This is a genomic window from Pseudomonas sp. R3-56, from assembly GCF_051132075.1.
Classification (GTDB): domain Bacteria; phylum Pseudomonadota; class Gammaproteobacteria; order Pseudomonadales; family Pseudomonadaceae; genus Aquipseudomonas.
Genome location: NZ_CP071657.1, coordinates 4,661,130 through 5,117,481, shown reverse-complemented (window position 1 = coordinate 5,117,481; position 456,352 = coordinate 4,661,130). Strand labels below are relative to the sequence as shown.

The window sequence follows — 456,352 nt, the reverse complement described above, 5'->3', positions numbered from 1 at the left end:
TGACCCGGGATTTACCCAGCATGTGGGCGATAGTTTGTTGGTCGGTTTGTTCAATCAAATGCAGTGCGTAGGTCTGGGCTTCAACAGCTGTCCAGCCCTCCAGTACAGCGGCCACGAACTCTGTCACCAGTCCCGCACGCTCCTGAAACTCCTGATGGGTGCTGAACACCGCGAGCGTGCTTTTTTTCATGCTGTCGAGCCCTTGGCCGGACAAAATGAAGGCTTCCCGATAGGTCTGCGATTTACGTGCAGAGCCTATGCCTACGGCGATGCGTGCATCCCAACGTTCTCCTTCGGGGCTGGCCTCGACCAAGGCGGCTCGCAAGGCGATGGCGCAATGGAAAGCCTGTTCGGGTCGGTCCAGCAAAAGTTGAAAACCATCACCTCGAAAGACGTCCGCTTTCGCTTTGTAGCGTTTTTCCAGTTGCTCCAATGTTTTTTCCAAGCGGGCGATATACGCGAACGTATTCTCCGCGCTTTGCGAGTGAATCAGATCACCGGTCAATACCGCTTCTGGCTTCATTGAAGTTGCTCGATCATTGGATGTCGAAACGTAGCCTTAAAAAGCTACTTCTGCAATAGTAGCCTTTTTGGGCTACTCTAGAGTCGCGGTTCACCTACACTTGCCCCACCGTTCCAACGCAAACTCGACAAAACTGCGCAATTTCGGCAAACGGTAGCGATCCTGGGCGTAGAGCAGGCTCATTGGGCGATGGGGCAATTGATAGCCTTGCAACAGGGCCACCAAGTCTCCGCTCTTCAGGTCCTGCTCCACCAATGCATCGGGCAGCATCACCACGCCCATGCCGGCCAGGGCGGCGCGGTGCAGGCCCGACGAGCTGTTGATCAGCATCGGCCCGCGCACCGGCACTTTGATTTCCCCGTCCGGCCCGTTGATGGGCCAGTGCTCCTGGGCGAAACGCCATTCGTCTCCGGCGGAATAGGCAAACGACAGGCAGTCATGCTGTTGCAGGTCTTCGGGTTTCTGTGGGGTGCCTCGCCGTGCCAGGTAAGTCTTGGAGGCGCAGACGGTCAGGGTGTAGTCCACCAAGGGCCGGGCGATCAGCTTGGGATCGACAGGGCCCAGGCGAATGGCGACGTCAAAGCCGTGGTCGAGCAGGTCGAGACGCTGGTTGGTCAATACAACGTCGAGCTTGACCTGCGGATAACGCTGGCTGTATTCGGCCAGTGCCGGGGCGAGGCGCTCAGCGCCGAAGGTCAGCGGCGCGGTGATGCGCAAGGTGCCGCTAGGATCGCCTTGGGTCTGCTCGGCCAGGCGTTCGGAATCGGCAACCAGCCCGATCACTTCCAGGCAGCGTTGATAGTAGGCCGAGCCGAATTCGGTCAAGCGCTGACGACGCGTCGTACGGTTGATCAGGCGCACACCCAGGCGTTGTTCCAGCGCCCGGAGGTGATTGCCGACCATGGTCGTGGACATTTCGCACGCCTGGGCCGCTGCGGTCAGGCTGCCGGTTTCCACCACTTTCACGTAAACGGTCATTGCCTGGAACAGGTCCATTATCAAGTTCTGCTCTTAAATGAATGAAGTAAAGTGAGGTTTATCCAGCGAGAGTGGCTAACCATACTGGAAAAAACCACCCGATGGAGCTAGATGTCATGACTGCCGCCTGCCTGATGAGCACTTACCAACCCTTGGCGCTGAACTTCACCCATGGCTTGGGTACGCGCCTGTGGGATCAGGATGGTCGCGAATACCTTGATGCGGTGGCGGGCGTAGCAGTGACCAACGTGGGCCATTCCCATCCGCGGTTGGTGAAAGCCATCAGTGAACAGGCCGGCCTGCTGCTGCACACGTCCAACCTGTACAGCATCGACTGGCAGCAGCGGTTGGCCCACAGACTCACCCAGCTCTCGGGGATGGAACGGGCGTTTTTCAACAACTCCGGCGCCGAGGCGAATGAAACCGCATTGAAGCTGGCCCGCCTGCATGGCTGGCACAAAGGCGTCGAACAGCCCTTGGTCGTGGTGATGGACAATGCTTTCCACGGGCGTACCCTGGGCACGATGTCCGCCAGCGACGGGCCCTCGGTGCGGCTCGGCTTCAATCGATTGCCAGGGGACTTCATCAAGGTGCCGTTCGGCGATCTCGGCGCATTGGAAAAAGTCCAGCAAGACCACGGCGAGCGCATCGTTGCGATCCTGGTAGAGCCAATCCAAGGCGAAAGTGGCGTACAACTCGCGCCACCGGGTTACCTGAACGCTCTGCGGGATTTGTGCAGCCGGCGCGCCTGGTTATTGATGCTCGACGAGATCCAGACCGGCATCGGCCGCACCGGGCAGTGGTTCGCGTTCCAGCACGAGGGCATCGTCCCGGACGTGATGACCCTCGCCAAAGGCCTCGGTAACGGCGTGCCCATCGGTGCCTGCCTGGCGCGCGGCAAGGCCGCCGGACTGTTCACCCCCGGCAGCCACGGCAGTACGTTCGGCGGCAATCCTCTGGCTTGTCGGGTCGGCTGCACCGTGCTGGACATCATCGAGGAGCAAGGCCTGCTGGAGAACGCCAGACGTCAGGGCGAGCAATTGCTCAGCCGGTTGCGGGCTGAGTTGGCGGACAACCCGAACGTGCTTCAGATTCGTGGCCAAGGCTTGATGATCGGCATCGAACTCAAGCAACCGGTGCGCGACCTGACCCTCTGTGCCGCCCGGGATCATGGTTTGCTGATCAACGTCACCCGGGGCAAGACCATTCGCCTGTTGCCGCCGTTGACGATTGACGGGCGGGAAGTCGAGATGATCGTCAGAGGGGTGAGCCGCTGCCTGGCGCAGGCGTGAGGCTACCTCGTCCGGGCCGATGCCTCATTGTGGTCGGTCCGGGCGAAGCGTAGCGCGACGGGACGGAATTTTTGACGATTGTCGCGTTCCAACGCCAGCCAGAGTCGATTGCCTGCACTTTGGCACTCAGACTGAAAACCCAGGAGCATCTTCATGTTCACCTCGCGTCGCTTGATCGTTGTCGCTACTGCCGTGGCCCTGTTGTCCGGCTGTGCGTCGCCCAACCCCTATGACAACCAGGGCCAGGCCTCTACCGAATCTTCGGGCATGAGCAAAACCGCCAAGTATGGCGGCCTCGGTGCACTGGCCGGGGCATTGGCCGGTGCGGCCATCGGTCACGACAACCGGGGCAAGGGCGCGTTGATCGGCGCGGCGGTGGTGGGGGCTTCCGCGGCCGGCTACGGCTACTACGCGGACCAGCAGGAAAAGAAACTGCGCGCCAGCATGGCCAATACCGGCGTTGAAGTGCAGCGCCAGGGCGACCAGATCAAGCTGATCATGCCGGGCAACATCACCTTCGCCACCGACTCGGCGAACATCGCATCGAGCTTCTACCAGCCGCTGAACAATCTGGCCAACTCCCTCAAGGAATTCAACCAGAACCAGATCGAGATTGTCGGCTATACCGACAGCACCGGCAGCCGCCAGCACAACATGGACCTGTCCCAGCGTCGCGCGCAGAGCGTGGCGACCTACCTGACGTCCCAAGGTGTCAGCGGCGCCAACCTTTCGGCCCGTGGCGCCGGCCCGGACAACCCGGTGGCAAGCAACGCCGACGTCAACGGCCGTGCGCAAAACCGTCGCGTCGAGGTCAACCTCAAGGCCATTCCTGGCCAGCAGTACCAGGCGCCGCAGCAGCAGGGGCAGACTTACCAGCAATATCCATAACCGCTGGGCGTTAACTGAAAGGGGGCCATGGAAACATGGCCCCCTTTTTTACGGCTGTCGTTTGACCCTTTGTGGCGAGGGGATTTATCCCCGATGGGTTGCGAAGCAGCCCCAAAACAGTCAACCCACTCAGCCTGACACTCCGAGTTGCTTGATTGGGGGGCTGCTGCGCAGCCCAGCGGGGATAAATCCCCTCGCCACAACAGAGTTCACTCTAATGGGTAGGTTTAGTTAGCCTCTTTCACCGCACTCAAGAATGCGCACGTCCGCTCCTGCTGCGGGTGCTCGAAAATCTGCGCGGGGGTGCCTTGTTCGTGAATCTGCCCCTTGTAGAAAAAGCACACCCGGTCGGCGAATTCCCGGGCAAAGCCCATCTGGTGGGTGACCATCAACATCGTCAGGTTGTGCTCGGCGCCCAGCTTGCGGATCACGCTCAGCACCTCGCCGCACAATTCCGGATCAAGCGCCGAGGTCACTTCATCGAACAGCATCACCTTGGGGCGCATCGCCAGTGCCCGGGCAATCGCCACCCGCTGCTGCTGGCCGCCGGACAACTGCGACGGGTAATGGTCGAGCTTGTTGCCCAGGCCCACCAGCTCCAGCAGGTCGGCGGCGCGCTCGCGGGCTTCCTTGGGGTTCATGCCCAGCACCTGCACTGGCGCTTCGATCACATTTTGCAGCGCGGTCATGTGGGGAAACAGGTTGAAGCTCTGGAACACCATGCCGATCTTGCCACGCACCCGGCGGATGTGCCGGTCATTGGCCGGAACCAGCACGCCGCTGCGGTTGGGCATGTGGGTCAGGGAATCGTCCTCGATGCGGATCTGGCCCTGATCGATGCCTTCGAGCGTCATCAGCACCCGCAGCAGCGTCGATTTGCCCGAGCCGCTGGGGCCGATGATCGCGACCTTTTCACCGGGCGCGACATCCAGGTTCAAATGATCGAGCACAGTGAAGCTGCCATAGCTTTTGGTCACGTCCTGGAAACTCACAATCGGCCGGGACGGTGTCGGAATCTGCATGGCCGGGGCCTCCTGCTGCGATGCCAGCGTGCTGCGCCGGGACAAATCGGTGGGCGTGGACAGGGGTAAAGTCATTAGCGTAGCTCCATGCGCATTTCAAGGCGCCGTACCAGCCAAGCCAGGGCAAGGCTCAGGGCGAGGAAGAACAGGCCGACCAGGGTGATCGGTTCCAGGTAGCGGAAATGCTCGGAGCCGATGTTCTTGGCCTGTTGCATGATTTCCACCACGGTGATCGCCGACAACACTGGCGTGTCCTTGAGCATCGCCACCAGATAGTTGCCCAGCGGCGGCACGATCGGCCGCAGCGCCTGGGGCAGGATGATGTTGCGGTAGGCGTCGTACGGCGCAATGTTCAGCGCGGTCACCGCCTCCCACTGCGCCCGTGGCACGGCGTCGAGGCCACTGCGGTAGACCTCGGCGATGTAGCAGGCGTAATGCAGGCCGATGCCGAGGATGCCAACTTGCATGGCCGTCAGGCTCAGGCCGTAGTTGGGCAGCACGTAGTAAAGGAAGTACACCTGGATCAGCAACGGTGTGCTGCGGATGAACTCGATCACCGCCGTGGCTGGCCACGACAGCCAGAACTTGCGGCTGCGCCGGCCAATCGCCAGGAACAGCCCCAGCACGATCGCGATCAGGAAACCGATCAGGGTAATGCCCACGGTGTTGAGCGACGCGCGCAGCAGGTCCGGGAGGATTTGTGCGGCGTAGGACCAATCGAAGAGCGTCATGACAGACCTCCGCGCATCCGGCCCCGGCTCAGCCGACGCTCGACGTGGCGCATGCCCAGGTTGATGGCTTGGGCGAAGATGAAATACATCACCAGCGCCAGGCTGAAGATTTCCAGGGTCTGGAACGTCGCCTGGTCCAGTTGCCGCGCCCGGAAACTCAAGTCAGACAAAGTGATCAACGACACCAGCGAGGTATTCTTCAACAACTCGATCAGCAGGTTTGTGCCCGGTGGAATGGCCGCCAGCAAGGCCTGGGGCAGGATGATTCGCTTGAAGCGCGTATAGCTGCTGAAGTTCAGCGCCGTGCAGGCTTCGTATTGCCCCTTGGCGACCGAGCTGATCGCGCCACGCATCACCTCGGCCCCGTAGGCGCCGATGTGCAGCCCCAGGCCGACAATCGCCACGGCGTAGGGACTCAGCTCGATGTTGAACGGCGGTAGTGGCAGCACGAAGAATAGCCAGAACAGCTGCACCAGCAGCGAGGTGCCGCGAAACACCTCGATGTAGGTGATGGAAAACCAGCGCAACGCGCGCCACGGCGAGAGCCGTCCGAGTGCCGCCAGCACCGCGGCGACAATCGCCAGCAACGAGCCAAAGAATGTCACCTGGAGCGTGACCCAGGCCCCTTGAATCAATAACGGAAGTAATTCGCCCATGGTTCAACCCGTATCCGATGAAGCTGGGAACAGGCATCACGCGTACGCGTCATGCCCGTTTCGGCACGCCAGTGTCGATTACGGCTGAGCGCAGAGCTCGGCCGCGGTCTTGCTGGTGACGTTGGACTTGTCGAAACCGAATGGCGCGACGGCCTTGAGATGTTCCTCCGAGCCCAGCCACTTCTTCAACTCGGCGTTGACCGCGTCGCGCAGGTCCTTGTCCTCGGGCCGGAAGGCCAGGGCGCCGTAGCCAATGTGGGACGGGTCGTCCTTGAACTCGGTCATCGCCTCGACTTTGTCGCCGCCCTTGCTGGCCAGGCCTTTCATGGTCAGTTGTGTGCCGACGGCGGCATCGGCGCGACCGGCGCGCACCGCTTGCAGTTGCGCCGTAGTGTCGGGAACCTGGAGGATCTGTTCGTCCTTGACCCCCGAGTCGCGGGCGTAAGCGAGGTTGACCGTACCGGCCATGATCGCCAGCTTCACGTCCGGTTGCTTGGCGATGTCTTCGTAGCTGTGGAGCTTTTTCGGGTTGCCCTTGGCCACGAGCAGGGCGTCGGGCAACTGGTACTGTGGGTCGGTGAACAACACTTGCTTGCACCGCGCCGGGGTGATGTACATGCCGGCGGCAATCACGTCGAAACGCCCAGCGCGCAGGCCCGGAATCAGCGAGCCCCATTCGGTGAGCACCCCATTGACCTGCTTGATGCCCATCCTGGCGAAGATGATCTTGGCGATCTCCGGCGATTCGCCGGTCACGCTGCCGTCGGTTTCGGTGAACGCAAACGGCGTTTCGTTGGCGTAGCCGATGCGGATGCTGCTGTTGCTTTTGACGGTATCCAGGGTGGCCGCTTGAACGCTGCCGGCCAGGCCGAGCGCGGCACACGTCAACAAGAGGCGGCGCAGGGGCGTGCAGCTGCTGGTTGGAAAATTGCTCATCGATAAAATCTCCTGTTTCTTGTGGATCCGTCGCTGGACGGTTCTGTGTTAGGAGGCAGTGTGGCAAGAGCAAAGCGTACAGCGGCGGATCCGGGCGGGGCCTGAGTCGGTAACAGCGCCGGTACAGGTCGATCCGGCTTTTTGTCGGGGGCAGTGTGCCCGCCTGGATGACGACCTTGGACCGAGCATACAAAAGCCCCGGCGCCGATTGTATTGCACTAGGACAATTGCTTTGCCGCGAAGCCCGAGCAATGCTGGGCGCACCAGTACACAGGCGGGTCGCAGCGTTATGGATAAGTGGAAGTCAGCCTTGGACGTCGCCCGCAGCGGTGAATCCAAATACAAGATTCTGGTCCAGGCGATCGCCGACGACATCGAGCAGGGCATCCTCGCCAACGACCAGCGCCTGCCGCCGCAACGGCAAGTGGCCGACGCCATGGGCATCAGCGTGCAGACCGTCACCAACGCCTACAAGGAACTGGAGCGCCAGGGGCTGGTGCGTTGCGAAGTAGGGCGCGGCAGTTTCGTTTCGCGGCGCATGAGCGACCGGGTCGCCACTTACATACTCGACAGTCCCGAGCGGGCGCTGGTGGATTTTTCCATCACGCGGATCCTGCACACTCGCGAGCATGATCAGTTCTGGCGCGACACCTGCGCCGAGTTGAGCACCGAAGAGGATCAGCCATGGATTCATGCGTTTCGTCCGATTGCGGGGTTTGAATCCCATCGCGAAGCGGCGGCGCAATGGATCGGCCGGCAGGGGCTGAAGGTCGACCGCAACGACGTCTTGATTACCAACGGCGCGGCCCATGGCATCTTCCTCGCCCTGGCTTCCCTGGCCGGTCCCGACGATGTAGTGCTCTGCGAGGGGCTGACCGACCACGGTGTGATCGGCAATTCCCAGGTGCTGGGTTTCACCCTCAAGGGCCTGGACACCGACCGCCACGGCATTGATCCCGAGCATTTCGAGGACATGTGCAGCAACGAGCGCATCACCGCGCTGGTGTGCACACCCAACCTCAATAACCCCACCACCAGCCTGATGCCCGACACCCGCCGCCGGGAAATCGCCGAGATTGCCCGGCGCTTCGGCGTGCACATCATCGAAGACGATGTCTACGGGCCGTTGCTGGACGAGCGCCGGGCGCCGCCCATCAGCCATTACCTGCCGGAGCTGTCGTTCTACTGCACGAGCATGACCAAGTCAGTGCTCACGGGCTTGCGCATCGGTTACCTGGTGGTGCCCAAGCGCCTGGCGCTGCGCACCGAGAGCATCCTGCGGGTGAACAGTTGGATGGCCACGCCGATGGTCTCGGAGATCGCCGCTCGCTGGATCCGCGACGGGCGCGCCGACTCGTTGTTGCATTTACAACGGCGCCTGTTGGCCGGGCGCCAGGCGATGGTCACCGAGTACATGGGCGAGCACGTCTTGGCCCAGCATCCCCATGCCTTGAATGCTTGGATCGGCATCCCGCCCCACTGGGAAGTCGACAGCCTGGTGCGGGCGCTGCGCCACAAGCACATCGCCGTCACGTCCCCCGACCCGTTCACCGTGCGCGGCACACCGCGGCCACGGGCGGTGCGGGTCTGCGTTGGCGCCGAATGCAGCGATGAAGAAATGCGCCATGCATTGATCGGCATGCGGCAGATCTTCAACCAGTATCCGCAGATTCATGATTTTTGATAACGCGAACAAAAATCCCGTGGGAGCGAGCCTGCTCGCGAAGGCGGCAGCACATCCAGCATTGATGTGACGGGTAGACCGCTTTCGCGAGCAGGCTCGCTCCCACAAGGGGATTTTCTGCAGCCTCTGAATCTGGGCACGCCACAGTCCAAACTGTGGGAGCGAGCCTGCTCGCGAAGGCGGCAGCACATCCAGCATTGATGTGACGGGTAGACCGCTTTCGCGAGCAGGCTCGCTCCCACAGGGATCTGTAGTGACTTTGGAACTTCATCACTAAATTGCCCTAGTACATTCATCAGCACAATCCGGCCCTCTTAGACTGCGCCCAACACATCGGCTCGGGACGCGGTCATGACAGGGTTGCAGCTTCAGGACATCTACCTCGCTCGCCAGCGCATCGAGTCGCTGGTGCGGCGCACGCCCATGGAGTACTCCGCCAGCCTGTCGCGATTGATCGGCGTGCCCGTATACCTCAAGTTGGAATCCCTGCAAATCACCGGCAGCTTCAAGCTGCGTGGCGCCAGCAATGCCGTGGCGCAACTCAGCGCGGAGCAGAAGGCGTCAGGCGTGGTGACGGCCTCGACCGGTAACCATGGTCGGGCACTGGCCCATGCCGCATCGCAACAAGGGGTCAAGGCGATTGTCTGCCTGTCGAACCTCGTGCCGGCCAACAAAGTGCAGGCGATCCGCGATCTGGGCGCCGAGGTGTGCATTGTCGGCCAGTCCCAGGACGACGCCCAGCGCGAGGCCGAGCGCATCGCCCGCGAGCAGGGCGCGAGCTTCCTGCCGCCGTTCGATCATCCCGCAATCATCGCCGGCCAGGGCACCCTTGGCCTGGAGATCCTCGAACAGCAAGCGGATGTGGCCCAGGTGCTGGTGCCATTGTCCGGCGGCGGCCTGTTCGCCGGTGTGGGCCTGGCCCTGAAAAGCGCCAATCCAGCCATTCAAGTCCACGGCATCAGCATGGCGCGAGGCGCCGCGATGCACACCAGCCTCGCCGCCGGCCAGCCGCTGGAAGTCGAAGAGCTGCCGACCCTGGCGGACTCTCTTGGCGGCGGCATCGGCCTGGACAACCGCTACACCTTCGCCATGACCCGGCAGTTGGCCGATGACGTGCACCTGCTCTCGGAAATCTCGATCGCCAATGCCCTGCGCCACGCCTATCACCACGAACGCCTGGTGCTCGAAGGTGCCGCCGTGGTGGGCATCGCGGCGTTGCTCGACGGCCTGGTCGAACCGCGCGGACCGATCGTGGTGGTGGTCAGCGGGCGCAACGTCGACACCGAACAACATGCCCGCGTGATCGCCGGCGCCAACGCCTGATAACCCGTTAACGGAGCCTGTCATGAGTGAAGTCACCCTATTGAGCGAGGCCGACCTGCGCAGTTGCGTGGCCCTCGACCTGGCCAGCATCGACGCCATCGAGCAGGCCTTCGTGCTGCTGGCCACCGCGGCCGTGGCGATGCCGCCGATCCTGCGGCTGGACATTCCCGAGCACAACGGCGAAGTGGATGTGAAGACCGCTTACCTGCCGGGCCTGGAGCGCTTCGCCATCAAGGTCAGTCCGGGTTTCTTCGACAACCCCAAGCTCGGCCTGCCCAGCCTCAACGGCATGATGATGCTGCTCTCGGCACGTACCGGTCTGCTGGACGCGCTGCTGCTCGACAATGGCTACCTCACCGCCGTGCGCACCGCCGCGGCCGGGGCGGTGGCGGCGCGTTGCCTGTCTCGCGAGCAAAGCCGCAGCGTGGCGTTGATCGGGGCCGGCGAGCAGGCGGCGTTGCAGCTTCAGGCGCTGCGCCTGGTGCGGCCGATCGACGAGGTGCGGGTCTGGGCGCGGGATGCACAAAAGGCCAAGGCGTTCAGTGATGGACTGGCCCGTGACAGCGGACTTGCCGTCACGCCCTGCAGCTCCATTGACGCTGCCCTGGAGGGCGTGGATATCGCGATCACCTGCACGCCCAGCCGCGAGCCACTGATCGAGCCCCGCCACTTGCACCCCGGCCTGCACATCACCGCGATGGGCTCGGACGCGGAGCACAAGAACGAAATTTCCCCACAGGCCCTGGCAGCCGTCGACTGCTATGTCGCCGATCGCCTCAGCCAGACCCGCGTGCTCGGCGAACTGCACCATGCCTTGGCGGCCGGCTTTGTCCGTGACGACCTGGATTTGATGGAACTCGGGCAAGTGCTGGCGGGCCAGCAGCCCGGGCGCTCCGATGCAACGCAGGTAACGCTTTGCGACCTGACCGGCACCGGCGCCCAGGACACCGCCATCGCCAATCTGGCGTTCGAGCGGGCGAGGGCGGCAGGCAAGGGTTTCGCGTTCGGTCGTTGAATCGATTTGTTTATTCGTGTCATTGAACAGAGGGCAGGTGGATGTCAGAGATAGTCGTCAATCTTCCGTTCCAGCGGGAGGAATACGCCCAGCGCCTGGCAAAGGTTCGCGCGGCGATGCAGGCCCAAGGCCTGGAGCTGTTGCTGGTCACCGATCCGTCGAACATGGCCTGGCTCACCGGCTATGACGGTTGGTCGTTCTATGTGCACCAGTGCGTGCTGCTGGCGCTGGACGGCGAGCCGGTGTGGTTCGGGCGTGGCCAGGATGCCAACGGAGCGAAGCGCACGGTGTTCATGCAGGCCGACAACATCGTCGGCTACCCGGACATCTACGTGCAGTCCCGCGAGCGTCATCCCATGGACTACCTGTCCCGCGAGGTGATCATTGCCCGTGGTTGGGGCGCGCTGAGCATCGGCGTGGAAATGGACAACTACTACTTCAGCGCCGCCGCGTACCTGTCGCTGCAAAAGCACCTGCCCGAGGCGAAGCTGGTGGACGCGGTGGGCCTGGTGAACTGGCAGCGCGCGGTCAAGTCGCCGCAGGAAATCGCCTACATGCGCATCGCCGCACGCATCGTCGAGAACATGCACAGCCGGATCCTCGAACGCATCGAGCCGGGCATGCGCAAGAATGAACTGGTGGCTGAGATCTACAGCAGCGGCATCCTCGGTGCCGACGGCCATGGCGGCGATTACCCGGCCATCGTGCCGCTGCTGCCCACCGGTGCCGACGCCAGCGCACCGCACTTGACCTGGGATGATTCGCCGTTCGAAAAAGGCGCTGGCACCTTCTTTGAAATCGCCGGCTGCTACAAGCGTTACCACTGCCCGCTGTCGCGCACCATTTACCTGGGCAAGCCGCCGCAGCATTTCCTCGACGGCGAAAAAGCCGTGGTCGAGGGCATCGCCGCTGGCCTGGACGCGGCCAAGCCGGGCAACACCACCGGCGACATTGCCGTGGCGTTTTTCAAGGTGCTGGAAAAGTTCGGCATCCACAAGGACAGCCGTTGCGGCTACCCCATCGGCATCAGTTATCCGCCGGATTGGGGCGAGCGCACCATGAGCCTGCGCCCCGGCGACAACAGCGTGTTGCAGCCGGGCATGACCTTCCACTTCATGCCGGGGCTATGGATGGACGATTGGGGCCTGGAAATCACCGAGAGCATCCTGATCACCGAGACCGGCGTCGAGACGCTGTGCAACGTGCCCCGTCAACTGTTCGTGAAGGATTGAGCCATGCGCGAATTGCCCAGCAATCCCATCAGCGCCACGGTCGACTTCAGCCGCGAGGGTGTGCAGCACGGTTTTCTCAAGCTGCCGTATTCGCGGGACGATTCGGCATGGGGCGCGGTAATGATCCCCATCACCGTGATCCAGCGCGGCAGCGGCCCGACCGCGCTGCTCAGCGGTGGCAACCACGGCGACGAATACGAAGGCCCGGTGGCCCTGAGCAAACTGGCCCAGCAGTTGAGCGCCGAAGACGTCAGCGGGCGGATCATCATCTTGCCGTTCATGAACACCCCGGCGTTCCGTGCCGGACGCCGGACTTCGCCCATCGACAAAGGCAACCTGAACCGCAGTTTTCCCGGCAAGCCGGACGGCACCGTCACCGAGAAAATCGCCGACTATTTCAACCGCACCCTGCTGCCGTTGGCTGACATTGTGCTGGACATTCATTCCGGTGGGCGAACCCTGGATTTCCTGCCATTCGCCGCCTGCCACGTATTGCCGGACAAACAGCAACAGGCGCGTTGCGAGGCCGCGATGCTGGCGTTCAACGCGCCGTATTGCATGCGCATGCTGGAGCTGGATGCCGGGTCGATGTACGACACGGCGGCGGAGTCCCAGGGCAAGGTGTTTGTTACTACCGAGCTGGGCGGCGGCGGTTCGTCCACCGCCCGCAGCGTGGCGATTGCCGAGCGCGGGGTGCGCAACCTGTTGATCCACGCCGGCATCCTGCGGGGTGCGATCGAGTTGCAGCCGTCGGTGATGCTCGACATGCCGGACGCCAGTTGCTTCGTTGCCAGCGAGCATGACGGCTTGCTGGAAATGTGTCGCGACCTCGGCGAAAGCGTGACCCAGGGAGAAGTGGTGGCGCGCATCCACGACGCCGCCCGCAGTGGCGTCGCCCCGGTTGAATACCGCGCCGCCCGCAGCGGCCTGCTGGCGGCGCGGCACTTTCCCGGGCTGGTGCAGTGTGGCGATACGCTGGTGGTGATTGCGGATGTGTTGGCTTGATACCCCTCAACTGACACATACACACCCTGTGGCGAGGGAGCTTGCTCCCGCTGGGGCGCGCAGCGGCCCTGATCTTCAGGCCAAAAGCGACGACTGCTTCGCAGCCGAGCGGGAGCAAGCTCCCTCGCCACAGGGGACGGTATGATTTTCTGATTTGCCTGGAGAGCCCGGCCCATGCACAAGCTCGATCGCTATGACCTGAAAATCCTGCAGATCCTCGCCGAGGACGGGCGGATCACCAAGTCGAGCCTCGCCGAGGCGATCAATCTTTCAGTGACGCCGGCCTGGGAGCGGGTGCGCAAACTCGAGGCGGCGGGGCTGATCATCGGCTACCGGGCGCAGATCGACTGGGGCGCGGTGTTCAAGCGCCAGCAGGTACTGGTGGAAATCACCCTGGCCCGGCACACCGCCCAGGACATGCGCCGTTTCGAGCAACGCCTGCTCGCCGCGCCCGAAGTGGTGTTCTGCTACGCCACCGGCGGCGGTGTGGATTACCTGGCGATGATCCAGGCGCCGGACGTCGATTCGTATCAGCGCTTCGTTGATCAACTGTTGCTTGAAGACCTCGGCATCGAACGCTACTTCACCTACATCGTCACCAAGACCATCAAGACCGTCGGCGCCTTGCCGGCGGAGCTCACACCGTCATCCTGAACACCGCAGAAAACATTTTCCGGCAGGGTATTTCCAGAAAAAAACCAAGGTCTGGGCCCGTGCAAACAGCCGATAACAAAAGCGCAGCAGCCCTAGCATGGATTCACGCAAACGGTCTGGAGTGAACGTCATGCCTTATCAACACCCGCTGCTGTTCAAAGCGCTTTGCTACATCGATGGCCATTGGGTCCACAGCGACAGCGGCCAGAGCATCGCGGTGCAGAATCCAGCAACCCGCACGGTTATCGGCCATGTGCCGATGCTCGATCAACCTCAGATCGTTGCGGCGGTGGACGCGGCGCATCGCGCGTTCCCCGCATGGCGCGAGCAGAGCCTGGAGATTCGCGGCGCGATGCTGCGGCGCTGGGCGGCGTTGATCAGCGAGCACAGCGAAGACCTCGCGCGAATTCTCAGCCTGGAGCAGGGCAAGCCGCTGGCCGAGTCCCGTGGCGAAATCGCCTATGCCGCAAGTTTCATCCCGTGGTTCGCCGAGGAGGCCCGGCGCCTCTACGGCCAGAACATTCCCAGTCATATCCCGAACGCTCATTTGGGCACGGTCAAGGAACCAGTGGGCGTCTGTGCACTGCTCACACCCTGGAACTTCCCCTCGGCGATGATCACCCGCAAGGCCGCTGCCGCGCTGGCGGCCGGATGCACCGTGGTGGTCAAGCCGGCCCATGAAACGCCTTACTCAGCGTTGGCCCTGGCGCAACTGGCCGAGGAAGCGGGCTTTCCTGCCGGCGTCTTCAACGTGGTATTGGGCGAGCCGCAGATGACCATGGAGACCCTGGTCAAGGACCGCCGCGTGCGTTCGGTGAGTTTCACCGGCTCGACCCGGGTCGGCAAACTGGTGCTGCAATCAGCGGCCCATGACGTGAAAAAAGTCGCGCTGGAGCTGGGCGGCAATGCGCCTTTCATTGTCTGCGCGGATGCCGACCTGGCCTTGGCAGTCAAAGTCGCTGTCGAGGCGAAATTCCAGACCTCGGGTCAGGATTGCTGCGCGGCCAACCGGATCCTGGTGCAGCGCCCGGTGTATCAGGCGTTTCTCAGTCGTTTCGCCGCCGCGGTGCGCGCCTTGCGGGTCGGGCCGGCGCTGGTTGATCAGCAGGAGCAGGCGGTGGATGTCGGGCCGTTGATGCATCAGGCGGCGCTCGATGCGACCGCCGACCGCGTCGCCGATGCGCTGGCCCTTGGCGCCCAACGCCTGGCCGGTGGCGAGGCCCATGCTCTGGGCGGGTTGTTCTACCAACCGACCGTGCTGGCCGACGTCACGCCGAAGATGCGCATCTACCGTGAAGAGAACTTCGCGCCCATCGCCGGGGTGATGCCGTTCGACACCCTGGACGAAGCCATCGAACTGGCCAACGACACCGAATACGGACTGGCCGCCTATATTTGCTCCAATCGCCTGGATGTCATTTATCCACTGATCCGTCGTCTCGACCACGCCATGGTCGCCGTCAACGGCGTCAAGTTCACCGGTCATCCGATTCCCTTCGGCGGCATGAAAGCCTCGGGCCTCGGCCGCGAGGGCGGCACCGAGGGCTTCGAGCCCTTCGTCGAAACCAAATACTTTTGCCTGCACCATCAAGGCCAATTCCCAGGAGAGCCCGCATGAGCCAAGAACTCAACACGCTGTTCGAACAAGACCGTGCGCATTTCATGCACCCCTCGACCCACGCCCACGACCACGCCAGCGGGGCGCTCAAGGGGCGCATCATCAAGAGCGCGTCGGGCATTCGCATACGCGATCACGAGGGGCGTGATTTCATCGACGCGTTCGCCGGGCTCTATTGCGTGAATATCGGTTATGGCCGTACCGAAGTGGCCGATGCCATCTACAAACAGGCCAAGGAACTGGCCTACTACCACACCTATGTCGGTCATTCGAGCGAGGCGATCATCGAACTGTCCAGCCGCATCATGGACTGGGCGCCGACGGGGATGAAGAAGGTCTATTACGGGCTGTCCGGCTCCGATGCCAACGAAACCCAGATCAAACTGGTGCGTTACTACAACAACGTACTCGGCCGGCCGCAGAAGAAAAAAATCATCTCCCGTGATCGTGGCTACCATGGCTCGGGCATCATGACCGGCAGCCTGACCGGGCTGCCGGCGTTCCACCAGCATTTCGACCTGCCGGCCGAAGGGGTCAAGCACACCGTGTGCCCGCACTGGTATCGCAAGGCCCCGGCGGGCATGGACGAAGCAACGTTCGTGCGTTATTGCGCCGATGAACTGGAAAAAATGATCCTCGCCGAGGGCCCGGACACGGTGGCAGCGTTCATCGGCGAACCGGTGATGGGCACCGGTGGCATCATCGTTCCGCCCGCCGGTTATTGGGCTGCGATCCAGGCCGTGCTGAACAGATACGACGTGCTGTTGATCGCCGATGAGGTGGTCTGCGCGTTTGGTCGCCTGGGTTCGAAGATGGGCAGCCAGCGCTATGGCATGCAGCCGGACCTGATCACCACGGCCAAGGGACTGACCAGCGCCTACGCGCCGTTGTCGGCGGTGATCATCGGTGAAAAGGTCTGGAGCGTGATCGAAAAAGCCTCCCAGGCCGAAGGTGCGATGGGCCATGGCTGGACTTACTCCGGACACCCGATCTGCGCGGCGGCGGCCCTGGCCAATCTGGATATCCTCGAAAGGGAAAACCTCATGGCCAACGCCGAAGACGTCGGTGGTTACCTCAACCGGCGTTTGCGCGAAACCCTCGAAGGCCATCCGCTGGTGGGCGAAGTGCGCGGTGACGGCATGCTGGCGGCGGTGGAGTTCATGGCCGATCGTGAACAGCGTACGGCGTTCGACCCGGCACTCAAGGTCGGCCCCAAGGTCTCGGCCGCCTGCCTGGAACGCGGAATGATCGCCCGCGCCATGCCCCACGGCGACATCCTGGGCTTCGCTCCGCCGCTGATCCTGACCCGCGAAGATGCCGACCTGATCGTCGACATCACCAAAGGGGCCATCGACCAGGTGGCGGAGGAAGTGTTGGCTTGAGCTGAGTGAATAATTCTTCAGGACCCTGTATCCCGTGGCGAGGGAGCTTGCTCCCGCTGGGCTGCGAAGCGGCCCCAAAACCAGGCAACTCGGTGTGCCAGGAAAATCGAGTTCGCTGCTACAAGGGCCGCTTCGCGACCCAGCGGGAGCAAGCTCCCTCGCCACAGGTGGTCAAAATTGAATAGGGGGAATTGGAAGCAATAAAAAGCCCGCCCGATCATGCGATCGGGCGGGCTTTTTGGTGTTGCTGGAAATTACTTCTTCAAACCGTAATGCTCATCCAGCATCCCTGGGGAGTTCGGGGCCTTGGGGGCGTAGTCCCGTGGCGGTTCCTGGATCCCTTTGGGCGGGGTCAGGCGCTCCCGTGGCGTCTGCGCCGTGTCGGCTTGCAGGGCGGCCAGCAGGCGCTGGCGCGTCTGCTCGTCCAGGGCCAGGCGGTTGGCGCCCTCGGACAGATGATCCTGGACTTCCTGGTAGCTCTGGGTGAGCTTTTTCACCAGGGAAGCGGTGCTGTTGAAGTGGGTTACCACTTCATTCTGGTAACTGTCGAAACGTTCCTGGATGTCGTCGAGCTGACGTTGGGTGCTGTTGGGCACCGCGTTAGGCAGCAGTCGGGCAATCAGGAAACCAATGGCGACACCGGCAACCAGGGCAAGAGTCGGCAACAGCCAAACTAAGAGCGAGTGTTCCACGAGTCCTTCCTCTATAAACGGCTTTGCTTTACGTTAACGGCTCGGACCTGCGCTGTATACCGCGAAGAACATCGCAATCATGCCAGGCACAGACTTTTAGCTAGACGAGTCGACCCTATTCGGGGTCACGGAGTTCTTTCCCTTGCTTATGCGCGAAACCCCTGTAGTCATCGATGGCCCGGTCGGCCAACTGGAAGCCTTGTACCTGGACAGCGAAGCGCCCCGTGGCCTGGCGCTGATCTGCCACCCCAACCCGGTACAGGGCGGGACCATGCTCAACAAAGTGGTCTCGACCCTGCAGCGTACCGCCCGCGACGCTGGCCTGGTTACGTTGCGTTTCAATTATCGCGGCGTCGGCGCCAGTGCCGGTAGCCATGACATGGGCACCGGCGAAGTGGACGATGCCCAGGCCGCGGCCGCCTGGTTGCTGGAAAAATACCCGCAGCTGCCCCTGACCCTGTTTGGTTTTTCCTTCGGCGGCTTCGTCGCCGCCACCCTTGGCGGACGCCTGGAAGCCCAAGGCCAGGCGCTCAAGCACCTGTTCATGGTTGCTCCGGCGGTAATGCGCCTGGATGCACAAGCGCCCCTGCCGACCAGCGGCGAATTGACCGTGATCCAGCCGGAAACCGACGAAGTGGTCGATCCCCAACTTGTCTACACATGGTCCGACGCGCTCCAGCGCCCCCATGAGCTGCTGAAAGTGGCAGAATGCGGACACTTTTTTCATGGCAAGCTGACTGATCTAAAGGATCTGCTCCTGCCGCGCCTCTCGAATTGACAGCAGTCTGACAAGCGATAACCCATGACGACTCGTACCCGTATCCTGACCGGCATCACCACCACCGGCACCCCGCACCTGGGCAACTACGCCGGCGCCATCCGTCCGGCGATCCTCGCCAGCCGCGAAAGCCATGCCGATTCGTTCTATTTCCTGGCCGATTACCACGCTCTGATCAAATGTGATGACCCGCTGCGCATCCAGCGCTCGCGCCTGGAAATCGCCGCGACCTGGCTGGCCGGTGGCCTGGATGTGGACCGCGTGACGTTCTATCGCCAGTCCGATATCCCTGAAATCCCGGAACTGACCTGGCTGCTGACGTGCGTCGCCGCCAAGGGCCTGCTCAACCGTGCCCACGCCTACAAGGCGTCGGTGGACAAGAACGTCGAGACCGGCGAAGACCCGGACGCCGGCGTCACCATGGGCCTCTACAGTTACCCGATCCTCATGGCGGCCGACATCCTGATGTTCAACGCCCACAAGGTGCCGGTCGGTCGCGACCAGATCCAGCACGTGGAAATGGCGCGGGACATCGGTCAGCGCTTCAACCACCTGTTCGGCAAGGGCAAGGAGTTCTTCACCATGCCTGAGGCGCTGATCGAGGAAAGCGTCGCCACGCTGCCGGGCCTCGATGGCCGCAAGATGTCCAAGAGCTACGACAACACCATTCCGTTGTTCAGCAGCGCCAAGGACATGAAGGACGCGATCTCGCGGATCGTCACCGACTCGCGCGCGCCGGGCGAAGCCAAGGACCCGGACAACTCGCACCTGTTCACGCTGTTCCAAGCCTTCGCCACTGCCGAGCAGTCCGCCGCGTTCCGTAGCGAACTGCTGCAAGGCCTGGGTTGGGGCGAGGCGAAGAGTCGTCTATTCCAACTGCTCGACGACCAGTTGGGTGAAGCGCGCGAGCGGTACCACCAGTTGATCGAACGCCCGGCGGACCTTGAAGACATCCTGCAACTGGGCGCGAAAAAAGCCCGGGCCGTAGCAACGCCGTTTCTCAATGAACTGCGCGAGGCAGTTGGCCTGCGGTCCTTCGTCAGCCAGGTGCAAGTGGCAACGCAGACCAAAAAGAAAGCGGCCAAGGCTGCGCGCTTCGTCAGCTTCCGCGACGATGACGGCAGTTTCCGCTTCCGCCTGCTTTCTGCCGATGGCGAGCAGTTGTTGCTTTCGAACAACTTCGCCGACGGCAAGACCGCTGGCCAGGTGACCAAGCAATTGCAATCCGGCCAGCCCTTGGACGTGCGCAGCGATGAACTGAGTTTCAGCGTCTGGCTCGACGGCGAATGCGTGGCCCACAGCCCGGCCTTTGCCGACAGTAGCGCCCGAGACGCGGCCATCGATGCGTTGCGCGTGGCACTGACGCCTGCCCAGGATTGATTGAAGGCGTTTCCGACCATCGGCCCGAATAAGGGCCGATTGCCATTCCTCTGGGCCATCGCTACAGTGACGGCCCGTTTTTGTTGCCTTGCTAACGAATATGACGCCCCTAGAACGATATCAAGCTGATCTGAAACGCCCGGAATTCTTCCACGACGCAGCCCAGGAAACGGCCGTGCGGCATTTGCAGCGCCTGTACGACGACCTGGTTGCCGCGTCGAACAACAAGCCGGGCTTGTTGGGCAAACTGTTCGGCAAAAAGGACCAGACACCGGTCAAGGGCCTGTACTTCTGGGGTGGCGTCGGCCGTGGCAAGACTTACCTGGTGGACACCTTCTTCGAAGCGTTGCCCTTCAAGGAAAAGACCCGGACGCACTTTCACCGTTTCATGAAGCGTGTGCACGAGGAAATGAAGACCCTGGGTGGCGAAAAGAACCCGCTGACCCTCATCGCCAAGCGCTTCGCCGCCGAGACGCGGGTGATCTGCTTCGATGAGTTTTTCGTTTCCGACATCACCGACGCCATGATCCTTGGCACGCTGATGGAAGAACTGTTCAAGAACGGCGTGACCCTGGTCGCCACCTCGAACATCGTCCCCGACGGCCTGTACAAGGACGGTCTGCAACGGGCGCGCTTCCTGCCGGCGATCAAGCTGATCAAGGAGCACACCGAAATCGTCAACGTCGACAGCGGCGTGGACTATCGGCTGCGTCACCTCGAGCAAGCGGAGCTGTTCCATTTCCCGCTGGATGCCGCCGCTGAAGAAAGCTTGCGCAAGAGCTTCCGCGCCTTGACGCCGGAATGCACCCAGGCAGTGGAAAACGATGTGCTGATCATCGAAAACCGCGAAATCCGTGCGATCCGCACCTGCGACGACGTGGCCTGGTTCGACTTCCGTGAACTGTGCGACGGCCCCCGCAGCCAGAACGACTACATCGAGCTGGGCAAGATCTTCCACGCCGTGCTGCTCAGCGGCGTCGAGCAGATGAGCGTCACCACCGACGACATCGCCCGCCGTTTCATCAATATGGTCGACGAATTCTACGACCGCAACGTGAAGCTGATCATCTCGGCTGAAGTCGAGCTCAAGGACCTCTATACCGGCGGTCGCCTGAACTTCGAATTCCAGCGGACCCTCAGTCGCCTGCTGGAGATGCAATCCCACGAATTCCTATCGCGGGCGCATAAACCGTAATACAACTGCAGCACAAACCCGTGGCGAGGGAGCTTGCTCCCGCTGGGCTGCGCAGCAGCCCTCCGCCGATCCGGTCTAGGCAACCCTCAATACTGCAAAAGCCTCAGATAGCGAGCCAGGTCATCTTGTCGCTGGCAACCGAGCAGCAGCCACAAGAGAATCCTCGATTTTCGTGGGCAGACAAAACCAGCCATCGAAGCACCTCTTTTAACCAGATCCATCTCGCCGCCCTTGAAGCCGTAAGTCGAGCGAGCCGTTGGGCCGCAATCGCAGCGAGTCGCAACAATGACCGGGATTTTTCTGGCAATGGCGTCAATTTTTCCAGCCCAGGTTTCAGAAATGTGCCCAGCACCGAAACCGGCGATCACCAGCCCGTCGTAACCCAGCGCGAGAACATTCTCCAGCAACAGGCTGTCGGCAGACAGCGACGCTTGTAATAACGCAACCTTGTGCGTCGAGCGCTGTGGCAACGGCAAGACGTGGCGCTGGCGTGGAGGGTGGAAATAGTGAACGTCACCTTCCAGTAACAGGCCTGCCGGACCTACGACGGGCGAAGAAAAAGCCTGCAGTGCCATCGAATCGGTTTTGCGAACCGCCTGCGCCGAATGAATCTGTCCGTTCATGACCACCTGAACACCACGTCGCCAACTGCTCTCGGCCAGGCCGACCTGGCAGGCATCCAGCAGATTGCCCGGTCCGTCGGCGCCTGTCTGGGCTGCGGAACGCATCGCTCCAGTAAGCACCAGAGGTTCGTCGTGGTCCCACAAGAGATCGAAAAATGCGGCGGATTCCTCCAGCGTGTCGGTGCCCTGAGTGAGGACAACCGCCACCGCACCTAGCTCGATCTGAGTGTTCGCCCAGCGCAGGACACTCAATAAATGCTCGAAACTCAATGAGGCGCTGGGCAACAGTTGGAGCGTTTCGACAGTGACGCGGGCCAGGGTTCTCAATTCGGGTACCGAAGCCAGCAGGGTTGCGCCGCTGACGGTCGGGACCACTCCTTCTCCGAAGACCCGGGCCTGCATGCTCACGGTGCCGCCGAGTGAAGCGATGCTCAGGTTGGGCAAGTCCATGTGATACCTCGCTTGCTTGTAATAAATGGCTGCAACCGCCTACCGGTCGAGATGCAGCCGTGAAGGTGGATAGCTCAGTTGGCTATCAGGCGTCCGATGACCGGAATGATGAGCAAGGTACTGATGGCCATGGACAGGACATTCGCAATGAAACCGTGCATGTCGGTGGGCAGTCTTTTGGCAATCGCACACGCCAGCGGTGGCGCCACAAGTGCGCCTAGCAAGGCGCTGGAGACAATCACCGGCCAACTGCCGCCGTAGGTCAGAACCGCGGCAGGCACGACCGATACCAGCGGGATATAGGTGGGATACCAGCCTCGCAACCTCCACTGTCGACGCCAGATCATCACGCCCAAGGCCGAGGTCAGCGCTTGCGCACCGATCAGTTGCGGCAGCAAGCCCGAGCCGTAGACCGGGCTCATCGGGTTCAAGGCATAGGCCAGCAAGGCGCCCGATATCAGCCCAAGGCTGGCCCACTCATTGCCGAAGAACGGCGCTTCGGAGAAATCCGCCAAGACTCGGCGCAGGCTCCAGACGACACCGTAGTCGGGTGCACGGCTGGGCGTGGGCCTTGATGGCGTTTCGGATGGTTTCATTGAGACCTGCGAGCTCACCAGGCTTGGCACATAACGACAGAGCAGGAATGCCATGACGCTGGCGACAGCCATCCCCGAGACGTTGCCGATCACTGCCGGCAAACCCAGTGGATTGCAGACGTAATTGACCAGCAACAAGCACGCCGGGGTAACCAGCAATGCACCCATGACTGCGCCATTGATCGCGACTTTCCAGCCACCGCCAAACATCAGCACCATCGCCGCCGGCAATGAAACGAATGCGGCAAAGGTCGGTTGCCAGGCGGTGGCCGTAACGGTCCAGCCCCATAACAGGTTGCTGAGCAGGAGCCCAAGCAGTGAGCTGGCGACGACCCACGGCCACAGGCCGCTGCCGTAGCAGATGGAAAAACCTTGCCAGGCCTTTCCCGTTTCATTGGCCCGGTATGCCAGGTATGCCCCCGCCAGCAGTCCGATGGATGCAAATTCATGCTTATAAAAGGCGACTTCGCTGATGTCTCCCACCACCCAGCGTAGCCATGAGGTTGGCTGTGGCAAATTCGACACCATGTGGCCGTAGTCGGGCCAGGAGGCGAGGCTCATGAAAGAAAGCCAGAAGACCAGCGACAGCGCGCCGAGCATCAACAGGATCACTGCAAGATCCAGCGGTGAACGAGCGGTATGCCGGCGTTGACGTTTTTCGTTTGTGGATTCCATTGGATAAACCCCCTCAGCGCGGCAGGAGAGGGTGCTGGGTATAACCAAGCATCGGATCGTAGAGATCCGAACGCCGATCACGGTGCAGGTCGTTCAGGTTGTTCCAGATGGCGGCGCTACGGGAACTGGTCAGGTCGATGTCGGCGAACAGCACTTCCTGCTGGTCGGCGGAGGCCACCGCGCCAATCGGCCAACCGTTAGTACCCGCGATCAGCGAGCAGCCCAGATAGCGGGCGCCGCGTTCTTCGCCGATGCGGCTTGCCGCCGCAATGAATACATTATTGACATGGGCTGCCGTCATGGTCAGGTATGACGCCATGCACTTGCCTGCGTCATCAAACAGCGGTGGGGGCGTCCAGACCCAGTTGTTCAGGCTGCAGATGATGTCCGCGCCTTGCTGGGTCAGGATTCGCGGCACTTCCGGAAACCAGATGTCCCAGCAGATCAGCATTCCGATGCGGCCTATCGGGGTTTCGAACACTGGAAAACCCAGGTCCCCTGGTGTGAACCAGAGTTTCTCCAGGTTCCACAAATGGGCTTTTCGGTACTTGCCAATAAAACCGTCTGGCCCCAACAGAACACCGGTGTTGAAAAGCCGCATGCCCTCGCGCTCTGTCAAGCCGGCCACCAGGTAAATCTTGTGCTGGCGGGCGAAGTCCTTCCAGGCCTGCACGCTCGGCCCGTTAGGGACCAATTCGGAGTGTTCGAACGCATCCTGTCGGTTGCTGAAAAAATAACCGGTATTTGACAGCTCGGGCAGAACGATGAGATTCGCTCCGCCGTTTACCGCCTCCAACGCCAGCGCAAGGCTGTGATGCAGGTTCTGCTCATGATTCCTTACGCCGACCTGAGGGTCGAATTGCACAACCGCTACGCGGACAGGACTGGTTGGCTCGCTCATTCAAGAAACCTCTTTTTATTTTTATTCACGCTGTTTAATGGCGTGTTTATAAGAGGCGAAACGGGCGTGGAGCGTAAGTCAGCCGTTTCCGTGTGGTTTGTAGGGCATCTCCCAAGATGAATGAGCGGAAATCAAAAATGGGAGCGAGCCTGCTCGCGAAGAGGCGGGCATGTTCAGCAACCCTGCAAGCTGACACACCGCCTTCGCGAGCAGGCTCGCTCCCACAATGGAATTTGCGTTCAGCGGCGTGCTCACGCCGCCTGCTGGAATTGCTGCCGGTACTGGTTCGGTGACAGGTCGGTGTGCTGCCGGAACAGGCGTGCGAAAAAGCTCGCGTCGTCGTAGCCGACTTCATAGCTGATCGTCTTGATGCTCTTGCGGCTGCCGGACAGCAGGCCCTTGGCGGTTTCTATCCGCAGGCGTTGCAGGTAGTGCAAGGGCTTGTCGCCGGTGGCGGTCTGGAAGCGGCGCATGAAATTGCGGATGCTCATGCCGTGCTCCCGGGCAACGTCCTCGAAGCGGAACTTGTCGGCGAAATGCTCCTCCAGCCATTGCTGGATCTGCAGGATGATCACGTCCTGATGCAGTTTCTGCCCGCCAAAGCCGATGCGTCCCGGCGAATAGTTGCGTTGCACTTCATACAGGATGTCCCGCGCCACGGCCTGGGCGACGTTGGCGCCGCAGAAGCGTTCGATCAAGTAGATGTAAAGGTCGCAGGCCGACGTGGTGCCGCCGGCGCAGAACAGATTGTCGGCGTCGGTCAGGTGCTTGTCCTGGTTCAGGTGCACCTGAGGGAAACGCTCCTTGAAGGCATTGAAGAAGCGCCAGTAGGTGGTGGCTTCCTTGCCGTCGAGCAGCCCGGCCTCGGCCAGCCAGAATACTCCGGTGGCTTCGCCGCAGAGCACCGCACCGCGAGCGTGTTGTTCGCGCAGCCAGGGCAGGACCTGGGGATAACGTTGGCAGAGCGTGGCAAAGTCATCCCAGAACGCAGGCAGGATGATCACATCGGTATTTTCGAGGCCACCGTCCACCGGCATGAGCACATCGCTGAAGCTGTTGACTGGCTTGCCGTCAGGGCTGACCAGCCGGGTTTCGAACGCTGGGGTCAGGCCGTGGCCAAGCTGTTTGCCGTAGCGCAGGCTGGCCAGGTGGAAAAAATCCTTGGCTTGCATGAGGGTGGAAGCGAAAACCCGGTCGACTGCCAGGATGCTGACGCGCCGCAAGGGCGTGGAGGCGTGCATGGACATAACTCATCTTTATTTTTATAGGGGAAAGTGGTCACCAGACGGCTGGATCGTCTTATTTTTTGTCGGATGTGTCCAGTGTCCTCTCATACGCCGCAGGCTTAGGCTCTGTCGGATAACCACACCCAACAATAACCAAAGGTGCGCCATGATCCCCAGAACCCTGTTCAGTCCCGAGCACGAGTTGTTTCGCGACACCGTACGAACCTTCCTTGAAAAAGAAGCCGTGCCGTACCACAGCCAGTGGGAAAAACAGGGGCACATCGATCGCCAACTCTGGAACAAGGCCGGGGAGGCGGGGATGTTGTGCTCGCATCTGCCGGAGGCCTACGGCGGGCTGGAAGCGGATTTTCTCTACAGCACGGTGGTGATCGAGGAAATCGGCCGCCTGGGGCTGACCGGGATCGGTTTCTCGTTGCATTCCGATATCGTTGCGCCTTACATCCTGCATTACGGCAGCGAAGCGTTGAAGCATAAATACCTGCCGAGACTGGTGTCCGGCGAAATGGTCACGGCCATCGCCATGACCGAGCCGGGCGCCGGTTCCGACCTGCAAGGCGTGAAGACCACGGCAGTGCTCGACGGCGATGAATACGTGATCAACGGCTCCAAGACGTTCATTACTAATGGCTTCCTGGCCGACCTGGTTATTGTCGTCGCCAAGACCGACCCGAAGGCGGGGGCCAAAGGCACCAGCCTGTTCCTGGTGGAGGCGGGCACGCCGGGCTTTGAAAAAGGCAAGCGCCTGGAGAAAGTCGGAATGAAGGCCCAGGACACGTCGGAGCTGTTCTTCCAGGATGTCCGCGTGCCGAAGGAAAATCTGCTGGGCCAGGCCGGAATGGGCTTCGCCTACCTGATGCAGGAACTGCCTCAGGAGCGCCTGACCGTCGCCATCGGTGGCCTGGCCTCGGCCGAAGCGGCGCTGCAATGGACGCTGGATTACACCCGTGACCGCAAGGCGTTCGGCAAATCCATCGCGGATTTCCAGAACACCCGCTTCAAACTGGCGGAAATGGCCACCGAGATCCAGATCGGCCGGGTCTTTGTCGACCGCTGCCTGGAGCTTCATCTGCAGGGCACGCTCGATGTACCGACGGCGGCGATGGCCAAGTACTGGGGCACCGACCTGCAATGCAAGGTGCTCGACGAATGCGTGCAGTTGCATGGCGGCTACGGTTTCATGTGGGAATATCCGATCGCCCGGGCGTGGGCGGATGCGCGGGTGCAGCGGATCTATGCGGGGACCAACGAAATAATGAAGGAAATCATTGCGCGGTCGCTTTGATTATTGCGTTGGATGTCAGATCGCTTTCGCGAGCAGGCTCGCTCCCACATGGGTTTTGTGTCGATCGCAATGTAGCGGTCAGACAAAAAGCCAGTGTGGGAGCCTGCTCGCGAAGGGGCCTATGAATCAATCAAGGCGCCGGATTCGGCTGGTCCTTGTGAATCGCCTCGATTCCCGCCAGCACTTCATCCGACAGCTTCAGGTCGAAGCTGGCGATGTTGCTGTCCAGTTGCTCCAGCGTGGTGGCGCCGATGATGTTGCTGGTCACGAACGGCTGCTGGGTAACAAATGCCAGGGCCATCTGCGCCGGGTCCAGGCCGTGTTCGCGGGCCAGTGCCACATAGCGGCTGCAGGCGGCTTCCGATTGCGGGTTGAAGTAACGCATGAAGCGGCTGTACAGCGTCAGGCGGCCCTTGGCGGGCCGTGCGCCGTTTTCGTATTTGCCCGACAGGAAACCGAACGCCAGGGGCGAATAGGCCAGCAGGCCGCATTGCTCTCGAATGGCGATTTCCGCCAGGCCGATTTCGAAGCTGCGATTGAGCAGGTTGTACGGGTTCTGGATCGACACCGCGCGAGGCCAACCGCGGGCTTCGGCCAGGGCGAGGAATTTCATGGTGCCCCACGGCGTCTCGTTGGACAGGCCTATATGGCGGATCTTGCCGGCCCGGACCTGTTCGTCCAGGGCTTCGAGGGTTTCCTCCAGAGGAGTGAAATCCTCGTCGGCCTTGTGCGTGTAGCCCAATTGGCCAAAGAAATTGGTGCTGCGCTCCGGCCAGTGCAGTTGGTACAGGTCGATCCAGTCGGTCTGCAGGCGCTTGAGGCTGGCGTCCAGCGCTTCGACGATGTGGCGGCGGTTGTGCTTGAGATTCTTGTCGCGGATATAGTCGATGGTATTGCCCGGGCCGGCGATCTTGCTGGCCAGGATCCAGTCGGCGCGGTCGCCACGGCTCTTGAAATAATTGCCGATATAACGCTCGGTGGTGGCGTAGGTCTCGGCCTTCGGCGGCACGGGGTACATCTCGGCGGTGTCGAGGAAATTGATCCCGGCACCCTTGGCGCGTTCAATCTGGGCGAACGCCTCTGCCTCGCTGTTCTGCTCGCCCCAGGTCATGGTTCCGAGGCACAAGGCGCTGACATTCAGATCGGTACGGCCTAGCTTGCGATAGTCCATCAGGGACTCCTTGGGCAAAACAATCATAAAAGCAGGTTGAAATATTTTTCGCAATCTGCATAATTGCGCACCTCTTTCTGCAGTGGAAGTGATGCGCCGCCGCCGAAGAATCTTGCCGTTGAACGGACGCGCCGACCCGAGCCCCCGAAAGCGTCTGTATCCGGCTGCCTTTGACTTGTCAAAGTACGCACTATTCAGTAAGATCCGCCGTCTAATTTACAGGGCGGCCCCTGAGGCTATAAAGAATGAAAACTTTTACTGCTAAACCGGAAACAGTAAAGCGCGACTGGTTTGTCGTCGACGCTGCTGGTCAGACCCTGGGTCGTCTGGCCACCGAAATCGCGAGCCGTCTGCGTGGCAAGCACAAGCCTGAGTACACCCCTCACGTTGACACCGGTGACTACATCGTCGTGATCAATGCCGAGCAAGTACGTGTTACTGGCGCTAAAACCACTGACAAAATGTACTACTCCCACTCCGGTTTTCCTGGCGGCATCAAGTCGATCAACTTCGAAAAGCTGATCGCCAAAGCCCCTGAGCGCGTGATCGAGACCGCGGTTAAAGGCATGCTGCCTAAAAACCCACTGGGTCGCGACATGTATCGTAAGCTGAAGGTTTATGCGGGCGCTGCTCACCCTCATACTGCTCAGCAGCCCCAAGAACTGAAGTTTTAACGGAATAGTTCATTATGTCGGCGACTCAAAATTACGGCACTGGCCGTCGCAAGACTGCAACCGCACGCGTTTTCCTGCGTCCGGGTACTGGCAACATCTCCATCAACAACCGCTCCCTGGATAACTTCTTCGGCCGCGAAACTGCCCGCATGGTAGTTCGTCAGCCGCTGGAACTGACCGAGACCGTCGAGAAGTTCGACATCTACGTCACCGTTATCGGTGGTGGTGTAAGTGGCCAGGCTGGCGCAATCCGCCACGGCATCACTCGCGCCCTGATGGATTACGACGAAACTCTGCGCAGCGCCCTGCGTAAAGCTGGCTTCGTAACTCGCGATGCTCGCGAAGTAGAACGTAAGAAAGTCGGTCTGCGTAAAGCGCGTAAGCGTCCGCAGTACTCGAAGCGTTAATTTCGCTTCCGCGTTCAAAAGGCGCCCAGTTCCTCACGGAGCTGGGCGTTTTTTTTATGCTCGAAATAATTGCTCTGTGACAACTTGCCACATTCGTAGAGCCCCTATACTACAAGGCCTGGCGGTTTGGCCGCTGGGTAATTACCTTGTCAGAATTGGGGGTTTTCATTACCATTCGGCAAAATTTTTATAAGTTCAGATTTTTACTTAGTAGACGCCTGATTTAACAGGCCACAAAGCTGATGGGAGAGGACTGAATGAGCAATGACGGCGTGAATGCAGGCCGGCGTCGCTTCCTGGTAGCAGCCACATCCGTGGTGGGTGCTGCAGGAGCGGTGGGGGCTGCGGTCCCGTTCGTGGGGTCATGGTTTCCCAGTGCCAAGGCGAAAGCCGCAGGCGCACCGGTGAAAGTGAATGTCAGCAAGATCGAGCCAGGCCAGCAGATGATTGCTGAGTGGCGCGGCCAGCCGGTATTCATCGTCCGCCGTACAGAGGAGATCCTGGGGAATCTGAAAAAGATCGAGGGCCAGCTGTCCGATCCCTCTTCCAAGAACTCGGTCCAACCGGAATACGTCAACCCTGAAACCCGTTCGATCAAGCCGGAAGTCCTGCTGCTGATCGGGATTTGCACTCACCTGGGTTGCTCGCCAACGTTCCGTCCCGAAGTGGCGCCTGCCGACCTGGGCAAAGACTGGGTCGGTGGTTATTTCTGCCCATGCCACGGCTCCCACTATGACCTGGCCGGTCGCGTCTACAAATCGCAGCCTGCACCTCTGAACCTGCCAGTTCCCCCGCATTCCTATGAGTCGGACGACATCATTGTCGTTGGCGTCGATACGGAGAAAGCGTGATGAGCAAATTAATGGACTGGTTTGATGCGCGCTTTCCCGCGACCAAGATGTGGGAAGACCATCTCAGCAAGTATTACGCGCCGAAGAATTTCAACTTCTTCTACTTTTTTGGCTCCCTGGCCCTGCTCGTCCTGGTCAACCAGATCGTTACCGGTGTCTGGCTGACCATGAGCTACACGCCGTCGGCGGAGGAAGCGTTTGCCTCCGTCGAGTACATCATGCGTGATGTCGAGTACGGCTCGATTCTGCGTCTGCTGCACTCCACCGGCGCCTCGGCGTTTTTCATCGTGGTCTATCTGCACATGTTCCGTGGCCTGCTCTACGGTTCGTACCAGAAGCCGCGTGAGCTGGTGTGGGTGTTCGGCATGCTGATCTACCTCGCGCTGATGGCCGAAGCCTTCATGGGTTATCTGCTGCCGTGGGGCCAGATGTCCTACTGGGGCGCCCAGGTGATCATCTCGCTGTTCGGTGCGATCCCGGTCATCGGCGATGACCTGACCCAGTGGATCCGTGGTGACTACCTGATCTCGGGCATTACCCTGAACCGCTTCTTCGCCTTGCACGTCGTGGCCTTGCCGATCGTGATCCTCGGCCTGGTGGTGCTGCACATCCTGGCGTTGCACGAAGTCGGCTCGAACAACCCCGATGGCGTGGACATCAAGAAACACAAGGACGAGAACGGCGTGCCGCTGGATGGCATCGCTTTCCACCCGTACTACACCGTGAAAGACATCGTCGGCGTGGTGGTCTTCCTGTTCATCTTCTGTTCGATCGTGTTCTTCTTCCCGGAAATGGGCGGCTACTTCCTCGAGAAGCCGAACTTCGAACAGGCCAACGCCTTCAAGACCCCTGAGCACATTGCTCCTGTCTGGTACTTCACCCCGTTCTACGCGATCCTGCGGGCGGTTCCCGACAAGCTGCTGGGCGTAATTGCCATGGGCGCCGCGATTGCCGTGCTGTTCGTCCTGCCCTGGCTGGACCGCAGCCCCGTCAAGTCGATGCGCTACAAGGGCTGGCTGAGCAAGATCTGGCTCTGGGTGTTCTGCATCTCGTTCGTGATCCTCGGCGTGCTGGGTGTGCTGGCACCGACACCGGGCCGGACGCTGCTGTCGCAGGTCTGCACCTTCCTGTACTTCGCCTACTTCATTCTGATGCCGTTCTACACCAGGCTCGAGAAGACCAAACCGGTTCCGGAAAGGGTGGCTGGCTGATGAAAAAGCTATTTTCTGTACTGATTCTTGCTGCTTTGCCTGTCCTGTCCTTTGCGTCCACATCGAGTGGTCCGGAGCTGGAAAAAGTCGACATCGACGTTTCCGACAAAGCGGCCATGCAGGACGGCGCCCGTACTTTCGCCAACTATTGCATGGGCTGCCACAGCGCCAAGTTCCAACGCTACGAGCGCGTGGCCGATGACCTGGGTATTCCCCATGAGTTGATGCTTGAAAAGCTGGTGTTCACCGGCGCCAAGCTGGGCGACCACATGAACATCGGCATGCAGCCGGCGGATGCCAAGACCTGGTTCGGCGCGGCGCCGCCCGACCTGACCCTGGTGGCGCGCGTGCGTGGTACCGACTGGCTCTATGGCTATCTGCGTTCGTTCTATGAAGACCCGGCGCGCCCTTGGGGCGTGAACAACAAGGTCTTCCCGAACGTCGGCATGCCGAACGTTCTGGTCGGCCTGCAGGGTCGTCAGGTGATAGGCTGCAAGCAGGTTCAGATCGTCGAGGACGGCAAGAAGCAATATGATCCGCTGACCGGCACCGCTTTGACCCATGAAGCCTGCGACCAGCTGACCATCGTGCCGAACTCCGGCAGCCTGACCCCGGAGCAGTTCGATGAGAAGGTCAAGAACCTGGTGACCTTCCTGGCCTACTCGGCCAACCCGGTGAAGCTGGAACATCAGCGCATCGGTACGTATGTATTGCTGTACCTGGCGTTCTTCTTCGTATTCGCTTATCTGCTCAAGCGTGAATACTGGAAAGACGTGCATTGATAAAGCTGTAAGCCGTTGCTGTTAATCGTGCGCGCCCAAGGGCGTCTCTGAAGGTGTAACGAGCCTGGTCGGCCAGGTGGTTACGGGAGACGCCCTCTGGGCGCGCTCGTTTTTCCGTTTTTCGATAATTTCAACAAGCGAGGAGGATCGCCATGGGCGTGACCAATCGGTTGGCCTGTTACTCCGACCCCGCCGACCACTATTCCCACCGGGTACGTATCGTACTGGCCGAGAAGGGTGTCAGCGCCGAGATCATTTACGTCGAAGCGGGCCGTCAGCCGCCGAAGCTGATCGAGGTGAACCCTTACGGCAGCCTGCCCACGCTGGTCGATCGTGACCTGGCACTGTGGGAGTCGACCGTGGTGATGGAATACCTGGATGAGCGTTATCCGCATCCGCCTTTGCTGCCGGTGTACCCGGTCGCGCGTGCCAACAGTCGTTTGCTGATCCATCGCATCCAGCGTGACTGGTGCGGGCTGGTGGACCTGATCCTGGATTCCAGGACCAAGGAGCCGGCGCGTGTCGTGGCGCGCAAGGAATTGCGCGAAAGCCTGACCGGTGTGTCGCCGCTGTTTGTCGACAAGCCGTTTTTCCTCAGTGAGGAACAAAGTCTGGTGGATTGCTGCCTATTGCCCATACTCTGGCGTTTGCCGATCCTGGGTATCGAACTGCCACGGCCCGCCAAGCCGTTGCTTGATTATATGGAGCGCCAATTTGCGCGTGAGGCTTTCCAGGCGAGTCTGTCTGGTGTCGAACGTGACATGCGCTAAGGCTTAGGGAGCCGCTATGAACTCCAGTCGACCTTATCTGGTCCGCGCGCTCTACGAGTGGATTGTGGACAACGATTGCACCCCGCACATGCTGGTTAATGCCGAGTATCCGTCGGTACAGGTGCCGCAGGGTTTTGCCAATGACGGGCAAATTGTCTTGAACGTATCGCCGGCCGCTGTGCGTCATTTGCACATGGACAACGATGCGGTCAGTTTCGAGGGGCGCTTCGGTGGGGTGCCGCATACGCTGTACGTGCCGATTGCCTCGATCCTGGGGATCTATGCCCGGGAGAATGGCCAGGGCATGGTATTCGAGCTGGAAGTGCCGTTGGATGGTGAGGAAGAGTTCGAGGCGGATGAGGACCTGCCGCCCGACGACGAGCCGCCGCGTCCTAGCGGGCGGCCTAGTTTGAAAGTGGTGAAGTGATCGGGTCAGTGTGAAAGCCCGGTTACCTGGTTGAGAAAATGCCCGTGTCGTGAGATGCGGGCATTTTTTTGAATGCCCCACCAATCGGCACCCATGTGCATCACAGATATCCCGTGGGAGCGAGCCTGCTCGCGAAGAGGCCACCACATCCGACATTTTGATCGGCTGATACTCTGCCTTCGCGAGCGGGCTCGCTCCCACAGAGAAAATGCAAAACCCACCGAAACCAGGTCGGCTTTAAGGAATATCCCGTAAAAAAACGGCGCCTCTCCATCGCGGAGCAAGCGCCGTTTTCTTGAGCGAATCAGAGCTCGATATCAGTCAATGTACTCAAACAACTTGACGATCTTCTGCACCCCAGACACACCCTGAACCAGATTGGTCGCCTGAGCGGCCTCCTGTTTGGTCAGCAACCCCAGCAGATAGACAATCCCGTTCTCTGTCACAACCTTGATGCGCGAACCAGGAATGCTGGCGTCGGTGAGCATCTGCGTCTTGATCTTGGTGGTCAGCCAGGCGTCGTTCTGGCGGGCCAGCAGTGAGGAGGGCTGGAGGACCTGCAGCTCGTTGTGCACGGTCTTGACCCGCTGCACCGCGCTGGCTTCCTGTTCGGCCTTGGCCTTGAGGTCGGCGCGGGGCGTCTGGCCGGCCAGCAGCACAACGCCGTTGAAGCTGGTGACGACGATGTGCGAATTGTTGTCCAGGTCCGGGTCGGCCTTGGCAATGTTCACGCCCACTTTGGTTTCGATCAACGAGTCGTCGATCTTGCTGCCGAAGGTGCGGGTGCCGCGGTCGTCTTCAATCGGCTTTTCCCGGCTGGCGTTAACCACCGATGTGCAGCCGCTGATGCCGAGGCACAGGGTCAGGGCCAAAAGGCCTAGGCGATTAGGGGTCATTCTTCACTCCCGAACAGTTGGCTGTCGATCAAGTCGCAAAGGCAGTGGATCGCCAGCAGGTGGACTTCCTGAATACGTGCGGTGACATTGGCCGGTACGCGGATCTCGACGTCTTCAGGCAACAGCAGTGAAGCCATGCCGCCGCCGTCGCGACCGGTCAATGCTACGACAATCATTTCGCGATCATGTGCGGCCTGGATCGCTTGAATAATATTCGCCGAATTGCCGCTGGTGGAGATCGCCAGGAGCACATCGCCAGGCTGGCCGAGGGCGCGGATCTGTTTGGAGAACACTTCGTTGTAGCTGTAGTCGTTGGCGATCGAGGTAATCGTAGAGCTATCGGTCGTCAGTGCGATGGCCGGCAGGCTCGGACGTTCGCGCTCGAAGCGGTTGAGCAGTTCCGAAGAAAAGTGCTGGGCGTCGCCGGCCGAACCGCCATTGCCGCACGAAAGCATCTTGCCCTCGTTGAGCAAGGCATTGACCATCACTTGGCTGGCTTGCTCGATGTGCGGTGCAAGTACGTCCATCGCCTGTTGCTTGGTGTCGATGCTGGCCTGAAAAAGCTGGCGGATTCGCGATTGCATGTCCATCTGTGTGACCTTAAGTAGCGCGACTTATCGGCACAAATGTGCGGCGCGCAAAGCAAAGAGCAAAAAAGTTGAGTGAAGGTGTCCGGCTCGGCTGCGCTCAACTGTCGAAGGCGTTTTGCAGCCAATTCAGTTGGTCGACGTTGCTATCGATGGCAACCACGTCGAAGCGACAAGGATGATCGGCCCAGCGAGACTCGCGTTGCAGGAAATACTGCGCGGCGAAAACCAGCTTCTGGCGCTTGCGCTGGTCAATGCTGTCGAGCGCGCCACCCCATTGGGTATTTTTTCTGTAGCGGACTTCGACGAATACTACTGTATCGCCGTCAAGCATGACCAGATCCAGCTCGCCGCGTTTGCACAGCCAGTTTTGCGCCAGCAGTCGCAGGCCGTGTTGCTCAAGATGCGCGAGGGCGAGGCCCTCGGCATCCCTGCCGCTTTGCTGGCGCGATCGGTCGGGCATCAGCGCGGAGTGTCCGGCAGGCGCTGGACCTGGCCGTTGACGAACTGCGCCCAAGGGAGTTGACGTTGCACGCGCTGGGTCGGGGAGACAGCCAGGCTACCCGACAGGCCTTCGATGCGGCTGTCCGGCAGGGCCTTGAGCTGGCCGAGGCGTGGAGCCAGGCGATAGGCGTCAGCGCCCATCGCGTACAGCCGGCCCAGGCTGCCGGCCGCCTGGGGCCACTGCGCGGTGACCTGCTGGCGCAGCGGATCGTTCGCGTCGAGCAGCCATGGAGTTTCGCAGAAGCGAACACCGTTCATGTCGTTGTACTGGTTCTGGTCGCCGCTGACGCTGAACACCGAGGAGGTCGCGTAGACCGGCACGTCGCCGGCGTACTGGAAGTTCAGGGTCGGCTTGATCTGCTGGGCCTGCTGCGGGGTCGACGCGAGGAAAATGAACTCGATATCCTGGCGACGCGATGGCTGCGCCGCGACCGCGGTGCCTACCGTACTTTGCAGGCTCTTGGCGCGACCTTCGCTCTGGCGCAACTGGAACATGTCGGCGATCTGCTGGGCCAGTTGCACCGGCTGGTCGACACGCTCGATTGCCATGATGGTCCCGCCATTGGCCTGCCAATCCTGGCTGAAGGCTTTCAAGACGCGATCGCCCCATTCGCCTTTCGGCACCATCACGGCTGCGCGATGCAGGCCGTCGGCGCGGGCGCGCCGGGAGACTTCGCGGGCTTCGTCTTCAGGCGCCAGGCCGAACTGGAACAGTTGCGGCGGGCCTTGTTCGCCTTCGCTGTAGTTCAGCGCCAGGGTGGTGATCGGCAATTGCGGGCGGGTGCTGATCTGCTTGACCAATGGTTTTTCCAACGGGCCGACCACCAGCTGTACGCCGTCGGCCTGGGCCTTGCGATAGAACTCGTCCATCGAGGTCAGGCTGGCGCTGTCATAGAACTGGATGCTCGGCGGCTTCTGCCCGGCCTGTTGGGCCTGGTAATGCGCGGCCATGAAGCCCTCGCGCAGTGCTTTTGCGACCGCGGCCAGCGGGCCATTCTGCGGTAGCAACACGGCGATCTTGCCCAGTGGCTGGCTTGCCAGCTCCTTGAGCTTGACCAGCGGCGTCGGCAACTGGAGTGCGGCAGGGTGTTTCGGGTTCTGTTCGCGCCAGCTGTCGATGGCGGCTTGCTGCTGCTCCAGGGTGCCGGCGGTTTTCACGGCTTTGGCCAGGCTCAGCCAGCCACCGAGATCGTCGGTAGTGGTCGGTTGCAGTTGATCGGTGGGCAGCGAGGCGATCAGTGTCCAGATGGCTTCGTGATTTTTTGCCTTTGCTTCGTCTTCAAGCAGCGGAGCAATGAAGATCCGCTCGCGGGCGGCGGCCAGGGTCTGGCCATCGGCCTCCAGGGCGCGAGCGCGGACGGTACCGGTGCGGACTTGCTGCTCCACGGGCATTTCGCTCAGGTGCTGCAGGCTCGGATGGCTCAGCGAAGTCAGCGCGGCCTTGGGCTGGTTGCGCGTCATCGCCAGTTCGGCCGACAGCGTGTTGGCGAAAATCTGCTGGCCGGGCTTGAGCTGCTCCATCGGCACTTGTTGCAGGATCTGTGCGGACTGGCCGGCATTGCCCTGGCGGTAGGCCTGGTCGGCGGCGCTCAAGCGCAGCAGGGCGGCTTGTTCCGGGTTTTTACTCTGGGCGGCCTGTTCGAGCAATTGCTCGATACTGGCGTCCGGGGTCCGTGGAAGTTCGCCAAGGCTGGACGAGGGCGAGCTGACGCAAGCCGCCAGGAGGGCAGCGAGGCAGAGGGCGGAGAGCAGCCGCAGGCAAGCGATCATGTAAGTGTTCCTGATACGAGATCAAATTAGCGTCGAATTGTACCCAAGCACTGGCCGGGGCGCGATGTTAGTGGTGTGAATCGATCAATTTAGGTATTTCAAAGCGTGCATTGCAGCACAAAGATGCTGCTCACTCGAATGTCTGACCCCGTGGGAGGGAGCAAGCTCCCTCGCCACAAGGATTAATGTGAGCGGCTGAGAGTGGCGGCACACGCTACAATGCCCACTTTCATGATCATGAGGTGTGCGCTTTGACTGCTCCAGGTGCTTTGAATTCCGCTGCCGGCTCGCTTTACGTGGTGGCGACGCCCATCGGCAACCTGGACGATATCAGCGCCCGCGCGCTGAAGATCCTTGGCGAGGTCGCCCTTATCGCCGCCGAAGATACGCGTCACTCCCAGCGTCTGCTGCAGCACTTCGGCATTTCCACGCCATTGGCAGCTTGCCATGAACATAACGAACGGGACGAAGGCAGTCGTTTCATTACCCGTCTGCTGGCCGGCGACAATGTGGCGCTGATTTCCGATGCCGGCACGCCGCTGATTTCCGATCCGGGTTACCACCTGGTGCGCCAGGCCCGCGCTGCCGGTATCAATGTAGTGCCGGTACCAGGTGCCTGTGCATTGATCGCGGCGTTGTCGGCGGCCGGCTTGCCATCGGACCGGTTTATCTTCGAAGGTTTCCTGCCGGCCAAGGCGGTGGGGCGGCGAGGGCGCCTGGAAGCTATAAAGGAGGAACCTCGAACGCTGATCTTTTATGAGGCGCCGCACCGTATCCTCGAATGTCTCCAGGACATGGAGCTGGTGTTCGGTCCCGAGCGCCAGGCATTGCTGGCTCGGGAACTGACGAAAACCTTCGAGACCTTGAAGGGGCTGCCTCTGGCGCAGTTGCGTGCGTTTGTTGAAAGCGACAGCAATCAGCAGCGTGGCGAGTGTGTGGTGCTGGTCGCGGGCTGGACACCGCCCCAGGACGAAGACGCCGTCAGTAGCGAAGCGATGCGCATCCTTGATCTGTTGCTGGAGGAAATGCCCCTCAAGCGAGCGGCGGCCCTCGCCGCGCAGATCACCGGCGAGCGCAAGAATGTGCTGTATCAGGCTGCGCTGGATAAACAGAAGGCCCAATGAAACCGGCGCGCCAAGCTGGCCAAGGGCTTTTAGCGCTTGTTCTTCGGGCGCGCTACCGTTAACCTTCGCGGCGGAGAGTCGATCGGACAGTCGCTGCCCTCTATGAAAATTAGGGGGGGGAGGAAAGTCCGGGCTCCATAGGGCGAAGTGCCAGGTAATGCCTGGGAGGCGCGAGCCTACGGAAAGTGCCACAGAAAATAACCGCCTAAGCGCTTCGGCGCCGGTAAGGGTGAAAAGGTGCGGTAAGAGCGCACCGCACGACTGGCAACAGTTCGTGGCTAGGTAAACCCCACTTGGAGCAAGACCAAATAGGGTCCCAAGGCGTGGCCCGCGCTGGGACCGGGTAGGTTGCTAAAGATGTCCAGTGATGGCCATCGTAGACGAATGACTGTTCAAGACAGAACCCGGCTTACAGATCGACTCTCCACCTTTTCCCTCCCTGCCGGAATCAATGGCAGAAGCAGTTCCTAAGATCAAAAAAATCTTACTCTTAATAAATCACTTTAACTTCTGCGTGCAGTCCCCTGTGTGCCTTCGAGTTAAAGCGAATTTTCCTACGTCAGTTTCTTGTTGCCCCTCCTGAAACGCTCCTAAATCTCCGATCTATAAGGCTTTTCCTTCATTCCGCGCCTTGACGGTGCGGTGGGCGCATTCCTATAGTGTGCGCAAGTGGCGGAAAGTGGCATGAAGTGGGTTTTTTTGAAGGTAAAACGCCAAAAAGTGGAGAAACGCTGACGTGTTTCGCGGAGCTAACGCTATCAGTCTCGATGCAAAAGGCCGTCTCGCCATGCCGAGCCGGTATCGTGACGAGCTCGTTTCGCGAAGTTCAGGGCAGTTAATCGTCACGATCGACGCCGTTGATCCATGTTTATGCGTTTACCCTCTCGATGAGTGGGAAATCATCGAAACCAAACTGCGCGCACTGCCTTCGCTGCGGGAAGAGAACCGTCGCCTGCAACGCTTGCTGATCGGTAATGCCGTCGACCTCGAACTCGACGGCAGCGGTCGTTTCCTGGTGCCGCCGCGTCTGCGCGAGTACGCCAAGCTGGACAAGCGCGCGATGCTGGTGGGCCAACTGAACAAGTTCCAGCTGTGGGACGAAGATGCCTGGAATGCGGTTTCTGCCGCCGACCTTGCTGCTATTCAACAACCGGGCGCCATGCCTGATGAACTGCGTGATTTGATCCTGTGACTACTGATAGCGGCTTTAACCACATCACCGTACTGCTTGACGAAGCCGTCGAGGCTCTCGCCGTACGTCCTGATGGCTGCTATCTGGACGGCACGTTCGGGCGTGGCGGGCACAGCCGGCTGATTCTCAGCCAGCTCGGTCCGGACGGTCGGCTGCTGGGGTTCGACAAGGATCCTCAAGCGATTGCCACCGGGCAAGCGCTAGCGGCCGAAGACGGCCGCTTTGTCGTTGTGCAGCGCAGCTTTGCGGAGCTCGGTTCGGAAGTCGCCCAACGCGGCCTGGCAGGCAAGGTCAGCGGCGTGTTGCTTGACCTGGGCGTGTCTTCGCCGCAGCTGGACGACCCGGAACGCGGCTTCAGTTTTCTCAACGACGGTCCGCTGGACATGCGCATGGATCCGTCCCGTGGCATCAGCGCGGCTGAATTCGTCAATACCGCGTCCGTAGAAGAAATCGCCCGCGTGTTCAAGGAATACGGCGAGGAACGTTTTTCCGGGCGCATGGCGCGCGCGGTGGTCGAGCGTCGCGACATCAAGCCGTTCGAGCGTACCGGTGATCTGGCCGAAGTGCTGAAGGTTGCCAACCCTGCCTGGGAAAAAGGCAAGAACCCGGCGACCCGGGCTTTCCAAGGGCTGCGTATCCACGTCAACAACGAATTGGGCGATCTTGAGGCCGGTCTCGAAGCCGCTCTCGAGGCACTGGAAATCGGCGGGCGCCTGGTGGTGATCAGCTTCCATTCCCTGGAAGACCGTATCGTCAAGCTGTTCATGCGCAAGCTCACCAAAGGCGAAGCCGATAACCTGCCGCGCAATCTGCCGGTGCGTTTCGAGGCCTTCGTACCGAAAATCAAGATTCATGGCAAAGCGCAGTTCGCCTCCGAGGCCGAGCTCAAGGCCAACCCTCGCGCCCGTAGCGCCGTTATGCGTGTCGCGGAGAAGTTGCGGTGAGCAAGCTCTTCGCCAAGCCCCTGCCAGGCGGCAGCTTTTTCATGCTGCTGCTGTTTATTGGCGTGCTCGTGTCGGCCATTGCCGTGTCTTACAGCGCGCATTGGAACCGGCAGTTGCTCAACACCCTTTACAACGAGCTCAGCGTGCGCGACAAGGCGCAGGCCGAGTGGGGTCGGTTGATCCTGGAGCAAAGTACCTGGACCGCCCACAGCCGTATCGAAGTCCTGGCGACCGAACAACTGAAGATGCGCATCCCCGGTGCGGCTGAAGTGCAGATGGTGGCGCCATGATGAAGCTCGAAGGGGCGCTGTTCCCGTGGCGGTTCCGCCTGGTCCTGGGTTTGCTCGGGATCATGGTCGCGGCCATCTCGTGGCGCATCATCGACTTGCAGGTGGTCGACCGTGACTTCCTCAAGGAGCAGGGCGACGCCCGTAGCGTGCGTCATATCCCGATCCCGGCTCACCGTGGCCTGATCACCGACCGCAATGGCGAGCCGCTGGCTGTCAGTACCCCGGTGACCACCTTGTGGGCGAACGCCAAGGAAATGCAGCAGGCCAAGGAGAAGTGGCCGGCGCTGGCTGCCGCCCTCGGCCAGGACCCCAAGGCTCTGACCGAACGCCTCGAAGCCCAGGCCAACAAGGAATTCATCTATCTGGTGCGCGGGCTGACGCCCGAGCAAGGCCAGAGCGTGCTCGACCTGAAAGTGCCGGGCGTCTACGGCATCGAAGAGTTTCGGCGTTTTTATCCGGCCGGTGAGGTCACCGCCCATATGGTCGGGTTTACCGACATCGATGACCGGGGACGGGAAGGGGTCGAGCTGGCCTACGACGAATGGCTCGCCGGTGTCGCCGGCAAGCGCCAGGTCATCAAGGATCGGCGCGGCAGGCTGATCAAGGATGTCCAGGTCACCAAAAACGCCAAGGCCGGCAAGCCCTTGGCGTTGTCCATTGACCTGCGCCTGCAATATCTGGCCAACCGCGAGCTGCGCAACGCCATCGTCGAGAACGGTGCCAAGGCCGGCAGCCTGGTGATCATGGACGTGAAGACCGGCGAGATCCTCGCCATGGTCAACCAGCCGACCTACAACCCGAACAACCGTCGCAACCTGCAGCCGGCAATGATGCGCAACCGCGCGATGATCGACGTGTTCGAACCCGGTTCGACGATGAAGGCCGTGTCCATGGCCGCCGCGCTGGAAACCGGGCGCTGGAAGCCGAGCGACACCGTCGAGGTCTATCCGGGCACGTTGCAGATCGGCAAGTACACCATTCGTGACGTATCCAAGACCGAAGGACCGGTGCTCGACCTGACCGGCATCCTGATCAATTCCAGTAACGTCGGTATGAGCAAGATTGCCTTCGATATCGGTGGCGACGCGATTTATCGCCTGGCCCAGAAGATCGGCCTCGGCCAGGACACGGGCCTGGGCTTCCCGGGCGAGCGCGTCGGCAACCTGCCCAACTATCGTGAATGGCGCAAGGCGGAAACAGCCACTTTGTCCTACGGCTACGGTGTTTCCGTGACGGCGATCCAGCTCGTCCACGCGTTTTCCGCGCTGGCTAACAACGGCCGTATTGCCCCGTTGACGCTGATCAAGACCGACAAGGCGCCGCAAACTACCCAGGTAATTCCTGAGGACGTCGCCAAGACCATGCAGGGCATGCTGCAACAGGTGATCGAGGCGCCGCGCGGTGTCTATCGCGCTCAGGTTCCGGCCTATCACGTTGCCGGCAAGTCCGGTACGGCGCGCAAGACTTCCGTGGGCACCAAGGGTTATGCCGAGAATTCCTATCGTTCGCTGTTCGCCGGCTTCGGGCCGATGAGCGATCCGCGCTATGCCATCGTGGTGGTCATCGACGAACCGAGCAAGGCCGGTTATTTCGGCGGCCTGGTATCGGCGCCGGTGTTCAGCAAAGTGATGTCCGGCACCCTGCGCCTGATGAATATCACCCCGGATAATCTGCCGCCGACCCAGCAGGCGAGTACCGCCCCGGTCGTCCCCCTGAAAGCCGACGGAGGGCGAGGCTGATGTCCCTGAGCCTGAACAAGATTTTTGCCCACGCCGGGCACGACCTGCTGATTCGCGAGCTGGCCCTCGACAGCCGCGACGTGCGCGCCGGAGACCTGTTCCTGGCGGTGCCGGGTGCCCGTTTCGATGGTCGTGACCACATCGCCGACGCCTTGAAGCGCGGCGCGGCGGCGGTAGCTTATGAAGTGAACGGCGCGACCGTGCTGCCGATCACCGATGTTCCGCTGATCCCGGTCAAGGGACTGGTGGCGCAGCTGTCGGACATCGCCGGGCGTTTTTATGGCGAACCGAGCCGTCACCTGAACCTGATCGGCGTGACGGGCACGAACGGCAAAACCAGCGTCACCCAGTTGGTGGCGCAGGCGCTGGATCTGCTTGGCCAGCATTGCGGCATCGTCGGAACGCTGGGCAACGGTTTCCATGGCGCGCTGCAAAGCGGCCTGCACACCACGCCGAACCCGATTGCCGTGCAGGCGACCCTGGCCGACCTGAAGAAGGCCGGCGCCAAGGCCGTGGCGATGGAAGTCTCTTCCCATGGCCTCGATCAGGGTCGCGTCACTGCACTGGCGTTCGACGTCGCGGTGCTGACCAACCTGTCTCGGGATCACCTGGACTACCACGGCTCCATGCAAGCCTACGGCGAAGCCAAGGCCAGGCTGTTCGCCTGGAACGATCTGAAGTGCCGGGTCATCAACATTGATGACGAGTTCGGCCGCCAACTGGCCGCCGAGCAGCGCGAGTCCCGGTTGATCACCTACAGCCAGGAAGACCCCAGCGCCTACCTTTATATCCGTCAGGCGCAGTTCGATGACGAAGGCGTGCGCGCCACGCTGGTCACGCCCCAGGGCGAGCACCACTTGCGTAGCACCTTGCTGGGGCGTTTCAACCTGAGCAACGTGTTGGCCGCCATTGGCGCCTTGCTCGGGCTGGACTATGCCCTGGACGAAATTCTCAAGGTGCTGCCGAAACTCGAAGGTCCGGCCGGACGCATGCAGCGCCTGGGCGGCGGAACCCAGCCGCTGGTAGTGGTCGACTATGCCCACACCCCCGATGCACTGGAAAAAGTCCTCACGGCCCTGCGCCCGCACGCCAAGGGCAAGTTGCTCTGTCTGTTCGGCTGCGGCGGCGATCGTGATCGCGGCAAGCGCCCATTGATGGCCGAGGTCGTGGAACGACTGGCCGATGGCGTGTTGGTCACCGATGACAATCCGCGCAGTGAAGATCCGGCGCGCATTTTCGACGACATCCGCGCCGGTTTCTCGGAGGTGGACAACGTCACCTTCGTGGCCGGGCGTGGCCAGGCCATTGCCCAATTGATCGCCAGCGCTTCGGCGGACGACGTCATCGTCCTGGCCGGCAAGGGGCACGAGGACTACCAGGAAATAAACGGCGTGCGCCAAGCCTTTTCCGATCTGGTGGAAGCCGATCACGCCCTGACCGCGTGGGAGGTGGCCCATGCTTAAGGCCTTGAAGCTCAGCGAGCTGAGCAACGCTTTGAATGCGCGCCTGATCGCCGCGGACGCCTCGTTCGACGGCGTCAGCATCGACAGCCGGGCGATCGCGCCGGGGCAGTTGTTCGTCGCCCTGGCCGGACCACGTTTCGACGGTCACGATTACCTCAACGAGGTTGCAGCCAAAGGCGCGGTCGCGGCACTGGTCGAGCGGGAAGTAAGCAACAGCACGCTGCCGCAGTTGCTAGTCAGCGACACTCGCCAGGCCCTCGGCCAGCTCGGTGCGCTGAATCGCGCGGCGTTTGCCAATCCGGTCGCGGCCATCACCGGTTCCAGCGGCAAGACCACGGTCAAGGAAATGCTCGCGAGCATCCTGCGCACGCGCGGTCCGGTCCTGGCGACCCGTGGCAACCTGAACAATGACCTCGGCGTGCCTCTGACCCTCCTGGAGCTGGCGCCGGAGCACAGCGCCGCGGTCATCGAGCTCGGCGCTTCACGGCTCGGCGAGATTGCCTACACGGTCGGCATGACCAAGCCTCACGTGGCGGTGCTCAACAACGCCGGGACCGCCCATGTCGGCGAGTTCGGCGGCCCCGAGAAAATTGTCGAGGCCAAGGGCGAGATCATCGAAGGGCTGGCTGAGGATGGCGTCGCCGTGCTCAATCTCGACGATAAAGCCTTCGAAATCTGGAAGGCCCGGGCCGGGGAGCGCAAGGTGCTGACCTTCGCCCTGAGCAACCTGGCGGCGAATTTCTACGCCAGCGACCTGGATCGCGACGCCCGTGGTTGCCCGGCTTTCAACCTGCACAGCCCTGATGGCGCGGAGCGCGTGCAGTTGAACCTGCTTGGCACGCAAAACGTTGCCAATGCCCTGGCCGCCGCGGCCGCCGCCCATGCGCTGGGTGTGTCGTTGCCGGGCATTGTCGCCGGGTTGAACGCCGTACAACCGGTCAAGGGACGCAGCGTCGCGCAGTTGGCAAGCAACGGCATGCGCGTCATCGACGACACCTACAATGCCAACCCGACGTCCATGTGCGCCGCTGTGGATATCCTTGCCGGTTTCTCCGGTCGCACCGTGCTGGTGCTCGGGGATATCGGTGAGCTGGGCGAGTGGGCGCAGCAAGGCCATCACGATGTCGGTGCCTACGCGCGCGGCAAGGTCGATGCGCTGTACGCCGTCGGCCCGATGATGGCCCACGCCGTGGCGGCGTTTGGCGAGCACGCACAGCATTTCACCACGCAGGCCGAGCTGATCCAGGCCCTGGGCGCCGAGCAAGACCCGAACACCACCCTATTGATCAAGGGCTCACGCAGTGCGGCGATGGAAAACATCGTTGCGGCTTTGTGCGGCACCCGTATGGAGAAACATTAATGCTGCTGCTGCTAGCGGAGTACCTGCAACAGTTCCACAAAGGCTTCGCGGTCTTCCAGTACCTGACCCTGCGCGGGATCCTGGGTGTGCTGACCGCGTTGTCGTTGTCGCTGTTCCTGGGCCCGTGGATGATCCGCACCCTGCAGAGCCTGCAGATCGGCCAGTCGGTTCGTAACGACGGCCCGCAGTCGCATCTGTCCAAATCCGGCACCCCGACCATGGGCGGCGCGCTGATCCTGTCGTCCATCGGTATCAGCACCTTGCTCTGGGCCGACCTGGCGAACCGTTACGTCTGGGTCGTGCTGCTGGTGACGCTGTTTTTCGGCGCCATTGGCTGGGTCGACGACTACCGCAAGGTCATCGAGAAGAACTCCCGTGGGCTGCCAAGCCGCTGGAAATATTTCTGGCAGTCGGTGTTCGGCCTCGGCGCGGCGATCTTCCTTTATATGACCGCCGCCTCGCCGGTGGAAACCACTCTGATCCTGCCGATGCTGAAGGACTACAGCATCCCGCTGGGCGCAGGTTTCATAGTGCTGACTTACCTGGTGATCGTCGGTTCGAGCAACGCGGTCAACCTCACCGACGGCCTCGACGGCCTGGCGATCATGCCAACGGTGATGGTTGGTGGTGCGCTGGGGATCTTTTGCTACCTGTCGGGTAACGTGAAATTCGCTGAATACCTGCTGATTCCTTATGTACCGGGGGCGGGCGAGCTGATCGTATTCTGCGGCGCGCTGATCGGTGCCGGCCTGGGCTTCCTCTGGTTCAACACCTACCCGGCGCAAGTCTTCATGGGCGACGTCGGCGCGCTGGCGCTGGGCGCGGCCCTGGGCACCATCGCCGTCATCGTTCGCCAGGAAATCGTCCTGTTCATCATGGGCGGCGTGTTCGTGATGGAGACCCTGTCAGTCGTCATTCAGGTTGCTTCCTTTAAATTGACCGGCCGCCGGGTATTTCGCATGGCGCCGATCCACCACCACTTTGAACTCAAGGGCTGGCCCGAGCCGCGTGTGATTGTCCGTTTCTGGATTATCACCGTGATTCTCGTGTTGGTCGGCCTTGCCACCCTGAAGCTGAGGTAGAACGAGTGTCCCTGATCGCTTCTGACCACTTCCGCATCGTTGTCGGCCTCGGCAAGAGCGGCATGTCCCTGGTTCGCTTCCTGGCGAACCGGGGTGTGTCGTTTGCCGTCGCCGATACGCGGGAAAATCCGCCTGAGCTGGCCACGCTGCGTCGTGACTATCCCCAGGTGGATGTGCGTTGTGGCGAGCTGGACGTCGAGTTCCTGTGCCGCGCCGACGAGCTTTACGTGAGCCCGGGCCTGGCCCTGGCGACCCCGGCCCTGCAGGCTGCCGCCGCCCGTGGCGTGAAATTGTCCGGCGATATCGAGCTGTTCGCGCGCAACGCCAAGGCGCCGATTATCGCCATCAGCGGTTCCAATGCGAAAAGCACCGTCACCACGCTGGTCGGTGAAATGGCCGCGGCCGCCGGCAAGCGTGTCGCCGTGGGCGGCAACCTCGGCACCCCGGCGCTGGATCTGCTCAGCGACGAGGTCGAGCTGTACGTCATGGAACTGTCGAGCTTCCAGCTCGAGACCACCGATCACCTTGGCGCTGAAGTGGCCACTGTGCTGAACATCAGCGAAGACCACATGGACCGCTACAGCGGCCTGCCGGCCTATCACCTGGCCAAGCACCGGATTTTCCGTGGTGCCCGGCAAGTGGTTTTCAACCGCCAGGATGCCTTGACCCGTCCGCTGATGAGCGAAGGGCTGCCATGCTGGACTTTCGGCCTCGGCGCTCCAGATTTCAAAGGCTTCGGTTTGCGCGAAGAGAACGGCGAGAAATATCTGGCCTTCGAATTCCAGAACCTGATGCCGGTGCGCGAACTGAAGATTCGCGGCGCCCATAACCAAGCCAATGCCTTGGCCGCGCTCGCCCTCGGGCATGCCGTCGGGCTGCCGTTCGACGCCATGCTTTCGGCGCTGCGCAGCTTTGCCGGGCTCGAGCACCGCTGCCAGTGGGTGCGCGACCTGGATGGCGTGGCCTGGTACAACGATTCCAAGGCCACCAACGTTGGCGCCGCCCTGGCTGCCATCGAAGGCCTCGGCGCGGACATCCAGGGCAAGCTCGTGCTGATCGCCGGTGGCGATGGCAAAGGCGCCGACTTCAAGGACCTGCGCGATCCGGTGACGGCCAACTGTCGTGCCGTGGTGCTGATGGGCCGCGATCGCGAACTGATCGCCCAGGCCCTCGGCGATGCCGTGCCACAGGTTCGCGTCGCCTCGCTGGACGAAGCCGTGCAGCAATGCCGTGCCCTCGCGCAACCGGGCGATGCCGTGCTGTTGTCGCCGGCCTGCGCCAGTTTCGACATGTTCAAGAATTACGAAGAGCGCGGGCAACTGTTCGCCCGGGCTGCGGAGGACTTGGCATGAGCCTGATGAACATCATCAAGCCGTACCCGTCGCCGCTGATTACCGGTCGCGGTATCGACCTGGACTTCCCGATGCTCGCCGGCTGCCTGGCGCTGCTCGGCCTGGGCCTGGTGATGATCACCTCCGCCTCGTCGGAAGTGGCCGCCGTGCAATCGGGCAACACCCTCTACCACATGATCCGCCACCTGATTTACCTGGTGATCGGCCTGGGCGCGTGCATTGTCACCATGATGGTGCCGATCGCCACCTGGCAACGCCTGGGCTGGCTGATGTTGCTGGGTGCCTTCGGCCTGCTGGTGATGGTGCTGGTGCCGGGTATCGGCCGCGAGGTCAACGGCTCCATGCGCTGGATCGGCTTCAGCTTCTTCAACGTGCAGCCTTCGGAAATCGCCAAGGTCTTTGTGGTGATCTACCTCGCCGGGTACCTGGTGCGTCGTCAGAAAGAAGTGCGCGAGAGCTGGATGGGCTTCTTCAAGCCGTTCATCGTGCTGCTGCCGATGGCCGGCCTGCTGCTGATGGAGCCGGACTTCGGCGCGACGGTGGTGATGATGGGCGCGGCGGCGGCAATGCTGTTCCTCGGCGGTGTCGGGCTGTTCCGCTTCACCTTGATGGTAGCGCTGGCGTTCGCGGCAGTGACCGTCCTGGTGCAGGCGCAGCCATACCGGATGGCGCGCCTGATCACCTTTACCGATCCGTGGGCCGACCAGTTCGGTTCCGGCTACCAGTTGACCCAGGCGTTGATCGCCTTCGGTCGCGGCGAGTGGCTGGGCGTGGGCCTGGGCAACAGTGTGCAAAAGCAGTTCTACCTGCCGGAAGCTCACACCGACTTCGTGTTCTCGGTTCTCGCCGAGGAGCTGGGGGTAGTGGGCTCCCTGTGCACCGTCGCGCTGTTCGTCTTCGTTTGTGTGCGCGGCATGTACATCGGCTTGTGGGCCGAGAAGGCCAAGCAGTTCTTTGCCGCGTACGTGGCGTACGGCCTGTCGTTCCTCTGGATCGGCCAGTTCCTGATCAACATCGGGGTGAACGTCGGTCTGCTGCCGACCAAGGGCCTGACGCTGCCGTTCCTCAGTTATGGCGGCAGCTCCCTGGTGATCTGCTGTGCCTGCCTCGGCTTGTTGCTGCGCATCGAGTGGGAAAGTCGAACCCACCTGGGCAGTGAAGAAATGGAATTCCATGAAAGCGACTTCGCCGAGGAGCCGACTCATGGGCGCTAACGTACTGATCATGGCGGGCGGAACCGGCGGGCATGTATTCCCGGCGCTGGCCTGTGCCCGGGAGTTCCAGGCGCGCGGCTACACCGTGCACTGGCTCGGCACGCCGCGTGGCATCGAGAATGAACTGGTACCCGCCGCCGGCCTCGAGCTGCATCGGATCAACGCCAGTGGCCTGCGGGGCAAAGGCAAGCTGTCTCTGCTCAAGGCACCGCTGATGCTGCTCAAGTCGATCTGGCAGGCGCGGGCGGTCATCCGTCGGCTGCGGCCGGTATGTGTCGTCGGCTTCGGCGGTTATGTGACCGGTCCTGGCGGCGTCGCGGCAAAACTGGCCGGTGTGCCGGTGATCGTCCATGAGCAGAACGCGGTCGCTGGTACCGCCAATCGGTTACTGGTGCCGTTGGCCGCTCGAGTGTGTGAAGCCTTCCCCGACACCTTTACCCTGTCGGGCAGCCGTCGCACCACCGGTAACCCGGTGCGCACGGAGCTGTTCCTCGATACACCGCGCCCGGCCCTGGCCGGACGCAAGGCGCGTTTGCTGATCCTGGGCGGAAGTCTGGGAGCGGAACCGTTGAACAAACTGCTGCCCGAAGCCTTGTCCCAGGTCGCCGCCGAATTGCGCCCGGAAGTGTTTCACCAGGCTGGCAAAAACCACGATGAAGTGACCGCCGAGCGCTATCGCGCCGTTGGCGTCGAGGCGCAAGTGCAGCCTTTCATCAAAGACATGGCCCAAGCCTATGGCTGGGCCGACCTGGTGGTCTGCCGCGCAGGCGCGCTGACCGTCAGTGAACTGGCTGCCGCCGGTCTGCCCTCGATGCTGGTGCCTTTGCCCCACGCCATCGACGATCACCAGACCCGCAACGCCGATTATTTGGCCCGCGAAGGCGCTGCCTTCCTGATGCCACAAAGAACGACTGGCGCCGCGGATCTAGCCGCGCGCCTGACAGAGGTCTTGATGCAGCCGCAAACACTCGAAGACATGGCCCGCGCCGCGCGCCGCCTGGCCAAACCCGATGCAACGGCCCAAGTGGTCGATACCTGCCTGGAGGTGGCCCATGGTTGAGAATCGCAAAGCCATGCCGCAGCCGGAAATGCGCCGCATCCGCCGCATCCACTTCGTCGGGATCGGCGGCGTGGGCATGTGCGGGATCGCCGAGGTGTTGCTGAACCTGGGTTACCAGGTCTCGGGTTCCGACCTGAAGGCTTCGCCGGTCACTGAGCGCCTGGAATCCTTCGGTGCACAGATTTTCATCGGCCATCGTGCCGAGAACGCCGCCAACGCCGATGTGCTGGTGGTCTCCAGCGCCGTGAACACTTCCAACCCGGAAGTCGCCACCGCCCTGGAACGTCGCATTCCCGTGGTGCCGCGCGCCGAGATGCTCGCCGAGCTGATGCGCTATCGCCACGGCATCGCCGTCGCCGGTACTCACGGCAAGACCACCACCACCAGCCTGATCGCCTCGGTGTTCGCTGCCGGTGGCCTGGACCCGACGTTCGTGATCGGTGGGCGCCTGAACGCCGCGGGCACCAACGCCCAACTGGGCACCAGCCGCTACCTGATCGCCGAAGCCGACGAGAGCGATGCAAGTTTCCTGCACCTGCAACCGCTGGTGGCCGTGGTGACCAACATCGACGCCGACCACATGGCGACCTACGACGGTGACTTCAACAAACTGAAGAAAACCTTCGTCGAGTTCCTCCACAACCTGCCGTTCTACGGTCTGGCGGTGGTGTGCCTGGACGATCCGGTGGTGCGCGAAATCCTGCCGCTGATCAAGCGTCCGACCGTGACCTACGGCTTTGGCGAAGACGCCGACGTGCGCGCGATCAACGTGCGCCAGCAGGGCATGCAGACGTTCTTCACCGTGCTGCGTCCTGATCGCGAGCCGTTGGACGTGTCGGTGAACATGCCCGGCAACCACAACGTGCTCAACTCGCTGGCGACCATCTGCATCGCCACCGACGAAGGCGTCAGCGATGAAGCCATCGTCCAGGGCCTGTCCGGGTTCCAGGGCGTGGGTCGACGCTTCCAGGTCTACGGCGAGCTGCCGGTGGACGGCGGCAACGTGATGCTGGTGGATGACTACGGCCATCACCCGACCGAAGTCGCGGCGGTGATCAAGGCCGTGCGCGGTGGCTGGCCGGAGCGCCGGCTGGTGATGGTCTACCAGCCGCACCGCTACAGCCGCACCCGCGACCTGTACGACGATTTTGTCCAGGTGCTGGCCGACGCCAACGTGCTGCTGTTGATGGAAGTCTACCCGGCCGGCGAAGAGCCGATCCCGGGCGCCGACAGCCGCCAGCTGTGCCACAGCATCCGCCAGCGCGGCCAGTTGGACCCGATCTACATCGACCGCGGCGTGGACCTCGCGCCGCTGGTCAAGCCGCTGCTGCGCGCCGGCGACATCCTGCTCTGCCAGGGCGCCGGTGATATCGGTGGCCTGGCCCCGAAACTGTTGAAAAGTCCGTTATTCGCCGGAGCCACCGTGGCCTCCAGCGAGGGGAAACTGAAATGACTGCTGCCTACGCCAACCTGGTCTCGACCCTTGATCCGAAAGCCTTCGGCCGCGTGGCCGTGCTGTTCGGTGGCAAGAGCGCCGAGCGCGAGGTCTCTCTCAAGTCCGGCAACGCCGTGCTGCAAGCCCTGCAAAGCGCCGGCGTCGACGCATTCGGCATCGACGTGGGCGACGACTTCCTGCAGCGCCTGCTGAGCGAAAAGATCGATCGCGCCTTCATCATTCTTCATGGCCGTGGCGGCGAAGACGGCAGCATGCAGGGCTTGCTCGAATGCCTGGGCATTCCCTACACCGGCAGTGGCATCCTGGCGTCCGCCCTGGCGATGGACAAGTTGCGCACCAAACAGGTCTGGCACAGCCTCGGCATCCCGACGCCGCGTCACGCCGTGCTGGCGTCCGAGGCCGATTGTATTTCGGCGGCGACGGAACTGGGCTTCCCTTTGATCGTCAAACCGGCCCATGAAGGTTCAAGTATCGGCATGGCGAAAGTGAATTCGCTGCCTGAGTTGACCGCAGCCTGGAAGGACGCCAGTTCCTACGATTCGCAAGTGTTGGTCGAGCAATGGATCACCGGTCCCGAGTTCACCATCGCCACCCTGCGTGACCAGGTGTTGCCCCCGATTGCGCTGGGCACGCCCCACACGTTCTACGACTACGACGCCAAGTACATCGCCAATGACACCCAGTACCGCATTCCCTGCGGGCTGGACGCTGCCAAGGAAAAACAATTGATGGACCTCACGGCCAAGGCCTGTGAGGCGCTGGGTATCGCCGGTTGGGCGCGGGCGGACGTGATGCAGGACGCCGATGGGCAGTTCTGGTTCCTGGAAGTCAACACCGCGCCCGGCATGACCGACCACAGCCTGGTTCCGATGGCGGCTCGCGCTGCCGGCCTGGATTTCCAGCAACTGGTGCTGTCGATCCTGGCCGCCAGTGTCGGCAACCAAGAGTCCAGGGGTTAAGCCATGCAAGGCGCATCGCTTCGTCATCAGCCATCCGCACCCGGTCGCAAGCCGGTGCCGCGGGGTGCCAGCCGAATGGTGGCCAAAGAGCCGATGTCGGCGCGCTTGCCGAAAGCCAATTTCGGCTTTCTCAAGAGCCTGTTCTGGCCGGTGATGCTGGTGGTATTGGGGTTCGGCACGTATGAAGGCGCGCAGCGGCTGCTGCCTTATGCCGATCGGCCAATCGCCCGGATCAACGTCCAGGGTGACCTGAGCTACATCAGCCAGCAGGCGGTGCAGCAGCGGATCGCTCCGTTCGTCGCGTCGAGCTTCTTCACCATCGACCTGGCGGGCATGCGCACCGAGCTGGAGCAGATGCCCTGGATCGCCCACGCCGAAGTGCGGCGGGTATGGCCGGACCAGGTGTCGATTCGTCTGGAAGAGCAGTTGCCGGTGGCCCGTTGGGGCGACGAGTCGCTGTTGAACAACCAGGGCCAGGCGTTTACGCCACGGGAACTGGCCAATTATGAACATTTGCCACAACTGTTCGGTCCACAGCGGGCCCAGCAGCAAGTGATGCAGCAATACCAGGTGTTGAGTCAGATGTTGCGGCCACTGGGCTTCTCCATCGCGCGCCTGGAATTGCGTGAGCGCGGCAGCTGGTTCCTGACCACTGGCGCGGGCAGCTCGGGGCCGGGCATCGAGCTGTTGCTCGGGCGCGGCAACCTGGTGGAAAAGATGCGCCGCTTCATTGCCATCTATGACAAGACGCTCAAAGAACAGATTACGAACATTGCGCGCATCGATCTGCGCTACGCCAACGGCCTCGCTGTTGGCTGGCGGGAACCTGTAGCGCCGACGACGGCCGAACCCGCCGTCGCGAAGAATTAAGAAGAGGCAGGACCCATGGCAAACGTGCAAAGCGGAAAAATGATCGTCGGTCTGGATATCGGCACTTCCAAGGTGGTAGCGCTGGTAGGCGAGGTCGCGGACGACGGCACGCTGGTCATCGTCGGGATCGGTACACACCCGTCCCGTGGCTTGAAGAAAGGCGTGGTGGTGAACATCGAGTCCACCGTCCAATCGATCCAGCGCGCCATCGAAGAAGCGCAGCTGATGGCCGGTTGCCGGATCCACTCGGCGTTCGTCGGTGTCGCGGGCAATCACATCCGCAGCCTGAACTCCCACGGCATCGTGGCGATTCGGGACCGTGAAGTCAGCTCCGCCGACCTTGAGCGCGTACTCGACGCGGCCCAGGCCGTGGCGATTCCGGCCGATCAGCGGGTGCTGCACACCCTGCCGCAGGATTACGTGATCGATAACCAGGAAGGCGTACGCGAGCCTCTGGGTATGTCCGGCGTACGCCTGGAAGCCAAGGTCCACGTGGTCACCTGCGCCGTGAACGCCGCGCAGAACATTGAGAAGTGCGTGCGTCGCTGCGGCCTGGAAATCGACGACATCATCCTTGAGCAACTGGCTTCGGCCTACTCGGTGCTGACCGACGACGAGAAAGAACTCGGCGTGTGCCTGGTCGACATCGGCGGCGGCACCACCGACATCGCGATCTTCACCGAAGGCGCCATCCGCCACACGGCAGTGATCCCGATTGCCGGCGACCAGGTGACCAACGACATCGCCATGGCGCTGCGCACCCCGACCCAGTACGCCGAGGAAATCAAGATCCGTTACGCCTGCGCCCTGGCCAAGCTGGCCGGTGCCGGTGAAACCATCAAGGTGCCGAGCGTCGGCGACCGTCCGCCGCGCGAATTGTCGCGCCAGGCCCTGGCCGAAGTGGTCGAGCCGCGCTACGACGAACTGTTCACGCTGATCCAGGCCGAACTGCGCCGCAGCGGCTACGAAGACCTGATCCCGGCCGGCATCGTGCTGACCGGCGGTACGTCGAAGATGGAAGGCGCGGTCGAGCTGGCCGAAGAGATTTTCCACATGCCGGTGCGCCTGGGCGTGCCCCATGGCGTCAAGGGCCTGGATGACGTGGTGCGCAACCCGATCTATTCGACTGGCGTGGGCCTGTTGATGTACGGCCTGCAAAAGCAATCCGACGGGATCTCGTTCTCGGGCATCGGCAGCCGTGACAGCTACAGCAGCGAAGAGCCCAAGGCACCGCTGTTCGAGCGGCTCCAGGCTTGGGTGAAGGGCAATTTCTAAACGATTTCAGATTCAGGCGTCGGGTTTCAGGCCCGGCGTTGCAAGACGGCAACAAACGCAGTAGGCGAAAAAACTAGAGAATGAAAGGAGAGGGAAAATGTTCGAACTCGTAGACAACATCCCCGCCAGCCCGGTTATCAAGGTAATCGGTGTCGGCGGTGGCGGCGGCAACGCTGTCAACCACATGGTCAAGAGCAACATCGAAGGCGTTGAGTTCATCTGCGCCAACACCGATGCTCAGGCGCTGAAAAACATCGGCGCGCGGACCATCCTCCAACTCGGTACCGGCGTGACCAAGGGCCTGGGTGCCGGCGCGAATCCCGAGGTTGGCCGTCAGGCTGCCCTGGAAGATCGCGAGCGCATCGCTGAAGTCCTGGCTGGCACCAACATGGTGTTCATCACCACTGGCATGGGCGGCGGTACCGGTACCGGTGCAGCGCCGATCATTGCCGAAGTCGCCAAGGAAATGGGCATCCTCACCGTTGCGGTGGTGACCCGTCCGTTCCCGTTCGAAGGCCGCAAGCGCATGCAGATCGCCGATGAAGGCATCCGCGCGCTGAGCGAAAGCGTCGACTCGTTGATCACCATCCCCAACGAGAAGCTGCTGACCATCCTCGGTAAGGACGCCAGCCTGCTGTCGGCTTTCGCCAAGGCCGATGACGTACTGGCCGGTGCCGTTCGCGGTATCTCCGACATCATCAAGCGTCCGGGCATGATCAACGTCGACTTTGCCGACGTACGCACCGTGATGTCCGAAATGGGCATGGCGATGATGGGCACCGGCTGCGCCAGCGGTCCGAACCGTGCACGCGAAGCCACCGAAGCGGCCATCCGCAACCCGCTGCTCGAAGATGTGAACCTGCAGGGCGCCCGCGGCATCCTGGTGAACATCACCGCCGGTCCGGACTTGTCCCTGGGCGAGTACTCCGACGTGGGTAGCATCATCGAGGCGTTCGCTTCCGACCACGCAATGGTCAAGGTCGGCACCGTGATCGATCCGGACATGCGTGACGAACTGCATGTGACCGTGGTTGCCACTGGCCTGGGCGCGAAAATCGAGAAACCGATGAAGGTGATCGACAACACCGTGCAGACCGCCATGGCTTCGCAGCCCCAGCAGCAAGCTGCCGCTCGTCAGGAAGCTCCCGCGGTGAACTACCGTGACCTGGACCGTCCGACCGTCATGCGCAACCAGGCCCAGGCCGGTGCTGCGACTGCCGCGAAGATGAATCCGCAAGACGATCTGGATTACCTGGACATCCCGGCATTCCTGCGTCGTCAGGCCGATTGATGGAATGTATCAGGGGTATACGGGTGATTGGTGTTCAGCAAAGGTCTGGTCTGCTATCATCGCCAGCCTTTGTTGATACCAGTTCGCAATTTGCGCTGAAGCGGCCCATGCCATGATTAAACAACGCACCCTGAAGAATATTATCCGTGCCACAGGTGTCGGCCTGCACTCCGGCGAGAAGGTCTATCTGACCCTCAAGCCCGCGCCTGTCGACACCGGCATTGTGTTTTGTCGTGCCGACCTCGACCCTGTGGTGCAGATTCCTGCTCGCGCGGAAAACGTTGGTGAAACCACTATGTCGACCACGCTGGTCAACGGTGACACCAAAGTGGACACGGTGGAGCATTTGCTCTCGGCCATGGCTGGCCTGGGCATCGATAACGCCTACGTCGAGCTCTCCGCGTCCGAAGTCCCGATCATGGATGGCAGCGCCGGACCTTTCGTATTCCTGATTCAATCGGCTGGCCTGGAAGAGCAGGACGCGGCCAAGAAGTTCATCCGCATCCTGCGGGAAGTGACAGTGGAAGACGGCGACAAGCGCGCCACTTTTGTCCCTTTCGAAGGTTTCAAGGTGAGCTTCGAGATCGATTTCGATCACCCGGTTTTCCGTGACCGCACCCAGAGTGCAAGCGTGGATTTTTCCAGCACTTCGTTCGTCAAAGAAGTCAGCCGCGCCCGTACCTTTGGTTTCATGAGTGATATCGAGTACCTGCGCAAGCACAACCTCGCACTCGGTGGCAGTGTGGAAAACGCGATCGTGGTCGATTCCGATGGCGTGTTGAACGAAGACGGCCTTCGTTATGAAGACGAATTCGTCAAACACAAGATCCTCGATGCAATCGGCGACCTCTACCTGCTGGGCAACAGCCTGATTGGTGAGTTCAAGGGCTTCAAGTCCGGCCACGCACTGAACAACCAGCTGCTGCGCAAGTTGATTGAGCAGAAAGACGCTTGGGAAGTCGTGACGTTCGAAGACGCCAGCACCGCACCAATCTCTTACATGCGCCCTGTAGCGGCCGTGTAAGCAAAAAACCTCTCTAGTTTTTTAAGGGCTGCCTTCGGGTGGCCTTTTTTTATGGCTGGGTTTTATGTCGGCTGCGAAAGGCTTTTGTGGCGAGGGAGCTTGCTCCCGCTGGACTGCGAAGCAGTCCTCAACCTGGTCTGCGGTGGATCAGGCGAGCGAGTCGCTATCTCTGGGGCCGCTTCGCGGCCCAGCGGGAGCAAGCTCCCTCGCCACAAAAGCAGGAGCAAGGCTTACATCGCACAAACAACTCGATTACGCCCGCTGGCCTTGGCCTGGTAGAGCGCCTTGTCGGCGGCGAGCAGCAACGCCTCAAGTTCGTTGTAAGGCCCGTTCGCCCACGTAGCGATGCCGATGCTGACGGTCATGGGGGCGTCGCCGGGCAGTTGCTCAACGGCTTCGCGAATGTTTTGCGCCATGGTGAACGCTCCTGCGGTCGTCGTCTCCGGCAGCACCACCGAGAACTCTTCACCGCCATAACGCGCCGCCAGGTCGGCCGGTCGGCGCACGTACCCGCCGATCAGTTGCGCCAGGGTTCGTAACGCCTCGTCACCGCGTTGGTGGCCCAGGCGATCATTGAGCGCCTTGAAGTGGTCGGCATCGATCATCAGGATCGACAACGGTTGACCGGAGCGCTGGGCGCGCAGCCACTCCAGTTGCAGCGTCTGGTCCAGCGTCCGGCGGTTGGCCAGGCCTGTCAGCGGGTCGACGGATGCCAGCAGGGCCAGTTCCCGTTCAGCGGTGTGCCGGCGTCTCAATTCCCGACGCAGCAGCCAGGTGAGCCAGAGCAAGCTGAAGCACAGCGCGCCCGTGGCGCCACTGACCAGCAGCGCCGTGCGTTGCCATGACGCGAAAACTTCTTGGGAAGAAAGCGCGACCACGACGATCAGCGGCAGATTACCTACCTGGGAAAAGGTGTACAGCCGCTGCTTCTGATCTACGCTGGACACGCTGGTAAAACTGCCATCGCCTTCGCGCAGGATCCGCACGAAGTTCGGTCGGCTGCTGAAATCCTTGCCGATCATGTCTTCGGCCAAAGGCGGCTCCTGAGCCAACAGGATCCCGTCGCGGCTGACCAGGTTGACCGTGCCGCCATGGCCGATGTTCAAGCTCTTGAAGAGCTGGCTGAAGTAGCCCAGGCGCATTGCAGCCTCGGCCACGCCCATGAACTCGCCCCGGTCGTCGTTCAAGCGGTAGCTGAAGCTGATGCGCCAGTCATGCGGACTGCTCCGGGCCCGGAACGGACGGCTGATCTTCATGCCCGGGCCCGGATCCTGCAGATGGGACTGGAAATATTCCCGATCGGCGTAATTGCCCTTGCGCGGTTCGACCGAAGCGGAATCGGCGACCACGTCGCCGCGCTTGTCGAGCAGCAATATGTCGCCTTTGTAAGGGGCTGCGGTGGCGCGGTCGAACAGCGCGAGGTGGCGGATCGTTGGCGAAACGTCCTGGAGATCCTGGCGTTTCGCTGCGGCAATCAGGCCTTGCAGCGAAAGATCGTAGAGTTCGACATTGCGCAGTACGTCGGCGTCGATCAACTGCACAATGTTGCTCGCCGCGCGCGTCGCTGCCTGCTGCGCGCTGGCGTGTTCACGGATCAGCAGGAACGTCACGATAGCTACGATGGCGATGACAACCAGCGAGCTGGCCAAAACGAGTACCCGTTCCGAACGTATCGAAAGCGGGATGTTGCCGGGTGTTGCACTGCTCGTGTTCATGATTCCGATCTGTATTGTCATGTGGCTGGGATCCTTCCCATAGGCTGCTCATCTTTAATAGCGGATGACTGGCATCAGACAATGCTGGCCTTTTGCAAGATTGTGCTTGTGACACTGGAATTGAGCAATCCACATCGTGGCTTATTGCATGGACATCGAGGTTGGATGGACTGCCGCCTTCGCGAGCAGGCTCGCTCCCCCAGTGTTGTCCTTGGGCGGGCTTGCTCCTCAGGCCGGCAAGCGGATCCCGAAGGTATTGGCACCACGGTCGCTGCGCACGAATACATCGCCGCCGTGCATGAGTGCAATCGCCTTGACGATGGCCAGGCCCAGGCCGTGGTTGGCGCCACTGTTGCTGCGGGAGACGTCGACCCGGTAGAAGCGCTCGAACAGGCGCGGCAGGTGTTCGCCAGCGATAGGCTCGCCGGGATTGGTGACGCCCAGGATGACCTGGTCGCCGGTGGCTTCGATGTTCACGTCGATCACTTGGCCGGGCGCGGTGTGCTGGACGGCGTTGCTCAGCAGATTGATCAAGGCCCGGCGCAGGTGGGCGATCTCGATACTGGCCTGGGCATCGCCGCTGACGCGAACCTGGACCTGGGCGTCTTCGAGGATGAAGTCCAGATAATCGAGGGTGGTCGCCACCTCATCGGCCAGGGACGTCGTGGTCAGCTTGGTGGCCTTGCTGCCCTGGTCGGCGCTGGCCAGGAACAACATGTCGTTGATGATCGAGCGCAGTCGCTCCAGCTCTTCGAGGTTCGATTGCAGCACTTCGAAGTAATGCTCTGCCGAGCGCCCGCGGGTCAACGCCACCTGGGTCTGGCCGATCAGGTTGGTCAGCGGCGAGCGCAGTTCATGGGCCACGTCGGCATTGAATGACTCCAGCCTCGAATACGCCTGCTCGACGCGGTCCAGGGTTGCGTTGAAGGAACTGACGAACTGGTTGAGTTCCGGTGGCAGCGGTGATAATTGCAAGCGCCCGGTGAGCCGGGGCGGGGCCAGGCGCCGGGCTTCGTCCGATAACTTGATGAGTGGCTTGAGACCGATGCGCGCCACCCAGTAGCCCAGCAACGAGGCCAGCAGCACGCCGACGATCGCCAGGCTCACCAGCGCGACTAGCAAACGATGCTGAGTCTGGTAGAAGGTCTCGGTGTCGATACCGATCATGAACCGTAGCGGCGGTCGCTGGTCCTTGGCCGGGAACTGGCTCACCAGCACTTTCATCGGGTAATGCTGCGTCGCCAGCTTCAGGTCACGTTTGCCCAATGGACCTGCGGCGAAGGCACGGATCTGTGCATCGGGGTTACCGTATTCAAAGCGCGGGTCATCGCTGACGATCCAGAAGTGGATGCGTTTATCCTCCTCGCCGAGCAAGCGCAGCTTGTTGTTGATCTTGACCCAGTGCTCCGGCGTGCCATAGCGGCCGACGGTGGACTCCAGCACGCTGTAGCGGGCATCGAGCTCCGCCTCTGGCAACAGGCCGAGACCTTTTTCGACCTGCTGGTACAAGCCGCCGCCAATCAGCAGGAACACCAGCGCCGCCACCAGCGTGAACATGCCGCTCAGGCGCAGGGCGATGCTGTTACTCACCACGATTCTCCAACACATAACCCATCCCTCGAATGGTGTGCAGAAGCTTGTGCTCGAAAGGCCCGTCGAGCTTGGCCCGCAGGCGTTTGATCGCCACTTCGACGACGTTGGCGTCGCTGTCGAAATTGATGTCCCAGACCATTTCGGCAATCGCGGTTTTCGAAAGAATTTCGCCTTGGCGGCGAGCCAGGACGCTGAGCAGTGAAAATTCCTTGGCGGTCAGGTCCAGGCGCTGCCCGGCGCGACTGGCCTTGCGGCTGATTAGGTCGATCCACAGGTCGGCGATGCTCACCTGCACCGGTTCATGGCCGCTGCTGCGGCGGGTCAAGGCTTGCAGGCGGGCCACCAGCTCCAGGAACGAAAACGGCTTGCCCAGATAATCGTCGGCGCCATCGCGCAGGCCCTTGATGCGATCTTCGACCCGTTCGCGGGCGGTGAGCATGATGACCGGCGTCTGCTTGCGGGCGCGCAGGGACCGCAGCACGCCAAAGCCGTCGAGGCCCGGCAGCATGACGTCGAGCACGATCACCGCATAATCGCTTTCCAGGGCCAGGTGCAGCCCTTCAACGCCGTCCCCTGCCACATCCACGATGTAACCCTGTTCGGTCAGGCCGCGGTGCAGGTAGTCGGCGGTTTTTTCTTCGTCTTCGATGATCAGAACGCGCATGGCCCGGCCTCAGTCTGCATTTGCCAGCGCCGCCGTCGGCGCAGAACCGGGTCGAGGCGCGGGCCGATGGAACAATCGCTCCAGCCACAAGTATATGACCGGCGTGGTGAACAGCGTCAGTGCCTGGCTCACCAGCAGGCCACCGACCACCGCGATGCCCAAGGGTTGGCGCAACTCCGCGCCGGGGCCGTAGCCGAGCATCAGTGGCAGGGCGCCGAGCAGGGCGGCCAGGGTCGTCATCATGATCGGACGGAACCTCGTCAGGCAGGCCTGGAAAATCGCCTCCTGCGGCGTCATCCCGCCGTTGCGCTGGGCATCGAGGGCGAAGTCGATCATCAGGATGCCGTTCTTCTTGACGATGCCGATCAGCAGCACCAGGCCGATCAGCGCCATGATCGAGAAGTCCTGGCCCAACAGCCAGAGCATGATCAACGCGCCGAGGCCGGCCGAGGGCAACGTGGAAATGATCGTCAACGGATGGACGAAACTCTCGTAGAGCACGCCGAGGATGATGTACACCGCCACCAACGCGGCGAGGATCAGCCACGGCTGGCTTTTCAGCGAGCTCTGGAACGCCTGGGCCGCGCCCTGGAAGCTGCCGGTGATGGCGGCGGGCATGCCGATCTCGTTCTTGGCCTGGTCGAGCAGGCGCACCGCATCCCCCAGCGCCACGCCCGGCGCGAGGTTGAACGACAGGTTGGCGGCCGGGAACATGCCGTCGTGGGCAATCGACAGCGGGCCGTTGGTCGGTGCGTCGAAGCGGGCGAGGGCCGAGAGCGGGACCATTTCCCCGCTCAGCGGCGAGCGCAGATAGAAATACGCCAGGCTTTCGGCCTTGCCGCGTTGCTGGGTGTCGAGTTCCAGGATGACGTTGTACTGGTTGGTCTCGGTCTGGAATTCATTGATCTGCCGCTGGCCGAAAGCGTCGTAGAGCGCCTGGTCGACATCGCTGGCGGTGAGGCCGAAACGCGCCGCCGCGCTGCGGTCGATGTTGATGTGGGTGATGCTGCCGCCCAGTTGCAAGTCGTTGGAAATGTCGCGGAATGCCGGAATGCTGCGCAGCTTGTCGGTGAGTTTCTGCGTCCAGGCGTTGAGGGTCGGCCCGTCGTTGCTCTTGAGCACGTATTGATACTGGGCGCGGCTCGGGCCGGAGCTGAGGTTGATGTCCTGTCCGGCCCGCAGGTACAGCACAACGCCGGGAATCTTCAGCAACTTGGGGCGGATCCGGTCGATGAAGCCGCTGGCCGATACATCGCGCTCGCCCCGAGGCTTGAGGGCGATCCAGAAGCGGCCGTTGGCGATGGTCTGGTTGTTGCCCGAGACGCCGACGGAGTGCGAGAAGGTCTGCACTGCCGGGTCGGCGGCGACGATCTCGGCCAGGGCCTTGTGCTTGGCCACCATGTCCGGGAACGAGATGTCGGCCGCCGCTTCGCTGGTGCCCAGCACCAGGCCGGTGTCCTGGACCGGGAAGAAGCCCTTGGGGATGAACACGTAGCCCACCACCGCGAGGGCGAGGGTCAGGCCGAACACGCCGATCATCAGTTTCTGGTGGGCCAGGGCCCGGCGCAGGCCGCGTTCGTACCAGCCGAGCAGGCGCTCGCCGAAACCCGGCCTGGCATGGGCGTGATGTTTCGGGGCGCGCATGAACAAGGCAGCCAGGGTCGGCGCCAGGGTCAGGGACACCACGACGGAAATCAGGATGGTCGAAGTGGCGGTCAGGGCAAATTCCTTGAACAGCCGCCCGACCACGCCGCCCATGAACAGCAGCGGAATGAACGCCGCCACCAGCGAGAAGCTGATGGACACCACCGTGAAGCCGATTTCCCCGGCGCCCTTGATCGCCGCCTCGCGCATGCCATCGCCGGCTTCCAGGTGCCGGTGGATGTTCTCCACCACCACGATCGCGTCGTCCACCACGAATCCCACCGAGATGACGATCGCCACCAGGGTCAGGTTGTTGAGGCTGAAACCCATCACATACATCAGGGCGAAACTGGCGGTCAGCGACACCCCGAGTACTGCCGAGACGATCAATGTCGCCGAGAGCTGGCGCAGGAACAGCGCCATCACCGCCACCACCAGCAGCACCGCGATCAGCAGGGTGATTTCCACTTCATGCAGCGAAGCGCGAATGGTCTGGGTGCGATCGATCATCACCTTGACCTGTATGGCGGCCGGCAGCATGGCTTCCAGGGTTGGCAGCGCCGCCTGGATGCGGTCGACCGTCTCGACGATGTTCGCCCCCGGCTGGCGGAAGATCACCAGGTTGACGCCGGGCTGATCATCGGACCAGGCCTGCACGTAGGCGTTTTCCGAACCGTTGACGACTTCGGCGATGTCCTTGAGATGGACCGGTGCGCCGTCCCGGTAGGAAACGATCAGCTCGCCGTATTCCTCCGGCTTGAACAGCTGGTCGTTGGTGGACAAGGTGGAAATACTCGACTCGCCATACAGCGCGCCCTTGGCCAGGTTGAGGCTGGCCTGCTGCAAGGACTGGCGAATATCGGCGAGGGTCAGGCCGATGGCGGCAAGCCGGTCGGCCGAGGCCTGGACCCGGATCGCCGGCCGCTGCTGGCCGGTGATATAGATCTGTCCAACACCGTCGATCTGGCTGATCTGCCGGGCGAGCAGCGTCTCGACGTAATCACTCAGTTCGGTGCCTGGCATCAGGTCGGAGCTGATGCTGAGAATCAGCACCGGGCTGTCGGCCGGGTTGACCTTGCGCCAGGTCGGCAGGTTCGGCATGTCATTGGGCAGCTTGCCGGCGGCGGTGTTGATCGCCGCCTGCACTTCCTGGGCGGCGGTGTCGATGCTCTTGTCGAGACTGAATTGCAGGGTCAGGTTGGTCGAGCCCAACGCACTGCTTGAGGTCATCTGGGTAATGCCGGGGATGGCGCTGAATTGCACCTCCAGTGGGGTCGCCACGGACGATGCCATGGTTTCGGGACTGGCGCCGGGCAGTTGGGCGTTGACCTGGATGGTCGGGAATTCCGCCTCGGGCAAAGGCGCGACGGGCAGGCGGGGAAAGGCGATCAACCCTAGCAACACCAGGGCGAACGTCAGCAGCACCGTGGCGATGGGGTGGTCGATGCACCACGCCGATATCGAGCCGCGGCCCTTCATGGCTGCGCCTGCCCGGTCTTGGCGAGGGCAGGCGGATCGCTGAGCACCTGGACACTGGCGCCGGGCTTGAGGCGTGACTGGCCGTCACTCACCAACTGATCGCCGGCGTTCACGCCTTTGATGATGTGCCTGTCGCTGTCCTGGTAAACCATTTGCACCGGCACGCTTTCGACCTTGTCACCTTTGACCCGATAGACGAAATGTTGCTCCAGCCCGCGTTGGACCACGGTGGGCGGCACTACCAGGGCACCCTTGTCGATAGCGGTCTGGATTTTCAGCGTCACCAGTTGCCCCGGCCACAGCCGTTGCGCGGCGTTATTAAATTCGGCCTTGGCCCGCAGGGTTCCGGTGTTGGTGTTGATCTGGTTGTCGATGAGGCTGAGCCGTCCCTCGCCGAGCAATTCCCCGGTCACGCCGTCAGCCCCGATGTAGGCCTTGACCAAGGCCTGGTCCGGGGCGGCGATCAATCGCTGCAGGGTCGGCAGCATTTGCTGGGGCAAGGAAAACTCCACGGCGATCGGGTCGATCTGGGTCACCGTGAACAGGCCTTCGGTGTCGCTGGTGCGCAGGAAGTTGCCTTCATCCACATTGCGAATGCCGACGCGACCGCTCACCGGTGAGCGGATCTGCGTGTAGGACAGCTGCACCTGCGCCGAATCGATGGCCGCCTGGTTGCCCTGGGCAGTGGCCTTGAGCTGGTTGACCAGCGCCTGTTGCTGGTCGTAGGTCTGCTTCGATACGCCGTCATCGACGCTCAGCAGCTTGTAGCGCTTGAGGTTGACCTGGGCCACGGCCAGTTGCGCCTGGCTCTCGCTGAGCTGGGCGCGGGCCTGGTCGAGGCTGGCGCGGATCGAACGATCATCGATGGTCGCCAGCAGGTCCCCCTTCTTGACCAGTTGCCCTTCCTTGACCAGCAGCCTGGTGAGGATGCCGTCGATCTGCGGACGGATCACCACGCTGTGCAGCGACAGTACCGTGCCGATGCCACTGGCGAAGCGCGGCACATCCTGCTCGACAACGCTTATCACCTTCACTGGCACGGCGGTGGAAGCACTGGGTTTGCTGACGACGGGCTTCATGATGAACCAGAGGGCGAGGGCGGCCAGGGCGATCAGTAACGCGACGAGCAGGACGGTTTTTTTCTGGATAGGCATGAACGTGAAACGCCGGTTCGGGACGGAGGAATTCCTGGCTTTCTTATATAGCGTTGTGAGCCCGTCAGGAAGGTGACGGCTAGCTGTCAGGGCTGTCAGTTTTATCTTGGTTTCCCGTCAGACGGAACTTAGCCATTGAATCTACCCCGTGCACCGCGATTTTGCGCAGGTATACTGCTGCGTTTCGCGGCTCACTTACCGAGCCCGGCATACCCGCCCGGAGCCTTACATGACTTCCCCAACACCATCGCCTGTGGACGAGCACCCGAACGGTGAACCGTCCGGCCAGACCGACAGCGATGTTGCCAACGCCGACGACAGCAAGGCGCCGATCCCGGCCTTCAAGTTTCCATTCAAACCAGGCGACCTGGCGGCGGCCAAAGGTGCCGGCCAACAACCGTGGTACAAGAACGGCGCGAAGAATGGCCATACCAAGACCCCCGGCGCCGCGCCTCCCGGCACGCGCCGTTCGATGGGCAAACGCTGATCTTTCCCCTCGGCGCGCGGTCGCGGATTCAGTTCGCGACCCGTGCTCCCGTCAGGCTTCCACTCAATTCATAGGCCGTCAGTTCGGCCTGGTGCGCCGCGAGGATTTCCGGCAACGAGCCTCGCAGGTATTCGACCCACGTCTTGATCTTCGCATCCAGGTACTGGCGCGAAGGGTAGATGGCGTAAAGGTTCAGTTCCTGCGAGCGGTAGTTGGGCATGACCCGCACCAGCGTGCCGTTGCGCAAGCCTTCGATGGCGGCGTACACCGGCAGCACGCCCACGCCCATGCCGCTGGTGATCGCGGTCTTCATCGCATCGGCGGAATTCACCAGGAACGGTGAGCTGTTGATGGTGACCATCTCCTGGCCCTCCGGGCCGTCGAACACCCATTTCTCCAGCGGAATGACCGGGCTGACCAGGCGCAGGCAGGCGTGGTTCAGCAGGTCGCTGGGTTTCTGCGGGCAGCCGCTGGCCTTCACGTAGGCGGGCGACGCGCAGACGATGCTGTAAGTGATTCCCAGGCGCTGGGACACGAAGCCGGAGTCCGGCAACTCGCTGGCGAGTACGATCGAGACGTCGTAGCCCTCCTCGAGGATGTCCGGCACCCGGTTGGCCAGGGTCAGGTCGAAGGTCACGTCCGGGTGCGTCTTGCGATAACGGGCGATGGCGTCGATGACGAAATGCTGGCCGATGCCGGTCATGGTATGGACTTTCAACTGTCCGGCCGGGCGCGCATGGGCATCGCTGGCCTCGGCTTCCGCCTCTTCGACATACGCCAGGATCTGCTCACACCGCAGCAGGTAGCGTTTGCCGGCTTCGGTCAGGGCGATGCGGCGAGTGGTGCGGTTGAGCAGACGGGTTTGCAGATGCGCTTCCAGGTTGGAAACCGCACGCGAGACGTTGGCCGTGGTGGTGTCGAGTTGCGCGGCGGCGGCGGTGAAGCTGCCGGCTTCGGCAACACAGCTGAACGCACGCATGTTTTGCAAAGTGTCCATGAAGGGCTCTCTTGGGAGGTGCCAAATTGTGACATGAAGTTACAGAGATGCGGGACCCCGACTAATGGATTATCACAATAACGGTAACAAAGATTCGCAGAAAGGTCGGCTTATCGCCGTTGGGGGCGATGCCTAGAATTGCCGCCAGTCCTGGATCCTGTGGGAGCGAGCCCGCTCGCGAAACAAGCACCCCAGTTGTCCTCGGTGTGTCTGCCCGGCCGCTTTCGCGAGCAGGCTAGCTCCCACAGGTGTGTTCCAAGGGCGAAATTCTCATCATCTCTTCTTGCCTCTCCACCTCAGGAATATTGCGCCCGTGCCGCGTTGCATCAGCAGAGAGCTGAAGACTCTCAGTGTTTGGGTTTTGACGCTGACCCTCAGCGGTTGTATCGGGACGGGAGGGATCGCGCCGCAAGGCGAGCTCTTGTCGGCCAACCGGTTGGCGACCGATGCGGTGATACGCGAGGCTGCCCGCGATGCTCACTGGCCGACCCGCCAGTGGTGGAAAGCCTATGGTGACCCGCAACTGGACGGCTGGATTGACCTGGCCGTGCGGGACAGCCCGAGCCTGGCCATGGCCGTCGCCCGGGTGCGCCAGGCTAAGGCCATGGCGGGTGTCGCCGAGGCCGCCGAGTCGCTGCAGATTAATGGCGAGTCGGCCCTCAAGCGCCACAACTGGCCCACCGATCAGTTTTATGGCCCCGGCGAACTGGCCAACACCACCACTTGGGACAACAACGCCGCCCTGGGCCTGAGCTATGCGTTGGACCTGTGGGGCCGCGAGCGCAGCGCCAGCGAGCGGGCCGTCGACCTGGCCCATGTCAGCGTCGCCGAGGCGCGGCAAGCGCAGCTGGAATTGCAAGACAATATCGTGCGCGCCTACATCCAGTTTTCGCTGCATTACGCCCAGCACGACATCATCGCCGCGACCCTCCAGCAGCAAGAGCAGATCCTCGAACTGGCGCAGAAGCGCCTGGACGGTGGCATCGGCACCCATTTCGAAGTCAGCCAGGCCCAGGCGCCATTGCCGGAAACCCATCGTCAGCTCGATGCCCTCGACGAAGCCATTGTCCTGAGCCGCAATCAATTGGCGGCGCTGGCCGGCAAGGGCCCGGGCGACGGCGCGCGCCTGCAACGGCCGAGCCTGGCGCTGGGGGCTCCGTTGAAACTGCCATCGGCATTGCCCGCCGAACTGCTCGGCCAGCGCCCGGATGTGGTTGCCGCGCGCTGGCAGGTGGCGGCCCAGGCCCGTGGAGTCGAGGTGGCGCGCGCTGGTTTTTACCCCAACGTCGACCTGGTGGGCAGCCTGGGCTACATGGCCACTGGCGGTGGGGCGCTGGAGTTCCTGACCGGCAAGAAGCTCACCTACAACGTCGGCCCGGCCATCTCGCTGCCGATCTTCGATGGCGGACGTCTGCGTGGCGAGTTGGGCGAGGCTGCGGCGGGTTATGACATCGCCGTGGCGCACTACAACCAGACGCTGGTGAATGCCCTCAAGAGCATTTCCGACCGGTTGATTCGCCGTGAGTCGATGGACAAGCAACAGGCCTTCGCCGCCGAATCGGTGGCCGCCGCCCAGCGCACCTACGATATATCGATGGTGGCGTTCCAGCGGGGGCTCACCGACTACCTGAACGTACTCAACGCCCAGAGCCTGCTGTTCAAGCAACAACAGGTGCTACAGCAGGTAGAGGCAGCGCGGCTGAGCGCCCATGCCGATTTGGTCACCGCATTGGGCGGCGGGCTGGAGGCCGGCAGCGACATGCCTGTGGCAGGCGCTGCCTTGTGGCGAGGGAGCTTGCTCCCGCTGGGCTGCGAAGCAGCCCCAGGTTCTTCAGATGGGTGCCGCGCCGTCCCTTCAGGTGGATGCTGCGCACCCAAGCGGGAGCAAGCTCCCTCGCCACGATGCTGAGCAGGCCTTCCGTGACGTATTTACATCGGCTTCATCGCCTCGAATGGCGCCGTGGCTTTTTCGACTGGGCCCGCAGCGATGGGGTGACCTGGGTCTACATCTTCAAGGTATTGCTCGCCGCGTTCCTGACGCTGTGGCTGGCGATGCGCCTGGAGTTGCCGCAACCGCGTACGGCGATGATCACCGTGTTCATCGTCATGCAGCCCCAGAGTGGCCAGGTCTTCGCCAAGAGTTTTTATCGCCTGCTCGGCACCTTGGCCGGCTCGACGGTGATGGTGGCGCTGATCGCCCTGTTCGCCCAGAACACCGAGTTGTTTCTCGGCTGCCTGGCGATATGGGTCGGCATCTGTTCGGCCGGAGCAGCGCGTTATCGCAACTTTCGCGCCTACGGTTTTGTGCTGGCCGGGTACACCGCGGCGATGATCGGCCTGCCGGCCCTGGCCCATCCGGAAGGGGCTTTCATGGCGGCGGTATGGCGGGTGCTGGAGATTGCCCTGGGGATTCTCTGCGCCACCGCGGTGAGCGCTGCAATCCTGCCGCAAACCGCGAGCGCGGCCATGCGCAACGCGCTCTACCAGCGCTTCGGCGTGTTCGCCCTGTTCGTCACCGATGGCTTGCGCGGACGCAGCCAGCCCGAGGCATTCGAGGCACGCAACGTCGCTTTCATCGCCGAGGCGGTGGGCCTGGAAAGCCTGCGCAGCGTGACCGTGTTCGAAGACCCGCACATGCGCCGGCGCAACGGCCGACTCAGTCGCCTGAACAGCGAATTCATGGGCGTTACCACGCGCTTCAACGCCTTGCATCAGTTGCTTGAACGCTTGCGCAATGGCGCGGCGGATGCGGTGGTGGACGCGATCAAACCCGGCTTGCAAACCCTCGCCGAATTGCTCGACGGCTTCAGCGCGCGGGCGTTGACCGACGCCGATGCGCCGCGCCTGGCAGCGGCGCTGGCGGCCTACAAGGCCGACTTGCCAGCCCGGGTGCGCCAGCTGCGGGGACAATTTCAAGAGACGGATCCCAGTGAGGCGCAGCAGCTGGATTTCCATACTGCATACGAATTGCTGTATCGCTTCGTCGAAGACCTGCATGGCTACGCCCAGACCCACGCGTCGCTGGCCGATCACCGCCACGAACGTGAGCGCTGGGACGAACCCTTCGTGTCGCAGACCAATGGCCTGGCCGCCGCGGCTGCCGGTTTTCGTGCCGCCTTCATCCTGGTGGTGCTGGGCAGCTATTGGGTCGCCACGGCCTGGCCGAGCGGAGCGACCATGACGATGATCGCCGCCGCCACCGTGGGCTTGTCGGCCGCCACGCCGAACCCCAAGCGCATGGCGTTCCAGATGGCCTGCGGCACGTTGTTCGGGGCGTTGATCGGGTTCGTCGAGATGTTCTTCATCTTCCCGTTGATCGACGGCTTCCCCTTGCTCTGCGTGATGTTGGCGCCCGTGATCATGCTGGGCGCGTTCCTCAGCTCACGTGCGCAATACGCCGGGGTCGGGCTGGGCCTGCTGATTTTTTTCAGCACCGGCTCGGTGCCGGACAACCTGACGGTCTACAACCCCTACGCCTTCATCAACGACTACCTCGCGATGATCCTCGGCATGCTGGTGTGTGCGGCTGCCGGGGCGATCATCCTGCCGCCCAACAGCCGCTGGATGTGGCGCCGGCTGGAACAGGACTTGCGCGAACAAGTGGTGTTCGCCATCAGTGGCAAGCTCAAGGGCCTCGCGTCGGGATTCGAGAGCCGTACCCGCGATCTGCTGCACCAGGCCTACGGGCTGGCGGCGGGACAGCCCCGGGTGCAACGGGACTTGCTGCGCTGGATGTTCGTGGTGCTGGAAGTCGGCCACGCGATCATCGAGTTGCGCAAGGAACAGGCGACGCTGCCGGTGCATCCGGCCTATGCCGAAAGCCAGCCATGGCGCCAGGCGATCCGGGTGATGGGGCGGGCACTGGTGCGGCTGTTCCGCCAGCCCGGCCAGAACAATCTGGAGCGCGCCCTGGTCGCGGTGGACCAGGCCATCAGCCGGGTCCAGGCCACCGACGAACCTTTCGCCCCGCATTTCGACACCTCCGCCCTGCGCCGGGTAAAGAGCTACCTGCACTTCATCCGCACCTCCCTGCTGGACCCGCAATCACCCTTGGCGGCTTATGCCGCGTTGCTGCCCCAGGAACCTGAACATGCTCCGTGAGATCGCCTTCCACGGCGTATACATGCCGACCATGACCCTGATGTTTTTCATCGCCGTCGGCCTCGCCTGGGCGTTGGATCGTTTCCTCTCGGGGCTGGATCTGTACCGTTTTTTCTGGCATCCGGCGCTGCTGCGCCTGAGCCTGTTCACTTGCCTGTTCGGCGCGCTGGCGCTGACGGTCTACCGTTGAGATCGATGCGATGAAGAAATTTTTCAGCCTGCTGGCGACGCTGTTGGTGCTGGCGCTTGCGCTGTGGATCGGCCGGACATTGTGGGTGCATTACATGAACACCCCATGGACCCGCGATGGCCGGGTCCGGGCCGACATCATCAATGTCGCCGCCGACGTCAGCGGCGAAGTGATCGAGGTGCCGGTGCGTGATAACCAGTTGGTCAAGAAGGGCGACTTGCTGATGCGCATCGACCCCGAGCATTACCGCATTGCGCTCAAGCAGGCGCGTTCCCTGGTGGCGTCCCGCAAGGCCACTTGGGAGATGCGCAAGGTCAACGCTCATCGGCGCGCCGACCTGGACAGCCTGGTGATTTCCCGGGAAAACCGTGACGACGCCAGCAATATCGCCGACTCGGCCCTGGCTGATTACCAGCACGCCCAGGCGCAGCTGGAGGCGGCCGAGCTGAACCTGGCTCGCACCGAGGTCCGTGCGGCGGTGGACGGCTACGTCACCAACCTCAATGTGCACCGTGGCGACTATGCGCGCATCGGCGAGGCGAAGATGGCCGTGGTGGACATGAATTCGTTCTGGGTCTATGGCTTCTTCGAGGAAACCAAGTTGCCCAAGGTGCGGGTCGGCGATGCCGCGCAGTTGCAGTTGATGAGTGGCGAACTGCTCAAGGGACACGTGGAAAGTATCTCCCGGGGCATCTACGACCGCGACAACCCCGAGAGCCGTGAACTGATTGCCGACGTGAACCCGACCTTCAACTGGGTGCGCCTGGCCCAGCGGGTGCCGGTGCGTATACATCTGGATGAAGTACCGGATGGCGTGCTGCTGGCGGCGGGGATGACGTGCACGGTGGTGGTAGAACCCCACGACAAGCGCTGAGCCCCTGTGGGAGCGAGCTTGCTCGCGATAGCGGTGGTTCAGCCAACATCAATGTTGAATGTGAGACCGTATTCGCGAGCAGGCTCGCTCCCACTTTTTTACCGGTTGCTCTTGGATTTTCGTTCACCCGTGGCGAGGGAGCTTGCTCCCGCTGGGCGGCGAAGCCGCCCCAAACCAGCCACTGCGGTGCGTCAGGTAAACCGCATCAGCCGGATTGCGACTGCTGCGCAGCCGAGCGGGAGCAAGCTCCCTCGCCACAACAGCAAAGCTTGCAAGCCTTGATAGTTACAACGACCGACCCAACCCGAACCGCTTCATCAAGCCTTTCTCCAGCAACCCCTTGGGCAACAGACCGGCCATCAACGGCAACGCCCGGCTGCCATTGCCCAGACGCAACAAGCGCGGTGGTTTGGGTTGTTGCACGGCTTTGAGCAGCGCGGCGGCGAATTCGCTGGTGGGGGTGGGGTTGTCCTGGGAGGCCTTGGCGCGGGCGCGGATACCGTCACGCAGGGGCCACCATGGCGATTGTTCGCTGATCAACTGCTCGGCTTCATGGCCGGCATTTTTCGCGAAGCTGGAGGCAATGGCACCGGGCTGGACCTCCATCACGCGGATCCCGAATGGCGCCAGTTCCATGCGCAGCGCATCACTCAAGGCATGCACGGCAGCCTTGGAGGCGCAGTACGCCCCGGCAAATGGCGTGACCAGCACACCGGAAACACTGCCGATATTCACCACCATCCCCTTCGCCCGGCGCAGCACGGGAAAGAGCGCGCGGGTCACGCCGACGATGGCGAACACGTTGGTTTCGAACTGACGCTGCATGGCCGGCACGCCGCCATCCAGCAACGGGCCCATGGCGCCATAACCGGCGTTGTTGATCAGCACATCGAGGCCGCCATGTTCCTGGTTGATTCGCTCGCCGAGCTGTTCCAGCGCCTGAGCGTCATTGACGTCCAGTTGTACCGCGGTGAACCCGGCCGCGCGCAACTGCGCCACATCGTCATCCTTGCGCGCGCTGGCCCAGACCTGGTAACCGGCGGCCTTGAAAGCCTCGGCGAGGGCGCGGCCGATGCCGCTGGAACATCCGGTGATCAACGCAACGGGCATAGCGCTTTCCTTGTGCAAAAAATGGGAGGGTCAGTTGGAGAAACTACCTTGCAGTCGCTCGGCACGAAACTCCAGGGTTTGCGGGCGGTAGCCGGGGCGCAGTGGCGGTATCGGCAGGCAGTCCTGCCAGTCGGCGCCGGGTTGCAATTCGCCAGGGCCGCGGTAGCGCGGTGAGCTGTACTGGTTTTCCGCCAGGTTGATGGTATCGCCGGGGGCATAGGCTGCGATTCGCCAGCGCAGTTCGGTCAGGGGCACGTCGTTGCCGTTACGCATTTTCAGCAGCAGTGGGCGATCGGCGGGGCACTGGTCAGGAGCGAACGTGACGCGCAGGTCCAGACGTGCCAGTTGCCGGGTTTCCCGGTTCTCTTCCCAGAGTACCCATGCCGCCACCAGCCCCAACCCGACAAACGCCGCCAGGGACACCGGCAATGCCTTGGCCGGATAGCGCAACAGCAGGATGAGCCAGGTGATGACCAGCAAGACGCCGATAAACATGGTTGAAGCCTCCGTGACCGTCGGCACATCCTACCGAAGGGGACGGGCCATGGGTATTGCTCCCTGGATGGGTCACCGAGCGCCCAGGAAAAAGCCCCCGCCCAACCCGCTGCGGATAGGGGACGCAGTGGGCTGGACGGGGGCTTCTTGTACGACTGATCTTTTGTTGCCGATCGTTACTACTGATCGTTGCTACTGGTTGTTGCTACTAGTTGTTACTGGGCGATGGTCTTCACCGACACGCCGCGCTCGATCGGGGTGGAACGACCGTAGATGTCTTCAAAACGCTCGATGTCGTCTTCGCCCAGGTAGCTACCGGACTGCACTTCGATGATTTCCAGCGGGATCTTGCCCGGGTTGCGCAGGCGGTGGACCGACGCGATCGGGATGTAGGTCGACTGGTTTTCGCAGAGCAGGAACACATTCTCGTCGCAGGTCACTTCGGCGGTGCCGCTGACCACGATCCAGTGTTCGGCGCGGTGGTGGTGCATCTGCAGCGACAGGCACGCGCCCGGTTTGACCGAGATGTGCTTGACCTGGAAACGACCGCCCATGTCCACCGAGTCGTAGGAACCCCATGGACGATAGACTTCGCAGTGGTTCTGGGTTTCGGTGCGGCCCTGGGCATTGAGGGTGTTGACCATCTGCTTCACGCCTTGGACCTTGTCCTTGTGGGCGATCATCATGGCGTCCTTGGTTTCGACCACGACGATGTTGTCCAGGCCGATCACCGACACCAGCTTGCCGTTGCCGTGGATCATGCAGTTGCGGCTGTCCTGCACCACGACGTCGCCCTTGGTGACGTTGCCGTTGGCGTCCTTCGGATTGACTTCCCACAGCGACGACCAGCAGCCGACATCGCTCCAGCCGGCCGATAGCGGCACTACGCAGGCGCGTTGGGTTTTTTCCATCACGGCGTAGTCGATGGAGTTGTCCGGGCAGCAGGCGAAAGTGGCTTCGTCAAAAGTGATGGTGTCGGCGGTCTGCTCGCTGCGCTCCAGAGTCAGCAGGCAGGTGTCGTAGATGTCCGGATCGTGCTTTTTCAGCTCTTCGAGGAAGCGGCTGGCGCGGAACAGGAACATGCCGCTGTTCCAGAAGTAACCGCCGGCATCGACGAACTCAGTGGCGCGCTTGACGTCGGGTTTTTCGACGAAGTGCGAAACGCGGCTGACGCCTTCAGGCAGCAGGGCATCGTTGGTCGACTTGATGTAGCCATAACCGGTTTCCGGCTTGGTCGCCGGTACGCCGAACAGCACCATTTCGCCACGCTCGGCGGCCACGGTGGCCAGCGCCAGGGCGCGTTGCAGGGCCTTCTGGTCCTCGACGACGTGGTCGGCCGGCAGCACCAGCATCAGTTCGTCGCGGCCTTCATTGACCAGCATCATCGCAGTCAGGGCCACGGCAGGTGCCGTGTTGCGACCGAACGGTTCCATCAGGATGCGCTGGGCTTCCAGGTTGCGGGCCGACAGCTGCTCGTTGACGATGAAGCGGTGGTCCTTGTTGCAGACCACGATCGGCGTGTCCATGCCTTCGAACACCAGGCGCTCGAGGGTCTGCTGGAACAGGGTATGTTCGCCGGTCAAGGCCAGGAACTGTTTAGGGAATTGCTTGCGCGAAAGCGGCCAAAGACGTGAGCCGCTACCACCTGACAAGATCACCGGAATCATGTGTGTTACTCCTACAAAATCGAAATGGTTTCAGAGCTACTGCGTTCTGTCGTTTCACTCTCTTGTTGTTGTTCCGTGCCTGAATGACGCCTCGGTTCAAAGTGGGAGCAGGTTGGCCCCCACAGGCAGGGCGTCAGTCAGGAAAACTCATCAGCGGGTCGACACCGGGCGTTTCACCCAGACTGGCGACAGGCTGCTGCCGGAGCCGGTTACGTACAGCACGGCCGCTTCGCCACGCTCCAGGGCAACAGGCTTGACGTCGCCGACTTTCTTGTCGCCTTCGTACAGTGCCAGGCTCACTTTCACCGGGTTGATTTCACGTTCGCCACGGCCCTTGGCCGCTACGTTCGGAACCACTTCGGTCTTGCCATCAGCGGTCTTGAGGGTCAGCGGCTTGTCGCTGAGGTTCTGCATGCGGACCAGGGATTTCTGCTTGTTCTTGAACGGTGGCTCTTCGATCAGTTGTGGCTGGCCGCTGGCGTTGTTGACCAGGGTGTAATAGTGATCGGAGGCCAGTTTAACCGGTACGGTCTGGCTGCCCACCTTCGCGCTGTAGTCGCCGCCAGGCATGAAGCTGAAGTCGCTGCTGGCCAGTGGGGCCACGTCGCTGATATTGGTGCTGCCGACGGTGGCGCTGACTTCGGCGTTGCTGGCGTTGTAGATCCGCACGAAGCTCGAGCCTTTTGGCGCGACCGGGCCATACAGGGCCGAGTCACCGGCAAAGGCTGAGAAGGACAGGGCACTCATGCTGGCGACCAGGGCAACGGCCTTGAAGGAGCGAGCAGCGAGACGGCGAGGAGTAGTGTTGAAAGTCATGGTGGACCTCTCTTTCAGTTTTGCGCCCGGTCGGGCGTCTCGGATTGTGTGTTTGCAGCTACGTTCTGTTGGCGGGCGCCGGCTTGTTTGAGCTCGGCGACCCATTGCGGATCGGCGTCGCCGATCTCGTTGTTCACGGGCAGATAACGTTCAGGAAACTCCCAGATCAGCACTTGTGGCGGGCTGTTCTTGAAGGCGTCGCTCTTGAGGTAGCTGAGCATCGGCAGAATCGGGCCATGGCCATCTTCGGCGTAGTTGACGACGTCGCTGTGCAGGGCTTGCTTGAGTGCACCGACGAAGTTCCAGTTCGGGTTGGCGCTGTAGCTGGTACCGATCAGGGCCACGGGCACCTGGGCATCGGCGAACAGTGCGTCTTCGCTGGCCGGCTGGTCGTCGGCTTCGCGGGTGTTGCGCTTGACCAGCGGTTCCTGGGCTGGCATCAGGTTTTCGAACAGCGGGTCCAGCGGCAGGAACTGACGCAGGTCGCCCTTGTGGATGATTTTTTCCGCAGGCTCTGTGACGAAACGCTGTGGCTCACCATTCAGTGGTGTGCGTTCGGCAATCGCTTTGGCCAGATGTTCCGCAGCGATTTGCGCGCCTTCCGGAGTCCAGTGGGTGTCGGTGCGCAGGAACACTTGCTGACCGCTTTGCTTGGCCTGTTGCAGCGGGGCGAGCAAGTCAGGGGCAAGGATCTTGTCCGCCGCGACACGGGCGTGGAAATCCTGGTACAGGTTGGCGTGAATACTCGAAGGCTTCACTTCACCCAGGTGCTCCGGATACAGCCGCGCCTTGGCCGGCACGATGGCCATGACCAGGGTAATGCCTTGCTCCTTGAGCTTCTGGCGCACGCCTTCGATCAGCGCGTAGTTGCCTTGCAGGTTCTGGTCTTCGTTGACGATCGGGTTGAATTCCTCATCGCTGAACAGCCACTGATCGCGGCCCAGGACCACGCCTTTGCGGCCCTCGTTGAACAGCTTGTAGTCCAGCGCCGCCCAGATGTTGGTGCCCAGGCGTTTGATCGGGAATTCTTCGTCGTAATGCGTTTCCACGGCCTTGGCCCAGCGACCGTTGAGCACGGTCGCATCGGGGTTGGTGCTGAAGCCGAGGAAGCTGCGCATCGACCAGATACCCAGCGCTGTCAGTATCAGCATGAACAGTGCGACGTAGAAGATGCGTAATGAGCGGGTCATGTCCGGATCCCTCAGAACTGGAAGTAAAGGAACGGCGAGAAGCTTTGCGCCGACAGTTTGAGAATCGAGGCGATGAACAACACCAATACCAGGGTGCGCATCACGTAGCGCGACCAGTCCACGGTCCAGTAGGCCGGTTGCACCTGGGCTTCGACGCCGACGGTGTAGCCTGGTTCATGGATGGTCGACGGGTTGTCGCCCGGTACGGCTTTGATCAGTCCCGGTTGCGCGGTGGCAGGCCCATTGGCTTCGGTGCTTTCTTCAGGCTTGGCCTTGACCGGCGGACGATTGGTGTAGAAGTCGCGCAGGCCGAAGAAGGCGAGGGTGATGTAGGCCACTGCCAACGTAGCGATCTGCAGGCCGGTGAGGTTGGCGCGGGTCAGTTCCGACAGCGACCAGTCACCGAAGCTGAACATCGCGCTGTACATGCGACCGGCGACGTGGAGGTTTTCGGCACGGAAGATCACCCAGCCCATCACCACCAGCAGGAAGGTCAATGCCCAGCGGATCGGGTTGATGCTGCGTGGGTTGGTGTCGATACCCACCGCTTTTTCGATGGCCAGCCACATGCCGTGCCAGGCACCCCAGATCACGTAGGTGATGTTCGCACCGTGCCACAGACCACCGAGCAGCATGGTCAGGAACAGGTTGCGATAGGTCATCAGCGTGCCTTTGCGGTTACCGCCCAGGGTGATGTAGAGGTAGTCGCGCAGCCAGGTCGACAGGCTGATGTGCCAGCGCCGCCAGAACTCGGTGATCGACTGGCTGATGTAGGGCTGCTTGAAGTTTTCCATGAAACGGAAACCCATCATCAGGCCCAGGCCGATGGCCATGTCGCTGTAGCCGGAGAAGTCGAAGTACAGCTGCGCGGTGTACGCCAGGGCGCCAAGCCAGGCATCGCCCGTGGTCGGGTTCTCCAAGGCGAAGCAATGGTCGGCCACCACCGCCAGGGTGTCGGCGATGAACACTTTCTTGATGAAGCCCTGCATGAAGCGCGTGCAGCCTTCGGAGAACTTGTCCAGCGTGTGGGTGCGGTTGTTGAACTGGTCGGCCAGGTCACGGAAACGCAGCACGGGGCCGGCGATCAGGTGCGGGAAGATCGCCACGAATGCCGCGAAGTCGATCAGGTTACGAGTGGCCGGTGTGTCACCGCGATACACGTCGATGATGTAGCTGATGGACTCGAAGATGTAGAACGAGATACCGATCGGCAACAGTACGTGGGTCAGGATGAACGGGTTCAGCCCGAAGCCGGTGATGATCGCGTTGAGGCTGTCGACACCGAAATTGGCGTACTTGAAATAGCCCAGGATGGCCAGGTCCACGCCCACGCCGAGCAGCAGCCAACGTTGGGCCGGCTTGGTGCGCACGCCGGCGGCGCCGACTTTCAGGCCGATCCAGTAGTTCCACAGGGTGACGCCGGCGAACAGGGCGAGGAAGTCCACCCGCCACCAGGCATAGAACACGTAGCTGGCGATCAGCAGCAGCAGGTTGCGATAGCGTTGCCCGCTCAGGTAGTACAAGCCGAGAAAGATCGGCAGGAACAGGAACAGGAACACATTGGATGAAAATACCATCCCGATCTCTCCATGTTGAATCAACAGTCAAGGGCCAGAGCCCCCCCAAACCCCCCCACGAAAACCGGGGGGCTATTACATTTCGAACATTTGCTTACCTGTGGCGAGGGAGCTTGCTCCCGCTCGGCTGCGAAGCAGTCGCATCGTCAGGCTTGGGGGCGCTACGCACCCCAGCGGGAGCAAGCTCCCTCGCCACAGGAAATGTGTTGAGTCTTAACTACCTTTTTCGCCTTTCTCCCGCGAAGGGTCATACACGCGGGTCAGGTCGCCGCCGAGGCGGAAGGTCTTGAACGGTTGCATTTCATGCTTGCGTTCCAGCACGTCCTCGGAGCAGGTGTAGAGGCTGCAGAACGGTTCGAGCCAGGCGAATTTCGAATCGATCTTCAGATCCTTCATGTCCTGCTCGTCGCCGTTCTTCTCTTCGAAGATGTCCGGGTCTTTCACCCCGGCCAGCACCCGGTCGCCCAGTCGCTTGAGGGCGCCATTGTTTTCCTGGCGCAGGTCCACGCCGTTGACCTGGGCGAAACTGGCGATCATCGCCAGCGGCGGCAGGGCATAGTTGTGATAGGACAGGGCGCGTTGCTTGCGCTTGAGCTCGTTGGGCAAGAAGCCTTCGGCGTCTACCTGGTTGACGCCGACCTTGTATTCCTTGACGGCCCAGTCGAACAGGTCACGACGGTTGGTTGCCACGGCGGTCGCCATCACTGACCAGGCGGCCCAGTACGAGTGGTTGTTGGTCTTGTCCAGCGGCAGGTTGTCCCAGTCGCTGACGACCTGGTCGGCCATCTTGCTGAACCAGCTCTCGATCAGTTGCGCCTGTTCCTGGTGGTTCGCCAGCGGGCGCGACTCGGAGAACTTCAGGCGCACATAGGCCGAAGCCATGCTGCCCAGCGCCCATTTGCGCATGGACTTGCCGGTGTGGTTGAAGTCCTTGGACATCAACGCATCGGCCTTGGCCCAGGCGGTCAGCCAGTTCAGGGTGCATTCCAGTTGCTCGGGGCGACCGTCGCGCATGAACTGCATCACCTGCTTGCTGATGCCGCGCTCGATCTTGGTGATGTCGGCAGTGCTGTCGCGGAAGGCTTTTTCCGACTGCACGTTCAGCGTCGCGCGAGCCTTGTCGGAGCCCTCGTACTTGCTGCGAAACTGCAGCGAGCCGGTGTAAGGCGTCGGCACGGCTTCGCAGCCCTGGCCGCCGGAGCCTTCCTTGACCTTTTCAATCGGTGCGAAGTAGCCCTGCGGCGGGCGCAGTGGAGCCGCGGCCTGCGTGGCCCCGGCGAATATCGCCAGGGTCAGCAGCGATGGCGCCAACAGCGTTTTCAACGTTCGGGTGCGCATGGTTCTGGTCATGAGACGAGACCTCATTGTCCGATTTGAGCCGTTTGTTGCTCGGCTTGCGGAGATGCATTGCGTTTGCAGACTTTCGCTTCCACTTGCAGTGGCTCTTTACCGGCTTCAGGACCCTGGACCTCTAGAGCCAGGAGGTTCTGCGAGGCCCAGTCTTCGTCGGTGCGCAGTTGGAAGGCGAAACGCCCGTCGGTTTCGGAGGTGTTCGGTTTTTCGATCTTGATGTCCTCGTGGCGCCCATTCATGTACCAGAGGGTGGCTTGCAAGGTTTTCACCGAGGTGTCGGTGAAGCGGATGTCGATCTGGTGACTGCCGTTACGCAGGTCCATATTCTTGCTGTTGACCATCAATTCGTTCTTGCCCGGCTTGAGCTTGGCCTTGCTGCTCATCAGCGCCGGCTTGCCTTCGCAACCGTTGTTGTCCAGCAACGCCATCATCTGGCGGTAGATGGTTTCCTGGTCCAGGCGATACAGCGGCGAGAATTCCCAGATGAGAATCTTCGGCGGGTTCTTCTGGAACTCTTCGCTGCCCAGGTACTGGATCATCGCGCCCTCGAAACCGCCGCCCGGGAAGGCCACGTTGAGGATGTCGGCGCCGATGGCTTCTTGCAGGAAACCGGCGAAGTTGTAGTTCTTGCCGCTGTGGCTGGTGCCCACGAGGGTGATCTGCGGATTGCCGGAATCGCCGAACAGGTCGCCGTCGCCAGCCTCGCCCTTGGGCTCGGTGGTGAACTGGTCCATGTACTGGATCGCATAGCTGGTGCCGCAGAGTTGCCCGGCCATGTTGTGCAGGGTGCCGGTCTTGCCCATGCGGCCAGACTTCTTGGTCTCGAATTCCTGCTTGGGAATATCAGCGAAAGCCGGGATCTGCTTGACCTTCTCGGCCACGATCTTCGCCGTGCGCTGGGCGCCGTACGGGGTCCAGTGCTGGTCGCCGCGGAAGTAGAAGTCGTGGGCCGGCAGGGTTTCGGGCAGGTTTTCGTTGGTCAGTGGCGACAGGTCCGGCACCACGTAACCCATCTGCGCGAAACGGCCGAGCATGGTTTTGTAATTGGCCAGGGCCTTTTCGTAGTCGAAGGAAGCCTTCTCCTGCGGGTTGAGCTTGTTGCGGTTCACCAGGCCACGGGTCGGCTGGTAGACGATTACCAGCTCGACGCCTTTTTTCTTGAAGGCGTCGTGCAGTTGTTGCATGCGCTTGTAACCGGCCGGCGTGGTATTGAACTCGGTACGCAGGTCTTCCTGGGTACGGAACAGCCAGTCGCCCTGGGCCTGCACCAGCGTGGTGAAGTTCTGCTGGTAGCGCGTGGTGTAGTTCTTCGCGTCATGGGCAGCCGGGCACAGGTTGCAGCAGGGTTCGGCGGTAAAGGTCGGTGCTTTGACTTCATCGGCGCGCGCGCCGCTTGCGGCGGCGAGAATGCCGGCAGTCAGGGCGGACAGGCCCAGAAGTTTGATCATCTGTGGGTTCATAAAGGTCATTCCTCAGTCCCGCATTTCGGTCTGGCGTTCGACAGGGTCGATCAGCACGGCTTTTTGCTGGCGCACCAGCAGGTCGAGGATTTCGTCCTGGCGTTCGCCAAGGATCCCCGTGAAGCTGATGCCGCTGGATTTGGTCGGCGCGAGCATGGACACGCGGTACAGCTCGACACTCAATGGCGAGTCGATGGACAACGGGCCGCTGCCATTGCCGGCCAGTTCGCCGCCGACCACGATCAAGGAGACCTGGGCGTCGAACGGGTCGAGCTTGATGTCCCGGTCAGTGTCGGAGAGGTCCTTGATGTGGCCATAAAGACCGGTCAGGCCGTTGGCCATGGACAGGTTTTCGTACAAGCGGATGTTCACGCTGTTACGAATCCGAATGCCGTGGCGGCGGTTGCTGATCACCTTGTTGCCCCACAACAGGTTGTCACCACTCTCATAAAGCGTGATGCCGTCGGTGTGGTTCTTGTAGATCTCGTTGTAGGCGATCACGTTGTTCACGCTGTTACGGTCGATCACCAGGCCCGAGAGTTTGTTGTCGTAGCTGCGGTTGTTGAAAATGAAGCTGTCGTTGACCTCACGGGAAATAATGATCCCGTGCTTTTTCTTGGTCCCGTACACGGTGTTGTCGGCAATGATCAGCCGATGGGAACGGTCGTGGGGGTCGATGCCGTAGACGATGTTGTCTTTGTAGGTGTTGCTCTTGACCACGAAATCGTTGGTTTCGTAGCAGTAGAAGCCGTACCACATGTCCGAGAACTCGGAACCGATGATCCAGCCGGTCGGTTCCGGGCGCTTGAGGACCTTGGCCATGTTCGGCGTGTACTGGGAAATACTCACCCCATACGACTTACTGTTGGCGTAGCCGAAGCTGGCCATCTTGGTGTTGACGATGTAGGTCTCGGTGCCGCCCCAGGACAGCAGGAACGGCCGGAACTCGTTGGCCGAACGGAACGTCGCGGGGCCGTTGTCCTTTTCACGCCAGCCGGTGACCTTGGTGTCGCGGATGAACATCCGGCCATCGTTGACCAGGAACGAGCCGCCCTCTTGGGACAGGCGCAGTTCCTGGGTCTGCTTGTCGATCTCCAGGATGCCTTTTTCGCCCACGACAATCGGAATCCGCGCCAGGAAGACGCCTGGCGAAGTTTCCTTGAGGTACTGCTTGGGCACCTTCTTGACCAGATCCTTGAGGTTCATGTAGCCGTCGTCGATGAAGATGGCCTGCGGGATGCCGTGCTGGCGCACCACCCACTCGGCCATCTTGTTGTCGCCGCCGATGAAGTCCTTCAAGGCGTTTTCCTGCATCATCCGCCGCACGCTGACCTTGCCGGGCTTGCTGCGCACGATCTTCGCCGCGACCGCTTCGGCGGTGTAGCCGGAGAGGTCGGGCAGGGTCGGTGCGGCCAGTTCCAGCGGTTCGGTTGGCGCGCTGCTGACGGTGTAGGTCTTGGCTTGCTGCAGTTCCTTGACCACGTTGCCCGGCTTGACCACCGGTTCAACGTTGGCGAACGCCGACGAGCCGGCCAGCAGCATGGCTGCGGCCAACAGGCTGATCGAACCTTTCATCGCCTGGCTGTTCCTGAGGTAGTGGTTCATATCGGGCACTCCCATGGCCGTTCGCATCAGAAGCGCCAGATCACGTCGACAAAGGCGCGATGCATGTACGAATCGACCTCTTTGCCGTAGGCGTCGCCTGGCTTGAACACGCCGCCACGAAAGCGCACCAGCGCCGACGGCTCATCAATCGATTGACTCAGCGCAGCCGGCAGCAGGCCTTGCTTGAAGTACTTGGTGACGACCAGGTCGACTTCCTGGCCCAGGTCCTTGTTGCCGTCGCGCAGCGGCAGGGACGAGGTGGACAGGATCGCGCCGGTCACGTCATCGGTGTTGTTTTCCACGGCGTTGATGCCGTTGCTGCCCACTGCCTTGTTGCCGTCCACGCGCCAGAACTTGTGATACACCAGGCTGGCGTCGTATTCGTCACGCAACTGCCAGGAACCGAACAGGCTGGCGCTCTGGGTGTTGGCCATCTCGCCACGGAACGCCTCGCCGAAACGATGCACGCGCGAGCGGGTGCCGGTGAAGTTCGAGCGGTTGCTTTGCAGGCCGTTCTGTTCGTAGTCCTCGCTGGCGCGGGCATAGGCCGCACCGACTTGCCATTGCGGGTCGAGGCGCAGGCGGATACCCAGGTCGGTGGCCCAGCCGTCGACGTCGTCGCTGCGCTTGAGCTGCGCGGGGCGGGTGCCGTCGGCGTTCAGCGGGTTGACGGTGTCGCGGTCGCCGGTCATGCCGGTGACGCTTGCCCAGTAGTTGACGGTATTGGTGTTGCGCCAGTTGTAGGCGTCGCTGTTGGCTTCCAGGCCGAGCCAGGTCAGATCACCGTTCTGGGTCTTGTCCAGGGTGTCGGTGGCCTGGCCCGGGACCGGGTAGTCGAGGCTGCCGCTGTCATGGCTGTGGTGGGCACGGATCCCGGCCCATTGGCCTGGCATCCACTGATAGCCGACGTCACCGTAGACATGCATACGGTCCTTGTCCTGGGGCGACAGCTCCTTGAGGTCGGTGCGGTATTCGCTGAACCGCTCGGCGACGCCCAGGTTGGCGCGCAGCAGCGTGGTGTCGAAGGTCCAGTTCAGGGCTTCGATGTTGGTGTCGCGCCATTGCCCGTCGTCATTGCGCAGGCGTTGACGGCCGAACTTCAACTGCTCGCCCGGATAAGGGGTCAGGCCCCGGTAGCCAATCCAGAATTCGCGCATGGCCAGGTAGCTTTTCTTGGCCTCGCGGTCGCCGCTGTCGGTTTGCTGGGTCGCGTCGTCCGACTGTTGCAGGGTGTCGGTCTCGATGATGTCGGTGGACGTCACGGCCTGGGCCATGGCATAGGCACTCCACGCACCGCTTTCGCCGTAGACCCAAGGGCGCAGGTCGAGGCCGATGCCGTTGACGTCGCCACCACGCTGGGTGCCGAGGTCGCGGTCATCTTCGGACTGGCCGGTGATCTTCACTTCCAGGCCGAAATTCTTGCTATCGGTCAGGGCCGCCAGGGTCGGGCAGGACCACAGCAGGGCAAACGACAGGCCAATACCGGCCTGTACAAAAGGATTGAGCTTCAAAAGCTTCATAGAGGTTCCTCGCCGTCATCTTCTTTTAGGGCTTGCAGTTCCAGCGTATCGGGGCTCATGGCGCCGCGAATGGCCTGCTCTTGTTGTAGCAGGCGTTGCGCTTGTGCAAGTTGTTCCGGCGGTAATTGTTCTTCGAGGGTCTGGGCAAGCTCGATGGCTTGCGGGGTGTTTTGCGCCTTGGCCAACTGGCTGAACACATAAGCGTTGACCGGGTTGGGCTTGGTGCCCTTGCCTTGGGAAAACAGCTGGGCAATGGCGTAGTCGGCGCTGTTCTGGCCGTTGCGGGCGGCCTTGAGCAGGTGATCCAGGGCCTTTTGCGAGTACACCTGGCCCAGGTAGCCGCGACGATAGATCTGGCCGAGGTAGTAATCGGCGGCCACTTCACGGCCCACGGCTTTCTGGAAATGCGCCTCGGCGACCTTGGCGTCGGCGGGTACCCATTTGCCTTCGTAGTACAGCTTGCCCAGCAACAGCTCGGCGCGCGGCTGGTCGGCGGCGCGGCCGTTTTCCAGGTATTGCATCATCTTGTCGACGTCGCCCAACTCGGGGAAATCGTAGAGCAGCTGCGCCAGGCTGACCCAGGAAGCAGGGTTGCCGGGCGCGATGCCTTCGAGCAGCGACTGAGCGGTTTTCTCGTCGGTCTTGCCCAGGCTGGAATCGGCCAGGACACGCGCGACACTGTCCACGCGCTGGGCCGAGACCACACCGCGAGCGTGACCGGCCTGCATCTGCTTGATCAGCTCGGCCTGCTGTTCCGGCTGGCCGCGTTTCTGATAGACCGTGGCCAGTTCGACGTAGCAGATGTCGGTGGTCGCCAAGGCGGCCTTGCAGACTCTTTCCACTTCGTCCAGATGCTGGTCGTACGTACCCTGGGTGCGATAGAGCAGGATCTGCGCCAGGCCCGCTTCCGGATAACCGGCGCTGCGCCATTGGCTGATCTGTTGCTGCGCGTTGACGTTCGGGAAGCTGTGGGGATATTGCAGGTACAGCATCGCCAGCGGGATCAGCGTATTGCCTTCACCGTTGGCAAAGGCTTTTTTCAACAGGCCTTCGGCTTCGTGCTTTTCAGCTTCGGTGGAACCGGGCTTGGCCACCAGCAGGCGACCCAGGCGAGCCTGGGCGCGCGGCGAGATGTCGGCGGCGGCGCGGTAGGTCGCCTCGGCCTTTCTCATCTGCTCGGGGTCGCGGCTGTCTACCTGGATATCGGCCAGGCCCACCTGGGCCTCGCTGTAGCCCAGGTCTGCCAGTTGCTGATAGTTCTGCTGCGCCAACGCCGTGTCGCCGCGCTTGAGGGCTTCGTTGGCCAGGCGCTGGTCGGGCAGGCCGGCGCAACCGCTAAGACTGACTGCCAGCGCCAGAGCACACAACGCATATCCTGTGTGGGAGCGAGCTTGCTCGCGATGCAGGCCGCTCGATGTACCAGACAGACCGCGTCGATCCCATCGCGAGCAAGCTCGCTCCCACAGGGAATGCGGTGCATTGTTGTTTTGTGAAGTGATCACGGGCATTTCCTCGACTTAAAGACCGACGGCCATGGCTTTGTCGATCAGCCAGTTCAAGTTCGGGCCACGGTCGCTGACGACTTCCACCGGACGGCCGGCCAGCGCGCTGTCCAGGGCTTCGTCAGGCTGGATCAGCACACGGATATCGGAAGACAGGTCGGCGCTTTTCAGGCTGGTGCTGCTGACGATCTTGCCGGTGCGGGTGGCGTCTTCGCCGGCTACCTGGAAGCTGACCGGGGTGCCTGGACGCACGTCGCCGAACTGGCGATAGGAGAAACGTGCCTCGACGTTGGCTTCGGCGCCGCGAGGAACCAGTTGGAAGATCACGTCACCCTTGCTGGCGTACTGGCCGTTGGAAACCAGTTGCTGGGCCACGATGCAATCGCATGGCGAGGTCAGGGTGCCGGTCATTTGCTTGCCGAACAGTTCCTCGACCTTGGCTGGCTGCAGCTGGTTGTCGTCCAGGTGACCCTTGAGCACGTCGAGCATGCTGGTGCTGAAGGTCGCCAGCGGAGCGCCTTTGGCGGCCAGGCCGTCGGCCTTGACCAGGCTTTGCACGGTGCCGTCGCGCGGCATGGTGATGGCCATGCCCGGTACGTTGACGATGCCGGCCTGGGCGTGGCTGACGAAGTACATGCCGTACACCGACTTGAAGATGAAGCCGAATGCCGCCAGGCCGACAATGAAGATGCCCAGGCTGAAGGTCACGGCGCGCAGGCGACCGAAGGCGCTCATGCCACCGTTTTCATCTTTCTGCTTGCGAGCCTTGGTGAAGTTGTCGCGTTGCAGGGTCGCCAGCACATCACCGACGCCGACGATGTCGCCGGCCAGGTGCGAGGTGATGATGTGGCGCAGTGTCGAGATGTCCCGCGGCTCCAGGTTCTGGAACTGGCAACCGGCGCGGCCGGTCTGGCGGTCGTAGGAACGGATCTGCAATTCGACGTCCATGGCCAGGCCGAGGTTGTCGATCACGAACTGCAGGCGCGCCTTGTAGGTCTCGCCAACCTTGAGCGGCAGTTGGCCGGCGTTGAAGCACAACCCACCGGCGGACAGGTCGAGGACCTTGACTTCCATCGGCGTACGGTCGGGGCCGAAGAAGCGCAACTTGGCCGGGATTTTGACCCGGGCGTGTTGGCGTTGGGCTTCGGATTCATGCACTACGTTGACATTCACGGCGGTGTTCATAGGGGCGATTTCCTAGTTAATTCATTCAAGTCCGGTCAGACCATCGTCAGCAGCACGGCGACAAAGATGCTGCCGGCGGAGAAGGTCATGGTCCGAGACGACCAAGTGTTGAACCAACGTTGAAAGCTGGCGAGATCACGGGTCAGGTGGGTGGGCTGGCGAGTCCAGGATTGTTGATCGAGGCGGAAGAACACGTAGATCTTCACCAGCGCGCCGACGATCTGGTTGTAATAGAGAATCGCCGGGTAGGCCGGACCGATCCGGTGTCCGGAGCACGACAGCAGCAGCGTCAGGAGCAACCGCGTGATACCGATCCACAGCAGGTACACCAGGATGAACGCGGTGCCGTACTTGACACTGGCGATGATCGCCACGGTCAGGCCCAGCAGCGAGGTCCACATCGACACGCGCTGATCGAACAGCACGACCGAGGTGAACAGGCCCAGACGTTTCATGCCCAGGCCCAATGCCCGGGAGTTCTGCCGCAGGTTGTTCCCGTACCAGCGGAACATCAGTTTGCGGCTCGCCTTGATGAAGCTTTTTTCCGGCGGGTGCTCAACCGTGTTGATGGCGGCGTCCGGCACGTAGAACGTGTCGTAGCCCAGGCGCATCAGGCTGAACCAGCTCGACTTGTCATCGCCGGTGAGGAACTTGAAGCGGCCCAGGCGCCAGTGTTGCAGCGAGTCGCTTTCGACGTCGGCGATGAAGTCCGGGTTGGTCACGACGGTGGCGCGGAACACCGACATACGCCCGGTCATGGTCAACACGCGCTTGGACAGGGCCATGGAGCACATGTTGATGTGACGCTGGGCGAAACGCAGCTTGTGCCACTCGCTCATGATGTAGCCGCCGCGCACTTCGCAGAACTCGTTAGTGGTCAGGCCGCCGACGTTGCCGAACAGCTGGAACCACGGCACGGTCTTGCGCACGACGCCTTCGGCCAGGACGGTATCGCCGTCGATCACGGCCACGACGGCACGGTCGTCCGGCAAGTGACGGGAGATGGCACGGAAACCGAAGGCCAGGCCGTCACGCTTGCCGGTACCGGGAATGCGCACGAAGTCCAGCTTGACGTGCTCTGGCGGGTTCATGCGGGCCCAGAGGCTCTTGACCAGCAGTTCGTCGGACATTTCCACGATGGAGCAGACCACGGTGGTCGGCAGCCCGCAGTCGATGGCTTCGCGGATGACCGAGCTGTAGACCTGGGCGGTGGTCAGCGCATCGATGCGGAAGCTGGTGACCATCAGGTAGACGTGGGACGGATCCGCCGCCTTGCCCAGCTTGCGCACTTTGCGGCGCAGGTGTGGGTAGACGATGTACAGGAAAATCATGCCGCGCACGAAATGCGTCGCGCCCATGGAATAACGCCAGATGCCCACGGCGCCGATCAGGAAGATGAAATCCTTCGATTCGGAGTCGAACGTGGACGTGGGCAGCGCCGTGGCGATGCCCATCAATAAACTCAAGTAAAACAGCCAACCGGCGGCCTGAAGCAGGCCGTGCTTTAGCCTGTGCATAATCTGCATCCGTCTCTATCTCGGGCGGGCCTTGTGGGCGGCCCGATGGGTTAAGGCAGGCGAAAGGCCGGCCGGGGCAAGCCCCGGCCGGCTAACAGACTTACCAGCAGATGCCTTCGGTCCGGCCACTCGGGGAGGTGGCCTTGGACATGAAGCCAACCAGGTCGATGACCTGCTTGCCTTCCGGTACGTTCTCGGTCAGCGCGCGGAACTTCTCGTCGCGGTTACCAAGGATGATGATGTCGGAGTTGTCGATCACCGCGTCGAAGTCGGAATTGAGCAAGGACGAGACGTGAGGAATCTTCGACTCGATGTAATCCTTGTTCGCACCGTGGACGCGTGCGTATTCGACGTTGCTGTCGTAGATCTTCAGGTCGAAACCCTTGCCGATCAGCATTTCCGCCAGTTCCACCAGTGGGCTTTCACGCAGGTCGTCGGTGCCGGCCTTGAAGCTCAGGCCCAGCAGGGCGACTTTGCGCTTGTCGTGGCTGGAGACGATGTCGAAGGCGTTCTGCACCTGGGATTCGTTGCTGCGCATCAGCGAGTTGAGCAGCGGCGCTTCCACGTCCAGCGAGCCTGCACGGTAGGTCAGGGCGCGCACGTCTTTTGGCAGGCACGAGCCGCCGAAAGCGAAGCCTGGACGCATGTAGTACTGGGACAGGTTCAGGACCTTGTCCTGGCAGACTACGTCCATCACTTCACGACCATCGACGCCGACGGCCTTGGCGATGTTGCCGATCTCGTTGGCGAAGGTCACCTTGGTGGCGTGCCAGACGTTGCAGGTGTACTTGATCATCTCGGCGACAGCGATGTCCTTGCGGATGACCGGTGCGTCGAGTTCTTCGTACAGCGATTGCAGGACGTCGCCCGAGGCTTTGTCGAACTCGCCGATGACGGTCATTGGCGGCTGGTCGTAGTCCTTGATCGCGGTGCTTTCACGCAGGAACTCAGGGTTGACCGCGACGCCGAAATCGACGCCGGCTTTCTTGCCGGAGCAGTCTTCGAGGATCGGGATGACCACATTGGCCACGGTGCCCGGCAGTACGGTACTGCGAACCACGATGGTGTGACGGGTGGTCTTGTCACGCAGGACAAAACCGATCTCGCGGCACACGGCTTCGATGTAGTTCAGTTCCAGGTCGCCGTTCTTTTTGCTCGGTGTACCGACGCAAATCATCGACAGGTCAGTATCACGAATAGCTTCGGCGAAGTTGGTAGTACCGCGCAGGCGACCCGTTTGAATGCCTTGCGCCAATAGCTCGCCCAGGCCCGGTTCAACGATCGGTGATTTACCGGCGTTGATCATGTCGATCTTGTCTTTGGCGACATCTACGCCAACTACATCATGGCCCCGTGCAGACAGGCAACCGGCACATACTGCACCGACGTAACCCAAACCAAATATGCTAATGCGCATCGCATTTACCTCTGTTTTCACGCCATCAAATGGCCGGAGTTAATAAGTGTTCAGCGGTCATCGCGCACTCGGAAGTGTGGAATGCAGGCGCCACAGTGCCGTGTGCAGGCATACTAAGTTCCGAGTGTCTAAATAAATGCACTCAAGTTGTGCGCAAAGCGGCCTAGTTGTTATGACCTGCCCTGTTATGCAGCCAGTCCTCGTTGGCGGGACGTTCGTGCAACGGTCGTTCACTTTCCGATTTCTGGCAAAAAGCCCACAAAATCAGAAGCTTGTGTGCTCGGGTGAGCACGTTATAGGGGCGCAGCCTTGGCCTTGTAGGGGATACAAATGGTGCTTTATCTCCCGTCCTTTTAAGGGTGGATCCAATTAGACGACCGTTTCGCTAAGTTGTCGTGACAACTCGGTTACTTCGGACGACGTGCCACGTAAGTTATCTCGTACACGCTCGGCGAGAATCGTTACGGGTGGTATGAGCCGTGCAATTTCACATAGTTCCGATCCGCTCATCGCCATTTTCGAAATTTTTCGAAATATCTGCCTAGATGGCACTGCTCTCAAATTGATAGCACGCGTGCTTTTGCCCTTTAGTTTCGGGGAGTTGGCGGGGGGAGATAGTTTTGTGCCACTACTGATGAAAAATTTCCGTGCCACTACGGAAAAATCTGACATTTGTCGAGTGAAAGAAAAGTTAGAGCAGGGGGTGTTTGTTTTGTTGACGCCAAGAAAGTGTCAAGTGCGGTGGGGAAGTGGGATGACATATAGCGGGATGATCGAGGCCCCTTATCGGGGCCCAAAACCGGTGTTGCGTTATTGCGGGGCGTGGTCGCGCAAAAAGACCAACTTGTTCGGGGAAGATTGTTCGCGGTTGTAACGATAGCCCTGTACATCGAAGTGTTTGAGTTGCACGGGATCGTTGATGCGCTGCTCGATGACAAACCGGCTCATCAAGCCCCGGGCTTTCTTGGCGTAGAAACTGATGATCTTGTATTGGCCGTTCTTCAGATCCTTGAACTCGGCATCGATGACGCGGGCTTTCAGTGCACTGCGCTTGACCGCCGAGAAATATTCATTGGAAGCCAGGTTCAACAGTACGTCGTCGCCCTGATCGGCCAAGGCTTCGTTCAGCCATTCGCTGATGCGGGTGCCCCAGAATGCATAAAGGTCCTTGCCCCGGGCATTGGCCAGCTTCGTGCCCATCTCCAGGCGATAGGGTTGCATCAAGTCCAGCGGACGCAGCAGACCGTAGAGGCCGGAGAGCATGCGCAGGTGCTGTTGGGCGTAGTCGAAATCGGCTTCACCGAGGCTTTGCGCGTCGAGGCCGGTGTACACATCGCCCTTGAACGCCAGCAGCGCCTGTTTGGCATTGGCCGGGGTAAACGCCGGGTTCCAGCTGCCGAATCGCGCGGCATTGAGGCCGCCGATCTTGTCGGAGACGTGCATCAACTCGCTGATCTGCGCCGGCGAGAATTCGCGCAATTGTTCAATCAGCTCTTGGGAGTGATCCAGGTACTGCGGCTGGGTAAAACGCTCGGTGGCCGGCGGTGTTTCGTAATCGAGGGTCTTGGCGGGGGAAATCACCATCAGCATGCAAACGTCTCCTTTAAGGGTGCGGCGATTCTAGGGGGTTGTCCGGGTGGACTCCAGCTATTGAGGTGATAGGGGATGGGTGGCGATGCGAACCGTCACACTCTCGTCGGGTGCACATTGTGGCGAGGGGCTTATCCCCGCTGGACTGCGCAGCAGTCCAAAAAGATGTTCCAGGCTGCAGATTTCTCAGGGCTGCTTCGCACCCCAACGGGGATAAATCCCCTCGCCATAAAGCTTCGTGCGCCATAGGGGACTGCTTCTGGATCAGCTATCATCCCGCGCGGGTTCGTTATGGAGCATCCCTTTTGCGTATCGTCCTTTTACTGTCGGCCTGGTTGTTGAGCCTCGGCGCTTTCGCTGCGCCCAACGATGTCGCTACCCTGGACCGCAGCACCTGGCCTGAACAGCTCACCAGCCCGACGCTGTTCGATGTGGCTTCGCGGGCCGAGGTCCTGATGTTCGCCCGGGTATTGCTGGATGCCGATGCCATGGACGAAATAGCCCTCAAGCAATACCTGGGGCTGCGCTCGGTCAATATGGTCGCAGTGAACGCCTTGCGCACACGGCTGTGGCAGCGCCTGCTTTCGAGCTACAACTTCGCCCAGCGCAGTTGCACGCTGGATGCCTCCTTCTGCTACCTGGTCGAGGACATGGCGACCCTGCGCGAAGAAGCGGCCCGGTTCCGGCTCGACGACAATTCCTATTACATCAAGTGGGCCGAGCCGAGCCGGATCTTTCATACGCAATACCGCGACGAGCTGCTGCGCAAGGCTGCGCTGTTTCCCCAGGTCAGCAGCGAAGTCGAGCGTTTCGGCGATTACGAGCGCAACGGTGAGCAGATGAATGACCGACTGTTCTTGCTGACCTTCGACAGCGCTGCCAACGTCGCGCCGGACCACACGCCCTGGCTGACCGAGTACCTGCGCAAGTCGAACATGAACGGCACTTTTTTTGTGCTGGGCAAGGACATCCAGGCGCGTCTGACAGACGGCTCGGCAAATGATCTCCAGACTCTGTTTGCTGGGCAATGCGTCGGGGTGCAGGGCTGGGAGTTCCGCTCCCACAGCCATTGGCAGGACTGGCAGGACTCGGTACGGCGCAGCGTTGACCTGGTCAAGGGCCGGCTGCCGGAGAATTACGTGCCCTTGTTCCGTCCGCCACAGGGCCAGCGTCGAGGCGATGCCCAGGCATTCTTCAGGAACCAGGGACTGCAAGTGGCGCTATGGGATATCGATCCCCAGGACAGCACCAACCGCCTCAAGCCCGAGCAGAGTGCCCAGCGCGCGCTGACGCTGATGCTGTTGTGGCGCCACGGGGTCATCAACTTCAACGCCAAGCAGGACGCGGTGAAAACGGCGCTGCCCTGGCTCGTTACGCAAACGGCGCAAAGCGGGATCGGCTGGGAAGAGTGTCAGGACGCGTTTCGCTGAAAAAAGGCAAAAGTCCCGTAAACATTGGGCGGGGCGGGAATCGGGGCGCGCATTCAGGGCGACCGGACTTCCGACTTTAACGGCGCCGGGGCACTACGCCAAGGGTTATTCGTCACTCTGAAAAATAAACTTCAAAAAAGCGTCAAAGTGCTTTTTCCTGTCATCGTTTTTGGAGTATCAAGAAGTCAGACCGCCGAAACCTGCAACACAGGTGGCGTCTTCCAAGACCCAGATTGTGTGCAGTTCACCCGAAATCCTCGCGGGTGAATTCGGTGGCTACCTCGAGGCGCAGCACTGTCACGGTATTGCGTCGAATGGCCCCCACAAAGGTGACCGAGTATGGATGACCACGGACGTAGCCCTTCCTCCAACCAGCCAATCCTGTATGTACTCGATACCAACGTATTGATCCACGATCCAAACGCGCTGCTGAATTTCGAAGAACACCATGTTGCCCTGCCGATGACCGTCCTTGAAGAGCTGGACAAGCTCAAGAGTGGCCATCACAGCGTAGCGGCCGAATGTCGCCAGGCGATCCGCCTGATCGACAAGACCCTGGGCGATGCCTCTCCAGAAGACGTTGAACTGGGGGTGCCGATCCAGCGCGGCAAGAGCGGCCCCAAGGGCCTGCTCTCGATCCTGATGAGCAAACGCACCGAACCCAACCTGGTGCTGCCAGAACACCTGAACGACAACATCATCATCAACCAGCTGATCGACCTGCACGCGCGCAACAAGGAACAAGCCGTGGTGCTGGTGACCAAAGACATCAACATGCGCCTCAAGGCCCGCGCCTGCGGGATCGCGGCGGAGGACTACAGCACCGACCAACTGGTCGACGACGTATCGCTGTTGCCCAACGGCTACCACACCATGACCGGCTCCTTCTGGGACCGCGTGAGCAAGGTCGAGACCCGCCAGGACCATGGGCGCACCTGGCACCAGGTGCAACTGATCGACAACCTGCCGGCGGTGCACATCAACGAATTCATTATCGATGAACAAGGATTCGTCGGCTGGATCAAGGAAATCCAGGTCGACAAGCTGCTGATCCTCGACCTGCACCAGGAACCCCTGCTGCATCAGGAGGCGTGGGGCCTCAAGCCTCGCGACATCTACCAGAGCCTGGCGCTGTTCGCCTTGCTCGACCCGGACATCCACCTGGTCAACCTGTCCGGCGCCGCCGGTTCCGGCAAGACCATCCTGGCCCTCGCCGCCGCCATCGAACAGACCATGGTCAGCAAGCGCTACCGGCGCATCATCGCCACTCGCAGCGTGCAGGGCCTGGACCAGGAAATCGGCTTCCTGCCCGGTACCGAAGCGGAAAAAATGGAGCCGTGGCTGGGTGCAATTACCGACAACCTCGAAGCCTTGCACATGGATGACGAGAGCACCCATGGCAGCGTCGACTACATCCTCAGCAAAGTGCCATTGCAGTTCAAATCCCTCAACTACATCCGAGGCCGCAGCTTCCAGCAGAGCCTGATCCTGATCGACGAATGCCAGAACCTGACCCCGCACCAGATGAAAACCATCATCACCCGTGCCGGCGCCGGTTCCAAAGTGGTGTGCCTGGGTAACCTGGCGCAGATCGACACCCCTTACCTGTCCGCGACCAGCTCCGGGCTGACCTACCTGACCGAACGCTTCAAGGACTTCCCCAACGGCGTCCACATCACCCTGCAGGGCGTGCCGCGCTCGATCCTGGCCGAATACGCCGAATCTCATCTGTAACTCAAGCGAACCGGGCGGCCATCAAGGTCGCCCGGTTCTTCCATGCACCACATGACCCTGTGGGAGCGAGCCTGCTCGCGAATGCAGTATGTCAGCCAAATATTCTTATCTGATACACCGCCTTCGCGAGCAGGCTCGCTCCCACAAGCGATCTGCTGGGTTTGTCCAATTTTGGGTACGACAATCAACCCTGCCGGAATTTGACTCACAGGTTTACAATCGACGCTCCTGATCAGGAGTTACCCTGTGCTGACCCATCTCGATTCCCAAGGTCGCGCCAACATGGTCGACGTGACCGACAAGGCCGTGACGTTCCGCGAAGCCACCGCCGAAGCCTTTGTGCGCATGCTGCCCGATACTCTGCAAATGATCGTCAGCGGCGGCCATCCCAAGGGCGATGTGTTCGCCGTCGCGCGCATTGCCGGTATCCAGGCGGCGAAAAAAACCAGCGACCTGATCCCGCTCTGCCATCCGCTCATGCTCACCAGCGTCAAGGTCGAACTGACCGCCGAAGGCGAGGATCGCGTGCGCATCGTGGCCCGCTGCAAGCTGTCGGGACAGACCGGTGTCGAGATGGAGGCGCTCACCGCCGCCAGCGTCGCCGCGCTCACCCTCTACGACATGTGCAAGGCCGTAGACCGGGGCATGACCATCGAGGGCGTGCGTGTGCTGGAAAAACTCGGCGGCAAGAGCGGCCACTTCCAGGCGGATGCGCCATGAACATCACCGTGAAGTTCTTTGCCCGTTATCGCGAAGCGCTCGGCGTGGATTCGCTGAAAGTGGAGGGCGTTTTCGCCACGGTTGACGATGTGCGCGCATTGCTCGCTCAGCGTGACGGAGCCGAGGTGCTGCGAGAGCAGAACCTGATGTGCGCCCGCAACGAAGACCTGTGCCAGCTCGATGAACCGCTGGCGGACGGCGACGAAGTGGCCTTCTTTCCCACCGTGACCGGAGGCTGAGCCATGGCGATTCGGGTGCAGGCCGAGCCGTTCGACCCGGGGGCCGAGGTCAATGCGATGCAGGCAGCAAATGTCGGCGTCGGCGCCGTGGTGAGTTTTGTCGGCTACGTGCGCGACTTCAATGACGGCCTCGATGTGTCCGGGATGTTTCTCGAGCATTATCCGGGCATGACCGAAAAAGCCCTGGGCAAGATCGCCACCGAGGCCGAGCAGCGCTGGCCGCTGCTCAAGCTTGAGGTATTGCACCGCATCGGCGCCCTGGAACCGGGTGAGCCGATCGTTTTTGTCGGCGCTGCCAGCGCCCATCGCCAGGCGGCATTTGAGGCCTGCGCCTTTGTCATGGACTACCTGAAGACCCGCGCACCGTTCTGGAAAAAGGAAAATACCGCCGACGGCCCGCGTTGGGTCGAGGGGCGGGACAGTGATCATGCGGCGGCGGATCGCTGGAAGCGGTAGGCAACCTGCTGAACTATCAGGGTATCCAAGACGAAAAAAAGCGCAGCCTGGTTGGGCTGCGCTTTCGGTACTGTGAAGACGGTTAAGGTCGCTTGCGCTCGACCGGCCGCAACAGATGAGTCGGCGGCATCTCGCAACTGATCTTGCGGCCCAGCAGTGCCTCGATCGAGGGTAACTGGTAGGAATCATCCTCGCCGGCGAAGCTGATCGAAACCCCGGCGGCCCCGGCACGACCGGTGCGGCCGATACGGTGCACGTAGTCGTCCGGCACTTCCGGCAGGGTGAAATTGATCACGTGGCTGATGCCGTCGATGTGAATGCCGCGACCGGCCACGTCGGTGGCGACCAGCACGCGGATCTTGCCTTCGCGGAAACCTTCAAGTGTCTTGATGCGCTTGTGCTGCGGCACGTCGCCCGACAGTTGCGCGGCGTTGACGCCATCGCGCACCAGGCGTTCTTCGATGCGGCGCACTTCGTCCTTGCGGTTGGCGAAGACCATCACCCGCTCCCAACCGTTGTCGTTGACCAGGTTGTAGAGCAGTTTGTACTTGTCGGCACCGGCGACCGCATAGATGTGCTGTTCGACATTTTCACTGGCGACGTTTTCGGCTTCGATCTCGACGATTGCAGGATCGGTGGTCCATTGCTTGGCCAGGTTCATCACGTCTTCGGTGAAGGTGGCGGAAAACAGCAATGTCTGGCGTTCGTTTTTCGGCGGGGTCTGGCGAATGATCTGGCGTACCTGGGGGATGAAGCCCATGTCGAGCATTCGGTCGGCCTCGTCGAGCACCATCACTTCGACCATGTCCAGGTGCACGTCGCCGCGCTGGTTGAAGTCCAGCAGGCGGCCCGGCGTCGCCACGAGGATGTCGCAGTGGCGGGCCTCGAGGTGCTTGAGCTGCTTGTCGAAATCCATGCCGCCGACGAACGTCATCACGTTCAGGCCGGTGTACTTGGTCAGGTCGGCGGCATCCTTGGCGATCTGCACCACCAGCTCACGGGTTGGCGCGATGATCAGCGCCCGCGGCTCGCCCATGTAGCGTTCCTTGGGGGGCGGGGTCTGGAGCAACTGGGTGATGATCGAAATCAGGAACGCGGCGGTCTTGCCGGTGCCGGTCTGGGCACGACCGATGGCGTCCTTGCCGGCGAGGGTATAGCCCAGCACTTGCGCCTGGATCGGCGTGCAGTACGGGAAGCCCAGGTCCTGGATGGCATGCATCAGCTCGGGGGCGAGCTTGAAATCGTGGAAGCGGGTTTTGCCTTCCTGGGGTTCTACGACGAAGTCTTCGAGCTTCCAGGCAACGACCGGCGGTTTGGGTGCGCGCTCGCGACGTGGCTTGGGGGCTTCGCTGCGTGGTTTTTCCGGCTCGGATGCCACCACAGGTTGCGCAACGGATGCGGTCGAAGGCGATAGTTTTGCGTCCGCAACGGGGGCGGTCCGACGTGGTTGGTGCGCATCGGTGCGGCTCGCGCCGTGGACGGGGGCGCTGGCTTCAGGCGCGAGTTGCTCGGCCTCGCTTTTACCGAACATCTTCTTGAGTGCTTTGAGCACGGTCATCTCATCGGTTGGTTAAGGAATGTACGCCGGCCAGTGTAATGCAAGAAACGGGCGCGGCGTAGTGTGATCATCAAAGCGCTGGCGTGGCTATCTGCCTCTTAGCGCAAGCGTTCCGCCAGCCAGGTACCGATGTCGCGAATCTCCTCGGGTAACACTTCGTGGCCCATTGGGTATTCTTGCCATGTCACGGTGACACCATGCTGCTTCAGATACTCTTTGGCGGTCCGGCCCATCGGGTTGAGTACCACTTCGTCGTACTGTCCGTGCAGCGCCAGTACCGGAATGCGTTGCTGGCTGGCCGACAACTGCAGTTCTTCGCCGAAAGTTGGCGCATAAGTGGACAGCGCAATCACGCCGCCCAGCGGTCCCTGCCACTTGACGAATGCCGTGTGATAAACCACTGCTCCGCCTTGGGAAAAACCTGCCAGGAAAATCCGCGAGGCGTCTATTCCGCTGGCTCGCTGGGTTTCCATCAGGTCGATGACCCGTTGCGCCGAGGCGTCCAGTTGTTGCTCGTCGATCGCCCGCGCCGGGCTCAAGGCCCGAATGTCATACCAGCTGGGCATGGCGTAGCCACCATTGATGGTCACCGGTTGCGTCGGCGCCTGGGGCAATACGAAGCGCGTAGTCAGCAGGCTTTGCTGCAGCATTTCGGCGACCGGCATGAAGTCGTAGCGATCGGCGCCCAGGCCGTGGAGCCAGATAACGCACGCATCGGCGGTGCTGGAGGGCTCGAGAATCAAGGGGTCGGTCATGGTGTGCTCCAAAAATGTGCGGGTGCGCTCAATCAGTGCCTGATTGCGGTGCGCGCCTGGTGCCTCAGTTAATTAGATGTCGCAATGCTACAAGTTTTTGTCTTGACGTCGCCAGTAACGGACAAGCGCAGCGGTGTGGTACGGGCTTTGCTATTGGTTTAGCCGAATGATGATTCTTACGCAGCGCGGTAACACTATCAGCTCGACGCGACGCATGGGATATCAGAAATCCGGTGATGGATGTTCGCCAATAGCCGCTACGGGCTTCGCGAACGTGAAGGGCTACAGCCCGTTCGGCCGATTGGTGAGAAGTGAGTAAGGCGCCGTTTATAGCCGCTCTCATTTATTAGACTCATAGCGAAGGCCCAGACGTCGGTTGACCCTAAAAAAAGCCAACAAGGGTCGGCAATGCCTCAAAAGGGTGCGACAGGGTCCCAGCTCCGACACAACAAGAGCAAAACTGGAGGTTTGAATGAAGTTACTGAAATCCACCCTGGCAGTCGTGACTGCAGCAGCAGTTCTCGGTGTCAGCGGGTTCGCTCAGGCGGGTGCAACCCTGGATGCCGTGCAGAAGAAAGGTTTTGTGCAATGTGGTGTAAGTGATGGCCTGCCGGGTTTCTCGGTGCCTGATTCCACCGGCAAGATCGTGGGTATCGACGCTGACTTCTGCCGTGCCGTGGCCGCTGCGGTGTTTGGCGATGCGACCAAGGTCAAGTTCAGCCAGTTGAACGCCAAGGAGCGCTTCACCGCGCTGCAATCCGGCGAAATCGACGTGCTGTCGCGCAACTCCACCATGACCAGCTCCCGTGATGCGGGCATGGGCTTGAAATTCCCGGGCTTCATTACCTACTACGACGGCATCGGCTTCCTGGCCAACAGCAAATTGGGCGTCAAGAGCGCCAAGGAACTGGACGGTGCAACCATCTGCATCCAGGCCGGTACCACCACCGAGCTGAACGTGTCCGACTACTTCCGCGCCAACGGCCTGAAGTACACCCCGATCACTTTCGACACCTCCGATGAAAGCGCCAAGTCGCTGGAATCCGGTCGTTGCGACGTGCTGACCTCCGACAAGTCCCAACTGTTCGCCCAGCGCAGCAAGCTGGCTTCGCCGAAGGACTACGTGGTCCTGCCGGAAACCATCTCCAAGGAGCCACTGGGCCCGGTCGTGCGTAACGGCGACGACGAGTGGCTGGCCATCGTGCGTTGGACTGGCTTCGCCATGCTCAATGCCGAAGAAGCAGGCGTGACTTCGAAGAACGTTGAAGCTGAAGCCAAGTCCACCAAGAACCCGGACGTCGCTCGTATGCTGGGCGCTGACGGTGAATACGGTAAAGACCTGAAGCTGCCGAAAGACTGGGTCGTGCAGATCGTCAAGCAAGTCGGCAACTACGGTGAAATGTTCGAGCGCAACCTCGGCAAGGACACCCCGCTGCAGATCGATCGCGGTCTGAACGCTCTGTGGAACGCAGGCGGCATCCAATACGCACCACCAGTGCGCTGATGGTTCTATCACCCGGTGGGCCAACCACCGGGTGATGTTCTGTTCCATTCTTTGCGGGGCACTTCATGCAAAATTCAATCGGCGCACCTAAGCAGAGGCTCAGCCTCAGCGATCCACGAGTGCGTGCGTGGGTATTTCAGATCGTCACCATCGTGGCGGTTATTTCGCTGGGCTGGTTTCTGTTCGATAACACACAGACCAACCTGGAACACCGGGGCATCACGTCCGGTTTCGGCTTTCTGGAGCGCAGTGCCGGTTTCGGCATCGCCCAACACCTGATCGACTACACCGAAGCGGACAGTTATGCCCGCGTCTTTGTCATCGGTTTGCTCAACACCCTCCTGGTGACCTTCATTGGCGTGATTCTGGCGACCATCCTGGGGTTCATCATCGGCGTCGCACGCTTGTCGAAGAATTGGATAATCTCCAAGCTGGCGACCGTCTACGTGGAGGTCTTTCGTAACATCCCACCGCTGTTGCAGATCCTGTTCTGGTACTTCGCGGTATTCCTGACGATGCCGGGACCACGGGCTGCCCACAACTTCGGCGACACCTTCTTCGTCAGCAGCCGTGGCCTGAACATGCCGGCGGCGCTGGTGGCGGAAGGGTTCTGGCCGTTCGTGGCCAGTGTCGCGCTGGCGATCGTCGCCATCGCGCTGATGACCCGCTGGGCCAACAAGCGTTTCGAAGCGACCGGCGAGCCGTTCCATAAATTCTGGGTGGGCCTGGCGCTGTTCCTGGTGATCCCGGCGTTGTGCGCACTGATCTTCGGCGCGCCCGTGCATTGGGAAATGCCGCAGCTCAAGGGGTTCAACTTTGTCGGTGGCTGGGTACTGATCCCGGAACTGCTGGCCTTGACCCTGGCGCTGACGGTGTACACCGCGGCGTTCATCGCCGAGATCGTGCGTTCGGGCATCAAGTCGGTCAGCCATGGCCAGACCGAGGCGGCTCACTCGCTGGGCCTGCGCAACGGTCCGACCCTGCGCAAGGTGATCATCCCGCAAGCCCTGCGCGTGATCATCCCGCCGCTGACCAGCCAATACTTGAACCTGGCGAAGAACTCTTCGCTGGCGGCCGGTATCGGTTATCCGGAAATGGTTTCGCTGTTTGCCGGCACGGTGTTGAACCAGACCGGTCAGGCCATCGAGGTGATCGCGATCACCATGAGCGTGTACCTGGCGATCAGTATCAGCATTTCCTTGCTGATGAACTGGTACAACAAGCGCATTGCGCTGATCGAGCGGTGAGGAAAAGCGCATGACATCCCATACTTTCAAACCTGATATGCCGCCACCGAGCAAAGTGTTCGGGCCGGTGGCATGGATGCGCGCAAACATGTTCTCCAGCTGGCTCAACACGCTGCTGACGTTGTTCGCGTTCTACCTGATCTACCTGATAGTCCCACCGATCCTCGGTTGGGCTATCCTCGATGCCAACTGGGTCGGCACCACCCAGGCCGACTGCACCAAGGAAGGCGCCTGCTGGGTGTTCATCCAACAGCGTTTCGGCCAGTTCATGTACGGCTATTACCCGACAGGCCTGCGCTGGCGCGTAGACCTGACGGTGTGGGCGGCAGTGCTTGGCGTGGCGCCGCTGTTCATCTCGCGCTTCCCGCGCAAGGCGATCTACGGCCTCAGCTTCCTGGTGCTGTACCCGATCATTGCCTGGTGCCTGCTGCACGGTGGCGTTTTCGGTCTGGATACCGTGGCGACCAGCCAGTGGGGCGGCCTGATGCTGACGTTGGTGATCGCCACCGTCGGTATCGTCGGTGCTCTGCCGCTGGGCATCGTCCTGGCCCTGGGCCGGCGCTCGAACATGCCGGCGATCCGCGTGGTCTGCGTGACCTTCATCGAGTTCTGGCGCGGCGTGCCGTTGATCACGGTGCTGTTCATGTCCTCGGTGATGCTGCCGTTGTTTCTGCCTGAGGGCATGAACTTCGACAAGCTGCTGCGGGCGCTGATCGGCGTGATCCTGTTCCAGTCGGCCTACGTGGCCGAAGTGGTGCGTGGCGGTCTGCAAGCGATTCCGAAGGGGCAATACGAAGCGGCCGCGGCGATGGGCCTGGGCTATTGGCGCAGCATGGGCCTGGTGATTCTTCCGCAGGCCCTGAAGATGGTGATCCCGGGGATCGTCAACACCTTCATCGCATTGTTCAAGGACACGAGCCTGGTGATCATCATCGGCCTGTTCGACTTGCTCAACAGCGTGAAACAAGCTGCCGCCGACCCAAAATGGCTGGGCATGGCCACCGAAGGCTATGTATTCGCCGCCCTGGTGTTCTGGATTTTCTGTTTTGGTATGTCCCGCTATTCCATGCATTTGGAACGCAAGCTGGACACTGGCCACAAGCGTTAGGAGTTGACTCATGAGTGAAGCGATCAAACAGCCTGTGAGCCCTGAAGGCATTATTCAGATGCAGGGCGTAAACAAGTGGTACGGCCAGTTCCACGTGTTGAAAGACATCAACCTGAACGTCAAGCAGGGCGAGCGTATCGTCCTGTGCGGCCCTTCGGGTTCCGGCAAGTCCACCACCATCCGCTGCCTCAATCGCCTGGAAGAACACCAGCAGGGCCGCATCGTGGTCGACGGTGTCGAGCTGACCAACGACCTCAAGCAGATCGAAGCGATCCGCCGCGAAGTCGGCATGGTGTTCCAGCACTTCAACCTGTTCCCGCACCTGACCATCCTGCAGAACTGCACCCTGGCGCCAATGTGGGTGCGCAAGATGCCCAAGCGCAAGGCCGAGGAAATCGCCATGCATTATCTGGAGCGCGTACGCATTCCGGAACAGGCGCACAAGTACCCGGGCCAGCTCTCTGGCGGCCAGCAACAGCGCGTGGCGATCGCCCGTGCCCTGTGCATGAAGCCGAAGATCATGCTGTTCGACGAACCGACCTCGGCCCTTGACCCGGAAATGGTGAAAGAGGTTCTGGACACCATGATCGGCCTGGCCGAAGACGGCATGACCATGCTGTGCGTGACCCACGAGATGGGCTTCGCCCGCACCGTGGCCAACCGCGTGATCTTCATGGACAAAGGCGAAATTGTTGAACAGGCTGCGCCGAATGACTTCTTCGACAACCCGCAGAATGACCGTACGAAGTTGTTCCTGAGCCAGATCCTGCATTGATCCGATCTTAGGCAGTGAAAATAGACCCGGACTTGTCCGGGTTTGTTTTTTTTCGGGTCAGAGATCCGCCGTGTCATGTTCCGGATGGCGACCCGACAACAGTTGCTGCAAATGGGCTTCGTCGCTCAGCGAGTGGACTTCAGCCATCAGGTGCGGATGCCGATCAAGCAGGCGCATCAGCACGAATAACGACTGAGCCGGGGTAACTTCGCCGCGTTCATAACGGGAAAACGCGTTATGCCCGCCTCCGGATAGCAGCTTCACCGCGTCTTTTTGCGTGAGGTGCAGTTTGCGGCGGATGCGTTTGATTTCCGCACCTGTCGCCAGCGCGTAATCTTCCAGCAATTGGTCGCTGGCCCTGGAGTAACGTTCGGCGCTGTCAGTGTCGTGATCGAATTCGATTTCACCGCAGATCCGGCATTCCCATCCGGCAATATCGTGTACTTGCCGAGTCACCTGCCTGTAGTCGACCGTAAAGCTACGGCCTTTGAAGTGATGCATCGCGTCGATGCTGCCGCAGCTGACACATTGCTGGGGTTTCATTGGTTTTTCTCCTTGAAGGAGACCACCGGATGCCCACCGCCGGGGCGGTAAGTCACCTTGATGTAAATCTCCCGATCCTGAAATGTTGTGTGATAGACGTCTTGCCAGATTCGGTGATCGGCATACTTGGTCATCGATTTATGCAGCATCCTGTATTCCAACAGGTGAACGATCCGCAGCATCCGGGCGAAACTCAACATCATCCTTCGTCCGCCTTCGCGGGCGTTCAATGTGAACGCCTTGCTTCCCAACCTGTGAACCTCGGCCTTGACCACTGTCAGGTCGTAATGGGGTGTGCTCTTTTCCATAAGAAGCCGTTTGCCTTGTCTCAATGATTACCCATAAAGGGTAAATCTGACTAATCGAAAATTCGGATTCTTTGCCTCCAATAAAACGTAGGCGGTTGCCGTCCTACGCGAAGCTGACTAACATGTCAGAAAATTCATCCCATGATTGGATGAAAAGGCGAGCCCCATGTCAGAAATGTCCCCGCTAATAAAGCGCTCCCTGGTCGATCAAGCCCTGGAGCAACTGCGCCAACGCATCAGCGACGGCGTGTGGGCTGTCGGCCAGCGCCTGCCTACCGAGCCGGAATTGGTCGCCGAGCTAGGCATCAGCCGCAACACGGTGCGCGAAGCCATGCGCGTGTTGGCGTTTTCCGGATTGATCGAGATTCGTCAGGGCGACGGCAGCTACGTGCGTGCGGTCGTCGACCCGCTGGACACGCTCAAGGCGCTATCTCGTTGTTCGTTGGAGCAGGCCCGGGAAACCCGGCACATCCTCGAAGTCGAGGCCATCGGCCTGGCGGCGCTACGGCGCACCGAGGAGGATTTGCTTGCCTTACGCCAAGCGCTGAAAACCAGCGGCGAGCATTATCACGGCGACCTGGAGCACTACATCGCCTGCGACCTGGTGTTCCATCGCCTGCTGGTAGACGCTGCGCACAACCCCGCGCTGAGCGAGCTGTATCGCTATTTCTCCAGCGTGATCGGCGCTCAGTTGCGCCAGAGCCTCAATATCATTCCCCGTCATCAACACGTGTTCGACCTGCACATCGAAATCCTCGAAGCCGTTGAACGCCAGGATCCGGAGCGGGCCAAGGCCCTCTGCCGGCAGTTGATCAATGAACCCTGAACCCGAGCTTTCCATGTCCCGCGATCCGCTTGACCGCACTGCCGCAACGCCGAACAAACGCGGCGCCGAACTCGAAGAATTGCTGATCGACGCCGAGGCGGACGATGAGCAGGCCCAGCAGAGCCACCCGCTGGTGCGCCGGCCCTGGTTGCTGCTGCTGGGCTTGATCCTGGTCGCGTTGAACCTGCGCCCGGCCTTGTCGAGCATGGCACCGCTGCTCAGCGACGTGTCGAAAAGCCTCGGCCTGTCGGCTGCCCAGGCCGGTCTGCTGACGACCCTGCCAGTGCTCTGCCTGGGCCTGTTCGCGCCATTGGCGCCAGTGCTGGCGCGACGCTTCGGCGCTGAGCGAGTGGTGCTCGGGATCCTGCTGACGCTGGCAGGCGGAATCATCCTGCGCAGCTCGTTCGGCCAGTTCGGCCTGTTCGCTGGCAGTATCCTCGCCGGCGCCAGTATCGGTGTGATCGGTGTGTTGCTGCCGGGCATCGTCAAGCGCGACTTTGCCAGGCAGGCCGGCACCATGACCGGTGTCTACACCATGGCGCTGTGCCTGGGTGCGGCGATGGCGGCCGGCGCGACGGTGCCATTGAGCGAGCACCTGGGCCATGACTGGGCCCTGGGCTTGGGCTTCTGGATGCTGCCGGCCCTGCTGGCCGCAGTGTTCTGGCTGCCGCAAGTGGGCCAGAAACACGGGGCGCATCAAGCGGCGTATCGTGTCCGCGGGTTGCTGCGTGATCCCCTGGCCTGGCAGGTGACCTTGTACATGGGGCTGCAATCGTCCCTGGCCTACATAGTGTTCGGCTGGTTGCCGTCGATCCTCATCGGTCGCGGGCTGACCCCGACCCAGGCGGGGCTGGTGCTGTCCGGCTCGGTAATCGTGCAACTGGTCAGCTCCCTCGCGGCGCCCTGGCTGGCAACGCGCGGCAAAGACCAGCGCCTGGCCATCGTGATCGTCATGCTGATGGTGCTCGGCGGGTTGTTCGGCTGCCTTTACGCGCCCATCGAAGGGTTGTGGGGCTGGGCGATCCTGTTGGGCCTGGGGCAGGGCGCGACATTCGCCCTGGCTCTGACGCTGATCGTGCTGCGCTCGCGCGACGCCCATGTGGCCGCCAACCTCTCCGGCATGGCCCAGGGTTTTGGTTATACGCTGGCGTCACTGGGGCCGTTCGCGGTCGGCGTGGTGCATGACTTGACCGGCGGCTGGAATGCCCTGGGCTGGATCTTTGGCCTGGTTGGCCTGGGCGCGATTATCGCCGGCCTCGGCGCTGGCCGAGCGTTGTATGTCGGTGTCGTCAGCGAAAGAGTCGGCGAGCTTCGCTGATATCATTTTCAAAGCGAATGACGATAGTGTTCCACGCGACGGCAGATTATCGTGCAGGCCTACTGAAACGATTTTCGGAGTCCGTCCATGAGCGATGCCCACACAGCCCTGATCACCCGGTTCTACCAGGCGTTCCAGCGCCTCGATGCCGAGGCCATGAGCGCCTGCTACACCGACGACGTGGTGTTCAGTGATCCGGCCTTCGGCGAACTGCGTGGGCGCGATGCCGGCGACATGTGGCGCATGCTCACCACGCGGGCCAAGGATTTTTCCCTGACGTTCGATAACGTGCGCAGCGACGAACGTTCCGGCGGCGCCCATTGGGTGGCGACTTATCTGTTCAGCCAGACCGGCAATACAGTGGTCAACGACATCCAGGCGCGCTTCGTGTTTCGTGACGGCAAGATCTGCGAGCACCACGATCATTTCGACCTGTGGCGCTGGTCGCGCCAGGCCTTGGGCACCAAAGGCCTGCTGTTGGGCTGGACACCGCTGGTGCGCAACGCCGTCCGCGCCCAGGCGCTCAAGGGCCTGCGGGCGTTCCAGGCCAGTCGCTGATAAGATCGCGGCTTGTTACCATCGCGGCTGTTGAATATTTCCGTGACCACCATCGAATCATCCCCCGGCCTCGCCGCCCCCGCCCCCGCCACGCCCGAACCGGCCAAGCCCTGGTTCGTCTATCTGGTGCGCGCCGCCAACGGCTCGCTGTACTGCGGCATCAGCGATGACCCGGTGCGGCGTTTCGCCAAGCATCAGAGCGGCAAGGGCGCGCGTTTCTTTCTCTCCAGCCCGGCGGTCGCGCTGGTCTATACCGAGGCCTGCCGTGACAAGGGCGAGGCGTTGCGGCAGGAGCGGTTGATCAAGAAGCTCAAGAAAAGCGCCAAGGAATGCTTGGTGGCCAGTGCGCTGTCGCTTCATCAGCCTGGCTGATAGGCCTTCATCAGGCCGGTAGGCTGGTCCCGTCAGGCGCGCTAAGCTGCAAGACTTCATCCCAGCAGTGGCGAATCTCATGTCTGAACTGATCCTCCATCATTACCCAACTTCCCCATTCGCAGAGAAAGCCCGCCTGTTGCTGGGTTTCAAGGGCTTGTCCTGGCGTTCGGTAGGTATACCGCCGATGATGCCCAAGCCGGACCTGACGGCCTTGACCGGTGGTTACCGCAAGACGCCGGTGTTGCAGATCGGCGCTGACATCTACTGCGACACGGCGTTGATAGCCCGGCGGCTGGAGCAGGAGAAAGCCTCGCCGGCGCTGTTTCCCGAGGGCCGGGAAATGATCGCTGCGTCCTTTGCCGCATGGGCGGATTCGGTGGTGTTTCAGCATGCGGTAAGCCTGGTATTCCAGCCGGAATCGGTGGCGGTGCGTTTTGCCAAGTTGCCGCCCGAGGCGATCAAGGCGTTCATCAGCGACCGTGCCGGGCTGTTCAGTGGCGGCACGGCCACGCGTCTGTCCGCCGAGCAGGCCAAGCATCAATGGCCTGTGATCATGGCGCGCCTGGAGCAGCAGTTGCAGCGTGAAGACGGCGACTTCCTGCTAGGCGATCCGTCGATTGCCGACTTTGCCATGGCGCATCCGCTGTGGTTCCTCAAGGGCACGCCTGTCACTTCACCTTTGGTGGATGCTCACCCTGCGGTATCGGCGTGGCTGGCGCGGGTGTTGGGTTTCGGCCACGGTGCGTCGAGCCAGATGAGTTCCGAAGAAGCCCTGGAGGTGGCTCGCAATGCGACGCCGGCGGCGCTGCCGGATGAGTCATTCGAGGAGCCGAACGGGTTTGTGGCGGGGCAGCGGGTGAGCATCGCGGCGACGGATTACGGTGTCGATCCGGTGGTTGGGGAGTTGTTGTTTGCCGGTAGCGAAGAATTGATTCTGCGTCGTCAGGACGAGCGTGGCGGGGTGGTGCATGTGCACTTTCCGCGGTTCGGGTTTCGCCTCGAGGCGGTCTGATTTTTGCTGAGGTGGTGACTGGGCTTCCGCTTTCGCGAGCAGGCTCGCTCCCACATGGATCTGTGGTGGGTATTGGATTGTTTGCCGCAATCACTGTGGGAGCGAGCCTGCTCGCGAAAGGGGGGCGGGGCCGACATCACTGCTGGCCCGGTGGATTTATATCGCGGCTAATGCCTTGAGAATATTCTCCGGCTCATACCCACGAATCAACGTGCCGTTCACATCCAGGATCGGAATCCCCCGGCCGCCCAGCGCCTCGTAGGCCTTGCGCGCTTCGGCGTCCTTTTCAATATCGAACTCGCGAAACGGCACGCCTTTCTCGTCCAGGAATCGTCGGGTTGCCTTGCAGTAGCCGCACCAGTCGGTGGCGTACAGCACGACGCGGGCGTTGCTGCGAACCTGTTCCGAAACCATTTGTGACGGATTGAACACCCGCTCGATCCTGCCCCAGTTCTGGTACGCGACCACCACCAGCAGAACCAGCAGGCACTTTTTCAGTACCCGGGTGAGCATCAGTTACGCCGCTTGAGCTGATCGGTCAGCGAGGTCGGTAAACCCTTGATGATCAGCGTGCCGGCCTCTTCGTCGTATTCGATCTTCGAGCCCAGCAGATGCGCTTCGAAGCTGATGGACAAGCCTTCGGCGCGGCCGGTGAAGCGGCGGAACTGATTGAGGGTGCGTTTATCCGCCGGAATTTCCGGCGACAGGCCGTAGTCCTTGTTGCGGATGTGATCGTAGAACGCTTTCGGGCGCTCTTCGTCGATCAGCTCCGAGAGCTCTTCCAGGCCCATCGGCTCGCCGAGCTTGGCCTGGCTGCTGGCGTAGTCCACCAGGGTCTTGGTTTTCTCCCGGGCGTCGTCTTCGGGCAGGTCTTCGCTTTCGACGAAGTCGCTGAAAGCCTTGAGCAGGGTGCGGGTTTCGCCGGGGCCGTCGACGCCTTCCTGGCAACCGATGAAGTCGCGAAAGTACTCCGAAACCTTCTTGCCGTTCTTGCCCTTGATGAACGAGATGTACTGTCTGGACTGTTTGTTGTTCTGCCATTCCGACACGTTGATCCGCGCCGCCAGGTGCAACTGGCCCAGGTCCAGGTGGCGCGACGGGGTCACGTCCAGCTCGTCAGTCACGGCCACGCCTTCGCTGTGGTGCAGCAGGGCGATCGCCAGGTAGTCGGTCATGCCTTGCTGGTAATGAGCGAACAGCACGTGGCCGCCCACCGACAGGTTGGATTCTTCCATCAGCTTTTGCAGGTGTTCCACCGCCACGCGACTGAACGCAGTGAAGTCCTTGCCGCCGTCGAGGTATTCCTTCAGCCAGCCGCTGAACGGATGCGCCCCTGATTCGGCATGGAAGAAGCCCCAGGCCTTGCCTTGCTTGGCGTTATAGCTCTCGTTGAGGTCGGCGAGCATGTTCTCGATGGCCGTGGACTCCGCCAGTTCGGAGTCGCGGGCATGGAGCACAGCGGGCGTGCCGTCGGGTTTTTTGTCGATCAGGTGGACGATGCAATGACGGATCGGCATGGATTTCTCGGCTGATGAAAGAGGGGAGGGCGCGCTCCCCGAAAAAGGGCCCAGTGTACCGCAATCACTGGTTTTGGAACGTGGTGAAGGCCCTTTCAGACCGGTCTGACACCCGGCGAGCATTTTTTTAGCGATTTAGCGCAATAAAGCTGACCAAATGGGTAGGTAGAGGCGGATATTTCACAGGCGTTGTGCTAGTTTTGCCCGGTCTTACGCGAAGTCACTGCGTTAAGCGTGCATTCAGCATTTGTCAGGTCGAACCAAACCCGGATTTCGGCATCTATTACCCCGATCCGTCGTGGTGATGACCGAGGGCGGCTGATCAGATAGATCGGCTCGATGGCTGACACTGCACTCTGCAATCCATATGAATTTGATAGGGAAGGAACACTACATGGCTCTTACTAAAGACCAACTGATCGCTGATTTGGCTGAATCTGTAGACGCACCAAAAGCTACCGTGCGTGCGCTGCTGGACCAACTGGGCCAAGTGGTTGCCGATCAGCTGGAAAACGGCGGCGAACTGACCTTGCCTGGTGTTGGCAAGCTGAAAGTCACCGAGCGTCCTGCCCGTACCGGTCGCAACCCTTCGACTGGCGCAGCCATCGAAATCCCGGCCAAGAAAGTGATCAAGCTGGTTGTGGCCAAAGGCCTGACCGACGCGGTCAACAAGTAAGATCGTTTTATGAAAAACCGTGCCGCGGAGCGATCCGGGCACGGTTTTTTGTTGCCTTGAAAAAGTGGCCAGTGGTGAGTAATGCTGATCACTCAAGAAAAACGACGTACCTGTGGCGAGGGAGCTTGCTCCCGCTCGGCTGCGAAGCAGTCGTATTCCGGCGGGTACGGTGTGTTTGATGCTGCGTATTCGGCAGGTTTTGGGGCCGCTACGCAGCCCAGCGGGAGCAAGCTCCCTCGCCACGGGAATGTCGATACCTTAAGTGAACCGCATCAGGCTGTGTTGAGGGAGGTTCAGTCCTTGCGAGCCCAGCGCGCCTGGCGCCAGGCTTGTTGCTGCGCCTGGTCCTGGAAGGTCCAAGCCACGAACCGACTCTGCTTCTGCCCCTGGGACATTTCCACCACCTGGCTGTGCAGCGCTCCGGCCTTTTTCAGCGCGGCTTGAATCGCCGGCAGGTTCGAGGCCTTCGATACCAGCGTGCTGAACCACAGCACTTGCCCGGCGATTTGTGCGCTCTCACTGATCAACTGCGTGACGAAGCGCGCCTCGCCACCCTCGCACCACAGCTCCGCCGCCTGGCCGCCGAAATTCAAGACCGGCAACTTGCGCTTCGGATCCGCCTTGCCCAGTGCCCGCCATTTTCGCTGGCTGCCCTTGGTGGCTTCCTCCAGGGAGGCGTGGAACGGCGGGTTGCACATCGTCAGGTCGAACCGTTCGGTACTTTCCAGAAGCCCCGACAGGATGTGCTTGCGGTTGGGTTGCTGGCGCAGCTGGATGGCTTTGTTCAGGCCGTTGGACTGGACGATGGCCTTGGCCGACGCGATTGCCGTCGGGTCGATTTCCGAGCCCAGGAAGTGCCAGCGGTAATCGCTGTAGCCGATCAGCGGATAAACGCAGTTGGCGCCGGTGCCAACGTCCAGCACCTTGACCGCCGCGCCGCGAGGAATTTCGCCTTCATTGTGGCTGGCGAGCAGGTCGGCGAGAAAATGCACGTAGTCGGCGCGCCCCGGCACGGGAGGGCACAGGTAGTCAGCGGGAATGTCCCAATAGGCAATGCCATAGAAGGACTTGAGCAGCGCCCGGTTGAACACTCGCACCGCCTCGGGGCTGGCAAAGTCGATGCTTTCCTTGCCGTAGGGATTGATGATCACGAACTTCGCCAGTTCCGGTGTGCTCTTGATCAGCGCCGGAAAGTCATAGTGGCCCTGATGGCGATTGCGCGGATGCAGGCTGGCCTTCTCCCGCGGCGCTTTGGCCTCGGCGACGGGCTTGGGCTTCTGGCGGGAAGGGCGGGGAGGGCGAGGGGCGGTCATGGCGGGTCGATTCAGGGCTGGCTCAAAAAGTGGCGGGCATTGTCCCACATTCGGCGCGGTCTTGATGACTGCGCTATTCAAATGAGCGGGGGAACCTGTGTGGGAGCGAGCCTGCTCGCGAAAGCGGTGGATCAGCTTGCATTGATGTTGAATTTTGCCACCGTAATCGCGAGCAGGCTTGCTCCCACAGGGGGAGGCGCTTTTTTTGGGGAAGGACAGGCAGAAAAAAAGGAGGCCACCAGGGCCTCCCTTTTCAATCACGAACCACCGTTACAGGCTGGCAATCCGCGCGTGCTGCTCGGCCAGCTTGCCCAGGGCCTGTTCGGCCTCGGCCAGTTTGGCCCGCTCCTTCTCGATGACTTCGGCCGGTGCCTTGTCGACGAAGCCGGCGTTCGACAGCTTGCCGCCGACGCGCTGGACTTCGCCCTTCAGACGCAGGATCTCCTTGTCCAGGCGCGCCAGTTCGGCGGCCTTGTCGATCAGGCCGGCCATTGGCACCAGCACTTCCATCTCGCCAACCAGGGCGGTGGCCGACAGCGGTGCTTCTTCGCCCGCAGCCAGTACCGTCACCGATTCGAGTTTCGCCAGCTTCTTGAGCAGCGCTTCGTTCTCATTGAGACGGCGCAGGTCTTCGGCGTTGGCGTTTTTCAGGAACAGGGTCAGCGGTTTGCCTGGGCCGATGTTCATTTCGGCGCGGATGTTTCGCAGGCCGAGCATGAAGGTCTTCAGCCACTCGATGTCGTCTTCGGCTGCCGGATCGATGCGGCTTTCGTTGGCCACCGGCCACGGTTGCAGCATGATCGTCTTGCCCTGGGCACCGGCCAGCGGTGCGACGCGCTGCCAGATTTCCTCGGTGATGAACGGCATGAACGGATGCGCCAGGCGCAGGGCCACTTCCAGTACGCGAACCAGGGTGCGACGAGTGCCGCGCTGGCGCTCGACCGGTGCGTTTTCGTCCCACAGTACCGGCTTGGACAGTTCCAGGTACCAGTCGCAATACTGGTTCCAGATGAACTCGTACAGCGCTTGTGCGGCCAGGTCGAAACGGAACTGGTCGAGCTGGCGGGTCACTTCGGCTTCGGTACGTTGTAACTGCGAAATGATCCAGCGATCAGCCAGGCTCAGCTCGTAGGCTTCGCCGTTCTGGCCGCAGTCTTCGCCCTTGTCCAGCACGTAGCGCGCGGCGTTCCAGATCTTGTTGCAGAAGTTGCGATAGCCTTCGACGCGGCCCATGTCGAACTTGATGTCGCGACCGGTGGATGCCAGCGAGCAGAAGGTAAACCGCAGAGCGTCGGTGCCGTAGCTGGCGATGCCCTCGGCAAATTCTTCGCGGGTGGCCTTCTCGATTTTCTTCGCCAGTTTCGGCTGCATCAGGCCCGAGGTGCGTTTCTGCACCAGGGTTTCCAAGTCAATGCCGTCGATGATGTCCAGCGGGTCGAGGACGTTGCCCTTGGACTTGGACATCTTCTGGCCCTGGCCGTCGCGCACCAGGCCATGAACGTAGACAGTCTTGAACGGCACTTGCGGCGTGCCGTCCTCGTTCTTCACCAGGTGCATGGTCAGCATGATCATCCGGGCGACCCAGAAGAAAATGATGTCGAAGCCGGTGACGAGCACGTCGGTGGAGTGGAATTTCTTCAGGAACTCGGTCTGTTGCGGCCAGCCCAGGGTCGAGAACGTCCACAGGCCCGAACTGAACCAGGTGTCGAGAACGTCGTTGTCCTGCGCCAGCGCTACGTCCGGGCCAAGGTTGTGCTTGGCGCGGACTTCGGCTTCATCGCGACCGACGTAGACCTTGCCCGACTCGTCGTACCAGGCCGGGATGCGGTGGCCCCACCACAGTTGGCGGCTGATGCACCAATCCTGGATGTCGCGCATCCACGAGAAGTACATGTTTTCGTATTGCTTGGGCACGAACTGGATGCGGCCGTCTTCCACGGCGGCAATCGCCGGCTCGGCCAGCGGCTTGGTCGACACGTACCATTGGTCGGTCAGCCACGGCTCGATGATGGTGCCAGAGCGATCGCCTTTCGGGACTTTCAGCCCATGGTCGTCAACGCTGACCAGCAGGCCGGCGGCGTCGAACGCAGCAACGATCTGCTTGCGCGCTTCGAAACGGTCCAGGCCGGCGTATTCGGCCGGGATCTGGCCGTCGACGCTTTCGTTCAGGGTGCCGTCGAGGTTGAATGCCTGGGCGGCCGGCAAGACATTCGCGTTCTTGTCGAAGATGTTCAACAGCGGCAGGTTGTGGCGCTTGCCGACTTCGTAGTCGTTGAAATCGTGGGCCGGGGTGATTTTCACGCAACCGGTGCCGAATTCAGGATCGCAATAGTCGTCGCCAATGATCGGGATGCGACGGCCAACCAGCGGCAGCTCGACGAACTGGCCGATCAGCGCCTGGTAGCGCTCGTCGTTCGGGTTCACCGCTACGGCGGAGTCGCCCAGCATGGTTTCCGGACGCGTGGTGGCGACGATCAGGTAATCCTTGCCTTCGGCGGTCTTGGCGCCGTCGGCCAGCGGGTACTTCAGGTTCCACAGGAAACCTTTCTCGTCGTGGTTCTCCACTTCGAGGTCGGAAATCGCCGTGTGCAACTTGGTGTCCCAGTTGACCAGGCGCTTGCCGCGATAGATCAGCCCGTCTTCATGCAGGCGCACGAAGGCTTCCTTGACCGCTTCGGACAGGCCGTCGTCCATGGTGAAGCGCTCGCGGCTCCAGTCGACGGACGAGCCGAGGCGACGAATCTGACGGCTGATGTTGCCGCCGGATTCGTCTTTCCATTCCCAGACTTTCTCGAGGAATTTTTCCCGACCCAAGTCATGGCGATTCTGGCCCTGGGCTTCGAGGCGACGTTCCACCAGCATTTGCGTGGCGATACCGGCGTGGTCGGTGCCCGGCTGCCACAAGGTGTTGCGGCCTTGCATGCGACGGAAACGGATCAGGGCGTCCATGATCGCGTTGTTGAAGCCATGGCCCATGTGCAGGCTGCCGGTGACGTTCGGCGGCGGGATCATGATGGTGTAGGAATCGCCCGCGCCTTGCGGAGCGAAATAATTCTCGGACTCCCAGGTGTTGTACCAGGAAGTTTCAATGGCGTGCGGCTGGTAGGTCTTATCCATGCGCGGCGGGACCCTATTGGCATTTATTCAGGAAAAGCCGGGAAGTATAGCCGCCGGGCCAGCGGCAAGCTACAAGCCGCAAGCTGCAAGAGGAGGATCTGGCTTTGCTTTTGCTTTTGCTTTTGCTTGCAGCTTAAAGCTTGCCGCTCGTAGCTGCGGCAAGCAGCCGCTCCATCCGCGCATCCAACCGGCGCTTGATCTCGGTTTCGATGTGCGGGGCGAAATCGTCGATCACGTCTTGCAGGATCAGTTGGGCGGCGGCGCGCAATTCCTGGTCCAGATGCAACAGGGCGTCGGGGCCTTTTGGTTCGGCATTGGGGGCTGGCTTGGGTTCGGGCTGGCCGGTGATCGGTTCGAACAGCAGCGGAATCTGCTCGTCATGCACGGCTTCGTGTTCCACCGTGTCGGTCAACAGCGGTGGCTGCAAGGTATCGTCACCGAGCAGTTGGCGGATCGACTCGAGGTCATCCAGCAGGTGAGCAGGTTTTTGCGGCGGTTTTGGAGTGTCCATCGTAGGCTCAGAGTCGCTGTAAACGGTGGTCTTGCAGAGCATAGCCCTGTTCGCGGTAGAAACGGAAACTCTCCCGCGCGGCTTGCCGGATGGCCGGGTCTTCAACCACGACTTCCGCCACGCGGGCGAAACGCTGGGCAAACGCCGGCACTTTCAGGTCGAGATTGACCAGCAGGTCCTGATGCTGACCGCAGTCTTCCCCCAGCCCCAGCACGATCAGCCCTTCGGGTTCGCTTTCGGCCGGACCGTGGGGCACGAAACTCTCGCCCTTGAACGCCCACAGGCGCGCGTCCAGGTCTTCGCGCTGAGCGGCATCGCTGCAATGCAGATAGATGCGATGGCCCATGCGCCAGGCTTTCTCGGTGAGCTTGCAGGCGAAATCCAGTCGCGCCGAGGGATCGGCGCTGGGCAGGATGTAGAAGTCGACTTTGGTCATTGCGTTCCTTGAATCGCCGAGGCGTCACCCGAGGGCGACGCACCGGCGATCATCGGTGTCAGGCCTTGGCGCGGTCCAGCAGGTACTGGGTCAGCAGGGGTACCGGGCGGCCGGTGGCGCCCTTGTCCTTTCCGCCGCTGGTCCAGGCCGTGCCGGCGATGTCCAGGTGGGCCCAGTTCAGGTTCTTGGTGAAGCGCGACAGGAAGCACGCTGCGGTGATGGTCCCGGCTTTCGGGCCACCGATGTTGGCGATGTCGGCGAACGGGCTGTCCAGCTGTTCCTGGTACTCATCGAACAGCGGCAACTGCCAGGCGCGATCGTCGGCCTGCTGGCCGGCGCTGAGCAGTTGGCCGATCAGCTCGTCATTGTTGCCCAGCAGGCCCGAGGTATGGGCGCCCAGGGCGACGACGCAGGCGCCAGTCAGCGTGGCGATGTCGATCACCGCTTGCGGCTTGAAGCGTTCGGAATAGGTGAGGGCGTCGCACAGCACCAGACGGCCTTCGGCATCGGTGTTGAGGATTTCCACGGTCTGGCCGCTCATGGTGGTGACGATGTCGCCCGGGCGCGAAGCCGTGCCGCTGGGCATGTTCTCGGCGCAGGCGAGGATGCAGACCAGGTTGATCGGCAATTGCAGCTCGAGCACGGCGCGCAGGGTGCCGAACACGCTGGCGGCGCCGCCCATGTCGTATTTCATTTCATCCATGCCGGCGCCGGGCTTGAGGCTGATGCCGCCGGTGTCGAAAGTGATGCCCTTGCCCACCAGAGCGTACGGCTTCTCGGATTTCTTGCCGCCGTTGTATTGCATCACGATCAGGCGTGGCGGCTGGGCGCTGCCCTGGCCGACGGCATAGAACGAACCCATGCCCAGGTCCTTGATTTTCTTCTCGTCGAAGATCTCGACCTTCAGACCCTTGAATTCCTTGCCCAGTGCCTTGGCCTGTTCACCCATGAAGGTCGGGTGGCAGATGTTCGGCGGCAGGTTGCCCAGGTCGCGGGTGAAGGCCATGCCGTTGGCGATCGCGGTGGCGTGGGTCACGGCGCGCTGGACTTCGGCCTGGGCGGCCTTGATGGTCAGCAGGGTGATTTTTTTAAGTGCACGGGGTTCGGCTTTCTGGCTCTTGAACTGATCGAACTGGTATTCGCCATCCACCAGGGTCTCGGCCAGCAGGCGATTCTTGCCGTAGCTGTCGCGGCCTTTTACAACCAGTTCGTCCAAGGCCAGCACGGCGTCGCCACCGCCCAGGTTTTTCAGGGTGCCCAAGACGCCGGCAATGATCTTGCGGAACGGACGGTCGCCCAGTTCAGCGTCCTTGCCAACGCCCACCAGCAACACGCGCTCGGCCTTGAGGTTGGGGAGGCTGTGCAGCAGCAGGCTCTGGCCGACCTTGCCGGCCAGGTCGCCGCGCTTGAGTACGGCGCTGATGGCGCCGCCGCTCAAGGCGTCGAGCTGGGTGGCGACGACGCCGAGCTGGCGGTTCTCACCAACGGCAACCACCAGCGTGGCGGTCTTCAACGTTTCTGGGCTGACGCTTTTTACAACCAGTTCCATGTCCGGATCCTTGAGTCAATGGTCAAGAGGCCAGGCGCCGCGACGACAGTGGCGCGCTGAACAGCTGTCTTCTATATAAAAGAAGCGCCGGAGCTTGCCGGCGACAAAGGCCGCAGTTTGAACCCCGGCGCCCGAAGCTGACAACCCTCGCAACGGTTAACTTTTCTGGCTGGGGAGCGGCTGCTTAAAGCATGCGCAGTGACAGGCGCCTCCAATCACAGGATAATGCGGCTCTTTTTTCGGCTGCTCGCAGTATGCGTCGGCTCGATACGTTTCTTGTTTGGCCGCCTAGCCTGACAATCGTGGAGTGTCTGGTTTGATCGTCTTCCGTTATCTATCCCGCGAAGTCCTGCTGACCCTGAGCGCGGTCAGTGCCGTGCTGCTGGTCATCATCATGAGCGGGCGCTTCATCAAGTACCTTGCCCAGGCGGCTTCGGGCGCCCTCGATCCGGGCTCGCTGTTCCTGATCATGGGGTTCCGCCTGCCGGGCTTCCTGCAACTGATCCTGCCGCTGGGATTGTTCCTCGGGATCCTGCTGGCCTACGGTCGCCTGTACCTCGACAGTGAAATGACCGTGCTGTCGGCCACCGGCATGAGCCAGCAGCGTCTGTTTCGCATCACTCTGTTCCCGGCCACATTGGTGGCGCTGGTAGTGGCCTGGCTGAGCCTGAGCCTGTCGCCCCAGGGCGCCAACCAGTTCCAACTGCTGATCAACCAGCAGGACGCCATGACCGAATTCGACACCCTGGTGCCGGGGCGCTTCCAGGCCCTGCGCGACGGGACGCGTGTCACCTACACCGAACAACTGTCGGACGACCGGGTCAACCTCGGCGGCGTCTTCATCACCCAGAAAAACGTCTCTTCGGACACCAAGAAGGACCGCGGCATTTCCGTGCTGGTGGCTGAGAAAGGGCGCCAGGAAATCAACCCCGACGGCAACCGCTACCTGATCCTGGAGAACGGCTATCGCTACGATGGCACCCCGGGGCAGGCCGATTATCGGGCGATCAAGTACGACACCTACGGTGTGCTGCTGCCCAAGCCCGATGTCAGCGATGAAGTCACCGACCGTGATGCCATGCCTACCGCCAGCCTGCTGGGCAGTGACGACATCCGCGCCCGCACCGAATTGCAATGGCGCCTGTCGCTGCCGTTGCTGGTGTTCATCGTGACCCTCATGGCGGTCCCGCTGTCGCGGGTCAATCCGCGCCAGGGTCGTTTCCTCAAGCTGCTGCCGGCGATTCTTTTGTATATGGCCTACCTGACCATCCTGATTTCCGCCCGCAGTGCCCTGGAGAAAGGCAAGATCCCGCCGGCCCTGGGCCTGTGGTGGGTGCATTCGATCTTCCTGGTCATTGGCCTGGGCTTGCTCTATTGGGAGCCGTTGCGCTTGAAGCTGGCCAGTCGTCGCAGCGCGCTGGAGGTGGCCCGTGGTTAAACTCGACCGCTATATCGGCAGCAGCGTGTTCATGGCGATCCTCGCGGTGCTGGGGATCATTCTTGGCCTGGCGACCCTGTTCGCGTTCATCGACGAGATGGGCGATGTCAGCGATACCTATACATTGCTGGACGTGGCGAGCTACGTGTTGCTGACGGCACCAAGGCGCCTGTACGACATGTTGCCGATGGCTGCGCTGATCGGTTGCCTGATCGGCCTGGGGAGCTTGGCGAGCAACAGCGAACTGACCATCATGCGCGCCGCCGGCGTGTCCATCGGCCGCATCGTGTGGGCGGTGATGAAACCGATGCTGGTGCTGATGCTGGTCGGGCTGCTCGTCGGCGAGTACGTCGCGCCGGCCACCGAGAACACCGCCCAGGCCAATCGCTCCCTGGCCCAGGGCGGCGGCGATGCCCAAAGCGCCAAGCATGGCTTGTGGCACCGCCAGGGTGACGAGTTCATCCACATCAACTCGGTCCAGCCTAACGGCACGCTGTACGGCGTGACCCGGTATCGCTTCGACGAAGAGCGGCACTTGTTGTCGTCGAGCTTCGCCAAACGCGCCAATTTCGCCGAGGATCACTGGCAACTGACCGACGTTACTACCACCTTGTTCCATGACAAGCGCACCGAGGTGGTCGCCGCTCCGCAGGAACGTTGGGACGTGCAGATCAGCCCGCAGTTGCTCAGCACCGTCGTGATGGCGCCGGAGTCGCTTTCGATCACCGGTTTGTGGGGTTACATCCACTATCTGGCGGACCAGGGCCTGAACAATGGCCGCTACTGGCTGGCATTTTGGGTCAAGGTGTTGCAGCCGCTGGTCACTGCCGCCCTGGTGTTGATGGCGATTTCCTTCATCTTTGGTCCGCTGCGCTCGGTGACCCTCGGCCAGCGGGTCTTCACCGGCGTGCTGGTGGGCTTCACCTTCCGTATCGCCCAGGACCTGCTGGGGCCATCGAGCCTGGTGTTCGGTTTCTCGCCGCTGCTTGCGGTGCTGGTGCCGGCCACGGTCTGCGCGCTGGCCGGGCTCTGGCTGCTGCGCCGGGCGGGTTGATCCATTTTATTGTGGCAGGGGAGCTTCTGTGGCGAGGGAGCTTGCTCCCGCTGGACTGCGCAGCAGTCCCCTGCAGCCTGCCTGACACATCGCCGTGGCGCATAATCGAGGGGCCGCTTCGCAGCCCAGCGGGAGCAAGCTCCCTCGCCACACGTGACGCTTGCACGATGGATCAGGTACAATTCCCGGCTATTTTTCGGCGGGCCATGCCTGCAGCCTTTTTGAGTGTTGATCCGTGAGTGATTTGAGTCATATCCGCAATTTCTCCATCATCGCCCACATTGACCATGGCAAGTCGACGCTGGCTGATCGCTTCATCCAGATGTGCGGCGGTCTGGCCGAGCGTGAAATGGAAGCCCAGGTACTGGACTCCATGGACCTCGAGCGTGAGCGCGGGATCACCATCAAGGCCCACAGCGTTACCCTCTATTACAAGGCTCGCGACGGCGTCACCTACCAGCTCAACTTCATCGACACCCCCGGCCACGTCGACTTCACCTATGAAGTCAGCCGGTCGCTGGCGGCCTGCGAAGGCGCGCTGCTGGTTGTCGATGCCGGCCAGGGCGTCGAGGCCCAGTCGGTCGCCAACTGCTACACGGCCATCGAGCAGGGCCTGGAAGTCATGCCGGTGCTGAACAAGATCGACCTGCCCCAGGCCGATCCGGACCGCGTGAAAGAAGAAATCGAGAAAATCATCGGCATCGACGCCACCGACGCGGTCACTTGCAGCGCCAAGACCGGCCTGGGCGTGGATGAAGTGCTTGAGCGCCTGGTCACTACCATTCCGGCGCCGACCGGCAATATCGAAGATCCGCTGCAAGCGTTGATCATTGACTCGTGGTTCGACAACTACCTGGGCGTGGTCTCCCTGGTTCGCGTGCGCCATGGCCGCGTGAAGAAGGGCGACAAAATCCTGGTCAAGTCCACCGGCAAGATCCACCTGGTGGACAGCGTCGGTGTGTTCAACCCGAAACACACGGCCACCGTCGACCTGAAGGCTGGCGAAGTCGGCTTCATCATTGCCGGTATCAAGGACATCCACGGTGCGCCGGTCGGCGACACCCTGACCTTGAGCTCTACCCCCGACGTTGACGTGCTGCCGGGCTTCAAGCGCATTCAGCCGCAGGTCTATGCCGGCCTGTTCCCGGTCAGCTCCGACGACTTCGAGGATTTCCGCGAAGCACTGCAGAAGCTGACCCTGAACGACTCGTCCCTGCAGTACACCCCGGAAAGCTCCGACGCCCTGGGCTTCGGTTTCCGCTGCGGGTTCCTCGGCATGCTGCACATGGAAATCATCCAGGAGCGCCTGGAGCGCGAATACGACCTGGACCTGATCACCACGGCGCCGACGGTAATCTTCGAGCTGCTGCTCAAGAACGGCGAGACCATCTACGTCGACAACCCGTCCAAGCTGCCGGACCTGTCGGCCATCGAGGACATGCGCGAGCCAATCGTGCGGGCGAATATCCTTGTGCCTCAGGAACACCTGGGCAACGTCATTACCCTGTGCATCGAGAAGCGCGGCGTGCAACACGACATGCTGTTCCTCGGCACGCAGGTCCAGGTGACCTACGACTTGCCGATGAACGAAGTGGTGCTGGACTTCTTTGACCGCCTGAAATCCACCAGCCGCGGCTATGCTTCGCTGGACTATCATTTCGATCGTTACCAATCGGCTAATCTGGTGAAGCTGGATGTGCTGATCAACGGCGAAAAAGTCGATGCCCTGGCATTGATCGTGCACCGTGACAACGCGCATTACAAAGGTCGTGCATTGACCGAGAAGATGAAGGAGCTGATTCCGCGGCAGATGTTCGACGTGGCAATCCAGGCCGCCATTGGCGGGCAGATTGTGGCGCGCACAACCGTCAAGGCACTCAGAAAGAACGTATTGGCCAAATGCTACGGCGGCGACGTCAGCCGTAAGCGCAAGCTGTTGGAAAAGCAGAAGGCCGGTAAAAAACGCATGAAGCAGGTCGGTAACGTGGAAATTCCACAGGAAGCCTTCCTTGCGGTGCTCAGGTTGGATAGTTAGGTCCTATGTCGCTAAATTTCCCGCTGTTGCTGGTGATCGCCGTGTTCGTCTGCGGCCTGTTGGCGTTGCTTGATCTGTTGTTCCTGGCGCCTCGGCGTCGGGCCGCCATTGCCTCATATCAGGGCAGCGTCAGCCAGCCTGATGGCGTGGTCATCGAAAAGCTCAACAAGGAACCGCTGCTGGTCGAATACGGCAAGTCGTTCTTCCCGGTGCTGTTCATCGTCCTCGTGCTGCGCTCGTTCCTGGTGGAGCCGTTCCAGATCCCGTCCGGCTCGATGAAGCCGACCCTGGACGTGGGCGACTTCATCCTGGTGAACAAGTTTTCCTACGGGATCCGGCTGCCGGTGATCGACAAGAAAGTCATCGAGATCGGCGACCCGCAACGGGGTGATGTCATGGTGTTCCGCTTCCCGAGCGACCCGAACGTCAACTACATCAAGCGTGTGGTCGGCCTGCCGGGCGACAGGATTCGCTACACCGCCGACAAGCGTCTGTTCGTCAACGGCGAACTGGTGGCCGAGCAGTTGATCGGCTCCGAGCCGGGCACGCTGGGCAGTGCCGAGCTCTATAAGGAAAAACTCGGCGAGGCGGAACACCTGATCCGCAAGGAAATGAGCCGCTACCGCGCCACGCCGGACCATTCGTGGACCGTGCCGGCCGGGCACTATTTCATGATGGGCGACAACCGCGACAACTCCAACGACAGCCGCTACTGGGATGATCCGAACATTCCCAGGGACATGCTGGGCATGGTCCCCGACCGCAACATCGTCGGCAAGGCCTTTGCGGTCTGGATGAGCTGGCCGGAACCCAAACTCAGTCACCTGCCGAATTTCTCGCGGGTTGGCCTGATCAAGTAATCACACACGGCGCTGTTGAACACAGCGCCGAATGCATTTCTGGAGCCTGCACAAGGCTGCCCGAAGGCATGAAGCCAACGATAGTCAGGACGTCATTTTTGAACACAGCGTTAATTGTCCCAAGCCAACGGCGCTCAGTCGCCGTGGCGGTGGAATCCAGCCACGAACTCAGCGTGGGTAAACCGTGAGCGTTTCTCTAAGCCGTCTCGAGCGTCAGCTCGGCTACACTTTCAAGGATCAGGAGCTGATGCTCCTGGCCCTGACTCACCGCAGTTTTGCCGGGCGCAACAACGAACGCCTTGAATTCCTCGGCGATGCCATCCTCAACTTCGTGGCCGGCGAGGCGTTGTTCGAACGCTTCCCCCTGGCGCGGGAAGGCCAGTTGTCGCGTTTGCGTGCACGGTTGGTAAAAGGTGAGACCCTGGCGGTACTGGCCCGTGGTTTTGACCTGGGCGACTACCTGCGCCTGGGCTCCGGCGAGTTGAAAAGTGGCGGTTTTCGTCGCGAATCGATCCTGGCCGATGCCCTGGAAGCGCTGATTGGCGCGATCTATCTGGATTCCGGCATGGAAATGGCCCGCGAGCGTGTGCTGGCCTGGCTGACTTCCGAGATCGACAGCCTGACGCTGGTGGACACCAACAAGGATCCCAAGACGCGCTTGCAGGAATTCCTGCAGTCGCGCAGCTGCGAACTGCCGCGCTACGAAGTGGTGGATATCCAGGGTGAGCCGCATTGCCGAACCTTCTTCGTCGAATGCGAAGTGGTCCTATTGAATGAAAAAAGCCGAGGCCAGGGCGTCAGCCGTCGTATTGCCGAACAGGTAGCGGCCGCTGCAGCACTGATCGCCCTGGGCGTGGAGAATGGCAATGACTGATACAACCGTTACCCGCTGCGGCTATGTCGCCATCGTTGGCCGGCCGAACGTGGGCAAGTCGACATTGCTCAACCACATTCTCGGCCAGAAGCTGGCGATCACGTCGCGCAAGCCGCAAACCACTCGCCACAACATGCTCGGCATCAAGACCGAAGGCGCCGTCCAGGCGATCTACGTCGACACGCCCGGCATGCACAAGGGTGGCGAGAAGGCCCTGAACCGCTACATGAACAAGACGGCCTCGGCGGCGTTGAAGGACGTTGACGTGGTGATCTTCGTGGTCGACCGCACCAAGTGGACCGAAGAAGACCAGATGGTTCTCGAGCGTGTCCAGTACGTGACCGGTCCCTTGATCGTTGCGCTGAACAAGACCGACCGCATCGAAGACAAGGCCGAGCTGATGCCGCACCTGAGCTGGTTGCAGGAGCAGTTGCCGAATGCCCAGATCATCCCGATCTCTGCCCAGCACGGGCACAACCTCGACGCGCTGGAGCGGGTGATCGCCGAGCACCTGCCGGAAAACGATCACTTCTTCCCCGAAGACCAGATCACCGACCGCAGCAGCCGTTTTCTCGCCGCCGAACTGGTGCGCGAGAAAATCATGCGGCAGATGGGTGCCGAGCTGCCGTACCAGATCACGGTGGAAATCGAAGAGTTCAAGCAGCAGGGCAAGACCCTGCACATCCATGCCTTGATCCTCGTCGAGCGTGACGGCCAGAAAAAAATCATCATTGGCGACAAGGGCGAGCGCATCAAGCGCATCGGCACCGAGGCACGCAAGGACATGGAGCTGCTGTTCGACTCCAAGATCATGCTCAACCTGTGGGTCAAGGTGAAGGGCGGCTGGTCCGATGACGAGCGGGCGCTGCGCTCGCTGGGTTACGGCGACCTGTAACCTGATTGGCTGGGGGCGGGCTCTTGTGGCGAGGGAGCTTGCTCCCGCTGGGTTGCGAAGCAGCCCCAGAACCTGCGACTTCGTTCCGCCAGACATACCCCGCTGCCTGATTTTACGACTGCTTCGCAGCCGAGCGGGAGCAAGCTCCCTCGCCACAGGACTTGTTCATCCATTGATGTCTTGCTGATACTCAGGCCCCCGATGCCGCCCAACCAACCCCTCGCCCAACCCGCCTACGTCCTGCATTCCCGCGCCTATCGCGAAAGCAGCGCCCTGGTGGACTTCCTCACGCCTCAAGGGCGGCTGCGGGCGGTGTTGCGGGGGGCTCGGGGCAAGGCCGGGACCCTGGCGCGGCCGTTCGTGCCGCTGGAAGTCGAGTTTCGCGGCCGGGGTGAGTTGAAGAATGTCGGGCGCATGGAAAGCAATGGCGTCGCCTCCTGGCTCAATGGCGAAGCGCTGTTCAGTGGCCTGTACCTCAACGAATTGCTGATCCGCCTGCTGCCCGCCGAAGATCCCCATCCCGCCGTGTTCGACCATTACACCGCCACGTTGCTGGCCCTGGCCGAGGGTCGACCCTTGGAGCCATTGCTGCGCTCTTTCGAATGGCGCCTGCTGGATGACCTGGGCTACGGTTTTGCCCTGGACGCCGACCTGCACGGCGATCCTATTGCGGCCGACGGTCTGTATCGCCTGCAAGTGGATGCAGGCCTGGAGCGGGTCTACCTGCTGCAACCGGGACTGTTCAACGGCGTCGAGTTGCTGGCCATGGCGCAAGCCGACTGGACAGCGCCTGGCGCGCTGGCGGCGGCCAAGCGGCTGATGCGCCAGGCCCTGGCGGTTCATCTGGGCGGCCGGCCGCTGGTCAGTCGCGAGTTGTTTCGCAAGCCCTGATCTCCCCGTATGCTGTGGGCCGAATCTCTGTCCATTCAGGAGCGCTTTTCGTGAGCACCAGCAATCGCATTCTTCTCGGCGTGAACATCGACCATGTCGCCACTCTGCGCCAGGCCCGTGGTACGCGTTACCCGGACCCGGTCAAGGCCGCGCTGGACGCCGAAGAGGCGGGCGCCGACGGCATCACCGTGCACTTGCGCGAAGACCGTCGACACATCCAGGAACGCGACGTTCTGCTGCTCAAGGATGTGCTGCAGACTCGCATGAATTTTGAAATGGGCGTGACCGAGGAAATGATGGCGTTCGCCGAACGCATCCGTCCGGCGCACATCTGCCTGGTTCCGGAGACGCGCCAGGAATTGACCACCGAAGGCGGCCTGGATGTAGCGGGGCAGGAGTCGCGGATCAGCCTGGCGGTGGAGCGCCTGTCGAAGATCGGCGCCGAGGTCTCGCTGTTCATCGATGCCGATGAACGGCAGATCGAAGCCTCCAAGCGTGTCGGTGCGCCGGCCATCGAGCTGCACACCGGCCGTTACGCCGACGCCGAGACACCTACGGACGTGGCCGATGAGCTGCAGCGGGTCGCCGACGGCGTCAGCTTCGGCCTGGCCCAGGGGCTGATCGTCAACGCCGGCCATGGTCTGCATTACCACAACGTCGAAGCCGTCGCGGCCATCAAGGGCATCAACGAGCTGAACATCGGCCACGCGCTGGTGGCCCATGCGTTGTTCGTCGGGTTCAAGTCGGCTGTGTCAGAGATGAAAGCGTTGATCCTGGCGGCTGCCAAATCCTGAGCCCATTCCATAAAGCTTACTTAAGGCGTGCCTGATCCGTTGTGGCGAGGGAGCTTGCTCCCGCTCGGTTGCGTAGCAACCGCAAAATCTCGGGGCCGCTTCGCAGCCCAGCGGGAGCAAGCTCCCTCGCCACGGGGGCACCGCAGCCTCAAGAATTGTGTTCAGCTTTTTAGAGCTGTGGAGATTCCTGGTTAGGCTTGCTCTTGTCCACGCCCGGTACATGAAGGTTGCCCTCGGCCACCTGGTCGCCTTCGAGCTGTGGCTGCGTCACCCAGGTGAGGATGTCGTAGTAGCGACGGATGTTCGCCACGAAATGCACCGGTTCGCCACCGCGGGCGTAGCCGTAGCGGGTCTTGCTGTACCACTGTTTTTGGGACAGGCGCGGCAGGATCTTCTTCACGTCGAGCCACTTGTTCGGGTTCAGTCCTTCCTTGGCGGCGAGCTTGCGCGCGTCGTCCAAGTGACCACTGCCCACGTTGTAGGCGGCGAGGGCGAACCAGGTGCGGTCCGGCTCCTCGATGCTCTCGTCCAGTTGCTCCTTCATATAGGCCAGGTACTTGGCGCCACCCATGATGCTCTGCTTCGGATCGAGGCGGTTGGACACGCCCATGGCCTGGGCGGTGTTCTGGGTCAGCATCATCAGGCCGCGCACGCCGGTCTTGGAGGTGACCGTTGGTTGCCACAGCGATTCCTGGTAGCCAATCGCGGCCAACAGGCGCCAGTCGACCTTTTCCTTCTTGGCGTAGGTCTTGAAGTGTTGCTCGTATTTGGGCAGGCGTTGCTGCAGATGCTGGGCGAAGGTGGTCGCGCCCATGTAACCGAGGACGTCGACGTGCCCGTAATAGCGGTCCTTGAGGCGTTGCAGCGTGCCGTTCTTCTGCACCTTGTCGAGGTAGGCGTTGATTTCGTTGAGCAGGCTGTTGTCTTCGCCGGAGCCCACCGCCCAGCTCTGGCTGCGGGCATCGCCGAGGTCGAACGCCACGCGCACGTTAGGGAAGTACACCTGGTTCATCGCCACTTCGTTGGAATCCACCAGCGTCAGGTCGATCTGGCCTTCATCGACCATGCGCAGCAGGTCGACGACTTCAACCGCGTCGGATTCCTCGTATTCGATTCCCGGATACTGCTGTTTCAACTGCGCCAGCTGCTCCGCGTGGGAGCTGCCCTTGAGCACCATGATCTTCTTGCCCGCCAGGGCGGCCGCGTCGGTGGGGCGGGACTGGCCGTTGCGGTAGATGACCTGCGGGGTAACCTCCAGGTAGGCGTGGGAGAACCTCACCTGTTTCTTACGTTGTTCGCTGCTGACCAGGCCCGCCGCGGCCAGCACCGGGCCATTGGGCTTGCCGACCTGGCTGAACAGGTCGTCGAGGTTGTCAGCGGTCTCGATCTTCAGCTCGACCCCCAAATCCTCGGCGAAGCGCTTCACCAGCTCGTATTCGAAGCCGGTCTCACCATTGCGATCCTGGAAGTAGGTGGCGGGGCTGTTCCGGGTAACCACCCGCAGCACGCCATCCTCCTTTACGCGCTCCAGTGTGTTGGGTTTCTCAACACAACCACTGAGCACCAGGAAGAGTCCGGTTGCGATCAGCCATCTGGCGTACCGCGGACGCAAAGCCGTTGGGGAAAACATCTGCGCAGTATACGCAAACGGCCTCGACCGCCATATATCGACAGCAAAAGGCCAGTCTGCTAGAGGTTGCAAAACGTGTCCGCAACGCAGGCGGGCCGGCGTGCGGCGGCGGTTGCGCCGGAAAAAAATAACTCCGCTGAATTATCGCAATGACGCCTGGCTGCAGCCGTCCAAGGGATGACCGACGTCCGGCTGGCATCGCACGTAGCGTTTCGGGTGCCGTTGCCAGCGGTTTAGGCTAGAATGCACGGCCTCAAAGCACACCCCCTTCCCGAGGCTGTCCCGAAGATGTTGATCCTGCGCGGCGCTCCTGCCCTTTCTGCCTTTCGCCACAGCAAACTCCTTGAGCAACTGAACCGATGCGTTCCGGCTGTCAGTGGCTTGTATGCTGAATTCGCTCACTTCGCCGAAGTCACCGGCGGTTTGACCGGCGACGAACAGCAGGTGCTCGCGCGCCTTCTGAAGTACGGTCCCAGCGTTCCCGTCCAGGAACCGACCGGTCGTCTGTTCCTGGTATTGCCGCGTTTCGGCACCATTTCGCCGTGGTCGAGCAAGGCCAGCGATATTGCGCGCAATTGCGGCCTGGCGAAAATCCAGCGTCTGGAGCGCGGCATTGCCTTTTATGTCGCCGGTGAGTTCAGCGAGGCCGAGGCCCAACTGATTGCCGATGGCCTGCATGACCGCATGACCCAGGTCGTTCTGGGCAACCTGGAGCAGGCCGCCGGCCTGTTCAGCCACGCCGAACCCAAGCCGCTGACCGCTATCGACGTGCTGGGCGGTGGCCGCGCCGCGCTGGAAAAAGCCAACGCCGAGCTGGGCCTGGCCCTGGCCGAAGACGAGATCGATTACCTGGTCGACGCCTTCCAGGGCTTGCAGCGCAACCCGCACGACATCGAACTGATGATGTTCGCCCAGGCCAACTCCGAGCACTGCCGCCACAAGATCTTCAACGCCAGTTGGGACATTGACGGTCAGAGCCAGGAAAAAAGCCTGTTCGGCATGATCAAGAACACCTACCAGATGCACAACGAAGGTGTGCTGTCGGCCTACAAGGACAACGCGGCGGTGATCGTCGGCAACGTTGCCGGTCGCTTCTACCCGAACCCCGAGACCCGCCAGTACGGTGCGGTCCAGGAGCCGGTGCACATCCTGATGAAGGTCGAAACCCACAACCACCCGACCGCCATCGCCCCGTTCCCGGGCGCGTCCACCGGTTCCGGTGGCGAGATCCGCGACGAAGGCGCTACCGGCCGTGGCGCCAAGCCCAAGGCCGGCCTGACCGGCTTCACCGTGTCGAACCTGCAGATCCCGGGCTTCGAACAGCCGTGGGAAAAGCCTTACGGCAAGCCTGAGCGCATCGTTAACGCCCTCGACATCATGATCGAAGGCCCGCTCGGCGGGGCGGCATTCAACAACGAATTCGGCCGTCCGGCCCTGACCGGTTACTTCCGTACTTTCGAGCAGTCCATCAACACCCCACGCGGTGAAGAGGTTCGTGGCTATCACAAGCCGATCATGCTCGCCGGCGGCATGGGCAACATCCGCGCCGAACACGTACAGAAGGGCGAGATCCTGGTCGGCTCCAAGCTGATCGTCCTCGGCGGCCCGGCCATGCTGATCGGCCTGGGTGGCGGCGCGGCGTCCTCCATGGCCACCGGCACCAGCTCGGCGGACCTGGACTTCGCCTCGGTCCAGCGCGAAAACCCGGAAATGGAACGCCGCTGCCAGGAAGTCATCGACCGTTGCTGGCAGCTGGGCGAGCAGAACCCCATCAGCTTCATCCATGACGTCGGCGCGGGCGGCCTGTCCAACGCCTTCCCGGAACTCGTCAACGACGGCGGTCGTGGTGGTCGCTTCGAATTGCGCAACATTCCGAACGACGAGCCGGGCATGGCCCCGCACGAAATCTGGAGCAACGAATCCCAGGAACGTTACGTCCTGGCGGTCGGCCCGGCCGACTTCGAGCGCTTCAAGGCGATCTGCGAGCGTGAGCGTTGCCCGTTCGCGGTCGTCGGCGAAGCCACCGCCGAGCCGCAACTGACCGTCACCGACAGTCATTTCGGCAACAGCCCGGTGGACATGCCGCTGGAAGTGCTGCTGGGCAAAGCCCCGCGCATGCACCGTTCGGCCGTCCGCGAAGCCGAGCTGGGGGATGATTTCGATCCGTCCACCCTCGACATCGCCGACTCCATCGAGCGCGTCCTGCATCACCCGGCCGTGGCGAGCAAGAGCTTCCTGATCACCATTGGCGACCGCAGCATCACCGGCCTCGTGGCGCGCGACCAAATGGTCGGCCCATGGCAGGTGCCGGTGGCCGACGTGGCCGTGACCGCCACCAGCTTCGACGTCTACACTGGCGAAGCCATGGCCATGGGCGAACGTACCCCGCTGGCGCTGCTGGACGCTCCGGCGTCGGGCCGCATGGCGATCGGCGAGACCCTGACCAACATCGCGGCCTCGCGCATCGGCAAGATCTCCGACATCAAGCTGTCGGCCAACTGGATGTCCGCCGCCGGTCACCCGGGTGAAGACGCCCGCCTGTACGACACCGTCAAGGCTGTCGGCATGGAGCTGTGCCCTGAGCTGGGCATCACCATTCCGGTGGGCAAGGACTCCATGTCCATGGCCACCCGCTGGAACGATGAAGGCGTGGACAAGAGCGTGACCTCGCCGCTGTCGCTGATCGTGACCGGTTTCGCCCCGGTCACCGACATCCGCCAGACCCTGACCCCGCAACTGCGCATGGACAAGGGCACCACCGATCTGATCCTCATCGACCTGGGCCGTGGCCAGAACCGCATGGGCGCCTCGATCCTGGCCCAGGTGCATGGCAAGCTCGGCTCGCAAGCGCCGGACGTCGACGATGCCGAGGACTTGAAGGCGTTCTTCGCCGTGATCCAGGGCCTCAATGCCGACGGTCATCTGCTGGCCTACCATGACCGTTCCGATGGTGGCTTGCTGACCACCGTGATGGAAATGGCCTTCGCCGGCCACTGCGGCCTGAACCTGACCCTGGACAGCGTGGCCGAATCGGCCGGCGAAATCCCGGCCATCCTGTTCAACGAAGAGCTCGGTGCGGTGATCCAGGTTCGCCAGGACGCCACCCCGGATATCCTCGCCCAGTTCAGCGCCGCCGGCCTGGCCGAGTGCGTCTCGGTGATCGGCCAGCCGATCAACAATGCCCACATCAATATCACCTTCAATGGCGACACCGTCTTCGAAGGCCAGCGCCGCCTGTTGCAGCGCCAGTGGGCCGAGACCAGCTACCAGATCCAGCGCCTGCGCGACAACGCCGACTGCGCCGAGCAGGAATTCGACGCGATCCTGGAAGAAGACAACCCGGGCCTGAGCGCCAAGCTCAGCTACGACGTCAACGACAACGTGGCCGCGCCTTACATCAAGAAAGGCATTCGCCCGCAAGTGGCGGTCCTGCGCGAGCAGGGCGTCAACGGCCAGGTGGAAATGGCCGCGGCATTCGACCGCGCCGGCTTCAACGCGATCGACGTGCACATGAGCGACATCCTCGCCGGCCGTGTCGACCTGAACGACTTCAAGGGCATGGTCGCTTGCGGCGGCTTCTCCTACGGCGACGTGCTGGGTGCCGGTGAAGGCTGGGCCAAGTCGGCGCTGTTCAACAGCCGCGCCCGCGACGCGTTCCAGGGCTTCTTCGAGCGCACCGACAGCTTCACCCTCGGCGTGTGCAACGGTTGCCAGATGATGTCCAACCTGCACGAGCTGATTCCGGGCAGCGAGTTCTGGCCGCACTTCGTGCGCAACCGCTCCGAGCAGTTCGAAGCGCGCGTGGCGATGGTCCAGGTGCAGGAGTCGAACTCGATCTTCCTGCAGGGCATGGCCGGTTCGCGCATGCCGATCGCCATTGCCCACGGCGAAGGCCATGCGGAATTCGAAAGCGAAGAAGCATTGCTTGAAGCCGATCTGTCCGGTTGTGTGTCGCTGCGTTTTGTCGACAACCATGGCAAGGTCACCGAAACCTACCCGGCCAACCCGAACGGCTCGCCACGCGGGATCACCGGCCTGACCAGCCGCGACGGCCGCGTCACGATCATGATGCCGCACCCGGAGCGAGTGTTCCGCGCCGTGCAGAACTCGTGGCGTTCGGACGACTGGAACGAAGACGCGCCATGGATGCGCATGTTCCGCAACGCGCGCGTCTGGGTGAACTGAGGCGGTGTACAAGCTCTGCTTCTTCGTCCCGGCCAGCCATGTGGACGTGGTCAAAAGCGCGGTATTCGCCGCCGGTGGCGGGCGGATCGGCGACTATGACCACTGCGCCTGGCAAGTGCTGGGCCTGGGCCAGTTTCGCCCCTTGGACGGCAGCCAGCCGTTCATTGGCGAGGCGGGGCACGTCGAGCAGGTCGAGGAATGGAAGGTGGAGCTGGTAGTGGCCGACGGGTTGATCCGGCCCGTGGTGGAGGCGCTGAAACAGAGCCACCCCTACGAGACACCGGCGTATGAAGTGTCGCGCTTGGAGGATTTCTGATCCTCCTCAGGCCGAAATGAAAAACCCGCTGATTGATTCAGCGGGTTTTTTATTGGCTGCGATTCGGTGTACGCGAATCCCGTGGCGAGGGAGCTTGCTCCCGCTCGGCTGCGTAGCAGTCGCAAAAACCGGGGCCGCTGCGCGACCCAGCGGGAGCAAGCTCCCTCGCCACGGGGATTGTGTGTATCAGATATTTGATGTTGCTTGTGCCGGCCCCATCGCGAGCAGGCTCGCTCCCACAGTGGTTTTGTGGTGTTGCAGATATTCGTGACTCACACCGTACCCTGTGGGAGCGAGCCTGCTCGCGAAGAGGCCAGAACAGACACCAGGAATCTAAGCCTTGACCCCAGCCTTGGGGTTCACGATCACCGCCTCCAACGCCCGCCACACCCCCGGCGCTTTTTCCCCCAGCAACAAATGCCACACGCCATCCTCCAGCGCGCTGACCCCCTGGCAGCCAAGCGTCTTGAGCTGGCTTTCCGACAATCCCTTGCCATCGGCCAATTGCACCCGCAAACGGCTCATCGCCACGCAATCGAGTTGCACCACGTTGTGATTGCCGCCCAAGGCATCCAGCCATTTCTGTGCTTCGACAGCGCCGACCTGTGGTGACGGTTCAACGCTATCCAGTACAGCGACAGGGGCCGTCTGTTCGGAGGAGGGCAATGCCAGGCGGATTTCATCGGCGATGCTGTCAGCCATCGGCCCGACCACCACCTGCAAGCTACCGCCATAGCCCGGGCGAACCACGGCCATGGCGCCGAGGGCCTTGAGCTGGGCGTCGGACGCCTTGTTGCGGTCCACCATGTCCAGGCGCAGGCGAGTGGTGCAGGCGCCGACGGTGATCAGGTTGTCGGCACCGCCCAGCGCCTGGATGTAGGCTGCGGCTCGCTGGTTTTCGGTGATGACCGGTTTGTCGCCCGCCGGCACCTCTTCACGCCCCGGGGTCTTGAGATCGAAGCGGCGGATGCAGAAGTCGAACACCAGGTAATAGATCAGCGCGTACGCCAGGCCCACCGGGACGACCAGCCAGCCGTTGGTGGATTTGCCCCAGCCCAGCACCATGTCGATGAAACCACCCGAAAAGGTGAAGCCCAGGTGAATGTCCAACAGGTTGGTCACCGCCATCGACAGACCGGTGAGCAACGCGTGGACCAGGTACAACAGTGGCGCAAGGAACATGAAGGCGAATTCGATCGGCTCGGTGACGCCGGTCAGGAACGAGGTCAGCGCCATCGACAGCAGGATCCCGCCCATCACTTTGCGCCGCTGGGGCAGGGCGTTGCGATACATCGCCAGGCACGCGGCGGGCAGGCCGAAGAGCATCACCGGGAACATGCCGGTCATGAACTGGCCGCCCTTGGGGTCGCCGGCGAAATAGCGGGTCAGGTCACCGGTGACCACCGCGCCGGTCGCCGGGTCGGTGAAGCTGCCGAAGATGAACCAGGCCATGTTGTTGAGGATGTGGTGCAGGCCGGTGACGATCAGCAGCCGATTGAACACGCCGAACACGAACGCGCCGAAGCTGCCGCTGGCCATCAGCAGTTCGCCGAAGCCGTTGATGCCATGCTGGATCGGCGGCCAGATCAGGCCGAACACGACGCCCAGGCCCACGGCGCTGAAACCGGTGACAATCGGCACGAAACGCCGGCCACCAAAAAACGCCAGGTACTCCGGCAACCGGATGTCCTTGAAACGGTTGTACAGCGCGCCGGCCAGCAGGCCACTGATGATCCCGGCGAGCATGCCCATGTTGATGGTCGCGTCGAGTACCTTCAGCGTCGCGATCATGACCAGGTAGCCGATCGCCCCGGCCAGCCCGGCGGTGCCGTTGTTGTCCCGGGCGAAGCCCACGGCAATGCCGATGGCGAAAATCAGCGCCAGGTTGGCGAAGATCGCCTGGCCGGCGTCGTGAATGATCGCGATATTCAACAGGTCCGTGTCACCCAGGCGCAACAGCAGGCCGGCAATCGGCAGGATCGCGATCGGCAGCATCAGCGCCCGGCCGAGGCGTTGCAGCCCTTCGATGAAATGCTGGTACATGGCGTCTCTCCTTTTTGTTGTTGTTCGACGTGGCTCAGCCCAGAGGCCAGTGTTGGTGACAGGCCTGGCGCACAGCGGCGGCGCTCGGCAGATTCAGCAAATCGGTACTGATGCGGCGGCATTGGGCAGCGTCGAGGTGGCGCACGCGGTCCTTGATTTCACCAATCTGTGGCGGGCTGACCGATAGCTCTCGTACACCCAGCCCGATCAACACCGGTGTCGCCAGGGGATCGGAAGCCAGGGCGCCACACACGCCGACCCAGCGTCCATGCCTGGCCGCGCCGGCGCAGGTCTGGGCGATCAGCCGCAACAGCGCCGGGTGCAGGGCATCGACCCGGGCGGCGAGGCCGGCGTGGTCGCGATCCATGGCGAGGGTGTACTGGGACAGGTCGTTTGTGCCGATAGACAGGAAGTCCGCGTGCTCGGCCAGTTGCTCGGCGAGCAGGGCGGCGGCCGGCACTTCGATCATCACCCCCAGATGCGGACGCTCGCCCAGGCCCAGCTCGGTGCCCAAGGCATCAAGGCGCTGGCGGATGTGCAGCAGTTCGTCGACTTCGGTGACCATTGGCAACAGGATCCGGCAGCGATTCAACGGACGGGTCTGCAGCAGGGCGCGCAATTGTTGATCGAGCAATTCCGGGCGCACCTGGGCCAGGCGTATGCCGCGCAGGCCGAGCACCGGGTTGGCTTCGGCCGGCAGCGGCAGGTAATCCAGCTGCTTGTCGCCGCCGACATCGATGGTGCGGATGATCACCGGCCTGTCGACCATGGCATCGAGCACGGCTTGATAGGCCTGGCGTTGCTCGCTTTCGTCGGGGGCCGTGTGACGGTCGACAAAAAGAAATTCGGTGCGCAACAAACCGACGCCATCGGCACCGTTGGCGAAGGCCTCGCCCGCTTCGGCGCTGGAAGCGACGTTGGCGGCGATTTCGACATCGACCCCATCAACGGTTCGCGCCGGCGTGTGGGCCAGGGACTGATGCCAGGTGCGCAGGGCGGCGCGTTGGGCTTGGGCTTGGCGGACCTGCGTCAGGCGCTCGGCGCTGGGCGTGAGTTCGAGGCGGTCATTGTCAGCGTCCAGCACCACCGTTCGCCCCCGCGCCTGTTCGAGCAGCGCCTCGCCCAACGCCACCAGGCAGGGCAGGCCTTTGCCCCGGGCCAGGATCGCTACGTGGGACGTCGCGCCGCCTTCGGCCATGCATACGCCGGCCATGCCCTGGGCGCCGAGTTGCAGCAGGTCCGAGGGGGTCAGCTCCTGCGCGGCGACAATCGCGCCCACCGGCACGTCGAATTGCCACGCCTCACCAAGCAACACCCGCAAGACCCGCTGACGCAAGTCGTGCAGATCATTGGCGCGCTCGGCCAACAACGTGCTGCCCAATTGCCGCAGCACCTGGCACTGCACGTCGATGGAGCGGCTCCAGGCGTGGGCCGCCGCGCAACCCTGATCAATGGAAAGGTAAGCGGCGTCCAGCAGGACCGGGTCTTCCAGCAGCGCCAGATGAGCGCTGAAAATCGCCTGCTCATCCGCGTGGTGCCGGGCCTTGGCATTTTCCAACGTAACACCGATGTCGCGGCTGACCTGCTCCAGGGCTTGGCGCAGCCGTTGTCGTTGTTCTTCAACGTCGTGACCACCGAGGTCCTCGGGCAATTGAATGCCGTCCAATCGAACCAGCGGGCCGGTGACCAGGCCGGGTGCGGCGCAGACACCGTGCAGCACGCCATCCTCGGCGGCATGGTTCGGCGCCTGGACCCGTGGCGTGTCGGCGTGAATCTCTTCGGCCAAGGCCGTGGATAACGTCTTCAACAACGCTTGCAACGCCGCTTCGGCATCACTGCCGCGGCAACTGACATGGACTTCGGCCTGCTCGGTGATTGCCAGGCCCATCATGCCCATCACGCTGTCGCAGGGCGCCGAGTGGTCGCCGAAATGCAGGTGCGAGCGGCTCTTGAAGCGTTGTGCGGTCTGACGAACCAGGGCGGCGGGGCGGGCGTGCAGGCCGCCTCGGTGGGCGATGCGGACCTGGCCGGACACTTCGATGCCGTCCTGCGGCTCATCGCTGCGGGTTTCGCCCGCCGCCCGGGCGACGATATGCAGCAACGGCTCGCCGACCTTGACCGCTTTGAGGGTGATTGGCCGTGCCTGGAAGCGCTCGCCATTGGTGATGACCAGCAGGCTCACCAGGCTTTTGCAGCGCAGTGCCACGCGGTCCAGGTCGTAGCGCAGCAACGCTTGCCCGTTGCTGACCCGGGCGCCTTGCTTGACCAGCATCGAGAACCCGTCGCCCTGCAACTCGACGGTTTCCAGCCCCAGGTGCAGCAGCAGTTCGGCGCCGTTGTCGGCCCGCAGTGTCACGGCGTGGCCGGTCCGAGCGACGTGGATCACCTCACCGTCACAGGGTGCGTAGAGCGTGTCGTTCAGGGGGTCGATGGCGATCCCGTCGCCCATCGCGCCGCTGGCGAACACCGCGTCCGGGACGTTGGCGAGGGTGAGCAGCGGACCGCTGAGCGGGGCGCTGAGGGTCAGCTCTTTATTGTTATTGGGCATGGGCTCGCTCTCTTTGAAATCGGGTTGGCCTTGCGTTAAAAGACGCCGTCGGCTCAGTGGGTTCGGGTGACCTTGCTCAAGTGCCGTGGCTGGTCCGGATCCAGGCCTCGGGCCACGGCCAGCCGGGCGGCCATGCCATAAAAGCTCTGGATCGCCAGGATCGGGTCCAGGGCCGGGTGTTCGGCGCGGGACAGGGTCAGGTCGCGTTCGGCATTGTCATCGGGGGCGGCCAGCAGCACCCGCGCGCCGCGTTGGCGCATGTCGGCGGCCAGGCTCAACACGCCGGCCTGCTCGGCTCCCCGCGGAGCGAAGACCAGCAGCGGATAGTGTTCGTCGATCAGCGCCATCGGCCCGTGACGGACTTCGGCGCTGCTGAAGGCCTCGGCTTGAATCGCCGAGGTTTCCTTGAATTTGAGCGCCGCTTCCTGGGCGATGGCGAACCCGGCGCCACGGCCGATCACCATCAACCGCGTACAGTCGCGCAGGGCCTCGACGGCCGGGCTCCAATCCTGGCGCGCGGCGTCGCGCAAGCCTTCGGGCAACGCGCGGCCAGCCTCCAGTAACTCGGAATCGTCCTTCCAGTGCGCCACCAGCCGCGTGCTGGCGCTGAGGGTGGCGATGAAACTCTTGGTCGCGGCGACGCTGTTTTCGACGCCGGCGCACAGCGGCACGCTGAATTCACAGGCAGCCTCCAGCGGCGAATCCTCGGCGTTGACCATCGCCACGCTCAGCGCGCCACGCTTGCGCAACAGACGCAGGCTGTTCACCAGGTCGGGGCTCTGCCCGGACTGGGAAAAGGCAAAGGCCACCTGGCCGCTGACCTTGAGCGGCGCCTGTTGCAGGGTTACCACCGACATGGGCAACGACGCCACCGGCAAGCCCAGGTGCTGCATGGTCAGGTAGGCGAAGTAACTGGCGGCATGATCGGAACTGCCCCGGGCGACGGTCATCGCCACTTGCGGCGGCTGGCGGCGCAGGCGTCCGGCGATTTCCTGCAGGGCCGGATCCAGTCGCTGCAACTGGCGCTCGACGGCATCGGACGAGGCGAGGGCCTCTTCAAGCATTCTGGAAGACAATGGCTTCTCCTTCGACCATCACGTCGGTCAGGTTCAGGGAACGGTCAAGGCGCACACAGTCGGCCCAGGCGCCGGGGTGCAGGCGTCCGCGTTCGGGCAGGCCGAGGTAATCGGCGGGAAATTGCGACAGGCGTTGCGAGGCTTCGGCGATGGGCAGGCCGATCTTCACCAGGTTGCGCAGGGCCTGGTCCATGGTCAGAGTGCTGCCGGCCAGCGTGCCGTCGGCCAGCCGCACGCCGCCCAGGCATTTGGTCACGGTGTGGCTGCCCAGCTTGTATTCGCCGTCGGGCATGCCGGCGGCGGCCGTCGAGTCGGTGACGCAATACAGGCACGGAATCGAACGCAGGGCCACGCGCATGGCGCCGGGGTGCACGTGCAGCAGATCAGGGATCAATTCGGCATATTGCGCGTGGGCCAGCGCCGCGCCGACGATACCCGGTTCGCGGTGATGCAGCGGGCTCATGGCGTTATACAAATGGGTAAAACTGCTGGCCCCGGCGGCCAGCGCCGCGACCCCTTCTTCGTAGCTGCCGAGGGTATGGCCGATCTGCATGCGCACGCCGCGGGCGCTGAGGGCGCGGATCAAGGCATCGTGCCCGGCGATTTCTGGCGCAATGGTGATCACCCGGATCGGCGCCAGGGCGAGATAAGCCTCCACTTCCGCCATCAACGCGGTGTGGGCGAAATTCGGTTGGGCGCCGAGTTTCCCGGGGTTGATATAAGGCCCTTCCAGATGCACGCCGAGCACCCGCGCGCTGCCGCCGGGCCGCTGTTCGCAGTATTCGCCGAGGGCCTTGAGCACCCCGGCGATTTCTTCGCTCGGTGCCGTCATGGTGGTGGCGAGCAGCGACGTGGTGCCGAAGCGCACGTGGGTTCGGGCGATCGTCTCGAACGCCGTCGCGCCCTCCATGATGTCCTTGCCGCCACCGCCGTGCACATGCAGGTCGATGAAGCCGGGCAGCAGATAGGGCAGGTCGTTGCTCGCCGGGTCGCAGGGCTGGCCTTCGATGGCCGCGACCTTGCCGTGTTCGTGGACCAGGCGGCCGCGTATCCAGCCGTTGGCGGTGAGGATGTTGTCTTCGGACATGGGAATTCTCTGGTCTCTAGCGCCGCAGCTCGGCGACAAAGTCGTAGTAGTCGTTGCGGCAATAGGTGTCGGTGACTTCGATGGGCGTGTTGTCTTCCAGGTAGCCGACCCGCGTCATCAGCAACATCGCAGTACCGGGGGCGATGCCCACCAGGGCGGCGAATTCATCGGAAGCGTTGATCGCCTGGATGTGTTGCAGCGCGCGAACGACCGGTTTGCCAATGCCATTGAGGAACTCGTACAGCGAATCGCCCACCGCCTGTGGCTTGGGAATGATCGATGCCGGCAGCGTGCTCATTTCAATCGCCATGACCGTGTCATCGGCCTTGCGCAGGCGCTTGAGCCGCGCGACTTTGTCGGTGGGCGACAGGCCCAGGCGGATCAGTTCTTCGTGGGTCGGCGGGGTGATCTCGCGTTCCAGCCATTGCGAACCGGGCACGAAGCCCTTGAGCCGGAGCATCTCGCTGAAGCCGCTGAGGCGTGACAGCGGTTGTTCCAGGCGCGGGGTGATGAACGTGCCCGAACCCTGGTTACGGCGGATCAGGCCTTGTTCGAACAGCACTTCCAATGCTTTGCGGGCGGTGACCCGGGAGATGCCCAGTTGTTCGCTGAGGCTGCGCTCGGACGGCATTGCCTGCTCGGCTTTCCATTGGCCGGCGTGGATGGCGGCTTCCAGGTTGCGGGCCAATTGCAGGTAGAGCGGGGTGGGTTGGGTATCGTCAGGACGCAGGGTCTGGATGTCGTTCATGGGGATGTCCGATGCGGTTTTTTTGGGCGTTGTCGCTCGGTAAGTTGGGTGGAAGCTAATACCACTTGAATACCATGTCAACGCGGGATCTGGTTGGTTTTTGGGCGTTTATGGGGTGTTTCGAGGGGGTTGGCTTTAAGTGGTATTACCGGGCGGAGGAGGGTTCGTGAGCGTACGGCGTTGGGTGGTGGTTTCAGGAGGGCAGTGGTATGCATGGGTTGTAAATTAGGGGATTTGATATTTATTTTTTTTGCGACCGGAGGGGGCGGCGTGTATATCCGTTGCTGCGGTGATGGCTACTTATGGTTCCGCTTTTACAGCGGGTCACTTTTGGAAGAGCGCCAAAAGTAACCAAAAGCGCTTTGCCCCACCACTCGGCACCTCGCCTGGGCTCGGTGTGCCCTCACTCCGGCATTGCTCCGTGGGCCCGCCGCGAAGGGCCGTCCCTGGCCCAGCGCGGCTACCTCGGCATCCTTGCCGAGGTGCCCACTGCGCAACGCCTGCGTTCGGCCAGCGTGGTTAACGGGGCGCTGAGATCAAAGTCAAAAACACAGCAAGAGCAAGAGCAAGAGCAAGAGCAAGAGCCGGCCTGTCTTTGGCGGTTGTACTTCGATCCAACTGTGGGAGCGAGCCTGCTCGCGAAGGCGGAGTGTCAGTTGATGAAGATGCTGGCTGTGCCTGCCTCTTCGCGAGCAGGCTCGCTCCCACAGGGGGGCTGCGGTGTGCGCAAATTTTGTAGCTGCTGAAGATCGAATGTGGGAGCGAGCCTGCTCGCGAAGGCGGAATGTCAGTTGATGAAGATGCTGGATGTGCCGGCCTCATCGCGAGCAAGCTCGCTCCGACAGGGGCTATGGCGTACGCAAATTTTGTAGCTGCTGAAGATCGAATGTGGGAGCGAGCCTGCTCGCGAAGACGGAGTGTCAGTCAATGAAGATGTTGGATGTACCGGCCTCTTCGCGAGCAGGCTCGCACCCACAGGAGAAATGCGATTCCATCAAGAGTCAGGTCGGCTTCAGGCCGCCTCGTGGTGGACGTTGATTTCGGCGCCCCGTTAACCACGCTGGCCGAACGCAGGCATTGTGGAGTGGGCATCCCGGCATGGATGCCGGGATAGCCGCGCTGGGCCAGGGACGGCCCTTCGCGGCGGGCCCACGGAGCAATGCCGGAGTGAGGGCATGCCGAGCCCAGGCGAGGCACCGAGTGGTGGGGCAAAGGCGTTTTGCTTACTTTTGCGCCTCTTAAAAGTGAGCCGCTGTAAAAGCGGAACCATTACCAGCCGTTACCGCAGCAACGGATATGTACCCAATTCAGCTTCCAAAAAGACTACCCGGAACTCTGTGGGAAACATCCCCGATCAGATGGGTGGTCTGTCAGACGCCCCGAAATTTCCGACATGTTTTTAAGGTTGTCCTTCGGAAGTCAGGGCTCTAGTCTTCATGCGTCGCTGCCAATTCAGCGACCGGACGTGAGAATCCGAGCATCTCTAGGCGCACAGGCGCCCACCATACAAATGCAGGCGCTCCATCTCTAGGAGCAAGACCATGATCAAAGAAACCCCAAACCCGCCGAACCCCGCCGATCGCGCTATGGACCAGAATCCCAAGCCCGACGACAGCGATTCAGACCCCCAATCCTCGACCCAACTGTTCAACGTGGCGGACAGCATCGACACCGAAACCCTGCTAGCCAACCTCAGCGAAACCCTGGCCTCGGCCAATGCAATGCTCAGCGACTTGGCATTCAATCTCGACGGCTCACGACGGCACGTGGCATTGGGCGTGGTGCAGATGATAGAGCTAGGGGAGTTGCTGACGAACAAGGCCTTGGATCGGGTCGAGCTTCGAACTTGATGCCATAAGGAGTGGGCTCATCCCTAGCACGATGCGGGAACGCCAGGCCCCCTGTGGCGAGGGAGCTTGCTCCCGCTGGGTTGCGAAGCGACCCCAAGGCCAGCAACTCAATCTGCCTGATACACCGCGCTGTCGGGTCTTGGGGCTGCTGCGCAGCCCAGCGGGAGCAAGCTCCCTCGCCACAAAGGCTCCTTGCGCAGTTATGGGCGAATCTCGATCATCGTCCCATCCGGCACCAGGTTCCACACCTCACGCATATCCACATTGCGCATGGCGATGCAGCCATCGGTCCAGTCCAGCGTATGGAACAACTGCTCAGGGTTCTCCTCCGAATCCGGCGTGCCGTGGATCATGATCATTCCCCCCGGCTCCACGCCTTCGCGGCGGGCGCGGGCGGCGTCGCTGATGTTGGGGTAGGAAATGTGCATCGACAGGTAGAAGCGCTCGCTGGTCTTGCGCCAGTCCAGCCAGTAGAAACCCTCGGGGGTGCGCTTGTCGCCTTCGATCAGCTTGGGGCCTTTCTTGGCGCCCTTGCCCAGGGAGATGCGATAGGTCTTCAGCGGCTTGCCGTCGATGATCAATTGCAATTGATGGGCGGACTTCAGCACCAGGACTTTTTCAATGACCTTGCCGTTATAGGTTCCCACGGCGGCGGCTTGGGACACAGCGGTAAACGACAGGCAGAACAGGACAAGCAACCAGCGCATTAAAACGATATCCCTAGAGGTGTCGCGACTATATTGATGTTCAGGTATTGGCAGGCTGGGCCAGCGGCGGTATCGACTCGGATCGCACCGGGAAATCCTCGGCCCGTCGGTCCGCGTAAAAGTATTCCAGGGTACGGCCCACCGTGCGGAAAGCCAGCTCGTCCCACGGAATCTCGGTTTCTTCGAACAGCTGCACTTCCAGGCTCTCGGGCCCGGCGGCAAAATCCATGTCGACCAGCTCTGCGCGGAAGAATACATGCACCTGGCTGATGTGCGGTACGTCGATCAGCGTATAGATGCTCAGGTTTCGCACCCGGGCGCAGGCTTCCTCGGCGGTTTCACGGACGGCGGCCTGCTCGACGGTCTCGCCGTTTTCCATGAAGCCCGCCGGCAACGTCCAATAACCGCGGCGCGGTTCGATGGCGCGGCGGCATAAAAGGACTTTGCTACCCCAGGTCGGTACACATCCGGCAACGATATTGGGGTTCTGATAATGGATGGTGTGGCAGGTGTCGCAGACGAAGCGCAGGCGCGAGTCGCCCTCGGGTATGCGCTGGGTCACCGGGTTACCGCACTGGCTGCAGAATTTCATGCTTGGATTCCTGGAGGCTGCGCCTATCTTGGCGTGTGCGGGCGGGTATCGGCAAGTTGTCGTTTCGCGACATGACGTGGTTCCGGGGCTTGGGCCGCCTGGCTGATTGGTGCATGATGCTAGGCAGCGAATAAATCGAGAAGTCTCATGCTGGACGAGCTACTGCATCGAGTAAGCAACCATACGCCGCGCGATCTGGAGACCGATCGGCGTTTCCCTGAAGCGGCGGTGCTGGTGCCGATCACCCGCAGCGACGAGCCGGAACTGGTCCTGACTTTGCGCGCCAGCGGGCTCTCGACCCACGGCGGCGAAGTGGCTTTCCCCGGCGGGCGCCGCGACCCGGAAGACCCGGACCTGATCTTCACTGCCCTGCGCGAAGCCGAAGAGGAAATCGGCCTGCCGCCTGGCCTGGTGGAAGTGATCGGCCCTCTCAGCCCGCTGATTTCCCTACACGGCATCAAGGTCACCCCCTATGTCGGGGTGATTCCCGATTACGTCGAGTACCAGGCCAACGATGCCGAGATCGCCGCGGTCTTCAGCGTGCCGCTGGAGTTTTTCCGCAAGGACCCGCGCGAACACACCCACCGCATCGATTACCAGGGGCGCAGCTGGTACGTGCCCAGTTATCGCTTCGGCGAATACAAGATCTGGGGCCTGACGGCGATCATGATCGTCGAGCTGGTCAACCTGCTGTACGACGCGGGTATCGACCTGCACACACCGCCCAAGAGTTTCATCAATACCTGACGCCCCGAGGACTTCCATGAAATACCGCCTGGGCGATGCCCGTGTCGAAACCCACCCACAGAGCTGGGTCGCGCCCAACGCCACGCTGGTGGGCAAGGTTCGCCTCGAAGAAGGCGCCAACGTCTGGTTCAACGCCGTGCTGCGCGGCGACAACGAACTGATCCTGATCGGCAGGAACAGCAACGTGCAGGACGGCACCGTGATGCACACTGACATGGGCTTTCCGCTGACCATCGGCACCGGCGTGACCATCGGCCACAACGCGATGCTCCACGGCTGCACGGTGGGGGACTACAGCCTGATCGGCATTAACGCGGTGATCCTCAATGGCGCGAAGATCGGCAGGAATTGCATCATCGGCGCCAACTCGCTGATTGGCGAAGGCAAGGAGATTCCCGACGGTTCGCTGGTGATGGGCTCGCCGGGCAAGGTCGTGCGCGAGCTGACCGAGGGCCAGAAGAAGATGCTCGAAGCCAGCGCGGCGCACTATGTGCACAACTCGCAGCGTTATGCCCGCGACTTGGTCGAGCAAGAACAATGAACCCGGCTGAACGTCCGGTTCCCTCGCCCTGCGTGAATATCTGCGCGCTGGATGATGACGACATCTGCACCGGCTGCCAGCGCACGGTGGCGGAAATCACCCGCTGGAGCCGGATGGACAATGAAGAGCGGCGCGGCGTCCTGGCGTTGTGTCACGAACGGGCCAAGGCCAGTGGGTTGGTTTGGATGTTGCCGGCAAAACCTTGATGTATTCACTGTGGCGAGGGGATTTATCCCCGCTGGCCTGCGCAGCAGCCCCAAATCAAGCTCCAAGTGGTGTCAAGAAAAACGCATAGCCTTTTAAAGGGGCTGCTACGCAGCCCAGCGGGGATAAATCCCCTCGCCACAAATAATCACGGTGATTCTTAGCGGGGCCGCCGCCCCAGCCACCAATCCAATCCCACCACCCCCAGCGCGATCCCGACAAACCCCGCCAATATCCCCCCGGCGTTGATCAGTACCTGTGGATAACCCAGAGTCGCCACATCAATGAAAGGGTAGGGGTAGGCCGCCAGCAGGTTGCCACGCAGCAGGATATAACCGAAGTACACCAAGGGATAAAGCATCCACAGCCCGATGTGGCGCAGGTGCAAGCTGCCCTTGGGCACGCAGAACCACCAGTAGCCGATGAACAGCACGGGCATCACGTCGTGCAGCAGTTCGTCGGCGATGAACTGCCAGCCTTCGGGTTGCCAGAGATGGCGCAGCAGCAGGCTGTAGGCCAGGCCGACCAGGGCAATGCTCACGGCGATGCCGCTGCATACCGCTGGCCCGAGGAACCAGCGCCGCGCCGCTGAATCGCGGTGGGTCAGCTCAAAGCTCAGCACCACGGCCACCAGCGTGTTGGTCAGCACCGTGAAAAAACTGAAGCAATTCACCAGCCCGCCCAGCAGGCTCGCGCCCAGCTCCCAACGCCCGAGCAAGATCAGATACAACTGGATGCTCAGTCCCGCCCAGCCAAGCAGTGCCGCCATCGACACGAAACCGCGCCGCAGGGGAATTCCAACGCCCACGACTCAGACCGGCCGTTTCGTGCGCATCAGCTTGATGTACAGGCGCTCGACTTTTTCCCGCGCCCACGGCGTCTTGCGCAGGAAGGTCAGGCTCGACTTGATGCTGGGGTCGCTCTTGAAACAGCGGATATCGATGCGTTCGGCCAGGCCCGACCACTCGTAGTGCTGCACCAGGGCATTGAGGATCTGCTCCAGCGTCACGCCGTGCAGTGGGTTGTCGTTGTGTTCGGTCATGAAGCCTGTACGCCAGGTAAGTGATATGCCGCGCACCTTAGCCGAGGTGCCGTTCGGGTGGAAGCGCCGCGCTTTGAAAGCAGTGGCCGCGTCGTTGAAGCCCGTTTGACTGTTACCGAATCCGAAAGGATCCATGTTGGTAAAAGCGCTTTCTCTATTTGTAACAGAACATTATCCTTGCGCAGCCAGCTGAAACGCTTCTCCTGCCGCGCCAGAGCCTTTGCGTTACAGCTATTCCTATTGAAAGATCCAAAGAACGCTCAATGTCCTGACCCTGAAAGACAGCGCTGTCTTAATGAGTTCCTGTGGGAGCGAGCTTGCTCGCGATAGCGACTGCAGAGCAAACATTGAAGCCGACTGACACGCCGCCATCGCGAGCAAGCTCGCTCCCACAGGGGATCGCGGCAACCGAATTTGCTTTTTTCAACTGAACCATGCCCCGCCAGGATCGTCATCTAAAGTGACACCTTGCGCGGGACTCTTTAAAACGTCACGGAGATACACACTATGAGCACTGAGGGTGCTTTGAGTCGAAGCCGTCTGCTACCGAGCCTGCTCGGCATTCTGCTTCTGTTGATGGGCCTGGCCCTGTTGGCCGGGGGAATCAAGCTGAGCACGCTCGGCGGCTCGCTGTATTACCTGCTTGCCGGTATCGGCCTGGCGCTCACCGGCGTCCTGCTGATCCTGGCCCGCCGTGCGGCGTTGGGGCTGTACGCGCTGGTGCTGTTCGCCAGTACCGTGTGGGCCCTGTGGGAAGTGGGCCTGGACTGGTGGCAACTGGTGCCGCGCCTGGCGATGCTGTTTGCCCTGGGCATCGTGTTGCTGCTGCCATGGTTCCGCCGCCCGTTGCTGACTGCCGATGCGTCGCCGATGGGCACCCGCGCATTGGGCGCTGCGGTGATCATCGCGGGTATCGCCGCGCTCGCCAGCCAGTTCACCAACCCGGGTGAAATCAAGGGCCAACTGGACCGCGACAGCGTGCCGGGCATGGCCAACACCGCACCGGCGATGCCGGACGGGGACTGGAACTCCTACGGCCGCAGCGCCCACGGCGACCGTTATTCGCCGCTGGCGCAGATCACCCCGCAGAACGTCGGCCAGTTGAAGGAGGCCTGGACGTTCCGCACCGGTGACCTGCCAGGGCCGAACGACCCGGGCGAGACTACCGCTGAAAACACCCCGCTCAAGGCCAACGGCATGCTCTACGTGTGCACGCCGCACAGCCAGGTGATTGCGCTGGAGCCTGAAACCGGCAAGGAAGTCTGGCGTTTCGATCCGAAGCTTTCCACGCAGAATGCGGAAAACTTCAAGGGTTGGGCCCACATGACCTGCCGCGGCGTGAGCTATCACGATGACGCCGTGTACGCCTCGGCCGAGCAGAGCCCGACCGGCACCGCCAGCACCACGCCGGCCAGCACCGTATGCCCACGGCGGATCTTCCTGCCAACCGCCGACACCCGCCTGATCGCCCTCAACGCCGACACCGGCAAGATGTGCGAAGACTTCGGCGACAAGGGCCAGGTCGACCTGACCGCCAACATCGGTGGTTTCACCGCCGGCGGTTACTACTCCACCTCGCCGCCGGCGGTCACCCAAAACCTGGTCGTGATCGGCGGCCACGTCACCGATAACGTTTCCACTGACGAGCCAAGCGGTGTAATCCGTGCCTACGACGTGCACACCGGCAAGCTGGTATGGAACTGGGACAGCGGCAACCCGGACGACACCACGCCGATTGCCGAAGGCCAGACCTACACCCGCAATTCGCCAAACATGTGGTCGATGTTCAGCGTCGACGAAAAACTCGGCATGCTCTACCTCCCTATGGGCAACCAGACGCCCGACCAGTTCGGTGGTTTCCGCACGCCCGAGTCGGAAAAATACGCTGCCGGCCTGACCGCGCTGGACATTACCACCGGCAAGGTGCGCTGGTACTTCCAGTTCACCCACCACGACCTGTGGGACATGGACGTCGGCGGCCAGCCGACCCTGATGGACCTCAAGACTGCTGATGGCGTGAAACCGGCCGTGCTGGCTTCGACCAAGCAGGGCAGCATCTACGTGCTGGACCGCAGTAACGGCCAGCCGATCGTGCCGATCAAGGAGATCCCGGTGCCGCAAGGCGCGGTGGAAGGCGACTTCACTTCACCGACCCAACCGATGTCCGACCTGAACTTCGTGCCGCCGGTCCTTAAGGAACGCGACATGTGGGGCGTGACCCCGTTCGACCAGATGCTGTGCCGGATCGACTTCAAGTCGCTGCGCTATGAGGGCATGTTCACACCGCCGTCGTTGCAGGGCTCGATCGTCTATCCAGGCAACTTCGGTGTGTTCGACTGGGGCGGTATCTCGGTGGATCCGGTGCGCCAGATCGCTTTCGTCAACCCGAGCTACATGGCGTTCAAGTCGAAACTGGTGCCGGCGGCGGAAGTCGCGGGTGGTCCGGGTCGCAAGAGCGAAACCGAAGGCGTGCAGCCGAACAAGGGCGCGCCGTACGGCGTAATCCTCGAGGCGCTGCTTTCGCCAATGGGCCTGCCTTGCCAGGCGCCGGCCTGGGGTTATGTGGCGGCCGTCGACCTGACCAACAACAAAACCCTGTGGAAGCACAAGAACGGCACCGTGCGCGACAGCTCGCCGGTTCCGATCCCGCTGAGCATGGGCGTTCCGAGCCTGGGCGGCACGTTCACCACCGCCAGTGGCCTGGCGTTCCTGAGCGGCACGCTGGACCAGTACCTGCGCGCCTATGACGTGAAGAACGGCAAGCAGCTGTGGGAAGGCCGCCTGCCCGCCGGCGCCCAGACCACGCCGATGACCTACACCGGCAAGGACGGCAAGCAATACGTGCTGGTCGTAGCCGGCGGCCATGGCTCGCTGGGGACCAAGCAGGGTGATTATGTGATCGCCTACAAGCTGCCGGATTAAGCAGAACCGCGCCCAAGAAAAAGGCGACACCCTTGCGGGTGTCGCCTTTTTTGTATCGGAGTCTGAACACAAGCCGCTTTTGTGGCGAGGGAGCTTGCTCCCGCTGGATGCGTCAGCATCCCCTGCGGTGTGATGGCTGACAAAGCAAGGGGGCTGCTTCGCAACCCAGCGGGAGCAAGCTCCCTCGCCACGGGGTTTTATGTACGAGGTTTCAGAGTTCGATCTTGACCGCCTGCGAAGCCCGGGTTGCCTTGGCGCGGGCGGCTTCGATGGATTCGTCGCGGGCCAGGGCTACGCCCAGGCGGCGTTGGCCGTTGACTTCCGGCTTGCCGAACAGGCGCAGGGCGGTGTCCGGTTCGCTCAGGGCGGCGCCGAGGTTGGCGAAGGCGGTCTGCGTCGACTGGCCTTCCACCAGAATCACCGCCGAAGCCGATGGGCCGAACTGGCGGATCAGCGGAATTGGCAGACCCAGAATGGCGCGGGCGTGCAAGGCGAATTGCGACAGGTCCTGGGAGATCAGCGTCACCAGGCCGGTATCGTGCGGGCGCGGCGAGACTTCGCTGAACCACACCTGGTCACCCTTGATGAACAGTTCGACGCCAAACAGTCCACGACCACCCAAGGCCTCGGTCACTGCCTTGGCGACGCGCTCGGATTCGGCCAGGGCCACCGGGCTCATGGCCTGTGGCTGCCAGGATTCCTGATAGTCGCCCTTTTCCTGACGGTGACCGACCGGTGCGCAGAACGTGGTGCCGCCGACGTGGCGCACGGTAAGCAGGGTGATTTCGTAGTCGAAGTCGATGAAGCCTTCGATGATCACCCGGCCCTTGCCGGCGCGGCCGCCTTCCTGGGCGTAGTCCCAGGCTTTCTGCACGTCATCGGCACTGCGCAGCAGGCTCTGGCCCTTGCCCGAGGAACTCATCACCGGCTTGACCACGCATGGGAAGCCCAGGGTCTCGACGGCCTTGCGGTAGTCTTCCACGGTGTCGGCGAAGAAGTACGGCGAGGTCGGCAGGCCGAGTTCTTCGGCGGCCAGGCGGCGGATGCCTTCGCGGTTCATGGTCAGTTGCGCGGCGCGGGCGGTAGGGATCACGGTGAAGCCTTCGGCTTCCAGTTCCACCAGGGTCGCGGTGGCGATGGCTTCGATTTCCGGCACGATGTAGTGCGGCTTCTCGGCCTCGATCACTGCGCGCAGGGCCGCGCCGTCGAGCATGTTGATCACGTGGCTGCGGTGGGCCACTTGCATGGCCGGCGCGTTGGCGTAGCGATCCACGGCAATCACTTCAACGCCCAGGCGCTGCAGTTCGATTACCACTTCCTTGCCCAGCTCACCGCTGCCACACAACAAAACGCGGGTCGCGGTGGGCGACAATGGGGTTCCGATACGGGTCATCTGAAGGTCCTCAAACAGGAGCGGATCATCGGGGCGCGCGCCGGGCGAGCTTCCCATGGGGAGAAAGCGCGGCATTTTACATGAACCGCGTCAGCCGGCGACGGCCTGTTTGCGCAGACGCCAGGCCATGATCAGCCAGACGGCCGTGACCCCGGCGAATTTCGACAGCAGGGCGGTGATGACCACGCCTGGCGTGAGGGCGTCGATCAGGCCGAAAAAGATGAAGGTATCCAGCGGAATACTCAGGGCCGAGCTGATCCACAATCGGTCGTGTAGTGGGCGCCGGGTGATGGTGAACACCAGCCAGTCGATGCATTCGGACACTGCGAATGCCGTGGCGCTGGCCAGGGCGATGGTTGGGTCGGAGGTGACGTAGGACAGCACCAGCGCCACCAGCATCGCCGCAATGGCACCATGGCCGAAGCGGGTCTGCACCATGTCGCGCAGGACGAACACCAGGCCACCCCAGGCCGACCAGATGATGTCCAGGTGCGGCGCGGCGGAGAACGCGAAGTTGATCAGCACGACGCTGCCGATGTAGGCGATCAGGAAAAGCATGGGGCGGGGTACCTGGTGGGTTGGATGTCGGGGTAACGACTCCGTGGCGAGGGAGCTTGCTCCCGCTGGGCTGCGAAGCAGCCCCCAAAGCAGTCACCTCGATTTATCTGATCCACCGAGTTGTCAGGTTTTGGGTCTGCTGCGCAGCCCAGCGGGAGCAAGCTCCCTCGCCACAGAGGTTGTGTTCAGTCAATGGGTAAAGGTTACTTCAGCGCCGCCAGACCCTCAATCCTCCTCATTGTCATCAAGCTTCCAATACCCCACCGCCTTGATGAAATCCTGGTCCAGCCCTTTCTCCTCCAGCAACACTTTGCGAATCTGCCGCGACACTTTGCTCTCGGTCGCGACCCAGGCGTACAGCTTGCCACCGGGCATTTCCAACTGCTGGACGGTGCGAAGCAGGCTGTCGCGGTGGCCTTCGCGCAGTACCCAGATCACTTGCACCTGGGCCGGGCTGTGAAGGATCTGCTGTTCGGCGCCGTTTTCCACTTCCACCACCACCAGTGCCCGCCGGTTGGGTGCCAGGCCTTCGAGACGTCGGGCGATGGCGGGCAGGGCGGTTTCGTCGCCGATCAGCAAGTAGCTGTCGAAAATATCCGGCACGATCATCGAGCCCCGTGGCCCGGCGATGTTCAGGTACTGCCCGGGCGCCGCCTGGGCCGCCCAGGTTGAAGCAGGGCCGTCGCCGTGGAGGACGAAATCGATCTCCAGCTCCAGGGCATCCAGGTCGTAGCGGCGCGGGGTGTAGTCGCGCATCTCGGGCATCGGGCCCTGGGCCTTGCCGGCGCCGGGGTTGAAGTTTTCCAGGGCGGCGTGTTCTTCGGCGTTCTGCGGGAACAGCAACTTCACGTGATCGTCCGTGCCGAGGCTGACGAACCCCGCCAGTTCCGGTCCGCCGACGGTGATGCGGCGCATGCGTGGTGTCAGGTCTTGCACCCGCAGCACTTGCAGGCGGCGGCGTTTGATTTCGTGGCTGACGCGGTGGATGGTGTCTGGATCGACTTCAGTCATGCTTTTACTCCGAAACGGTTGGACGGCGAGGGCCGTCGACAATGGCTTTGGCGGTGTCGTTGAGCAGGTCGCGTACCCGCAGGATCTCTTCCGGGCTCCAGCGACCATGGTGCATCTGCAAGGCGTGGCGCAGGTTGTGGACCGCCTCGTGGATTTCCGGCGGCCGGTCCTGGCCGCGCAGCGAACGCTTGCTGACTTCGATGCGCATCCGTACGCCGTCCAGCGCCACGGCCTGGTCTTCAAGGGATAGACGTCCGGCATCGGTGACGCTGTAGCGTTTTTTCCCGCCATCGGCATCGCCGCTGATCATTTCGCTTTCTTCGAGGAAGGTCAGGGTCGGATAGATCACGCCGGGACTGGGGCTGTAGGCGCCGTCGAACATGCTTTCGATCCGGCGGATCAGGTCATAGCCGTGGCAGGGTTGTTCGGCAATCAGCGCCAACAACAGCAGTTTCAGGTCGCCCGCGGCGAAAACACGCGGCCCGCGACCGCCGCGCTCACGGCTTGCCGCACGTTTGTCGAAGCCGTCGTGGGCGGCGTGTTCGCGGTGAGGGTGGGAATATGGGTCTCTCATCGGTCTGTCCTCAGAAATTCTTAAGATAGAACGTAAGATATATCTTTAGGCGATGCACGCATGATTTTTATAAATCCGACGAGCAGCCGGATTCGCCCGACGGCGCAGCGTTGAGCGCGATGGGTTATCAGAAGCTGAAATGGCGGTTGCTCAGCGGCTCGTCACCAATGGCTGACATTGGGTGTGGCTGCCCGGTTGCAAATAGGCCGAGAGAAACGGCGCCATGCCCTTGAGCACCTGTACCGGCAAGGCCGAGGTGAACTTGAAGTTCTGTGCCGAGGCGCCCGGGACGAAGGCGGTCAGGGTGCCGAAATGGCTGTCGCCGATGTAGAACACGAACGTGGCGGTGCGGTTGATCGATTTGGAACTGATCACCCGTCCGCCTGAGCCAACGGCTTCGATGCGGTTGTCGCCAGTGCCGGTCTTGCCGCCCATGGCCAGCGGCGTGCCGTCGGCCAGTTTGAAACTGCCCGCGACACGTTTCGCGGTGCCGGCGTCCACCACTTGCGACAGGGCGCCGCGCAAGGCCCGGGCCACTTCCACCGGCATCACCCGCTTGCCGTTGTCCGGATCGCTGACCAGCCGCGTTTCGTAGGGCGTGTCGACGGCAAATTGCAGGCTGTCGACACGCAGCGCCGGTTGGCGGATGCCGTCGTTGAGAATGGTCCCTACCAGTTCCGCGAGGGCGGCGGGGCGGTCGCCGGAGCTGCCGATCGCAGTGGCAAGCGACGGCACCAGGTGGTCGAACGGATAACCGACTTGCTGCCAGCGCTGATGGATATCCAGGAAGGCTTCGACCTCCAGCATGGTGCGGATGCGGCTGTCGCGGGCGCTCTTGTGCCGGCTCTTGAACAGCCAGCTGTAGACCTCCTGGCGCTCGAACTGGCTGGCCTTGACGATCTGGCTGAACTTGGCGTCGGGGTTGTTGAGCAGGTAGCCCACCAACCACAGGTCCAGTGGATGGACCTTGGCGATGAAGCCTTGGTCCGGCAGGTCATAGGCGCCGGGGCCGTAGCTTTGGTAGAGCCGCTGCAGACGCTCGTCGGTGAGCTTTTCGGCGCTCTTGGCGTTTTTCAGATGGGCGCGTACGAAGCGGTTGAAACTCTCCTGGCTGTCGTTGGGAAAGAAATAGCGGTGCACGGCGGCGAGGCGGATCGCGGTGGGACGCATGCCGTCGAGGAAGGTTTCGAGGCGCTGGGCGGTGTCCTTTTTCTGGTATTTCTTCCAGAACCTGAGCAGGAACGAGGTGCCTTCGCGATCGGCGAACTGGGCCAGGTATTCCTGGCGGCGCGGGTCCTTGTCATCCTTGAGCAGTTCGGAGCTGTTGTTGGGACCGGCATAGGTGGCGTAGCGCACCAGGTCGCGCATCAGGCGAATGAACGGCAGGTTGATCGATTCGCGCAGGGCGTCGCGCAGGGTCGGCAGGCGACCGTCGTCTTCCCTGCGAAAGTTGTGAAAGGTGTGCAGTCCGCCACCGGTGAAAAATGCCTCGCCGGGGCTGGCAGAGTAGGTGCGGTCGAGTGCCGCTTCGAGCATTTTCGGCAGGCTGCGGTCGGTGTTTTCAATCAGGTAGTCCACCGCCCAGCGCGAGAGGCGGTCCTGGTCGGCGATCTCGGTTTTCTTCAGTTGTGCCGGGGTCTGTTGGGCGTAGCGCTCGTGCAATTCGGCGATGATCTGCAGGTAGGTGGTCAGCACCCGCAACTTGGCGGTGGAGCCCAGTTCCAGCTTGCTGCCCTCGTTGATGTCGAAGGGCTGGTCGGTGCTGTCGGTCTGTACCCGCACACGCGAACCGTCCGGCGTCAGTTCCAGCAGGGTAAAGCTGTAGCGCACCTGCGTGGTGCTGGTGGGGGTCAGCAGGCGCTCTCCCATCAGGCCGATCTCGGCGGCGAACGCCGGGTCGGCCAATCGCTTGAGGTACTCGGTGGCCTGGGCCTGCAATTCGCTTTGCAAGGTGCTGGTGGCCGACAGGTCGAGGCGATCAAGGTCGTACAGCGGACGATTGAGCAGCGTGGCGAGACGACTGCGGGCGGCGCTGATGCCCTTGTTGGTTTCGTTGGGCTGGATCGTCGGCTGCTGCACCCAGTCGCGATAACTGACTTTGCTCGCCAGGGCGGCCTCGGCCAGGGCCGCATCGATCACGCCGTTCTGCGCCAACAGCCGGATGTGGCTGTCAGTCAGGCGAGCGAGTTCATCGTGGCCCTTCGATAGGTAATGGGAAGGCCGCCGCTGGGCGATTATCAGCGAGAGCATTTCCCGCAGGGCCAGGCCTTTTTGCGCCAGGCTCTCGGGGTCGGTGGCGGTGCTGAACAGGCGCTCGTTGGCCTTGTTGAAATCGGCGCCGTACCAGACCCTCAGTCCTTCCGCCATGCCATGGACTTCGCCATGACCCGGAACAGCGGAAAGCGGCACGCTGTTGAGGTAGTCGCGGATGACCCGCTGGCGGGCCTCGAGGGTTTGCGGGCCGGCCTGGTAGGCGCGCACGCTGGCGGAAATCATCTGGCGGATCTTCTCCGCCCCCGACACGGTCAGGCCCTCGGGGGAGTGCCGGTACTTCTCCAACTGCGTCGCCAATGTGCTGCCGCCCGCCGACTGGCCGGGCAAGCTCAGCAACTTGGCCACTTGCGACCAGGCCGCCATGCCGAAACGCGGCCAGTCCACCGCCGGGTTAGCCAGCGGCTGCTTGGGATCGAGCAGGAAGCGGTTCTCGATGAACAGCAGGCTCTGCACCACGAGCGGTGGGATGGCGTCGAAACTGGCGTACAGCTGTTGCGGGTATTTGAACTGATACACCGGCGCTGCGCGGCAATCGGTGATGGTCAGTCCGGCCTGGATCTTTTCCGCGTAGGGCACGAACAGGCCTTTATCGACATAGTCCGTCAGCTCTGGGGAGAAACGGGCCTGGGCCTGGATCACATAGTCGCGCTTGATCAGTCGTGGCAGGAACTCCCCCAGCGAGCTGTAGCCCAATCGCCGGTCGAACGGACCCGCGCCAGGGTAGACGATGGCGTCGCTGGGCCCCGGTTGCACCGAATAGGTCAAGGACGCGGCGTACTTGCTGATCTCCCGGGCCTGGAACCGGGACGTGCGCATCTCCTTGGCCACGGCAAAGCCGACCACCACGACGATAATCAGCAACAACAACCAGAACGCCCGCCAGCCATGCCGTGCGCGGCGTTTTTTCGGGGGTAAAGGCGCTTCTTCCATACGTTCAGTCGGGACCACAGGTTTATTCGAATCGGTTTGCCACAAAGCGCCCATAGTCGACTGATCCATTCACGCAGATTGATCGGACTTGCTTGAAGCTTAGACGGTGGTTGGCGTGGGGGGAGGGAAATTGTGGCGGTCAGCTCAAGGCAACTGAGGCTTGTGTGGCGAGGGAGCTTGCTCCCGCTCGGTTGCGCAGCAGCCGCAAGCTTTCAAAAGCTGAAAGCGAGGGCGGCTTCGCCCCCCAGCGGGAGCAAGCTCCCTCGCCACAAAGGCGGTTAGAGCCATATCGCATCCCAGAGAGGGTAATCACCAACGCGTGTTACCAAGCCGGCGCGAAGGGGATTGGCGATAATGTAGCGGGCGCAGGGCCGCAAATCCTGATTGTCCCGGATTGCCTTGTCGTGAAACCCGTTTTGCCAGAAGGCGCCCTTCCGGCCCGTGGCTCGATTGATCGCAAGGGTGCTGCGAGACTTGACCCCTTGCATCACTTCAGACAGCCGGGCTTGCTCCAGCTGTACCAACCAATGCAGATGATCCGGCATCACGACCCAGGCGAGAGAATTGACCTGACATTGCTCATGCGCCAAACGCATTTCCGCAACCAGCAACCGGCCTAACTGCAAGTCGTTGAAGAGAGGTGCGCGTCGGTGGACTACCGTAGTGACGAGGTAACCTCGCCCCGGATCCGAAGAGCGTCCGTGGCGAAGACGATGAGAGTTTGGACGTTGAGGATGCATTCCGTGCTTCCTTTGACTGGAGTAACTATTACGGTAGCTTCGCTCGTTCCGACCCGACGCGTTGATGACTGAGCGACTTTTCCGAAAACAACGTAGTCCCGTGGCGAGGGAGCTTGCTCCCGCTCGGTTGCGCAGCAGCCGCAAGCTTTCAAGCTGAAAAGCGAGGGCGGCTTCGCCACCCAGCGGGAGCAAGCTCCCTCGCCACGAGGCGTAGGCTGAAAGTATTGTGCTAGAGCCATCGCCTGCGCCAACGCATGACCCTGCACCATCACTGTGCAATACTTGCGGCGTTCCTTGAACCGCTGTAACTGTAGATAACGCCTCTCCTTAAAGACGGTTTTTACTGCGGCATATCCCTGAATTTTCCGGGTTTTACAGTGAAACTCTCTGTTCTCTGCTTTTTATACTGCACGACCCGCTGATCTTGAGGACTTGTCCTACAGGACGGTCTGCCCACGAGGCAGGCCCGGTTTCGGCAAGGTTGCAGGCTTATCCGCCTGTGGCCTTGGAGACTCGGTGGTTAATCCAATAACAAGACGAGGTTGTATCCCTATGCCAGTCGGCAATCCTCTGCCCCATGGCGAGACCGCTCAGGGTGGTCCGCTCAAACGTGAGCTCGGCGAGCGGCATATCCGCTTGATGGCGCTCGGCGCCTGCATCGGTGTCGGGCTGTTCCTCGGTTCGGCCAAGGCCATCGAAATGGCCGGCCCGGCGATCATGCTGTCCTACATCATTGGTGGCCTGGCGATCCTGGTGATCATGCGCGCCCTCGGCGAGATGGCCGTACATAACCCGGTGGCCGGTTCGTTTAGCCGTTATGCCCAGGATTACCTCGGCCCGCTGGCAGGCTTCCTGACCGGTTGGAACTACTGGTTCCTCTGGCTGGTGACCTGTGTGGCGGAGATCACCGCGGTGGCGGTGTACATGGGCATCTGGTTCCCCGATGTGCCCCGCTGGATCTGGGCGTTGGCCGCACTGGTCAGCATGGGCTCGATCAACCTGATCGCGGTCAAGGCCTTTGGTGAGTTCGAGTTCTGGTTCGCCCTGATCAAGATCGTGACGATCATCGCCATGGTCATCGGCGGCGTCGGCATCATCGCCTTCGGGTTCGGCAACGATGGCGTGGCCCTGGGCATTTCCAACCTGTGGACCCACGGCGGCTTCATGCCCAACGGCGTGTCCGGCGTGTTGATGTCTCTGCAAATGGTGATGTTCGCCTACCTGGGCGTCGAGATGATCGGCCTGACCGCCGGTGAAGCGCGCAACCCGCAGAAAACCATCCCCAACGCCATCGGTTCGGTGTTCTGGCGGATCCTGCTGTTCTACGTCGGTGCGTTGTTCGTGATCCTGTCGATCTACCCGTGGAACGAAATCGGCACCCAGGGCAGCCCGTTCGTGATGACCTTCGAGCGCCTGGGCATCAAGACCGCCGCCGGCATCATCAACTTCGTGGTGATCACCGCCGCCTTGTCGTCCTGCAACGGCGGGATCTTCAGCACCGGTCGCATGCTCTACAGCCTGGCGCAGAACGGCCAGGCCCCGGCCGGTTTCGCCAAGACCTCGAGCAACGGCGTGCCGCGCCGAGCGTTGCTGTTATCGATCGCCGCGCTGCTGCTGGGCGTGCTGCTCAATTACCTGGTACCGGAGAAAGTCTTCGTCTGGGTCACTTCCATCGCCACCTTCGGCGCGATCTGGACCTGGGTGATGATCCTGCTGGCCCAGCTGAAATTCCGCAGAGGCCTGAGCGCGTCCGAGCGTGCGGCGTTGAAGTACCGCATGTGGTTGTACCCGGTCAGCTCGTACCTGGCGCTGGCATTCCTGGTGCTGGTGGTGGGCCTGATGGCGTACTTCCCCGACACGCGTGTGGCGCTGTATATCGGCCCGGCGTTCCTGGTGCTGCTGACAGTGTTGTTCTACACGTTCAAGTTGCAGCCGAAGGAACAGGTGCAGGGTTCGATGCGTTCCGCATCGTAAGCCCGGCACTGTCGAAGAAAGCCCCGGCCGAATGACCGGGGCTTTTTCATGGGCTCGAAGAAACCTGACCCCCGCCTCGCGGCAACTGCCGAAGCGTTTTCCTGAACTGTCTCGCTCCTGTTATTTCTAACGCAAGACCGCGTGTTTAAGGCGTTGGACGTCATGTCCGGCGGCACTGACCGTTGGAGGGAGCATGAAAGCGATATGGAATGGTTTTTTCAGCTATTCGCTCGTCGGATTGGCCAACACGCTGATCCACTGGCAGGTGTTCTTTGTGCTGCGCGTGGCGTTCGACTTCGATCAGTCGACGAGTAACTTCATCGCTTTTTGCCTCGCCGCGACATTTTCCTTTTATGCCAATGCGCTTTATACCTTCGAGGCCAAGCTCTCGGTGCCAGGTTATATGCTGTTCCTGTGTGTCATGGGCGCCCTTAGTTTCATCGTCGGGCATCTTGGGGATCGCTGGCAGTTGCATGGCCTGCTGACCGTCGCGGCGTTCTCGCTGTTAAGCCTGGTGTTCGGTTTTCTGTTTTCCCGGTTTGTCGTGTTTCGCGGACCTCGTCCATGAAGATTTCGCTGATCGTTCCGGTGTACAACGAAGAGCAGGCCATCGGCCTGTTCTACCAAAGTGTCCGCGAGCATCCGCAGCTCCAGGACCATAGCGTCGAGATTGTTTTCATCAACGATGGCAGCAGCGACCAGACTGCCGCACTGGCGCGTGAGATAGCGTTGGCGGACAGCCAGGTTGTGTTGATCGACTTCTCGCGTAATTTTGGCAAGGAGCCGGCCTTGTTTGCCGGGATCGAACACGCCAGCGGTGATGTGGTGATCCCGATGGACGTGGATCTGCAGGATCCCATCGACGTCATCCCCCGGATGATCGAGCAATGGCACAAAGGCGCCGAAGTGGTGCTGGCCAAGCGTCGTAATCGTTCATCCGACAGTTACCTGAAGCGGCGCGGGGCGGCGTTGTTCTACCGCCTGCTCAATCGGATTGCCTACCCGCACATTGAACAGAACGTGGGCGACTTTCGCCTGATGGACCGCAAGGTCGTGGAGGTCATCAAGACCCTTCCCGAATATCAGTTGTTCATGAAAGGCGTTCTGTCGTGGGCCGGTTTCAACACCGTCATCATCGAATACGACCGCGCCGGCCGCGCCGCTGGCAACAGCAAGTTCAACGGCTGGAAGTTGTGGAACCTGGCACTCGAAGGCATCACTTCGTTCAGCACCGTGCCTTTACGGTTGTGGACTTACGTCGGCACTTGCATTTCGTTGGTTTCGTTGCTGTATGCCGCCTATCTGATTCTGGACAAGTGGATCTTCGGGAACGATCTGCCCGGTTATCCATCGCTGATGACCGCGATACTGTTCCTGGGCGGCGTGCAACTGATCGGGATTGGCGTGTTGGGTGAATACATCGGGCGCATTTATCTGGAGACGAAACATCGGCCTCGGTATGTCATCAAGGAAATGATCCAGGGCGGACGACCCAAGATGCGAGATGAACCGTGAGCCAGTCCCAGTGGGCCAAGGTAATGACGCCACGGGAGGTGCTGCTGTTTTTCCTGGCGGCCAGCTTTCTTCATATCTTTCCCCTGGTTCAGGCTGATTATTTCTACAACGACGATAACTGGCGGGCGCTGGTGGCGGGCGAGGGCTGGCGCGAGGAAGGGCGGGTTGTCATCGAGCTGTTCTACAACGCACTTTCGTTTGGTTCGAAAGCGCCGGATCTGTTTCCCTTGCCATTGTTCATCGCCACCGCGGGCATCTCGTTTGCATTGAGGTCGCTGACGTTTTTTTATTTCAAACGGCCGACGTTTGTTCATTGCCTGGTCGTCCTGCCGATCTGGTACAACCCGTTCTTCTTGCAGAACCTGTCCTACCACTATGACGGGCCGGTGATGGCATTGGGACTGGTAGCGCTTGTTTACGCCCTCATCTGGTCCAACGACAGGGCCTGGCGAGACGTATGGATACCGGCATTGTTACTGGCCGTGGCCCTCGCGATCTATCAAGTGCTCATCGGTTTTTTTATCGCCATGTGTTGTGTCGATGTGATCAGACGGGTGTGGGAGGGCGAGCCGTCGGAGCAACTACTGCGGTTCATTACGCGCAAGCTTCTGGTCATTGTCGGCGGCGTATTGGTCTATTACGTCACGGCTTATCAACTGATGACCGGAGCGCGTCAGGCGTTGTTGCCGCTGCAAGCCAGCAGTCTGATGGAAATGGGCAACCGGCTTTTTTTTCTTGCGCATCTGCTGGTTGAAGGGGCCCGACCTTGGGTCTGGAGCGGTGCGTTGCTCATGCTGGTCGGGTTCGCATGGGCAGGCATCGGGTTGTTCCGGCGCCCAGACCTGCTTTGGCGAAAAGCACTGTTGTCGTTCCTTTATGTGTTGGCCCTTCCAACGCTCTTGTTCTGCATCCCGGGCATCACGCTGTTCTTCGTTGAATTCAATTACGGTGCCAGGACGCTGGTGGCTTTTTCGGCGTTGCTGTTGCTGATGTTCTTTCTGAGTCAGCAGATACTCACCCGTGTCCATGCAGGCCTGGGACTGGTCTTGCTGATTCCGTTGTTGGCGATGTTGTCATTCTCCTTCGGACACGGCCGTGCCCTGTCGCTGCAAAAGGAACAGGAAACCGTGGTGCTGGCTTCGCTGGCTTATGACATCAACCATTCGCCGCTGCGCGATAAAAGCCGTCTCTACATGGTCCCGGAACTGAAAGCCAACTGGCTCCCGGCCGCCAGCGGATTGTTCGCGGCGATGCCGGCTCAACGGTATGTGCTTGGCGTGGGCTACGTATTACTGCCGGAAAGCTTGCCGCGAGCGGGCATCACCAACGTGTATCTCGCCAAGGATGCAGAAGTGGTTGCATCGATCCGGCGCGGGGATTTCCTGCCGGTGGTGTCTACTGGGTTTTATGACCTGTTTGTCATCAATGACAGCGGCTACATCTTCATGAAAAAACCGCAGGGTGATCCTGATGTGGCGCCCAAGTTGTGTTTGATGGTTGATATCGAGCGGTGTCGCTGAACGTCCGCGGCGGCTGCCTTGGGGTTGCTGCGCAGCCCAGCGGGGATGAATCTCCTCGCCACAGGTGTTTGTGCGCATCTGCAATTCCGCTTCTAAGCAGCCGCTATTTCCTGAGGCTCAAAACTGTCCGCCCGTGCCAACTGCCACATCCGTGAGTAGAACTCGCCATTGACCTCACCAGTCAGCAGCTCCCCTGGTTTGAGGAAAACATGCAGTTGGGAGAACAACTTGATCTCGGTGGCCGACATGCGCCGCACCAGATGCTTGGGTTGCAGTTGCGAAGGATGGTCGAGGCCGGCGGCGGCGAGCATTTCGGCCAGGGCCTTGAGGGTGTTGCGGTGGAAGTTGTAGACCCGCTGGGCTTTGTCCGGGACGACCAGGGCGCGCTGGCGCAGGGTGTCCTGGGTGGCGACGCCGGTGGGGCATTTGTTGGTGTGGCAGCTTTGTGATTGGATGCAGCCGATGGCGAACATGAAGCCGCGTGCGGCGTTGGCCCAGTCGGCGCCGATGGCCAGGACACTGGCGATGTCGAAGGCGCTGACGATCTTGCCGCTGGCGCCGAGCTTGATCTTGTCCCGCAGGTTCAGGCCCACCAAGGTGTTGTGCACAAACAGCAGGCCTTCGCGCAGCGGCACGCCGATGTGGTCGGTGAACTCCACCGGCGCGGCGCCGGTGCCGCCTTCCTTGCCGTCGACCACGATGAAGTCGGGCAGGATTCCGGTTTCCAGCATGGCCTTGGCGATGCCCATGAATTCCCACGGATGCCCCAGGCAGAACTTGAAGCCCACCGGTTTGCCGCCGGACAGTTCGCGCAGTTGCTGGATGAATTGCATCAGTTCGATAGGCGTGGAAAACGCGCTGTGGCAAGACGGCGAAATACAATCCTCGCCCATGAGTATGCCCCGGGTCTCGGCAATTTCCCGGGTGACCTTGTGCTTGGGCAGGATCCCGCCGTGGCCCGGCTTGGCGCCTTGACTCATCTTGATTTCGATCATCCGCACCTGCGGGTTCTGCGCCTGGATTGCGAAGCGCTCCGGGTCGAAACGCCCGTCGGAGGTGCGGCAACCGAAGTAACCGCTGCCCAATTCCCAGGTCAGGTCGCCGCCGTGTTCGCGGTGGTAAGGGCTGATGCTGCCTTCGCCGGTGTCATGGGCGAAATTGCCGAGCTTCGCGCCCTGGTTCAACGCCCGGATGGCGTTGGCACTCAGGGAGCCGAAGCTCATCGCCGAGATGTTGAACACCGACGCCGAGTACGGCTGTGTGCATTGCGGGCCGCCGACCGTGACGCGGAAGCCGCTGGGGTCGCTCAACGGGGCCGGGCGCATGGAGTGGCCGATGAATTCGAAGCCGGTCTGGTAGACGTCGATCAAGGTGCCGAACGGTTTGTCGGCGCTTTCGTTCTTGGCCCGCGAGTACACCAGCGAGCGCTGGGCGCGGGAAAAGGGCAGGGCATCGCTGTCGGATTCGAGCAGGTACTGGCGGATCTCCGGGCGGATGCCTTCGACCAGGTAGCGGATGTTGCCTAGGATCGGATAGTTACGGCGTACCGCGTGACGGCTTTGCAGCAGGTCGAACACCCCCAGCAGGCTCAACAGCCCGGTCAACAACGCAATCGGCCAGAGCCAGTCGTGTTGCAGGAACGGCAGGCTGGCCAGGGTGAAGATCACACAGCCGGCGAAGAAGGCGTAGCGGCTCAGCAACGATAGGCTCATGCGGGTTCCTTGGGGGAGAGCGATTGGCGAGACATTAGCGTGGAATGCAACCCCGTGGCGAGGGAGCTTGCTCCCGCTCGGCTGCGCAGCAGTCGTAAAACCGGATCCTACGCAACGACTGGATTACTGCGACGGGCCATTTGGGGCTGCTGCGCAGCCCAGCGGGAGCAAGCTCCCTCGCCACAAAAGCCATCTCGCTGAAATTAGAACTGCGGTCGCTCACCCCGCCAATTTCATCTGCCTTACCGGCAGCTCCACGCGAAAGGTGGTCCCGACGCCGACTTCGCTGCGCACCGTAATCTCGCCGTGGTGTTTTTTCACGATGCCGTAGGACAGCGACAGCCCGAGCCCCGTGCCCTGGCCGATGGGTTTGGTGGTGAAGAACGGGTCGAAGATTTTCTGCAGGGTTTCCGGTGGGATGCCCGAGCCGTTGTCGGCGACTTCGATCCAGACGTTGTCGCCCTCGACCCCGTTGCGCAGGGTGATGGTGCCGCGCTCGGGGCCGATGGCCTGGGCGGCGTTGACGATCAGGTTCATGATCACCTGGTTGATCTGCGACGGCAGGCATTCGACTTCCGGCAGAGGGCTGTATTGCTTGACCACGTCGGCCTTGTATTTGATTTCGTTGGCGACGATGTTCAATGTCGAATCCATGCCCTGCTGCAGATTTGCCATCTGCCATTCCTGGCTGGAGTCGACGCGGGAGAAGTCCTTGAGGTCCTTGACGATCTGCCCGACGCGAGCGATGCCGTCCTTGGATTCCTTGATCAGTATTGGAATGTCCTCCACCAGGAAGTCCAGCTCCACCTGTTCGCGCAGGCTTTTCAAATTCATCGCCAGCTCCGGCGAGGCGATGGCCTGTTCGGCGCTGCCGTAGGCCTGGAGCATTTCCTCGAGTTTGCTGAAATAGCCACCCAAAGCGCCGAGATTGGAAGAAATGAAGCCGATCGGGTTGTTGATTTCGTGGGCCACGCCGGCCGCCAACTGACCCAGCGAAGCGAGCTTTTCCGACTGTACGAGCTGGCTTTCAAGCATCTTGCGTTCGTCGATTTCCATCTGTAGCAATTCGCTGGCCTGCTTGAACGCCAGGGTGCGTTGCTCCACCAGGTCTTCGAGCTTGTTCATTTTCAAACGGGCACGAGAAGTCATTTCCCATTTGGTGGTCAGGGTATTGGCCATCTGCTGGACTTCGATGTTGTCGAAGGGCTTTTTCAGTATGAGCAGGCGGTCATGGCCGTTCAGGCGATCGAGCAATTCGTCCCAGGAATAATCCGAATACGCGGTGCAGACCACCACTTGCAATTGCGGGTCGACTTTCCACAGCTCTTCGATGGTCTTGGCCCCGTCCCAGCCTTCGGGCATGCGCATGTCGACGAAGGCCAGGGCATAGGGAAGCTCCTTGGCCAACGCCCCTTGCAATTTGCCCAGGCCTTCCTGGCCACCGTAGGCCGAGTCGAGTTCGAACACGGTGGCGGCGGGTTTCGGGGCCTCGCCGAACAGCGCGCTTTCCATGTCCTGCAAGTCGCTGTCGCTTTCGTCCTCCGGGGTCAGGATCTTGCGGAAATCTTCGTGGATGGCGGGCGTGTCATCAATCAAGAGGATGCGCCGGTTGCTCAGGCTGTTCATGGCTCACCTTCTGCGAGTTTCAGGGGCAGCTGCAATACAAACGTTGCCCCGGTACCAGGCCCCTCGCTGTGTGCGGTGAGGTGGCCGTTCATTTCAATCGCCGCCAGTGCGCAACTGTGCAGGCCGAACCCGTGGCCGTCCTTACGGGTAGTAAAACCGTGGGCGAAGATGCGTGTCATGTTCTCTTCCGGGATGCCTTCGCCTTCGTCCTTCACGCTGATCTGCAGGGTCTCATCGTCTACGACGGTGGCCTTGAGCGTCATGTTCCGTGCATGGTTGGAAACCCCGGCCATGGCGTATTTGGCGTTGCTGATCAGGTTGATCAGGATCAGCAGCAAGCGGTGTTTGTCGCCCATGATCCGCGGCACTTCGCCGTAGTCCTTGATGACCGTTACATGGTGACGGGTCAGGGCTCCGGAGTTCATGCGCAGGGCGTCTTCGAGCAGTTCGCTGACCACCAGGGGCTCCATCAGGCTGTTGGCGCCGGCATAGGACTGCTGCGTGGAAACGATGTCCTTTATGTGGTCCACGCTCTTGCTCAGTTGCGCCAGTTCGTCGGTCAGGCCTTGTTGTTCCACCGCGATGGCTTCCACCAACTGGTTGAGGTAGCCGGGCAACAGCTTGCCTTTTTCGTCCTCGGTGAGGAAATGCCCCAGGTCGTGGTTGTGTTCGTTGATCAGGTTCATCGCCTTGCCCAGCCCCAGGGCCTTGCTGCTGCGCAGCTTGCGGCTGACCAGGTCGGCGGAGATGTTCACGCTGTTGAGCACGTTGCCGACGTTGTGCAATACGTTGGTGGCGATTTCCGCCATGCCGGCCTGGCGGGCGGTGTCCATCAGTTCGCTCTGGGTGTCCTTGAGCTGGCGGGTGCGCTCTTCGACCCGTTGTTCGAGTTCGTCGTTGGCGGTTTGCAGCGCACTGTTGACCCGCTTGATCTCGCCGAAACTGCGCACCAGCCGAACCGCCAGCCAGATCAGGATCAGCACCAGGAAGGTTGCGAATACCAGCAACAGGATGTGGTTGCGCTGATGTTTGGCGGCGGCTTTTTCCTGGTCCTTTTCCAAAAGATGGGTGATGGTGTCCAGCCGGGCGGCCAGGGGGACGGCCTCGAAGTCGCGCAGTAGCTGGTTGACCAAGGGTTGCTCGCGCAGGATCAGCGCAATATGCCTGCGCAGGATTTCCACGGAGCTGACGAGCCCGTCCGGCAAGCGCTCCTTGTTGATATCCAGCTGGTTGAGGCCCATCAGGATTTCGGCAGCCTGGTCCTGGGTGGTGATCTGCGCGAACTCCAGCGTGGCGAGCAGCAGGTCGTAGGTGTCGATGGTGGCGCTCTGCAGCCGAAGCTTGTCGTTATCGGACAGCAGGGAGAACTGGCGCTGGATATCGTCTTCGGCGGTGGGCAGGAAAGCCAGGGAGTTGCGCAGCACCGCGTTATGGGACTTGAACTGTTCCACCAGGCGGGTTTTTTCCTTGAGTGCCTTGAGGTACTCGTCGCGCTGGGTCGACCAGAGCTCGGGCGCATGGCGGCCCGGCTCCGCCTCGATGGCATCGAGGCGCTGCCACAGGCGCGTCATTTCATTGAGCGGCGAGACCAGCGGGTCGTAGTTGTGGCTCAGGGCGATCCGCGACTTGAGCACTTCGTTGTCCCAGATCCCGTCCTGCTGCTTGAGCAGGCGGATCAGGTCGCGCGATTCGATGTGCGAGGCCGCTTGCTGGGCGCCTGATTCGATGTACATGAACAACAGGACTGAGGCCAGCAAGACGCCGATGAAAGCCAGGCCGAGGCGGCGGGAGAGACTGTTCATAGCGGCTTGCCCTCCCATTCACCGGTGAGGGTCTTGAGGAATTCGACGATCAGTTCGGTATCGTTTTTCAGCGGTTCGCGACCCAACTGGTACTTGAACATGACTTCCACCGCGTGCTCCAGGGTCGGCGCGGAGCCGCCATGGAAATACGGCGCGGTGACGGCCACGTTGCGCAGGCTCGGCACCTTGAACACCTGGCGGTCGGCTTCGTCGCCGGTGATGTTGAAGCGGCCGTTGTCGGCCCGGGTGGGGTTGCCCCGGTCCTGGATGTAGTCGCCCATTACGCCGAACTTCTGAAACATGTTGCCGCCGATGTTCACGCCCTGATGGCAGGCGATGCAGCCGTATTCCTTGAAGCGCTGGTAACCGAATTTTTCCCGGGGGGTGAGAATGTCGGTGTTGCCCAGCAGGTATTGGTCAAAGCGCGAATTCGGCGTCAGCAGGGTGCGCTCGTAATCGGCGAGGGCGCCTTGGATGTTAGGCTGGGTCACGCCGCCGGGGTAGGCGTCGGCAAAATCCCTGGCGTAGCCCGGATCGTCGGCGATGCGCTTGACCACCGTCTTCCAGTCGCTGCCCATTTCCCCGGGGCTGGTCACGACGATGTGCACCTGTTCTTCCAGGGTATCGACGCGACCGTCCCAGAACTGATGGAAGTTCAGGCTGGCGTTGAACACGGTAGGGGTATTGACCTCCACCGGCTTGCCGTCGAAGCCCAGGGAAAACTGCTTGTCATCGGCGCCGCCCTTGTCCAGGCGATGGCAGCTGGCGCAGGACAGCGTGTTGTTGACCGACAGCCGTGGGTCGTTGAACAGCCGCTGGCCCAACTGGACCCGCTTGGGGTCCAGGGCCGGCGCGGCGGGCAGGGGTTTGAGCGGTTCGTCCAATGGTTCTGCGTGAGTGGTCACGCTGTATCCCAGAAGCAGGCAGAGAGCCAGAATCAGTCCGTGTGACGCCATGGGATGCTTTCCTTGAAACTTCGGTTTATGGACTCAATTGCTCATGAAAACGGATTCGGTTTTTTTTCCCATGCCGCCATCCACTGGGCAAAGGCCTGCGGCTCCACGGCCTTGCTGAAGTAATAGCCCTGGGCTTCCTCGCACTGGTGCGCCTTGAGGAACGCCAGTTGCTCGCGGGTTTCCACACCCTCGGCAATGATGTGCAGGTTCAAGCTCTTGCCCAGGCTGATGATGGTGCTCACCAGTTTCGCGTCGTTGCTGTCGATGCTCAGGTCGCCGACGAACGACTGGTCGATCTTCAACACGTCCACCGGAAATTTCTGCAGGTAACTCAGGCTCGAATAGCCGGTGCCGAAGTCATCGATGGCCAGCCGTACCCCCAGCTGCTTGATGGCCTTGAGGGTGGCGACGGTGGTATCGATGTTCTGCATGAGCACGCTTTCGGTAATCTCCAGTTCCAACTGTGTCGGGTCCAGGCCGGTTTCCTTGAGGGTGCGTGCAATGCCTTCGACGAAACCGCGCTGGCGAAAATCGATCGCCGAGACATTCACCGACAGGTACAGCGGTCGCATGCCCTCGGCTTGCCAGCGACAGGCCTGTTGGCAGGCTTCCTGGAGCACCCACTGGCTCAGCGGTACGATCAGCCCGCTGTCCTCGGCCACCGGGATGAAATCCGACGGAAAGACGAGCCCCTGGTCGGGCCGGTTCCAGCGCACCAGTGCCTCGACACCGACCACCGCGCCGCTCGTCAGATCGAGCTTGGGTTGGTAATGCAGTACGAATTCCTTGCGTTGCAGCGCCAGGCGCAAACCTGATTCGATGGTCTGCTGCTGCCGTGCCCGTCGGTTCATGTCCTCGGTGAAAAAACGGTAGTCGTTGGGGCCGGTTTCCTTGACGTTGCGCATCGCCGTTTCGGCTTTCTTGATCAGCGCCACGGCGTCGAAACCGTCGGTCGGGTACACGCTGATGCCCAGGCTTGCCGTCACCGTCAGGTCATGGCCGTCGATGGGGTGCGGAGAGTTGATCGCCGCGAGCAGTTTTTCCGCCACGCCCTTGATCAATTGCGGATCGGCGACGTCGCCGAGGATCACCACGAACTCATCGGAGCCGTAGCGAAACACCGAGTCGGATTCACGCACCACGGTGGCCAGGGTGCGTGCCACCCGCTTGAGCATTTCATCGCCCACCGGATGGCCCAGCGCATTGTTGATGCGCTTGAAGCGGTCGAGGCCGATGAACATCACCGCCAGCTGCCGGTCATGCCGACGGCACTGGGCCAGGGCCTGGGTCAGGCGGTCGCCGAGCAGCATGCTGTTGGGCAGTTCGGTGAGGACGTCGTATTGCAGCAGGTGAGAAACCTTGAGCAGTTCCTGGACCCGCTCTTCGATCGTGCGCTCCAGGCTGCGCATCTTCCGCGCTGCGTCTTGCGCCAGTTGCCATTTCCAGGTCATGGCGCTGGCCATCTGGCGGATTTCCAGGGTGTCGAACGGTTTCTTGAGAATCAGCAACTGGTCGTCGAATTCGATGCGTTCGGACATGGTTTCCCAGGAATAGTCCGAATACGCGGTGCACAGGGCGATTTGCAGCCGCGGGTCGGCTTTCCACAGCTGTTCGATGGTTTGCAGGCCGTCCCAGCCCGGCGGCATGCACATGTCGGCGAATACCAGCGCATACGGCTGGCCCTCGGCCTGGGCGCGCTTGACCAGTTCCAGCGCTTCCTCGCCCTGATAGGCCGAGTCGATCTGAAATTGCAACCGATTAACCTGCGGCGTGCCGAACAGCAGGCTCTCGGTGTCGTCCAGCGAATCGTCATTGCCGGCGCTGGGGCTGAGGATCTTGCGAAAATCCTGGTGGATGGCGGGCGTGTCGTCCACCACCAGGATTCGCCGGTTGGCAGGTACCGACATGGGGTTCATGGGTTGCTCTCCGATAGCTGGCTGGCCGGCCGGGTCCAGTGGTCCGCCACCGGCACGATGGTGCCGGCCTTGAGCAGTGCGGCCGCCTGGTCGCTGTCGACCACGGTACTGAAGTAATGCCCCTGGGCCTGCATCGAGCCGCCGCTGGACATCAGGGTGGTGCGTTGTTCCTGGGTCTCGACGCCTTCGGCAATGATGCCGATGCCGACGTCCCGGGCAAAGTTGATGATCGCCCGCAGGGTCGTGGCGTTCTCCGGATCGGCGTTGGCGCTGTCGAGGAATCGCTGGGCCAGCTTGAGGTGGTTGACGCGGTAGGTCTTCAGATAATCGAACGAGGAATACTCGGTGCCGAAATCATCGATGGCCACCTGCACGCCGAGTTCGCACAGGCGGGGCAGCACGTCGTTGTGGGTCCATTTGGTCTGGGCCAGGGTCGCTTCGGTGACATCGAAGCGCAGGTCCCAGGGCGCCAGTTCCCAGCGCGCGGTGGTGCGCAGCACGTCGTAGATCAATTCCGGGCCGGTCTTGAGCTGGGTCAGGGACAGGTCGATGGCGATCACCGGCGGCGCCATGCCCTGATCGCGCCATTGGCGCATCTGCTGGCAGGCCTGGTCCAGGACCCAGTGACCGAGGCCGATGATGATCCCGGTTTTCTCGGCGGCAGGCATGAACGCCGCCGGCTCCAGCCAGCCGCGTTCGGGGTGGTTCCAGCGCACCTGCACGCCCATGCCGAGGATCTTGCCGGTGCCGAGGTCGACTTCCGGCAGGTAATGCAAATGCAGTTCGTTGTTCTCGATGGCCTGGCGCAGGTCATTGGCCAGGGCGACCCGGTCGGTGACTTCCTGATTGATCTCTTCGTTGTGGAAGTGATACTGGTTGCGGCCCTTCTCTTTCGAGCGGTACAGCGCCATGTCGGACTGCGCCATCAGGCTGTCGGCACTCAGGCTTTGTGGCGTGTACAGGCTGATGCCGATGCTCACCGAGATGCGCACATCGTTGCCGTCCAGGGAATAGGGCGCCACCAGCGCGTCACGGATTTTTCCGGCCAGCGCCGCGCAGTGCGTCGCTTCATGGACATCCAATTGCAGAATGGCGAACTCATCGCCGCCCAGGCGTGCCACCACGTCGTTTTCCCGGGTACAGCCCTTGAGGCGCGCCGCGACTTCCTGCAACAGCAGGTCGCCGATGGGGTGACCGAGGGTGTCGTTGATGCGCTTGAAGTGGTCCAGGTCCAGGTAGAACATCGCAAACGGCGCCGCCCCCCGGCGCGCGGCGGCGAACGCCTGGTGCAGGCGCTCGATCATGGTGGCGCGGTTGGCGAGCGCGGTCAGGCCGTCGGTGCGGGCGAGCAGGGCGATCTTTTCCTCGGCCACTTTGCGCTCGGTGATGTCGAGGATGATGCCCTCGACTTCCAGCAGCAGGCCTTGTTCATTGCGCACTGGAATGTAGCGGTTCTCCACCCAGCGAAAGGTGTCGTCTCCGGTGCGCATGCGAAACTCGATGGACGCCCCGGCCGTGTCGCGGTCCAGGACGCGGACCATGGCCTCCTGGACCTTGCCCTGATCGTCGGGGTGGATCAGGGTTTGCGCCCAGTCCGGCGAACTGATCAGTTGCGCCGCGACATGGCCGAACTTGGTGATGTTGTGCGAAATGTACATCAACGGGAACGGCGGCTCGCCACGCAGGCGATAAAGGATGGTCGGGCTGTTCTGCACGATGATGTTGGCGTCGGCCAGTTCCCGGGTGCGTTCCTCCACCGCCCGTTCGAGCATGTCCATTTTCAGCGCCGCGTCTTCGGTCATCTGCCATTTGACGGTGAGGGTGCTCGCCATCTGGCGGATCTCGATGGCGTCGAAGGGTTTCTTCAGGATCAGCAGGCGATCACCCAATTCCAGGCGATCGGCGATGTCCTCCCAGGAGTAATCCGAATAAGCGGTGCACAGCGCCACTTGCAGCTTGGGGTCGACGCGCCACAGCCGCTCGATGGTTTCAAGACCGTCCCAGCCTGGCGGCATGCGCATGTCGATAAAGGCCATGGCGAAGGGTTTACCCCGGGCCAGGGCCGTTTCCACCTTGCTCAAGGCCTCCATGCCCTGGAATGCCGACTCCAGCTCGAAACTCTGGGCGGCGATCACCACCGGTGCGCCGAACAAGGCTTCTTCGGCGCTGCTCAGGCTGTCTTCGGGGATCACATGGGGGGCGAGGATCTTTCGAAAATCCTCATGAATCGTTGGCGTGTCGTCGACGATCAGGATCCGCCGATTGGATCTATCCATCGGCAGGCTCATGGCCGTGCACCGTCGAGATGCTGACTATGGAACCGTGGGAACATCTGATATCCCTTTCGCTGGCATGAGTATTCGGCCTGTACTTGGCCCTTCATGAGGTACAGCATAGTCGGCTCAAGGAAACCGCGCGGTGTATGGTGGCGAATTGTGTCTAAATGCCTGCTATCTACTAGCCTGTCTGTCAGGGGTAAGGTAGAACGGTGATCGTCAATAGGAGGGGGTGCCAATGGAAGATCAATCGTCGAACGTTCCTGCTGCGAAGCCGACGGTGTTGCTGGTGGATGACGAAGAGTCGATTCTCAACAGCCTGCGTCGGCTCTTGCGCAGCCAGCCGTATGAAATCCTGCTGGCCGACAGCGGTGCGAAGGCCCTGGAAATCCTCAAGGAGCGGCCGGTCGACCTGGTGATGACCGACGCCCGGATGCCGAACATGGACGGCGCCACGCTGCTGGCGGAAATCCGCAAGCTGTACCCGTCGACCTTGCGCATCCTGCTCACCGGCTACGCCGACGTGGACATGATGACCAAGGCCATCAACGAGGGGCAGCTCTATCGCTACCTCAGCAAACCCTGGAATGACGAGGAACTGGTGCAGGCCCTGCGCCAGGCCTTGGCCCACCAGCATTCGGAAAGCGAGCGTCAGCGCCTCGAAGCGTTGAACCGCGAGCAGAACCAGCAACTCAAGACCCTCAATGCCACGCTGGAAAAACGCGTGGCGTCGCGCACCGCCGAGCTGCAGCAGACCGCCGACATGCTCGACCTGGCCTACGAAGAGCTCAAGCGCAGCTACGTGACCGGCACCGAAGTGTTCTCGCTGATCGCCAACCTGCGCCTGCCCAAGGCCAAACAGACCAACCGGCAGATCATCGAATTGATCCGGGTCTACAGCCGGCTCAACTTTCTCGACGAGTCCACCGACCGCGACCTGACCATGGCCGCCGCCCTCTACAACATCGGCAAGCTGAGCTGGACCGATAACATGATGGTCACGCCCGCCGACATGCTGCACCACAGCGAACTGGAACTGTACCGGGCCTATCCGAAGCAGAGTGAATCGCTGCTGATGACCCTCGACCCGATGAAGGACGCGGCGCGCATCATCCTCCATCACCAGGAGCGCTGGGACGGCAGCGGTTTCCCCGATCACCTCAAGGGCGAGGCGATTCCGTTCGGTTCGCGGCTGTTGAAACTGGCGGTGGATTTCATCGAATTGCAGCGTGGGTTGATCCTGGAGCGGCAGATGAACAGCGATGAAGCGCTGGTCTACATCCGCAAATACGCCGGCAAGCTGTACGACCCGAACATGGTCGAGGACTTCATCAAGGCCTGCGGCGAATACCTGGAAGACGTGACCCTGTCCGACCCGACGGTGAAGGTCGTGACTACCCGCGAGCTGGCGGCCGGCATGGTCCTGGCGCGCAATCTCAATGCCGACAACGGCATGCTGTTGCTCAATGCAGGCAAGGTCATGAGTGCTCCGCTGATCGAAAAACTCATCGCCTTCGAGGCGATGGAAGGGGCGCGGTACAGCGTGTTCGTCAAGATCCCCGAGGAGGAAGCGGATCCTTCGGTGCCGAAGCCGATTTTGGGGTGAAACCGCTCCAGCTACCACTGCGGTTCCTTTTGGGAGCGAGCCTGCTCGCGAAAGCGTACTGTCAGTTAAAAAAAATCTGACTGACACTCAGTCTTCGCGAGCAGGCTCGCTCCCACAGGGGAATTGTGTTGGGTTGGAGGGGGAGGCCAGGCTTTGCTCCCACCGCCTGCCCCTGTAATCTGCCCCGGCATTTTCTGCCCGAGGCCTTTTTGATCATGACCATTGCTCTTATCCGTATCGCCGCCGCCCTGCTCATCGGCCCTGACGGCCGGACCCTGCTGGTACGCAAGCGCGGCACCCAGGCCTTCATGCAACCGGGTGGCAAGATCGAAGCCCATGAGCAACCGGTCCAGGCCCTGGCTCGGGAGCTGGAGGAGGAACTCGGCCTGAGGATCGACCCGGCGCATGCTCGTCACCTTGGACAGTTCAGCGCGCCGGCCGCCAACGAGCCGGGTTTTACCGTGCAGGCCGAAGTGTTTTTGCTGGACATCGATGCTCAGGTTTCTCCCGCCGCCGAGATCGAGGAAGTGTGTTGGATCGATCCGGCCGGTACCGGCGATTTGTTGCTGGCGCCGTTGACAGGCGAGGTGATCCTGCCGTTTTATCGAGCCACTTGTCTCGCGACCTGCTGATTCAAGACTCAAGGACTGACGCCATGATTCCATTGCCGGACCTGCTGATTTTCGCCGCCGCCGCGTTGTTGATGGTGCTCACGCCCGGCCCGAACATGATTTACCTGATTTCCCGTTCGATCTGCCAGGGCCGCAAGGCCGGCGTCACCTCCTTGCTTGGCGTGGTGGCGGGCTTCTTCGTGCACATGTTCGCCGCGGCGGCGGGGCTGACGGCGGTGTTCCTGGCAGTGCCGATGGCTTATGAAATCCTCAAGTGGGCCGGTGCGCTGTATCTGCTCTGGCTGGCCTGGCAAGCGGTGAAGCCGGGGGCTCGCTCGCCTTTTCAGGCCCAGCAGTTGCCGGCGGACTCGACCCGCAAGCTGATCACCATGGGGTTTCTCACCAGCGCCCTGAACCCGAAGATCGCGGTGTTCTACCTCTCGGTGTTTCCGCAGTTCATCAGCCCGGAGCACGGCTCGCTGTTCACCCAGAGCATCATCCTCGGGCTGACTCAGATCAGCGTGAGCTTCAGCGTCAACCTGCTGATCGCGCTGTTCGCCGCCGGCATCGCCTCGTGGTTTGTCCACAACCCGACCTGGCTGGCGGCGCAGCGCTATTTCATGGGGTTTGTACTCGGCGCACTGGCGCTGCGACTGATGCTTGAGCAACGGCGTTCGGCGTGAACATCCGACGGCTGAAGGTGGCTGATGTCCAGGGCTATCGGGAGTTGATGCTCCAGGCCTATGAGTTGCACCCAGAGGCTTTCACCTCCAGTGCCAGTGAGCGGGCGACGCTGCCCATCAACTGGTGGGAGTCACGCCTGAGCAGCCGGCTCGATGTGATCCTCGGGGCATTCGTGGAGGACGAACTGGTGGGTATCGTCGGCCTGTCCCTGGAGCCTCGGTTGAAGGCCAGGCACAAGGCGACCCTGTTCGGCATGTACGTCGCCGCAACCCATCGCCAAGGGGGGCTTGGCCAGCAACTGGTCCAGGCGGCCCTCGACGAAGCCCGTCGTCACGCCTTTCTGCGGCTGGTGCAACTGACCGTCACCGCCGGCAACGACCCGGCCGTCAAACTCTACCAGCGCAGCGGCTTCGTTTTGTACGGGCTCGAACCGATGGCGATTCGCGTGGGCGATGAGTATTTCGACAAGATCCACATGTGGCTTGAACTCTGAACCGAGCGACCATGACCGTTGCGCTTTGTGGCGAGGGGATAAATCCCCTCGCCACAAAGGCCCTTGTCAGCGCACGGCACTGACGCCGTCGAGTGTCGAGAATGATGTGTCCTTGGCCGTCAGCAAAAAATCGCGCATGTACGGCGCGTCGAGCATGTCGGTGCGCACCGCCGCGTAGAGCGTGGCGAACAGACCCTTCTCCCCCAGCCGCTTGGCCTTCACGTAGCCCCGTGAGCTGTATTCATGCAGTGCCCAGTGAGGCATGCCGCAGACGCCCCGGCCGCTGGCAACCAGTTGCATCATCATTACCGTCAGCTCGGAGGTGCGAACCTGGGCCGGTTCGATGTCGGCCGGCTCCAGGAAACGGGTGAAGATGTCCAGCCGATCACGCTCCACCGGGTAGGTGATCAGGGTTTCGCTGACCAGGTCTTCGGGCACGATGTACGGTTTGCCCGCCAGTCGATGCTGGTTCGCCACCGCGAGCATCGCCTCGTAGGTGAACAGCGGCACATAGGTGATGCCCGCCAGCTCCAGCGGATCGGAAGTGACCACCAGGTCGAGGTCGCCCCGGGCCAGGGCCGGCAGCGGGGCGAAGGCGAAGCCCGAGGCCAGGTCCAGCTCGACTTCCGGCCAGGCATCGCGGAACTGGTCGATGGTCGGCATCAGCCATTGGAAGCAGCTGTGGCACTCGATGGCCATGTGCAGACGCCCGGCGGTGCCGCCGGCCAGCCGCGCGATGTCCCGCTCGGCGCTGCGCAGCAATGGCAGGGCGGCATCCGCCAGTTGCAACAGGCGTAAGCCGGCGCTGGTGAACCGGACCGGTTTGGTCTTGCGCACGAACAGCTGCATGCCCAGGCGCTCCTCCAGTTCCTTGAACTGGTGGGACAGCGCGGACTGGGTCAGGTGCAGCCGCTCGGCGGCCTCCACCAGGCTGTCGGCTTCGCGCAGGGCGTGCAGGGTCTTCAGGTGACGGAGTTCAAGCACCGGTGTGGCTCCATGAGTAAAACTTGTGATCAACACGAAAAGATTGAGTTTGTCTCATGTGGGTCCGGCTGTCGACAATGACGCCATCTTTTACAGAAGGACATTCACCATGGCCCTGGCCCATACCCTCGGTTTTCTTCGCATCGGCGCCGATCGCCGCCCCGTGCGGCAAGCCCACAACCGGGTTCCGGAGTTTACCGCCGGGCAGACCTTCGCGCTGAGCTGGGAGCACCTGTTCGACGAGGTCGACGAAGCCCATGCGCTGGGACATCGAGTCAAGCCGGCGATCATCGGCCCGCTGACGTACCTGTGGCTGGGCAAGGCCAAGGGCGGTGACTTCGACAAACTCGACCTGCTGGAAAGCCTGTTGCCGGTTTACGGCGAAATCTTCAATCGCCTCAAGGCCCGGGGCGTGGAGTGGGTGCAGATCGATGAACCGATCCTCACCCTCGACCTGCCGCTGGCCTGGCGAAGCGCCTTCGAGCGGGCCTACCACATCCTCCAGTATTCACCGCTGAAAAAATTGCTGGCGACCTGTTTCAGTGGCCTGCAAGACAACCTCGGCCTGGCGGCGGGCCTGCCGGTGGATGGGCTGCACGTCGACGCCGTGCGTGCGCCGGAACAACTCGGCCAGGTGCTCGATCGCCTGCCGACCTACAAGATCCTGTCGGTGGGCCTGGTCAATGGCCGCAACGCCTGGCGCTGTGAACTGGAACAGGCGCTGGCACAATTGCGACCGGCCCGGGAACGCTTCGGCGAGAACCTTTGGGTCAGTACCCTCGCCACGTGTGCTCAGGGCTTCAGATAACCACTCGGCAATCTTCATCAAACTGTCACGCAACTGTGGCAGCGCGCTTGAACAAACTTCATCAGACTTGCGCTCTATTGGGGTTCTGCGTTCTGGTGTTTGTTCATGCGTGTATTCATTTTTCTGGCCGCATTGTTGTGCGGCCTGCCGTCGTTGGCGGCTTCTCGTTGTGATGTCAACGTCGCGACCCAACGGGTCGACCTGGACCAGGTAAGCCTGGCGTACCAGAGCATCGGCCGTGCTTCGGATCCCGCGCTGCTGCTGGTGATGGGGCTGGGCGGTCAGTTGATCCATTGGCCGGACGAAGTGGTGGTGGCGCTGTGCGAACAGGGTTTCCGGGTGATTCGCTACGACAACCGGGATGTGGGCCTGTCCGCCTGGCGCCAGGCCCCAGGCACTGCCAACCTGACCTTCGAAGCCTTGCGCTACAAGCTTGGCTTGCCGGTGGCCGCGCCTTATACCTTGACCGACATGGCCGCCGATGGCCTGGGCTTGATGGATGCCTTGCAGGTGCAAAGCTTCCATGTACTGGGCGTGAGCATGGGCGGGATGATCGCCCAGCACATGGCGGCGATGGCGCCGCAACGGGTCGAGAGCCTGACCCTGATCATGACCAGTTCCGGCGCCGCAGGCTTGCCGGCGCCCAGTGAAACGCTGGTGCAGTTGCTGTCACGGCGCAGCGCGCCGAATCGTGAAGTGGCGCTTGAGCAACAGGCCGACCTGCTCGCCGCGCTGGGCAGCCCGATGGTGGTCGATGACCGGCAGGCCTTGCTGCATCAAGCCGCCGTGGCTTACGACCGGGCCTTCAACCCCGAAGGTGTGAAGCGTCAAATCATGGCAATCCTGGCCGAGCCGAGCCGGGTGGCGCTGCTCAATCAATTGCAGGTGCCGACGCTGGTGGTCCATGGCACCGCCGATCCGTTGCTGCCGGTGATGCATGGTGTGCATCTGGCGGCGCATATTCGCGGCAGCCAGTTGAAACTTATCCCAGGCCTGGCCCATCGCTTTCAAGAGGCCTTCAAGGAACCCTTGCTGGGCGCGGTGTTGCCCTACTTGCAGCAGCACCGCGAAGACACCTCGCACTGGGCGCAGATCGAGCCGGCGCAGGCACCTAATCTGCTTTAACTCATGCCGAGGCGCTTTTGTGGCGAGGGGATTTATCCCCGCTGGGTTGCGCAGCGACCCTAAAGCTTGGCGCCCAGGTGTGTCAGGCAGACCCCATCGCAATGCTAGGGCCTGCTGCGCAGTCCAGCGGGGATGAATCCCCTCGCCACAAGGGCGGTGCTTCAGGGCGGCTAGCGTCGGTGAGCTTCCCCCACCAGCCATTCCATCAACTCCTGCAACCGCGCCGACACCTGGACCTTGCGCGGATGCACCAGGTGATAACCCAGCCCGGTCCTGACCTTCAATTCGAACGGCGCCATCAGCCTGCCGGCGCTGAGGTCGTCGCCGATCAGCGACCAGTCGCCAATCGCCACGCCCGTACCCTGGGACGCCATGGACATCGCCAAGTCCAGGGTTTCGAAATGCTGGCCCTTGCTGATGTTGTTCAGGTGGATGCCGGCCTCGGCGAGCCAGGCGTTCCAGTCGCGCTCGTCGGTGGTGGGGTGCAGCAGCAAGTGCTGTTGCAGGTCGACGGGCGAGCGCAACGGTGCGGGGCCTTCCAGCAGCGGCGGGGAGCAGACCGGCGTCAGTTGTTCATCGAACAGGTGCAGACAGGCCAACGAGGCATCGGGCGGCGGGCCGTAGACGACCGCCGCGTCGAAGGTTTCCTGTTGGAAATTCACGCCGTGCCGGATCGTGGTGGTCAGCTCCACCGGCACGTCTGGCCGTTCCTTTTGCCATTGCAACAGGCGCGGCAGCAACCAGCGCATCACGCAGGTCGGCGCCTTGAGTTGCAGGGCCTGGCGTTTCTCGCCGATCTGCTCCAGCGCCTCGCCGATCAGGCCGAACACCTGCTGCACCCGCGGCAGCCACGCCTGGCCTTCGGCGGTCAGGCTCAGGCCACGCGCCTGGCGGTGAAACAGCGGGTAACCCAGGTGCGCTTCCAGCCCGGCAATTTGTCGGCTCACCGCACCTTGAGTGATATGCAGCAGTTCCGCCGCACGCGTGAAGTTGCAACATTGGGCGGTGATCAGGAAGGTGTGCAGCGCCGGCAGCGGAGGAAGTCGTTTCATTGAGGCCGAGCCATGACTTGAAGACATGGCTAGTATGACTTTTTATCGATTGTTGTCGCTATGGCCCGACCGTTCCAATAACGCCATTCCCGAAGAAAAAGGCGATGGCAATGGCGACGTGCGGCGAAGTATTGGTCAAGTTACTCGAAGCTTATGGTGTGGAGCAGGTGTTTGGCATTCCTGGCGTGCACACCGTCGAGTTGTATCGCGGGCTGGCCCGTTCGAGCCTCCGTCATGTGACGCCGCGTCACGAGCAAGGCGCCGGGTTCATGGCCGACGGTTATGCGCGGGTCAGCGGCAAGCCGGGCGTGTGTTTCATCATCACCGGGCCGGGCATGACCAACATCGCCACCGCCATGGGCCAGGCTTATGCCGACTCGATCCCGATGCTGGTGATCTCCAGCGTGCAGTCGCGCAGCCAGTTGGGCGGCGGGCGCGGCAAGCTGCATGAGCTGCCGAACCAGAGTGCGCTGGTGGGCGGCGTGGCGGCGGTTTCCCATACGTTGATGTCGGCTGCCGAGTTGCCCGGCGTGTTGGCCCGCGCCTTTGCGGTGTTCCAGGCCGGGCGCCCACGGCCGGTGCACATCGAAATCCCGCTGGACGTGCTGGTTGAGAACGCCGATGCGCTGTTGCGCAGCGCACCGGTCCGGGTCAGCCGCGCCGGGGCTGCGCCAGACGCCGTGGAGCAGATGGCGGCATTGCTGGCGACGGCCAGACGGCCACTGATTCTTGCCGGCGGGGGCGCCATCGATGCAGCAGCCGAATTGACCGAACTGGCCGAACGCCTCGGTGCACCGGTGGCGTTGACCATCAATGCCAAGGGCATGCTGGCGTCCCGCCACCCGTTGCTGATCGGCTCTACCCAGAGCCTGGTCGCGACCCGTGCCTTGGTGGCCGAGGCCGATGTGGTGCTGGCCATCGGTACCGAACTGGCCGAGACCGACTATGACGTGACCTTCGCCGGCGGCTTCGAGATTCCCGGTGCGCTGCTGCGCGTCGACATCGACCCCGACCAGACCGTGCGCAATTACCCACCGAAACTGGCGCTGGTGGCCGATGCGCGAAGTGCTGCTCGCGCCTTGCTCGACGCGCAGAGCCTGCAAGCGCCCGCCGCACGCCAGGACGACTGGGGAGTGGCGCGTGTAGCGCGGCTGTGGGCTGAACTCGACCGACTATGGGATGAACCGACTCGCGCCCAGACCGTGTTCCTCGACAGTGTTTTGCAGACGCTGCCCGAGGCGGTTTTTGTCGGCGATTCCACCCAGCCGGTGTACACCGGCAACCTCACCTTCAATCTCGAACAGCCGCGCCGCTGGTTCAACTCCTCGACCGGCTACGGCACCCTCGGCTACGCATTGCCGGCGGCGATCGGCGCCTGGCTTGGCGGTGTCGATAACGCCCATGGCCGCCCGCCGGTGGTGTGCCTGATCGGCGATGGCGGCCTGCAATTCAGCCTGCCGGAACTGGCCAGCGCCGTGGAAGCGCGGGTACCGGTGATCGTGTTGCTGTGGAATAACCAGGGCTACGAAGAGATCAGGAAGTACATGGTCAACCGTGCCATCGAACCGGTGGGCGTGGACATCTACACGCCGGATTTCATCGGCGTCGCCAAGGCGTTGGGCTGTGATGCCGAGGCGGTTGAGGATGTGCCGTCATTGCGGGTGGCGTTGCTTGCTGCATGTGAGCGGCAGGGGCCGACGTTGATCGAGATTGATCAGGACCTTTGGGCGGCGAAGTATTGAGGTGCCTTTACTGGCCCCATCGCGAGCAAGCTCGCTCCCACATGGGAATCTCTGTTGGCTATAAATGTTGCGTTCACCGCCGATCCCTGTGGGAGCGAGCTTGCTCGCGATGAGGCCGGCCCAGTCAGCACAAATCTCAGGTCATACGGTCATCCGCAACCGCGCCAGATCCCTCAGCGGCGGCGCGCCGAACAGCCGGCTGTATTCGCGGCTGAACTGCGACGGGCTTTCATAACCCACGCGATACCCTGCCGCCGAGGCTTCCAGCCCTTCGGCCAGCATCAGGCGACGGGCTTCCTGCAGGCGCAATTGCTTCTGGTACTGCAACGGGCTCATGGCGGTCATTGCCTTGAAACGATGATGCAGGGTCGAGACGCTGAGGTTGACTTCCCGGGCCAGGTCGTCGATGCGCAGCGGCTGTTCGAAATGGCCGTTGAGCCATTTGATCGCCTGGCTGATGCGATGGCTCTGGCTGTTGGCAATGGCGATTTCATACAGCCGGTAGCCTTGCGGGCTGCGCAGCAGGCGATAGAGGATTTCCCGGCGCACCAGTGGCGCGAGCATGGCGATGTCTTTCGGGCTGTCCAGCAACCGTGCCAGGCGCAGCACCGCATCGAGCATCGGCGTGTCCAGGCGCTCGACATACAGGCCGCGACCGGCGGGGCGGGTCGGTACGCCCAAGGGGCCGGCGTCGGCGATCAGCGCGGTGATTTCCGCCGGGTCGATGTCCAGGCGCAGCGCCAGGATCGGTTGTTCGGGCGACACGTCGGCGATGCACCCGCTCAATGGCATCGAGACCGAGACCACCAGGTAGTGCAACGGGTCGTAGTTGAACAGTTCGTCTGCCAGGCGCACTTGCTTGCTCCCCTGGGCCATGATGCACAGCGCCGGTTGGGCCAGCACCGGGGCAAATCTATGCGGCTGGCTGTGGCGCGACAGGTGCAGCGAACCGATGGCCGTGGCGTAGCTGCCGTCCTCGCTGGTATTGCGTTCGATGATCGATGCCAGCTCGGCGCGCTGTTGTTCCAGGTAAGTGTCCAGCGGGACGTGGGCGTGATCGAGTGGCGACATGCCGAAATCCTCGGATGATAGGGATGCGATGGACGCAGCTTAAATTTGTGCAAGGCGCAGCGGTAGCAACATCCTGTTGAAAGCTTGCCTGATCCTGCACGGCCTGTCGGATCGGGACGGTGCAACCTGCTCGAAACTTGCTTGAAACCTTTTGTTTCAAGTTGCGCTGTTTGTATCGGTTCCAAGCCAGGCCGGCGGCATCTGCGGGCAGGATCGTGCAATGTGTCGGCAGGAATCGACTAACGAAGCTGGCGTCGGGGCGCTTAACCTTTGATCCTGTCGCAGCCCGTCCCCGGCTGCACAACGGATCACCTGGGAGGGTTGAACATGACTACACAGATCCCCGTCAGTCACATGGCTTTCGTGCGGGCACGAGCCGGCCGCAGCCAGCAATTGGGTGCGCGCTTGAGTACCTTGATCACCCCGTCGCGGCAAGCTCCCGGTTGCCTGCACTTCGCCTTGCAGCAATCGCAATGCGACGCCGACTTGTGGCTGGTGTCCGGGCTGTGGACCCACCAGCAGGCGATGGAGGCCTACTTCAATTCCCCGGCGATGGCGATCTTCGCCGAGCTGGTGCAGGACCTGGTGGTGAGCAGCCTGGATTTCCATACCTTTCGCGAGGTGTCTGCCGCCAAGGCGACCGAAGGGTGCATGGCGAAGGTACACAAACTGGCCGGTTGAAGGTTTAATGACGGTCATTCCAACCGCCAGGATGCGCATTATGGCACGCAAAGCCTTTGAAACTTTTGAAGCTGTTTCCGCTGTTGTTCCCAAGGAAGGTGGCGGCTACTACGCGGCCATCGCCACCAAGGCCATCGGCAGTCCCGACAAGCCGCGTTTCAACAAAGTGCTCGAAGAGCAGACGTTCGAGACTGCTTTCAAAGCCGATGAAGCGGCTGCCCAGCAGTTGACTCACCTGCAGGGTGTCGACGACGAAGGCGACCTGATCTGGTAATCGGGCATGGCTGCGGTTGTTTTCGTGGCGAGGGGATTTATCCCCGCTGGGGCGCGTAGCGCCCCTGAAACCAGCCACCTTGGTATATCAGATGTTCCGCTTTGGGGGCTGCTACGCAGCCCAGCGGGGATAAATCCCCTCGCCACATTTACTTCGGGCGATGCATCCTGAACAACGCCTCCGGCCCCAGCTGGAAATAATCCGCCGGCCCGCCACCGCGCAAAATCGGCTCGGCGGCGGCGGTGTCGTATACCCCATCCTTCAACAGCCACTTGGCGATGTGCACGGCGACGACTTCGCCGAGGATCAGCCAGCTCGGTACGAGCGCCTTGTCGGCACGTTGCAGCTGAATGATCTGCGTGACCTTGCATTCGAAGGATACCGGGCTCTCTGCCACGCGCGGCACCTGGATCACCCGCGACGGGGCGGCCGTCAGAGCTGCCAGTTCGAACTCATCGACCTCTGGCGCGACCATTGCGCAGCTCTGGTTCATTTGCTCGGCCAGCGGGCGGGTGGCCAGGTTCCAGGCGAACTCCCCGGTCTGCTCGATATTGTTCAGGCTGTCTTTGCGCCCGACACTCGAGAAACCGATGATCGGCGGAACGTAGTTGAAGGCGTTGAAGAAACTGTAAGGCGCCAGGTTCAGACGTCCTTCGCTGTCCTGGGAAGAAATCCAGCCAATGGGCCGTGGACCGACGATCGCGTTGAACGGATCGTGGGGCAGGCCGTGACCGTTGGCGGGTTCGTAGTAATGGATGTCATCGGGCATGGAGATGTGGAGGTCCGGTGCTTAAAAAGGGAATCCGACGATAGTGCAGTGATCAGCCCGTTTTGTCAGCACCCCGAAAACATGTGGGAGCGAGCTTGCTCGCGATGGCGGCGTATCAGATAAAAATTTCTGTCTGACACACTGTTATCGCGAGCAAGCTCGCTCCCACAAGGTTTAGTGATATACCGGAATCAGTTGGTGGACGCCGCATCGGCGCGGTCGGCGCCCTGTATTGCGACGGTCGGCTCGGTGGCGCGATTTTCATCTTGTCTGGCAACAGAGGCCGAGCCGCTGCGGTCATGGGTGCTGGCGATAAAAGCGGCGGTGCCGGTGCGGTCGAAGCCGTCGTCGGCAAAGGCGCTGGTGGCCAATACGCAGAGGGTCAGGGCGAAAATGAGTTGGGTTTTCATGGTCATGCTCCAATCAATGTTTTGATGGAGATGAGAATGAAGTGCGGTTATTAAGTGAGAATTAATCTCGAAAACCTGGAACGAAAAAGGGGCGAACCCGGCGAGGTCAGCCCCTTCTGTTGCTACGCCTTGATTATCAGTCCGTCACGATCCGCGAGTGCTTGCGGGTGTCTTTCATGGTGATGTAGACCAGCAGCGATACCGCGATGCAGCCCGTCACGTACCAGTAGTAGCCGGTTTCCATGCCGATGCTCTTGAACCACAGCGCGATGTATTCGGCGGTGCCGCCGAAGATCGATACGGTCAGGGCGTACGGCAGGCCGACGCCGAGGGCGCGGATCTCGGTAGGGAACAGCTCGGCTTTCACCACCGCGTTGATCGAGGTGTAGCCGCTGACGATGATCAGCGCGGCCATGATCAGGAAGAACGCGCCCCACCAGGTCTGGATGGTGTGCAGGGTGGTGAGGATCGGCACCGTGAACAACGTCCCCAGGATGCCGAAGGCAATCAGGATCGGCCGGCGACCGATCTTGTCCGACAGCCCACCGATGATCGGTTGCAGGCACATGAACAGGAACAGCGTGGCGGCGGAAATGGTGGTGGAGTCGGAGATGCTCATGCCGACGGTGTTCACCAGGTACTTCTGCATGTAGGTGGTGTAGGTGTAGAACGCCAGCGTACCGCCCATGGTCAGGCCGACCACCGTCAGCAGTTCCTTGGGATGACGCATCAAGGTGCGCATCGCGCTTTCCTTGGCTTTTTCCTTCTTGGTGAACGACTCGGTTTCTTCCATGCCGCGACGCAGGTACAGCGCCACGACTGCGCACAGCGCGCCGATGGCGAACGGGATGCGCCAGCCCCAGGCGTAGAGTTGCTCGGTGGTGAGGACCTGCTGCAGCACGATCAGCACGCCGAGGGCGATGAGCTGGCCGGAGATCAGGGTCACGTACTGGAAGCTGGAGAAGAAGCCACGTCGTTCCTTGGTCGCCATCTCGCTCAGGTAGGTAGCCGACGTGCCGTATTCGCCACCCACCGACAAGCCTTGGAGCAAGCGGGCGAAGACCAGCAGGATCGGCGCGCCGACGCCGATGGTTTCGTAGCTCGGGCTCAGGGCGATAATCAGCGAGCCGAAGCACATCAGGTACACCGAGGCCATCAACGCGCGTTTACGGCCGGCGCGGTCGGCGTACAGGCCCATCAGCCAGCCGCCGATCGGGCGCATCAGGAAGCCGACGGCGAAGATCGCGGCAGTGTTAAGCAGTTGGGCGGTGGTGTCGCCCTTGGGGAAGAAGGCTTTGGCGAAGTACAACGAGAAAGCGGCATAGACGTACCAGTCGTACCACTCGACCATGTTGCCGACCGAGCCGCTGAAGATCGATTTGATCCGGCTGGCGGTGGTTCTTTCACGGGCGGGCACGGCAGCCGACCCAATGGGCAGGGCGTTGGAGTTATCCATTGAAGGATCCTTCGTTTAATTGTTTTTGTGGAGCGCGTATGAACGCAGCCTGCCAGGGCTCTAGCAGGAGCTGTGCCAGGTGGCGGAGGGCCGGTTTAGAAGGGTTGATGGCGGCGTACAAGCGGAAATCCGCTTATTGAGGCCAAGGGGTTGGGCGGAAATCCGCTTATCAAGTGATGTATCGGGCGGCCTCTTCGCGAGCAGGCAGCGAAAAAATCAGCGCTCCTGCAAAAACATCTCCCGGCTCAACCCATGCCGCTGCATCTTTTCATTGAAGGTACGGCGCGGCAGTTGCAGTTCTTCGAGCACGGCTTTCACGTCGCCCTTGTGTCGCGTGAGGGCGGCGCGCAGGCATTGGGCTTCGAAGGCTTCCTGCCGGGCCGCCAGGGATTGGCCGGGCGCCGCATCCTCGACGGGCAGTTGCTCCAGGCCCAGCACCTGGCGTTCGGCGACGTTGGCCAGTTCGCGCACATTGCCCGGCCAGTCATGGCTGAGCAAATGGCTCAGTTGCGGGCCGCTCAGCGGCGTTGCCGGGCGGCCCAGGCGTTCGGCGGCGCTGTAGGCGAAATGTTCAAATAGCAAGGGGATGTCTTCGCGCCGTTCCCGAAGCGGCGGCAGGCGCAGTTCGGCGATATTCAGCCGATAGGCCAGGTCTTCGCGAAATCGCCCGGCACGGGCTTCGTCCAACAGGTCCGGTTTGGTCGCGGCAATGATGCGCAGGTCCACCGGGATGCTCTGGTTAGAGCCCAGGCGCTCGAGTTTCTTTTCCTGCAGAACCCGCAGCAACTTGGCCTGTTGCGCCAGGGGCATGCTTTCGATTTCATCAAGAAACAGCGTGCCGCCATCGGCATATTCGAGCTTGCCGATGCGTTTGCCCTGGGCGCCGGTGAACGCGCCGCTTTCATGGCCGAACAGTTCGGCCTCGAACAGCGGCTCGGGAATGGCCGCACAGTTCAGCGCCACGAAAGGCTTGCTCGCCCTTGGGCCGAAATCATGCAGGCAGCGGGCGACCAGTTCCTTGCCACTGCCGGTTTCGCCGCGAATCAATACGTTGACTGGCAGGGTCGCCAGGTCCAGCACCTGGCGGCGCAGGTTCTGCAAAGGCCGGGAGACGCCCAGCAGCGTGGTGTCCAGCCGGGCCTTGGCATCGGCCTGCTCGTGCAGTCGCCGGTTCTCCAGCACCAGGAAACGTTTATCGAGGGCGCGACGCAGGCTGCCCAGCAGGGCCTCAGGGCTGAAGGGTTTTTCCAGAAAGTCGTAGGCCCCGTCGCGCATGGCTTCCACCGCCATGGGTACATCGCCGTGACCGGTCAACAGGATCACCGGCAGGTCGGGGTCGCGCTTGCGTACTTCGGCCAACAGTTCCAGGCCGCTGAGCCCAGGCATGCGCACGTCACTCAGGATCACCCCGGCAAAATTCTCCGGCAACTGCACCAGGCAGTCTTCGGCGCGGCTGAACAACTGCACGCGGAATCCGGACAGGCTCAGCCACTGCTCCACGGCACTGCGGATACTGCTCTCGTCATCGACGACTATGACCGAATCAAGCATGCAACGGCGCCTCCGGATCGATGGGCAAGGTGACGCAGAATACCGCGCCGTTTTCGTGATTGCCCGCTGTCAGCCGCCCGCCGGATTCATGAATGATCGCAAACGACACCGCCAGGCCCAGGCCCAGGCCATCGCCGACGGCCTTGGTGGTGAAAAAGGGGTCGAACACCTGGGCCAGGTGCTCTTCGGCAATTCCGCCGCCGCTGTCTTTCACTGTCAGGCACCACAGTTGCTCATCGGCCTGCAGGCGCACTTCCAGGCGCTTGATCGGTTGTTCGACCATCGCGTCGAGAGCGTTGCGCAGCAGGTTGATCAGCACCTGTTCGAGGCGGATCGCGTCGCCGCGAACCCAGGCCGGGCGGGCCAGGTGCAACACCGTGCTGACGTGTTCATCGCGCAGGCGTGTGTCCAGCAATTGCAGGGCCTGGTCGACCACCGCTGCCAGATCCAGGCGCTCTCGCAGGCCGCTCGGGCTTTTGCGGGCAAAGGTTTTGAGGTGGCCGGTGAGAGCCGCCATGCGCGTGAGCATGTCATCCACCGGTCTGAGCGCCTTGTAGGCGTCATCGATCCGGCCATGGTCAAGCAACAGGCGCAGGGTCGCCAGCTGCATGCGCTGGGCGGTCAGCGGCTGGTTGATCTCGTGGGCCAGTGCTGCCGACATCTGCCCCAGGGCCGCGAGCTTGGCCGATTGCACCAGGCCGTCCTGGGCAGTGCGCAGTTCACGCGTGCGTTCCTCCACCAGCCGTTCGAGTTCCTCGCGGCTGCGTTGACGCAGTCTTGCCAGGCGCCAGCGCTGGTTGAGAAACAGCAACAGGAACACCAGCGCCAGCCACAACCCGGCGGCGGCGAGCCCGGCGTTGCGCAGGTCTTCAAAGGCGATCTGCGGCCTGCGCAACAAATGCAAGGTCCAGCCTTCGCCGGTCAACGGCAGGGATTCCCAGAGATAGTCCGCCGTGCCATCGGGCGCTTCGACCCGGGCCAGATGGCTGTTGTCGTCGAAGCGTCGCAGCGGATCGAAGGCCAGGGGCTGCAACGGTTGCTTGTCGTATTGACGGGTAGCCTTGAGTTCGGCGCGGTCGCTGTCGGCCAGTGGGCGCAGGTGGCGATAACGCCAGCCCGGGCGGTTGGCAATGAAAATGATGCCGCGCGCATCGCTGACCAGCAAGGTGTCGCTGCCCTGGCGCCACTCGCGCTCCAGCTCCGGAAACTCCAGCTTCACGACCATGGCGCCGAGGAACTCGCCGTTGTCGCCGGTTACCGCGCTGGACAGGAAATAACCGGGGATGCCACTGGTCACGCCCACGGCATAAAACCGCCCGGTGCCTTGGGTGCGGGTCTGGATGAAGTAGGGACGAAAACCATAATTGTGGCCGACATAGCTGCTCGGCAGCCGCCAGTTGCTGGCCGCTACGGCCAGGCCGGTATGGTCCAGCAACTCCAGGGTGGAGGACTGCGCGGCGCCGTTGATCTTTTCCAGCTTGCGATTCAGTTCATCCTGTTGCGCCGCACTGACCGGGCCCTTTAGGGCATCGCGCAGTTGTGGGTCCAGCGCCAGCACGGAGGGCAGGGCGCGGTAGCGTTCAATCAGGGTATGAAGGGAGTTGGCGTACAGCGCCAGTTGCTGGCTGGCACGGCTGGCGTCCTCTTCCAGGGCCGCGCGTTCAGCGTGACGCACGGCGAGGGTGGCGGCGATGGCAGCGCCAGTGAGAATCAGCAGGGTGTACAGCGACAGGCGCAGGGTACGGGTATTCGGCATGCTGGCGTAAACCAGTGGAAAGTCGGGCGGGCAAGATAGCATGCTGGAACGGCTTCGGGCCTGCACCACCGCCATCGCGAGCAAGCTCGCTCCCACACTGTGGTCTGCGGTGATCACTGTATTTCGATTCACACCCTATCCCTTGTGGGAGCGAGCCTGCTCGCGAATGCGGTGGAACACTCTGCATTGATGTCGACTGACAAAGCGCTTTCGCGAGCAGGCTCGCTTGTATGGTAGGACTTGAAGGGAGGAGGAGGGACTAGGCTCGATTCTGACTGTTAGCCGCAGTACAGACCGTGGGAGATTTCACCCCTCCTCCTTTCACCCAAGCGCCGATAAAGAATGCTTCTGGCCTAGACCGACGATAGGAACAAGCCTGCGCCTCTGGGTGAACCCTTCAAGTGTTCAAACCTTAGCCCGGAGGATTTTCAATGGCAATGCCCGTCGCCACCGCCCAGCCGATCGTAGGTGTGGATGTCGCCAAAGATGAGTTGGTGATTTATCACGCCCAATCCGATCGACTCGAAACGATCCCCAACACCAAAGCTGATATCAAGAAGTGGCTCAAGGCATTACCTGCGCCCGTGGATGTCGCCATCGAAGCCACCAATATCTACCACCAGGACTTCGCCGATCTGGCTTATGCGCATGGCTGTGTGATTTATATGATCGGCGGTTACGAACTCAGTCATTACCGCAAAGGTGTGAAAGTGCGCGCTAAAACCGATGCGCTGGATGCTCGGTTGTTGGCTCGCTATTTGAACAACGAAGGCCACCAGTTACACCCTTGGTCCCCGCCATCGCCCCTGTATTGCAGGCTTATAAGCCTTTTCCGGCGACGGGCAGCCTTGGTTCAGGCGCGTGTCAGCCTCAAGCAAAGCTGGTCGAACGAACCGTTGCTCAAAAGGGCCTTCGAGAACCAGATAAAGGCCATGCAAAGACTTGAAATTTTGCTTGAGAAAACAATCCAGACGCAGTTGGATGCAGCCGGTTTGGGCAGTCAGCTCAAGCGCTGCATGAAAGTCGAAGGCATCGGTCTGTTAAGCGGTGCCCGTTTACTTACGTCGTTTCAGCGTGGAGATTTCAGAAATGCCGATGCCTTCATCGCTTTTCTGGGTCTGGACCTGCGCATATCGGACTCGGGAAAAAAGAAGGGACGCCGCTGCCTGTCTAAGCGAGGTGATCCGGAGGCACGCCGATTGATGCACAACGCCGCGATGTCGGCGAGTCGCACAGCGGCGTGGAAGGGATTTTACGAGGGTTTGAGGTCCCGAGGGCTCAGCACAACCGAGGCATCGGTAGCGCTGGCCCGCAAGCTTGCCCGAGTGGTATTCGCTCTGTTGAAGAACCAGAGCGAATACTTACCAAAAGGCATTTAGGGGCTAGCCCTGCACCATAGAATCTCCCACAGGTTTTGATTGTGGTATCACAAAAAAAGGCCGGTGAGCTTGTCGCCCCACCGGCCTTTTTCACAACGGTAAAATGCGCGTTACTGCACTTCGACCGCCAGGCTTTCGCTGATCTTCTGCTGCCAGATCGCCGGACCGGTGATGTGCACCGACTCGCCCTTGCTGTCGACCGCAACGGTCACCGGCATGTCCTTAACCTCGAACTCGTAGATCGCTTCCATCCCCAGTTCGGCGAAGGCCAGGACCTTGGATTTCTTGATCGCCTGGGCCACCAGGTAAGCGGCGCCGCCGACGGCCATCAGGTAGACCGCCTTGTTGTCCTTGATCGCTTCGATGGCGGTCGGGCCGCGCTCGGATTTGCCGATCATGCCCAACAGGCCGGTCTGCTCGAGGATCTGGCGGGTGAACTTGTCCATCCGCGTGGCGGTGGTCGGGCCGGCCGGGCCAACCACTTCGTCGCCGACCGGGTCGACCGGGCCAACGTAATAGATGAAGCGGCCCTTGAGGTCCACCGGCAGGGTTTCACCTTTGTTCAGCATCTCGACCATGCGCTTGTGCGCCGCGTCGCGACCGGTGAGCATCTTGCCGTTGAGCAATACCGTTTCGCCCGGCTTCCAGCTCTGCACTTCTTCCGGGGTCAGGGTGTCGAGGTTCACGCGACGCGCCGACGGACCAGCTTCCCAGACGATTTCCGGGTAGGCGTCCAGCGGTGGCGCTTCCAGCGAGGCCGGGCCGCTGCCGTCAAGCACGAAGTGGGCATGACGGGTGGCGGCGCAGTTGGGGATCATGCACACCGGCAGGGAGGCGGCGTGGGTCGGGTAGTCCATGATCTTCACGTCGAGCACGGTGGTCAGGCCGCCCAGGCCCTGGGCGCCGATGCCCAGTTGGTTGACCTTCTCGAACAGCTCCAGGCGCATCTCTTCGATACGGTTCTGCGGGCCGCGGGCCTTGAGCTCGTGGATGTCGATGGATTCCATCAACACTTCCTTGGCCATCACCGCGGCTTTCTCGGCGGTGCCGCCGATGCCGATACCGAGCATGCCCGGTGGGCACCAGCCGGCGCCCATGGTCGGAACGGTCTTGAGTACCCAGTCGACGATGGAGTCGGACGGGTTGAGCATGGCCATCTTCGACTTGTTCTCGGAGCCGCCGCCTTTGGCCGCCACGTCCACTTCCACGGTGTTGCCCGGGACGATGGAGTAGTGGATAACCGCCGGCGTGTTGTCCTTGGTGTTCTTGCGCGCGCCTGCCGGGTCGGCGAGGATCGATGCGCGCAGGACGTTTTCCGGCAGGTTGTAGGCGCGACGCACGCCCTCGTTGATCATGTCGTCCAGGCCCATGGTCGCGCCATCCCAACGCACGTCCATGCCCACGCGCACGAACACGGTCACGATACCGGTGTCCTGGCAGATCGGCCGATGGCCGGTTGCGCACATGCGCGAGTTGATCAGGATCTGTGCCATGGAATCACGGGCCGCCGGCGATTCTTCGCGCAGGTAGGCCTCGTGCATCGCCTGGATGAAATCCACGGGGTGGTAATAGGAAATGAACTGCAAGGCGTCGGCGACGCTCTGTATCAGGTCATCTTGCTTGATCACGGTCATGAGTCGCGCTCCTCTCTAAAGACGGGAACATTCTATAAGGCAGCTTCGAGCTGCAAGCTTCAAGCGGCAAGCTGAAGCAGTATGCGTACTGCTCTGAACTTGCCGCTTGGAGCTAGCCGCTTGCAGCTGACCTCAGGTCAAGGCACGCCGGGCATGCTGGCGCGACGCTAAAAAGGCGCGGCAGTATATCGCAGGCACGCAGCCTGTGGGAGCGAGCTTGCTCGCGATGGCGACCTGCGGGTTGAAGGGCTGGAATGCACCCCGTGGCGAGGGAGCTTGCTCCCGCTCGGTTGCGCAGCGACCGCAAAATCTTGGGGCCGCTACGCAGCCCAGCGGGAGCAAGCTCCCTCGCCACGGGGGGCAGCGTCGGGGTTGGCAGATGCGTCAATCTGGGCCATTGCTTTGACGCCATTTTTCTGCGCCAGAATTGAATGGTCATTTGCCGAACACGCCACTAAAGTGGCGTCTGGCCTGTAGCGTAGGACGCCTCTGTCAGTCTCCTTTCCCATGGTGAGTCACCGATTGACCCATAACGCCATCCAACGTCTTTTGCTTAAACGCTTTGCCCTCGCAGCCACGACTTATGCGCTGGCACTGGTATTGTTGTGGCTGGCGTTTTTCAGTGGTCATTACCTCGACACATTGCGTGGCGTCATTGTTGGTAGCCTGTTGGTCGTGCTGTGCCAGGCCGGTCTGTTCACGCTGTTCATCACCGACCGCAACCTGCGATTCGCCGACCCCAGCCTCACGGAAATACAGGTCTGGATCGGCCTGGGCTGGCAGACCTGGATGATGGCGCACCTGGACCAGGCCCGGGGCGTGTTCCTGGTGTTCTATGTGCTGATCCTGCTGTTCGGGCTGTTTCACCTGTCCCGCCGGGCCTTTGTGCGTTGCGCGACGCTGGTGTTTATCAGCTTCACCGGGATCACGCTCTGGGACGGTTATTTCTTTCGCCTGCCCGATCCGACGCTGGCCGGTCTGCAGGTCTGCGTACTGTTCATCGTGCTGGTGTGGCTGGTGTTGTACGCCCGCTACGTCCAGACCTCGCGCCAACGCATGCGCCAGCGTCGGTTTGCCTTGCAGGCGCACCAGGACACATTGCGCGGCATGATGCGCCAGCTCGAAGACCTGGTGGCCACCGATGAACTGACCGGCCTGTTCAACCGCCGGCACTTCCTGCGCCTGGCCGGCCGCGAGCTCAATACCCTCAGGCCCGGCGTCGCCCATGGCCTGGCCTTGATCGACCTCGACCATTTCAAACGCATCAACGACCTGCATGGCCATGCCGCGGGCGACCAGGTATTGCAGGCTTTCGCCGCTGTCGCCACGGCGTGCCTGCGCGAGGGCGATGTGCTGGCCCGTTACGGTGGCGAGGAGTTTGTCATGCTGCTCCCCGCTTGCGATCCCGCGCGCCTGACGGCCTGTTGCGAGCGATTGCGGCTGGCGTTCACCGAGGTTCGATTGGTCGATCTGCCGGTGGGCAACCTCAGTTTGTCGGTGGGGATGACGATGCTGGAAATCGGCGATGACCTGGACAGCGCCTTGCAGCGCGCCGACCAGGCCTTGTACCGTGCCAAGCGGGACGGTCGCAACCGTTGCGCCGCCGCCTGGGAGAACGTCGATGCCTGAACTGAAAGTCGCCGACCGGCAATGGACGGTGGCGGCTGGCGGCAATCTGCTGGACGCGCTTAACCACGGCGGCGTGCCGGTGCCCTATAGCTGCCGTGCCGGCAGTTGCCATGCCTGCTTGGTGCAATGTGTGAAGGGGGATGTGCGTGACAGCCGTCCCGACGCCCTGAGCCCGGCGCAGCGAGATAACGGTTGGCGCCTGGCATGCCAGTGCCAGGTGGTCGAAGACGTGCAGATCCACACCTTTGATCCGCAGCGCGACGGCCAGGCCGCCGCTGTGGACGCGGTGGATTGGCTGGGGGCTGACGTGCTACGCCTGCGCATCAGCCCGCAGCGATCACTGCGTTATCGAGCCGGGCAACATCTGGTGTTATGGGCCGGTGACGTGGCCCGGCCGTACTCCCTGGCGAGCCTGCCCGAAGAAGACCGATTCCTGGAGTTTCACCTCGATTGTCGCGAGCCCGGTCAATTCGTCGATGCGGCGCGACAACTGAGCACCGGAGACCCGATCCGCCTCGGCGAACTGCGCGGCGGCGCGCTGCATTACGACGCCGACTGGCACGATCGGCCGCTCTGGCTGCTGGCTGCTGGCACCGGCTTGGCACCGCTGTTCGGCATCCTCCGTGAAGCGCTGCGCCAGCAGCACCAAGGCACGATTCGGCTGATTCACCTGGCCCATGATGAGGCCGGGCATTACCTGGATAAACCTCTGAAGGCACTGGCGGCCAAACACCCCAACCTGAACGTCGAGCTATTGACCGCGGCCGAGGCGCCAGCGGCGCTCGCGCAACTGCGCCTGGCTTCGCGCCAGACCCAGGCCCTGGTGTGCGGTCATCCGGACCGGGTCGAGGCGTTTGCCAAGCGTTTGTACCTGGCGGGGCTGCCGCGTAATCAGTTGCTGGCGGATGTGTTTCTGACCCGCGAGGACAGTGGCGGCTGACAGACCGCCTTCGCGAGCAGGCTCGCTCCCACAGAGGGCGGCGCAAATCCAGTGTGGGAGCGAGCCTGCTCGCGAAGGCCTCAGCCCAGGCATCACATCCCCAAAGCCATAAACCAAAAAGCCCCGCCATTCACATGGCGGGGCTTTTGTTTTCAGCAACCGGTCATCAAACCATCGGGTCGCCGACGTGCAGGATCTTCATCCCGTTGGTGCCGCCGATGGTGTGGTAGCTGTCGCCCTTGGTCAGGATGACCCAGTCGCCGGTCTGCACCACGCCACGCTTGACCAGTTCATCCACCGCCGCCTGGCTGACTTCGCCCGGTTGCAGGGCGGCCGGGTCGAACGGCACGGTGTAGACGCCACGGAACATGGCGGCACGGGCCTGGGTTTCGCGGTGCGGGGAGAACGCATAGATCGGCACGGAGGAGCGGATGCGCGACATGATCAACGGCGTGTAGCCACTTTCGGTCAGGGCGATGATCGCCTTTACGCCCGGGAAGTGGTTAGCGGTATACATGCTCGCCAAGGCAATGCTCTCGTCGCAGCGCTCGAAGGTCTTGCCGATGCGGTGGCTGGACGTCTTGCCGGTCGGGTGCTTTTCAGCGCCGATGCAGATACGTGCCATGGCCTGCACCGCTTCGAGCGGGTAGAGGCCGGCGGCGCTTTCGGCCGAGAGCATCACGGCGTCGGTGTAGTCGAGCACGGCGTTGGCTACGTCGGACACTTCGGCGCGGGTCGGCATCGGGTTCTGGATCATCGACTCCATCATCTGGGTCGCAACGATCACCGCTTTGTTGTGGCGGCGTGCGTGCAGGATGATCTTCTTCTGGATGCCCACCAGTTCGGCATCGCCGATTTCCACGCCGAGGTCGCCACGAGCCACCATCACGGCGTCGGACGCCTTGATCAGGCCATCGAGGGTTTCATCGTCGGCCACGGCTTCGGCGCGTTCGATCTTGGCCACCAGCCAGGCGGTACCGCCGGCCTCGTCGCGCAATTGACGGGCATATTCCATGTCCGCCGCGTCGCGCGGGAAGGACACCGCCAGGTAGTCGACTTCCATTTCCGCGGCCAGCTTGATATCGGCCTTGTCTTTGTCGGTCAGGGCCGGAGCGGTCAGGCCGCCGCCGCGACGGTTGATACCCTTGTGGTCCGACAGCGGGCCGCCAATGGTCACGACGCAGTTCAGTTCGGTGGCGGTGGCGGTCTCGACGCGCATCACCACGCGGCCGTCGTCGAGCAGCAGCTCGTCGCCCACGCCGCAGTCCTTGACCAGGTCCGGGTAGTCGATACCGACGACTTGCTGGTTACCCTCGGTCAATGGATGGCTGGTGGAAAAGGTGAACTTGTCACCGATCTTCAGCTCGATGCGCTTGTTGGCGAATTTGGCAATGCGGATCTTCGGGCCTTGCAGGTCACCCAGCAGGGCGACGAAGCGGCCATGCTTGGCGGCCAGGTCGCGCACCAGCTTGGCACGAGCCTTGTGCTCGTCGGGGGTGCCGTGGGAGAAGTTCAGGCGGGCAACGTCCAGGCCAGCCAGAATCAGCTGTTCGAGAACTTCCGGCGAGTTACTGGCCGGGCCAAGGGTAGCGACGATTTTGGTGCGACGGACGGACATGCAGGACTCCTCAAGTTCAAGCGCCAGCGAAGGCTACTATGGTCTTTGGGTGTAGTCATTGTTCATGTGCACTACTTATTCGTTTCTTTTTCGAAATGAACATTCCTGAAAATTTCTGCGCCGTTAATTCCTAAAGCCGAACATCGCTTTTGTGGCGAGGGAGCTTGCTCCCGCTCGGTTGCGTAGCGACCGCAAAATCTTGGGGCCGCTGCGCCCGAAGCGTCGGACCGGCCCAGCGGGAGCAAGCTCCCTCGCCACAAGAGCTGGTCCGATTGAAGATTTTTCGCGCCAGGTCGATAAAGAGCTCAAGACAGGAGAACCTCCCCATGCGATTCGTGCTTTTTATTGCCTTGGCCTTGAGCATCACGGGCTGCACCCGTTGGTCGATGAACCACCACATGAACCTGGCCTACAAGGCCTACGAGCGCGGCAACTGCGAGCAAGTGATGCTTGAGCTGTCCAAGGTCGACCGCGCCAGCCGTGCCCGCCGTTACATGCAGCCGGAAGTCTCGATGATGCGTGGTCAATGCCTGGAGCGGCAAAAGCTGTTCGTCGATGCGGCGCAGACGTACCAGTTCATTCTTACGCAATACCCCAACAGCGAGTACGCCTATCGTGCCCGCGCCCGGCTCGAAACCTTGCAGAGCCTTGGGCATTACCCTACCCGTAGCACCTCGGCCATCCGCCCGACGGCGTTCTGAACGACGCCGGATCCAGGCCCTCGGCCAGGCGCCGGCGCGGCATTATGATGGGGATCGCATCCGGACTGGCCGTCGTCAGAACCTGCGCTATAGTTGTACATCTGGCTATTAGAGCTTGGACTCTAATAGCCAGGTGGCGCCTGTAACCGATGAGACACGCCATGACGTTTGCTGGCGTCTGGCAAGGGGATCAGGGAGAGCGGGCTCGCTTGGGTTCGTTCCGAAGTGTTCGGTTGGCCGGTGAGCGGCCGTTAAAAAAGCGATACAGGACATGTACAAAGAGCGCCGCATTGAACGACATCAGTTGGCTTGTTTTCTTGAGGTGTTCAACGGCCTCAACGACAAATCGATCGGTTTTCTGGGCAACGTTTCTGAAAGTGGCCTGATGTTGATCAGTCAATTGCCGTTGATGATTGGCGCAAGCTTTGATCTGTACCTGAAAATCCCCACCGACGACGGACCACAGCAAGAGATCCGGTTGAAGGCCAAGTGCCTGTGGTGTCATGAAGACGTGACGCCGCAGCATTTCGATGCCGGTTTCAGCCTGCAATGGGCGCCGCCGGAGTACGGGGCGTTGGTCAGTGCGTTGCAGCAGTATTTCTGTTTTTATCCGTTGCCCGCCTCGGCTTGAGTAACCGACTCCTGCGCAGGGCCTAAGCGGTTCCGGCCTTTTTCCATGCCAGGTATTGGCTCACCAGATCCGCCCCTAGCTCGCCGGGGCGCGAATCCAGGGTCGGGATGCCATGGGCCGCCAACCGCAGATGGAGTCCGGCGCGGGTGTTCATGTAGTCCACCGTCCCGCAATAGGCCAAGGCTTCGGGCTGGGTTTGTACCGGCGCCTGGCGCAACCGGTCGAGTGCCTCTTCGCGCAGGCTGGCCACCAGCACCCGATGCTGCTGGCCCAGGCGCTTGACGGCAGCCAGCAGTTCCTCGTCGTCCTCATCCCGCAGGTTGGTCACCAACACCACCAGGGCCCGGCGTTTTTGCCGGGCCAGCAGTTGATTGACCGCGACCTGGTAATCGGCGGGATGCTGGCTGCTGTCCAGGTCATAGACCGCGTTGAGCAAGACGTTGAGCTGGCCGCTGCCTTTGACCGGCGCGAGGTAGCGCGGTCGCTCACTGGCGAAGGTGTACAGGCCGACGGCGTCGCCCTGGCGCAACGCGGTATAGCTGAGCAAGAGGCAGGCATTGAGAGCGTGATCGAAGTGCGCCAGCTCGTCGTCCTGGCTGCGCATGCGCCGGCCGCAGTCGAGCATGAAGATAATCTGTTGGTCGCGTTCGTCTTCGTACTCACGGGCAATCGGCGTACGGTGGCGGGCGGTGGCCTTCCAGTCGATCTGGCGCAGGCTGTCGCCCTCGCGAAACTCGCGCAGCTGATGAAACTCCTGGCCTTGGCCACGGCGCTGCCGCTGGCGTATGCCGAGCTGGCTCAGCCAGTTGTCGACGGCCAATAGCTGGCCGTCATAGAGCCTGGCGAAATCCGGGTAGACGCGAGTGTTATCGAGCGCCTCCAGCAGGCGTTTGCCGGACCACAATCCCAGCGGGCTGGGCAGGCTGATCTCGCAGTAGCTGAAAATGAAATGACCGCGCTTGAGCGGGCGCAAGCGGTAGCCGAGCTGGCTGCGTTGGCCGGGTTGAAGTTCGACCGACAAGGGCAGGTCGTCGAAGTCGAGGCCATCGGGTACGTGATCGAACACCTGGATCGGCATTGGCTGGGCAAAATCATGGCTGATCTGCAGGCGCACTTCGCCCCATCGGCCCAGTGCCAGGCTGCCCGGCATGTGTCGTTGTACGCGGGGCGAGGGCAGGCGCCGCAGCCGCACGGCATCGAGCAGCGCCAAGGCCAGCAAGGCCAGCAGCATCCCCCAGTTGATCGACAGGAGTGTCGACGGCACCGCGATGCCCAGCGCTCGCAACGTGCCCAGCACGATGCCGACGGCCAGCAGGATCGCGAGCCAGATGAGCAACAGACGCGAGGGTTTCATGGGCGCATCCTTGCCGCGCGATTTTTCACAGCCGCGGCGCCGAGACTTGATCGAGCAACTGCCCCAGCACCTGGTCCACCGAGAGCCCCTCGATGTCCAGCTCCGGCGCCAGCCTTACGCGATGGCGCAGCACGGCCAGGGCGCAGCCCTTGATGTCGTCCGGGACCACGAATTCGCCACCGCGCAGCAGCGCCCGGGCCCTTGCGCAGCGTACCAGCGCGATCGAGGCGCGCGGCCCGGCGCCCAGTGTCAGCCCCGGCCAGCTGCGAGTGGCGCGGGCCAGGCGGACGGCGTAGTCGAGGACCTGATCGTCCATCGGCAGGTCACTGGCGATTCGCTGCAAGGCCTGCACATCCTTGGCTTGCAGCACCGTGCGCAACGGTTGCACGTCAAGCATGTCGGCCCGGGTCGAGCGGCTGACCTGGCGGACCATGTCCAGCTCCTGGTCGGCATCGGGATAGTCCATGCGGACCTTGAGCATGAAGCGGTCGAGCTCGGCTTCCGGCAGCGGGTAAGTGCCTTCCTGTTCGATGGGGTTCTGGGTCGCCAGCACCATGAACGGTTGGGCGATCGGCAGGGCGCGGCCTTCCAGGGTGACCTGGCGTTCCTGCATGGCCTCGAGCAGCGCCGCCTGGGTTTTTGCCGGCGCGCGGTTGATCTCGTCGGCCAGCAGGAGGTTGGTGAAAACCGGACCCTTGCGCAACTTGAACTGCTCGGTCTGCAGGTCGTACACCGCATGGCCGGTGACGTCGCTGGGCATCAGGTCGGGCGTGAACTGGATGCGCGCGAACTCGCCACTAAAACAGCGCGCGAGCGCGCGCACCATCAACGTCTTGCCCAACCCTGGAACGCCTTCGAGCAGCACATGCCCGCCAGCGATCAACGCCGTGAGCACATCGTCGACCACCGCAGCCTGGCCGACCACCGCCTTGTGCAGTTCGGTACGGATCGCCTGGGCCAACTGGCTGGCGCGCTGGCGCTGTTGGGCGGCATGGGCCTGGCCGTCGACAGGTTCGTTCTGTTCAGTCATAAGGCATTCCTGAGAGTTTGCAAAAGGGCAACCTGGCGGCAGAACTCAGTGCTGGACATGCGCTGCGCCGGCCGGGGGCTGAGGGCCTGGCTGATGGTTCGCGTGGGTTGGCGGGTCAGGCGTGCAAGCACTTGCCATTGTTCGGCGACGACCAGCCGTTCGAAACCTGGATGAAGCTGGCGCGCCCGGCGCAACACGTCATGCTGCAAACTCTGCAACAGGTGTTGCCGGCCGTGGTGGCGCAGCTGGAACGCGGCGCTGGCCTGCAGGTGTTCCAGTAACTGCCGTCGCGCCTTGGGGGCGGGTTGTTGCAACGGGCCATGCCGCACCGCCGAGCGCCAGAACCACAGCCCGATCAGGACCAGCAGCGCCAACAGGGCCTGGGGGAAATAGCGCAGCAGCAGGGTCAGCAGGTTGTCGTGCTCGATGTCGAACAGCAGCGTCACATTCGTATCGGCACTCAGGTACCAGAGCAGCCAGGCGTTGTCGTATTGGTCGATCTGGTCGTTCTTCCAAAGCTCGGCGTCAGTGAGCACAGTGATGGTGCCCAGGCCGTGGTTCAGTTGCATCATGTGAGTTGCCTGTGCGCTGTTGGCCCAGGCCTGGGCGAGGTTCTGCGGGTCTTCGAGATGGAAGTCGGTGTCGAAGCCGACATAGGCCGGCGCTTCTTCATCTTCCAGATAAAGCTTGGTCAGTTCGGGGTAGCGATCCTTGATGAGTTCGGCGTCGGATTCCTCGAGGTCCTTGCTGAGGAGTTGGCGCAGACCCACGCGGTCCAGCAACAAATCGCCGCTGCTGCTGGTGCTGTCATCCCACAAGGCCTCGGCGACGAACAGCAGCCGTCCGCCGGCCCGGGTCCAGTTCATCAACTGGTCGGCCTCTCGTGGCGTCATGTTGCTCCGCTCGCCCAGCAACAGCAGGCTACGCTGGTGGGGTTCGAGGCCGGGCAGGACGTCCAGGCTGTTGGCGTGTTCGACTTCTACCCCATGCTGACGCAGGAAATGTTCCGCCGCCAGGTAGGGATTGGCCTGGGCTTCGGGGGATGGGCCGTGATCAATGGTTTCCTGGTAGGGCACGGCTTTCGTGGACAAGTAGACGCCCACTGCACAGACCAACGCCGCAACCAGCGCCGCGACCAGCCATCCGGCGCGGCGGCTCATCGGGAAACTCCCGGACCGAACAGGCCGCGCCAGCCATCGCACAGCTCCCGTTGCAGATGCGGCGCTGGTGGACGGTGCCCGTAGGCGATGTTTTGCCAGTGCTGGGTCAGGTTTTTGCTGAAGACCAGCAGGTCCGGCTGCTGGAGTCGTTCGACGCGCTGCAACACCTGGCCTTCCGTGTCCGCGGGTTTCAGGGGGATGGCGAATTCATGGTGCAATCGGCTGAGCAAGGCTCGATAGAGCAAACCCAACGCCTCGCGAGGCGCGGTGGACCATAACTGCTCGGCGCGGCTCGCCACATCCTCCGGCAGGCTCTCTTCGCGAATATCCAGGCCGAACATCTGCACCGGCGCAGCGGGTTTCGAATGCATGCGCTGTGCTGGCCTACGGTTCGCCAGGGTCTTGAGACTATGGCGGTAATGCCAGGCCAGCCAGGCGATGGCCGTCAACAGGGCCGCCCAGAGCAGCACCTGGATCAGCGCGGCAATACCCTCGAAGCGTTTTTTCGACAGCCATTCGAACAGCGATTTGAGCCAGCCCGGCGCTCCATCGGTTTCAGCTGGCTCGGCTGATTCGGCTGATTTTTCGGCTTCTTCGCCGAAACGATAGCGGGTGATCGTTTCCGGATTCTTGAATGGTGGCGCTTCGAGAATCGCTTCAATGCTTTCCCGAGAGGCCTCGCTGGTCAGCGGCTGGTTGAGCAAGCGCGGGCTGTCGGGACCGTTGTCGTCCTGCGCGGCCCAGGCAGGTGGCGCCAACGGCAGCAGCGTCATTGCCAGCAGCAACAGCGCCGGGGCCAAGCCGGCCAGGCGCTGGCGCAGGCGCCGGAATACCAGTTCGATGTCCCAGGCCTCGAGAATCGTGCGGCGGTTCAGGTAGAGGCTGAAGCCACAGGCGACGTAAACCGGTTCCCAGAAGATCAGCAACAGTGGATACAGGAAGTTGACCAGGTGTTCGAGCCACAGCCAGTCGTGCTCGGCCACGGCGATCAGGGTCTGCCAGTCCCATTCCAGCTCGACCTGTTGCGGTATGAACAGATAGAACAGCGCCATCAGGCCGAACCACAGCGCGGTTTCCAGGTGCACGCCGATGATGGTCAGCCACTGCGCCGCGCCGCCGTTGCGCTGCAGCAGGACGCGCAAACGTTGCTCGCGCGCCTCGCCGGCCAGGCCTTCGAGTTGCACCACCGGCATCAGGAAGCTGCGGTTCAGGCTCAGCCGTCGCCAGGTCAGGCTGGCCAGCAATTGCGGCTTGAGCAGCGCGAGCCATTGGCGCAACGCCTGCTTCAGCGTAGGCGGCTCGCCAAACAGGGCCTTGGACAAAATGAACAGGGGCAGGCGGTCGAAGGCCGGTTTCAGCCACCAGAACACAATGACTACCAGCGACGGCGAGTCCCACAGCAACAGGGTCAGCAGCGCATACACCGGTAGCGTGACGATGGCCCAACTGGTCATCAGCAGCCCTCGGTGCTGCTGGCTCATCAGCACGCCGAGGTCCATGGCTTCCCAGGTGGTGCGGGGGCGGATGACAACGCTGGCGTCACTCAGGCGCATGGTGGCCTCGTCCGGCAAACAGCAGATACCCGAGCACCAGCAGCCACAACAAGGCGCCGACGATGTATTTGGTGGTGGGTGTCACCGCGCTGGAGGACCAGTAGGCCTCGACGAACGCGGCGATGAGCAGCAACAGCACCACGCCGCCGATGATCAGCACGCTCTTGCCGGCGGCGAGCCGTAACGCTTCGCCTCGGGTGAGGCGCCCCGGCGCGATCAGTGCCCAACCGAGCAACAGGCCCGCCGCGCCGGCCAGGACGATGGCAGTGAGTTCGAAGGCGCCGTGGCCGATCACGAATGACCAGAACGTCGATCCCGAACCGATCTGGGTCAGGTGCCCGGCCACCGCGCCAATGGTCAGGCCGTTGAAGAACAGGAAGAATGCGCTGCCCAGGCCAAACAGCAAGCCGCTGGCGAACGTCTGAAAGGCAATACCGATGTTGTGCATGATGTAATAGCCGAACATGACCCAGTCTTCGCTGGCGGCCCGCTCGATCGAGCGCCCCAGGTGGCCGGCGGCAGGGTCGTACATGCCGCGTATCTGGCTGGCTTCTTCGACGCTCAACACGCTGTAGACCAGTTCGGGGAACAGGTAGACCAGCAGCCCGATGCCGACCAGGCTACCTAGGAACATCAAGGCCGCCGCCAGCACGAATCGCCATTGCTCACGAACCAGTCGGGGGAAACCGGCCAGGATGAAGGTCGACAGGCTGGCCGAGAACCGGCCGCGGTCCCGGTAGAGTTGCTGGTGACCACGCAGGGCCAATTGCTGCAACGCGTCTATTAAGAGGCTGCTGTAGCCCCTGGCCTGGGCCAGCGTCAGGTGGTGGCAGAGGCGTCGATAGGCATTGGGGAAATCGCTGCTCTGCGCGACGTTGCGGCTGCGCTCCAATTGGTCGAGCTGTTGGGACAGACGGTCCCATTCCTCTTGATGACGTTTTTCGAAAAGGCTTTGTTTCATGTCGGCCCCAGCAGGCCGCGGGCGATGCCATTGAGTTCGGCCACGGCGCCGGAAGGGTGCACCTTCAGCGGCGCGGCCAGGATCGTCGCCAGTTCGGTGACCCTGGCACCGGACAGTTCTGCCTGGCGCTCGGCGAAGCCCAGCACGGCACGCTGCTCGTTGAGGTCGAGGACAAAAGGTGGCCGTATCGGTCGGGCCGATGGCAGTACGGGGCGTTTGATCGCTTGTTCGCGATAAACCACCAGGGTCCCGGCCGCCAGGTCGCCCAGGCGCTTGAACGCTGGATGCTGCAGGCAGGTAATCGCCCCGAACGCATAGCCGAAGGGCAGCATGTCGACGAAGCGCAGCAGGTTGCGGATCAGCGAGGCCGACCAGTCGACAGGCCGGCCGTCATCCTGCACCACGCGCAAACCCATGATCTGCTTGCCGGGGGAACGCCCTTGGTTCAGCACCTCGAACAGCACCATGTACCACCAGCTGATGACGAACAGCAGGATCGAGCCCAGGCCGACGCCCAGTTCGCCAAAAAACGCCAGGATCAGGAACAGCAGGCCCAGGGCCAGCCCCCGTATGCCGAGGTCGATGGCAAAGGCCAGGGCGCGAGGCATCAACCCCGCCGGGCGCAGCGGCAGGTCGATGCCCTCGGGCGTCTCGACCTGGTAACGCGTGTCCAGTGGCGCGGGCAGCGGCGCGTTCCTTTGCAATGCTGGTGTCTCGAGCATGGGCAACCTGTGAGGGGGCGGTTCGAACGTTCGATCTCGGCCCAGATGCTAGCAGTCTTCGTGCAGGCGCACGATACAACTCTGTGGGTCATTTCACGCTTCATGTAAACAACAGGGATCTTGCGGGAGGGCGTAGGCTTGCGCCTCCCGGAAAGTTACAGCAGCGCTGGCCGCCGGCCGGTTGCAGCGCCTAGACTTCGCCAGTCCTCAGCACAGGAACCACCCGTGACCTCCATTTTCTGGTACGACTACGAAACCACCGGCATCAATCCGCGTTGCGACCGCCCCTTGCAGGTGGCCGGGATACGTACCGATTTCGAACTCAATGAAATCGATGAACCGGTGAACCTGTACTGCCGGCCCAGCGATGACATCCTGCCCCATCCGGCCGCATGCGCGATCACCGGGATCACACCGGCATGCCTGGCGGAAAAAGGCTTGAGCGAGGCCGATTTCATGACCCGCGTCCATGCGCAACTGGCCGCGCCCGGGACCTGTGGCGCCGGCTACAACACGCTGCGCTTCGATGACGAGATGACCCGCTACAGCCTTTATCGGAATTTCTTCGACCCATACGCACGGGAATGGCAGGGGGGCAACAGTCGCTGGGACCTGATTGACCTGGTGCGGGCCGCCTATGCGTTACGCCCCGATGGGATTGTCTGGCCGCAGGAGGAGGGGCGCGTCACCCTCAAGCTCGAACGCCTGACCGCCGCCAACGGCATCGACCATGGCCAGGCCCATGATGCGCTGTCGGATGTACGTGCAACGATTGCCCTGGCCCGGTTGATCCGTCAGAAACAACCCCGGCTTTACGACTGGCTGTTCCAGTTGCGCACTAAACAGAAAGTGATGGACCAGGTCCGCCTGCTACAGCCCATGGTGCACATCTCCGGGCGCTTCTCGGCGGCGCGAAACTACATCGGCGTGGTCCTGCCGCTGGCCTGGCATCCGAAGAACCGCAACGCCCTGATCGTCTGCGATCTGCATCTGGATCCTCAAGGGCTGCTGGACCATGACGCCGAAATCCTGCGCCAACGCTTGTATACCCGCCGTGAAGAGTTGTTGGAAGGAGAATTGCCCGTACCCCTCAAGCTTATTCATATCAACAAGTGCCCGGTGGTCGCGCCGCTGTCAGTCCTGCGCGACGAGGACCAGCAACGCCTGCAACTGGACATGGAGGGTTATCGCCAGCGGGCGCTGCGGCTAAGTGACGCACAGCAAGTCTGGCACGATAAACTCCAGGCGATTTACGGTCGCGAGGATTTCACTGCGAGCGATGACCCCGAACAACAGTTGTACGCTGGATTCATGGGTGATCGTGATCGGCGTTTGTGCGAACAAGTGCGCCAGGCAGATCCCGACCAGTTGGCGGGGGAACGTTGGCATTTCGATGATGAGCGCCTGCCGGAATTATTATTCCGATACCGGGCCCGTAACTTCCCCGACACCTTGAGCACTGAAGAGCAGGTACGCTGGAAACTATTTTGCCAGCAGCGACTGAAATCACCGGAGTGGGGTGCGCCTAATACCCTGGAAAGTTTTGATGAGGCGATGACGCAGTGGCTGGCGCTTTCCAGCCCAATGCAGCAAGAGGTGCTGACTCAATGGCAGGGCTATAGCCAGCAATTGCGCAAACGTTTAAGCCTTTGAGTCGCCGCGCTGCCATGTAAGGAAATAAATCAGAAGTGGACAGGCAACAAAAAACGCCAGCAATCGCTGGCGTTTTTTTCTGCGTCGAGAACGCTTCGAACCGCCGGAGCTTAGCCCAGCAGGGTCGCCCAGCCTTCAACCACGTCGCCGCCCCACTTGGCTTTCCACTCTTTCAGAGTCTTGTGGTTGCCACCTTTGGTTTCGATGACTTCACCGTTGTGCGGGTTCTTGTATTGCTTAACTTTGCGAGCGCGCTTGGTGCCGGTAGTTTTCACAGCGCCACGCGGGGCTTTGCTCGACTTGGACTCTGGATCCAACAGGGCGATGATATCGCGCAGGGACTTGGAGTATTCACCCATCAGCGTGCGCAGTTTGCCTTCGAATTCCAGTTCTTTTTGCAGTTTGTCGTCTTTGGACAGGTCGGCCAGACGTTGTTGCAGTTCTTCAATGGCTTGTTTTGTAGCGTTGTATTCGGTGATCAGGGACATGGGGACTACCTTATGTAGGACGCTGGTGACAAGGAGACAGTGGGGTAATAGTAATCAGACAGTTTCATCAAGTAAACATTTAAGCAGTGTTTATTTAATTAATAGTGCGCTAGCACAGAGTGAGCGCCGTGAAATAAATAATGTGATGCAGTCTTCACATCTGTTCACGATAAAGCTTGCCACGCGGGCATTGGCAGTCCCGGTCAGCCATCGCTGGGCGCGATGTGTGATCGATACTGCAGTTTTGCCGCGCAATGGCTAGAATGGCCGCCTTTGCGAAGTTCTGGAGTTCCCCTAATGCGCACTTTTCGGCTGGTGATCGCTTGCCCAGACCGCGTCGGTATCGTTGCTAAAGTCAGTAACTTTCTGGCGTCCCATAACGGCTGGATCACTGAAGCAAGCCACCATTCGGACAATCAGAGTGGTTGGTTTTTCATGCGTCACGAGATACGCGCCGACTCGCTGCCCTTCGGCATCGAAGCCTTCCGCGAGGCATTCGCCCCGATTGCCGAAGAGTTTTCGATGGACTGGCGTATCACCGATACCGCGCAGAAAAAGCGCGTAGTGCTGATGGCCAGTCGTGAGTCCCACTGCCTGGCTGATCTGTTGCACCGCTGGCACAGCGATGAGCTCGATTGCGACATCGCCTGTGTCATTTCCAACCATGACGACTTACGCAGCATGGTGGAATGGCACGGCATCCCTTATTACCACGTACCGGTCAACCCGCAGGACAAGCACCCGGCGTTCGCCGAGGTCTCGCGGCTGGTCAAGCAGCACGACGCCGAGGTGGTGGTACTGGCCCGCTACATGCAGATCCTGCCGCCGTCACTGTGCAGCGAATACGCGCATAAAGTCATCAACATCCACCACAGTTTCCTGCCGTCGTTCGTTGGTGCCAAGCCTTACCACCAGGCCTCGATGCGCGGAGTGAAGCTGATCGGCGCCACGTGCCACTACGTGACCGAAGAGCTGGACGCCGGCCCGATCATCGAGCAGGACGTGGTGCGTGTCAGCCACAGCGACAGCATTGAAGACATGGTGCGCTTCGGCCGCGACGTGGAAAAAATGGTCCTGGCGCGCGGCTTGCGCTATCACTTGGAAGACCGCGTACTGGTGCACGGGAACAAGACCGTGGTCTTCTGATCTGTAGTCTTCTGACTCTATGTGGCAAGGGAGCTTTCTCCCTTGCCACGAACCTCGAGGCATGAATCCCATGACCGATCCCTTGGACAAAGCCACCGCCAGAGCGCCGGCAACCGTGGGCGAGGGTTGCCTGAGTCGCTACGATCCCGAAGCGCTGGGCCCGGAAGACGGCACCGAATTTCCCGACGCCGCCCAGCTGTGGGAAGAGCTGCACGAGCAGCCCCAGGACGATCCCGAGTCCAAGGACTGACCTCTCAGGCTTGCCGCAGCTTCATCAGCTTCTTGATCAAAGGTCGCCCGACCATCATGAAGAACACCGGTCCTCCGGCCAGCAGATAGAAGTAATACGTCACCGCCCGCCAGATCAGGATCGCTGCCGCCGCGGTGGATTTGCCCACCATCGGCGCCAGCAACGCCGCCGAGGTCAACTCCGCCGCTCCGGCGCCGCCCGGCAACAGGCTGAACTGCCCGGCGCTGAGGGACAGCATCTGGATCAGGAAACTCCAGGCCCATTGCAGATCCGCCCCGAGTCCTTTTAATGCCAGGTACAGCACGCTATAGCGCAGGACCCAGTGCAGGCAGGTCAAGACGAACACCTGGAACAGCGTCTGGCGTGGCAATTTCAGAGTGTCGGTAAATGCCGCGAGGAAATTCAGGATCTTGCGTCCCCAGCGTCGACGGGTCACCGGCTTCACTCGCAAATGCCGCAGTAGCCGCGCGCCCAGGAGAATCAGCCGCCGATGGTAGCGGGCCACCAGCACGCAGCAGCAAAGCCCGCCGAACAATGAAACCGCGCTCAGCCCCAGCATCCATTCCATGCGCTGGCTGAGGTTCTGGAAAAGTGCATAAAACAGGATGCCCAACAAGGCGCAGAGAAAAAACAGCAGGTCGCTCAATTGATCCATGGCGAACACCGCGCTGCCATGGGCGGGGCGCACGCCGTTGCGCGCGAGCAGCGCCATCAGTGTCAACGGCCCGCCACTGCCGCCGGGCGTCGCGCACATCGCGAACTCGGTGGACATCACCACGCCAATGCTTTTCAACCCGCCTATGCGCCCACGGTGTTCACCCAGCAGCAAGCGCAGGCGCACCGAGTTGAGGCCCCAGCAGAGTACGATCATGCCAAGCATGACCAGCAGCAAGGACAGCGGAAAGCGCTGCAGCCGCGACCACATCTCCCCGCCGCCCACGAGCATCGGGACCAATACCGCAATCAACAGGGCGGCGCCTAACCAGACCAGCCGTTTCATGCGGCACTGCTGACTGGCTGGCGCAGTGACGCCAGCCAGTCGATCTTGGTCATCGGCACGCGCCCGTCCTCAATCAGGCGCTCCAGGATTCGCAGCCAGTAGTCGCGGGAAAATCCGTGGCGCATGTCTACGGGGTGCAGGCCCAGGCGAATGACCGGTGCCTGGCGCCAGCGCTGTTCACGCCGATCGCTGATGACTTTTGACAAGCCTCGACGCCAGGCGCTGCGGGCGCTCCAGACCAGTCCCGGGGCATCGATCGGGGTGAACTCCGGCAAGCGATAAAGGTGCTGGGTGTCGCTGGTATAACTCAACGGCAACTGGCGCAAGGCCTGGCGCGTGCCTTCGCTCATCAGCCAGGCCGGCGCGACGAAGCCCTGCAGCGGCCACTGGTAGCGCTGAAAGATTTCGATGCCGGCGCGAAGGCGGGCGAGGGCCGCTTCCTCGGACAGACCGTAGAACTCGCCTTCATGGGTGTAGACCCGGCGCATGAACCAGTCCTTGGGATGGAGCGCCGGCGGACCGTCATCACAGTGGTAATAACCGTGCAGCACCAGTTCATCGCCGCGTTCGACCCGGCTGTCGAGCATGCGCCGGAAGCCGGGATGTTCGTCGAGCGCGTTGGCGTGATGGAAGTCCGGCACCACCAGCCAGGTCATCGGCACCTGGCCGAGGGCGTCGACGGCTTCGACGAAGGGCTGGTAGTCGGGCCAGGTTTGCGGTGCGACATCGTGCAGCACCAGCAGCAGGCTGGATTGAGCGGTCATCGACATGGGCCTCGACTCAACCATTGGCCAGCAGGGGCATTTCTGCGCCGAGCACGCTGTAATAGTGGCCCAACAGACTATTGACCACCGAATCCCAGGCGTAATGACGTTCTACATGTCGGCGTGCTTTTGCGCCGCGTTGCTGGCAGCCTTCGGCGAACAGTTGCCGAACGGCATTGGCCATCGCCTGTGGATTGTCGGGCGCACACAGCAGGCCGCAGTCCTCGTGGACGATTTCATTGAAGGCGCCTGCCGCGACCGCTACCACCGGGATGCCGCTGGCCATCGCTTCGAGGATTACCAGGCCGAACGTTTCCTGGTCGCCTGCGTGCAGCAGGGCGTCGGCGCTGGCCATCAGCCGGGCGACTTGCGGAGCCGGGCAGAATTCGTCGATCACCGTGACGTTGTCCGGCACCACGGCTGGCATGGAAGAGCCCACCAGCAGCAGGTGATAGCGTTCGCCCAGGCGTTTCATGCATTTGAGCAGCACCGGCAGGTTTTTTTCCCTGGAGCCGCGACCGGCGAAAATCAGCAGGCGCGCATCCTCGGCGATGCCCAGTTCGGCCCGCAGTTCCGGGTCGCGAGCGGCGGGATTGAAGGTCTGCAGGTCTACCCCCAACGGCTGCACGTAGACATTTTTGACTCCAAGCCCGGTGAGTTTGTCGGCCATGACCTGGCTCGGCGCGAGCACCCGGTCGAAGTTGCCGTACAGTTTGCTGACATAGGCTTCGATATTGGGCGTGAACCAGTTGCCCATGCGGTTGCTTACCAGCAACGGCAGGTCGGAGTGATAAAAGCCGATCACGGGCACGTCCAGCTGTCGCCGGGCATCCAGGGCGGCCCAGGCGGTGAGGTAAGGGTCGCCGACCTCGATCAGGTCGGGCTGCAAGTCGCGCAGGACATTACGCCAAGGGGCCAGGCGCAGCGGGAAGCGGTAGCCCTTGCCAAAGGGCAGCGGAGGGGCCGGGACCTTGTAGATCCCATCCTGCTCGCTCAAATGCGCGCCGGGGATCAGAAGGCTATGGCGAATACCCGGCCGATTGCCCAGGCGCCGGTGCTTGGCATCCAGATAAGTGCGTACACCTCCGCTGGCGGGGGCGTAGAACATGGTTATGTCCGCTATATGCACGATGAACATCCCTCCGGTCTGTGTTCTCCCCTTGTTGACCTTGGGTAAGAATAGATGTTCGGTTGGGGTTGGGTGCAGTAAAGGAATGCGTTGTCGGGCACTCTTCGCGAGCAGGCTCGCTCCCACAGGGTTCTGTGCTCAACATAGGTCCAAATTGTGGGAGCGAGCCTGCTCGCGAAGGGGCCAGTGCTGGTTGCAGGCTATTATTCTGCCGCTCGGGCCTTATTGCACTGGGCATGCTTTTATATAAGCGCGCAAAATGGCGTCATACCGCAAACCCACAGGTGACCAAATGCCTGATTCATCGCAACTCGTTATCGGGGCCGACCTGGCCGGCCAACCTGTCGCCCAGGCCATGCGCCTGGCCAATCGTCATGGGCTGGTGGCGGGCGCCACCGGCACCGGCAAGACCGTCACCTTGCAGCGCCTGGCCGAGATGTTCAGCGATGCCGGCGTGGCGGTGTTCGCGGCGGACATCAAGGGTGACCTGTGCGGCCTCGGCGCCGCCGGCAATCCTCAAGGCAAGATCGCCGAGCGCATCGCCGGCATGCCCTGGCTCGGCCACAAGCCCCAGGCCTATCCGGTGACCTTGTGGGATATACACGGCCAGTCCGGTCATCCGTTGCGCACGACGTTGAGTGAAATGGGCCCGTTGTTGCTCGGCAGCCTGCTGGAACTGACGGACAGCCAGCAAGCGGCGTTGTACGCGGCGTTCAAGGTCGCCGACCGCGAGGGCCTGTTGCTGCTCGACCTCAAGGACCTGAAGGCGCTGCTCAATCACCTCAAGGACAACCCTGAATTGCTCGGGGACGACGCGGCCCTGATGACCACCGGTTCCAGCCAGGCCTTGATGCGCCGACTGTCCACCCTGGAACAGCAGGGCGCGGATGCCTTGTTCGGCGAACCGGCGTTGCAGCTTGAAGACATCCTGCAACCGGCCGGTGACGGCCGTGGCCGCATTCATCTGCTGGACGCCAGTCGCCTGGTCCATGAAGCGCCGAAAGTCTACGCGACATTCCTGCTGTGGCTGCTGGCCGAGCTGTTCGAGCAACTGCCCGAGCGCGGCGATGCGGACAAACCCCTGCTGGCGTTGTTTTTCGATGAGGCACATTTGTTGTTCGCCGGCACGCCCAAGGCATTGCAAGAGCGCCTGGAACAAGTGGTGCGGCTGATCCGCTCCAAGGGCGTCGGGGTGTACTTCGTCACCCAGTCGCCGGGCGATCTGCCGGACGACGTGCTCGCGCAGCTGGGGTTGCGCATCCAGCATGGTCTGCGGGCGTTCACCGCAAAGGAACAGAAATCCCTGCGGGCGGTGGCTGACGGTTTTCGACCAAATCCGCAATTCGATGCCCTGGCGGTGCTGACCGAGCTGGGCATCGGTGAAGCGCTGGTGGGCACCTTGCAGGAAAAAGGCACGCCAGAAATGGTCCAGCGTGTGCTGGTGGCGCCGCCGCAGTCGCGCATCGGGCCGTTGACCGCGGCTGAGCGTGCCGGGCTGATCGCCAGCTCACCGTTGCAGGGCCGTTATGACAAACCCATCGACCGCGAGTCTGCCTATGAAGTGCTGATGGGGCGCAAGGGGCTGGAGCCGCAGGCCGAAGCCGTGCCAGGCAAACCGGCCGCCGAGGAGCCGAGCTTCACCGAAAAGGCCGGGGAATTCCTCGGCACTGCCGCCGGCCAGGCGCTGAAATCGGCGATGCGCCAGGCGGCCAATCAGTTGGGCCGGCAGTTGGTGCGTGGGTTGATGGGGTCACTGTTGGGAGGCAGCAAGCGGCGTTAGGTCGAAGACCGAGTCGCCGCCTTCGCGAGCGGGCTCGCTCCCACAGGAGATCTCCTGCGCGCGCAAGTCTTGTGCCTCACGCAGATCCATTGTGGGAGCGAGCCTGCTCGCGAAGGCTATTCAACAGCCGAAAAAAATCTCAATCCTTGGGCCGCGCATGCGCCGCCAATCGCTCCAGGGCTGCCCGCAGGTTGGGGTCGCTGATGCCATCGGCCGTGGCCTGGATGGTGGCGGCAGCGTCGGTGGACAGATCCAGCGTATGACCCTTGGCGCCGACTTGCACCGTGGGCGGCTGGACCTTGAACAGGATTCGCGTCAGGTTGGCGAACTCCTCGAATGCCTGCAATTGGCGCAGCAGGCGCTTTTGCTGGTAACGCAGGCGCGTGGCCCAGTGACCGTCGGTGACGATCAGCAACAAACTGCCTTCCCGCCAGGACGCTACGTGACAATGCTCGCGCGCAGCGGGCTGTAGCTGGCTGTCGAGCAGGCGCTGCAAGTGCCCCAGGCGTCTGGCGTGGCCGAAGATGGCTTTCAGCGGCTTGGCTTCGCGCAGCAGAACGGCGGGCGCCTTGGCTGGAAGAGGGCGAAAGGCCATGGTTGATTACCGCAAGTGACAAAGGCGCCATGGTAGCAGAAAGCGCCAGATACGCCCGAGCCCTGCCGCCCGGTGGCTTTTACTCGCATAATCAATGAGTAACTTCTGCGTTTTGTGGGTTGAAGTTCGCGCAAAAGCCCTTATTTTAGGGAGGCCCCGTCACAGCGCTGTGCCAGCATCGTGGAATAACGCCACTTTCCTCTCCATCGTTTCCGGGTAGAATGCTCGTTCGCATGCGGCCATGAGGGCTGCACGGGCGACTCATGGGGCCGCCCTCCATCCCTTTAGTGTGGAAGATCCTGCCGATATGTTTGCGCCTTTGTTAAAGAAACTTTTTGGAAGCAAGAACGAGCGTGAAGTCAAACGCATGCTCAAGACGGTACAGATCGTCAATGCCTTCGAAGAGCAAATGGTGGCCCTTTCGGACGATCAGTTACGCGCCAAGACCGCCGAATTCAAGGACCGCATCGCCAAGGGCGAGACCCTTGACCAGATCCTGCCCGAAGCTTTCGCGGTCTGCCGTGAAGCCGGCAAGCGGGTCATGGGCATGCGCCACTTCGACGTCCAGTTGATCGGCGGCATGACCTTGCATGAAGGCAAGATCGCCGAAATGCGCACCGGTGAAGGCAAGACCCTGGTGGCGACCCTGGCGGTATATCTCAACGCACTGTCCGGCAAGGGCGTGCACGTGGTGACGGTCAACGACTACCTGGCCCGCCGCGACGCCAACTGGATGCGCCCGCTCTATGAATTCCTCGGCCTGACGGTCGGCGTGGTCACGCCGTTCCAGCCGCCGGAAGAGAAGCGCGCGGCCTACGCCTCGGACATCACCTACGGCACCAACAACGAATTCGGTTTCGACTACCTGCGCGACAACATGGCGTTCAGCATGGAAGAAAAATTCCAGCGCGAACTCAACTTTGCCGTGATCGACGAAGTCGACTCCATCCTCATCGACGAAGCCCGTACGCCGCTGATCATTTCCGGGCAGGCCGAAGACAGCTCCAAGCTGTACATCGAGATCAACAAGCTGATCCCGCAGCTCCAGCTGCACGTCGAAGAAGTCGAAGGCGAAGTGACCCAGCCCGGCCACTACACCGTCGACGAGAAGACCCGCCAGGTCGAGCTCAACGAATCCGGCCACCAGTTCATCGAAGAGATGCTGACCCGCGTCGGCCTGCTGGCTGAAGGCGAAAGCCTCTACTCGGCCCATAACCTGGGCCTGCTGACCCACGTCTACGCCGGCCTGCGTGCCCACAAGCTGTTCCATCGCAACGTCGAATACATCGTCCAGGACGGCCAGGTCGTACTGGTTGACGAACACACCGGCCGCACCATGCCGGGCCGTCGCCTGTCCGAAGGCCTGCACCAGGCCATCGAAGCGAAGGAAGGCCTGAACATCCAGGCCGAGAGCCAGACCCTGGCCTCGACCACGTTCCAGAACTACTTCCGCCTGTACAACAAACTGTCCGGCATGACCGGTACCGCCGACACCGAAGCGTTCGAATTCCACCAGATCTACGGCCTGCAAGTGGTGGTGATTCCGCCGAACAAGCCGCTGGCGCGCAAGGACTACAACGATCTGGTGTTCCTGACCGCCGAAGAGAAATACGCGGCGATCATCAACGACATCAAGGAAGGCATGGCCCAGGGCCGTCCGATCCTGGTGGGTACCGCGACCATCGAGACCTCCGAGCACATGTCCGCCTTGCTCGCCAAGGAAGGTATCGAGCACAAGGTCCTCAATGCCAAGTTCCACGAGAAGGAAGCCGAGATTATCGCCCAGGCCGGTCGCCCGGGTGCGTTGACCATCGCCACCAACATGGCCGGCCGTGGTACCGACATCCTGCTGGGCGGCAACTGGGAAGTCGAAGTGGCTTCGCTGGAAAACCCGACCCCCGAGCAGATCGCGCAGATCAAGGCCGACTGGCAGAAGCGTCACCAGCAGGTGCTCGAATCCGGTGGCTTGCAGGTGATCGCGTCCGAGCGTCACGAATCGCGCCGTATCGACAACCAGCTGCGTGGCCGTGCCGGTCGCCAGGGCGACGCCGGCTCCAGCCGCTTCTACCTGTCCCTGGAAGACAGCCTGATGCGCATCTTCGCCTCTGATCGGGTGAAGAATTTCATGAAGGCCCTGGGCATGCAGCCGGGCGAGGCGATCGAGCACCGCATGGTGACCAACGCCATCGAGAAGGCGCAGCGCAAGGTCGAGGGCCGCAACTTCGACATCCGCAAGCAGTTGCTTGAATTCGACGACGTCAACAACGAGCAGCGCAAAGTGATCTATCACATGCGCAACAGCCTGTTGGCCGCAGACGACATTGGCGAAACCATCGCCGATTTCCGCCGCGAAGTGCTCGACGCCACTGTCAGCGCACACATTCCGCCGCAGTCGCTTCCGGAGCAGTGGGACGTTGCTGGTCTGGAAGCCTCCCTGCGCAGTGATTTCGGCGTGTCGTTGCCGATCCAGCAGTGGCTCGACGAGGACGATCACCTCTACGAAGAAACGCTGCGCGAGAAACTTCTGACCGAACTGATCGCCGCGTACAACGAGAAAGAAGACCAGGCCGGCGCCGAAGCGCTGCGCTCGTTCGAGAAGCAGATCGTGCTGCGGGTGCTGGACGACCTGTGGAAAGACCATCTGTCGACCATGGATCACCTGCGCCACGGTATCCACTTGCGTGGCTACGCGCAGAAGAATCCGAAGCAGGAATACAAGCGCGAGTCCTACACGCTGTTCTCCGAGCTGCTGGATTCGATCAAGCGCGACTCGATCCGGGTTCTGTCCCACGTTCAGGTTCGCCGCGAAGATCCGGTCGAAGAAGAAGCCCGCCTGCGCCAGGAGGCCGAAGCCCTGGCCGCGCGCATGCAGTTCGAGCACGCCGAAGCTCCGGGCCTGGAAGTGGTCCAGGCGATGGAAGAGGGCGTCGATGTGGACGTGGCCCTGGCCACCGCACCGGTACGCAACGAGCAGAAACTGGGCCGAAACGAGCTGTGCTATTGCGGCTCGGGCAAGAAATACAAGCATTGCCACGGGCAGATCCAATAAACCCGTTTCAACGCTGAGCGACCCGCGCCGCGACAAGAGTCTCTTGTCGCGGCGTTTTGCCATTTGATTCGCCGTCTTGATGAAGGCGATGCTGAAATAATTTTATAAGGAGCGCATTCATGGCTGTTGGTCTTGGTCCGTTGCCAACGTTGCACCCGGTTGCCGGTTTTGAACTTGGTATCGCCTCGGCGGGCATCAAGCGTCCCGGGCGCAAGGATGTGGTGGTCATGCGTTGCGCCGAGGGCTCGACGGTGGCCGGCGTGTTCACGCTCAATGCGTTTTGCGCCGCGCCGGTGATCCTGGCCAAGCAACGCGTGCAGGGGCCGGTGCGTTACCTGCTGACCAACACTGGTAACGCCAACGCCGGCACCGGCGCGCCAGGCCTGGCCGCCGCCGAGCGCACCTGCGCCAGGCTGGCTGAACTGACCGGTGTCGACGCCAGCCAGGTGCTGCCGTACTCCACGGGTGTGATCGGCGAACCGCTGCCGGTCGAAAAAATCGAAGGCGCGCTGCAAGCCGCCCTTGATGACCTCTCGGAAAACAACTGGGCCGCGGCCGCCACCGGCATCATGACCACCGACACCCTGCCCAAGGGCGCGAGCCGCCAGTTCCAGCACGACGGTGTAACCGTGACCGTGACCGGCATCAGCAAAGGCGCCGGCATGATCCGCCCGAACATGGCGACCATGCTCGGTTACATCGCCACCGACGCCAAGGTCTCCCGCCAGGTGTTGCAGGACCTGATGCTCGACGGCGCCAACAAGTCCTTCAACCGCATCACCATCGACGGCGACACCTCGACCAACGACTGCTGCATGCTGATCGCCACCGGCAAGGCCAACCTGCCGGAGATCACCGAAGCCAGCGGTCCGCTGTTCGCGGCGCTGAAACAGGCGGTGTTCGAGGTGTGCATGGAAGTGGCCCAGGCCATCGTCCGTGACGGCGAAGGCGCGACCAAGTTCGTCACCGTACAGGTCAACGGTGGTGGTAATCACCAGGAATGCCTGGACGTCGGTTATACCGTGGCGCATTCGCCGCTGATCAAGACCGCACTGTTTGCTTCCGACCCGAACTGGGGTCGTATTCTCGCCGCTGTCGGCCGCGCCGGGGTGCCTGAGCTGGACGTGAGCAAGATCGACGTCTTCCTCGGTGAGGTCTGCATCGCCAGCCAAGGCGCCCGGGCGACGACCTACACCGAGGCGCAGGGCGCGGCGGTGATGCAGCAGGAGGAAATCACCATCCGCATCGAGCTGGGGCGTGGCGATTGCAGCGAAACGATCTGGACCACCGATCTGTCCCACGAGTACGTCAAGATCAACGCTGAGTATCGGACTTAAAAACCGAGTCGTTCCATTCGCGAGCAGGCTCGCTCCCACAGGGATTCTGTGAACGCCGCAGATTCAGTGTGGGAGCGAGCCTGCTCGCGAAGGCGGCAGTACAAACACCCCCAGAACCACAAGAAAGGAATCCAAATGAGCCTGCACCTGATCATCGGCGATAAACGAGCTTCTTCCTGGTCCCTGCGGGGCGCGCTGGCCCTGTCGTTGTCCGGCGCGAAGTACACCGAAGAACTGGTCAGGCTCGGCCAGCCCGACACCCGCGAAAAACTGCTGAAGTATTCGGCCACGGCCAAGGTCCCGCTGCTCAAGACCGAGTTCGGCGTGATCGCCGACTCCCTGGCCATTGCCGAGTACTTGGCCGAGCAGTTTCCCGAGGCCGGTCTCTGGCCCAAGGATGTAGCGGCACGGGCCCAGGCTCGTTCGGCCTGTGCACAAATGCACAGTGGTTTCTTTGCCATCCGCACCCACATGCCGTTCGACCTGGGCCGCGATGCGCCGTTGTCACCGATTCCGGGGGATGTGCAGGCGGAAATCCAGCGGATGTTGGCGTTGTGGGCAGAGTGCCGCGCGGCGGCTACCGAAGCCGGTCCCTACCTGTTTGGTACCCTGAGCCTGGCTGACGTATTTTTTGCGCCGATTGCCGTGCGCTTGCGCACCTACCAGGTGGAACTGCCGGAAGTCGACGCGGCCTACGTTGAAACCCTTTATCAATGGCCGGCCTTCAAAGCATGGCAACAAGCTGGCCTGGAGGAAATCGCCCGGTGAAACGCGTACATGTAGCGGCGGCAGTCATTCGCGACGCCGCCGGCAGAATCCTGATTGCCCGCCGGGCCGATTCCCAGCATCAGGGCGGCCTGTGGGAGTTTCCGGGGGGCAAGGTCGAGGCTGATGAGTCGGTCGAAACGGCGCTGGCCCGGGAGCTTCTCGAAGAGTTGGGCATTGTCGTCAGCGCTGCCCGGCCACTGATCAAGGTGCGCCACGATTATCCGGACAAGCAGGTGTTGCTGGATGTCTGGGAAGTCTCGGCGTTCAGCGGCGAGCCCCATGGCGCCGAAGGCCAGCCGCTTGCCTGGGTCACGGCCCGTGAATTGACGAACTATGAGTTTCCAGCGGCGAATCAGCCGATCGTCGCGGCGGCCCGTTTGCCGGGCGAGTACCTGATCACTCCTGAAGGCCTTGAAACGCCCGCCTTGCTGCGTGGCATTCAAAAGGCTGTTGCTGGCGGGATCAAGCTGCTGCAACTGCGCGCGCCCAGCGGTTACGACCCGCAATACCGTGACCTGGCAGTGGACGCGGTGGGGCTGTGTGCCGGCAAGGCGCAATTGATGCTCAAGGGCCCGTTCGAATGGCTGGGTGACTTTCCGTCTGCCGGCTGGCATATCACCGCCGCGCAACTGCGCAAGCATGCGGCGGCGGGTCGACCGTTCGGCACCGACCGCTGGCTGGCGGCCTCGTGCCACAACGCCGAGGAACTCTCCCTGGCTCAGCAGATGGGCGTGGATTTCGTGACGTTGTCACCCGTGCAACCGACCCAGACCCATCCCGATGCGCAGCCATTGGGGTGGGAAGAGGCTGCGCGACTGATCGAGGGGTTCGACAGGCCGGTGTATCTGTTGGGCGGGGTAGGCCCCGATCAGCGGCAGAAAGCCTGGGAAGCCGGGGCGCAAGGGGTGGCGGGGATTCGGGCGTTCTGGCCTGAAGCCTGATGCTGCGGTGAATTTGCTGGCCTCATCGCGAGCAAGCTCGCTCCCACACTGGATCCTCGGCGTTCATATAACATCTGTGGGGGCGAGCTTGCTCGCGATGGCGGCCTGACAGGCGATACACCTTTTGATCAACTCCCAGGCTTTGCCGCCGCCTCCCAAAGCACTTCCGCCACACCCTGGCGCCGGGCGATGACCCGCGCCGCCACGAACAGCAGGTCCGACAACCGATTGATATACGCCAGCCCCGGCCCGGCCAGTGCTTCCACCGCGTTCAGTTGCTGGCAACGGCGCTCGGCGCTACGGGCTAGACTGCGGCACACATGGGCCTGGGCGATCAGGGTCGAGCCGCCGGGCAGGATGAAATTCTCCAGCGGCCCCAACTCTTCATTCCACATATCGATGGCCGCTTCCAGGCGCGCCACTTCTGCATCGTTCAGGGCCTGATAGGTCGGCATCGCCAGCTCGCCGCCCAGGTCGAACAGCCGATGCTGACAAGGCGTCAGTATCTCGGTTACTTCTTTCAACGCCGGGTACCGTTCCGTTTCGGCGGCAAGCCCGGCCAGCAACAAGCCCAGTTGGCTGTTCAGCGTATCCACTTCGCCGATGGCCTCGATTCGCGGATGATCCTTCGCCACCCGGCGACCATCCCCCAGTCCGGTTTCACCTTTGTCCCCGGTGCGGGTGTAAATCTTCGACAGACGAAAACCCATGTTCAGCGCTCCACTTGCTTGTGTTCTTGCGCCACCATCGAAGTGCCCGCCAGCGGCAGGCGCAGGGTGAAGCAAGTGCCTTGGCCCGGCGCTGATTGCACTTCCATCTGGCCCTTGTGGTTGTTGGTGATGATGAAATACGACACCGACAATCCGAGCCCGGTGCCCTGGCCGATCTCCTTGGTGGTAAAGAACGGCTCGAAGGTACGCTTGCGCACGTTCTCGCTCATGCCGATGCCGTTGTCCTCGACCTGGATTTCCGCCCACGGCGGATTCAGCCGTGTACGCAGGATGATACGGCCGGGCTCGCTGTCGTCCTGGCGTTGATGGATGGCCTGGGCGGCGTTTTTCAACAGGTTGAGCAATACCTGCTCCAGTTCGTTGGCGGTGCCTGGCACCGGGCCGAGGTTGGGGTCGAACTGGCGGATGATCGCCTGGCCCTTGAAGTCGAAACCGATCGCCAGGTCGAAGTCGTTACCGGCAATTTCCACGGCCTGGTCGATGAGTGCCGGCAGGTCGCAAGGCGCCATCTGCCTTGTGCTGCGGCGGCTGAAGCTGAGCATGTGGGTGACGATTTTCGCTGCCCGGGCGCCGGCCTGCTGGATGCCATCGAGCAACTGCGGGATCTCCCGGCTTTCCAGATAACGGTTGACCACTGGTAAATCGATCCCCAACTGCTCGGCCTGCTCAAGGTTCTTCGGCAATTCCGCAGACAGGCGTCGGCGAATATTCTGCACGTTGTGCAGGATCGCCCCCAGCGGATTGTTGATCTCATGGGCCATGCCCGCCGCGAGGCCGCCTACCGAGAGCATTTTTTCCGATTGCACCATCATTTCCTCCAGCGACAGGCGCTGGGTGATGTCATCGATGCGGATCACCACGCCGCGCCCGGCACCGCCCATCAAAGGATAGAAAGTCAGGGCGTAATGCCGGGCTTCATCGTCCTTGGTCCAGGTGACGCGCTCGATCTTGGCCACTGTGTGCTGTTCCACCGTCTGCTTGAGCTGCGGCAGGTACGGCTTGAGCGGCTCGAAGGCGAGGAAGATCGGCTGGTTCAGCGCCTCATCCAGCCGGGTGCCGGAAAGGGCGCTGGCCTCCTGGTTCCATTGCGTGACATAGAGCTGTTCGTCGAGGGCAATCAGCGCCGACGGCATGGAGTCGATGATGCTGTTGAGGTAGTTCTGGAAGCCGGTGAGTTTTTTCTCGATCTTGCTGCGGACCTGGACTTCCAGCTCCAGCTTGCGGTTGGTGTGACGGGTTTCTTCCGCCAGGCCCTGGGCCTGGTCGTAGGCGGCCTGGGAATCGTCGCGGGCGCGCTTGAGCTGCTGTTCCCGGGCTTCGATCCGCGACAGCATGGTGTTGAACGCCTCGGCCAGGCTGCCGATTTCGTCGTGGTTGCCCCGCGCGGCGCGCAGGGAATAGTTTTCTTCGCGGGTGACCTGGCGCGACAACTCTTCGAGCTGATGGATCGGCTGTGTGATCAGCCGCTTGATCTGCTGGGCAATGACCAGCCACAACAGCACGCTGAAAATCAGGATGCCCAGGCTGGCCGTCAGGGTGCCGGTGTAGAACGCGGTGGGCAATTCGCTGCTAGCCACCAGCAGGAGATGGCCGGGCGCCGTGCCGGGGCGGGGCAGGGTAATGACCTGGTTGCTGCGAAACTCCCCGGCCTGCCAGGCCTGCATGTTACGGAAATGCTCCGGCAACTTGAGCTTCTCGCCCTGTTGCAACTGGGCCAGGCGTACGCCATCACCGTCATACAGTGCCGCTGCCCGCAGCGGCGCATAGCTGTTGAGTTCATCGAGCAGACGCTTGGCGCTTTGCGGCGATTGCAATGCGTCGGAGATCAGGCTCGGGTTGGCTACCAGTCGGCCGATGGTCTGCAAGGCCTGGGGCGCCATGCTTTCCTGGGAAATGTAATAGGCCGCGCTGATGAAGGTCAGGTTGGCCACCAGCAGAACCGTGGTCAACAATACCAACAGGGCCGCCAGCAGTTTCTGGCCGACCGGGAGATTTTCAAGGCGCTGGCGCAATGGCATCTGACTCGTCGCTGAAAGGGAACACGAGGGCCAGCGTAGCCGCTGCTCAGTCGCTGGGCAATCCGAGGTTGTCCAAGTGGGCAATCAGGCGCTGGCGCATCTGTTCAAGATGCGGCACCGCCACGTCATGGCGCCGCGCGACGGCGCAGGCATGGCCGAGCAGATAGCCGATTTCGGTACGTCGCCGGTTGGCAACGTCCTGGTACATGGAGGAATAGTTGGCGGCTGTGGCCTGGATCACCCGTTCCACCTCCGACTGTAAATCCTCGGCCGCCGCCGGCTGGCCGCAGCGTTCGAGCAGATCGGCGAGCTCCGCGCACAAGGTCGCTACTTCGCAGCGGTGTTCCTGCAAGCCACCGTTTTTGCACTGATGCAGTACCGTCAGTGGGTTGATTGCGCAGTTGAGCGCCAGTTTGCGCCACAGGCGGGTGAGAATGTCGGCGCTCCACTCATGGGGAATACCGGCCATGCCCAGGTCATCCAGCCAGACCGGCGCCACCGGCTGGGCGGGGTCGCCCAGCCAGGTGTAGCCGTGGCCGGCGAACACCACGCGCCAGTCACCGTCGCGAAACGCGCCTTCGGTGCTGGAGGCGCTGATACAGCGGGCCTGGGGGACGCGGTTCGCCACGGCGTCCTGGCTGCCGAGGCCGTTCTGCAGCAGGATCAGTTCGCTCTCGGCATCCAGGCGATGGGCGACCGAAGCCACAGCCGCCTCCGCGTCATAAGCCTTGCAGGCCAGCAGCAAGCGTTTTATCGGTTCGAGGCCCTGCGCGGTTTCGCCTGGCACCGGGTAACACTGCGCCTGGCCTTGTTCCACCAGCGTCAGCCCTCCGGCCTCCCGGTAAGCCTGCAGCCGCTGTTCATTGCGCAACACCAGCCGCACCGGCAGGCCGGCCCGGGCCAGGCGCGTCGCCCACAACGTGCCGAGGCTGCCGGCGCCCAGGACGTGCCAGGTAGTGGACATCAGTTTTTTACTCGGTTTGGCGCAGGCATCTGAGGCGCTCGCGGTAACGACGGGAAAAGACCCGTTATAATGAGCCCGATTTCAACCACAAGCCAAGTGCGCGCCTTTGTCATGAGCGCGCCTTTTTATTTGGAGAACACTACATGCCGTCATTCGACGTGGTATCCGAACTGGACAAGCACGAAGTCACCAACGCCGTTGAAAACGCCGTCAAGGAACTCGACCGTCGGTATGACCTCAAGGGCAAGGGCAGTTTCGAGTTCAAGGAAAAGGACCTGACCGTCAACCTGACCGCCGAGGCCGATTTCCAGCTCGAGGCGATGATCGAGATCCTCAAGCTGGCGCTGGTCAAGCGCAAGATCGACGTGCAATGCCTTGAAGTCAAGGACGCCTACGCCTCCGGCAAGCTGATGAAGCAGGAAGCCGTGCTCAAGGAAGGCATCGACAAGGAACTGGCCAAGAAAATCGTCGCTCATATCAAGGACGCCAAGCTCAAGGTCCAGGCCGCCATCCAGGGCGAGCAGGTGCGTGTCACTGGCAAGAAACGTGACGACCTGCAAGAAGCCATCGCCGCGCTGCGGGGCAAGGAATTCGGCATGCCGCTGCAGTTCAACAACTTCCGCGACTGACCCCTCGGTTATAGGGAACCACTGTGGCGAGGGAGCTTGCTCCCGCTGGGCTGCGTAGCGGCCCCTTTGATGGGTGCTGCGCCCCCAAGCGGGAGCAAGCCGCCTCGCCACAACCGCGTACAACAGGAACAAAGGAGAATTAGATGGACTTGAACGCTGAAGTAGACCACCTGGTCAAGGCCTCCCAGGCCTGGATACCGATGATCATGGAGTACGGCAGCCGCGTGTTGCTGGCAATTGTCACCCTGGCCATCGGCTGGTGGCTGATCAACAAGGTGACGCAGAAGCTCGGGGCGCTGCTGGCCCTGCGTAACGCCGACCTCGCGCTGCAAGGCTTTATCAGTACCCTGGCAAACATCATTCTGAAGATCCTGCTGATCGTCAGCGTCGCCTCGATGATTGGTGTGGAAACCACGTCCTTCGTTGCGGCCATCGGTGCGGCAGGCCTGGCGATTGGCCTGGCCTTGCAAGGCAGCCTGGCGAACTTCGCCGGCGGCGTACTGATCCTGCTCTTTCGTCCGTTTCGCATCGGTGACTGGATCGAGGCCCAAGGCGTAGCCGGAACGGTCGACAGCATCCAGATCTTCCACACGGTCCTGCGTACCGGTGACAACAAGACGGTCATCGTGCCCAACGGCAATCTGTCGAACGGCATCATTACCAACACCAATCGCCAGCCGACCCGCAAAGTGGTGTTCGACGTGGGCGTGGATTACCAGGCTGACCTGCAAAAGGCTCGGGAAGTGTTACTGGAATTGGCCAAGGATGAACGGGTGTTGACCGATCCTGCACCTGAAGCGGTGATCTCCACCTTGGGCGACAGCTCGATCACTGTTTCGCTGCGCATCTGGGTGAAGACTGCGGACTACTGGAACGTGATGTTCATGCTCAATGAACAGGCGCGCGACCGCTTGAAGGATGCCGGTATCGATATTCCGTTTCCTCAGCGCGTCATTCGAGTGGTTCAGGAGTCCGCATCGGCCTGACCGATTTGATTTTCTGGTCAAGCTTCAGCGCAATAAAAAAGACCCATCCGAAGATGGGTCTTTTTTTGATTACCGCAAACTGACTTTCGGCAATTACAGAACCGAAATCGGGTAGTCGACGATCAGGCGGAACTCTTTGATGTCGCCTTCACCTTCGTCAGCGTTAGCGTAGTGCCAGGCTTGACGAACACGGAAGGAAAGATCTTTTGCCGGGCCAGACTGAACAACGTACTTGGCTTCGAAGTTGGTTTCGTTGTGCTTGCCGTCTTCACCGTACAGACCAGCGTAAGGGCTGCCTGCAGGAGTGTTGGTACCGTCGATGTCCCAACCTTTGACGTAACGGGTCATGAAGCTCAGACCAGGAACACCGTACTCAGCCATCTTGATGTCGTAACGGATCTGGGCAGATTTCTCGTTAGGCGCGTTGAAGTCGGAGTATTGGATGGAGTTGGCGAGGAAGATCGAGTCGCCACCACGGTTGTTGGTACCTACACCGATGTAGTCGAACGGGGTGTCGCCGTTGACCTTCTGGAAGGCAACAGTAACGGTGTGCGCTTTCAGGAACGAGAACGCCGCAGCCAGGGAGAAGGTGGTGTTGCTGATGTCACCGGCCTTGGCGCTGCCAGTGTCGGAGGTACGGTAGATGTTACCGTCCAGGTTCAGCGACTGATCGCCACCCATTGGGATGGTGTAGTTCAGGTTGCCGTAGTACTGGTTCCAGATATCTTCCAGCTGGGCGCCGTAGACCGATGCGCTCAGGTTTTCGCTGATGGCATATTTGCCGCCTGCGTAGTCGATCGAGCTGGCTTCCACGCCAGCGTAGGTAGCCCACAGGCCGCCATCACGTGCGTTACGGTCCTGGCTGGTACCCGAGTAGAAGTGACCGGCTTCGAGGTCAAGGTCTTTGACTTCGCTGCTCTGCAGTTGGAAACCGCTGGCAGTCTGAGGCAGGACACGGGAGCCGCCAACCGCAAACACTGGCGCGGTGCTTGGCTGCATGTCGCCGATTTTCAGCTCGGTCTTGGAGACGCGGAACTTGATGGCTGCGCCGGCTTTGCCCTGGCTGTCGTTGACTTCGCCATCGGCGTCGCGGCTCATGTTGCCGGTGCCGCCAGTGCCGTCACCGCCGTCCAGTTTCAAAGCCAGGTAGCCGAATGCATCTACGCCGACGCCTACTGTGCCTTGGGTGTAGCCGGAGCTGAGGTTGCCCCAGATGCCTTGGGTCCAGTCTTTCTGATCGGTAGCGCCATCTTTCCTATCACGGTTGAAGTAATAGTTGCGCAGCAGCAAATCGAACTTGGCGTCTTCAACAAAGCCTTTGGCTTCAGACTGGTCACTTACGAAAGGTGCGGCCGTAGCCATTTGAGTACTGGCTGCTGCAGCAACGGCCAGTGCGATCATGCTCCACTTCATCACGCGCATCGTGATTTGCTCCTTTGGTTTTAAGAGTACTGCCGTCCCACCTGTTTTTTTATCTGGGCGGCTCTTTCTTTTTGTGTCGGCGCAAACTTATATCACGCCGACATTCTTTGGCGACACTTGCCCATTCAACCTTTCAGCTTCTTTACGACCATGTCGCCAATGGCTCGATCCATGTCGCATTTCAGCTGAACCGAGGCGTCCGAACTGACAACTTAAGAGTTGTTCTATTGGGTTCGCCATCGGTGTAAAGAGTCCCTGATTGCTACGCTTGATGCTCCTGAGGGCAGCCTTGCCACTTTAATTTTCGAGCCTGCAGGTTTCGCTTCCGGCGATACCCTGTAGACGATGTTGGGATGAATGCAACAAGCATGCACAAATCCGGTTTTCTTTTACATTTTTTTCACATTTTAGCTGCGATTGCGGTGAAACCTCATGAAACCGGGCTCCAAAGGCCTTGTTTTAAATGGGGTTGACTGCTGGGCAGCTGCCATGTTTGAAGCGGGTAAACCGCGCCGGACAACCAAAAACGTTACCGGTTCACCCCTTCGGTGGGTAAAACGCGGATGCTTCGTGCACAGAGCGTAGACGCATTGTGCTGTTTTGGTGCAAAAAATCTTCCAGCTGTACGAAAACCGCACAGGGCTTGTATCTGCTCAGCTCAAGGTGCGCCGTTAAAGTACCGGTGCGCGGTATTGGTGCGCAAAGACGGTGCGCAGTGAACGTTCCGGCATTCACAGGTATGCTGGCCCCCTGTGCTCGGGCGGGCCTGCGGGCTGCCAGCTCGATTGCAATCGATTAATGAGCGAGGAGTACGCGCGGTGTTTGCCCTAGATCCACGACTGCAACAAGACACATTGCCTATCGGCGATTTCCCGCTGTGCCGTTTGCTGTTATCCAATGATTCCAATTACCCGTGGTTCATCCTCGTGCCGCGCCGGGAAAATATCAGTGAATTGTTTCAATTGGATGACGCCGATCAACAACAGTTGTGGAAAGAAACCACGGCACTGGCTGAAACCCTCAAGGACTCGTTCGATGCGGACAAATTGAATGTTGCAACCTTGGGTAACGTTGTCAGTCAATTGCACATGCATGTGATCGTGCGCAAGCGAGAGGATGCCGCATGGCCTGCGCCGGTGTGGGGCAAGCATCCGGCACAGCCTTATGATGCCGAGCAGGTAAGCGTCATTCGTGAACGCTTGCGAGCGGTCCTGACCGATGATTTCAAGTTCCTGGAGGGCTGAACCATGAACCTTGAAGAGCGTGTAACCGACCTTGAAAGCCGCCTGGCGTTTCAGGACGACACCATCCAGGCATTAAACGACGTGCTGGTGGAGCAGCAGCGAGTTGTCGAACGTCTGCAGCTGCAGATGGCGGCGTTGCTCAAGCGTCAGGAGGAAATGGCCGGCCAGTTCGAATCCTTTGAAGAAGAAGCGCCGCCACCGCATTACTGACCGGGGCCGAATGGCAGGCAATAAAAAACCGCGAGCAGCCTGGCTGCATCGCGGTTTTTTTACGCCTGGATCAGCGGCGCGGCAGCGCGGCGATCACATCTTCGGCCTGCAAGCCTTTGTCACGGTGCATGACGGAAAACTCCACGCGCTGGCCTTCGACCAGGACGCGATGGCCTTCGCCACGAATGGCCCGGAAATGCACAAAAATGTCATCGCCGGAGTCGCGGGAGATGAAACCGAACCCCTTGGAGGTGTTGAACCACTTCACGGTACCGGTATCACGGTTGGACATGTCGTAGTTCTGCGGCGCGGCGGCCGGCGACGACTTCTTGTAGAAGCTGACGGCCAGGTGCAGCAACACAGCGAGCAACGCGGCGGCCAGGCTGGAAAGAATGGCGGGTTGGCCGCCGATTTCCGGCATGGGCGCCAGCAGGGTCAGTGTTTGCAGGGCGACGGCCAGCACCAGCAGGGCGCTGACAAGGTTTTGCAGTTGATGACGTGGACCTTTGTTCCAGTAAGGGATGACGGGTGCCAGGGTCAGGTTGAGCAGGCCGAAAAAGGCCAGGTACAGCGCGTCGGGATGTTGCAGGTAAGGTGTGGCTTCGGAACCCAGGCTAGGGATGAAGGACAGCAGCAGGGCAGCTGCGCCCATTAGCAAGTGGACGATTTTCAACATTTTGATTGGCTCACGGTTAAGACAGATCACAAGGAAGAGCTGGTCGGGGGCGGTTCGCTCCAGAACAATGAGAGGCGTAGGAACACGTACCCGAATCAGCCTATGCGCGACGCCCGGAAAAATAGGCGTAGCGACACACTGCCTATTTAACAGCAAAGCCCCGGCCTTCTCAAACTCGTTACGGGCCCGTGAAACGCTGTTCGTCGGCCGAAAAGCGCCGGCGGGGCGCTTGAAGATGGTCGGCAAAGGAGCTTGAATTTTCCGCTGCGCCGGAACCCTCCGCCATCCCGGCTTGTCGGTTCAGGAGGGCTGGCGATTAGTCGCAGGCTACATATGGCGACACCCGCTAGAGTGCAATGGCCGCTGTCGAATTCATCACCGTCAGGAGATCAAACACATGGCAATTGATATCGGTATCAGCGAAGAAGATCGCAAGTCCATCGTCGACGGGCTTTCGCGCCTGTTGTCGGACACCTACGTGCTTTACCTCAAGACCCATAATTTCCATTGGAACGTCACCGGGCCGATGTTCCGGACCCTGCACTTGATGTTCGAGGAGCAGTACAACGAGCTGGCGCTGGCGGTTGACCTGATCGCCGAGCGAATCCGTGCCCTGGGCTTTCCGGCGCCGGGTGCCTACTCGGTGTATGCGCGCCTGTCTTCCATCAAGGAGGAGGAAGGCGTGCCTGGCGCCGAGGACATGATCCGGCAACTGGTCGAAGGCCAGGAGGCGGTGACACGTACCGCCCGCGGAATCTTTCCTTTATTGGACAAGGTCAGCGACGAGCCGACCGCCGACCTGCTGACCCAGCGCATGCAGGTTCATGAAAAAACCGCCTGGATGCTGCGTTCGCTGCTGGACGAGCGGTAATCCGCAATCGGGTGGTGGTGCCGCCATTGGCACCATCGCCTGCGGTCCGGGGTAGGACGGAGTCATTCGTCCTCGGGCTACTGTTGTCATCTCCTACGCTGATGGGCAAAAAGTCATCTGGAGCTTGCGCTCGAGTTGAGCTTCCATAGAGCCACAGGCCGGTTGGCCTGACTGAGGCTCGTATGGCAAAGGAGTGTCAACGGTATGATTCAAGGAAAAGCACCCAGGGGCGGTGCAGGCGGGCGCCTCAAGTCCGTCAGCATCGACCCGTTCGTCAGCGGGTTCGATATGCAACTGGCCCGGCCCCTGGCCCGCTCCATCCGGCTTAACGGGTTCGCCACCTGTTTACGCCTTGAGCAAGTCTATTGGGATATTCTCGGCGATATGGCCCAGCTCAACAGTTGCTCCGTCAGTACCTTGCTCTCCCATGTGGATCGGGAGGTGCAGTTGCGCCACGGCGGCGTGCGCAATTTCAGCGGGCTGGTGCGTGTTGTCTGCGTGGTGCACAGCCTGAAGGATATGGGCGCCGATCATCGCGAGGCCTAGCCCTCTCACCGCCTGTGCGGTCTTACGGCTGCACAGGCCGCATTTAATGGATATAATCCCGCTCTTTGCCGCAAAGCCCGGGTTTTGCGTGAATAACCTGATTGCCGAGACAACCCCCATGCCGATGTACGACTATCAATGTGCTTCCTGTGGTCATCAGATGGAAGCCATTCAAAAAATCAGCGCGGCACCGCTGGTCGATTGCCCTGCCTGCCAGGCGCCGGAGCTGAAAAAGATGCTGTCCATGCCAGGTTTCCGCCTCGGCGGCACCGGCTGGTATGAAACCGACTTCAAGACCGGTGCCAAGAAGAACCTGGCCGGTGGCGACAAGGCTGACTGAGTTGAACACGCGCGGGTTCTTGCACGGCAGGGCCTCCAACCGAATTTCGAATTACGAGAAGTGAAACCACTACCATGATGCGCAGCCATTATTGCGGCCAACTGAACGAAAGCCTGGAAGGTCAGGAAGTTACTCTTTGCGGATGGGTTCATCGTCGCCGTGACCATGGCGGGGTGATTTTCCTCGATATCCGTGATCGTGAAGGCCTGGCCCAGGTAGTGTTCGACCCCGACCGCGCGGAAACCTTCGCCACCGCCGACCGCGTGCGCAGCGAATACGTGGTCAAGATCACCGGCAAGGTGCGCCTGCGTCCGGCTGGTGCCGGCAACGCCAACATGGCGTCCGGCATGATCGAAGTGCTCGGCTACGAGCTGGAAGTGCTGAACGAAGCGGAAACCCCGCCGTTCCCACTCAACGAATATTCCGACGTAGGCGAGGAAACCCGCCTGCGCTATCGTTTCATCGACCTGCGTCGCCCGGAAATGGCCGAGAAGCTGCGCCTGCGTTCGCGCATGACCACCAGCATCCGTCGCTACCTGGACGAGAACGGCTTCCTCGACGTCGAGACGCCGATCCTGACCCGTGCCACGCCGGAAGGCGCCCGCGACTATCTGGTGCCGAGCCGTACCCACCCCGGCAGTTTCTTCGCCTTGCCGCAATCGCCACAGTTGTTCAAGCAGTTGCTGATGGTGGCCGGGTTCGATCGCTACTACCAGATCGCCAAGTGCTTCCGCGATGAAGACCTGCGTGCCGACCGGCAGCCTGAATTCACCCAGATCGACATCGAGACCAGCTTCCTCGATGAAAAGGACATCATGGGCCTGACCGAGGGCATGATCCGCAACCTGTTCCGGGAAGTGCTGGGTCTTGAGTTCGGCGAATTCCCGCACATGACCTTCGAAGAGGCCATGCGTCGCTACGGTTCCGACAAGCCTGACCTGCGCAACCCGCTGGAACTGGTGGACGTCGCGGACCAGCTCACGGAAGTCGAATTCAAGGTCTTCAGTGGTCCGGCCAACGATCCGAAATGCCGTATCGCCGCCCTGCGTGTTCCAGGCGGCGCCAGCATGCCGCGCAAGCAGATCGACGATTACACCAAGTTCGTCGGCATCTACGGTGCCAAGGGCCTGGCGTACATCAAGGTCAACGAGCGCGCCGCCGGTATCGACGGCCTGCAGTCGCCGATCGTCAAGAACATCCCGGAAGCCAACCTCAACGTGATCCTCGATCGCGTGGGCGCGGTCGATGGCGACATCGTGTTCTTTGGCGCCGACAAGGCCAAGATCGTCAGCGAAGCCCTGGGCGCGCTGCGCATCAAGCTGGGCCACGACCTGAAACTGCTGACTTGCGAGTGGGCGCCGATGTGGGTCGTCGACTTCCCGATGTTCGAGGAAAACGACGACGGCAGCTTCTCTGCCTTGCACCACCCGTTCACCGCGCCGAAGTGCTCGCCTGAAGAGTTGGAGGCCAACCCGGCCGGCGCATTGTCCCGTGCCTACGACATGGTCCTCAACGGCACCGAGCTGGGCGGCGGTTCGATCCGTATCCATCGCAAGGAAATGCAACAGGCAGTGTTCCGTCTGCTGGGTATCAGCGAAGCCGAGCAGGAAGAGAAGTTCGGCTTCCTGCTGGACGCTTTGAAGTACGGTGCGCCGCCCCACGGTGGCCTGGCCTTCGGCCTGGATCGCCTGGTGATGCTGATGACCGGCGCCCAGTCGATCCGCGAAGTGATCGCATTCCCGAAAACCCAGAGCGCGGCCGATGTCATGACCCAGGCTCCGGGCGTGGTGGATGCCAAGGCGCTGCGCGAGTTGCATATCCGTTTGCGCGAACAGCCAAAGGCTGAGTAAGGCCGGCACCTGAGGGCGCATCTTCGGATGCGCCTTTTCATTGGGGTCGATATTTCCGATTGCTGGCTGCCGCGCAAGCGGGGCGGGCAATGTTTCAAAGAAAAACCGGAGCGAGTTATGGCAGGTCATTCCAAGTGGGCGAACATCAAGCACCGCAAAGAACGTCAGGATGCCAAGAGGGGCAAGATCTTTACCAAGTGGATCCGTGAGCTGACGGTTGCGGCCCGCCAGGGTGGCGGCGATCCGGGTTCCAATCCGCGCTTGCGCCTCGCGCTGGACAAGGCGCTGGGCGCAAACATGAGCCGCGACATCATCGACCGGGCCATTGCCCGTGGCGCGGGCGCCACCGAGGCCGACAACGTCGAGGAGCTGACCTATGAAGGCTACGGCCCGGGCGGCGTGGCGGTCATGGTCGAGTGCATGACCGACAACCGCAACCGCACCGCTGCGGCCGTGCGCCATGCGTTCAGCAAATGCGGTGGCAACCTGGGGACCGACGGTTCGGTGGCTTATCTGTTCGAGCGCAAGGGGCAGATCAGCTTCGCGCCAGGCATCGATGAAGATGCGCTGACCGAAGCGGCGCTGGAAGCCGATGCCGATGACGTGGTCAGCCACGAAGACGGTTCGTTCGACGTGTTCACCTCGTTCGCCAGCTTCTATGCCGTGCGTAATGCGCTTGAAGCTGCCGGCTTCAAACCGGTCGACGCGGAAATCGTCATGCAGCCGACCACCAGTGCCGAACTCGACCTGGAAGGCGCCGAGAAGGTGCTCAAGCTGATCGACATGCTTGAAGACCTGGACGATGTACAGAACGTTTATTCCAACGCCGATATTCCGGAGTCGGTGGCTGAGCAGTTGGGCTGATAATCTCTTACCCGATAGCATGAGTACCAGGGTGGGAGCGGGCTTGCTCGCGAAGACGGTGTGTCAGGCAACGAAAATGTTGAATGACACACCGTCTTCGCGAGCAGGCTCGCTCCCACCGTTCCAGGTAACCTCCTTCAAGCCGCAGGCGTTATGACTTTAATCCTTGGTATCGACCCCGGTTCGCGCATCACCGGCTACGGCGTGGTTCGCGATACCGGGCGTGGCTGCGTGTACGTTGCTTCCGGCTGTATCCGCACCGGTGCGGGCGAGTTGCACGAGCGCTTGCAGATCGTTTATCGCGGCGTGCGCGAAGTCATCCAGACCTACGGCCCGGTGACCATGGGCATCGAAAAGGTCTTCATGGCCCGCAATGCCGATTCCGCCCTGAAGCTGGGGCAGGCCCGCGGCGCGGCCATTGTGGCCGGCGCCGAGGAAAACCTGGAGATCGCCGAATACACCGCGACCCAGGTCAAGCAGGCCGTGGTAGGCACCGGCGCGGCAAACAAGGAACAGGTGCAGATGATGGTGATGCACCTGTTGAAACTGGTCAGCAAGCCGCAGATCGACGCCTCCGACGCCCTGGCCATCGCCATTTGCCATGCGCATACCCGTTCCAGCCTGCTGCCTCATGGTCTGGGAAGCGCACGCAGTCGTGGCGGGCGCCTGCGTCTCTGATAGCATCAGCGCATTCATTCATCAGCCCATGCAAGTTGCGCCTGTGTCGTCGGCCTTCCTGCCTGGGCTGTTATTCGCCAGCCAGCGGCTGGCCAACGCCCAAGGATCTGAAACGTGATTGGACGCTTGCGCGGCACCCTGGCTGAAAAACAGCCGCCGCACCTGATTCTGGATGTAAACGGCCTCGGTTATGAGCTGGAAGTGCCCATGACCACCCTGTATCGCTTGCCGTCGGTCGGTGAGCCACTGACGCTTCACACTCATCTGGTCGTGCGTGAAGATGCCCAGTTACTCTATGGTTTCTTCGGCAAGCGCGAGCGGGATTTCTTTCGCGAGCTGATCCGGCTCAATGGCGTCGGCCCGAAGCTGGCGCTGGCCTTGATGTCCAGCCTGGAAGTCGATGAGCTGATTCGTTGCGTGCAGTCCCAGGACACCTCGGCGCTGACCAAGGTGCCGGGGGTCGGCAAAAAAACCGCCGAGCGCCTGTTGGTCGAGCTCAAGGATCGCTTCAAGGCCTGGGAAACGGTGCCGGCAATGTTCGCCCTGGTGCCGAACCAGCCGGATGCGCCGATGCCGGCGGTCAGCGCTGAAAACGATGCGGTCACCGCGCTGATTTCCCTGGGCTACAAGCCGCAGGAAGCCAGCAAGGCGATCTCCGCGATCAAGGAAAAAGGCTTGAGTACCGAAGACATGATTCGCCGTGCCCTGAAGGGAATGATTTAAGTGATTGAAGCCGATCGTCTGATCGCCGCCACGGGCGCGCCCCGTGACCGCGAGGAAATCCAGGACCGTGCGATTCGTCCCGTCAGCCTCGCCGATTACATTGGCCAGCCGACCGTGCGCGAGCAGATGGAGCTGTTCATCCAGGCGGCACGCGGGCGCAGCGAGTCGCTGGACCACACACTTATCTTCGGCCCGCCGGGCCTGGGCAAGACCACCCTGGCCAATATCATTGCCCAGGAAATGGGCGTGTCGATCAAGAGCACGTCCGGCCCGGTTCTCGAACGGCCGGGCGACCTGGCGGCGCTGCTGACCAATCTTGAGCCTCATGACGTGCTGTTCATCGACGAAATCCACCGGCTGTCGCCGATCGTCGAGGAAGTGTTGTACCCGGCCATGGAGGATTTCCAGCTCGACATCATGATCGGCGAAGGGCCGGCGGCGCGCTCCATCAAGCTGGACCTGCCACCCTTTACCCTGGTGGGCGCCACCACCCGCGCCGGGATGCTGACCAACCCGCTGCGCGACCGGTTCGGTATCGTCCAGCGTCTGGAGTTCTACAACAATGCCGACCTGGCGACGATTGTCAGCCGTTCGGCGGGCATCCTCGGGCTGCCGCTGGACCCGGACGGCGCTTATGAAATTGCTCGTCGGGCGCGGGGGACGCCGCGGATCGCCAACCGCCTCCTGCGTCGGGTCCGCGACTTTGCCGAAGTGCGGGCCAAGGGGCACATCACCAAGCCGATCGCCGACCTGGCCTTGAACCTGCTGGACATCGACGAGCGCGGCTTCGACCACCAGGACCGGCGCCTGCTGCTGACCATGATCGAGAAATTCGACGGTGGCCCGGTGGGCGTGGACAGCCTGGCGGCCGCCATCAGCGAAGAGCGCCACACCATCGAGGACGTGCTGGAACCGTACCTGATCCAGCAGGGCTATATCATGCGCACGCCCCGCGGACGCGTGGTGACCCGTCATGCTTATCTGCACTTCGGCTTAAACATCCCGACACGAATGGGTGAGATGCCGGTGGTAGACGAATTTCTCGATGCGGTGGACGATTGAGCCCGCTCTGTATCCCGACTTTTTTCCGCTTCGTGCTGTCCCAGACCACGCCTGGAGCGTCAATGCGTTCAAGAATGAAAAAACAGTTGCCTGGCCGGATTGGCAACCCGAGGAGTAAGCACTAGAGTATGCGCGCGCAAAACGGGCTTGAGTCGTTCGCACATCGCTGTCGCGTTTATTACGAGGACACCGATGCCGGCGGCATCGTTTACTACGTCAATTACCTCAAGTTTATGGAACGGGCTCGAACCGAACGGCTGCGGGAACTGGGTTTTGCCCAATCCGCGCTGGCAGGGGAGGACCTGTTATTCGTCGTGCATTCCAGCGAAGCGCGCTACCACGCGCCGGCGCGACTGGACGACGAGCTGGTGGTGACTGCCGATGTCATCGAATTGAACCGCGTCAGCCTGCGCTTCAAACAGCAGGTCAGGCGGGCTGCGGATAATGTGCTGCTCTGCGAAGGGCAGTTTTTGGTGGCCTGTGTGCGCACCCATAGTTTGAAACCCCGGGCCATTCCCGAAGCTTTACGCGCGGCCTTTGCCGGCGTGAGCGGCGCGGGTACACACTCAGAGCAGGAGATAAAGCGTGGAAGCTAACGTCGTCGACCATTCCTCCATGTGGAGCCTGGTCAGCAATGCCAGCGTCGTGGTGCAACTGGTAATGCTGATCCTGGTAGCCGCATCGGTGACCTCATGGATCATGATTTTTCAGCGCAGCAACATGCTGCGTGCCGGTCGCCGTGCCCTGGAGAGCTTCGAAGAGCGCTTCTGGTCCGGCATCGACCTGTCCAAACTCTATCGCCAGGCCGGCAGCAATCCGGACCCGGATTCCGGCGTCGAGCAGATCTTCCGTGCCGGCTTCAAGGAATTCTCCCGTCTGCGCCAGCAGCCGGGCGTAGACCCTGAAGCGGTGATGGAAGGTGTGGCCCGCGCCATGCGCGTCGCCATATCCCGCGAGGAAGAAAAACTCGAACAGGGCCTGCCGTACCTGGCTACCGTCGGTTCGGTCAGTCCGTACATCGGCCTGTTCGGTACCGTGTGGGGGATCATGAACTCGTTCCGTGGGCTGGCTTCCGCCCAGCAGGCGACCCTGGCCACCGTAGCCCCGGGTATCGCCGAGGCGCTGATCGCCACCGCCATCGGCCTGTTCGCGGCGATTCCGGCCGTGATCGCCTACAACCGCTTCGCGGCTCGCAGCGAAACGCTGACCAGCCGTTACTACACCTTCGCCGATGAATTCCAGGCGATCCTGCACCGCAAAGTGCACACCAGCGAAGAATAAGCAGGTATTTCCCGATGGCTTTAATCGCTCGAGCCCGAAACAAGCGCAAGCCGGTTGCCGAGATGAACGTGGTGCCCTACATCGACGTGATGCTGGTGCTGCTGGTCATCTTCATGGTGACCGCGCCGATGCTCAATCAGGGCGTGAAGGTCGATCTGCCCAAGGTTTCCAGCGAAGCCTTGCCGCAGGACAACAACACCCAGGTCCTGACCATTTCGATCAAGGCCGACAAGACCTATTACTGGAACCTTGGCAGCGAAGTCGACACCGAGAAGCAGCAGGACCGGGCCATGACCCTGCCGCAGATGACCGATGCGGTGACCAAGATCATCAATGCCGGCAACAGCAACGGCAAGCGCACCCAGGTCTTCATTCGCGGCGACAAGACCGTCGACTACGGTGCCGTGATGGGCGCCATGGGCGGCCTGCAGAAAGCCGGGGTCGGTAATGTTGGCTTGATCACCGAGGCGCCCTGATGCAGCAACAGCGAGAGCCGTCCGCCTCGGAAAGCTACTTCTGGCCTAGTGTCCTGGCAATCGGCCTGCATGTGCTGGTATTCGGCATGCTGTTCGTCAGTTTTGCCATGACCCCGGAGCTGCCGCCGGCCAAGCCGATCGTGCAGGCGACCCTGTACCAGCTCAAATCGAAAAGCCAGGCCACCACGCAGACCAACCAGAAGCTTGCCGGCGAGGCGAAGAAATCCGCCGCGCGCCAGACCGAAGTCGAGCAGATGGAGCAGAAGAAGGTCGAGCAGGAAGCGGTGAGAGCAGCGGAACAAAAGAAAGAGGAAGCTGCTCAAAAGGCCGAAGAAGCCAAGAAGGCCGATGAGGCGAAAAAAGCGGACGAGGCCAAAAAGGCCGACGAAGCCAAGAAAGCCGACGAGGCGAAGAAAACCGCCGAAGCGAAAAAGGCAGAAGAGAAACAATTGGCTGATATAGCCAAGAAGAAAGCCGAAGAAGAAGCCAAGAAAGCCGCTGAAGAAGAGGCCAAGAAAGCGGCCGCTGAAGAAGCGAAGAAAAAGATTGTCGAGGACGCGAAGAAAAAAGCGGCCGAAGACGCCAAGAAGAAAGCTGAAGCTGAAGAGGCGAAAAAGAAAGTCGCCGAAGACGCGAAGAAGAAAGCCGCCGCCGACGCCGCCAAGAAGAAGGCCCAGGACGCAGCGCGTAAATCCGCCGAAGAGAAAAAGGCCCAGGCCCTGGCAGATTTGCTTTCCGACACGCCGGAGCGTCAGCAGGCCTTGGCCGACGAGCAGGGCGATGAAGTCGCCGGCAGCTTCGACGATCTGATTCGCGCCCGAGCGGCGGAAGGCTGGGCTCGTCCTCCTTCGGCGCGCAAAGGCATGACGGTAGTATTGCAAATCGGCATGTTGCCCGACGGTACGGTTACCTCGGTCAGCGTGGCCAAGTCCAGTGGCGATGGTCCGTTCGACGCTTCGGCGGTCGCGGCGGTCAAGAACATTGGGCGATTGACGGAAATGCAAGGAATGAAGCCGAGCGATTTTGCTCCCTATCGTTCGTTCAAGATGACATTCACACCTGAGGATCTAGCCTTGTGAGAAACCTTCTTCGATCAATGCTTGTCGTTATCTGCTGCCTGGCAGGGATAGCGGTAGCAGAGGAAAAGAACATCCTGGTCACCAGCGGCAGCGACCGTGCGACCCCGATCGCCGTCGTTCCGTTCGGTTGGCAGGGCGGCAGCGTCCTGCCGGACGACATGGCGGAAATCATCGGCAACGACCTGCGCAACTCGGGCTACTACGCGCCGATTCCGAAGCAGAACATGATCAGCCTGCCGACCCAGGCCAGCGAAGTCATCTACCGCGACTGGAAGGCTCTTGGCGCCCAGTACATCATGGTCGGCAGCATCGTTCCGGCCGGTGGCCGCCTGCAGGTGCAGTACGCCCTGTTCAACGTCGCCACCGAGCAGCAAGTGCTGACCGGCAGCGTGTCGGGCAGCGTGGACCAGTTGCGTGACATGTCCCACTACATCGCCGACCAGTCGTTCGAGAAACTTACCGGCATCAAGGGCGCGTTCTCGACCCGCATGCTCTACGTGACCGCCGAACGCTTCTCCGAGAAAAATACCCGCTACACCCTGCAGCGCTCCGACTATGACGGCGCCCGCGCGGTGACCCTGCTGCAATCGCGCGAGCCGATCCTGTCGCCGCGTTTCGCCCCCGATGGCAAGCGCATCGCCTATGTGTCGTTCGAACAGAAGCGCCCGCGCATCTTCGTCCAACACATCGACACCGGTCGCCGCGAGCAGATCACCAACTTCGAAGGCCTGAACGGCGCGCCTGCCTGGTCGCCCGACGGTACGCGGCTGGCGTTCGTGTTGTCCAAGGACGGTAATCCGGACATCTACGTGATGAACCTGGCTTCACGCTCGATCTCCCGCGTGACCAACGGCCCGGGCATCAACACCGAACCGTTCTGGGGCAAGGATGGCTCGACCATCTACTTCACCTCGGACCGTGGCGGCAAGCCGCAGATCTACAAGACCAGCGCCGGTGGCGGTGGTGCCGAGCGCGTGACGTTCGTCGGTAACTACAACGCCAACCCTAAGCTTTCGGCGGACGAAAAGACTCTGGTGATGATCCATCGCCAGGACGGTTTCACCAATTTCAAGGTGGCGGCCCAGGATTTGCAGCGCGGTAGCGTAAAAATCCTCACTGATAGCACTCTGGACGAGTCACCTACTGTTGCGCCCAACGGCACCATGGTAATCTACGCCACCCGCCAGCAGGGCCGGGGAGTCTTGATGCTCGTGTCCATTAATGGACGCGTGAGGCTCCCGCTTCCTACCGCTCAAGGCGAAGTCAGAGAACCGTCCTGGTCCCCTTACCTGAACTGACGCGGCGCAATACGTTTTACTTAACACACTGGGGTTCATTAGGAGTTTCACGATGGAAATGCTGAAGTTTGGTAAATTTGCTGCGCTGGCTCTGGCCATGGCTGTAGCTGTAGGTTGCTCGTCCAAAGGCGGCGACAACGCCGGTGAAGGCGCTGTTGATCCAAACGCTGGTTACGGCGCTAACACTGGTGCAGTTGATGGCTCCCTGAGCGAAGAAGCTGCTCTGCGCGCAATCACCACCTTCTACTTCGAATACGACAGCTCGGACCTGAAGCCAGAAGCCATGCGCGCTCTGGACGTTCACGCCAAAGACCTGAAAGCAAACGGCGCTCGCGTTGTTCTGGAAGGCAACACCGACGAACGTGGTACTCGTGAGTACAACATGGCACTGGGCGAGCGTCGTGCGAAAGCCGTTCAGCGCTACCTGGTACTGCAAGGTGTTTCCCCAGCTCAGCTGGAACTGGTTTCCTACGGCGAAGAGCGTCCAGTTGCTACCGGCAACGACGAGCAGTCCTGGGCTCAAAACCGTCGCGTCGAACTGCGTAAGTAATTCGTCATGCGAACGTGCCGTCGTGCTGTAACTGTTCTGGCTCTCAGCCTCGCGCCGCTTGCGGCGTGGGCTGCGGTTCCTGTGGTCGATAACGATGCCGGCTATAACAATAGCGGGAGCAGTTATCCGCCTGCAGGTTACGGTACGAACGGCGCCTATGCCGGGGGAGGGGTTTCGGCCCCTGTCTCGGCACAGGGCGAGCTGTTCAACCAACTGCAGCAAATGCAGGATCAACTGTCACGCCAGCAAGGCGCGATTGAAGTTCTGCAAAACGAAGTATCGCGCATGAAGCAGGAAAACCTGGAGCGATACCAGGATCTTGATCGGCGCATAGGAACCGGCGTTGCACCTGCCGCGACTCCTGAGAATTCTCCAGCCGGTGGCGACTTGAACGCCCCCGGTGCAGCCGCAGGCGCCGGGGCGAGTGCCCCGGCAGCACCTGCCGCCGGTGGCGAGCCGGCTGACCCGGCGAAGGAAAAGCTCTATTACGATGCGGCCTTCGACCTGATCAAAGCCAAGGATTTCGACAAGGCCAGCCAGGCCTTCGGCGCTTTCCTGCGTAAATACCCCAACAGTCAGTATTCGGGTAATGCCCAATACTGGCTGGGCGAAGTGAACCTGGCCAAGGGCGACCTGCAAGGCGCCGGCCAGGCGTTCGCCAAGGTCTCGCAGCTGTATCCCAAGCATGCCAAAGTGCCGGATTCGCTGTACAAGCTCGCTGATGTCGAGCGCCGCCTCGGTCATACCGACAAGGTAAAAGGCATTCTGCAGCAGGTGGTGGCCCAATATCCGGGTACCTCCGCCGCTCAGTTGGCCCAGCGCGATCTGCAACGCATGTAAGGCTGTTTGACCCGTTTTGAAGAAACCCGCGCCTGTCGCGGGTTTTTTCGTTAGAATTCACGCCCTTTTTCTGAAACACGCTTCCTGGGATCTACGCGTTGGCGGGGTTGCTTGAAGTGCCTGACGGAGGCGGACAGCCTGTTTAGCTGTTACGCCCGTGGCGACTATGCAAGACACATTGAGAATTACCGAAGTTTTTTACTCGTTGCAGGGTGAAACGCGGACGGCCGGGTTGCCCACTGTTTTTGTGCGCCTCACCGGTTGCCCGCTGCGTTGCCAGTACTGCGACAGCGCCTACGCCTTCAGCGGCGGTACCTTGCGCACCCTCGATGACCTCGTCGAACAAGTGGCGGGTTTTCGTCCGCGCTATGTTTGCGTCACTGGCGGTGAGCCATTGGCACAACCCAATGCCATCCCTTTACTCAAGCGACTGTGCGATGCCGGCTATGAGGTCTCGCTGGAGACCAGCGGCGCCTTGGATATCTCGGCTGTCGATCCGCGAGTCAGTCGTGTCGTGGACCTGAAGACCCCTGGTTCGAAGGAGGCGCATCGTAACCGCTACGAGAACATGGAGCTGTTGACGTCCAACGACCAGGTCAAATTTGTTATCTGTTCGCGGGAAGATTACGACTGGGCGGTGTCCAAGCTGATCCAGTACGGACTCGATCAGCGCGCCGGCGAGGTATTGTTCTCGCCGAGTCACCACGACCTGAACGCCCGGGATCTGGCCGACTGGGTGGTAGCGGACAACTTGCCGGTGCGCCTGCAATTGCAGCTGCATAAATATCTGTGGAACGACGAGCCGGGGCGCTGACATGACTGAACAATCAACCACTTCTGAAAAACGTGCCGTCATCCTGCTGTCCGGTGGTCTGGACTCGGCGACCGTCGTGGCGATGGCCCGTGCCGAAGGTTATCGCTGCTACACCATGAGCTTCGATTATGGCCAGCGCCACCGTGCCGAACTGCATGCTGCCGAGCGAGTGGCACGAGACCTGGGTGTGATCGAACACAAGGTGATCGGCCTGAACCTCAACGGCATCGGCGGTTCGGCGTTGACCGACAGTTCCATCGACGTACCCGAAGCACCGAGCGAGGGGATTCCGGTGACCTACGTGCCGGCGCGCAATACCGTGTTCCTGTCCCTGGCGTTGGGCTGGGCCGAAGTACTGGGGGCGCGTGACATCTTCATTGGTGTCAATGCGGTGGATTATTCCGGTTATCCGGATTGCCGCCCGGAGTTCGTCGAAGCCTTCGAGCGTATGGCCAACCTGGCGACCAAGGCCGGTGTAGAAGGGCAAGGCTTCCGTATCCAGGCGCCGCTGCAAAATCTCAGCAAGGCTGACATTGTCAAGGCGGGGGTGAGGCTGGGCGTGGACTACGGCCTTACCGTCTCGTGCTATCAGGCCGATGATCAAGGGCGTGCTTGTGGCAAGTGCGACAGCTGCCGTCTGCGTGCTGAAGGCTTCGCGGCAGCCGGCGTGAGCGATCCAACCCCTTATTTTTGATTTATTTCAAATTAAGTGTTGAATAGTCCTTAGAAATCAGTATTATACGCGCCACCACACAGAGGGTCGTTAGCTCAGTTGGTAGAGCAGTTGGCTTTTAACCAATTGGTCGTAGGTTCGAATCCCACACGACCCACCATTTTCTGTAGTTTTAAAAGTCTGGAAGGCCCACGTAAGTGAGGATTTCCGGATTTTTTTTTGCCTGGAATAAAGTATCCCCCCGCGCAGAAGCGAGGAGCCAGGTGCTGCGGCTGGACGGTCGCAGAGCGGACGCATGCCAGCTCTGCGACGAGTAGCGCGAGCGATACGCTATGACCTGACCTGGTCTGGCGCTTTCTTCTCGCCCCAAGCGGAGCGATGGATACCTGGAACCAGCACTTCCCAACCTAGCCAACGTCCTGCGTGGATTTGCCATGATGGTACCCGGCAGGACCATTCATTTGGCGCCTTCCTGGCGAATGCCGGCAACAGGGGTTTTCGTACGACTTTGCTGTTGAGCGTGCTGACACAGAACTTCGAATAGTTTTTCAGCTCCTTGAGTTCAAGCGACAGCATGTCTTTTGGGCACAGCAGCAGTACGTCCCCAAAGGAATACAACTGGAACGCCTCGACTTCTATTTTTTTCGCGGCAACCTGACGTGTTTTCCACAGGGTGGCGCTCAGGTCCTGCAGCTCCATGTCTTCTGGCAACGCATATCGTTCTGCCGTTTTTTGCCGGACTGACAAGCCTTCGGCCGCGATGTAGGTAATGTGGCTCAAACTGCCTGGTGAAAGCATTGTGAAGGCGCAGAAGGCGAGGATCATTGCCATCAGGCCATTGAAGGTACGCCTGTAGATGTCCCCCTTGAAACAATAAAAGATGATGACTGGCAGCAGGGTGAAGATGAGTGTCAACCAAGACAGACCCGCCACGTAGGGGACGGTGTCCGGCGTTTCCCTCTCCATATACGAACGTATCGTCAACAGGATTGGAAAAGCGGCGAAGATCACAGTGACAAATATGGAGAGCGAGAGCAGGGAGACGAGCCAGAATCCTTTGCGAGCCCATACCCATGACCATAGCCGCTGGCATTCTCCTGTCATCCGTAGCCACGTTGGCGTCGTCCTGTTTTTGAGTGCCTGCCACGAATCAGTAAGCCGTTTTGGCAGCCGGACCTTCGGGGCGCGGGCTGCCTTCTGCGGCTTTTGTTTTTTTTGCTTTATCTGCTGATGGTGCGCCAGGCGTTTCAGGCGGGTTCGATCCAGCCTGGCTTGGACAAGGATGCTTTTCCTGATGACTTTTTTGAACGGCGTGAAGGCGTACATGAGAAAGCACGCAACGAAGACGACCACCAGTAACGCCGCGAATGTCGCCCATGCGTTTAATGCGGGCAGGAAGAAAGTGGTCAGGATAAATGCGCTAAATCCAACCACAGTGGGGAACGCCAGATAAAAAACGATCCTCGGCTGGTTATCCTTCAGGTTTGAAAACAGCGAAACCGAGCAGCCGAACATCCAGGTTGTTGCTCCGAGGATGAACAGGTACGAAAGCATCAGCAGTAAAACCAGTACGACCCAGACCAACAGTGCGGACTTCACATCGATGGACGGCATGAACAGATCGATTCGTCCAATCGTGCGGGTATAGAGATACAGTGTGATGAACCCTAGCCCTGTTGCGAGCAGGCCCAAGGTGACTGTGATCTGGGTCCAATAGGAAAGAATGCGTCTGACGGTGTGCTTGAGTACTTCTGCGAAGGTTCTGTCAGGTCTGACGGACAAGGCGTAGCTCCCTTACAAGGTAAAATTCCTGGCAGGTATAGTAGCGCCAGGAAGCGAGAGCTAAAGCTTCAACCTGTAAATCTCCTACCTGAAATCGTTAGCGGATGTGCTTTGCGTAATGTTTCGGGTCCAGGCGCAATACCATAACCATCATCAGCGCGATGACCGCCACGAGCGACCACCAAGCCCATTCGAAACTCCCCAGCCGGTCGCGGATCATCCCGGCAATCAGCGGCGACAGCCCGGCGATGAGGTAGCCGATGCCCTGCACGAATGCAGTGAGCCCCCCGGCGCGGCGTGGGTTGTCCAGGTGATCGAGGGAGACGATCAGGCTCATGGGGAACAGCCCGCCGATACCCAGCCCCAACAGGCTCGGCCATAACAGGCTGAGGCGCTCCGGATTGAGAATCAGGCCGCAGAAGCCGACCATGATCATGGCCAGTAGAACGACCAGGATTTTACGTTTGTCCTGCCTGCGGTTGGCGATCGCTGGAGTGATGAGGCCGGACAACACCTCCATCGTCGTGAGAAATCCCAGCAGCAGACCGGCGTGCTGTTCGCTCCAGCCTTTTTCCACGTAATACGGTGCCAGCCAGGCCAGTACGCAGGTATAGGAGGCGGTGCCCAAGCAAAAAAAAATCGCTAGCAGCCAGGCCCGGGCGTTGCCGAAAAACGCTTGGTGGCGCTGGGATGCGGCTTGGGGCAGGGGCATGACGCTCCAGCGTTGGACCCACCAGCAGCCCAAGGCGACCAGCGCCAGCAAGGCCCAGATCGCCAGGCCGATGCGCCAACTGCCGGTCTGCGCCAGGACAAAGGGTGAAAACGAGGCGGCAAGCGCCGCGCCGCCCATGATTGAGGTGACATACAAGCCCATCAGCAGCGAGACGCTGTCGGCGAAGCGCGCCTTGATCAGTGCGGGCATCACGGCCTGGATCAAGGCGATTCCGAGCCCGGCCACCACCGCGCTGGTGACCAACCCGGCGGCGCTGTCCAGATACAAGCGCGATGCCGTGGCGGTACCAATGATCAGCAGCGACAGGACGACGGTACGGTGTTCACCGATGCGCAGGGCGATGCGCATGCCCAGGAACATGGCCACGCCCATCGCCATGACGGGCAGCATGGTCAGCAGTGAAGCGCTGCTGAAACTCAGGGGCACCGCGCCGCGAATGGCTGACAGCAGCGGCCCGACCGCGGCCATCGAGGGCCGCAGGTTCAGCGCTACCAGCACGATACTGACCATCAGCCAGACGGCGCGGGTGCCAGAGGTTTGGATGTTTTCCATGATGGGGCCTTGCTAAGACAAAGCACATTTAGGCTACGGCGGCCTGCATTGGGCAAACTGAAAAACGGCGGGACTTATCGAATAATCAAATGCCGCACCCAGTCGCCCTTCGTGGCGAGGGAGCTTGCTCCCGCTGGGCTGCGAAGCAGACCTGAAAAAGAATGGGCGCGATGCATCTGGGGGGAGCGAGTGCGGCGGTTTTGGGGCGGCTTCGCCCCCCAGCGGGAGCGAGCTCCCTCGCCACGGGTTCGGTGAGTGCCGTGAGAGGGGCTTTATTCCATCCCTGGGCTTAACGTCCCCAGCCACGCCACCAATCCAAGGATAACCACCGCTACACAAAGCTCCAGCAGCATGCTGCGCCGCAGGGCCCTCACCGCGGCTCGGTGCTCGCCGGTCTGCCGGGCCTGTTCCAGCAGCGGGCCCAGGTGAAAACGGTTCAGCGCGGCGAACCCCAGCATGGCCAGGAACAGGCCGAGTTTCAGCACCAGCAGCTGACCATAGGTGCTGTCGAGTAACCCCGCGACGTTTGGGCCGACGATGAACAGATAATTGGCGACTCCTGTCACCGCGATGACTGCCACAATTACCGCACCGGCCGTGGCAAATCCGCTCAGGGTCCGGGCCAGTACCGCCAGCTGAGGTTCGGCCTGCCGAAGCAGCAGGGCAAACGCGGCCAAGGCTCCGACCCAGCCACCCGCTGCCCACAGGTGCAGGAAGTCGCTGATGAAATGCCAGCTCCGGCGTGCGCCTTCGTCCATGGCGCCGTGCCCCGCCCAGGCCAGCGTCGCCAGAGCCACGGCTCCGCCCAGCATGGCCAGGACCAGGCTGACGGTTGGCGAGCGGCTATCAAGCGTCACCGCGAAACCGGCCAGCAACAACGCCGCCATGCGCAGCGTCCAGCTCAGACCGACATCGGTTTCCAGCACCATCATTTCGAAGTGCGGCCACAGCTCCGCCCACTCCGAAGCTCCGCTCATGGCCCAGGTCATGCACGCCATGGCGCCCAGGGAAAGCAACATCCCAAGCACGGCCGTGGTCGCCAGCAACGACGCGAAAGGCAACACCGCGCCTGACGCCCGCTCCCGACCTCGCAGGCTGTAAAGGCCAAACGCAGCCAGGCCGAACAGCAACATCAGATCCAGGTAGAGGGCAAAGCGCAGCGCGATGTTGATCGAGTCGCTCGTCAACTCACTTCACCTTGAACGTGATATTGCCGGTGATCGGGTGCGTGTCTGACGATACCGCGCGCCACTGCACCTGGTAGGTGCCGGCGGTGAGAGGCGCATGGGGAGTAATGACCATGGTTTTCGGATCATCGCTGCCGGAAACCTTGGCTGGCACGGGCATTGGTGCGTGCGCCGACATGCCGGGCATCCCGGTCATAATCAGCTTGGCGCCGGAAAATTGGGTCACGAGATTTTCGGAAAAGTGCAGCTCGATCTTCGCTGGCGATGCCCCCTCAGCGCCTTCGGCGGGGCTGGAGGAGAGCAGTTTCGGATGGGCCTGGGCCAGGCCACTGGCCAACAGGCCGGTGGACAGCGCGGCGGCCATGACAGCGGTTTTGATGAATGACATGCAGGACTCCTACAGCTTGTTTTTCAGTGATTGATGGAGCAGGGCCAATGCCTCAGAACCACAGGCGCACACCTACGACCAGGCGTGCCTCGCTGCGGTCTTCGCCTTCGTCCCGGGCGTAGTCGGCGGTGTTGCCGTAGACGCGGTTCCAGGTCACGCCAACGTACGGGGCGAACTCACGGCGGATTTCGTAGCGCAGCCGCAGCCCCACTTCGGTGTCGGACAACCCCGAGCCGACGCCCCGATCAGGGTCATTCTTGCCGTAGAAGTTGGCTTCGGCGGTGGGCTGCAGAATCAGCCGATTGGTCAGCAGAATGTCGTAGTCGCCCTCCAGGCGCGCCGCGCTCCGGCCATCTTCACCGATGAAGGTGGTGGCCTCGGCTTCGAAGTTGTACAGCGCCATGCCTTGTACGCCGAATGCTGCCCAGGTCTGTGAGTCGCCTGGCTTGAAGTCCTGGCGCACGCCGGCCACCACATCCCACCAAGGGCTGATGGCATGGCCCCAGAGGGCCTGGAGTTCGGCTTCTTCGGTCTTGCCATGGGTGCGCTCGCCTTCGGAGCGCAGCCACAAGCGGTCGATGTCGCCGCCGATCCAGCCGGAGGCATCCCAGCTAAGGGCGCTGCCGTCATCGGCGTCTTGCCACTCCAGCTGGTCGATCAGGAAGAACGAGTTGATGGCGCTGTCGTGCACCGCGTGGCCGCCATGGTCTTCATAGACGGCGGCGCGGTCAGCTGCGGTCAGTTCAGGGATCGGTGTGCGACTGCTGGTGGGCGCGGCTTGCATGGAATCCATGCCCTGCATCGAGTCCATGCCTTGCATCTGGCTGTGGTCCATACCCGGCATCTGGCTGTGATCCATGCCGTGCATTGTGTCGCTTGCTGCCCAGGCTGACAGGCTGGTGCCGAGGGCAAGCACAGCCACGGGCAGGGTGGGGGATTTAAACAGGCTGATCATGGTCGGCTCCTCATTCCTGCACCCGGACTTCGCGGAACATGCCCATTTCCATGTGAAACAGCAGGTGGCAGTGATAGGCCCAGCGGCCAAGCGCGTCGGCGGTCACTCGATAGCTGCGCCTGGAACCGGGCGGTACGTCGATGGTGTGCTTGCGCACCATGAACTGGCCGTTTTCGTCTTCCAGGTCGCTCCACATGCCGTGCAGGTGGATGGGGTGGGTCATCATGGTGTCGTTGATCAAGACGATGCGCAGGCGCTCGCCGTACTTGAGCAGCAGCGGCGCGGCGTCGCTGAACTTCACGCCGTTGAACGACCAGACGAATTTTTCCATGTGCCCGGTCAGGTGCAGCTCGATCGTGCGGCCCGGCTCGCGGCCGTCGGGGTCGGCAAAGGTGCTGCGCAGGTCCGCGTAGGTCAGCACTTTGCGGCCATTGTTGCGCAGGCCCATGCCTGGGTCGTCGAGCTTGGGTTTGACGCTCATGGCCTGCATGTCAACCAACGGATTGTCGTTCTCCGTTTCGGGATGGGTTTGCATCCCGCCCATACCTGGCATGGTGCCGTGGTCCATGCCGGTCATGTCATCCATGCCCTGCATCTGGCTATGGTCCATGCCCCGCATTGATCCGTGATCCATGCCGGCCATGCCCATGTCGTCCATGGTCACCAGTGGCCGAGGGTCCAGGGGCGGTACCGGCGCCGCCAATCCGGCCCGGGTCGCGAGGGTGCCGCGGGCGTAGCCGGTGCGGTCCATGGACTGGGCGAACAGGGTGTAGGCTTGCTGCGTCGGCTCGATGATGACGTCGTAGGTTTCCGCCACGGCGATTCGGAACTCATCGACGCTCACCGGTTTGACGTACTGGCCATCAGAGGCCACGACGGTCATTTTCAGGCCGGGGATACGCACATCGAAATAGGTCATCGACGAGCCATTGATGAAACGCAAGCGGATGCGTTCACCCGGCTTGAACAGGCCGGTCCAGTTCGTGTCCGGTGCCTGGCCGTTCATGAGATAGGTGTAGGTGGCGCCACTGACGTCGGCAAGGTCGGTGGGATTCATCTTCATCTCGGCCCACATCTTGCGATCGGCCACGGTGGCAGCCCAGCCGTTCTTGCCGACATCGTCGATGAAGTCGCCGACCGTGCGTTTGTTGTAGTTGTAGTAGTCCGATTGTTTCTTCAGCTTGCGGATGATTTGGGTAGGGTCCTCATCGCTCCAGTCGGTGAGCATGACCACGTAGTCCCGCTCATACTGGAAAGGCTCGGGTTCCCTGGCGTCTATGACCAGCGGGCCATAGACCCCGGATTGCTCCTGGAAGCCGGAATGGCTGTGGTACCAGTAGGTGCCGTTCTGCCGGACCTTGAACTGGTAGACATACAGACCGCCGGGCTCGATGCCTTTGAAGCTCAGCCCGGGGACGCCGTCCATGTTGGCCGGCAGGAGGATGCCGTGCCAATGAATCGAAGTGCTGTCTTGCAGGCGATTGCGTACGCGCAAGGTCACGGTGTCGCCCTCCCGCCAGCGCAGCAACGGGCCGGGGATACCGCCGTTGATGGTCTGGGCGGTGCGCGGGTTGCCGGTGAAATTGACCGGGCTTTCGCCGATGAACAGGTCGAATTCGGTGCCGCTCAGTACGTTGGGCTGGCCCGGGCTGGCAATCGCCCAGACGGGCGAGCGCCACAAGCCCAGGCCACCAAGGATGCCGCCGGCAGTCAGGCCCTTGACGAAGGTTCGCCGGGAAGTTTTCGATTGCATGACGTTTGAAAATCCATCGCTCGATTCAAAGCAGGCACAGGAGCTGGCCCCTGTGCGGGTTGAAAAGAAGATGACACAGCCGGACGCGGCGGGTGATTACATTTCAGTCAGCTTGGCACCACGAGGGAACGGGTGCGTTGCAGTGGCCGGGCACAGGTCAGAATGATCTTTTGCAACGGCGGGATATTCTGTAGCCTTGCCGGCTTCATGCTGTCCCGTGCCTGATTGATACCCACTTTCCCGGCGGTACCCGAGTGGTCCGGAGCCGGGTGTATACTCGACTTTCGCGCAAAACGCGCCCATAGGTCTTGCGAACATGACGCAGATTTCCGAACGCCTTCTGGTCCAGGCCCACCTCGATGCCAAGCAGCCCAAGCCGCTGACGGCCGAGCAAGAAGCCTGGTACCGCGCCGCCATCGCCGCCGAGCTCAAGGCTCAGGACGCGGTGCTGGTTGCGCATTTTTACTGTGACCCGATCATCCAGGCCCTGGCCGAGGAGACCGGGGGCTGTGTTTCCGACTCCCTGGAAATGGCCCGCTTCGGCAACGCCCATCCGGCCAAGACTGTGGTGGTGGCCGGGGTCAAGTTCATGGGCGAGACCGCGAAGATCCTCAACCCTGAAAAACGCGTGCTGATGCCGACCCTGGAAGCCACCTGCTCCTTGGACCTGGGCTGCCCGGTGGATGAGTTCTCGGCGTTCTGCGACCAGCATCCGGAGCGCACCGTGGTGGTCTACGCCAACACTTCGGCGGCGGTAAAGGCCCGGGCCGACTGGGTCGTGACGTCCAGCTGCGCACTGGAGATCGTCGAGAGCCTGATGGACAACGGCGAGACGATCATCTGGGGCCCGGACAAGCACCTGGGGACCTACATCCAGCGCAAGACCGGCGCCGACATGCTGCTCTGGGACGGTGCCTGCATCGTCCACGAAGAGTTCAAGTCCAAGCAACTGGAAGACATGAAGGCGCTGTACCCGGACGCCGCGATCCTGGTGCACCCGGAGTCGCCGACCTCGGTGATCGAGCTGGCGGATGCCGTGGGCTCCACCAGTCAGTTGATCGCTGCGGCGCAAAGCTTGCCGAACAAGACGCTGATCGTCGCCACCGACCGCGGCATCTTCTACAAGATGCAGCAGCTGTGCCCCGACAAAGTCTTCATCGAAGCTCCCACGGCCGGCAACGGCGCGGCGTGCCGCAGTTGCGCGCATTGCCCGTGGATGGCGATGAACACCCTGGAGCGCACACTCCAGGCGCTGAAGGACGGCAGCAACGAGATCCTCGTCGACCCGGCCTTGATCCCCCAGGCGATCCGCCCGCTCAAGCGCATGCTGGACTTCACCCAGGCAGCGCGGATGAAATTGGCGGGGAATGCCTGATTCCGGGAGTCTTGAGACCTCTGAAGGGCTTGAAGCTTTGAGAGGTATTGAGACCTGAGAAACCTTCGTGGCGAGGGAGCTTGCTCCCGCTGGGCTGCGAAGCAGCCCCCTCCTGCCAGCACCGCATATCTTCAGATAAACCAAACAGGCCTTTTACGACTGCTGCGCAGCCGAGCGGGAGCAAGCTCCCTCGCCACGAGACCAGTGGTTGTTCCTTTACTTGGTTTTCTTGGGAATCCGCACCAGTTGCGTATCCGAGTAGATGTCATGCCAGCCGCGCTTGCGCTTGTCGAACAGCGCCCAGATAAAGCCCAGCCCCAGCAACAGCAACGACGCAATCGACACCACGAACCGCAACAGCGCCTGCCACAGGCTGATGGCGGTGCCGTCGGCATTCTGCACGCGAATACACCAGACTTGCATGCCCAGGGTCTGGCCGTTGTGGGTCCAGAACTTGGCGAAGAAACCGAACAGCACGAAGAGCAATACGGTGGACAGCAGCGGGTCACCGTCCAATGCTCCGGCGTCGGTGAGGGCGCGCATCTTTTCTTCGCCGATGATCGCCATCTGGATCATCTTGTAGACGCCGCCGGTCACGATCAGCAGTGCCGTGCACAGCAGGAAGTCATAAAACATCGCTGCCAGGCGACGGCCCAGGCCGACGGGTGGAAAATCGCCCTGGGGAGTGAGCAGGTGTTTCGGCATGACGGCCTCGGCTGAAAAAAGAAGCCATTTTACGGATTTGCGCCCATAAAAAAGCCCCTGATATCAATCAGGGGCTTTTTAGTTTGCGAAAGCCTCAGGCCTCGGCTTGAACCTCGTCAGCCTGCATGCCTTTCTGGCCCTGCACAGCGACGAAAGTGACTTTCTGGCCTTCTTTCAGGCTCTTGAAGCCGTTGCCCTGGATGGCGCGGAAGTGCACGAACAGGTCCGGACCGCTTTCAGGGGTGATGAAACCAAAACCTTTTTCGTCGTTGAACCACTTGACGGTACCGCTCTGACGATCAGCCATTTTCTTATTTCCTTGACGCTAAATTAATGACAGCCTCTTTCAACGCGAAAGAGTACTGGGGCTGGGTTGCAGGAAAGTAAGATGACGTCGAACGGGATGTAGCTAACTTCGTAGGCTACTGCCCAGGTCACGATCCAAGCGACCCATGCAAACACAGTGACGAAACTCTACGCCAACTTCCGATGAAAAAACAACCCCCCTCAAGGGGCCCGGATTTGCTCAGCTTGCTGGCGATTTAGATGTTTCGCTGGGGAAGGCTTATTCGAAAGGCTAGTCCAATAGTTCCGCGACGTTATAAGCCCGGTTGAATATCAAACATGCACCTTTTTATGGCGGTTGCGTTACACATTAGTGCACGTTTAACGCAACCGCGTTACTTATAGAAACAGCCAATCAACCGCGGTAGTAGCGCTGTGCAACAAATGGCATTTTGCTTACAAGCATGGGCACCTTTTTCCCACGCACAATGGCCCAGACCGGTGTATTCAATGCCATTTGGGCGCTGTCCAGATAGCCCATGGCCAACGGACCGCCCAGCGTCGGGCCGAAACCGCCGCTGCATACGGTGCCGATGGTCTCGCCAGCTTCGTTGACGATCTCCGCGCCTTCGCGCACCGGTGTGCGTTCCTGGGGCAGCAGGCCGACGCGTTTGCGGCTGACGCCGCTCTGTTGTTGGGCGAAGATGGTCTCAGCCCCGGGGAACCCACCGGCGCGGGCACCGTCGGCACGGCGTACTTTGGAAATGGCCCAGAGCAGGCTGGCTTCGATCGGCGTGGTCGCGGTGTTCATGTCGTGGCCGTAAAGGCACAGGCCGGCCTCCAGGCGCAGGGAGTCGCGGGCACCGAGGCCAATGGCCGCGACTTCCGGTTCGGCCAGCAGGGCGCGGGCGAGTTTCTCTGCGTCGGCGGCTGGCACGGAAATTTCGAAACCGTCTTCGCCGGTGTAGCCCGAACGGCTGACAAAACAATCCACGCCCAGCAGCGTCACGCGCTGGAACTGCATGAAGGTCATTTTCGCCACGTCCGGCGCCCGGCGCGCGAGTACGCTGACGGCGGCCGGGCCTTGCAGGGCGAGCAGGGCGCGGGCTTCGAACAGCGGTTCGATGCTGCACCGGTCGCCGATTTTCGCTTGCAGGTGGGCCAGGTCCTGATGCTTGCAGGCGGCGTTGATCACCAGGATCAGTTCGTCATTGCCCAGGTTGGCGACCATCAGGTCGTCAAGGATGCCGCCGTTATCGTTGGTGAACATGGCGTAGCGCTGCATGCCCACCGGCAGGTCGATGATGTCCACCGGCACCAGTGTCTCCAGGGCTTTGGCGGCATCGGCGCCGGTCAGGCGGATCTGGCCCATGTGGGACACATCGAACAGCCCGGCCTGATCACGGGTGTGCTGGTGTTCTTTCATGACGCCCAGCGGGTATTGCACGGGCATGTCGTAGCCGGCAAATGGCACCATGCGCGCGCCCAGCTCAAGGTGCAGCGCGTGCAGCGGGGTTTTCAACAATTGTTCGGTGGACATATCAGCTCCTGGAAAATGAAAGTGGCGCGCATCAGCATTCGATGATGTTGACCGCCAGACCGCCGCGGGCGGTCTCCTTGTATTTGCTTTTCATGTCGGCGCCGGTCTGGCGCATGGTGCGGATGACTTTGTCGAGGGAGACGAAGTGATGCCCGTCGCCGCGCATGGCCATGCGCACCGCGTTGATGGCTTTCACCGAGCCCATGGCGTTGCGCTCGATGCAGGGCACCTGGACGAGGCCGCCAATGGGGTCGCAGGTCAGGCCGAGGTTGTGTTCCATGCCGATTTCGGCGGCGTTTTCCACTTGTTGCACGGTGCCGCCCAAGACTTCGCACAGAGCGCCGGCCGCCATGGAACAGGCCACGCCGACTTCGCCCTGGCAGCCGACCTCGGCGCCGGAAATGGAAGCGTTTTCCTTGTAGAGGATGCCAATGGCGGCGGCCGTCAGCAGGAACCGCACCACGCCATCCTCGTTGGCCCCGGGAATGAAGCGCATGTAGTAATGCAGCACGGCCGGAACGATGCCTGCCGCGCCATTGGTCGGCGCGGTGACAACGCGTCCGCCGTAGGCGTTTTCTTCGTTGACGGCCAAGGCATACAGGTTGACCCAGTCGAGCACGGACAACGGATCACGCAATGCCGCTTCGGGGTTCTTGCACAGCTGGCGATGCAGCGCGGCGGCCCGTCGCTTGACCTTCAGCCCGCCCGGCAGGATCCCTTCATTGCGACAGCCGGCCGCTACGCAATCCTGCATGACCTGCCAGATCTTCAGCAGGCCGGCGCGGGTTTCGGCTTCGGGGCGCCAGGCACTTTCGTTGGTCAGCATCACCTGGCTGATGGACAGGCCGTAAGTGGTGCAATGGGCGAGCAGGTCCTTGGCGCTTTTGAACGGGAAGGTCAGGGGCGTTGCATCCTCGACGATACGGTCGGCACCGGCGGCGCCTTCGTCCACCACAAAGCCGCCGCCTACCGAGTAGTACTCGCGGCTGCGTACCTGCAGCCCGGCGGCGTCGAAGGCACGGAAGATCATGCCGTTGGGGTGGAAGGCCAACGGTTTACGAATCATCGCCAGGTGCAGCTTTTCGTTGAATTCGATGGGGTGTTCGCCGAGCAGGTTCAGGCGACCGCTGCTGCGAATCTCCTGGAGCCGGGCGGATACCGTTTCGGTGTCCACGGTATCCGGGTGCTCGCCTTCCAGGCCCAGCAGCACGGCTTTGTCACTGCCATGGCCCTTGCCGGTGGCACCGAGGGAGCCATACAGCTCGACTTTGACGCTGGCAGTGGTCTTGAGCAGGTCATCACGGCGCAGCCCCTCGACGAACCGGGCCGCGGCACGCATCGGGCCAACCGTGTGGGAGCTGGAAGGGCCGATGCCGATCTTGAACAGGTCGAACACGCTTAACGACATGGTGTTTCTCCGGTTTCTTTTTATGAGTTCGAGATTGGCGTAGATCCCCTTGTGGGAGCGGGCTTGCTCGCGAAGGCGGTGTGTCAGCCAGATAGATGTTGACTGATACACCGCCTTCGCGAGCAAGCCCGCTCCCACAAGGGATAGGCGGTGTTATTGAAAGAGGGGCGAGCTAGCCCGCCCCTTCATGGTCAAGCGTAGCTTTCGATCGACGGGCAGGCGCAGACCAGGTTGCGGTCGCCGAACACGTTGTCGACCCGGCCCACCGGCGGCCAGTATTTGCCTTCGATCAACGACGCCACCGGGTAAACGGCCTGTTCGCGGCTGTAGGGGTGAGTCCACTCGCCGACGAGTTCCGCCGCGGTGTGCGGGGCGTTTTTCAGTGGGTTGTCGTCTTTGTCGAGGCTGCCGTTTTCCACCGCGCGGATTTCTTCGCGGATGCAGATCATGGCGTCGCAGAAGCGGTCCAGTTCTTCCTTGGATTCGCTTTCGGTCGGCTCGATCATCAATGTGCCGGCCACCGGGAACGACATGGTCGGGGCGTGGAAGCCGAAGTCGATCAGGCGCTTGGCGACGTCATCGACGCTGATGCCGCTGCTGTCCTTGAGCGGACGCAAATCGAGGATGCATTCGTGGGCTACCAGGCCATTGCTGCCGGAGTAGAGCACCGGGTAGTGCTCTTCCAGGCGACGGGCGATGTAGTTGGCGTTGAGGATCGCCAGTTGCGAGGCGCGCTTGAGGCCGGCGCCGCCCATCATGCGGATGTACATCCAGGTGATCGGCAAAATGCTCGCACTGCCGAACGGCGCCGCGCACACCGCGCCTTCCTTGCGCTCCATGTTCGCATGGCCCGGCAGGAACGGTGCCAGGTGCGACTTGACGCCGATCGGGCCGACGCCCGGGCCGCCACCGCCGTGAGGGATGCAGAAGGTCTTGTGCAGGTTCAGGTGCGACACGTCGCCGCCGAACTTGCCTGGGGCGCAAAGGCCGACCATGGCGTTCATGTTGGCGCCGTCGATGTACACCTGGCCGCCATTGTCATGAATGATGCCGCAGATTTCGCGGATGCCTTCTTCGAACACGCCGTGGGTGGACGGGTAGGTGATCATCAGCGCGGCGAGGTGTTCGCGGTGTTCGATGGCCTTGGCACGCAGGTCTTCGATGTCGACGTTGCCACGGGCATCGCACGCGGTCACGACCACGCGCATGCCGGCCATGTTGGCGGTGGCCGGGTTGGTGCCGTGGGCGGAGGACGGGATCAGGCAGATGTCGCGACGGTCTTCGCCACGGCTCTGGTGGTAGGCGCGGATTGCCAGCAGGCCAGCGTACTCACCTTGGGAACCGGCGTTGGGTTGCAGCGACACCGCGTCATAGCCGGTGGCGGCGCAGAGCATCGCTTCCAGCTCGTCGGTCAATTGCTGGTAGCCGGCGCTCTGCTCGGCCGGGGCGAACGGGTGCAGGGCGCCGAATTCGGCCCAGGTCACCGGGATCATTTCGCTGGCGGCGTTGAGTTTCATCGTGCAGGAACCCAGCGGGATCATGGTGCGATCCAGGGCCAGGTCCTTGTCGGCGAGCTTGCGCAGGTAACGCATCAGCTCGGTTTCGGAATGGTAGCGGTTGAACACCGGGTGGCTGAGGATCGCCGACTGGCGCACCAGTTCGGCCGGGATGCGGCTTTGCACGCTGGCGGCGAGGGCGGCAAAGTCCGGCAGGGCCTTGCCGTCGGCCAACAGGCTCCACAATGCCTCGATATCAGCCTGGCTGGTGGTCTCGTCCAGGGACAGGCCCAGGCGCTCTGCATCCACCGCGCGCAGGTTGATGCGTTGAGCGTGGGCCTTGTCGTGCAGGGCGGCAGTCTGTGCGCCGGTGTGCAGGGTCAGGGTGTCGAAGAAGCTCTCTTGCTCGACGCTCAGGCCCAGCGCGCCCAGGCCCTTGGCGAGGATCGCGGTCAGGTGGTGGATGCGGTTGGCAATCTGCACCAGGCCTTTGGGACCGTGATACACAGCGTACATGCTGGCGATGTTGGCAAGCAGCACCTGGGCGGTGCAGATATTGCTGGTGGCTTTCTCGCGGCGGATGTGTTGCTCGCGGGTCTGCATCGCCAGGCGCAGGGCAGGCTTGCCGAAACGGTCTACGGACACGCCGACCAGACGGCCCGGCATGTCGCGCTTGAACGCATCCTTGGTGGAGAAATACGCCGCGTGCGGGCCGCCGAAACCCAGTGGCACGCCGAAGCGCTGGGCGCTGCCGATGGCCACGTCTGCACCGAATTCACCGGGTGCGGTCAGCAGCGTCAGGGCCAGCAGGTCAGCCGCGACGGCCACCAGGGCATTGGCGGCGTGGAAACGTTCGGTCAGCTCGCTATAGTCGAACAGGTCACCGTTGCTGGCCGGGTATTGCAAGAGTGCGCCAAAAAAGCCGCTGACGTCGCTCAGTTCGCGTTCATCACCGACCACCACGTCGATACCCAGGGGTTCGGCACGGGTGCGCAGCACGTCGAGGGTCTGCGGGTGGCAATGGCGAGAGGCGAAGAAGGCATTGCTGCCCTTGTTCTTGCTCAGGCGTTTGCAGAAGGTCATGGCTTCCGCAGCGGCGGTGGCTTCGTCGAGCAGCGAGGCGTTGGCGATCGGCAGGCCGGTGAGGTCGCTGATCAAGGTCTGGAAATTCAGCAGCGCTTCGAGACGGCCCTGGGAAATTTCCGGCTGGTACGGCGTGTAAGCGGTGTACCAGGCCGGGTTTTCCAGCAGGTTGCGCAGGATCGGCGCCGGGGTGTGGCAGTTGTAGTAACCCTGGCCGATGTAGGTCTTGAATAGCTGGTTCTTGCCGGCGATGGCCTTGATCGAGGCCAGTGCATCGGCTTCGCTCTGGCCGTCGCCCATGTCCAGCACACTGGTGCCCTTGATGCTTTCCGGGATGACGCTGGCGCTCAGGGCTTCCAGGGAGTCGAAACCCAGGCGCTCGAGCATGGCTTGCTCGTCGCTGGCCCGAGGGCCGATATGACGGGCGATGAATTCGTTGGCGGTGCCGAGATTTACGGTCATGTCGTGGCTCCTCAGGCTTCGGCGTTGGCTTTGATCAGGCGATCGTAGGCGTCTTGATCCAACAGCTTAGCCACTGCGTCGGCGTCGGTCGGTTTAAAGCGAAAGAACCAGCCGTCGCCCAGCGGATCTTCGTTGACCAGTTCCGGGCTGTCGCCGAGCTTGTCGTTCACTTCAAGTACTTCACCATCGAGGGGCATGTACACACCGCTGGCGGCTTTCACCGATTCAACCGTGGAGGCTTCGTCGCCCTTGGCGTAGGACTGCAATTCAGGCAGTTGCACAAAAACCACGTCGCCCAATGCGTTCTGCGCGAAGGCGGTAATGCCTACGGTGACGCTGCCGTCTGCTTCGGTGCGCAGCCATTCGTGATCTTCAGTAAAACGCAACTCGCTCATGGAAACTCCTGGGGCCAGATTTCGTCTGGTGGACGCGAAGAAAGGCGCGGGGCTTGGCCCGGCCGAATGGTTATACCCATAGCAAGAATGCGGCCAATGTTTAAAAGTCTTTGTTTATCAATGGACTGGCGGGTTTTACAGCATGCTCGGCAGGTTGTGCTGTAGCGAAATCGCTACAGCGTGGCGCCTGGGAAAAATTGTTGTGGGATCAAAGCATTGCACAGTGCAGGTTAGCGCGAGGTGTATCGATATCGTTCCGCTGTAGCGCTTTCAGTACAGGTAGAGGTCGTTTTTGATGCGATTCTCGACCACAGAACCTCTGTGGGAGCGAGCCTGCTCGCGAAAGCGGTGTGTCAGTCAACATCAATGCCGGTTGATGCACCGTATTCGCGAGCAGGCTCGCTCCCACAAGGGGATGTGGTGCGCTGGGCTTATGGTTTGTTGGAAATACCGTACTTGCGCAACCGATGGGCAATCGCGGTATGGGAGGTCTGCAGGCGGCTGGCCAACTGGCGAGTAGAGGGGTAGTTGGCATACAGCGATTCGAGCAATTGTTTCTCGAACGCTTCGACGGCCTGCTCCAGGCTTTCGACTTCCACATCGCCCTGGCGCGCCACGGAGGTGCCGGCGATGTCGAGGTCGCCGATGTCCACCAAACTGCTTTCGCAGATGGCGGCGGCGCGGAAGATCACGTTCTGCAGTTGCCGCACATTGCCCGGCCAGCGATTGCCCAGCAATGCCGGATAGGTGCCGGGGGCCAACCGGCAGACCGGGCGCTGGATCTGCGCGCAGGCCTGCTGCATGAAATAACGCGCCAGCAGCAGGATGTCCTGGCCGCGTTCGCGCAGCGGCGGGACTTCGACGTTGAGCACGTTCAGGCGGTAGAACAAGTCTTCGCGGAACGAGCCTTCGCTGACCATTTTCTCCAGGTTGCGGTGGGTGGCGCTGAGGATTCGCACATTGACCTTGATCTCCCGATCGCCACCCACACGGCGAAAGCTGCCGTCATTGAGGAAACGCAGCAGCTTGGCCTGCAGGTACGGCGACATCTCGCCGATTTCATCGAGAAACACCGTGCCCTGGTTCGCCAGTTCCATCAGCCCCGGCTTGCCGCCGCGCTGGGCGCCGGTGAAGGCGCCGGGGGCATAGCCGAACAGTTCGCTTTCGGCGAGGTTCTCCGGCAGCGCGGCGCAGTTCAGGGCCAGGAATGGCGCACCGTGGCGGGCGCTGATGGCGTGGCAGGCGCGGGCCACCAGTTCCTTGCCGGTACCGGTCTCGCCCTGGATCAGCAGCGGCGCATCCAGGGCCGCGACGCGCTGGGCCCGGGCCTTGAGCGTGCGGATCGCCGGGGATTCGCCCAGCAGCGCATCGAAACCCTCGGCGTGGTCGTGATGCAGCGCCGACAGGCGTTCGCCGATGCGGTTTGGCTGATAAAGCGTCAGCAGCGCCCCGGCATCGGTAATGGGCGTGGCGTCCAGCAACAAGGTCTGGCCGTTGAGGGTGATTTCCCGCAGCGGCAGGCGAAAGCCGTTCTCAAGCAGGGCGTCCAGCAGCGCCGCGTCGCCGAACAGCTCGGCCACGCTTTCCCCGGCCGGTTCCCGACCGTACAAGGCGATCAGTGCTGGGTTGGCGAGCAGCACCTTGCCGGCGCTGTCGAGGGCCAGCACCGGGTCAGTCATGGCGGCGAGCAAGGCATCGAGCTGCAAGTGCCGGCGTTGCCCCGGGAGAATGTCCACCACGGTGACCGCCTGCACGCCGCGCACGCTGAACAGTGCCTCGCGCAGTTCGTCGAGCACCTGCGGGCTGAGGGTCGGGGCATCGATGTAGACGTTGGGCGGCACCATCTCCACCGCATCCAGGTTCAAATTGCGCCCGCCGAGCAAAGCCAGGACTTCCTGGGTGATGCCGACGCGGTCGATGAAACTGACGTGGATGCGCATGGGACGGTTTCGGGTTCTGGATTACGAAGGGTGGCAAGTATGCCTTGGGCCGGGGTTTTGGTGAAATCCCGGAGAGTACTCAATCCCCTTGTGGGAGCGAGCTTGCTCGCGATGGCAGCGGATCAGTTGCACTTTATTCGGCTGGCCCACCGCTATCGCGAGCAAGCCCGCTCCCACAGGGGGATTTGGTGAGTCTACTGTTGCTTATAGCTCGTCATCCCACTCAGGCGTCTCGGGAAACTTCAGCACCAGAAAATCCACCAGGCAACGCAGCGCCGAGGGCATGTGCTTGCGCGATGCATACACCGCATACATGTTCATCAGCCGCGGTTCGGCGTGGGCCAGCAGGCGCACCAGTTCACCGCTGCGCAGATAAGGGCCGGCCTGGTAGCTGGGCAGCATCGCCACGCCAGCGCCGGCGATCGTTGCCTGGAGCAGCGTGCTGGCCTCGTTGGCGCTGATGTTGCCCTGCACCGGCACCGCGATCTGTTCGCCGTCCTGCTCGAAATGCCACAAGCTCTTGCCAACGTAGGAATGGGTCAGGCAGTTGTGCCGGCCCAAGTCCTCCACCCGTTGCGGTGTCGGCTGCTCGCGCAGGTAACGGGGCGAGGCGCAGATCACCGAGCGGCACACCGTGAGGCGCCGGGCGATCAGGTTGGGATCGAGATCGTTGCTCATGCGGATCGCCAGGTCGATGCGCTCATCCACCAGGTTCACCGTGCGATCGAACATCTGCAGGTCGACGCTTACCCCCGGGTAGCGCTTGACGAACTCGGCCATGGCTGACGCCAGCTGGGACTGGCCGAATGACGGGCTGGCGGTGATGCGCAGCATGCCCCGGGGCGCGTCTTCCGGCGTGCTCACGGCGGCTTGAATGTCGCCGGACAGTTCGAGCATCTGTCGGCAGCGCGGCAGAATCTCCGAGCCGGCGGCCGTCAGGCTCAGTTTGCGCGTGGTGCGGTGCATGAGCCGAGCACCGACCCAGTCTTCCAGCTCCGCCAGGTAGCGCGACACCACCGGTCGCGACAGATCCAGGTGCTCGGCCGCCGCCGATTGGCTGCCGAGGTCCACCACGGTTACGAACACCCGCATTGCTTGTAGACGATCCATGATCTGCCCGCTTTTAGAAACAAACTATGTCCCAGCATCGCATTTTTTGTATCGAGTCAGGCAACTAAGCTCTGTCCATTCCCTTGCGGACCCTTGGACGACGGAGCACAACATGACCGGATTCACCCCAATCAAACGCCTGCTGCTGGCGACCGCCGCCTTGGCCTTCACCGCCCAGGCCTGGGCGGGCGACTTGACGCTCAATGTCTATAACCCCGGCGCCGCGGCGATTTTTCCGGTGACTTCGGTTCTGGTCAGCGGCGACAAGGAGGCAATCCTGGTGGACGCCCAGTTTGGCAAGGCCCAGGCCGAGGAGGTCGTGGAGAAAATCCGCGCCAGCGGCAAACGGCTGACCACGATTTACATCAGCCACGGCGATCCGGACTACTATTTCGGCCTCGAGACCCTGACCTCAGCGTTCCCTGAAGCCAAGGTGCTCGCGTCGGCAGCGACCGTCGAGCACATCCAGCACACCGCCGACGGCAAGTTGAAATACTGGGGGCCGATCCTGAAGGCCGATGCACCGGCCAAGACTCTCGTGCCCCAGGTACTCAAGGGCGACAGCCTGACGCTGGAGGGCAAGCGCTTGCAGATCATCGGCCTCGACGGCCCGCAACCGGACCGCAGCTTTGTCTGGATTCCATCGATCAAGGCAGTGGTTGGCGGCGTGGTGGTGGCAGAAAACATTCACGTCTGGATGGCCGATACCCAGACGGCGCAATCCCACAAGGACTGGCTGGCGACGCTGGCGGGCATTGAAAAACTGCAACCGGCCACGGTGATCCCCGGCCATTACCTGGGTGAAAGTGCCCGCTCCCTGGCGCCGGTGCGCTTCACCGCCGACTACATCAAGGCCTTCGACGAGGAGACCGCCAAGGCCAAGGATTCCGCTGCGCTGATCGCCGCGATGAAACAACGCTATCCCAACCTGGGGGAGGACAGCTCCCTGGAACTCAGCGCCAAGGTCGCGAAGGGCGAGATGAAGTGGTGACCCTCAACCTTTGATCGGGGCTTTTGTGGCACCAGGGAGCTTGCTCCCGCTGGGCTGCGCAGTAGCCCCCATACCAGCAAATGAGTTGTACCTGGCACACCGCATGAACCTTTTTGCGACTGCTTCGCAGCCGAGCGGGAGCAAGCTCCCTCGCCACGAATGTGTTCATGGCTCCAAGACGCGTTGAAGTAATCCCTACGAATAACCATAGGAGAATCTCATGAGCAAAATCGCAATCATTGGCGCCACCGGCCGGGCCGGCAGCCAGCTGTTGGAAGAGGCCCTGCGACGCGGTCACAGCGTGACGGCCATTGCCCGCAATACGACCAAGATCGGCGAGCGGGCCGGCGTGGTCAGCAAGCAACTGGACGTACTGGAAAGCGAGGCGTTGACCGCAGCAGTCACCGGCCATGACGTGGTAATCAGCGCTGCGCATTTTGCCACCGTGCCGGCCGATAAGGTCATCGCACCGGTGAAAGCCACCGGGGTCAACCGCTTGCTGGTGGTGGGCGGTGCCGGTTCGTTGTTGCTGCCGGATAACAGCCGTGTGATCGACAGCGAGGGCTTCCCGGAGGAATACCTGGCCGAAGCCAGCGCCGGTGCATTGTTCCTCGACGTGTTGCGCAAGGAACAGGACCTGGATTGGACTTTCCTCTCGCCCTCGGCGGAGTTCGTCGAAACCGAGCGCACCGGGCAGTTCCGTGTCGGCAAGGATCACCTGCTGTTCGACCAGGCCGGACGCAGTTGGATCAGCTTTGCCGACTACGCCATTGCGATGATCGATGAAATCGAAACGCCGCAGTTTTCACGGACGCGGTTTACCGTCGGCTATTGATCGCGGGGATCAGCCGTGAAGCCGCACCCAGACGCTGACCAGCACCGTCGCCGCCATCAGCCAGGCGACGGCTGCTATGGCCAATGAGGCTTCGAGGCGCATGCGGTCGACCATCACGTACAGCGTCGCAAGATAGATGAAGTACGGAATGATCGACCACATGCCGAACACGATGGTGGTCTTCAGGTCGTCCACCGAGCGGCCCTTGCCGACAATGTAGTGGGCGATCAGGGCGAACGTCGGAAACAGCGGCACCAGCCCGGCAATGTAATAATTCCTGGTCTTGGCGAGCATCGCCAGGATGACCACTACGGCTGCGCCAAGCGCCGCCTTGAAAATCAGATCCACAGGTTCGCGTCCCCGGTCAGTGGCTCAAGCCATATTTTTTGACTTTGTCGAACAGCGTGGTCTTGGCCATGCCCAGTTCCTGGCTGGCCTGGGTCAGGTTGCCGCCGCTGCGTTGCAATGCGTCCACCAGCAGGTTGCGCTCGAAGGCTTCCACCGCTTCGGCGAAAGCCAGGCCCTGGCTGCCCGCGCTGGCACCGGACTTCTTGAAAGCCGGCAGGCCGAGGGCATAACGCTCGGCGACGTTGCGCAGTTCCCGTACGTTGCCCGGCCAGTCGTGGCTCATCAGGTTCGACAGGGTCTGGTTGTCCAGCTCCGGCACTGTGCGGTCGAAGCGCAGGGACGATTGCTGGAGGAAATGCTCGAACAGTTGCAGGATGTCCTCGCGCCGTTCGCGCAGGGGCGGCAGTTCCAGGGTGACCACGTTGAGGCGGTAATACAGGTCGCTGCGGAACTGCCCGGCCCGGCCCATTTCGTCGAGGTCGGACTTGGTGGCGGCGATCACGCGACAATCCACGGCCACGCTCTGGTTCGAGCCCAGGCGCTCCAGGGTGCGTTCCTGCAACACCCGCAGCAGCTTGATCTGCAAGGGCAGGGGCATGCTTTCCACTTCATCGAGAAACAGCGTGCCGCCATCGGCGTGCTCGATCTTGCCGATCCGGCGTTTGCCCGCACCGGTGAAGGCGTTGGCCTCGTGACCGAAAATCTCGCTTTCGAACAGGTTTTCCGGCAGCCCCCCGCAGTTCAGCGCGACGAACTGTTTGTCATGGCGTCGGCTGAAATCATGCAGGCAGCGGGCGACCAGCTCCTTGCCGGTGCCGGTTTCGCCCTCGATCAATACGTTGGCCGAGGTGTCGGCGACGTTGGCGATCAGCGCTCGCAAATGCTGCATGGCCGGCGAGCGGCCAATGATCCGGCCTTCCAGCGAATCGCGTTCGGCCAGTTTCCTGCGCAGCGTTGAAACTTCCCGGGCCAGGCTGCGTTGCTCCAGGGCGCGGCGGGCGACGTCCACCAGGCGTTCGGGAGAGAAGGGTTTTTCCATGAAGTCGTAGGCGCCTTTCTGCATGGCGCCGACGGCCATGGAGATGTCGCCGTGGCCGGTGATCAACACCACTGGCAGGCTGCGGTCGCGGGCCTTGAGCCGGGTCAGCAGTTCCAGCCCATCGATGCCCGGCAGCCGGATGTCACTGATGACTATACCTGCAAAATCATCGCCAACCCGTTCCAGGGCCTCTTCGGCGCTGCCCACGCCCACGCAGGGAATGTCTTCCAGGGTCAGGGCCTGTTGGCAGCCCAACAGGACATGGGGGTCGTCTTCGACGATCAGAACGCTCAGGTCGTTGTTCATAGCGGCTCGGCAGGTGGAAGGCTTACCAACGGTAAACTGAGGACAAACGTGGTGCCACCATCGTCCGGGTGCTCGACGCCCAGGTGCCCGCCCGCGGCGGCGCACAGGCTCGCCGAAAGCGTCAGGCCGAGGCCCAGGCCTTGTTCGCCGGGCTTGGTGGTGAAGAAAGGTTCGAACAGATGCTTGCGTGCCTGCGGATCGATGCCGTGGCCGTTATCGCGCACCCGCAGGCGGTATTTGCCATCGCTCATCTCACCGGCGAGCCACAGTCTTGGCTCGGGTTGGACTTGCATCGCGTCCAGGGCGTTGCCAATCAGGTTCACCAGGATCTGCTCCAAACGTGTCTGGTCGATTTGCAGCTGGACGTCTTCGAAAGCTGTCTGTGTCTGGACGCCAAGTTTTTCCAGACGCGCCCCGAGCAATTGCAGCGCGGCCTCGACGGCCTTGCCCAGGCTGGCCCGGCCTTTGTCGTCACCGCGCCGGGCAAAGGCACGCAGGCTGGCGGTGATCCGGCCCATGCGATCGATCAGGTCGTTGATGGTCCTGAGGTTGGCGCTGGCAATGTCCAGCTGGCCGCGCTCCAGGAAGCGCACCGTGTTGCCGGACAACGTGCGCAACGCAGCCAGCGGCTGGTTGAGTTCATGGGCAATGCTGGTGGACATCTGGCCGATGGCCGCCAGCTTGCCGGCCTGTACCAGTTCGTCCTGGGCGCGGCGCAGGGTCTCTTCCGCTTGCCGGCGTTCGCGGATCTGGCCTTTGAGCCGCTCATTGCTGGCCCGCAGGTCGGTGGTGCGTTCGGTAATCCGACGTTCGAGCTGGTTGTTGGCTTGCTGCAACGCTTCGCGGGCGGCGAGGCGGGTGGCAATGACCTTGCGCCGCTCGTTCCAGGCGATCAGCAGGAAGGCCACCAGGGCAAACGCCACGGCCACCAGGATGCCCTGGTTGATCGCTTGGCGGCGCAGGTCTTCAAGCGGGGTGAGCAAGGTGAAATTCCACGGCGTGTCGCTCAATGGCCGGGTTTGCGAGAGGTAGCTGGTGGCCTGCTGGTCGGCGGCGATTTCGGTATTGGCGGGGAAAGTCAGCTTCTCCATGCCTTCGGCCAGTTGCTCGCGGGCCAGGGGGATCAGTTCGTTCAGTGGGAACCAGTAATATTGCAGGCTGCGGGCCAGGCGTTCCTTGGTTTCGTCGCTCAGCGGCCGTACGGACTTGAGCCGTCGCGCTGGATCGCTGGAGAGGATGATGATGCCGTTCTCGTCGCTGACGAAGGCTTCCAGGCGTGCTCGCTGCCAGCGTTCCTCCATGGCTTCGAGACGCACCTTGACCACGGCCACGCCGATGATCTTGCCCCTTTCTTCCAGCCCATGGGCCAGGTAGTAGCCCGGCTCGCCGTTGGTGCTGCCGATGCCGTAGAAGCGTCCCGGCTGGCCGCGAACGGCGTTCTGGAAGTAGGCGCGGAATGACAGGTCTTCGCCCAGGTAACTGTCGACGTCGCGCCAGTTGCTGGTGGCCATCACCCGGCCGGTGGTGTCCATGACATAGATGGCCCGGCTACGGCTGCGCCGATTCAGGCCTTCGAGGTATTCGTTGACGGTCTTGCGGTGCTCGGGTGTCGGGTCGTCGAGCAGTTTCGAGACGCTGGATTCAAGCTCGAGCAGGCTGGGCAGATAGGTGTATTTGCTGATCTCGCTTTCCACCGCCCGGGCATGCAGTTCCAGCTGGCGCTCGCCATTTTCGGCCAGGCCGCGAATGCCGTAGTGCTCGCTGATCCAGAAGCCGAGGTAACCCAGGCCGATCATCAGCGCAATGACCAGCGGCGGCAGGAACAGGTGGCGGATCAGGCGGGGTTTCACGGCGAGTGATGGCGGCGCGGCGCGATAGAGGGTGGGGTCGCATTTCATCACAGAAGCCTTGGGTCAACCAGTGAGGCGGCGATTGCCCTTCAAACGCGGTCCCGTGGCGAGGGAGCTTGCTCCCGCTCGGCTGCGAAGCAGTCGCAAAACGGCTAATGCGGTATGCCTGATACATCGCATTTGCCGGATTTGGGGCCGCTACGCGACCCAGCGGGAGCAAGCTCCCTCGCCACAAGGGCAAGCGCGTCTAAAGAAGGCGACGCTTAGTGCTGCAGGATTTTCTCAAGGAAATGCTGCGCGCGTTCGGAGCGGGCGCTGATGTCGCCGAAGAACTCTTCCTTCTCGCAATCCTCGATGATCTGGCCCTGGTCCATGAAAATCACCCGGTTCGCCACTTTGCGGGCGAAGCCCATTTCGTGGGTCACGCACATCATGGTCATGCCTTCGTGGGCCAGTTGCACCATCACGTCCAGCACTTCGTTGACCATTTCCGGGTCGAGGGCCGAGGTCGGTTCGTCGAACAGCATCACCACCGGGTCCATCGCCAGCGCACGGGCAATCGCCACGCGCTGTTGCTGGCCGCCGGAAAGCTGGCCCGGGTGCTTGTGGGCGTGGGCGGACAGGCCGACGCGCTCAAGCAGTTGCAGGCCTTTTTTGGTGGCTTCTTCCTTGCTGCGGCCCAGCACCTTGATCTGCGCGATGGTCAGGTTTTCGGTGATGGTCAGGTGCGGGAACAATTCGAAATGCTGGAACACCATGCCCACCCGCGAACGCAGTTTCGGCAGGTTGGTCTTCGGGTCGGCGATGGAGGTGCCATCGACCACGATGTCGCCTTTCTGGAACGGCTCCAGCGCGTTGACGCACTTGATCAGCGTGGACTTGCCCGAACCCGACGGCCCGCACACCACCACAACCTCACCCTTGCTGACCTCGGTGCTGCAATTGGTCAGTACCTGGAAGTCCCCATACCACTTGTTGATGTTCTTGATAGAGATCATACGGCGAACCTTTTTTGCAGACGCTTGACCAGCAGCGAGGCGGCAAAGCTGATTGTGAAGTACACGAGACCTGCGATGATCAGGAACTCATTGGAGCGGCCGATGATGTCGCCATTGGCCCGCGAAGCATTGAGGAAGTCCACCAGGCCGACGGTGTAGACCAGCGAGGTGTCCTGAAACAGGATGATGCTCTGTTGCAGCAACAGCGGGGTCATCTTGCGAAACGCCTGGGGCAGGATGATCAGGCGCATGACCTGGCCATAGTTCATGCCCAATGCCTGTGCCGCGCCCATCTGGCCCTTGGGGATCGACTGCACGCCGGCCCGGACGATTTCGCAGAAGTAAGCCGCCTCGAACATCATGAACGCCACGACGCAAGAGCCGAACGCGCCGATCGGCGTGTCTTCACCGGTGATCCAGCGCAGCACGAACGGCACCGCCAGGTAGAACCAGGTGATGACCAGCAGCAACGGGATCGAGCGGAAATAGTTGACGTAGGCGCCAGCGATGTTGGAGACCAGCTTGTTGTGGGACAGGCGCATCAGCGCCAGGATCGTCCCCAGGATGATCCCGCCAACGACGCCCAGGGCCATCAGCTTGAGGGTCATCACCATGCCGTTCCACAAACCGGGAATGGCCGGGATGATGCCTGTGAAGTCGAATTCCATTATTTACCCCCCACAGAGATCAGGCCGGGCACCGCGACTTTCTTCTCGACCATGCGCATGAGCAGCATCAGGCTCATGTTCAGGGTGAAGTAGATCAGCGTCGCCAGGGTAAAGGCTTCGAACAGGTTGGCCGAGAACTCGGCGGTCTGCTTGGTCTGCGCGAGCAGCTCCATCAGGCCGATCAGCGAGGCCACGGAGGAGTTCTTGAAGACGTTGAGAAATTCCGAGGTAAGCGGTGGAATGATGATCCGGTAGGCCTGGGGCAGCAGCACGTTCCAGTAGATCTGCGGCAGCTTGAAGCCCATGGCGCGGGCGGCGGCTTCCTGGCCGCGTGGCAGCGCCTGGATGCCGGTGCGCACCTGCTCGCAAACCCGTGCGGCAGTGAACAGGCCCAGGCAGACGACGACGCTCAGGTAGGCCGAGGTGGTCGGGTTGAGGTCCTGCTTGTACCATTCCTGCATGTCGGCGGGAAGCAGGTCCGGCACCAGGAAGTACCAGATGAACAGCTGCACCAGCAGCGGTACATTACGAAAGAGTTCCACGTAGCAAGTCGCGATGCCCGACACCAGCCGGTTCGGCACGGTGCGCATCACACCCAGGATCGAGCCCAGCAGCAGGGCAATGATCCAGGCGACGACGGCGATGGCTATGGTCCAGCCCAGGCCGGCCACGTACCAGTCGAGATAGATCTCGCTGCCCACGCCGGTGGACTTGAAGAACACGCCCCAGTCCCAGTTGTAATTCATCAGGGTCTCCCCTCAGATCGATCGATGTACAAATATCTGCAGGGGGAAGTCCTTTCCCGCCCGATCTTGACGATCGGGCACACACTCTCGGCTCGACTCGCCGTTTCGAGTGTTTCCTTTGATTCCAGCAGGGAATGACACACTCCTGGAAGGGCCGGGCCCTTCCAGGAGGTAAGGTTAGTCAGAAATCAGGATTTCTTTTCGTCAGCCGCTTTGTCGGTCGGCGTGGCGATCAGTGCCTTGAGTTCGTCGCTCATCGGGAAGTTGAGGTTCAGGCCTTTTGGCGGGATAGGTTGCATGAACCATTTTTCGTAGATCTTGTTGATCTCGCCCGACGCGTAGGTGGCCTTGATCGCGTCATCCACAGCCTTTTTGAACGGCTCGTCGCCCTTGCGCACCATGCAGCCGTAGATTTCGTAGGACTGTGGAGTACCGGTCACCGCCCAGTCATCAGCCTTCTTGGCCTTGGCGGCTTCGCCGGCCAGCAGCGCGTCGTCCATCATGAACGCGACGGCACGACCGCCTTCGAGCATCTGGAAGGATTCGCCATGGTCCTTGGCGGAAATGACGTTCATGCCCATTTGCTTGTCAGCGTTCATGGATTTGAGCAGGCGCTCGGACGTAGTGCCGGCAGTGGTCACGACGTTCTTGCCTTTCAGGTCGTCAAAATCCTTGTACTTGGAATCTTTCTTGGTCAGCAGCCGGGTGCCGATCTCAAAGATGCCCACGGAGAAGGCGACTTGCTGCTGGCGCTCGACGTTGTTGGTGGTGGAGCCACACTCCAGGTCCACGGTGCCGTTCTGTACCAGCGGGATACGGGTTTGCGAAGTGACCAGGTTGTACTTGACCTGCAGGTTCGGCACATCCAGCTCTTTTTTCAGGGCTTCGACGACTTTCAGCTGGATGTCGTGGGAGTAGCCGACCGGTTTGCCGGAAGCGTCCGCGATGTAGGAAAACGGAATGGAGGCGTCGCGGTGGCCGAGCGTGATGACGCCGGACTCTTTGATCTTTTTCAGCGTGCCGGTCAGTTCGGCGGCGAAGACCGGAGTGCTGATCAGAGCGGCAGCAACGGCTGCGCCCAGGAGATGGGGAACGATGCGCATCGATGTTTCCTCGACATTGTTTTTTTTGTATTCGGCCGGTTCACCGGCCCTGAGTGCTTCGAATGCCTGGCAGCTCCTGTTGTGTTGGCGTACAGGCGTTCGTCTCCACGAGTGTAGAGCATGACTCGTGCCAGGCCAGTGGCAGTTTGGTAAGGCTATGTTTTTAAAAGAAATTAATGTTTTGTTTCAGGTTTTTGGCCGGTTGTTTATCCGGTTTGCCGAACTGACTGTCGGGTCGTGTTCGGAAAACCGAATGACCTGAGAGCCCATCGACTCCTGTGGGAGCGAGCCTGCTCGCGAAGGCGGCCTCTCAGTTCCATCAGTTGGGAAGTGGATGGCCTCTTCGCGAGCAGGCTCGCTCCCACAGGGATCCGTGGCGGATCCGGATAACAAAAAGCCCCTGAACTCAGGGGCTTTTCGTTTAGCTAGCGCGATACAGCTCAGGCCGCTTCGATCTTGCGCCGGTTGTGCTCGACCTTGTCCAGGTACGTGCGAAGCTTCTCCTGTTCAGCGGCGGTTGTGAACAAGCCCAGCTTGCTGCGACGCCAGAGAATATCCTCGGCGTCGATGGCCCACTCGTCGCTGCACAGATAGTCGACCTCCCGGGTATAAAGGCCCGCGCCGATGTGCTCGCCCAGGTCGGCAAGGCTGTGCACGCCTTCGAGCATGCGCCAGGTGCGGCTGCCATAGGTAGTGGCCCAGCGGCGGGCGATATCGGTGGGCAGCCAGTCGAACTTGTCGCGGATTGCCGAGCACAAAGCCTGTGGCGTGGTCATGTTCTCGCCGCCGGGCAAGGTCTCCAGGGCCGTCCAGCTCGGGCGCATCTGGGTGAAATACGGAGCCAGCTGGGCCATCGCCGACTCGGCAAGCTTGCGGTACGTGGTCAGTTTGCCGCCGAACACCGACAACAACGGAGCCTCCTGGTCACCACCCGACAGCGCCAGGGTGTAGTCCCGGGTCACGGCGGAAGGGTTGTCGGATTCGTCGTTGCACAAAGGCCGAACCCCGGAGTAGCTGTGCAGGATGTCGTCGCGGCTGATCTGCTTCTTGAAGTGCGCATTGACGACCTTCAGCAGGTAGTCGGTTTCGCCCTCGGTAATTGCCACCTTGGCCGGATCGCCGGTGTATTCGCGGTCGGTCGTGCCTATCAGGGTAAATTGATTCAGATACGGGATGGTGAAGACGATGCGCTGGTCTTCGTTTTGAAGAATGTGCGCATGCTCGCCTTCGTAGAGTTTTGGCACGATCAGATGGCTGCCCTGGATCAGGCGGATGCCGTAGGGCGATTCCATCTTCAGGTCATCACGAATGAACTTGGCGACCCATGGGCCGGCGGCGTTCACCAGCGATTTGGCCAGGATTGAAAACAGGCTGCCGTCGGCACGTTCCAGGTTCAATTGCCACAGGCCTTTACTGCGCCGAGCGCTGACGCAACGGGTGCGGGTGTGGATATGCGCACCTTTTTCTCGCGCCGCCATGGCATTGAGCACCACCAGCCGGGCGTCATCGACCCAGCAATCGGAGTATTCGAAGCCTTTGGTGATCTCGCTTTTTAATGCGCTGTCGGCGCCGAATTTCAGACTCCGGGAGCCGGCGAGCTGCTCGCGCTTGCCCAGGTGATCATAAAGGAACAGGCCGGCGCGGATCATCCAGGCCGGACGCAGGTGCGGGCGATGGGGCAATACGAAGCGCATCTGCTTGACGATGTGCGGAGCCTTGGTCAGCAGCACTTCGCGTTCGGCGAGTGCTTCACGTACCAGGCGGAATTCGTAATGTTCGAGATAACGCAGGCCGCCATGGATCAGCTTGCTGCTGGCCGAAGAGGTGTGGCTGGCCAAATCGTCCTTTTCGCAAAGGAACACCGAAAGACCGCGACCGGCAGCATCCGCGGCGATCCCTACACCATTGATACCGCCACCGATGACGGCGACGTCATAGATTTCAGCGAGAGGGGGCATAGGCAAGGTGGAATTGGGCATCGGCTGGCCTCGGGTTCTTTTTCGAAATATTTGAATTCGAACATAAATGTTCATTTGCGAAAATACTAGCCCATAAGCACAGCAACAGCCAGTCGAATCCGATTGAAAATACTGATCGAAGTACGCTGAAAGGAAAATTTTCGAACAAAAAGGAGTTGAGGAGTGCTTCTGTGGCGAGGGAGCTTGCTCCCGCTGGATGGCGAAGCCATCCCAAGCAGGCCGGCGTTTTTCTTCAGGCTAACCCCATCAGGCCGATTTACGACGGCTGCGCCGCCGAGCGGGAGCAAGCTCCCTCGCCACAGGGGATCGGGGGTGAAGTCAGACCACTTCCAGGCGAATCTTGTGCTGGCTCAACAACTGCGCCAGGGCCGGCACCGGTTGCTGGTCGGTCACCAGGCAATCGATCAGGCTGATCGGGCCCAGGCGGACCATGGCGTTGCGCCCGAACTTGCTGGAATCCGCTGCCAGTAATACCTGCCGGGCGTTGGCGATGATGGCTTGGGAGACCCGGACTTCCTGGTAGTCAAAGTCCAGCAGGCTGCCGTCCTCGTCGATCCCGCTGATGCCCACCAGGGCGAAGTCGACTTTGAACTGATTGATGAAATCGACGCTGGCCTGACCGACCACGCCGCCGTCACGGCGCACGTTACCGCCGGCGATCAGGACTTCGAAATCATCCTTGGCACTGAGGATCGATGCCACGTGCAGGTTGTTGGTGATGACTTTCAAATGGTTGTGGTTGAGCAGCGCCCGGGCGATGGATTCGGTGGTGGTACCGATATTGATGAACAGCGAGGCGTGGTCGGGAATCTGCGCAGCGATCGCTTCGGCGATGCGTTGCTTCTCATCGCGCATCTGATCGGCGCGCATGGCGTAGGCGGTGTTTTCCACGCTGGAATCGTAAGCGGCGCCGCCGTGGTAGCGGCGCAGCAGGTTCACTTCCGCCAGTTGATTGATGTCGCGGCGGATGGTCTGCGGGGTGACAACAAATAGCTGCGCCATTTCCTCGATGCTGACATAGCCGCGTTCGCGGACCAGTTCAAGGATTTGCTGCTGGCGGGGAGGCAGATTCATGGGGCTTCCTTTGGGCTGCCGTACAAAATTTGCCCATGATGCCGCAGGAATCCTTTCCCGACCAGTTTCAGATCCTCATCATCCCCGGCTCAGCTGTCATTCAGCGTCTTCGTGGGGCTCCCAATCGCGCGTGCGGCTGACGGCTTTTTTCCATCCTGCGTAGAGTTTTTCCTTGGCTTGCTCATCCAGCTGCGGCTCGAACTCGCGCTCGATGACCGCTTTGCCACGCAACTCTTCCAGGCTGCCCCAGAAACCGCATGCCAGGCCAGCCAGGTATGCCGCGCCGAGCGCAGTGGTTTCGCGCATTTTCGGGCGTTCGACCTGCGTGCCAAGAATGTCGGCCTGAAACTGCATGAGGAAATTGTTGGCCACGGCGCCACCGTCCACGCGCAAGGACTTGAGGCGTTCGCCGGCATCCTGTTGCATGGCGTCGAGTACGTCGCGGGTCTGGTAGGCGATGGATTCCAGCGCGGCCCGGATGATGTGATCGACCCGCACGCCACGGGTCAGGCCGAACAGCGCGCCACGGGCGTAGGGGTCCCAGTACGGTGCGCCGAGGCCGGTGAAGGCTGGCACCAGGTAAACGCCGTTGCTGTCCTTGACCTTGTTGGCGAAGTATTCGGTGTCGAGGGCGTCGTTGATGATTTTCAGTTCATCGCGCAGCCACTGGACGGTAGAGCCACCGTTGAACACCGCGCCTTCCAGGGCGTAGGCCACTTCGCCGCGAGGACCGCAGGCGATGGTGGTCAGCATGCCGTGGTTGGATTTGACGGCTTTGTTACCGGTGTTCATCAGCAGGAAGCAGCCGGTGCCATAGGTATTTTTCGCCTGGCCCGGTTCCACGCACATTTGGCCGAAGAGGGCGGCCTGCTGGTCGCCGGCGATGCCGCCAATAGCGATGCCGCTTTTGGTCCGGCCGTAGATTTCCGAGGATGATTTGACTTCCGGCAGCATCTCGCGAGGGATGTTGAGGATGTCGAGCATCTTCGCGTCCCACTCCAGCGTGTGGATGTTGAAGAGCATGGTGCGAGAGGCGTTGGTGTAGTCGGTGACGTGGACCTTGCCGCCGGTAAATTTCCAGATCAGCCAGCTGTCCACGGTGCCGAACAGCAATTCACCGTTGCGCGCGCGCTCGCGGCTGCCTTCGACGTTGTCGAGGATCCACTTGAGCTTGGTACCGGAAAAGTAGGGGTCGGTCACCAGGCCAGTGGCTTCACTGATGTACTGCTCGTGGCCATCGCGCTTGAGTTGTTGGCAGATTTCGGTGCTGCGTCGACATTGCCAGACTACCGCGTTGTAAATGGGGCGGCCGGTGGACTTGTCCCAGACTACGGTGGTTTCGCGCTGGTTGGTGATGCCGATTGCGGCGACCTGGTCGTGGTGCAAACCCGCTTGAGCCAAGGCTTCCACCATCACCGCGCTTTGCGTGGCAAAGATTTCCATGGGGTCATGCTCGACCCAGCCCGGTTGCGGATAATGCTGGACGAATTCCCGTTGGGCGGTGCAGACCACGTTGGCGTCACGGTCGAAAATAATGGCGCGTGAGCTGGTCGTACCCTGGTCGAGGGCAATGATGTAGTTTTTGTTCTCTGAGTCAGTCATGTCGATTGCCTTGGGACGTGTGTTTGGGATGAAGCCATGGCGCATGCTTGAAGGGCAGCGGCATGCGCCCATTGTTTCAGGAAGTTCTTGGCTTGCCGTCAATGGCCGGTTCTGCATCCTTTGTAGCAGCCTTGGCACCCGGCAGGTGTCGGGCAATCAATCCGCGATACGCGGCAGCGCCCAGGCACGCACCCACTATCGGCGCGAAAATCGGAACCAGGAAGTAAGGGATGTCACGCCCGCCCGTGAGGGAAATTTCACCCCAGCCAGCGAAGAAAGTCATCAATTTTGGACCGAAGTCCCGCGCCGGGTTCATCGCGAAGCCTGTCAGCGGCCCCATCGAGCTGCCGATCACGGCGATCAGAAGGCCGATCAGCAGCGGCGCAAGCGCACCACGAGGCAGGCCATTGTTGTCGTCGGTCAGGGACATGATCACGCCCATCAGGATTGCAGTGATGATCATCTCCACCAGAAAGGCTTGGCCGGTGGAGAGCGCCGGGTGCGGGTAGGTGGAGAATACCGAAGCCAGTTCGAGGCTGGCTTGGGTGCCACGAATCATCTGTCGGGACTGTTCGAAATCGAAGAAAAGATTGCTGTACAGCGTGTAGACCAAGAGCGCGCCACAGAATGCCCCCGCCACCTGGCAGACAATATAGAAGGGCAGTTTGCGTTTTTCGAAATCGGTAAAAATACACAGGGCGATGCTGACGGCGGGGTTGAGGTGGGCGCCGGAAATACCCGCGCTGAGGTAGATGGCCATGCTGACCCCGACACCCCAGATGATGCTGATTTCCCACAACCCGAAACTCGCACCCGCGACCTTGAGCGCCGCGACGCAACCGGTACCGAAAAAAATCAGCAGGGCGGTGCCGAGGAATTCGGCCAGGCATTGGCTGGAAAGGGTGGGCTGTTGTAAAGCGGTAGTCATGCAAACCTCGGTGTTTTTGTTCTTGTCTGGCGCCTTCGATAAACATTGAAGACGCGTTCTTCGCCGAGACCAGGATCCCCATCCAGGTCTAGGGTGCTGTTTGAGACAGGTAAATCTGCTTTCAGTTTCGAAAAAATATAGACAAGAAACGCTGGTGTCAAAGGTCGAAAGTGAACCGTCGGTCACATTTGGATTATTCGTCACGTGAATGTCTTGCTGTGCACCCTGCCGGGAGATCATCCCAGTAGGCTCACGACGCCTTTTCATTGCCGATGGCTTAGAATCCGCGCCACTCTTTTGCTTTTTCCTGGTCAGGAGCCGTCATGACCCCCGCATTGGACCTGCTTAAAAAAGTGCGCGCCGAACATCGCATCCACAGTTACGAACATGACCCGAAGGCTGCCTCCTATGGGCTGGAGGCGGCTGAAAAACTCGGTCTGGATCCGGCGCAGGTGTTCAAGACCCTGTTGGCGGCCAGCGAAAAAGGCGAATTGCTGGTGGCTGTGGTGCCGGTGGCCGGGAGCCTGGATCTGAAAGGCCTGGCTCATGCAGCCGGGGTGAAAAAAGTCGAGATGGCCGATCCGGCCGCGGCGCAGCGTTCGACCGGCTATTTGCTGGGCGGGATCAGCCCGCTGGGTCAGAAAAAGCGTCTTCGCACGTTTATCGACAATTCTGCGCAGCCGTTGGCCAGCATGTTCGTCAGCGCGGGGAGGCGCGGGCTGGAAGTGGAACTGGCGCCTGCGGTACTGGCGGAGCATACCGGAGCGATCTTTGCTGATATCGGGCGTGCCTGAGTCTGTTGGTGGCCGCTGCGCCCAAGCGGGAGCAAGCTCCCTCGCCAGAATGATTTGAATCTTCAAGATCGATTGGGCGTCAGATTTCATGTGCGCTGTAGGGTGAAAATTCTGCTGATCTGTCACTGGCTAAACGATGTCCGGGCAGCTCATGCTCGCGCATCCATAAAAAAGGAGAAGTGCCATGCAGCTCGCGTTTCATCAAGTCGATGCGTTCAGTGACCGGCCGTTTGGCGGTAACCCGGCGATGGTCTATCGGCTCGATGCCTGGCTTGCCGATGAACTGATGCAGAAAATTGCCGCAGAACACAACCTGGCCGAGACCGCTTTTCTGGTACGTGAGAACCAGCGTTGGCACATTCGCTGGTTCACGCCCACCACCGAAGTGCCGCTGTGTGGGCACGCGACGTTAGCCAGCGCTCATGTGCTGTTCGAGGTTTACCGCGAACCGGCCGAGCGACTCGACTTCATCTGCAGGTCCGGAGCGTTGAGTGTCTCTCGTGAAGGCGATCGGTTGTGGTTGGATTTCCCGGCCATCGTGCCGACTGAGTTGGGCGCCTCCCTGGCGGTCCAGAGCGCCTTGGGTGTCGAGGCGGTGGATGTGCTCAGTTGCAACGAATTGTTCGTGGTGCTGGAGTCGGAGCAGGCAGTGCTCGATTGCAAGCCGGACATGGCGGCCCTGGCGAAGCTGCCGTGGCCGGGCGCGATCGTTACCGCACCGGGAAGCAAGCACGATTTTGTCTCGCGCTATTTTGCCCCGGCGATCGGCATCAACGAGGATCCGGTAACCGGATCGACTCATTGCAGCTTGATTCCATACTGGTCCAAACGCCTGAACAAACATGGCCTGACGGCCTATCAATGCTCGGCGAGGGGCGGGGCATTGTTCTGCCGATTGGAAGGTGAGCGGGTGAAGATTGGCGGGGATGCGACGTTGGTGGCTAGCGGTACGCTGACGCTGGGGTGAATCTGCACTCAAGCCAATGGATCAAATGTGGGAGCGAGCCTGCTCGCGATAGCGGTAGCTCAGCTTGCGCCGTCGCTGGATGTGCCTACGCCATCGCGAGCAGGCTCGCTCCCACAGAGGTTTGCATTCCTTCAGCTATTAGCTGGCGGTGCCATACCGCCGCACACCACTTTCCGCTGGTGGCAAATGCGCCGCCGTGCTGCCCGACGCCTGGAACAGCACCAGGTGCTCAGCCGCCACGCGGATACCGACGGTAGCACCGACCTGATGGTCGGCATGGCTTGGGAAAATCGATTCCAGTTGTGCGCCGGTCGGCAGTTGCAAGCGATACAGGGTTGAAGCACCGAGGAACGTCTTGCCAACGATAGTTGCCGTGAGCGGACTGTCCGGCGCGTGGACGATGTCGTCCGGGCGCAGCAGGACGTCTACGGCACTGCCGAGGGGCCAGGTGTACGCCCGGTTGCCGCGTAGCATGCCCAGTTCGGTCTGCACCGATTCCGGGCTGTCGAGCTGACCGCGGATGAAGTAACCCTGGCCGATGAAACTGGCGACATAGGGCGTCAGAGGTTCGTGATACAGGTTGTAGGGCGTATCCCACTGTTCCAGGCGACCCTCTCTGAACACGCCGACATGGTCACTCACCGCAAAGGCTTCTTCCTGGTCATGGGTGACCAGGATCGCGCTGGTGCCGCGGGCCTTGAGAATGTCCCGCACCTCATGGCTGAGCTTGCGTCGCAGCTCGCCGTCGAGGTTGGAGAACGGTTCGTCGAGCAACAGCAACTGGGGTTCCGGTGCCAGTGCGCGGGCCAGCGCCACGCGCTGTTGCTGGCCTCCCGACAGCTCGTGGGGAAAACGCTTGCCCAGGCTTTTCAGGTTGACCAGCTCCAACAGTTCTTCGACCACGCGATCCTTGTCCGGATGTTTGCGGATGCCGAACGCGATATTTTCGGCGACGCTCAAATGCGGGAACAGCGCGTAGTCCTGGAACACCATGCCGATGCGGCGTTTTTCCGGGGCGAGGGTAAACCCCGCGCGGGAAATGGTTTCCCCAGCCAACTGGATCTCGCCTTCATGCACCGGTTCGAAACCGGCGATGGCCCGCAGGGTGGTGGTCTTGCCACACCCGGACGAGCCGAGCAGGCAACCGATGTCACCAGCATTGAGGTGCAGGTTGAGGTTCTGGACGACCCGCTGGTCCTGATAACCGCAGGCCAGATTGTGCAGATTCAATAACAATGGAGCACTCATGCGTGGTGGTACGCCGGCTCGACGAGGAATTCAAGCAGGGCCTTCTGTGCATGGAGACGGTTTTCTGCCTGGTCCCACGCCACCGAGCGGGGATCATCAAGCAGGTCGAGGCTGATTTCTTCGCCACGATGGGCTGGCAGGCAATGCATGAACAGCACCTCGGCATCCGCCAGGTCGAGCAGTGCCCGATTGACCTGGAAGGGCGCAAACAACTCCAGGCGCTTGGCGGTTTCTTCTTCCTGGCCCATGGACGTCCAGACGTCGGTGCTCACCAGGTGCGCGCCGGCGACGGCCTGTTTCGGATCGCGCAGGATTGTCACCCGGTCGCCGGCCCTGGCGACGAATTGCGGGTTGGGTTCGTAGCCTTCAGGGCAGGCGATGCGCAACTGGAAGTCGAACTGGATGGCCGCTTCTATATAGCTGTTGCACATGTTGTTGCCATCGCCGATCCAGGCCACGGTCTTGCCCTGGATCGGGCCGCGATGTTCGAGGAAGGTCTGCATGTCGGCGAGCAACTGGCACGGGTGCAGATCGTCGGACAGGCCATTGATCACCGGCACGCGCGAATGGGCCGCGAACTGGGTCAGCGTACTGTGGGCAAAGGTCCGGATCATCACCGCATCGAGCATGCTCGACATGACGATGGCGCAATCGCCAATGGGTTCGCCACGGCCCAGCTGGGTGTCACGGGGCGACAGGAAAATCGCCTGGCCGCCGAGCTGGATCATGCCGGCTTCGAAAGAAATGCGCGTGCGCGTGGAGGATTTCTCGAAGATCATCCCCAGCACACGGTTTTTCAAGGGCTCGAACAGTACGCCGCGCTTACGCAGGTCCTTGAGCTCCACGCCTCGACGGATCACGCCGAGCAACTCTTCGGGCGTGAAATCCATCAGGGAGAGAAAGTGCCTTGCGCTCATGATTGACTACCTTTTTGTAACTGACCGCAGATGCTCAAAGCCTTGTTTAATGGAAAAACGGGCGAGACCTGCGGCAAAAGCCGCACGGGGCGACGAAATTAGGGGAAGGCGCGATATTGACATTAAATGTCGCGTCTTACCAATAGGGCTACGGTTTTAGGGGATTTCAACGAGGTCATGGCGGGACTGCGATGACATGTTTGAAGCCGGTTTCCTGACAGCAGCGAGCCCATTTGTACACTGGCGCTGCGGCGCTTGGCAAACAAGCCGGACGGGCGCCGGAGGACAAACGGCGTTTTATTGGCCAGCGTGCAATTGTTTTCGTGTGTCTGTCATCGGATGTGAGATTTCTTAATGCAAGGGCCTGGGTTATAAATGAACCCTTAGACGCAGGAGCCCCGAAATGGATTCGAAAGAGCAACAACTGATGGAACTGCTGGGGCTGACGGCACGCTCCCTGACGCACCTGACCGCTTCGGTGACCTCCATGTCATTCGAATTGTTGCGCAGCGAAGACGAAGTGACCAAGGCTGCCGGCCGCCGCATGATCGACCGCATGGCTACCATCAGCAGCGGCCTCGACGAACATTGGCGATTGATCGGCGAGTTGACCGGAGTGCCCATCGCTCAGGAACAAGTGGAAACCGTCGAGGAAATCCAGCTGCTGGCGCCGCCTCCCGAGCACCCCTGAAATCGGTTGGCCTGATGCCCGGCGATTCACAGGACGAACGTCGCTGGCGCGGTGGAGGATCCCGCGCCATAGTTTTGTTCCCGCGGCCGAAAGTGCCCGCTACGAATAAAACAGAGACTGGCCATGACCAAGACTCTTCATCACCGTGCGTGCCATCTATGTGAGGCCATCTGTGGCCTGACGCTCGAAACCACCGAAACTGAAGGCCAAGGCCTGGCGATCACCTCGATCAAGGGCGATCCGCTGGACAGTTTCAGCCGTGGGCACATCTGTCCCAAGGCCGTCGCCCTGCAAGATATCCAGAATGACCCGGACCGGCTGCGCCAACCCATGCAGCGAGTCGGCGGCGAGTGGCAGCCGATTGCCTGGGATGACGCTTTCGCCCTGGTCGCCGAACGCCTGGCGGCAATCCAGGAGCGCCACGGCCAGAACGCGGTGGGCGTCTACCAGGGCAACCCCAGCGTGCATAACTATGGGTTGATGACCCACAGCAACTATTTCCTTGGCCTGCTGAAGACACGCAGTCGCTTCTCGGCGACGTCGGTGGACCAACTGCCCCATCACCTGACCAGTCACTTGATGTACGGTCACGGCCTGCTGCTGCCGATACCGGACATCGACCATACCGATTTCATGCTGATCCTGGGCGGTAATCCCCTGGCTTCCAACGGCAGCATTATGACCGTGCCGGACGTCGAGAAGCGCCTCAAGGCGATCCAGGCCCGTGGCGGCAAAGTCGTGGTCGTCGATCCACGGCGCAGCGAAACGGCGGCCATTGCCGACCAGCATGTTTTCGTGCGTCCCGGTGGCGATGCCGCGCTGCTGTTTGGCCTGCTCAATACGCTGTTCAGCGAAGGTCTGAGCCGCGACAGCCATTTGCCGGTGGACGGCCTCGAAGAGGTGCGCCAGGCCGTGGCAGGGTTTACCGCCGAGGTGATGAGCCCCCTCTGTGCGGTGCCGGCGCCGCAGATCCAGCAGTTGGCCCGTGACTTTGCCGCTGCGCCCTCAGCGGTCTGCTACGGCAGAATGGGCGTGTCCACCCAGGCGTTCGGCACGTTATGCCACTGGCTGATCCAAGTGATCAACCTGGTCACCGGCAACCTCGATCGGGTGGGCGGGGCGTTGTGCACCGAGCCGGCGGTGGACCTGGTGGCGACCACTTCGGGTGGCCATTTCAACCGTTGGCAGAGCCGGGTGTCCGGGCGTCCCGAATACGCCGGCGAGCTGCCCGTGTCGACCTTGGCCGAAGAAATGCTGACCGAGGGCGACGGGCAGATTCGTGCGCTGGTCACCGTGGCCGGCAACCCGGTGCTGTCCACGCCCAACGGGCGGCAGCTCGAACAGGCGCTGGATGGGCTGGAGTTCATGGTCAGCATCGATTTGTACATCAACGAGACCACGCGTTATGCCGATCTGATCCTGCCATCGACTTCGGCTTTGGAAAACGATCACTACGACACCACGTTCAACCTGTTCGCGGTGCGTAACGTCAGCCGTTTCAATCGGGCGATCCTGCCCAAGCCCGAAGGGGCGCTGCACGACTGGGAGATTTTTGTCGGCCTGGCCAAGGCCTTCGCCGCGCGGACTGGCAAGGAGCTCAAGCCGACCATGCCGCCCGCGCAAATGATTGATTTTGGCCTGCGCGCGGGAAGGTATGGGGATGCCTCGCCATACAAATTGTCGCTGGCGACGCTGTTCGATCATCCCCACGGCATCGACCTCGGTGCGCTCAAGCCCAACCTGACGACGCGCTTGAAAACCGAAAATGGCCGCGTGCAGGCTGCGCCGGCGGTGATCCTCGCGGATCTGGCGCGCTTTGCCGCGCTGCGAGCGCCGGCATCGGACGAGTTGCTGATGATTGGCCGTCGGCATGTGCGCAGCAACAATTCCTGGATGCATAACTTTCATCGGCTGGTGAAGGGCAAGCCGCGCCATCAGTTGCTGATGCATCCTGAAGACCTCGCCAGTCGCGGTTTAGTCGATGGCCAGCGCGTGCAGGTCAGTTCACGGGTGGGCGTGATCGAAGTAGAGGTGCAAGGCAGCCTGGACATGATGAAGGGCGTGGTCAGCCTTCCCCATGGCTGGGGCCACGCCCGACCGGGCGTGCAGATGACCATCGCCAGCGGCCAGCCTGGTTCCAGCGCCAACGACCTGACCGATGAATGTCAGCTCGATGAGTTGTCCGGCAATGCGGCGCTTAATGGGGTTCCGGTGAAAGTGGCGGCTGCGTAGAATTGTCCTTGGGCCGGACCGAGCAGGGTGCTCGGCTTTCCGTTACAATGCGCCACCGTGTCGACATCTGTAGTCGCAAAGTTCAAGCCGAGGTGCTCCGTGGATATCATCGAAACGATCAAAGACCAGATTGCCAACAACACTATCCTGCTTTACATGAAAGGCTCGCCGAATGCCCCTCAGTGCGGCTTCTCGGCCAAGGCTGCTCAGGCGGTGATGGCGTGTGGCGAGAAGTTCGCTTACGTGGACATCCTGCAGAACCCGGAAATCCGCGCCAATCTTCCCAAGTACGCCAACTGGCCAACCTTTCCACAGTTGTGGGTTGGCGGTGAACTGATCGGCGGCAGCGACATCATGACCGAGATGGCCGCTGATGGCTCTCTGCAGGCCACCATCAAGGCAGCTGTGGAAGCAGCGGCGGCGAACAAGACCGAAGCCTGATTCACCCCAAACCAATGTGGGAGCGAGCCTGCTCGCGATGAGGGCGTGTCAGTCAATTTGATGGTGACTGACACACCGCTATCGCGAGCAGGCTCGCTCCCACAAGGAATCTAGGTGAGCCTGGAATCCAGGCAATAAAAAGCCCCGCCTCTCGAAAGAGGGCGGGGCTTTTTTGTGGCTCGCTGTCGGGGAAGCTTATTCTTCGCCCATCTGCGACTGCAGGTAGTTCTCCAGACCGATCTTGTCGATCAGGCCCAACTGGGTTTCCAGCCAGTCGATGTGCTCTTCTTCGGACTCGAGGATATCCTCGAGCAACTCGCGACTGCCGAAGTCACCGACGGTTTCGCAATGGGCGATGGCGGCTTTCAGGTCGGCGTGGCCGGTGCGTTCGATGCGCAGGTCGCATTCGAGCATTTCCCGGGTGTGTTCGCCGATGTGCAGCTTGCCCAGGTCCTGGACGTTCGGCAGGCCTTCGAGGAACAGGATGCGCTTGATCAGCTTGTCCGCGTGTTTCATCTCGTCGATGGATTCGTGGTACTCGTGCTTGCCCAGCTTGTTCAGGCCCCAATCCTCATACATGCGCGCATGCAGGAAGTATTGATTGATCGCGACCAGCTCATTGGCGAGGATCTTGTTGAGATGCTGGATGACTGTAATGTCGCCTTTCATGGTGAGGGCCTGCCCTGTAATAGCTGTGTATACGGCAGAGTTTGAGCCGCGCAATTACCAGTGTCAAACCTAAGTTATTGAATAATAAATGAAAATTAATCGGAATAAGAATGTTTGTGTTCCGCGTCTGGAGGCTAAGCACTTGATTTACCGGCATAAAAAAACCGGACATTGAGTCCGGTTCTTCAAAAAGCTGGATTTATGCGGCAGTAAATTCTACCGGATAAGGGATCGAGGCCTGGGCGGTCTGCACTTTGGCGAGGGTTTCACGCACCACTTCCTTGGCAAGGCAGGCACATTTACCGCATTGGCTGGCTACGCCGGTGGCCTGGCGGACTTCCCGATAACTGCAGCAACCTTCATAGATCGCTTCGCGGATCTGTCCGTCGGTGACGCCAGTGCAGAGGCATACATACATAAGTGAGAACCGTCGCTGGTTGTGACTCAATTGAGACGGATCTTAATGTTAACGAGAATGATTGTCAAAGTGGTTTCTGATAGTCCCTGGCTTGAGATGCCTTGGTCTGACGAACGGTTTTTTCCCGGTGGGCCATGAGACGTCGCGGATTTCCGTGATCCCCGAAAAACCGTTGAGGACAGTCCAAACGCGCGGTGTATGATGGTCGGTCCTTGCAAAGCGGGTTCGTGTCACAGGGCTGTCGCCTGAGGGTGGCAGGCTGGCGCGGACCCGGTTTTCACGTTACTACACCAGGAGATATCCAATGAGCGTACTCGTAGGCAAACAAGCCCCTGACTTCACCGTTCCAGCCGTACTCGGCAACGGCGAAATCGTCGACAGCTTCACCCTGTCCTCGGCCATCAAAGGCAAATACGGCCTGGTGTTCTTCTACCCGCTGGACTTCACTTTCGTCTGCCCGTCCGAGCTGATCGCACTGGATCACCGCATGGACGACTTCAAGGCGCGCAACGTTGAAGTGGTCGCGGTTTCGATCGACTCGCACTTCACCCACAACGCCTGGCGCAACACCCCAATCAACAACGGCGGGATCGGCCCGGTGAAGTACACCATGGCCGCTGACATGAAGCACGAAATCGCCAAGGCCTACGACGTTGAGTCCGAAGGCGGCGTGGCCTTCCGTGGCGCGTTCCTGATCGACGACAAAGGCGTGGTCCGTTCGCAGATCATCAACGACCTGCCGCTGGGCCGTAACATGGAAGAGCTGATCCGTCTGGTCGACGCTCTGCAATTCCACGAAGAGCACGGCGAAGTCTGCCCGGCCAACTGGAAAAAAGGCGACAAGGGCATGACCGCATCGCCTGAAGGCGTAGCGGCTTACCTGGGCGAACACAGCGACAAGCTGTAAGCGCACTCAGGCATAAAAAAACCGGCCCTTGATGGGCCGGTTTTTTTTGGGGTGTTCCAAACTTGTCGGCCGAAGCACGATACCGCGTGGCGAGGGAGCTTGCTCCCGCTTGAGCGCGAAGCGCTCACAAAATATTTGGGGCGGCTACGCCACCCAGCGGGAGCAAGCTCCCTCGCCACAAAAGCCGCAAGAGCCAGATTTGGCGCCGATATCAGTCGTCGAAATCCTGCCAGCCGCCCATTTCCTTCCAGCGATTGACGATGCCGCAGAACAGCTCGGCAGTCTTCTCGGTGTCATAGCGGGCCGAGTGGGCTTCGCGGCCGTCGAAATCGATGTCGGCGGCCTGGCAGGCCTTGGCCAATACGGTCTGGCCGTACGCCAGGCCGGCCAGGGTCGCCGTATCGAAGCTGGAAAACGGGTGGAATGGGTTGCGCTTCATGTCCAGTCGCGCAACGGCGGCGTTAAGGAAGCCCAGGTCGAAGCTGCTGTTGTGGCCGACCAGGATCGCGCGCTTGCAACCGTTGGCCTTCAGGGCCTTGCGCACGCCACGAAAGATATCGGTCAGTGCCGTTTCCTCGCTGACCGCCATGCGCAGCGGGTGATCGAGCTTGATCCCGGTGAACTCCAGCGCGGCTGCTTCGATGTTGGCGCCTTCGAACGGTTCAACGCGGAAGAAATAAGTGTGGTCCGGGAACACAAAGCCTTTTTCGTCCATGCCGATAGTCGTCGCGGCGATTTCCAGCAACGCATCGGTGGCCGAGTTGAAACCGCCGGTTTCTACGTCGACCACGACCGGCAGGTAACCCCGGAAACGGGCTGCCATGGGGTGGCGAGCGCCGCCGGAACCACCGTTGCCGTCCAGTTCGTCGTCGAAATGATCTTCACTCACGCGTTTTCCTCCAGCAGGCGCCAGCGCAGTTTTTCACCGGCGCGCAGCGGGATGACAGTCTGTTCGCCAAACGGCAGGCTGGCGGGGGCAGTCCACTCGTCGCGGACCAGGGTAATGCTATCGGTGTTCACCGGCAGGCCATAGAAACGCGGACCGTGCAGGCTGGCAAAACCTTCGAGCTTGTCCAGCGCGTTGCGTTGCTCGAACGCTTCGGCGTACATCTCGATGGCGGCATAGGCGGTGTAGCAACCGGCGCAACCGCAGGCGGCTTCCTTGGCATGGCGGGCGTGGGGCGCCGAGTCCGTGCCGAGGAAAAACTTCGCACTGCCGCTGGTGGCGGCGTCGAGCAAGGCTTCCTGGTGGGTGTTGCGCTTGAGGATCGGCAAGCAATAGAAGTGCGGCCGGATCCCGCCCACCAGCATGTGGTTGCGGTTGTAAAGCAGGTGATGCGCGGTAATGGTCGCGCCGACGTTGGCCGGGGCTTCGTTGACGAACTGCACGGCATCGCCGGTGGTGATGTGTTCGAACACCACCTTGAGCGTCGGGAAACGCTCCACGACGCGGCGCATGTGCTCGTCGATGAAAATTTTCTCGCGGTCGAACACGTCGACATCGCCCCGGGTGACTTCGCCATGGATCAGCAACGGCATCCCGACTTCGGCCATCGCTTCAAGCGCCGGGAAGATCTTGTCGATGCTGGTGACGCCGGAGTCCGAATTGGTGGTGGCGCCGGCCGGGTACAACTTGGCCGCGTGGACGAAGCCACTGGCCTTGGCCTCGCGAATTTCCTCGGGCTGGGTGCGGTCGGTGAGGTAAAGCACCATCAGCGGTTCGAAGCGGCTGCCGGCCGGGCGTGCGGCCAGGATGCGCTGGCGATAGCCATCGGCCTCGACGGCGTTGCGGACAGGCGGAACCAGGTTAGGCATGATGATTGCGCGCCCGAAGGTGCGCGCGACATCGGCGACGGTATGGGTCAACACAGCACCATCGCGAAGATGAATATGCCAGTCGTCGGGACGCAGCAGGGTCAGGCGGTCGGACATTGAGGGGCTTCCAGGCGGGTCAAACTCTGGGGGAATGCTACCGGAAAAGACCGATGCGGGCACCCGCTATCAAGTTTTGCCACAAGTTACCGATAGCCCCTTCAGGTGTGCCACGAATCCGTGCGGTGTCTCGTACAGGCGTCATGCCCGGTGTTTTTCGATTTCCGTAAGTAAAAAGCCAGTGGAGCCTCCCGTGCGCCAGCGTTATCTAGCCTTGCTCAGTGTGTTTGCCAGCCTTCCTGCGATGGCGCTCACTTTCCAGACTCGTCTGGAGAGCATCGAGTGGACGGTCGAAGGCGACAAGTTCGAGTGCCGGCTGAGCCAGCCGATCGCCGATTTCGGCAGCGGCGAGTTCGTCCGCCGGGCGGGCGAGCAGGCCACGTTCCGACTCAAGGCCTACAACCCGGTGCTGGGTGGCGGTTCCGCGACGCTGCTGGCGGCCGCTGCGCCGTGGCAACCGGGGCGGGGCGACATCAACCTGGGGTCGGTCAGGATCGGCAGCGGCGACGTGTTGTTCAACAGCTCCCAAGTCCAGGCGGGACGCCTGATCAGTGGGTTGATGGAAGGGCGCAGCCCCGTGGTCCGGCGTAATACCGAGGATGGCCGGGTGTCGGAAGTTCGCCTGTTGCCTGTGCGCTTCAACAAGGCCTTCAGCGACTACCAGGGCTGCGTGGCGAAACTGTTGCCGAAGAATTTCGAGCAGATCAAGCAGACCCAGATCGGCTTTCCCGGCGAGGGGGTTGAGCTCGACGCCCAGGCCAAGGCTCAATTGCAGGTCATGCTCGACTTCATCAAGGCTGACCCGAGCGTCAACCATGTCGAACTCGATGGGCATTCCGACAACAGCGGCAACCGCTTGACCAATCGTGAGCTGTCGCGCCGCCGTGCGCTGGCGGTCATGGATTTCTTCAAGGCCAATGGCTTCCAGGAATCGCAGTTCACTGTGCGTTTCCACGGTGAGCGTTATCCGCTCGTGCCTAATAACAACGCCGCCCATCGCGCCAAGAACCGGCGTGTGGTGGTGCAACTGGATCGAGTGGCGGCCACTCAGGCGCCAGCGGCCCAGCCCACCACGCCAACCCCGCCAGCAACGCCAGCTGTACCTGCGGCGACGCCCGCTGCGGCACCCGGCAAGGCTCCGGCGCCGGTCGCCCCCACCAAGGTCGTGGCACCCGCAGCGGCAACTGCTCGAACTTCCTGAGGCCATTCTGATCGTCGCGCCATCGACATAATCTGTCGCTTCGTCGTCATAAGCTGTCGCGCCTCTGTAAATTATCCGCTCTGGACGTTAGACTTCCCGGCTTTCCGTACAACCCGTGGAGTGATGGCATGGCGGACGTAAACAAGGTCGTTCTGGCGTATTCCGGCGGCCTGGACACTTCGGTGATCCTCAAGTGGCTGCAGGACACTTATAACTGTGAAGTGGTGACGTTCACCGCTGACCTGGGGCAGGGCGAAGAAGTTGAGCCTGCCCGCGCCAAGGCTCAGGCCATGGGCGTCAAAGAGATCTACATCGATGACCTGCGCGAAGAATTCGTCCGCGACTTCGTGTTTCCGATGTTCCGCGCCAACACTGTTTACGAAGGCGAGTACCTGCTGGGTACCTCCATCGCCCGTCCGCTGATCGCCAAGCGCCTGATCGAAATCGCCAACGAAACCGGCGCCGACGCCATTTCCCACGGTGCTACCGGCAAGGGCAACGACCAAGTACGTTTCGAGCTGGGCGCCTATGCCCTCAAGCCGGGCGTCAAAGTCATCGCCCCGTGGCGCGAGTGGGACCTGCTGTCCCGTGAAAAACTGATGGACTACGCCGAGAAGCATGCGATCCCGATCGAGCGTCACGGCAAGAAAAAATCCCCGTATTCGATGGATGCCAACCTGCTGCACATCTCCTACGAAGGCGGCGTGCTGGAAGACACCTGGACCGAGCACGAAGAAGACATGTGGCGTTGGACCGTCTCCCCGGAGAAGGCTCCCGATACCCCGCAATACCTTGAGCTGACCTATCGCAACGGCGATATCGTTGCCCTCGACGGCGTGGAAATGAGCCCGGCCACCGTCCTCGCGACGCTGAACCGTATCGGCGGCGAACACGGCATCGGTCGCCTGGACATCGTTGAAAACCGCTATGTCGGCATGAAATCCCGTGGCTGCTACGAAACCCCCGGCGGCACCATCATGCTGCGTGCTCACCGGGCGATCGAGTCGATCACCCTGGACCGCGAAGTGGCTCACCTGAAAGACGAGTTGATGCCCAAGTACGCCAGCCTGATCTACACCGGCTACTGGTGGAGCCCGGAGCGTCTGATGCTGCAACAGATGATCGATGCTTCCCAGGCCCACGTGAACGGCGTCGTGCGCCTGAAGCTGTACAAGGGCAACGTGATCGTGACCGGGCGCAAGTCCGACGAGTCGCTATTCGATGCAAACATCGCAACCTTCGAAGAAGACGGTGGCGCCTACAACCAGGCCGACGCGGCCGGCTTCATCAAGCTCAACGCCCTGCGCATGCGCATCGCGGCGAACAAGGGTCGCAAGCTGTTCTGACCCGGCTGCCCAAAAAAGGCCTGCCATGCGCAGGCCTTTTTTTTTGCGCACCATCTCGTCCTGAATAATGTTATTTGCCGGGGAATATCATTGGTCGCTTTTTCTGGCTTATAACAAAAGTAAAGTTGTTGAATCGAGTAACGCAAATAACCTTCGGAAATAAACTTATTGAACTGGTTTCTCTTCCATGGAAGTTTTTTCTGGGGGAGATAGGCGTTTGTGCATGAATAAATCAATTACTTTGTATGAGAAAAGTCCCACGTCTAATAACCGGTCAGGTGTGTTTTTTGCCAAAACCGAGCTGTTCTCGGGGAGCTGTGGCGCGTCAGAATCACTCCATCGCTGCGACGGAAAAAATCATGGCGCGTTATTTCACGGGTTATTTGTAGGATTTTTCTGCATTGCTTGTAAGTTATGTCTTTCGGTGCGAACGGCTTGCTACAGCGGCATCCCACGGGTGAAATGACTACGCTATTGTGCGTGCTCTAAAAATTCGAACAGCTAAGTTGGATTTGCCCATGAATAAAGTGCTGATCGTGGATGATCACCCCGTCATTCGTCTTGCTGTACGTTTGTTAATGGAGCGCCATGGATATGAAGTCATCGCGGAAACAGACAATGGCGTCGATGCGTTACAGCTGGCGCGCGATAAAATGCCCGACATCGTTGTTCTCGATATCGGGATCCCGAAGTTGGACGGACTGGAGGTTATCGCGCGCCTGACCACCAATCCTTCGCCCCTCAAAGTGCTGGTGCTCACCTCTCAGTCGCCAGGGCATTTCTCGATGCGATGCATGCAGATGGGAGCGGCCGGTTATGTGTGCAAGCAACAGGACCTGACCGAGTTGTTGAGTGCAATAAAAGCGGTGCTCTCGGGCTACAGTTATTTTCCCAACCAGGCGTTGCATACCGTGCGTTCGAGCCTGGGCAACGCCAGCGAGTCGGATATGGTCGATCGTTTGTCCGGACGAGAGATGATGGTCCTGCAGCAGCTGGCCCGTGGGAGGACCAACAAGGAGATTGCCGACGGGATGTTCCTGAGCAACAAGACAGTGAGTACCTACAAGACCCGACTGTTGTTGAAGCTCAATGCCCGCTCACTGGTTGACCTGATCGAGCTGGCACAGCGTAACGGATTGGTGTGAGTCCACAGCCCCACGTGCTCGGTAAAAGGCCTCCGTCAGGGAGGCTTTTACGAGTCAGAGGTCAAAATCATAGTCGGCCAATTGTTTCTGCAAGCGACGCTCTTCCAGCAGGTTATCGATGGTGCGACGTTTGCTCAGGTTGGTTTTCGCCACTTCCACGACCACAGGTTCCACCTCGTCAGCCTCGACGGCGATGAAATCGTCTTCTACATCCAGTTGTTCTTTGCCAGCGCTCATGGGTTCGACTCCAGGCTAAGACTGCCATTGGCGCTCCTTATAGCGATAAACCTGCGGCGGGTAAAAAAGATTTTTTCAATCGCTCGATCAAAGAAAGCAATAGCGCCTCAATCGTCAGATGTCTTGTGCTTGTATTCGCACAGGTCTTCGATTCGGCAGCTGCCGCAACGGGGCTTTCTAGCCAGGCAGACGTAACGTCCATGGAGGATGAGCCAGTGGTGGGAATCCAGGAGGTATTCCTTGGGGACAAATTTCATCAATTTCTTTTCCACTTCCACGACATTTTTGCCCGGAGCAATCCCGGTACGGTTGCTGACGCGGAAAATGTGCGTGTCGACTGCCATCGTCAGCTGACGAAACGCGGTGTTGAGCACCACGTTGGCGGTCTTGCGGCCGACGCCTGGAAGGGCTTCCAGCTCTTCGCGGGTCTGCGGGATCTCGCCGCCATGACGCTCTATCAGCAGGCGGCAGGTCTCGATGACGTTCTTGGCCTTGCTGTTGAACAGCCCGATGGTCTTGATGTATTCCGACAGCCCTTCGACCCCCAAGGCGTGGATCGCTTGCGGCGTATTGGCCACGGGAAACAGCTTGGCCGTGGCCTTGTTGACGCCGACGTCGGTGGATTGGGCCGACAGAATTACCGCGATCAGCAGCTCGAAGGGTGAGGAATAGGCCAGTTCGGTTTTTGGCTCCGGGTTGTCTTCATGAAAGCGACGGAATATTTCCAGGCGTTTTGCGGCGTTCATGGGCGCGGCGTTTCCTCTAGGGGTGGATGGGGTTTGCTGGCCGTCCAGGCCTGGTGGGCCGCCAGCAGCAGGCCGAGCAGGATGAACCCGCCGGGAGCGAGCAGGGCCAGTGGGACGCCATTGCCGATCAATTCGCGCAGGGCGCTCAGAATGGCCATCAGGAGGCCAGACTGGCCCGCCAGCCTGAGGCGGTCAGCTACCCGGGATTCGTCCACTGGCGCTTGATCCAGCGCTACGCAGCTCAAGGCGATCCAGCCGAGGTAAAGGCCTGACGATGCATACCACCCCGGCAGCCAGGCCTGCGCAACCAGGCTTGCGCAAGCACTCAAGGCTGCGGCCAGCAGGATAGCGGCAACCAGCCGCTGATAAGTCGTGCAGCGTGGCCCGGCCAGCGTCATGGCCCAGCCATGGCCGAAGCTGATCAAAACCCAGGCCAGCCACACCCCCAGTGCATTCGTCAGCGAGCTGCTTGCACCCACCAAGGGCACGAGCAGCAGGCCACGGGTCAATACCGGCTTATTCATTGGTACTCGCTCCGGTCAGGTGGGCCTGGTGCTCATCGAAATAACGCAGCGCATCGTGGATCGCCTGGAGCACCGCGCGCGAGGTCACCGTCGCGCCGGCCAATTGATCGAACTGGCCCTGGTCCTTTTTCAAGGCCCAGCCGTCATCGGTCGGCGCCTGGCGCGACTTTCCGGTGAATGTCTGCAGCCAGGCATTCGGCCAGTCGGCGATTACCGCGCCCAGGCCGGGTGTTTCCGACTGGCGCAGGGTTTTAACGCCAAGCATGTGGCCGCTGGGATCGATGGCGATCATCAATTCGATGTTGCCCTCATAGCCCAACGCCTGGCTGCGCAACAGCACCGCGCTGGGCTGGCCGTTGCGGGTCGCCAGGTAACCGCCGAGCAACCGGCTGTGGCTCAACTCAACCGGCGTCGTCATGACCGGTTGTGCCAGCGGCTGGTTGTCATAACGCTCGGAGGGCAATACCTCGAGCAAGATCTTGCCGGCCAAGGCTTGCCGTTGGGCTTCGATGCGTCCGGCCAGATTGACCTGCATGAGGTACGTGGCGCCGATGCCGAGGCCGGCCAGGACGATCAGGATCAGCACGCCGCCGGGTCTTTTCATGTCAGCGCTCGCCTTTGTCGTGCCTCGGCGAGACGATCCAGCGCAGGCACACCGAGGTTCATCAGCAGCACGGCAAACGCCACACCGTCCGGGTAGCCGCCCCAGGTGCGAATCAGGTAGACCAGCGCGCCCACCCCGGCACCAAACAACAGTCGGGCGAGCGGGGCCTTGGCGCCTGACACCGGTTCGGTGACGATGAAAAATGCGCCCAGCATGGTTGCCCCGGTCAACAGATGAAACAGCGGCGAGCCATGGGAGTCCGAGCCCGAGCCGTTCCAGCACAGCAGGCTCAAGGTGAACAGGCTGGCAAGCATGCCCACCGGCGCGTGCCAACTGAACACGCGCTGTTGCAGCAGGAACAGGCCGCCGGCGAGGAAGGCCAGGTTGACCCACTCGACACCGCGCCCACCCCAACGACCGAACGCAGGATTGCTGGCGAACAGTTCGTCGACGGTCAGGCTTGTATTGATTCGCAGACTGTCCAGGGCCGTGGCGCCGGCCCAGCCGTCGGGCGCCTGGGCAATGCCGGCGACTTGTCGCAGACCTTCGAGAAAGTCCATGTCATGGGGCACGGGCCATTGGCTCAGGTGCTGGGGAAACGCCACCAGCACCAGGGCATACCCGAGCATCGCCGGATTGAAGGGATTGCTGCCGAGCCCGCCCCATAAGTGCTTGCCGAACAGCAAGGCGCAGGCAGCGGCCGTGACGGTCAGCCACCATGGGCAATACGCCGGCAAGGCCATGGCCAGCAGCGCGGCGCTGACCAGTGCGCTGCCGTCGCTCAGGCCGGGCTTGAGGGGACGTCGTCGCAGACGCAACGCCAGCGCCTCGACAGCCAGCGCGGCGAGGGCCGACAACAGCAGGTTCAGCGCCACGCCCCAGCCATAAAACCAGACCATCGCCAGCACGCCGGGCAGCATCGCCAGCAGCACCCGTCGCATCGCTTGCCGCAGCCGCTCGTCCACCGGATCAGGGCGTAGCATGGGCGTCCACCTGCCGTTGGGCGTCTTCCACCGCTTGTTCCAGTGCTTGTAGCTGTTCTGCGGAAGCCGCGGCAGCGCGGGCCTTGCCGAGTTCGGCGCGACGCATCGCCAGCTGGATCTTGGCCAGCTTCAATTCAGCACTCTGCGACGGTGCCGGGGCGGCGGGCGCCGCGCTGCCTTCCAGTCTGGCCAGGGCCTGCTCTGCCGCTTCGAATTGGCGTTGCAGCACGATCAATTGTGATTGTTGTTCGAAGGTCGGTGGATGGCCAAACGCTTTCAAGGATTTATTCAGCTGTGCCCGGCTCATGGCCAGGTCGACCTTGGCTTTTTTCAGGGCGGCGTCGGCGCTGGCGGCTTTTTGCGCGCGCACTCGTTCCAGCGCAGCCTGCACCGGATCAAGTGGCTGGGCCTGGGCTGGTTGAGCGTTGCGCTGGGTTCGGGCCAGGCGCTCGGCCTGGCGCTTCTCTTCTTCGCGGCGCAGGCGCGCATTGCGCAGCTCGAAGCGGCGGCGGGCGTGATTGCGCTTGGCGGTCCGCGCCTGCTGCTGTTCGATACTGGAGGCCAGGCCACCGACAACCGGCGTTACGGTTGCCATCGGCAGTGGGCGCATCTCGATGCAATCCACCGGACAAGGCGCCACGCAGAGGTCGCAGCCGGTGCACTCATCGATGATGACGGTGTGCATCAGCTTGGCCGCGCCAACAATCGCGTCCACCGGGCACGCCTGGATGCACTTGGTGCAACCGATGCATTCGGCTTCGCGAATGTATGCGATCTGCGCCGGGGCCGAGCCACGGCTGGCGTCCAGTTCGAGTACCGGCACGGTCATCAGCTCGGCCAGGGCCGCGATGGTTTCGCGTCCGCCGGGTGGGCATTTGTTGATCGGTTCACCCTGGGCGATGCCTTCGGCGTAAGGCTTGCAGCCGGGATGGCCGCACTTGCCGCATTGGGTTTGCGGCAGCAGGGCGTCGATACGTTGAATCAGGTTCATGTCTTGACCAACCCGCGCAATCCGAGAAATGCCACCGCCATCAATCCGACGCTGATCAACTGGATTGGCAGGCCCCGAAAAGGCAAGGGGATATCGTTATTCTGGACTCGCTGGCGCAAGTCCTCGAACAGGCTTAAGACCAGCCAGAAACCCAGCCCGGCGCCCAGGCTGAAGGCCATGGCCTGGCCCAGGCCCTGGTCGTTCCGGCTGTTGAGCAGCGTGACGCCCAGTACGCCGGCATTGCCGAGCAGCAGCGGCCACAAGCCATCGAACGGCTGCGACGGCAGCCAATGCGTCAGCAGGCGCAGCAACGGGCTGATCAGCAGCACGCTCAGGGGCAGCCATACGAACAACCGTAGCGATGTCAGCTGCGCCGGAACCAGCAGCCAGCGGTCGAGCAGATAACCGAGGGCCCCGACAACCAGCATCAGGCAGGCTGTCGCCAGGCCCAGTGCATGTACCCGGCTCCTCCCCTTGGCCGCCAGCAGCGGATCGACGCCCAGCGGCCAGTGCAACACGAGGTTGTTGATCAGGGCAGCGCTGAACAGCGAGAGAAGAATTTCAGTCATGGGCATGGGGCAACAGGGGAGCCGGTTGAAAGATCAGGCATTATCCGGCACGCCGCGAGCGCGGGCCAGATATGAAAATCCCACAGCCGCTCGACAGCGACTGTGGGATCGGTGCAGCTGCAGTCGCGTTATTTGATCCGCTGACCCGGCTTGGCGCCGCTGTCTGGGCTCAGCAGGTAGATTTCTTCGCCGCCAGGACCGGCCGCCATGACCATGCCTTCGGAAATGCCGAAGCGCATTTTGCGTGGCTTGAGGTTGGCGATCATCATCGTCAGCCGGCCCTCGAGCTTGGCCGGATCCGGGTAGGCGCTCTTGATGCCGGAGAACACGTTGCGCTGCTCATCGCCGATGTCCAGGGTCAGGCGCAACAGTTTGTCGGCGCCTTCCACGGCTTCAGCCTTGACGATCAGCGCCACGCGCAGGTCGATGGCGGCGAAGGCATCGAAATCGATTTCCGGCGACAGCGGGTCCTTGGTCAGCTCGCCGTTGCCAGCCGGGGCACCGGTGTCGGTCTGGCTGGCGGCGAGGTCTTCCTTGGACGCGTCGATCATGGCCTGGACCTTGGCCGGGTCGATGCGGGTCATCAACGGCTTGAACGCGTTCAGTTGATGGTTGCTCAGCAGGGTCTGGTGGTCGTTCCAGGTCAGCGGCGCAACGTTCAGGAACGCTTCGGCATCGGCGGCCAGCAACGGCAGCACCGGCTTGAGGAAAATCACCAGTTGGCGGAACAGGTTGATGCCTAGGGCGCAGATGGCCTGGACTTCGTCCTGCTTGCCGTCCTGCTTGGCCAGCGACCATGGGGCCTTGTCGGCGATCCAGGCGTTGGCGCGGTCGGCCAGGGCCATGATTTCACGCATGGCACGGGCAAAGTCGCGGCTCTCGTAGGCCTCGGCGATGCTTGGCGCGGCAGCCAGGAAAGCGTCGGTGAGTTCCGGCGCGGCGTTACCCGCCACTAGCACGCCGGCGTTGCCCTTGTGGATGAACCCGGCGCAACGGCTGGCGATGTTGACGACCTTGCCCACCAGGTCGGAGTTGACCTTCTGCACGAAGTCCTCGAGGTTCAGGTCGAGGTCGTCGACGCCACGGCCGAGCTTGGCCGCGTAGTAGTAACGCAGGTATTCCGGCGACAGGTGATCCAGGTACGTCCGCGCCTTGATGAAGGTGCCGCGGGACTTGGACATTTTCTGACCGTTGACGGTCAGGTAGCCGTGGACATTGATGCCGGTCGGCTTGCGGAAACCGGCGCCTTCGAGCATGGCGGGCCAGAACAGCGCGTGGAAGTTGACGATGTCCTTGCCAATGAAGTGATACACCTCGGCCGTGGAATCCTTGGCCCAGAACGCGTCGAAGTCCAGCTCCGGGGTGCGATCGCAAAGGTTCTTGAAGCTCGCCATGTAGCCGATGGGCGCGTCCAGCCATACATAGAAGTACTTGCCGGGCTCGCCGGGAATTTCAAAGCCGAAATACGGCGCATCGCGAGAGATGTCCCATTCCTGCAAACCGGAGTCGAGCCATTCGGCGAGCTTGTTGGCCACCGCGTCGTGCAGCGTGCCGCTGCGGGTCCAGGTCTGCAGCATCTCCTGGAAATCCGGCAGCTTGAAGAAGAAGTGCTGGGAATCCCTGAGTACCGGCGTCGCGCCGGAAATCGCCGATTTCGGGTCTTTCAGGTCGGTCGGTGCGTAGGTGGCGCCGCATTTTTCGCAGTTGTCGCCGTACTGGTCTTCGGTGCCGCATTTGGGGCAGGTGCCCTTGATGAAGCGGTCGGCCAGGAACATTTTCTTTTCCGGGTCGAAATATTGAGTGACCGAACGGGTGGCGATATGCCCGGCGTCACGCAGCTTCAGGTAGATCTGGCTCGACAGCTCACGGTTTTCTTCGGCGTGAGTGGAGTGGAAGTTGTCGAAGTCCACCAGGAACTCGGCAAAGTCGGCGCTGTGTTCAGCCTGGACATTGGCGATCAGTTGTTCCGGGGTGATGCCTTCCTTTTCCGCGCGTAACATGATGGCCGAACCGTGGGCGTCGTCGGCGCAGACATAGATGCACTGGTTGCCGCGATGTTTCTGAAAGCGCGTCCACATATCGGTCTGGATGTACTCCAGCATATGGCCAAGGTGAATCGAACCATTGGCATAGGGCAGGGCGCTGGTGACGAGAATCTTGCGTGGCTCGGACATGGGGCTCGGCTACTTGATGAAACGGAGGTCGGCCACTATAAAGCGCCGGCGGCTTTTTTTCACCTTTCGGGGCTGTTTACAGTGCTCCTCGATGTAACGGCCAGACACAACTGTGGCGAGGGGATTTATCCCCGCTGGGGTGCGAAGCGCCCCCAAAACCTGGCGCCTCGGTGAATCGGACTGGTCAGGTTCGGATGTTTTGGGACTGCTTCGCAGTCCAGCGGGGATAAATCCCCTCACCACAAAGCTGTTCACTCGTGCGGTAATCGGGTCGCCACGAAAGGATGTGCGGCGTAGGATAGCGGCCTGTTTTCAAGTCTTGTTATCGGAGTTGCCCATGAGCGCCGTCAATCGCGCAGCGGTGGAAGCCGTCCTTCGCCAGTACACCGACCCCTACCTGAACCAGGACCCGGTCAGCGCCGGATGCGTGCGAGCCATCGATATCCAGGGCGATCGTGTCAGCGTCGAACTGGAGATCGGTTATGCCGCCGATCTGTTCAAGAATGGTTGGGCGCAAATGCTGCAGATGGCGATCGAAGGCCTGGACGGCGTGGCGAGCGCCAAAGTCCAGGTTACCAGTGTGATTTCCGCCCACAAGGCCCAAGCCCAGGTGCCGGGGTTGGCGAACGTCAAGAACGTCATCGCCGTGGCCTCGGGCAAGGGCGGCGTAGGCAAGTCCACCACCGCCGCCAACCTGGCGCTGGCCCTGGCTCGCGAAGGGGCGAAGGTCGGTATCCTCGACGCGGATATCTACGGTCCGAGCCAAGGCATCATGTTCGGCATCGCCGAAGGCACCCGGCCGCAGGTCAAGGACCAGAAGTGGTTCGTACCGCTGCAATCCCATGGCGTGGAGGTCATGTCCATGGCCTTCCTCACCGATGACAACACACCGATGGTCTGGCGCGGGCCGATGGTCTCCGGTGCCTTGCTGCAACTGGTCACGCAAACCGCGTGGGGCGACCTGGATTATCTGGTGATCGACATGCCGCCGGGAACTGGCGACATCCAGCTGACCCTCGCGCAGAAAGTCCCGGTGGCCGGCGCGGTGATCGTTACCACGCCCCAGGACCTGGCCCTGCTGGATGCGCGCAAGGGTGTGGAGATGTTCCGCAAGGTGAACATCCCGGTACTGGGCGTGGTGGAAAACATGGCCGTGCACATCTGCTCGAACTGTGGGCATGCCGAGCATCTGTTCGGTGAAGGCGGCGGTGAAAAACTGGCGACCCAGTACGGTGTCGAGCTGCTGGCTTCGTTGCCGCTGTCTATGGTGATCCGCGAGCAGGCCGACGGCGGCAAGCCGACCGTTATCGCCGAGCCGGACAGCCAGATCGCCATGGTCTACCAGGAGCTGGCCCGCCACGTGGGCGCGCGGATCGTGTTGCAGGAGGCTGCGTCGCCGGCGATGCCGAATATCACCGTCAGTGACGATTGATAGATTGAAACCCTATCCACTGTGGGAGCGAGCCTGCTCGCGATGGCGGAGTATCAGTCACATCCAAGCTGACTGACCCGACGCCATCGTCGGATCGCCGCCCGGAGCAAGCTCGCTCCCACAGGGGTTATGGGGTGGGTTTAGATCCGCAACCCGCCATCCATCTCCAGGATCCGCCCGGTGTAGTAATCGTTCTCGAAGATATACGCCGCCGAGTGCGCAATCTCCTCGGGCTTGCCCATGCGCTTGAGCGGAATCCCGGAGGTCATTTTCTCAAGGGCTTCGGGTTTCATGCCGAGGGTCATTTCGGTTTCGATGAAACCCGGAGCAATCCCCGCCACGCGGATGCCGTAGCGCGCCAGTTCCTTGGCCCAGGTCACGGTAGCGGCCGCGACGCCGGCCTTGGCCGCCGAATAGTTGGTCTGGCCGACGTTGCCGGCCCGGGAGATCGAGGAAATATTGATGATCGCGCCGTTGTTCTTCAGCTCGACCATTTTAGCCGCCACTTCGCGGGTGCACAGGAATACGCCGGTGAGGTTGACGTCGATCACCGCCTGCCACTGGGCCAGGCTCATCCTGGTCATTTCACCGTCCTTGACCTTGAGCAGCAGGCCGTCGCGCAGTATCCCGGCATTGTTGATCAGCCCGTGGATCGCGCCGAAATCAGCGGCCACCCGGGCAACCATGTCGATCACTTGATCTTCGTTGGCCACGTTGCACAGGTAGGCACGCGCCTCGACGCCCTTGGCGGCACAGGCGGCGACCGCCTGGTCGAGCTTTTCCTGATTGAGGTCCACCAGCGCAAGCCTTGCACCCTTGCCGGCGAAATACTCGGCCATGGAGCGACCCAGGCCCTGGCAACCGCCGGTGATAATGATTACTTTGTCAGTGAGTTGCATTCTCATGTCCAGGTGGCGCAGCGGTGGAGGTGTTGGGGCGCGTCTCGATTTGCAGCGGCGTAGCGCGGCTGCGCAAGAAAACCGTCCCTAAGGTGCGTCAGAACATTACTCTAGTCAGTCGACCGTTTTCTAGACGAATTTTATTAAAGGAGTCATAAATTGAGCGTTGAAGCTGCCAAGCATGCCCGCGAATTGCTGCTCAAGGAATATCGGGGCATGCTCTCCACCCATTCCAAATCGATGCCCGGCTTTCCGTTCGGCTCCGTTGTGCCGTATTGCCTGGACGCGCAAGGCCTGCCTCTGATACTCATCAGCCGCATCGCCCAGCACACCCACAATCTGCAAAAAGACCCTAAATGCTCAATGCTGGTGGGAGAGCGGGGCGCCGAGGATGTTCAGGCCGTCGGGCGCCTGACCTATCTGGCCGAGGCGCAGAAGCTGGAGGACAGCGCCGCCATCGAGGCCGCCGCCGAGCGTTACTACCGCTATTTCCCCGAGTCGCAGAACTACCATAAGGCCCATGACTTCGATTTCTGGGTACTTCTCCCGGTGCGCCATCGTTACATCGGCGGCTTCGGCGCGATTCACTGGATCGACCAGGTCACCCTGGCCAATCCCTTCGCCGGCAAAGCAGAGGCGGGCATGATCGAACACATGAATGCCGATCATGCCAAAGCCATCGCCCACTACGTCGAATTGAGTGGCCTGCCAAAAAATCAACCCGCGCAATTGGTCGGTATCGACAGCGAAGGCATGCACTTGCGCATTGGGCAAGGCCTGCACTGGTTGCCGTTTGCGGCGCCTTGCAACACGCCGACACAAGTGCGCGAAGCCTTGGTTTACCTGGCTCACGCCGAGCAATGGCCAAAAAATGCCGAGGTTGATGCTTGAATTCACGAAAGGGCGACGTCATTTAGGTTTTCATAGCAAGGCATTCTTGCGTTGAGGAACCATTTGATGCGCCCTTTTTTATTGCTCTTTCTGCTGTTCCCGGTGTTGGAGCTGTTCGTATTCGTCAAGGTCAGCGGTGCGATCGGGTTCTTCCCGGCGTTGCTGCTGGTCATTCTCGGCTCGATGCTCGGCGTGTTCGTGCTGCGCATCGCCGGCCTGGCCACGGCACTGCGTGCCCGTGAAAGCCTGACCCGTGGCGAACTGCCCGCCCAGACCATGCTCGAAGGCCTGATGCTCGCGCTGGGTGGTGGTCTGTTGATCCTGCCTGGCTTCATCAGCGACGTGCTGGGCCTGGTCTTGCTGCTGCCCTTCACGCGCCGGTTGCTGGCCAACAAGATGCGCCAGCGCGCCGAAGAACAGGCGATGCGCCAGCGGGCTTTCGCCGATGACCTCCAGCCCCGTGGCGGTCCGACGCCGCGCGAACCGGTGGGCCGTGAGCCCAACGTGATCGAAGGCGAATTCGAACACCGTGACCCCAAGTAGCTTTCAGTGACACGGCAGCCAGCGACACGGCACCTTCGGGTGCCGTGTTCGTTTTAGCGCTCGCTCAGTAAAAAATTTCACCCCCGACCCTTGTAATCGACTTGCACGCCCTTATGTATGGGTCACCGCAAGGTTTCCGGTGGCGACACCGGACAGACTTCCGCGGTTCGCTTGACGAACCGCACCCCGGCTCCGCCGGCTTTTGTTAAACCCGCCGGGACTACACCGGCCGATGAAAACCAAAATTAGGAGAGATCGACAATGAAGCTTCGTCCTCTGCATGACCGCGTCGTCATCCGTCGCAGCGAAGAAGAGAAGAAAACCGCTGGCGGTATCGTCCTGCCAGGTTCGGCTGCTGAAAAAGCCAACCACGGTGAAGTTCTCGCTGTAGGTCCGGGCAAGGCTCTGGAAAACGGTGAAGTACGTGCGCTGGCCGTGAAAGTGGGTGACAAGGTTGTGTTCGGCCCTTACTCCGGCAGCAACACTGTGAAAGTCGACGGCGAAGACCTGTTGGTGATGAGCGAGAACGAAATCCTCGCCGTTCTCGAAGGCTGATTTCCCCGCTCATTTTCCCGCTACTACTACAAAGTATTTAAGGAATATCGATCATGGCTGCTAAAGAAGTTAAATTCGGCGATTCCGCCCGCAAGAAAATGCTCGCCGGTGTCAACGTCCTGGCTGACGCAGTAAAAGCGACCCTCGGCCCGAAAGGCCGTAACGTGATCATCGAGAAGAGCTTCGGCGCTCCGACCATCACCAAGGACGGCGTTTCCGTAGCCAAGGAAATCGAGCTGAAGGATCGCTTCGAAAACATGGGTGCGCAGTTGGTCAAGGACGTTGCCTCCCGTGCCAACGATGACGCCGGCGACGGTACCACCACCGCGACCGTACTGGCTCAATCGATCGTCAACGAAGGCCTGAAAGCCGTCGCTGCCGGCATGAACCCGATGGACCTCAAGCGCGGCATCGACAAGGCGACCATCGCCATCGTCAAGGAACTGAAGGGTCTGGCCAAGCCTTGCGCTGACTCCAAGGCAATCGCCCAGGTAGGTACCATCTCCGCCAACTCCGACAACTCCATCGGCGACATCATTGCCGAAGCCATGGAAAAAGTCGGCAAGGAAGGCGTGATCACCGTTGAAGAAGGCTCGGGCCTGGAAAACGAACTGTCGGTTGTAGAAGGCATGCAGTTCGACCGTGGCTACCTGTCGCCATACTTCGTCAACAAGCCGGACACCATGGTTGCCGAGCTGGACAGCCCGCTGATCCTGCTGGTCGACAAGAAGATCTCCAACATCCGCGAAATGCTGCCAGTGCTGGAAGCCGTTGCCAAAGCCGGCCGCCCTCTGCTGATCGTGGCTGAAGACGTCGAAGGCGAAGCCCTGGCGACCCTGGTCGTGAACAACATGCGTGGCATCGTCAAGGTTGCAGCCGTCAAGGCTCCAGGCTTCGGCGACCGTCGCAAGGCCATGCTGCAGGACATCGCCGTACTGACCGGCGGTACCGTTATCTCCGAAGAGATCGGCCTGAGCCTGGAAAGCACCACCCTGGAGCACCTGGGTAACGCCAAGCGCGTGATCCTGTCCAAGGAAAACACCACCGTGATCGACGGTGCTGGCAACGATGCCGATATCCAGGCTCGTGTCACCCAGATCCGCGCACAAGTGGCCGAGACTTCGTCCGACTACGACCGCGAAAAACTGCAAGAGCGCCTGGCCAAGCTGTCCGGCGGTGTTGCGGTGATCAAGGTTGGCGCCGGTTCCGAAGTTGAAATGAAAGAGAAGAAAGCCCGCGTTGAAGACGCCCTGCACGCAACCCGCGCAGCCGTCGAAGAAGGCGTGGTACCTGGCGGCGGCGTGGCACTGGTTCGTGCCCTGCAAGCCATCAGCGAGCTGAAAGGCGACAACGATGACCAGAACGTTGGCATCCAGTTGCTGCGTCGCGCTGTTGAAGCACCTCTGCGCCAGATCGTTGCCAACTCCGGCGACGAGCCAAGCGTAGTGGTCGACAAGGTCAAGCAGGGTTCGGGTAACTACGGTTACAACGCTGCCACCGGCGAATACGGCGACATGATCGAAATGGGTATCCTGGACCCGGCCAAAGTGACTCGTTCGGCTCTGCAAGCGGCTTCGTCGATTGCCAGCCTGATGATCACCACCGAGGCGATGATCGCTGAAATCAAGGACGACGCTCCAGCTGGCGGCGGCATGCCAGACATGGGCGGCATGGGTGGCATGGGCGGCATGATGTAAGCCAGCCTTACCCCTGTAGCGAAAAACCCCGTCTGTGAAAGCAGGCGGGGTTTTTTATTGCCCTGAATAACGGCACCAAACTCTGTGGGAGCGAGCCTGCTCGCGAAAGCGGTATAACAATCAACATTGATGTTGCTGATCCGACGCTATCGCGAGCAGGCTCGCTCCCACATTGAAATTTATGTTCAGGCATTGACGGAGCGGGTGACGATCATACGTTCAGGTGTGGAAACTGGTCGGTACAGAACGCAGTAATAACACCCGAGGCAAATCAGCCAGCAGAACACCGCTGTCCAGACGTTGTGGGAGAAAAAGTGCGCCCCTTGCATCATGCGTCCCACGGAAAACACCGTGCCCAGGGCAAAGGCGAACACCAGCGCCTGGCGTGCGAGGCGTGGGCGACGGTCACGCAGTACGAAAAACAACGCGAACAGCGTGAAGCCGGTGGCGGCATGCCCGCCGGGCCAGCATCGGCCGGGCTTGTCGGTAGCCGGGCGTGGGCTCAGTAGCTCACTGTAGGTTTCCTTGCCACCGAACTCCTTGAGACTCCATGGGCATTGCACTGCCGTCACTGCCTTCAAAGGCGTGACAAACGCAGTCGCCAATGCCAGCGACAGGACCAGGCAACCCAGCTCACGTTTGTACGGCTTGAGCCGAGCGATAAAAAACGAGGCGACAAACCCCACGACCGCCAGCACGGAAAACCCGATGACCAGCTGTTTGGCCCGGTCATGCAGGATGTCTTCCAGGAAAAAACTGTGTCGACCGATAAACCCACCCGCCGTCGGATCGTAAAACAGCTTGGCCACGTTCATGTCCAGGCTGGTCAGTTCCAGCAACACCAGAATGGCTGCGACCACGGCGGGCAGGCCCAGGGCGACCCATAGATTCAGGGGCCTGGAAGCGGGGCGGATGGCAGTGGAAACCATGGCAGTACCTTTGATGGGAGTTTTCGTGATCAGCGCGTTGCACAGTCTGGTCTGCGTTGCGTTCGGGTGGTGTGAAGGTTGGGTGAAAAACTCGTCAACACCCGCGCAGCCCCGCTGCTGAGGGCTCTTGACCTTTGTGGAGCGAGCCTGCTCGCGAAGGGGCGGCACATTCAACCTGGGTGGCGGCTGTTCCACCGCCTTCGCGAGCAGGCTCGCTCCCACAGTGGCTCGCACTGCGTATACAACCCTAGCCGTAAGCCACGCTTGGCCTTAAGCTGCGCGGGCCACGACGATTGCCCCGTGCGCAGAGGAGATGCCCATGCGAATTCTGTTGGTTGAAGACAACCGTGACATCCTGGCCAACCTGGCCGACTACCTGGGCCTCAAGGGCTACACGGTCGATTGCGCACAGGACGGTTTGTCAGGGCTGCACCTGGCCGCGACCGAACACTACGACTTGATTGTGCTGGATATCATGCTGCCGGGCATCGACGGCTATACGCTGTGCAAGCGCCTGCGCGAAGACGCCCGGCGCGATACACCGGTGATCATGCTCACCGCGCGGGACCAGTTGGATGATCGTTTGCAGGGTTTCAAATCCGGGGCGGATGATTACCTGGTCAAGCCTTTTGCCTTGTCGGAGCTGGCGGCGCGGATCGAAGCGGTCATGCGGCGTGCCCAGGGCGGTGGCCGACGCGCGTTGCAAGTCGGCGACCTGAGCTACGACCTCGATACGTTGGAAGTGACCCGGGAAGGCAAACTGCTCAAGCTCAACCCCGTGGGCCTCAAGTTGCTGGCGGTACTGATGCAGAAAAGCCCCCACGTGCTGCGGCGCGAGATCCTTGAGGAAGCCCTGTGGGGCGATGATTGCCCGGATAGCGACAGCCTGCGCAGCCATGTCCACCAATTGCGCCAGGTGATCGACAAACCGTTTGAAAAACCGCTGCTGCACACTGTTCACGGCGTCGGCTATCGGTTGGCCGAGGGCCGAGATGGAGTTTAAGCAAAGCCTTGCGCAACGGATCATCATCGCTTTTGCGCTGATGAGCGCATTGGTGGCGGGAGCGTTTGCACTGGGCATCGTGGCAACGGTCCATCTGGTGGAGGAAAAACTGATTTCCGCCGGGCTCGGAGGCGACCTGCAACGCCTGCTGTTGATGGACAGCGTTTCCGACTGGAGTCATCGCCCGGAACCCGACCAGCTGTTCTATTTCAGCGGCGGCCCGGGGGACTTCGAGTTGCCCAGGGACCTGCGTCACCTGCAACGTGGCTTTCACGAAGTCTTTCGCGAACAGCTGTCCTATCACGCGATGGTAGAGATCGTTGACGGTCGACATTACGTGCTGTTGCAGGACCAGAGCGATTTCGAGGAGCGCGAGCGGGTGCTGTTTGCCGTGGTGCTGGTGGGCTTCGTCCTCAGTCTGGCGCTCGCGGTGTTCCTGGGCTGGGTCCTGGCACGCCGGGTGATGGCGCCGGTGGTACGTCTGGCCCGGCAGGTACGGCATCGCGACCAGTTGCTCGGGCTTGCCCCGCCGTTGGCACCGGATTATGCCGCTGATGAAGTGGGCGAGCTGGCCGTGGCGTTCGATGCCACGCTGGGCCGGTTGCGCCAGGCCCTGACCCGGGAACGGTTGTTCACCAGCGACGTGAGTCACGAACTGCGCACGCCGTTGATGATCCTCGCCACCTCCTGCGAATTGCTGCTGGAGAATCCGGCGTTGGACCAGCGTGGACGCACCCAGGTCGAGCGCATCAACCGCGCCAGCGAAGAAATGCGCGAACTGGTGCAGACCTTCCTGATGCTTGCCCGGGCCCAACGCGAGGACAACGGCATGTCGCCTCGCTCGACGCTGGGGCAGGTCGCGGAAAACCTCCTTGGGGTCTGGCGTGCGCCGATCGAATCCAAGGGCCTGACCTTGATCTTCGAACCAGGGCAAACCACCGATACGCAGTACAACGCCACGTTCCTGACTGCCGTCATGGGAAATCTGCTGCGTAACGCACTGCATTACACCGACCAGGGTTTTATCCGCGTCTCGCTGACCGCCACTGGATTTGTCGTCGAGGACAGCGGCGTAGGCATTCCCGAGGAGAAGCGCGAGGCGATGTTCGAGCCGTTCGTACGCGGTAACGAAAAGCGTGGCGAGGGACTGGGGCTGGGGCTGTCACTGGTGCAGCGGATCTGCGAGGACCAGGGCTGGACGGTGAGCCTCAGCACGATGGAACCCAACGGGTGCCGTTTCGAAGTGGAGTTGAACCCGAAGTCCTGAGAACGGCGGCGAAAAGTCTTGAAAACATTCAGCCGTTTACATGACGAAGTTTTCACAAAGGGATGACCTGTCAGCTACAAGCCGATCCCTAAGGTGGCGCCATCAACTCTGGAGGCGCCATCGATGTCCAATCCCATCAAGCTAGCTTTTTCCGCCAAGTACGACGAGCGACATGCCCAGCAATACCTGCGCAAACACAAGACGGGGCTGAGCCGCCGTCTTTCCCACCGTCGGGACGAACAACTGGCCCGGCGCGCCTTGATGCTCGCGGGAGACCCGGGCTTGGTCCTGGACCTGCCGTGCGGAGCCGGGCGTTTCTGGCCGCTGCTGGCCGAGAAACCCGGCCGGGTGATCATCGGCGCGGACAATTCCACCGCCATGCTCCAGACGGCATTGAAGGCACAACCGGCCGATGTCGTAAAACGGGTACAACCTTTGCACACATCTGCGTTCGACATCGCCTTGCCTGATAACGCCGTCGACAGCATTTTTTGCATGCGCCTCTTGCATCACATCGGCGAACCCGCGCACCGACTGGCGATATTGAGGGAATTCGAGCGTGTCACCCGTGACAGCGTGATCGTTTCATTGTGGGTCGACGGCAATTTCAAGGCCTGGAAACGCAAGCGCCTGGAGCGCACCCGTGGGCAGAAAGACTACCAGAACCGATTTGTGTTACCGGTCGCTACAGTTGAAGAAGAGTTTCGACAGGCCGGGTTTCGCATTGAGGAACAGTTGGATTTCCTGCCGCTCTATGCCATGTGGCGAGTTTATGTATTACGCAAGGGGTAGCAGGCATGGTTGTACAGGTAGCAGGAGCCCAGGCGGCTTCTCGTAGTTGCTTTGACCAGATCTGGAATCAGCGTGGCGAGTGGGTGGAAGCCCCCAATACCCGGCGTGGCGGCGAAAGCGGTGTGCAGCGGATCAGCCATGATGGCGAGCTGTTTTATTCCAAGCGCCAGACCGGACACATCTACCGCAGTCTGCTGCACCCGTTCGGCCGTCCGACCGTGTTGCGTGAAGAGCGAGCGCTGCTGGCCCTGGCGGAACTCGGCGTCACGGTACCCCAAGTGGTCTTTTGCGGCGCGCAGAGAGACCTGGTCCACAAGTGGCGGGCGCTGCTGGTCACCCGCGCTCTGGACGGCTTCGAGGAAATCGGGCGTTGGTATGCCGCAGGCGGCCGCGAGCGTCATGGCGAGGCGGTCCATGATCGTCTCCTCCAGGCCCTGGCCGAGAATCTCGCCCGCATGCACAAGGGGCGCTGGCAGCACAGTTGCCTCTACATCAAGCATGTATTCGTGCGCGTCACCGGAGAGGGCGAGTCGGCCAAGGCCGAAGTGGCGCTGCTCGATCTTGAGAAATGTCGCCAGCGGTTGACCGCCCGCGGCGCGGCGTTCCATGACATGAGCCAGCTGCGGCGCCATTCGTCGTTCCAGGATTGCGACTGGGGAAAACTCGTCTATTTTTACGAGGCGGCGTTTGGCAGCGCTATCAAAGGTTTATCCCGATGAAACTAGAAATTGCTAGAGGTTTGTTTTTAGTCGGAGCCCTGGCAGTTGCATCCCTGGCGCTGGTGGTGTGGGAGCAGCCACGCTCGCAGATCCTCAGTGCCTCCACTGTCGGCGCACATTGCCCGGTGCCGCGGGTGGCCAAGGCCAGCGAGGCGATCCAGCCGGACGACGACCTGTTGCTGTTCATGTTCAGTCTGTCCCAGGGCATGCGACCGCAGAGTTGAGTGTCAGGAAGCCCAGACACGGCCCCGATATCTGCATGCCTCAGGCTTTGTCCGGCTTGGCCAGCAAGGTGTAGACACACGGCAGCACGAACAACGTGAACAAGGTGCCGATCGACATGCCCGTGGCGATGACCGTGCCGATGTCGAAGCGGCTCACTGCGCCGGCACCGGTGGCGAGGATCAACGGCACCATGCCAAACACCATGGCGGCAGTGGTCATCAGCACCGGACGCAGGCGAATCGATGCGGCCTGTTCCACTGCGTCACGCGGACTCAAGCCTTGTTCCTTGCGCAGCTGGTTGGCGAATTCGACGATCAGGATGCCATGTTTGCTGATCAGGCCGATCAGGGTCACCAGCCCCACCTGGGTGTAGATGTTCATGCTCGACCAGCCGAGGAACAGCGGAATCAGTGCGCCGCAAATGGACAACGGCACCGTCACCAGGATTACCAGCGGGTCGCGGAAGCTCTCGAACTGCGCCGCCAGCACCAGGAAAATGATTGCCAGGGCCAGGCCAAAGGTGACCCATAACGCGCTGCCTTCCTGGACGAACTGACGCGAAGCGCCGGCGTAATCGAAGGCGAACCCTGTCGGCGCTTCCTCAAGGGCTATCTGGTGAACCGTCTCGATGGCCTCGCCCATGCTTACCGTGGGAAAGCCCGAGATCGTGACGGCATTGAGCTGCTGGAACTGGTTCAGTTGCCGCGGTCGTGCCTGGTCGCTGACCTTGATCAGCGTCGACAACGGAAGCGACTCGCCCTGGGCGTTCTTTACGTAATAGTTGTTCAGCCAGTCCGGATTGTCCCGGAATGGCCGCTCGACCTGGGCGATGACCTTGTAGCTACGCCCCTCCAGCGTGAAGCGGTTGATCTCCGCCTCGCCCAGCAGTGTCGCCAGCGTGCCGCCGAGGTCTTGCATCGAGACGCCCATCTGGGCGGCTTTGGCGCGATCGATGTCCACCACGACTTCAGGCTTGTCGAACGCAAGGTCGATGTCCATGAAGGCGAACTTGCCGGACTCCAGCGCACGCTTCTTGACCCGTTCGGCAATCTGCAGGAGCGTCGTGTAGTCCTTCGGCGAGTTGATGACGAATTCGAAGGGCAAGCCTTCGCCCGTGCCGGGCAGCGAGGGCAGGTTGAAGCCGAAGATCTGCAGGCCGGGCACGCTTTCCAGCCTGGCCTGGACTTCGGGGAGGATCTCCATCTGGGTGCGGCTGCGTTCGTTCCAGGGCTTGAGCAGGAAACCGCCGATGCCCGACTGTACGCCGTTGTAGCCGTTGATCTGGAACGAAGAGTAGTACTCGGGGAATTCCTTGAAGATCGTGATGAAGTGATCGGTGTAAGCGTTCAGGTAGTCCAGGTTGGTGGTCTTCGGGGCGTTGGCCATCATGAAGATGATGCCCTGGTCCTCGTCGGGCGCCAGTTCGGACTTGGTGAACATGATCAGCACCGGAATCAGCAACAGCACGAGCACGGCAAACACCAGCACCACCGGCCGGGTATTGAGCGTGCCGTGAAGCATCCGCTGGTAACGGGCCTTCAGGCGCTCGAAGATCACGTCCAGCCGATGGGCCAGCCCAGAGGGGTTCTGGTCATGACGCAGCAGCATCGCGCACATCATTGGGGAGAGGGTCAGGGCGACGATTCCAGAGATCACCACCGCCCCGGCGAGGGTCAGCGCGAACTCCTTGAACAGCGCCCCCGTCAGGCCTTCGAGCAGGCCGATCGGTGCATAGACCGCCGCCAGCGTGATGGTCATCGAGACCACCGGCATGGCGATTTCCCGCGCGCCTTCAATCGCGGCGTCGAACGGTGTCTTGCCCTCCTCGATGTGCCGGTGGATGTTTTCCACCACCACGATGGCGTCGTCCACCACCAGGCCGATGGCTAATACCATGGCCAGCAATGTCAGCAGGTTCATGGAGTAGCCCATCAACTGCATGAAGAACATCACGCCGATCATCGACAGCGGAATGGTCACCACCGGGATGAGCACCGAGCGCAGGGCGCCGAGGAACAGGAACACCACGACGATGACGATCAGCACCGCCTCGAACAGGGTCTTCACCACTTCGTCGATGGAGGCCTGGATGAACAGCGTGGCATCGTAGGCGATCTCGGCCTTGAGGTTGGACGGCAGCTGGGCCTCCATCTCCGGCATGATCTTGCGCACTTCCTTGATGACATCGAGGGGGTTGGCGCCAGGGGTTGCCTTGATCCCGATGTACACCGAAGGGGTGCCACCGAAAGAGCTGATGGTGTCGTAGTTTTCGGCGCCCATCTCCACCCGCGCAACGTCCCGCAGCAACACGCGGCTGTCACCGTCAGTCTTGAGCGGGATACCGGCGAATGCCTCGGCGGATTTGAGTTCGGTGTTGGCGTTGATGCTGGTGACCACGTACTCGCCTTTCACTTCACCAGCAGCGGAGAGAAAGTTGTGCTGGCGCACGGCGTTGGTCACGTCGGCGGCGGTCAGGCCGAAGCCTGCGAGCTTGACCGGGTCCAGCCACAGGCGCATGGCAAATACCTGGTTGCCGAGGATCTCGGCCTCGGCCATGCCCGGCAGCGTTGCCAGTTTGGGCTGGATGACGCGCGACAGATAATCGGTGATCTGCGGGTTGTTCAGCTCCTTGCTGAAGAAACTGATGTACATCAGCGCCGAGGCATCGGCTGCCTCGCGGCTGAGGACCGGGTCCTCGGCGTCCTGGGGCAGTTGGTTCTTCACCTCGTTGGCCTTGGCCAGCAGTTCGGTAAAGAGCCGGTCGCTGTTGGAACCGATGCGCGCGTAGACCGATATGACCGAGAAATTCTGGCGGCTGACCGAAGTCATGTAGTCGATGCCCTCGGCACTGGCCAGGCTCTGCTGCATCGGCTGGGTGATGTAACCCTGGATGGTCTCGGCGTTGGCCCCGGGGTAGGCGGTGGTCACCGTGATCAGGGCATTTTCCATCTGTGGATACTGGCGCAGGGGCAGCTTGCTCCAGGCCTGGAAGCCCAGCAGCACGATCAACAGGCTGACCACGGTGGCGAGCACCGGGCGGCGGATGAACGGATCGGTAAAGGCCATGGGGGTTCCTTGATCAGTCCGCGCGCGGTGGGCTGTTCTGTTCGGTCAGGGTCTTGTCGTCGCTGATGGCGATAGGCGTGCCGTTGTCGAGCTTGATCTGGCCGGCAATCACTACTTCTTCGCCGCGCTGCACGCCCTTGGTCACCAGGACCTGCCCGTCACGGCGCTCACCGGTTTCGACAAAGCGCCGTTCGGCAATCAGGATCGGCTGGCCCTTGTCATCCTTCTCGACACTGCCCTCGGCGGTTTTCTTCTGAGTGACCACGTACATGGAGTTGCCATAGAGGGTGTAGGTCACGGCGCTCTCCGGCACGACGATCCCAACGGCGAGGTCCGGCAGGATGACGTTCAGGTTGGCGAACATGCCGGGCAACAGCTTGCCGTCGGGGTTGGCGAGCGTGGCGCGCACGAGCACGTTACGGGTGCTGTCCTCGACCTTGGGGTTGATTGCGCTGATGGTGCCAACGAAGGTCTGGCCGGGATAGGCCGAGACGCTGACGTTGACTGGCTGGGCAACCGCCAGCCGAGGCACCGTCTGTTCAGGAACGTAGAAGTCGACGTACAGGCTGCTGAGGTCCTGCAGGGTCGCGATCACCGTGCCGCTGGCGAGGTAGTCGCCGACATCCACCTGGCGGATGCCGATGGTGCCGCTGAACGGCGCGACGATGTGTTTTTTCGCCAGCGAAGCCTTGAGCTGGTTGACCGTGGCCTGGTTCTTCTTCAACTGGGCCGAAAGCCGGTCGAACTCGCCCTTGGAAATCGCCTGGCTGCCCACCAGTTGTCGGCCACGGCCGAAATCCAGTTGCGACAGGCCAAGGTCGGCCTGCGCAGTTTCCAGCAGGGCGCTTTCGACTTCGCTGTCCAGTTGCAGGATCGGTTGCCCGGCCTTGACCTTCTGGCCGGATTCGAACTGGACCTTTTGCACGGTGCCGGCGATTTCCAGGCTCAGGTCGACGCCTTGCAACGCCTTGAGGCTGCCGACAGTGGGCAGGCGGGCTTGCCATGGCTGTTCGACGGCCTTGGCCACGGCGACGCTGACCGCAGGTTTGGGCGCAGAGAACATCTGGATCTGCTGATAGATGGAATAGGCCTTGTAGCCCGCCAGCGCCAGCACCACCAGCAGGACAACACCCAACATGATCAGCATGCGGCGTCGCAGCATGTTCCACTTCCTTGGAAAATAGCCGAGAGAAATACAGACAGGCGGGCACCTTACCTTGAGTGCCCGGAGGATTCCAATCGGTGTTTGTCGGCAATGTGTAAGGTTTTTCCCTGCGTCCTCTGAGCTTGCAGCTCAGACCAGATGTAGATGGTTGTCCCAGAGCCCCGCCGGCAGATCCAGCGGCTTTGCAACCAGTTGTGGCTGCCGACAATCGTAGTAGCGGCAACGCCCCTGGCCCGACGTCACGACAAACCCGTCGGCTACCGCGCCGACCCCGGCGCAGTCCGGCAGGGGCGCGTCGAGGCGAACCTCGCCGCTGTCCAGGTCCCAGATGAAAAAACGGTTGCCGCGTGGCGCCGTCAGGGCTACCAGGCGCAGGTCGCTGTGCACGGCGACGCTGGCGGTGTAATGCCCCATGGCTTGCAACTGGTATTCAGGTACCGGGAACGCCTTGAACGGTTGGCCCGGACGCTTGATCGCGAGCAATTCGGACGATTCGTGGGCCGCTCCCATGAACTGCTGGCCGGTGACGATGGTGCCATCGCTGGCGATGCCCATATGGCGCACGCTGTTCATCTTCTGGGCGAGGGTTTCCTTGCTCAACAGCGTGCCATCGCGGTGCATCAGCACCAGGCTCGGCTCCATGGCGTCGAGGTTCATTTCGACCCGGCTCTCGGCCTCGGTGCGGATGCCGCCGTTGGCCACCACCAGCGTCTCACCGTCGGGCAGCCACGACACCTGGTGAGGGCCGATGCCGTGGGTGGACAGTTCGCCACTGTGCACCAGCCGTTCGCCTTCGAAACGGTACACGCCGAGCAGGCCGCGTCCCGGATCGCTGGTATCGTTTTCTGTGGCGTACAACCATTCGCCGCTCTTGTGGATCACCGCATGACCGTAGAAATGCCGGTTCGGCAGCGAGGTGATGGTTTGCAGCAGCGTGCCGTCGCGCAGGTCGACCAGATAGCTTTCGGTGCCCGGGCGGCGGGCGACGAACAGGGCGATCGGCAGCGCCGGGTGATTGATGATGTCATGGCAGCGCTGGCCAACCTGGGTGGCGAACACCCGTGTGCCGTCCAGTCGATAGCCGACCGCGTAGTGCTTGCCGTCGGCATCGTCCCGTGCCGACAGCAGTAATGGACTCTTGTCCTTTTGCTTGAACAGCGTCCAGCCGCCCAGGGTGATGGCGCCGAGCAGCAAGCTGCCCAGCGTCAGAGCCTGACGTCGAAACATGATCAGTCACCGTCGTTGGCGTTGAAGCCCAGTTGAATGCCCAGCGCCTTGGCCAGTTCGCCTTCATGCAGGCGATGGACGACGTTGAGGCTGTCGTACAAATCGTTGAGTTGCTGGCGCCCGGCGTCGTCACCGAGCATTTCGGTCAGTGAGCGCTGGCTGCTGGCGAACAGTTTCAACGAGGCGTCGTAGGCAGCGTCGATCTTGTCGGCCAGCGGCTTCTGCTCGCTTGGCAACAAACCTCGCAAGCCTTTGTTGTCGACGCCAACCCACACGGTCCGGGCGGCGCTCAGGCTGGCCTCAAGCCCTTGCAGCGACGACTGGCTGCGCCACGCATCGGCCTGGAACGGTTGCGGCACGCCCTTGCTCTGGCGACCCATCGGCGTGCCGAGTTTTTTCTTCAAGGTGTCCAGGGCGGTCACCTGGACCCGCAGCAGGTCGGCGATCGCTTCATGGGAATCGGCATAGCGCTGGTTCGGGAACTTGCTCATCTGGGCGAGCATGCCGTCGTTGGTGTTCCACCGCGACAGGATCTCTTCGGCCAGTTGCTTCTGGCGTTCGCCGATGGCGATCAGCAGCGGGCAGTACTTGGCTTTCTGGGCGCTGTCGGCCATGTCGATCTTTGCGTCGAACAGCAGGTATTCGTAGGCCGAGAGCCCCTGCACGACGACGCTGGACTTGGCCAGGCCGGCGGCGTCGATCTGCGGCTGGCTGTTGACCAGTTGCTCGACCTGGCGGCCGACGAGGTTTTTCTTGTCCGGCCAGAACTGTACCTGCCAGGCGCGGTTGCCCTCCGCCAGCGGCCCGATCAGCAGCGGCTGGAGTTCAGCCCAGGCTTTTTGTGCCTTGAGGAAATCGGCGCGGGCGGTTTCCAGGTTTTCCTTGCCCTGGCAGAACGCCAGGGCGCTAGTCGCCAGTTGGCGGTCGGCCTCGACCCAGCGACTGTAGGTCGGCAGGATCACCTGCTTGGCGATGGCGGCCGAGGTGACCGCTTGCGGGTCCTGGGGCGAGCAGGCACCCAGGGCGATGGCGGCGAGGCTGGTAAACAACAGCTTGGGACGGAACATGTCGGGCTCCCGTTTTTCGGAAAGTGCGTTTAAAGAGAGTTCAGGAAAGCCAACAGCGCAGCGCGCTGCTCGGCGTTGAATGCTAGAACCTGTCGCTGCGCCGCCTGGGCTTCGCCGCCATGCCAGAGCACGGCTTCGAGCAGGTTGCGGGCGCGACCGTCATGGAGAAACTGGGTGTGGCCGTTGACGGTTTCGGTCAGGCCGATGCCCCACAGCGGCGGGGTCCGCCAGTCGCGGCCGCTGGCCTTGAATTCGCTGCGGTTGTCCGCCAGGCCTTCGCCCATGTCGTGCAACAGCAGGTCGGTGTAGGGACGGATGACCTGGTTCGCCAGCTCGGGTTCGGCGGCATTGGCAGACGTCGTGTACTTGGGGGTGTGGCAGGACTGGCAACCGGCCTGGAAAAACAGGTTCTTGCCCGCCAGTACCTGGGGCGAATCCACGTCGCGGCGGGCCGGCACGGCGAGGTTGCGGCTGTAGAACAGCACCAGTCGCAAAATGTTGTCGCTGACTTCCGGTTCGCCCTCCGGGCCGTTGCCGTTGGGCGCGCGCTGGCAATCGAGCTGGGCTTGGGTGCAGTCGTCGAAGGGCCGCAGGCTGGTCGTCAGGCCCATGTCGCCGGAGAACGCATGGACGTTCTGTTGATTGAGGTTCGGTTGTCCGGCCTTCCAGCCGAAGCGCCCCGGCACGTTTTTTTGCTGGACGTCGTCCCAGACCATGTTCAGGCGACCGGCGATGCCGTTGTTCTCCCGCGCCTGGGCCTCGGCATTGGCCAGGATGGCTGTATCGGGGATGGCCTCGAGCAGACCCAGGCCGATCATCGGCGGTGCGACACGGGCCGAAAATCGTGTGTCGGGGTGCATCGGGCCATAGCCCAGCTGGCTGATCTGCAGGCTCGGCTTGCGCAGTTCGACGACGGTGCCGTCCTTGAAGCGCACCGGGACGGGAGAGTAATCGACCCTGACCTTGCCTTCCGGCGCGACGCCCGGCACGGACATGTCCTGCAATTGCCCGCCGTAGACCGGCTCAGGTACGACGCCGAGTTGTTCGATGAGCTTGGCGTAGGGCGGCGCATCGGGGATCGACAGGCGTACCAGCATCGACACCGCGCTGCTGGCATCCGGCGCCGGCGGATGGCCGCGACCGTCCTTGATGTGGCAGTTCTGGCAGGCGTTGGTGTTGAACAGGGGGCCGAGGCCGTCCCGGGCGGTGGTAGTCGAGGGCGCGATTACCCAGGGGCTGCGGAAAAAACTGTTGCCGACGCTGAAGTCCACGCGCCGTGAGGGCGGCAGATTGGCCGAGGGCAGCGAGAAGGCGTTCTGGTCGGCCTTGCGTACTGTCGCGCTGCCGCCTGATCTGGCTTCGCCGGGCTCGGCCTGGGTAAAACGCGGGGCGTCATCGCAGGCCGTCAGGCCCAGGGCCATGAACAGAGCGCACAAGCGAAGAGGCAACGACAGCATTGGAAATCCTGCGGGACGAGTGAAACGCGGGCGCAAAGTCTAACAGGGTGGGGGAGTTTGAATAAGAGGAATTATCGTTTGGTTCGAGGCAGATGTTTCAAGCGCGTGGCGGTCGACGGCCTTTTTCGACTATCGCCCCCAAGGGAGCAATAGTCGAGGCACACGCAGCTATCGGGGGATTATTCGGCGTTGCACAGCGCCAGGCAGTTATCCAGCATGCGGTTGGAGAAACCCCATTCGTTGTCATACCAGGCCAGTACCTTGAGCAGCTTGCCGCTGGCCTTGGTGTGGTTGGCATCGAAGATCGACGACAGCGGGTTGTGGTTGAAGTCGCTGGAGACCAGCGGCAGGGTGTTGTAGCCAAGAATCTTCGAATGCTGGCTGGCCTGCTTGAGCAGCGCGTTGACCTCATCGGCCGAAGCTTCGCGCTTGAGCTGCACGGTCAGGTCCACCAGCGACACGTTGATCACCGGCACGCGCACGGCCATGCCGGTCAGCTTGCCCGCCAGCTCCGGCAGCACAAGGCCTACCGCTTCGGCGGCGCCGGTCTTGCTCGGGATCATGTTCTGGGTGGCCGAACGGGCGCGGTACGGGTCGCTGTGATAGACGTCGGTCAGGTTCTGGTCGTTGGTGTAGGCATGGATAGTGGTCATCAGGCCGCTTTCGATACCCAGCTCGCGGTGCAGCACCTGGGCCACCGGGGCCAGACAGTTGGTGGTGCACGAAGCGTTGGAAATGATCTGGTGGGACTGGCGCAGGATGTCATGGTTCACGCCATACACCACGGTCGCGTCGGCGCCCTTGGCCGGGGCCGAGATGATCACCTTGCGGGCGCCGGCGCTGATGTGCGCGGCGGCCTTGGCACGGTCGGTGAACAGGCCGGTGCATTCGAACACGACGTCGATCTTTTCGGCGGCCCAGGGCAGTTCGGCCGGGTTGCGGATGGCACTGACCGCGATGCGGTCGCCATTGACCGTCAGGCTCTCATGATCGTGCTGCACGTCGGCATCAAAGGTGCCGTGGACGGTGTCGAACTTGAGCAGGTGAGCATTGATCGCGCTGTCACCCAGGTCGTTGATGGCGACGATCTGCAAGTCGCGACGATAGCCTTGGGTATACAGTGCACGGAGGACGTTGCGGCCGATGCGGCCAAAACCATTGATTGCGATTCGAAGAGTCATTAACTGCGCCGCCGTCGATTTGTTGTTGGAATTACAAGATTATTCGCATAAAAATAGAAAACAAGCCTTTTTAGTGGCAATATTTTGTTTTATCTACAACGAGTGACCTGAATCAACTGGTCCGATTGGTCAGAAACCGTTTGTCGCCTGTCTTTCCTGCGGTGTGCAAAGGGCTTCTAACCAGCATAGACAATCAGGTCGCCACATCCGTTAGCCTGGAGTTCTACACATGCATCCCCGCGTACTTGAGGTCACCGAACGGCTTATCGCCCGCAGTCGCGCTACTCGCGAGGCTTACCTTGCACTGATCCGCGGTGCAGCCAGCGACGGTCCGATGCGCGGCAAGCTGCAATGCGCCAACTTCGCCCATGGCGTTGCCGGTTGCGGCACTGAAGACAAACATCACCTGCGGATGATGAACGCCGCCAACATCGCTATCGTGTCGTCCTATAACGACATGCTCTCGGCCCACCAGCCGTACGAAACCTTCCCGGAACAAATCAAGAAAGCCCTGCGCGAGATCGGCTCGGTCGGCCAGTTCGCCGGCGGTACGCCAGCGATGTGCGATGGTGTGACCCAGGGCGAGGCGGGGATGGAGCTGAGCCTGCCAAGCCGCGAAGTGATCGCGTTGTCCACGGCGGTGGCGTTGTCCCACAACATGTTCGACGGTGCCTTGATGCTGGGCATCTGCGACAAGATCGTCCCGGGCCTGATGATGGGCGCGCTGCGCTTCGGTCATCTGCCGACGATCTTCGTGCCTGGCGGGCCGATGGTCTCGGGCATTTCCAACAAGGAAAAGGCCGATGTGCGCCAGCGCTATGCCGAAGGCAAGGCGACCCGCGAAGAGCTGCTGGAGTCGGAGATGAAGTCCTACCACAGCCCAGGTACCTGCACGTTCTACGGCACCGCCAACACCAACCAGTTGCTAATGGAAGTGATGGGCCTGCACTTGCCGGGCGCCTCGTTCGTCAACCCGAACACGCCGCTGCGCGATGCCCTGACCCGCGAAGCGGCGTTCCAGGTGACGCGCCTGACCATGCAGAGCGGCAACTTCATGCCCATCGGCGAAATCGTCGACGAGCGTTCGCTGGTCAACTCCATCGTTGCGCTGCACGCCACCGGTGGCTCCACCAATCACACCCTGCACATGCCGGCCATCGCCATGGCGGCGGGCATCCAGCTGACCTGGCAGGACATGGCCGACCTCTCCGAAGTGGTGCCGACCCTGAGCCACGTCTACCCGAACGGCAAGGCTGATATCAACCACTTCCAGGCGGCGGGCGGCATGTCGTTCCTGATTCGCGAACTGCTGGAAGCCGGCCTGCTCCACGAAAACGTCAACACCGTGATGGGCCACGGCCTGAGCCGTTACACCCAGGAACCGTTCCTGGAGGGCGGCGAACTGGTCTGGCGCGATGGCCCGACCGAAAGTCTCGACGAAAGCATCCTGCGTCCGGTCGCCCGGGCCTTCTCGCCGGAAGGCGGGCTGCGGGTGATGGAAGGCAACCTGGGCCGGGGCGTGATGAAGGTCTCGGCCGTGGCCCTGGAAAACCAGGTCGTCGAAGCCCCGGCCATGGTGTTCCAGGACCAGCAGGACCTGGCCGATGCGTTCAAGGCCGGTCTGCTGGAGAAGGATTTTGTCGCGGTGATGCGCTTCCAGGGCCCGCGCTCCAACGGCATGCCGGAGCTGCACAAGATGACGCCCTTTCTCGGCGTGCTGCAGGATCGCGGGTTCAAGGTAGCGTTGGTCACCGACGGGCGCATGTCCGGCGCATCGGGGAAAATCCCGGCGGCCATCCATGTCAGTCCCGAAGCCTATGTTGGCGGCGCGTTGGCTCGGGTGCGCGAGGGCGATATCATCCGTGTCGATGGCGTCAAAGGCACCTTGGAATTGAAGGTGGACGCCGAGGAATTCGCCGCGCGCGAACCGGCCAAGGGCCTGTTGGGCAACAACATCGGCACCGGTCGCGAGCTGTTCGGTTTCATGCGCATGGCCTTCAGCTCGGCAGAGCAGGGCGCCAGCGCCTTCACTTCTGCCCTGGAGACGCTTAATTGAAACTGGCTTTGGTCGGTGATATCGGTGGGACCAACGCACGTTTCGCGTTGTGGAAGAACCACAACCTGGAAAACATCCAGGTGCTGGCGACGGCGGATTACGCCTGCCCGGAAGATGCCATCAAGGTTTATCTGAGCGGGATGGGCATGGCGCCGGGTTCCATCGGCTCGGTGTGCCTGTCGGTGGCCGGTCCGGTGAGTGGCGATGAGTTTCGCTTCACCAACAATCACTGGCGCTTGAGCAACCTGGCGTTCTGCAAGACTTTGCAGGTGGAGAAGCTGCTGCTGGTCAACGATTTCTCCGCCATGGCCCTGGGCATGACCTGCTTGCGTCCCGATGAGTACCGGGTCGTCTGCCAGGGCACGCCGGAACCGATGCGCCCGGCGGTGGTGATCGGCCCGGGCACGGGGCTGGGCGTCGGTACGCTGCTGGACCTGGGCGAGGGCCGTTTCGCGGCGTTGCCGGGGGAGGGCGGGCATGTCGACCTGCCGATGAGCAGTCCGCGCGAGACCCAGCTCTGGCAGCACATCTACAACGAAATCGGCCACGTCAGCGCCGAAACGGCACTGAGCGGCAGCGGTCTGCCTCGTGTGTACCGGGCGATCTGCGCGGTGGACGGCCATGAGCCGGTGCTTGATACCCCCGAGTCGATCACCGCCGCCGGCCTGGCCGGCGACCCGGTCGCCCTGGAGGTGCTCGAACAATTCTGCCGTTGGCTGGGGCGCGTGGCGGGCAACAACGTGCTCACCGTGGGCGGGCGTGGCGGCGTGTACATCGTCGGTGGCGTGGTCCCGCGCTTTGCCGATTTTTTTGTCGAGAGTGGCTTCGCCCGATGCTTCGCCGACAAGGGCTGCATGAGCGATTATTTCAAAGGCATTCCGGTCTGGCTGGTGACGGCGCCGTATTCCGGCCTGATGGGTGCGGGCGTGGCGTTGGAGCAGTCCTCCGCAGATTGAGATGCAGCCCCTGTGGGAGCGAGCAGGCTCGCTCCCACAGGGGCTGTGATGTGTTTGTAAAACCCGTCCATCAGGCATAATCGCCCCCAATTCAAACAACAAGGACGAGGCCCCGTGAGTTCAGTGAACAAATCGATTTTGCTGGTCGACGACGACCAGGAGATTCGCGAACTGCTGGACACTTACCTCAGTCGCGCGGGTTTCCAGGTGCGTACCACCCCCGATGGCGCCGGGTTTCGCCAGGCCCTCAACGAGGCTCCGAGCGACCTGGTGATCCTCGACGTGATGCTGCCCGACGAGGACGGCTTCAGCCTTTGCCGCTGGGTTCGCCAGCATCCGCGCCAGGCCCATGTGCCGATCATCATGCTCACCGCCAGTTCCGACGAGGCCGATCGGGTCATCGGCCTGGAGCTGGGTGCGGATGATTACCTGGGCAAGCCGTTCAGTCCTCGCGAATTGCAGGCGCGCATCAAGGCCTTGCTGCGACGGGCGCAGTTCGGCCAGGAGCGATCCGGCGGCGAAGTGCTGGCCTTCGATGAGTGGCGGCTGGACATGGTCAGCCACCGGCTGTTCCATGCCGATGGCGAAGAGGTGATCCTGTCGGGTGCCGATTTTGCCTTGCTCAAGCTGTTCCTCGATCATCCACAGGAAATCCTCGACCGCGACACCATCGGCAACGCCACCCGAGGGCGTGAATTGATGCCGCTGGACCGGATTGTCGACATGGCGGTCAGTCGCTTGCGCCAGCGCCTGCGCGATACCGACAAGCCGCCGCGATTGATCCGCACGGTGCGCGGCAGCGGTTATCAACTGGCGGCCAGTGTGGTTGCCAGCAATGGTCATTGAGGGAGTCCGCAAGATTGCCCGACGGGTGCCCGTGCCGCGCTCGTTGCTCGGACGGATGCTGCTGCTGACGCTGCTGGTGGTGCTGTTCGCCCAGACGCTGTCGAGCCTGATCTGGGTTTCGCAACTGCGCGCCACGCAGCTCGAAGGCCTGGTCACCAGCGCCCGCAGCCTGGCTCACTCGATGACCGCCACCGTGACCTACTTGCGTTCGCTGCCGGTGGCCTATCGGCCGTTGGTGCTGGACCAGTTGCGCAGCATGGGCGGCACGCGGTTTGTCGTTACGCTCAATGACAAGCCGCTGGGCATGGATGTGCTGCCGGTCACGCCGCGCAAACTGGCGGTGCTCAAGGCCGTGGACGATGTGCTGCGCCGCTCCCTGGGCAATAACGCCGACATCTCCGTCAAGTTTGTCAGCCCCGAGGACCTGCGGATCTTCAACGGCGGGCTCAAGCTTGATGAATTGCCCCGTTCGTGGGCCCACTACGCCCTGACGCTCGAGCCGGTGAACCCGCCGGTACTGGTCACGCAGATCCAGATGGCGCCGGGCGAATGGCTGTACATCGCCTCGCTGCTGCCCGAACCCTATACCAGTCTTGAAGAGCAGGACCTGCCCAAGCAGCAGGTGGGCTTCATCGTGCTCACCAGTAGCCTGTTGCTGTTGTTCATCGGCTTGCTGGTGCATTGGCAGAGTCGTCCGCTCAAGCGCTTGGCCCGTGCCGCGCGGGACATGTCCCTGGGCGCTGAAGTGGAGCCCGTGGCCGAGGGCGGCGGCAGCGAAGTGGTGGAAGTGGGGCGGGCGTTCAATGCCATGCGCGAGCGCATCAGCCGCTACCTGACCGAGCGCAGCCAGTTGTTCAGTGCGATTTCCCATGACCTGCGCACGCCGATCACCCGCCTGCGGCTGCGGGTCGAGTTGCTGGAGGATGAAAATCTGCAGGCCAAGTTCGGCCGCGACCTCGACGAGCTGGAGCTGCTGGTCAAAGGCGCGCTGCAATGCGTCAAGGACACCGATATCCACGAGAACATCGAGCCGGTGGACCTCAATCATGTGCTCGATTGCCTGGTGGAGCCTTACCTGGCGCCCCACGGCAACGGCCGGGTGACCCAGGATGGCCGGGCGTTGGCACCGTACCCCGGCAAACCGCTGGCCCTCAAGCGCTGCATCGGCAACCTGATCGACAACGCCTTGAAATATGGGCAGAGGGCCCACTTGCACATCGACGATGATGAAAACGCCTTCATCCTGCACGTCGACGATGAAGGCCCGGGCGTACCGGAACAACGCCTCGAACAGGTCTTCGAACCGCATTTTCGCCTGGCCGGGCAGCAGCAGGGATATGGCCTGGGGTTGGGCATCGCGCGCAACATTGCCCACAGCCATGGCGGCGAGGTGAGCCTGCAGAACCTGCGCGAGGGCGGGTTGCGGGTGACGTTGCAGTTGCCTCGCAGTGTGGATTGATTAGACCGCGTTATCGTTCATCGCGAGCAAGCTCGCTCCCACAGGGGATTTGTGAACGCCGAAGATCCAATGTGGGAGCGAGCTTGCTCGCGATGGCGTCAGTCGTCTCGATACTTCTCTCAGCTGAATGTCACAAACCGGTGACATAACTCGCCCCTTTCGTTACCTGTCGCCCATCCCGCCTTGTTTAGACTCCCTGCGTCAAAACAACAAAAAAGGTACCTCGATGGACACCTTCCAACCGGCGTTCAGCAGTTGGCTGAATGCGCCTGCCCATCGGCAATGGCTCGCTGCCGAAGGTTTGCGGCTGCTGGCGTTCGCCAAGGCTTCGAAGCTGCCGGACGGTTTCGGCAACCTGGACGAGCTGGGTCGCCTGCCGGCCGGTGCGCGGGCCGAGACCATGAACACCGCACGCATGACCCACAGCTTCGCCATGGCCCACATCCAGGGCCTGCCGGGGTTCGCCGAGCTGGTGGATCATGGCGTCCAGGCCCTCGGCGGCCCGCTGCGCGATGCCGAACATGGCGGCTGGTTCGCCATGGCCGATCCCGATGCCAGCGACACCGGCAAGGCCGCTTACCTGCATGCTTTCGTGGCCTTGGCCGCCAGCTCCGCGGTAGTTGCCCAACGCCCCGGCGCCGAGGCATTGCTCAAGGAAGCGGTGCGGGTTATCGACGAGCATTTCTGGTGTGAAGAAGAGGGCGCCCTGCGCGAGTCCTTCAACCGCGACTGGAGCGAGGAGGAAGCCTATCGCGGCGCCAACAGCAACATGCACGCCACCGAAGCCTTCCTGGCCCTGGCCGACGCCACGGACGACCCGCGCTGGTTGGCCCGCGCGCTGCGTATCGTCGAGCGGGTCATCCATGGTCATGCGGCCGCCAACGACTACATGGTGGTGGAGCATTTCGACCGCGACTGGCAACCGCTGCGCGAGTACAACCAGGACAATCCCGCCGATGGCTTCCGTCCCTACGGCACCACGCCCGGTCATGGTTTCGAATGGGCGCGGCTGCTGCTGCATCTGGAAGCCGCGCGCGTGCAGGTCGGCATGCTGACACCGGGCTGGCTGGCCCAGGATGCGCAGAAACTTTTCGATCAGAATTGCCGCCATGGCTGGGACATCGATGGCGCGCCCGGCATCGTCTACACGCTGGACTGGGACAATCGCGCCGTGGTTCGCCATCGCCTGCACTGGGTGCACGCCGAAGCGGCAGCGGCGGCCAGTGCCTTGCTCAAACGTACCGACGAGGCCCAATACGAAGTCTGGTACCGGCGTTTCTGGGAATTTTGTGACAAACATTTCATCGACCGCTGCAACGGCAGCTGGCATCACGAGCTGGACCCGCAGAACCGCCCCAGCGCCGACATCTGGCCGGGCAAACCGGATCTTTATCACGCCTGGCAAGCGGTGCTGATACCACGCTTGCCATTGGCGCCGAGCATGGCGTCGGCCCTGGCGCGATTATCCGATCCCGCACCTGTGTAACCATGTCGTGACATACACGCGTCCCTTCGTTACCTGCGAAGGGATTGCCCCTGATTAGAATCCATGCAGCGCAAGCACCAGACTTGCATGCATAACAACAAGAAAGGTACTTCTAGATGAATGCGATTTCTCGCCTCGCTACTGTCATTTCTCTTGCTTCCTTGCTTCCCGTCGCAGCATTCCCCGTCAGCGCCCTGGCCGCCGAATCGAAAGGTTCCGTGGAAGTCGTCCACTGGTGGACGTCGGGTGGTGAAAAAGCCGCGGTCGATGTGCTCAAGGCCCAGGTAGAAAAAGACGGCTTTACCTGGAAGGACGGCGCTGTCGCCGGCGGCGGCGGTTCCACCGCCATGACCGTGCTCAAGAGTCGTGCTGTGGCCGGCAACCCACCGGGCGTAGCCCAGATCAAAGGTCCGGACATCCAGGAATGGGCGTCCACCGGCCTGCTCGATACCGACATCCTGGAAGACGTTGCCAAAGCGGAGAAGTGGGACAGCCTGCTCGACAAGAAAGTCTCCGACACCGTGAAGTACGAAGGTGACTACGTCGCTGTGCCGGTGAATATCCACCGCGTCAACTGGCTGTGGATCAACCCGGAAGTCTTCAAGAAAGCCGGCATCACCAAGAACCCGACCACCCTCGAAGAATTCTACGCCGCCGGTGACAAGCTCAAGGCCGCAGGCTTCATTCCCCTGGCCCACGGCGGCCAGCCATGGCAGGACAGCACCGTGTTCGAAGCGGTGGTGCTTTCGGTGATGGGCGTCGATGGCTACAAGAAAGCCCTGGTCGACCTGGACAACAAGGCGCTGACCGGTCCGGAAATGGTCAAGGCGCTGACCGAGCTGAAAAAGGTCGCGACCTACATGGATCCCGATGGCAAGGGCCAGGACTGGAACCTGGAAGCGGCCAAGGTCATCAATGGCAAGGCCGGCATGCAGATCATGGGTGACTGGGCCAAGAGCGAGTGGACCGCGGCCAAGAAGGTCGCCGGCAAGGACTACGAGTGCGTAGCCTTCCCGGGTACCGACAAGGCCTTCACCTACAACATCGACTCTTTGGCGGTGTTCAAGCAGAAAGACAAGGGCACGGCGGCGGGTCAGCAGGATATCGCCAAGGTCGTGCTGGGCGAGAACTTCCAGAAAGTCTTCAGCATCAACAAAGGCTCGATCCCGGTGCGTAACGACATGCTGGGCGACATGGCCAAGTACGGTTTCGACTCGTGCGCCCAGACCGCCGCCAAGGACTTCCTGGCAGACGCCAAGAGCGGCGGCCTGCAACCAAGCATGGCGCACAACATGGCGACCACGCTGGCGGTGCAGGGCGCGTTCTTCGATGTCGTGACCAACTACATCAACGACCCGAAAGCCGACCCGGCCGATGCTGCCAAGAAATTGGGCGCAGCGGTTCAGTCTGCGAAGTAATTAGCGCCGCGGTCCCTTGTGGGAGCGAGCTTGCTCGCGATAGCGGAGTGTCAGGCAGCAAATGAGTGAACTGACACACTGCCATCGCGAGCAAGCTCGCTCCCACAAAGGGAGGCCCTTGTAACCTAGTTTTTGGATCTTCCCATGAGTTCTGTTGCTGTGTTCAGCAAGGCCTCGCCGTTCGATGCATTGCAGCGCTGGCTACCAAAACTGGTGCTGGCGCCGAGCATGTTCATCGTCCTGGTGGGCTTCTATGGCTACATCTTGTGGACGTTCGTCCTGTCGTTCACCACGTCGACCTTCCTGCCTACCTATAAATGGGCCGGCCTGGCGCAATACGCACGGCTTTGGGACAACGACCGCTGGTGGGTGGCGAGCAAGAACCTGGCAGTCTTTGGTGGCATGTTCATTGGTATCACCCTGGTGATCGGCGTGCTGCTGGCGGTGTTCCTCGACCAGCGTATTCGTCGCGAAGGGTTCATCCGCACCATTTACCTGTACCCGATGGCGCTCTCGATGATCGTCACCGGTACCGCCTGGAAATGGCTGCTCAACCCGGGCATGGGCCTGGATAAATTGTTGCGCGACTGGGGTTGGGAAGGCTTTCGCCTGGACTGGCTGATCGACCCCGATCGCGTGGTGTACTGCCTGGTGATCGCTGCGGTCTGGCAAGCCTCAGGTTTCATCATGGCGATGTTCCTGGCCGGCCTGCGGGGCGTTGATCAATCGATCATCCGTGCCGCGCAGATCGATGGCGCGAGCATGCCGCGCATTTACTGGAAAGTGGTGCTGCCAAGCCTGCGTCCAGTGTTCTTCAGTGCCGTGATGATCCTGGCGCATATCGCGATCAAGAGTTTCGACCTGGTGGCGGCGATGACAGCTGGCGGTCCGGGGTATTCCTCCGACCTGCCTGCCATGTTCATGTACTCCTTTACGTTCAGTCGCGGCCAGATGGGCATGGGCTCGGCCAGTGCAATCCTGATGCTCGGTGCGATCCTCGCGATCATCGTGCCTTACCTGTATTCCGAGCTGAGGGCCAAGCGTCATGACTAGTCTCGCTGCGAAACCTGCCATCAGCCTGAGCCGTATCGCGATCTATGCGGTGCTGATCCTTGCCGTGTTGCTTTACCTGGTGCCGTTGGTGGTCATGCTGTTGACCAGCTTCAAGACGCCGGAAGACATCAGTACCGGTAACCTGTTGAGCTGGCCGACCGTGGTCAGCGGCATCGGCTGGGTCAAGGCCTGGGGGACGGTCAACGGGTACTTCTGGAACTCGATCAAGATCACCGTGCCGGCCGTACTGATTTCCACCGCCATCGGCGCGTTGAACGGCTATGTGCTGTCGATGTGGCGCTTCCGTGGTTCGCAGTTGTTCTTCGGCCTGTTGCTGTTCGGCTGCTTCCTGCCGTTCCAGACCGTGCTGCTGCCAGCCTCGTTCACCCTCGGCAAGATGGGCCTGGCCAGCACCACCACCGGCCTGGTGTTTGTCCATGTCGTCTACGGCCTGGCGTTCACCACGCTGTTCTTCCGCAATTACTACGTGAGCATTCCCGACGCGCTGGTGAAGGCCGCGCGCCTCGACGGTGCCGGGTTCTTCACGATCTTCCGGCGGATCATCCTGCCAATGTCGACGCCGATCATCATGGTCTGCCTGATCTGGCAATTCACCCAGATCTGGAACGACTTCCTCTTTGGCGTGGTGTTCTCCAGCGGCGACTCCCAGCCCATCACGGTGGCGCTGAACAACCTGGTCAACACCAGCACCGGGGCCAAGGAATATAACGTGGACATGGCGGCGGCGATGATCGCCGGGCTGCCGACCCTGCTGGTCTATGTGATCGCAGGCAAGTATTTCGTGCGCGGCCTCACGGCTGGCGCGGTCAAGGGGTAATCATGGCTACGCTTGAACTTCGCAATGTAAACAAGACCTACGGCGCGGGCCTGCCCGACACCTTGAAAGACATCCAGCTGTCGATCAAGGAAGGTGAATTCCTGATCCTGGTCGGTCCTTCGGGCTGCGGCAAATCGACCCTGATGAACTGCATCGCCGGCCTCGAGACCATCACCGGTGGCGCGATCATGATCGGCGACCAGGACGTCAGCGGCATGAGTCCCAAGGATCGCGACATCGCCATGGTGTTCCAGTCCTATGCGCTGTACCCGACCATGAGCGTGCGCGAGAACATTGAGTTCGGCCTGAAGATCCGCAAGATGAAACAAGCGGACATCAACGAAGAAGTGGCGCGGGTGGCCAAGCTATTGCAGATCGAGCACTTGCTCAACCGCAAGCCCGGCCAGCTCTCCGGCGGGCAGCAACAGCGCGTCGCGATGGGCCGGGCCCTGGCGCGGCGGCCGAAGATCTACCTGTTCGACGAGCCGCTGTCCAACCTCGACGCCAAGCTGCGGGTCGAGATGCGCACCGAAATGAAACTGATGCACCAGCGCCTGAAGACCACCACGGTCTACGTGACCCACGACCAGATCGAGGCCATGACCCTGGGCGATAAAGTCGCCGTGATGAAGGATGGGATCATCCAGCAGTTCGGCACGCCGAAGGACATCTACAACAACCCGGCCAACCTGTTCGTGGCGAGCTTCATCGGTTCGCCGCCGATGAACTTCATCCCGCTACGCCTGCAACGCAAGGACGGTCGCCTGTTGGCCTTGCTCGACAGCGGCCAGGCCCGTTGCGAGCTGCCGCTGGGCATGCAGGACGCCGGCCTGGAGGATCGCGAAGTGATCCTTGGCCTGCGCCCGGAACAGATCGTGCTGGCGGGCAACGAGCCGAACGGCCTGCCGACCATCCGCGCCGAAGTCCAGGTCACCGAGCCTACCGGTCCGGACACCCTGGTGTTCGTCAATCTCAACGACACCAAGGTCTGCTGCCGACTGGCACCGGACGTGGCGCCGTCGCCGGGAGAGACCCTGACGCTGCAATTCGATCCATCGAAAGTGCTGCTGTTCGATGCCAAATCCGGCGAGCGCCTGGGCGTGGCCGCGCAACCGTCGATGGAAGCCCGAGCCGACAACGTGGCGCAGTTCAAAGGCCGCTGATGAACAAATGTGGGGGCAGCAAGCCTGCTTCCACACAAAAGGAGTATGCGATGGGTGGGGACATTCATCGCAATCGTTGTAAACCGCGTTAGATAAAAACAGTTAATAACAATAAAGACGAGGATGTAGGGATGAAGAAGAAGAACAATGCCCAGCTTATCTGCCAGTTGTCAGCCGTTGCGGCGATGATGCTGGCCGGTAGCGCACACGCAGCCGACGCGTTCAGCGCCGACTCGAAGTGGATGACGGGCGACTGGGGCGGTGAACGGACCAAGCTGATCGAGCAAGGTATCGATATCAAGGCGGATTTCGTCGGTGAGATGGGTGCCAACCTCGACGGCGGCTACAACGATGACAAGACCGCGCGCTGGTCCCAGCAGTTTGGCCTGGGCGTAGCTCTTGACCTGGAGAAACTGGCAGGCTGGAACGATACCGAAGCCAAGATTCAATTCACTCGCCGGGACGGTCGCAACATCTCCAACGACCGTATCGGTGATCCACGTGCCGGCACCCTCAGTTCCTCCCAGGAAGTCTGGGGCCGTGGGCAGACTACCCGTCTGACCCAGTTGTGGATCAAGCAGAAGTACTTCGACAGCAAGCTGGATGTCAAAGCCGGTTACTTCGGTGAGGGCGAAGACTTCAACACCTTCCCGTGCGAGTTCCAGAACCTGGCGTTCTGCGGTTCGCAAGCGGGTAACTGGGCGACCGGCATCTGGTACAACTGGCCGATCATGCAGGCGGCGATCCGGGTTAAATACAACCTCACGCCTGAGCTCTATGCGCAAATCGGTGCCTACAACCAGAACCCTTCGCAACTGGAAAACAACAACCGCTACAAGCTCAGCGGCAGTGGCACCAAGGGCACTCTGATTCCGATCGAGTTGGTCTGGTCGCCGAAGCTCAATAACCTGCCGGGCGAATACCGCGTCGGTTACTACAAGAGCACGGCCAAGGCTGACGATGTTCGCGAAGACATCAACGGCGATGACGCCGCGACCACTGGCAACGCCTATCGTAGCCACAGCAGCAAACACGGCTACTGGCTCGTCGTGCAGCAGCAGCTCACCACTCACAATGGCGATGCTACCCGCGGCCTGAACATCGCGGCCAACGCTACTGTCCACGACAAGGACACCAACGTCGTCGACAACTACCAGTCGCTGATGTTCGTGTACAAGGGGCCGTTCGATGCGCGTCCGAAGGACGACGTTGGTATCGGTTTCGCCCGTATCCATGTCAACGAGGACGTCAAGAAAAACGCCGAGTTGACCAACGCCGCCAATGGCGTCAGCGACTACGACGATCCACTGTTCGCGCCGTTGCGTAGCACTGAGTACAACTACGAAATCAACTACGGCTTCCATGTCACCAACTGGCTGACCGTACGTCCGAACCTGCAATACGTGACTCACCCGGGTGGTGTCGATGAAGTCGACAACGCGCTGGTGGCCGGCCTGAAAATTCAGTCGGTGTTCTAACGCTGTTGCGATAAGCTCCTCTCTATGTGCGCATATTTGCGGACGGCCAAGGCTGTCCGCTTTTTTTTGCAAGGTGGCTGGCATTGAACTTGTGGCGAGGGGATTTAGCGAAACGTCGCACCGCCCCGCTGGGCCGCGCAGCGGCCCTAAAACAGGCGCCTCAGTGTTTCAGTCATTGATTTGGGACTGCTTCGCAGTCCAGCGGGGATAAATCCCCTCGCCACAATCAGTGTCGCAGACAGATCGGTAACTCAATGATTTCCAGGACCGCGACCCATCATGCATGAGCATCCACTACAACGCTTTTTCAGATCCTTGCGCGAGCGTCCGGTGTTTGCGTGGGAGCGCTATCAGCAGCGCGATGTGTTGGTGATCGACCACCCGTTGTGCCAGGCGGTGTTCAGTCGCCAGGGCGCGCAGTTGCTGCACTTCCAGCCGCGCGGGCAGAAGCCGTGGTTGTGGTGCGCAGCCAGGTGGCCGCAAGTCGGGGCGATTCGCGGCGGGGTGCCGGTGTGTTGGCCATGGTATGGCCGTCATCCAAGTGAAAATGCCTGGCCCTCCCATGGTTGGGCGCGATTGATCGACTGGAAATTGCTCGACAGCAGCAGCGACGAAGAGGGCGTCCACCTGCATTGGCAATTGCAATTGTGTGACTGGCAGGTGGACCTGCATGCCGACCTGGGTGAGCGCATGGAACTGCGCTTGAGCACCGAACATCAGGACAGCCTGCCCTGCCAGTTGAGCCAGGCCTTGCACGCCTATTGGCGCATTGGTGACGTTGGCGAGGTAGCGCTGTCTGGCCTCGACGGCGCCCAGGGTTACGACCAGTTGAACCGGGCGGTTTGCCAGCAGGAGGGCGAGTTACGGGTGGAGGGTGGCTGTCAACGAGTGTTCCAGCATGAGGGCGAATTGCAGCTAAAGGATCACGCCTGGCAACGCGAGCTGCGCATCGACACCGGCGACAGCGCCGATACGGTGGTGTGGCATCCCGGCGCACGGCCACTGTTGGGTGTGAGCTGGGATGAAGTGAGTGAATTCGTCTGCGTCGAAGCGGCCAGCGGCGGTACCGGGAGCCTGTGCCTGGCGCCGGGTGAGCGGGCGCATTTGAGTTTGCAGGCGCGGGTGGGGGCTTAGGTCAGGATCGCTGGTGTGGCGGCTGGCCTCATCGCGAGCAAGCTCGCTCCCACAGAGGTCTATGTGAACGTCAAAGATCTATTGTGGGAGCGAGCCTGCTCGCGAAGAGGGAATGTCAGGTGCCTAGATTTTGAATCGAATCAGTTGAACTCATCCCCAACCGGATACCGGCTGGCGTTCAGGCTTTCCTTGATCTTGCGCAAATGCGGTTGGAAATCCACGCCGCGGCGCAGGGTCATGCCGGTGGCGAGCACATCGAGCACGGTGAGCTGGATAATCCGCGACGTCATCGGCATATAGATGTCGGTGTCTTCCGGCAAAGGGATGTTCAGGCTCAAGGTGCTCGCCTTGGCCAGCGGCGAGCCCTCGGCGGTCAGGCCGAGCACCGATGCGCCGTTTTCCCGGGCGATGCGCGCCACTTCCACCAGTTCGCGGGTACGCCCGGTGTAAGAGATGATCACGAACAGCTCGCCGGTATGGGCCACCGAGGCGATCATGCGCTGCATCAGCACATCGGCATGGGCGGTCACCGCCAGGTTGAAGCGGAAAAACTTGTGCTGGGCATCCAGCGCCACGGGGGCCGAGGCGCCGAGGCCGAAGAAGTGGATCTGGCGGGCCTGGATCAGCAGATCCACGGCGCGACTGATCAAATTTGGATCAAGGGCCTGGCAGGCGCTGTCCAATGAAGCGATGGCACTGCCAAAGATTTTGCGGGTATAGGCTTCCGGATTGTCATCGGCCTCGACCGCACGGCTGACATAGGCCGCGCCGCTGGCCAGGCTCTGGGCCAGTTGCAGCTTGAGTTCCGGATAGCCGCTGACGCCGAACGAGCGGCAGAAGCGGTTGACGGTCGGTTCGCTGACCGAAGCGGCCTGGGCGAGGGCGGCGATGCTGAAGCGGGTCGCCTGCTGCGGGTTGAGCAGGATCACCTCGGCCACCTTGCGTTCGGCCTTGTTCAGGTCTTCCAGGCGACTCTGGATCTGCTCCAGTAGATTTCGCACGCGGTCCATACAAGATTCCTAGAGAAACGGGTCTTTGATACGACCCTTGGCGGTGGCCTATCCTACTGATGGCTCCGACGGACCACCACTCGGAATCGGTATTTTCGAAAAATGTTGTAGTTATTACTACATTTTTCCTTGAGTGATACCTTGAAAAAAGGTATTTGTAGTTTAACTTGATAAAAGAACAAACATCATGCATTCGATTACGGTTGAACCGTGCACCTTTGCCTTGTTCGGCGCGTTGGGCGACCTGGCGTTGCGCAAGCTGTTTCCTGCCCTTTATCAGCTCGACGGTGCCGGCCTGTTGCATGAGGACACGCGAATCTTCGCGCTGGCCCGCGAACCTGGCAGCGAACAGCAACACCTGACGTTCATCGCGACCGAGCTGCGTCGCTATGTGGGCGAAAAAGACCTCGACGAAACCGTGATCGAGCGCTTCCTGGCGCGGCTGACGTATCTGCATGTGGATTTTCTCAAGGCTGACGATTACGTCGCGCTTGCCGAGCAGGTCGGCCAGGCCCAGCAGCAAGTCATCGCCTATTTCGCCACGCCGGCGGCGGTCTACGGCGCGATCTGCGAGAACCTGGCGAAAGTCGGCTTGAGCGAGAACACCCGCGTCGTATTGGAAAAACCCATCGGCTCGGACCTGGAATCGTCGCGCAAGGTCAATGACGCCGTGGCGCAGTTCTTCCCGGAGAACCGCACTTACCGCATCGACCATTACCTGGGCAAGGAAACGGTCCAGAACCTGATCGCGCTGCGTTTCGCCAACAGCCTGTTCGAAACCCAGTGGAACCAGAATTACATCTCCCACGTGGAAATCACCGTGGCCGAGAAGGTCGGCATCGAAGGCCGCTGGGGCTATTTCGACAAGGCCGGCCAACTGCGCGACATGATCCAGAACCACTTGCTCCAGTTGCTGTGCCTGATCGCCATGGACCCGCCGGCCGACCTGTCGGCCGACAGCATCCGTGACGAGAAGGTCAAGGTGCTCAAGGCCCTCGCACCGATCAGCCCGGAAGGCTTGACCACACAAGTGGTGCGCGGCCAGTACATCGCCGGCCACAGTGAAGGCAAGGCCGTCCCCGGATACCTGGAAGAACCCAATTCCAATACCCAGAGCGACACCGAGACGTTCGTCGCCCTGCGTGCCGACATTCGCAACTGGCGCTGGGCCGGTGTTCCGTTCTACCTGCGTACCGGCAAGCGCATGCCGCAGAAGCTGTCGCAGATCGTGATTCACTTCAAGGAACCGTCCCACTACATCTTCGCCCCCGAGCAGCGTTTGCAGATCAGCAACAAACTGATCATCCGCCTGCAACCGGACGAAGGCATTTCCTTGCGCGTGATGACCAAGGAGCAAGGCCTGGACAAGGGCATGCAATTGCGCAGCGGTCCGCTGCAACTGAACTTCTCCGACACCTATCGCAGCGCGCGGATTCCCGATGCCTACGAGCGGTTGTTGCTGGAAGTCATGAATGGCAATCAGAACCTGTTTGTCCGTAAAGATGAAATCGAAGCCGCGTGGACGTGGTGCGACCAGCTGATTGCCGGCTGGAAGAAGTCCGGTGATGCGCCCAAGCCGTATGCCGCCGGGTCATGGGGGCCGATGAGCTCCATCGCACTGATCACGCGGGATGGGAGGTCATGGTATGGCGATATCTGAATTGAAACTGCCCGAGGGCGTCACAGCCCTTGAGTTCAAGAGCCCGGTGTTGCTGGCGGAAAACCTCGCGCTGAACGTGGCGCAGCAACTGCGGGCAGCAATCGACACTCGCGGTGCGGCGACTTTGGTGGTGTCAGGCGGCCGCAGCCCGGTGGCATTTTTTCAGAACCTGTCCAAGCAAACGCTGGACTGGTCGAAGGTGGTGGTGAGTCTGGCCGATGAGCGCTGGGTGCCGGTTGAACATGCCGACAGCAATGCCGGTCTGCTCAAGCGTTACCTGCTTCAGGGCGCGGCGGCCAAGGCGCAGTTCCTGAGCCTGTACAGCGCCAGCGCCAACCTGGAGGCCGCGGCTGAACAGGCGGATCGACTGTTGGCCGAGCTGCCGCCGATTGATGTGCTGGTACTGGGCATGGGGGACGACGGGCATACCGCCTCGCTGTTTCCCGACAGCCCGAACCTGGCCGAGGCCCTGGATGAAAAGGGCGCTCGCCGTTGCTGGCCAATGCTCGCGCCAACCGTACCGCACCAGCGCCTGACCATGAGCCGCGCGTTGCTGGCTTCGGCCAGGCACAAGGTGCTGTCGATTTCCGGTCAATCGAAGTTGACCACCCTGAACGCCGCGGCGGCCGGTGACAACGTCGCCGAAATGCCGATCCGCGCGTTTTTGCAACCTACGTTAGAGATTTACTGGTGCCCATGAACCAAGGATCAGCCGCTATGACAAACCCATCCCCGACCGTTTCCATGGCGGACAAAGTAACGCTGATCGACAGCCTCTGCGCCAAGGCGCGGATCTTGCCGGTGATCACTATTGCCCGTGAGCAGGACATCCTGCCGCTGGCCGATGCCCTGGCCGCCGGTGGCCTGACGGCGCTGGAAGTGACCTTGCGCTCGCAATACGGCCTCAAGGCCATCCAGGTGCTGCGCGAGCAGCGTCCGGAACTGGTGACCGGCGCCGGCACGGTGCTCGATCGCCATATGCTGGCCGCCGCCGAGGCTGCCGGTTCGCAATTCATCGTGACCCCGGGTATTACCCGCGACTTGCTGGAGGCTAGCGTGCAGAGCCCGATTCCGTTGTTGCCGGGAATCAGCAATGCCTCGGGCATCATGGAAGGCTACGGGCTGGGCTATCGCCGCTTCAAGTTGTTCCCGGCGGAAGTCAGCGGTGGCGTGGCTGCCATCAAGGCCCTGGGCGGCCCCTTCGGCGAAGTGAAATTCTGCCCGACTGGCGGCGTCAGTCCGGCCAATATCAAGAGCTACATGGCGTTGAAAAACGTGATGTGCGTGGGCGGCAGCTGGATGCTGGATCCGGAGTGGATCAAGAACGGCGACTGGGCCCGCATCCAGGAATGCACCGCCGAGGCCCTGGCGCTGCTGGACTGATTGTCTTACCGAACTTCGTTGGGTGTTCTACGGCTTTACGGTGCGCTTGGTCGGCGCACCGTTTTTTTTTGCCCGTTGTTATGTGTTGCTCAGGTGGATAAGCGCCTGGGTCAATCGCTCGATATCCCGTGCCAAGGTAATCAACCCCGGCGTGATGCGGATGCACGGGCCGACGCTGGTCTTGCGCACCACGGTAAAAATTTCATATTCCTTGAGCAGCCGATCGGCCATGACTTGCTGATCGGAGTGGGCGGTGAAGCGCATCGAGGTGATGCCGCAATAGAGCCGCCGGTCATCCGGAGTCATGACTTCAATGCCGGGCACATCCCGCACCGCGTTCACCCACAGGTCCCGCAAGTAGCAGAGTCGGGCACCTTTGGCCGACGCGCCGCCCAGGGTGCGGTGTTCTTCAAAGACCAATGGCAGCGTCAGCAGGGCAGGGATGTTGGGCGTGCTGTGGGGTGTGCGTGAGCGCACATCGGTGGCGGGGTAATTGGCTTCGTCCATGTCCGGATCGATGTCGACCAGCCGCTCTGGAGCGATATAGAGAAAGCCCAGGGCCAGCGGGCCGCCAATCCACTTCTGCAAGTTGAAACCGGCGAACTGGATACCCAGCTTCTTCAGGTTGAACTCGATCTGACCCAGGGCGTGCGCGCCGTCGAGAATGATGTCGACATCGAACTCCCGCGCCGCCTCGGCAATCGCCTTCACCGGCATGACGAGGCCGGTCAGGTGGTTGACGTAAGTCAGCGCCATCAGCTTCAGGCGCGGGTAACGAATGAAGGTTTCCCGATAGGTGCCCACCAGGCTTTCGAAACTGGCGGGATGCGGGTGGACCAGTTCGATGATCTGCGCCCCTCGCTGGCGAGCCAGCCAGCGCATCGCGCTTTTGACTGATTCGTACTCGACGTCGCTTATCAGTACCTGGTCGCCAGGCTTGAGGCCGTTGTAATTGCGAATCAGCGTCTGCAGGGCGTCCACCGCGCTGGTGGCCAGCGCCACGGTAGAGGAGGGGACGTGAATCAGTTGCGCCACTTGGCGGCGAATCGCTTCGCCATGTTCCCGGTCGAAATGCTGACGTACGTACACCGAGTTGCCGCGATTGACGAATTCGATGTTGCGCTGGTACTCCTCGACCACGGTACGCGACATCCGCCCGAAGTAGCCGTTTTCCAGGTTGAGCGGGCCCTCGGGCTCGACGTCGTAGCGGTCGCCGAAGGTCTGCCAGAAAGCTTCATCATGGGCGCGCAGGGTGTTTTCGGGCATGGGCGGATTCAGTCGGTCAATGGCGTGGTTTGGGCAGGCCGTGTTTGGCGCGCAGCGGATCCAGCAGGTCCGACAGACCGTTGTGGTCGATCTCCTGCATCAGCGCCAGCAAAGCGCCCAGTTCTCCGTGGGGAAAACCCTCCCGGGCAAACCAGTTCAGGTACTGGCCCGGCAGGTCGGCGAGGATTCGGCCCTTGTATTTGCCGAAGGGCATCTGGCGCGTCACCAGCAGTTCAAGCTTTTGCGGATTCATGGCGATTTGTCTTGATAGGAACCATCGGCAAAATACAGGCATTCTGCATGCAGGCCAAATGACAGATCATGCAAATAACGCGGATACAGATTTTTGGGTATTTTGTAACTTGTTGAATTTAAAGTATTTTTATTGTTGTTTTTGGCTGGCACGGCCAATGCAATATTCCTTGCAGGTTTTTATTCACCAAGCAAAGGAACTGAAAAATGACTGACATCAATAAAGAATCCATCTCTGTCTTGAACGACCTGATCGAGACCAGCAAGGATGGCCAGGAAGGATTCAAGACCTGCGCTGAAGACATCAAGCATCCAGAACTCAAGGCCCTGTTCGTTAAACGCGCGGCCGATTGCGCAACTGCCGCGGCCGAGCTGCAAGCCGCTGTGCGTTCGTTGGGCGGCGATCCGGAAACCTCCACCAGCGTCGCTGGCGACCTGCACCGTCGTTGGGTAGACGTAAAATCGATGTTTACCGGCAAGGATGAAGAAGCGGTCCTCAATGAAGCCGAACGCGGCGAAGACCATGCACTCAAGGCTTACAAGGAAGCCATCGAGAAGATCAACAAGCACAACCTGGTAGGTATTCGTGACCTGGTTGAGCGTCAGTACCACGGCGTGCAACGCAACCACGACCAGGTCAAGGCGCTGCGTAACCAGGCGCGTGCCAGCTGACACCTGCTTGTGACGCAAAAAAACGCCAGCCTGCTGGCGTTTTTTTATGGGCCACGAAACCGCAAGAGTGTTTGTCAGATCCATCAATAATCTGCTCTGGACTCGAATAGGTAGCTAGCTAATAATTGCGCTGCCCCTCGCGCGATCTATCGTTACTACGGTCGTTGCTACGTTCATTACCTCGGTCCCCAGAAGAGTTTTCCGCGTGCCCATTACCTTCCAGGCCTTGTTCGCCCCTGACCGCCTCGCCGTGCAGTTCGCCATCAAAACCGTGCTCGGCGGCGGCCTGGCGTTGTGGCTGGCGTTGCGCTGGGGCCTGGAGCAGCCGTCGTGGGCATTGATGACGGCGTTCATCGTCGCCCAGCCGCTGTCCGGCATGGTGGTACAGAAGGGCCTGGCGCGTTTGGTCGGTACCTTGGTGGGGACGATCATGTCGGTGGTGTTCATGGGATTGTTCGCCCAGGCACCGTGGTTGTTCTTGCTGGCGCTGGCGCTGTGGCTGGGTGTGTGCACGGGCTGTTCGACGCTGTTGCGCAGCGCCTGGTCGTATTCTTTCGTGCTGGCTGGCTACACGGTGGCGATCATTGCCTTGCCGGCCCTTTCCCATCCACTTGGGGTCTTCGATCAGGCCGTGGCGCGGTGCACCGAGATCAGCCTGGGCATTACCTGCGCCACGGCGGCCAGTGCCTTGCTCTGGCCGTTGCGGGTCGAACGACAACTGGCGGATCAGGCCCGTGCCGCCTGGCAGAGCGGCATGCAGGCGGCGCGTGCAACGTTGGCCGGCGATGCCCAGGCGCGCAAAGGCTTGCTCGAAATCCTCGGCAAGATCGTTGCGGTGGATGCCCAGCGCGAACACGCCTGGTTCGAAGGCAGCCTGGGCCGCCAGCGCGCCCGGGCCATCAGCGGCTTGAGCCAGAAACTGCTGATGCTGTTGCGTATTTCCCGTTCGGTGCGTCGGCAGTGGAAACAACTCGAACCTCAGGAAGCCGAAGCGCTCCAGCCGTGGATGGACGAGGTGCAGCAGGCGCTCGCTGCAGACAGCGCGACGCTCCAGGCCCTGCGGCCTCGGGTTCTGGATGCTTCTCATGACCTGCGGATCAGCTCGGCGCAAAGTTACTGCCTGGCTCGTTTCGCCTTGTTGCTCGATACCGCCCTGGCTGCCTGTGCCGCGCTCGCGGCAGTGCAGGAGGGCAGGGCCGCCGCCGATCCGCCGCGCACGCTGGCGCCGCACCGGGATCTGTCCCTGGCCATGGTTTTCGGCGCCCGCAGCGCCCTGGCATTCCTGGCGGTAGCCTGTTTCTGGCTGGCGACCGCCTGGCCCGCCGCATCCGGTGCGCTGTTGCTCACCTGCGTGGTGTGCAGCCTGTTTGCCAGCCGCGAAAACGGTGCGCAGATCGGCATGAGTTTCCTGCGGGGTATTTTCCTCGCAGTGCCGACGGCGTTTGTGATCGGCGAGATCTTCCTGCCGCAATGGAGCAGTTTCGCCATGCTGTGCATGGCCATGGGCGTGCCGTTGTTCCTGGGGGCGCTGTGCATGGCCAAGCCGCCGCTCTACGCCACGGCCACCTCGTTCTGCCTGCACTTTGTGGTGCTGGTCTCGCCGCTCAATGCGATGAAGTACGACGTTTCGGCATTTTTCAACAACGCCCAGGCAATGATGATCGGCGTCGGCGCGGCGGTACTGGCGTTCAAGCTGCTGATCCTGCGCAACCCGGCCTGGCATAGCCGTCGGCTGCTGGCCGCGACGCTGGACGATCTGGTCAGGCTGACCCATCGCAATCTGCGTGGTGCTGAAAGCTGGTTCGGTGGCCGCATGGCTGACCGGCTGCTGCAACTGGCGCGGCATTATCCCGAGCTGCCGGTGCCGGCGCGCAGCCGTTGGGACGACGGCTTGCTGGGCCTGGATGTCGGTGACGAGTTGCTGCATCTGCGCCTGAGCCTGGCCGTCGCCCAGATACCCGACAGCCCGGCCCAGCGCGAATATTTCGAAACCCTGGAGCAGGCGCTGGAACGCGGCCCCGGCGGCGATCAGGCCGAGGCTTTGGCCCAGGCAAGCGACGAATATCTGCGGGTGCTGTCGCAGCAACCGTCCAGCGATGCGCTGAAGCTCGCCCAAGGCGCGGTGGTGCAATTGCAGAACAGCTGGCGCGCCTGGTGCCGCCAGCACGAATCCGAAGAAGGGAAACATAGCCATGGGCTTGCGTGAATGGTCGATTGGCGGGGTGCTGCTCAGCCCGTTCCTGATTTATGTGGTCCTGGCCTTGCTGGCAACCGGTGCGCTGCGCCTGTTGCTCGGCCTGTTGCCGGTCGGGCGCTGGATCTGGCATGAAGCCTTGTTCGACTGCGCCCTGTACGTCTGTGTCCTGACTGTCATTACCCTGGTCCTCGGACCGTTATAAGGAGCTGAACATGCGTACACCCGTACGTGTCGCCGTCACGCTGGGCGTGGTGGCCGTGGCGATCTTCGCCGGGTTTCATCTGTGGCAGTACTACATGCTCACGCCCTGGACCCGGGATGCGCGAATCCGTGCCGACGTGGTGGTGGTCGCCCCTGACGTATCCGGTTGGGTGCGCGAACTCAAGGCCGTGGACAACCAGCAGGTCAAGGCTGGCGACCTGTTGTTGAGCATCGACCGCGAACGCTTCGAGGCCGCGCTGGAAAAGGCTCGCGCGGTGGTCCAGACCCGTCAGCAGCAGCTGAGCCTGCGTGAACACGAAGCCAGCCGCCGCGCCGCCCTGGGGCCTCAGGCGATCAGCGCCGAGCTGCGGGAAAATGCCCAGATCAACGCCGGCATTGCCCGTGGCGAACTGCGCGAGGCCCAGGCCCAGGCCAAGGTCGCCGAGTTGAACCTGGCCCGCAGCCAGGTCCTGGCCCCACGCAGTGGTCATATCACCAATCTGCGCCTGGCCGAAGGCAACTACGTCAACGCCGGGCAACCGGTGATGGCGCTAATCGATGATTCGACTTTCTACGTGCAGGCCTATTTCGAGGAAACCAAACTGCCGAGGATCCGCGTGGGCGATCCGGTCAAGGTCTGGTTGATGAGCGCCGACCATGCGCTGGACGGCCATGTGGAAAGCATCAGCCGCGGTATCACCGACCGCAACACCAACCCCGATGCGCAATTGCTGGCAGAGGTCGAACCGACCTTCAACTGGGTGCGCCTGGCCCAGCGGATCCCGGTGCGGATCAAGCTCGACAAGGTGCCGGAAGGGGTGAGCCTGAGCGCGGGGATGACGGCGAGTGTGCAGGTGCAAGAGCGGCTGCAATAGCCCTCGCACTGCGGACTCCGTGGCGAGGGAGCTTGCTCCCGCTCGGCTGCGAAGCAGTCGTAAAAAGAACATCACGGTTAATCAGATTAAACGCGGTGGGCTTTTCTCAGGGGCGCTTCGCACCCCAGCGGGAGCAAGCTCCCTCGCCACGGGGAATCATGATCATCAGCCGATGCTGATCGCCGGCAACGTCGGCAACGTAACAGTCTGCTGCTTGCGCGGAGCCAGGATCTCGGCCTCGCCGTCCACCACCAATTCATCGCGCTGATTGAACACGCGCGTGGCGATGCGCACGCGGAACTTCGGCAGTTTCTCGAGGATTTCCAGGCGCACGGTCAGGGTGTCGCCAATCTTCACCGGTTTCTGAAAGCTCATCTGCTGGCCGATATAGATGGTGCCCGGCCCAGGCAGCTCGCACGCCACCGCCGCGCTGATCAGCGCACCGCTGAACATGCCATGGGCGATGCGTTCCTTGAACATGCTGGCGGCGGCGAATTCGGCGTCCAGGTGCACCGGGTTGTGGTCGCCGGACATGGCGGCGAACAGCTGGATATCGCGCTCTTCGACGGTCTTGCTGTAGCTGGCGGTCTGGCCGACTTCGAGGGCTTCGTAAGGGATGTTGGTAACCTGGGTCATGTCTGGATCCTGTAACAGGTAAAGGAAAAACGCTGCAAACCTACTCGCTACGTGGCGGCCGCTGGTGGCTCAGCGCCTGGGCAATCCAGGCCAGCACGTCGGCCGTCACTTCATCGCGGTTGATTTCATTGAACAGTTCGTGCCGGGCCTGCGGGTAGATCGTCAATTGCAGATGTTGATTGCCGGCGTCGCGCAGGGCATCGGCCAGATCTTTCAGACGCTTGCCTTCGCTCACCGGATCACATTCGCCGCCAATCACCAGCAACGGCAGGCCCGGATCGATCTGCGCGAGATTGGACGCTTTGCTGATCTGCTGCAAGCCGCCGAGGAGGTCGATCCACAGCTGATTGGTACAACGAAAGCCGCACAGCGGGTCCTGGACGTATTTGTCCACTTCGGTCGGGTCGCGACTGAGCCAGTCGAAGGGCGTGCGCACCGGTTTGAATTTTTTGTTGAAACTGCCGAATGACAGCCACTCGATGAGCGCGCTACGCCCCGTGGCTCCCTGGCGTCGACGTTCGAGGCGGGCGATCAGGCGTGCCGCGCGGTACAGCGCCACGGGCTGGAAATTCGAGCCGCTGAGAATCGCCCCGTGCAGGCTGGCGCTGTGGTGCAGCAGGTAACCCTGGGCGATATAGCTGCCCATGCTATGGCCCAGCAGGAGAATTGGTATTTCTGGATGTTGCTGGCCGATGTGCTGATTGAGGCTCGCGAGATCGCCGACCACCTTGGCCCAGCCGTCCTCGTCGGCAAAATGCCCCAGGACTGTTTCCTCGCCGGTCTTGCCATGGCCGCGCAGGTCCGGTGCGTAGACGCCATAACCTTCATCGCACAAGGCCTGGGCCAGGCGCCCATAACGAGCGCTGTGTTCGGCCATGCCGTGGGCCAGCATGAGCACGGCCTGCGGGGCGGTTTCGGGCAACCATTGGTTGACGAGGATGCGCCTGTGATCGGTCGCGGTCAGCCAGAACGTTTGGTGGATCATGGCGGTTCCTTTGCACAAAGTCAGACGCAGCGTCGCTGCATTGTATAGCGCATCCGTCGCGTCTCGCCTGATCAGGTCACGGCAAGGGAGGAAGATTCACACGATCTATGACGCAAGTTGCCATATTTGCCTGATTGGCCATAGCTGCTAGTGTCCGAGGAGCTCCGCCTGTGCAAGCGATACGCAAGCGGTCCCGGATACGTTCAGGTAAAGAGGATAAAAACAATGCAGCCTGATTTCTGGAATGACAAACGCCCGGCCGGCGTGCCCTCTGACATCGACCTGGGTGCCTACAAGTCGGTTGTCGAGGTGTTCGAGCGTTCCTGCAAGAAATTTGCCGACCGTCCGGCCTACAGCAACATGGGGGTGACCCTCACCTACGCCGAGCTGGAGCGCTACAGCGCGGCCTTTGCCGGTTACCTGCAAGCCAATACCGACCTGGCGCCAGGCGATCGCATCGCCGTGCAGATGCCCAACGTCCTGCAATACCCGATCGCCGTCTTCGGTGCCCTGCGCGCCGGCCTGGTCGTGGTCAATACCAACCCGCTGTACACCCCGCGGGAAATGCGTCATCAGTTCAAGGATTCCGGTGCCCGGGCGCTGGTGTACATGAACCTGTTCGGGCAGAAGGTCCAGGAAGTGCTGCCCGACACCGACCTGCAATTTCTGATCGAAGCGAAGATGGGCGACCTGATGCCTACCGCCAAAGGCTGGCTGGTGAATACGCTGGTCAGCAAGGTCAAGAAAATGGTGCCGGCCTATTCGCTGCCCCAGGCCATTTCCTTCAAGAGCGCCTTGCGCCTCGGGCGCGGCCAGGGCATCAAGCCCCTCAACGTCAGCCTCGATGACATCGCCGTGCTGCAATACACCGGCGGCACCACGGGGCTGGCAAAAGGCGCGATGCTGACCCACGGCAACCTGGTCGCCAACATGCAGCAGGCCCGGGCGTGCCTGGGGCAGATCGGCGATGACGGCCAGCCGCTGTTGCGCGAGGGCCAGGAAGTCATGATCGCGCCGTTGCCGCTGTACCATATCTATGCGTTCACGGCGAACTGCATGTGCATGATGGTCACGGGCAACCACAACGTGTTGATCACCAATCCCCGGGACATCGGTGGCTTCATCAAGGAACTGAAGAACTGGCGGTTCTCGCTGTTGCTGGGGCTCAACACGCTGTTCGTGGCGCTGATGGACCATCCTGATTTCAAGACGCTGGATTTTTCCAACCTCAAGGTCACCAACTCAGGCGGCACCGCGCTGGTCAAGGCCACGGCCGAACGCTGGAAGCAGCTCACCGGCTGTGGCATCACCGAGGGCTACGGCCTGACGGAAACCTCGCCGGTGGCCAGTGCCAACCCTTACGGCGGCAAGTCGCGCCTGGGTACGGTGGGGCTGCCAGTGCCGGGTACGCTGATGAAGGTCATCAACGACGACGGCGTCGAGCTGCCCCTGGGCGAGCGCGGCGAGCTGTGCATCAAGGGCCCGCAGATCATGAAGGGCTACTGGAACAAGCCCGAGGCGACCGCCGAAGTGCTCGACAGCGAAGGCTGGTTCAAGTCCGGCGATATCGCGGTGATCGATCCCGACGGCTTCGTGCGCATCGTCGACCGCAAGAAAGACATGATCATCGTCTCGGGTTTCAACGTGTATCCCAACGAGATCGAGGACGTGGTCATGGCTCACCCGAAAGTCGCCAGTTGCGCGGTCATCGGCGTGCCGGACGAGCGTTCGGGGGAGGCGGTGAAACTGTTCGTGGTGGCCCGTGAGGCGGGCGTCAGCCTCGAAGAACTCAAGGCCTACTGCAAGGAGAACTTCACCGGCTACAAGATCCCCAAGCACATCGTATTGCGTGACTCGCTGCCGATGACGCCGGTGGGCAAGATCCTGCGGCGGGAACTGCGCGATATCGCCTGAGGCGCTTGCCTCAATGGAAAACCTGTGGGAGCGAGCCTGCTCGCGATAGCAGTCGATCAGTGACAGAGATGTCGGCTGATACGCCGCTATCGCGAGCAGGCTCGCTCCCACACTTCTTTATGCATGGGGTGAAATTACGCGGCCTTAGAATTTTTACTCTAAAAGTGACCATTGGATTTTCTTGAGTCAAATTTGTGACTGTGGAGCCCATTTTTGGCTCTAGTCGACCCTCGGCAAAGCTGCTACTCTCGGCGCGCTTTTGTGACTTCTCGGCCTTGATTCAAGCCAGATTCACCAACAAAACACACACCAATAATAATCGCATCAAATGCGGTGAAGAATTCGCGTTGCTGAGGAGTGGGCTTCCATGATTGAAGACTTTTGGAAGGATAAGTACCCAGCTGGGATTGCTGCCGACATCAATCCAGACGAGTATCCGAATATTCAGGCGGTGTTGAAGCAGTCCTGCCAACGCTTCGCCGACAAGCCGGCATTCAGCAACCTCGGCAAGACGATCACCTACGGTGAACTCTACGAATTGTCCGGTGCCTTTGCCGCGTACCTGCAACAGCATACCGATTTGCAGCCGGGCGATCGAATCGCCGTGCAGCTGCCCAACGTTCTCCAGTATCCGGTGGCCGTTTTCGGCGCGATCCGCGCCGGGCTCATCGTGGTCAACACCAACCCGCTGTACACCGCGCGGGAGATGGAACACCAGTTCAACGACTCCGGCGCCAAGGCGCTGGTGTGCCTGGCCAACATGGCGCACCTGGCCGAGAACGTGGTGCCCAGGACCAGCGTCAAGCACGTCATTGTCACCGAAGTGGCCGACCTGCTGCCGCCGCTCAAGCGCCTGCTGATCAACAGCGTGATCAAGTACGTCAAGAAGATGGTCCCGGCTTACCATTTGCCCAAGGCCATCAAGTTCAACGACGTGTTGAGCAAGGGCCACGGCCAGCCGGTGAACGAAGCCAACCCCACCAGCGATGATGTGGCCGTTCTGCAATACACCGGTGGCACCACCGGCGTGGCCAAGGGCGCGATGCTGACCCACCGCAACCTGGTGGCGAACATGTTGCAGTGCAAGGCATTGATGGGCTCCAACCTCAATGAAGGCTGCGAAGTGTTGATCACGCCGCTGCCGCTGTACCACATCTATGCGTTCACCTTTCATTGCATGGCGATGATGCTGATCGGCAACCACAACATCCTGATCAGCAACCCGCGCGACTTGTCGGCGATGGTCAAGGAACTGTCGAAGTGGAAGTTCAGCGGTTTTGTCGGCCTCAACACGTTATTCGTGGCCCTGTGCAATAACGAAGCCTTCCGCAAGCTGGACTTCTCCGCACTGAAGGTGACCTTGTCCGGTGGCATGGCGCTGCAACTGGCAGCGGCCGAGCGCTGGAAGGCGGTCACCGGCTGCCCGATCTGCGAAGGCTACGGCATGACCGAGACCAGCCCGGTGGCTACCGTCAACCCGATCCAGCACATCCAGGTCGGCACCATCGGCATTCCGGTGCCATCAACGCTGTGCAAGGTCATCAATGACGCGGGCGTCGAATTGCCACTCGGTGAAATCGGTGAATTATGTGTGAAAGGTCCGCAAGTGATGAAGGGCTACTGGCAGCGCCAGGAGGCCACCGACGAGATCCTCGACGGTGAAGGCTGGCTCAAGACCGGTGATATCGCGCTGATCCAGCCGGACGGCTACATGCGCATCGTCGATCGCAAGAAGGACATGATCCTGATCTCCGGCTTCAACGTTTACCCCAACGAACTGGAAGACGTACTGGCCACCCTGCCGGGTGTGCTGCAGTGCGCGGCGATCGGTGTACCGGATGAAAAGTCCGGCGAGGCGATCAAGATTTTCATCGTCGTGCGTCCAGGGGCCACGCTCACCAAGGAACAGGTGATGGAGCACATGCGCGCCAACGTCACCGGCTATAAAGTGCCGAAGGCCGTGGAGTTCCGCGATGCATTGCCGACCACCAACGTGGGCAAGATCCTGCGGCGCGAGTTGCGCGATGAAGAACTGAAGAAGCTGGGGCTGAAGAAGTAAACCCGCCGCCAATGAAAAGCCCCGCTGATGCGGGGCTTTTCATTGGATTGCCTTGGTAGGAAACCTGTGGCGAGGGGATTTATCCCCGCTGGGTTGCGAAGCGGCCCCAGGATTCATCAGCCACAGCGATAGATCATGCAAGACACAGGGGGCTGCTGCGCAACCCGGCGGGGATAAATCCCCTCGCCACAACAAGCGCCTCTGACATCAGAGTTACAACCGAAACTGCGCAAAATCCAGGTTGGTGCCACCCGGCCGCATGTCTTGCAGGTAGGAATCCTTGTCGGCACTCAGTTCCAGGCTCAGGGCCGCCTTGCGTTTGCCCTGGTTGCGTACTTCCAGGCCTTCCAGTTTTTCCCGCAGGAACACTGTCGGCACTTTCAGGTGCAGCAGTTCATCGGTGGCGGGGGTGTGCAGCAGCAGGTGAATCCATTCGTATTGACCAATGGCCAGCCGGGCCACCGGAATGTCGAACCAGAAGATGTTGCGATTGCGGTTCAGTTCGCTGAAATGGCAATTGTTGACGCCCAGGACGGCGCCGCCCAGTTGCTGGTTCCTGCGGGCGATGGCCTGCTTTTTATCGAGTTTCATAACGTTCCTACGGGATTGGAGCTTCAGGTCGCAGCCTGGATACGTGGGGCATTCTCGGGGGTTGATCGGCAAACATAAAGCGCAACCTGCAGTCGTCGACGAAATCAGCCGCAGAAAAAATGAAACTCCCCGCAAACGGCCCCAGTCAACCCTTGTGTAATGACTTTTCTTACAGTTATTCACAGGAGAGACACCATGGGTAGCACGAGCGATAAAGTGAAGGGCGTTGCCAACGAAGCCGTCGGCAACATCAAGCAAGGCGTCGGCAAGGCCACCGATAACGACCGCATGCGCGCCGAGGGCGTGGTTCAGGAGAAAAAGGGTGAAGCCCAGCAAAACGTGGGCAAGGCCAAGGATGCCGTCAAGAAAGGCGTTGACGAGGCGTAACCGATCAGTTGAAACGTGATCGGAACGGTCATCTGCGGGTGGCCGTTTTCATGTCGACTCGAACTTGCACCGGGGGAAATTGTTCCAAAGTCGCCAACAGGTTACTTTGTCTTGGCATAACCCGATGAGTCGCCAGGCGACCTTCCTTTTTTGCGGCGAAAGGAGACGCACATGATGTTCCCGGCCTTGAAAGGCTTGCCCCTGCACCGCGTGATGATGCGCACGGTGACCGAATTTCTCGACGACGAGATGTCGACGTACGCCTCCGCACTGGCTTACCAGATGTTGTTTTCGCTGTTCCCCTTCATTCTTTTCCTGATAGCCCTGATCGGTTTTCTGCACCTGCCGGATTTTTTCTCCTGGCTGCGCCTGCAATCGGAACTGGTGCTGCCGCCACAGGCGCTGGAGCAGGTCAACCCGGTGATCGACCAGCTCCAGCAGTCCAAAGGGGGGCTGCTGTCGGTCGGTATCGTGATTGCGTTGTGGACCGCGTCGGCCGGCGTTCGGCTGATGATGAGCGCCATGAATGCCGCTTATGACGTGGTCGAAGGGCGTCCGGCCTGGAAGCGTTTTCCGCTGTCGATCCTGTACACCGTCGGCATTGCGGGCATGCTCCTGGCCGCCGCGGCGCTGATGGTGCTGGGGCCGCAGGTGATGGGCTGGATTGCCGCCCAGATCGGGCTGGAGGAATTCATTGTCACCGTCTGGACGCTCGCGCGCTGGCCGGTCATCGTGTTTTTGTTGATGGTCGCGGTGGCGCTGATCTATTACGTGATGCCCGACGTCAAACAGGAGTTTCGCTTCATCACGCCGGGCTCGGTATTGGCGGTGGTGGTCTGGATCATCGCGTCCCTGGGCTTCGCGTTCTACGTCAAGACCTTCGCCGACTACAACGCCATGTATGGCAGTATCGGCGCGATCATCGTGCTGTTGCTGTACTTCTATATCTCGGCGGCGGTACTGTTGCTCGGCGCTGAGATGAACGCGGTGATCGAGCACATGTCCGCCGAAGGCAAGGACCATGGCGAAAAGAGCCCCGGCGAGCATGAAAAACAGCATGTATCGGGCCTTGGGCGCGACCATTCCATTCCTCACAATCACACTGACGAAGCCCGACCATGATCCGCGAAATCCTGAAGATGGGCGACGAACGCCTGCTGCGCATCGCACCGCCGGTGCCGCCAGAAATGTTCGACAGTCCCGAGTTGTGGCAATTGATCGATGACATGTTCCAGACCATGGAAAGTGTCGGCGGTGTCGGCCTGGCGGCGCCGCAGATCGGCGTCGACCTGCAACTGGTGATCTTCGGCTTCGAGCACAGCGAGCGTTACCCCGATGCCGAGGCGGTGCCGCAGACCATCCTGATCAACCCGCTGATAACGCCGCTGAGCCCGCTGATGGAAGAGGGCTTCGAGGGCTGCCTGTCAGTGCCGGGCCTGCGCGGTGCGGTGGATCGCTACCAGCACATCCGCTATGAAGGTTTCGACCCGAAGGGCGAGCCGATCGTGCGCACCGCCTCAGGCTTCCACGCGCGGGTAGTCCAGCATGAATGTGATCACCTGATCGGCCGCTTGTACCCATCGCGCATCACCGACTTCAGCAAGTTCGGGTTCACCGAGGTGATGTTTCCGGAGCTGGATCCCACCGCCGACGATTAGCTGAGTCCTACCCAAAACCCTGTGGGAGCGAGCTTGCTCGCGATTGCGGTGTGTCATCCAAATTGATGCAGCTGACCTGACGCCATCGCGAGCAAGCTCGCTCCCACACTGGACTGATGGGTCTTCAGGGTCTTGCAGGCACCCACCCCATCGCAATCATCGGCTTGCTCCGCGCATACCGATTCAGCCGTTCAGCCATCGCATAAGGCAGCTCCGGATCGAAGGCGAACCCGCGTCGCTCATAAAAGCTGCGCAGGTCAGGGTGGCAGAACAGCCATACCGGCGCCTCCACGCCGTTCACTGCCTCTTCTATCAACCGCGCCGCGATGCCTTGCGCGCGGAACGCCGGGTCGACGAACAACCCCGTCAACCAATGCCCACCGGACACCGGTCGCAGGCACAGGGCCGCGATGATTTCATCGCGCCGCGCCACCCAGAGTTGCGCGTCGCGCACGGCTTTCATCGAGGATTGGTGGGCACGATAAAATTTGTTCATCAACGGCCAAAGCGATTCTTCGAGCTCTGCATAACGGATTTCGGACATGGCTGGGTAATGACGAAGAGGGGGAGGCGATTATAAAAGAACGCGGCTGCAGGGATAGGTGTATACCTGAGGTACATCCCGTATGAATGGAGTGCGTATCATGGCCAAAGGCATGGATTCAAAAAAAGCGGCAAAGAAAAAACCAGCGAAGAGCGCCGATGAAAAACGCGCTGACAAAAAAGCCAAGAAGGTCAATCTGTTCGGTCATTGAAGTGCTGTCGACTCGGCTGGTCGCAGGTTTGAGGCGGAGGTTGCATCGTTCCGCCCAAACCCGCTGAGGTGATACCGAGGCGCTGCCAGACTCAGAGGGTGGCGATGACAGTGCTCTGGGCAGGGTTTTTCTCGCTCTGCTGATCCTTCTCCATTTGCGCCATGGCCGACTTGTCCTGCATGCGCTGGGCAATCTCCTCGCCGACCGCCAATTGTTTCTCCGGCGGCATTGCGGCGTACTCTTCTTCGGTGATGCCCATTTCCTTGAGGATGCTGTCACGCAAGCGTTGTTCAGGCGTCTTGCTCATGTAGTCCTTGAACTGGGCCATGGCAGAGCCGGCTTCTGCGGCGGCTGACGAGCCAACCGTCTGCAATTGCACACGGGTCTTGGCGAAGGCTTCGTCGACCTTGTCGCTGATGGCGGTGGCGGCGCTCACCTGTTGCGTGGCGTGTCGAGTGGCGGAGTCCTGGACTTGGGCGCTGGCCTGGGTCTGGACGTTATCTCGCAACGCCTGCAGCGCGGCGCTTTGCAGGCCGCTGGCGGCTTCGGGTGTCGGGTCTTCGCCGGGGCGCTTGAGCGGCAGGATCATTGCTTGCTGTTTCGCACTGACCAACATGATACGTACCTGTAGAAAGTGGCTGAGCGAGGGAGCGAGCAATTCCCATGCCGTCGTGCCAGATCCCTGGAATCAAAGGGCTGCAGGCAAGAGATATGGGGTGGGGCGGCCAATCCTTGCCGTTCGTCGGCATGGTTCGTCGGCATGGCTCGGCCGCATCCTGCCGGGCCACTCAGGTGCTTTCGCGGACCTTGAGTTCGAAGCCCAGGTCCACCACCGGCTGGGCGATGCGGTTGCCAGCCATCAAGGTGAGCATCTGTTCAGCGGCACGGCGGCCGATGGCTTCCCGTGGGGTGCTGATGCTGCTCAAGCGCGGCACCATGTGGGCCGAGGCGGGCAGGTCGTTGAAACCGAGGATCGAAACCTGCTCGGGGATCCTGATACCGCTGCGCAACGCTTCGAGCAGCGCGCCGTGGGCCAGGTCGTCGTTGCCGAAGAAGATCGCATCGACGTCCGGATGGCTGGCGAGCAACTGCAGGAACAACTCGCCGCCCAGGCCCACCGATGACGGACGCGGCGTGAGTATTTCCAGGTCCGGGTCGTAGAGCCCGGCTTCCTGCAATGCGCGCCGGAATCCTTCGCCGCGCAACAGCGTGCGCTGGTCCAGTTGCGCGCCGATGTAGGCCAGGCGCTTGCGGCCTCGGGAAACCAGGTGTTCGGCAGCGGTTTCGCCGGCCTTGAGCTGGGAGAAGCCCACACAATTGAGGCCGGCGCCCGGGTCCAGTTCCATCATGTACACGCAGGGAATGTTGCTGGCCTCGATCATCCGTCGAGCGCTTTCGGTGCGGTCGAACCCGGTGAGCAACAATCCTCGCGGCTGATAGGCCATGTAGTTGCGCAGCAGGTCCTCTTCTTCATCCCGGGAATAATGATAATTGCCGATCACCACTTCGAAGCCCTTGGGCCGCAGCACGCGATGAATGGCTTCGAGAGTGTCGATGAACAACAGGTTCGACAACGATGGCACCAGCACCACCACCGAATGGCTCTGGGCCGAAGCCAGGGCGCGGGCGGCGGGGTTGACGACGTAGTTGAGTTCCAGGGCGGCCTGGCGGACCTTGTCCACCAGTTCGACGGCCACGGTGCTGACGCCGCGTAGCGCACGGGAGGCGGTGATCGGGCTGACCCCGGCCAGGCGTGCGACTTCGTTGAGCGTGGGGCGACCGGTGGTGCGAGTATTCTTATCGTTTTTAGGGGCGGTCATCAGGGCGGCTTGCCAAACAAAAATCAAGGCACTAAGGTAGCGCTGTCTCGGCGCGGCTGCAAATGCGTGAGCAGGGTTTGCCTGATCCCCTGTCCGCTGGCGTCGTGGACGTACATGCTGCAACCACAAAAATGACAAGAAGGCGTCGGCAACTTCTGCTTTTGCTGCGGTGTCATAACTGGCAAAGGTAGCGCTGTCTGCGCGCTGAGGTGTTACATGAATAATCCAATCACCGCCCTGGTCATCATGGGCGTTGCCGGTTGCGGCAAAACCTGCGTCAGCCAGGCCCTGTGCCAACTGAGCGGCGCCACCGCCATCGAAGGCGACACTTTCCACCCTGCGGCCAACATCCAGAAGATGAGCGCCGGTATCCCCCTGAACGACGACGACCGTGCCGGCTGGCTCGACAGCCTGTGCGACGAGTTGCGCCGTGTCGACGCCGTGGGCGCGCGCCCGGTGCTGACCTGCTCGGCCCTCAAGCACAGTTATCGCGAGCGCCTGCGCAGCGCCTTGCCGGGCCTGGGCTTCGTATTTCTTGAACTGACCCCGGAAGTGGCCGCTGATCGCGTGTCCCATCGCCCGGGCCATTTCATGCCGTCGACCCTGATCGACAGCCAGTTTGCCACCCTTGAATCTCCTGTCGGCGAGCCCCTGACCCTGGCTCTGGATGCGTCCAGCCACAGCGTTGATGAACTGGCCCGCCAGGCTTACGTCTGGTGGCTGGCCCACGGCCTGAAGCTCGCGAGCTGAAGCGTGAACAATTTGCGTCAGAAAGATAGCGCTGTCCCGACGGCTTGAAAATAACTGCTTCAATAACAACAACAAATCAGGAGACACCTCCCATGTTCGGCATGTCCCACGAGACGTTCCTGCTGCTAGATGCAGTGGTTACGGTGATCGGACTCATCGTCCTCATCACCAAGTTCAAATTCCACCCGTTCATTGCACTGACCATCGCCGCCGCGTTTCTCGGCCTGACGTCGGGCATGCCGACCGGCACCATCATCAAGGCGTTCCAGGACGGCTTTGGTGGCGTGCTCGGTTTTGTCGGCATCATCCTGGCGCTGGGCACGATGCTCGGCAAAATGATGGCCGAGTCGGGCGGCGCCGATCAGATCGCCCAGACCCTGATCCGTGCCTTCGGCAAGGAGAAGGTGCAGTGGGCCATGATGTTTGCCGCGTTCCTGGTGGGCATCCCGCTGTTCTTCGAAATCGGCTTCGTGCTGCTGATCCCGCTGGTGTTCATCGTCGCGCGCCGCACCGGCGTGTCGATCATCAAGATCGGTATCCCGCTGCTGGCCGGTCTTTCCGCCGTCCACGGCCTGGTGCCACCGCACCCGGGTCCGCTGCTGGCGATCGGCATCTTTGGCGCTGACATCGGCAAGACCATTCTCTACGGCCTGATCGTAGCGCTGCCGACCGCCATCATTGCCGGACCGATCTTCGGTACGTTCATCGCCAAGCACATCCCCGGTCATCCGAATCAGGAGCTGGTGGACCAACTGGCCCGCGAGACGAACGCCGCCGAACTGCCAAGCTTCAGCATCACCCTGATCACTGTGCTGTCGCCGGTATTCCTGATGCTGCTCAAGACCTTCGCGGATGTGGCGCTGCCGGACGGCAACCTGTTCCGTGTCTGGATGGACATGATTGGCCACCCGATCTCGGCTTTGCTGCTGGCGTTGCTGCTGTCGCTGTACACCTTCGGCTACAAGCAGGGCATCGGTTCCAGCCAGATGCTGAAGTGGCTGGACGCGAGCCTTGCGCCGACGGCGGCGATCATCCTGATCATCGGTGCCGGCGGTGGCTTCAAGCAGATGCTGGTGACCAGCGGCGTAGGTGACGTGATCGGCCACATGGCCGTGAGCGCGCAGATTTCGCCGATCCTGCTGGCCTGGCTGGTGGCGGCGGTGATCCGGATTGCGACCGGTTCGGCGACCGTGGCGACCATTACCGGTGCCGGGATCGTGGTACCAGTGGTGGGGATGATGCCAGGGGTGAACCGTGAGCTGCTGGTACTGGCGACCGGCGCCGGCTCGCTGATCCTGTCTCACGTCAACGATGCGGGCTTCTGGCTGGTCAAGCAGTACTTCAACATGACCGTGGCCGAGACCTTCAAGACCTGGACCGCGATGGAAACCATCCTGTCGGTGGTGGGGCTGATCTTTATCCTGCTGTTGTCGCTGGTGATCTAAGACATCCTGGACTTACTGTGGCGAGGGAGCTTGCTCCCGCTGGGCCGCGAAGCGGCCCCAATCCAGTCAACTCCGATTCATAGAGTGAGGCGACCGGTTTGCGACTGCTTCGCAGTCGAGCGGGAGCAAGCTCCCTCGCCACATAAAATTGTGGTTGGCTGTCAGGCTTGTTTGCCAGCCAACCCATCCGCCCGGAACATTCCGCGGATCCCGCGTACCGCCTGGCGAATCCGGTCCTGGTTCTCGATCAGCGCAAAGCGCACATGATCGTCCCCATATTCCCCGAACCCCACCCCCGGCGAGACGCAGACCTTGGCTTCGGCCAGGAGCTTCTTGGCAAACTCCAGTGAGCCCAGGTGCGCATAGGCCTCGGGAATCTTCGCCCAGACATACATCGATGCCTTGGGATTCTCCACCATCCAGCCCAGTTCATGCAGGCCCTTGACCAGTACGTTGCGGCGCTGGCGGTACTGCTCGGCGATGTCGCGCACGCATTGCTGGTCGCCTTCGAGGGCGGCGATGGCGGCCACTTGCAGCGGGGTGAAGGTGCCGTAGTCGTGGTAACTCTTGATCCGCGCCAGGGCGCTGACCAGTTCCGGGTTACCCACCATGAAACCGATGCGCCAGCCGGCCATGTTGTAGCTCTTGGACAGGGTGAAGAACTCTACCGCAATGTCTTTCGCGCCCGGCACCTGCATGATCGACGGGGCTTTCCAGCCGTCATAGACGATGTCGGCGTAGGCCAGGTCGTGGATGACCAGTACGTCGTATTGTTTGGCGAGGGCGATGACCCGCTCGAAGAAGTCGAGCTCCACGCATTGCGCGGTGGGGTTGGACGGGAAACCGAGGATCATCATCTTCGGCTTGGGAATCGAACCGCGAATGGCCCGCTCCAGTTCATCGAAGAAATCCACGCCGGGCACCAGCGGCACCGAACGCACCTGGGCGCCGGCGATCACCGCGCCGTAGATGTGGATCGGATAGCTGGGGTTGGGCACCAGCACCGTGTCGCCCTGGTCCAGGGTGGCCAGCATCAGGTGTGCCAGGCCTTCCTTGGAACCAATGGTGACAATGGCTTCGCTTTCCGGGTCGATGTCCACTTCGTAGCGGTCCTTGTACCAGCGCGAAATGGCTCGGCGCAGGCGTGGGATGCCTTTGGAAGTGGAGTAGCCGTGGGTATCTTCGCGCTGGGCGACGGTGACCAGCTTCTCGACAATATGCGGGGGCGTGGCGCCGTCGGGGTTACCCATGCTCAAGTCGATGATGTCTTCGCCGCGCCGACGCGCAGCCATCTTCAGCTCGGCAGTGATATTGAATACGTACGGGGGGAGTCGATCGATGCGCGCAAAGCGGCGCGGCGAACCTTGTTCGGCCATTGTTGCCTCGAGATACGTGAGCGCCCGGAACCGTCCGAGCGACGTCGGCCAATGCGTTGGCCTGCGGCGCAAGATAATCGGGCCAATGGCGGATTGTCCAGTAGCCGCGTCGAACTATTTTCGACGACACTGTCGCCCTGGCTGCGCCACCCGCGGTGGCCGTAGCGGCTTGTCGAACCTGTCTTACCCAATTGTGATGGAATGAATAATGGAATTTTCCAGCGGCTTCCTGCTGAGCCTTTCCTTGTGCCTGGACATCGGCGTGGCCAATATCGCGATGATCACCCTGGCGATGCAGCGCGGCTATTTCCAGGGCTTTGCCCTGGGCCTGGGCACCTGCGTAGGCGACCTGGTCTATGCGGTCTTGGCGCTGGCCGGGATGACTGTCCTGCTGCAATACGAAACGGTGCGGTGGGTGCTGTGGATCGGCGGTTCGGTGCTGTTGCTGTATTTCGCCGCGAAGATGGTTCATTCGGCGATCTTTCACAGTGCGGTGCTGGCCGAGGCCGGCGAGGTCCGGGGCAACTCGTCTCGGCAGGAGTTTTTTCGCGGGATTTTCCTGGCGATGTCATCCCCCAGCGCCATCCTCTGGTTTGCGGCGGTGGGGGGTACGCTCATTGCCCGCTCAGGGGGTGGCACGGTAGTCAGCTCGGCGCTGTTTCTGAGCGGATTCCTCTGCGCCGGGCTGCTCTGGAGCGCCGGCCTGTGCCTGGCGGCAACCCAGGGCGGAAAATTGCTGGGGGATAAATTGCTGCGTTATTCCTATTGGGCATCGGCGGCGATTTTCTGCTATTTCGCCGTCTACGTGATCGTTTCTGGCTACAACGAGTTTGTCGGAACAACCGCCTCGGCTGTCCCGCCTGGACTCTGACAAGCGAAACGGCCTGGCAATCACCGTTTGGGTTCTATACTGCCAAACCCGACTTCAAGTTTTCCGGAGTGTCGAAGCAATGGAATCGCAAAAACGCGTTAATGCATCCGAGCCGCGCTTCGAGCAAGGACGCTTTCAGCTCATCGCCGGTTTCGGCGCGCGTTTTGCCCAGGACACCGCCCAGGACATCCCGCTGCTCTGGGAAAAGTTCTTGCCCTGGCTTGGCAAAGTGCCGGGGCAGAAAGACGAAGTGACCTACGGCGTGTGTTGCAACCCGGACGGTACAGGCGGCTTTGAATACATTGCCGGCGTGGAAATCAGCCGGCTTGACGACCTTCCGGAACAATACCGCTGGATCGAAATCCAGCCTGGGCCCTACGCCGTATTCGAGCACAAAGGGCCATTGAAGAACCTGCCGGACACCTTCCACTACATCTGGAAGGAATGGTTGCCGCAGTCCGGCCACCAGGCAGCTGATGAGCCTGAGTTCGAGCGCTACAGCGAAGACTTCAACCCGCGGACGGGGGAAGGCAGCCTGGAGATCTGGATACCCCTCAAGCCGAGTTGATCGTCGCGAGCCTGTTATTCAAACACCAACCCCATCCGCCGTTCATAACCGATTCGGCCCTTGTAGGCCTCGCCGCTGTCGACCCAGCCCAGGCGGGTGTACAGGCTGATGGCCGCGTCGTTGTCTGCATCCACCGAAAGCTCAAGCCCCTTTATCTCTGGCCATGCCGCTCGGGCGACGGTGGGTAGCGCTTGCAGGCAGGCCTTGCCGTAGCCTTTGCCTTGAGCCCGGCGGTCTACCTGCAAGGCGTGCAGGGTGGCGCTGTGTTCGTTGGCCCAGGCGGGCAGTACGGGTGGCCGCTTGAGCAGCAGGAACGCGACGGGCACTTCGTCGGCCAGCAGCGCAAAACCCTTTACCCCATGGGCGGGCCTGGACAGCAGCGTATGCAGCGCACCATGGATATCGCCGGAAAACCTGATCTGTTCGGGGTGGATTTCGATGGCTTCGACCTGTTGCCGTTGCAGCGCGGTCAGGTCTTCATAGGGTACGAGCTGAGCAGTCACGAAAACGTCCATTGTTGCCGACAGAATGAGGCCTGGATTCTAGCGAAATTTTTTCTTTGGATTATTTTTGTTTGGCTGTCGATTCACTGTTTCTCCAGACGACTAAGGCTGTCTCTAACAAAAAACTGCGGAGAACCACCATGAATACCGAAACCGAAATCCAAGCGTTGATCGACACCTATCGCCAGGCCGTCATGGCCAAGGATGTGGAAAAAGTCATGGCGCTCTATGACGACGATATCGTCTCGTTCGATGCCATCCAGGCTCTGCAATTCAAAGGCAAGGCCGCCTACCGCGCGCATTGGGAAGCCTGCATGGAAATGTGCCCTGGCCCGCACAAGTTCGATTTCCATCAGGTCCAGATCACGCCGGCCGAGAACATCGCCTTCGCCCATTGGCTGGCCTATTGCGGCGGCACCAACGACAAAGGCGAAGAGCAGGCATGCTGGATGCGTGTGACAGCTTGCTACAAGCGTACGGCCGGCGCGTGGAAGATCGTCCATGAACATTGGTCGGCGCCATTCGACCCGATGGCGGGTACGGCGATATTCGACTTGCAGCCCTGATCGGCTACGGTTTCGTTCTGTCTTCCTTGTCGACCCGTCCGATTGCGGAGCTTTCCATGAAGTATCTATGCCTGGTGTACAGCAATGAACAGGTCCTGCACGACTCGCCCGAGAGCCCGCAGGACGCCGAATGCATGGCTTACGCCGAATCGGTCCAGGGCAGCGGCCGCATGCTCGCCGCTGAAGCCCTGGAGTCGGTGCAGACCGCCACCACGGTGCGTATGCGCGGCGGCAAACTGTCGATTACCGACGGCCCGTTCGCCGAAACCAAGGAGCAACTGGCGGGCTTCTACCTGATCGACGCCAAGGACTTGAACGAAGCCATCCAGGTCGCCGGGCACATCCCGGCGGCCCGGGTCGGCTGCGTCGAAGTCCGGCCGGTACGCCAGCTGAATCCCTGAACGACAATCACAACGGGATGATTTCCATGAGCCGTGAACCTGCTTTGTTGTCCATCAGTCCGATCACCCAAGGCCTTCCCGGCTGATGTCGGCCGAAGCGGTCAAGGCGCGGGTCGAGCAGGTTTATCGCCAGGATTCGCGGCGAATCCTGGCGACGCTGATTCGCCTGCTGGGAGATTTCGATCTCGCCGAGGAAGCCTTGCACGAGGCGTTCTTCGTCGCGGTCGAGCGCTGGCAGCGCGACGGCGTGCCGGACAATCCCCGGGCCTGGCTGGTGTCGGCCGGGCGTTTCAAGGCGATTGACAGCCTGCGTCGGCGGGCGCGCTTCGCGGCGTCCCAGCCGATGCTGATCGCGCAACTCGAAGCGCTTGAACAGGCCGAGTGGAGTGACGAGGACGTGGAAGACGACCGCCTGCGGCTGATTTTCACCTGTTGCCACCCGGCTCTGGCCGCTGATGCCCAGGTACCGTTGACGCTGCGGGAAGTCTGCGACCTGACCACCGAGGAAATTGCTCGTGCGTTTCTTGCCGCGCCGGCAGCCATCGCCCAGCGCATCGTGCGGGCCAAGGCGAAGATTCGTGATGCGAAGATTCCCTATCAGGTGCCGTCCCGCACGGAGCTGCCTGAACGACTCGACAGCGTGCTGCGGGTGATCTACCTGGTGTTCAACGAGGGCTATTCAGCCTCGATGGGGGCCGAGTTGACCCGCGATGACCTGACCCGTGAAGCCATACGCCTCGCACGCCTGCTGCTGGAGTTGCTGCCCGAAGCTGAAGTGATGGGCTTGCTGGCGCTGATGCTGCTGCACGAGTCGCGGCGGCCTGCGCGAATGTCGATGGCCGGCGATCTGGTCTTGCTCGATGAGCAGGACCGGTCGCTATGGGACCCGGCAATGATTGCCGAAGGTTGCGCGATGGTCGAGGCCGCGCTCAACACCCGGCGGTTCGGACCGTATTGCCTGCAAGCCGCGATTGCTGCGGTGCACGCGGAAGCGCCGAGCGCCCGGGAGACCGATTGGCCGCAGATCGTCGGCCTCTACGATGTGCTGTTGCGGGCCGTGCCGTCGCCAGTGATCGAACTCAACCGCGCGGCCGCCCTGGCCAAGCGCGATGGGCCGCAGGAGGGGCTACGCCTGGTTGACGGGATACTCGGCAGGGGCGAGCTGCTTGACTATCACCTGGCCCATTCGGCGCGGGCTGAGTTCTGCCGGCAGTTGGGGCGAGTGGAGGAGGCGAGGGCCGCCTATCGACGGGCGCTTGAATTGACGCAGCAACTGCCGGAGCGGCGGTTCATTGAAGCCAGGCTTGCCGGTTTGCAATGAGGGGAGTCGAGCCCATGCCCGTGGCGAGGGAGCTTGCTCCCGCTGAGCTGCGCAGCAGCTCCTTTTATTCAACTGACACGCCGCAGGGGGCCGCTTCGCGACCCAGCGGGAGCAAGCTCCCTCGCCACGGGGGGCTCCTTCATCCTGAACTGGCGGGCAACAGACAAAAAAGGCGACCCGAAGGTCGCCTTTTCAGTCAGCCCGCGTTGATCAGAACTCGTGATCAGCGTTGTCCGGGTTCAGGTCGCTGATACCCAGCTTGCCCGCAGCCTGTTCGATCGAGCCGGTCTGCTTGACCAGGGCGGCGATGGCGTCACGCACGATCTGGTTGCCCGCGGTGTTACCGGCGGCGATCAGCTGGTCGTAGTGCTCACCCTTGTTGGCGTGATCGACCATGACCTGGATCTTGGCTTCGGTGTCGGCCAGCTCGGCCTTGAGCGTGGTGTCGGCGGCCGGGTCGGCCTTGGCCACCAGGGAGGACAGGCTCGCGCCGGTCATCTTGGTGCCGTCGACGCGGGTGTATTCGCCCAGGTAGACGTTACGCACACCCTTGGCATCGTAGAAATGCGAGTAGTGGGTGTTGTCGCTGAAGCAATCCTGTTCGTCTTCTGGCGAGTTGGCTTCCAGGGAGACCTTCATGCGCTCGCCCGCCAGTTCACCCAGGGACAGGCTGCCCATGCCGAACAGCATCTTGCGCAGACCGGTTTCGGCCGGTTCGGCTTCCAGCGTGGCGCGGTAGTTGTCGGCGACGTTCGGTTTCCAGTTGCCGACCATTTCCTGCAAGTCGTTCACCAGCAGCTGGGTCACGGACTTGAGGTAGGCACGCCGACGGTCGTTGTGGCCGCCAGTGGCGCCGGCGCCTTCCAGGTAGTCCGAAGCCGGACGATTGCCGGCACCCGGGCCGGTGCCGTTGAGGTCCTGGCCCCACAGCAGGAATTCGATGGCGTGGTAGCCGGTGGCAACGTTGGCCTCGGAACCACCCAGCTCGTTCAGGCTGGCGAGTTTTTCCGGGGTGATGTCTTTGACGTCGACCTTGTCTTCGCCGACCTGCACTTCGGTGTTGGCGATGATGTTGGCAGTAGCGCCCGGGTTACCCAGGGCGTGCTCGTAGGATTTGTCGACGTAGTCGATCAGGCCTTCGTCCAGGGGCCATGCGTTCACTTGGCCTTCCCAGTCGTCGATGATGGTGTTGCCGAAGCGGAACACTTCGCTCTGCAGGTAAGGTACGCGCGCGGCAACCCAGGCAGCCTTGGCGGCTTTCAGGGTATCGGCGTTCGGCTTGGCGAGGAAGGCGTCGACGGCGGTCTGCAGGGTTTTCGCGGTGGATTCGGCATCGCTGTAGACGGCGTAGACGATGTCGGCGTAGTGCGCGACAACGGCCTTGCCAGCGGCTTCGTCGATCTTGCCAGCGGCAGCGGGGGCAGCCGGAGCCGCAGTGCTGGCGGCCGGCGTTGGCGCTTGCGGCGCGGCCGCCTTGTCTTTGCCTTCGCCGCAACCGGCGAGGGAAATAGCGATGGCCAACAGACTGGCGGTAGCCAGAGGCATACGAATCATGGCGAACATCCTGCTTCGGTGATGAATGGGACAGGCGCGGGGGCGCGCAAAACTGCGACATAATGCGAAAGATTTGCATTATATGTAAAGAGCTGCGGCGGTAATATTTCTAGCGCAGGCAGCCCGCGGAGAAGGGGGGAAACAGTCAGATGATCGAAGCGTTGATGCGCTCGGCTTGCTTCAGGTAGTTACCCAGCTCCCGTGCCGGCAACGGTTTGCTGTAGTAGTAGCCCTGACCTTCATGGCAGCCCTCGGCAATGATGTAGGCTTCCTGCTCGATCGTTTCGACGCCTTCGGCGATCACCTGCATGCCCAGGCTCTTGCCGAGCTGGATGATGGCGCGAACGATGGTCGCATCGTCTTCGTCATCGAGCAGGTCCTGGACGAAACTCTTGTCGATCTTGATCTTGTCCAGCGGCAGGCTCTTGAGATAACTCAAGGACGAATAGCCGGTGCCGAAGTCGTCGATGGCGATCAGCGCGCCGGAACGGCGCAGGCTCAACAGATGCTGGGCAGCCGTGGTGATGTCTTCCATCAGGCCGGTTTCAGTGACCTCCAGCTCCAGGCTGCGCGGGGGCAAGCGGTACATTTGCAGGAAATTGCTCACCACCCGGGGCAGTTCGGCGTGGTGCAGTTGCACCGTCGACAGGTTGACGGCCATGCGCAGGTCGACAAAACCCTGGTCGTGCCATTCGCGCAACTGTTTGCAGGCCTGGTCCAGCACCCATTCGCCGATGGCGATGATGGTGCCGTTCTGTTCCGCCAAGGGAATGAACAGGTCGGGCGGCACGAGGCCGTGCTCGGGGTGATGCCAGCGGATCAGCGCTTCGGTGCCGACCACCCGCAGGTCGCGGTAGCTGACCTGCGGCTGGTAGACCAGGGTGAACTGGTCGCGAGCCAACGCCTCGCGCAGGTCTTTTTCCAGTTCACGCCGACGGCGCATTTCACTGTCGACGCTGGCGATATAGAACTGGTAACGATTGCGCGAGCGCGTCTTGGCCAGGGTCATGGTCTGCTCGGCTTTTTGCAGGAGCTTCTCGGTGCTGTCGCCGTCTTCGGGGAACAGCGTGATACCGATGGTGGCCCGCAGGCGGATCCCCTGGTCGTCGAGGATGAATGGCGCTTCCAGATCGTCGAGGATGCTCTGGGCCAGTTCGGCGGCCTCGTAAGGCTGCTCGATATCGGCTTGCACCAGGGCGAACTGGTCGCCGCCCAGCCGCGCCAGGGCGCCGAGGCGTCCGCTGTGGGCGCGCAGCCGATCGGCCAAGGCCAGCAGCAACTGGTCGCCGGTCTGATAGCTGAACTGCTCGTTGATGCCCTTGAAGTCGTCCAGTCCCACACACAACACGGCCACGCGACGTTGCAGGCGCCCGGCGTCCACCAGGATCTTGTCCAGTTGTTGTTGCAGCTGCTGGCGATTGGGCAGGCCGGTGAGGAAGTCGTACTGGGCCATGCGCAGCAGGCTGTTTTCCGCTTCGTGGCGCAAATGTGTGTTGCGCTCGATGGATTCGAGCAACTGGTTCGCGGTGTTGATCCACAGGCCGAGTTCGTTTTGTTCGTGGCCTCGTAGCTGCGGAATCTTGTGCGCGCTGGGGCGATCGGGGTTGATTTCGGTCAGGTGCTGGATAATCCGCGACAGCGGTTTGGTCAGCAGCCAGTGATAGACCAGGTACAGCACCAGCCCCATGGCCAGGGCCCGGAGCATTCCGGAAATGAAAATGATCACCGAGCTGACAATGAAACCCTGGCCGTAGGTGGCGGTGTCGAGGGTGATGCTCAGGTCGCCGTAGTATTCACTGTAGGGCCCGCGTCCCACCAGTTGCGTGGTGAAGGTGCGCTCCTGGCCCAGGATCAGGTCGGTCAGCCAGCGGCTTTCAGAATGCTGGAGGGGCCGGGTCTTCTCGGCGAGCATCGTTTCGTGGGGGTGGCCGATGGAGGCCATGCGCACGGCCTCATCCTGGAACAGGCCTTCGATGACCTGCATACCCATTTCCCGGTCGAGGCTGTAGACCGCCTGGGTGGAAGGGTCGCGGAACATATCGAGGATGCGCTGGGCGTCGTCGGCGACGGCCCGATTGGTTTTGTAGGCATCGAAAACGATCTGGGCGCAGCTCAAGACCACGCCAACGATCAATGCCGAAAGGAGCACGACCCGGAGCAACTTCACAGACAAGCTGTTCTTGAGTTCCAGCTTCAAAGAGGGATTCCTTGTTCCGTGCGGGTAGCGTCAAGTTGCCATGAGTATTGGCAATCCTGTGATGTCAGTCAAAGGGACAATCCAACACAAGGCTTTTCGCCTGAAACCTGGCCGTTATACGGTGTTTGCAGAGTCTTTGCTCTACGACCATTGTTTCGGTTGAGGAGGGCCGCAACTTGAGGCCTGGCGGGATTATTTATCGGATTTCAGACGCGAGGTCATTTGCACCCCGCAAAGCTATGGGGGAGCGAGCTTATGTGGGAGCGGGCTTGCTCGCGAAAGCGGTTTACCAGTCCACTAATGCTTGTCTGTCAGACCGTTTTCGCGAGCAAGCCCGCTCCCACCGTCCAGACCATAAAAAAAGGCGCCTTCCCTCGCGGAAAAAGCGCCGTTTTTCATGGCATCACAACTTACGCAGTAAAGGTCTTGCCTTCGAACTGCTCAGCCACGAACTTCCAGTTGACCAGGTTCCAGAACGCTTCGACGTACTTCGGACGAACGTTGCGGTAGTCGATGTAGTAGGCGTGTTCCCAAACGTCGCAGGTCAGCAGCGGAGTGTCGCCGCTGGTCAGCGGGTTGCCGGCGCCGATGGTGCTGGCCAGGGCCAGGGAGCCGTCGGCCTTTTTCACCAGCCAGCCCCAGCCGGAACCGAAGGTGCCGATGGAAGTCTTGCTGAATTCTTCCTTGAACTTGTCGAACGAACCGAAGGCTGCGTTGATGGCTTCAGCCAGGGCGCCGGTTGGTTGACCGCCAGCATTTGGCGCCAGGCAGTTCCAGTAGAAAGTGTGGTTCCAGACCTGAGCGGCGTTGTTGAAGATACCGCCCGAGGAAGTCTTGACGATTTCTTCCAGGGTCTTGCCTTCGAACTCGGTGCCAGGCACCAGGTTGTTCAGGTTCACGACATAGGTGTTGTGGTGCTTGTCGTGGTGGTACTCCAGAGTTTCTTTGGAGATGTGCGGCTGCAGTGCATCGTGAGGATAGGGCAGCGGCGGCAATTCGAAAGCCATGGTGATTCTCCTAATCAGGTCAGTTGCGGTGAGCGCAAGGCCGATCACGGGCGGCCAGACTAGCGCCGGGGAGTTTGTACTCTTTGCGGCGCAGGAGTCGGATCATAGCACCGGGGGTGCGGCATAACCACGCAACAACTGTGTGGAATAGAGGTTCCAGAGCGGTTTGGAATATCAGCCCGAGACGATCAATTGCAGCGCCACGGTGAACATCATCAGCGCCACCAGCAGGTCCAGTATCCGCCAGGTACCGGGTCGGGCCAGCCAGGGAGCCAGCCATGCCGCACCAATGGCCAGCGTCGAAAACCACAGCAGCGAGGCACTGGCCGCCCCCATGACGTACGCACCGGGCATGCTCTGCTGGGCGCCGAGGGAGCCGATCAGCAACACGGTGTCGAGATAAACGTGGGGGTTGAGCAGCGTGACCGCGAGTGCGCTCAGCAGGACTGTTCCCAGTGAGCGCGCGGCCTGTTTTTCATCGCGTTGCAGGCTCTGTTTCGAACAGGCGCGGCGCAGCGCCTGGGTACCGTACCAGAGCAGAAACGCGGCGCCGCCCCAGCGTGCGATTGAAAGCAGCAACGGGCTTTGCGCCAATAGCGTCGCCAGGCCGAACACGCCGGCGGCGACCAGCAACGCATCGCAGATGATGCACAAGGCAGCCACCGGCAAATGGTGCTCGCGGCGCAAGCTCTGGGCGAGCACGAAAGCGTTTTGCGTGCCAATGGCCATGATCAATCCGAGGGCGACCAGCAGCCCGTTCACATAACTTTGCCACATGGCATCAATTCTCCAGCTGGATTTGCAATGCTGGCCATTCTCCGGTCCGGCGCGGTATAAGAAAAACCAATCTTGCTGATTGCTCATTAGGAATTCTGATGTTCGATTACAAACTGCTGTCTGCCCTGGCGGCCATTGTCGAGCAGGCCGGATTCGAGCGTGCCGCCCAGGTGTTGGGACTGTCGCAGTCGGCCATCTCCCAGCGGATCAAGCTTCTGGAAGCGCGTGTCGGCCAGCCCGTGCTGGTGCGCGTCACACCGCCGGTGCCCACCGAAATCGGCCGACGCCTGCTCAACCATGTGCAACAGGTTCGTTTGCTTGAACGCGACCTGCAAAGCCTGGTGCCGGCGCTGGATGAGGCCGGGTTGCCGGAGCGCCTGCGAATTGCCCTGAACGCCGACAGCCTGGCTACCTGGTGGGCCGGTGCGGTGGGGGCGTTCTGTGCCGAGCGGCAGCTCTTGTTGGACCTGGTGGTGGAAGACCAGAACGTCGGCCTCAAGCGCATGCGCGCCGGGGAAGTGGCGGCCTGCGTCTGCGCCAGCGAACGGCCGGTGGCCGGTGCCCGCAGCGTATTGCTGGGGGCGATGCGCTACCGGGCGCTTGCCAGCCCTGCGTTCATCGCCCGGCACTTCCCCGGCGGGGTGCGCGCCGATCAGTTGGCTCGCACGCCGGCCCTGGTATTCGGCCCGGATGATTTCCTGCAACACCGTTACCTGGCTTCCCTCGGTATCGAGGGCGGTTTCGAGCACCATCTGTGCCCGTCGTCCGAAGGTTTCATCCGTCTCGCTGAAGCGGGGCTTGGCTGGGGACTGGTGCCGGAACTGCAAGTGCGCGAGCAACTGGCGCGGGGCGTGCTGGTGGAGTTGTTGCCTGACAAGCCGATTGATGTGCCGCTGTACTGGCATCATTGGCGCAATGGCGGACACTTGCTCGGTCTGTTGACCGAGCAACTGATTCAGGCGTCCCGGCAGTGGCTGGTGCCGTTGGCCTGACTGACAGCGTCAGGATTAGACGAAGTATGCAAAACCCTAGCAATCGGAGCACTACATGAAGATTCTGGTCACCGGCGCAAGCGGCTTCATCGGCGGACGCTTCGCGCGTTTCGCCCTTGAGCAGGGCCTGGATGTACGGGTCAATGGCCGCCGGGCCGAAAGCGTCGAGCATCTGGTGCGGCGTGGCGCCGAGTTCATCCAGGGCGACCTCAGCGAGCCGATGCTGGCCCTCGATCTGTGTCGCGATATCGATGCCGTGGTGCATTGCGCCGGCTCGGTGGGGCTGTGGGGGCGCTATCAGGACTTTCACCAGGGCAACGTCCAGCTCACCGAAAACATCGTCGAGGCGTGCCTCAAGCAAAAGGTCCGGCGATTGGTGCACCTCTCCTCACCGTCGATCTATTTTGATGGCCGTGACCACTTGGGACTGACCGAAGAGCAGGTGCCCAAACGTTTCAAGCATCCCTACGCCGCCACCAAGTACCTGGCCGAACAGAAGGTCTTCGGCGCCCAGGAGTTCGGCCTGGAGGTGTTGGCGCTGCGGCCGCGCTTCGTCACTGGTGCCGGTGACATGAGCATTTTTCCGCGCTTGCTCAAGATGCAGCGCAAGGGACGACTGGCGATTATCGGCAACGGCTTGAACAAGGTCGATTTCACCAGCATGCAGAACCTCAACGAAGCACTGCTCAGCAGCCTGCTGGCCACCGGTTCGGCCCTGGGCAAGGCTTACAACATCAGTAACGGGGCGCCTGTTCCGTTGTGGGACGTAGTCAATTATGTGATGCGGCAGATGGAAGTCCCACAGGTCAGGCGTTACCGCTCCTACGGGCTGGCCTACAGCGTTGCGGCCATGAACGAAGGGTTCTGCGCATTATGGCCGGGGCGCCCGGAGCCGACGTTGTCGCGCCTTGGCATGCAGGTGATGAACAGGAATTTCACCCTGGACATCGGTCGGGCCCGGCATTATCTCGATTACGATCCGCAAGTCAGCCTGTGGGCCGCGCTCGATGAATTTTGCGCCTGGTGGCGCGTCCAATATGCCCGCTGATCGCCCCGTCATGAACCGAGTGCCCGGTTCGGGGTCAATGGCTGCGGTGGGCGAGGGGGTTATACTCGCCGCATCGAGTCACTACCGATTTCCCAAAGGTTGAACCCATGCCCACGCGTAACGATGCCAACGACGACTTCGACGATGTACCGAGCCTGCGGATGCGGGCGGACATTCCCGATGACGATGACTTCCTGACCAACCGCCAGCCCCACGTGCAAGCGCGTCCGGCGCCTGTTGCGGCGGCCAGGGTCAAGGCACCGAGCACCGGGCCGTTGTGGGCATTGGTCGGTGCCTTGTTGTGCGCCTTGGCGTTTCTCGCGTGGTGGAGTTTCCAGCAGATTTCCCTGATGGAGCAGCAACTGGTAGCCACCCAGGAAAGCTTCGCGCGGATCAGTGAGGATGCCGCGGGCCGCCTGCAGGACATCTCCGGCAAAGTGGTTGCCGGGCAGTCCAACGTGATGAGCGACAGTGAAGCCTTGAAATTGCAGATCAAGCAGTTGGACAGCAAGCTGCAGGAGCAGGGCCGGCAATTCGACGGCAAGTTGATGGAGCAGTACAAGCAGCTGCAAGGCGCGTTCGGACCGTCCGCCGACCTGGACAAGCAATTGGCCCAGATGATCGCCCAGGATTCCGAGCAGCAGAACGCCTACACCCAGTTGCAAGCGGCCAACACCCAGCTCCAGGCCCAGGTCAAGGCGTTGGCGGCCGAGGTTGCAACCTTGAAGAACCAAGGCGAGGGCGGCGCGCTGGATGCCCAGCTCAAGAGCATCGGTGCCGACATCACGGCCTTGAAAAGAGCCACCTCGAACTCGGCCATCGAGCGCCTGGAGCAGGACATGATCGTGCTCAAGAGTCAGCAGGAGAACCGCTCGGGCGGCAATAACGCCGAGTTCGATGCCTTCCGCGGCCAGGTCACGCGCAACATCAATACCCTGCAATCGCAGATCCAGTACCTGCAACAGCAACTGAGCAATCGGGCCCAGTAACGGGCCCTGTGGGAGCGAGTCTGCTCGCTCCCACAGGTATTGCAGTTCGCCTGCAACCATCTCCTGAATACTCCAACATCACCCCACCCCGTCTACGCTCTTGGAACACCAACAAGAACGAGGGGCGTGCCCATGGGGTTTATTCGAAGGCTGGCCTGGCTGGCCGCAATGCTGGCGCTGGGGCTGAACCACGCACAGGCCGCTACGCCGGATGACGGCCAGGCGGCTCGGGCGCTGTTGGAAAGGGCGTTGGCCTACTATCACGATTACGGCGACTATGCGTTCGCCGCCTTCAGCCGCCAAGGCGAATTTGTCGACAAGGACCGCTACGTGTTCGTGGTCGACACCCAGGGAGTAATGCTTGCCAGCGGCGGCCCATCGTCAGCGCTGATCGGGCGAGACGTGTCCGAGGTGTTGGGGCCGGATCTGCGCAAGGCGTTCAAGGATGCGTTGAAGACCCCGGAATCCAGCGGCATCCAGCAGGCCGAGTATCGCTGGCAGAACTGGCCGGACGGCAAGGTCGAGCGCAAGCGTGTGTATTTCCAGCGGGTCGGCGAGCATATCCTCGCGGTTGGCTATTACTTGCCAAGGGCTTCTGCCGAACAGGCCAGGGCGCTACTGGACAAGGCTTCGGCGGACCTGCTGAAGAGTGAGAAAGCCACGCTGACGGCGATCAATTCCCTCAAGGGCGGTTACCTTCAGGATGACCTGTACGTTTTTGTCGTTGATCTCGATACCCGCCGTTATGTCGGTCATGGCACCAATCTGCGTTTGATCAATACCGATTTTGCCAAGGTCAAGGATCCGGCTGGCAAACCGGTGGGTGAGCCGATCCTGGCAATGATAGGCAAGCAGGATGCGGGGGAATATGAGTATCGCTGGAAGAATCCGGTCACGGGGAAGGTCGAGAACAAGCATGCCTATTTGAAGAAGGCTGGGCATTTGTTGGTGGCTGTGGGGTATTACAGTCCTTGATTTATGGGTTTCTGGGTTTTGGGTGTATATCCGTTACCGCAGCAACGGATATACACACGATCAAAGCGGTAGGAATCACCCCGCCACCAACACCCGAATCGCCTCCAGCCGCAACGCAGCCTTCTCCAGCATCGCCAACCCTTGCTCACGCTGCTGGCGCAGAGCCTCCAGTTCGCTGTCGCGCACGGTAGGGTTCACCGCTTGCAAAGCGGTCAAACGGGCCAGTTCCTCTTCGGTGTCGGCCGCCAGACGGCGTTGCGCCTCGGCCACGCGTTCGGCGTGACGCGGGGCGATCTTCTCTTCGCCGGCGTTGATCCGTGGCGAGAGCTGGTCGCGCTGGGCCTGGATGAACTTGTTGGCGCTGGCGCGGGGCACGCTTTCGAGCTGGTCGTTAAGGGTTTCGAACGACACCCGGCCCGCCAGGTCGTTGCCGTTGGCATCCAGCAGGCAGCGCAGGGCGGCCGGTGGCAGGTAGCGGCCCAATTGGAGCGAGCGCGGGGCGACCACTTCGCTGACATAGAGCAGTTCCAGCAACACGGTGCCAGGCTTGAGCGCCTTGTTCTTGATCAGCGCCACGGCGGTGTTGCCCATGGAGCCGGACAGCACCAGGTCCATGCCGCCTTGCACCATCGGGTGCTCCCAGGTGATGAATTGCATGTCTTCACGAGACAGCGCCTGGTTGCGGTCATAGGTGATGGTCACGCCTTCGTCGTCGCCCAGGGGGAAACTGGCGTCGAGCATTTTTTCGCTCGGCTTGAGGATCAGTGCGTTATCGGAGTGGTCCTCGCTGTCGATACCGAAGGCGTCGAACAGGGTTTCCATGTAGATCGGCAGGGCGAACTGGTCATCCTGTTCAAGGATGGCCTCCACCAAAGCGTCGCCTTCGCCCGCACCGCCGGAATTGAGCTCCAGCAGACGGTCGCGACCGGTGTGCAGCTCGGCCTCCAGGCGTTCGCGTTCGGCGCGCGCCTCGTCGATCAATGCCTGCCACTCGCCGTCGTCGGCTTCTTCCAGCAACGGCAGCAGGCGCGGGCCGAACTGATGTTGCAAGGCGTTGCCGGTCGGGCAGGTGTTGAGGAAAGCATTCAGCGCCTCGTGATACCACTGGAACAGCCGCGCCTGCGGGCTGGTTTCCAGGTACGGCACATGCAGCTCGATAGTGTGTTTCTGGCCGATCCGGTCCAGACGACCGATCCGCTGTTCCAAAAGGTCCGGGTGCGCCGGCAGGTCGAACAGCACCAGGTGATGGGCGAATTGGAAGTTGCGACCCTCACTGCCGATTTCCGAGCAGATCAGCACCTGGGCACCGAACTCTTCGTCGGCAAAGTAGGCCGCCGCGCGGTCGCGCTCAAGGATGTTCATGCCTTCATGGAACACCGTGGCCGGAATGCCGGAGCGCACGCGCAGGGCGTCTTCCAGGTCCATCGCGGTTTCGGCGTGGGCGCAGATCACCAGGACCTTGGTGCGCTTGAGCATCTTCAACTGATCGATCAGCCATTCGACGCGCGGGTCGAATTTCCACCAGCGTTCTTCTTCGCCGGCTTCAGGCTGAGCCTGGAAGCTGACTTCCGGATACAGCTCGGCGTGTTCGCCCAGCGGCAGTTCCAGGTATTCGTCAGGGCACGGCAGAGGATAGGCGTGCAGCTTGCGCTCGGGGAAACCCTGGACGGCAGCGCGGGTGTTACGGAACAGCACGCGGCCGGTGCCGTGGCGGTCCAGCAGTTCGCGAACCAGGCGGGCGCTGGCTTCGATATCGCCATCGTTGACGGCGGTCAGCAGCGCTTCGCCTTCATTGCCCAGGAAACCATGGATGGTCTGGTGGGCCTCGGGCGACAAGCGTCCCTTGTCCAGCAGCTCCTGGACGGCTTCGGCCACCGGGCGATAGTTCTCGCTTTCGGCACGGAAGGCCTGCAGATCGTGGAAGCGGTTCGGGTCCAGCAGGCGCAGGCGAGCGAAGTGGCTGTCCTGGCCCAGTTGTTCCGGGGTGGCGGTCAGCAGCAGCACGCCAGGGATGGTCTCGGCCAACTGTTCGACGAGCGCGTATTGCGGGCTGACCTGGTCTTCGTGCCACACCAGGTGGTGCGCTTCGTCGACCACCATCAGGTCCCAGCCGGCGGCGAACAGCGCGTCCTGGGCCTTTTCGTCCTCTACCAGCCATTCCAGCGCGACCAGCGCCAGTTGGGTGTCCTCGAACGGGTTGCTGGCATCACTTTCGATAAAGCGTTCTTCGTCGAACAGCGCGACCTGCAGGTTGAAGCGCCGGCGCATCTCCACCAGCCACTGGTGCTGCAGGTTTTCCGGGACCAGGATCAGGATGCGACTGGCGCGGCCGGAAAGCAGTTGCCGATGGATGATCAAGCCGGCTTCGATGGTCTTGCCCAGGCCCACTTCGTCCGCCAGCAATACCCGTGGCGCAATGCGGTCGGCGACTTCACGGGCAATATGCAACTGATGAGCGATCGGTTGGGCACGCACGCCACCCAGGCCCCAGAGCGGCGACTGCAGTTGGCGGCTGGTGTGTTCCAGCGTGTGGTAGCGCAGGGAGAACCAGGCCAGCGGATCGATCTGCCCGGCGAACAGGCGATCGCTGGCCAGGCGGAACTGGATGAAGTTCGACAGTTGGGTTTCCGGCAGCGTGACGACTTCGTTCTGCCCGTTGAGGCCGTGGTAGACCAGCAGCCCGTCGACGTCATCGACTTCGCGCACGGTCATTTTCCAGCCTTCGAAGTGAGTGATCACGTCGCCCGGCGAAAACCGCACGCGGGTGAGGGGCGCATTCCGTAGCGCGTACTGGCGAGTGTCGCCAGTGGCCGGGTAGAGCACGGTCAACAAGCGGCCGTCCTGTGCCAGAACGGTGCCCAAACCCAGCTCGGCTTCGCTGTCACTGATCCAGCGTTGCCCCGGTTGATACTGCTGCGCCATGCTGCCTGACTCCCGCCGTGAAAAAGCCGGCTATCTTAACGGAATGACGCGTCAGACCAAAGGATTTACGCACGTAACCAGCGCTCGTGACGGCTTGCCCATCAACCGGCCCAACGGAACTTAAGCGTGTTCTGCGATCAAACAAGCTTGTGTCCTCGCCCCGCGTAATGCCAACCAGCTCACAAGTTTCAGACCAGCGGTTCAAGCTGTCCTCGCCGCCGCCGACAACCTGAAGACAGGAGACCTTTATGTTGCCACCCATGCTTCCCTTGAGCGCCGTACCCATCACCGCTCAGCAGGATCCGATCCGCCCGCGACCGGATATTCCTCCCGTGGTCCCGGTACAACAAAGCTCCAACGAAAGCACCATCGACCTGCAAAAGGGTGACCCGGAGGAGGCCGCTCTGTTGCTGCGCGAAGAGCAGCGTCGCCAGCAGGAGCGCAACCGGCGCCGCCGCGAAGCCGACGAGGATCCCGAAGAACATCTGGCTGTTCCGGGCACGGAACTGAACGCCGACAACACCGTGCCGGTCGTTCCGCTCGTCGAGGGCGAAGAGCGCCAGGGCCTATGGGTGGATATCCAGATCTGAGGTCTCGTCGACGTCGCTGGCTGGTCAACGCAACCGGTAACCCGCATCATGGGCGCATCCGCCACTCACCGTACGATGTCGACACAGCATGAGCCAAGAAGACAAACTGATTGATCTCGGTGCAGAGCGCGCAAAGCGCGTTCACGACCTCAACGAAAAACGTCTCAATGAAGTCCGCCAGGCCTTCGAGCAGGCCATGCCCTTGGGCAAGCCGAAGAAAAAATCGAAAAACAAACCGAAAAAGCGCTGAACCCCCTCGATCCATTGATATGGATCAGTTATCACCCTTCCTTTGCGCTCCGTCGCGAGCGTTATTGACCCCAGTCAATTTTCCTCCAGGCCTGATTGGTTAACTTGATCCCATCGCAACAGGGGCAAGACCAGGAGGCCAGTCATGTTTATCGATAATGTGGTGTTTGCCGGTGTGTTGACGGTCGGCCTCATGTTCGTGTTTTTCGCAGGGTTTGGATTATTCATCTGGAAAGACGCACACAAGCGCAAAAAGCCGTAGGTCTCTCCGGCTACAACGAGCACGCAAGGCATTTGGGCGACTTCGGTCGCCCTTTTTTTTGGGGCGAATTTCCAGACCAACACAAAACCACTGTGGGAGCGAGCCTGCTCGCGAAGGCGGAGTATCAGTCATCCATCTAGTGGCTGATACTCCGCTTTCGCGAGCAGGCTCGCTCCCACAAGTTGTTCAATGTCAGGGCATAAAAAAAGGTGCGAACCGCAAGGAACGCACCTTTTTCACGAGCCGCTGAAACTCAGCTGCCGATGGCCTTCGACGCCAGCCAGAACAGTGCCGCCGACAGGCCCACCGTCGCCGGCAGGGTCAGCACCCAGGCCAGCAGGATGGTCTGGACCGTGCCGCCCTGCAGGCCGCTCTTGTTGGCCACCATCGTGCCCGCCACGCCGGAAGACAGCACATGGGTGGTGGAAACCGGCAGGCTGAAGATATTTGCCGCGCCGATCATGCAGGCCGTGGTGATCTGCGCCGACATGCCTTGGGCGTAGGTCATGCCTTGCTTGCCGATCTTCTCGCCGATGGTCAGTACCACGCGCTTCCAGCCGACCATGGTGCCCAGGCCGAGGGCCAGGGCAACCGCCAGGATTACCCAGAACGGGGCGTATTCGGTGGTCGCGGTCAGGTCCTTGCGCAGCTTGTTCAGGTCGTCTTTTTCACGGGCTGCCAGGCCAGGCAACTTGCCGACCTTTTTCGCCGTGTCGTCCAGGCAAAGCAGGTAGCGGCGTACTTCGATGCGGCTTTCCGACGGCAACGAGTGGTAATCCGCCACGCCTTTGAGAGTGTCGAGCAGCGCATTGATGGTCGGTTCGGTCTGCTGCGGGTTGCAGCGGAATTTCTCCGGCAGGTCGCCTTCGACGCTCTTGCCCAAGGCCAGGAATTCACCCAGCGACTCGTTGTTGCGCTTGTAGAACTGGCTAAGGTGCAACGTCGCGTCGCGGGTGCGCTCGATCTGGTAGGTAGTGCTGTTCAGGTCGAGTACGAACTGTGCGGGTACGATACCGATCAACACCAGCATGATCAGGCCGATGCCTTTCTGGCCATCGTTTGAGCCGTGGACGAAGCTGACGGCCATGGCGGAAATCACCAGTACCAGGCGATTCCAGAACGGCGGATGTTTCTTGTCGTCGATCTTGCGGCGCTGTTCCGGCGTCTTGTGCATCTTCGACAGCGGGCGCCACCATTTCAGGCTGAGCAACACCAGGGCCGCGATCAGGAAGCCGGCCATCGGCGAGAACACCAGGGAGGCGCCGATATCGATCGCTTTCTGCCAGTTCACCCCGTCGGCCAACGGGATATCGTTGATCAGCGCATTGGCCAGGCCCACGCCGAGGATCGAGCCGATCAGCGTATGGGAGCTGGACGCCGGGATACCGAAGTACCACGTGCCGAGGTTCCAGGTGATGGCCGCCGCGAGCAGCGAGAACACCATGGCCAAGCCGTGTCCGGTGTTCACATTGATCAGCAGCTCCACGGGCAACAGGTGAACGATGGCGTACGCCACCCCCACGCCACCCAGCAGTACGCCGAGGAAATTGAACACACCGGAAAAGAACACCGCCAGGTGAGGCGGCATGGCTTTGGTGTAGATAACAGTGGCAACCGCGTTAGCGGTGTCATGAAAGCCGTTGATGAACTCGAAGGCGAGGACAAAAGCCAGGGCGAGCAAGAGGCTCACGAGCACCCAAGCATCCAGTCCGCTGAATAAATCGATCATGAAGGTTTTCTGACCCGGTCATAAGGGGGCGCGATTATGCCAGAAAACCTCGCTAATCGATGCATCGACTGCTCATCGGTAACATTCTTCAACGAAATAACCGGCAGGAAGCCGTGCAGGCCGGGGTTTTGAATAGGCTGCGCAACCCTTTGATTTCGGGATGAAAATGCCGGCTGGCAAGGTTCTGCGCAAGGCGCGAGGGGGCTGGGGCGGGCGCCTGAAAATCTGAAAAAAGAAAATTAGCGGTGAATGTCCGCCGACCGATGGTGCAGAGAATGACGGCCCGCTTTTGGCGGGCCCTCGCTATCGGCGTCCGACCAGGGTGTGGCCGGACACGCTACGGAACTCAAGCCCGGAGAATCATTCTTCCTCGGCCTTGAGTTCTTTTTCCATCTTTTGCAGTTCCTGGCTGAACGCCTGGTCCTGAACAGTGGCGCGTTTGCGCCAGGGTTTGCGTTCCGGTTCAGGTTGCGCGGCGTAGGTGGTGATTTCTCCGCCGTAAACTTCCTTGTAACGTTGTTCCTGGCGCTCAAGTTCCGCGCGCAGTTCGTCTTTCGTCACATGATTACCTAATGAATTGAAATTGATCTGGTGATACGCACTGCATGTACGCGATGCAGACGGCCACGGCACCAGAGCTGATAGCTGACGTAGCATCAGGGTTTCGCATATTGCCGATACGGGAGACGCGGCCAGGGTACTGACACAACAAAACCATTGTGCCCGCGGAAGCCATTGGCCGATCCGCCACTGACGCGCATTATAGCGGTCCGCCGCAATAACACTAGCAAAGTTAAAGTACCGGGTTACCGGTGTGAATCAATATTGCATAAGTGTTGCTAGTTGTGCGGCACGTATCACAAGTGTCGATATCCTGACGTCATTTTCATATGACAAGTTCATTATTCTTTGTCGCTGTTCAAGTTCGTCGTCCAAGGTGCTTGCTGGAAAAACGCAAAAAACGGCAAGACTGGCAGGTGCGTGCTGATTGCGATTATCGACCGCCGGTTCGATAATCGCACGGTGTTGATGGGTCGACACTTGTCTGTCCGACGGGCAGCCGCTTGTAATAGCCGTCATTCCGGGAGAACCAGAGATGAACGACCAATTGCGCAACGCCTTCACTTCAGTAGCGCCGCCGATCGTCGCTTCGCCGGCCAAGCGGATCCAGGCCCTGACCGGTGACCCGGACTTCATGACCTCGCTGGCCCGTGGACTGGCGGTGGTCCAGGCATTCCAGGAGCGCAAGCGGCACTTGACCATCGCCCAGATCAGCCACCGCACCGAAATTCCCCGCGCGGCGGTGAGGCGCTGCCTGCACACATTGATCAAGCTCGGCTATGCCACAACCGACGGACGGACTTATTCGCTGTTGCCCAAAGTGCTGACCCTGGGCCATGCCTATCTGTCATCGACACCGCTGGCGGTTTCTGCCCAACCCTACCTGGACCGCATGAGCGAACAGCTGCACGAGGCCTGCAACATGGCGACGCTCGAAGGCGATGACATCCTCTACATCGCCCGGTCGGCCACGACCCAACGGCTGATTTCGGTCGATCTGTCCGTCGGTGGCCGCCTGCCAGCTTATTGCACGTCAATGGGCCGGATTTTGCTGGCGGCACTGGATGACGCGTCGCTGCGCGATTATCTCGAGCATGCCGACCTGCAGGCCAAGACCAGCCGCACCCTGCACACGCCCGAGGCGTTGCTCGAATGCCTGCAACAGGTCCGGCAGCAGGGTTGGTGCATTGTCGATCAGGAACTGGAACAGGGCCTGCGCTCGATTGCCGTGCCGGTATACGATGCTTCGGGCCAGGTGGTGGCGGCCCTGAACGTCAGCACCCATGCCGGACGGGTCAGCCGCAACGAGCTGGAGCAGCGCTTTTTGCCTGGCCTGCTCGGGGCCAGCCGGGACCTGAGCGCGCAACTGTTCACTTAAGCTGTTCGATAAACGCACACACTCCGCTTCGGTGAATTGACGGTATTTGCCCGGGCTCATTAATGTCGCGCAGCGTCATCTGGCGTTTCTTGCGTGGAATAAAAATAAAATGAACCAGCCCCAGACCTCCGTAGGCACCTGCCTCGATGTGCAGTCCTTCATCAATGCCCAGCCCATTTCTCGTTACCAATGGCGAGTGGTCATTCTCTGTTTCCTGATCGTTTTCCTCGATGGCCTCGACACCGCGGCCATGGGATTCATCGCCCCGGCGCTTTCCCAGGATTGGGGCATCAACCGGGCCAGCCTTGGCCCGGTGATGAGCGCCGCGCTGATCGGCATGGTATTCGGCGCACTGGGTTCCGGCCCATTGGCTGACCGTTTCGGACGAAAAATCGTATTGGTGGGGGCGGTCGTGTTGTTTGGCGCTTTCAGCCTGGCCTCGGCCTTCTGTACCAACGTCGACCAACTGCTGGTGCTGCGTTTCCTGACCGGCCTGGGATTGGGGGCCGGGATGCCGAATGCCACGACCCTGCTCTCGGAATACACCCCGGAACGCAAGAAGTCCCTGCTGGTCACCAGCATGTTCTGCGGCTTCAACCTGGGTATGGCCGGCGGCGGTTTCATCTCCGCCAAGCTGATACCGGCGTTCGGCTGGCACAGCTTGCTGCTGATCGGTGGCGTGCTGCCTTTGATCCTGGCGGTGGTGCTGGTGTTCTGGCTGCCGGAGTCGGCGCGTTACCTGGTGGTGCGTAACCGTGGCACCGACAAGGTGCGCAAGACCCTGGCGCCGATCGACCCGCCGACCATCGCCCAGGCGGCCAGCTTCAGCGTGCCCGAACAAAAGACCGTAAAAGCGCGCAACGTGCTGGCGGTGATCTTTTCCGGTACCTACAGCGCCGGCACGTTGTTGTTGTGGCTGACGTATTTCATGGGGCTGGTGATCGTCTATCTGCTGACCAGTTGGCTGCCGACGCTGATGCGCGACAGCGGCGCGAGCATGGAGCAGGCGGCGTTCATCGGCGCGCTGTTTCAGTTTGGCGGCGTGTTGAGTGCCGTTGGGGTGGGTTGGGCGATGGACCGCTTCAATCCGCACAAGGTCATCGGCATTTTCTACCTGATGGCCGGGGTATTTGCCTACGCAGTGGGGCAGAGCCTGGGCAACATTACCTTGCTCGCCACCCTGGTGCTGGTGGCCGGCATGTGCGTCAACGGCGCGCAATCGGCGATGCCGTCCCTGGCGGCGCGGTTCTACCCAACCCAGGGCCGGGCCACCGGGGTGTCGTGGATGCTGGGCATCGGCCGGTTCGGCGCGATTCTTGGCGCGTGGATGGGCGCGACCTTGTTGGGGTTGGGCTGGAACTTCGAACAGGTCCTGACCGCGCTGGTGATTCCAGCGGCATTGGCGACCGCGGCGGTCGTTATCAAAGGCATGGTCAGCCATGCGGATGCGACCTGACTTTTTCTCTGAAGCTGAATCTGCACCTGTGGCGAGGGAGCTTGCTCCCGCCGGGGCGCGAAGCGGCCCTGTTTTTTTTGGGGGGGCTGCTTTGCAGCCCAGCGGGAGCAAGCTCCCTCGCCACAGGCCCTGCGTTGTTGCAGGACAGACGAAATCGATAGCTACGCAACAATCTGTTCGATAAACGAACACTCTGTCGATTATCGGATTGTTTGGCGTTTTTCCCCGGCTTAATCTTCAGTCACCCAGGCGCTGGACCTCGCGCCTCTTTTTCATGTCGGTCTACTGGATAACGGGAGCCTGCCCCATGGCTGAAATCCTTTCGCTGCACGACGCGGTGAAGCAGTTCGTCAACGACGGCGATACCGTCGCGCTCGAAGGCTTCACGCACCTGATCCCGACGGCGGCGGGTCATGAAATCATTCGTCAGGGCAAGAAGGACCTGACCCTGGTGCGCATGACGCCTGACCTGATCTACGACCAGTTGATCGGCGCCGGTTGTGCTCGCAAGCTGATTTTTTCCTGGGGCGGCAATCCTGGCGTGGGTTCCTTGCACCGGCTGCGCGATGCGGTCGAAAAGCAATGGCCGCATCCGCTGGAGATCGAGGAGCACAGCCACGCCGACCTGGCCAATGCCTACGTTGCCGGCGCCTCCGGCCTGCCGTTCGCGGTGCTTCGGGCCTACGCCGGCTCCGACCTGCCGAAGGTCAATCCGCTGATCAAGAGCGTCACCTGTCCCTTCACCGGGGAAGTGCTTGCCGCCGTCCCTTCGGTGCGGCCGGACATTACCGTGATCCACGCACAGAAGGCCGACCGCAAGGGCAACGTGTTGCTGTGGGGCATCCTCGGTGTGCAGAAAGAAGCGGCCCTGGCGGCCAAGCGTTGCATCGTCACCGTGGAAGAAATCGTCGACGACCTGAACGCGCCGATGAATGCCTGCGTGCTGCCAACCTGGGCCTTGAGCGCGGTATGTCATGTACCGGGTGGCGCGCATCCGTCCTACGCTCACGGCTACACCGAGCGTGACAATCGTTTCTACCAGGCGTGGGACCCTATCGCCCGGGACCGTGAGACATTTACCGCATGGATTGACGAGTACATCCATGGCACCAGGGACTTCAGTGAATTCCAGGCCCGGCTGGCGGCCGCTTCGCAGGTGAAACCATGACCTATTCCACCAATGAGATGATGACCGTCGCCGCGGCCCGTCGGCTGAAGAACAACGCCGTGTGTTTCGTTGGCATCGGCCTGCCGTCGAAAGCGGCCAACCTGGCGCGGCTGACTTCGTCGCCTGATGTCGTCCTGATCTACGAATCCGGTCCGATCGGCGCCAAGCCCAGCGTATTGCCGCTGTCCATCGGCGACGGTGAACTGGCGGAAACCGCAGACACCGTCGTACCCACCGGTGAGATTTTTCGCTACTGGCTTCAGGGCGGGCGCATCGACGTCGGCTTCCTCGGCGCAGCCCAGGTGGACCGTTTCGGCAACATCAACACCACCGTGGTCGGCGATTATCATCAGCCGAAAGTCCGCTTGCCGGGGGCCGGTGGCGCGCCGGAAATCGCCGGCTCGGCGAAAAGTGTGTTGATCATCCTCAAGCAATCGGCGCGTTCGTTTGTCGACAAGCTGGATTTCATCACCTCGGTCGGTCACGGCGAAGGCGGTGATTCGCGCAAGCGCCTCGGCCTGCCGGGCGCTGGCCCCGTAGGGATCATCACTGACCTGTGCATCATGGAACCGGAAGCCGGCAGCCATGAGTTCGTGGTCACTTCGCTGCACCCCGGGGTGACCCGTGAGCAAGTGATTGCCGCCACCGGCTGGGCGATCCGTTTCGCCGACCAGGTGCAGACCACCGCCGAACCGACCGAGGTCGAGTTGCGCGCATTGCGCGACCTTGAGGCCCGTACCGCTGCGGCCCACGGCCAGACTCCAGGAGAAGCCTGAATGCGCGATGTTTTTATCTGTGATGCGATTCGAACCCCTATCGGCCGGTTCGGCGGCAGCCTGTCCGCGGTGCGTGCCGATGACCTGGCAGCCGTGCCGATCAAGGCGCTGATGGAACGCAACCCATCGGTGGACTGGCACACGGTGGACGAAGTGTTCCTCGGCTGCGCCAACCAGGCCGGTGAAGACAACCGCAACGTCGCGCGCATGGCCTTGTTGCTGGCCGGTCTGCCGGAGAGCATCCCCGGCGTGACCGTCAACCGCCTCTGCGCCTCGGGCATGGACGCCATCGGCACGGCGTTCCGCGCCATTGCCAGCGGCGAAATGGAGCTGGCCATCGCCGGCGGCGTCGAATCGATGTCCCGCGCGCCGTTCGTGATGGGCAAGGCTGATGCGGCGTTCTCACGCAACATGAAGCTGGAGGACACGACCATTGGTTGGCGCTTCATCAACCCGCTGATGAAAGCCCAGTACGGCGTTGATGCAATGCCGCAGACCGCTGATAACGTGGCGGATGACTACGCGGTGTCCCGCGCTGATCAAGACGCCTTTGCCGTGCGCAGCCAGCAGCGTGCGGCGGCAGCCCAGGCGGCGGGATTTTTTGCCGAAGAAATCGTGCCGGTTCGCATCGCCCACAAAAAGGGCGAAACCGTGGTCGAGCAGGACGAGCATCCACGCGCCGACACCACGTTGGAAACCTTGGGTCGACTCAAACCGGTCAACGGCCCGGACAAGACCGTGACCGCCGGCAACGCCTCGGGCGTGAATGACGGGGCGGCGGCGCTGATCCTCGCGTCCGCCGAAGCGGTGAAGAAACACGGCCTGACCCCCAGGGCCAGAGTGCTGGGCATGGCCAGCGCCGGCGTCGCGCCACGGGTGATGGGCATCGGCCCGGTGCCGGCGGTGCGCAAACTGACTGAGCGCCTGGGCCTGGCGGTCGCCGATTTTGACGTGATCGAGCTTAACGAAGCCTTTGCCAGCCAGGGCCTGGCGGTGTTGCGCGATCTTGGGCTGGCGGACGATGCTCCGCACGTCAATCCGAACGGTGGCGCCATTGCCTTGGGCCATCCACTGGGCATGAGCGGGGCGCGGCTGGTGATGACAGCGCTGCATCATTTGGAAAAGACCGGCGGCAAGAAAGGCCTGGCGACCATGTGCGTCGGCGTCGGCCAAGGTCTGGCACTGGCTATCGAACGCGTCTGACGGGTCGTCCTACCAATAAGAAACCGAGGAATGCTGCATGACTGACAAGCCTGGTTACCGTCGCCCTCAAGTGGGCACTCAGCCGGAGTATCTGCACCCGCCGTACCAGTCCACCAACCTGCGCTCGCCGTCCAAGCCGTTGGTGTACCTGCCCCATTCATTGTCGGAAATTACCGGGCCGACCGTAGGTGCTGATCGTCTTCAGGAGAAGGACCATGACCTGACCGCCCAGCATGCCGGTGAGCCGCTCGGTGAGCGGATCATCATTCACGGGCGCGTGCTCGATGAGCACGGCGAGCCGGTACCGGGCATCCTGATCGAGATCTGGCAGGCCAACGCCGCCGGTCGCTACAACCACGACCGTGACAGCCACGATGCGCCGCTGGACCCGAACTTCACCGGCACCGGTCGCACCGTGACCGATGCCGATGGCGGCTATCAGTTCCAGACCATCAAGCCCGGCGCCTATCCGTGGGGCAACCACCACAACGCCTGGCGCCCGGCGCATATCCATTTTTCATTGTTCGGGCCGAGCATCCTGACACGCCTGGTCACACAGATGTATTTCCCCGGTGATCCGTTGCTGGAATACGACCCGATCTACAACTGCGTGCCGGACAGCCGTGCCAAGGAACGCTTGATCGCCAGTTTCGACCTGGAAAAAACCATTCCTCACTACGCCCTCGGTTATCGCTGGGACATCGTCTTGCGCGGCCGCGAAGCCACGCCGATGGAGAAATAAGATGACGCTCAACGCCACTACGTCCCACACCGTCGGCCCTTACTACCACATCGGCCTGACGTGGCTGAACCGCGAAGACCTGACCGACGCCCAGACGCTCGGCCAGCGCGTGGCGATCACCGGGCAAGTGATCGACGGCAACGGCCAGTTCGTCAACGACGCCATGCTGGAAGTCTGGCAGGCCAACGCCGCCGGTAAATACGCTCACCCGGAAGACGATCAGGACAAACCGCTGGACCCGCATTTCGGCGGTTTCGGTCGGGTGCCGGTGGATGCCGAAGGGCGGTTCCGCTTCACCACCATCAAGCCGGGCACCGTGCCGGGGTTGGGCGGTACGACCCAGGCGCCGCATCTTGTCGTGCTGGTATTCGCCCGCGGGTTGGTCAAGCATCTGTTGACGCGCATCTATTTCGCCGACGAACCCGCCAACGAAGCTGACCCGTTGCTGGCCTGCGTACCCGAGGAGCGTCGCGACACCATCGTGGCCAGGCCCGATGCGTCGGGTGTTTACCAGTGGAACGTGATTCTCCAGGGCACGGATGCCGAGACAGTGTTCTTCGATTACTGATTGAAAACCCCCGTGGCGAGGGAGCTTGCTCCCGCTGGCTTGCGCAGCAAGCCCATGGCAGGCGACGCGGTGTATCAAAGCAGCGCGCAGCCTGGTTTTGCGACTGCTACGCAGCCGAGCGGGAGCAAGCTCCCTCGCCACGGATGGCAAGACTGTGGAACGGGAGTGTTACGAAGTATGTCTAGACTTCGTCAGTCCCCAACGAGTGATTAACCCATGACCACCCCAATCAGCCACTACACCGGCGAAGAACGCAGCAAGCGCATCTTCGCCATCGTCGGTGCCTCTTCCGGCAACCTGGTCGAATGGTTCGACTTCTACGTCTATGCGTTCTGCGCGATTTATTTCGCCCCGGCGTTTTTCCCATCGGACAATCCGACGGTGCAACTGGTCAACACGGCGGGGGTATTCGCCGCCGGGTTCCTGATGCGGCCCATTGGCGGCTGGATTTTCGGCCGGGTAGCGGACCGTCACGGGCGCAAGAATTCGATGATGATCTCGGTGATGATGATGTGCTTCGGCTCGTTGCTCATCGCCTGCCTGCCCACCTACAAGGACATCGGCGTCTGGGCGCCGGTGCTGCTGCTGTTCGCTCGCCTGCTGCAAGGCCTGTCGGTGGGCGGCGAGTACGGCACGACCGCGACCTACATGAGCGAAGTCGCCCTCAAGGGGCAACGCGGCTTTTTTGCCTCGTTCCAGTACGTGACGCTGATCGGCGGACAACTTTTGGCAGTGTCGCTGGTGGTGATCCTGCAGCAGTTTCTCAGCGAAGACGAACTGCGCGCTTACGGTTGGCGAATCCCGTTCGTGGTGGGCGCCGCCGCGGCGTTGATTTCCCTGTTCCTGCGCCGGTCCCTGAAGGAAACCACCAGCAAGGAAATGCGCGAAAACAAAGACGCTGGCAGCATCGCCGCGTTGTTTCGCGATCACAAGGCTGCGTTCATCACCGTGCTGGGCTACACCGCCGGCGGTTCGCTGATTTTCTACACTTTCACCACTTACATGCAGAAGTACCTGGTGAACACCGCCGGCCTGCATGCCAAGACCGCCAGTTACATCATGACCGGTGCGCTGTTTCTCTACATGTGCATGCAACCGCTGTTCGGCATGCTCGCGGACAAGATCGGCCGGCGTAACTCCATGCTCTGGTTCGGCGGGCTGGGGGCGTTGTGCACCGTGCCGATCCTGCTGACGCTCAAAAGCACCAGCAACCCGTTCCTGGCGTTTGTCCTGATCACTTTGGCCTTGGCGATTGTCAGCTTCTACACCTCCATCAGCGGTCTGGTGAAAGCCGAAATGTTTCCACCAGAAGTGCGGGCGCTGGGAGTAGGGTTGGCCTATGCGGTGGCGAACGCGATTTTTGGCGGTTCGGCCGAGTACGTTGCCTTGAGCCTGAAAGCCCAGGGCATGGAAAACGCTTTTTATTGGTATGTCACGGTGATGATGGTCGTTGCGTTCCTGTTCAGCCTGCGGCTGCCAAAACAACCGGCGTATTTACATCACGATCTTTAAGGCATGGTTGATTCATTGTGGCGAGGGGATTTATCCCCGTTGGGGTGCGAAGCGCCCCTGATCCGCAACTCGGTGTGTCAGGCAGATCGAGTCGACGGTTTGGGGCTGCTGTGCAGCCCAGCGGGGATAAGTCCCCTCGCCACAGGAATATCTGGCCATGAGGCATCCATTTTTCGAAGGACTGTTTATGAGCGAACGACCGGGCAATCAGCTGTTCGATGCCTACTTCACCGCCCGCGACATGCGCGAAGTGTTCTGCGATGCGGGGCGTGTGCAGGCGATGCTCGACTTTGAGGCGGCGCTGGCCCGGGCCGAGGCGCGGGTTGGGCTGATCCCCCAGGAGGCGGTGGCGCCGATCGGGAATGCCTGTCGCGCCCAGCTGTACGACTTTTCAGCGTTGAGCGAAGCGATTGCCAGTGCCGGCAATTCTGCGATCCCGCTGGTCAAGGCGTTGGGCAAGCGCATCGCTGCCGAGAGCGCCGAGGCCGAACGCTACGTGCACTTGGGCGCAACCAGCCAGGACGTGATGGACAGTGGCTTGGTGCTGCAACTGCGCCAGGCGCTCGGACTGATCGAAGGTGAACTGGCGCAACTGGCCGTCACCCTGGCTCGACAAGCCGAACGTTACGCCGCCACGCCGCTGGCCGGGCGCACCTGGCTGCAACACGCCACGCCGGTCACCCTGGGGATGAAAATCGCCGGCTGGCTGGGGGCCGTCACGCGCAGTCGCCAGCGCTTGCGGGAACTCAAGCCACGCCTGTTGGTACTGCAATTTGGCGGCGCCTCCGGGACCCTTGCCGCCCTGGGGAAGCAGGCGCTGCCGGTGGCCGAAGCCTTGGCCGCCGAGCTGCAACTGAACCTGCCGGAGCAGCCTTGGCACACCCAGCGCGATCGTTTGGTGGAGTTCGGCGCGGTGCTGGGCTTGATCGCTGGCAGCCTGGGCAAACTGGGGCGCGACGTCAGCCTGTTGATGCAGACCGAGGCAGGCGAGGCGTTCGAACCTTCGGCACCGGGCAAGGGCGGTTCGTCGACCATGCCCCACAAGCGCAACCCGGTGGGCGCGGCGGTGTTGATCGGCGCTGCGACGCGGGTGCCCGGTTTGTTGTCGACGCTGTTCAGCGCCATGCCCCAGGAACATGAGCGCAGCCTCGGCCTGTGGCACGCCGAATGGGAAACCCTGCCGGACATCTGCTGCCTGGTGTCCGGCGCGCTGCAACAGGCGCGACTGCTGGCCGAAGGGCTGGAAGTGGATGCGGCGCGCATGGCCCGTAACCTGGAACTGACCCAAGGGTTGGTGCTGGCCGAAGCCGTCAGCATCGTCCTGGCCCAGCGGGTTGGTCGCGACACCGCGCATCATCTGCTGGAGCAATGCTGCAAGCGCGCGGTGGCCGAACAACGGCATTTGCGCGAGGTGCTGGGGGACGAACCCCAGGTCACCGCGCAGTTATCCGCGACCGAGCTTGATCATCTGCTCGACCCGGCCCACTACCTCGGACAAGCCCAGGCCTGGGTTGCCCGAGCGGTGGCCGAACACCTTGCCTTGAATGCCTGAAAGGAGATTGTTGTGGGATTGGTCAAACTCGCCGAGGGCGATCTGAGCTATTGTTTTGATGAGCGGCGATTGGACGGGCCGCAGGACGCCCCGGTGCTGGTGCTCTCCAACTCTTTGGGTACCGATTTGCATATGTGGGACGAGCAGGTCGCGGCGTTCAGTGAACACTTTCGGGTCTTGCGTTTCGACACCCGTGGTCACGGCCGGTCGCTGGTCACCGAAGGCCCCTATAGCATCGAACAGCTGGGCCGCGACGTGCTGGCGATGCTTGATGCGCTGGACATCGACAAGGTGCATTTCTGCGGCCTGTCCATGGGTGGCCTGATCGGCCAGTGGCTGGGAATCAACGCCGGCGAGCGTCTGCACAAACTGGTGGTGTGCAATACCGCCGCGAAGATTGGCGACCCTTCGATGTGGAACCCGCGCATCGAAACCGTGCTGCGTGATGGCAAGGCGGCGATGGTGGCGTTGCGTGATGCGTCGATTGCCCGCTGGTTCACGCCGGATTTCGCCAAGGCCCATCCGGCGACGGCGGAAAAAATTACCGACATGCTGGCTGCGACCTCGCCCCAAGGCTATGCGGCCAACTGCGCCGCAGTACGCGACGCCGATTTTCGTGAGCAGCTATCGCTGATCCGTGTGCCACTGCTGGTGATCGCTGGCACCGAAGATGCCGTGACGCCGCCAGCGGGCGGACGTTTTATCCAAGAGCGGGTCGAGGGTGCCGAATACGCCGAGTTTCATGCCGCGCACTTGTCCAATGTCCAGGCCGGCGCCGCGTTCAGCGCGCGGGTACTGGATTTCCTGCTTGATACTGGCCGCGCCTGAGGAGTTTTTTGTGGACGAGAAACAACGTTACGACGAAGGCATGCAAGTACGCCGCGCAGTGCTGGGCGATGCCCACGTCGACCGCAGCCTCAATGCCTTGACCGAATTCAACAGCGAATTCCAGGAGATGATCACCCGCCACGCCTGGGGCGACATCTGGACCCGCCCGGGCTTGCCGCGCCATACCCGCAGCCTGATCACCATCGCCATGCTGATCGGCATGAACCGCAACGAAGAACTCAAGCTGCACCTGCGCGCCGCCGCCAATAATGGCGTGAGCCGCAGCGAGATCAAGGAAGTGATCATGCAGAGCGCCATCTATTGCGGCATCCCGGCGGCCAACGCCACCTTCCACCTGGCCGAATCCGTCTGGGATGACCTGGGCATTGAATCACGAACTTGAGGGATGACTTCATCCCTGTGGGAGCGGGCTTGCTCGCGAAGGCGGTGGTTCAGCCAGCACTCATGTTGGATGTGCCCACGCCTTCGCGAGCAAGCTCGCTCCCACATTGGATCTTCGGTGAGCACAAGTTTTTGCTCGGCACTGATCCCCTGTGGGAGCGAGCTTGCTCGCGATGGCGGTGGTACAGCCGCCGTCCATGTTTGGCTTTTTACAACAAGCTGATCGGATAGCTGACAATCAACCGGTTCTCATCGAACTCATTGGTATTGAAGTCCCGGCGCATCGTCGAGTTGCGCCACTTCACGTTGAGACTCTTCAGCGCACCGCTTTGCACGGTGTAGGCCAGCTCAGTCTCGCGGCCCCATTCTTTGCCGTCATCGACGGTGGCGGTGTGTACGTTGTCACCGCTGATGTAGCGGTTCATCAGGGTCAGGCCCGGCACGCCGACGGCGGCGAAGTTGAAGTCGTGGCGCAGCTGCCAGGATTTTTCCTTGGCGTTGTCGTAGCTGGAGTTGTAGCTGTCGTTCGCCAGGGTCCCGCCGCTGGTGCCGTTGACGCGCATCCAGGCGTCATCGCCGCCGACTTTCTGCAGGCCGACGTAGAAGGTGTTGCCACCGTATTTGGCCGAGAGCATGGCGAACGCGGTCTTGTTATCCAGGTCGCCGGCCAGGGCACTGCCGTCTTCCTTGCCGGTGAAGTAGCCCAGGTTGGCGCCCAGGGTCCAGTCGCCCATGGGTTGGCTGTGGGTCAGGTTGAAATATTGCTGCTGGTAGATGTCGGACAGTTCCGCGTACCAGACGCCGACCTGGGTGCGTTTTTCGTTGAAGGCGTATTCGCCGCCGCCGAAATTGAAACGGTCGGAAGTGAAGGCGCTGCGGCCGTTCATCGACATGTCTTCCATGCTCGCGTCGTTACGCGGGCTGTTGCCACGGAACTGGCCGCCATAGAGGCTCAGGCCGTTGATCTCGGTGGAGGTGACCTGGCCGCCCTGGAAGGTTTGCGGCAGGGAGCGGCCATCGTCGGAACGCAGGATCGGCAGCACCGGCATCCACTCGCCGACTTTCAATTCAGTCTTCGAGACCTTGGCCTTGAGGGCCACGCCCAAACGACCGAAATCATCGGCCGGGCGACCGTCGTCGTGCACTGGCAGCAACTGGGTGCCGGCGGTGCCGCGACCGCCGTCGAGCTTGACCGAGTACAGGCCGAGCACGTCCACGCCGAAACCGACCGTGCCTTGGGTGAAACCGGACTTGGCGTCGAGGATGAAGCTTTGAGTCCATTCCTCGGCCTTGCCTTGGGCGGCGGCGTCGTTGACGAAGTTGCGGTTGAAATAGAAGTTACGCAGGTTCAGCGTGGCCTTGGCGTCCTCGACGAACCCCGACTCCGCTGACAACACTGGCAATGCTACGCCGGACAGCGCGACGGCAATGAGGCTGGGGAGAACTTGCTGTGTGGGTTTCATGGGCGTGTCTCTTGTTTTTCTGTGGACGAAGCGAGTCGTTGCCGCAACCCTTGGGTTGCAGGCGGTACGGTGGGGCTGGACGGTTAAAGTGGCTGAGGATCAGCCGGACGGTGCAGGGCGTAGGAGCATGGCGTCGAACCTGTTGTTATTGGTTTTGTGCGAGCGATGGTGAAGGGCCGCCCGGGATCGGTTCAATTGCGATTTGCGGGTTTCGGGCGATTATCGAACGGCAAAACAACGAACGAGCGTACGCGATTCCTGTGGGAGCGAGCCTGCTCGCGATGGCGGAGTTTCAGTGACGGAGATGCTGGATGTAATAACCGCTTCGCGAGCAGGCTCGCTCCCACAGGAGGAAACGCGGTCTCACCAAGAACCAGGTCGGCTATCAGGCCGCCTCGCCTCGCGGTGGACGTTGATCCCGGCGCCCCGTTAACCACGCTGGCCGAACGCAGGCATTGTGGAGTGGGCATCCCGGCATGGATGCCGGGATAGCCGCGCTGGGCCAAGGATGGCCCTTCGCGGCGGGCCCACGGAGCAATGCCGGAGTGAGGGCATGCCGAGCCTTAGCGAGGCACCGAGTGGTGGGGCAAAAGCGTTTTGCTTACTTTTACGCTTCATAAAAGTGAGTCGCTGTAAAAGCGAAACCGCCAGTAGCCCTTACCGCAGCAACGGATATGTACTCGATCAACAAAACATTCGTCGGCGACAGGACCGCTATCGCGAGCAGGCTCGCCCCCCACATTTGATTTGTGTTGGGGCTGGGAATCAGGCGCAAACAAAAAGCCCACCTTTCGGTGGGCTTCGTGTTCAACGTTCAAGCATCCATCAAAACAACTTCGTCTCCGGCGCTTTCTCCGCGATCGGTTCGCGCTTGCCCGTCTCGGCATTCCAGCCGCCGCCCAGGGCCTTGTACAAATTGACCTCGCTGGTCAGTTGCGCAAGGCGATCGGTGATCAGCGATTGCTGCGCGCTGAACAACTGACGCTGGGCGTCGAGGAAAGTCAGGTTGCTGTCGACGCCGATACGGTAGCGACGCTCGGCCAGGCGGTAGTAGTCCTGGTTGGCGGCGACGAAGTCGGTCTGTGCCTGCAGCTGTTCATTGTAGGTCTGACGCGCGGCCAGGCCGTCGGAGACTTCCTGGAACGCGGTCTGGATCGACTGCTCATACTGCGCGACGTTGATATCTTTCTGGATCTTTGCGTAATCCAGGCTTGCCCGCAGGCTGCCGGCGTTGAAGATCGGCAGGTTGATCTGCGGAGCGAAGGTCCAGGTGCCCGAGCCGCCCTTGAACAGGCCGGACAGGTCCGGGCTGAGGGTGCCGGCATTGGCCGTCAGGCTGATGCTCGGGAAGAACGCGGCCCGCGCGGCGCCGATATTGGCGTTGGCGGCGAGCAGGTTGCGTTCGGCCTGGAGGATGTCCGGGCGCCGTTGCAGCAGGTCCGAGGGCAAGCCGGGTGGCACTTCGCTGAGCAGGTCAGCGCTCAGCGGTTGTGTCTGCAGGTTGGCCGGCAGGCCGGTGCCCAGCAGCAGGGTCAGGCTGTTTTCGTCCTGGGCCACCTGGCGGGTGTAGCGGGCCAGTTGCACGCGGGCGTTTTCCACCGCCGTACGGGCTTGGCTCAAGTCCAGGGCCGAGGCCACGCCGACTTCGGCGCTGCGCGAGGTCAGCTTCAGGCTTTGCTCATAGGTGCCGAGGGTATCCTGGGTCAACTTGAGCAGTTCCTTGTCGGCCTGCCAGGTCAGGTAAGCGTTGGCGACGTTGGCCACCAGGCTGATCTGGGTGCTGCGGCGGGCTTCTTCGGTGGCGAAGTAGCTTTGCAACGCTTGCTCGCTCAGGCTGCGGACGCGACCGAACAGGTCCAGCTCGTAGGCGCTGATTCCCAGCGTCGCCGAGTAGGAGCTGCTGATTGCCGCTTCACCGGTTTGCGAGGCGCGTGCCGGCACCCGCTGGCGGTTGCCGGAGCCGGTGGCCGAGACTGCCGGGAACAGGTCGGCGCGCTGGATGCGGTACTGCGCGGCGTAGGCGTCGATGTTCAGCGCCGCGACGCGCAGGTCGCGGTTGTTTTCCAGGGCGACCTGGATCAGCTGTTGCAGTGCCGGATCGTGGAAGAACTGTTTCCAGCCCTGCTCGGCGGCGGCCTGGCCGGGTGCTTTGGCCGGCTCATAGGCCGGCCCTTGCGGGTACTGCGCCGCGACCGGTGCTTCGGGCCGCTGATAGTCGGGAATCAGCGAGCATCCGCTGAGCACGACGGCGGCGATGGTCAGGGAAAGTAGCGACTTGCTCATTGGCCAGCCTCTTTAGAAGTTTCAGGAGTGTGGTCCTGGTCGATATTTTTACGTCGACCGATTGACGACACCGTCACGAAGAACAATGGCACCCAGAAGATTGCCAGGATGGTCGCGGTGAGCATACCGCCAATCACCCCGGTACCGATGGCGTGCTGGCTGCCCGAGCCGGCGCCGGTGGAAATGGCCAGCGGCACGACGCCGAGGACGAACGCCAGGGACGTCATGATGATCGGCCGCAGACGCATCCTGCAGGCTTCGATCGCGGCCTCCACCAGAGTCCGGCCCTGTTCATGGAGTTCCTTGGCGAACTCGACGATCAGGATGGCGTTTTTCGCCGCCAGGCCGATGGTTGTCAACAGACCCACCTGGAAGTACACGTCGTTGGACAGGCCGCGCAGGCTGGTGGCCAGCAGGGCACCGATGATCCCCAGCGGCACCACGAGCATGACCGCGATCGGAATCGACCAGCTTTCATACAGCGCCGCCAGGCAGAGGAATACCATCAGCAGCGAGAGCGCGTACAGAGCCGGCGCCTGGGAACCCGACAGGCGTTCCTCGTACGACAGGCCGGTCCAGGAGATGCCGACACCCGCCGGCAACTTCTGCGCAATGGCCTCGACTTCGGCCATCGCTTCACCCGTGGAGTAACCTGGCGCCGGAGCACCGAGGACTTCCATCGCTTCCACGCCGTTGTAACGGGCCAGTTTCGGCGATCCGTAGGTCCACTCGCCCTTGGCGAAGGCGCTGAACGGCACCATGGTCCCGGCGCTGTTGCGCACGTACCATTTGTTCAGGTCCTCCGGGCTCATGCGCGCGTCCGGTCGGCCTTGAACGTAGACGCGTTTCACCCGACCACGGTCGATGAAGTCATTGACATAGTTACTGCCGAGGGCAATCGACAGCGTATTGTTGATGTCCGAAAGGGTGATGCCCAGGGCACTGGCCTTCTCGTCATCGATGTCCAACTGGTACTGGGGCTCGTCGTTGAGACCGTTCGGACGCACCTGGGTCAGGACCTTGCTCTGCGAAGCCATGCCCAGGAACTGGTTGCGAGCCTCCATCAGCTTTTCGTGGCCGATGCCGGCGCGGTCCTGCAGGAACACGTCGAAACCGGTGGCGTTACCCAATTCCATCACCGCTGGCGGAGCGAAGGCAAACACCATCGCGTCGCGGAACGTGAAGAAGTGCTGCTGGGCGCGGCCAGCGATCTTGAATACGGTGTTGTCGGCGTTTCGCTCTTCCCACGGCTTGAGCATGATGAACGCCATGCCGGAGCTCTGGCCACGACCGGCGAAGTTGAAGCCGGTCACGGTAAACACCGAGGCCACGCCATCTCCTTCACCGCCGTCCTTGCTCGGACGCAGCAGGAACTCACGCATCTTGTCCACGACCACCTGGGTGCGCTCGGCACTGGAGCCGGCCGGTGTCTGCACCTGGGCGAACAACACGCCCTGGTCTTCTTCCGGCAGGAACGCGGTGGGGATGCGGGTGAACAGCCAGACCATGCCGACCAGAATGATCACGTAGGCCAGCAGGTACGGGGCCTTGTGCTTGAGCATGTTGCCCACGCCACGTTCGTAGCTGCGGACGCCACGGTCGAAGTTGCGGTTGAACCAGCCGAAGAAGCCGCGTTTCGGCGTGCCGTGCTCGCCCTTGGGGATTGGCTTGAGCATGGTGGCGCACAGGGCCGGGGTGAAGATCAGGGCAACCAGCACCGACAGCGCCATGGCCGAGACGATGGTGATGGAGAACTGTTTGTAGATCACGCCGGTGGAGCCGCCGAAGAACGCCATCGGCAGGAGTACCGCCGACAGCACCAGGGCGATACCCACCAGGGCGCCCTGGATCTGGCCCATGGATTTCTTGGTCGCTTCCTTGGGCGACAGGCCTTCTTCGCTCATCACCCGTTCGACGTTTTCCACCACCACGATGGCATCGTCCACCAGCAAGCCGATGGCCAACACCATGCCGAACATGGTCAGGGTGTTGATGCTGAAACCGAACGCGGCGAGGATCCCGAAAGTACCCAGCAGTACCACCGGCACCGTCATCGTGGTGATGATGGTGGCGCGGAAGTTCTGCAGGAACAGGAACATCACCAGGAACACCAGCGCGACCGCTTCGATCAGGGTTTCAATCACGCCCTTGATCGATTCGCTCACCACTGGCGTGGTGTCGTACGGGAATACCACTTCCAGGCCTTGCGGGAAGAATGGCTTGAGATCATCGACGGTCTGGCGCAGGGCCTTGGCCGTGTCGAGGGCGTTGGCACCGGTCGCCAGGCGCACCGCCAGGCCGGAGGCCGGCAAGCCGTTGAACTGAGCGTTGATACTGTAGTTTTCGCCGCCCAGGGCCACATCGGCGACATCGCCGACGCGCACTTGCGAGCCGTCCGGGTTGACCTTGAGCAGGATCGCCTTGAACTGCTCGGCGGTCTGCAGGCGGGTCTTGCCGATGATGGTGGCGTTCAATTGCTGGCCGGGCAGGGCAGGCAGGCCGCCGAGCTGGCCGGACGCGACCTGGACGTTCTGCGCGGAAACCGCGTTGCTCACATCCACCGGGGTCAGGTTGAATTTGTTCAACTTGGCCGGGTCGAGCCAGATCCGCATGGCGTACTGGGCACCGAAGACCTGGAAGTCACCGACACCCTTGGTGCGCGAGATCGGGTCCTGCATGTTCGACACGATGTAGTTGGACAGGTCCTCACGAGTCATGCTGCCATCGCGCGAGACCACGCCGATCACCATCAGGAAGTTTCTCACCGACTTGGTCACGCGGATGCCTTGTTGCTGCACTTCCTGCGGCAACAGCGGAGTGGCCAGGTTCAGCTTGTTCTGCACCTGGACCTGCGCGGTATCGGAGTTGGTGCCTTGCTCGAAGGTTGCGGTGATGGTCATGCTGCCGTCGGAGTTACTTTCCGACGACACATAACGCAGGTTGTCGATACCGTTGAGCTGTTGCTCGATGACCTGCACCACGGTGTCCTGCACGGTTTGTGCGGATGCACCCGGGTAGGTTACCTGGATGGCAATGGCCGGCGGCGCGATGCTCGGGTACTGGTTGATCGGCAACTTGAGGATCGATAGGGCCCCCACCAGCATGATCACCAGGGCAATCACCCAGGCGAAGATCGGACGGTCGATAAAGAATTTCGACATGGTTTACTCCCCTTTGCCGCCGGCGGCTTTGTCAGCTGCCTGAGCGGGGGCCGGGTTCTTTGCGTCGACGTTGGTGGCTTCGGTGGCTTTGACTTCCACCCCTGGCCGTACGTACTGCAACCCTTCGGTGATCAGGCGATCACCGGCCTTGAGGCCGCCTTCGATCAGCCACTGGCTGCCGACGGTACGGCTGGCCTTGAGCTGACGCAGCTCGACCTTGTTGTCCGCGCCCACGACCATCGCAGTTGGCGTGCCCTTGAGGTCGCGGGTCACGCCTTGCTGCGGCGCCAGGATTGCGGCGCTGTTCACGCCGGCCTGCAGCTGTGCGTGGACAAACATGCCCGGCAGCAGCGTGTGCTCAGGGTTGGGGAACACGGCACGCAAGGTCACGGAACCGGTGGTCGGATCGACCGAGACTTCAGAGAACTCCAGCTTGCCTTCATGAGGGTACTGGCTGCCGTCTTCCAGCGTCAGCTTGACCATGGCGGCATTATCGCCAGCCTTCTGCAAGCGACCACTTTCCAGCTCACGGCGCAGGTTCAGCAGCTCGACGGAACTCTGTGTCACGTCGACGTAGATCGGATCGAGTTGCTGGATGGTCGCCAGGGCGTCGGTCTGGCCATTGCTCACCAGTGCACCCTCGGTGACCGAGGAGCGCCCGATGCGACCGGAAATCGGCGCGTAGACCTTGGTGTAGCGCACGTTGATCTGGGCCGTCTGCAGGTTCGCTTCCGACTCCAGGCGGTTGGCCACGGCGGTGTCGTACTCCTGGCGGCTGACCGCCTGCTCGTCGACCAGTTGCTTGTAGCGATCGGCGATCGACTTGGTGGATCGCAGGTTGGCCTCGGCGCTCTTGAGGTTCGCTTCATAGACGGCCGGGTCGATCTGGTACAGCTGCTGGCCGGCCTTGACGTCGGCGCCTTCCTTGAACAGGCGTTTGAGGATGATGCCGTTGACCTGCGGACGCACTTCGGCGACGCGGAACGCACTGGTGCGGCCCGGCAATTCGGAGGTTAGGGTAAAAGGCTGAGTCTTGAGGGTTACGACGCCGACCTGAGGAGGGGGAGGGGCAGAGGCAGCCTCTTCCTTGTTGCATCCGCTGAGCAGCGATGCCAGGGCGATGGCAGTGACCAGAGCGGTAACAGCTGGCTTGAATTGCATGGAAATCCTCGGGTCCAGGCGCGCAACAGGCGCACTCGAAAAGTGGAAGGTTAAAAAATGAGCATTATTCAATTAATAGGTTGCTAAGAAATATACTTACGTACATGGTTGTTTGTAAACAGCCAAATTGCGTACCATCCGTATTTACAAAAGCCTGACAAAGGCCGATGCAGTCCGGGGACGCGTTCCGACAGGCGCTGCCTCATAGGTTATCCAACCGATCCTTACGCATTGCTTACGCATCCTGATTGAGGTGTTTACTGCCATGGTACGTCGTACCAAAGAAGAAGCCCTGGAGACTCGCAGCCAGATCCTTGAAGCGGCCGAAAAGGCCTTCTTCGAGCGCGGCGTGGCGCGAACGACGCTGGCCGACATCGCGACGCTGGCCGGTGTGACGCGTGGTGCGATCTACTGGCATTTCAGCAACAAGGCGGATTTGCTCCAGGCCATGCTCGATACCTTGCATGAGCCGCTCGATGAGTTGGCCCGCGCCAGCGAAAGCGAGGAGGAACTCGACCCGCTGGGGTGCGTGCGCAAGCTGCTGGTGAGGTTGTTCCAGCAGGTGGCCCTGGACCCGAAAACCCGCCGCATTAATGAGATTCTGTTCCATAAGTGCGAATTCACCGATGAAATGTGCGACTTGCGCCAGCAGCGGCGCGAGGTCAGCCTCGACTGTAACGTGCGAATCGCGCTGTCCCTGCGCAATGCAATGAAGCGTGGGCAGATGCCAAATGACCTGGATCCCGAGAGGGCTGCGGTGGCTATCCATGCCTATATCGACGGGATCCTGTATCAGTGGCTGCTGGCGCCGGACAGCTTCGCCCTGGCCGGTGAGGCCGAACGCTGGGTGGATATCGGGTTGGACATGCTGCGCCTGAGCCCTAACCTGCGCAAATGAAACAAAATGCGTAATTGAGTCGGTTTATGTCAATAGCTCATTCGGACGGCCCTGACGGAATGGTTCCGGGTTCGGGGCACTTTATATACGTAGTGCTGATTCGTTGACAGCCGGCACACGGGTTACTTTGTAGGAAAATTGTGTTTGGTCCGGCAACCGAGACCCGTCAGGGCGCAATGCCGGCGCAGCAGGCAAATTTTCAGGCGCTCGGGTAACAAGTGTTCAGCCCAGCGTCACCTCCATGGTAAAGCTATAAGGGTCTGTGCTTAATGCACGAGTAATACGGGCAGTACAGTTGATTGGGGTGGTGCCGATAGACATGATTTTACATATCCGAACTGGCGTCACTGTCGGCGCGAAAAGCCCGAACGAAGTGTCAACGCGCAAACCAAACTCAACGAAAGCTCCCACCGTCATTCCGCCGAATTGAATACAGTGGTGGTATATGTCCTTGCTGCGAGAACCTGGGTTTCGAACGTAGCGGAAGTCTTGACCATAGACGCTGATACCTCCCGAGGGAAGTTGCAAGGTGGCGAGGTTGTCGGCGCTCAGGCCAAGCGTGTTTTTATTGGCATCAAGGTCGTGCTCGGTATTGTTGACGACTTTCATGATGAATCGTGTTGAGTGGGCGGGCGCCTTGGCAGATTCCAACGCCTGGATCTGCCTGTCGTAGTGTTCGTGGTACGCTTTTTCTTCATCGGAATCGTTTGGTTTTGTATCTGCTGGATCTTCTGGAAAGTTATTCATATTGCTCTCTTTGCTTGAGATAGTTGATGTTTGATTGTCGGTAATTTACTCGTGACGACCAGAGGCAATATGAATGATTGAGGTTTTATTTAGAACTTTTAGATGTCGACGAAATGTTTAAACAAAAAAGCCCCGCTGTGCAAAGGCGGGGCTTTTTGTTTGCAGCGGGTTAATTACATGACTGGGTAGTCGATATACCCCACCGGTCCTTTGCCATAGAAGGTTTCCGGGTGAGGTTCGTTCAGCGGTGCATCGGCTTTCAAGCGTGCCGGCAGGTCCGGGTTGGCAATGAACGGCACGCCGAACGCCACGGCGTCAGCCTTGCCTTCCGCCAGCCAGGCATTGGCACTCTCTTTAGTGAAGCGCTCATTGGCAATGTACGGGCCGCCGAACGCTTGCTTCAGTTGCGGGCCGATGCTGTCCGCGCCTTCTTTCTCGCGCGAGCAGATGAAGGCGATGCCACGCTTGCCCAGTTCGCGGGCCACATAGCTGAAGGTTTCCAGGCGGTTTTCGTCGCCCATGTCATGGGAATCGGCGCGCGGTGCCAGGTGCACGCCCACTCGGCCGGGGCCCCAGACTTCGATTGCCGCGTCAGTCACTTCCAGCAGCAGGCGAGCACGGTTTTCCAGGGAGCCGCCGTAGCTGTCGGTGCGCTGGTTGGTGCTGCTTTGCAGGAATTGGTCGAGCAGGTAGCCGTTGGCGCCATGAATTTCCACGCCATCAAACCCGGCGGCCTTGGCGTTTTCGGCACCCACGCGGTAGGCATCGACGATGTCGGCGATTTCCGCGGTTTCCAATGCGCGCGGCGTCGGGTAGTCGGCCAGCGGACGTACCAGGCTCACATGCCCCTTGGGCTGGATGGCGCTCGGAGCCACCGGAAGCTCGCCGTCCAGGTAGGACGGGTGGGAAATCCGGCCGACGTGCCAGAGCTGCAGGAAAATCTTGCCGCCGGCGCCGTGGATGGCTTTGGTCACGTTGGCCCAGCCGCGTACCTGGTCGTTGGACCAGATGCCTGGGGTATCGGGGTAGCCCACGCCCATCGGCGTCACCGAAGTGGCTTCGCTGAGGATCAGCCCGGCGGAGGCGCGTTGCACGTAATACTCGGCCATCAGCGCGTTGGGTACTCGGCCTGCGTCAGCGCGGCAGCGGGTGAGCGGGGCCATGATGATGCGGTTTTTCAGCTCGATGTCGCCGAGTTTGATGGGGTCGAAAATTGTCGCCATGAAATGCAACCTCGCAAGTGAAGGGTTAAAAGTCAGTGAGTGGCAGGGGCCAGGTCGGCATTGCCGCCCTGGCGAAAAGTGATCAGAGTTACCAGCAGCGCCAGCACGGCCAGCGCGCCGGCGGCCAGGGGCACGGCTGTCAGGCCCAGGCCATGGTCGATGACACTGCCGCCGACCCAGGCACCCAAGGCATTGCCAATGTTGAAGGCACCGATGTTCAGGGTGGATACCAGGTTTGGCGCGGCTTTGCCGAAGGTCACCACGTTGACTTGCAAGGCCGGCACGGCGGCGAAGCAGGCGGTGGCCCAGAGGAACAGGGTGATTTCAGTCGGGATCAGCGCCACGCTGGTCCAGCTCAATACCGTGGACACCAGCGCCATGGTCAAAAAGACGCCCATCAGCGTGTTCGCCAGGCTCTTGTCCGCCAGCTTGCCGCCGATGATGTTGCCAAGCGTCAGGCCGAGGCCGATCAGGACCAGGGTCCAGGTCACGCCACGGGGCGAAACGCCGGTGACTTCGCCGAGCAGGGGGGCGACGTAGGTAAACAGCGTGAACACCGAGGCGGAGAACAACGCGGTCATGCTCAGCGACAGCCACAGGCCTGCGCCCTTGAGCGCCACCAGCTCGGCACGCATGTCGAGTTTTTCCTCGTCGCGCTTGGCCGGCAGGAAGCGGATCAGGCCGATCAGTGCGATCACACCGATGACCGTCACGGCCCAGAAAGTCGAGCGCCAGCCGGCCTGCTGGCCCAGTGCGGTGCCCAGCGGTACGCCGAGCACGTTGGCCAGGGTCAGGCCAGTGAACATCAGGGCCACGGCCGAAGCGCGCTTGTTCGGCGCCACCAGGCCGGCCGCCACCACCGAGCCGATGCCGAAGAACGCACCGTGACACAGGGCAGTAACGACCCGGGCGAACATCAGTACGTTGTAGTCGCTGGCGACGGCGCAGAGCAGGTTGCCGATTATGAAAATCCCCATCAGCGCCACCAGCGCAGCCTTGCGCGGCAGCCGCGCGGTGGCCATTGCCATGAACGGCGCACCGATGGCCACGCCCAGCGCATAGCCGGTCACCAGCCAGCCGGCGCCGGGAATCGATACGCCGAGGTCCGCCGCCACATCGGGCAACAGGCCCATGATGACGAATTCCGTCGTGCCGATGGCGAAGGCGCTGAGCGCCAGGATCAAGAGTGAAAGGGGCATTTCGAATCCTTGTCAGGTCAGAGCTCTTGGCTCATTTGCTTGAGGAATTGCTGGATCACGTCCTCGTTGCGTTTGAAGAAGTGCCATTGACCGACCTTCTGGCTGGTGATCAACCCCGCCCGCTGCAACACCGCCAGATGCGCCGAAACCGTGGACTGCGAAAGGCCGCAGCGCTGATCGATCTGGCCGGCGCAAATACCGAATTCATGGTTGTGCAACTGTTCGGGGAACTGGACCTTGGGGTCCTTGAGCCAGTTGAGGATGTCTCGCCGTACTGGGTGCGCCAGGGCTTTTATTATTTCGTCGAGGTCGAGGGTCATTGGGGCAGCTCTTATGAATAACGCTATATCGCGATGAGGCGAACCTTAAATCGTTGCTTCGCGATATACCAATATGTATTTGATCTGAGGGACGAACAAATCGCTATATCGGGTTATAACGATATAGGCGTGGCGATGGTAAGCTGCCCGCCATGAACTATCTCGCACACCTGCACCTCGGCGGCCCTGGCCGGGAACAACTGCTCGGCAGCCTCTACGGCGATTTCGTCAAAGGGCCGCTGCAGGGGCAATTCACTCCGCAGATCGAAGCGGCGATCGCCCTGCATCGACGCATCGACATGTACACCGATCGCCATCCGCTGGTGGATATCGCCTTGTCGCGCTTCTCCACGGTCCGCCGGCGTTATGCCGGGATCGTGCTGGATGTGTTTTTCGACCATTGCCTGGCCCGCGACTGGGCGCAGTACGGCGAAGGGCCGCTGCTGGATTTCACTTCCCGGGTCTACCAGGTGCTCGCCGCCGAAGCGCAACTGCCCGGGCGCCTGGCGCAGATCGCGCCGTTCATGGCGGCGGATGACTGGTTGGGTTCCTATCAGGAATTCGAGGTGCTCGGGCAGGTGCTGCGCGGTATTTCCCGGCGCCTGTCGCGGCCCGAGGAACTGGCCGGGGCGATGGCGGAGTTGGTCAGGCTGTATGAGCCGTTGAGCGAGGATTTTCGGTTGTTCTATCCGCAGTTGCAGGATTTTGCTCAGAACCAGATCGCACCGCAAAATTGATATTTTGGGGGGAGTTCAGAGGATTCGGATCAAGCCGCAATCGCCGCAGGCCGTACCGGCGCTTGCTGTTTCTCTGGAGTCGTTCCGAACAGCGCCTTGTGCACCGCCTGTTGCGCCTGGAACGCCAGGGCCGCGCGTTCCTGGCCGTGGCAGGCAATGGGCTCCAGCAAGTGGATCTCCACGTCGCCCAGGTCATTGGCAAACAGGCGCATCAGGTGTGACAGCAGGTCATCATCGCCAATGAAGGGAGCCAGCAAGTCGGGTTCGCCGTTACGCAGGTAACGGATCGCCACCGGTTGCAAGGCCACATCGGCATCGATGGCCGCCGACAGCAGGCGACCATGGAACGTGCGCAGCGAACGTCCGTCGGTGGTCGTGCCCTCGGGGAACATGAGCAGCGGATGCGCTTGCTCCAGATGGCGGCTCATCTGTTTGCGAATCAACTGGCTGTCGCCCGAGCCGCGCCGGATGAACAGGCTGCCAGCCTTGGCCGCCAGCCATCCAGCCACCGGCCAGGTGCGCACTTCGGCCTTGGACAGGAACGACAGCGGCGTGAGCATGCCCAGCAGCGGAATGTCGGTCCAGGACACATGGTTGCTGACCCACAGCATCGGCTGTTTTGGCAGGTGTCCATGAACGGTGACGCGAAAGGGCAGGGCATTGCTCAGTCGCGCCATGAAAAACCTCGACCAGCGCTGGCGGCGCACCATCGAATGGGCCAGCCCCAGGCGTTCCAGCAGCCCGAACACACTGGCCATGGCCAGGCCCAGCGCGACGACCAGCAACACGCGCGCGATTCGCGCGTACACCCGCAGCCGGCTCATCACACCGCCGCCTTGAAGTGACGGGCATAACGCGGGCAGAGTTCGTCGCGCTTGAGCAGGATGAACACGTCGGCGACCTGGAAATCCTCGTCCCAGCACGGCTCGCCGCAAATCTTCGCGCCCAGGCGCATATACGCCTTGAGCAGCGGTGGCATCTCGGCGATGACGTTGGACGGAACGTCCAGTGCCGGCAAGGGTTTTTTCGGCACGGCTTGCAGGTGTTCGGTGCACAGGTAGCGTTCGCGCAGGCGTTGCATGATCGCCTGGGCCTGGATGCCGCCGTCTTGCATTGGAATGCTCGCGCAACCCATCAGGTAGCTGTAGCCGCCTTCATTGAGGACTTCGGCCAGTTCGCCCCAGAGCACCGCGATGGTGCCGCCGTTGCGGTAGGCCGGGTCGACGCAGGTGCGGCCGATTTCCAGGATCGGACCCTGGAGATGGACCAGCCCGTGCAGGCTGAATTCCTCTTCGCTGTAGAACCGGCCCAGGCTGCTGGCGGCCTGGTGGTCGAGCAGGCGGGTGGTGGCCACGAGGCGGCCGGTGTTCAGGTCGCGTACGCCGATGTGGGCGCAGTGAACATCATAGTCATCCATGTCCAGACCCAGTTCCGCGCCCTTGAGCTTGGCGTTGAATTCGCCGCTGAAGACGTTGAAGCGCAGGGCCTGTGCTTCGTGCAAGGCCTTGGCGCCAATCAGGCGTTCGGCTTGCAGGCGGCGTTCATTGCCGGTGTCGCTGATGCGGGCGATCTGAGTCATAGCGAATCTCCGTGCGGGCTTTACACCCGTCTTGGGGTGAGCCAATCGACTTTCTTTATGCAGCCATGTTGTGCAAAGTCAGGCTATGTAGCCCCGGTGTCATCGCCATGAAGCTTTGGTGATGCTTATATGACAGCCCACGAGGAACCCCCATGCCTTGGCAAACCCTGATCGAACGCGGCGAGCGGTTGCCTGTCTTTGTGGATCTGGCGGAAGGTCACGCGGGCTTGTTGCAACGGCTGGGGCCGGTCACGCCATTCGAGCTGGCCGTGGCCGGCGCCAGGTTGATGGCCACGCCGGGGCTGGCGTTCCTGGTGGGCTACCAGGCGGCCCTGCGGGCGCTCTGGCCAAGCGCGCCGCAGAGCCTCGGCGCCTTGTGCGCCACCGAGCAGCGCAGCCTGCGCCCGGCGGATATGCAGACCCGTCTCAGCGAATTGCGGGTGAATGGACGCAAGGATTTCGTCACCGCGGGCGATGCCGCCGAATGGCTGCTGATCGCGGCCCGAAGCGAAGCTGCCGGCGAAGCACCGCGGCTGAAGCTGGTGGTGGTCTATGGCGGAGAACCTGGAGTGAACCTGGAAAAACTCCCCGCCATCCCCTTGATGCCGGACATCGGCCATGCTCGGGTATTGCTCGATGGCGCGTTGTGCGAAGTGCTGCCAGGTGACGGCTGGGATGCCTACGTCAAACCGTTCCGTACCCTGGAAGACCTTTATGTGCTCAGTGCAATGGCTGCCTGGCTCTATGGTGTGGGCCAGGAGTGTGATTGGCCGCAGGCCTTGCAACTGCGCCTGTTGGCTCTGCTGGCGGGGTGCGCGGAGGTGAGTCGACAAAACCCGTCCAGTGCGGCCGGGCATGTGCTGCTGGGTGGGCTGTTCGCGCAGTTCAAGGGGCTTGATGTCGAATTGAATGAGGCGCTGGCTGCTGGGCCGGCGTCGTGGCGAGAAATGTGGGGGCGCGACAAAGGGGTCATGGATATCGCGGCGGGCGCACGGGCCAAGCGGTTGGCCAAGGCGTTGGAATCTTTATTGGCTTGACGGGCCTCTTCGCGAGCAAGCTCGCTCCCACATGGGTCTGTGTCGCACATGAGACCCATGTGGGAGCGAGCTTGCTCGCGATGGCGTCCTCCCAGACCCCATCAACTCAAACTGTCATCAAGCCCGGCTAGGCTCTGCAGGTTCAACCCTGCGAGCCCCACGCATGCCCAGACGCTGGCTGTTGCTTCCGCTGTTGCTGTTGACCCTCACAGCCGGCGCTGAAGACTGGCCCTCAGAACAATGGCCAACCGGCCCGACGCCCACTGGGCCGGCCCTCGAAGCGCTGGAGCAATACGCCTTTACCCAAAGGGATGACAGCACCCGCGAGGGCATCCGCACCGACGCGCTCCTGATCATCCAGGACGGCCGACTGGTCTATGAACGCTACGCCGGACCCACGACCGCCCAGACTCCGCACCTGACCTGGTCCATCAGTAAAAGCCTGCTGGCGACAATCTTCGGCGTGGCCTACGGCGAAAGGCTGTTCGCCCTGGATGATCCCGCTGCCAAGTACTACCCGCCGCTGCAGCGGCACCCGGACATGACCCTGGCCGATCTGTTTCATTGGACTTCCGGCCTGGACTGGCAGGAAGACTACGAATACGCGCCACTCAATTCCTCGGTGGTGGCGATACTCTACACGCGGGGGCGCCACGACATGGCGGCGTTCACTGCCGCGCACGAGAGCTTCGGCCCGCCCGGGCAAGTGTTCCGTTACTCCAGTGGCGACAGCAACCTGCTGGCGGCGGCGCTGAAAACCATCGTCGGCCCGGCGCGCTATGCCGATTACCCCTGGACGGCCCTGTTCGAACCGCTGGGCATCCGCCACGCGACCTGGGAAACCGACGCCAGCGGCACGTTTGTCGGGTCGTCCTATGCCTACCTGACGGCGCAGGACCTGGCGCGTGTCGGCTTGTTGATGCAGCGCGATGGCCGCTGGGGCGACCGACAATTGGTGCCCAAAGACTGGATAGCATTCAATCGCGAGCCTTTCGCCGGATTCCAGGCGGGCCAGGACGAAGCCGTGCCTGGCGGGCATTGGTGGCTCAATCGCGGTGCCGACTCCACCCTCCGCCCATGGCCTGACGCACCGCCGGATACGTTCGCCGCGCTCGGCCACTGGGGCCAGGCGCTGTATATCATTCCCAGCGCCAGGCTGGTGATCGTGCGCTACGGCGATGACCGCGACGGCAGCTACCGCCACAACGAATTGCTCAAGCGCGCCATGGCGGCCTTCGCCGGGGCGGTGCGACCATGAGACGCAACGTGTTGCTCAGCCTGGCGTCGGTGCTGCTCGTTGCCCTGTTCGGTTGGGTCTGGCTGGAACGGGTGGCCCTGCAGGCCTTCCCCGACATCATCAGCGCTTACACCGCCATGGAGTATTGCTCGTGCCGCTATGTGATGCGGCAGCCAGCCGAGTATTGCCGGGGCTACGTGAAGCAGTCGGTTCCCGTCAGCGATTTTTTCGAGACCGTTGAAGCCAGGCGCGTCACCGTCAGCGGGTTGCGGCGCAGCCACAGTGCGCGCTGGATCGGCGAGCGGCAGGGGTGTCGGTTGGAACCCTGAATGCTGATTCAAGGATTGCCTTTGTGGCGAGCCAAGGCAGTTGTCGAAACCGACAGTTTGCAATCGCCCCCGTCCCGGTTAAGGTTCGCCACAGGTTTCTCTGCCCTCCGAGTCTGTATGTTCAAGCGGTTTCCCCCCCACGCTGTCATCACGTTGCTGCTGGCCTGCGCCGCGTTGCCGGCCCAGGCCGACTGGTACCTGGACGGCGAATCGTCGCGGCTTTCGTTTATCAGCAGCAAAAACGGCAATGTGTCCGAGGTCCAGCGCTTTCTCGTGCTTCATGGCCAGGTCCAGCCCAAGGGCCTGGCGCGGCTGGAGGTCGAGCTGGAGTCCATCAACAGCGGCGTCCCGCTGCGGGACGAACGCATGCGCGCCGAGCTGTTCGAGATCAAGCAGTTTGCCGAAGCCACCATCACCGCGCAGCTTGACCTGATGCCGATCCAGGACCTGGCCAACGGCGCACAGTTGGAGCTGCGCCTGCCGGTAACGGTAGACCTGCATGGCAAGCAGCACGAATACAACGCCCAACTCCTGGCGACGCGCCTGGATGAGCGACGTTTCCAGGTCGTGACCCTGGAGCCGGTGGTGCTCAACGCGGCGGATTTCGGCCTGGCGCCGGGCCTGGAAAAGCTGCGCGCACTGGCCGGATTGTCGACCATCAGCCTGTCGGTGCCGGTGAATGCGGTGCTGATCTTCACGGCGCGCTGACATGAGCGGTCCGGTATTTCCCTGGCGCGAAGGCAATCGCTTCGAGTTGTTGATCGACGGTCCGCAGTTCTTTCCGCGCATGCTGGTGGAAATCGCCCGCGCCCAGGAGCAGGTGGAACTGGAGCTGTATCTGGTGGAGGCGGGCGTTTGCGCCGAGGCGATGGTCCAGGCGCTTGTCCAGGCCGCCGAGCGGGGTGTTCGCGTGCGCTGCCTGTTCGACGACTACGGCAGCCTGGCGTTTACCCTGGGCCTGCGCAATCGCCTGGTCGAGGCAGGTGTGGAGCTGCGGTTCTACAATCGCCTGAGCTGGCGTCGCTGGGTGCGCAATCTTTACCGCGACCATCGCAAGCTGCTGCTGGTCGATCAGCGCCTGGCGGTGGTCGGCGGCACCGGGGTCACCGACGAATTCTGGAACCCCTTGGAAGACCAAAGCGACTGGCACGAAGTGATGGTGGAAATCGTCGGCCCGCTGGTGCTCGACTGGCAACTGCTGTTCGACCGCCAGTGGCTTGCCAACCGCCATCGTCGGGCCTGGAAACCGGCTTCCAATTTCGGCTTGCCGCGCTTGCCCCGTGTTCCGCCGGTGGGCGAGGGCATGGGCCGGGTGGCCTATGCCGACGCCCGCCAGCACCGCGACATCCTGCAATCACTGTCCCGGGCGTTAAACAGCGGTCAGAAACGTATCTGGATGGCCACGCCGTATTTCCTGCCGACCTGGAACGTGCGCCGCTCCCTGCGCAAGGCCGCCGCCCGGGGCATCGACGTGCGCCTGCTGCTGACCGGCCCGCGCACCGATCACCCCTCCGTGCGCTACGCCGGCCACCGTTATTACCCGCGCCTGCTCAAGGCCGGTGTGAAGATCTATGAATACCAGCCATGTTTCCTCCATTTGAAAATGGTGCTGGTGGACGATTGGGTCAGCATCGGCTCGTGCAATTTCGATCACTGGAACCTGCGCTTCAACCTGGAGGCCAATCTGGAAGCATTGGACTCAGGACTGAGCAAGGCCGTGGCGACCAGTTTTGAGCGCGATTTCGACCAAAGCCTGCAAGTGAGCCTCGACGCTTGGCAGCGCCGGCCGCTGTGGAAGCGCGTCAAACAACGGTTGTGGGGATGGGTGGACCGGCTGGTGGTGAATCTGCTGGATCGACGGGGTTAGTCCAGACACCACAGATACAACTGTGGGAGCGAGCCTGCTCGGGAAAGCGGTCCGACAGTCAACGATGCAGTGACTGAAGGATCGCCTTCGCGAGCAGGCTCGCTCCCACAGGGGGATTTTCAGAGCAACTCGAAACTCTGCTGCTTCACATCCTGGGAATCCAGGCCGATCTGCACGTTGAACTTGCCCGGTTCAGCGGCGTACTTGAGCTGGGCGTTGAAGAACTTAAGGTCGTCTTCGGTGATGGTGAAGTGGATGACTTTCTTCTCGCCGGCCTTGAGCATCACCTTGCGGAAGTTCTTCAGCTCTTTCACCGGGCGGATGATCGACCCGGTCACATCCTGGATGTACAGCTGCACCACGGTTTCACCGTCACGCTCGCCGGTGTTTTCCAGGGTGATGCTGGCGTCGAGCTTGCCGGTCTTGTTCAGCGTGGTGGACGACAAGGCCATGTCCGACAGGTTGAACGTCGTGTAGCTCAAGCCATAGCCGAACGGGTAGAGCGGGCCGGTGGTGTCGTCGAAATATTGCGAGGTGTAGTTGCCCGGCTTGCCCGGCGTGAACGGCCGGCCGATGCTCAGGTGATTGTAGTAGGTAGGAATCTGCCCGACCGAGCGTGGGAAGGTGATCGGCAGCTTGCCCGACGGGTTGTAGTCGCCGAACAGCACGTCAGCAATGGCGTTGCCGCCTTCGGTGCCGCTGAACCAGGTTTCCAGGATCGCATCGGCTTGCTGTTGTTCTTCCAGCAGCGACAGCGGACGGCCGTTCATCAGCACCAGCACCAAGGGTTTGCCGGTGGCTTTCAGGGCTTTGATCAGCTCGCGCTGGCTGGCCGGGATGTTCAACTCGGTGCGGCTCGAGGACTCGTGGGACATGCCACGGGACTCGCCCACGGCGGCCACGACCACGTCGGCTTCCTTGGCGGCTTTCACCGCTTCATCGATCAGCACCTGGGCCGGGCGCGGGTCATCCACCACTTCCGGTGCGTCGAAATTGAGGAAGTTGAGGTAGTCGAGCACCTTCTTGTCGCCGGTGATATTGGCGCCACGGGCGTAGATCAGCTTCGACTCGCCGCCCAGCGCACGGGCCATGCCGTCGTACACGGTGACCGACATCGCCGGGCGACCGGCGGCGGCCCAGCTGCCCATCATGTCGATCGGCGCCTTGGCCAGCGGACCGACCAGGGCGACCTTCGCGGTCTTCTTCAGGGGCAGGGTCTGGTTGCGGTTTTCCAGCAGGACCAGGCTGCGGCGCGCCACGTCACGGGCATCGGCGCGATGCATGCGGCTGTCGGCATAGACGTCGGCCGGGTCATCCTCGGCCTTGCCGATGCGCAGGTACGGGTCCTTGAACAGGCCCATGTCGTACTTGGCGGCCAGCACTTCACGCACCGCGTTATCAAGGTCGCTCTGCTCGATTTCGCCAGCCTTGAGCAGCCCTGGCAGCTCTTTGCCGTAGAGCGAGTCGTTCATGCTCATGTCGATGCCGGCCTTGATCGCCAGTTTTGCCGCTTCGCGACCGTCCCGGGCGACGCCATGCTTGATCAACTCGAAAATCGCCCCGTGGTCGCTGACGGCCAGGCCCTTGAAGCCCCATTCCTTGCGCAACAGGTCGTGCATCAGCCAGGTGTTGGCGGTGGCCGGCACGCCGTTGATGGAGTTCAGCGCGACCATCACCCCGCCTGCACCGGCGTCGATGGCAGCGCGGTAGGGCGGCAGGTAGTCCTGGTACATTTTCACCGGGCTCATGTCCACGGTGTTGTAGTCCCGGCCGCCTTCCACCGCGCCATACAGGGCGAAGTGCTTGACGCTGGCCATGATGCTGTCGGCGGCGTTGGCGCCGCTGCCCTGGAATGCCTTGACCATCACCCCGGCGATGCGCGACACCAGGTAAGTGTCCTCGCCGAAACCTTCGGAGGTCCGGCCCCAGCGCGGGTCGCGGGAGATATCGACCATCGGCGCAAAGGTGATGTCCAGGCTGTCGGCCGCCGCTTCCTTGGCCGCGACACGACCGGAGCGGTAGATGGCGTCCAGGTCCCAGCTCGAAGCCAGGGCCAGGGGGATCGGGAAAATGGTCCGGTGGCCATGGATCACGTCATAGGCGAAGAACATCGGGATCTTCAACCGGCTGCGCATGGCCGCGTCCTGCATCGGACGGTTTTCGTCGCGGGTGATGGAGTTGAACGTACCACCGATGTTGCCCGCGGCGATTTCCTTGCGGATCATCTCCCGGGGCATTTCCGGGCCGATGCTGATCAGGCGCAGTTGGCCGATCTTTTCCTCGAGGGTCATCTGCTTCATCAGGTTGCTGATGAAAGCGTCCTTGTTCTCCATGGGGGCTGGCAGGTTGTCGGCTAATACGGATTGACTGGCCAGGGTGACAAACAGGCCCAGCAAACACAGCTTCTTCATGAATTGTTTTCTCGCAAGCCTAAAGGGCGGTGATCAGGACACGCCGGTCAGCCTAAATGTGAGGAGCGGCTATTGTTGTTCGGGTGTTATCCGGTTAAATGCAGCACACTTTCGAGCCTGTGCCGATGAACTTAGTTTCGCACCGGGCATCTTTTAGCCCATCAACCCGATTCGATCCAGTGCGGCGGCGATTATGCCCCAGACGCCGGTAAGATAGGTGGCGGTGTTTTTTTAATGCAATGCAAGGGAGCGCTTGACCCGATGAATCCACGACTGAACCACCTTCGCGGCCTGCAGATGCTGGCCCTGATGCTCTTCACGACATTGCTGGCCGGTTGCGGCATCAACAACATCCCGACGCTGGACGAGCAGGCCAAGGCGGCCTGGGGCCAGGTGCAGAACCAATACCAACGCCGCGCCGACCTCATTCCCAACCTGGTGGAAACCGTCAAGGGTTATGCCCGGCACGAGCAAGAAACCCTGACCGCGGTAATCGAAGCGCGGGCCAAGGCCACCTCGATCCAGGTCGATGCCAATACCTTGGACAATCCGGAAAAACTCAAGCAGTTCCAACAAGCCCAGGACCAGTTGAGCGGGGCGTTGAGCCGCTTGATGGTGGTGTCCGAGCGCTACCCGGACCTGAAGGCCAACCAGAACTTCCTGGCGTTGCAATCGCAACTCGAAGGCACCGAGAACCGCATTGCCGTAGCGCGTCGTGACTTTATCCTGGCGGTGCAGAAGTACAACACCGAAATCCGCACGTTCCCCGGCCGCCTGTGGCACAGCGTGATGTACAGCGACTTGCCGATCCGCGAAACCTTCGAGGCGACCAGCCCGAATGCCGAAAAAGCGCCTGAAGTGAAGTTCTGATCGTTGTTCCCACAGGCTATGGCATTCCCACGGATGAGGTTCCAATGCGCGCGTTGAAGTTTGGCCTGGTGCTGTTGCTCTGGGTGTTAGCAGTTACGGCCCAGGCCGAATTGAAGTTCCCGGCATTGACCGGGCGGGTGGTGGACACCGCCCAGATGCTGGAGCCCTCGGTGCGCACGCAACTCGATGCGCAGCTCAAGGCCCATGAGCAGGCGACCAGTGAGCAGCTGGTTGTCGTTACCCTGCCGGACCTGCAGGGCGCCAGCATCGAGGACTTCGGTTACCAATTAGGCCGCCACTGGGGCATCGGGCAGAAGGATAAAAACAACGGCGCGCTGCTGATCGTCGCCCGCGATGACCGTAAACTGCGGATCGAAGTGGGGTACGGCCTGGAAGATCGGCTGACCGATGCACAGAGCTCGGTCATCATCAATCAGATCATCACTCCGGCATTCAAGACGGGAAATTTCAACAAGGGCATCAGCGACGGCGTCGCGGCGATGCTCGTGGTGTTGGGCGGCAGTCCGCTGGATGAGCCGGCCCCTGCGTATGACGCGGGAGGGCAGGGTGAGGGCGATTTCATCGACCGGCATGCGGGGCTGGTAATCTTCCTGGCGATGCTGTTCATCCTGACGATAGGCGTTTGCCAGGTGCTGGGTATCCTGCCGAGCAGTGGCGGTTCCGGCGGTGGCGGCTCCAGAAGCGGCGGTGGTGGTTTCGGCGGCGGCGGTCGCGGAGGCTTCAGCGGTGGCGGAGGCAGTTTTGGTGGCGGCGGTTCGTCGGGCGGCTGGTGAGCATAATAATGAGCAGGCATTTTTGACATGGCATTACTGACTGAACACGAACAACGCAAGGTGGCCGAGGCCATTGCCCGGGTCGAGCGCGACACCGATGCCGAACTGGTAACGGTGCTTGCTGCTCGCGCCGACGACTATGCCTACATCCCGCTGCTCTGGGCCAGCTTGCTGGCCCTGGTAGCCCCCGGTGTGGTGCATTACCTGACGGGCTGGCTTACCACGCACAGCTTGCTGTTGGTGCAGTGGGCCAGTTTCATCGGGTTGTGCCTGCTGTTTCGCCTGCCTGCTATCACCACGTACCTGATCCCTCGCTCAGTACGTCACTGGCGAGCGTCGAACCTGGCGCGCCGGCAATTTCTCGAGCAGAACCTGCACCACACGGTGGACGGCACAGGCATGCTGATCTTCGTTTGCGAGGCCGAGCGGTATGTGGAAATCCTGGTGGACGAGGGCATTTCCAAGCGACTCGACAATAAGCATTGGGAGGCGATCGTCGCGGCATTTACCCAGCAGGTTCGCCAGGGCCAGACGTTGCAAGGCTTTGTGACGTGCATTGAAGCCTGCGGCGAACTGCTCAAGGCGCATGTGCCGGTGACCCATGCGCGCAATGAGTTGCCGAATCGGTTGGTGGTGCTCGGCTGACACTATTTTCTATCGGACACCGTTGTGGCGGGAGCGCCTTTGTGGCGAGGGAGCTTGCTCCCCATCGGTCTGAAGGGTTGAGTCAGGCCTGAAATCAGGCGACTGCTTCGCAGCCGAGCGGGAGCAAGCTCCCTCGCCACAGAAGCCTGTTGACCCAAAGATGGACTATCCCTTCTGCACCGTTGGGGAAATTCCCCGTGCCCTGGCTTCCTATCCCCCCTAAAATACCCGCCATTCCCGATCCGCCCGCCCCGAGGCCGCTTTTCCATGTCCGCCACCGCAACTCCCGCCCGTCCCGCGCCGGATCACCACGCCCAATTTATCGAGCTGTTGCAGACCAGCCTTGAGCAGAACGCCTTCATCAAGCTGGTTCTGGCCAAATACGTCGGTGACGAAGCTGATCTGCAGCGGCTGATCATCAAGCAACTGACGGTCAAGGATCAGCCGCGCCTGTCCTTCGTCTACCGCTACAAGACACGCGACATCACCAAGAACTTCCCGCTGGTCGAAGGCGTGGAGACGGTCGCCGCGCTGTTGCCGGCCTCGTTCAAGAACGCACATCTGCTGGCAATCACTGACGAGGCGCAGCTGGAATACAGCAAGAAGGGCAAGAGCTCGTTGTTCAAGAGCAAGCCCCAGCAGCTGCGGGAAGTGCCGTCCGCGGGGCACAACCGTGAGAAAAACCGCTTCCTCGATCTGAGCCGGCCGTTCCTCGCCGACCTGGGCGTGACCAACCACAAGCACGAGCTGATTCCGGCGATGTCGCGCAAGTGGAAGCAGATCAACAAGTTCATCGAAGTCTTCAGCCACGCGTTGACGTCTTCGCCGCTGGCGCTGGACAAACCGGTGCGGGTCGCGGATTTCGGCTCGGGCAAGGGCTACCTGACGTTCGCCATCCATGATTACTTGCGCAACACCTTGCAGGCCGAGGGGCTGGTGACCGGCGTCGAGTTGCGCGAGGACATGGTCAAGTTGTGCAACGAAGCCGCCGCGCGGCTTGAGCATCCGGGCCTTGAGTTCCAGCACGGGGACGTGCGCAGCGTCGCGCCGCGTGAAGTGGACGTGATGATCGCCCTGCATGCCTGCGACATTGCCACCGACTATGCGATCCACATGGGCATCCGCTCGGGGGCCTCGATCATCATGTGTTCACCGTGCTGTCACAAGCAGATCCGCCTGCAGATCCAGAGCCCGGCGCTGCTCAAGCCGATGCTGCAATATGGCCTGCACCTGGGCCAACAGGCGGAAATGGTCACCGACAGTCTGCGGGCGCTGTACCTCGAAGCCTGTGGCTACGAGACCAAGGTGTTCGAGTTCATCTCCCTGGACCACACCAACAAGAACAAGATGATCCTGGCGGTCAAGCGCCCGGAACCGGTGGATGCCATCGAGCTCCTCGCCAGGATCGAAGAGCTGAAGGCGTTTTACCACATCACCGAACATTGCCTGGAAACGCTGCTGCGGGCTGACGGCTACCTCGCCTGACAGTTTTGCCCGCCCGGAACCCTGTGGGAGATTCTATGGTGCAGGACTAGCCCCTAAATGCCTTTTGGTAAGTATTCGCTCTGGTTCTTCAACAGAGCGAATACCACTCGGGCAAGCTTGCGGGCCAGCGCTACCAATGCCTCGGTTGTGCTGAGCCCTCGGGACCTCAAACCCTCGTAAAATCCCTTCCACGCCGCTGTGCGACTCGCCGACATCGCGGCGTTGTGCATCAATCGGCGTGCCTCCGGATCACCTCGCTTAGACAGGCAGCGGCGTCCCTTCTTTTTTCCCGAGTCCGATATGCGCAGGTCCAGACCCAGAAAAGCGATGAAGGCATCGGCATTTCTGAAATCTCCACGTTGAAACGACGTGAGCAAACGGGCACCGCTTAACAGACCGATGCCTTCGACTTTCATGCAGCGCTTGAGCTGACTGCCCAAACCGGCTGCATCCAACTGCGTCTGGATTGTTTTCTCAAGCAAAATTTCGAGTCTTTGCATGGCCTTTATCTGGTTCTCAAAGGCCGTTTTGAGCAACGGTTCGTTCGACCAGCTTTGCTTGAGGCTGACACGCGCCTGAACCAAGGCTGCGCGTCGCCGGAAAAGGCTTATAAGCCTGCAATACAGGGGCGATGGCGGGGACCAAGGGTGCAACTGGTGGCCTTCGTTGTTCAAGTAGCGAGCCAACAACCGAGCATCCAGCGCATCGGTTTTAGCGCGCACTTTCACCCCTTTGCGGTAATGACTGAGTTCGTAACCGCCGATCATATAAATCACACAGCCATGCGCATAAGCCAGATCGGCGAAGTCCTGGTGATAGATATTGGTGGCTTCGATGGCGACATCCACTGGCGCAGGTAATGCCTTGAGCCACTTTTTGATATCAGCTTTGGTGTTGGGGATCGTTTCGAGTCGATCGGATTGGGCGTGATAAATCACCAACTCATCTTTGGCGACATCCACACCTACGATCGGCTGGGCGGTGGCGACGGGCATTGCCATTGAAAATCCTCCGGGCTAAGGTTTGAACACTTGAAGGGTTCACCCAGAGGCGCAGGCTTGTTCCTATCGTCGGTCTAGGCCAGATGCATTCTTTATCGGCGCTTGGGTGAAAGGAGGAGGGGCGAAATCTCCCACGGTCTGTACTGCGGCTAACAGTCAGAATCGAGCCTAGTCCCTCCTCCTCCCTTCAAGTCCTACCATACAAGCGAGCCTGCTCGCGAAGAACGATAACGCGGTGCATCTGACCCACCGCGTTGCCTGATTCGCGAGCAGGCTCGCTCCCACAGGTTCATTCGCCATTCCTGAAGGTGCAATCCGTCAGTTAATCTCGGGAGATCGCTGCTGCGGACTACCTTTAATGCGTTCCCCCCACGCATCCCAAAGGAGCCCATGCCATGGCCGCGAAGAAAGTCCTCATGCTGGTCGGCGATTACGTCGAAGATTATGAAGTGATGGTGCCTTTTCAGGCCTTGCAGATGATCGGCCACACAGTGCACGCGGTGTGCCCGGACAAAACCACCGGGCAGACGGTGCGCACCGCGATCCATGATTTCGAAGGCGACCAGACCTACAGCGAGAAGCCTGGGCATCTGTTCGCCCTCAACCATGACTTCGCCAGCGTCCAGGCCAGCGATTATGACGCGCTGCTGGTGCCGGGCGGTCGTGCGCCGGAATACCTGCGCCTGAATGAAAGCGTCCTGCAACTGGTGCGCGATTTCGATCTGGCGGGCAAGCCGATCGCCGCGGTGTGCCATGGGGCGCAATTGCTTGCGGCGGCAGGCATCCTGGAAGGGCGGGAATGCAGTGCCTATCCGGCCTGTGCTCCGGAGGTGCGCCTGGCCGGCGGGACGTTCATCGATATTCCAGTGACCGAAGCCCATGTCCAAGGCAACCTGGCCACGGCACCGGCGTGGCCCGCCCATCCGAACTGGCTGGCGGGGTTCCTGACGCTGCTGGGCACGGCCATTACCTTGTAGAAGCCAGGGGCTACGCGCCGCTCTCGTCCGATAGAGTGAGCTCTTGTGGCGAGGGAGCTTGCTCCCGCTGGAGCGCGAAGCGGTCCCATCGCGTAAATGGCGACCGCTTCGCAGTCGAGCGGGAGCAAGCTCCCTCGCCACGGTTCTGCGCTGCCCGTCGGATTTAGACCTCCACCGGCACCGCCAGCTTCGGATCGCCCAGTGGGTGGGTCTTGGCATCGAAGAAGCGCAGTTGCGTGTCCAGGCCCTCGAACAATCTGGCGTAATGCCGCTTCTGATGTTGGATGAACGCCTGGCTGCGCGGGTAAATCGAGATGGCCACCGTCCTCGGCGCCGCTTGGCGCAGGGCATGGACGATATGGCTGTCCTGCTCGCCCAAGGCATGGCCGAACAGACACAGATTGTCGTCGTGGTGCAGCAACTGGTCGTAGCAGAACGACAGGTAATCGCTGCTGCGGATGGTCTTGAGTTTGTCCTGGCTCGGCCCTTCGCTGACAAAAAGCGGCACGTCGTCGAGGGTCTTGAGGGTGTTGTTGATGGCAAAACTGCCCAGCAGCGTGCCTTCGGTGGAAGCGAGCTTGCGTGCCGTGCCGTCCTGGTTGCGCACCAAATGCAGGCCGCCGTGCAGATACAACAGGCGCGGCTTGTCTGTACTGGTCCGACTCGGATCGAAGCTGTGATCGGCACCCATGAACAGATCGGTGAGGGTCTCGGGCGTATGCTGGATCGCCCAATAGCTGAGCAGATCGTAGTTGGTGGTGAACACTGTGCGGTAGCGGCCCAGCTCCTGATTGAGACTTCCCAGGGTCGAGGGTTGCACCAGTCGCCAGGGGATATGCACCGCGTGCACGGTGTTGATCAAGGCTTCCTTGATCGCGTAATAGCGATTGCGCGGGGCGGCGGAGCTGACGGCCAGGGCCTTGTTGACCCGGCTGGTGGTTTTCAACGCGCCCAGCACCCGCTCGAAACTGCGGGTCTGCAGCGCATCGAAGACGCTCAGTTCCGAAGGGCTCAGTGGTTTTTCCTCGACGGTGCGGGCGTTCTCGAACAACGAGTCATAGCCGAAATCGTCCCACACGGCGCGGCTCGCGCCATTGCCCACCAGCAGGCCGCTGAAAGCGGTGTCGGTGCGCAACGTCTCCCAATTTTCGAGCCGGGCGTCGTATTCCTGGAAATCGGTCATTGCGAAAGTCATCTCAAAACGTGGCAAAGGCAGGACGCGACTTTATCACGACCCGGTCCTGAGCCAGATCAAGATACGTCGTGACCGGCCGATAACCTTTCAGGTGTTCTGATCGAGCGGTTTACTGCGGCGGATCGGGCGCCTGGGCTATCCTCACCGGTATTCAGGGCGCGCGCTGGCCTGGCGATTTCCCGGTTCGTTCATTGCTGCATTCCCGGATGGCTTCTGTGCCATGGATATTCGAAACTCCACGCCGCTGGCCGGTTACCTTGATCTGCTGATGGATGCCGTGTGCGCCGTCGACGCCATGGGGCGTTTCGTGTTTGTCAGTGCCGCCAGCGAGCGGATCTTCGGCTACACGCCGAAGGAGCTGATCGGCCGTTCGATGATCGATATGGTCCACCCTGCCGACCGCCAGCGGACCCTTGATGCGGCGCGCGAAGTCATGCGCGGAGAACCCAAGCTCAATTTCGAGAACCGCTATCTGCGCAAGGACGGTGGGGTCGTCCATATCCTCTGGTCGGCGCGCTGGTCCGAGCCTGACCAATTGCGGATCGCCGTGGCGCGGGACATCACCGAGCGCAAGCAGGCGGAGTCCCGGCAGGCCGCGTTGTACGCGATTTCCGAGGCCGCCCATGCTGCCGCCGACCTGCTGGCGTTGTTCAAACGTATCCATTTGATAATCGGCGAGTGGCTGCCGGCACTGAATTTTTCGGTGGCGTTGTATGACGAGCAATGTGCCCAGCTCAACTTTCCCTATCACGTCGACGACCGGGAGCGACAGCCGGAACTGCCGGGTACGACCATTGGGCGTTTGTGTGCCGAAGTCATACGCAGCGGTCAGCCGATCCTGCTGACGCCCGGCTCCAGCTCGTTGCCCGTGGAGCTGCACGACCTCGTGGCGAAACCGGACGCGCCGTGCTGGCTGGGTGTGCCACTGAATTCGCAGAGCGGCACGATTGGCGCGTTGATCGTCAAGAGCGCGGCGGATAACGAGCGCTACACCGAGCAGGACAAGGAATTGCTGCAGTATGTTTGCGCGCAGATTGCGATTGCCATCGAGCGTCAGCAACTGCATACCCGGTTGCAGCACATGGCGCAGTACGATCAGCTCACTCAGGTACCCAATCGCGAGTTGCTGCGTGACCGCTTCAAGGCCGCGTTGACCACAGCCCGTGTTGCATCGGGGCGGATGGCATTGCTCTACATCGATCTGGATCGCTTCAAGCAGATCAACGACACCTACGGTCATGCCGTTGGCGACATGCTGCTGCAAGCGGTGGCCAGCCGACTCAAGGGTTGCATACGTGACACCGACACTGTCGCCCGCATCGGGGGCGATGAATTTGTGGTGCTGCTCCATAGCATCCAGAGCGTGGCAGACGCCGACCGGGTGCAGGAGCAGATTCGTCACGCGCTGGCCCAGCCGCTGCGGCTGGACGGTCATTGCCTGAGCATCGAACCGAGCATTGGCGTGGCGTGTTTCCCCGAACACGGCACGGAAGACATCACCTTGTTCCGCCACGCCGACGAGGCGATGTACGCAGCCAAACGCCACAATCACCGGGCCTTCGGCATCTGACCACCTCACCGTTCGTCGTCGCGCCAGCGCTTTTTCCAAACCTTGAATGCCGACTCATTTCAAATGAAATACGGGGCAGGCATGCCCATCATTCATGCAATACGGAGGGCTCGAGCATGCGCGGGTCAAGCAACATTTATCCGGGAAACATTGCTCATGATCGAACGAAGGTGTCTGAAGCGGGTCGCAAAAGTGGGAGAACCACCACCGCGAGTGTCGATAAAAGTCCGCTGAAGGCTGAGATCGGCCGCAAGCCGGATCGCACGACTCGCTGAATATTCAACGGTGGTTCTGATTCAGCGGCGGGGAAACCCCGGCGCAATTTTCTATCAGAGGAGGGCGTGACCATGAGCCGGATGGCCACCTTTTTACGCACCACCAGTGTTGTCGTGCTGATGGGCCTGGGTGCCAGCAGTGCCTGGGCCCAGTCACCTGCCGAATTCATCAACGATGCATCCGCCAAAGGCATGGCTGATATCGAAGCCAGCCGTGCCGCACATTCGAAGGCGGAATCAAGGGAGGTCAAGGACTACACCATCATGGTGATCAACGACCGCACCACCGCCAACCAACACCTGGCGAAAATCGCCAAGAAGCTCGAGTTGCCCGTCGCGCCCCGGGAGGAAGTCGCGGACAAGGCCAAGACCTTGATGCCGCAAGTGGCCGAGGGCGAGTCGTTCGAGGCGGCATATGCCGCCAGCCAGGTCAAGGCCACTGAGGAAGCCATCGAGCAGATCCAGCAACAGGCCCAGACCACCAACGTGCCGGAGATCAAGGCGTTCGCCGACGAAACCCTGCCCAAATTGCAGACGCATCTTGAGATGGCCAGGGCGCTGCAGGCCAGTCGCTGATTTGCCGCACCTGTTTTTACCTCAGGACCGGGACGCCAGCGTCCCGGCTTGTTTTGCCCGCCGAAAAGGAGAACCTCGATGTCTACACGCCGAGAACCCAACCAATACGCGATGCAGAATCCACTGACCCAATACCCTCGTCCGGAATTCCCCGACCAGCCGCAATCACCCCCCGGCATTGACCAGGACATGGAACCACAGCCCGATCACGGCGAAAAAACCTATCAAGGCTTCGGTCGCCTGGAGGGGCGCAAGGCGCTGATCACGGGCGGCGATTCGGGGATCGGTCGCGCGGCGGCCATTGCCTATGCCCGCGAAGGCGCCGACGTAGCCATCAACTATCTGCCCAGCGAAGAACGCGACGCGCAGCAAGTCATCGAGCTGATCAAGTCTGAAGGCCGCAAGGCCATTGCGATTCCGGGAGATCTCAAGGACGAAGCGTTCTGCGTCCAGATGGTGAAGATGGCGCAGCAGGAGCTCGATGGCCTGGATATCCTGGTCAACGTCGCCGGTAAGCAGGAAGCGCAAAAGGACATTGCCGATATCACCACCGCGCAATTCGACGACACCATGAAAACCAACATCTACGCGATGTTCTGGATTTGCAAGGCCGCGGTACCGCTGATGCCGGCCGGTGCGACGATCATCAATACCGCGTCGATCCAATCCTACGATCCGTCCGCGACGCTGCTCGATTACGCCACCACCAAAGCGGCGATCGTGGCGTTTACCAAGGCGTTGGCCGGACAGGTCATCAGCAAAGGAATCCGGGTCAATGCCGTGGCTCCGGGGCCGATCTGGACAGTGCTGCAACCCAGCGGCGGACAGCCTAGGGAGAAGATCCCTACATTCGGCTCCCAGGTTCCGATGAAGCGTCCGGGGCAGCCAGCGGAATGTGCGCCGCTGTACGTGCTGCTGGCGTCGCAGGAGTCGAGTTATATCACCGGAGAAGTGTTTGGCGTGACGGGTGGGAATCCGTTGCCCTGATGCGCGGCATTCGGATGCGCGAGCGTTGCAACAACGCGCGCGCATCTGCTTTCAGCACTGGTTCAAGTCGACTTTTTTCTCTTCTTCTACACCCTCAAGGCTCTTGGCCTCGTCTTTGCCCATGTCCTGGTAGCGCTTGCGCAACGCTTCCAGCTGCTTGAGGTCCAGCGACTCGAGACCGAGCATTGCGTTCTGCGCGTCCTTGGTCGCGCGCAGCAATTCGTCGACTTTCAGATGCAGGATATCGGTATCGCGGTTTTGCGTGTTCTGGATCAGGAAAACCATGAGGAAGGTGATGATCGTGGTCGAGGTATTGATGATCAGTTGCCAGGTGTCGTTGAAACCGAAGAACGGTCCGCTGGCGGCCCAGAGCGCCAACAACACGATGGCCCCCAGAAAGGTCTTGGGACTTCCCGCCCACAGGGCTAGTTTTTGAGCAATCTTTGCGAACGTCATTGCCGTGTTTCCTCAGTGGATGCACCTGTCTGGTGTGACAGCAACGCAGCGGCGAAAATTCTACTTACATTTCAATCCGAACCTCCGTCGACGTTCATCGTTCGGGACGAAGACTGGCGCAACCATTTGCTCTGCCTGATGGTCACTCCTTAAAGCCTTCATCGACGGAGTACACCATGAACCTCACCCGCACCTTCTGCCTCGCCTGCTGCCTGTTCGCACTACAGGGCTGCTTCGACAATTCGGATAACGAGACCAAGGACAACACCGACGGCACCAAGTCTTCGGTGCAGATGCAGGAATCCAAGTCAGAGAGCAAATAAATGACATAGCCCAGGCAAGGCTATATAGAAACCTGTGGGAGCGAGCAGGCTCGCTCCCACAGGTTCTTGTGTTTCGGCAGGTATTGCTCAGCGTCCTTGTTGCAAAACCTTGAGTGCCGCCGACGCCAGAAAGCCTGACCGGCTTTTTTCCTCCGGATGATGCAGCACATATTCATCGATACGGTTCAGCAGGTAGCCGGGCAGGGTGATGTTGAGTTTCTGCGCCTTGCCCAGATATCGGGTCACATCAATGTCCACCAATGCCCACGCGCACCCGGCATATTTCGGATTGGCCGCGTGCAGCGTCACGGTGTTGGCCGGCGGAATGGGCGAACCATCTTCGGCAAGAATTTCAAAGTGCCCTTCGATGGCCTCGCGCGCCATGGCCATGGCATCGTCCAGATCATCGCCTGCGGAAAAACAACCAGGGATATCCGGCACTTCAACGCCCCAGGCGTGGTGCTCATCGCCCATGGAAATCGCAATCGGGTAAAGCATTCAATCGTCCTCCGGGGAAGCTGGGCAACTGGCCGTCTGGAGCAGGGCCTGTTGCAAGATACTGATGGCCGTTTTCTTGAGCAGGTCCTTCTTGGGATGAGGAACCGTAACCAGTCCCGGTTTGGTCGGGTGCTTGAAATGGTGGTGACTGCCTCGGATCCGTACCAGGTACCAACCATCCGCAACAATCTGGCTTATCAGGAATCGGCTGTTCACAACACCTCCGTGTGGTGTGTGTGGTAGGTACTATACCTGCCGAAAAGGAATGATCAACACTATAACCACCGCAAGCGACGATCGGGATCGAGTGGGATCTACGTCTGAAGTCTAGAAGCGGCGCAGGACAAGGGCGCGAGAGGAGCCGGGTGGGTTTATTTCTGAATGTGAAGCGGGAGGCGGACGCTTGCATGCGAGGGATTTGCCCCGCAGCGCTGCGTCATTCGAGTGTTGTTTTGTATGGGTTGCAGGGAAAGAGGCAGAAAAAAACCGGTCACGTTGGGCCGGTCTTGTACTTGAAGTTATTGCTGCGGAGTCGCTATGTTAAGCAACGTCCGCTAACAGGCTTTCGTAAGGAATGCGCAGTCCGTCGTGCAGGCGTTTAATCATTGCCAGGCTCAATTTGCGTTTGCGGTTCAGCACTTCCGAGACGCGTCCGCTCGAACCAAGAAATGGTTCCAGATCACGCGGGGTCAAGCCTTGTTGATCCATCCGGAATTTAATCGCCTCAATTGGATCGGAAGGCGGCATCGGGTAATGCTCCTCCTCATATTTTTCGATTAGCAGGGCAAGAATTTCCAACTCATCGCCTTCAGCCGAACCGACTTCCGCCCCCCACAGTTGTTCGATTCGCGCAAAGGCCGCATTCAGATCGTTCTGGTTGCGAATGGGTTTGATGTTCATCATACGGTCTCCGCATTGATTTGGTCATATTGGGCGTGGGTGCCGACGAACCTTACAAAGCCGAGCTGGCGCTGATAGTCGATTGCCAGAATTACTCGGTATTTGTTGCCGCCGATATTAAAAACGACCCTGGCGCTTTTGAGAATACTGGCTGTTCTGAGTTCAGCCTTAATCTCTTGAGGTGTTCGATAGGTCGCTTTCTCCATGTGTCGATACCATTCAACCAATGGCGTCTGGGAGTCCGCATAAGCGGGGTTGCTCTCCCAAAACTCCCGCAAGGTTCCTCTCGCGATAATTCGCACCTGTCTCCTCCCGTTTTGGGAGGAGTGTAGTCTGGTTGGGCCTGTGTTGCAATTGGGTTAGGCTGAAGGGGTAAAGATTAGCTCAACCCCTAGCACCCCATGCTAGTGCGTCAGTCCAATAGTCTACGACTGCTGCACAAACGTCAGCCGTACCGCAAACCCAATCAGCACGCTGCCAAACACCCACTGCTGCACACGTTGGGCCGAGGGCGATCGCTGAAGCCAGCGTCCGAGCGCTACGCCCACCAGTGCGTAGGCGCTGTCAAACAGCAGGCCGACGCCGACCAGCACCAAACCGAGCATCGCGAATTGCCCCAGCACCGGCCCGCCCTGTGGGTCGATGAACTGCGGCAGCAACACTGAGCAAAACAGCAGCGCCTTGGGATTGAGCAGGTTGGTCAGCAGACCGCGTTGTATCGCTTGGTACCACTGTCGCTTTCCGACATCGGCGTCAGCTCCTTCAAAGCTTGGCAACAACGTGGTCCGCAAACACTGGAACCCGATCCACGCCAGATACGCAGCCCCGGCCAGGCGCACCACATCAAAGGTCCAGGGCGCTGCCTTGAACAATACCGATAGCCCCATTGCCGCCAGCGCGACATGACATGCCCGGGCGATCCCCAAGCCTACCGCCGTTGCCAGCGCCGCAGCCTTGCCCTGACGGGCACCGGTTTGCAGCACCAGGATCATGTCCGGCCCGGGCAACAGATACGCCACCGTCAACGCCATGAAAAACAACCAGAGCTCTGTCATTGCATGCCCTCCGCAATCAATGGATTGGAGAGGCCAGTCTATGGCCGAAAGGTAGGGCAGGTGCTTGCGTAATCAGCTTCTAAAGCTCTAAGAATTGGCATAACCTGCCAAGTAATAGAGCCATTCAATTGGAAAATGCCAAACCATGAAACTTGATGCCTTCGACCGCAAAATTCTCGCCGCACTGCAACGGGACGGCCGACTGAGCAATGTACAACTGGCCGAAGAAATCGGCCTGTCCCCCTCGCCATGCCTGCGCCGCGTGCGGATGCTCGAGGAAGCGGGAGTGATCCGCGGCTATCAAGCCATCCTGGATCGCGATGAAGTGGGCCTCGGTATGACGATCTTTGTCGGCATCAAGGTCGAACGGCACACCGACGAACGAGCCGAGGCATTTCGCCTGGCGGTGACCGCGCTACCCGAAGTGATCTCGGCATTCCTGGTGTCAGGCGAGTCGGATTTCCTGCTGCAGGTGGTGGTGTCAGACTTGCGAGCCTATGACCGATTTGTCACGGGCAAGCTGCTGAAGCTGCCGGGGGTGAGTGACATTCGCAGTAATTTTGCGATCAACACGGTGAAGGCTCCGGGGCCGTTGCCCTTGGGGCATCTGGCGGAGGAGTGAGGCTGTAACGCAATGCCGATTCATGATGAAAAGCCCCAACGCTTTTAGTCGCAGGGGCTTTTTTGGGCTTCGCTCCCTTGGCTTGGGACGCCTATTTTTTCTCGCTTCTTTCTTTCGAAACGGTTGCCGGTTTTGGTGTGATGACCTTAACGACGTCATCAATCACCGCCTTGCTCATTTCCAACAGAAAATGCGCAGCCCAGGCGTAGCGGTCAGTGCTTTTCTCAAACGCTGCATCTTCTGCAAGCCGGTGGGCCAGATGCAAAAGATCCGACGCCCGTTCCAACGCCACTTGAATGGGCACGCCACCGTTGACACGGAATAGCGCTCGATCAGCCGAGTAGTGGAAGGGGGTGAAGCCGATTGTTTTGAGGGTGGTGTCTTCGTTCATGGCCTGCCTCCATTAGCGGAGAGGCAGTGAAGTTGAGTGAAGGGATGACGGAAAAACGAGTTGCTGTGCATTGTCTAGCTCCTTGACGTCTGGAGCTGCCACCTTCGTTCCAAGCGAATGGGTGGCAGCTATGCGCAGGTTGGAAACCGGGAGTCAAGGAAACCGGCACGCCCGAAGGCGTCCCACGCACAGCCGCCAAAAAAACAAGTCTACAGGCGTGAAACTACCTCTGCACTTGTGAAGGCATGCGTTCATGACTCACGGGTTTCCAAGCCCGATCGCTGATTTGCAGCGACGTCTAGAGAGTAGCCACCGAAAGACTTGGGCAACAAGGCGATAAGCCCTCGAAAATCAAAGTAAGCGCACCCCCTACGCAATTCTCGGATTTCCCCTACAAATATCCCCAGAACCATGCAACCCGTGGCGAGGGAGCTTGCTCCCGCTGGGCTGAGCAGCAGCCCTTTTTGTGAGCGCTTCGCACTCAAGCGGGAGCAAGCTCCCTCGCCACGGGAATCATTTGTTCTCGCGGCATTATTGTCTGTCCTTCCTCTAACGGCCCGGGTGTTGAGTTTGCGCGGCTTCTCGCAACAGCCTTCAGCCTGCGTCTTCGACGAGGGCTACATTGGACGCAATGGCTGCAGAAGATGGTTATTGTGAAGAAGGATATCGAGACGAGCGGCGAGACAGTTCAACACGCTGAAATGCAAGTTTTTTAGGGAGAGGCAGATGTCAAAAGAAAAATATCTTTATTTGGTTGAGCAGTGCGATGTCCATAAGTCACAGCAGAAAGCTCTGGTTAACTACCGGCAACTGCGGAGCAAGTGTTTGGAAGCCATTAGGGGGTCCGCTGAGAACTCGATCACAAAGCAGATACACCAGTTGGCCTGGAATTCAGCTGTTTTTCACTCGTTAAACGAAGCTCGAAGGATCGAAAGTGAAAGGAAGGTGAATGGCGCGATGTGGAATCTTATTGTTGATGGTTACGCTCACATTGCGGCGCTTGGTATTCGTAGACTAGTGGATCATCACAAAGACTCAAATTCGATAAAGCGGGTCCTTTTGGATCTGGAAGCCAACACACATCTCTTATCAAGAGAAATGTTCGTATGCTATGACGGGCTTCCATATGATCATGAGGCAGCTGAGCTCCGTCGCTTGGCTGCGCGTGACCTCAAGACCCTTGGCAAAGCTACCTGGGTATCAACGACAGGACCTGATGCTGGTTTTAGCTCGAAGCGGCGTCATGAGATTTTCGACTCGATCGCTGACGGGAGTCGGAAAATTGGGAGGTCTCAGCCGATTTCGGTAAAGATTATTGATCGACTCAAAGCGATGTTGAGTTCCGATGTGGTGAAAAAGGTTTGCACCATGGCGGATAAGATTTTCGCACATCCAGAGAAACGATCCTCCAGTTCTCTTGTACATGCTAATTATCATGAGGTGATTGAGGCGTTAGGTATAGTGAGCCAGGTAACCCAGTTTATTTCGGCTACTCTTCTGGATGACGCAGCGTTTGGCTCACTGGTGCCTATCCCCCAAGGTGACGTTTTCGAGTATTTAGATCAGGCATGGGTTCGGAAGGCATCAATAGATGATCTGAACTCTTTCTGGAACGATCTTACTGCGTCGCTAGAGCCTTGGCTGGATACGGACGACCTTTTGAAAGGTGAGTAACACTTTGCCACGATCGTGACTTGCGAAAGATTCCGCTTATGCGGCCATGATGACGGTGTTTCTTTGTCTGTTTCCGAGGGTTGGCTTGCCAAGCTTCGATCGCGGAATTTCGCCAGCCGGCGCGTCCCGCTGAAATGCTCACAGAGCAGTCAAATAGGACTGCTTCTATTTACTCCACAACACCGCCACCCCTAAACCCGAGACCAAAAAAAACCGGCCACCAGGAGCCGGTTTTTTTATCCCCCGTCAAAACCATCACGACGCGGGACCAGAATTCGATTGGAGCGGGTGAAGGGAATCGAACCCTCGTTATCAGCTTGGGAAGCTGGAGTAATGCCATTATACGACACCCGCTCAGAGCGGCTGACTTTGTACCAGATGTGGCCTGGGATTTGAAGTTTTTCTTTCCGGACGGCGAGGTCATCCGTCTACGCAAGCCTCAAACCAGAGCGGTCATTCGCGAGCAAGCGCCATTGCTGGAGGCTTGCCCGCGATGACTTTTCTCAGATGGCCACTGCATGGTAGTCCTGTACATAGCTGTAGCGCGGTCGGCTGGCGTGGTGGGTTGGCTTGAGGAAACCCAACAACGCCTCGCGGCTGTCGCGGCAGGCGGCCTTGTGTTCCATGTCGAGGAAGTGCCCGGTGGCTTGCAGCGTGGTGAAGCTGCTGTGCTGGACATGGTTGGCGAAGAGCCTGGCGTCGGTGGCCGCGGTGTATTCGTCCCATTCGCCATTCAGGAACAGCACCGGCACGTTGATCTTTTTCGCCGCGTTGACATAGCACTGCTGGTCGCTGTGGAGCACGTCGTTGATGTGAAAGTGCATCTGCCCGTACTCATGCTCGGCCAGGTTGCTGACGTGGCGATAGTTGAAGCGCTTGAACAGCGGCGGCAGGTGCTTGCCGATGGTGCTGTTGACCAGGTGTCCGACACGATCGCCGTCCAGGCTGCCCAGGTAGTCCACGCCACGTTCCAGGTAGTCGCGCATCGGTGCGTTGAGCACCGGTGAGAAAGAACTGATTACGGCTTTTTCGATGCGCCGCGGGCGCTGGGCCAAGGCGGTCAGGGTGGCGGCTCCGCCCCAGGAAAACGACAACACGTGATCGGCGGCGAAGTGGTCGATCAGCTCCAGCAGGATCTGGCCTTCGACTTCCTTCGTCAGCATTTTCTCGTGGCGGTTGTGAGCCTTGGACTTGCCCGCGTAGGGCTGGTCGTACAGCACGACATTGAATTGCGGGTAGAGGTTTTTGGTGGTCTGTGCAAACGACGCGGTGGTGGCCATCGAGCCGTTGACCAGGATGATGGTCTTTTGCGCGGCGTCTGCGCGATAGAACTCCGTGTAAACCCGATACTGACCCTGTATATCCAGCACAGCGATTTCTGGCCTCATGTCATAAGACTCCTGGCAAGCGGGTATGCGCGCAATGAGATTGCACGGGCAATGTGACAGGTAGGCATACGCCTGGAAGATAAGGCCCATGTCGATCCACGCAAGCCGGTCGACGGGTGTTGTTATGGCGGGCAATTTGCCGGCGAACGAGGCGGAACCTGAGGGTTCCAGCCGGCAAAAAGTTTCTTAGAGGTATGGGGTGACTCGTCGGTCACATTTCGGCCGACGGTTTGATTCAAGCAGGGGGGAGGCCGTTGCGCAAGTGCTCTTTGAAAATTGTCCGACACTTCTGCCCAGCGGTCGTCTGGCTCAGATCAGGCCAACTTCTTCTGAGCTCAAGGCGCGGTATTGGCCCGGCGCGAGATGAGCGTCCAGCAGCAGCGGGCCCATGCTCTCACGGTGCAGGCGCAGCACCTTGTTGTTGAAGTGACCAAACATGCGCTTGACCTGATGATAACGGCCTTCAACGATGCTCAAGCGCGCGGATGTCGGCCCCAGTCGGGTCAATTGCGCCGGTTGGGTGGTGAGGTCTTCGAAGGCGAAGTACAGGCCTTGGGCAAACGTGAGGGCGTACTCGGCGGTAATGGTTTGCTCGGTCTCGACGTAGTAGACCTTCGGCAGTTTGGTCTGCGGCTGGGTCAGGCGCCGGGACCAACTGCCGTCGTTGGTGATCAGCATCAACCCGGTGGTGTTGAAGTCCAGGCGACCGGCGATGTGCAAGTCGTCCTTGTCCGGTTCGTCCAGCAGATCGAGGACGGTGCGGTGCTGTGGATCGCGGGTGGCACTCACGCAGCCGGGCGGCTTGTGCAGCATGAAGTAGCGCGCTGGTCGGCCCGCTTGCAAAACTTCGCCGTCGACTTCGACGCGGCTGAATTCACGCACATGTGCCTGTGGATCGATGACGGTCTGGCCGTCGATCCGCACGCGCCGTTCCACCAGCAGCAGGCGGACCTGTTGGCGGTTGAAACGCGGCAGGTTACTGAGGAAACGGTCAACGCGCATGGGCAGTTCGGGCAGGGGAGCTGGGGGCGGGCATCTTACGCGATCGGTTGGTGCTTGGCGCGCAGCTGGTCATCGACCCGGGCGCATCGCGGGCACAGGCAGGATTGGTTGCGCAGCTCGGCCGGCAAATTTTCCAGCACCGCCGGGTCGATGCTCACGCCGTAACACCAGCAGGCACGATCAATGGTTTTCGGATTGGCCAGGGTGCAGTCGTTGGTGGCGCCGCAGGCCGGGCAGAGGTCGGGTTTATTCATAACTGGAATGAGGCATTTCCACGCAGGTTCGGTTGCTTCCGGTCTGTCGGGCGCGTTGCAGCGCATGATCGGCCCGGGACAGCAGGCTGTGCAAGGTGTCTTTATCCTGCAAGGTGGTCAGGCCGATGCTGATGGTGATCCGCAATTGCTTGCCGCTGCAAAAGTAGCGCTGTTGCTCGATGCGCTGGCGAATTTTCTCGGCGATTTTCAGAGCGTTCTGTCCATCGGTGTCCTTGAGCAGCAGGACGAAGGCATCGGCGCTCCAGCGGCAGACAATTTCTGAATGGCGCAGTGTATCGGTCAGGTCACGAGCGAAACCCGTCAGCAACTGATCACTGGCGATGTGGCCGTGGTTGGCGTCCAGTCGCTTGAAGTCATCCACCTCCAGCAACAGCGCCCCCAGTGGCCTGGGCTCGCGTTGGGCTTCGTGCAGGGCCTGCACCGCCAGCAGGTCGAAGCCCCGCCGATTGGGCAGCTCGGTCAGGCCGTCAAGAATCGCTTGGGCGTCGATCCGTCGCTGATAGCTGACCATCAGCCGATGCAGCACCACGAGCGCGGCCACTGTCACCAGCAGGCCGATCAGCAGATTGAAATACAGCGTCTTGAGCACGTTGTCCCGCAGCGATGTGTTGGCGGCGTAGTAACCTAGCAGCGAGGTCAGCAGGAAGCCGGCGCCGAGCAAAATGGCCAGGATGAGCACCGGCGAGCGCTGGGAATACAACGGCGAACGAAGCGACATGGCGATTCCCTTGGAGTGACCCGATGGAATCAGTTTAGTGGCCCTGTAAGAAAAAACATTCGGATTTACAGCTTTGCAAGATCGTGGCGAGGGGATTTAGCGAAACGTCGCGCCGCCCAGCGGGGATAAATCCCCTCGCCACAAGGTGCTGTTTACTGACGGGTACTCAGATAAGCCCGCCAACCGCCCAGATGACTGATGTCCTGCGCGCCGTCCAGACCATACGGCTCGCAAATAAAGCCGCTTTCCCAGCGTCCGTCGGCCAGTTGCACCTTACCCAGCCCCAGCGGTGCCGGGATACCGGTGAGGAACGAACCCAACTCGCTGCTTGGCAGTTCCCAGACTTCCACTTCGATCGCCACGCCTCCCTCGCCGACCCGAAGCATGCCAGGGCGTAGCGGCGGGCCGCCGGCCAAGGCATAGAGGCGATAATCCGCTGAGCTTCGGGTGGCCTCGATCAGGCGGGCGCCACGTTGCTTGAGCTGCCAGTTCAACGCCAGCCCATCCAGGTGCGCGCCGCACACGACCAACCGTGCCCGATCATGGCGCGCCGGGTTGGCAGGCACTGGCAGATCAGGCGCTCGCTGACGCTGCAAGGCGTCGGCCACGCTCAGCAGGTACTGATCGGTGAAGGCGCGGCCGAACAGCGTCACGCCCCAAGGCAAGCCGTTGGCCATGAATGCGCTGGGAACGGCCACGGCGGCGTAGTCCAGCAGGTTCATGAAGTTGGTGTAGTAACCCAGTTGTGAATTGCGCAGGAGCGGTTCGGCGGCGAGTTCGGCGAGCGTCACCGGGCGCCCGATGGTCGGGGTGAGGACGCAATCGAGCGCTTCCATCGCGCGATCGCATTGGGCCTTGAGCGCCTGCAAACGGTACTGGGCACGGAAGGTTTCCACACCGGTCACCGTCGGCGCTTGCGCCAGCACGGCGCGGATCACCGGCAGTACCGCGTCGGGTTCGCGCTCCATCAGTTCCCCGGCCACGCTGTAGCGCTCGGCAACCCACGGCCCCTCATAGAGCAGGCGTGCCGCTTCGAGGAAGGGTGACAAGTCCAACTCGACAGCTTCGCCGCCCAGGTGTTCGAGGCGCTCGATGGCATCGGCGAACAGCCGTGGGCCTTCGTCGCAGTCGAAAAACTCCAGGTCTTGCCGGCGGGGCACGCCGAAGCGAAAACGTCGTGGTGCGCCGAACGCCGCGCCGTCGTTCCATTGCGGGTTGGGGCGGCTGTATTCGTCGCGCGGGTCGAGACGCGCAGTCAATGCCAACAGCTGGCTGGCTTCGCGCGCCGTCGCGGTGAATGTGGTCACGCAGTCCAGCGTACGGCAGGCTGGCACCACGCCTGCGGTGGAGAGCAGGCCCTTGGTGGCTTTTAACCCCACCAGGTTGTTCAGCGCCGCAGGCACGCGGCCGGAACCGGCGGTGTCGGTGCCCAGGGCAAAGCTGGCCACGCCCAGGGCCACCGCCAGCGGCGAGCCGGCGCTGGAGCCGCCCGCCGGGTAGTCGGCCAGCACGCTGTTGCGGCAAGCCCCGTAGGGCGTGCGGGTACCGTTGAGGCCAGTGGCGAACTGGTCGAGGTTGGTCTTGCCAACAGGAACCGCACCCAGCGCCAGCAATTGCTCGACGATGCTCGCCGAACGTTGCGGCACGTAGGCAAACGCCGGGCAGGCGGCGGTGGTGGGAATGCCAGCCAGGTCGATGTTGTCTTTGATCGCGAATGGCACGCCATACAACGGCAGGCTTTCCAGGTCGCGGTTTTCCAGTGCCGAAAGGTAAGGTTCGAGTTCCTCGGGCGAGAGCAGGTGGATGAACAGGTGATAGTCCGGGTTGAGCGCAGCGGCTTTTTCCCGCAGGGCCAACAGCAGCTGACGCGGTGTGGTTTCACCCTTGCGGTAGGCGTCGCGCAGGTTGTCCAGGCGCAGAGAGAGGTTCATGGCGTTAATCCTTTGATTGAGTTCAGTCACGTTCCAGCACCACCACGCGTTGCCCGGCGCGCACCGCTGAACCGGGCTGGACGCGCACTTCTCGGACCACGCCGGCGATGGGCGCAAGCACCGGGATTTCCATTTTCATGGACTCCAGAATCACCAGCACGTCACCCGCGGCGACCCGCGCACCCGCCTCCACCTGGACCTGCCAGAGGTTGCCGGCGATGTGGCTGTCGACGCTCAGTTGGCCCTCGTCCAGCACTGAATCTTCGCTCGGCGCGGTTGCCGGTTCCTCGCTGTCGAAATGCGCCTGGCCACTGGCGATCCAGCGCTCGCGCTCGGCACGGAAGGCGCCTTGTTGCTGCTCGCGGAACGCGTCGATGCTGTCCGCTTCCCGGGCCAGGAAGCGCTGGTAATCAGCGAGGTTGAGTTGGCTGTGTTCGATCGCCAGGTCGAAGCGGCCCAACGGGAAATCCCGACGGATGCGCAGCAGTTCATCGGCACTGACCGGGTAGAAGCGGATCTGGTCGAAGAAGCGCAGCAGCCAGGGCTTGCCGTCAAATGCGGCGACGTCCCGATAACGATTCCACATCTGCAACGTGCGGCCGACGAACTGATAGCCGCCGGGGCCTTCCATGCCGTACACGCACAGATAGGCGCCGCCGATGCCCACCGAATTTTCCGCGGTCCAGGTGCGGGCCGGGTTGTATTTGGTGGTCACCAGCCGGTGCCGCGGATCCAGCGGCGTGGCGACCGGCGCGCCGAGGTAGACATCGCCGAGGCCCATCACCAGATAGCTGGCATCGAACACCGTGCGTTGTACTTCGTCGAGGTTGGGCAGGTCGTTGATGCGCCGGATGAACTCCAGGTTGCTCGGGCACCAGGGCGCGTCCTTGCGCACGGTGGTCATGTACTTTTCGATCGCCAGCTGGCAGGCCGGATCGTCCCAGGACAGCGGCAGATGGACGATGCGCGACGGCACCTGCAAGTCTTGCGCGGCGCAGACGGCGTCCCACTCGCCGGCGACGATGGCCAGCAGATCGGCCAAGGGTAATTGTTCGGGCTGGTAATGCACTTGCAGCGAGCGAATGCCCGGCGTGAGGTCGATCACCCCTTGCAGGTGTTTTTGCTCCAGGGCCTGCATCAAGGCGTGTGCGCGAAAACGCAGCACCAGGTCCAGTTCGGGAGCGCCGATTTCAAGCAGCAGATGGGTGTCGCCGGACAGCCGCGCGACCAGGCGGGTGTCGTCCTGGCCGATGTCCAAAACCACGGGCGACATCAATGTCTGTGTAATTCCCAAACCTGTGGCGAGCGAGCTTGCTCGCGCTGGGTCGCGCAGCGGCCCCAAATTTTCAGCGCCAGGAATATTGTCTGGCGAGCGCTGCGCACTCGAGCGGGAGCAAGCTCCCTCGCCACGGGGGAAATCCATTGCCAATGCGCGGGCAGTCTTCAGGTCCACCGGCACAAACCGCACCTTGTCCCCCGCCTTGAGTTGCCCCAATTGCCACAGGTCCGCCTCGATCACCGTCACGGGGCAGACGAAGCCCCCCAGGCTCGGGCCGTCGGGGCCGAGGATGACCGGCATGTCACCGGTGAAGTCCACCGCGCCGATGGCGTACGGGTTGTCATGGATATTGGACGGGTGCAGGCCCGCTTCGCCGCCGTCGGCACGTACCCATTCCGGCTTCGGCCCGATCAGCCGCACGCCGGTTCGGCTGGAGTTGAAATGCACTTCCCAGGCGGTGTCGAAGAACGTCTGGATGTAGCGCTCGGTGAAATATTCCGGCGCGCCGTGGGGACCGTAGATCACACGGATCTGCCGCACGGCTGGCAACACCAGGGGCGGCTCTTCGATCGACGGCATCACGACGTGCTGATCCAACGCAGCCAGGTGCAGCACGTCGCCGGTGCACAGTGCTCGCCCGCCGTGGCCGCCGAACTGGCCGAGGGTGAAGGTACTTTTGCTGCCCAGGTAATCCGGTACCTGCAAGCCGCCATGCACACACAGATAACTCCGCGCCCCGGCGCCAGTAATCGTGCCGATGGCGAGGGTGGACCCTGCACCGATCGACAGCGGGGTGTCCATCGGCACCGTTTCGCCGTCCAGCGTCAGGGCGATTTCTGCGCCGGTCACCGCCACTCGCGCAGCGCAGTTGAAGCGCAGCAGCGGCCCGCTCATGGTGATTTCCAAGGCCGCCGCACCTTCCTCGTTGCCCAGCAGGCGATTGCCCAGGCGCAACGAACGGCTGTCCATCGGTCCCGACGGCGGCACGCCCACCGCCCAATAACCGAGGCGACCGGGGTAATCCTGAACGCTGGTCTGAGTGCCGGGGCTGAGCACTTCGACGGTGTTGGCGCGGTAGGCCAGGGTCTCCAGGCAGCGGGTCCAGGGCTGGCCATCGGCGAAGGGCGCGTCGAGCAGGATCTGTTGCAGGTAGACACGGTTGGTTTCCACGCCATAGAGCAGGCTTTCGTCCAGCGCTTGATGCAGGCCCAGGCGTGCCTGCTCGCGGGTCGGCGCCCAGCGAATGACTTTGGCGATCATCGGATCGAAGTAGGGCGGGATCTGGCAACCGGCCTCGACCCAGGTGTCGATGCGCAGTTCCTTGCCGTTGGCCTGCGCAAATTCCACCGCAGTCAGCAGCCCCGGGCTCGGCTGGAAATCCCGGCCTGGGTCCTCGGCATACAGGCGCGCCTGGATCGCGTGGCCCTCGGCTTTCAGCCCTTGGCTCAGCTCGCTCAGTGACGGCAGTTCTCCGGCGGCCAATTGCACCATCCAGCGCACCAGGTCCACGCCCCATACCTGCTCGGTGACGCCATGCTCCACTTGCAGGCGCGTGTTCACTTCCAGGAAATAGAAGCGCCCGGCGTCACTGTCATAGACAAACTCCACGGTGCCGGCGCTGCGGTAGTCGACCGCCTGGGCCAGCTTGATCGCGGCCGCGCAAAGCGCGTCGGCCATGCCCTCGGGCAGGTTGGGCGCCGGGGTTTCTTCGATGACTTTCTGGTTGCGCCGCTGCACCGAGCAGTCGCGCACGCCCAAGGCGATCACCTGGCCCTGGCCGTCGCCGAACACTTGAACCTCAAGGTGCCGCGCCCGTTCGATGTACTTCTCGATGAACACGCCGGCGTCGCTGAAATTGTTCTGCCCGAGGCGTTTGACCGCTTCGAAGGACTCGCTCAATTCAGCGGCGCTGCGGCATACGCGCATGCCGATTCCGCCGCCGCCCGCCGTGCTTTTCAGCATGACCGGGTAGCCGACCTGCGCGCCGGCCAGTAGCGCGGCATCCAGGCTGTCAAGCAGCTCCGTGCCTTCGAGCAGGGGCACGCCGTGCTGGCGAGCCAGGGCGCGTGCGGTGTGCTTGAGTCCGAACACTCGCAACTGCTCCGGTGTCGGGCCGATGAAGGCAATGTTGGCGGCCTCGCAAGCTTGTGCGAAAGCGGCGTTTTCCGAGAGAAAACCGTAGCCGGGATGGATCGCGGTCGCGCCGCTGTCCCGGGCGATCGCCAGGAGCTTGTCCACCGCCAGGTAGGTGCCCGCCGCCGCGCCTTCGCCCAGGCAGTGGGCTTCGTCGGCCTGAAGGATGTGCAGGCTGGCTGCGTCGGCCTGGGAGTAAACCGCGACGCCTTTGACGTCCAGCTCGCGCAGGGTCCGCAGGATGCGGCAGGCGATGGCGCCACGGTTGGCAATCAGGATTTTTTCGAACATGGCATTTACCCCTCAGGCCGCAATGTCAGCCTGAATCGGGATGCGGGCCGTCCCGCAGTTTTCGATGGCCGACGGGGTCGTCCCCGTGGGCGGATACCTTCGAACACCACACAACCTCTGTGTGGGAGCGAGCCTGCTCGCGAAAACGGTACATCAACCGCATGAAGGCTGACTGATCCGACGCCTTCGCGAGCAGGCTCGCTCCCACAGGAGACCAAGGCGTTATTTGATGCACTGCCCCGACCGGCTCTGGCACAGCGCGAATAGCCAGTGGCGCAGGCGCATGAGTTTCAGTTCCATATCAGCAGCTCCGCAGGGGTAGGGTTGTAGGCGTTGCACGGGTTGTTCAGTTGCGGGCAGTTGGAGATCAACACGATCACATCGATCTCGGCCCGCAGGTCGACGTATTTGCCCGGCGCCGAGATCCCGTCTTCGAAAGTCAGGCCGCCGTCGGCGGTCACCGGCACGTTCATGAAGAAATTGATGTTCGGTCCGATGTCACCCTTGCCCAGTCGACCGTCGTGGGCGCAGGCCCGCAGGTAATTGTCGCGGCAGCTGTGCATGTAGCGTTTTTCCAGGGCGTAGCGCACGGTGTTGCTTTCCTGCGCGCAGGCGCCGCCGAGGGTGTCGTGGCGCCCGCAGGTGTCCTCGACGATGGTCAGCATCGGGCGGCCAAGGTTGGAATACAGCACGCTGCCGGTGCTCAGGTAGACGCTGTTCTGCCGGCGCAGTGTGCGTTGCACGTCGTAGCGTTCCTTGGGGTTGGCCAGGCTGTAGAACAACGTATCGACCGCCTGGTTGCCTTCCAGGTCGAGGATGCGCAGGGTCTGGCCGGCCTTGACCTCGGTCAGCCAGGGTTCGCCGGCGGGAATCGTGGAACGGTAGACGGCGGTCTCGGGTTGCTTGTGTGCAGTGGCGATGGCGAGTGACATGGCGACGATCCTCAGGCGAACAGGCGGTCGGTGTTGATGAAGCCGCGCTGGTTTTCCGGGCGCGATTGGCGGCAGTGTTCGGCGACGCTGGGGTTGGCGTTCATCCAGCTGAGTTTGAGCGGCTGCGGCGCGTATAGCGGGTTCGGGTCCATCGGATGTTGCAGCGCGGTCAGCACCACCAGGGTGTCCATCGGTGCGTACAGCTCGATGTAGTCACCGGCCTTGGAGTTGCCCTCCACGAAGTGGAAGTGGCCGGCCTCGTCGACATCGACCCGGCTGAACAGGTTGAGGGTCATCAGCAGGTCGGACAGACCCAACCCCCATTTGCCCAGTTCTACCAACAGGTTGTCGGTGCCGTTGCGGAAGAAGCCGTTGCGCAGTTCCTGGTAACGGCCCTGACCATACTTTTCAGCGACTTCCTCGGCGCAGAGCACGCCGCCAAAACTATCGCTCCAGCCACAGGTATCCGCAGTGATTGCCGCCAATACCCGGCCCATGTCCGAGTACAGGCAATGACCGGCGGTGAGCTTGGCGGTGTGTTGGCATTTCAGACTGTCCGGCAGGTTCAGGCGCTCGGTTTTTTCGTTGGCATTGAGCAAGGTAAGGCTCACGTTGGCACCGCCACGCACATCGGTCAGGCGCAGCAACTGGCCTCGCTTGAGGACGAACGAGCGATGGCCGCCACCGGGCAGCAATTCTTCGGCGAAGGGGGGAAACAGCTGGATCGAATCGGTCATCGAATTTCTCCTTTCAAGCGATACGCAACGTGCCGGCCAGTTCGGCAGGCAGGGCGTCGACGGCGGCACGGGCGGTGCGGCGGTCGCTGTTCAGTGGGATGTCGTAGGTGATGCGTGCGCCATAGGCGCCGGGGGCATGGGGATCGACACGAACCTTGTCGAACACCAGCAGGCGGGTGCCAAGGCTGAAACCTTCGGACAGGTCATGGGTCACCATGAACACGGTCAGCCGGGTTTCCCGCCAGAGTTCCAGCAGCAGGGCATGCATGTCTTTGCGAATGCCGGGGTCGAGGGCGCCGAAGGGTTCGTCGAGCAACAACACCCGCGGCTTCATGATCAGCGCCTGGGCGATGGCCAGCCGTTGCTGCATGCCGCCGGAGAGCTGCGCAGGGTATTTGTCCAGCGCGTGGCCGAGGCCGACTTTGTCCAGCAGTTGTGCGGCGTCTTCGCGGGCCTGGCGTTTGGCGCCGCCGAACAGACGCCCCAGCAGCGGCGAGCGCGGCAATTCCAGGCCGAGGGCGACGTTGTCCAGTACCGTCAGGTGCGGGAATACCGAGTAACGCTGGAACACCACTCCACGGCTGGCATCCGGCTCGCCCGCCAAAGGCTCGCCGTCCAGCAGGATCTGGCCGCGGCTGGCGCGTTCCTGGCCCAGCAGCAGCCGCAGGAAAGTCGACTTGCCGCAACCCGAGGCACCCACCAGGGTGCAGAACTCACCCTCGGCAACGCTCAGGTTCAAGCGCTCGAGCACCACTTGATCGGCATACTGCTGCCAGACGTTGTTCACGGTAATGAAGCTCATGCCTTCGCCCCCTCGTACCAGGGAAATGCTCGGCGGGTCAGGCGCTTGAGGCCCCAGTCCATCAGCCAGGCGAGCAGGGTGATCCACACCACGTAGGGCAGGATCACATCCATCGCCAGGTAACGACGCACGAGGAAAATCCGATAGCCCAGCCCATCGGTGGAAGCGATGGCTTCGGCAGCGATCAGGAACAGCCAGGCTGAACCCAGCATCAGCCGCAGGGAAATCAACAGGCGCGGCAGCAATTGCGGCAGCACCACGCGCAACATCAGGGTCCAGGTCGAGGCACCCAGCGTCTGGGCCTTGATCAATAGCTCAGGCGGAATTTCCCGGGCACGCTGCTCCAGGTCGCGAGCCAGGCACGGGGTGATGCCGATGACGATCAGCATCACCTTGGACAACTCCCCCAGGCCGAAGACGATGAACAGGATCGGCAGGATCGCCAATGGCGGCACCATCGACACCACGGTGAGCAGCGGCGACAACGGCGCGCCGAACAGCGGCAGCGTGCCGGCGGCGATGCCCAGGCACAGCCCGGCCAGGGCGCTGATGCCCAGGCCGATCGCCAACCGGCGCAGACTCGAAGCGGTGTCCTGCCAGAGCAGGTAATCGCCGCTGCGAGCGTCGGCGGTAAAGGCCAGGCGTTTGACTGCATCGACCATCTGCACAGCGCTGGGCAGCAGCTTGTCGTTGGGGTTGTCTGTCAGCCGTTCCGCCGAGCCCATGAAGTAGGCAAACAGCACCAGCGCAAATGGCAGGATCACCAGCAACAAGCGGCTGGGGCGATCGGGGTAGCGGTTGATCAGGCGCATGCCAGTCCTCCGGTCCTACAACTTGGCGTCGGCGGCCAGTTGCACGTAGGTGGGGTCGAAGCGCAGCTTGAGGTTGGTTTTGTCGCCCAGGGTCACGCCATTGGCGAACGCCATGCCCACAGCGTCGGCATCCTTGGCGCCTTCCCCCAGCAGACCGTGGCGGAACGAGAACTCGGCGACCTTGCGCAGGGTGGCGGGCAGTTGCTCGCTGGTGGCGAAGGCGAGGGCTTCCTTGGGGGTGGCGAACAGCTTGGTAGTGTCCAGTTGCGCCTGGAAACCTTTGAGATCAGTACCCGACGCCTTGGCCATGTGTTCCAGCGCGGCATTGGCGGCTGCGTTCCTGGCGTTCATCAGCGCCACCACTTCGAACCAGGCGCCGGTCAGTGCCTTGCCCAGTGCCGGGTTGTCTTTGAGGGTCTGAGTGTTGACCACCATCATGTCCATGATTTCGCCTGGGATCTGGCTGGAGTTGAATACTTCGCTGACACCCGGCTGGGCCTTGATGTCCGAGAGCATCGGGTTCCATGTCGTGACGGCCTTGACCTCGTCGGTGTTGAAGGCGGCAGAAATATCGGCGTCGGAGGTGTTGACGACTTTCAGGTCTTTCTCGGCGAGGCCGACCGAATCCAGGGCCCGAGCCAAGAGGTAGTGGGACACCGACAATTCCACCAGATTGACGTCCATGCCCTTGAGGTCGGCGACTTTCTTGCCCTCGCCCTTGAGGACGATGCCGTCGTTGCCGTTGGAGAAGTCACTGACGATCAGTGCGGTGCTGTCCACGCCGCCGGCGGCGGGAATGGTCAGGGCATCCATGTTGGTCATGGTGCAGCCATCGAACTGACCGGCGGTGTACTGGTTGATGGATTCGACGTAATCGTTGAGCTGCACGACATCGATAGTGATGCCGTATTTCTTCGCCCATTTGTCGACGATGCCCTGGCTGCCGGCGTATTCCCAGGGCATCCAGCCGGCATAGATGGTCCAGCAGACGCTGAAATGGTCCTTGGGCGCGGCGTGGGATGGGATGCTCGCGAAGGCCGCAAGCGCGGCGAGGAGCAGTGAGGACAGACGAAGCTTGAGCATGGTGGTTCTCCAGTTGATCAAGGGCGGACAGGAGCAACGCGGCACCGCGAACGGTGGCTTGTCTCCCGGGCTTTTGTCCCGCCGTGTAACCTCAACTGGAGGTCGCCAACTCTCGGACCAGCCACTCGCCAGAGGCGAGCCGGAACCCTAGTCAGCCATTGCAAATTGTGGTGCCGCGAACCTGTGATGACTCCTGCACAAGGTTCGTTAAAGCGAGAGCCGTGCCAAGTACGCGCAAGCCCCGGTCCAGAGCGACCGCATGCCAGGAAGGCGCGTACCTCAAGCGGATTCATGCGTTGTTGTGGTGCCGTGGCGCACCGCAATGAAGCAAAAGGCTACATGTTTCGAGTTATTGCAACGTCGCACCAGATTCCGATTTCGCTGTCAGATTAATCGTCAGTCACCCAATAGATGACTGCCGCCCGTCAGCGTCGCTGATGTGGCCCATCCGCGGTCCAGGAGGCCGCCATGTATCGACGACTGCTGCTCATTGCGTTTCTCGGTTTGACTCTTTCGGCCTGCGTGCCTTACTCCGACGGAGGCTCCAGCTACTACCGTTCCGAGGTCTACACCTCACCGGCGCCGGTCTATTACAGCGGCGGTGGAAGTTACTACTCGGCACCGCGTGGCTATTACGCACCACCACGGTACTACCAGCCGGCGCCGCGTTATTACTCTGCTCCACGCTACTACCAGCATGGCCCACGCTATTACTCGCCACCGCGAGCGGCGTATCGCCCCTATCCGCATCGGGGCGGTTGGGACGGCCGGGACCGGGGCGGCTGGAATGACGACCGTCGCGGCCGGGGCGGACGTGACCGTGGGCATGATCATCGGGGACGTGGCCATGATGGACGTGGTCATGACGGACGGGGCGGTCATCGCTGACGGATCGGCAGCAAAAAGCGGCGCATTGAGCGCCGCTTTTTTTGTGCCTGTAAAGCTAACCCTCTAAACCCTGTGGGAGCGGGTTCCACCAAAGGTATGCCCACCAAAAGCAGGTCCGTTATTCGCTGGACAAATCCGCCAACGGATGCCGCCCCTCCCATACCTTATGGAAATGCGCCTCGACCGCCGCTTGCGGCACATGATTGATATCCGGCCAATGCCAGCGCGGCTTGTGGTCCTTGTCGATCAACCGCGCCCGCACGCCTTCGCTGAATTCCGGATGGCGACAGCAGTTGAGGCTCAAGGTGTATTCCATGCGGAACACCCCGGCCAATGACAAAGGGCGGGCGCGGCTGATCTGCTCCCAGACCAGGTGCGCCGTCAGCGGCGAGCCTTCGGTCATGGTCCTGGCTGCCCGGGCGATCAATGGGTCCGGATGATCCACCAGCAGGCTGAGGGCTTTCCAGGCGCAGCGCACGTCGCTGACATCCAGCCACTCATCGATTTGCTGCCGACGCGGCAACCATTGGGCTTCGGGTTGTTGCGGCAGTGCTTCTTGCTGTAGAGCCTTGAGCAGGCTGTTGAGCTGCATCTCGGTCTGTTCTTGCCAGTTAAGCTGCAACAAGCCTTCGATCAGGTCATCCTGCTGCTCATCGAGCAGAAAGCGATCGGCCAGACCCAGATCGATGGCATCCCTGGCGTTCATGTGGGCGCCGGTAAGGCCGAGGAACAGGCCAAGCTTGCCCGGCAGGCGCGACAGGAACCAACTGGCGCCGACGTCCGGATACAAGCCGATGCTGATTTCTGGCATCGCCAGGCGGCTGCTCGGCGTGACAATTCGCGTGCTGGCGCCTTGCAGCAGGCCCATGCCGCCGCCCAGTACATAGCCATGCCCCCAGCAGATCAACGGTTTCGGATACGTGTGCAGGTTGAAGTCCAACCGGTATTCGGCAGCGAAAAACTGCGCAGCCAGCGGCGGCACTTCGCCGGGGTGGGCGCGACACGCTTCGACCAGGCTGCGCACCTCGCCACCGGCGCAGAAGGCCTTGGCACCATTGCCGCGCAACAGCACACAGACAATCTGCGATTCCCGGGCCCAGGCGTCGAGGCGATCGCGCAGGGCGTTGATCATCGGCAGGGAAAGGGCGTTCAAGGATTTTTCGGCATCCAGGGTGGCGACGCCCAGGCGCGCCCCGTTGATGCCGGTCAGTTCTTCGAAGTGCAGATTCATCGTGACCTCGATCGGAAAATTGAATGATCAGTATGACTGCTGTGGGGGAAAGTGCCGGATTGACGTCAGATCAATTGACAAGCCCTGTAGGCTTTCCTAGGGTGCGCCCATTGTTTCTACCGGGTGCAACCATGACCGCTGACGACCGTATCAAACTCGAACCCAGCTGGAAGCAGGCACTGCGTGCCGAGTTCGACCAGCCGTACATGGCGGAGTTGCGCGAGTTCCTGCGCAGTGAATACGCCGCCGGCAAGGAAATCTATCCGCCGGCCCCGCTGATTTTTAATGCACTCAATTCCACGCCGCTGGACAAGGTCAAGGTGGTGATCCTCGGCCAGGACCCGTACCACGGCCCTGGCCAGGCCCATGGCTTGTGCTTTTCGGTGCAGCCGGGCGTGCCGACGCCGCCGTCGCTGGTGAACATCTACAAGGAATTGAAGCGCGACCTGAACATCGATATCCCCAACCATGGCTATCTGCAGAGCTGGGCCGACCAGGGTGTGTTGTTGCTCAACACGACCTTGACCGTGGAGCGCGCCAATGCCAATGCCCACGCTAAAAAAGGCTGGCAGCACTTTACCGACAAGGTCATCGAAGTGGTCAGCGAACACCAGCCGCACCTGGTGTTCCTGCTGTGGGGCGCTCATGCCCAGAGCAAGCAGAAGCTGATCGATGCGACCAAGCATCTGGTGTTGACCTCGGTCCACCCGTCACCGCTGTCAGCCCATCGGGGCTTTATCGGCTGCGGGCATTTCAGCCGGACCAACAAGTTTCTCCAGCAGCATGGCGAGCAGCCGATCGATTGGCGGTTGCCGTCGGTTTAGTGGTCGGCAATAAGGGCCCCTTCGCGAGCAGGCTCGCTCCCACAGGGGTTTGAGGACAAACACAAATCCCATGTGGGAGCGAGCCTGCTCGCGAAGAGGGCAACCCCGGTCTACAAGTCCGGATCCGGCCTGCGAACCCAATACCTGAACAACGGCTCCGCCAGAAACAGCACGAACAGCAACCGCATCACCTGCAGCGCCGTCACCAACGGCACCGACAGTTGCAGGGTCTCCGCCGTCAGGCTCATTTCGGCGATGCCGCCGGGCATCATGCCCAGGGTCAGCGAGCGCAAGTCCAGGTGGGTCCAGGTGCTCAGGCCCAGGGCCGCAAGCGTGGCGATCAGCATGGTCAGCACCGTGCCAATCAAGGTACGACCCATGAACGACGGTGCGCGGCGGAAGAACTGCCGGTTGAAATGACAGCCCAGGCCGCTGCCGATCAGCCATTGGCCGATCTGGCTGCCGCCGTCGGGCAGGCCGATGTGCAGGTCCCAGCCGATGCTCACCGCCGCGCTGACCAACAAGGGCCCGAACAGCCATGGATTGGGTTGGCGCAAGCGCTCCCAGATCCAGGCGAGCAGGGCACCCGCCGGAAACAGAACCGCCAGCCACAACCAGTCCACCGCCGTGGCGTGTTGCACCGGCGTGCCGTCACCGAGCAGATATTTGAAGGCAGCCGGCACGCACAACACCACCACCAACACGCGCAGGCTCTGGCCCGCGGCAACATGGCTGAGCATCGCGCCATTGCGGGCGCCGAGGTTGACCATCTCGCCGGAACCGCCCGGCATGCTGGAGAAAAAGGCCGTGGCGCGGTCTTCGCCGGTGCGGCGCATCAGCCAGACACTCACGATGCTGGACACGCTGGTGATCAGCGCGCCGAAGAAGATCAGGCCGAAGTGGCTGAGGACCTGTTCCATCACTACCGGCGTGAAGTGCAGGCCGATACCGATGCCCACCACCCATTGGCCGCATTTGCGGCCGCCGGGGATTTCCATCAGTTGCCAGGGAGTGAGACAGCGCACCAGGATGATCGCCAACAGCGAGCCGACCATCCAGGGCAAGGGCCAGCCGATCAGGCTGGCCAGATAACCGCCGGCCAGACCGACCAGCGGTGTTCCCCACCATTGTCTGAAAGTTGTCGCCTCAGACATTGGCCAGGGCACGACGCTGGGCACTGCGACGACGCCAGATGCGCAGCAGCGGCAGGAACAACATGATTGCCGTCAGGACCCAGCAGCCGAAGGTGATCGGGCTGGACCAGAGGATTTCCAACGCGCCGTTGGAAATCGACAATGCACGACGCAGGTTCTGCTCCATCAGACCGCCAAGGATGAAGCCCAGCAGCACGGGCGACAGCGGGAAATCCAGCTTGCGCAGGATGTAACCGAAGATGCCGATGCCGATCATCAGGAACAGGTCGAATGTGGTCGCGTGCACGGCGTAAACGCCGATCCCGGTGATGATCGCGATGACCGGTACCAGCGCCCAGTTCGGCACGGCCAGGATGCGGGTGAAGATACGAATCATCGGGATGTTGAGGATCACCAGCATGACGTTGGCGACGAACAACGAAGCGATCAGGCCCCAGACGATGTCCGGCTGTTGCTGGAACAGCAGCGGGCCGGGTGTGATGTTATAGAGCGACAGCGCGCCGATCATTACCGCCGTGGTGCCTGAACCTGGGACGCCGAGGGTCAGCATCGGCACCAGCGCGCCGCAGGCCGCGCCGCCGATGGCGGTTTCCGGCGCCGCGAGGCCACGCTTGTCGCCCTGGCCGAACGTCCCACTGGCTCCAGCCATGCGTTTTTCGGTCATGTAGGCCACGGCACTGGCCAGTGTCGCGCCCGCGCCAGGCAATACGCCCATGATGAAACCGAGCACGCCGCAGCGGATGTTCACCCAGAACACCGAGGCCGCTTCCTTGAAGTTGAACATCATCCGCCCGGTGGCTTTCACCGCTTCCTGGCCGCGATGGGTTTTTTCCAGCAGCAACAGAATCTCGCTGATGGAGAACAGGCCCAGCACCAGCACGACGAACTGGATGCCATCGGTCAAATGAATGTTGTCACCCGTAAAACGGTACACGCCGCTGTTCGCATCGATGCCGACGCAAGACAGGAACAGCCCGATCAGCGCAGCGATGAAGGTCTTGAGCGGCCGGTCACCGGCCATGCCGCCGAGGCAGACAATGGCAAACACCATCAGGACGAAATATTCCGCCGGTCCGAAGGCGATCGCCCATTTGGCCAGCAGTGGCGCAAACAACACCATGCCGCAGGTGGCAATGAACGCGCCGATGAACGAACTCCACGCCGACAGCGACAACGCCACCCCGGCCAGGCCTTGGCGGGCCATCGGGTAGCCGTCCAGGGTGGTCATCACGGTGGAGGCTTCACCGGGGATGTTAAGCAGGATCGAGCTGATACGTCCGCCGTACTCGCAGCCCAGGTACACCGCCGCCAGCAGGATCAGCGCCGATTCCGGCGGCAGGCCCAGGGCAAAGGCAATCGGGATCAGCAGCGCCACGCCGTTGATCGGCCCCAGGCCCGGCAGCAGGCCGACCACGGTGCCAATCAGCGTGCCGCTCAACGCGGTGACGAGGTTGTACGGCGTCAGCGCAACGCCAAAACCCTGGCCGAGATAATTCAGGGTATCCATATCAATTCTCCAGGACGCCGAGCAGGCCCAGGGGCAGCGGCACGTCCATCAGCTTGTCGAACAACAGATAAAGACCAATGGCCATGAGGCTGATGATCACCACGCTCGGCACCCAGCGGCCGCCGTACAGACGTGCCATCGGCACGCCGATCAGAATGCTGGCGAGGATGAATCCCAAGGGCTCGAAGGTCCCGGCGAATACCAGCAGGAGCGCCACGCAGATACCGATCTTCTGCAGGGTTTCACGGTCCAGGTGCGGATCGTCTTCGCTGTGTACGACAGGCGTGGGACGAAACAGCATGTACAGCAGCGCCAGCCCCATCAGCCCGAGTATCAGCAGGGGAAAGGCACGCGGGCCAACCGGTTCATAGGAAAAGGCTGCCTGATAGGGCCAGGCCATCAGTGCCAGGCCGATGCAGGCCAGCAGCAGCACCGCGGCAATAATACGTTGGATGACGAGCATGACTAACTCCTGGGCGGCGCCGACTGTGTCGGTGCCGCCGCGAGAACAGAGGCGATTACTGGATCAGGCCGAATTCTTTGGCCAGCATCTTGTAGTCGGCCACTTGCTTCTTCACGTAGGCGTCCAGCTCCGGACCGGTCATGGCGAACGGGAACAGTTCCCGTTGGTCGCGCAGCTTGGCGAACTCTTCGGAAGCCAGCAGCTTGTCAAAGGCGTTTTTCCACCATTCGTATTCTGCATCGGTGACTTTCGGGCCCAGGTAGAAGCCACGTACTACCGGCCAACGGATGTCGTAGCCTTGTTCCACGGCGGTCGGGATGTCTTTCATCTCCGGCTCGTCCAGGCGTTTATCAGAGAACACCGCCAGCAAACGCATGTCGCCGCTCTGGATGTGTGGCATGGAGTCGGAGATGTCGGTACTGCCCACCTGGATATGGCCACCGAGCAGGGCGGTCGCGATTTCACCGCCGCCTTCAAGGGCCACGTAGCGCAGTTTGCGCGGGTCGATGCCGGCGGCCTTGGCAATCAAAGCGGTCTGCATCCAGTCCTGGCTGCCGACGGTACCGCCGGAACCGATCACCACCGAGCCCGGATCTTTCTTCAGGGCCTGTACCAGATCGTCGAGGTTTTTGTAGGGCGAATCGCTTTTCACGGCGATGGCGCCATAGCTGGTGCCGACGGCAGCGAGCCAGCGCACATTGGTTTCGTCAAAACGGCCAAACTTGCCTTGCGCCAGGTTCAGCAACGAGCCACTGGACCAGGCCACCAGCGTGCCGGCGTCGGCCGGGCGTTGTGCGACCACTGCGTTGTAGGCCACCGCGCCGACACCGCCGGGCATGTAAGTGACGCGCATCGGCTTGGTCAGCAGTTTTTCGTTGACCAGCGCGCTTTGCGCCAGTTTGCAGGTCAGGTCGAAACCGCCGCCAGGGGCAGCGGGTGCGATGCATTCCGGGCGCTTCGGCTCTTTGGATGGGTCCGCGGCGAGCAATTGCCCGGCGAACATCAGGCATCCGGCGGCCAAGGCTACTTTGCGCAGTGATAGGTTCATTTTTGTCTCCACAGGAGTTGTTGTTGTGTGTTTCAAGTCAGGCTTCGCAGAACATGTACGGTGCAGATCCGCAAACGCGTTTCAAAGACGCGGCAGTTCGGTCTGCGCAGCGGCACAGGCAAGGGTAGTCTGGTTGGGGCAGGAATGGCGGGTGGGCGTTGAAGCCAGAAGCTGTATGGACAGCATGATGAATACTCCGCTTATTGTTTTTATTCGGCGAAAACGCTTCGAGGCGTTTTTCGTTTCGCGATGTGTTTCGCGACCGGCAGTCGAAACTGTCCGTGGAGCGACTCTAGCGGCCCAACCTTTCGCTAACCTTTCAAAAGCTGCCAGGATGATTTTGAGCTTCACAGTGGCGGATGCGGCTGTAAACTCCGCGCCAAAGAATGGCCCCGACCATCCCTGAATCGAGGAAAATCCCATGCGTGTCCTGCTCGTCGAAGACCATCTGCAGCTCGCCGAAAGTGTCGCCCAGGCCCTCAAGAGCACAGGGTTGACGGTGGATGTGCTGCACGACGGGGTGGCCGCCGATCTGGCCTTGAGCAGCGAGGAATACGCGGTGGCGGTCCTTGATGTCGGGCTGCCGCGCATGGACGGCTTCGAGGTGCTGGCGCGCTTGCGGGCGCGGGGCAAGACGCTGCCGGTGCTGATGCTGACCGCTCGCAGCGACGTCAAGGATCGGGTCCATGGCCTGAACCTCGGCGCCGACGATTACCTGGCCAAACCTTTCGAACTCACCGAGCTTGAGGCGCGGGTAAAGGCACTGCTGCGCCGTAGCGTATTGGGTGGCGAGCGGCAGCAGCGCTGTGGTGGACTGGTCTACGACCTGGACACCCGGCGCTTTACCCTCGACGAGGAACTGATGACCCTGACCTCTCGCGAGCAGGCTGTCCTGGAAGCGTTGATCGCCCGGCCCGGGCGGGTGATGAGCAAAGAACAACTGGCAGCCCAGGTGTTCGGCCTGGACGAAGAGGCCAGCCCCGACGCCATCGAAATCTATGTCCATCGCCTGCGCAAGAAGCTCGACGGCCATGCGGTGGCAATCGTGACGTTCCGCGGGCTGGGCTATCTGTTGGAAAACCGCGATGCATAAGCCCGACAGCCTGCGCTGGCGGCTACTTCGCAACCTTGCTTCGTTGCTCGTGGTACTGATGCTCGCCAGCGGCCTGAGCGCCTACTGGAATGGTCGTGAAGCCGCCGATACGGCCTACGACCGGACGCTGCTGGCGTCGGCCCGAACCATCGCCGCCGGTCTTTCGCAGCGCGACGGTACCCTCAGCGCGGACGTACCTTATGTCGCTCTGGACACCTTCGCCTATGACAGTGCCGGACGTATCTATTATCAAGTCAACGACATCCACCAGAAGCTGATCTCCGGCTACGAGAATCTTCCCGGGCCGCCGCCCGGTACGCCGCGCACCGACGATTACCCGGCGCTGGCACGTTTCTACAACGCCAGTTACCAAGGGCAGAATGTGCGCGTGGTGAGCCTGCTCAAGGCCGTGAGCGAACCCGAAATGAACGGCATGGCGGAAATCCGCGTGGCGGAAACCGAAGAGGCGCGGGTCAGCATGGCCCGCAGCTTGATGGCCGATACCTTGTTGCGGCTGGGCATGCTGGCGGTGGGCGCGCTGTTGCTGGTGTGGTTCGCGGTCAGCGCGGCGTTGCGCCCGCTGGAACGCTTGCGCACGGCTGTGGAGGAACGCCAGCCGGACGATCTGCGGCCGTTGCCGCTGGTGGAAGTCCAGCACGAATTGTGGCCGTTGGTACGTGCCCTCAATCATTTCACCGAACGGCTGCGCGGCCAGTTCGAACGCCAGGCGCAATTCATTGCCGACGCCGCCCATGAGCTGCGCACGCCACTCGCGGCGCTCAAGGCTCGCCTGGAGCTGGGCTTGCGCGCCAGCGAACCGTCGACCTGGCGCGAAACCCTGGAAACCGCCGCCCAAGGCACTGATCGCTTGACCCATCTGGCGAATCAACTGCTGTCGCTGGCGCGGGTGGAGAACGGCGCGCGGGCGATTGCCGAAGGCGGTGCACAGTTGCTCGACCTGAGCCAGCTCGCCCGAGAACTGGGCATGGCCATGGCGCCACTGGCCCATGCCCGTGGGGTTGCGTTGGCCCTGGAAGCCGATGAACCCGTCTGGTTACGGGGCGAACCGACTTTGCTCAACGAGCTGCTGAGCAACCTGGTGGACAATGCCCTGGCCCATACCCCCTCGGGCGGTAACGTGATCCTGCGGGTCACCGCGCCGGCGGTACTGGAAGTCGAGGATGACGGCCCAGGAATTCCCGAGACTGAGCGGGAACGGGTATTCGAGCGCTTCTATCGGCGCAACCAGCAAGTGGCCGGCTCGGGATTGGGGTTGGCAATTGTCGGAGAAATCTGCCGTGCGCATCTGGCGCAGATCACCCTGCATGATGGGCAGGAGGGCGGATTGAAGGTGCGGGTGAGTTTTGCTCCTGGCTCAGAATGAGCCCGAGCCGAATGCCACAGGTTGTGACCAGCACACATTCATTGCCCGGCCTGCTTAATAAAACATTGACCGCGCTTCTTCGATATCCGCGCAGCGGTCCTTGTTGTCCAGGTCGATGCCCAGCTTCCTGATCGCTGGAACCCCGAACGCGTCAATCCTGCTCAGCGGATGGTCGGCATCCTTGTAGCAGTACAGCGCGGCAACCTGCACCAGGTCGACATAATCGAGTTGCTTCGAGTCTCGGGTGAAATCCAGGTACAGCCCCGGCAACTTCACCAACCGTTCCGGAAACTCCCAGACACTGAGCAGCTTGTCCCCCAGCACGGGATGGATCGTCTCGATGACGTGATTGAGGCTGACCGGGTCCGACAGCAGTTCATTGTTGTCCTCGGCGTACGTCAGGATCGGCAGCACGCCGATCTGATGGACCAGTCCACCCAGCGCCGCCTGATCGGGCTTGAGATGCGTGTAGCTGCGACATAACGCATAGCTGACGCCGGCGATCTCCAGGCTCTTGCGCCAGACTTCCCGCATCTTTTGCTCAACCACTTCGGAGCGAGCGTGGAATATCTGCTCCATGACCAGCCCGATCGCCAGGTTGCTGCTGTAGTTGACCCCCAACCGCGTGATGGCCGTGTGCAGGTCCGTTACTTCCTGGGTGGCACGCAGCAGGGGGCTGTTGACTACTTTTATCAGGCGCGCCGAGAGGGCGGTGTCACGACCAATCACTTTACTCAGGTTGCTGACGCTGATTTCCGGGTCTTCGGCGGCCCGGCGAATCTGCATGGCCACTTCCGGTAATGTTGGCAGGACCAGGTCATCATTATCGATGGCCGCCACCAAATCCCGCTGGACCTTATCCGCCAAATCGCTCATTTCGGTTCTCTAGGGTGTTGCGACAAAATGTTGCGATCAACGCTGGATTTCGCGGTCGCGGTCCAGTTCGTAAGGCAAGTCCAGCAATTGTAGCGCGGGTCCTTCCAAAGCTCCGATGTGCAAATTGCCATCTTCCGCTGCTTCGGCCTGCAACACTGCCAGCAGTTCAATGTTTTGTTCGGCGCGGGCAGCAATGACCACTTCGCCGATGGAACTGCCGTGAGTGGGGGAGAACAGCGGAGTGCCCGGCTCTGGCAGCTCGCCTGCCTCCAGCTGCAGGCGATACAGCCGGCGCTTGAGCTTGCCGAGGTACTGCATGCGCGCGACGATTTCCTGGCCGGTGTAGCAGCCTTTCTTGAAACTCACGCCGCCTACGGCCTGCAGGTTGAGCATCTGCGGAATGAACAGCTCGCGAGTAGCCGGCATGACCTGGCCAATGCCCGCGCGAACCTGGCCCAGCAGCCAGCGGTTGAGATCGCCTTCGGCCAGTTTCGCGCTCAGGCGAGTGCGCAGCGTATCGGCCTGTTCAGCGCGAGCCCAGAGTTCGGCGCGGCCTGGAGAGACGCGGATGGCGATCAAGGATTCATGGCGAACCAGGCTGTCAGTATCGACCGGCAGTTCCAGGCCCAGGTCGGTGAGCGTGGCATCGGCGCCTTCCAGTCCGAAACGAACCCATGCGGCGCTCTCGTCGGTGAGCTTGGATTTGGAGAAAACTGCGTATTTTTTCAGGTCCGCCAGTTGCGGTTCGAGCAATTCGCTGGCCATTGCCAGGAGCACGCCGTCGCCTTCAAGCAGGATCCTGAAGCTCGATTGCATCCGGCCCTTCTGGGTGCAACGGGCGCCGAGGCTGGCCCGGCTGTCGCTCAGGTAGTTGAGGTTGCAGGTCAATTGGCCTTGCAGGAATTTGCTTGCGTCCACGCCGCGGACCGCGAGAACGCCTTCGTGGGACAGGGTGCAGAAAAAAGCGGAATCAGCCATGGGTCATCGCAGGGTAAAAAGTCTGGCAGACATCATAAGGGGACGCCCTTGAAATGGGTAGTTCACAAAGGATCGGAGGCGCCCGACCAAAGCCGTCTGTTCCGCTACGGCCGGGCCTGTATACTTGCGCTCTATTTGAGGAGTGCTCCATGGTCGAAGATGTTGAACTGAATCGCCTCTACTGGCACAGCCGCCGCGGCATGCTTGAGCTTGACGTGCTGCTGGTGCCGTTCGTGAAGGAGGTCTACCCACACCTTGATGAAGTCGACCGTGCGTGTTACGTCCGTTTGCTCGAATGCGAGGATCAGGACATGTTCGGCTGGTTCATGGAACGCAGTGAATCCGAGGATCCGGAACTGCAGCGCATGGTCCGGATGATCCTGGACCGTGTCCAGCCCAAGTAGCCGCTTCGAGTGCCGCTGGCGCGCCTCCCGGCAGCTGCTGGCGGCCTATCTCCTGGCCCAGGTGTTTGCCTTGGGCTCGTTGTTTCTGTGCTCGATTCCTCCCTGGCTCGCAGTCGTTGCTTCGATGTTGTGCCTGGGCCACGGCGCCTGGGTGCTACCGCGATATCTGTTGCTGAGCCATCGCCAGGCTTTTCGTGGTTTGCGTCGCGATGCCGACGGCTGGCAGCTCTGGAGCGAGGGCGGCGGCTGGCAGGCGGTGCAGTTGCGGCCGGACAGCCTGGCATTGCCGATGATTGTGGTGCTGCGCTTTCGCTTGCGGGGCGAGTGGTGGGTCCGCTCGTTGTGCGTGCCCCGCGACGCGCTGGCGCCGGATGTCCATCGGCGCCTGCGGGTCCGGCTCAGGTTCAGCCGGCGTAGGTGGGCGGCACCAGGATAGTGTCCAACGCCTCGGGCAGCAGGTCCGGGTAGTCGAGGGTGTAGTGCAGTCCTCGGCTTTCCTTGCGCTCCATGGCTGAGCGAATCATCAGTTCCGCCACCTGCGCCAGGTTGCGCAACTCGATCAGGTCGCGGCTGACTTTATAGTTGCTGTAGAACTCATCGATCTCATCGAGCAGCAAACGCACCCGATGCTGGGCCCGTTGCAGGCGCTTGTTGGTGCGTACGATGCCGACGTAGTCCCACATGAAGCGCCGCAGTTCGTCCCAGTTGTGGGCGATGATCACGTCTTCGTCCGAGTCGGTCACCTGGCTGGCATCCCAGGTAGGCAGGGTGGTCGGGATGGCAACCTGCGGCAACTGATCGAGGATGTCCGCCGCCGCCGAGCGGGCATAGACGAAACATTCCAGCAGAGAATTGCTGGCCATGCGATTGGCACCGTGCAATCCGGTGAAGCTGGTTTCGCCAATCGCATACAGGCCGGGTACATCGGTGCGGCCGTGCTGGTCGACCATCACCCCGCCGCAGGTGTAATGCGCCGCTGGCACCACCGGGATCGGCTGCTTGGTGATGTCGATGGAAAATTCCAGGCAGCGCTCATACACCGTGGGGAAATGACTTTTGATGAAGGCTTCGGGTTTGTGGCTGATGTCCAGGTACACGCAGTCGATGCCCAGGCGCTTCATTTCATGGTCGATGGCCCGCGCAACGATGTCCCGTGGGGCCAGTTCGGCGCGAGGATCGAAGCGCTGCATGAAGCGTTCGCCGTTGGGGAGCTTCAGGTGAGCGCCTTCGCCGCGCAGTGCCTCGGTCACCAGGAAGCTCTTGGCCAAGGGGTGATACAGGCAAGTGGGGTGGAACTGGTTGAATTCCAGGTTCGCCACTCGGCAGCCTGAACGCCAGGCCATGGCAATGCCGTCACCGCAGGCACCGTCGGGGTTGCTGGTATAGAGATAGACCTTGGCCGCGCCGCCGGAGGCGAGGATCACGAAGCGCGCCCCGTAGGTGTCGACTTCGCCGGTGCCCCGATTGAGCACGTAGGCGCCCAGGCAGCGGTCACCTTCCAGGCCGAGGCGTTTCTCGGTGATCAGGTCGATCGCGACTCGCTGTTCCAGCAATTCGATGTTCGGCCGTTGCCGGGCCTGGGCCAGCAGGGTCTTGAAAATTGCCGCGCCGGTCGCATCGGCTGCATGGATGATCCGTCGGTGGCTGTGGCCGCCTTCGCGTGTCAGATGAAATTCAAAGCCGCCATCTTCGGTGCCCGATTGCTCGTCACGGGTGAAAGGCACGCCCTGGTCGATCAGCCATTGGATGGCTTCCCTACTGTGCTCGACGGTAAAACGCACGGCTTCGCGATTGCACAACCCGCCGCCGGCGTTAAGCGTGTCGTCGACATGGGATTGGATAGTGTCCGTGTCATCCAGCACGGCGGCGACGCCGCCCTGGGCCCAGAACGTCGAGCCGTTGGCCAGGTCGCCTTTGCTCAGCACTGCTATGCGCAGGTTCGCTGGCAATGTCAGCGCAAGGCTCAATCCGGCGGCGCCGCTGCCGATTACCAGAACATCATGTTGAAACTGTTGGCTCATTCGAATGGTTTCCGCTCAAAGCGACCCGGGTCGGGGTGGGGGCCAGGCATCCGGTTCAATGGGGGCAGGCGACCGTGCAGCCCACTAGTATATAGAGGGGGGGATCGGCACAATAGCCGGGCGTTCATGGCAATATGGAACCAGTGCGACAGGGAAGCGACGCGCTTCGTCGGATCAAGGTTTTGCTGAAACGGCGACAACGCAGCCTTTTCGAGGACAGAACGCTGTTTATCTCGTCACGGTTGTTAAATTTTCGTTTCGAAGAGCTACAAATGGTGGGAACTTTTGCCAAGCGCCTAGGTTCAATAGACGGTTGTCTGCAAAAGGGAACAGCGTCGGGTTGGTGCAGGACTTCGATTCGAGTCCCATCCGACAGGCCCGACGACAGATTATTCGCGCGGCCGGGCAATCCCGTGCTGCGTTTTTCGTGCGTGCCGGATCAGAGCACGCCGGAAACTTGCTTGGAAGGGGGAGAACTTTTGCGAAAAGCCCGAGTCTATGGTTGCAAGCTTGGACGATTAGTAATGCAAGCCTCCTTCGAGCTTATCGAGGAGTGTTCATGCTAACCCAGGAAGAGGATCAGCAGCTGGTCGAGCGCGTTCAACGCGGCGACAAGCGAGCTTTCGATCTGCTAGTGCTGAAATACCAGCACAAAATTCTCGGGTTGATCGTGCGTTTTGTGCACGACACCCATGAAGCCCAGGATGTTGCCCAGGAAGCTTTCATCAAGGCGTACAGGGCACTTGGTAATTTTCGCGGGGATAGCGCGTTTTATACGTGGCTTTACCGCATCGCCATCAACACGGCGAAAAACTATCTGGTTTCACGCGGCCGCCGGCCGCCGGATAGCGATGTTAGCTCCGAGGATGCAGAGTTCTATGACGGCGATCACGGCCTCAAGGATCTCGAATCACCGGAACGTGCATTGCTGCGGGATGAGATCGAAGGCACTGTCCATCGAACCATTCAGCAACTGCCTGAAGATTTGCGTACGGCGTTAACTTTACGTGAATTCGACGGTCTGAGTTACGAGGACATTGCCAGCGTCATGCAATGTCCGGTGGGTACCGTGCGCTCCCGGATCTTCCGCGCTCGGGAGGCCATCGATAAAGCCCTGCAACCATTGTTGCAGGAAAACTGAGACAGCGGCGACAGCCAAGAGAGGAACGCCATGAGTCGTGAAGCCCTGCAGGAATCGCTGTCCGCAGTGATGGATAACGAAGCGGACGAATTGGAATTGCGTCGGGTATTGAATGCCTTTGACGATGTTGAAACCCGTGAGACCTGGGCTCGCTACCAGATTGCCCGGGCGGTGATGCACAAGGACTTGTTGCTTCCACGCCTGGATATCGCTGCGGCCGTTTCTGCTGCTCTGGCTGACGAAGCCGTGCCGGCAAAAGCCTCCCGCGGTCCATGGCGCAGCCTGGGTCGCCTGGCAGTTGCTGCCTCGGTTACCGTAGCTGTACTGGCAGGTGTGCGTCTGTACAACCAGGATGAGATTGCCGGCGTGCAAATGGCGCAGCAGTCCAATCAGCCTGGCCTGGCAGCACCACAGGTCAAGGGGCCGGCGGTACTGGCTGGCTACAGCGAAGGTTCGGAAGCTGCCGGTCCGATGGCCAACGGCGTCCTGCAAGGCCAGCCAGGCTGGCATGATCAGCGTTTGCCTAACTATCTGCGTCAGCATGCCCAGCAGGCTGCGCTGAAAGGTACTGAAAGCGCGCTGCCATACGCTCGTGCGGCCAGTCTGGAAAACCGTTAAGGAGGACCATGCGCGCCATACCTCTTTTCTCGCTTCTGGTAGGTGGCTGGTGCGTTGTTCCAGCCTATGCCGGTGAAGCTCAGGACTGGCTCAATCGTCTGAGTCAAGCCGAGCAGCAGCAAAGCTTCCAAGGCACTTTTGTTTACGAGCGTAACGGTAGTTTTTCTACCCATAACATCTGGCATCGCGTCCAGGATGGCAAAGTCCGCGAGCGGCTGCTCCAGCTCGATGGTTCGGCACAGGAGGTCATGCGCATTGATGGAAAGACTCAATGCGTCAGCGGCACCTTGATCGCCGGGCTGGGCAATACGCCGGAAGGCACCGCACGTGCGCTCGATCCGCAGAAACTCAAGAATTGGTATGACCTTGCCGTTATTGGTAAGTCGCGCGTGGCTGGGCGTCAGGCTGTCATTGTCGCCCTGACTCCCAAGGATCAGCATCGCTATGGCTTTGAGCTGCATCTCGACAGAGAGACTGGCTTGCCGCTCAAGTCCCTGTTGCTCAGTGACAAAGGCCAGTTGCTCGAACGTTTCCAATTCACTCGCTTGAACATCGGTGAGCCTTCAGACGCTGATCTGCAGGCCAGTGTCGAATGCAAGGCTGTTGCGCAGGGGCCCGGTAAGGCCGCCACGGTGAAAACCGCCTGGCATTCCGACTGGCTTCCGCCCGGCTTTGAATTGACCAGTAGCGCTGCGCACAAGGACCCGGACACCAAGATCCAGGTCAGTAGCTTGATGTATGACGATGGCCTGGCCCGTTTCTCGGTGTTCCTGGAGCCGCTGAACGGTGCAACTGCCACCGACACCCGCACGCAGCTTGGCCCGACCGCAGCGGTATCGCGTCGGCTTACTACACCCCAGGGCGAGATGATGGTGACGGTGGTTGGCGAAATACCTATCGGTACGGCGGAACGGATCGCGTTGTCCATGCGTTCCGACGTCGCGGCAGCCCAATAACACGCTGCCCGGGTGGCTCGATTGCGCAAGAGGCCGGCAAGCGTGCTTGAGCAAAATGCTGAAACTTCCTGTCAGCATTTTCATTTGCAAAATAACCAGTTTTTTTCTATTAGGTCAGAGCCGCTCGGCTCTGGCCTTGTCTGTTTGCGGAACAAAAATACTGGCGTATCGTTCCCAGGTATTTCTGCTCCATATCGCTTAACCATGCTCGTCGTAACGGGAGCCGTATGTCGATACCACGCTTGAAAACCTATCTCTCCATTTTTGCCACCGTGCTGGTGCTCGGTCAGGCCGTTCCCGCTGTGGCGGTCGAGTTGCCGGACTTCACTCAACTGGTCGAACAGGCTTCGCCTGCCGTGGTGAACATCAGTACCACGCAGAAGCTGCCGGAGCGTCGGGTGATGGACCCGCAGATGCCGGACCTGGAAGGCTTGCCGCCCATGCTGCGCGAGTTCTTCGAGCGCGGGATGCCACAGCCGCGTTCGCCTGGCGGTGGTCGTCAGCGTGAAGCGCAGTCCCTGGGCTCGGGCTTCATTATCTCGCCAGACGGCTACATCCTGACCAACAACCATGTGATTGCCGACGCCGATGAGATCCTCGTGCGCCTGGCAGACCGCAGTGAACTGAAGGCCAAGCTGATCGGCACTGATCCGCGTTCGGACGTGGCCTTGCTGAAAATCGAAGGCAAGGACCTGCCGGTGCTCAAGCTCGGCAAATCGCAGAACCTGAAAGCCGGCCAGTGGGTGGTGGCAATCGGTTCGCCGTTCGGCTTCGACCATACCGTGACCCAGGGCATCGTCAGCGCCATTGGGCGTAGCCTGCCAAACGAAAACTACGTGCCATTCATCCAGACCGACGTGCCGATCAACCCGGGCAACTCCGGTGGGCCGCTGTTCAACCTCGACGGCGAAGTGGTGGGTATCAACTCTCAGATCTACACCCGTTCGGGCGGTTTCATGGGGGTGTCCTTCGCTATTCCGATCGACGTGGCCCTGGATGTATCCAACCAGCTTAAAAGCGAGGGCAAGGTCAGCCGTGGCTGGCTGGGCGTGGTCATCCAGGAAGTGAACAAGGACCTGGCCGAGTCGTTTGGCCTGGAGAAACCTGCCGGCGCGCTGGTGGCGCAGATCCAGGAAGGTGGTCCTGCCGCCAAGGGCGGCTTGCAAGTGGGCGATGTGATTCTCAGCCTCAATGGGCAGCCGATCGTCATGTCCGCCGACTTGCCGCATCTGGTGGGCGCCCTCAAGGCCGGGGCCAAGGCCAACCTGGAAGTGATTCGCGAAGGCAAGCGCAAGAGTGTCGAGTTGACTGTCGGCGCGATCCCTGAAGAAGGCAAGGAACTGGATTCGCTGCCCAAGTCCGGCGTCGAGCGCAGCAGCAATCGCCTGGGTGTCGCGGTGGCCGAGCTGACCGATGAGCAGAAGCGAACCCTGGAATTGCAGGGTGGTGTGGTGATCAAGGAAGTACAGGACGGTCCCGCTGCGTTGATCGGCCTGCAACCTGGCGACATCATTACCCACCTGAACAACCAGGCCATCGGCTCGGCCAAGGAGTTCACCGACATCGCCAAGGCGTTGCCGAAGAATCGCTCGGTGTCGATGCGCGTCCTGCGCCAGGGGCGTGCAAGCTTCATTACCTTCAAGCTGGCTGAATAAGCCGGTATTCAGCTGAAAAAAAACCGCCTCGATATCGAGGCGGTTTTTTATGCCTGGTAAATGCTCAGCCCATCATGTCCTTGACCATGCGCTCCTGTTCCATGAGTTCGCGCTGGCGGGCGTCGATGCGCGATGACAAAGGAAAATTGCTCCCGGCGCGTCGTTTGGCAAAGTCCAGTTGCTGGATCGCCTGGCGATAGTCGCCAACCAACGCGAAGTATTCGGCGCGTGCCTGGTGCAAGCCAATGATATTGCCTGACAGGCCACGCGTTTCGGCCACCATGTACCAGATGTCCGGGTCGTCCGGGCGGCTCTTGAGCAGGGTTTCCAGGGCCTTTTCCGCATCGGCGGGGCGATTCTGCTTGAGCAACAGATCGACGCGCACCTGATTGAGCGGGTAGTTGCCCGGATATTGGCTCAGCAATCGATCCACGCGAGATTGAGCGTCTGCCAGCTTGTTGCTGGTGATGTCCAGGTCTACCTGGGCGAGGTTGTAGATGATCTCGTTGGGCGCTTTGGCCAGCAATGGCTTGAGGTTCTCCCGGGCTTCATTCAGTTGGCCACCCTTGATCTGGGCGATCGCCAGTCCGTAGCGGGCCACGTCACTCTTCGGGTTCTCGTCCAGCTGTGCGCGGAAGCGCTTGGCCCCCAGGCCAGGGGTTTCCTCATAGGTCAACTGGACCCGCGCGCGGATCAGTTGGTAACGCATGCTGTCCTCGATTCCGCCCGGCTTGGCCTGTTCGGCGCGGTTGCGGGTGTCGGCGATGCGCGATTCGGTGACGGGGTGAGTCAGCAGGAATTCCGGGGGCTTGGCGTCAAACCGGTACTGGCGCATCAGACGCTCGAACATGGTCGGCATCGACCGTGGATCGTAACCGGCCTTCTCCAGATTCTGGATGCCGATGCGGTCGGC

Annotated in this window: 417 protein-coding genes, 2 tRNA genes, 1 other RNA gene, 3 pseudogenes and 1 riboswitch (2 of these 424 only partly in view); of the genes and pseudogenes, 220 read left to right on the top strand and 203 right to left on the bottom strand. The window is 61.5% G+C overall.

What is annotated here, in order from left to right:
• Nucleotides 1-523, bottom strand: the 5' portion of a protein-coding gene (locus tag J3P96_RS23285) for a hypothetical protein (protein ID WP_434653631.1). It extends 95 nt beyond the left edge of the window; 523 of the gene's 618 nt are visible here — the first part of the coding sequence; it begins with the start codon at nt 521-523; the stop codon falls past the left edge of the window.
• Between the two features lie 90 nt (nt 524-613).
• A complete protein-coding gene (locus J3P96_RS23280) occupies nt 614-1,519 on the bottom strand; it encodes a LysR family transcriptional regulator (protein ID WP_434653630.1) in 906 nt (301 codons plus the stop codon).
• A gap of 98 nt (nt 1,520-1,617) precedes the next feature.
• On the opposite strand from J3P96_RS23280, the gene J3P96_RS23275 reads away from it, so the two are divergent.
• Entirely contained in the window at nt 1,618-2,793 is a 1,176-nt protein-coding gene (locus tag J3P96_RS23275) for an aspartate aminotransferase family protein (protein WP_434653629.1), read from the top strand.
• 153 nt (nt 2,794-2,946) lie between these two features.
• Nucleotides 2,947-3,681, top strand: a complete 735-nt coding sequence (locus tag J3P96_RS23270) for an OmpA family lipoprotein (protein WP_018604257.1) — start codon at nt 2,947-2,949, stop codon at nt 3,679-3,681.
• A 227-nt stretch (nt 3,682-3,908) separates the two neighbouring features.
• Here J3P96_RS23270 and ehuA read toward each other — a convergent pair whose 3' ends face one another.
• The 4 genes from ehuA to ehuB all read right to left on the bottom strand — a co-directional run bounded on the left by ehuA (nt 3,909) and on the right by ehuB (nt 7,026).
• Entirely contained in the window at nt 3,909-4,778 is an 870-nt protein-coding gene (gene ehuA, locus J3P96_RS23265) for an ectoine/hydroxyectoine ABC transporter ATP-binding protein EhuA (RefSeq protein WP_434653628.1), read from the bottom strand.
• Nucleotides 4,778-5,434, bottom strand: a complete 657-nt coding sequence (gene ehuD / locus J3P96_RS23260) for an ectoine/hydroxyectoine ABC transporter permease subunit EhuD (RefSeq protein WP_434653627.1) — start codon at nt 5,432-5,434, stop codon at nt 4,778-4,780. The genes ehuA and ehuD overlap by 1 nt, the downstream gene beginning before the upstream one ends.
• Nucleotides 5,431-6,090 (bottom strand): ectoine/hydroxyectoine ABC transporter permease subunit EhuC, encoded by a 660-nt coding sequence (gene ehuC / locus J3P96_RS23255; RefSeq protein ID WP_434653626.1) that lies wholly within the window; start codon nt 6,088-6,090, stop codon nt 5,431-5,433. Before ehuC ends, ehuD begins: the two co-directional genes overlap by 4 nt.
• A 78-nt stretch (nt 6,091-6,168) precedes the next feature.
• Nucleotides 6,169-7,026 carry an ectoine/hydroxyectoine ABC transporter substrate-binding protein EhuB gene (ehuB, locus tag J3P96_RS23250; RefSeq protein ID WP_305496678.1) on the bottom strand — a complete coding sequence of 286 codons (858 nt, stop codon included), beginning with the start codon at nt 7,024-7,026 and terminating at the stop codon, nt 6,169-6,171.
• Nucleotides 7,027-7,315: 289 nt separating this feature from the next.
• Here ehuB and J3P96_RS23245 point away from each other — a divergent pair, with 289 nt between their 5' ends.
• From J3P96_RS23245 to J3P96_RS23210, 8 genes are all read left to right on the top strand, one after another.
• Nucleotides 7,316-8,710: a PLP-dependent aminotransferase family protein gene (locus tag J3P96_RS23245; protein WP_434625984.1), complete on the top strand. Its 1,395-nt coding sequence runs from the start codon at nt 7,316-7,318 to the stop codon at nt 8,708-8,710.
• Between the two features lie 351 nt (nt 8,711-9,061).
• The gene (gene eutB, locus J3P96_RS23240) at nt 9,062-10,033 is read left to right on the top strand and encodes a hydroxyectoine utilization dehydratase EutB (RefSeq protein WP_434653625.1); all 972 of its coding nucleotides are present in this window, start codon (nt 9,062-9,064) and stop codon (nt 10,031-10,033) included.
• Nucleotides 10,034-10,055: 22 nt separating this feature from the next.
• The gene (locus tag J3P96_RS23235; protein ID WP_434653624.1) at nt 10,056-11,048 is read left to right on the top strand and encodes a cyclodeaminase; all 993 of its coding nucleotides are present in this window, start codon (nt 10,056-10,058) and stop codon (nt 11,046-11,048) included.
• 41 nt (nt 11,049-11,089) lie between these two features.
• Nucleotides 11,090-12,280: an ectoine hydrolase DoeA gene (doeA, locus tag J3P96_RS23230; RefSeq protein WP_434653623.1), complete on the top strand. Its 1,191-nt coding sequence runs from the start codon at nt 11,090-11,092 to the stop codon at nt 12,278-12,280.
• A gap of 3 nt (nt 12,281-12,283) precedes the next feature.
• Entirely contained in the window at nt 12,284-13,285 is a 1,002-nt protein-coding gene (gene doeB / locus J3P96_RS23225; protein ID WP_434653622.1) for a N(2)-acetyl-L-2,4-diaminobutanoate deacetylase DoeB, read from the top strand.
• 174 nt (nt 13,286-13,459) lie between these two features.
• Nucleotides 13,460-13,939, top strand: coding sequence for an Lrp/AsnC family transcriptional regulator (locus J3P96_RS23220; RefSeq protein ID WP_305496671.1), 480 nt, complete (start codon nt 13,460-13,462; stop codon nt 13,937-13,939).
• A 130-nt stretch (nt 13,940-14,069) separates the two neighbouring features.
• Nucleotides 14,070-15,557 (top strand): NAD-dependent succinate-semialdehyde dehydrogenase, encoded by a 1,488-nt coding sequence (locus J3P96_RS23215; protein WP_434653621.1) that lies wholly within the window; start codon nt 14,070-14,072, stop codon nt 15,555-15,557.
• Nucleotides 15,554-16,939: an aspartate aminotransferase family protein gene (locus J3P96_RS23210; protein WP_434625971.1), complete on the top strand. Its 1,386-nt coding sequence runs from the start codon at nt 15,554-15,556 to the stop codon at nt 16,937-16,939. The genes J3P96_RS23215 and J3P96_RS23210 overlap by 4 nt, the downstream gene beginning before the upstream one ends.
• Before the next feature lie 254 nt (nt 16,940-17,193).
• Here J3P96_RS23210 and J3P96_RS23205 read toward each other — a convergent pair whose 3' ends face one another.
• Complete coding sequence (locus J3P96_RS23205) at nt 17,194-17,631, bottom strand: YhcB family protein (RefSeq protein WP_305496666.1); 438 nt, start codon at nt 17,629-17,631, stop codon at nt 17,194-17,196.
• 148 nt (nt 17,632-17,779) lie between these two features.
• On the opposite strand from J3P96_RS23205, the gene J3P96_RS23200 reads away from it, so the two are divergent.
• The 3 genes from J3P96_RS23200 to zapE all read left to right on the top strand — a co-directional run bounded on the left by J3P96_RS23200 (nt 17,780) and on the right by zapE (nt 20,984).
• Complete coding sequence (locus J3P96_RS23200) at nt 17,780-18,409, top strand: alpha/beta hydrolase (protein WP_305501353.1); 630 nt, start codon at nt 17,780-17,782, stop codon at nt 18,407-18,409.
• Nucleotides 18,410-18,433: 24 nt separating this feature from the next.
• Nucleotides 18,434-19,789, top strand: coding sequence for a tryptophan--tRNA ligase (locus tag J3P96_RS23195; RefSeq protein ID WP_434653620.1), 1,356 nt, complete (start codon nt 18,434-18,436; stop codon nt 19,787-19,789).
• A 100-nt stretch (nt 19,790-19,889) separates the two neighbouring features.
• On the top strand, nt 19,890-20,984 hold the full coding sequence (gene zapE / locus J3P96_RS23190; RefSeq protein ID WP_305496664.1) for a cell division protein ZapE: 1,095 nt from the start codon (nt 19,890-19,892) through the stop codon (nt 20,982-20,984).
• 86 nt (nt 20,985-21,070) lie between these two features.
• Here zapE and J3P96_RS23185 read toward each other — a convergent pair whose 3' ends face one another.
• From J3P96_RS23185 to J3P96_RS23170, 4 genes are all read right to left on the bottom strand, one after another.
• Nucleotides 21,071-22,057, bottom strand: a complete 987-nt coding sequence (locus J3P96_RS23185) for an asparaginase (RefSeq protein WP_434653619.1) — start codon at nt 22,055-22,057, stop codon at nt 21,071-21,073.
• A 74-nt stretch (nt 22,058-22,131) separates the two neighbouring features.
• Entirely contained in the window at nt 22,132-23,328 is a 1,197-nt protein-coding gene (locus J3P96_RS23180; protein ID WP_434653618.1) for a hypothetical protein, read from the bottom strand.
• Between the two features lie 13 nt (nt 23,329-23,341).
• The gene (locus J3P96_RS23175) at nt 23,342-24,229 is read right to left on the bottom strand and encodes a nitrilase family protein (protein ID WP_305496660.1); all 888 of its coding nucleotides are present in this window, start codon (nt 24,227-24,229) and stop codon (nt 23,342-23,344) included.
• A gap of 251 nt (nt 24,230-24,480) precedes the next feature.
• Nucleotides 24,481-25,377 (bottom strand): GlxA family transcriptional regulator, encoded by an 897-nt coding sequence (locus J3P96_RS23170; protein WP_305501352.1) that lies wholly within the window; start codon nt 25,375-25,377, stop codon nt 24,481-24,483.
• 244 nt (nt 25,378-25,621) lie between these two features.
• Between J3P96_RS23170 and J3P96_RS23165 the strand changes: the two genes are divergently transcribed.
• Nucleotides 25,622-26,758 (top strand): acyl-CoA dehydrogenase family protein, encoded by a 1,137-nt coding sequence (locus tag J3P96_RS23165; protein ID WP_434653617.1) that lies wholly within the window; start codon nt 25,622-25,624, stop codon nt 26,756-26,758.
• Between the two features lie 130 nt (nt 26,759-26,888).
• Here J3P96_RS23165 and J3P96_RS23160 read toward each other — a convergent pair whose 3' ends face one another.
• Complete coding sequence (locus J3P96_RS23160; RefSeq protein ID WP_198796609.1) at nt 26,889-27,929, bottom strand: NADP(H)-dependent aldo-keto reductase; 1,041 nt, start codon at nt 27,927-27,929, stop codon at nt 26,889-26,891.
• A 245-nt stretch (nt 27,930-28,174) separates the two neighbouring features.
• Here J3P96_RS23160 and rplM point away from each other — a divergent pair, with 245 nt between their 5' ends.
• The 7 genes from rplM to J3P96_RS23125 all read left to right on the top strand — a co-directional run bounded on the left by rplM (nt 28,175) and on the right by J3P96_RS23125 (nt 33,051).
• Nucleotides 28,175-28,603, top strand: a complete 429-nt coding sequence (gene rplM, locus J3P96_RS23155) for a 50S ribosomal protein L13 (protein ID WP_003205365.1) — start codon at nt 28,175-28,177, stop codon at nt 28,601-28,603.
• A gap of 14 nt (nt 28,604-28,617) precedes the next feature.
• Nucleotides 28,618-29,010 carry a 30S ribosomal protein S9 gene (gene rpsI, locus J3P96_RS23150; protein ID WP_003228056.1) on the top strand — a complete coding sequence of 131 codons (393 nt, stop codon included), beginning with the start codon at nt 28,618-28,620 and terminating at the stop codon, nt 29,008-29,010.
• A 257-nt stretch (nt 29,011-29,267) separates the two neighbouring features.
• Nucleotides 29,268-29,861 carry a ubiquinol-cytochrome c reductase iron-sulfur subunit gene (gene petA / locus J3P96_RS23145; protein ID WP_305496657.1) on the top strand — a complete coding sequence of 198 codons (594 nt, stop codon included), beginning with the start codon at nt 29,268-29,270 and terminating at the stop codon, nt 29,859-29,861.
• Complete coding sequence (locus J3P96_RS23140; RefSeq protein WP_434625960.1) at nt 29,861-31,072, top strand: cytochrome b; 1,212 nt, start codon at nt 29,861-29,863, stop codon at nt 31,070-31,072. Before petA ends, J3P96_RS23140 begins: the two co-directional genes overlap by 1 nt.
• Nucleotides 31,072-31,854: a cytochrome c1 gene (locus J3P96_RS23135; RefSeq protein ID WP_305496653.1), complete on the top strand. Its 783-nt coding sequence runs from the start codon at nt 31,072-31,074 to the stop codon at nt 31,852-31,854. Before J3P96_RS23140 ends, J3P96_RS23135 begins: the two co-directional genes overlap by 1 nt.
• A 152-nt stretch (nt 31,855-32,006) precedes the next feature.
• Entirely contained in the window at nt 32,007-32,624 is a 618-nt protein-coding gene (locus J3P96_RS23130; protein WP_003178195.1) for a glutathione S-transferase N-terminal domain-containing protein, read from the top strand.
• A 16-nt stretch (nt 32,625-32,640) separates the two neighbouring features.
• Nucleotides 32,641-33,051 carry a ClpXP protease specificity-enhancing factor gene (locus J3P96_RS23125; RefSeq protein WP_434569742.1) on the top strand — a complete coding sequence of 137 codons (411 nt, stop codon included), beginning with the start codon at nt 32,641-32,643 and terminating at the stop codon, nt 33,049-33,051.
• A gap of 317 nt (nt 33,052-33,368) precedes the next feature.
• Here J3P96_RS23125 and J3P96_RS23120 read toward each other — a convergent pair whose 3' ends face one another.
• The 4 genes from J3P96_RS23120 to J3P96_RS23105 all read right to left on the bottom strand — a co-directional run bounded on the left by J3P96_RS23120 (nt 33,369) and on the right by J3P96_RS23105 (nt 36,808).
• Nucleotides 33,369-33,947 (bottom strand): BON domain-containing protein, encoded by a 579-nt coding sequence (locus J3P96_RS23120; RefSeq protein WP_030139689.1) that lies wholly within the window; start codon nt 33,945-33,947, stop codon nt 33,369-33,371.
• Entirely contained in the window at nt 33,944-34,537 is a 594-nt protein-coding gene (locus tag J3P96_RS23115) for a phosphoheptose isomerase (RefSeq protein ID WP_007928463.1), read from the bottom strand. The genes J3P96_RS23120 and J3P96_RS23115 overlap by 4 nt, the downstream gene beginning before the upstream one ends.
• Before the next feature lie 97 nt (nt 34,538-34,634).
• Nucleotides 34,635-34,997 (bottom strand): YraN family protein, encoded by a 363-nt coding sequence (locus J3P96_RS23110; RefSeq protein ID WP_434569741.1) that lies wholly within the window; start codon nt 34,995-34,997, stop codon nt 34,635-34,637.
• On the bottom strand, nt 34,997-36,808 hold the full coding sequence (locus J3P96_RS23105; protein ID WP_434653616.1) for a penicillin-binding protein activator: 1,812 nt from the start codon (nt 36,806-36,808) through the stop codon (nt 34,997-34,999). The genes J3P96_RS23110 and J3P96_RS23105 overlap by 1 nt, the downstream gene beginning before the upstream one ends.
• 251 nt (nt 36,809-37,059) lie before the next feature.
• Here J3P96_RS23105 and rsmI point away from each other — a divergent pair, with 251 nt between their 5' ends.
• The 18 genes from rsmI to lpxC all read left to right on the top strand — a co-directional run bounded on the left by rsmI (nt 37,060) and on the right by lpxC (nt 56,503).
• Entirely contained in the window at nt 37,060-37,932 is an 873-nt protein-coding gene (rsmI, locus tag J3P96_RS23100) for a 16S rRNA (cytidine(1402)-2'-O)-methyltransferase (protein ID WP_434625955.1), read from the top strand.
• A gap of 74 nt (nt 37,933-38,006) precedes the next feature.
• Nucleotides 38,007-38,360, top strand: an RNA gene (gene rnpB, locus J3P96_RS23095) — RNase P RNA component class A.
• Nucleotides 38,361-38,668: 308 nt separating this feature from the next.
• Nucleotides 38,669-39,124, top strand: a complete 456-nt coding sequence (gene mraZ / locus J3P96_RS23090; RefSeq protein ID WP_003205355.1) for a division/cell wall cluster transcriptional repressor MraZ — start codon at nt 38,669-38,671, stop codon at nt 39,122-39,124.
• Nucleotides 39,121-40,068, top strand: a complete 948-nt coding sequence (gene rsmH, locus J3P96_RS23085; protein ID WP_305496646.1) for a 16S rRNA (cytosine(1402)-N(4))-methyltransferase RsmH — start codon at nt 39,121-39,123, stop codon at nt 40,066-40,068. Before mraZ ends, rsmH begins: the two co-directional genes overlap by 4 nt.
• Nucleotides 40,065-40,358, top strand: coding sequence for a cell division protein FtsL (ftsL, locus tag J3P96_RS23080; protein ID WP_003178214.1), 294 nt, complete (start codon nt 40,065-40,067; stop codon nt 40,356-40,358). The genes rsmH and ftsL overlap by 4 nt, the downstream gene beginning before the upstream one ends.
• Nucleotides 40,358-42,097, top strand: a complete 1,740-nt coding sequence (locus J3P96_RS23075) for a peptidoglycan D,D-transpeptidase FtsI family protein (RefSeq protein WP_434658307.1) — start codon at nt 40,358-40,360, stop codon at nt 42,095-42,097. Before ftsL ends, J3P96_RS23075 begins: the two co-directional genes overlap by 1 nt.
• Nucleotides 42,097-43,560, top strand: coding sequence for a UDP-N-acetylmuramoyl-L-alanyl-D-glutamate--2,6-diaminopimelate ligase (locus tag J3P96_RS23070; RefSeq protein WP_434653615.1), 1,464 nt, complete (start codon nt 42,097-42,099; stop codon nt 43,558-43,560). The genes J3P96_RS23075 and J3P96_RS23070 overlap by 1 nt, the downstream gene beginning before the upstream one ends.
• Complete coding sequence (locus J3P96_RS23065; RefSeq protein WP_434653614.1) at nt 43,553-44,920, top strand: UDP-N-acetylmuramoyl-tripeptide--D-alanyl-D-alanine ligase; 1,368 nt, start codon at nt 43,553-43,555, stop codon at nt 44,918-44,920. Before J3P96_RS23070 ends, J3P96_RS23065 begins: the two co-directional genes overlap by 8 nt.
• The gene (gene mraY / locus J3P96_RS23060; protein ID WP_339478079.1) at nt 44,920-46,002 is read left to right on the top strand and encodes a phospho-N-acetylmuramoyl-pentapeptide-transferase; all 1,083 of its coding nucleotides are present in this window, start codon (nt 44,920-44,922) and stop codon (nt 46,000-46,002) included. The genes J3P96_RS23065 and mraY overlap by 1 nt, the downstream gene beginning before the upstream one ends.
• Nucleotides 46,003-46,007: 5 nt before the next feature.
• Entirely contained in the window at nt 46,008-47,354 is a 1,347-nt protein-coding gene (murD, locus tag J3P96_RS23055) for a UDP-N-acetylmuramoyl-L-alanine--D-glutamate ligase (protein ID WP_434653613.1), read from the top strand.
• Nucleotides 47,351-48,568, top strand: coding sequence for a putative lipid II flippase FtsW (gene ftsW / locus J3P96_RS23050; protein WP_370870999.1), 1,218 nt, complete (start codon nt 47,351-47,353; stop codon nt 48,566-48,568). The genes murD and ftsW overlap by 4 nt, the downstream gene beginning before the upstream one ends.
• Nucleotides 48,558-49,628, top strand: a complete 1,071-nt coding sequence (gene murG, locus J3P96_RS23045; protein ID WP_434569735.1) for an undecaprenyldiphospho-muramoylpentapeptide beta-N-acetylglucosaminyltransferase — start codon at nt 48,558-48,560, stop codon at nt 49,626-49,628. Before ftsW ends, murG begins: the two co-directional genes overlap by 11 nt.
• Nucleotides 49,621-51,081, top strand: a complete 1,461-nt coding sequence (gene murC / locus J3P96_RS23040) for a UDP-N-acetylmuramate--L-alanine ligase (RefSeq protein ID WP_305496639.1) — start codon at nt 49,621-49,623, stop codon at nt 51,079-51,081. The genes murG and murC overlap by 8 nt, the downstream gene beginning before the upstream one ends.
• On the top strand, nt 51,078-52,043 hold the full coding sequence (locus J3P96_RS23035; RefSeq protein ID WP_305496638.1) for a D-alanine--D-alanine ligase: 966 nt from the start codon (nt 51,078-51,080) through the stop codon (nt 52,041-52,043). The genes murC and J3P96_RS23035 overlap by 4 nt, the downstream gene beginning before the upstream one ends.
• A gap of 3 nt (nt 52,044-52,046) precedes the next feature.
• A complete protein-coding gene (locus J3P96_RS23030; RefSeq protein ID WP_434569734.1) occupies nt 52,047-52,913 on the top strand; it encodes a cell division protein FtsQ/DivIB in 867 nt (288 codons plus the stop codon).
• Nucleotides 52,914-52,928: 15 nt separating this feature from the next.
• A complete protein-coding gene (gene ftsA, locus J3P96_RS23025) occupies nt 52,929-54,188 on the top strand; it encodes a cell division protein FtsA (protein WP_058542749.1) in 1,260 nt (419 codons plus the stop codon).
• Between the two features lie 97 nt (nt 54,189-54,285).
• A complete protein-coding gene (gene ftsZ / locus J3P96_RS23020) occupies nt 54,286-55,479 on the top strand; it encodes a cell division protein FtsZ (RefSeq protein WP_305496634.1) in 1,194 nt (397 codons plus the stop codon).
• A 112-nt stretch (nt 55,480-55,591) separates the two neighbouring features.
• Nucleotides 55,592-56,503 (top strand): UDP-3-O-acyl-N-acetylglucosamine deacetylase, encoded by a 912-nt coding sequence (lpxC, locus tag J3P96_RS23015; protein ID WP_030139673.1) that lies wholly within the window; start codon nt 55,592-55,594, stop codon nt 56,501-56,503.
• 230 nt (nt 56,504-56,733) lie between these two features.
• Here lpxC and J3P96_RS23010 read toward each other — a convergent pair whose 3' ends face one another.
• The 5 genes from J3P96_RS23010 to J3P96_RS22990 all read right to left on the bottom strand — a co-directional run bounded on the left by J3P96_RS23010 (nt 56,734) and on the right by J3P96_RS22990 (nt 64,752).
• Nucleotides 56,734-58,218, bottom strand: a complete 1,485-nt coding sequence (locus J3P96_RS23010; RefSeq protein WP_434658306.1) for a sensor domain-containing diguanylate cyclase — start codon at nt 58,216-58,218, stop codon at nt 56,734-56,736.
• Nucleotides 58,219-58,446: 228 nt separating this feature from the next.
• Nucleotides 58,447-59,811: a heavy metal sensor histidine kinase gene (locus J3P96_RS23005; RefSeq protein WP_434658303.1), complete on the bottom strand. Its 1,365-nt coding sequence runs from the start codon at nt 59,809-59,811 to the stop codon at nt 58,447-58,449.
• A complete protein-coding gene (locus tag J3P96_RS23000) occupies nt 59,801-60,475 on the bottom strand; it encodes a heavy metal response regulator transcription factor (protein ID WP_434653612.1) in 675 nt (224 codons plus the stop codon). The genes J3P96_RS23005 and J3P96_RS23000 overlap by 11 nt, the downstream gene beginning before the upstream one ends.
• A gap of 9 nt (nt 60,476-60,484) precedes the next feature.
• Nucleotides 60,485-63,598, bottom strand: coding sequence for a multidrug efflux RND transporter permease subunit (locus J3P96_RS22995; protein WP_434653611.1), 3,114 nt, complete (start codon nt 63,596-63,598; stop codon nt 60,485-60,487).
• A complete protein-coding gene (locus J3P96_RS22990; RefSeq protein WP_434653610.1) occupies nt 63,595-64,752 on the bottom strand; it encodes an efflux RND transporter periplasmic adaptor subunit in 1,158 nt (385 codons plus the stop codon). The genes J3P96_RS22995 and J3P96_RS22990 overlap by 4 nt, the downstream gene beginning before the upstream one ends.
• Nucleotides 64,753-64,981: 229 nt before the next feature.
• Here J3P96_RS22990 and J3P96_RS22985 point away from each other — a divergent pair, with 229 nt between their 5' ends.
• Nucleotides 64,982-65,239, top strand: coding sequence for a hypothetical protein (locus J3P96_RS22985; RefSeq protein WP_434653609.1), 258 nt, complete (start codon nt 64,982-64,984; stop codon nt 65,237-65,239).
• 28 nt (nt 65,240-65,267) lie between these two features.
• Here the strand turns inward: J3P96_RS22985 and J3P96_RS22980 are convergent, their stop codons facing one another.
• Nucleotides 65,268-66,236: a LysR family transcriptional regulator gene (locus J3P96_RS22980; protein WP_434653608.1), complete on the bottom strand. Its 969-nt coding sequence runs from the start codon at nt 66,234-66,236 to the stop codon at nt 65,268-65,270.
• Nucleotides 66,237-66,549: 313 nt separating this feature from the next.
• On the opposite strand from J3P96_RS22980, the gene J3P96_RS22975 reads away from it, so the two are divergent.
• From J3P96_RS22975 to J3P96_RS22960, 4 genes are read left to right on the top strand one after another with little or no spacing between them, the layout of a single operon-like run.
• The gene (locus J3P96_RS22975; RefSeq protein ID WP_434653607.1) at nt 66,550-68,145 is read left to right on the top strand and encodes an efflux transporter outer membrane subunit; all 1,596 of its coding nucleotides are present in this window, start codon (nt 66,550-66,552) and stop codon (nt 68,143-68,145) included.
• A gap of 11 nt (nt 68,146-68,156) precedes the next feature.
• Complete coding sequence (locus tag J3P96_RS22970) at nt 68,157-70,337, top strand: FUSC family protein (RefSeq protein ID WP_434653606.1); 2,181 nt, start codon at nt 68,157-68,159, stop codon at nt 70,335-70,337.
• On the top strand, nt 70,327-70,527 hold the full coding sequence (locus J3P96_RS22965) for a DUF1656 domain-containing protein (protein ID WP_434653605.1): 201 nt from the start codon (nt 70,327-70,329) through the stop codon (nt 70,525-70,527). The genes J3P96_RS22970 and J3P96_RS22965 overlap by 11 nt, the downstream gene beginning before the upstream one ends.
• Before the next feature lie 10 nt (nt 70,528-70,537).
• On the top strand, nt 70,538-71,401 hold the full coding sequence (locus tag J3P96_RS22960; protein WP_434602878.1) for an efflux RND transporter periplasmic adaptor subunit: 864 nt from the start codon (nt 70,538-70,540) through the stop codon (nt 71,399-71,401).
• A 285-nt stretch (nt 71,402-71,686) separates the two neighbouring features.
• Here J3P96_RS22960 and J3P96_RS22955 read toward each other — a convergent pair whose 3' ends face one another.
• From J3P96_RS22955 to yaaA, 15 genes are all read right to left on the bottom strand, one after another.
• Nucleotides 71,687-72,511 (bottom strand): SDR family oxidoreductase, encoded by an 825-nt coding sequence (locus J3P96_RS22955; RefSeq protein ID WP_434653604.1) that lies wholly within the window; start codon nt 72,509-72,511, stop codon nt 71,687-71,689.
• A 30-nt stretch (nt 72,512-72,541) separates the two neighbouring features.
• The gene (locus J3P96_RS22950) at nt 72,542-73,006 is read right to left on the bottom strand and encodes a multidrug transporter (RefSeq protein ID WP_434653603.1); all 465 of its coding nucleotides are present in this window, start codon (nt 73,004-73,006) and stop codon (nt 72,542-72,544) included.
• Nucleotides 73,007-73,221: 215 nt separating this feature from the next.
• Entirely contained in the window at nt 73,222-74,673 is a 1,452-nt protein-coding gene (locus tag J3P96_RS22945; protein WP_434569722.1) for a mannose-1-phosphate guanylyltransferase/mannose-6-phosphate isomerase, read from the bottom strand.
• Nucleotides 74,674-74,823: 150 nt separating this feature from the next.
• Nucleotides 74,824-75,489 (bottom strand): alginate O-acetyltransferase AlgF, encoded by a 666-nt coding sequence (locus tag J3P96_RS22940; RefSeq protein WP_434625923.1) that lies wholly within the window; start codon nt 75,487-75,489, stop codon nt 74,824-74,826.
• A gap of 14 nt (nt 75,490-75,503) precedes the next feature.
• Nucleotides 75,504-76,679, bottom strand: a complete 1,176-nt coding sequence (locus tag J3P96_RS22935) for an alginate O-acetyltransferase (protein WP_305496611.1) — start codon at nt 76,677-76,679, stop codon at nt 75,504-75,506.
• An 11-nt stretch (nt 76,680-76,690) separates the two neighbouring features.
• Complete coding sequence (locus J3P96_RS22930; protein ID WP_434625921.1) at nt 76,691-78,256, bottom strand: MBOAT family O-acyltransferase; 1,566 nt, start codon at nt 78,254-78,256, stop codon at nt 76,691-76,693.
• A gap of 213 nt (nt 78,257-78,469) precedes the next feature.
• On the bottom strand, nt 78,470-79,594 hold the full coding sequence (locus J3P96_RS22925; RefSeq protein ID WP_434658301.1) for a mannuronate-specific alginate lyase: 1,125 nt from the start codon (nt 79,592-79,594) through the stop codon (nt 78,470-78,472).
• 23 nt (nt 79,595-79,617) lie between these two features.
• On the bottom strand, nt 79,618-81,069 hold the full coding sequence (locus J3P96_RS22920; RefSeq protein WP_434631471.1) for an alginate O-acetyltransferase: 1,452 nt from the start codon (nt 81,067-81,069) through the stop codon (nt 79,618-79,620).
• A 12-nt stretch (nt 81,070-81,081) separates the two neighbouring features.
• A complete protein-coding gene (gene algG / locus J3P96_RS22915; RefSeq protein WP_434653602.1) occupies nt 81,082-82,674 on the bottom strand; it encodes a mannuronan 5-epimerase AlgG in 1,593 nt (530 codons plus the stop codon).
• A gap of 26 nt (nt 82,675-82,700) precedes the next feature.
• Entirely contained in the window at nt 82,701-84,185 is a 1,485-nt protein-coding gene (locus J3P96_RS22910; protein ID WP_305501346.1) for an alginate export family protein, read from the bottom strand.
• A 5-nt stretch (nt 84,186-84,190) separates the two neighbouring features.
• Nucleotides 84,191-85,702, bottom strand: a complete 1,512-nt coding sequence (gene algK, locus J3P96_RS22905) for an alginate biosynthesis TPR repeat lipoprotein AlgK (RefSeq protein ID WP_434653601.1) — start codon at nt 85,700-85,702, stop codon at nt 84,191-84,193.
• 9 nt (nt 85,703-85,711) lie between these two features.
• Nucleotides 85,712-86,881 (bottom strand): alginate biosynthesis protein Alg44, encoded by a 1,170-nt coding sequence (locus J3P96_RS22900; protein ID WP_305496605.1) that lies wholly within the window; start codon nt 86,879-86,881, stop codon nt 85,712-85,714.
• 35 nt (nt 86,882-86,916) lie between these two features.
• Nucleotides 86,917-88,398, bottom strand: coding sequence for a mannuronan synthase (alg8, locus tag J3P96_RS22895; RefSeq protein WP_370870998.1), 1,482 nt, complete (start codon nt 88,396-88,398; stop codon nt 86,917-86,919).
• 100 nt (nt 88,399-88,498) lie between these two features.
• Nucleotides 88,499-89,815 carry a nucleotide sugar dehydrogenase gene (locus J3P96_RS22890; RefSeq protein WP_305496603.1) on the bottom strand — a complete coding sequence of 439 codons (1,317 nt, stop codon included), beginning with the start codon at nt 89,813-89,815 and terminating at the stop codon, nt 88,499-88,501.
• Nucleotides 89,816-90,625: 810 nt separating this feature from the next.
• Nucleotides 90,626-91,405 carry a peroxide stress protein YaaA gene (gene yaaA, locus J3P96_RS22885; RefSeq protein ID WP_434653600.1) on the bottom strand — a complete coding sequence of 260 codons (780 nt, stop codon included), beginning with the start codon at nt 91,403-91,405 and terminating at the stop codon, nt 90,626-90,628.
• Nucleotides 91,406-91,710: 305 nt separating this feature from the next.
• Between yaaA and J3P96_RS22880 the strand changes: the two genes are divergently transcribed.
• The 5 genes from J3P96_RS22880 (at nt 91,711) to moaE (ending at nt 95,984) form a co-directional block, all read left to right on the top strand.
• On the top strand, nt 91,711-92,835 hold the full coding sequence (locus tag J3P96_RS22880) for a polysaccharide deacetylase family protein (protein WP_434653599.1): 1,125 nt from the start codon (nt 91,711-91,713) through the stop codon (nt 92,833-92,835).
• Nucleotides 92,836-93,174: 339 nt separating this feature from the next.
• Nucleotides 93,175-94,569: a PhoH family protein gene (locus J3P96_RS22875; RefSeq protein ID WP_434653598.1), complete on the top strand. Its 1,395-nt coding sequence runs from the start codon at nt 93,175-93,177 to the stop codon at nt 94,567-94,569.
• A gap of 246 nt (nt 94,570-94,815) precedes the next feature.
• Entirely contained in the window at nt 94,816-95,289 is a 474-nt protein-coding gene (gene moaC / locus J3P96_RS22870) for a cyclic pyranopterin monophosphate synthase MoaC (protein WP_434625912.1), read from the top strand.
• Nucleotides 95,286-95,528, top strand: coding sequence for a MoaD/ThiS family protein (locus J3P96_RS22865; RefSeq protein WP_305496595.1), 243 nt, complete (start codon nt 95,286-95,288; stop codon nt 95,526-95,528). Before moaC ends, J3P96_RS22865 begins: the two co-directional genes overlap by 4 nt.
• Nucleotides 95,529-95,531: 3 nt before the next feature.
• A complete protein-coding gene (gene moaE / locus J3P96_RS22860) occupies nt 95,532-95,984 on the top strand; it encodes a molybdopterin synthase catalytic subunit MoaE (protein ID WP_434653597.1) in 453 nt (150 codons plus the stop codon).
• A gap of 82 nt (nt 95,985-96,066) precedes the next feature.
• Here moaE and rhlB read toward each other — a convergent pair whose 3' ends face one another.
• Together rhlB and J3P96_RS22850 are read right to left on the bottom strand one after the other, a co-directional pair.
• Entirely contained in the window at nt 96,067-97,542 is a 1,476-nt protein-coding gene (gene rhlB / locus J3P96_RS22855; protein ID WP_434569712.1) for an ATP-dependent RNA helicase RhlB, read from the bottom strand.
• A gap of 98 nt (nt 97,543-97,640) precedes the next feature.
• Nucleotides 97,641-98,297 carry an alpha/beta hydrolase gene (locus J3P96_RS22850; RefSeq protein WP_434653596.1) on the bottom strand — a complete coding sequence of 219 codons (657 nt, stop codon included), beginning with the start codon at nt 98,295-98,297 and terminating at the stop codon, nt 97,641-97,643.
• A 472-nt stretch (nt 98,298-98,769) separates the two neighbouring features.
• Here J3P96_RS22850 and J3P96_RS22845 point away from each other — a divergent pair, with 472 nt between their 5' ends.
• From J3P96_RS22845 to J3P96_RS22830, 4 genes are all read left to right on the top strand, one after another.
• A complete protein-coding gene (locus tag J3P96_RS22845) occupies nt 98,770-99,801 on the top strand; it encodes an amino acid ABC transporter substrate-binding protein (protein ID WP_186610954.1) in 1,032 nt (343 codons plus the stop codon).
• 65 nt (nt 99,802-99,866) lie between these two features.
• Nucleotides 99,867-101,048, top strand: coding sequence for an amino acid ABC transporter permease (locus J3P96_RS22840; protein WP_434653595.1), 1,182 nt, complete (start codon nt 99,867-99,869; stop codon nt 101,046-101,048).
• 10 nt (nt 101,049-101,058) lie between these two features.
• Complete coding sequence (locus J3P96_RS22835; protein ID WP_186705160.1) at nt 101,059-102,156, top strand: amino acid ABC transporter permease; 1,098 nt, start codon at nt 101,059-101,061, stop codon at nt 102,154-102,156.
• Nucleotides 102,157-102,166: 10 nt separating this feature from the next.
• Complete coding sequence (locus tag J3P96_RS22830) at nt 102,167-102,931, top strand: amino acid ABC transporter ATP-binding protein (RefSeq protein WP_003178331.1); 765 nt, start codon at nt 102,167-102,169, stop codon at nt 102,929-102,931.
• A 57-nt stretch (nt 102,932-102,988) separates the two neighbouring features.
• Here the strand turns inward: J3P96_RS22830 and J3P96_RS22825 are convergent, their stop codons facing one another.
• Complete coding sequence (locus J3P96_RS22825) at nt 102,989-103,474, bottom strand: type II toxin-antitoxin system MqsA family antitoxin (protein WP_434653594.1); 486 nt, start codon at nt 103,472-103,474, stop codon at nt 102,989-102,991.
• The gene (locus J3P96_RS22820) at nt 103,471-103,782 is read right to left on the bottom strand and encodes a type II toxin-antitoxin system MqsR family toxin (protein ID WP_434653593.1); all 312 of its coding nucleotides are present in this window, start codon (nt 103,780-103,782) and stop codon (nt 103,471-103,473) included. The genes J3P96_RS22825 and J3P96_RS22820 overlap by 4 nt, the downstream gene beginning before the upstream one ends.
• Nucleotides 103,783-103,948: 166 nt before the next feature.
• On the opposite strand from J3P96_RS22820, the gene J3P96_RS22815 reads away from it, so the two are divergent.
• The 5 genes from J3P96_RS22815 (at nt 103,949) to J3P96_RS22795 (ending at nt 107,871) form a co-directional block, all read left to right on the top strand.
• Entirely contained in the window at nt 103,949-104,608 is a 660-nt protein-coding gene (locus J3P96_RS22815) for a FadR/GntR family transcriptional regulator (protein ID WP_434602887.1), read from the top strand.
• Nucleotides 104,598-105,926: a CynX/NimT family MFS transporter gene (locus J3P96_RS22810; RefSeq protein ID WP_434653592.1), complete on the top strand. Its 1,329-nt coding sequence runs from the start codon at nt 104,598-104,600 to the stop codon at nt 105,924-105,926. Before J3P96_RS22815 ends, J3P96_RS22810 begins: the two co-directional genes overlap by 11 nt.
• Before the next feature lie 87 nt (nt 105,927-106,013).
• Entirely contained in the window at nt 106,014-106,484 is a 471-nt protein-coding gene (locus tag J3P96_RS22805) for a nuclear transport factor 2 family protein (RefSeq protein ID WP_434569706.1), read from the top strand.
• A gap of 42 nt (nt 106,485-106,526) precedes the next feature.
• Nucleotides 106,527-106,856 (top strand): GIY-YIG nuclease family protein, encoded by a 330-nt coding sequence (locus J3P96_RS22800; protein WP_434653591.1) that lies wholly within the window; start codon nt 106,527-106,529, stop codon nt 106,854-106,856.
• A gap of 79 nt (nt 106,857-106,935) precedes the next feature.
• The gene (locus J3P96_RS22795; protein WP_434653590.1) at nt 106,936-107,871 is read left to right on the top strand and encodes a glutathione S-transferase family protein; all 936 of its coding nucleotides are present in this window, start codon (nt 106,936-106,938) and stop codon (nt 107,869-107,871) included.
• 156 nt (nt 107,872-108,027) lie between these two features.
• Here J3P96_RS22795 and J3P96_RS22790 read toward each other — a convergent pair whose 3' ends face one another.
• Both J3P96_RS22790 and yejK read right to left on the bottom strand, forming a co-directional pair.
• Nucleotides 108,028-108,384 (bottom strand): glutaredoxin family protein, encoded by a 357-nt coding sequence (locus J3P96_RS22790; RefSeq protein WP_434653589.1) that lies wholly within the window; start codon nt 108,382-108,384, stop codon nt 108,028-108,030.
• Complete coding sequence (yejK, locus tag J3P96_RS22785) at nt 108,384-109,388, bottom strand: nucleoid-associated protein YejK (protein WP_420765369.1); 1,005 nt, start codon at nt 109,386-109,388, stop codon at nt 108,384-108,386. Before yejK ends, J3P96_RS22790 begins: the two co-directional genes overlap by 1 nt.
• Nucleotides 109,389-109,782: 394 nt before the next feature.
• Between yejK and J3P96_RS22780 the strand changes: the two genes are divergently transcribed.
• Nucleotides 109,783-110,064 (top strand): HU family DNA-binding protein, encoded by a 282-nt coding sequence (locus J3P96_RS22780; protein WP_030139622.1) that lies wholly within the window; start codon nt 109,783-109,785, stop codon nt 110,062-110,064.
• A 293-nt stretch (nt 110,065-110,357) separates the two neighbouring features.
• Here J3P96_RS22780 and rlmF read toward each other — a convergent pair whose 3' ends face one another.
• The 5 genes from rlmF to J3P96_RS22755 all read right to left on the bottom strand — a co-directional run bounded on the left by rlmF (nt 110,358) and on the right by J3P96_RS22755 (nt 116,990).
• Nucleotides 110,358-111,377 (bottom strand): 23S rRNA (adenine(1618)-N(6))-methyltransferase RlmF, encoded by a 1,020-nt coding sequence (rlmF, locus tag J3P96_RS22775; RefSeq protein ID WP_434653588.1) that lies wholly within the window; start codon nt 111,375-111,377, stop codon nt 110,358-110,360.
• 270 nt (nt 111,378-111,647) lie between these two features.
• On the bottom strand, nt 111,648-114,494 hold the full coding sequence (locus J3P96_RS22770; protein ID WP_434653587.1) for a valine--tRNA ligase: 2,847 nt from the start codon (nt 114,492-114,494) through the stop codon (nt 111,648-111,650).
• Between the two features lie 133 nt (nt 114,495-114,627).
• A complete protein-coding gene (locus J3P96_RS22765) occupies nt 114,628-115,005 on the bottom strand; it encodes a DNA polymerase III subunit chi (protein WP_434653586.1) in 378 nt (125 codons plus the stop codon).
• A 7-nt stretch (nt 115,006-115,012) separates the two neighbouring features.
• Entirely contained in the window at nt 115,013-115,441 is a 429-nt protein-coding gene (locus J3P96_RS22760) for a DNA polymerase III subunit chi (protein WP_305496566.1), read from the bottom strand.
• 58 nt (nt 115,442-115,499) lie between these two features.
• Nucleotides 115,500-116,990 carry a leucyl aminopeptidase gene (locus tag J3P96_RS22755; RefSeq protein ID WP_434653585.1) on the bottom strand — a complete coding sequence of 497 codons (1,491 nt, stop codon included), beginning with the start codon at nt 116,988-116,990 and terminating at the stop codon, nt 115,500-115,502.
• A gap of 316 nt (nt 116,991-117,306) precedes the next feature.
• On the opposite strand from J3P96_RS22755, the gene lptF reads away from it, so the two are divergent.
• The 8 genes from lptF (at nt 117,307) to pdxJ (ending at nt 125,831) form a co-directional block, all read left to right on the top strand.
• A complete protein-coding gene (gene lptF, locus J3P96_RS22750; protein ID WP_434625879.1) occupies nt 117,307-118,428 on the top strand; it encodes an LPS export ABC transporter permease LptF in 1,122 nt (373 codons plus the stop codon).
• On the top strand, nt 118,421-119,482 hold the full coding sequence (lptG, locus tag J3P96_RS22745; RefSeq protein WP_434625877.1) for an LPS export ABC transporter permease LptG: 1,062 nt from the start codon (nt 118,421-118,423) through the stop codon (nt 119,480-119,482). The genes lptF and lptG overlap by 8 nt, the downstream gene beginning before the upstream one ends.
• Before the next feature lie 235 nt (nt 119,483-119,717).
• Nucleotides 119,718-121,517 carry a translation elongation factor 4 gene (gene lepA, locus J3P96_RS22740; protein ID WP_053124835.1) on the top strand — a complete coding sequence of 600 codons (1,800 nt, stop codon included), beginning with the start codon at nt 119,718-119,720 and terminating at the stop codon, nt 121,515-121,517.
• 5 nt (nt 121,518-121,522) lie between these two features.
• Nucleotides 121,523-122,377 carry a signal peptidase I gene (gene lepB, locus J3P96_RS22735; protein WP_305496556.1) on the top strand — a complete coding sequence of 285 codons (855 nt, stop codon included), beginning with the start codon at nt 121,523-121,525 and terminating at the stop codon, nt 122,375-122,377.
• A 184-nt stretch (nt 122,378-122,561) separates the two neighbouring features.
• On the top strand, nt 122,562-123,251 hold the full coding sequence (gene rnc / locus J3P96_RS22730; protein WP_030139612.1) for a ribonuclease III: 690 nt from the start codon (nt 122,562-122,564) through the stop codon (nt 123,249-123,251).
• Entirely contained in the window at nt 123,244-124,146 is a 903-nt protein-coding gene (era, locus tag J3P96_RS22725) for a GTPase Era (RefSeq protein ID WP_072345611.1), read from the top strand. Before rnc ends, era begins: the two co-directional genes overlap by 8 nt.
• Before the next feature lie 201 nt (nt 124,147-124,347).
• Entirely contained in the window at nt 124,348-125,037 is a 690-nt protein-coding gene (recO, locus tag J3P96_RS22720; RefSeq protein ID WP_434653584.1) for a DNA repair protein RecO, read from the top strand.
• A gap of 50 nt (nt 125,038-125,087) precedes the next feature.
• Nucleotides 125,088-125,831, top strand: coding sequence for a pyridoxine 5'-phosphate synthase (gene pdxJ, locus J3P96_RS22715; RefSeq protein ID WP_434653583.1), 744 nt, complete (start codon nt 125,088-125,090; stop codon nt 125,829-125,831).
• A gap of 169 nt (nt 125,832-126,000) precedes the next feature.
• Here pdxJ and mltF read toward each other — a convergent pair whose 3' ends face one another.
• Nucleotides 126,001-127,461, bottom strand: coding sequence for a membrane-bound lytic murein transglycosylase MltF (gene mltF / locus J3P96_RS22710; RefSeq protein ID WP_434653582.1), 1,461 nt, complete (start codon nt 127,459-127,461; stop codon nt 126,001-126,003).
• Nucleotides 127,462-127,749: 288 nt separating this feature from the next.
• Here mltF and purL point away from each other — a divergent pair, with 288 nt between their 5' ends.
• Together purL and J3P96_RS22700 are read left to right on the top strand one after the other, a co-directional pair.
• Nucleotides 127,750-131,646 (top strand): phosphoribosylformylglycinamidine synthase, encoded by a 3,897-nt coding sequence (purL, locus tag J3P96_RS22705; protein WP_434653581.1) that lies wholly within the window; start codon nt 127,750-127,752, stop codon nt 131,644-131,646.
• 4 nt (nt 131,647-131,650) lie between these two features.
• A complete protein-coding gene (locus tag J3P96_RS22700) occupies nt 131,651-131,962 on the top strand; it encodes an NGG1p interacting factor NIF3 (RefSeq protein WP_434653580.1) in 312 nt (103 codons plus the stop codon).
• 333 nt (nt 131,963-132,295) lie between these two features.
• Here J3P96_RS22700 and nagE read toward each other — a convergent pair whose 3' ends face one another.
• From nagE to J3P96_RS22675, 5 genes are read right to left on the bottom strand one after another with little or no spacing between them, the layout of a single operon-like run.
• The gene (gene nagE, locus J3P96_RS22695; RefSeq protein WP_434653579.1) at nt 132,296-134,005 is read right to left on the bottom strand and encodes an N-acetylglucosamine-specific PTS transporter subunit IIBC; all 1,710 of its coding nucleotides are present in this window, start codon (nt 134,003-134,005) and stop codon (nt 132,296-132,298) included.
• Nucleotides 134,006-134,039: 34 nt separating this feature from the next.
• Complete coding sequence (gene ptsP / locus J3P96_RS22690) at nt 134,040-136,553, bottom strand: phosphoenolpyruvate--protein phosphotransferase (RefSeq protein WP_434653578.1); 2,514 nt, start codon at nt 136,551-136,553, stop codon at nt 134,040-134,042.
• A 53-nt stretch (nt 136,554-136,606) separates the two neighbouring features.
• Nucleotides 136,607-137,629 carry an SIS domain-containing protein gene (locus tag J3P96_RS22685; protein WP_434653577.1) on the bottom strand — a complete coding sequence of 341 codons (1,023 nt, stop codon included), beginning with the start codon at nt 137,627-137,629 and terminating at the stop codon, nt 136,607-136,609.
• On the bottom strand, nt 137,610-138,716 hold the full coding sequence (gene nagA, locus J3P96_RS22680) for an N-acetylglucosamine-6-phosphate deacetylase (RefSeq protein ID WP_434653576.1): 1,107 nt from the start codon (nt 138,714-138,716) through the stop codon (nt 137,610-137,612). Before nagA ends, J3P96_RS22685 begins: the two co-directional genes overlap by 20 nt.
• Nucleotides 138,717-138,732: 16 nt before the next feature.
• Nucleotides 138,733-139,464, bottom strand: a complete 732-nt coding sequence (locus tag J3P96_RS22675; protein WP_434653575.1) for a GntR family transcriptional regulator — start codon at nt 139,462-139,464, stop codon at nt 138,733-138,735.
• A gap of 1,541 nt (nt 139,465-141,005) precedes the next feature.
• Between J3P96_RS22675 and J3P96_RS22670 the strand changes: the two genes are divergently transcribed.
• The gene (locus J3P96_RS22670; RefSeq protein WP_434653574.1) at nt 141,006-141,314 is read left to right on the top strand and encodes a DUF6124 family protein; all 309 of its coding nucleotides are present in this window, start codon (nt 141,006-141,008) and stop codon (nt 141,312-141,314) included.
• 200 nt (nt 141,315-141,514) lie between these two features.
• Here J3P96_RS22670 and J3P96_RS22665 read toward each other — a convergent pair whose 3' ends face one another.
• A complete protein-coding gene (locus J3P96_RS22665) occupies nt 141,515-142,021 on the bottom strand; it encodes a L,D-transpeptidase family protein (RefSeq protein ID WP_434653573.1) in 507 nt (168 codons plus the stop codon).
• Between the two features lie 40 nt (nt 142,022-142,061).
• Nucleotides 142,062-142,613 (bottom strand): NUDIX hydrolase, encoded by a 552-nt coding sequence (locus J3P96_RS22660; RefSeq protein ID WP_434625850.1) that lies wholly within the window; start codon nt 142,611-142,613, stop codon nt 142,062-142,064.
• Between the two features lie 147 nt (nt 142,614-142,760).
• Between J3P96_RS22660 and J3P96_RS22655 the strand changes: the two genes are divergently transcribed.
• The 3 genes from J3P96_RS22655 to J3P96_RS22645 are packed head-to-tail and all read left to right on the top strand — an operon-like array spanning nt 142,761 to nt 144,107.
• Nucleotides 142,761-143,360, top strand: a complete 600-nt coding sequence (locus J3P96_RS22655) for a CoA pyrophosphatase (protein ID WP_305496529.1) — start codon at nt 142,761-142,763, stop codon at nt 143,358-143,360.
• A gap of 16 nt (nt 143,361-143,376) precedes the next feature.
• On the top strand, nt 143,377-143,901 hold the full coding sequence (locus J3P96_RS22650) for a gamma carbonic anhydrase family protein (RefSeq protein ID WP_434602906.1): 525 nt from the start codon (nt 143,377-143,379) through the stop codon (nt 143,899-143,901).
• On the top strand, nt 143,898-144,107 hold the full coding sequence (locus J3P96_RS22645) for a DUF1289 domain-containing protein (protein WP_434569683.1): 210 nt from the start codon (nt 143,898-143,900) through the stop codon (nt 144,105-144,107). The genes J3P96_RS22650 and J3P96_RS22645 overlap by 4 nt, the downstream gene beginning before the upstream one ends.
• A 158-nt stretch (nt 144,108-144,265) precedes the next feature.
• On the opposite strand, the gene J3P96_RS22640 is transcribed toward J3P96_RS22645, so the two are convergent.
• A complete protein-coding gene (locus tag J3P96_RS22640) occupies nt 144,266-144,874 on the bottom strand; it encodes a Pr6Pr family membrane protein (protein ID WP_434653572.1) in 609 nt (202 codons plus the stop codon).
• A gap of 42 nt (nt 144,875-144,916) precedes the next feature.
• On the bottom strand, nt 144,917-145,147 hold the full coding sequence (locus J3P96_RS22635) for a VF530 family DNA-binding protein (protein WP_434569681.1): 231 nt from the start codon (nt 145,145-145,147) through the stop codon (nt 144,917-144,919).
• Nucleotides 145,148-145,654: 507 nt separating this feature from the next.
• On the opposite strand from J3P96_RS22635, the gene J3P96_RS22630 reads away from it, so the two are divergent.
• On the top strand, nt 145,655-148,069 hold the full coding sequence (locus tag J3P96_RS22630; RefSeq protein WP_434653571.1) for a glucose/quinate/shikimate family membrane-bound PQQ-dependent dehydrogenase: 2,415 nt from the start codon (nt 145,655-145,657) through the stop codon (nt 148,067-148,069).
• A gap of 211 nt (nt 148,070-148,280) precedes the next feature.
• Here the strand turns inward: J3P96_RS22630 and purT are convergent, their stop codons facing one another.
• From purT to J3P96_RS22600, 6 genes are all read right to left on the bottom strand, one after another.
• Nucleotides 148,281-149,462: a formate-dependent phosphoribosylglycinamide formyltransferase gene (gene purT, locus J3P96_RS22625; protein WP_230151134.1), complete on the bottom strand. Its 1,182-nt coding sequence runs from the start codon at nt 149,460-149,462 to the stop codon at nt 148,281-148,283.
• Between the two features lie 90 nt (nt 149,463-149,552).
• The gene (locus J3P96_RS22620; protein ID WP_434653570.1) at nt 149,553-150,020 is read right to left on the bottom strand and encodes a preQ0 transporter; all 468 of its coding nucleotides are present in this window, start codon (nt 150,018-150,020) and stop codon (nt 149,553-149,555) included.
• 225 nt (nt 150,021-150,245) lie between these two features.
• Entirely contained in the window at nt 150,246-151,031 is a 786-nt protein-coding gene (locus tag J3P96_RS22615) for a siderophore-interacting protein (RefSeq protein WP_434653569.1), read from the bottom strand.
• 4 nt (nt 151,032-151,035) lie between these two features.
• On the bottom strand, nt 151,036-151,605 hold the full coding sequence (locus J3P96_RS22610; protein WP_434653568.1) for a PadR family transcriptional regulator: 570 nt from the start codon (nt 151,603-151,605) through the stop codon (nt 151,036-151,038).
• A 150-nt stretch (nt 151,606-151,755) separates the two neighbouring features.
• Complete coding sequence (locus J3P96_RS22605) at nt 151,756-154,863, bottom strand: transglycosylase domain-containing protein (protein WP_434653567.1); 3,108 nt, start codon at nt 154,861-154,863, stop codon at nt 151,756-151,758.
• 224 nt (nt 154,864-155,087) lie between these two features.
• A complete protein-coding gene (locus tag J3P96_RS22600) occupies nt 155,088-155,549 on the bottom strand; it encodes an REP-associated tyrosine transposase (protein WP_434653566.1) in 462 nt (153 codons plus the stop codon).
• A gap of 552 nt (nt 155,550-156,101) precedes the next feature.
• Between J3P96_RS22600 and J3P96_RS22595 the strand changes: the two genes are divergently transcribed.
• The 4 genes from J3P96_RS22595 (at nt 156,102) to J3P96_RS22580 (ending at nt 160,558) form a co-directional block, all read left to right on the top strand.
• Nucleotides 156,102-157,523: an amino acid permease gene (locus J3P96_RS22595; RefSeq protein ID WP_434653565.1), complete on the top strand. Its 1,422-nt coding sequence runs from the start codon at nt 156,102-156,104 to the stop codon at nt 157,521-157,523.
• Between the two features lie 193 nt (nt 157,524-157,716).
• A complete protein-coding gene (locus J3P96_RS22590) occupies nt 157,717-158,091 on the top strand; it encodes a GtrA family protein (protein ID WP_434653564.1) in 375 nt (124 codons plus the stop codon).
• Complete coding sequence (locus J3P96_RS22585) at nt 158,088-159,038, top strand: glycosyltransferase family 2 protein (protein ID WP_434653563.1); 951 nt, start codon at nt 158,088-158,090, stop codon at nt 159,036-159,038. Before J3P96_RS22590 ends, J3P96_RS22585 begins: the two co-directional genes overlap by 4 nt.
• Nucleotides 159,035-160,558 (top strand): glucosyltransferase domain-containing protein, encoded by a 1,524-nt coding sequence (locus J3P96_RS22580; protein WP_434653562.1) that lies wholly within the window; start codon nt 159,035-159,037, stop codon nt 160,556-160,558. The genes J3P96_RS22585 and J3P96_RS22580 overlap by 4 nt, the downstream gene beginning before the upstream one ends.
• A 92-nt stretch (nt 160,559-160,650) precedes the next feature.
• Here the strand turns inward: J3P96_RS22580 and J3P96_RS22575 are convergent, their stop codons facing one another.
• The 7 genes and pseudogenes from J3P96_RS22575 to J3P96_RS22545 all read right to left on the bottom strand — a co-directional run bounded on the left by J3P96_RS22575 (nt 160,651) and on the right by J3P96_RS22545 (nt 170,858).
• The gene (locus tag J3P96_RS22575; RefSeq protein ID WP_434653561.1) at nt 160,651-162,270 is read right to left on the bottom strand and encodes an FMN-binding glutamate synthase family protein; all 1,620 of its coding nucleotides are present in this window, start codon (nt 162,268-162,270) and stop codon (nt 160,651-160,653) included.
• Between the two features lie 219 nt (nt 162,271-162,489).
• A complete protein-coding gene (locus J3P96_RS22570; protein ID WP_434658299.1) occupies nt 162,490-162,807 on the bottom strand; it encodes a sensor histidine kinase in 318 nt (105 codons plus the stop codon).
• Nucleotides 162,808-163,215: 408 nt separating this feature from the next.
• Nucleotides 163,216-163,302, bottom strand: a pseudogene (locus tag J3P96_RS22565) (hypothetical protein); the annotation flags it as partial.
• Nucleotides 163,303-163,892: 590 nt separating this feature from the next.
• The gene (locus tag J3P96_RS22560; protein ID WP_434653560.1) at nt 163,893-165,698 is read right to left on the bottom strand and encodes a DAHL domain-containing protein; all 1,806 of its coding nucleotides are present in this window, start codon (nt 165,696-165,698) and stop codon (nt 163,893-163,895) included.
• Nucleotides 165,695-166,654: a cytochrome-c peroxidase gene (locus J3P96_RS22555; protein ID WP_434653559.1), complete on the bottom strand. Its 960-nt coding sequence runs from the start codon at nt 166,652-166,654 to the stop codon at nt 165,695-165,697. The genes J3P96_RS22560 and J3P96_RS22555 overlap by 4 nt, the downstream gene beginning before the upstream one ends.
• 41 nt (nt 166,655-166,695) lie before the next feature.
• Nucleotides 166,696-168,570, bottom strand: coding sequence for an EAL domain-containing protein (locus tag J3P96_RS22550; RefSeq protein WP_434653558.1), 1,875 nt, complete (start codon nt 168,568-168,570; stop codon nt 166,696-166,698).
• Nucleotides 168,567-170,858 (bottom strand): GGDEF/EAL domain-containing response regulator, encoded by a 2,292-nt coding sequence (locus J3P96_RS22545; protein WP_434653557.1) that lies wholly within the window; start codon nt 170,856-170,858, stop codon nt 168,567-168,569. Before J3P96_RS22545 ends, J3P96_RS22550 begins: the two co-directional genes overlap by 4 nt.
• Before the next feature lie 226 nt (nt 170,859-171,084).
• Here J3P96_RS22545 and J3P96_RS22540 point away from each other — a divergent pair, with 226 nt between their 5' ends.
• The 4 genes from J3P96_RS22540 to J3P96_RS22525 all read left to right on the top strand — a co-directional run bounded on the left by J3P96_RS22540 (nt 171,085) and on the right by J3P96_RS22525 (nt 174,240).
• Nucleotides 171,085-172,452, top strand: a complete 1,368-nt coding sequence (locus tag J3P96_RS22540; RefSeq protein ID WP_434625810.1) for an HD domain-containing phosphohydrolase — start codon at nt 171,085-171,087, stop codon at nt 172,450-172,452.
• A 215-nt stretch (nt 172,453-172,667) separates the two neighbouring features.
• Nucleotides 172,668-173,084: an NUDIX hydrolase gene (locus J3P96_RS22535; RefSeq protein ID WP_434653556.1), complete on the top strand. Its 417-nt coding sequence runs from the start codon at nt 172,668-172,670 to the stop codon at nt 173,082-173,084.
• 23 nt (nt 173,085-173,107) lie between these two features.
• Nucleotides 173,108-173,746, top strand: coding sequence for a LysE family translocator (locus J3P96_RS22530; RefSeq protein ID WP_434602926.1), 639 nt, complete (start codon nt 173,108-173,110; stop codon nt 173,744-173,746).
• Nucleotides 173,743-174,240, top strand: a complete 498-nt coding sequence (locus J3P96_RS22525) for a GNAT family N-acetyltransferase (protein ID WP_434653555.1) — start codon at nt 173,743-173,745, stop codon at nt 174,238-174,240. Before J3P96_RS22530 ends, J3P96_RS22525 begins: the two co-directional genes overlap by 4 nt.
• A 66-nt stretch (nt 174,241-174,306) precedes the next feature.
• Here J3P96_RS22525 and metR read toward each other — a convergent pair whose 3' ends face one another.
• Nucleotides 174,307-175,224, bottom strand: a complete 918-nt coding sequence (gene metR / locus J3P96_RS22520) for a transcriptional regulator MetR (RefSeq protein ID WP_053124730.1) — start codon at nt 175,222-175,224, stop codon at nt 174,307-174,309.
• Nucleotides 175,225-175,399: 175 nt separating this feature from the next.
• Between metR and J3P96_RS22515 the strand changes: the two are divergent.
• Nucleotides 175,400-176,002, top strand: a pseudogene (locus tag J3P96_RS22515) (5-methyltetrahydropteroyltriglutamate--homocysteine S-methyltransferase); the annotation flags it as partial.
• 135 nt (nt 176,003-176,137) lie between these two features.
• Nucleotides 176,138-177,157: an alpha/beta fold hydrolase gene (locus tag J3P96_RS22510; RefSeq protein ID WP_434653554.1), complete on the top strand. Its 1,020-nt coding sequence runs from the start codon at nt 176,138-176,140 to the stop codon at nt 177,155-177,157.
• A gap of 170 nt (nt 177,158-177,327) precedes the next feature.
• Here the strand turns inward: J3P96_RS22510 and J3P96_RS22505 are convergent, their stop codons facing one another.
• Nucleotides 177,328-178,209 (bottom strand): LysR substrate-binding domain-containing protein, encoded by an 882-nt coding sequence (locus tag J3P96_RS22505; RefSeq protein WP_434653553.1) that lies wholly within the window; start codon nt 178,207-178,209, stop codon nt 177,328-177,330.
• Nucleotides 178,210-178,319: 110 nt separating this feature from the next.
• On the opposite strand from J3P96_RS22505, the gene J3P96_RS22500 reads away from it, so the two are divergent.
• Nucleotides 178,320-179,951: a 5-guanidino-2-oxopentanoate decarboxylase gene (locus tag J3P96_RS22500; RefSeq protein ID WP_434658297.1), complete on the top strand. Its 1,632-nt coding sequence runs from the start codon at nt 178,320-178,322 to the stop codon at nt 179,949-179,951.
• Between the two features lie 141 nt (nt 179,952-180,092).
• Here the strand turns inward: J3P96_RS22500 and J3P96_RS22495 are convergent, their stop codons facing one another.
• The gene (locus tag J3P96_RS22495; RefSeq protein WP_434569660.1) at nt 180,093-181,022 is read right to left on the bottom strand and encodes an AraC family transcriptional regulator; all 930 of its coding nucleotides are present in this window, start codon (nt 181,020-181,022) and stop codon (nt 180,093-180,095) included.
• A 327-nt stretch (nt 181,023-181,349) separates the two neighbouring features.
• On the opposite strand from J3P96_RS22495, the gene J3P96_RS22490 reads away from it, so the two are divergent.
• Both J3P96_RS22490 and J3P96_RS22485 read left to right on the top strand, forming a co-directional pair.
• Nucleotides 181,350-181,703: a putative quinol monooxygenase gene (locus tag J3P96_RS22490; RefSeq protein WP_434625801.1), complete on the top strand. Its 354-nt coding sequence runs from the start codon at nt 181,350-181,352 to the stop codon at nt 181,701-181,703.
• 40 nt (nt 181,704-181,743) lie between these two features.
• Nucleotides 181,744-181,977 (top strand): hypothetical protein, encoded by a 234-nt coding sequence (locus tag J3P96_RS22485; RefSeq protein ID WP_434653552.1) that lies wholly within the window; start codon nt 181,744-181,746, stop codon nt 181,975-181,977.
• A gap of 148 nt (nt 181,978-182,125) precedes the next feature.
• Here J3P96_RS22485 and J3P96_RS22480 read toward each other — a convergent pair whose 3' ends face one another.
• From J3P96_RS22480 to J3P96_RS22460, 5 genes are all read right to left on the bottom strand, one after another.
• The gene (locus J3P96_RS22480; protein ID WP_434653551.1) at nt 182,126-182,746 is read right to left on the bottom strand and encodes a flavin reductase family protein; all 621 of its coding nucleotides are present in this window, start codon (nt 182,744-182,746) and stop codon (nt 182,126-182,128) included.
• A 191-nt stretch (nt 182,747-182,937) separates the two neighbouring features.
• Nucleotides 182,938-183,156 (bottom strand): hypothetical protein, encoded by a 219-nt coding sequence (locus J3P96_RS22475; protein ID WP_434653550.1) that lies wholly within the window; start codon nt 183,154-183,156, stop codon nt 182,938-182,940.
• A gap of 136 nt (nt 183,157-183,292) precedes the next feature.
• A complete protein-coding gene (locus J3P96_RS22470) occupies nt 183,293-184,612 on the bottom strand; it encodes an MFS transporter (protein WP_305496467.1) in 1,320 nt (439 codons plus the stop codon).
• 216 nt (nt 184,613-184,828) lie between these two features.
• Nucleotides 184,829-186,163, bottom strand: a complete 1,335-nt coding sequence (locus J3P96_RS22465) for a sigma-54-dependent transcriptional regulator (protein WP_434653549.1) — start codon at nt 186,161-186,163, stop codon at nt 184,829-184,831.
• Nucleotides 186,156-187,919, bottom strand: a complete 1,764-nt coding sequence (locus J3P96_RS22460; protein ID WP_434653548.1) for a sensor histidine kinase — start codon at nt 187,917-187,919, stop codon at nt 186,156-186,158. The genes J3P96_RS22465 and J3P96_RS22460 overlap by 8 nt, the downstream gene beginning before the upstream one ends.
• A 431-nt stretch (nt 187,920-188,350) precedes the next feature.
• Between J3P96_RS22460 and J3P96_RS22455 the strand changes: the two genes are divergently transcribed.
• On the top strand, nt 188,351-189,298 hold the full coding sequence (locus J3P96_RS22455) for an IS110 family transposase (RefSeq protein ID WP_434653547.1): 948 nt from the start codon (nt 188,351-188,353) through the stop codon (nt 189,296-189,298).
• Nucleotides 189,299-189,408: 110 nt separating this feature from the next.
• On the opposite strand, the gene J3P96_RS22450 is transcribed toward J3P96_RS22455, so the two are convergent.
• Nucleotides 189,409-190,932, bottom strand: coding sequence for a fumarate hydratase (locus J3P96_RS22450; protein WP_024014122.1), 1,524 nt, complete (start codon nt 190,930-190,932; stop codon nt 189,409-189,411).
• Between the two features lie 522 nt (nt 190,933-191,454).
• Between J3P96_RS22450 and J3P96_RS22445 the strand changes: the two genes are divergently transcribed.
• Both J3P96_RS22445 and J3P96_RS22440 read left to right on the top strand, forming a co-directional pair.
• Nucleotides 191,455-192,561 carry a diguanylate cyclase domain-containing protein gene (locus J3P96_RS22445; protein WP_434569654.1) on the top strand — a complete coding sequence of 369 codons (1,107 nt, stop codon included), beginning with the start codon at nt 191,455-191,457 and terminating at the stop codon, nt 192,559-192,561.
• Entirely contained in the window at nt 192,554-193,501 is a 948-nt protein-coding gene (locus J3P96_RS22440) for an iron-sulfur-binding ferredoxin reductase (RefSeq protein ID WP_434653546.1), read from the top strand. The genes J3P96_RS22445 and J3P96_RS22440 overlap by 8 nt, the downstream gene beginning before the upstream one ends.
• Nucleotides 193,502-193,667: 166 nt before the next feature.
• Here J3P96_RS22440 and pyk read toward each other — a convergent pair whose 3' ends face one another.
• Nucleotides 193,668-195,119 (bottom strand): pyruvate kinase, encoded by a 1,452-nt coding sequence (gene pyk, locus J3P96_RS22435; protein ID WP_434625788.1) that lies wholly within the window; start codon nt 195,117-195,119, stop codon nt 193,668-193,670.
• A gap of 326 nt (nt 195,120-195,445) precedes the next feature.
• Here pyk and J3P96_RS22430 point away from each other — a divergent pair, with 326 nt between their 5' ends.
• Both J3P96_RS22430 and J3P96_RS22425 read left to right on the top strand, forming a co-directional pair.
• A complete protein-coding gene (locus tag J3P96_RS22430; RefSeq protein ID WP_305496455.1) occupies nt 195,446-195,820 on the top strand; it encodes a tetratricopeptide repeat protein in 375 nt (124 codons plus the stop codon).
• A gap of 271 nt (nt 195,821-196,091) precedes the next feature.
• On the top strand, nt 196,092-196,451 hold the full coding sequence (locus J3P96_RS22425) for a PilZ domain-containing protein (protein WP_434653545.1): 360 nt from the start codon (nt 196,092-196,094) through the stop codon (nt 196,449-196,451).
• Between the two features lie 22 nt (nt 196,452-196,473).
• On the opposite strand, the gene J3P96_RS22420 is transcribed toward J3P96_RS22425, so the two are convergent.
• From J3P96_RS22420 to J3P96_RS22395, 6 genes are read right to left on the bottom strand one after another with little or no spacing between them, the layout of a single operon-like run.
• Complete coding sequence (locus J3P96_RS22420; protein ID WP_434653544.1) at nt 196,474-197,805, bottom strand: DUF58 domain-containing protein; 1,332 nt, start codon at nt 197,803-197,805, stop codon at nt 196,474-196,476.
• A gap of 25 nt (nt 197,806-197,830) precedes the next feature.
• A complete protein-coding gene (locus tag J3P96_RS22415; RefSeq protein WP_434653543.1) occupies nt 197,831-198,835 on the bottom strand; it encodes an AAA family ATPase in 1,005 nt (334 codons plus the stop codon).
• A complete protein-coding gene (locus J3P96_RS22410; protein ID WP_434653542.1) occupies nt 198,832-199,995 on the bottom strand; it encodes a DUF4350 domain-containing protein in 1,164 nt (387 codons plus the stop codon). Before J3P96_RS22410 ends, J3P96_RS22415 begins: the two co-directional genes overlap by 4 nt.
• On the bottom strand, nt 199,992-201,548 hold the full coding sequence (locus J3P96_RS22405; RefSeq protein WP_434653541.1) for a DUF4129 domain-containing protein: 1,557 nt from the start codon (nt 201,546-201,548) through the stop codon (nt 199,992-199,994). Before J3P96_RS22405 ends, J3P96_RS22410 begins: the two co-directional genes overlap by 4 nt.
• Nucleotides 201,535-202,509, bottom strand: a complete 975-nt coding sequence (locus tag J3P96_RS22400) for a stage II sporulation protein M (RefSeq protein WP_434625775.1) — start codon at nt 202,507-202,509, stop codon at nt 201,535-201,537. Before J3P96_RS22400 ends, J3P96_RS22405 begins: the two co-directional genes overlap by 14 nt.
• The gene (locus J3P96_RS22395; RefSeq protein ID WP_434653540.1) at nt 202,506-203,231 is read right to left on the bottom strand and encodes an RDD family protein; all 726 of its coding nucleotides are present in this window, start codon (nt 203,229-203,231) and stop codon (nt 202,506-202,508) included. Before J3P96_RS22395 ends, J3P96_RS22400 begins: the two co-directional genes overlap by 4 nt.
• 225 nt (nt 203,232-203,456) lie before the next feature.
• Between J3P96_RS22395 and sbcB the strand changes: the two genes are divergently transcribed.
• Entirely contained in the window at nt 203,457-204,884 is a 1,428-nt protein-coding gene (sbcB, locus tag J3P96_RS22390) for an exodeoxyribonuclease I (protein ID WP_434653539.1), read from the top strand.
• A gap of 110 nt (nt 204,885-204,994) precedes the next feature.
• On the opposite strand, the gene mvaT is transcribed toward sbcB, so the two are convergent.
• The gene (gene mvaT / locus J3P96_RS22385; protein WP_305496444.1) at nt 204,995-205,372 is read right to left on the bottom strand and encodes a histone-like nucleoid-structuring protein MvaT; all 378 of its coding nucleotides are present in this window, start codon (nt 205,370-205,372) and stop codon (nt 204,995-204,997) included.
• Between the two features lie 297 nt (nt 205,373-205,669).
• Between mvaT and purU the strand changes: the two genes are divergently transcribed.
• Together purU and J3P96_RS22375 are read left to right on the top strand one after the other, a co-directional pair.
• Nucleotides 205,670-206,518 carry a formyltetrahydrofolate deformylase gene (purU, locus tag J3P96_RS22380; RefSeq protein ID WP_305496443.1) on the top strand — a complete coding sequence of 283 codons (849 nt, stop codon included), beginning with the start codon at nt 205,670-205,672 and terminating at the stop codon, nt 206,516-206,518.
• Between the two features lie 70 nt (nt 206,519-206,588).
• Entirely contained in the window at nt 206,589-206,768 is a 180-nt protein-coding gene (locus tag J3P96_RS22375; protein WP_434625769.1) for a hypothetical protein, read from the top strand.
• Between the two features lie 4 nt (nt 206,769-206,772).
• Here the strand turns inward: J3P96_RS22375 and J3P96_RS22370 are convergent, their stop codons facing one another.
• Genes J3P96_RS22370 through J3P96_RS22360 form a run of 3 tightly spaced genes read right to left on the bottom strand, consistent with a single transcriptional unit; the run spans nt 206,773 to nt 209,670 of the window.
• The gene (locus J3P96_RS22370; RefSeq protein WP_434653538.1) at nt 206,773-207,768 is read right to left on the bottom strand and encodes a lysylphosphatidylglycerol synthase transmembrane domain-containing protein; all 996 of its coding nucleotides are present in this window, start codon (nt 207,766-207,768) and stop codon (nt 206,773-206,775) included.
• Nucleotides 207,765-208,538 (bottom strand): DUF2334 domain-containing protein, encoded by a 774-nt coding sequence (locus J3P96_RS22365; RefSeq protein ID WP_434653537.1) that lies wholly within the window; start codon nt 208,536-208,538, stop codon nt 207,765-207,767. Before J3P96_RS22365 ends, J3P96_RS22370 begins: the two co-directional genes overlap by 4 nt.
• Nucleotides 208,539-208,548: 10 nt before the next feature.
• On the bottom strand, nt 208,549-209,670 hold the full coding sequence (locus J3P96_RS22360; RefSeq protein WP_434653536.1) for a glycosyltransferase family 4 protein: 1,122 nt from the start codon (nt 209,668-209,670) through the stop codon (nt 208,549-208,551).
• A 283-nt stretch (nt 209,671-209,953) separates the two neighbouring features.
• Here J3P96_RS22360 and J3P96_RS22355 point away from each other — a divergent pair, with 283 nt between their 5' ends.
• Entirely contained in the window at nt 209,954-211,441 is a 1,488-nt protein-coding gene (locus J3P96_RS22355; RefSeq protein ID WP_434653535.1) for a helicase HerA-like domain-containing protein, read from the top strand.
• 139 nt (nt 211,442-211,580) lie between these two features.
• Here J3P96_RS22355 and J3P96_RS22350 read toward each other — a convergent pair whose 3' ends face one another.
• Nucleotides 211,581-212,036, bottom strand: a complete 456-nt coding sequence (locus tag J3P96_RS22350) for a DUF721 domain-containing protein (protein ID WP_053124648.1) — start codon at nt 212,034-212,036, stop codon at nt 211,581-211,583.
• 307 nt (nt 212,037-212,343) lie between these two features.
• Between J3P96_RS22350 and secA the strand changes: the two genes are divergently transcribed.
• The 4 genes from secA (at nt 212,344) to J3P96_RS22330 (ending at nt 218,131) form a co-directional block, all read left to right on the top strand.
• Complete coding sequence (gene secA, locus J3P96_RS22345) at nt 212,344-215,085, top strand: preprotein translocase subunit SecA (RefSeq protein ID WP_305496429.1); 2,742 nt, start codon at nt 212,344-212,346, stop codon at nt 215,083-215,085.
• 119 nt (nt 215,086-215,204) lie between these two features.
• A complete protein-coding gene (argJ, locus tag J3P96_RS22340) occupies nt 215,205-216,422 on the top strand; it encodes a bifunctional glutamate N-acetyltransferase/amino-acid acetyltransferase ArgJ (protein WP_434653534.1) in 1,218 nt (405 codons plus the stop codon).
• Nucleotides 216,423-216,557: 135 nt separating this feature from the next.
• Complete coding sequence (locus J3P96_RS22335; protein WP_434653533.1) at nt 216,558-217,190, top strand: glutathione S-transferase family protein; 633 nt, start codon at nt 216,558-216,560, stop codon at nt 217,188-217,190.
• Entirely contained in the window at nt 217,187-218,131 is a 945-nt protein-coding gene (locus J3P96_RS22330) for a Nudix family hydrolase (protein WP_434653532.1), read from the top strand. Before J3P96_RS22335 ends, J3P96_RS22330 begins: the two co-directional genes overlap by 4 nt.
• A 128-nt stretch (nt 218,132-218,259) precedes the next feature.
• Here J3P96_RS22330 and J3P96_RS22325 read toward each other — a convergent pair whose 3' ends face one another.
• Genes J3P96_RS22325 through J3P96_RS22315 form a run of 3 tightly spaced genes read right to left on the bottom strand, consistent with a single transcriptional unit; the run spans nt 218,260 to nt 221,844 of the window.
• Entirely contained in the window at nt 218,260-218,841 is a 582-nt protein-coding gene (locus J3P96_RS22325) for a cob(I)yrinic acid a,c-diamide adenosyltransferase (protein WP_434653531.1), read from the bottom strand.
• Nucleotides 218,842-218,843: 2 nt separating this feature from the next.
• Nucleotides 218,844-220,880: a sensor histidine kinase gene (locus J3P96_RS22320; RefSeq protein WP_434602950.1), complete on the bottom strand. Its 2,037-nt coding sequence runs from the start codon at nt 220,878-220,880 to the stop codon at nt 218,844-218,846.
• A 46-nt stretch (nt 220,881-220,926) separates the two neighbouring features.
• A complete protein-coding gene (locus J3P96_RS22315; protein ID WP_434653530.1) occupies nt 220,927-221,844 on the bottom strand; it encodes a putative 2-dehydropantoate 2-reductase in 918 nt (305 codons plus the stop codon).
• 143 nt (nt 221,845-221,987) lie between these two features.
• On the opposite strand from J3P96_RS22315, the gene J3P96_RS22310 reads away from it, so the two are divergent.
• Together J3P96_RS22310 and J3P96_RS22305 are read left to right on the top strand one after the other, a co-directional pair.
• Nucleotides 221,988-222,473, top strand: a complete 486-nt coding sequence (locus J3P96_RS22310; RefSeq protein ID WP_003205057.1) for a YajQ family cyclic di-GMP-binding protein — start codon at nt 221,988-221,990, stop codon at nt 222,471-222,473.
• A gap of 143 nt (nt 222,474-222,616) precedes the next feature.
• The gene (locus J3P96_RS22305; RefSeq protein WP_305496415.1) at nt 222,617-223,459 is read left to right on the top strand and encodes a mechanosensitive ion channel family protein; all 843 of its coding nucleotides are present in this window, start codon (nt 222,617-222,619) and stop codon (nt 223,457-223,459) included.
• A 93-nt stretch (nt 223,460-223,552) separates the two neighbouring features.
• Here J3P96_RS22305 and J3P96_RS22300 read toward each other — a convergent pair whose 3' ends face one another.
• Entirely contained in the window at nt 223,553-224,881 is a 1,329-nt protein-coding gene (locus J3P96_RS22300; protein WP_434625745.1) for an OprD family porin, read from the bottom strand.
• 818 nt (nt 224,882-225,699) lie between these two features.
• Here J3P96_RS22300 and J3P96_RS22295 point away from each other — a divergent pair.
• Together J3P96_RS22295 and J3P96_RS22290 are read left to right on the top strand one after the other, a co-directional pair.
• The gene (locus J3P96_RS22295) at nt 225,700-226,125 is read left to right on the top strand and encodes an HIT family protein (RefSeq protein ID WP_434569631.1); all 426 of its coding nucleotides are present in this window, start codon (nt 225,700-225,702) and stop codon (nt 226,123-226,125) included.
• Between the two features lie 3 nt (nt 226,126-226,128).
• Nucleotides 226,129-226,335 (top strand): SlyX family protein, encoded by a 207-nt coding sequence (locus J3P96_RS22290; RefSeq protein WP_217861372.1) that lies wholly within the window; start codon nt 226,129-226,131, stop codon nt 226,333-226,335.
• 70 nt (nt 226,336-226,405) lie between these two features.
• Here J3P96_RS22290 and J3P96_RS22285 read toward each other — a convergent pair whose 3' ends face one another.
• On the bottom strand, nt 226,406-227,011 hold the full coding sequence (locus J3P96_RS22285; RefSeq protein ID WP_186611670.1) for a cold-shock protein: 606 nt from the start codon (nt 227,009-227,011) through the stop codon (nt 226,406-226,408).
• A 397-nt stretch (nt 227,012-227,408) separates the two neighbouring features.
• Between J3P96_RS22285 and J3P96_RS22280 the strand changes: the two genes are divergently transcribed.
• From J3P96_RS22280 to J3P96_RS22195, 18 genes are all read left to right on the top strand, one after another.
• A complete protein-coding gene (locus J3P96_RS22280; protein WP_305496408.1) occupies nt 227,409-227,882 on the top strand; it encodes a Dps family protein in 474 nt (157 codons plus the stop codon).
• A gap of 204 nt (nt 227,883-228,086) precedes the next feature.
• Complete coding sequence (locus J3P96_RS22275; RefSeq protein ID WP_434653529.1) at nt 228,087-228,428, top strand: ribbon-helix-helix domain-containing protein; 342 nt, start codon at nt 228,087-228,089, stop codon at nt 228,426-228,428.
• A 118-nt stretch (nt 228,429-228,546) separates the two neighbouring features.
• On the top strand, nt 228,547-228,768 hold the full coding sequence (locus tag J3P96_RS22270) for an FmdB family zinc ribbon protein (protein WP_003178589.1): 222 nt from the start codon (nt 228,547-228,549) through the stop codon (nt 228,766-228,768).
• Nucleotides 228,769-228,842: 74 nt separating this feature from the next.
• On the top strand, nt 228,843-230,618 hold the full coding sequence (gene aspS / locus J3P96_RS22265; protein ID WP_434653528.1) for an aspartate--tRNA ligase: 1,776 nt from the start codon (nt 228,843-228,845) through the stop codon (nt 230,616-230,618).
• A gap of 117 nt (nt 230,619-230,735) precedes the next feature.
• The gene (locus tag J3P96_RS22260; RefSeq protein WP_305496404.1) at nt 230,736-231,482 is read left to right on the top strand and encodes a YebC/PmpR family DNA-binding transcriptional regulator; all 747 of its coding nucleotides are present in this window, start codon (nt 230,736-230,738) and stop codon (nt 231,480-231,482) included.
• A 153-nt stretch (nt 231,483-231,635) separates the two neighbouring features.
• Complete coding sequence (gene ruvC / locus J3P96_RS22255) at nt 231,636-232,160, top strand: crossover junction endodeoxyribonuclease RuvC (RefSeq protein ID WP_305496403.1); 525 nt, start codon at nt 231,636-231,638, stop codon at nt 232,158-232,160.
• A 114-nt stretch (nt 232,161-232,274) separates the two neighbouring features.
• A complete protein-coding gene (gene ruvA, locus J3P96_RS22250) occupies nt 232,275-232,883 on the top strand; it encodes a Holliday junction branch migration protein RuvA (protein WP_434653527.1) in 609 nt (202 codons plus the stop codon).
• Complete coding sequence (gene ruvB, locus J3P96_RS22245) at nt 232,884-233,945, top strand: Holliday junction branch migration DNA helicase RuvB (protein ID WP_003178599.1); 1,062 nt, start codon at nt 232,884-232,886, stop codon at nt 233,943-233,945.
• 128 nt (nt 233,946-234,073) lie between these two features.
• Nucleotides 234,074-234,541: a tol-pal system-associated acyl-CoA thioesterase gene (gene ybgC / locus J3P96_RS22240; RefSeq protein ID WP_030140799.1), complete on the top strand. Its 468-nt coding sequence runs from the start codon at nt 234,074-234,076 to the stop codon at nt 234,539-234,541.
• Nucleotides 234,531-235,226: a protein TolQ gene (tolQ, locus tag J3P96_RS22235; RefSeq protein WP_305496399.1), complete on the top strand. Its 696-nt coding sequence runs from the start codon at nt 234,531-234,533 to the stop codon at nt 235,224-235,226. Before ybgC ends, tolQ begins: the two co-directional genes overlap by 11 nt.
• 23 nt (nt 235,227-235,249) lie before the next feature.
• On the top strand, nt 235,250-235,702 hold the full coding sequence (gene tolR, locus J3P96_RS22230; RefSeq protein ID WP_162254906.1) for a protein TolR: 453 nt from the start codon (nt 235,250-235,252) through the stop codon (nt 235,700-235,702).
• The gene (gene tolA / locus J3P96_RS22225; protein ID WP_186611664.1) at nt 235,702-236,781 is read left to right on the top strand and encodes a cell envelope integrity protein TolA; all 1,080 of its coding nucleotides are present in this window, start codon (nt 235,702-235,704) and stop codon (nt 236,779-236,781) included. Before tolR ends, tolA begins: the two co-directional genes overlap by 1 nt.
• On the top strand, nt 236,778-238,079 hold the full coding sequence (tolB, locus tag J3P96_RS22220) for a Tol-Pal system beta propeller repeat protein TolB (RefSeq protein WP_370870988.1): 1,302 nt from the start codon (nt 236,778-236,780) through the stop codon (nt 238,077-238,079). Before tolA ends, tolB begins: the two co-directional genes overlap by 4 nt.
• Before the next feature lie 52 nt (nt 238,080-238,131).
• Complete coding sequence (gene pal, locus J3P96_RS22215) at nt 238,132-238,629, top strand: peptidoglycan-associated lipoprotein Pal (RefSeq protein WP_003178634.1); 498 nt, start codon at nt 238,132-238,134, stop codon at nt 238,627-238,629.
• Nucleotides 238,630-238,635: 6 nt separating this feature from the next.
• Nucleotides 238,636-239,469: a tol-pal system protein YbgF gene (ybgF, locus tag J3P96_RS22210; RefSeq protein ID WP_434569627.1), complete on the top strand. Its 834-nt coding sequence runs from the start codon at nt 238,636-238,638 to the stop codon at nt 239,467-239,469.
• 166 nt (nt 239,470-239,635) lie between these two features.
• A complete protein-coding gene (gene queE / locus J3P96_RS22205; RefSeq protein ID WP_434602956.1) occupies nt 239,636-240,283 on the top strand; it encodes a 7-carboxy-7-deazaguanine synthase QueE in 648 nt (215 codons plus the stop codon).
• A gap of 1 nt (nt 240,284) precedes the next feature.
• On the top strand, nt 240,285-240,977 hold the full coding sequence (queC, locus tag J3P96_RS22200) for a 7-cyano-7-deazaguanine synthase QueC (RefSeq protein WP_434602957.1): 693 nt from the start codon (nt 240,285-240,287) through the stop codon (nt 240,975-240,977).
• Between the two features lie 63 nt (nt 240,978-241,040).
• Nucleotides 241,041-241,116 (top strand) — tRNA-Lys (locus J3P96_RS22195).
• 170 nt (nt 241,117-241,286) lie between these two features.
• On the opposite strand, the gene J3P96_RS22190 is transcribed toward J3P96_RS22195, so the two are convergent.
• The 6 genes from J3P96_RS22190 to J3P96_RS22165 all read right to left on the bottom strand — a co-directional run bounded on the left by J3P96_RS22190 (nt 241,287) and on the right by J3P96_RS22165 (nt 248,306).
• Nucleotides 241,287-242,738, bottom strand: coding sequence for a hypothetical protein (locus tag J3P96_RS22190; protein WP_434653526.1), 1,452 nt, complete (start codon nt 242,736-242,738; stop codon nt 241,287-241,289).
• Between the two features lie 97 nt (nt 242,739-242,835).
• Nucleotides 242,836-244,023 carry a cyanate transporter gene (locus J3P96_RS22185; RefSeq protein WP_434653525.1) on the bottom strand — a complete coding sequence of 396 codons (1,188 nt, stop codon included), beginning with the start codon at nt 244,021-244,023 and terminating at the stop codon, nt 242,836-242,838.
• Between the two features lie 272 nt (nt 244,024-244,295).
• Nucleotides 244,296-245,156, bottom strand: coding sequence for a copper homeostasis membrane protein CopD (gene copD / locus J3P96_RS22180; RefSeq protein ID WP_434658294.1), 861 nt, complete (start codon nt 245,154-245,156; stop codon nt 244,296-244,298).
• Between the two features lie 55 nt (nt 245,157-245,211).
• A complete protein-coding gene (gene copC, locus J3P96_RS22175) occupies nt 245,212-245,598 on the bottom strand; it encodes a copper homeostasis periplasmic binding protein CopC (protein WP_434653524.1) in 387 nt (128 codons plus the stop codon).
• 52 nt (nt 245,599-245,650) lie between these two features.
• Entirely contained in the window at nt 245,651-246,553 is a 903-nt protein-coding gene (locus J3P96_RS22170; protein ID WP_434653523.1) for a copper resistance protein B, read from the bottom strand.
• 10 nt (nt 246,554-246,563) lie between these two features.
• Nucleotides 246,564-248,306, bottom strand: coding sequence for a copper resistance system multicopper oxidase (locus J3P96_RS22165; protein ID WP_434653522.1), 1,743 nt, complete (start codon nt 248,304-248,306; stop codon nt 246,564-246,566).
• Between the two features lie 316 nt (nt 248,307-248,622).
• Between J3P96_RS22165 and nadA the strand changes: the two genes are divergently transcribed.
• Nucleotides 248,623-249,681 carry a quinolinate synthase NadA gene (nadA, locus tag J3P96_RS22160; RefSeq protein ID WP_434653521.1) on the top strand — a complete coding sequence of 353 codons (1,059 nt, stop codon included), beginning with the start codon at nt 248,623-248,625 and terminating at the stop codon, nt 249,679-249,681.
• Between the two features lie 216 nt (nt 249,682-249,897).
• Here nadA and J3P96_RS22155 read toward each other — a convergent pair whose 3' ends face one another.
• The 8 genes from J3P96_RS22155 to J3P96_RS22120 all read right to left on the bottom strand — a co-directional run bounded on the left by J3P96_RS22155 (nt 249,898) and on the right by J3P96_RS22120 (nt 260,105).
• Nucleotides 249,898-250,386 (bottom strand): RDD family protein, encoded by a 489-nt coding sequence (locus J3P96_RS22155; RefSeq protein ID WP_434569619.1) that lies wholly within the window; start codon nt 250,384-250,386, stop codon nt 249,898-249,900.
• Between the two features lie 94 nt (nt 250,387-250,480).
• Nucleotides 250,481-250,693: a cold-shock protein gene (locus tag J3P96_RS22150; RefSeq protein ID WP_002552288.1), complete on the bottom strand. Its 213-nt coding sequence runs from the start codon at nt 250,691-250,693 to the stop codon at nt 250,481-250,483.
• 393 nt (nt 250,694-251,086) lie between these two features.
• The gene (gene gcvT / locus J3P96_RS22145) at nt 251,087-252,211 is read right to left on the bottom strand and encodes a glycine cleavage system aminomethyltransferase GcvT (protein ID WP_434653520.1); all 1,125 of its coding nucleotides are present in this window, start codon (nt 252,209-252,211) and stop codon (nt 251,087-251,089) included.
• A 31-nt stretch (nt 252,212-252,242) separates the two neighbouring features.
• Nucleotides 252,243-253,619 (bottom strand): L-serine ammonia-lyase, encoded by a 1,377-nt coding sequence (locus J3P96_RS22140; RefSeq protein ID WP_434653519.1) that lies wholly within the window; start codon nt 253,617-253,619, stop codon nt 252,243-252,245.
• 191 nt (nt 253,620-253,810) lie between these two features.
• Nucleotides 253,811-256,660, bottom strand: a complete 2,850-nt coding sequence (gcvP, locus tag J3P96_RS22135; RefSeq protein ID WP_434653518.1) for an aminomethyl-transferring glycine dehydrogenase — start codon at nt 256,658-256,660, stop codon at nt 253,811-253,813.
• Between the two features lie 11 nt (nt 256,661-256,671).
• Complete coding sequence (gene gcvH, locus J3P96_RS22130) at nt 256,672-257,055, bottom strand: glycine cleavage system protein GcvH (RefSeq protein WP_434561638.1); 384 nt, start codon at nt 257,053-257,055, stop codon at nt 256,672-256,674.
• 431 nt (nt 257,056-257,486) lie between these two features.
• The gene (locus tag J3P96_RS22125; RefSeq protein WP_434653517.1) at nt 257,487-258,995 is read right to left on the bottom strand and encodes a sigma-54-dependent transcriptional regulator; all 1,509 of its coding nucleotides are present in this window, start codon (nt 258,993-258,995) and stop codon (nt 257,487-257,489) included.
• 204 nt (nt 258,996-259,199) lie between these two features.
• The gene (locus tag J3P96_RS22120) at nt 259,200-260,105 is read right to left on the bottom strand and encodes a LysR family transcriptional regulator (RefSeq protein ID WP_434653516.1); all 906 of its coding nucleotides are present in this window, start codon (nt 260,103-260,105) and stop codon (nt 259,200-259,202) included.
• A gap of 112 nt (nt 260,106-260,217) precedes the next feature.
• On the opposite strand from J3P96_RS22120, the gene J3P96_RS22115 reads away from it, so the two are divergent.
• Nucleotides 260,218-261,096 carry an MBL fold metallo-hydrolase gene (locus J3P96_RS22115; RefSeq protein WP_434653515.1) on the top strand — a complete coding sequence of 293 codons (879 nt, stop codon included), beginning with the start codon at nt 260,218-260,220 and terminating at the stop codon, nt 261,094-261,096.
• Nucleotides 261,097-261,316: 220 nt separating this feature from the next.
• A complete protein-coding gene (locus J3P96_RS22110) occupies nt 261,317-261,931 on the top strand; it encodes an NAD(P)-dependent oxidoreductase (protein ID WP_434653514.1) in 615 nt (204 codons plus the stop codon).
• A gap of 9 nt (nt 261,932-261,940) precedes the next feature.
• Here the strand turns inward: J3P96_RS22110 and J3P96_RS22105 are convergent, their stop codons facing one another.
• From J3P96_RS22105 to J3P96_RS22055, 11 genes are all read right to left on the bottom strand, one after another.
• Complete coding sequence (locus J3P96_RS22105; protein ID WP_434658292.1) at nt 261,941-262,270, bottom strand: GlpM family protein; 330 nt, start codon at nt 262,268-262,270, stop codon at nt 261,941-261,943.
• A gap of 25 nt (nt 262,271-262,295) precedes the next feature.
• Nucleotides 262,296-263,576: a sigma-54-dependent transcriptional regulator gene (locus J3P96_RS22100; RefSeq protein ID WP_305501337.1), complete on the bottom strand. Its 1,281-nt coding sequence runs from the start codon at nt 263,574-263,576 to the stop codon at nt 262,296-262,298.
• 44 nt (nt 263,577-263,620) lie between these two features.
• Nucleotides 263,621-265,522, bottom strand: coding sequence for a sensor histidine kinase (locus tag J3P96_RS22095; RefSeq protein ID WP_434653513.1), 1,902 nt, complete (start codon nt 265,520-265,522; stop codon nt 263,621-263,623).
• Between the two features lie 215 nt (nt 265,523-265,737).
• The gene (locus J3P96_RS22090; RefSeq protein ID WP_014339893.1) at nt 265,738-266,472 is read right to left on the bottom strand and encodes an amino acid ABC transporter ATP-binding protein; all 735 of its coding nucleotides are present in this window, start codon (nt 266,470-266,472) and stop codon (nt 265,738-265,740) included.
• Entirely contained in the window at nt 266,469-267,140 is a 672-nt protein-coding gene (locus tag J3P96_RS22085) for an amino acid ABC transporter permease (RefSeq protein WP_014339892.1), read from the bottom strand. The genes J3P96_RS22090 and J3P96_RS22085 overlap by 4 nt, the downstream gene beginning before the upstream one ends.
• Nucleotides 267,140-267,886 (bottom strand): amino acid ABC transporter permease, encoded by a 747-nt coding sequence (locus J3P96_RS22080; RefSeq protein ID WP_434569610.1) that lies wholly within the window; start codon nt 267,884-267,886, stop codon nt 267,140-267,142. Before J3P96_RS22080 ends, J3P96_RS22085 begins: the two co-directional genes overlap by 1 nt.
• A gap of 188 nt (nt 267,887-268,074) precedes the next feature.
• Complete coding sequence (locus J3P96_RS22075) at nt 268,075-268,989, bottom strand: glutamate/aspartate ABC transporter substrate-binding protein (protein ID WP_434653512.1); 915 nt, start codon at nt 268,987-268,989, stop codon at nt 268,075-268,077.
• 440 nt (nt 268,990-269,429) lie between these two features.
• Nucleotides 269,430-270,968: a glycerol-3-phosphate dehydrogenase gene (gene glpD, locus J3P96_RS22070; RefSeq protein ID WP_434653511.1), complete on the bottom strand. Its 1,539-nt coding sequence runs from the start codon at nt 270,966-270,968 to the stop codon at nt 269,430-269,432.
• 318 nt (nt 270,969-271,286) lie between these two features.
• Nucleotides 271,287-272,042, bottom strand: a complete 756-nt coding sequence (locus J3P96_RS22065) for a DeoR/GlpR family transcriptional regulator (protein WP_003204973.1) — start codon at nt 272,040-272,042, stop codon at nt 271,287-271,289.
• A gap of 96 nt (nt 272,043-272,138) precedes the next feature.
• A complete protein-coding gene (gene glpK, locus J3P96_RS22060) occupies nt 272,139-273,644 on the bottom strand; it encodes a glycerol kinase GlpK (protein ID WP_305496365.1) in 1,506 nt (501 codons plus the stop codon).
• 76 nt (nt 273,645-273,720) lie between these two features.
• Entirely contained in the window at nt 273,721-274,572 is an 852-nt protein-coding gene (locus tag J3P96_RS22055; protein ID WP_434653510.1) for an MIP/aquaporin family protein, read from the bottom strand.
• A gap of 323 nt (nt 274,573-274,895) precedes the next feature.
• Here J3P96_RS22055 and ybaK point away from each other — a divergent pair, with 323 nt between their 5' ends.
• On the top strand, nt 274,896-275,366 hold the full coding sequence (gene ybaK, locus J3P96_RS22050) for a Cys-tRNA(Pro) deacylase (protein ID WP_305496364.1): 471 nt from the start codon (nt 274,896-274,898) through the stop codon (nt 275,364-275,366).
• A 184-nt stretch (nt 275,367-275,550) separates the two neighbouring features.
• Nucleotides 275,551-276,333, top strand: coding sequence for a PhzF family phenazine biosynthesis protein (locus J3P96_RS22045; protein ID WP_434625702.1), 783 nt, complete (start codon nt 275,551-275,553; stop codon nt 276,331-276,333).
• Between the two features lie 138 nt (nt 276,334-276,471).
• Here the strand turns inward: J3P96_RS22045 and J3P96_RS22040 are convergent, their stop codons facing one another.
• Complete coding sequence (locus J3P96_RS22040) at nt 276,472-277,581, bottom strand: ABC transporter ATP-binding protein (protein WP_434653509.1); 1,110 nt, start codon at nt 277,579-277,581, stop codon at nt 276,472-276,474.
• Nucleotides 277,578-278,498 carry an ornithine carbamoyltransferase gene (gene argF / locus J3P96_RS22035; protein WP_305496361.1) on the bottom strand — a complete coding sequence of 307 codons (921 nt, stop codon included), beginning with the start codon at nt 278,496-278,498 and terminating at the stop codon, nt 277,578-277,580. Before argF ends, J3P96_RS22040 begins: the two co-directional genes overlap by 4 nt.
• 403 nt (nt 278,499-278,901) lie before the next feature.
• On the opposite strand from argF, the gene J3P96_RS22030 reads away from it, so the two are divergent.
• From J3P96_RS22030 to grxD, 3 genes are all read left to right on the top strand, one after another.
• Nucleotides 278,902-279,189 (top strand): hypothetical protein, encoded by a 288-nt coding sequence (locus J3P96_RS22030; protein ID WP_305496360.1) that lies wholly within the window; start codon nt 278,902-278,904, stop codon nt 279,187-279,189.
• Between the two features lie 123 nt (nt 279,190-279,312).
• The gene (locus J3P96_RS22025) at nt 279,313-281,421 is read left to right on the top strand and encodes a molybdopterin oxidoreductase family protein (RefSeq protein WP_434653508.1); all 2,109 of its coding nucleotides are present in this window, start codon (nt 279,313-279,315) and stop codon (nt 281,419-281,421) included.
• Nucleotides 281,422-281,520: 99 nt separating this feature from the next.
• Nucleotides 281,521-281,862, top strand: a complete 342-nt coding sequence (gene grxD / locus J3P96_RS22020) for a Grx4 family monothiol glutaredoxin (protein WP_018614171.1) — start codon at nt 281,521-281,523, stop codon at nt 281,860-281,862.
• Between the two features lie 195 nt (nt 281,863-282,057).
• Here grxD and bfr read toward each other — a convergent pair whose 3' ends face one another.
• Nucleotides 282,058-282,531: a bacterioferritin gene (gene bfr / locus J3P96_RS22015; protein WP_186635709.1), complete on the bottom strand. Its 474-nt coding sequence runs from the start codon at nt 282,529-282,531 to the stop codon at nt 282,058-282,060.
• A 199-nt stretch (nt 282,532-282,730) separates the two neighbouring features.
• Nucleotides 282,731-282,949 carry a bacterioferritin-associated ferredoxin gene (locus tag J3P96_RS22010; protein ID WP_003178704.1) on the bottom strand — a complete coding sequence of 73 codons (219 nt, stop codon included), beginning with the start codon at nt 282,947-282,949 and terminating at the stop codon, nt 282,731-282,733.
• A 304-nt stretch (nt 282,950-283,253) separates the two neighbouring features.
• Here J3P96_RS22010 and J3P96_RS22005 point away from each other — a divergent pair, with 304 nt between their 5' ends.
• Entirely contained in the window at nt 283,254-283,856 is a 603-nt protein-coding gene (locus J3P96_RS22005; protein WP_434569603.1) for a peroxiredoxin, read from the top strand.
• A gap of 211 nt (nt 283,857-284,067) precedes the next feature.
• On the opposite strand, the gene rnt is transcribed toward J3P96_RS22005, so the two are convergent.
• Nucleotides 284,068-284,745 (bottom strand): ribonuclease T, encoded by a 678-nt coding sequence (gene rnt / locus J3P96_RS22000; RefSeq protein WP_039591753.1) that lies wholly within the window; start codon nt 284,743-284,745, stop codon nt 284,068-284,070.
• On the bottom strand, nt 284,742-285,788 hold the full coding sequence (gene pyrC, locus J3P96_RS21995; RefSeq protein ID WP_305496357.1) for a dihydroorotase: 1,047 nt from the start codon (nt 285,786-285,788) through the stop codon (nt 284,742-284,744). Before pyrC ends, rnt begins: the two co-directional genes overlap by 4 nt.
• 193 nt (nt 285,789-285,981) lie before the next feature.
• On the opposite strand from pyrC, the gene J3P96_RS21990 reads away from it, so the two are divergent.
• The 3 genes from J3P96_RS21990 to J3P96_RS21980 all read left to right on the top strand — a co-directional run bounded on the left by J3P96_RS21990 (nt 285,982) and on the right by J3P96_RS21980 (nt 289,480).
• Entirely contained in the window at nt 285,982-286,989 is a 1,008-nt protein-coding gene (locus J3P96_RS21990) for a flagellar protein MotY (protein ID WP_434653507.1), read from the top strand.
• A 128-nt stretch (nt 286,990-287,117) separates the two neighbouring features.
• Nucleotides 287,118-288,335 (top strand): argininosuccinate synthase, encoded by a 1,218-nt coding sequence (locus J3P96_RS21985; RefSeq protein ID WP_003204943.1) that lies wholly within the window; start codon nt 287,118-287,120, stop codon nt 288,333-288,335.
• A 518-nt stretch (nt 288,336-288,853) separates the two neighbouring features.
• Complete coding sequence (locus J3P96_RS21980; protein ID WP_305496355.1) at nt 288,854-289,480, top strand: response regulator transcription factor; 627 nt, start codon at nt 288,854-288,856, stop codon at nt 289,478-289,480.
• A gap of 54 nt (nt 289,481-289,534) precedes the next feature.
• Here the strand turns inward: J3P96_RS21980 and J3P96_RS21975 are convergent, their stop codons facing one another.
• The 8 genes from J3P96_RS21975 to metG all read right to left on the bottom strand — a co-directional run bounded on the left by J3P96_RS21975 (nt 289,535) and on the right by metG (nt 296,308).
• Nucleotides 289,535-289,717: a PA3496 family putative envelope integrity protein gene (locus J3P96_RS21975; protein ID WP_434653506.1), complete on the bottom strand. Its 183-nt coding sequence runs from the start codon at nt 289,715-289,717 to the stop codon at nt 289,535-289,537.
• A 107-nt stretch (nt 289,718-289,824) separates the two neighbouring features.
• Nucleotides 289,825-290,463, bottom strand: a complete 639-nt coding sequence (nth, locus tag J3P96_RS21970) for an endonuclease III (RefSeq protein ID WP_434569599.1) — start codon at nt 290,461-290,463, stop codon at nt 289,825-289,827.
• Nucleotides 290,460-290,987 carry an Rnf-Nqr domain containing protein gene (locus J3P96_RS21965; protein ID WP_434653505.1) on the bottom strand — a complete coding sequence of 176 codons (528 nt, stop codon included), beginning with the start codon at nt 290,985-290,987 and terminating at the stop codon, nt 290,460-290,462. Before J3P96_RS21965 ends, nth begins: the two co-directional genes overlap by 4 nt.
• Entirely contained in the window at nt 290,980-291,591 is a 612-nt protein-coding gene (locus J3P96_RS21960; protein WP_434653504.1) for an RnfABCDGE type electron transport complex subunit G, read from the bottom strand. The genes J3P96_RS21965 and J3P96_RS21960 overlap by 8 nt, the downstream gene beginning before the upstream one ends.
• Nucleotides 291,588-292,574: an RnfABCDGE type electron transport complex subunit D gene (locus tag J3P96_RS21955; RefSeq protein ID WP_434653503.1), complete on the bottom strand. Its 987-nt coding sequence runs from the start codon at nt 292,572-292,574 to the stop codon at nt 291,588-291,590. Before J3P96_RS21955 ends, J3P96_RS21960 begins: the two co-directional genes overlap by 4 nt.
• Nucleotides 292,561-293,565, bottom strand: coding sequence for an electron transport complex subunit RsxB (gene rsxB / locus J3P96_RS21950; protein ID WP_434653501.1), 1,005 nt, complete (start codon nt 293,563-293,565; stop codon nt 292,561-292,563). The genes J3P96_RS21955 and rsxB overlap by 14 nt, the downstream gene beginning before the upstream one ends.
• A complete protein-coding gene (locus J3P96_RS21945; protein ID WP_434653499.1) occupies nt 293,562-294,134 on the bottom strand; it encodes an Rnf-Nqr domain containing protein in 573 nt (190 codons plus the stop codon). Before J3P96_RS21945 ends, rsxB begins: the two co-directional genes overlap by 4 nt.
• A 128-nt stretch (nt 294,135-294,262) precedes the next feature.
• On the bottom strand, nt 294,263-296,308 hold the full coding sequence (gene metG, locus J3P96_RS21940; RefSeq protein WP_434569593.1) for a methionine--tRNA ligase: 2,046 nt from the start codon (nt 296,306-296,308) through the stop codon (nt 294,263-294,265).
• Nucleotides 296,309-296,645: 337 nt separating this feature from the next.
• On the opposite strand from metG, the gene apbC reads away from it, so the two are divergent.
• On the top strand, nt 296,646-297,740 hold the full coding sequence (apbC, locus tag J3P96_RS21935; RefSeq protein WP_434653497.1) for an iron-sulfur cluster carrier protein ApbC: 1,095 nt from the start codon (nt 296,646-296,648) through the stop codon (nt 297,738-297,740).
• 140 nt (nt 297,741-297,880) lie between these two features.
• Here apbC and J3P96_RS21930 read toward each other — a convergent pair whose 3' ends face one another.
• Nucleotides 297,881-298,639, bottom strand: a complete 759-nt coding sequence (locus J3P96_RS21930) for an SDR family oxidoreductase (RefSeq protein ID WP_434653495.1) — start codon at nt 298,637-298,639, stop codon at nt 297,881-297,883.
• Between the two features lie 159 nt (nt 298,640-298,798).
• On the opposite strand from J3P96_RS21930, the gene J3P96_RS21925 reads away from it, so the two are divergent.
• The 4 genes from J3P96_RS21925 to groL all read left to right on the top strand — a co-directional run bounded on the left by J3P96_RS21925 (nt 298,799) and on the right by groL (nt 302,325).
• Nucleotides 298,799-299,530 carry a HugZ family protein gene (locus J3P96_RS21925; protein ID WP_434653493.1) on the top strand — a complete coding sequence of 244 codons (732 nt, stop codon included), beginning with the start codon at nt 298,799-298,801 and terminating at the stop codon, nt 299,528-299,530.
• A gap of 66 nt (nt 299,531-299,596) precedes the next feature.
• On the top strand, nt 299,597-300,073 hold the full coding sequence (locus J3P96_RS21920; RefSeq protein WP_434602980.1) for an FxsA family protein: 477 nt from the start codon (nt 299,597-299,599) through the stop codon (nt 300,071-300,073).
• A 261-nt stretch (nt 300,074-300,334) separates the two neighbouring features.
• Nucleotides 300,335-300,628: a co-chaperone GroES gene (locus J3P96_RS21915; protein ID WP_003204913.1), complete on the top strand. Its 294-nt coding sequence runs from the start codon at nt 300,335-300,337 to the stop codon at nt 300,626-300,628.
• 53 nt (nt 300,629-300,681) lie between these two features.
• A complete protein-coding gene (gene groL, locus J3P96_RS21910) occupies nt 300,682-302,325 on the top strand; it encodes a chaperonin GroEL (protein ID WP_181288598.1) in 1,644 nt (547 codons plus the stop codon).
• A gap of 185 nt (nt 302,326-302,510) precedes the next feature.
• Here groL and J3P96_RS21905 read toward each other — a convergent pair whose 3' ends face one another.
• Nucleotides 302,511-303,254 carry a phosphatase PAP2 family protein gene (locus J3P96_RS21905; RefSeq protein ID WP_434625672.1) on the bottom strand — a complete coding sequence of 248 codons (744 nt, stop codon included), beginning with the start codon at nt 303,252-303,254 and terminating at the stop codon, nt 302,511-302,513.
• A gap of 319 nt (nt 303,255-303,573) precedes the next feature.
• On the opposite strand from J3P96_RS21905, the gene colR reads away from it, so the two are divergent.
• The 5 genes from colR (at nt 303,574) to J3P96_RS21880 (ending at nt 307,259) form a co-directional block, all read left to right on the top strand.
• The gene (gene colR, locus J3P96_RS21900; protein WP_030142512.1) at nt 303,574-304,257 is read left to right on the top strand and encodes a two-component system response regulator ColR; all 684 of its coding nucleotides are present in this window, start codon (nt 303,574-303,576) and stop codon (nt 304,255-304,257) included.
• Nucleotides 304,247-305,524: a sensor histidine kinase gene (locus tag J3P96_RS21895; RefSeq protein WP_305496342.1), complete on the top strand. Its 1,278-nt coding sequence runs from the start codon at nt 304,247-304,249 to the stop codon at nt 305,522-305,524. The genes colR and J3P96_RS21895 overlap by 11 nt, the downstream gene beginning before the upstream one ends.
• A 123-nt stretch (nt 305,525-305,647) precedes the next feature.
• The gene (locus tag J3P96_RS21890; protein WP_434625669.1) at nt 305,648-306,316 is read left to right on the top strand and encodes a class I SAM-dependent methyltransferase; all 669 of its coding nucleotides are present in this window, start codon (nt 305,648-305,650) and stop codon (nt 306,314-306,316) included.
• Between the two features lie 5 nt (nt 306,317-306,321).
• Complete coding sequence (locus J3P96_RS21885; protein ID WP_434653491.1) at nt 306,322-307,035, top strand: lipopolysaccharide kinase InaA family protein; 714 nt, start codon at nt 306,322-306,324, stop codon at nt 307,033-307,035.
• Nucleotides 307,032-307,259 carry a hypothetical protein gene (locus J3P96_RS21880; protein ID WP_305496339.1) on the top strand — a complete coding sequence of 76 codons (228 nt, stop codon included), beginning with the start codon at nt 307,032-307,034 and terminating at the stop codon, nt 307,257-307,259. The genes J3P96_RS21885 and J3P96_RS21880 overlap by 4 nt, the downstream gene beginning before the upstream one ends.
• A gap of 40 nt (nt 307,260-307,299) precedes the next feature.
• Here J3P96_RS21880 and J3P96_RS21875 read toward each other — a convergent pair whose 3' ends face one another.
• The 6 genes from J3P96_RS21875 to gap form a co-directional block, all read right to left on the bottom strand.
• Nucleotides 307,300-310,326, bottom strand: a complete 3,027-nt coding sequence (locus tag J3P96_RS21875) for a multidrug efflux RND transporter permease subunit (protein ID WP_434653489.1) — start codon at nt 310,324-310,326, stop codon at nt 307,300-307,302.
• Nucleotides 310,327-310,339: 13 nt separating this feature from the next.
• Nucleotides 310,340-311,488 carry an efflux RND transporter periplasmic adaptor subunit gene (locus tag J3P96_RS21870; protein WP_434653487.1) on the bottom strand — a complete coding sequence of 383 codons (1,149 nt, stop codon included), beginning with the start codon at nt 311,486-311,488 and terminating at the stop codon, nt 310,340-310,342.
• A gap of 132 nt (nt 311,489-311,620) precedes the next feature.
• Nucleotides 311,621-312,718: a DUF1513 domain-containing protein gene (locus J3P96_RS21865; protein WP_434653485.1), complete on the bottom strand. Its 1,098-nt coding sequence runs from the start codon at nt 312,716-312,718 to the stop codon at nt 311,621-311,623.
• A 2-nt stretch (nt 312,719-312,720) separates the two neighbouring features.
• Nucleotides 312,721-313,785, bottom strand: coding sequence for an imelysin family protein (locus J3P96_RS21860; RefSeq protein WP_305496335.1), 1,065 nt, complete (start codon nt 313,783-313,785; stop codon nt 312,721-312,723).
• Between the two features lie 29 nt (nt 313,786-313,814).
• Complete coding sequence (locus tag J3P96_RS21855; RefSeq protein WP_434653483.1) at nt 313,815-315,242, bottom strand: di-heme oxidoredictase family protein; 1,428 nt, start codon at nt 315,240-315,242, stop codon at nt 313,815-313,817.
• Between the two features lie 179 nt (nt 315,243-315,421).
• A complete protein-coding gene (gap, locus tag J3P96_RS21850) occupies nt 315,422-316,423 on the bottom strand; it encodes a type I glyceraldehyde-3-phosphate dehydrogenase (protein ID WP_305496333.1) in 1,002 nt (333 codons plus the stop codon).
• A gap of 229 nt (nt 316,424-316,652) precedes the next feature.
• Between gap and edd the strand changes: the two genes are divergently transcribed.
• The 11 genes from edd to J3P96_RS21795 all read left to right on the top strand — a co-directional run bounded on the left by edd (nt 316,653) and on the right by J3P96_RS21795 (nt 330,310).
• A complete protein-coding gene (gene edd, locus J3P96_RS21845) occupies nt 316,653-318,479 on the top strand; it encodes a phosphogluconate dehydratase (RefSeq protein WP_434653481.1) in 1,827 nt (608 codons plus the stop codon).
• Entirely contained in the window at nt 318,476-319,435 is a 960-nt protein-coding gene (locus tag J3P96_RS21840; RefSeq protein WP_434653479.1) for a glucokinase, read from the top strand. Before edd ends, J3P96_RS21840 begins: the two co-directional genes overlap by 4 nt.
• Before the next feature lie 114 nt (nt 319,436-319,549).
• A complete protein-coding gene (locus J3P96_RS21835) occupies nt 319,550-320,281 on the top strand; it encodes a response regulator (protein ID WP_042730801.1) in 732 nt (243 codons plus the stop codon).
• Nucleotides 320,271-321,740 (top strand): ATP-binding protein, encoded by a 1,470-nt coding sequence (locus tag J3P96_RS21830; protein ID WP_434653477.1) that lies wholly within the window; start codon nt 320,271-320,273, stop codon nt 321,738-321,740. The genes J3P96_RS21835 and J3P96_RS21830 overlap by 11 nt, the downstream gene beginning before the upstream one ends.
• A gap of 226 nt (nt 321,741-321,966) precedes the next feature.
• Entirely contained in the window at nt 321,967-323,226 is a 1,260-nt protein-coding gene (locus J3P96_RS21825; protein ID WP_434653475.1) for an AGE family epimerase/isomerase, read from the top strand.
• 116 nt (nt 323,227-323,342) lie between these two features.
• Nucleotides 323,343-324,644: an ABC transporter substrate-binding protein gene (locus J3P96_RS21820; protein ID WP_434653473.1), complete on the top strand. Its 1,302-nt coding sequence runs from the start codon at nt 323,343-323,345 to the stop codon at nt 324,642-324,644.
• Nucleotides 324,645-324,788: 144 nt separating this feature from the next.
• Nucleotides 324,789-325,697 (top strand): carbohydrate ABC transporter permease, encoded by a 909-nt coding sequence (locus tag J3P96_RS21815; protein WP_030139360.1) that lies wholly within the window; start codon nt 324,789-324,791, stop codon nt 325,695-325,697.
• Nucleotides 325,690-326,535: a carbohydrate ABC transporter permease gene (locus J3P96_RS21810; protein ID WP_305496327.1), complete on the top strand. Its 846-nt coding sequence runs from the start codon at nt 325,690-325,692 to the stop codon at nt 326,533-326,535. Before J3P96_RS21815 ends, J3P96_RS21810 begins: the two co-directional genes overlap by 8 nt.
• A gap of 2 nt (nt 326,536-326,537) precedes the next feature.
• The gene (locus tag J3P96_RS21805) at nt 326,538-327,698 is read left to right on the top strand and encodes an ABC transporter ATP-binding protein (protein ID WP_434569579.1); all 1,161 of its coding nucleotides are present in this window, start codon (nt 326,538-326,540) and stop codon (nt 327,696-327,698) included.
• 131 nt (nt 327,699-327,829) lie between these two features.
• Nucleotides 327,830-329,176 (top strand): carbohydrate porin, encoded by a 1,347-nt coding sequence (locus J3P96_RS21800; RefSeq protein WP_434625649.1) that lies wholly within the window; start codon nt 327,830-327,832, stop codon nt 329,174-329,176.
• A 279-nt stretch (nt 329,177-329,455) separates the two neighbouring features.
• Nucleotides 329,456-330,310, top strand: coding sequence for a D-hexose-6-phosphate mutarotase (locus tag J3P96_RS21795; protein ID WP_434569577.1), 855 nt, complete (start codon nt 329,456-329,458; stop codon nt 330,308-330,310).
• 140 nt (nt 330,311-330,450) lie between these two features.
• Here J3P96_RS21795 and J3P96_RS21790 read toward each other — a convergent pair whose 3' ends face one another.
• Complete coding sequence (locus J3P96_RS21790) at nt 330,451-331,311, bottom strand: MurR/RpiR family transcriptional regulator (protein WP_171061416.1); 861 nt, start codon at nt 331,309-331,311, stop codon at nt 330,451-330,453.
• 196 nt (nt 331,312-331,507) lie between these two features.
• Between J3P96_RS21790 and zwf the strand changes: the two genes are divergently transcribed.
• The 3 genes from zwf to J3P96_RS21775 are packed head-to-tail and all read left to right on the top strand — an operon-like array spanning nt 331,508 to nt 334,363.
• Complete coding sequence (gene zwf / locus J3P96_RS21785; protein WP_305496323.1) at nt 331,508-332,980, top strand: glucose-6-phosphate dehydrogenase; 1,473 nt, start codon at nt 331,508-331,510, stop codon at nt 332,978-332,980.
• Nucleotides 332,967-333,680 (top strand): 6-phosphogluconolactonase, encoded by a 714-nt coding sequence (gene pgl, locus J3P96_RS21780; RefSeq protein ID WP_434653470.1) that lies wholly within the window; start codon nt 332,967-332,969, stop codon nt 333,678-333,680. The genes zwf and pgl overlap by 14 nt, the downstream gene beginning before the upstream one ends.
• Before the next feature lie 17 nt (nt 333,681-333,697).
• A complete protein-coding gene (locus J3P96_RS21775) occupies nt 333,698-334,363 on the top strand; it encodes a bifunctional 4-hydroxy-2-oxoglutarate aldolase/2-dehydro-3-deoxy-phosphogluconate aldolase (protein ID WP_283556083.1) in 666 nt (221 codons plus the stop codon).
• A 78-nt stretch (nt 334,364-334,441) separates the two neighbouring features.
• Here the strand turns inward: J3P96_RS21775 and J3P96_RS21770 are convergent, their stop codons facing one another.
• Nucleotides 334,442-335,629, bottom strand: coding sequence for an aminotransferase class V-fold PLP-dependent enzyme (locus J3P96_RS21770; RefSeq protein WP_434653468.1), 1,188 nt, complete (start codon nt 335,627-335,629; stop codon nt 334,442-334,444).
• A 16-nt stretch (nt 335,630-335,645) separates the two neighbouring features.
• Complete coding sequence (locus J3P96_RS21765; protein WP_305496320.1) at nt 335,646-335,882, bottom strand: DUF3820 family protein; 237 nt, start codon at nt 335,880-335,882, stop codon at nt 335,646-335,648.
• Between the two features lie 206 nt (nt 335,883-336,088).
• Between J3P96_RS21765 and J3P96_RS21760 the strand changes: the two genes are divergently transcribed.
• The 4 genes from J3P96_RS21760 (at nt 336,089) to J3P96_RS21745 (ending at nt 339,826) form a co-directional block, all read left to right on the top strand.
• Entirely contained in the window at nt 336,089-336,553 is a 465-nt protein-coding gene (locus J3P96_RS21760; RefSeq protein WP_186709209.1) for a PA2169 family four-helix-bundle protein, read from the top strand.
• A 205-nt stretch (nt 336,554-336,758) separates the two neighbouring features.
• Nucleotides 336,759-338,759: an FUSC family protein gene (locus J3P96_RS21755; RefSeq protein WP_434569574.1), complete on the top strand. Its 2,001-nt coding sequence runs from the start codon at nt 336,759-336,761 to the stop codon at nt 338,757-338,759.
• Nucleotides 338,746-338,952, top strand: coding sequence for a DUF1656 domain-containing protein (locus J3P96_RS21750; RefSeq protein ID WP_249873604.1), 207 nt, complete (start codon nt 338,746-338,748; stop codon nt 338,950-338,952). Before J3P96_RS21755 ends, J3P96_RS21750 begins: the two co-directional genes overlap by 14 nt.
• A gap of 10 nt (nt 338,953-338,962) precedes the next feature.
• Nucleotides 338,963-339,826 carry an efflux RND transporter periplasmic adaptor subunit gene (locus tag J3P96_RS21745; RefSeq protein ID WP_434602993.1) on the top strand — a complete coding sequence of 288 codons (864 nt, stop codon included), beginning with the start codon at nt 338,963-338,965 and terminating at the stop codon, nt 339,824-339,826.
• A gap of 165 nt (nt 339,827-339,991) precedes the next feature.
• Here J3P96_RS21745 and J3P96_RS21740 read toward each other — a convergent pair whose 3' ends face one another.
• Nucleotides 339,992-340,462, bottom strand: a complete 471-nt coding sequence (locus J3P96_RS21740; protein ID WP_003227420.1) for a MaoC family dehydratase — start codon at nt 340,460-340,462, stop codon at nt 339,992-339,994.
• Between the two features lie 40 nt (nt 340,463-340,502).
• Entirely contained in the window at nt 340,503-341,447 is a 945-nt protein-coding gene (locus J3P96_RS21735) for a lysophospholipase (protein ID WP_434653466.1), read from the bottom strand.
• 225 nt (nt 341,448-341,672) lie between these two features.
• Here J3P96_RS21735 and fadD2 point away from each other — a divergent pair, with 225 nt between their 5' ends.
• Together fadD2 and fadD1 are read left to right on the top strand one after the other, a co-directional pair.
• Nucleotides 341,673-343,361, top strand: coding sequence for a long-chain-fatty-acid--CoA ligase FadD2 (fadD2, locus tag J3P96_RS21730; protein WP_434653464.1), 1,689 nt, complete (start codon nt 341,673-341,675; stop codon nt 343,359-343,361).
• A 367-nt stretch (nt 343,362-343,728) separates the two neighbouring features.
• The gene (fadD1, locus tag J3P96_RS21725) at nt 343,729-345,420 is read left to right on the top strand and encodes a long-chain-fatty-acid--CoA ligase FadD1 (RefSeq protein ID WP_434602995.1); all 1,692 of its coding nucleotides are present in this window, start codon (nt 343,729-343,731) and stop codon (nt 345,418-345,420) included.
• Nucleotides 345,421-345,633: 213 nt separating this feature from the next.
• Here the strand turns inward: fadD1 and J3P96_RS21720 are convergent, their stop codons facing one another.
• Entirely contained in the window at nt 345,634-346,011 is a 378-nt protein-coding gene (locus tag J3P96_RS21720) for a hypothetical protein (RefSeq protein WP_305496313.1), read from the bottom strand.
• Between the two features lie 195 nt (nt 346,012-346,206).
• Here J3P96_RS21720 and J3P96_RS21715 point away from each other — a divergent pair, with 195 nt between their 5' ends.
• The 3 genes from J3P96_RS21715 to def all read left to right on the top strand — a co-directional run bounded on the left by J3P96_RS21715 (nt 346,207) and on the right by def (nt 348,056).
• Nucleotides 346,207-346,398 (top strand): CsbD family protein, encoded by a 192-nt coding sequence (locus tag J3P96_RS21715; protein ID WP_305496312.1) that lies wholly within the window; start codon nt 346,207-346,209, stop codon nt 346,396-346,398.
• A 171-nt stretch (nt 346,399-346,569) separates the two neighbouring features.
• Nucleotides 346,570-347,520, top strand: a complete 951-nt coding sequence (locus J3P96_RS21710) for a YihY/virulence factor BrkB family protein (protein WP_434569568.1) — start codon at nt 346,570-346,572, stop codon at nt 347,518-347,520.
• Nucleotides 347,517-348,056 (top strand): peptide deformylase, encoded by a 540-nt coding sequence (gene def, locus J3P96_RS21705; protein WP_434602996.1) that lies wholly within the window; start codon nt 347,517-347,519, stop codon nt 348,054-348,056. The genes J3P96_RS21710 and def overlap by 4 nt, the downstream gene beginning before the upstream one ends.
• A gap of 124 nt (nt 348,057-348,180) precedes the next feature.
• Here the strand turns inward: def and J3P96_RS21700 are convergent, their stop codons facing one another.
• The 3 genes from J3P96_RS21700 to J3P96_RS21690 form a co-directional block, all read right to left on the bottom strand.
• Nucleotides 348,181-348,600, bottom strand: coding sequence for a GNAT family N-acetyltransferase (locus J3P96_RS21700; RefSeq protein ID WP_434653462.1), 420 nt, complete (start codon nt 348,598-348,600; stop codon nt 348,181-348,183).
• Nucleotides 348,601-348,902: 302 nt separating this feature from the next.
• The gene (locus J3P96_RS21695; RefSeq protein ID WP_434653460.1) at nt 348,903-349,427 is read right to left on the bottom strand and encodes a hypothetical protein; all 525 of its coding nucleotides are present in this window, start codon (nt 349,425-349,427) and stop codon (nt 348,903-348,905) included.
• A 172-nt stretch (nt 349,428-349,599) separates the two neighbouring features.
• A complete protein-coding gene (locus J3P96_RS21690) occupies nt 349,600-350,631 on the bottom strand; it encodes a LacI family DNA-binding transcriptional regulator (RefSeq protein WP_434569565.1) in 1,032 nt (343 codons plus the stop codon).
• A 216-nt stretch (nt 350,632-350,847) separates the two neighbouring features.
• Between J3P96_RS21690 and J3P96_RS21685 the strand changes: the two genes are divergently transcribed.
• Nucleotides 350,848-351,381, top strand: a complete 534-nt coding sequence (locus tag J3P96_RS21685) for a gluconokinase (RefSeq protein ID WP_434625629.1) — start codon at nt 350,848-350,850, stop codon at nt 351,379-351,381.
• A 92-nt stretch (nt 351,382-351,473) separates the two neighbouring features.
• Nucleotides 351,474-352,826: a GntP family permease gene (locus J3P96_RS21680; RefSeq protein ID WP_305496305.1), complete on the top strand. Its 1,353-nt coding sequence runs from the start codon at nt 351,474-351,476 to the stop codon at nt 352,824-352,826.
• Nucleotides 352,827-352,987: 161 nt separating this feature from the next.
• Here J3P96_RS21680 and alaC read toward each other — a convergent pair whose 3' ends face one another.
• Nucleotides 352,988-354,202 carry an alanine transaminase gene (gene alaC, locus J3P96_RS21675; RefSeq protein WP_305496304.1) on the bottom strand — a complete coding sequence of 405 codons (1,215 nt, stop codon included), beginning with the start codon at nt 354,200-354,202 and terminating at the stop codon, nt 352,988-352,990.
• A gap of 208 nt (nt 354,203-354,410) precedes the next feature.
• On the opposite strand from alaC, the gene J3P96_RS21670 reads away from it, so the two are divergent.
• Together J3P96_RS21670 and J3P96_RS21665 are read left to right on the top strand one after the other, a co-directional pair.
• On the top strand, nt 354,411-355,073 hold the full coding sequence (locus J3P96_RS21670) for a LysE family translocator (protein WP_305496303.1): 663 nt from the start codon (nt 354,411-354,413) through the stop codon (nt 355,071-355,073).
• A 79-nt stretch (nt 355,074-355,152) separates the two neighbouring features.
• Complete coding sequence (locus J3P96_RS21665) at nt 355,153-355,641, top strand: GyrI-like domain-containing protein (protein ID WP_434653458.1); 489 nt, start codon at nt 355,153-355,155, stop codon at nt 355,639-355,641.
• Nucleotides 355,642-355,655: 14 nt separating this feature from the next.
• On the opposite strand, the gene J3P96_RS21660 is transcribed toward J3P96_RS21665, so the two are convergent.
• Nucleotides 355,656-356,144 carry a GNAT family N-acetyltransferase gene (locus J3P96_RS21660; protein WP_434653456.1) on the bottom strand — a complete coding sequence of 163 codons (489 nt, stop codon included), beginning with the start codon at nt 356,142-356,144 and terminating at the stop codon, nt 355,656-355,658.
• A gap of 140 nt (nt 356,145-356,284) precedes the next feature.
• On the opposite strand from J3P96_RS21660, the gene J3P96_RS21655 reads away from it, so the two are divergent.
• From J3P96_RS21655 to J3P96_RS21645, 3 genes are all read left to right on the top strand, one after another.
• Nucleotides 356,285-356,710 carry a YybH family protein gene (locus J3P96_RS21655; protein ID WP_434653454.1) on the top strand — a complete coding sequence of 142 codons (426 nt, stop codon included), beginning with the start codon at nt 356,285-356,287 and terminating at the stop codon, nt 356,708-356,710.
• 56 nt (nt 356,711-356,766) lie between these two features.
• The gene (locus J3P96_RS21650) at nt 356,767-357,111 is read left to right on the top strand and encodes a YciI family protein (protein ID WP_305496293.1); all 345 of its coding nucleotides are present in this window, start codon (nt 356,767-356,769) and stop codon (nt 357,109-357,111) included.
• Nucleotides 357,112-357,196: 85 nt separating this feature from the next.
• The gene (locus tag J3P96_RS21645; protein WP_434653452.1) at nt 357,197-358,432 is read left to right on the top strand and encodes an RNA polymerase sigma factor; all 1,236 of its coding nucleotides are present in this window, start codon (nt 357,197-357,199) and stop codon (nt 358,430-358,432) included.
• A 210-nt stretch (nt 358,433-358,642) separates the two neighbouring features.
• Here J3P96_RS21645 and J3P96_RS21640 read toward each other — a convergent pair whose 3' ends face one another.
• From J3P96_RS21640 to J3P96_RS21625, 4 genes are all read right to left on the bottom strand, one after another.
• A complete protein-coding gene (locus J3P96_RS21640) occupies nt 358,643-359,986 on the bottom strand; it encodes an imelysin family protein (protein ID WP_305496291.1) in 1,344 nt (447 codons plus the stop codon).
• Nucleotides 359,987-360,131: 145 nt separating this feature from the next.
• Nucleotides 360,132-362,183, bottom strand: coding sequence for a putative bifunctional diguanylate cyclase/phosphodiesterase (locus tag J3P96_RS21635; protein WP_434569555.1), 2,052 nt, complete (start codon nt 362,181-362,183; stop codon nt 360,132-360,134).
• A 410-nt stretch (nt 362,184-362,593) separates the two neighbouring features.
• The gene (locus tag J3P96_RS21630; RefSeq protein WP_127929573.1) at nt 362,594-363,190 is read right to left on the bottom strand and encodes a superoxide dismutase; all 597 of its coding nucleotides are present in this window, start codon (nt 363,188-363,190) and stop codon (nt 362,594-362,596) included.
• 174 nt (nt 363,191-363,364) lie between these two features.
• Nucleotides 363,365-363,967, bottom strand: a complete 603-nt coding sequence (locus tag J3P96_RS21625; RefSeq protein ID WP_434653449.1) for a LysE/ArgO family amino acid transporter — start codon at nt 363,965-363,967, stop codon at nt 363,365-363,367.
• 92 nt (nt 363,968-364,059) lie between these two features.
• Here J3P96_RS21625 and J3P96_RS21620 point away from each other — a divergent pair, with 92 nt between their 5' ends.
• The 4 genes from J3P96_RS21620 (at nt 364,060) to J3P96_RS21605 (ending at nt 367,971) form a co-directional block, all read left to right on the top strand.
• Nucleotides 364,060-364,959: a LysR family transcriptional regulator ArgP gene (locus tag J3P96_RS21620; RefSeq protein ID WP_434658289.1), complete on the top strand. Its 900-nt coding sequence runs from the start codon at nt 364,060-364,062 to the stop codon at nt 364,957-364,959.
• A gap of 55 nt (nt 364,960-365,014) precedes the next feature.
• Entirely contained in the window at nt 365,015-366,007 is a 993-nt protein-coding gene (locus tag J3P96_RS21615; RefSeq protein WP_434569553.1) for an NAD-dependent epimerase/dehydratase family protein, read from the top strand.
• A gap of 107 nt (nt 366,008-366,114) precedes the next feature.
• The gene (locus J3P96_RS21610; RefSeq protein ID WP_305496287.1) at nt 366,115-366,996 is read left to right on the top strand and encodes an ATPase; all 882 of its coding nucleotides are present in this window, start codon (nt 366,115-366,117) and stop codon (nt 366,994-366,996) included.
• A 132-nt stretch (nt 366,997-367,128) separates the two neighbouring features.
• Complete coding sequence (locus J3P96_RS21605) at nt 367,129-367,971, top strand: cache domain-containing protein (RefSeq protein ID WP_434653447.1); 843 nt, start codon at nt 367,129-367,131, stop codon at nt 367,969-367,971.
• Between the two features lie 75 nt (nt 367,972-368,046).
• On the opposite strand, the gene rapA is transcribed toward J3P96_RS21605, so the two are convergent.
• Nucleotides 368,047-370,893 (bottom strand): RNA polymerase-associated protein RapA, encoded by a 2,847-nt coding sequence (gene rapA / locus J3P96_RS21600; protein WP_434625613.1) that lies wholly within the window; start codon nt 370,891-370,893, stop codon nt 368,047-368,049.
• 248 nt (nt 370,894-371,141) lie between these two features.
• Here rapA and J3P96_RS21595 point away from each other — a divergent pair, with 248 nt between their 5' ends.
• From J3P96_RS21595 to ccoM, 3 genes are all read left to right on the top strand, one after another.
• On the top strand, nt 371,142-371,483 hold the full coding sequence (locus J3P96_RS21595) for an aspartate-semialdehyde dehydrogenase (protein ID WP_434569549.1): 342 nt from the start codon (nt 371,142-371,144) through the stop codon (nt 371,481-371,483).
• Between the two features lie 88 nt (nt 371,484-371,571).
• A complete protein-coding gene (locus J3P96_RS21590) occupies nt 371,572-371,733 on the top strand; it encodes a hypothetical protein (protein ID WP_434569548.1) in 162 nt (53 codons plus the stop codon).
• A 144-nt stretch (nt 371,734-371,877) separates the two neighbouring features.
• Nucleotides 371,878-371,994 (top strand): cytochrome c oxidase subunit CcoM, encoded by a 117-nt coding sequence (ccoM, locus tag J3P96_RS21585; RefSeq protein ID WP_030139315.1) that lies wholly within the window; start codon nt 371,878-371,880, stop codon nt 371,992-371,994.
• Between the two features lie 253 nt (nt 371,995-372,247).
• Here the strand turns inward: ccoM and J3P96_RS21580 are convergent, their stop codons facing one another.
• Nucleotides 372,248-373,723, bottom strand: a complete 1,476-nt coding sequence (locus J3P96_RS21580; RefSeq protein WP_305496282.1) for an inorganic phosphate transporter — start codon at nt 373,721-373,723, stop codon at nt 372,248-372,250.
• Between the two features lie 360 nt (nt 373,724-374,083).
• Nucleotides 374,084-374,284 carry a hypothetical protein gene (locus J3P96_RS21575; RefSeq protein WP_305496281.1) on the bottom strand — a complete coding sequence of 67 codons (201 nt, stop codon included), beginning with the start codon at nt 374,282-374,284 and terminating at the stop codon, nt 374,084-374,086.
• A gap of 535 nt (nt 374,285-374,819) precedes the next feature.
• On the opposite strand from J3P96_RS21575, the gene pcaR reads away from it, so the two are divergent.
• The 11 genes from pcaR (at nt 374,820) to pcaC (ending at nt 385,870) form a co-directional block, all read left to right on the top strand.
• Complete coding sequence (gene pcaR / locus J3P96_RS21570; RefSeq protein WP_305496280.1) at nt 374,820-375,662, top strand: pca regulon transcriptional regulator PcaR; 843 nt, start codon at nt 374,820-374,822, stop codon at nt 375,660-375,662.
• A 109-nt stretch (nt 375,663-375,771) separates the two neighbouring features.
• Complete coding sequence (locus tag J3P96_RS21565) at nt 375,772-377,118, top strand: MFS transporter (RefSeq protein WP_305496279.1); 1,347 nt, start codon at nt 375,772-375,774, stop codon at nt 377,116-377,118.
• A 307-nt stretch (nt 377,119-377,425) separates the two neighbouring features.
• Nucleotides 377,426-378,286, top strand: coding sequence for a CoA transferase subunit A (locus J3P96_RS21560; protein WP_434569545.1), 861 nt, complete (start codon nt 377,426-377,428; stop codon nt 378,284-378,286).
• Nucleotides 378,283-379,062, top strand: coding sequence for a CoA-transferase subunit beta (locus J3P96_RS21555; RefSeq protein WP_420764441.1), 780 nt, complete (start codon nt 378,283-378,285; stop codon nt 379,060-379,062). The genes J3P96_RS21560 and J3P96_RS21555 overlap by 4 nt, the downstream gene beginning before the upstream one ends.
• Entirely contained in the window at nt 379,063-380,265 is a 1,203-nt protein-coding gene (gene pcaF / locus J3P96_RS21550; protein ID WP_434653445.1) for a 3-oxoadipyl-CoA thiolase, read from the top strand.
• Between the two features lie 37 nt (nt 380,266-380,302).
• A complete protein-coding gene (gene pcaH, locus J3P96_RS21545; RefSeq protein WP_434653443.1) occupies nt 380,303-381,007 on the top strand; it encodes a protocatechuate 3,4-dioxygenase subunit beta in 705 nt (234 codons plus the stop codon).
• Nucleotide 381,008: 1 nt separating this feature from the next.
• Nucleotides 381,009-381,575 (top strand): protocatechuate 3,4-dioxygenase subunit alpha, encoded by a 567-nt coding sequence (gene pcaG, locus J3P96_RS21540; protein WP_434653441.1) that lies wholly within the window; start codon nt 381,009-381,011, stop codon nt 381,573-381,575.
• Nucleotides 381,576-381,791: 216 nt separating this feature from the next.
• The gene (locus J3P96_RS21535; RefSeq protein WP_434653439.1) at nt 381,792-383,087 is read left to right on the top strand and encodes an MFS family transporter; all 1,296 of its coding nucleotides are present in this window, start codon (nt 381,792-381,794) and stop codon (nt 383,085-383,087) included.
• 187 nt (nt 383,088-383,274) lie between these two features.
• Nucleotides 383,275-384,639 (top strand): 3-carboxy-cis,cis-muconate cycloisomerase, encoded by a 1,365-nt coding sequence (locus J3P96_RS21530; protein WP_434653437.1) that lies wholly within the window; start codon nt 383,275-383,277, stop codon nt 384,637-384,639.
• Between the two features lie 12 nt (nt 384,640-384,651).
• Nucleotides 384,652-385,467 (top strand): 3-oxoadipate enol-lactonase, encoded by an 816-nt coding sequence (gene pcaD / locus J3P96_RS21525; protein WP_434653435.1) that lies wholly within the window; start codon nt 384,652-384,654, stop codon nt 385,465-385,467.
• A 10-nt stretch (nt 385,468-385,477) separates the two neighbouring features.
• The gene (gene pcaC / locus J3P96_RS21520) at nt 385,478-385,870 is read left to right on the top strand and encodes a 4-carboxymuconolactone decarboxylase (protein ID WP_434569538.1); all 393 of its coding nucleotides are present in this window, start codon (nt 385,478-385,480) and stop codon (nt 385,868-385,870) included.
• Between the two features lie 208 nt (nt 385,871-386,078).
• Here the strand turns inward: pcaC and J3P96_RS21515 are convergent, their stop codons facing one another.
• The 4 genes from J3P96_RS21515 to J3P96_RS21500 form a co-directional block, all read right to left on the bottom strand.
• Entirely contained in the window at nt 386,079-387,332 is a 1,254-nt protein-coding gene (locus tag J3P96_RS21515) for an OprD family porin (protein WP_434653433.1), read from the bottom strand.
• Nucleotides 387,333-388,157: 825 nt separating this feature from the next.
• Nucleotides 388,158-389,615, bottom strand: coding sequence for an AdeC/AdeK/OprM family multidrug efflux complex outer membrane factor (adeC, locus tag J3P96_RS21510; RefSeq protein ID WP_434625594.1), 1,458 nt, complete (start codon nt 389,613-389,615; stop codon nt 388,158-388,160).
• Complete coding sequence (emhB, locus tag J3P96_RS21505; RefSeq protein WP_434653431.1) at nt 389,612-392,776, bottom strand: efflux RND transporter permease subunit EmhB; 3,165 nt, start codon at nt 392,774-392,776, stop codon at nt 389,612-389,614. Before emhB ends, adeC begins: the two co-directional genes overlap by 4 nt.
• Nucleotides 392,777-392,779: 3 nt before the next feature.
• Nucleotides 392,780-393,937: an efflux RND transporter periplasmic adaptor subunit gene (locus J3P96_RS21500; protein ID WP_434653429.1), complete on the bottom strand. Its 1,158-nt coding sequence runs from the start codon at nt 393,935-393,937 to the stop codon at nt 392,780-392,782.
• Between the two features lie 265 nt (nt 393,938-394,202).
• On the opposite strand from J3P96_RS21500, the gene J3P96_RS21495 reads away from it, so the two are divergent.
• On the top strand, nt 394,203-394,835 hold the full coding sequence (locus J3P96_RS21495; protein ID WP_434653428.1) for a TetR family transcriptional regulator: 633 nt from the start codon (nt 394,203-394,205) through the stop codon (nt 394,833-394,835).
• Between the two features lie 222 nt (nt 394,836-395,057).
• Here the strand turns inward: J3P96_RS21495 and J3P96_RS21490 are convergent, their stop codons facing one another.
• The 4 genes from J3P96_RS21490 to J3P96_RS21475 form a co-directional block, all read right to left on the bottom strand.
• Entirely contained in the window at nt 395,058-395,582 is a 525-nt protein-coding gene (locus J3P96_RS21490) for a hypothetical protein (RefSeq protein WP_434653426.1), read from the bottom strand.
• 173 nt (nt 395,583-395,755) lie between these two features.
• On the bottom strand, nt 395,756-396,805 hold the full coding sequence (locus J3P96_RS21485; RefSeq protein ID WP_434653424.1) for an alkene reductase: 1,050 nt from the start codon (nt 396,803-396,805) through the stop codon (nt 395,756-395,758).
• 32 nt (nt 396,806-396,837) lie between these two features.
• Complete coding sequence (locus J3P96_RS21480) at nt 396,838-398,004, bottom strand: MFS transporter (protein WP_434653422.1); 1,167 nt, start codon at nt 398,002-398,004, stop codon at nt 396,838-396,840.
• A gap of 17 nt (nt 398,005-398,021) precedes the next feature.
• Nucleotides 398,022-398,324: an ArsR/SmtB family transcription factor gene (locus J3P96_RS21475; RefSeq protein ID WP_014336977.1), complete on the bottom strand. Its 303-nt coding sequence runs from the start codon at nt 398,322-398,324 to the stop codon at nt 398,022-398,024.
• A 152-nt stretch (nt 398,325-398,476) separates the two neighbouring features.
• Between J3P96_RS21475 and J3P96_RS21470 the strand changes: the two genes are divergently transcribed.
• A complete protein-coding gene (locus tag J3P96_RS21470; RefSeq protein ID WP_434653420.1) occupies nt 398,477-399,061 on the top strand; it encodes an ACP phosphodiesterase in 585 nt (194 codons plus the stop codon).
• Between the two features lie 29 nt (nt 399,062-399,090).
• On the opposite strand, the gene J3P96_RS21465 is transcribed toward J3P96_RS21470, so the two are convergent.
• Nucleotides 399,091-399,885 (bottom strand): lysophospholipid acyltransferase family protein, encoded by a 795-nt coding sequence (locus tag J3P96_RS21465; RefSeq protein ID WP_434653418.1) that lies wholly within the window; start codon nt 399,883-399,885, stop codon nt 399,091-399,093.
• Nucleotides 399,885-400,640: an L-ornithine N(alpha)-acyltransferase gene (olsB, locus tag J3P96_RS21460; RefSeq protein ID WP_434653417.1), complete on the bottom strand. Its 756-nt coding sequence runs from the start codon at nt 400,638-400,640 to the stop codon at nt 399,885-399,887. The genes J3P96_RS21465 and olsB overlap by 1 nt, the downstream gene beginning before the upstream one ends.
• Before the next feature lie 152 nt (nt 400,641-400,792).
• Between olsB and J3P96_RS21455 the strand changes: the two genes are divergently transcribed.
• The 5 genes from J3P96_RS21455 (at nt 400,793) to J3P96_RS21435 (ending at nt 405,110) form a co-directional block, all read left to right on the top strand.
• Complete coding sequence (locus tag J3P96_RS21455) at nt 400,793-401,677, top strand: acyl-CoA dehydrogenase (protein WP_434653415.1); 885 nt, start codon at nt 400,793-400,795, stop codon at nt 401,675-401,677.
• Nucleotides 401,678-401,840: 163 nt separating this feature from the next.
• Nucleotides 401,841-402,935 carry a serine hydrolase domain-containing protein gene (locus J3P96_RS21450; protein ID WP_434653414.1) on the top strand — a complete coding sequence of 365 codons (1,095 nt, stop codon included), beginning with the start codon at nt 401,841-401,843 and terminating at the stop codon, nt 402,933-402,935.
• Nucleotides 402,932-403,243 carry an amidase gene (locus J3P96_RS21445; protein WP_434653412.1) on the top strand — a complete coding sequence of 104 codons (312 nt, stop codon included), beginning with the start codon at nt 402,932-402,934 and terminating at the stop codon, nt 403,241-403,243. Before J3P96_RS21450 ends, J3P96_RS21445 begins: the two co-directional genes overlap by 4 nt.
• Before the next feature lie 117 nt (nt 403,244-403,360).
• Nucleotides 403,361-403,951 (top strand): YceI family protein, encoded by a 591-nt coding sequence (locus tag J3P96_RS21440; protein WP_434653410.1) that lies wholly within the window; start codon nt 403,361-403,363, stop codon nt 403,949-403,951.
• A 1-nt stretch (nt 403,952) separates the two neighbouring features.
• Nucleotides 403,953-405,110, top strand: a complete 1,158-nt coding sequence (locus J3P96_RS21435; RefSeq protein ID WP_434653408.1) for a phospholipase D-like domain-containing protein — start codon at nt 403,953-403,955, stop codon at nt 405,108-405,110.
• Nucleotides 405,111-405,229: 119 nt separating this feature from the next.
• On the opposite strand, the gene bglX is transcribed toward J3P96_RS21435, so the two are convergent.
• Nucleotides 405,230-407,521: a beta-glucosidase BglX gene (bglX, locus tag J3P96_RS21430; RefSeq protein WP_434653407.1), complete on the bottom strand. Its 2,292-nt coding sequence runs from the start codon at nt 407,519-407,521 to the stop codon at nt 405,230-405,232.
• A 261-nt stretch (nt 407,522-407,782) separates the two neighbouring features.
• Between bglX and J3P96_RS21425 the strand changes: the two genes are divergently transcribed.
• The 4 genes from J3P96_RS21425 (at nt 407,783) to J3P96_RS21410 (ending at nt 411,315) form a co-directional block, all read left to right on the top strand.
• Nucleotides 407,783-408,391 (top strand): LemA family protein, encoded by a 609-nt coding sequence (locus tag J3P96_RS21425; RefSeq protein ID WP_305496253.1) that lies wholly within the window; start codon nt 407,783-407,785, stop codon nt 408,389-408,391.
• Between the two features lie 44 nt (nt 408,392-408,435).
• The gene (locus tag J3P96_RS21420) at nt 408,436-409,185 is read left to right on the top strand and encodes a TPM domain-containing protein (protein ID WP_434653405.1); all 750 of its coding nucleotides are present in this window, start codon (nt 408,436-408,438) and stop codon (nt 409,183-409,185) included.
• 27 nt (nt 409,186-409,212) lie between these two features.
• Nucleotides 409,213-409,830, top strand: coding sequence for a TPM domain-containing protein (locus tag J3P96_RS21415; protein ID WP_434653403.1), 618 nt, complete (start codon nt 409,213-409,215; stop codon nt 409,828-409,830).
• A 267-nt stretch (nt 409,831-410,097) separates the two neighbouring features.
• Complete coding sequence (locus J3P96_RS21410; RefSeq protein WP_434653401.1) at nt 410,098-411,315, top strand: class I SAM-dependent methyltransferase; 1,218 nt, start codon at nt 410,098-410,100, stop codon at nt 411,313-411,315.
• Nucleotides 411,316-411,368: 53 nt separating this feature from the next.
• Here the strand turns inward: J3P96_RS21410 and J3P96_RS21405 are convergent, their stop codons facing one another.
• Nucleotides 411,369-412,316 (bottom strand): IS110 family transposase, encoded by a 948-nt coding sequence (locus J3P96_RS21405; protein ID WP_434623735.1) that lies wholly within the window; start codon nt 412,314-412,316, stop codon nt 411,369-411,371.
• Nucleotides 412,317-412,711: 395 nt separating this feature from the next.
• Here J3P96_RS21405 and J3P96_RS21400 point away from each other — a divergent pair, with 395 nt between their 5' ends.
• The gene (locus tag J3P96_RS21400) at nt 412,712-413,293 is read left to right on the top strand and encodes a DJ-1/PfpI family protein (protein ID WP_434653399.1); all 582 of its coding nucleotides are present in this window, start codon (nt 412,712-412,714) and stop codon (nt 413,291-413,293) included.
• Between the two features lie 163 nt (nt 413,294-413,456).
• On the opposite strand, the gene J3P96_RS21395 is transcribed toward J3P96_RS21400, so the two are convergent.
• Nucleotides 413,457-414,476: a DUF4917 family protein gene (locus J3P96_RS21395; RefSeq protein ID WP_434653397.1), complete on the bottom strand. Its 1,020-nt coding sequence runs from the start codon at nt 414,474-414,476 to the stop codon at nt 413,457-413,459.
• A gap of 232 nt (nt 414,477-414,708) precedes the next feature.
• On the opposite strand from J3P96_RS21395, the gene J3P96_RS21390 reads away from it, so the two are divergent.
• The 3 genes from J3P96_RS21390 to J3P96_RS21380 all read left to right on the top strand — a co-directional run bounded on the left by J3P96_RS21390 (nt 414,709) and on the right by J3P96_RS21380 (nt 417,896).
• Nucleotides 414,709-416,058, top strand: coding sequence for a diguanylate cyclase domain-containing protein (locus J3P96_RS21390; RefSeq protein ID WP_434653395.1), 1,350 nt, complete (start codon nt 414,709-414,711; stop codon nt 416,056-416,058).
• A gap of 347 nt (nt 416,059-416,405) precedes the next feature.
• Complete coding sequence (locus J3P96_RS21385; RefSeq protein ID WP_434653393.1) at nt 416,406-416,909, top strand: DUF4142 domain-containing protein; 504 nt, start codon at nt 416,406-416,408, stop codon at nt 416,907-416,909.
• Between the two features lie 78 nt (nt 416,910-416,987).
• Nucleotides 416,988-417,896: an SDR family oxidoreductase gene (locus tag J3P96_RS21380; protein ID WP_434653391.1), complete on the top strand. Its 909-nt coding sequence runs from the start codon at nt 416,988-416,990 to the stop codon at nt 417,894-417,896.
• Nucleotides 417,897-417,947: 51 nt separating this feature from the next.
• Here J3P96_RS21380 and J3P96_RS21375 read toward each other — a convergent pair whose 3' ends face one another.
• Nucleotides 417,948-418,352 carry a low affinity iron permease family protein gene (locus J3P96_RS21375; RefSeq protein ID WP_434569515.1) on the bottom strand — a complete coding sequence of 135 codons (405 nt, stop codon included), beginning with the start codon at nt 418,350-418,352 and terminating at the stop codon, nt 417,948-417,950.
• A 176-nt stretch (nt 418,353-418,528) separates the two neighbouring features.
• Between J3P96_RS21375 and J3P96_RS21370 the strand changes: the two genes are divergently transcribed.
• Nucleotides 418,529-418,675: a hypothetical protein gene (locus J3P96_RS21370; protein ID WP_434569514.1), complete on the top strand. Its 147-nt coding sequence runs from the start codon at nt 418,529-418,531 to the stop codon at nt 418,673-418,675.
• Nucleotides 418,676-418,762: 87 nt separating this feature from the next.
• Here J3P96_RS21370 and J3P96_RS21365 read toward each other — a convergent pair whose 3' ends face one another.
• The 5 genes from J3P96_RS21365 to J3P96_RS21345 form a co-directional block, all read right to left on the bottom strand.
• The gene (locus J3P96_RS21365; RefSeq protein WP_434569513.1) at nt 418,763-419,173 is read right to left on the bottom strand and encodes a type II toxin-antitoxin system HicB family antitoxin; all 411 of its coding nucleotides are present in this window, start codon (nt 419,171-419,173) and stop codon (nt 418,763-418,765) included.
• Nucleotides 419,174-419,389: a type II toxin-antitoxin system HicA family toxin gene (locus J3P96_RS21360; protein ID WP_434569512.1), complete on the bottom strand. Its 216-nt coding sequence runs from the start codon at nt 419,387-419,389 to the stop codon at nt 419,174-419,176.
• 324 nt (nt 419,390-419,713) lie between these two features.
• Nucleotides 419,714-420,073, bottom strand: coding sequence for a helix-turn-helix domain-containing protein (locus J3P96_RS21355; RefSeq protein ID WP_434658287.1), 360 nt, complete (start codon nt 420,071-420,073; stop codon nt 419,714-419,716).
• A complete protein-coding gene (locus J3P96_RS21350; RefSeq protein WP_024616086.1) occupies nt 420,073-420,375 on the bottom strand; it encodes a type II toxin-antitoxin system HigB family toxin in 303 nt (100 codons plus the stop codon). Before J3P96_RS21350 ends, J3P96_RS21355 begins: the two co-directional genes overlap by 1 nt.
• 123 nt (nt 420,376-420,498) lie before the next feature.
• Nucleotides 420,499-421,128 (bottom strand): LysE family translocator, encoded by a 630-nt coding sequence (locus J3P96_RS21345; RefSeq protein WP_434653388.1) that lies wholly within the window; start codon nt 421,126-421,128, stop codon nt 420,499-420,501.
• A 145-nt stretch (nt 421,129-421,273) separates the two neighbouring features.
• Between J3P96_RS21345 and J3P96_RS21340 the strand changes: the two genes are divergently transcribed.
• A complete protein-coding gene (locus J3P96_RS21340; protein ID WP_434653386.1) occupies nt 421,274-421,750 on the top strand; it encodes an Lrp/AsnC family transcriptional regulator in 477 nt (158 codons plus the stop codon).
• A 91-nt stretch (nt 421,751-421,841) separates the two neighbouring features.
• Here the strand turns inward: J3P96_RS21340 and J3P96_RS21335 are convergent, their stop codons facing one another.
• The gene (locus tag J3P96_RS21335) at nt 421,842-422,141 is read right to left on the bottom strand and encodes a DUF3077 domain-containing protein (RefSeq protein WP_434653384.1); all 300 of its coding nucleotides are present in this window, start codon (nt 422,139-422,141) and stop codon (nt 421,842-421,844) included.
• Nucleotides 422,142-422,867: 726 nt separating this feature from the next.
• On the opposite strand from J3P96_RS21335, the gene J3P96_RS21330 reads away from it, so the two are divergent.
• On the top strand, nt 422,868-423,815 hold the full coding sequence (locus J3P96_RS21330) for a hypothetical protein (RefSeq protein WP_434653382.1): 948 nt from the start codon (nt 422,868-422,870) through the stop codon (nt 423,813-423,815).
• 280 nt (nt 423,816-424,095) lie between these two features.
• Here the strand turns inward: J3P96_RS21330 and J3P96_RS21325 are convergent.
• The 12 genes and pseudogenes from J3P96_RS21325 to J3P96_RS21270 all read right to left on the bottom strand — a co-directional run bounded on the left by J3P96_RS21325 (nt 424,096) and on the right by J3P96_RS21270 (nt 437,198).
• Nucleotides 424,096-424,169 (bottom strand) — tRNA-Gly (locus tag J3P96_RS21325).
• A gap of 149 nt (nt 424,170-424,318) precedes the next feature.
• Nucleotides 424,319-425,203, bottom strand: a complete 885-nt coding sequence (locus J3P96_RS21320) for an alpha/beta fold hydrolase (protein ID WP_434653380.1) — start codon at nt 425,201-425,203, stop codon at nt 424,319-424,321.
• Nucleotides 425,204-425,512: 309 nt separating this feature from the next.
• Nucleotides 425,513-426,205: a pseudouridine synthase gene (locus J3P96_RS21315; RefSeq protein ID WP_434653378.1), complete on the bottom strand. Its 693-nt coding sequence runs from the start codon at nt 426,203-426,205 to the stop codon at nt 425,513-425,515.
• 35 nt (nt 426,206-426,240) lie between these two features.
• Nucleotides 426,241-426,459: a cysteine-rich CWC family protein gene (locus J3P96_RS21310; RefSeq protein ID WP_434653376.1), complete on the bottom strand. Its 219-nt coding sequence runs from the start codon at nt 426,457-426,459 to the stop codon at nt 426,241-426,243.
• Nucleotides 426,452-427,069, bottom strand: a pseudogene (locus J3P96_RS21305) (GGDEF domain-containing protein); the annotation flags it as partial. The gene J3P96_RS21310 and the pseudogene J3P96_RS21305, both read right to left, overlap by 8 nt.
• 281 nt (nt 427,070-427,350) lie before the next feature.
• Nucleotides 427,351-429,129 carry an allophanate hydrolase gene (atzF, locus tag J3P96_RS21300; RefSeq protein WP_434653374.1) on the bottom strand — a complete coding sequence of 593 codons (1,779 nt, stop codon included), beginning with the start codon at nt 429,127-429,129 and terminating at the stop codon, nt 427,351-427,353.
• Nucleotides 429,130-429,151: 22 nt separating this feature from the next.
• The gene (uca, locus tag J3P96_RS21295) at nt 429,152-432,832 is read right to left on the bottom strand and encodes an urea carboxylase (protein ID WP_434653372.1); all 3,681 of its coding nucleotides are present in this window, start codon (nt 432,830-432,832) and stop codon (nt 429,152-429,154) included.
• A gap of 290 nt (nt 432,833-433,122) precedes the next feature.
• Nucleotides 433,123-433,764, bottom strand: a complete 642-nt coding sequence (locus J3P96_RS21290; protein ID WP_434625456.1) for an urea amidolyase associated protein UAAP2 — start codon at nt 433,762-433,764, stop codon at nt 433,123-433,125.
• 11 nt (nt 433,765-433,775) lie between these two features.
• Nucleotides 433,776-434,501, bottom strand: coding sequence for an urea amidolyase associated protein UAAP1 (locus J3P96_RS21285; RefSeq protein WP_434625454.1), 726 nt, complete (start codon nt 434,499-434,501; stop codon nt 433,776-433,778).
• A gap of 13 nt (nt 434,502-434,514) precedes the next feature.
• On the bottom strand, nt 434,515-435,303 hold the full coding sequence (locus J3P96_RS21280) for an ABC transporter ATP-binding protein (RefSeq protein WP_434625452.1): 789 nt from the start codon (nt 435,301-435,303) through the stop codon (nt 434,515-434,517).
• Nucleotides 435,300-436,115 carry an ABC transporter permease gene (locus J3P96_RS21275; RefSeq protein ID WP_053186390.1) on the bottom strand — a complete coding sequence of 272 codons (816 nt, stop codon included), beginning with the start codon at nt 436,113-436,115 and terminating at the stop codon, nt 435,300-435,302. Before J3P96_RS21275 ends, J3P96_RS21280 begins: the two co-directional genes overlap by 4 nt.
• 15 nt (nt 436,116-436,130) lie before the next feature.
• The gene (locus J3P96_RS21270) at nt 436,131-437,198 is read right to left on the bottom strand and encodes a putative urea ABC transporter substrate-binding protein (protein WP_434653370.1); all 1,068 of its coding nucleotides are present in this window, start codon (nt 437,196-437,198) and stop codon (nt 436,131-436,133) included.
• 60 nt (nt 437,199-437,258) lie between these two features.
• Nucleotides 437,259-437,360: riboswitch (guanidine-I (ykkC/yxkD leader) on the bottom strand.
• 306 nt (nt 437,361-437,666) lie between these two features.
• Here J3P96_RS21270 and J3P96_RS21265 point away from each other — a divergent pair.
• Nucleotides 437,667-438,086 carry a hypothetical protein gene (locus tag J3P96_RS21265; protein ID WP_305496228.1) on the top strand — a complete coding sequence of 140 codons (420 nt, stop codon included), beginning with the start codon at nt 437,667-437,669 and terminating at the stop codon, nt 438,084-438,086.
• 118 nt (nt 438,087-438,204) lie between these two features.
• Here J3P96_RS21265 and J3P96_RS21260 read toward each other — a convergent pair whose 3' ends face one another.
• Nucleotides 438,205-439,317 (bottom strand): enoyl-CoA hydratase/isomerase family protein, encoded by a 1,113-nt coding sequence (locus tag J3P96_RS21260; RefSeq protein WP_434653368.1) that lies wholly within the window; start codon nt 439,315-439,317, stop codon nt 438,205-438,207.
• Nucleotides 439,318-439,448: 131 nt separating this feature from the next.
• On the opposite strand from J3P96_RS21260, the gene ung reads away from it, so the two are divergent.
• Entirely contained in the window at nt 439,449-440,141 is a 693-nt protein-coding gene (ung, locus tag J3P96_RS21255; protein ID WP_434653366.1) for a uracil-DNA glycosylase, read from the top strand.
• Nucleotides 440,142-440,251: 110 nt separating this feature from the next.
• Here the strand turns inward: ung and J3P96_RS21250 are convergent, their stop codons facing one another.
• Genes J3P96_RS21250 through J3P96_RS21235 form a run of 4 tightly spaced genes read right to left on the bottom strand, consistent with a single transcriptional unit; the run spans nt 440,252 to nt 444,313 of the window.
• On the bottom strand, nt 440,252-441,295 hold the full coding sequence (locus J3P96_RS21250) for an AbrB family transcriptional regulator (RefSeq protein ID WP_434653364.1): 1,044 nt from the start codon (nt 441,293-441,295) through the stop codon (nt 440,252-440,254).
• Complete coding sequence (locus J3P96_RS21245; protein ID WP_434603045.1) at nt 441,288-442,802, bottom strand: tripartite tricarboxylate transporter permease; 1,515 nt, start codon at nt 442,800-442,802, stop codon at nt 441,288-441,290. The genes J3P96_RS21250 and J3P96_RS21245 overlap by 8 nt, the downstream gene beginning before the upstream one ends.
• 1 nt (nt 442,803) lies before the next feature.
• A complete protein-coding gene (locus J3P96_RS21240; protein WP_305496223.1) occupies nt 442,804-443,265 on the bottom strand; it encodes a tripartite tricarboxylate transporter TctB family protein in 462 nt (153 codons plus the stop codon).
• A gap of 55 nt (nt 443,266-443,320) precedes the next feature.
• A complete protein-coding gene (locus tag J3P96_RS21235; RefSeq protein WP_434569497.1) occupies nt 443,321-444,313 on the bottom strand; it encodes a Bug family tripartite tricarboxylate transporter substrate binding protein in 993 nt (330 codons plus the stop codon).
• 421 nt (nt 444,314-444,734) lie between these two features.
• Between J3P96_RS21235 and J3P96_RS21230 the strand changes: the two genes are divergently transcribed.
• Both J3P96_RS21230 and J3P96_RS21225 read left to right on the top strand, forming a co-directional pair.
• Entirely contained in the window at nt 444,735-445,406 is a 672-nt protein-coding gene (locus J3P96_RS21230; RefSeq protein ID WP_305496222.1) for a response regulator, read from the top strand.
• Nucleotides 445,399-446,790, top strand: coding sequence for a sensor histidine kinase (locus J3P96_RS21225; RefSeq protein ID WP_305496221.1), 1,392 nt, complete (start codon nt 445,399-445,401; stop codon nt 446,788-446,790). Before J3P96_RS21230 ends, J3P96_RS21225 begins: the two co-directional genes overlap by 8 nt.
• A gap of 54 nt (nt 446,791-446,844) precedes the next feature.
• On the opposite strand, the gene J3P96_RS21220 is transcribed toward J3P96_RS21225, so the two are convergent.
• Nucleotides 446,845-447,666, bottom strand: a complete 822-nt coding sequence (locus J3P96_RS21220) for an HDOD domain-containing protein (protein WP_434569494.1) — start codon at nt 447,664-447,666, stop codon at nt 446,845-446,847.
• 36 nt (nt 447,667-447,702) lie between these two features.
• Nucleotides 447,703-448,644, bottom strand: coding sequence for a YgfZ/GcvT domain-containing protein (locus J3P96_RS21215; RefSeq protein WP_434653362.1), 942 nt, complete (start codon nt 448,642-448,644; stop codon nt 447,703-447,705).
• A 149-nt stretch (nt 448,645-448,793) separates the two neighbouring features.
• Here J3P96_RS21215 and J3P96_RS21210 point away from each other — a divergent pair, with 149 nt between their 5' ends.
• Together J3P96_RS21210 and J3P96_RS21205 are read left to right on the top strand one after the other, a co-directional pair.
• Entirely contained in the window at nt 448,794-449,048 is a 255-nt protein-coding gene (locus J3P96_RS21210; protein WP_039593311.1) for a succinate dehydrogenase assembly factor 2, read from the top strand.
• Nucleotides 449,032-449,484: a protein YgfX gene (locus J3P96_RS21205; protein WP_434569492.1), complete on the top strand. Its 453-nt coding sequence runs from the start codon at nt 449,032-449,034 to the stop codon at nt 449,482-449,484. Before J3P96_RS21210 ends, J3P96_RS21205 begins: the two co-directional genes overlap by 17 nt.
• On the opposite strand, the gene nadB is transcribed toward J3P96_RS21205, so the two are convergent.
• A complete protein-coding gene (nadB, locus tag J3P96_RS21200; protein ID WP_434625440.1) occupies nt 449,453-451,069 on the bottom strand; it encodes an L-aspartate oxidase in 1,617 nt (538 codons plus the stop codon). The genes J3P96_RS21205 and nadB overlap by 32 nt on opposite strands.
• Nucleotides 451,070-451,628: 559 nt before the next feature.
• On the opposite strand from nadB, the gene rpoE reads away from it, so the two are divergent.
• From rpoE to J3P96_RS21180, 4 genes are all read left to right on the top strand, one after another.
• Entirely contained in the window at nt 451,629-452,210 is a 582-nt protein-coding gene (gene rpoE, locus J3P96_RS21195; protein WP_003172477.1) for an RNA polymerase sigma factor RpoE, read from the top strand.
• 30 nt (nt 452,211-452,240) lie between these two features.
• Nucleotides 452,241-452,828 carry a sigma-E factor negative regulatory protein gene (locus J3P96_RS21190; RefSeq protein WP_305496216.1) on the top strand — a complete coding sequence of 196 codons (588 nt, stop codon included), beginning with the start codon at nt 452,241-452,243 and terminating at the stop codon, nt 452,826-452,828.
• An 8-nt stretch (nt 452,829-452,836) separates the two neighbouring features.
• Nucleotides 452,837-453,784: a MucB/RseB C-terminal domain-containing protein gene (locus tag J3P96_RS21185; RefSeq protein WP_434653360.1), complete on the top strand. Its 948-nt coding sequence runs from the start codon at nt 452,837-452,839 to the stop codon at nt 453,782-453,784.
• A gap of 227 nt (nt 453,785-454,011) precedes the next feature.
• Entirely contained in the window at nt 454,012-455,439 is a 1,428-nt protein-coding gene (locus J3P96_RS21180) for a DegQ family serine endoprotease (protein WP_434653358.1), read from the top strand.
• A gap of 64 nt (nt 455,440-455,503) precedes the next feature.
• Here the strand turns inward: J3P96_RS21180 and J3P96_RS21175 are convergent, their stop codons facing one another.
• Nucleotides 455,504-456,352, bottom strand: the 3' portion of a protein-coding gene (locus J3P96_RS21175) for a M48 family metalloprotease (RefSeq protein ID WP_434569488.1). 585 nt of this gene lie beyond the right edge of the window; only the last 849 of its 1,434 coding nucleotides appear in the window; the start codon falls outside the window, past its right edge; the stop codon is at nt 455,504-455,506.

Bases quoted from the DNA above. Each gene is read 5' to 3' on its own strand.
- J3P96_RS23280 (WP_434653630.1), bottom strand. From the start codon at position 1,519: ATGGACCTGTTCCAGGCAATGACCGTTTACGTGAAAGTGGTGGAAACC.
- J3P96_RS23275 (WP_434653629.1), top strand. From the start codon at position 1,618: ATGACTGCCGCCTGCCTGATGAGCACTTACCAACCCTTGGCGCTGAAC.
- J3P96_RS23270 (WP_018604257.1), top strand. From the start codon at position 2,947: ATGTTCACCTCGCGTCGCTTGATCGTTGTCGCTACTGCCGTGGCCCTG.
- ehuA (WP_434653628.1), bottom strand. From the start codon at position 4,778: ATGACTTTACCCCTGTCCACGCCCACCGATTTGTCCCGGCGCAGCACG.
- ehuD (WP_434653627.1), bottom strand. From the start codon at position 5,434: ATGACGCTCTTCGATTGGTCCTACGCCGCACAAATCCTCCCGGACCTG.
- ehuC (WP_434653626.1), bottom strand. From the start codon at position 6,090: ATGGGCGAATTACTTCCGTTATTGATTCAAGGGGCCTGGGTCACGCTC.
- ehuB (WP_305496678.1), bottom strand. From the start codon at position 7,026: ATGAGCAATTTTCCAACCAGCAGCTGCACGCCCCTGCGCCGCCTCTTG.
- J3P96_RS23245 (WP_434625984.1), top strand. From the start codon at position 7,316: ATGGATAAGTGGAAGTCAGCCTTGGACGTCGCCCGCAGCGGTGAATCC.
- eutB (WP_434653625.1), top strand. From the start codon at position 9,062: ATGACAGGGTTGCAGCTTCAGGACATCTACCTCGCTCGCCAGCGCATC.
- J3P96_RS23235 (WP_434653624.1), top strand. From the start codon at position 10,056: ATGAGTGAAGTCACCCTATTGAGCGAGGCCGACCTGCGCAGTTGCGTG.
- doeA (WP_434653623.1), top strand. From the start codon at position 11,090: ATGTCAGAGATAGTCGTCAATCTTCCGTTCCAGCGGGAGGAATACGCC.
- doeB (WP_434653622.1), top strand. From the start codon at position 12,284: ATGCGCGAATTGCCCAGCAATCCCATCAGCGCCACGGTCGACTTCAGC.
- J3P96_RS23220 (WP_305496671.1), top strand. From the start codon at position 13,460: ATGCACAAGCTCGATCGCTATGACCTGAAAATCCTGCAGATCCTCGCC.
- J3P96_RS23215 (WP_434653621.1), top strand. From the start codon at position 14,070: ATGCCTTATCAACACCCGCTGCTGTTCAAAGCGCTTTGCTACATCGAT.
- J3P96_RS23210 (WP_434625971.1), top strand. From the start codon at position 15,554: ATGAGCCAAGAACTCAACACGCTGTTCGAACAAGACCGTGCGCATTTC.
- J3P96_RS23200 (WP_305501353.1), top strand. From the start codon at position 17,780: ATGCGCGAAACCCCTGTAGTCATCGATGGCCCGGTCGGCCAACTGGAA.
- J3P96_RS23195 (WP_434653620.1), top strand. From the start codon at position 18,434: ATGACGACTCGTACCCGTATCCTGACCGGCATCACCACCACCGGCACC.
- zapE (WP_305496664.1), top strand. From the start codon at position 19,890: ATGACGCCCCTAGAACGATATCAAGCTGATCTGAAACGCCCGGAATTC.
- J3P96_RS23185 (WP_434653619.1), bottom strand. From the start codon at position 22,057: ATGGACTTGCCCAACCTGAGCATCGCTTCACTCGGCGGCACCGTGAGC.
- J3P96_RS23180 (WP_434653618.1), bottom strand. From the start codon at position 23,328: ATGGAATCCACAAACGAAAAACGTCAACGCCGGCATACCGCTCGTTCA.
- J3P96_RS23175 (WP_305496660.1), bottom strand. From the start codon at position 24,229: ATGAGCGAGCCAACCAGTCCTGTCCGCGTAGCGGTTGTGCAATTCGAC.
- J3P96_RS23165 (WP_434653617.1), top strand. From the start codon at position 25,622: ATGATCCCCAGAACCCTGTTCAGTCCCGAGCACGAGTTGTTTCGCGAC.
- J3P96_RS23160 (WP_198796609.1), bottom strand. From the start codon at position 27,929: ATGGACTATCGCAAGCTAGGCCGTACCGATCTGAATGTCAGCGCCTTG.
- rplM (WP_003205365.1), top strand. From the start codon at position 28,175: ATGAAAACTTTTACTGCTAAACCGGAAACAGTAAAGCGCGACTGGTTT.
- rpsI (WP_003228056.1), top strand. From the start codon at position 28,618: ATGTCGGCGACTCAAAATTACGGCACTGGCCGTCGCAAGACTGCAACC.
- petA (WP_305496657.1), top strand. From the start codon at position 29,268: ATGAGCAATGACGGCGTGAATGCAGGCCGGCGTCGCTTCCTGGTAGCA.
- J3P96_RS23140 (WP_434625960.1), top strand. From the start codon at position 29,861: ATGAGCAAATTAATGGACTGGTTTGATGCGCGCTTTCCCGCGACCAAG.
- J3P96_RS23135 (WP_305496653.1), top strand. From the start codon at position 31,072: ATGAAAAAGCTATTTTCTGTACTGATTCTTGCTGCTTTGCCTGTCCTG.
- J3P96_RS23130 (WP_003178195.1), top strand. From the start codon at position 32,007: ATGGGCGTGACCAATCGGTTGGCCTGTTACTCCGACCCCGCCGACCAC.
- J3P96_RS23125 (WP_434569742.1), top strand. From the start codon at position 32,641: ATGAACTCCAGTCGACCTTATCTGGTCCGCGCGCTCTACGAGTGGATT.
- J3P96_RS23120 (WP_030139689.1), bottom strand. From the start codon at position 33,947: ATGACCCCTAATCGCCTAGGCCTTTTGGCCCTGACCCTGTGCCTCGGC.
- J3P96_RS23115 (WP_007928463.1), bottom strand. From the start codon at position 34,537: ATGGACATGCAATCGCGAATCCGCCAGCTTTTTCAGGCCAGCATCGAC.
- J3P96_RS23110 (WP_434569741.1), bottom strand. From the start codon at position 34,997: ATGCCCGACCGATCGCGCCAGCAAAGCGGCAGGGATGCCGAGGGCCTC.
- J3P96_RS23105 (WP_434653616.1), bottom strand. From the start codon at position 36,808: ATGATCGCTTGCCTGCGGCTGCTCTCCGCCCTCTGCCTCGCTGCCCTC.
- J3P96_RS23075 (WP_434658307.1), top strand. From the start codon at position 40,358: ATGAAGCTCGAAGGGGCGCTGTTCCCGTGGCGGTTCCGCCTGGTCCTG.
- J3P96_RS23070 (WP_434653615.1), top strand. From the start codon at position 42,097: ATGTCCCTGAGCCTGAACAAGATTTTTGCCCACGCCGGGCACGACCTG.
- J3P96_RS23065 (WP_434653614.1), top strand. From the start codon at position 43,553: ATGCTTAAGGCCTTGAAGCTCAGCGAGCTGAGCAACGCTTTGAATGCG.
- mraY (WP_339478079.1), top strand. From the start codon at position 44,920: ATGCTGCTGCTGCTAGCGGAGTACCTGCAACAGTTCCACAAAGGCTTC.
- ftsW (WP_370870999.1), top strand. From the start codon at position 47,351: ATGAGCCTGATGAACATCATCAAGCCGTACCCGTCGCCGCTGATTACC.
- murG (WP_434569735.1), top strand. From the start codon at position 48,558: ATGGGCGCTAACGTACTGATCATGGCGGGCGGAACCGGCGGGCATGTA.
- murC (WP_305496639.1), top strand. From the start codon at position 49,621: ATGGTTGAGAATCGCAAAGCCATGCCGCAGCCGGAAATGCGCCGCATC.
- J3P96_RS23035 (WP_305496638.1), top strand. From the start codon at position 51,078: ATGACTGCTGCCTACGCCAACCTGGTCTCGACCCTTGATCCGAAAGCC.
- J3P96_RS23030 (WP_434569734.1), top strand. From the start codon at position 52,047: ATGCAAGGCGCATCGCTTCGTCATCAGCCATCCGCACCCGGTCGCAAG.
- ftsA (WP_058542749.1), top strand. From the start codon at position 52,929: ATGGCAAACGTGCAAAGCGGAAAAATGATCGTCGGTCTGGATATCGGC.
- ftsZ (WP_305496634.1), top strand. From the start codon at position 54,286: ATGTTCGAACTCGTAGACAACATCCCCGCCAGCCCGGTTATCAAGGTA.
- lpxC (WP_030139673.1), top strand. From the start codon at position 55,592: ATGATTAAACAACGCACCCTGAAGAATATTATCCGTGCCACAGGTGTC.
- J3P96_RS23010 (WP_434658306.1), bottom strand. From the start codon at position 58,218: ATGAACACGAGCAGTGCAACACCCGGCAACATCCCGCTTTCGATACGT.
- J3P96_RS23000 (WP_434653612.1), bottom strand. From the start codon at position 60,475: ATGCGCGTTCTGATCATCGAAGACGAAGAAAAAACCGCCGACTACCTG.
- J3P96_RS22995 (WP_434653611.1), bottom strand. From the start codon at position 63,598: ATGAAGGGCCGCGGCTCGATATCGGCGTGGTGCATCGACCACCCCATC.
- J3P96_RS22990 (WP_434653610.1), bottom strand. From the start codon at position 64,752: ATGCCTATCCAGAAAAAAACCGTCCTGCTCGTCGCGTTACTGATCGCC.
- J3P96_RS22985 (WP_434653609.1), top strand. From the start codon at position 64,982: ATGACTTCCCCAACACCATCGCCTGTGGACGAGCACCCGAACGGTGAA.
- J3P96_RS22980 (WP_434653608.1), bottom strand. From the start codon at position 66,236: ATGGACACTTTGCAAAACATGCGTGCGTTCAGCTGTGTTGCCGAAGCC.
- J3P96_RS22965 (WP_434653605.1), top strand. From the start codon at position 70,327: ATGCTCCGTGAGATCGCCTTCCACGGCGTATACATGCCGACCATGACC.
- J3P96_RS22960 (WP_434602878.1), top strand. From the start codon at position 70,538: ATGAAGAAATTTTTCAGCCTGCTGGCGACGCTGTTGGTGCTGGCGCTT.
- J3P96_RS22955 (WP_434653604.1), bottom strand. From the start codon at position 72,511: ATGCCCGTTGCGTTGATCACCGGATGTTCCAGCGGCATCGGCCGCGCC.
- J3P96_RS22950 (WP_434653603.1), bottom strand. From the start codon at position 73,006: ATGTTTATCGGCGTCTTGCTGGTCATCACCTGGCTCATCCTGCTGTTG.
- J3P96_RS22945 (WP_434569722.1), bottom strand. From the start codon at position 74,673: ATGATTCCGGTGATCTTGTCAGGTGGTAGCGGCTCACGTCTTTGGCCG.
- J3P96_RS22940 (WP_434625923.1), bottom strand. From the start codon at position 75,489: ATGACTTTCAACACTACTCCTCGCCGTCTCGCTGCTCGCTCCTTCAAG.
- J3P96_RS22935 (WP_305496611.1), bottom strand. From the start codon at position 76,679: ATGACCCGCTCATTACGCATCTTCTACGTCGCACTGTTCATGCTGATA.
- J3P96_RS22930 (WP_434625921.1), bottom strand. From the start codon at position 78,256: ATGGTATTTTCATCCAATGTGTTCCTGTTCCTGTTCCTGCCGATCTTT.
- J3P96_RS22925 (WP_434658301.1), bottom strand. From the start codon at position 79,594: ATGCGCACCCGAACGTTGAAAACGCTGTTGGCGCCATCGCTGCTGACC.
- J3P96_RS22920 (WP_434631471.1), bottom strand. From the start codon at position 81,069: ATGAACCCACAGATGATCAAACTTCTGGGCCTGTCCGCCCTGACTGCC.
- algG (WP_434653602.1), bottom strand. From the start codon at position 82,674: ATGAACCACTACCTCAGGAACAGCCAGGCGATGAAAGGTTCGATCAGC.
- algK (WP_434653601.1), bottom strand. From the start codon at position 85,702: ATGCCCGTGATCACTTCACAAAACAACAATGCACCGCATTCCCTGTGG.
- J3P96_RS22900 (WP_305496605.1), bottom strand. From the start codon at position 86,881: ATGAACACCGCCGTGAATGTCAACGTAGTGCATGAATCCGAAGCCCAA.
- alg8 (WP_370870998.1), bottom strand. From the start codon at position 88,398: ATGCACAGGCTAAAGCACGGCCTGCTTCAGGCCGCCGGTTGGCTGTTT.
- J3P96_RS22890 (WP_305496603.1), bottom strand. From the start codon at position 89,815: ATGCGCATTAGCATATTTGGTTTGGGTTACGTCGGTGCAGTATGTGCC.
- yaaA (WP_434653600.1), bottom strand. From the start codon at position 91,405: ATGCTGATGGTGATTTCCCCCGCCAAGACCCTCGATTACGAAACACCG.
- J3P96_RS22875 (WP_434653598.1), top strand. From the start codon at position 93,175: ATGGATGACCACGGACGTAGCCCTTCCTCCAACCAGCCAATCCTGTAT.
- J3P96_RS22865 (WP_305496595.1), top strand. From the start codon at position 95,286: ATGAACATCACCGTGAAGTTCTTTGCCCGTTATCGCGAAGCGCTCGGC.
- moaE (WP_434653597.1), top strand. From the start codon at position 95,532: ATGGCGATTCGGGTGCAGGCCGAGCCGTTCGACCCGGGGGCCGAGGTC.
- rhlB (WP_434569712.1), bottom strand. From the start codon at position 97,542: ATGACCGTGCTCAAAGCACTCAAGAAGATGTTCGGTAAAAGCGAGGCC.
- J3P96_RS22850 (WP_434653596.1), bottom strand. From the start codon at position 98,297: ATGACCGACCCCTTGATTCTCGAGCCCTCCAGCACCGCCGATGCGTGC.
- J3P96_RS22845 (WP_186610954.1), top strand. From the start codon at position 98,770: ATGAAGTTACTGAAATCCACCCTGGCAGTCGTGACTGCAGCAGCAGTT.
- J3P96_RS22840 (WP_434653595.1), top strand. From the start codon at position 99,867: ATGCAAAATTCAATCGGCGCACCTAAGCAGAGGCTCAGCCTCAGCGAT.
- J3P96_RS22835 (WP_186705160.1), top strand. From the start codon at position 101,059: ATGACATCCCATACTTTCAAACCTGATATGCCGCCACCGAGCAAAGTG.
- J3P96_RS22830 (WP_003178331.1), top strand. From the start codon at position 102,167: ATGAGTGAAGCGATCAAACAGCCTGTGAGCCCTGAAGGCATTATTCAG.
- J3P96_RS22825 (WP_434653594.1), bottom strand. From the start codon at position 103,474: ATGAAACCCCAGCAATGTGTCAGCTGCGGCAGCATCGACGCGATGCAT.
- J3P96_RS22820 (WP_434653593.1), bottom strand. From the start codon at position 103,782: ATGGAAAAGAGCACACCCCATTACGACCTGACAGTGGTCAAGGCCGAG.
- J3P96_RS22815 (WP_434602887.1), top strand. From the start codon at position 103,949: ATGTCAGAAATGTCCCCGCTAATAAAGCGCTCCCTGGTCGATCAAGCC.
- J3P96_RS22810 (WP_434653592.1), top strand. From the start codon at position 104,598: ATGAACCCTGAACCCGAGCTTTCCATGTCCCGCGATCCGCTTGACCGC.
- J3P96_RS22805 (WP_434569706.1), top strand. From the start codon at position 106,014: ATGAGCGATGCCCACACAGCCCTGATCACCCGGTTCTACCAGGCGTTC.
- J3P96_RS22795 (WP_434653590.1), top strand. From the start codon at position 106,936: ATGTCTGAACTGATCCTCCATCATTACCCAACTTCCCCATTCGCAGAG.
- J3P96_RS22790 (WP_434653589.1), bottom strand. From the start codon at position 108,384: ATGCTCACCCGGGTACTGAAAAAGTGCCTGCTGGTTCTGCTGGTGGTG.
- yejK (WP_420765369.1), bottom strand. From the start codon at position 109,388: ATGCCGATCCGTCATTGCATCGTCCACCTGATCGACAAAAAACCCGAC.
- J3P96_RS22780 (WP_030139622.1), top strand. From the start codon at position 109,783: ATGGCTCTTACTAAAGACCAACTGATCGCTGATTTGGCTGAATCTGTA.
- rlmF (WP_434653588.1), bottom strand. From the start codon at position 111,377: ATGACCGCCCCTCGCCCTCCCCGCCCTTCCCGCCAGAAGCCCAAGCCC.
- J3P96_RS22770 (WP_434653587.1), bottom strand. From the start codon at position 114,494: ATGGATAAGACCTACCAGCCGCACGCCATTGAAACTTCCTGGTACAAC.
- J3P96_RS22765 (WP_434653586.1), bottom strand. From the start codon at position 115,005: ATGGACACTCCAAAACCGCCGCAAAAACCTGCTCACCTGCTGGATGAC.
- J3P96_RS22760 (WP_305496566.1), bottom strand. From the start codon at position 115,441: ATGACCAAAGTCGACTTCTACATCCTGCCCAGCGCCGATCCCTCGGCG.
- J3P96_RS22755 (WP_434653585.1), bottom strand. From the start codon at position 116,990: ATGGAACTGGTTGTAAAAAGCGTCAGCCCAGAAACGTTGAAGACCGCC.
- lepB (WP_305496556.1), top strand. From the start codon at position 121,523: ATGTCGCTAAATTTCCCGCTGTTGCTGGTGATCGCCGTGTTCGTCTGC.
- era (WP_072345611.1), top strand. From the start codon at position 123,244: ATGACTGATACAACCGTTACCCGCTGCGGCTATGTCGCCATCGTTGGC.
- recO (WP_434653584.1), top strand. From the start codon at position 124,348: ATGCCGCCCAACCAACCCCTCGCCCAACCCGCCTACGTCCTGCATTCC.
- mltF (WP_434653582.1), bottom strand. From the start codon at position 127,461: ATGTTTTCCCCAACGGCTTTGCGTCCGCGGTACGCCAGATGGCTGATC.
- purL (WP_434653581.1), top strand. From the start codon at position 127,750: ATGTTGATCCTGCGCGGCGCTCCTGCCCTTTCTGCCTTTCGCCACAGC.
- nagE (WP_434653579.1), bottom strand. From the start codon at position 134,005: ATGTACCAGCATTTCATCGAAGGGCTGCAACGCCTCGGCCGGGCGCTG.
- ptsP (WP_434653578.1), bottom strand. From the start codon at position 136,553: ATGCCCAATAACAATAAAGAGCTGACCCTCAGCGCCCCGCTCAGCGGT.
- nagA (WP_434653576.1), bottom strand. From the start codon at position 138,716: ATGTCCGAAGACAACATCCTCACCGCCAACGGCTGGATACGCGGCCGC.
- J3P96_RS22675 (WP_434653575.1), bottom strand. From the start codon at position 139,464: ATGAACGACATCCAGACCCTGCGTCCTGACGATACCCAACCCACCCCG.
- J3P96_RS22670 (WP_434653574.1), top strand. From the start codon at position 141,006: ATGATCAAAGAAACCCCAAACCCGCCGAACCCCGCCGATCGCGCTATG.
- J3P96_RS22665 (WP_434653573.1), bottom strand. From the start codon at position 142,021: ATGCGCTGGTTGCTTGTCCTGTTCTGCCTGTCGTTTACCGCTGTGTCC.
- J3P96_RS22660 (WP_434625850.1), bottom strand. From the start codon at position 142,613: ATGAAATTCTGCAGCCAGTGCGGTAACCCGGTGACCCAGCGCATACCC.
- J3P96_RS22655 (WP_305496529.1), top strand. From the start codon at position 142,761: ATGCTGGACGAGCTACTGCATCGAGTAAGCAACCATACGCCGCGCGAT.
- J3P96_RS22650 (WP_434602906.1), top strand. From the start codon at position 143,377: ATGAAATACCGCCTGGGCGATGCCCGTGTCGAAACCCACCCACAGAGC.
- J3P96_RS22645 (WP_434569683.1), top strand. From the start codon at position 143,898: ATGAACCCGGCTGAACGTCCGGTTCCCTCGCCCTGCGTGAATATCTGC.
- J3P96_RS22640 (WP_434653572.1), bottom strand. From the start codon at position 144,874: ATGGCGGCACTGCTTGGCTGGGCGGGACTGAGCATCCAGTTGTATCTG.
- J3P96_RS22635 (WP_434569681.1), bottom strand. From the start codon at position 145,147: ATGACCGAACACAACGACAACCCACTGCACGGCGTGACGCTGGAGCAG.
- J3P96_RS22630 (WP_434653571.1), top strand. From the start codon at position 145,655: ATGAGCACTGAGGGTGCTTTGAGTCGAAGCCGTCTGCTACCGAGCCTG.
- purT (WP_230151134.1), bottom strand. From the start codon at position 149,462: ATGACCCGTATCGGAACCCCATTGTCGCCCACCGCGACCCGCGTTTTG.
- J3P96_RS22620 (WP_434653570.1), bottom strand. From the start codon at position 150,020: ATGCTTTTCCTGATCGCCTACATCGGCAGCGTCGTGCTGATCAACTTC.
- J3P96_RS22615 (WP_434653569.1), bottom strand. From the start codon at position 151,031: ATGACTGAAGTCGATCCAGACACCATCCACCGCGTCAGCCACGAAATC.
- J3P96_RS22610 (WP_434653568.1), bottom strand. From the start codon at position 151,605: ATGAGAGACCCATATTCCCACCCTCACCGCGAACACGCCGCCCACGAC.
- J3P96_RS22605 (WP_434653567.1), bottom strand. From the start codon at position 154,863: ATGGGCGCTTTGTGGCAAACCGATTCGAATAAACCTGTGGTCCCGACT.
- J3P96_RS22600 (WP_434653566.1), bottom strand. From the start codon at position 155,549: ATGCATCCTCAACGTCCAAACTCTCATCGTCTTCGCCACGGACGCTCT.
- J3P96_RS22595 (WP_434653565.1), top strand. From the start codon at position 156,102: ATGCCAGTCGGCAATCCTCTGCCCCATGGCGAGACCGCTCAGGGTGGT.
- J3P96_RS22590 (WP_434653564.1), top strand. From the start codon at position 157,717: ATGAAAGCGATATGGAATGGTTTTTTCAGCTATTCGCTCGTCGGATTG.
- J3P96_RS22585 (WP_434653563.1), top strand. From the start codon at position 158,088: ATGAAGATTTCGCTGATCGTTCCGGTGTACAACGAAGAGCAGGCCATC.
- J3P96_RS22575 (WP_434653561.1), bottom strand. From the start codon at position 162,270: ATGAGCCTATCGTTGCTGAGCCGCTACGCCTTCTTCGCCGGCTGTGTG.
- J3P96_RS22570 (WP_434658299.1), bottom strand. From the start codon at position 162,807: ATGAACCTGATCGTCAACGCCGCCCAGGCCATCGGCCCCGAGCGCGGC.
- J3P96_RS22560 (WP_434653560.1), bottom strand. From the start codon at position 165,698: ATGAACAGTCTCTCCCGCCGCCTCGGCCTGGCTTTCATCGGCGTCTTG.
- J3P96_RS22555 (WP_434653559.1), bottom strand. From the start codon at position 166,654: ATGGCGTCACACGGACTGATTCTGGCTCTCTGCCTGCTTCTGGGATAC.
- J3P96_RS22550 (WP_434653558.1), bottom strand. From the start codon at position 168,570: ATGAACCCCATGTCGGTACCTGCCAACCGGCGAATCCTGGTGGTGGAC.
- J3P96_RS22545 (WP_434653557.1), bottom strand. From the start codon at position 170,858: ATGAGCCTGCCGATGGATAGATCCAATCGGCGGATCCTGATCGTCGAC.
- J3P96_RS22540 (WP_434625810.1), top strand. From the start codon at position 171,085: ATGGAAGATCAATCGTCGAACGTTCCTGCTGCGAAGCCGACGGTGTTG.
- J3P96_RS22535 (WP_434653556.1), top strand. From the start codon at position 172,668: ATGACCATTGCTCTTATCCGTATCGCCGCCGCCCTGCTCATCGGCCCT.
- J3P96_RS22530 (WP_434602926.1), top strand. From the start codon at position 173,108: ATGATTCCATTGCCGGACCTGCTGATTTTCGCCGCCGCCGCGTTGTTG.
- J3P96_RS22510 (WP_434653554.1), top strand. From the start codon at position 176,138: ATGCGTGTATTCATTTTTCTGGCCGCATTGTTGTGCGGCCTGCCGTCG.
- J3P96_RS22505 (WP_434653553.1), bottom strand. From the start codon at position 178,209: ATGAAACGACTTCCTCCGCTGCCGGCGCTGCACACCTTCCTGATCACC.
- J3P96_RS22500 (WP_434658297.1), top strand. From the start codon at position 178,320: ATGGCGACGTGCGGCGAAGTATTGGTCAAGTTACTCGAAGCTTATGGT.
- J3P96_RS22495 (WP_434569660.1), bottom strand. From the start codon at position 181,022: ATGTCGCCACTCGATCACGCCCACGTCCCGCTGGACACTTACCTGGAA.
- J3P96_RS22490 (WP_434625801.1), top strand. From the start codon at position 181,350: ATGACTACACAGATCCCCGTCAGTCACATGGCTTTCGTGCGGGCACGA.
- J3P96_RS22485 (WP_434653552.1), top strand. From the start codon at position 181,744: ATGGCACGCAAAGCCTTTGAAACTTTTGAAGCTGTTTCCGCTGTTGTT.
- J3P96_RS22480 (WP_434653551.1), bottom strand. From the start codon at position 182,746: ATGCCCGATGACATCCATTACTACGAACCCGCCAACGGTCACGGCCTG.
- J3P96_RS22475 (WP_434653550.1), bottom strand. From the start codon at position 183,156: ATGAAAACCCAACTCATTTTCGCCCTGACCCTCTGCGTATTGGCCACC.
- J3P96_RS22470 (WP_305496467.1), bottom strand. From the start codon at position 184,612: ATGGATAACTCCAACGCCCTGCCCATTGGGTCGGCTGCCGTGCCCGCC.
- J3P96_RS22465 (WP_434653549.1), bottom strand. From the start codon at position 186,163: ATGCTTGATTCGGTCATAGTCGTCGATGACGAGAGCAGTATCCGCAGT.
- J3P96_RS22460 (WP_434653548.1), bottom strand. From the start codon at position 187,919: ATGCCGAATACCCGTACCCTGCGCCTGTCGCTGTACACCCTGCTGATT.
- J3P96_RS22455 (WP_434653547.1), top strand. From the start codon at position 188,351: ATGGCAATGCCCGTCGCCACCGCCCAGCCGATCGTAGGTGTGGATGTC.
- J3P96_RS22450 (WP_024014122.1), bottom strand. From the start codon at position 190,932: ATGACCGTGATCAAGCAAGATGACCTGATACAGAGCGTCGCCGACGCC.
- J3P96_RS22440 (WP_434653546.1), top strand. From the start codon at position 192,554: ATGCCTGAACTGAAAGTCGCCGACCGGCAATGGACGGTGGCGGCTGGC.
- pyk (WP_434625788.1), bottom strand. From the start codon at position 195,119: ATGTCCGTCCGTCGCACCAAAATCGTCGCTACCCTTGGCCCGGCCAGT.
- J3P96_RS22430 (WP_305496455.1), top strand. From the start codon at position 195,446: ATGCGATTCGTGCTTTTTATTGCCTTGGCCTTGAGCATCACGGGCTGC.
- J3P96_RS22425 (WP_434653545.1), top strand. From the start codon at position 196,092: ATGTACAAAGAGCGCCGCATTGAACGACATCAGTTGGCTTGTTTTCTT.
- J3P96_RS22420 (WP_434653544.1), bottom strand. From the start codon at position 197,805: ATGAAACCCTCGCGTCTGTTGCTCATCTGGCTCGCGATCCTGCTGGCC.
- J3P96_RS22415 (WP_434653543.1), bottom strand. From the start codon at position 198,835: ATGACTGAACAGAACGAACCTGTCGACGGCCAGGCCCATGCCGCCCAA.
- J3P96_RS22410 (WP_434653542.1), bottom strand. From the start codon at position 199,995: ATGAGCCGCCGCGCCGGATGGCTGGTCGCGGCGCTGGTTGCGGCGTTG.
- J3P96_RS22405 (WP_434653541.1), bottom strand. From the start codon at position 201,548: ATGCGCCTGAGTGACGCCAGCGTTGTCATCCGCCCCCGCACCACCTGG.
- J3P96_RS22400 (WP_434625775.1), bottom strand. From the start codon at position 202,509: ATGAAACAAAGCCTTTTCGAAAAACGTCATCAAGAGGAATGGGACCGT.
- J3P96_RS22395 (WP_434653540.1), bottom strand. From the start codon at position 203,231: ATGCTCGAGACACCAGCATTGCAAAGGAACGCGCCGCTGCCCGCGCCA.
- mvaT (WP_305496444.1), bottom strand. From the start codon at position 205,372: ATGTCCCTGATCACCGAATACAACGCTACAAAACAAGCCATTGAAGAA.
- purU (WP_305496443.1), top strand. From the start codon at position 205,670: ATGCGCACTTTTCGGCTGGTGATCGCTTGCCCAGACCGCGTCGGTATC.
- J3P96_RS22375 (WP_434625769.1), top strand. From the start codon at position 206,589: ATGACCGATCCCTTGGACAAAGCCACCGCCAGAGCGCCGGCAACCGTG.
- J3P96_RS22370 (WP_434653538.1), bottom strand. From the start codon at position 207,768: ATGAAACGGCTGGTCTGGTTAGGCGCCGCCCTGTTGATTGCGGTATTG.
- J3P96_RS22365 (WP_434653537.1), bottom strand. From the start codon at position 208,538: ATGTCGATGACCGCTCAATCCAGCCTGCTGCTGGTGCTGCACGATGTC.
- J3P96_RS22360 (WP_434653536.1), bottom strand. From the start codon at position 209,670: ATGTTCATCGTGCATATAGCGGACATAACCATGTTCTACGCCCCCGCC.
- J3P96_RS22355 (WP_434653535.1), top strand. From the start codon at position 209,954: ATGCCTGATTCATCGCAACTCGTTATCGGGGCCGACCTGGCCGGCCAA.
- J3P96_RS22350 (WP_053124648.1), bottom strand. From the start codon at position 212,036: ATGGCCTTTCGCCCTCTTCCAGCCAAGGCGCCCGCCGTTCTGCTGCGC.
- secA (WP_305496429.1), top strand. From the start codon at position 212,344: ATGTTTGCGCCTTTGTTAAAGAAACTTTTTGGAAGCAAGAACGAGCGT.
- argJ (WP_434653534.1), top strand. From the start codon at position 215,205: ATGGCTGTTGGTCTTGGTCCGTTGCCAACGTTGCACCCGGTTGCCGGT.
- J3P96_RS22335 (WP_434653533.1), top strand. From the start codon at position 216,558: ATGAGCCTGCACCTGATCATCGGCGATAAACGAGCTTCTTCCTGGTCC.
- J3P96_RS22325 (WP_434653531.1), bottom strand. From the start codon at position 218,841: ATGGGTTTTCGTCTGTCGAAGATTTACACCCGCACCGGGGACAAAGGT.
- J3P96_RS22320 (WP_434602950.1), bottom strand. From the start codon at position 220,880: ATGCCATTGCGCCAGCGCCTTGAAAATCTCCCGGTCGGCCAGAAACTG.
- J3P96_RS22315 (WP_434653530.1), bottom strand. From the start codon at position 221,844: ATGTCCACTACCTGGCACGTCCTGGGCGCCGGCAGCCTCGGCACGTTG.
- J3P96_RS22310 (WP_003205057.1), top strand. From the start codon at position 221,988: ATGCCGTCATTCGACGTGGTATCCGAACTGGACAAGCACGAAGTCACC.
- J3P96_RS22305 (WP_305496415.1), top strand. From the start codon at position 222,617: ATGGACTTGAACGCTGAAGTAGACCACCTGGTCAAGGCCTCCCAGGCC.
- J3P96_RS22300 (WP_434625745.1), bottom strand. From the start codon at position 224,881: ATGCGCGTGATGAAGTGGAGCATGATCGCACTGGCCGTTGCTGCAGCA.
- J3P96_RS22290 (WP_217861372.1), top strand. From the start codon at position 226,129: ATGAACCTTGAAGAGCGTGTAACCGACCTTGAAAGCCGCCTGGCGTTT.
- J3P96_RS22285 (WP_186611670.1), bottom strand. From the start codon at position 227,011: ATGTTGAAAATCGTCCACTTGCTAATGGGCGCAGCTGCCCTGCTGCTG.
- J3P96_RS22280 (WP_305496408.1), top strand. From the start codon at position 227,409: ATGGCAATTGATATCGGTATCAGCGAAGAAGATCGCAAGTCCATCGTC.
- J3P96_RS22275 (WP_434653529.1), top strand. From the start codon at position 228,087: ATGATTCAAGGAAAAGCACCCAGGGGCGGTGCAGGCGGGCGCCTCAAG.
- J3P96_RS22270 (WP_003178589.1), top strand. From the start codon at position 228,547: ATGCCGATGTACGACTATCAATGTGCTTCCTGTGGTCATCAGATGGAA.
- aspS (WP_434653528.1), top strand. From the start codon at position 228,843: ATGATGCGCAGCCATTATTGCGGCCAACTGAACGAAAGCCTGGAAGGT.
- J3P96_RS22260 (WP_305496404.1), top strand. From the start codon at position 230,736: ATGGCAGGTCATTCCAAGTGGGCGAACATCAAGCACCGCAAAGAACGT.
- ruvC (WP_305496403.1), top strand. From the start codon at position 231,636: ATGACTTTAATCCTTGGTATCGACCCCGGTTCGCGCATCACCGGCTAC.
- ybgC (WP_030140799.1), top strand. From the start codon at position 234,074: ATGCGCGCGCAAAACGGGCTTGAGTCGTTCGCACATCGCTGTCGCGTT.
- tolA (WP_186611664.1), top strand. From the start codon at position 235,702: ATGCAGCAACAGCGAGAGCCGTCCGCCTCGGAAAGCTACTTCTGGCCT.
- pal (WP_003178634.1), top strand. From the start codon at position 238,132: ATGGAAATGCTGAAGTTTGGTAAATTTGCTGCGCTGGCTCTGGCCATG.
- ybgF (WP_434569627.1), top strand. From the start codon at position 238,636: ATGCGAACGTGCCGTCGTGCTGTAACTGTTCTGGCTCTCAGCCTCGCG.
- queE (WP_434602956.1), top strand. From the start codon at position 239,636: ATGCAAGACACATTGAGAATTACCGAAGTTTTTTACTCGTTGCAGGGT.
- queC (WP_434602957.1), top strand. From the start codon at position 240,285: ATGACTGAACAATCAACCACTTCTGAAAAACGTGCCGTCATCCTGCTG.
- J3P96_RS22185 (WP_434653525.1), bottom strand. From the start codon at position 244,023: ATGGAAAACATCCAAACCTCTGGCACCCGCGCCGTCTGGCTGATGGTC.
- copD (WP_434658294.1), bottom strand. From the start codon at position 245,156: ATGTTGCTGTTCGGCCTGGCTGCGTTTGGCCTTTACAGCCTGCGAGGT.
- copC (WP_434653524.1), bottom strand. From the start codon at position 245,598: ATGTCATTCATCAAAACCGCTGTCATGGCCGCCGCGCTGTCCACCGGC.
- J3P96_RS22170 (WP_434653523.1), bottom strand. From the start codon at position 246,553: ATGATCAGCCTGTTTAAATCCCCCACCCTGCCCGTGGCTGTGCTTGCC.
- J3P96_RS22165 (WP_434653522.1), bottom strand. From the start codon at position 248,306: ATGCAATCGAAAACTTCCCGGCGAACCTTCGTCAAGGGCCTGACTGCC.
- nadA (WP_434653521.1), top strand. From the start codon at position 248,623: ATGACGCAGATTTCCGAACGCCTTCTGGTCCAGGCCCACCTCGATGCC.
- J3P96_RS22155 (WP_434569619.1), bottom strand. From the start codon at position 250,386: ATGCCGAAACACCTGCTCACTCCCCAGGGCGATTTTCCACCCGTCGGC.
- J3P96_RS22150 (WP_002552288.1), bottom strand. From the start codon at position 250,693: ATGGCTGATCGTCAGAGCGGTACCGTCAAGTGGTTCAACGACGAAAAA.
- gcvT (WP_434653520.1), bottom strand. From the start codon at position 252,211: ATGTCCACCGAACAATTGTTGAAAACCCCGCTGCACGCGCTGCACCTT.
- J3P96_RS22140 (WP_434653519.1), bottom strand. From the start codon at position 253,619: ATGTCGTTAAGCGTGTTCGACCTGTTCAAGATCGGCATCGGCCCTTCC.
- gcvP (WP_434653518.1), bottom strand. From the start codon at position 256,660: ATGACCGTAAATCTCGGCACCGCCAACGAATTCATCGCCCGTCATATC.
- gcvH (WP_434561638.1), bottom strand. From the start codon at position 257,055: ATGAGCGAGTTGCGTTTTACTGAAGATCACGAATGGCTGCGCACCGAA.
- J3P96_RS22125 (WP_434653517.1), bottom strand. From the start codon at position 258,995: ATGCGCATCCACGTCAGTTTCATCGACCGCGTCGGCATCACCCAGGAA.
- J3P96_RS22120 (WP_434653516.1), bottom strand. From the start codon at position 260,105: ATGGATCGTCTACAAGCAATGCGGGTGTTCGTAACCGTGGTGGACCTC.
- J3P96_RS22115 (WP_434653515.1), top strand. From the start codon at position 260,218: ATGACCGGATTCACCCCAATCAAACGCCTGCTGCTGGCGACCGCCGCC.
- J3P96_RS22110 (WP_434653514.1), top strand. From the start codon at position 261,317: ATGAGCAAAATCGCAATCATTGGCGCCACCGGCCGGGCCGGCAGCCAG.
- J3P96_RS22095 (WP_434653513.1), bottom strand. From the start codon at position 265,522: ATGAAATGCGACCCCACCCTCTATCGCGCCGCGCCGCCATCACTCGCC.
- J3P96_RS22090 (WP_014339893.1), bottom strand. From the start codon at position 266,472: ATGATCTCTATCAAGAACATCAACAAGTGGTATGGGGACTTCCAGGTA.
- J3P96_RS22085 (WP_014339892.1), bottom strand. From the start codon at position 267,140: ATGGAATTCGACTTCACAGGCATCATCCCGGCCATTCCCGGTTTGTGG.
- J3P96_RS22080 (WP_434569610.1), bottom strand. From the start codon at position 267,886: ATGAATTACAACTGGGACTGGGGCGTGTTCTTCAAGTCCACCGGCGTG.
- J3P96_RS22075 (WP_434653512.1), bottom strand. From the start codon at position 268,989: ATGCGCATCGTTCCCCATCTCCTGGGCGCAGCCGTTGCTGCCGCTCTG.
- glpD (WP_434653511.1), bottom strand. From the start codon at position 270,968: ATGCCCAATTCCACCTTGCCTATGCCCCCTCTCGCTGAAATCTATGAC.
- J3P96_RS22065 (WP_003204973.1), bottom strand. From the start codon at position 272,042: ATGAATCTGCCTCCCCGCCAGCAGCAAATCCTTGAACTGGTCCGCGAA.
- glpK (WP_305496365.1), bottom strand. From the start codon at position 273,644: ATGACTGACTCAGAGAACAAAAACTACATCATTGCCCTCGACCAGGGT.
- J3P96_RS22055 (WP_434653510.1), bottom strand. From the start codon at position 274,572: ATGACTACCGCTTTACAACAGCCCACCCTTTCCAGCCAATGCCTGGCC.
- ybaK (WP_305496364.1), top strand. From the start codon at position 274,896: ATGACCCCCGCATTGGACCTGCTTAAAAAAGTGCGCGCCGAACATCGC.
- J3P96_RS22045 (WP_434625702.1), top strand. From the start codon at position 275,551: ATGCAGCTCGCGTTTCATCAAGTCGATGCGTTCAGTGACCGGCCGTTT.
- J3P96_RS22040 (WP_434653509.1), bottom strand. From the start codon at position 277,581: ATGAGTGCTCCATTGTTATTGAATCTGCACAATCTGGCCTGCGGTTAT.
- argF (WP_305496361.1), bottom strand. From the start codon at position 278,498: ATGAGCGCAAGGCACTTTCTCTCCCTGATGGATTTCACGCCCGAAGAG.
- J3P96_RS22030 (WP_305496360.1), top strand. From the start codon at position 278,902: ATGGATTCGAAAGAGCAACAACTGATGGAACTGCTGGGGCTGACGGCA.
- J3P96_RS22025 (WP_434653508.1), top strand. From the start codon at position 279,313: ATGACCAAGACTCTTCATCACCGTGCGTGCCATCTATGTGAGGCCATC.
- bfr (WP_186635709.1), bottom strand. From the start codon at position 282,531: ATGAAAGGCGACATTACAGTCATCCAGCATCTCAACAAGATCCTCGCC.
- J3P96_RS22010 (WP_003178704.1), bottom strand. From the start codon at position 282,949: ATGTATGTATGCCTCTGCACTGGCGTCACCGACGGACAGATCCGCGAA.
- J3P96_RS22005 (WP_434569603.1), top strand. From the start codon at position 283,254: ATGAGCGTACTCGTAGGCAAACAAGCCCCTGACTTCACCGTTCCAGCC.
- pyrC (WP_305496357.1), bottom strand. From the start codon at position 285,788: ATGTCCGACCGCCTGACCCTGCTGCGTCCCGACGACTGGCATATTCAT.
- J3P96_RS21985 (WP_003204943.1), top strand. From the start codon at position 287,118: ATGGCGGACGTAAACAAGGTCGTTCTGGCGTATTCCGGCGGCCTGGAC.
- J3P96_RS21980 (WP_305496355.1), top strand. From the start codon at position 288,854: ATGAATAAAGTGCTGATCGTGGATGATCACCCCGTCATTCGTCTTGCT.
- J3P96_RS21975 (WP_434653506.1), bottom strand. From the start codon at position 289,717: ATGAGCGCTGGCAAAGAACAACTGGATGTAGAAGACGATTTCATCGCC.
- nth (WP_434569599.1), bottom strand. From the start codon at position 290,463: ATGAACGCCGCAAAACGCCTGGAAATATTCCGTCGCTTTCATGAAGAC.
- J3P96_RS21965 (WP_434653505.1), bottom strand. From the start codon at position 290,987: ATGAATAAGCCGGTATTGACCCGTGGCCTGCTGCTCGTGCCCTTGGTG.
- J3P96_RS21960 (WP_434653504.1), bottom strand. From the start codon at position 291,591: ATGAAAAGACCCGGCGGCGTGCTGATCCTGATCGTCCTGGCCGGCCTC.
- J3P96_RS21955 (WP_434653503.1), bottom strand. From the start codon at position 292,574: ATGCTACGCCCTGATCCGGTGGACGAGCGGCTGCGGCAAGCGATGCGA.
- rsxB (WP_434653501.1), bottom strand. From the start codon at position 293,565: ATGAACCTGATTCAACGTATCGACGCCCTGCTGCCGCAAACCCAATGC.
- J3P96_RS21945 (WP_434653499.1), bottom strand. From the start codon at position 294,134: ATGACTGAAATTCTTCTCTCGCTGTTCAGCGCTGCCCTGATCAACAAC.
- metG (WP_434569593.1), bottom strand. From the start codon at position 296,308: ATGTCCGAGCCACGCAAGATTCTCGTCACCAGCGCCCTGCCCTATGCC.
- apbC (WP_434653497.1), top strand. From the start codon at position 296,646: ATGAGCGCCGTCAATCGCGCAGCGGTGGAAGCCGTCCTTCGCCAGTAC.
- J3P96_RS21930 (WP_434653495.1), bottom strand. From the start codon at position 298,639: ATGCAACTCACTGACAAAGTAATCATTATCACCGGCGGTTGCCAGGGC.
- J3P96_RS21920 (WP_434602980.1), top strand. From the start codon at position 299,597: ATGCGCCCTTTTTTATTGCTCTTTCTGCTGTTCCCGGTGTTGGAGCTG.
- J3P96_RS21915 (WP_003204913.1), top strand. From the start codon at position 300,335: ATGAAGCTTCGTCCTCTGCATGACCGCGTCGTCATCCGTCGCAGCGAA.
- groL (WP_181288598.1), top strand. From the start codon at position 300,682: ATGGCTGCTAAAGAAGTTAAATTCGGCGATTCCGCCCGCAAGAAAATG.
- J3P96_RS21905 (WP_434625672.1), bottom strand. From the start codon at position 303,254: ATGGTTTCCACTGCCATCCGCCCCGCTTCCAGGCCCCTGAATCTATGG.
- colR (WP_030142512.1), top strand. From the start codon at position 303,574: ATGCGAATTCTGTTGGTTGAAGACAACCGTGACATCCTGGCCAACCTG.
- J3P96_RS21895 (WP_305496342.1), top strand. From the start codon at position 304,247: ATGGAGTTTAAGCAAAGCCTTGCGCAACGGATCATCATCGCTTTTGCG.
- J3P96_RS21890 (WP_434625669.1), top strand. From the start codon at position 305,648: ATGTCCAATCCCATCAAGCTAGCTTTTTCCGCCAAGTACGACGAGCGA.
- J3P96_RS21885 (WP_434653491.1), top strand. From the start codon at position 306,322: ATGGTTGTACAGGTAGCAGGAGCCCAGGCGGCTTCTCGTAGTTGCTTT.
- J3P96_RS21880 (WP_305496339.1), top strand. From the start codon at position 307,032: ATGAAACTAGAAATTGCTAGAGGTTTGTTTTTAGTCGGAGCCCTGGCA.
- J3P96_RS21875 (WP_434653489.1), bottom strand. From the start codon at position 310,326: ATGGCCTTTACCGATCCGTTCATCCGCCGCCCGGTGCTCGCCACCGTG.
- J3P96_RS21870 (WP_434653487.1), bottom strand. From the start codon at position 311,488: ATGCTGCGACGCCGCATGCTGATCATGTTGGGTGTTGTCCTGCTGGTG.
- J3P96_RS21865 (WP_434653485.1), bottom strand. From the start codon at position 312,718: ATGTTTCGACGTCAGGCTCTGACGCTGGGCAGCTTGCTGCTCGGCGCC.
- J3P96_RS21860 (WP_305496335.1), bottom strand. From the start codon at position 313,785: ATGTTCCGTCCCAAGCTGTTGTTTACCAGCCTCGCCGCCATCGCCCTG.
- J3P96_RS21855 (WP_434653483.1), bottom strand. From the start codon at position 315,242: ATGCTGTCGTTGCCTCTTCGCTTGTGCGCTCTGTTCATGGCCCTGGGC.
- gap (WP_305496333.1), bottom strand. From the start codon at position 316,423: ATGACTCTTCGAATCGCAATCAATGGTTTTGGCCGCATCGGCCGCAAC.
- edd (WP_434653481.1), top strand. From the start codon at position 316,653: ATGCATCCCCGCGTACTTGAGGTCACCGAACGGCTTATCGCCCGCAGT.
- J3P96_RS21830 (WP_434653477.1), top strand. From the start codon at position 320,271: ATGGTCATTGAGGGAGTCCGCAAGATTGCCCGACGGGTGCCCGTGCCG.
- J3P96_RS21825 (WP_434653475.1), top strand. From the start codon at position 321,967: ATGGACACCTTCCAACCGGCGTTCAGCAGTTGGCTGAATGCGCCTGCC.
- J3P96_RS21820 (WP_434653473.1), top strand. From the start codon at position 323,343: ATGAATGCGATTTCTCGCCTCGCTACTGTCATTTCTCTTGCTTCCTTG.
- J3P96_RS21815 (WP_030139360.1), top strand. From the start codon at position 324,789: ATGAGTTCTGTTGCTGTGTTCAGCAAGGCCTCGCCGTTCGATGCATTG.
- J3P96_RS21810 (WP_305496327.1), top strand. From the start codon at position 325,690: ATGACTAGTCTCGCTGCGAAACCTGCCATCAGCCTGAGCCGTATCGCG.
- J3P96_RS21805 (WP_434569579.1), top strand. From the start codon at position 326,538: ATGGCTACGCTTGAACTTCGCAATGTAAACAAGACCTACGGCGCGGGC.
- J3P96_RS21800 (WP_434625649.1), top strand. From the start codon at position 327,830: ATGAAGAAGAAGAACAATGCCCAGCTTATCTGCCAGTTGTCAGCCGTT.
- J3P96_RS21795 (WP_434569577.1), top strand. From the start codon at position 329,456: ATGCATGAGCATCCACTACAACGCTTTTTCAGATCCTTGCGCGAGCGT.
- zwf (WP_305496323.1), top strand. From the start codon at position 331,508: ATGCATTCGATTACGGTTGAACCGTGCACCTTTGCCTTGTTCGGCGCG.
- pgl (WP_434653470.1), top strand. From the start codon at position 332,967: ATGGCGATATCTGAATTGAAACTGCCCGAGGGCGTCACAGCCCTTGAG.
- J3P96_RS21775 (WP_283556083.1), top strand. From the start codon at position 333,698: ATGACAAACCCATCCCCGACCGTTTCCATGGCGGACAAAGTAACGCTG.
- J3P96_RS21770 (WP_434653468.1), bottom strand. From the start codon at position 335,629: ATGCCCGAAAACACCCTGCGCGCCCATGATGAAGCTTTCTGGCAGACC.
- J3P96_RS21765 (WP_305496320.1), bottom strand. From the start codon at position 335,882: ATGAATCCGCAAAAGCTTGAACTGCTGGTGACGCGCCAGATGCCCTTC.
- J3P96_RS21760 (WP_186709209.1), top strand. From the start codon at position 336,089: ATGACTGACATCAATAAAGAATCCATCTCTGTCTTGAACGACCTGATC.
- J3P96_RS21750 (WP_249873604.1), top strand. From the start codon at position 338,746: ATGGGCTTGCGTGAATGGTCGATTGGCGGGGTGCTGCTCAGCCCGTTC.
- J3P96_RS21745 (WP_434602993.1), top strand. From the start codon at position 338,963: ATGCGTACACCCGTACGTGTCGCCGTCACGCTGGGCGTGGTGGCCGTG.
- J3P96_RS21740 (WP_003227420.1), bottom strand. From the start codon at position 340,462: ATGACCCAGGTTACCAACATCCCTTACGAAGCCCTCGAAGTCGGCCAG.
- J3P96_RS21735 (WP_434653466.1), bottom strand. From the start codon at position 341,447: ATGATCCACCAAACGTTCTGGCTGACCGCGACCGATCACAGGCGCATC.
- fadD2 (WP_434653464.1), top strand. From the start codon at position 341,673: ATGCAGCCTGATTTCTGGAATGACAAACGCCCGGCCGGCGTGCCCTCT.
- fadD1 (WP_434602995.1), top strand. From the start codon at position 343,729: ATGATTGAAGACTTTTGGAAGGATAAGTACCCAGCTGGGATTGCTGCC.
- J3P96_RS21720 (WP_305496313.1), bottom strand. From the start codon at position 346,011: ATGAAACTCGATAAAAAGCAGGCCATCGCCCGCAGGAACCAGCAACTG.
- J3P96_RS21715 (WP_305496312.1), top strand. From the start codon at position 346,207: ATGGGTAGCACGAGCGATAAAGTGAAGGGCGTTGCCAACGAAGCCGTC.
- J3P96_RS21710 (WP_434569568.1), top strand. From the start codon at position 346,570: ATGATGTTCCCGGCCTTGAAAGGCTTGCCCCTGCACCGCGTGATGATG.
- def (WP_434602996.1), top strand. From the start codon at position 347,517: ATGATCCGCGAAATCCTGAAGATGGGCGACGAACGCCTGCTGCGCATC.
- J3P96_RS21700 (WP_434653462.1), bottom strand. From the start codon at position 348,600: ATGTCCGAAATCCGTTATGCAGAGCTCGAAGAATCGCTTTGGCCGTTG.
- J3P96_RS21695 (WP_434653460.1), bottom strand. From the start codon at position 349,427: ATGTTGGTCAGTGCGAAACAGCAAGCAATGATCCTGCCGCTCAAGCGC.
- J3P96_RS21690 (WP_434569565.1), bottom strand. From the start codon at position 350,631: ATGACCGCCCCTAAAAACGATAAGAATACTCGCACCACCGGTCGCCCC.
- J3P96_RS21685 (WP_434625629.1), top strand. From the start codon at position 350,848: ATGAATAATCCAATCACCGCCCTGGTCATCATGGGCGTTGCCGGTTGC.
- J3P96_RS21680 (WP_305496305.1), top strand. From the start codon at position 351,474: ATGTTCGGCATGTCCCACGAGACGTTCCTGCTGCTAGATGCAGTGGTT.
- alaC (WP_305496304.1), bottom strand. From the start codon at position 354,202: ATGGCCGAACAAGGTTCGCCGCGCCGCTTTGCGCGCATCGATCGACTC.
- J3P96_RS21670 (WP_305496303.1), top strand. From the start codon at position 354,411: ATGGAATTTTCCAGCGGCTTCCTGCTGAGCCTTTCCTTGTGCCTGGAC.
- J3P96_RS21665 (WP_434653458.1), top strand. From the start codon at position 355,153: ATGGAATCGCAAAAACGCGTTAATGCATCCGAGCCGCGCTTCGAGCAA.
- J3P96_RS21655 (WP_434653454.1), top strand. From the start codon at position 356,285: ATGAATACCGAAACCGAAATCCAAGCGTTGATCGACACCTATCGCCAG.
- J3P96_RS21650 (WP_305496293.1), top strand. From the start codon at position 356,767: ATGAAGTATCTATGCCTGGTGTACAGCAATGAACAGGTCCTGCACGAC.
- J3P96_RS21645 (WP_434653452.1), top strand. From the start codon at position 357,197: ATGTCGGCCGAAGCGGTCAAGGCGCGGGTCGAGCAGGTTTATCGCCAG.
- J3P96_RS21640 (WP_305496291.1), bottom strand. From the start codon at position 359,986: ATGATTCGTATGCCTCTGGCTACCGCCAGTCTGTTGGCCATCGCTATT.
- J3P96_RS21630 (WP_127929573.1), bottom strand. From the start codon at position 363,190: ATGGCTTTCGAATTGCCGCCGCTGCCCTATCCTCACGATGCACTGCAG.
- J3P96_RS21625 (WP_434653449.1), bottom strand. From the start codon at position 363,967: ATGTGGCAAAGTTATGTGAACGGGCTGCTGGTCGCCCTCGGATTGATC.
- J3P96_RS21615 (WP_434569553.1), top strand. From the start codon at position 365,015: ATGAAGATTCTGGTCACCGGCGCAAGCGGCTTCATCGGCGGACGCTTC.
- J3P96_RS21610 (WP_305496287.1), top strand. From the start codon at position 366,115: ATGCCCACGCGTAACGATGCCAACGACGACTTCGACGATGTACCGAGC.
- J3P96_RS21605 (WP_434653447.1), top strand. From the start codon at position 367,129: ATGGGGTTTATTCGAAGGCTGGCCTGGCTGGCCGCAATGCTGGCGCTG.
- rapA (WP_434625613.1), bottom strand. From the start codon at position 370,893: ATGGCGCAGCAGTATCAACCGGGGCAACGCTGGATCAGTGACAGCGAA.
- J3P96_RS21595 (WP_434569549.1), top strand. From the start codon at position 371,142: ATGTTGCCACCCATGCTTCCCTTGAGCGCCGTACCCATCACCGCTCAG.
- J3P96_RS21590 (WP_434569548.1), top strand. From the start codon at position 371,572: ATGAGCCAAGAAGACAAACTGATTGATCTCGGTGCAGAGCGCGCAAAG.
- ccoM (WP_030139315.1), top strand. From the start codon at position 371,878: ATGTTTATCGATAATGTGGTGTTTGCCGGTGTGTTGACGGTCGGCCTC.
- J3P96_RS21580 (WP_305496282.1), bottom strand. From the start codon at position 373,723: ATGATCGATTTATTCAGCGGACTGGATGCTTGGGTGCTCGTGAGCCTC.
- pcaR (WP_305496280.1), top strand. From the start codon at position 374,820: ATGAACGACCAATTGCGCAACGCCTTCACTTCAGTAGCGCCGCCGATC.
- J3P96_RS21565 (WP_305496279.1), top strand. From the start codon at position 375,772: ATGAACCAGCCCCAGACCTCCGTAGGCACCTGCCTCGATGTGCAGTCC.
- J3P96_RS21560 (WP_434569545.1), top strand. From the start codon at position 377,426: ATGGCTGAAATCCTTTCGCTGCACGACGCGGTGAAGCAGTTCGTCAAC.
- J3P96_RS21555 (WP_420764441.1), top strand. From the start codon at position 378,283: ATGACCTATTCCACCAATGAGATGATGACCGTCGCCGCGGCCCGTCGG.
- pcaF (WP_434653445.1), top strand. From the start codon at position 379,063: ATGCGCGATGTTTTTATCTGTGATGCGATTCGAACCCCTATCGGCCGG.
- pcaH (WP_434653443.1), top strand. From the start codon at position 380,303: ATGACTGACAAGCCTGGTTACCGTCGCCCTCAAGTGGGCACTCAGCCG.
- pcaG (WP_434653441.1), top strand. From the start codon at position 381,009: ATGACGCTCAACGCCACTACGTCCCACACCGTCGGCCCTTACTACCAC.
- J3P96_RS21535 (WP_434653439.1), top strand. From the start codon at position 381,792: ATGACCACCCCAATCAGCCACTACACCGGCGAAGAACGCAGCAAGCGC.
- J3P96_RS21530 (WP_434653437.1), top strand. From the start codon at position 383,275: ATGAGCGAACGACCGGGCAATCAGCTGTTCGATGCCTACTTCACCGCC.
- J3P96_RS21515 (WP_434653433.1), bottom strand. From the start codon at position 387,332: ATGAAACCCACACAGCAAGTTCTCCCCAGCCTCATTGCCGTCGCGCTG.
- adeC (WP_434625594.1), bottom strand. From the start codon at position 389,615: ATGAGCAAGTCGCTACTTTCCCTGACCATCGCCGCCGTCGTGCTCAGC.
- emhB (WP_434653431.1), bottom strand. From the start codon at position 392,776: ATGTCGAAATTCTTTATCGACCGTCCGATCTTCGCCTGGGTGATTGCC.
- J3P96_RS21500 (WP_434653429.1), bottom strand. From the start codon at position 393,937: ATGCAATTCAAGCCAGCTGTTACCGCTCTGGTCACTGCCATCGCCCTG.
- J3P96_RS21495 (WP_434653428.1), top strand. From the start codon at position 394,203: ATGGTACGTCGTACCAAAGAAGAAGCCCTGGAGACTCGCAGCCAGATC.
- J3P96_RS21490 (WP_434653426.1), bottom strand. From the start codon at position 395,582: ATGAATAACTTTCCAGAAGATCCAGCAGATACAAAACCAAACGATTCC.
- J3P96_RS21485 (WP_434653424.1), bottom strand. From the start codon at position 396,805: ATGGCGACAATTTTCGACCCCATCAAACTCGGCGACATCGAGCTGAAA.
- J3P96_RS21480 (WP_434653422.1), bottom strand. From the start codon at position 398,004: ATGCCCCTTTCACTCTTGATCCTGGCGCTCAGCGCCTTCGCCATCGGC.
- J3P96_RS21475 (WP_014336977.1), bottom strand. From the start codon at position 398,324: ATGACCCTCGACCTCGACGAAATAATAAAAGCCCTGGCGCACCCAGTA.
- J3P96_RS21470 (WP_434653420.1), top strand. From the start codon at position 398,477: ATGAACTATCTCGCACACCTGCACCTCGGCGGCCCTGGCCGGGAACAA.
- J3P96_RS21465 (WP_434653418.1), bottom strand. From the start codon at position 399,885: ATGAGCCGGCTGCGGGTGTACGCGCGAATCGCGCGCGTGTTGCTGGTC.
- olsB (WP_434653417.1), bottom strand. From the start codon at position 400,640: ATGACTCAGATCGCCCGCATCAGCGACACCGGCAATGAACGCCGCCTG.
- J3P96_RS21455 (WP_434653415.1), top strand. From the start codon at position 400,793: ATGCCTTGGCAAACCCTGATCGAACGCGGCGAGCGGTTGCCTGTCTTT.
- J3P96_RS21450 (WP_434653414.1), top strand. From the start codon at position 401,841: ATGCCCAGACGCTGGCTGTTGCTTCCGCTGTTGCTGTTGACCCTCACA.
- J3P96_RS21445 (WP_434653412.1), top strand. From the start codon at position 402,932: ATGAGACGCAACGTGTTGCTCAGCCTGGCGTCGGTGCTGCTCGTTGCC.
- J3P96_RS21440 (WP_434653410.1), top strand. From the start codon at position 403,361: ATGTTCAAGCGGTTTCCCCCCCACGCTGTCATCACGTTGCTGCTGGCC.
- J3P96_RS21435 (WP_434653408.1), top strand. From the start codon at position 403,953: ATGAGCGGTCCGGTATTTCCCTGGCGCGAAGGCAATCGCTTCGAGTTG.
- bglX (WP_434653407.1), bottom strand. From the start codon at position 407,521: ATGAAGAAGCTGTGTTTGCTGGGCCTGTTTGTCACCCTGGCCAGTCAA.
- J3P96_RS21425 (WP_305496253.1), top strand. From the start codon at position 407,783: ATGAATCCACGACTGAACCACCTTCGCGGCCTGCAGATGCTGGCCCTG.
- J3P96_RS21420 (WP_434653405.1), top strand. From the start codon at position 408,436: ATGCGCGCGTTGAAGTTTGGCCTGGTGCTGTTGCTCTGGGTGTTAGCA.
- J3P96_RS21415 (WP_434653403.1), top strand. From the start codon at position 409,213: ATGGCATTACTGACTGAACACGAACAACGCAAGGTGGCCGAGGCCATT.
- J3P96_RS21410 (WP_434653401.1), top strand. From the start codon at position 410,098: ATGTCCGCCACCGCAACTCCCGCCCGTCCCGCGCCGGATCACCACGCC.
- J3P96_RS21405 (WP_434623735.1), bottom strand. From the start codon at position 412,316: ATGGCAATGCCCGTCGCCACCGCCCAGCCGATCGTAGGTGTGGATGTC.
- J3P96_RS21400 (WP_434653399.1), top strand. From the start codon at position 412,712: ATGGCCGCGAAGAAAGTCCTCATGCTGGTCGGCGATTACGTCGAAGAT.
- J3P96_RS21395 (WP_434653397.1), bottom strand. From the start codon at position 414,476: ATGACCGATTTCCAGGAATACGACGCCCGGCTCGAAAATTGGGAGACG.
- J3P96_RS21390 (WP_434653395.1), top strand. From the start codon at position 414,709: ATGGATATTCGAAACTCCACGCCGCTGGCCGGTTACCTTGATCTGCTG.
- J3P96_RS21385 (WP_434653393.1), top strand. From the start codon at position 416,406: ATGAGCCGGATGGCCACCTTTTTACGCACCACCAGTGTTGTCGTGCTG.
- J3P96_RS21380 (WP_434653391.1), top strand. From the start codon at position 416,988: ATGTCTACACGCCGAGAACCCAACCAATACGCGATGCAGAATCCACTG.
- J3P96_RS21375 (WP_434569515.1), bottom strand. From the start codon at position 418,352: ATGACGTTCGCAAAGATTGCTCAAAAACTAGCCCTGTGGGCGGGAAGT.
- J3P96_RS21370 (WP_434569514.1), top strand. From the start codon at position 418,529: ATGAACCTCACCCGCACCTTCTGCCTCGCCTGCTGCCTGTTCGCACTA.
- J3P96_RS21365 (WP_434569513.1), bottom strand. From the start codon at position 419,173: ATGCTTTACCCGATTGCGATTTCCATGGGCGATGAGCACCACGCCTGG.
- J3P96_RS21355 (WP_434658287.1), bottom strand. From the start codon at position 420,073: ATGAACATCAAACCCATTCGCAACCAGAACGATCTGAATGCGGCCTTT.
- J3P96_RS21345 (WP_434653388.1), bottom strand. From the start codon at position 421,128: ATGACAGAGCTCTGGTTGTTTTTCATGGCGTTGACGGTGGCGTATCTG.
- J3P96_RS21340 (WP_434653386.1), top strand. From the start codon at position 421,274: ATGAAACTTGATGCCTTCGACCGCAAAATTCTCGCCGCACTGCAACGG.
- J3P96_RS21335 (WP_434653384.1), bottom strand. From the start codon at position 422,141: ATGAACGAAGACACCACCCTCAAAACAATCGGCTTCACCCCCTTCCAC.
- J3P96_RS21330 (WP_434653382.1), top strand. From the start codon at position 422,868: ATGTCAAAAGAAAAATATCTTTATTTGGTTGAGCAGTGCGATGTCCAT.
- J3P96_RS21320 (WP_434653380.1), bottom strand. From the start codon at position 425,203: ATGAGGCCAGAAATCGCTGTGCTGGATATACAGGGTCAGTATCGGGTT.
- J3P96_RS21315 (WP_434653378.1), bottom strand. From the start codon at position 426,205: ATGCGCGTTGACCGTTTCCTCAGTAACCTGCCGCGTTTCAACCGCCAA.
- J3P96_RS21310 (WP_434653376.1), bottom strand. From the start codon at position 426,459: ATGAATAAACCCGACCTCTGCCCGGCCTGCGGCGCCACCAACGACTGC.
- atzF (WP_434653374.1), bottom strand. From the start codon at position 429,129: ATGAACCTCTCTCTGCGCCTGGACAACCTGCGCGACGCCTACCGCAAG.
- uca (WP_434653372.1), bottom strand. From the start codon at position 432,832: ATGTTCGAAAAAATCCTGATTGCCAACCGTGGCGCCATCGCCTGCCGC.
- J3P96_RS21290 (WP_434625456.1), bottom strand. From the start codon at position 433,764: ATGTCACTCGCCATCGCCACTGCACACAAGCAACCCGAGACCGCCGTC.
- J3P96_RS21285 (WP_434625454.1), bottom strand. From the start codon at position 434,501: ATGACCGATTCGATCCAGCTGTTTCCCCCCTTCGCCGAAGAATTGCTG.
- J3P96_RS21280 (WP_434625452.1), bottom strand. From the start codon at position 435,303: ATGAGCTTCATTACCGTGAACAACGTCTGGCAGCAGTATGCCGATCAA.
- J3P96_RS21275 (WP_053186390.1), bottom strand. From the start codon at position 436,115: ATGCGCCTGATCAACCGCTACCCCGATCGCCCCAGCCGCTTGTTGCTG.
- J3P96_RS21270 (WP_434653370.1), bottom strand. From the start codon at position 437,198: ATGCTCAAGCTTCGTCTGTCCTCACTGCTCCTCGCCGCGCTTGCGGCC.
- J3P96_RS21265 (WP_305496228.1), top strand. From the start codon at position 437,667: ATGTATCGACGACTGCTGCTCATTGCGTTTCTCGGTTTGACTCTTTCG.
- J3P96_RS21260 (WP_434653368.1), bottom strand. From the start codon at position 439,317: ATGAATCTGCACTTCGAAGAACTGACCGGCATCAACGGGGCGCGCCTG.
- ung (WP_434653366.1), top strand. From the start codon at position 439,449: ATGACCGCTGACGACCGTATCAAACTCGAACCCAGCTGGAAGCAGGCA.
- J3P96_RS21250 (WP_434653364.1), bottom strand. From the start codon at position 441,295: ATGTCTGAGGCGACAACTTTCAGACAATGGTGGGGAACACCGCTGGTC.
- J3P96_RS21245 (WP_434603045.1), bottom strand. From the start codon at position 442,802: ATGGATACCCTGAATTATCTCGGCCAGGGTTTTGGCGTTGCGCTGACG.
- J3P96_RS21240 (WP_305496223.1), bottom strand. From the start codon at position 443,265: ATGCTCGTCATCCAACGTATTATTGCCGCGGTGCTGCTGCTGGCCTGC.
- J3P96_RS21235 (WP_434569497.1), bottom strand. From the start codon at position 444,313: ATGAACCTATCACTGCGCAAAGTAGCCTTGGCCGCCGGATGCCTGATG.
- J3P96_RS21230 (WP_305496222.1), top strand. From the start codon at position 444,735: ATGCGTGTCCTGCTCGTCGAAGACCATCTGCAGCTCGCCGAAAGTGTC.
- J3P96_RS21225 (WP_305496221.1), top strand. From the start codon at position 445,399: ATGCATAAGCCCGACAGCCTGCGCTGGCGGCTACTTCGCAACCTTGCT.
- J3P96_RS21220 (WP_434569494.1), bottom strand. From the start codon at position 447,666: ATGAGCGATTTGGCGGATAAGGTCCAGCGGGATTTGGTGGCGGCCATC.
- J3P96_RS21215 (WP_434653362.1), bottom strand. From the start codon at position 448,644: ATGGCTGATTCCGCTTTTTTCTGCACCCTGTCCCACGAAGGCGTTCTC.
- J3P96_RS21210 (WP_039593311.1), top strand. From the start codon at position 448,794: ATGGTCGAAGATGTTGAACTGAATCGCCTCTACTGGCACAGCCGCCGC.
- nadB (WP_434625440.1), bottom strand. From the start codon at position 451,069: ATGAGCCAACAGTTTCAACATGATGTTCTGGTAATCGGCAGCGGCGCC.
- rpoE (WP_003172477.1), top strand. From the start codon at position 451,629: ATGCTAACCCAGGAAGAGGATCAGCAGCTGGTCGAGCGCGTTCAACGC.
- J3P96_RS21190 (WP_305496216.1), top strand. From the start codon at position 452,241: ATGAGTCGTGAAGCCCTGCAGGAATCGCTGTCCGCAGTGATGGATAAC.
- J3P96_RS21185 (WP_434653360.1), top strand. From the start codon at position 452,837: ATGCGCGCCATACCTCTTTTCTCGCTTCTGGTAGGTGGCTGGTGCGTT.
- J3P96_RS21180 (WP_434653358.1), top strand. From the start codon at position 454,012: ATGTCGATACCACGCTTGAAAACCTATCTCTCCATTTTTGCCACCGTG.